Raw genomic sequence first — 459,110 nt, 5'->3', positions numbered from 1 at the left:
TGCAACACCCCGAACCTTCGGACGCCGACCGAGCCAACGGGAGCGGCCTGCCTTACCAAGCGAAACATTTTCATGATCAAGGTTGCCAACTTGACCAATAGTCGCAATGCAGTCAAGAAGAACCATGCGAACTTCACCCGACGGAAGTTTCACCTGCGCATACTTGCCTTCCTTCGCCATCAATTGCGCAAAGGTCCCCGCGCTCCGTGCCAGTTGCCCACCTTTTCCAATCTTCAATTCAATGTTATGAATGATGGTACCAAGTGGTATAGCACGAAGAGGCAACGCATTTCCCGGCTTAATATCGGCACTAGAACTGGAGACTACGACATCACCGACCTTCAAATCTGACGGTGCCAGAATATAACGCTTCTCGCCGTCAGCATAGTTAAGCAGTGCGATCCGGGCACTCCGATTCGGGTCATACTCGATGGATGCCACCTTTGCAGGAATCTCAAGCTTATTCCGGCGGAAATCAACCATACGATATTTCTGACGGTGGCCACCACCGATGTGGCGAGCGGTAATTCGACCGAAGTTATTCCGGCCACCGCTCTTCTTCACTTTAACCAAAAGTGACTTCTCAGGCTTAGAGGAGGTTATTTCTTCAAAGGAGGAACACGTCTGATGTCTGCGTCCTGCCGATGTCGGTTTATACGTTTTAATCGCCATGAGTTCTTACTCCGCTGCTACGAAATTATATTTCGAAGAAATCTACGTTACTTTCTTCTTTAAGGGTAACGTATGCTTTTTTCCAGTTGGATCTCTTGCCGACTTGCCTGCCAACCCGCTTTACTTTGCCAGCAATATTAACAGTATTTACTTCAGCAACCTCAACTTTGAAAAGCTTCTCAACCGCTTCTTTGACCTCAATCTTGTTTGCGTTTCTATCTACAACAAACGCAACAACATTCTTTGTATCTTTTTCGATTGTGGTCTTTTCGGTAATCAAGGGCTTCTTAATTACATCATAGATGTTCATGACTGCAGCACTCCTTCGACCTTACGAACAGCTGTCTGGGTCAAGATGACATTGTTGTACTTTACAATATCGAAAACATTGAGGTGATCTGCCTTGAGCACCTTCACATCTTTAACATTACGCGCTGACAGCTCAAGATTTGTGTTCTGCTCATCGATAATCACAAGGGTCTTGCTAAGATCAAATGCCTTCAGCACAGAGACAAATCCTTTAGTAGAAATAGCTGGTAAAGCTATAGCATCAACAACTGCCAGTTTGTTCTCTTTGTAAAGCATTGAAAGAGCCGAACGAACGGCAGCCCGACGAGCCTTCTTGTTCATGCTTAAGTTATAACTCTTCGGCTGAGGTCCAAACGCGACACCACCACCGACATAATGGGGTGCGCGAATGCAACCTTGGCGAGCTTGGCCTGTACCCTTCTGACGATACGGCTTCTTTCCACCACCAGACACAGCCGCACGGTTCTTAACAGCAACCGTTCCAGCACGCCTGTTAGCAAGCTGCACCTTTATAGCTTCATGGATAAGATACTCTTTGACATCCGTGTTAAACACTACATCGCTGAGTTCCATCTCCCCAACTTTTTTCTTTTCGATATTGTAAACATCAATGATGGCCATTGTACTCTCCGTAAATCTCTTATCTAACGGGCCTTAACCGAATCCTTCACCAGAACGATCGCATTTTTCGCCCCAGGAATGGCTCCTCTAATAAGGATAAGATTGTCTGCAGCATCAATACGAACGATCTGAAGCCGCTGAACCGTCACCCGTTCATTACCGAGTTGACCCGGCATCTTCTTATTCTTGAATACCCGCGAAGGATACGCAGAACTCCCGATAGAACCAGGTGCACGGTGGAAGCAAGAACCATGGGAGGACCGTCCTCCTCTGAAACCCCAACGCTTCATAACGCCTTGGAAACCCTTGCCAATACTGGTTCCCGTGACATCAACATAATCACCAGGTTGAAACGTTTCCGCGCTAATCACATCGCCCACGTTATATGAATCAACATCATCAAGCCGGAACTCACGCAGAAACGTAAAAGCACCCTTGCCTGCACTCTTGCAATGACCAACAAGAGACCGATTCACCTTATTGGCATCCTTCTCTTGGAAGCCGACTTGAATTGCGTTATAGCCGTCGGATTCGACGGTCTTTTTCTGAAGAACAACACAAGGTCCCGCTTCAACAACGGTCACCGGTATCCGTTTCCCGTCATCAGCGAATATCTGAGTCATCCCCAGTTTTTTTGCGATCATTCCCTTCTTCATGGTGAAATCCCTATCCTTAAATTCTCGTTAGAGCTTGATTTCCACATCAACACCCGCAGAGAGGTCGAGTTTCATAAGAGCATCAACCGTCTGCTGCGTGGGGTCAAGGATGTCGATCAGACGCTTGTGAGTGCGAATCTCAAACTGCTCGCGCGATTTTTTATCAACGTGCGGTCCACGTAATACGCAGTACTTATTAATGACAGTCGGAAGCGGAATTGGGCCAGCAACACGAGCACCAGTTCTCTTTGCAGTGTCGACAATCTCACCAACCGATTGGTCGAGCAATTTATGATCAAAAGCTTTCAGACGGATTCTAATTTTTTGGCTTGGCATTTCGTCCTCGCGACTGCGTTATTCGATAATCGAGCTAACAACCCCGGCGCCGACAGTACGGCCACCCTCGCGAATCGCGAAGCGAAGCCCTTCGTCCATGGCGATCGGCGTGATCAGGTTGACCGTCACGGCGACGTTGTCGCCAGGCATGACCATCTCGGTGCCAGCAGGAAGGTCTACCACGCCGGTCACGTCGGTGGTCCGGAAGTAGAACTGCGGACGATACCCGTTGAAGAACGGGGTGTGACGGCCACCTTCTTCCTTGGTCAGGATGTACGCCTCGGCCTTGAACTTGGTGTGCGGGGTGATGCTCCCCGGCTTCGCGAGTACCTGGCCGCGCTCAATGTCTTCACGCTTTACGCCGCGCAGCAGAGCACCGATGTTGTCGCCGGCGCGACCTTCGTCGAGGAGCTTGCGGAACATCTCGACACCGGTGACAGTGGTCTTGACGGTGGTCTTGATGCCGACGATCTCGACTTCTTCGCCCACCTTGACGATGCCGCGCTCAACCCGGCCGGTGGCGACGGTGCCGCGACCGGAGATCGAGAAGACGTCCTCGACCGGCATCAGGAACGGTTTGTCGATGGCGCGCTCCGGCTCGGGGATGTAGTTGTCGACGGCTTCCATCAGCTTCAGCACGGACTCTTCGCCGAGCTCGTCCTTGTCGCCGTTGAGGGCCTTGAGGGCGGAACCCTTGATGATAGGGATATCGTCGCCTGGGAAGTCGTAGGAGGAGAGCAGTTCCCGGATCTCGAGCTCGACGAGCTCCAGAAGCTCTTCGTCGTCAACCATGTCGGCCTTGTTCAGGAAGACGACAATGTAGGGAACGCCTACCTGGCGGGCAAGCAGGATGTGCTCGCGGGTCTGGGGCATCGGCCCGTCAGCCGCGGAGACAACGAGGATGGCACCGTCCATCTGAGCCGCACCGGTGATCATGTTCTTTACGTAGTCGGCGTGGCCCGGGCAGTCAACGTGGGCATAGTGACGGTTCTCGGTTTCGTATTCGACGTGTGCGGTGGCGATGGTGATACCACGCTCACGCTCTTCCGGTGCATTGTCGATCTGGTCGAATGCACGAAACTCTGCTTGGCCGCGCTCCGCAAGAACCTTGGTGATGGCCGCGGTCAGCGTGGTCTTGCCGTGGTCAACGTGACCAATCGTTCCTATGTTGACGTGCGGTTTCTTCCTCTCGAATTTTGCCTTTGCCATTTAGGATTTCCTCCCTCAGCGAAATATTAGCCTTTAACTTTTGCAATTATCTCTTCAGACACCGACTTCGGTACCTGCTCATAGTGATCAAAAACCATCGTATAGGTTGCACGTCCCTGTGTCGCGGAACGGAGGTCAGTAGCATACCCAAACATCTGCGCAAGGGGAACCATAGCGCCAACAACTTGAGCGCCAGCACGGCCTTCCATGCCCATTATGCGACCGCGGCGTGAGTTGAGATCGCCGATGACGTCGCCCATATACTCTTCGGGAACAACCACCTCAACTGACATAATGGGTTCAAGAAGTACCGGTGAGGCCTTAGCTGCCGCCTCTTTAAAAGCCATGGAGCCAGCGATCTTAAATGCCATTTCCGAAGAGTCAACTTCATGATACGAGCCGTCAACAAGAGAAACCTTGAAGTCGACACAGGGAAAACCAGCCAACACACCGGTATCCATAGCCTCTTGAATCCCCTTGTCAACTGCCGGGATATATTCACGGGGGACAACACCGCCCTTGATCGCATCAACAAACTCATATCCCTTGCCCGGTTCCTGAGGCTCCATCTCAATCCATACGTGACCATACTGACCACGCCCACCAGACTGACGAACAAATTTCCCTTCAACCTTCACCTTCTTAGTCACCGTCTCACGATAAGCGACCTGCGGCTTGCCAACATTCGCCTCAACCTTGAACTCTCTCATGAGACGATCAACGATGATCTCCAAGTGCAGTTCACCCATACCAGAGATAATCGTTTGGCCCGTTTCCTCATCGGTTCGCACGCGGAAGGACGGATCCTCACTTGCAAGCTTCTGAAGACTGATACCAAGCTTTTCCTGATCAGCCTTGGTCTTCGGCTCAATTGCAATGGCAATAACCGGCTCAGGAAACTCGATTGACTCCAGAATTACCGGAGCATCCTCAGGACAAAGCGTATCCCCAGTTGTCGTGTACTTAAGACCGACTGCAGCAGCAATATCACCGGCAAGCACTTCCTTGATCTCTTCGCGCTTATTAGCGTGCATCTTAAGGAGACGACCAATCCGCTCCTTCTTGTCCTTAGTGGAGTTGTAAACATACGAACCAGAATTGAGCACCCCGGAATAGACCCTCATAAAGCAGAGTTGTCCAACAAAAGGGTCAGTCATGATCTTGAAAGCCAGCGCAGAGAACGGTTCACTGTCCGACGCCTTGCGCTCAATCTCATCACCATTCCGCGCATCAACACCCTTGATTGCAGGAATGTCAACCGGCGAAGGGAGGTAGTCAATAACAGCGTCCAGCAGGTTCTGAACACCCTTATTCTTGAATGCCGATCCGCAAATAACAGGGCAAATCTGAATATCAATCGTGGCATTCCGAATAGCAGCCTTTATTTCTTCTTTGGTCAGCTCTTCACCACCAAGGTATTTCTCCATAAGAACGTCATCATGGGAAGCGATCTCCTCAATCATCTTCTCACGATACTCCTGAGCAAGCTCAGCGAGGTCAGCGGGAACATCCTCAACATGAAACTTTGCCCCCAAGGACTCCTCATCCCACACGATCGCCTTCATCTCGACAAGATCAACAACACCGCGATACGTGTCTTCTGCGCCGATCGGCAACTGAATCGGTACCGGGTTCGCCTTGAGTCGATCCCGAATCATGGATACGCCGCGAAAGAAATCCGCACCGACGCGATCCATTTTATTAACAAAAGCGATTCTCGGGACACGATACTTGTCCGCCTGACGCCACACCGTTTCAGACTGCGGCTCAACCCCACCCACAGAACAAAACACGGCAACAGCGCCATCAAGAACACGCAAAGAACGCTCAACCTCTATGGTAAAATCAACGTGCCCCGGAGTATCAATGATATTTACCCGATGATCACCCCAGTTACAGGTAGTAGCAGCAGAAGTAATGGTGATCCCACGCTCCTGCTCCTGCTCCATCCAGTCCATCGTGGCGGCACCCTCGTGCACTTCACCAATCTTGTGAGTAACACCAGTATAATAAAGTATGCGCTCGGTTGTCGTCGTCTTACCAGCGTCAATATGCGCCATGATCCCAATATTCCGGGTTTTCTCCAACGGTACAAGTCGTGCCACAAGATCCTCCAGATACTTATACTAACCCTATATAAAACTACCAGCGGTAGTGCGCAAACGCCCTGTTTGCCTCAGCCATCCGGTGCGTATCTTCACGCTTCTTCACAGCAGCACCGCGATTGTTATAGGCATCCAAAATCTCACCCGCAAGCTTATCCGTAACCGTCTTCTCGGAACGATCATTCGCATACTTCACGAGCCAACGCATCGCGAGAGACATGCGGCGCTCAGCGCGAACTTCGACCGGAACCTGATAAGTGGAACCACCCACACGGCGAGACTTCACCTCAAGCGTCGGCTTGATATTATCAAGACACTTCTTAAGAACCTTCACCGCGTCCTCGCCGGCACGCTGAGACGCCAGATCCAACGCCCCATACAGCGCCCGCTCAGCGGTACTCTTCTTACCATCAAGCATTATCACATTGATCAACTTAGCAACAATGCGATCATTAAATTTAGGATCAGGCAAAATAACCCGCTTTGCAACTTCACGTCTTCTCGGCATAGCACCCTCTCACAAAGTCTTCTTTACTTAGGCCTCTTCGCACCATACTTTGAACGGCTCTTCTTACGATCCTTCACACCGACCGAATCCAGAGTACCACGAACAATATGATAACGAACACCAGGAAGGTCCTTAACCCTCCCGCCACGAATCAGCACAACAGAGTGCTCCTGAAGGTTATGACCCACACCAGGAATATACGAAGTCACCTCAATGCCGTTTGTAAGACGCACGCGAGCAACCTTACGCAGAGCCGAGTTCGGCTTCTTTGGCGTTGTCGTATAAACCCTCGTACACACACCGCGCTTCTGCGGACAGCACTTCAGGGCAGGCGCAGTCGACTTATCCTTCTTACTCTCCCGGCCGATGCGGATCAGCTGATTAATTGTAGGCATACACTCTTTCTCCCAGTTACCGCTTTTTCAGAGGATGCATTCTCCCCGCGGAAGCGACAAAAATAACAGCCAGCAAGTGGCTTGTCAAGTTTTTTTTACGTCAGCCAGCAGAAAGGAGGGAGCTGGACCCCCTCCCCCCCCTACCTACTCATCACCGTCATCATCTATCTCGGGGTATTCTTCAATCTCGACCGGAGGCGGGGAAGCGGGAACCACCACTTCGGACTGGTCTACGACGAGCTTCAGATTCCGGTACCGCGAAAGCCCAGTCCCAGCAGGGATGAGACGGCCCATAATGACATTTTCCTTCAGGCCGCGAAGGCTGTCCACCTTACCCTCGATGGCTGCCTGTGTCAACACTTTTGTCGTCTCCTGGAATGAAGCCGCCGAGATGAAAGACTCCGTCGAGAGCGATGCTTTCGTGATGCCAAGAAGCAACGGCTCGGCAATAGCCGGACGCCCCCCCTTGGCCAGCACTTTATCATTCTCCTCCTCAAACGCCCAACGCTCAAGCTGATCATCTATCAGGAAGCTGGTGTCTCCCACATCCTTGATCCGTACGCGACGCAGCATCTGGCGGACAATAGTTTCTATATGCTTGTCATTGATCTTGACACCCTGAAGACGATACACCTCCTGGACCTCGTCCACGAGATACTTGGCAAGCTCCTTCAGCCCCAGGACCCGCAGAATATCATGAGGGTTCGACGATCCATCCATGAGCGGCTCTCCCGCACGGACGTAATCGTTTTCATGCACACTGATATGCTTGCCTTTGGGAATGAGATATTCCTTCGGTTCGCCGATCTCAGGGGTCACAACCACCTTGCGCTTCCCTTTCGCGTCCTTTCCAAAGGTCACCACACCGTCAATCTCGGAGATAACGGCGAAGTCCTTCGGCTTGCGGGCCTCGAAGAGTTCTGCAACCCGCGGAAGACCGCCGGTGATGTCCTTCGTCTTGGTCGTCTCGCGCGGAATTTTCGCGATGACGTCACCGGCGTTGACGAACGAGTCCTCCTGAACGGAGATGTTGGCGCCCACAGGGAGGTAATACCGTCCCATTGAACTTTCGCCGATCTTAATCGTCTTGCCAGACTCATCTTTAATGGCGATCCGCGGCCTTTTGTCGGCGTCCCGCGACTCGACGATGACCTTACGGGACAGACCCGTGACCTCGTCAAGCTGCTCCTCCATCGTTACACCTTCAACGATGTCGCCGAACTTGATACGGCCCGACACCTCGGTGAGAATCGGCATGGTGTACGGATCCCATTCGGCAAGCGTTTCTCCCGGCTTGACCGGCTGATCGGGACCAATCTTGATCTTGGCGCCATAGACTACGGCATACTTCTCCCGCTCGCGTCCCGTTTCGTCCACAATAGCCAGCTCACCGTTGCGGTTCATGACAATGTGATGACCATCAACATTCACAACGCTATTGATATTGATAAACTTGATGCGACCCTCGGTTCGCGCTTCGAGCGAAGTCTGCTCGGCGTGCCGGGAGGCCGTACCACCGATGTGGAACGTCCGCATGGTGAGCTGGGTACCCGGCTCTCCAATGGACTGTGCTGCAATAACACCGACAGCCTCGCCGAGATTGACCAGATGCCCTCGTGCCAGGTCGCGACCGTAACACTTGGCACAGATGCCACGCCGGCTCTGACAGGTAAGAACTGAACGGATCTTGACCCGCTCGAGACCCGCATCCTCAATTTTCTTGACGAGATTTTCGTCGATTTCAGTATTGGTAGGAACCAGAACCTCACCGGTAACAGGATCAAGGACATCGTCGAGGGTTACACGGCCAAGGATGCGGTCACCGATATGCTCGATCACCTCACCTCCCTCGGTGAGAGAAGACACCGTGAGCCCATCAAGGGTCCCGCAGTCGTCCTCAGTGATGATGGCGTCCTGCGCGACATCGACGAGCCGGCGAGTAAGATATCCGGAGTTGGCGGTCTTGAGCGCGGTATCGGCAAGGCCCTTCCGGGCACCGTGGGTAGAGATGAAGTACTGAAGAACGTTAAGACCTTCCCGGAAGTTCGCGGTGATCGGGGTCTCGATGATCTCCCCGGACGGCTTGGCCATGAGGCCCCGCATCCCTGCCAGCTGGCGAATCTGCTGGGCAGAGCCCCGGGCTCCAGAATCGGCCATCATGTGAATTGCGTTGAAGGAGGGGACCTTCACCTCTTTCCCGTCAGGGGAATTAACCGTATCCTTCGACAGGTTGTCAAGCATCTCGCGGGCAATTTCTTCCGTCGATTTTGCCCAGATGTCGATAACCTTGTTGTAGCGCTCTCCGTCGGTGATGAGACCCTCGGTGTACTGATTCTGGATCTCCTTGACCTCCTCGGTAGCCCTATCGATGATGGCCGCTTTCCCTTCTGGGATGACCATGTCGTTCATGCAGATCGAAATGCCGGCAAGCGTCGAATAGCGGAAACCGGTCTCCTTGAGACGGTCGGCCAGAATGACGGTCTCCTTGTTTCCGGCAAGGCGGTAGCAGACGTCGACGAGGTTCGAAAGCTCCTTCTTGCTCATCACCTTGTTGATTGCCGAGAACGGCACCGCATCCGGCAAAATGTCGCGAAGGAGGACACGTCCGGTCGTGGCATCGACCAACTCCGGCTTCTCATCAGACACCAGGTTCTTGATGCGGACGGTTATCCGGGCCTGAAGGTCGACCTCACCGGCATCATAGGCAATCCGCACTTCCTCGGGTGAGGAGAAAATCTTCCCCTCCCCTTTGGCGAAGTGACGCTCGCGTGTCATGTAGTAAATGCCGAGAACCATGTCCTGGGACGGGACAATAATCGGCTTGCCGTGGGCCGGTGAAAGGATGTTGTTGGTACTCATCATGAGCACCCGCGCCTCGACCTGGCTTTCAATGGAGAGCGGGAGGTGAACTGCCATCTGGTCACCGTCGAAGTCCGCGTTGAATGCAGTACAGACCAGGGGATGCAGCTGGATTGCCTTCCCCTCGATTAGGACCGGCTCGAAGGCCTGGATACCGAGGCGGTGAAGGGTCGGGGCTCGGTTCAAGAGTACCGGGTGTTCCTTGATCACCTCTTCGAGAACATCCCACACCTCGGGGCGCTCTTTCTCCACCATCTTTTTTGCACTCTTGATGGTGGTTACGTAGCCCTTTTCCTCGAGCTTGTTGTAAATGAACGGTTTGAAGAGTTCCAGCGCCATCTTTTTGGGAAGACCGCACTGGTGGAGCCGGAGTTCGGGACCGACGACGATAACCGAACGCCCGGAGTAGTCAACCCGCTTACCGAGCAGGTTCTGACGGAAGCGTCCTGACTTGCCTTTCAGCATGTCGGAAAGCGACTTGAGCGGGCGCTTGTTGGGGCCGGCGATGGCACGACCACGACGACCGTTGTCAAAGAGCGCGTCGACGGCCTCCTGGAGCATCCGCTTCTCGTTGCGGATGATGACCTCGGGAGCCTGGAGCTCCATGAGCCGCTTGAGGCGGTTGTTACGGTTTATGACCCGGCGGTAGAGATCGTTCAAGTCAGAGGTGGCAAAGCGCCCGCCGTCGAGGGGAACAAGCGGACGGAGCTCCGGGGGAAGAACCGGGATGCATTCAAGGATCATCCATTCCGGACGGTTACCCGACTCCTTGAACGCCTCTACAACCTTGAGTCGCTTGGCGGTCTTCTTGCGCTTCGCCTCGCTTGTGGCCTCCACCATTTCCTGGCGAAGCTGCTCAGCCAGTTGGTCGAGATCAAGTCCCTTGAGGCAGTCGCGGATGGCGGCTGCCCCCATGCCCGCCTCGAATTGGCCGCCGTACTCCTCCATCGCCTTCAGGTAGCGGTCCTCGGAAAGCACTTCACAAGCCGTCATGCCGGTATCTTTCGGATCGGTCACGGCATAGGCCTCAAAATAGAGAACCTTCTCCAAATCCTTCAGTGAAATGTCGAGGAGGTTACCAATGCGCGAAGGGAGCGACTTTAGAAACCAGATATGGGCCACCGGGGTGGCAAGGTCGATATGACCAAGCCGTTCGCGACGGACCTTGGACGGAATCACCTCGACGCCGCACTTTTCACAGACGATGCCGCGGTGCTTCATCCGTTTGTATTTTCCGCAGTTGCACTCGTAATCCTTGGTGGGGCCAAAGATCTTGGCACAGAACAGACCATCGCGCTCGGGCTTAAAGGTGCGATAGTTGATTGTCTCGGGCTTTTTCACCTCGCCGAACGAACGTTCGCGAATCTTCTCCGGCGAGGAGACGGAGATGCGGATGGATGAAAAGTGGAGCGGATCCTTGGGTTTATCGTAAAAGTTGAAAAAATCTTCCAATTTCTAATCCTCCTCTGTCTAGGAGTGGTTATCTGTAACTTTCACCGTGTGCCATCGATGCCGGGACGCTGCCGCCCCGGCGGCGGCAATTACTCTTCGTCGTTTTCCAGAAGCTCCACGTCGAGACAAAGCGACTGAAGTTCCTTTATCAGGACGTTGAACGATTCAGGCAAACCAGGCTCCAGGGTGTGCTTACCTTTAACGATCGCCTCGTACATTCGGGTTCTCCCCGCGACGTCGTCTGACTTTACCGTAAGGAATTCCTGGAGGGCATAGGCGGCTCCATACGCCTCCATTGCCCAGACCTCCATCTCTCCGAGTCGCTGACCACCGAACTGGGCCTTACCCCCCAGCGGCTGCTGGGTCACAAGACTGTAGGGACCGATCGAACGGGCGTGGATCTTATCGTCGACCAAGTGGTGAAGCTTGAGAACGTACATGACGCCAACCGTTACTTTGTGCTTGAACGACTCGCCGGTCTTTCCGTCAAAGAGGGTAACCTGTGCGGATGCGTCGAAGCCTGCCTTGGCCAGCATCTCATGGATCTGCTCTTCGGCGGCACCCTCAAAGACCGGCGACGCCATGGCAACGCCCCGCTGAAGGCGCTTGGCCACCAGAAGCAGTTCCTCTTCAGCAAGGCCTTCGAGGAACTTATTCATCTCCGGCGTACCATAGACATCCTTGAGATACCCCTTCACCTGATTGGCCGGAGAATTCTTCTCGAGCATCTCCTCGATTCTCCAGCCGATCCCCTTGGCCGCCCAGCCGAGATGGGTCTCAAGAATCTGGCCAACGTTCATACGGGATGGAACGCCGAGGGGGTTCAGAACGATCTCAACAGGTCGTCCATCTTCCATGTACGGCATATCTTCCTCAGGGAGAATCCGGGAAACGACCCCCTTGTTACCGTGCCGTCCCGCCATCTTGTCGCCGACTTGGAGCTTGCGCTTGATGGCGATGTAAACCTTCACCATCTTGATGACTCCCGGCGGCAGATCGTCTCCACGCTTGAGCTTCTGAACCTTATCGTCGAAGACGTAGCGAATTATGTCAATCTGCTGCTGGAGTGTGGTGAGGATCAGGGCGACTTTCTCGTCCACGCCCTCTCCATCGGCAACGGATATTTCGTCCCACCGGTCGACCGGAATGGCAGAGAGAGCATCTTCGGTAATTGCAGTCCCCTTGGAGATGACTGCCCTGCCTGCCTTGTCCTCAACCTTGACCGCAGCTTTTTTTCCGATCAGAAGCTTCTTCAGCTTGCCAACGGCGGAATCGCGGATGATCCGGATTTCGTCCTGCTCGTCCTTGCGCAGTTTTTCTTCCTCGGCGCGCTCAATGATCTCGGTCCGGGCATCCTTGTCACTTCCCTTGCGCGAGAAGATCTTGGCACCGATGATGGTTCCCTCGACACCGGGGGGTACCCGCAGCGAGGTATCGCGGACATCCCCGGCCTTCTCGCCAAAAATGGCCCGGAGAAGCTTTTCCTCGGGGGAGAGCTGGGTTTCGCCCTTCGGCGTAATCTTGCCGACCAGAATATCGCCCGGTTTGACCTCGGCACCGATCCGGATAATGCCGGACTCGTCGAGGTCCTTTAGGGCCTCTTCACCAAGGTTCGGGATGTCGGACGTAATTTCTTCCTTGCCCAGCTTCGTGTCCCGTGCCACGCACTCGAACTCTTCGATGTGGATCGAGGTGTAGCGGTCATCCTTGACGAGCTTCTCGGAGACGAGGATCGAGTCCTCGAAGTTGTAGCCCCCCCACGGCATGAAGGCAACCACGACGTTCTGCCCGAGGGCGAGCTCGCCCATATCGGTGGACGGACCATCGGCAATGACATCACCACGGGTGACATGGTCGCCGACTTTCACGACCGGCCGCTGGTTGATGCAGGTATTCTGGTTAGAACGGGCGAATTTGATCAGGTTGTAAATGTCAACACCGGTCCCCGTCTCGTCGTGCTCATCTTCATCGATTTTGACAACGATCCGGGAAGCGTCGACCGATTCGACGACACCATTATGGCGAGCAACGACCGACACCCCCGAGTCCTTCGCCACCACCCGCTCCATGCCGGTTCCGACGAGGGGGGAATCAGCCTTGAGAAGCGGCACCGCCTGGCGTTGCATGTTTGATCCCATCAGCGCCCGGTTTGCGTCGTCGTTCTCAAGGAACGGAATCAGCGATGCGGCAACGGACACCAGCTGCATCGGCGCAACGTCCATGAGCTCAAGCTCGTCACGACCAACGAGTACAAACTCACCGCCCTTGCGTGCCGAAACGTAATCGTTCTGGAACCGCCCGTCGGCATCCATCTCGGCGTTGGCCTGGGCTATGGCGTGCCCCTCTTCTTCCAACGCAGAGAAGAAACGGACTTCATCGGTAACCCTTCCTTCCTTCACGATGCGGTACGGCGTTTCAACGAAGCCGTGCTCGTTGATGCGTGCGTATGTGGAGAGCGACGCGATGAGGCCGATGTTCGGACCCTCCGGGGTCTCAATCGGGCAGACGCGGCCATAGTGGGTTGGGTGAACGTCGCGGACCTCGAAACCGGCGCGCTCCCGCGTGAGTCCGCCCGGGCCCAGAGCCGAGAGACGCCGCTTATGGGTAACCTCGGAAAGCGGGTTGGTCTGGTCCATGAACTGTGAAAGCTGTGACGAGCCGAAGAACTCCTTCACCACTGCCGAAACCGGCTTGGAGTTGATCAGGTCGTGCGGCATCAGATTTTCGACTTCCTGGAGGCTCATCCGCTCCTTGATCGCCCGCTCCATCCGAACAAGGCCGATCCGGTACTGGTTCTCCAGCAATTCTCCCACGGCCCGCACGCGGCGGTTGCCGAGGTGGTCGATGTCGTCGATGGTACCCTTGCCGTTTTTGAGGTCGATCAGATAGCGAACAACCTCAAGGACGTCGGGTCTGGTCAGGGTCTGCGTCTCGAGAGGAACATCCACCCCAAGCTTGAAATTGAGCTTGAGTCGGCCCACGGCCGAAAGATCGTAACGCTCGGCATTGAAGAACAGGTTATCGAAAAGAGCCTGAGCGCTTTTCAGCGTCGGCGGATCGCCGGGGCGCAGCCTGCGGTAAATTTCGATCAGGGCATCATCGGTAGAGCCGATCTTGTCAACGAGAAGCGTGTCGCGCAGCGACGACGTAACATGAACGTTATCAATGAACAGGATCTTGAAGGACTCGATCCCCCGCGCCTTGATATCGTCGAGCTTGCCCTGGGTTATCTCGTCGTTGCACTCGACGATGACTTCACCGGTGGAAGGATCAACGATGTCCGTGGAGACAAATTTCCCGACGATCTCATCGACGTTTATCGGAATCTGTACAATCCCGTGTTCAGCCATCTTGCGGATTGCCGCCTTGGTGAACTTGCGGTTGGCTTTGACGATGACCTCGCCAGTCTTGGGGTCGGCGATGTCGACCGACGCTTTTTGGCTCGAAAGCAGTTCCGCGTCAGCTTTTTTCGTCATGCTTTCCGCGGAAACGAAGACTTCCTCGCTCCGGTAGAAATAGTTGAGGAGCTCCTCCACTGAATAGCCAAGGGCCTTGAGGAGTACCGTTGCCGGCATCTTGCGACGCCGGTCGATGCGAACAAACAGAATGTCCTTGTGATCGAACTCGAAGTCCAACCAGGAGCCGCGATATGGTATCACCCGCGCGGAATAGAGAACCTTGCCGCTGGAGTGGGTCTTTCCTTTGTCGTGATCGTAAAAAACACCGGGTGAACGGTGAAGCTGGCTGACGATAACTCGCTCAGTGCCATTTATGATAAACGTCCCGTTGTCCGTCATGAGCGGAATCTCACCAAAGTAGACTTCCTGCTCCTTGATGTCCTTGATGGACCGAACGGAGGTTTCCTTGTTGACGTCCCAGACAACAAGGCGAACTTTCACCTTCATCGGTGCGGCAAAAGTCATCCCGCGCTGGTGGCACTCCTCCACGTCATACTTTGGAGCGCCCAGTGTATAGGAAACATATTCGAGCGATGCGGTCTCACTGAAGTCCCTGATGGGAAACACGCTCTTAAATACCGCCTCAAGCCCGCTGTTCTTACGTACTTCAGGTGGTGTATCGAGTTGCAGAAACCGTTTATAGGAATTTTTCTGAATATCAATCAGATTGGGAATGTCGATAATCTTGTGAATCTTAGCGAAGTTCTTGCGCAGCAGTTGGTTATTCGCAATTGAATAAGCCATATATTCTCCTTTGGCGAAGGCCGGCCTAACCCTCAACCCACTGGAATTAGTACGCTTTATTGAATCGCTGCGGAGCATAACAACTCACCACCGCAACGAAAATAGAAGAGCCAAGGCCGCGCGCGGCGACCTTGGCTGTCATGCTAAAGGGGGGTCAGTGCTTACTTAATCTCGACTTCAGCGCCGGACTCGACGAGTTGCTTCTTGGCCTCTTCAGCCTCTTCTTTGGAAACGCCGGTCTTGACAGGCTTCGGAGCACCGTCGACAAGATCCTTGGCTTCCTTCAGGCCCAAGCCGGTAAGAGCGCGAACAACCTTGATGACAGCGATCTTGTTCGCCCCGGCGCTCTTGAGGATGATATCGAATTCAGTCTTCTCTTCGGCAGCTTCAGCAGCGCCAGCAACGGGAGCAGCAGCGGCAACAGCAACGGGAGCGGCTGCGGAAACGCCGAACTTGTCTTCGAGCTCCTTTACGAGCTCAGCAAGTTCGAGAACCGTCATATTTTCGATGAAGCTGACAACATCGGCTTTGGTGATTTCTGCCATTTCTTTATTCCTCCATTAATTGTTGTTCTGTTTGCTGAGATAAGTGTAAGCTAGTTGCCCGCCTTCTTCGCTCTAACGGCGTCAAGGGCACGCACGAAACTGCCCGGAACCGCGGCAAGAACGCCCACGAAGTTGGCAACCGGTGCGTTGATCGTGCCGAGAAGTTTCGCGAGCAGAACCTCGCGGCTCGGCAGATCGGCCAATGCCTGGATATCCGCGACGCCAATCGCCTTGCCGGTGAGCACACCAGCTTTAAGCTTGAAGGTGTTGGGTTGTGACTTGGCAAACTTCGAGAGCACTTTTGCTGCGGCGACCGGATCGTCATAACTGAACGCAACCGCTGTCGGACCGGCGTAATGGGGGGAGAGTGACTCCTTGTCAGTCCCCTTTGACGCCAGTTCAAGCAACGTATTCTTGACGACCTTGTACTCAACAGACGCGGCACGCAACTCATTACGCAACGTCGTTGCCTGCTCGACGCTCATGCCGCGGAAATCGGCAAGAAATACCGCATTAGCACGGGTGAGTTTGTCGTGCAGTTCGCTTACTTGCTGTTGCTTGTTCTCTCTGTTCAAGCGCCTTCCTCCTTTCTTTTGGTTTTTTGGGTCATGGACCCTTCAGCCAAAGTCGGGGAGCGCAGAAACAACCTGTTTCAGTCACCACCTCAAGTCTCGGCAGGCTGCAAAGCTTTTAAGCCCCGGCTTCGTTGACGGGACGCCTGCTGTCTCTGACTTTGGCTTGCTGCTCTGGTTTTATATCAACTTGGATTGGACCTCTGAAATATCGAGGTTGAGGCCAGGTCCCATGGTGGACGAAATGCTGATCTTCTTCAGATACGTGCCCTTGGCGGCCGACGGCTTCGCCTTCACCAGGGCTTCGACAAGTGCAAGGAGGTTTTCCTTAAGCTTGTCGGCATCAAACGAAACTTTGCCAACCGGAGCATGAACGATACCGGCCTTCTCAACGCGGAACTCGACCTTACCGGCCTTGCATTCCTTAACAGCACGCCCCACGTCAAAGGTTACCGTTCCAACCTTGGGGTTTGGCATGAGTCCACGGGGGCCAAGGAGTTTACCAATCTTGCCGACGAGGCCCATCATGTCAGGAGTTGCAATGGCGGTATCGAACTCGAACCACCCTTCCTGAATCTTGGTGACCAGATCTTCAGCGCCGACCAGGTCTGCACCCGCGTCCCGGGCCTCCTTCTCCTTCTCGCCCTTGGCAAAAACCAGAACGCGAACGTCTTTCCCGAGACCGTTCGGAAGAACGACAGCGCCACGCACCATCTGATCAGCATGGCGGGGGTCGACCCCAAGGCGAACGGCGACCTCAACAGTCTCGTCAAATTTAGCGTACGCGACAGCCTTGACGCTCTCTATGCCTTCCGCGAGACCGTAGCTCCTGCTCCTGTCAATCTTGGCCAGGGCCTCTTTGTACTTATTGGCAGTCTTCGGCATCTCTCTCCACCCTTTCTCTTATTGAACTATTTCAACGCCCATGCTGCGGGCGGTCCCTTCGACCGTCTTCATGGCGGTCTCGAGAGATGCCGCATTGAGATCCGGCATTTTCTTCTCGGCGATCTCCTTCACTTGAGCCTTCGTGAGCTTGCCGACTTTGTTCTTGTTCGGTGTGCTCGAACCGCTCTCGATACCGAGCATCTTCTTGATAAGAATAGACATCGGAGGCGTCTTAGTGATGAAGGTGAACGAGCGGTCCGCGTACACGGTGATAACCACCGGGATGATAGTCCCTTCATCCGCCTGGGTCTTTGCGTTAAACGCTTTACAGAACTCCATGATATTTACGCCGTGCTGACCCAGTGCCGGACCGATCGGAGGAGAGGGGTTAGCCTTCCCGGCCGGGATCTGCAGCTTGATGTAACCCGTGATTTTCTTGGCCATTGCTTTAACTCCTTGCACTACTCGAATATTAAAGAATTTCGTATATCAGTCAGCAGATCCAAAGCGCTACTTACTGTTTCTCGACCTGCATGAACTCAAGCTCCACAGGGGTGGCACGACCAAAAATACTGACCATCACCCTCAGCTTACCCTTGTCGGGCTTTACATCCTCAACCACCCCGGAAAAGTTGAGAAACGGACCATCAACCACCCGAACCGTCTCACCAACCTCGAACAGCACCTTCGGACGCGGTTTTTCTGCCCCTTCTTCCATCCGGCGGGTAATCTTCTGAACCTCTTCGTCAGGAATGACAAACGGGTTATTCCCGCCAACAAATCCGGTTACCTTGGATGTTTCCTTGACCACGTGCCACGTCTCGTCATTGAGTTCCATGTTGACGAGGATATAGCCTGGAAAAAATTTTCTTGAAGAGGTCTTCTTCTCCCCCTTCTTGAGCTCCACCACCGTTTCGGACGGAATGAGCACTTCGCCGAACATCTCTTCAAGACCCAGGTTCTTGATCCGCTCCTGAAGCGTCAGCCTGACTTTATTTTCAAAGCCGGAGTAGGTGTGTACCCCGTACCATCTTTTCGCCATGAGAAATACCTTTTAGCCGAGAATGAAGCGCATCACCTTGGCAAGCACCACATCACAGGCACCAAGGTAAATAGAGATAAGAAAGACGATGGCTACTACGACCCATGTTGTCGAAATAGTCTCCTTGCGAGACGGCCACGTCACCTTGCCCAGCTCAGCCTTCACTTCCGCGAGAAACTCTTTTACTTTGGTGATCACGCTGTGAACTCCGCAACTGTCTATAAAATGGCAGGCCAGGAGGGACTCGAACCCCCAACACCCGGTTTTGGAGACCGGTGCTCTAGCCATTAGAGCTACTGGCCTGCATGGATGGACAGAAATGCGCCTGGCACACCCCCGCCACAAACGGCAAACCTACTTGGTTTCCTTGTGAATGGTGTGAGTGCGGCAGAAGCGGCAGTACTTTTTGAACTCAAGCTTTTGGGGCGTATTCTTCTTGTTCTTGGTCGTCGTGTAGTTACGCTGTTTGCATTCAGTGCAACCAAGGGTAATGATATCTCTCATCTTTTTTTCCTTTACCGCGAATAATACGGGGGCGGAGTCACCTCCACCCCCTCTTTGACTGCGTTATTCGATAATCGAGCTAACAACCCCGGCGCCGACAGTACGGCCACCCTCGCGAATCGCGAAGCGAAGCCCTTCGTCCATGGCGATCGGCGTGATCAGGTTGACCGTCACGGCGACGTTGTCGCCAGGCATGACCATCTCGGTGCCAGCAGGAAGGTCTACCACGCCGGTCACGTCGGTGGTCCGGAAGTAGAACTGCGGACGATACCCGTTGAAGAACGGGGTGTGACGGCCACCTTCTTCCTTGGTCAGGATGTACGCCTCGGCCTTGAACTTGGTGTGCGGGGTGATGCTCCCCGGCTTCGCGAGTACCTGGCCGCGCTCAATGTCTTCACGCTTTACGCCGCGCAGCAGAGCACCGATGTTGTCGCCGGCGCGACCTTCGTCGAGGAGCTTGCGGAACATCTCGACACCGGTGACAGTGGTCTTGACGGTGGTCTTGATGCCGACGATCTCGACTTCTTCGCCCACCTTGACGATGCCGCGCTCAACCCGGCCGGTGGCGACGGTGCCGCGACCGGAGATCGAGAAGACGTCCTCGACCGGCATCAGGAACGGCTTGTCGATGGCGCGCTCCGGCTCGGGGATGTAGTTGTCGACGGCTTCCATCAGCTTCAGCACGGACTCTTCGCCGAGCTCGTCCTTGTCGCCGTTGAGGGCCTTGAGGGCGGAACCCTTGATGATAGGGATATCGTCGCCTGGGAAGTCGTAGGAGGAGAGCAGTTCCCGGATCTCGAGCTCGACGAGCTCCAGAAGCTCTTCGTCGTCAACCATGTCGGCCTTGTTCAGGAAGACGACAATGTAGGGAACGCCTACCTGGCGGGCAAGCAGGATGTGCTCGCGGGTCTGGGGCATCGGCCCGTCAGCCGCGGAGACAACGAGGATGGCACCGTCCATCTGAGCCGCACCGGTGATCATGTTCTTTACGTAGTCGGCGTGGCCCGGGCAGTCAACGTGGGCATAGTGACGGTTCTCGGTTTCGTATTCGACGTGTGCGGTGGCGATGGTGATACCACGCTCACGCTCTTCCGGTGCATTGTCGATCTGGTCGAATGCACGAAACTCTGCTTGGCCGCGCTCCGCAAGAACCTTGGTGATGGCCGCGGTCAGCGTGGTCTTGCCGTGGTCAACGTGACCAATCGTTCCTATGTTGACGTGCGGTTTCTTCCTCTCGAATTTTGCCTTTGCCATTTAGGATTTCCTCCCGGACAATCGTTTTTAAGAATCGCTTCTCGCCTGCAACGAAATGAGAAAAATGGAGCCCACAACCGGATTCGAACCGGTGACCTCTTCCTTACCAAGGAAGTGCTCTACCTACTGAGCTATGTGGGCTTAACGAAGTTTGGAGCGGGAAACGGGACTCGAACCCGCGACCCTCAGCTTGGAAGGCTGATGCTCTAGCCAACTGAGCTACTCCCGCCAAAACTTATGAATGAAGCTGTGAGACCTTGCATACCCGCCGCACCCAGTCCAATCGACCGTTCATGTCTCCTGGATATCGGCAATGCCTGCTCGACCTCTGAAGGTTTTTATGGTGGAGGGAGGAGGATTCGAACCTCCGAAGTCGTACGACGACAGATTTACAGTCTGTTCCCTTTGGCCGCTCGGGAATCCCTCCAGTTGAAGAGGCCTTTGCTATGGAGCTGGCGACAGGACTTGAACCCGCAACCTGCTGATTACAAGTCAGCTGCTCTACCAGTTGAGCTACGCCAGCGCGAAGAAGTCTATTACCTGCTTTTCACGGCTTGGTCAAGCTTTTTTCGCCATGCGAAGAAACTTTATATAATACACAGAGCAATAGTTGTCAAGAACTTTACTTGCAGACGTGATGGCAACCCTCCTATTTCCTGCCTCGCCGGGATGGCGCAGCCCCTCCTGCACGAACGGGATGCCCACTCCTCTCGTTGTCAAGCAAAAGACGAGCTGCATCCTCTCTGCCACAGGCCCGCAGCGCCTCAAGAACAGAGCGCCGTTCGGCCGGCTGGTGCCACAGGAGAAGTGCCTTTTGCAGACGCTTCTCGCGGTCGCTCCTCGCAACATAGGTCTGCTCGCCAGTCACCGGATCGAGCCCGGTGTGGTACATGCACGTCGAAAGGGTCCCCGGTGTCGGTGTAAAATCCTGCACCTGCTCCACCCGCATTCCGTGTTTTCTCAGAAAGAGCGACAGCTCCACCATATCCTCGAGGGAGCACCCTGGGTGCCCCGACATGAGATACGGAACGACAAACTGCCGCTTGCCGAGCCGGGCGCTTTCGCGCTGAAAGAGCGCCAGAAAGCGCTCGAACGATTCCGCACCGGGTTTATGCATAAGATCCGTGACGCGGCCGACAACATGTTCTGGCGCTACCTTGAGTCGCCCCCCCACATGGTGACCCAGCAACTGCTCAAGATATCCGGGCTGTCGTTCCAGAAGATCGTAGCGAACCCCGGACGTGACCGTCACATGCCTTACACCACGGATCCCCTTCACGCGCCTGAGCAGGCCGGCAGCCCGCCGATCCGCGACAACGAGATGACGACAGGGGCGCGGATAGAGACAACTCTCCCGTCGGCAACGCTCGCCGGCTTCGGGATGCCCGCACCCCAGCCCATACATGTTGGCAGTTGCCCCTCCCACATCCGACACGCTCCCCCGGAACCACGGCATCTGCACCATGCGCTCCACTTCGCGAACAACGGACGCTTCGCTGCGCGACTGGATGAACTTTCCCTGATGATGGGTAATGGCGCAGAACGAGCACCCTCCGAAGCACCCCCGATGCGTCGTCACCGAGGCTTTGATCTGGTCGTAGGCAGGAATCGTCTCCCGATACGACGGATGGGGTGCCCGGGTAAAGGGAAGCGCATAGAGCGCATCCATCTCGGCTTCAGAGAGGGGCAAGGCCGGTGGATTGCAGACCACGTACCGCTCCCCGTGGCGCTGGGCAACCATTCGCGCGCAGTATTGATTGGTTTCTCCCGCAGCAAGTCGGAAGGCCTCGGCATAGCGGAGGCGGTCCGCCGCAACCTCCTCGAAGGACGGAAGGATGACCGCATCGGCCCCGACCTCCCGCGCCATGCGGGCTGTACCGCGGATATCGGTCAGTGAAGAAAACGGCTCGCCTCTCCGCAGGTGCTCCGCCATCTCCAAAAGCGGCCGCTCCCCCATGCCGAACACGAGCAGGTCGGCCTTGGCATCGACCAGCAGGGAGCGACGGACTTTGTCTTCCCAGAAATCGTAGTGGGCGAGACGCCTGAGCGATGCCTCGATCCCCCCGATCACCACCGGAACATCGCGAAAGCACTCTTTTAGCCGCGACGTATAGACGATGGTGGCCCGATTCGGCCGGGCGCCATGGCGGTTTCCCGGCGTGTAGGCATCATCGTGCCGCAGTTTGCGGGCCGGGGTATAGTGGGCAACCATGGAATCCATGGCGCCGGCGGAAACGGCAAAGAACAGCCGGGGCCGGCCAAGCGCCATGAACGGCTCCCTGGATCTCCAGTCCGGCTGGGCAATGATACCGACCCGAAAACCGTGGAACTCGAGCCACCGCGCCAGGAGAGGCACCCCGAACGCGGGGTGGTCGACATAGGCATCGCCCGTGACAAAGATCACGTCAAACTCTGGCCAGCCCCGCGCGGCTGCCTCTTCTTTGGTAAGGGGGAGAAACGCCATGGCAGCTTACGGGAAAAGCGGGAGCCCTTCCAACCCCATCCCCTCGGGGAAGCCATTCATGATGTTCATGTTCTGGACGGCTTGCCCGGCAGCCCCCTTCACCAGGTTGTCGATGGCCGACACCACGATGACCCGGCCCGTGCGCTCATCGACCGCAATGCCGAGATCGCAGAAATTTGCACCCCGGACATGGGCGGTGGACGGATAGCTGCCAGCCGGGAGGACACGGACGAAGGGCTCTCCCTCGTAATACTCCTCATAGAGCTCGACCAGCTCTGTCCGGCTTTTCACGGCCGTCAGCCGGGCGTAGACCGTGGAAAGGATCCCCCGGTCCATCGGGACGAGATGGGGGGTGAACGAAATCGTCACCTTCGCACCGGCAAGAAGTGACAGCTCCTGTTCGATCTCGGGCGTATGCCGGTGAACGCCCCCCACACTGTAAGCCTTGAACCCTTCGTTCACTTCGCAGTACAGGTTGTCAACCTTAGCGCCGCGCCCGGCCCCGGAGACCCCCGACTTGGAGTCGGCAATGATAGTGGCGGGATCGATGAGTCCATGCCGGAGCAGCGGTTGGAGTGCAAGGATGACGCTGGTCGGATAGCAGCCGGGATTTCCCACGAGCCGTGCGTCGACGATCGCATCGCGCCGCACCTCGGGAAGGCCGTAGACCGCCTCGGCCAGCAGTTCGGGGTTCATGTGGGGCTCATACCACGTCTCATACACCGCCGCATCGTGAAAGCGGTAATCGGCGGACAGGTCCACGACCCGCTTCCCGAGTTTCAGAAACGTGGGAACCACCTCCATGGCCGCCTTATGGGGGAGCGCCGTAAAGATAAAGTCGGCTTTCTCGGCCACCCTGACCGGCTCCAGATTTTCCAAGATCTGGCCGTAACGCTTGCGCAGGGTCGGAAAGACGTCGGCGACCGGCCTGCCGGCGCTCTGCTCGGAGGTGATACAGGTAACCGCAACCTCGGAATGACAATGGAGGAGCCGCAACAGCTCGACCCCCGTATAGCCACTGGCTCCAACCACGGCAACTTTCAGCATGTGACAACTCCTCCCCGGCCTGACGTTTTCATCACTCCCCCCACTGGAGACCACCAACGCAAAAGGGGAAACCCGGAACGGATTTCCCCCTGCAATGACATAACCACCAACAACCGATTAACGCTTGGAGAACTGGAAGCTCCGGCGGGCAGCCGCCTTGCCGTACTTCTTGCGCTCCTTGATGCGGGAGTCGCGGGTGATGAACCCGGCCTTCTTGAGCGTGCCGCGCAGCGCACCGTCGGCCCCGAGAAGCGCCTTGGTGATGCCGTGCTTGATGGCGCCGGCCTGCCCGGAATCGCCGCCGCCGCGGACATTCACGTAGATGTCGAACTCGCCGACCTTCTCAACCAGCTCCAGCGGCTGCTTGACGACCATCTTTGAGGTCTCGCGCCCGAAATACTGGTCAATGGTCTTGTTGTTGATGACGATGTTCCCGGTCCCCGGCCGCAGCCAAACCCTGGCAACCGACGACTTTCTCTTACCCGTTCCGTAGTAGCTGATACCTGCCATTCGTTATCTCCTGATCGTTGTTCGTGATCCGATTAGATGTCGAGAACCTTGGGCTGCTGAGCCTCGTGCGGATGCGCGCCCCCGGCATAGACCTTGAGCTTCTTGAGCATGTGGCGGGCCAGCTTGTTCTTGGGGAGCATCCCCTTGACCGCCTTGCGGATGACATCCTCGGGCTTCTTCTCGAGGAGCTTGCCGGCGGTGATCTCCTTGAGCCCGCCGGGGAAGCCGGAGTGGCTGTAGTAGACCTTGTCGGCCATCTTGTTGCCGGTCAGGGCGATCTTCTCGGCGTTGACGACAATGACGAAATCGCCCGTGTCGACGCTCGGAGTATAGGTCGGCTTCTTTTTCCCACGGAGGATGTTGGCGATCTCCGTGGCCACGCGACCGAGGACCTTGCTATCGGCATCAACCAGGAACCATTCCCTGGTCACTTCTTCCTTCTTTGCTACCTTCGTCGTTTTCATCGAACCCTCGCACGCTGGATGGAATAAATAGTGAACGCTCTTCTCAGCGAAGGACGGATGGTACTATGCGTGAGTGTCGCTGTCAAGAAAAAAGTCACCGTCAAAATCAGTAGTAAACCTCTTCGAGACAGAGGCCGTGGGGGGGGGCCGTCGGTCCCGCCGACGAGCTGCCGGGATGGGAGAGAAGGAGCGCCACGGCCTCTGGAGTTCGCCGTCCCCGCCCCACCTCCACCAAGGTCCCCACCATCATCCGCACCATGTTGCGGAGAAAGCCGGAGCCACGGACATCCACGCGGAGAAAACCGCCCTCTTCGCCGACATCAACGGCATCGATGCGGCGCACCGTTGTCTTTGCCGCGCACCCCGCCGTACGGAACGAGGCGAAGTCATGCTCCCCCACCATGAGCTTTGCCGCCTCCCGCATCGCGGCCAGATCCAGCTCTCCCCTGACATGCCACGCGCACAGCCGTGCCAGCGGCGAGCGGCGTCCACCCCGGTAGAGGCTGTAGCGATAGTGCTTGCCGCGGGCATCGAAGCGGGGATGGAATTCCAGCGGCACCTCCTCGGAAGAGGCAACGGCAATGTCAGGAGGAAGAAGTGAGTTGAGGCCGTCGGAAAATGCCCGCAGCGGCACCATGCTGTCAGTGCTGAACGTCGCCACCATCCCGCGGGCGTGGACTCCGGCATCGGTACGCCCCGACGAATGGAGGCGCACCGGCCCCTTGAGCAGGGCCCCCAGCGCCGTTTCCATTGTCTCCTGGATCGAGACCCCGTTGGGCTGCACCTGCCAGCCGGCGTAGTTGGTTCCGTCGTATTCGATGATCAGCTTGATGTTCCGCATGCCAGAACCGCGTCCCCAAAAAAGAAGACCCCCGGCAGGACCCGGGGGTTCGTATATTCCGCCCGTACGAAACGTGCTACTTCAGATACTTCCCGACCAGGATCTCGGCAATCTGAACCGCATTGGTCGCCGCCCCCTTGCGGATATTATCGGCCACGACCCAGAGGTTGAGGCCGTTCTCAATCGACTCGTCTTCGCGGATCCGGCCCACAAGGGTAAGGTCCTGTCCCGCGGCGTCCATCGGCATCGGGTAGCGCCCCTTGGCCGGATCATCCACGAGCTTCACGCCGGGGGCCTTCTTCAGAAGCTCCCGTGCCTTGGCCACCGTCAGCTTCTTCTCCGTCTCGATGTTCACCGACTCGGAGTGACCGTAGAAGACCGGCACCCGGACGGCGGTGGCGGTGATCCGGATATCCGCCGCCATGATCTTCCGGGTCTCGTTGACCATCTTCATCTCTTCTTTGGTGTAGCCGCTCTCTTCGAACGAGTCGATCTGGGGGAGACAGTTGAAGGCGATCTGGTGCGGATAGACCGAAACGTCGGGAGACTTCCCCTGGAGCAGCCCCTTCACCTGCCGGTCGAGCTCGGCAATGGCCTTGCTGCCGGTGCCGGAAACCGCCTGGTAGGTGGAGACCACGATTCGCCGGATGGTGGCGTAATCGTGAAGCGGCTTCAGCGCCACCACCATCTGGATGGTGGAGCAGTTGGGGTTGGCGATGATCCCCTTCTTGCCATAGCCGGCGATAGCCTGGGGGTTCACCTCGGGGACCACCAGCGGCACGTCCGGGTCCATGCGCCAGGCGCTGGAGTTGTCGATGCAGACGGCACCGGCCGCGGCAGCGGCGGGGCAGAACTCCCGGGAACGGTCGCCGCCGGCCGAGAAGAGGGCGATGTCGACCCCCTCGAAGGAGTTGCGGGTCAACTCCTCCACCACGACCGGCTTCCCCTTGAACTCCAGCACCTGACCGGCGCTGCGGGCGCTGGCCAGATAGCTGATCTTCCCGACCGGGAAATCCCGCTCTTCGAGGCATTCTATCATCTGGCTGCCGACGGCGCCGGTGGCGCCGACGACAGCGATGTTCCACTGCTTGCTCAAATGCGTTTCCTCCCGCTATTTTTCCACGAGGATGCGGAGCATCCGGCGCAGGGGCTCGGCGGCCCCCCACAGGAGCTGATCACCGCAGGTGAAGGCCTGGACGTACTGCGGGCCCATCTTCATCTTGCGGACCCGGCCGACGGGAACCGTCAGGAGCCCGGAAACCGCGGCAGGGGTCAGGTCGGCCAGAGTCTCGGCCTTGGTGTTGGGAACGAACTTGACCCACTGGTTGTCGTTCTTGATCAGCTCCTCGATGTCGGCCAGCGGCAGGTCCTTGTTCAGTTTGATGGTGATGGCCTGGCTGTGGCAGCGCATGGCGCCGACGCGGACGCAGATGCCGTCCACCGGGATCGGCGTGGTGGTGCCGAGGATCTTATTGGTCTCGGCGAACCCCTTCCACTCCTCGCGGCTCTGACCGTCCTCCACCTCCCGGTCGATCCAGGGGAGGACGTTTCCGGCCAGCGGGGAGCCAAACTCTTTCTTCGGCATGGCGTCGCCGCGCAGGGTGGCGGTCACGTCGCGGTCGATATCGAGGATGGCGGAACCCGGATTCTTGAGAAGCTCGGCCACGGAGCCGTGCAGGACCCCCATCTGGGAGAGGAGCTCGCGCATGTTGGGGGCGCCGGCGCCGGAGGCGGCCTGATAGGTCATGGAGGTGAGCCACTCCACGAGGCCGGCCCGGAAGAGCCCCCCCAGCCCCATCAGCATGAGGCTGACGGTGCAGTTGCCGCCGATGAAGTCCTTCTGACCCTTGGCCAGGGCCGCGTCGATGACGTTGCGGTTGACCGGGTCGAGGATGATGACGGCGCTCTCCTCCATCCGGAGGGTGGAGGCGGCATCGATCCAGTACCCCTGCCATCCCTGCTTGCGCAGCTCAGGGTGGACCGCCTTGGTGTAGTCGCCCCCCTGGCAGGTGATGATCACGTCGAGCTTCTTGAGCTCGGCGATATCCGAGGCGTCCTTCAGGGTCCCGGCGTTCATGGGGGCGGGCTGCCCCGCCTGGGAGGTGGAGAAGAAGACCGGTTCGATGCCGATGGTGAAATCGCCCTCCTCCACCATCCGCTGGAGGAGAACCGAACCGACCATGCCGCGCCAACCGACGATTCCGACTTTCATAGGCAGAACTCCTTTTTCGGGAAGATTATTAATTCGTTACAGTGCCGCGATGATCGCGTCGCCCATTTCCTTGGTGTTCACCAGCCTCTCGCCCGGCTTGTCCTGGAAGATGTCGCGGGTCCGGAAGCCCTGGTCGAGAACCTTTGCCACGGCGTTGTCGATGGCATCGGCCGCGTCCACCATGCCGAAGGAGAACTTGAGCATCATCCCCATGGAGAGGATCTGGGCGATGGGGTTGGCGATCCCCTGGCCGGCGATGTCCGGGGCGCTGCCGCCGGAGGGCTCGTACATGCCGAAGGTCCCCTCGGCCAGCGACGCCGACGGGAGCATTCCGAGGGAGCCGGTCAGCATGGCGGCTTCATCGGAGAGGATGTCGCCGAACATGTTCTCGCAGAGGATGACGTCGAACTGCTTCGGCCAGCGGACCAGCTGCATGGCGGCGTTGTCGACGTACATGTGGGTCAACTCCACGTCCGGGTACTCCTTGGCGATGCCGATGACCACCTCGCGCCAGAGGACCGACGAGGAGAGGACGTTGGCCTTGTCGATGGAGCAGACCTTTTTGCCGCGCTTGCGGGCCGCCTGGAAGGCGACGTGGGTGATCCGCTCGATCTCGGGGACGCTGTAGCGCATGGTGTCGAAACCGACCCGGTCGCGTCCTTCACCCTCGATCCCCTTGGGCTGGGCGAAGTAGATGCCGCCGGTCAGCTCACGGATGACCAGGACGTTGAAGCCGCCGGCAATGACCTCTTCCTTGAGGGACGAGGCGCCGGTAAGGGACGGGAAGATGATGGCCGGCCGGAGGTTGGCGTAGAGGCCGAATATTTTTCTCAGCGGCAGGAGCGCGCCCCGCTCGGGCTGCTCGTCCGGGGGGAGCGATTCCCACTTGGGGCCGCCGACGGAGCCGAAGAGGATGGCGTCAGAGGCCTTGCAGATATTCACGGTGGTTTCGGGAAGGGCCTTCCCTTCATTGTCGATGCCGGCTCCCCCAACGTTGGCGTGGGTCCGCTCGAACTTCACGTCGTACTTCGCTTCCACGGCGTCCAGCACCCGGAGCGCCTCGGCCATCACCTCGGGACCGATGCCGTCACCCGGCAGGACCGCCACCTTGAACACCTTGCCCATCACAACCCCCTCACGTTACGTATAAAATGCACAAGTTCTTAATCCTATTGTTGAATACGCAACCTTGTCAACAGAAAAGAGCCCCCGGAGAACTGCATCCGAGGTCCTCCACCCTCTCCTTCACCGTGTTTCCCGGCGAACCGGCTCATCGGCCATGAAATCGGGACGGGAATTGATCTCCATGTCCCATCCAGCTTCGAGATACTCGTCATCGGCGTTGATTCCCCACAGGTCGTGGCGCTCGCCGAAGATGTTGCGCACCGCCAGGATCGCGGTCAGCATCGAATGGTCCATGTTGTTGTACCGGTGCATGCCGTTGCGCCCCGCCACCTGGAGGTTGGCAAACCGCTCCAGATATCCCTTCACTGTTTCGAAGGCCTCATGATACCCCTCGTCGTAGACCGGATAGGCCTTCGGCATCCGCACCACGGTGCCATCCACCACCTTCTCCGGCACGGTGATGGCGATGGCAGCCAGCTCCCGCGTCGCCAGCGCCACGAGATCGGCGTCCGCCATGGCCCAGATATCGTCCCCTTCGGCGCAGAAGTACTCCATCCCCAGGCAGGTCTTCGTCCCGTCGGGGACCATTGCCGGGCTCCAGTTCTTGAAGTTCTGGATCCGGCCGACCCGCACCGTTTCGTCGTGGACATAGATCCAGTTATCGGGGAAGAGTTCCGCCACGTCAACGATGAGCGCCACCGTCAGGAAGTCGCGGTATTTAAGGCGGTCGGCGGCGGCCAGGACGGCATCGGGGGGAAGCGGCCGGAGGGCGTGGATCAGGTGCCGGAGCGGAATGGTGGAGATCACCCCGGAAACCGTCCAGGCGAACGGCTCGCCGTCGCGTTTTCCCTCCACCGCCACGATCCGCTCTCCGTCGTGCAGCAGGCGGGTCACCCTGCTTCCGAGGCTGATCGTCCCTCCCTGGCCGGCGATGGCCTCCCGGAACGCCTCCCACATCATGCCGGGGCCGAGCCGCGGGTAGAGAAACTCGTCGATGAGGGTCTTGATCGTCTCCCCGCGCCGTTGGTGACGGCGGGGGAAGAACATGTTCACGATGGCGGTCCGCAGCGACAGCCCACGGATCCGCTGGGCGGCCCACTGGGCGCCGATGGTGTGGCAGGGGATCCCCCAGACCTTCTCGGTGTAGGACTTGAAGAACATCCGGTAGAGGCGGCCGCCGAAGCGGTTCGTGACCCAGTCGGCAAAGCTCGCCTCGGGGCGGATCGGGAAGAGTTTGCGCCAGAGGTAGCTGCCGAGGACCGCCACGCTCTCCGTGATTCCGAGATTGCGCAGGGCATTGAGCGGTTTCAGGGGATAGTCGAAGAACTTCCCCCCGTAGTAGATCCTCGACAGCCGGGGACGCACCAGCAGGTCGTCGCCGAGCATGGTCTGCCAGAGGCCGCGGACGATGGCCTGGCGGGTGAAGAAGCGGTGGCCGCCGATGTCGAAGCGATACCCCCGGTACACCACCGTTCGGGCAAGCCCCCCCACCTGGCGATCCTGCTCCAGGAGGACCGTCGGGACCCCGCGCCGCGAAAGCTCGTAGGCCGCCGTGAGCCCGGCCGGCCCGGCGCCGAGCACGACAACCGGCGCTTCATTCCGTCGCCCCTCCGCTACCGGCATGGCTGCCTCCCCTCCCGGCGCCGGCGCCACCGGACACGGGCCGTCTCCAGCAGGAAGGAGAGCTGGTGGCCGGCGGTGAGGGAGACGTTGGCGGTGCAGGTGTAGCAGCAGGGGGTCTCGCCGGCGCACTGCCTGATCCGCTCCCGCTCCCCGGCGATGCGCGGCCAGGCCGCGGCGACGCTCTCCCGGCGCAGGTCGGCGAAGGCCGGCTGGTCGACGCAGACGGCGAGCCGGCCTTCCGTCCGCAGGTCAACGTAGAGTTCGCCTGCGTCGCAGAGGCCGCCCCCCTTCCCGAGGACGTAGTCGGCGGCCAGCTCGTAGAAGCCGCTGTACTCCCAGAGCGGCTCGCCCGCCCGCCGCAGCCGGGCGAGCTCGCGGAAGAGCGCCGCCATCTCCTCCCGCTCCGCAGCGCTCGCCTCGTGCAGCGGATCGGCGGCGCGATGGGCGAAGCCATGGCCGGTGTTGACGGGAAAGACCGAGAGGTAGAAGCCCCGCTCCCGGGCAAAGCGGAGGAGTTCCAGCGCCTCCCGGACGTTGTGCCGTCCCAGGGTCAGGTTCAGCTTCACCGGTCGGGGGAGCGCCGCGGCGGCAATGGTGTCGAGGTTGCGGAGCACCTGCGGCAGGAGGTCCCCCCCCCGCAGCCGGGCATAGACCGCCCGGTCGAGGGAATCGAGGCTCACGGCAAGCTGGAGGAGCCCTTCCGCCCGGCGCAGCCGGCCCAGGATCTCGTCGGTGACGATGGTGCCGTTGGTGGTCGTGGTATAGAGAAAGCCGAGCCGGTCCAGCAGGGCAAAGACCTCGAAAATGTCGGAACGGAGGAACGGCTCCCCGCCGGAGACCTCCACCACCATCAGGCCGAAGCGCCCGAGGTCGGCAAAGATCCGTTCCAGCTCCGGCACCGGCAGCTCCGGCCCCGGCTCGCGCCAGACGGCGCACATGGGGCAGGCCTCGTTGCAGCGGTCGGAGACGTTGAAGCTGACAAAGGTGGGAGCCTTGCGGTGCATCCGCCAAAGAATCCGCAGCAGTTTCAGGGCGCGCGTCATCGCCGCTCCGGCCACTGCTGTTGTGGCGCGGGAAGGTACGGCGTCTTCTCGTAGTGGGGCTCATCGGCAAACCTCCCCATGAGGGAGGGACCGATGACGGGAAGGAGTTCACCCTTGCCGATCACCGGCAGGTAGAGAGCGACCGAGACGAGGAGCACGGCGGCGAGCCAGGCGCCGGCCAGGCGATTCCTGAAGCGCTCCCCGCCCCCGATGCTCCAGATCAGCCAGGCCACCGTCATCTGGGCGAAGGGGAGGACCGACAGTGCGGTATTGACCCAGATCGGCCGCCGCGCCACGACGAGCGGCAGATAGGAGAGGAGAAAGAAGAGACAGACCGTGAGCTTTCCGGCGGAGCGCTCCCGCCACCCCCGGTAGAGGAGCAGCCCCACCGCCGGCAGGACCAGGAGCCAGACCAGGGGATCAGCCACCGCCAGCAGAAGGGTCATCTTCCCCATTGCGCCGTCGCTGGCATTGAAAAAGAGATCCCGGAAGGTGACCGGCTTCACGAACCACTCCCACGCGAGATGGTCCCCCACGATGGTTTCGTGGTACCCCGTGTGGAGCTTCGTCTCCAGGTACATGCTCTGCTGCAGGGCCGGCCACTCCGCCAGGGAGTATCCCCGGCCGAACCAGGGGAGGAAGGTGAGGAGATAGAGGGTCGCGGGAAGGACCACCAGGGTTGCGGCGTAACAGAAAAGCCGGCTTGCCGCACCACCGGCAACCTCCGCCGGTGCTCGCCGCCCCTGCCAGAGAAGATGGAGGCCGGTCACCAGCAGGGGAAAGAGAGCGCTCCACTTGGAGGCAAGACCGCCCCCCCAGGCGATGCCGGCCAGGATGAGCCAGACGGGGCGGTAGTCGTCAAGGTACCGGAGGACCAGGTAGATACCGAGCAGCGGGAAAAACGCCAAGTAGATATCGTTGATCGCCTGCCGGGAGAAGTCTATGGCCAGCGGCTCCACCGCCCAGAGGAATGCGGCGGTGAGGGCTACCCGTTCGCTCTGCAGGAGCCGGCGCGTGACCGCGGCGAGAAGTGGTATGGTGAGGGAGCCGAAAAGGACGTTCCATCCCTTGATCCCGACCACGCCGCTGCCGAAGAGCTTCATCGCCCCGTACACGAGGATGTTGCGCAGCCCCGGATGGTTCCACATGGTCGGTCCCAGCTGCCCCGACTCCACGCCGTTGATGGCGGTGATCCCCACCATGTAGTCGTCAAAGGAGACGGGCTGGGAAGGAAGCCAGAGGGTCCGGAGAAGAAGGCCGGCCAGGGTGAGGAGCATCAGACGAATCGTGAAGGAGCTCATGACGCCCCCTCACGTGCGGCCGCCATGCCGAGCAGCCGGGCAAAGGCCGCCAGCCGCTCCCGCTCCTCCGGCGTAACCCGCTCGTCGCCGGCCATCCGGCAGAGGACGAGGCTGTCGGTCCGGACCCCGGCGCTGACGAGGGCGGCGCGCAGCTCCTCCGGCGTGTGCTCGCGGAAGAACGAGGCGCCGACGTAGACGAGGAGCGGCTCGGCGGGCGCCCGGAGATGGCGGAGGGTCATGAAGGTGCGCGGCAGGCCGTGATAGGTGAGGGAGACCGCGCCGTCCAGAAAGCGGGCATTCTTGGCGGAACGGGCCTGCTCCGCCAGATGTTGGTAGATCGCCTCGGGAAGGACGACCCCCATCTCGCGCACGATGCCGGTGACGGTGGCGACGTAGAGGAAGCTCCGCCGGTCGAGCCGCTGCTCTTCCAGCGCCTTACCGTAGTTGAAGAACGCCAGGGGATAGTTCCGCTCCAGCGGCACGTCGAAGAAACGCTCGGGAGCGATCTTCTCCCACTCGCCGGCGAAGAAGAGGATCTTCCGGCCCCACACCCCGGTGGTGCGCCAGTGGGCGTAGGCGTTCTCGGGGGTCTCCACCTCTGCCCGGTCCACCGTGGCGTCGGTCACTGTGCCGACAGTCCGGTAGACGCGCCGGGAGAGGCCGTAGTGGTTAATCCCGGCGAGGGCCGTGGCGCACAGAAGGATGAGGACGACCCCATACGCCACGAGCCGCCGCCCCGGCGGTCGATTCAAGGACGCCCCCCCTGCCCCGCTGCCGGCTTATTCTTCATGTTCTGCCGGGCATCACGCTCGGAACTCGCCACGATATCGGTGATGAGCCAGCGGCCATCCTTTTTCTCCAGGGTGTAGGTCACGTCGTAGGGGAAATCCTTCTCCTCCTCGTTCTTCTTGCCGGTCTTGATGTCGGTGTAGGCAAAATCCCAGAGCTCCCGCGTTTTGACCTCCGCCTTCTCATCCCCGGGGAACCGGAGCTGGACGTAATCGATCTTTTTGAGCTGCGAGACCATCCGCACCGTCCCCTCCCCCAGGGCGGCCATGTGGGTATAGGCCTTTTCCGCCTGCGCCGGCGTCGCCACCTCCTGCAGCGGGTTCATGTTGAGGGTCCGGTACCCCGCGGCCAGGAGCTCGTTGTACCGCTCGACGACCATTTTCACCAGCTCCTCCCGCGGGAGGTGGGGCTGTGACGGCAGGGGGGCGCCGGCCTGGGACGGAGACGGCCGGGGTTTACTCTCCTTCTCGGAGCAGCCGCAGAGCGCCGCCAACATCAGCACCAGGGCCAAAACCCTCTTCAGCAAAAAAACACCAGTCGCGCCACAGAGACACGGAGACACAAAGGAAATCACCGAGTTTTTTCGAATCCCATTCAATACCTGAATGGTAAAAACAGAAAAATCGACTTTTGTTTCAATCACCATGCAATTGTTATCTCTGTGTCTCCGTGCCTCTGTGGCAGATGTTTTTTCCAGTTTCATTTGAAATACTCCGCGTGGATCGACGACTCGATCAGGGGGGTGAAGTAGAGCGACATGAGGGCCAGCATGAAGCAGGCGATGAAGAGCCAGGCCGCCTTCTCTCCCTGCCAGTCGAAGAAGCGCCGCAGGTGGAGGTAGAGCCCGAAGAGCACCCAGGTCACCAGCGACCAGGTCTGCACCGGGTCCCAGTTCCAGAAGATGTTCCACGACTGGTAGGCCCAGATGGAGCCGGCCAGCATCCCGATGGCCCAGAAGGCAAAACCGAAGCCGGTGAAGCGGTAGGCGAGGAGGTCGATCCCCGGCAGGTCCGGCAGCCGCTCGAACCGCTGGAGCCGGTTCCGTTTTTTCATCAGGTAGAAGACGGAAAAGGCGAAGGCGATCAGGAACGCCCCGAAGGAGATCTTGTAGAAGAGGATGTGCAGCACGAGCCAGATGCTGCGGAAGGTCGGCGGCAGCTTCTTGATCTCCGGCCGGAAGAAGAGGCCGGCGGCGATCATGATGAAGACCGTCGGGAAGACGACGATGCTGGCGCTGCGAAGTTTCGGATAGACGCGGGAGAAGACGAGGAAGGTGACCGCCGCGATCCAGGCGTTGGCCGAGAGCACCTCGAACCGGTCCATGTACGGCCCGTGCCCCACCATCCGCCACCAGACCAGGATTCCCGCCCCGTGCACGAGCACCCCGGGGATGCCGAGGAGCATCCCGATCCGTTCCAGGCGCTCCTTCCGGAAGATCATGCCGGAGGAGGCCAGGATGGCCGCCGCCACGTAGAAGAGAACCCCTCCCCAATGGAGGCCGGTCACCAGCGCAAACGATCCGCTCATGCGTGCTCCTCGCCCCGGGCGGCGGCGAAGAGCCGGTCCCGCTCCGCCCGGAAGAAATCGTTGAATCGGGCCGACTGCCACGCCACCCGGAGGTCTCCCTCCTCGCCGGCAATGGTGACGACCCGCGGCACCGAGAAATAGGTCAGCAGGACTCCCAGCAGAATCAGCGCGAAGCCGGTGAAGATGCCGGCCACTCCCCGGCTCCCTTCAATGAGGTACTCGGTCCACCAGGCCGTTTTCCGCAGCGTGACCCGTAGCGGCCCCAGTTCCCCGCTCTCCCCCGTCTTCAGCGACACCTCGCCGAGAAGTTCTCCTCCCCCCATCAGCCGGAGGGTCAGCACCGGATCCCGGGGGAGCACGCTCTGGCGGGAGGCGTCGGCAAGGTACTTTCCGCGCAGGGTGTAGCTCCCACCTCCCACCGTCATGTCCGCGTATCCCGGCCGGTCACGCCGCGGCGGCTGGGGAAGGAGGAAGAGCTCTTTGAAGGGACGCCCGGCGACGTCGGTGAAGTCGAGATAGAAGGCGGTGCCGAAGGTGCTCTTCTGGTAGACGATCATCCCGCGGTAGTTCAGCTTGTCGTTCACCCCGATCCGGTAGGGCTCCCCGCCCCCCCCTGCGTACCGGAACGTCCCCGTCGACGAAAGCTCCCGGAGCTGATCGTTTTCCCAGAAGGCCGGCTCAAGTTCTCCGAGGCGGATCGCCGCCGGCAGGGGAAGCCGGCTCGCCAGCACCCCCTTTCGCTCCGCGGCCGTTTCAGGCGTCAGGCGGGTTTCCTCTCCGGCAATGACCCGAACCGCCAGGCGATGCTCCGTGGCCACGTAGACCAGCGCGAAGAGGGCAGCGCAGGCAAGCCCCAGGTGAAGGAGAAAGTTCCCCCAGTACCCCCAGGGGCTTTTCACATACCGCCCCCCCTCCGCCGTACCGATCGGCAGATAGCCCCAGCGGCGGATGAGACGGCGGAAGTCGGCCGGCGCCACGGCCAGGGGGGCCTCCTCCGCGTAGCGCAGGCGCCCCTCGGCGACGGTCCTCATCCGGGCGAGGCGGTACTGGTCGAACGTCGAGCAGGAGAGCGACAAAAGGATGAGCCCCGCCACCATGAGGAACCACCAGGTGGAGAAAACATGATCCAGCCCGGCGCGATGAACCACGGCCGCGAGGAAAGGAGAGCCCGGAAAGAGCGAGGGAACCGGCGCCCCGACACTCTGCTGGGGGATGGCGAGAGTGAGGCAGAGAGAGACCGCCAGCAGCAGAAAGAGGACGAGGACGGTGATCCTGGCGGTAAGGAATTTTTTCATACCGATATAGTAACGCAATCCGGTCCGAAATACAGTGGGGATGGGGGACGAAAAAAAGGCCGGGCGTGGCGCCCGGCCTCGGTCCTGGGTACACGTGACCTCTTACCAGGTATCGGTGCCGCCGGCGTGCTCGACGCAGCCGACGCCGGTGAAGGTGCCGATCCGGTTCGAGGTCTGGGTCCCCTTGGTGTAGGCGCCCAGCACCTGCTGGGTACTCGTGCCGACTTCCGAGCCATTCCCGTCCGGAGCGTACCGGCCGAGGACGGAGGCGGCCCCGGTCCGGAGCAGCCGGCCCGTCTTGGCGCCGTGGGGGATCCGGATGTGGCAGGAGATACAGGCCCCCCGGGCCGTGGTTTGCCACGTGGAGTGCTGGCCGCTCTGCAGCGCGCTGTGCATGCCGTTGCTGGCGTTGACCACGTGGCAGTTGAGACAGAACAGTTTGTTCGGCGCGGTGCCGGTGGTGAGGTTCCCCAGAGACCACGGGGTGCCCGACGCCGTGCCGTTGCCGGCGGTGGTGGTGAAGGGCCACGCCTGGTTGGTGCCGGTCAGCATCCAGCGGACGCTGGAGCCGTGGGGCCCCTTGGCGCCGGTGCCGGTGGCTCCGTGGCAGTCGGAGCAGGTCATGGTCTGGGTGCCGACGGCGGTCCAGGGGGCCACCATGTTCGCCGCCAGGAGCGCCTTGGGCGCCACGCTCCCGCCGTAGTTATTGAGGCTGGCGACGACCGGGTGGCCGGACTTGTTGTTCGGGTTGAACTCGAGACCCAGGTCGCTCATCCGGAGTGCCCCGGCCGTGTAGCCGGTGGGAGCAAGGACGGAACCGGCGTGGCACTTGAAGCAGATCTCGTACTCTTTTGTCGCCACCAGCTTGGCGGTGTAGGTGACGGAGAGGGTGCCGGTGCCGTTCCAGGTGGTGGCCATGGTCGGGCTGGTGGCCGGCCACCCCCCCCTGCCGGGAACGCCGTTCAGCACGGGGGCCAGGGCCGAGTTCGGGCCGACCGTGTGGTTGCCGGGCTTGGCGGAGTGGTGGTCGTGGCAGTCGGAGCACCGCTCGGCCTTGTGGCCGATGGAGGCCGACAGGTTGACGGCGGCCTGGATGGAGGGCGACGTTACCCCGCCGGCAATCGTGGTGCCGTGGCAGTTGTAGCAGAAGTTGGTTGCCGTGGTCATGGTATCCGTGGCCGTGTAGGTGTACTGCAGCATCTTGGCCGTGGCCGAGCCGTGGGCGTTGTACTTCGGGTTGAGGGTGTTGCCGGCCACGCCGGCGGAGTTGCCGTGGCAGTTGAAGCAGGCCATGCTGGCGCCGTGGGCCTGTTTACCGGTGGACCAGTTGATGAACGGCGGCACGGTGTTGTCGCCGGAGTCGGTAAACGGCTTCAGGGCGTTGGCGCCGAGGCGGCTGGCGCCGTTGGCATCGTGGCAGCTGTTGCAGGAAGCCTCCAGGCTGGAGGCGGTGGCGGTGGTCCCGTCGTAGGTGAGGGCCGCGCCGGTATCCTGGTTGAACATCCCCACCGCCACGTCGCCCGCAACCATGTGGCCGAAGACCGTCTGCTCGTGGCAGACCTGGCACGACTTCTGGTTGATGGTGGTCGCCACGATGTGGTGCGAAGCAAGGACCGTATCGGTCCCCACCACCTGGCGGGTGCCGGTCCCCTGCTGGGAGGCGTGGCAGGTGGTGCAGTCGCCGCCCACCGGCGTGAATGCGCTGGTTGTGGAGGTGCCGTCGCCGTTGTGGGAGTGGCAGGCGGTGCAGCGGGTGCCGGAGTTGTGGCTGTCGCCGGCCGTGGTGGTGTAGTGGCCGGTGGTCGTGTGGCAGACGTTGCAGATGCCGTTGAAGGGAGCCGCGCTCTTGGCGTAGTCGGTGCCGGTGGGGGTCGCCGAGAGGGTGAAGACGACGCTCGTGGCGCTCTGGCTCGTGGGGGCACCGGTGGTGGCATCGGAAACCAGGGCCGGCTTCGGACGGATCATGTACTGGTTGGTGGTGCCGGTGCCGTGGGGGTCGTGGCAGTCCCAGCAGAACTGGCCGCCGGAAAGCGACGTGCTGTGCTTCGCGCCGTAGTGGTCGGCGCCGACCTTGTTGGCGGCGGAGTTCCTCAGCTGCCCCCCCACCGTCACCCCTGCGGAGCCGGTGGCATGGCAGAGCATGCAGACGCCGTTCTTGCCCCAGGTGGCGTCGGTCCAGTTGCGGAGGCGGAACGGATTGGTGGAGACGTTGTGCCCCACGGTGGAGTCGTGGCACCACTCGCAGTAGTTGGCAATGCCGGCGAAGTTGGCCGGAGGATTGCCGGAGCCGGCGTAGTTGCCCGAGGCGGTGGGACGGCCGTGGCCGGTGTCGGCCCAGGAGCCGGTGCCAGTCATCTGGAACTTGGAGATGGTGCCGTTGTTCCAGAAGGTGGCGCCGAAGTCGGCCACCGATGCCGCGGCGCCGCCACCGTGGCAGTCCTGGCAGTTGACGGCGGCGCCCCAGACGACGGTGCTCCCCGTGCCGCCGTGGCAGGTCACGTTGGAGCAGGTGCCGCTCGACGGGGTCCAGGTGGCGGTGGCACCCGCCTTGGCAGCGCTGAAATAGACGTTGGGCTGGCCGTTCAGGTGGTATGAAATCGCGGTGTAATCCTTGAACCGGCCGGCGGTGGTCATGCTCGCCGTCTTCACGTGGCAGGTGGCGCAGACGGTGGTGTCGGTCGCGCCCGCCACATGCTTGGCGTGGCTGTTGGCGGTGGTGGACGGGACCGCGCCGCCGTTGGCGTAGTCGGGCGCGCCAAGGGTGGAGGTGGTGCCGTGGCAGCCGTTGCAGCCATAGGTCGTGGCGGAGTTCCAGGCGGCCGGGGTGACGTAGACGATGGCCCCCGGGTTGCCGTTGGAGTGGCAGTAGACGGTGGAGCAGACCTTGGTGGTGCGGCTGTACCGGGCGCTCCCCCCCGCCCTGGCGCCGGAGTAGTCGACGAACTTGTTGACGTGCTTGCTCTTGTCGCTGACGGTGGTGTTGCCGCTCACCGTCTTGGCGTGGCAGTCGATGCAGTTGAAGCCGTTGCCAAGCCCCAGCGAGGTGTTCGTCGTGGGGTTCATGTGGGCATCGTGCTTACCGGAGAGCTTCGTGGCGGTCGTCCCGGTCTGTTTCGTGTCGTGGCACGCGATACAGGTGCCGCTGCTGGCGGTGGTGGACCATGAGACGGCCACCAGGCCGCTCCCCCCCTGGCCGTTGCCGTGGCAGTAGGTGGCATTGCAGCCGGCGCCGCCATTCGTCCACTTGAAGCCGTTGTCGGTCCCCTGGGTGGTGCCGTAGAGGTAGCTCCCCTTCTGGCCGGCGGCGGTGTAGCCGTAGAAGACCTCCGCCGCGCCGTTGGCGTTGGCCGGTCCGCCGGCATGGGTCGCTCTGCTGGTCCCTGCGGCATGGCAGGAGGAGCAGGTGAAGCGATAGACGGTTGCCGAACTGACGTTGCCGGAGTAGTTGATGAACTTGCTCGGCAGGACCGTGCTCGCGTAGTGGATGCCGTGGGCGCCGGGAAGGGCGCTGGTGGCTCCGTGGCAGGCGCTGCAGGCCAGGGATGCCGAACCCCAGGGGGGAGAGGCGGCGGTGCCGTGGCAGTAGGTGGCCGAGCAGGTTGCTGCCGTGGTGCTGTAGCTCCCGCCGATGGCGGTGGAGAAATAGACGTTGGGCTGGCCGTTGAGGTGCAGGGTGGAATAGTTGCGCAGTTTCCCGGCCACGCCGGCGTCGGCGGTCTTGCTGTGGCAGTTGGCGCAACCGCGGGTGTCGGCGATCCCCGCCCCGGCCACGTGTTTTGGATGGCTGTTGGCAGTGGCGGTCCCGGCGCCGCCGTTGGCGTAGTCGGGGGCGCCGGTGGCGGCGTTGGTCGTGCCGTGGCAGCCGTTGCAGCCGAGGACCGTCGTGCTGTTCCAGGCCGGCGCGTTCGCATAGACGATGGCGGACGGGTTGCCGTTGCTGTGGCAGTAGATGTTGGTGCAGAGCTTGGTGGTGGTGCTGTATCTCGCGCTCCCCCCCGCCCTGACGCCGGAGTAGTCCACGAAGCCGTTGCCGTGGTTGGCGGCCGTGGAGATCGTCCGGTTGCCGCTGACGGTCTTGGCATGGCAGTCGACGCAGCCGAAATTGTTGCCGGTCCCGAGGACCGCCGGGTTGTTGATGTGCGCCGGGTGCTTGCCGGTGGCGATGGGAGCAACGGAGGCGGCGTCGTCGCCGTGGCAGCCGGTGCAGTCCGCCGGCAGCGTCCCCCCCCAGACCGGGACGCCGGTACCGTGGCAGGAGGTATTGGAGCAGCTCTTGGAGGAAGCGGTCCAGGTGGCGCCGGTCCCCGCCAGGGCGGTGTCGAAGGTGACGTCGATGGCACCGTTGGTGTGGAGCGTGGAGCCGGCCTTGATCGCCGTACCGGTCGTAGTGGTGTTCGTGTGGCACTTATCGCAGTCGGCCGCTACGGTCACGTGCTTGGCATGGCTGTTGGCAAGCGCCGCACCGGCCCCGCCGTTGGCGTAATCGGGGGTGCCGAGGGGGTTTGAGGTACCATGGCAGCCGTTGCAGCCGAGCGCCGCGCCGGTCCAGGAGGGGGCCGCCGGCTGGGTGGTCCCCGTCTTTCCGGTGGCGTGGCAGACCGTGGCGGTGCAGCTCTTGGCCGTGGGGTCGTAGGTTCCCCCGCCGACAAAGGAGACGGTCTTCGTGCCGTTCACATGGTTTGCCGGGGTGGCGATCGCCCGGTCGTTACCGGCACTCACCGGCCCGTTGTGGCAGGAGGCGCACCCGTAGTTGGTGCCGAGAAAGGCCACCGCGTTCACATGCTGGGGATGGATCCCCGTGGCGATGGGGCTGGCCGAGATGGCGTTGCCGCCGTGGCAGCCGGTGCAGTCGGCCGGGAGCGTCCCCCCCCAGGTGGCGGTGGTCTTGGCGGCGCCGCCGGCACCGTCGCTGTGGCAGTACATGGCGGTGCAGGTGCCGTTGCGGTTGGCGGCCGTGGTCTGGCTCGGCAGGTATGCCGGATAGGCGAGGTTGGCCGTCTTGGAGTAGGTCCCCGTCGTATTGGGAGCGGCGGTGAACCGAAGGATCAGCCCCCGGTTGCCGGCGCTGGAGGCGTGGGCGAAGGGCTTGGCCTCGACGGTGTGGTCCACGTGGCACTTGATGCAGGAGGTAGCGCCGGTGCCGTAGTAATCGCCATGCTTCTTGCCCGAGCCGGAGAGAGCGGGATGGCTCCCGTCGGCAGGGGGAAGATCGTGACAGGTGCTGCAGCTTGCGGGAGCCGCAAGCTGAGCCCCCGCCCAGACGGGGGTGGTTCTCTCGAAATGGCAGTTGACGCTGGAGCAGGTTCCCATGACGGGATTGGAGGTCTGGTTGAAGAAGACCCCCTTGCTGTATGTGGCCGCAACGGGCGAGGTGTTGATGTTGGATGACATGTCGACCTTGCCGTTCATGTGGTCCATGCCGTAGCTGCCGCTTCCGGTGTGACAGACGGCACAGTTGGACGCCACGGCCACGGTTGGCTGGTGGGTCTGATGGCTCCCCTTGAAACCGCCGGTGGTGATGTTGCGGTACGGCGCGTCGATGGGGGGCATCCCGTGGCAGTCGTTGCAGACCGAAGCCGCACCCGCCGGAGCAGCCAGCATCATCAGAGCCGCCAGGAACCACGGAACGTGTCTCGTCATCATCCGTCTCATGCCCATTTCCCTTTCAGAGCCCCCCACCGGACGGAAGCCCGCATCGATGCGATTGCATACCTCTCAAGTTCAGCAGAAATCGGGGAAAAATCAAACCGGCAGGAGGTGGCCGACCGGAGGGGTTTCCTCCGGCCGGCCGGCTTCCTTACCGGGTGGTGCTCCACTTCTTCGATGCCTTGAAGTGGCAGTTGACGTTGAAGCAGCTGCCGGTGGCGTTGGCGCCGCCATCGAGGAGCTTGCCGCTGTACTGCTGCGGACCGAGCGGCAGGGTGTGGTTGAACTTGTACTTGTCGTTCACGTCGATCGTGATCTTGCTCGGGGTCACCGGCAGGTTCATGGTGTGGGTCGCCGGGTTGAGCGAGCCGTTGCCGTGACAGATGGTGCAGTTGGTCCAGCCGTCGGCCGGCACTGCCGTCTTCACGACGTGGCGCGCGATGACGTGGGCGCCGCCGCCCCCCGGGTAATCCTCGGGCTTGCCGTTGGCGTAGTTCCCCGTGCCGTTGACGTATCCGGTCGGCAGCGGCGGGTAGCCATGGCAGGAGTCGCAGGCCGTGACCGGCTGGAAGGCGAAGGCACCCCCCTTGTGGCCGTGGCAGGAGAGGCAGTTCTTGGTCGGGTGGCCGTCCAGCACCTGCCCGGACTTGTAGTGGGCAGTCTGGGTATGGCAGACCTGGCAGAGGCCGTCGAAGGGGGCCACGATCTTCACGAAGCCGGACGAGAAGTTGGAGAAGGTGATCGTCTTGCCGCCGATGCTGCTCTTCACCATGGAGAGGTTCGTGGAGCCGTGGACATCGTGGCAGCTCTTGCAGTCGCTGGTCGGCGTCCCTCCCTTGACGGTCACGTGGGAGAGGACGTTCTGCTTCGTCACCGTCGGCACCTTGGCGGCGCTGTTGTGGCACGACGCGCACTGGGTGTTGTCGTCGGGGAGCAGGAGCCGCATGTTGTCGCCGAGGACGCCGGAGATATGGGCGCTGTTGGCGTCATGGCAGCTTTCGCAGCGGCGGCTCGACGAGTAGTTGGTGAAGGTCTGGCCGTGGCCGGTGGTGGCGAAATTCGCCTTGTACGCGGCAGCGACGCCGTTGGGAAGGACCGACGGAGTGGCGGCGTGGCAGGCGGTACAGGCGATCCGGCTGCTATTGCTCCAGGTCGGGAGGGTGCCGGGGTGGCACTTGGCACAGGCCGAACCGGAGGCGTTCAGCACCTCCACGATGCCGTCGGCATGTTTCGGGTCGGGCTGGACGGTGTTGTAATCGTGGCAGACCTGGCAGGCGGTGACCGTGGAACCCAGGTAGGTGCCGGGACCATAGGCCCGGGAGAGGTGGGTCGGGTGGCTGTAGGAGGCGATGGGAAGAACGCTGGTGATGAAGCTGCCGTGGCAGCCGGTGCAGTCCGTGGGGAGCGTGCCCCCCCAGACCGGCGCGGCGGTGCCGTGGCAGGAGACGTTGGTGCAGCTCTTCGTGGCGGCGGTCCAGGTGGCGGCGGTCCCTGCCTTGGCGGTATTGAAGTTCACGTCGATGGCGCCGTTGGTGTGGACGGTGGAGCCGGCCTTGATGGCAGTGCCGGTAGTGGTGGTATTGGTATGGCACTTGTCGCAGTCACCGGCCACGGCCACGTGCCTGACGTGGCTGTTGGCCAGAGGGAGACCCGGGCCGCCGTTGGGGTAATCGGGGGTGCCGAGGGTGTTGGAGGTGCCGTGGCAGCCGTTGCACCCGAGCGCCGTGCCGGTCCAGGAGGGGGCCGCCGGTTGGGGCGCCGTCGCCTTGCCGGAGGAGTGGCAGACCGTGGTGGCGCAAGTCTTGGCGGTGGCGTTATAGGTGCCGCCGCCAACGAAGGAGACGGTCTTGGTGCCATTCACGTGGTTTGCCGGAGTGGTGATCGCACGGTCGTTGCCGGCGCTCACCGGCCCGTTGTGGCAGCGGGCGCACTCGAAGTTGGTGCCGAGCACCGCCGCCTGGTTGATGTGCTGGGTGTGGAGACCGGAGACAATGGGGCTGGCCGAGGTGGCATTGCCGCCGTGGCACCCCGTACAGTCGGCCGGGAGCGTCCCCCCCCAGGTGGCCACCGTCTTGGCTGCGCCGCCGGCGCCGTCGCTGTGGCAGTACATGGCGGAGCAGGTGCCGTTGCGGTTGGCGGCCGTGGTCTGGCTCGGAAGATAGGTGGGGTAGGCAAGGTCCGTCGTTTTGGAATAGGTCCCCGTCGTGTTGGGAGCGGCGGTGAACTGGAGGTTCAGGGGGCGGTTGCCGGCGCTGGAGGCATGGGCGAAGGGGCTCGCTTCGACGGTGTGGTCCACGTGGCACTTGACGCAGGAAGTGGCGCCGGTGCCGTAGTAGTCGCCGTGCTTCTTGCCGACGCCGGTAATGGAGGGGTGGTTGCCGTCGGAGGGGGGATTGCCGTGACAGACGCCGCAGTCATTGGGAGAGACGAGCTTGGCGCTGGCCCAGATGGGGGTCGTCTTCTCGAAGTGGCAGTTGACGTTGGAGCAGCTCCCCAGCACGGGGTTGGAGGTCTGGTTGAAGAAGACCCCCTTGCTGTAGACCGCTGCCACCGGCGAGTTGTTCAGGTTGCTCGACATGGTGATGGTGCCGCTCATGTGGTCGGTGCCGAAGGTGGCGCTGCCGGTGTGGCAGACGGCGCAGTTGGCCGCCACGGCGGCTGCCGGCTGGTGGGTCTGGTGGCTCCCCTTGAAGCCGCCGGTGGTGATGTTGCGGTACGCCGCGTCGATGGGGGGCATCCCGTGACAGTCACTGCACGTGGAGGCCGCGTGGGAGAGACCCGTTCCCGCGAAGAGCAGAGCCAGGGCGCCGGCCCAGGCGAAGGCTCCCCTCAGGGCTTTCAACCGTTTCCTCTTTTCCATTGTCGACTCCTTGCCTTCGTTCCTTTCATCTTCTCGTGCGCGAGAACCGTCCTACCTGGCGGTGCTCCACTTCTTGGATGCCTTGAAGTGGCAGTTGACGTTGTAACAGCTGCCGGTGGCATTGGCGCCGCCGTCGAGGAGCTTGCCGCTGTACTGCGGAGAGCCGAGCGGCAGGGTGTGGTTGAACTTGTACCTGTCGCTTACGTCCACCGTGATCTTGCTCGGGGTCACCGGCAGCACCATGGTGTGGGTGGTGGGGGCAAGGGAGCCGTTGCCATGGCAGATGGTGCAGTTGCTCCACCCGTCGGCGGGAACTGCCGCTTTCGGCACATGCCTGGCAACCGTATGGGCGCCGCCGCCGCCGAGGTAATCCTCAGGCTTGCCGGCGGCATAGTTTCCGGCACCGTTGACGTAGCCCGCGGGGAGGGGGGGATAGCCGTGGCACGAGTCGCAGGTCCCGCCGCCAACCGGCTGGAAGGCAAAGCTTCCCTGGTGGCTGTGGCAGGAGAGGCAGTTCTTGGTGGGGTGGCCATCCGGCGCCTGCCCCGCGCGGTAGTGGTTGGTCTGGGTGTGGCAGACCTGGCAGAGACCGTCGTACGGCGCCACGGTCTTCACGAAGCCCGATGAGAGGTTGCCGAAGGTGATCGCCTTGCCGTTGATGCTGCCCTTCACCATGGAGAGGTTCGTGGTGCCGTGGACGTCGTGGCAGCTCTTGCAGTCGCTGGTCGGCGTTCCCCCCTTGACGGTCACGTGGGACGCAAGGTTCTGCCTGCTCGGTGTCGGGACCTTGGTCGGGTCGTTGTGGCACGAGGCGCAGAGGGTGTTGTCGTCGGGAAGGGTGAGCCGCATGGTGGTGCCGAGGGCGCTGGAGATATGGGGTGCATTGGGGTTGTGGCAGTTTTCGCAGGCACGGCTCGCCGCGTAGTTCACCCCCGCCTGGCCGTGGCCGGTGGTGGTGAAGTTCGCCTTGTAGGGGGCGGCAATGCCGCCGATCACCGAGGGGGTGGCGGCATGGCAGGTGGTGCAGGCCAGCCGCGCCGTGGTGCTCCAGTTCGCCCCAAGGGGGTGGCAGCCGGTGCAGGCGGTGGCCAGGAGATCCACGGTGCCGTTGACATGCTTGGCGGTTGAGTAGTCGTGACAGCTCTGGCAGGCGGTGAGCGCCGTGCCGAGGTTCGCGCCGTAGACGCCGGTGAGGTGCGTCGAGTGGAGGCCGGTGGCGATGGTCTGGGGACTCGTGGAGGCAATCGTCGGGGACGTGGCGTGGCAGCTGCCGCACTTGCCGGTGGCCGGATTGGTCCAGACCGGCGTGACAAGGGGGGCGCCGGTGCTGCCGCCCGTGCCGTCGGAGTGGCACTTGCTCGCCGCGCATGTTGCGGTGGCGGCGTTCCAGGAGGTGCCGGCGGTGAGGGGGACCGAACCGAACGCCACGGTCTTGATGCCGTCGGCATGCTTGCTCCGGTCGGAGATGGTGGTGTTGTCGCTGACGGTGGCGCTATGGCAGAGGGCGCAGCCGTACCCCTTGGCCAGGTGCGCGGCATGGGCGTTGGTGGCGGGGGAGGCGTCGTGGCACGAACCACAGCCGGTGATGGTCCCGGCGCCGTTGGGCCAGGCCGGCACCGTCTTGGCGGTCATGACCGGCGTGAGGGTGCCGTTCCGCGGTGCGCCGTCGCTGTGGCAGTAGACCGCGGCGCAGGTGCGGGCCGCCGCGTTGTAGGTCGGGGTCGCGCCGAAGGATGCCGCCACCGTTCCGGCCGGGCTCTTGAAGACATCCTGGAAGGTGCCGGTGCCGTGGCTGTTCCCCCGGTGGCACTGGTCGCAGGCGATGGAGTAGTCGCTCCCCCCGCCGGCATGACGCTTGTGGGGGGTGGTCGCCTCGTTCACCCCCGCCGAGGCGTAGCCGGCCGCCATGCCGTCGGGGCCGCCGGCGGTGTTCGCCTTGGGGGGATAGCCGTGGCAGGAGTTGCATCCCCCCCCCGCGGCGGAGAATGCTCCGCTGGCGTTGCCGTGGGTATGGCAGACGGCGCAGTCGGCCGCGGCGGCGGTAGGGAGGGAGTGCTCGGCCGGGTAGTTCCCTCCCGTCGGCACCACGTGGCACGCCTGGCATACGCCGGTGCCGTTGACATCCTTGTAGGGACGCCGGGCCGCCGCGGTATAGGGAAGAAAGACCGCCTTTGCGCGGACGGCGCCGAAGATGGTGGAGACGTTCATGTAGCGGTTCACGAGGAAGACGTTCGGCACACTGCCGTCGGCCAGGTCGACGTGACCGCCGTGGCAGTCGGCGCACTGGACGTTCTGCCCTCGACCGTTGTGGTTCGGCTTTATGTGGCAGTTGGTGCAGATGTTGGGGGCCGTGGCGCTGGCGCCGCGCAGGTCGGTCCGGAGGAGGTAGCCGGCCGACGGTTTGAGCAGGTCGTATCCTGAGTGGTTGTCGAAGGTGGCGCTGTTGGAGTCGGTATAGTGGACGCCGTGGCAGGTGGAGCAGAGGACCGCACCATTCACGAGCCTCATGGCCGCCGTGGGGTTCGCCGGGTTGCTGTTGACCGGCGCAGGGTTGAAGCCGGCGGGATTTGCCGCGACGGCGGCGGCATAGTCCACGTTCACCGGGTGGGTGCCGCGGGTGTGGTCGGTGGTGTTGCGGACCCGGTGGCAGTCGAGACAGAGCTGGTCACGGTCGTTGGCGATCCGGAGATAGGGGCGGATGGTGTTGTTGTGGGGATCGTGGCAGCGGCTGCAGGTCAACATTCCCGCCGCCTTGCTGGAGGCAAGCGTCGGATCCTGGGCGGGGAGCGCCCCGGCCTGGGGGACCGTGTCGGATCCCCGCCAGGCATGGGAGGTCTGGTAGATGGTCCCGACCCTCGTCCCCGTATAGGTGCCGAAGGGGTTTGCCATGTCGGCCATGGTGAAGGGGCGGGTCCCCGCGAGGGGGACCCCCGGCCGGTGGCAGTTGAGACACATGTTGTTGTAACCGGTGGTGCCCAGGGTGGCATGGGTGCTGTGGCACGTGGAGCAGGTCAGGCCGACGACCGCACCGTGGGGAGGGTCGATGGCATGGGCCGTCGCGGCAAGCGACAGAGAAACCAGCAGGGCAGCCAGCAGTCCTCGTGCACCGTAACTCATGAGTCACCCCTTACAAATGACACTTCCGATTAAGTATAGCGGCACATTTTCCTTCGGCAACAAGGGGAGTTACCACCCCCCGTTGCCGATGGCCTTCCGGAGCACGAGGATCACGTCCCGGAGGTCGATTCTGCCGTCCGGCCATACTTTGCCGTTCACCAGCGGACCGACGTCGCCGTTGGCAAAATCGGATGCGGTGGGGGCGACAATGCCGACAGCCACTTTCAGGATTTCAATAACGTCGGCGATATTCACTTTGCCATCGCCGTTGACGTCCCCGTTCGGGAGCGGCGCGGCGATGGTGCGGGTCATGGCGTTGCCCGCCGCATCGACGGCGGTCACCCGGACGGTGGCCGGATCGAGGGCGGCTGCGGTGAGATCGAGGCTCCAGGTTCCGCCCACCGCCGGGATCACGGTGGCGGTGCCGCTCTGGTCGGTGGCCGTCACGGTGGCGTCGCGGTCTGCCGCACCGGAAATGACCGTCGGAACCGGCACGGTCGGGCTGGTGATGAGCAGCAGCGGCGGGGTCCGGTCGCCGGTGACGTTTCTCTTCACCACGCTCGTGGCGCCGGCGGCGTCGCTGGCCGTCACCATCACCGCGTAGGGGCCTTCGACGGCGAGGGGGAGCGTGAAGCTGAAGCCGGTCCCCGAGGTGGTCACGGGGATGGATCTCCCGTTGGCCGTCACCGTCACCGTGACGCCGGTTTCGGTCGTACCGGCGACGGAGAGGCTGTTCAGGGCAGTCGCCGTATCTTCCGCAGGGGCAGTGACCGCCAGTTGCGGCAGCGCTGCTTCATAGACCACGGACCGCTTGAAGGTGGCGGTTTTGCCGGAGAGATCCGAGGCGGTGACGGTCACCGTATTGAGACCGGGATTCAGGGTGACCCGCTTGCTCCACGCCGTGCCGTTCATCAGGGCGGCGGCGCCGTTCACCATCACCGTCGTATTGGCGGCAACGGTTCCGCTCAACTCCACCACCGGCGTTCTCGTCTGGAGGCCGTCGGCCGGAGCGGCGATGGCGATGCCCGGCACGGTGCTGTCGAACGAGACGCTCCGGGTATCGGTCGTAATGTTTCCGGCCTTGTCGCTGGCGACCACGGTGATGGTGGAGGCACCATTGGCGAGGGTGACGGCGGCGGTTGCCAGCCCGCCGGAGACCGGGGCGGCAGTGCCGTTCACGGTGACCTTGTCGAGATGGGGATCGGCGACCCGGATGGTCACGTTCTGGAAGCGGGCGGAGGTGGTGCTCCCCGCAGGCAGGGCGGAAACCGTCAGTGCCGGCGGTTGGGTGTCGACGGTGACCGTCACGTTTTCGGAGTTGCCGCCGCCGTTCACGGAGATGATGTTATCCCCCTCGGAAAGGCCGGTCAGGTCGCTCCGCCAGGTGGTGGAGGTCGGATAGGAGACGCTTCCCGCCACACCGGAGGTCGTATTGACGACGGTGATCGTGACGCCCGCGGTCCGCTGCCCGGTGAGGCTTACGCTCGGCACGTTGATAAGTCCCGGCACCGTATCGATGCTGAAGTTCGTGATCGAAAGGGTAATGGAGGCGCTGACGGTCGACACGTTGCCGGCGGCGTCGGTCGCCTTGACGACGATGGTGTTCGCACCCGGCGCGAGGCTCACGGTTGCGCTCCAGTTTCCGCCCGACACGGCGGCCGGCGTCGCGGCGGCACCGTTCACCGCCACGGTCACCGTTGCCCCCGCCTCCACGGAGCCGCCAATGGTCTGGCTCGCGGCGATGGTGCTCGGCGGCAGCGGATTGAGGGTGAGTACCGGCGGAACGGTGTCGATGGGGATAAAGGTATTGCCGATGCCGAAGACGGTGACGCTCCCCACCGCATTGGCGGCGAGCAACCTGCTCCCGACGGCGTCGAACGCCACGTCGGAGGGGGTGAGGAGCTGGCCGTTGCCGGTGCCATAGCCTCCGACGAACGACAGGAACGAGCCGCTGCCGGTCGGATCGAGGACCTGGACGTTCCCCTGGAACGAGTCGGCGACATACATCCGGGAGACGGCAGGGACCGCGGCGGCGGTGTATTCGAAGGTGACCCCCACGGGAAAGGTGAGCTTCAGGGGGCCCGAGCCAAAGGAGCCGACCGTGCGCTGGTAGGCACCGTTCGTGTCAAAAAACTGGATGCGGCCGTTCAAGGTATCGGCAACGGCCAGCTGGCGCGCAACCTTTTCGAAGGCGATGCCGGTCGGCATGTTGAGCTGGCCGCTCCCCCCTCCCTGGACGCCGAAGCGCGTCACGTAATCGCCGGCAGCCGAGAAGACCTGAACCGAGTTATCGAGGCTGTCCACGACGTAGATCCGGCCGGTGTCGTCGAACACGATCCCGTTGGCCATGCGGAACTGGCCGTCACCGGCACCGAGCCTCCGCACCTCTTTGCCGCTCTGGTCGAGGAGCGCCACGAACGTCCCCTCGCCCACGGCGATGGTGCCGTTCGTCGCCACCGCAACTCCCTGGGGAGGAACGGCGGTGGCAAGGACCTGCAGGAATTTCCCCGTCCCGGCGTACTTGAGAATGCCGCCGCCGCGCGGATCCGCCACGTAGATGCTCCCCGCCGTATCGGTTGCGATCCTGACGGGGGTGCTGATCCCGTCGGTGATCGCGGGGAGGACGGTTACCTGCGGTGGCGTGGATGCCAGGGCGTTACCCCCCGCACAGACCACCAGGAGGGCAACCAGCTTGAACGTAAAACGTTTCAGAAACGATTCCTTCATCTTCCTTCTCCTGCCTTTTGACGTGATCTACTACCGTTTGTTACAACCCCATCCGGGCACAAAAAAAGCCGGGGCCGTCTATCCTCGTTGGACATTTCGGCATCCCGGCTGTCTCGGTGAGACCCTAGGCTTTCCGCCCCACCCTCGCGGGTGGTTTAGTCTTATCGGTTATCCTTACTTTCTTGCTACCCAATCGTTACTATTCTGCAATTACAAGACCAACACTCCGAAACAATACAAAAAAACCGGGAGCCAAATATCAGAAACGATACTTCGGCATCCCGGCTGTCTCGGTGAGACCCTAGGCTTTCCGTCCCATCCTCACGGATGGTTTAGTCTTGTCGAATATCACGGGGGTATGCGCGGCCTGTCTCCCCGTTTTATCCAAAAAACCGACCAACAGGCAATGGCAAAAAGATTATTTTCTCTTTAGGTCCAGTCAGTTAGCGACATTTCTTTATCCCGGCCCGGATGCACGGCACGTGGCCGTCGTTCCGGCCGTTATCCCCCGCCACGGTTCCTGCGCACCATGCACGGCCAAGTACGCCAAACGGCGCATGGACCTCGCCAATTGACCGTCAAGCTCAAAAAAAAAGCCGACGGCTCCCCCCCCATCACTCAACGGGAAGGCGCCTTTAGCGGTAACGAGGGTGTCGTTCATGGGGCGGCAGGCTGCCCCGCCCCATGAACGACACCGTGCCGGCTATCAGCCCCGATCCGGCGGATTACCAGGTTTCAGCCCCGGAAATGGCGCCGTGCTCGCCGCAGTTGGTGCTGCAGTTCGATTCGCTGTAGTTGTTGGGAGAGGAGGCCTTCTTGAAGGCGGTGATATTCGTCGGCCCCGCCCCTTTGCCGTCGGGCTTCTGGTATGCCGGAAGGCCGGCGGTTGCCGTCGCAATCAGGCGGGAGACCTTGCCGCCGTGGGGGACCCTGATATGACACGAAATACAGGCAACTCCATTGTGGTCCCCTTCCGTGTGGGGTGCGCCAGCCGCAGTGAAGTTGTGGCAGTTCCAGCAGAACGACATGGAGTTGTTGCTCGTCGTCTGATAGGTCCCGCTGGAGACGCCGGCCACGGTATAGGGCCATGCCTTGTTGGCCCCCTTGAGCGACCAGGTATAGGTGGCCCCCTGGGGACCGGTAGTGCCGGATACCGTCAGGTCGTGGCAGTCGGAGCAGGACATGACCTGATTGCCCACGTTGCTCCAGGGTGCCTTCAGGGCCGAAGCCGGCAGGGCCCGCGGCGCCAGGGAACCGGTCTGGTTGTTGAGGCTGACGATGACCGGGTGGGCCGAACGGTTGGCCGGGTTGAACTCCAGTGCCTGGTCGGTCAACGTCTTCCCGGTGGGGCCGACGATGCCGGAAACCCCGCCGGCGGCAGCACCGAAACCGTTGGAGGAGTGGCACTTGAGACAGAGCTGGGACTGCAGGGTTGCCGGCGTGACAGGAGTGAAGGTGGTGGGCTGGGTCCAGCTCGCGGCGGCGCCGGGCTGAACCCCATTCATGGTGGACCAGTTGGCGATGTAGCCGGGATGCTTCTCGGTATGGCTGGCGGAGCCGTGGCAGTTGGAGCAGCTGTACTGCAGGCCGGCCCTGCCGCTGCTGATGGTGGCAAAGACAGCCTGGGCAAAGCTGGCAGTGCTGTCGTGGCAGGTCTGGCAGACGGTGGCGGCAAAGCCTCCGTGCTGGGTGATGAGGTTGGTTTTATGGCAGTAGGAACAGCTCCCCTGCCCCACCGCGGCGGTGTGCCCCGCCATGGCCGGAGCGGCCATGGCGAGGAGCGCGGCGATTGCAGTTGCGATGCGCTTCATTTCATTCCTCCACTGTGCGGTTTGTTGGATTCCGTTCACATCGCCTCCCTATTGTACCTGGAAGGCGCCCTCGGCAGCGTAGAGGGTGCCCGAGGTGGTGACGCGGAACTTCATCCAGCCGTAGCCGTTCATCCGCTGGGCGATGGAGGTAACGTCGATTGCCACCCATCCCGTGGTGCTCGTCGTGGCGCTCGCGGAGTAGCTGGTGTTCACCGACGTGCCGTTGGACTGGTACGGGTAGACCTTGATCGTCCGCGACGAGCTTATGGACGACACGTAGAGCCGCAGGATCACCTTGCTGGCGCCCAGGGCATCGCGGTTGAGCTTCATCGACACGACGGAGCTGCTCCCGCTGGTGTTCTGCAGCAGATACCGGTCGGTCAGGTTGCCGTCCTGGAAGACGGTGGTGATGTTCTGGCTGTTGCTGTCAGAAGAGGTTACGCTGTTGAGCCGCTGCAGGTACAGTACCTCGTCGGAGAATATCGATCCGGCCTGGGCCTGGACCGTGACGAGCGCCGTGTCGGTGGCGGTGGCGCCGACGTTGTCGGTGACGGTGAGGGTCACCGTGTAGGTGCCGGCAGCAGTGTAGGTCTTGGTGGCGCTGACGCCGCTGGCGGTGGTGCCGTCACCGAAGCTCCAGGCGTAGGAGACGATGGTGCCGTCGGGGTCGCTGGAACCGGCGCCGGAGAAGCTGACGCTCTGGTTCACCGCCACGGTCTGGTCAGGACCGGCGCTGGCCACCGGAGGCTGGTTGCCGTAGCCAGGGTGGCACGAATTGCAGCTTTGGGCGACACCTTTCATCCCGTTGTTGATGGCGGTGGCGACGGTCGCCTTGTCCAGGGCGGTCCCTGCGTAGCTGTGACATGCCACGCAGTAAACGTTCTTGGCCTCGTGCTCCTGGATGAAGCCGGGGGAGCCGGCGGGGAGCGTGACCATGTCATGCTGGCCGGCGTGATTGCCGAAGCCGCCGATGGAGCTGTGGCAGTCGGCGCAGACGACCGGCTGTCCGCCAAGCCCCTTCTGGACCGTCGCGGTCACCGCCGTGTTGCTGCTGGCGTGGCAGGCGGCGCACTGGAAGCCCCGCCGGGCGTGAAGATCGGTCAGGGGAGCCGTGTGGCAGCCACTGCAGTCGGCGTAGGGAACATTCACCTTCCCTGTGTGCGCCGTCGGGTGGTTGTACTGGCCGTGGCAGTTCACACAGGTGACCACCGTGCCGGCGCGGCCTGCGGCGATGGTGTTCTGGACGTCAATCCGGGAACTGGAGTGGCAGGTACTGCAGGTGGACGTGCGGGTGAGGTGCTCGTCAAGGACGGTCTTCGTGTGGCACTGGGCACATTCGGGGGCAGTCTGCACCTTGTCGTGCTGGGCGATGTGGTTGACCGCGCCGTGACAGCTGGTACAGAAGACCGTGGTTCCCGCCCGGCCCGCCGCGATGGTCTGCTGCACCGTGGCGTTGGTGCTCGAATGGCAGGTGGCACAGGTGGAATGACGGTTGATATGCTCGTAGACAACTCCCTGATTATGGCAGGAGAGGCAGTCTGCCGGAGTCGTCACCTTGTCGTGCTGGGCAATATGGTTGATCGCACCGTGACAGTTGATGCAGGTGACCGGAGTGCCGGCCTTGCCGGCCGCGATCGTACTCTGGACCTCCGGTTTCGTGCTGTTATGGCAGGTGAAGCAGGTCGAAGTCCGGCTCAGGTGCTCGGCCACCGGCGTCTGAGTGTGGCAGAGGACGCAATCGGCGGCCGTGGAAAGCATGTTGTGCTGGGCCAGGTGGTCCTTCTGACCGTGGCAGACGATGCAGTCGTGAACCACCTCGATGGTGAAGCCGCCGCTTCCGTTGGAAAGCAGGTTATGACACCCCGTCGTGGTTCCTCCCGCGTAACACGAGAGTCCCTTGGTCTGGATCAGGGCGTGGTGCGTGGGAGCCATGCTTCCCGTTACGGGATCGCCGGTATGGCACGTCTTGCAATCCGCCGCCGTGAGGGCAAGCGCTTCATGCCCCCCCAGAGGGCCAGCCAGAAGCACCACGGCCACGACCCAAAGGGTGATCATGACGGGGAACATCTTCCTCAAAGTGATAGACCTTTTCAAAGTGAGACTACCTCCTTTCCTTTCCGTTACTGTTCTCTTTCTCTACGATGAAAAACCCGCGAGGGAGTGCTGTCAGCAGCTGTGCCTTCAAACGACTTCGAAATAATTTAACCCGCCGGCAACAACAAGATACAATTCCGACAAATCAATAAGTTGAGGCCTATTCAGGCATTATCCAGTCAATAGGCCGGGCCAGTCGGTGAAAAAACTGCAGATCTCTCCGAAATAATCACCATTGACGCAACATGAGAGGGGCTTAAGCAGGGGATATGCCAAGAAGCTTCATTTTTCGACAGATCCTTCAAATCTTTGACGCAACGCACCCCTCGCATACCGTAACGGGATCAACGGTCAGGGGAGTGGGATGCTGAGAGGGACTCTATACAAACGAGAGGAAACCGGACAGCAGTGAAGGACGATGGGGAGGGGATAAATCGAGTCCCGGCGCTGCGGACCTCGAACGCGAGGCCGTCTGCAACGCCGGAACACTTCCCTGTCCACTACGGGATAGGGGCGATGGCCGGGTGTACTCCCCCGGATTTGTGCGTGCTGACGCTCTGGAGCAACGCCTTCACCTCCGGCGGCATCTCCTGGCCTTCCTTGAGCATGGCGCGCATCTGCCCGGCAAGATAGGAGTGATTGACGAGAAGGTCGAGGACCGAAAGCATGAACTCCTGTTTCCAGGGGGAGAGTTTGTCGAGATTCTGGAACTTGTGCATGAAGAACTTCTGGGAAGCCTTGCCGAGCTGGCGCTCCAGCTCCTCAAGCGTCATGTTCTTCGGCTTGATCACCGGCTCCACCAGATTGTACTTGCGGTAATCCTTCGTGGCCACGTAGGGCTCCAGTTCCGGGTAGAGCTCGGCGTAGGGCCAGGGGGCGATGGCGAGGAAGAAGGCCATGTCGGGGTTGTAGTGCTTGGCCAGCTCGATGGTCTGGTCGATGGAGTCGGGAGTATCATCGGGCATGCCGAGGACGAAGGAGGTTTCCGAGACGATGTCGGCGTCGTTGATCAGGTCGATGGCCTGCTTCGACTGCTCCACCTGCGTATCCTTCTTGAAGAGATCGAGGGTTTCCTGGGTGCCGGCCTCCACGCCGACGTAGATATGCTCCACTCCTCCTTCGCGGTACCGCTCCATGATGTCGGCATCGCGAAGAATGTCGTCGACGCGGGTCTCCATGAGGAGCTTCACCGGGACCCGGCGCTCGATCATCAGGTCGAGGATCCTCACCCACCGCTCCCGGTCGAAGGTGGGAATCTCGTCGGAGAGCATCGCCACCTCGACACCATGCTTCCGGTTCAGCATCTCCAGTTCGGCCACGAAGTTCTCGGCGCTTCGCGCCCGCCACGACTGGGACCAGAAGAGCTGCTGGGAACAGAAGGAACACTGCTGCTTGCACCCCCGGGAGGAAGAGACGATGGCGAGCCGGGCGTTGTTCTTCGCCCGGTAGGTGTAGATCGGCCACTCCACCAGGTCCCAGGCGGTGGGGAGGCTGTCAAGATCGTGGATGTAGGGAGCCTTGGGAGTGACCACCACGCCGCCGTCGCGCCAGAAGGCGAGCCCTTCCACCTTCTTCGGATCGCCACCGGCATTGAGGCAGGTGCAGAGTTGGGGAAGCGTCACTTCCCCCTCTCCCCGGACGATATAATCGACGGCAGCATGGTCCGCCTTCAGGAGTTCCTCGTAGCAGAAGGTGGCGTGGACGTTGCCGAGGACCGTGACGGTGCGGGGATTGATCTGCTTGGCGAAGGCGAGGAGCTTCACCGCATCGACGATGGAGGCGGTAAAGGCGGTGGTGGCGACGACGTCGGGGCGGAACGCCTCGATCCGCTTCTGGATCTCGGGCCACTTGTGCCAGAGCGACATGGCATCGTAGTAATCCACCTCGTACCCCGCCGCCCGCAGCGATCCGGCAATGTAGACGAAGCCGACATTGAGCCAGGTTCCGGCGGACTCCACGACACCGGAGTGATAGGGGGGGGTTATGAGGGCGACGCGTTTGATCTTCATCGAACTACTCCTCAAACAGGCTGAAAACACGATAATATCTCAAGCAAAAAATGAGCCGCTTCGGAATAAAATTAAAAATCACATATTTGCTTTGAAAAAACAAGGCATTTGTCACGAACGAACCTGGCGGTCAACCGGTTGACTTCGGCATATGGCGAGGCGGGAAAAACCGCTTGCCCGAATAGATACGGGCCCTGTCAGTGGAATACCATGGGGTAGATGACGAGGTAACCGGCGGCGAATACGGTGGCAAGAAAGAGGTGCTTGACGACGAGCATTCGCCGCCGCACCCGTTCCGCGTCGGGGCCGTACCAGTTCTCGACGTAGGTGAACATCCGGCCGGCTCCGGTGGCCGCAATCGCACCCATGGCGCCGATGCTCTGCCAGAAGAAGTTCCGCTCGATGCCGTTGAGGATGCCGGTCACCTCGGGATGGGAACCGTGGAGCCGGTGCATGAGGCCGATAGCCACCATGAGCGCCAGCCAGTAACCGGCGGCGAAGTCATGGACAAATCCGATGAAAATAACGGCAGTTTTCCTGGAATTCATGGTTTCCCCGTATCGAAGCAACCGGAGCGGCAAACCCGCTACCGCTTCGCTCCGCTTCCCTTTTCGTTCCCTTCCATGGAAGCGACCTCCCGCACCATCCACCGCCCCCCCCTGAGCGCCAGCCGGTATGCAAGCCGGTAGACGAATCCCTTCTCCTCGTGGGTCACCGTTCCGCTGTCGATGTTGACATGACGGAAGTCCCAGCTCTCCCGCGTCGTTACCGCCGCAGAAGAAACGCTGGAAAAGCGGAAATCGGAGAATGCAATATCTCTGAGTGTCGGATACATCTTCGTGCGGGCCTCGCCGAGGGCGGCCATATGACTGTAAACCTTGGTGGCCTGCTCCGTCTCGGCCACCTCGGTGAGGGGGGTCATGTTCAGGCTCTCGTACCCCTGGGTCAGGAGCTGGTTATAGCGCCGCACGGTTTCCTCAATCTGCCGCTTCTCGCCGGCGCGGCGGTCACAGCCGGAAAGGATGGAGACGAGGATTAACAGCGCCACCAAAGGGGCAAAACGGCTCATCGGTCAATCTCCTTGTATTTGCTTCAGGGCGGAACTGACGCCGGCCACGAATCGTCACGGGAGGCGGTGCCCTTCGAGCATCTCCTCGATGATCTCGCCGCAGGGACAGAACGCTTCCTCTTTCCTGAGCCGCGCCACCTGCCGGCTGATGGAAAATTTCATGTAGGTGTCGAGGAAGGAAAAGATCTTCCGGTCTCCCATGGGCCCCACCGGCTTCTCCGACGGGACGAGCGACACCTTGCCGTCGACGAGCTGGGCGCGGCCGATGATCTCGAAGCCGTCGGCGGTCCGGTAGCCGAGGTTGTCGGTCTGGACGGCAAGAACGGTGGGGAGGTTCGCCAGGTCGAAGTGCCGCAGAAGCCCCACCTCCCCCTCGGGAAGGGGGCGGCGGCAGGTTTCCACGTCATAGGCCACGACCCGCGCCCAGGGGAGATCGGGCTTGCGACGCCCTTCCACCCCCCCCCGCGCCGCATCCCGCAGCGTGGAGTCGACGTAGTTGGTGCTGCACTCGGCCATGCCGAGGACGTTCACGCAGTAGGGCTCGGGAACGCCGAGCATCTCGCGGCACTCCCGGAGATAATCCCCGCGGGTCCGCTCCCCGAACTTCCCCCGGTACCCTCCCCCGTCCACGAGCCGGCTCCCCGGCGGAAGGCGGAAGCCGAGTCCGTTGGCTTTCAGCGCGTTGAAGAGATAGACGAAGGCCGAGGTGGAGCCGATGATCGCCACCGGCACGCCGCGGCACTCGAACTCCTTCATCGCCTTCAGGAGTTGGCGGGTCTTCATCCCGGTACGGGTGATGAAAAAGCCGCTCCCCTCGGCGCCGAAATGCTTGATGGTTTCGGCCATCCCGATGGCCATCCCCATGTTCGGGGCACTCTTGGGGGAGGGGGCGAGGACCAGGATCGGCATCCGCTCCCCCTCGGGGAAGAGATAGTCCCCCATCACCTTGCGGTTGGAGGAGAGGACCAACTCCCGGCCGTACCGGTCACGCAGGATGATCCCCCGCAGGTCGGCGTTGGTGGTGCCGCCGGTGATGTTGGCCATCACCGCCTTCTCCTGGGGGAAGGAGACCACGAGGGACTTCTTGAAGCCGTCCGACGGATAGGCGGGAATATCGTGCCACGACGTCACGTCGGTCACCGCCACCCCCTTGAGATCGCAGTACCGGCGGTATGCCTCGTTGGCCTCGTACTGGTACCGGAAGGTCTCCAGGCAGAGGTCGTTGAACTGCTCCTCCCCCCCGGCCGACCAGATGAACGAATTGATCCGGTCGCAGAGTTCCTTGCGGCGATGGGTGAACTGGTCCATGGGCAACGGCTCCTACTTGAAGTATTCCGAATGGATCGACGCCCCGATGAGCGGCGTGAAAAAGAGCGCCATAAGCGAGAGAGTGAAGCAGAAGATGAAGAAGAAGGCCGACTTCTCCCCCGTGAACCGGAAGAAACGGCGCAGGTGGAGATGGATCCCGAAGGCGATCCAGGTGATGAGGGACCAGGTCTCGATCGGGTCCCAGGCCCAGAAGCGCCCCCACGACTGGTAGGCCCAGATGCTCCCCGCCAGCATCCCGATCCCCCAGAAAACGAAGCCGAAGCCGGCGAAGCGGCCGGCCAGGAGATCCATCGTTTCCGGGTCGGGGAGCCGGTCGAGCCACGGCGCCGACTTACGCCGCTTCAGGAGGTAGAAGATGGAGAACGCCAGGGTCACCAGCATGGGGGCGAGGGCGATCTTGTAAAAGGAGACATGGAGCACGAGCCAGATGCTCCGGAGCGTCGGCGGCAGCTTCGCCACCGTGGGACTCATGAAGATGCTGAGCGCCACGAAGAGGAACGCCGCCGGAAAGACGAGGATGCTCGCCGGCCTGATGCGCGGGAGGGAGCGGGCCGCCACCAGAAAGAACGCCACCATCATGAACGCCATGGAGGAGAGGACCTCGTGGCGGGTGATGTAGGGACCGTGCCCCACCGCCCGCCACCAGATGCCGAGGGCCACCCCGTGCACCACCAGTCCCGCCCCGGCGATGCGGTAGCTGATCCTCTCGGGGCGCTCCTTGGAAAAGACGACCCCCCAGGTATTGGCGACGGCGGCAACGACGTAGATGACGACGGCGGCCCAGTGGATGGCGGTGACGAGGATGAAATCATTGGTCATGGTTCTGCTCTCCCGGCAAATCTATTCAGAATCGTTTCGTATTCGTCGCGGTACAGCCTGTCGGAGCCGGCGGCCTGCCACCCCACCCGGCATCCACCATCGTCGTCCCGGACGGTGAACTCCCGCGGCGGGAAGAAGTAGGTGAGCCCTCCTCCGAGCACAATCACGAAGAAGCCGAAGAAGATGCCGTTCATGCCGACGGCATCGATGAAGATGAGCCCGGCCCACCGTTTCACCTCCACGATGGTGGCGCGGTAAGGTCCGAGCATCCCCGTCCCCCCCCTGGTGAGGGGGAGCTCGGCCACAACCCTCCGCCCCTCCGTGAGCCGCAGTACCAGTTCGGGATTTTCCCCTGCCATCGACAGCCGCGTGGCATCGGCATAGTACTTGGCCTTCAGTGCATAGGGAGACCAGGGGAGAATGAACTCGCCATAGCCCGCCTTGTCCCGCTTCAGGGGGTAGGGGATGGAAAGGATCTCGTCGTGGCGGGCGCCCCGCTCATCGATCAGACTCACATAAAAGGCATGACCGTGGCGTTTCCCCTGAAAAATCCGGATATCGTCCCGGTAGATCGTCTCGTTGATCTGCATCCCCACGGAAGCCGTCTTCCCCTGAGGATCGAGAATCGAAAAATCGGTATGGAGCTGCTTGAGGTTGTCGTTCTCCCAGAATTCGGCCCGGGTCCGATCGAGCCGCATCCCCCAGGGGAGCCGTAGCGAGGAGGAAAGAAGTCCCCGCTCCTCGTTGGTCCACGGCGTCCCCGGGGTGTACACTTCCCCCTCCATCAGCTCCACGAGCCCCCGCTTCTCCAGGAGCACGATCGTCAGCGATGCCACGATGGAAACGGCGATCCCCAGGTGAAGCAGAAAATTTCCCCAGTACCCCCAGGGATGACGGACGAAGCGCTGACAGCCGGAACCGACCGGAAGATACCCCAGCCCCCTGACCGCAGCCTCCACCTCGGCCCGGGGAGCGGCCACCGGGACTCCCGGACCGCCCCCCCCGCCGGCGAGAAGGTCCGCCGGTACGCGGCCCGGAACTGCTCGACGGTAGAGAGGGAGAGGGACGCGAAGAAGAGCAGCAGAAGCAGGGCAAACCAGGGCGACGTGTAGACGTGGTCCAGGGCGAACCACCGCACCGTGGTGGCGAACGCCGGATGGGCGAGCCGCCACTTCTCCAACTCCGGCGGCGTAGTCAGGAACCGCTGGGGAATGAAATACCCCGTCAGCACCACGCAGAGCATCAGGATGATCAGGGTAATGACCGTGGAGCGGGAGAGGAAAAAACGTTTGAGGGATTTCATCAGGGGGACATGGTCCTCGATGTCGACACCGGCACACTCAGGGGTGTTTTTCTATCGGTTGTTATAGGCCATCTCCCCCGAAATTTCAACGAAAGTTTAATGGGTTCCAATACTGATACATAAAAATGACCGATTTCGGGGAGGATCGACCGCAACAGATCGTAACGCCGAGAAACCCGTCAAGCGCCCCGTCGTGCATGGTCATTGCCCCTGGGGACAATGCGGCGGCATCACGGTGACCCGCGTTGCTGCTTGAATCTGGTGACCTGAATATCGATCCCTCTGCTCATTTTCCCATTTTCGACGGCGACGGGGCCAGGTGCTCCCCGCGGGCCGTACGTCCCCATGAATTCGCCCTCTTGCGGTTTGCCGCCGCCATAATGGGTGCGCGCCTTCAGGAAATAGGCTCCCTTCCTGGTCAGGAGCAGCACATACTTCCCATCCGCACCGGTCTCGTCGGAGGCATACCGCGGCATCCCCTGCATTCCCGCGAATTCGTAGGCAAAAACGCGCACTCCGGCAACCGGTTTACCCTGCTCATCCACGATAGCACCTTCTATTCCGGTCATACCCTCCTGGACAACCGTCTTCTCTCTCCGGTACGGATAAACCTCTGCAATGGTCCCGATATTCGTGGTCTTGCCGGACTTGACCGTGTAGAGCCTCGGCTCTCCGTTTTTCATCCGGGCATAGTATTGGGGCTCTCCCTCCACAGGAGGCCCGGCGCTGGTCTGATCCCCCCGCCTGCGCATGACCAGATAGTATCGGCCGGCAGGGACCTCCGCCGAAAATTTCCCATCGTTATCGATGGCAGTGCCTGCATCCGGAAGACGAAGGTACTTCTTGCTGGCAGGCGCGGGGCCTTTGGCAGCATCAAAGAGAAGCACCTGCCCTCCCGTCATGGGACCGTACTGGTTGGTAATCCACTTGCCGGTGATGATGCCAGTCCCCTCCCCGGCAAAGCCGAACGGTACCGACCCCAAAAACACCATTAGAAAGAAACCGATCACTGTTCTTTTCATCCAACTCACCCCGGTCTTGATCTGGAGAGTGCGTCACCCGACCATTCAGTTACGATGCACTGTATTTATAAATACATCTTACCGATGAAACAAAATCTCTCCAACCGATCTTCTTGCCTTCTGCATGCGTTCTGCCGCGATATGATATCCCGACCTCCCGTATGACCACCCCCAGTTTCGCCAGCTTTGCGGTGATCTCCGGTTCACAGCCGAACCGGTTCTCTTCTATGGTGATCCGCTCCAGGACATCCCTGCTGAAGACCTTGTAACAGGTTTCAACGTCAGTCAGCTCCAGCTTTGTCAGCGTGTTGGAAAGATATGTCAGTATCCTGTTCCCGGCCCTGTTCCAGAACGACATGCCGAGGCTGCGTTCCCCGGAGAGGAACCGGGAGCCATAGACCACATCGGCCTCGCCGTTCAGAATCGGCTGGATCAGCAGCGGGTACTGTCCCGGATCGTACTCAAGATCGGCATCCTGAATGAGAACCACGTCCCCCGTAACATGCCGGAAGCCGCTCCTCAAGGCAGCCCCCTTCCCCATGTTCCGGTCATGGAGGACCACGGTGGCCCCTCTGGCACCCAGTTCCCTTACGATTTCCCGGGTGCCGTCGGTGGAGCAGTCATCCACAAGAATTATCTCCTTGTCGATCGCCACCGCCGCCACCTGCCCGTAGATGGTACGAAGGGTGGCCCTCTCGTTGTAAACCGGCATCACCACCGACAGCTTCATGATTCGGAACCCGCCATGGATAGATAACAAGGCTCATCGCATCGCCATCCGGCACCACGTATCATCGTCACAAGCATCCTATCTTCCAGCATTGTTCCGCACCAGGCGGTCGAAGCGCGGATCGTCCCGCAGGGCCGACAGCCGCGGATCGTCGTGCATCCGTCCGAAGTCGTCGTACCCCCGCTGCACGGCCTTCTCCAGCCAGGCGAGGCCGGCATCGGCATTGCCCGACATCGCCTCGACGCTCGCCAGGGCATAGGCATTGGCGGCATCCCCCGGCGCCCGTACCTCCACCTGCACGAAGTATCCGCGGGCCTCTTCCAGGCGCCCCCGGGTCAGCGCCAGATTCCCCAGCAAGGACACCACCTGCCATGCCTCCGGTTGCAAAGAGTGTGCGCGCCGGTATGCCTTTTCAGCCTCCACGTAGTCGCCCCGTTTCATGTAATTGGTGCCGAGGCTGGCCCAGCCGGAGACGTAATCGGGCTTCAGCTCCAGGAGCCTCTTCAGCAACCGGCATCCCTGGTCAAGCTCCCCCGTGTTGGTAGCAATCTGGCCCAAGGCATGGAGGATCTCCGTATTGGACGGATTGAGCGCAAAGCCCCGCTCATAGGCATTTCTGGCCTCTGCGACCCTCCCCGCATCCAGCAAGGCTCCACCGAAAATCTGCCACGCCAGATCGCTCTTGGGTTCCTTGGCAACGGCATCGCTCCAGAGGGTCAGGGAATTCTTCCAGACGCCGGTCCGCTGAAAGGAGGCCACGGAAAGGGCCGCCAGCACCGGCAGTACAACCGCATAGAGCAGGAAACGGCGTTCCGGTGCCAGGCGCTCCTGCAGCAGTGCCGCGCCTGATCCGGCCAATGCGGCCGCGCCGATGACGGGGAGATAGAGATAGTGGTCGTACAGCAGCGAGATGACCGGCACGATCTGGGAAACCGGCAGGAGCCCGACCCAGAAGAAGAGGACCCAGAAGGCGAGCCGCCGGTCGACCCGGTACAGCCGGATCGAGGCCACGGCGATGCCGGCAAGGAGGAGGGCCGACAGAACCACCGTGGCATCAACCGCCTGCCGGATCGGGGGAGCATAGGCGGCACTCAGGCCGGCGGGCCAGACCAGCATTTCCAGATAGCGGCAGAACACGGGGAGCATGGTGTAGAGCGTCCCCAGGGGACTCCCGCCGTGGTAGACGGTGCGGCCACCTTCCGCCACCTCCGGCGACTGGGTATAGAGGGTCAGGGCTGAAAAAATGCCGGCCAGCAGCACGTAGGGAACCTTGTCCGCATACCGGGGCCGCCGGTCCCCATCGGCAAAGCAGTGGTCGTACAGCACTAGGATTACGGGAAGGACCACCGTGGTCGGCTTGGCCAGCAACGATAACAGGAACGCGCCGCAGGATGCCCCATAGCTCCATTGACCTCTCCCTGTCGGGGCCCGGCGATAGCGGCCGTACTGTTCCCAGGCGATCAGGAAGAAGAGCAGGGCCAGGAGGGATTTTCTCTGGGAGATCCAGACAACGGCCTCGACTTGGACCGGATGAACCAGGAAAATTGCCGATGCCACCAGTGCGACCAGACGCTGCCCGTACCAGCCGAGGAGCAACCGGTAGATCAGGAGCCCGTTCAGCAGGTGCAGCAGGATATTCGTCAGGATGAAGCCGCCCGGCCGGAGCCCCCAGAGTGAATAATCCAGCATGTACGAAACAATCTGCACCGGGGCGTAATACCCGCCGAAGTAGCCGGTGAACGCGCTGCGGATATGATCCCAGGAAAATCCGCGCACGGCGTCGTTATAGAGCACATACCAGTTGTCATCCCAGTTGGTCTGGAAATCATGGCCAAGGGCTCTCCCATACACGGCCAGGACCACCACCGCAAGGCAGACGAAATCCAGCGTCTGTTCCCGTTTCAGAGAAAAAAAATTCACCGCTCGCTCCCGCGTCGGAATCCCATCCGCGCTTTGTGGTCGAACAAGAGATTCAGTTCCAGATGACAGTTCAGATAACAGTTCCGGCATGCGGACGCGACATCGCGATGGGTCTGGTACTCATCGGAATGCCACAGATCCACAAGGCTTCCATGCCTGACGTTGCCGGCCGGCCTGCCCCAGCTCATCCGGGGGAAACAGGGGAAGACATCCCCATGGCAGTCCACCGACAGGGAATGGTACCCTGCCCGACAGCGCACCGGAGACGGGACCCCGGCGAACGATGACCGGAACAGCCGCAGGTGGGCGGGAGAATTTTCGACCATCCCCCGTTCCCGGCCCATTGCGAGCAGATAGTCCGCCAGCCGGTCGACCTTTTCCAGGAAGGACTCATGGGGCATCGTCGTTTTGTCACTTCCATCGCCGGTGAGCGGCTGGCACGGAATGAACTCGATGCAGTCGGCGCCGAGTTCACGGGAAAGTTCCGCCAGTTCCCCGGCTTCGTCGATGTTGGCTTCACCGAGGACCGCCACCATCTTGATGCGCAGCGGCACTCCCCGCTCCCGGCGCAGCCGGTGCAGGCGCCCCACCGCAGCCGTGGCCCGCTCGAAGGCGCCACCGCAGTTTCTGATCCGGTCGTGGGTCGCCGGAGAGGCCCCGTCCAGCGAGATATTGACCGATTCCACCCCGGCATCGACGATATGCCGCACCGCCGCGTCGTCGAGGAAATAACCGTTGGTGTTGAGATGGGTGATCATGCCGTTGTGCCGGGAGCAGGCCAGCAGTTCGTAGATGTCCGGGCGGAGCAGCGGCTCGCCGCCGGTAAAGCCGAGGCCCGGCGTTCCCAGGCGGGCAAACTCCCCGATGATCTCCTTGAAGCGTGCGGTGTCCAGCTCCTCGCCCCCGGTGCCGTCCGATTCCCGGCGCTTCGAGGGGATGTCGCACATGGTGCAGTCGCAGTTGCAACGGCGGGTGACCATGAGGCTTCCGTGAACCGGGCCGCACAGGGCTCGCCCGGCAAGCGGCGAGAGGTGCATCAGCAGGTACTGGCGCGCCCGCCGGGCAAGCCACCCCACCCCCTCCTGCTTCAGCTTCGCCAGCAGGAAATCGTGATAGACCTTCCTGATCATCACCCTTTGCCGCCTCCAGCAAACAGGTTCGCCATGATGGTCTGGTATGCCTCACAGGGGGTCCAGCATCCCGGACAGGCCCCATCCCGAACTGCCTGCCTGACCTCATGGCGCCGTGCGCTGCGCCAGAGCCGCCCCAGATCATACCCCCATTCCCTGAGGGAGCCGATCGGGGCGTCAAAGCCGGTGCAGGGATAGACAGTGCCGGCCGGATCGACGTAACAGGAGGCGGCAGCCGCCTCACAGGCAAGCGGTACCCTCCCTTTCTCCAGATACGGACGGACCAGGGATTGGTAGCGGCGCTCAAGAAACGAGACCGGATTCAACGCCTTTCCTTGGCGCGACGCACTGGTCCGGCCCAGAAGGCGGCAGGTCTCCTCCGGTGCCGGCAGCCCCGAAAAGGGGGCATTATCGTAATAGAGCCCGGAAACATGGGCCACATTGATGTGGAGCTCGTCATCCGCCACCTCCACCTCCCGCCTGACCGTCTGGAGCATCTCGTCGAACCCGTCCAGATTGGCTTCCTGCATGGTGTAGCCGAGAAACACCGAAAAGCGCCGGGACCGCAGTTCCCGCAAGCGGTGAAAGGTTGCCACCGCCCGCTCCCACGAACCATCCACCCCCCTGATCCGGTCATGGAGTTCAGGCGGGCCGTCGAGACTGACCGAGACCATCAGGCGCGGCACCGACATCCTGGCGAGAAACGCCCGCACCACCGCCACGATCCGGTCGCTGTCATGGCCGTTGGTGGGGAAGTTGAGCAGGCAGAGCTGCCGGCAGTGCCGGTCTATGGCATCGAGAATCCCGTCGATATCGTCGCGGAGGAAGATCTCGCCGCCGGTCAGGTTGATCCACGAGAACCGGTTCGAACTGGCCAGGAACCGGTCGATCTCGGAGAGGGAAAGCTCGTCCCCGGCTGGCCGGCGCCAGATGTTGCACATGGCGCAGCGGGCCTGGCAACGGCTGGTGACCCCCCAGGTCATCCGGTACGGATCAGGGAGGTCCCCCAGGTTGCTCCGCAGAACCCGGTATGCCAGCCGCGGGAAGCGCATCACCGCATACCTCCGGAGAGCCTTGCCAGCAGGAACGGCGCATCCGGCTCCAGGAAATTCCGCCGGATGGCAGCCGCCACATCTTCCACCCCGATGGCCCCCATACAGGCCCCCCGTCCCGCGGGGTGGCGGCAGACATGGAGTTTGGCGTTGAAGTTGGTGATGCAGGGGCTGCACTCCTCCGCCGGATAGACGGCCACTCCTCCCCTTCCCCACGGGCCATAGAGGCGTGGCGTGTTGGGGCCGTACAGCCCGACCACCGGGGTCCCGACCGCCGATGCCATGTGCACGGCCGCCGTGTCGGCCGAAACCACCAGGTCGGCAGCCGCGATGAGGGCGAGGTAGTCCCGGAATTCCAGCTTCCCCCCCAGATCGAAGGCGGACGACGGCCGGTGCAGATGCCTTGCCGCTTCACGGGTCAGAAAGGCCTCTTCCGCCGATCCAGTGAAGATGGTGCGGGCATTGTGCCCGGCATGGAGCGTATCGGCAAGGGAGGAAAACCGTTCGGGCAGCCAGCGGCGCTCACTGAAATTGCCGCTTGTGCCGGCATGCATGACGATGCAGAGCTCATCCGGCCCGATTCCGATTTCCGCGAGCAGTTCCTTGCCGCGTCCATACAGATTTTCGCTGCCGCTGATCCCGGCCGCCGGCAGTGGATCAGCCGGTGCGGCTCCGGCGGCTGCGGCGAGGGCATGGAAGGAGCGCGTGACATGGATCGTATTGTCGTACGGTACCTGCGCGGTGAAATTGAGGCTCCGATGCTGCCCCTCGGTCCGGAAACCGATGATTTCCGAGGCCCCGACCTGGCCGGCAACCAGCGCGGAAAACCGCGCGAACTGCTCGAAGTCGATGATGATGTCGTAGCGGTTCCTTCTCAACAGGGCGACGGCCCACCGCCACGACAACAGGAAGCGGAGCGGGCCGGCGGTGGTTATGGTGGCGACGCCGTCAAAGACGCCGCAGGCCCGGATGGCATCCCGGTTGCTGTCCAGCGAGAGGACATCGATGGCGGCTGCCGGGTGGGCCACGCGCAGCGCCTGAACCGACGGGAGCATCATGAAAAGGTTGCCGATCCCCCAGAACTTGATCAGCAGGATGCGCCTGACCGTGGCCGGCCGCTGCGGCTGCCGCTTCCCGAAGAGCCGCCCGGCAACAAAAATCCCGAAAAGTATCGGGATCCCCAGCCAGACATCGATGATGCGGATGAGCTTCCAGTTCATCCGATGCTACCGGCAGCCGGTTCTGGGGCGGGAACGCGTGCCATGGCTCAGTTCACCTCCCACGCAATGGGACCGGTTGCATCGCCGGCCTCACTGAAATCAGCCGCTGCCTCCTCCCCGCGCCCAAGGGCCATGAGCGCGGTCCCCCGATGGTAGAAATACTCGGGAACAGGCTTCAGATTGATGGCCGCGGTAAATTCGCGCACTGCATCCCCATAACGCCCGGCCCGGTTGAAGGCATCGCCCCGCAGGGCATGCAGGTTGAACACCCCCGGGAAACCGTCCCGCTCCCCGATGGCGATGGAGTCGGCCAGATCGGCAGCCGCCTCCAGGTAGCGCCCCTTCTGCTGCCGGTAGTCCGCCCGGAGATAGAATGCCCTGCCGATCGGCTCGACGGTGATCACCCGCGACCAGAGCGTCTCCGAATTCTTCCAGGCGCCGATCAGGTGAAACGAAACGGCGCCGCAGAGGATAATCGCCGCCACGGCCAACGCCACGACCAGTTGACGCGATCGGCCACGACAGCGGGAAACCATCCCCCCCAGCAGACCGGCGCCGCCAATGCTCAAGGCCACGCCGGGAAGATAGGTAAAGCGGTCCGCATAAGCCTGGGAGCCGTTCTGGAGAAACCCGAGGACCGGCAACAGAGGAAGGACGAAGAGCAGCCAGGCGGCCAGCAACCCCGGCCGGCGTTTCCAGCTAAAGAAGCAGAAGCAGGTCAGGGCAAGAATCAGGAGAGCGGCCAGATAATAGGATGCGGGGAAGACGCGGGGAAGCAGGTAGAGGTTCACCAACCCCACCGGGAAGACGGTCATGCGAAGATAGGCAAACAACGAACTGCCGGCAAGGATGATGCGCTTGTACAGCGGGAACACGTGGAACGAAACCAGGATCGACTCTCCGCTGGCAAGGGTTATGGTGGCGGCAACCACCGCCAGCGCCAGCGCGAAAAACGGCAGCTTTTCGGCGACCCTTTTCACGACATTTTCGCGCGACAAACGCCCCAGCGGATACCATTCCAGCACCAGCAGCATCGCCGGGATGACCACGCTGACCGGCTTGGCCATGAGCGAGAGCAGGAAAAGCGCCAGGGAAACCGCGTAGGCGGACCGGGCCCCCATGCGCCCATTGTCCTTGCGGTCAGCGTAGCAGAGGTACGAAAAAATCGAGCCGAGCGCGAAAACGCCGTTGAGCACATCCTTGCGCTCCGTCACCCAGGCCACCGACTCCACCCGCAGCGGATGAATCCCCCACAACAGCCCGGCCAGCAGCAGTACCGCCGGGTACAGGAAGCTCGTCCTCCCCCCGGACCATTCTCCCTGCCACCGCCGCAGCAGCCGGTCCGCGACCAGCACCACCAGGCCGGCGTTCAGGGCGTGCAGCAGAATATTGGTCAGGTGATACCCGTGCGGATCGAGCCCCCAGAAATAATAGTCGATGGCAAAGGAGGCCCAGGTGAGCGGCATCCACCACCCCAGGTAGGAGGTGGTGAATGCCTCCCGGATGAACTGCCAGTCAAGGATCCTGATGCCGGGGTTGTCGATCACGTAGTACGGATCGTCAAAATTGATGAAATCGCAGCCAAGGGCCCGCAGGTACACCGCCAGGCAGATGAGGGCGGCCCATGCCGCGGCAATGCCTGCCGCGTGCGTCGCGTATTGGTTCGGCTTATCCATAGGGAAAGGATTGCTTCTGCCAGGCGGCATATCTAGGGGCAAACTCCCGCGGGAATGTTTCCGGAATAGGCAAATCTCATCCAGTATTTTACGTTATTGTTCTCAGGACTTAAACAGTAAGCTTGGTTGAGATCTCTCATGTCACCGTAAAAACCGTACCTGGTCAGCAGCCACCCCGTCTTCTGCTCCTTTCGGATGTCGCTGCGCAGCCGTTCATCACCACCGGTGAGATACCGCGTGACATCGGCCTGGTAGAATGGAAGCTGCCGTTGCGGCGGGATTTTGGCCTGCATGGAGGACTTCTCGAAATAATGGCGCATATCCGTGTTCACGCGGGTCTCGGCTCCGATCATCCGGCCCATCATCTCTTCATCAAGCCAGAAGAAGCCTGCCACCTTCGCGACCGAATCGAGCTGGTATTCCCCGGCCCTGAACCAGGGAGCGAGCCGGTCCAGGCGCTTCTGGAGCTTATCGGCATCGAGCCTGAACGGTTCAGGTGTGGCGAGCATCAGCGCCTGGTTCGACCCGTAAACATACCAGAAGGTCGCATGGGGGAAGACGCTCCGGAAGGTATTCAGATAGATCGGGAAGAGCTCGCCCCGCATGATCTCCGACACGGAGACCCACTGGGCAAAGACGCCGCCCCGGGGGAGGCGCCGCTTCACATCGCGATAAAACTCCCGGGTGTACAGGATCCAGCTGTCGTAGGAGCAGGGGTGGGTCGAGTCGCTGATGATCAGGTCGTATTTTTTCCCGCTGGTCACCAGATAATTTCTGCCATCGTCATTGTGAAAGCGGAAGCGGGGCTCGTGGAAGACGTCGCCGTTGAATTCCTTGAACAGATTGTTGATCCCCTCCACATCGGGGTTCAGATCGACCACATCGAGGGAAGAGATCATATCGGACGCCAGGACCGACCCGGCGGTAATCCCCGAGCCGAAGGCGATGACAAGGGCGTTTTTGGGCCCTTCGGCCCCATGGACGGCAGCCGGAAGCATCCCCAGGAGCTTGAAGAGCTGGGCATGGTAGAAGCGGGTCGACGCCTCCTCGATGCCGTTCAGATACATATCCCGGAATTCCCCCTGCTTCGGATCTTTCTGGTCGAGCACCGTCACGTTGGCGGCGCGCCCTTCGTGAATGAGCCTGATCGTAACCTCGGGGGCCCCGGTCCACTCGGCGATCTTCAGCGCGTAGCGGTTCATGATGTTCGGCAGGGCATTCAGGGTGATGAGCGGCATGAGCGCCGGAACCAGCAACAGGGTCGCCCACCTGAAACCACGGGTCAGGGAGGGGACGAAGCAGGCAACGGCAATGGCGGCGCAGATGCCGAACAGGAGCCCGACCGATCCCTGCAGGCCGATCCTCGGCAGAAGCTGGTAATTGATGAGGCCGGCCCCCAGCATCCCGCCGACCGTATTGGCCGCGTACAGGAAGGAGGTCCCCCGGATCGCGACTTCGCGATCCTTCGCGTGAAGGGTCCGGATGGCGAAGGGGAGCAGCGAGCCGAGAAAAACCATCGGGATGACGATGATGCCGAGGGCCTGCAACGGGTAGCTGGCCGCCATGATCACATAGGGGGTCGCCGCCAGCAGGATGCCCGACAACAGGGCAATGGCCCCGAACAGGCGTACCCCGTTCCCGCCGATCCTGTTATTTGCGGCATGGGCGCCGTTGGCCAGCAGCGCCCCGGCGCCGGTCCCCAGCAGGAAACCGGTCAGGGCCAGCGCGAACGTGGACGCCAGATTGTTCAGAAAGAGGATCACCATCCGGGTGGCCAGCACCTCGTAGGCAAGGGCCACAAACCCGACCAGGAAGGATGAAACCGCCAGGAACCGGAACAGCCCCCCCTCCCCGGAAGCAGAACTGCCTTCGTCGGCCGCCTCCGGCTCCGGGGCGAGTTGGAAACAGGCCCGTGACGGAGACAGAACCGCGGCCACGGCCACGCAGATGACTGATACGCCGCCAAGTCCGGCAGCCAGCCAGAGCGTCGCCTGAACCCCCAGCTCGAAGAGCAGGTGATACCCCCCCACGAAACAGCCCACCGCCGCCCCCACGGTGTTCACGCCATAGAGGAGCGCATAGCTGTTTCCCGGATAGCGGGACCGCACCCCGGTCATGATGGCGGGGAACGTTGCCCCCATGAGGGTCGCCGGGATCAACAGGGCCACCACGGTGACGGCAAACCGCAGCAGGCTCAGCAGCGCCGGCTGCTCCCACTGCTCGGCCAGGGAGGAGAAGGCACCGGCAAGGAGGTCGAAAAGGATTGGCGAGAGGAGGATGTAGGCGGCAATGAGAACTTCAAGGATCGCATAGGGAAGCAGCGAGCACCGGCGCCGCGCCAGGAGCTTCCCGCCGGCATACCCCCCGAGGCCGAGCCCCCCCATGAAGACCACGACGATCATGGAGGTCGCGGCGAGGGAATTGCCCACCACCACGATGAGCATCCGGTTCCAGGTAACTTCCGCACAGAGGCTCGCCGCACCGGAGGAGAAATAGGCAAGCAGGCAGAGCAGGAGCTGAACTCCGGGCCGTAGGGGGTTCGTCACGTTATCGCCCCTTTTCCAGCAGTTCCACGATGGCGGCATGTCCCCTGGCCCGGGCTATATCCAGCGCATTCTTGCCGTTGTCCATTGCGGCCGAGACATCGGCCTTACGTTTCAGAAGCCCGCGCACCATCTCCAGATTCCCTTCGGCGGCAGCGATGTGCAGGGCCGTGAGTCCGTCGCGGTTCCTCACGTTCACATCAGCGCCGGCAGCCAGCAGCAGCCGCGCCACAGCCGTGTGCCCCCGCTCCAGGGCGAACATCAGGGCGGTATCCCCCCCGTTGTGGACGTAATCGAGCTTTGCCCGGGCGGCGATCAGGGCTTTAACCACCTCAGTATGCCCGTTCATGGAAGCCGCCATGAGCGGCGTGACATCCTCGAAGTTCCGGTTATTGACATACGCGCCTGACTTCAGCAGATACTTCACGATAGCGACATCGCCCTTGTTGGCAGCGATCCAGAGCGCGTTCACCGTCATGCTGTTCATGTAGTTGACCCAGGCCCCCGCGGTGACCAGCTGCTTCACGGAATCCAGACTTCCCGACACCACTGCCGACATGAGCGGCGTCCACTCGTCGATGTAGCCGCCGTCGCTTTTCTTGATGCTTTCCGTATAATTGACATCGGCCTTGGCCTTGACCAATCTTTTGACGGCTTTCGCGTCACCCCCCATGGCGGCATCGAACAGTTCGCCGTTGATGGAGCGTTTTGAGGAACTGCCGGCAACTTCATCCCCTTCGAGGGCAATGTCGTAAATGCCGTCCCTGATGGAATCCTTTTCGCGGCAGTTGCTGTACACCCCGTTGTAGGTCGTCAGCGCACCGTTTTGAATGATGGTCACCTTTTTCGTGCCGCCATAGACGCAGCGCATGACTTTACCGCTGTTCACGCGCAGGCCGTCATGCCCGCCGAGGTCCCTGACCATGTTCTCGATCAGCTTCCGGGTCTGTTCCTGGTCGTATTCGTAGGCCGGAGCGGCCAGGGGGGCGATCAGCACGATAATTATCGAACCAACCAGCAGCGCACATCTGTTCAGCATCGTTTCTCTCCGTGGGCGGGCATTTTCTCTGATGAGCATCAATTGCCCCCTGCAACATGAATACCGACCCCCTCAAACAACAAAAGGTGAGGCCATGAACAGGCCCCACCTTTCGTCTCCCCCCCCCTTGGATCACCGCCTCAGCAGGGATGAACATTCGCCGATCCGACGATCCTCGGCTTGACATAGCTGCGCTTTTTCATCCGATCATCTCCTTTCTGTGTGCTGAGCCCGGGGCAATTCACGAACTGCCCCCGGCTGTCTGCCGTCAAACTACCATGGTGTTTTGTTGTTCCAGCGCTGCGTTGTGTAGTTGGTGTAGGTTGCGCCGCCGGCGGTTGCCGTGTTGTGGCACTGGGTCTGGGTGGTCACGGTAAGTGCCGGCGCGCTGTTCTGGACCGTGGTCTGGGACTGGCCGAAGAACCAGGAACCGGGGTTGCTCGCAGAACCGCGACTCTTATAACCGCCACCGCCTATGGGGAACCGTCCCTTGCCGGCCCCGCTCTGATAATACGTTGTGTACTCCTGCGGATTCCCGCCGGTAACCACCCTGCCGCGATGCTTGGCATCCAGGCAGTTGGTCACCATGAGCCGCGGCAACCGGGCGTTGTGCGGCGTGTGACACTTGGAGCAGGTGAATGCATGCACCTTGTTGCCCATGTTTCCGCCCGTGCCGGTTGTCACCGCCCAGCCGTTGACGGTGTTGTGGATCCTGGTCATGGACCTCCAGCTCCCGGTTGTACCGGGGGCTTTTTGCACGGCGGCCGTATTGTTGAGCACCGACTTGTTGTGACAGCCGGTGCAGAGTCCGGCGAACTGGGTGTCGGTCGTCGTCTGCAGCGTCGTGGCGGCAGTGGCGAATGTCCATGACTTGGCGGTCGCCGGTGTACCACTGGTTCCCGCCTGCATGCTGTTCTGGTCTATCCTGTACAGAGGCGTACTGCCGACATTTAGCGCTGGCGTCGGCTGGTGGCTGCTGCCGCCGCGGACCTCGTTGGTGTTTTGCGGCGTTGCATCCATCTTGTAGGGTGAGGTGACCCAGGTCCCCTTGAGCAGCGGCACGCCATACTGTTGATTGGCTCCCAGGGACGGGCTGACGCCGTGGGGATCGTGGCAGGGCGTGCAGAGGCCGTTGATGGGCGAAGAGACACCGGCCGAGTATGCCCTGTCCTTCATGCCCGACGGGAAGGTCCGCTGGGTGACAGTCGTGGTCAGCGGCGACGACGGACCATAGTGTCCCCCCTTGTTGGTGGGATTGTTCGCCTTGTACGGATAGGTGATCGTCGAGGCGAAGGTCGAGTAGTTGCCGAAGTACGGCTTGTCGTTGTAGCCGTAGATGGGCTGGCTGGAGCCGAAGGTGCTGTTGTAGCCCCACGGCATGGTGGCACTGGATGTCTTGTTATTGTGGCAGTCGAAGCAGAGGGAAGCACCCGTATTGTAGACGTTCTTGTTGGGCGCAGCCGGGTCACCGCCCGCCACCGGCGCATAGGTGGCGTTATAGCCATCGACCCCCTGAATGGTGGACTTGAGCATACCGCCGCTGTAGCGGCCCGTGGCGCTGGAGTAGCTGGTCATGACGCCGGTGGCGAGGGTGCCGTGGGAGTTGTGGCAGTCGATGCAGAGCACTTTGACGGAGCTGCCGGCATTGACGTGTTTAGGTCCACCCGTGTAGGAGCCGAAGGTCCAGCCCCGCTGGTTCAGGTCGGCCCGGCCGTGGGCCGAGTACGCCTTGGTGAGGGTCTTGTTCACCGTACTGTTGCCGGTGACCTTGCCCCAGGCAGTGGTCGTCGCGGTGCTGTAGCGCTCGTAGATGCTGTAGGTATCCCATGAGTAGGCTTCGGGAGTCCTGGTGTCGCCGCTGGCGCTGAACGGCGTGGCAGTGGCGGCATTACCCCGGTGGCAGCCGATGCAGACGTTGTTGATCTTGGCGTATTCCGTCCGCTTGCGGGAGGCGCTGCCGGCGGCCGTATATCTGGTGAATACCGGGGTGGCTCCCCGTGCGCCGTTCTTCCAGATTACCAGGTCGACCGTCCGGTTGGATGAACGGTTATGGAAGGCCGGATTGACCGTACCGTTGGCATTGGCCTCCATGTGGCACGGGTAGCAGTAAGTGGCGCTCATCGGCACGCCCTGAACGTGGTGCGACGCGCCGGCGAACTGCGGAATGACTGCAGTGCGGCCACCGACCTGGCCGCTGTGGCAACCGATACAGGTCGGTTTGTAGGTACCGGTGTTGTAGTTGCCGGTTGAACTGGTCCCCCAGGTCGGTCCGGTTGACGCCGTGCTGTCATGGCAGAGGATGTTGAAGCACTGCTTGGTGGCACTGTTATACACCCCCGCCGTTCCGACAATGCTGGTATTGAAGATAACGTCAACCACTCCGTTGATATGCAGCGGATTGCCCGCGCCGGAGCCGTTGTGGCAGATCATGCAGTCGATGCTGTACCCGCCGTTGACCGAGCTGGCGGCATGCTTCTGGTGCGAGCCGGTGAACCGGCCGGCCGTGGTCTGGTCCCGGTGGCAGCTGTCGCAGGTCATGGGTGCACTGCCCCAGGTCGGCACCCGGTAATACTTGTCATAGACGTCGCTGTGGCAGTAGACCTGGCAGGAGCCGTAACTGGGGCTGGGAGCTAGGTTGTTTGCATAGCCGGTTGTCGTAAAGTTTGCAGCGCCAGGGTTTTTGTACCCCTGCGCGGTGGAGCCGGTCGTGTGGTTCGTGAAGCCTTTGCTTATGGCGAGCTGGTTGAGCCGCTGGGCGGTGGTGTAGAAATTCCACTCCACCTTGCCGTTGACATGGTAGTTGTTCACCTTGATGCCGTGGCAGTTGCTGCAGTCCAGATGCGGGTCTCCGAACGCGGTCCCCACGTGGGCACCGTGGGAGCCCCTGGTGTTGTACGTGTTGCCGGTCACGCCGTGGCAGCTGCCGCAGGTGGCCTGGGACGGCCCCTTCTCCCAGTTGGGGCTGGTGTTCGTGCCGCCGCCAAGGGCCGGCAGGGTGTTCGTGCCGCCGCCATGGCAGTAGACGTTCGAGCAGGTGTTGATCTTTGTCGTATCGCTCGTGCGGCGCACCTTGGTGCTGGTCCAGGTGGAGAAGTAGACGATGGGCTGTGAATACCCGATGCTGGGGAGGGACGACATGCCGTAGAAGACCCCCCGGGTGACCCGGTTGCCGTAGGCGTGGAAACCGATCTCCAGCTGGTAGCTCGGCATCGCGTAGCTGGAGTTGTAATGGCAGGCGGTGCAGTCGTTGCCGATATTCGGGTTGAGCCGGTGGGCCTGGTGGGCACCCACTGCGCCGGTGGAAAGAGCGCCGATGGCCGGCTTCGTCAGGGTTCCGTTGTCGATGGGGGGACGGCCATGGCAGTTGTTGCAGCTGTCGACAACGCCGTTGGCATGCTTCGTCGGGTCGCTGAAACCGTCACCGGTGGCGTTCAAATGCCGGTGACAGTTGGTGCACTTGGTGCGCGCATAGGGGGCACCGGTATCGTCGTCAAAATGCTGGTAACCGGATTTGGGCGCCGGCGGCGGCGAGGCATGGCAGGTCTGGCACTTGTCAGGGGCAGTGGCCAGGAACGGAGAATTCCAGATGGCCGGCAGCGGAGATCCCAGAGTGCCGCCATCATACCCCTGGGCCACCGGGCCGATGGAGCCGTAGGGGCCGGTCCCCTGGTTGGAGTTCATCCCCGCACCATGGCACCAGACGTTGCTGCACTGCTTGGTGGCGTAGCTGTAGGAGGGCTGATGGGCAGCGCTGGTATACCCGTTCTGGACACCGCTGGTGGCCAGCGTTCCGAAGGTAAGCTCGGCCGGCAAGGCCGTATCGATGTGGCCGGGCGAGTAGGGGCCGGTCGGCTTGAGGTGGCACTGGGAGCAGTCGAACTTGGCCGAGAATTTGAACGGCATGGAGGTGATGTGCTGGAAGTGGGCGCCGACGTACGGATCGGTATTGGAGGTGGTGCCCCCCGGTCCGGCGGTGCTGTAGAAGCCTGAAGATGACGGATTGGTAGTGTGGCACTTGTTGCAGAGCGAAATGGCCGTGGACGGTCCCCAGGTGATGGTCCGGCGGCCGTGGCAGTCGCTGTTGTAGCAGGTGCCGTACGGTCCCGATCCCGGCGTCTTGGCGGAACTGTAGGAGTAGTGGGTGTTGCTGGCCAGGCCGCCGAACAGGAAGTTAATCTTGCCGTTGGCATGGTTGAGCGGGTTGGCGTCACCGCCGCTGCCGTGGCAGATGCGGCAGCTGAAGCCGGTTACACCCGGTGCGACGTGCTGGCTGTGGCCGCCCGAGGTGTTCGGCTCGGGATGGCAGCTGCCGCAGGTGGTGGATCCACCCCAGGTTGGCGTGGCGTACGATGTGGGACCACCGGTGCCGCCGGCGGACTGGACGTTGCTGTGGCAGTACAGATTGGAGCAACTGCCGTAGCTGGCCGGGGCCGAGGGGGCCGGTGCGCCGGTGTTTCCCTTGTTGAGTCCCTTGTAGGCGGCGATGGTCGAAATACTGGAGAGATCCCACTCGACCTTGCCGTTGAGGTGCGTCTTGCTGGTGGAGTAATTGCGGTAGCCGTGGCATGTCCCGCAGTTGATGCCGTTGCCGTACCCCGGCTTGTTGCCGGCATGCTTTTGATGGCTGCCGGAGGGGGGGGGCGACGCGGCTTCGCCGCCGTGGCACGAGCTGCACCCCGTCTGGGAGACCCCGCTCCAGCTCACCTCGGTGTTGTAGCCGCCGCTGGCCGTGTAGCTGCCGTTCCAGTAGCCGTGGCAGTAGACGCTGCAGGTCATGATCTTGTCATAGGCCGGGGCGATGGTGGTCCCCGGAGCAGCCACAAAGGTATAGCCGTTGGAGGGGGTAACCGATTTGATGATACCGCTGGTGAAGACGGCGAAACCGTTGAATCCGGTGAAATTGCTGCTCCTGATGCTGAAGCCCATATTCAGGTGGGTGTCGGGCTGAGCGGTCGTCAGGTGGTTGGCGTTGCTGTGGCACGCCTGGCATTTCACGTTGCGGGCATTGTGTGTGGGATGCGCCCCGGCATCGTTACCGACGGTGTAGGGGTAGAGGACGTTAGTGGGCGGATTCACCAACTCGGATTTTTGACTGGGGGGGTAGCCGTGGCAGTCGGTGCAGGAGAGGCCCTGGTTCACGGTTTTGAAGCCGATCCGGTGGTCATGGCAGCGCATGCAGTCCTGGCTGTTGTTGTGGGTGTTCCAGGCCACTTTGCTGGAGCTGTACTGGTGGAATCTCGCGTTGTGGTGGCAGACCTCGCAGACGTTGGTGCTGGTGGTGCCGCCACGCAGATCGTTCCCCATGACGCCGGTGGTGACCGTCCTGGCTGCCGAGATGGTGGTGAACACCACGGACCGGTTGCCGGTCGGCGTGGCGATCACATTATTGACCCGCTTGAGGTTGGTTGCGTTGGGGTTGTGGCAGGTGGCACAGGTATAATTCAGCCCCCACTGGCCGTATTTCTGGGTGCCGAGCTGCATGCTGCTGTGCATCATGGTGCCATACTTGTTGACCACCACGTGGACCGGGTCGGGGTACTGGACGGTGGCGACGGAGGCGCCGCTCTTGTCGACCTTGACGGAGAAGTGGTTCATCGCCAACTGCGGCGCACCGGCATTGGCGGTAACGTTCATCTTCAGGTACATGGCACCGCCGTTGGTCGGCAGCACGAAGTTGTTGGTCGTGAAGGTTACCGGGGCATAATCGGTGGTATTCGGCGTGCCAACCAGCGAAAGCTGGAAGGTACTGGCACTGCAGACGCCGGTATCGTTGTTGGTGACCGTCACGGCAAGCTGCTTTGTCTCCCCGGCATTGATGTAGCTGTCGCTCGGATTGATTTGCAGGGTCGGCGCCAGGTTGCAGCGGTTGATGATGCCAGCGGTTGTATGGGACGTGGACCCGGCGCTGGTGTTGCCCACCGCGTCGGTGGCGCAGACGCGGTACCCGTAGGATTCCCCCTCCACCAGGCCTGAATCGACAACTTTCGGCGTGGTGCCCGGATAGGAACCCTGGTAGATCTGGAAGACCTTGCCGGCCACCGGCGTGCAGTTCTTGGGTGCCGGAGCGTTGCCCAGGCCCCTGACCACCGCATAGGTAACGGCGCTGCCACTGGCATCGGTGGAGGCATTCCAGTCAAGATTGATGGCTGCCGCGTTACTGGCGGTTGTGGCGGTAAAGTTCGGCGGATCGGTGGGGGGGGCGCCGTCAAGGGTGACGGCTCCGCTGGTTGTATCCCCCCCCAGCACCAGCCGGTTGATGGACCTGAGGTGGGTCAACGAGGTTACCGACGCCTTCACCACATAGGTCCCCCCGAGGTTGGCCTTGGGGGTAATGCGCACGTAGCACTGGGAGGTACCGACAGTGGCATAGAGGCCGGCAGTGACCACCTGCCAGTTGTCTCCCGTGGTCGGCGCTGTCAGGTAGCCGTAGACTACCGTATTGGTACTGTCGACGATTTCCACCTTGGAAACGAAGTCGGAGACAACGTTACCCACGGGGAGGGCCGAGGCAGTGCTCAGGGTAACGGTAACGTCAGTGATCTGGTCGTTGATCCCGCCGTTGGTCTTGATGCCGAAGGCGTCGAGCAACGTTGCCCCGGCATTGGCATTGACGATGGTATTGGCCGGTTCGGCTGTCCCGTTGGTCAGGGTGGTGGTCGGCTGGATGGTCAGGGTGGCACCGGTGCTGTCGGTGTTGTCCCCCATGGTGCCGGTGGTGGCCACGGTGAGGCCGCTGACCAAGGCCTGGACAATCACGTTGACGTTGGGAGTGTCACTGATATCGACGACCACCAGATAGCGTTTGACCGAGGTGGAAACGCTCAGGGAGAGTCCGGTGAAGCTGATGCTGTTCCCGCTGATGCTGGAGCCGGGCAGCGTGGCCACCAGAGTATCGGCGGCATCGAGGGCACCGAGGGTGCCGGCATCCTGATAGAGCTTGACGTTCTTGATGTTGGTGCTGTTGAACAGCGCATTACCGGTCAGCGTAATGCCGGTGACGGTCTTGGCTTTGGCAGCGGTAAGGTTGAACGAGTCGAGCACAAAGCCGGTATCGGACGCATAGACGTTGGCGTTGGATACGATGACGCCATTGCCCACATCGACGTTTTCGTTTGCAGCGGCTGTTTCATCCACCGTCAGGTTGGCCCCCGACGTCGTGCCGGTCAGGCCGTTGGCGCCGCCGAGGCCGATGGTCATGTTGGCGGTGACACCGATCTGGATGCCGAGCCGCGCCCCCTGGGGGACATTGCTGAAGCTCTGGCCGGCCAGGGATATGGTGGTCGCCTGGTTGATGCTGGAGTTTGTGGTGAAGGTGGAGGTTATGGGCGCATTGACCCGCACGCCGCCCGCCGTAACATAGAAAAGCTGCAGGGTGACGGTTCCACCACTGTTGGTCGAAACCCGGCAGGTGAAGGAGGTCCCCTGGACGCTCAGCATGTTCGAGGCATATCCCACACCACCAAAATAGAGCGTGGCGAAATTGCTCTGGGCCGAAGAGGTCGAATACCCCTGGCCGGCGATACTGGAGCAGTTGTGGGCCGGGTAGTTGAGCAGGCCAACCAGCGGGAAGCTCGCCGCGGCCGTGGTCCGGGTAATGCAGGACGTGTTGGTGGCCGATGGCCCGCCGGTTTCGGCAATGCCCGTCAGCGATGTGCCTGAATCCCAGTCAGCCGCGTAGACTTTCGTGATGGCGACGCCGCCATAGTTGATGTTGGGGGTCGACGAGGAGGTACTGGCAACGTTCACCACGCCGCCCGTGGCGCTGGCACCGACCGTGAAATAACTGCCGTCGACGATGCGCGCCCCGGCCGTGGTGTTATAGGTGGCGGTGCGGCTGAAGTTGTAGACGATGAAGTAGCGCTGCGGCGTGGAGGTAAGGTTCTGGGCGGTGGCCAGGGTATAGGTCTGGCCTATGAGCTGATCGTAGGTATATGGCCCGCCTACCAGGGTGTCCGTTGGTTCGAAGGCACCGGTACCGTTCGAGTCCTTGTAAATCGAGAACGAAACATCGCTGGGAGTGTCCAGGACTCCGCCGACGTACGTATTGACAACGTTATTGGTGCCGATCTGGTCCAGCTTGCCACCGGTCCAGGTGGTGCCGCCGGCAACGTTGGTGTAGAGGTCGAATTGCAGCATGGGGACATTCTTGTCGCCCTGGGTGACACTGGTGAGCTGGCCGCCGTAGTAGTCGGCGAGGTTGGTGACCGTTACGGAGTTGGCGACGTAGTTCGCCTCGGTCACGGTGAAGAAGGCATAGTTGGTGCCGCTGCCCCATTGCAGGCGGGCAGAAGAGGCGGTGCTGGCCATCTGGCAGGTTATGACAACCTTGAGCCGGTGCCCGGCATTGACATCCTTGGGGAGGGGGTTGGTGAATGTCAGGGCCAGGGGGGTCTGGACAGCGGGGTGCGACTCGATGGCGTCGGAGGTCCAGAGCAGTGTGCCGTTGCCGGCGGTCCCGGCAGGGTCGTAATCGTAGACGTACGCCTTCCAGTAGATATTGTTGGCCGTGCCGTTGCGGTCGCGGACCCCGATGGTAACCGCCGGCGCGTCCACGGTCTGCTTGGTGGCATAGGCCGGCCCGTAGGCGTTGATCAAGGTCTGTTCGGTGGTGACCGAGGATGCGCTGACCCGCTGGGAGGTGGTATAAACGCCGGTACTCATGGATATTTTGCCGTTCAGGACGGCAGCGGTGTTGGTACTGCCGTCGGCACCCAGGTTGACCGATGAAAGGCCGAAGTAATAGGTATTGGTTGCCGAGTTCAGGGGCTCTGGTCGGAACAGGCCCTGGTAGACGAGAATGCCCGTGAGCAGCATAAATACTATGCCGATCTTCGACCATAAACTCATTCCCCTGATTCTCCTGGCAAGTATCGTTCCCATAATATGATTACCTCGTGCAGTAAATAGAAAGAAGTCTTCTCAGTAGGGACGCTTACAGCATGCTCCCCAATGCAAGTTATGCACCCGCTACAGCGAGCCGTGGCAACTGAAGCAGTCGACGGCGCCGTTGTTGTCGCTCCACTTCACGCTGTTGCCCATGTGGCAGGCGATGTTGGAGCAGGTCTTGGTGGAGCCGTTCCACATGGTGGCGGTATTGAGCGGCGCCTTGGCCGAGTCGTAGGCCCCGGAAACCTTGTAGCCGCCGTTGCGCTTCCAGGCGCTGCTGTAAGTATGGGTTATGTAGTACTTCTGCCGGACCTGGGCCTTGGAAAGGACGCTTACCGGGTTGAAGGCCACGTCGACCGTGCCGTTGACGTGTTTCGACTTGTCGGCGATAACGGCCGGGTTGCCGGCCAGGGCGCCCACGGTGTTGCCGGTGTAATGGCAGGTCTTGCAGACCACGTTGTTGTCGTTGCGGGCCGTGGTGACGGTCAGGTAATGACAGATATTGCAGCTGACGGTGGTGGCGGTGGCCCCATTGCCATGGCTGCTGTCCCCGCCGGTTCCTGCCTTGGCCAAGCCGCTCGGGCTGCTGTAGATCCCCATGGCGTGAATGCCCATCTGGTGGCCGCCGGGGGTGCTGGTGTACCCGAGGAAGCGGTTGTTGTAGTGGGACTTGGACCCGGCAATGGTGCTGTTGGGGGAGTTGCCGTGGCAGTTGGCGCAGCGGTCGCCGGTGAAGCTGCCACCGTACCAGTCCGGGGTGGTGGCATAGATCAGGTTGGCGGCGTTGCCGTTGCTGTGGCAGTACGCCATGGTGCACTTGACGGTGGTTTTCGAAGTACCGATTATGCCGCTGTTGGCGACATTCAAACCGGCTGCGGTTGCGCTGTTCCTCGTGCGGAGGAAACCGACACCGGCTTCATTGTTCTGGAGGGTCACATCGATCGTTCCGTTGTGATGGTAGGTTGAACTGACGGGATGGCAGTTCGAGCAGCCGAAGTTGTATTCAGCAGCAGTGGAGCGGTTGGCGGTGTAGTTATACATGGTCGGCGAAGCGGTGGCGCTGATATGCTTGGCATGGGAGCCGCTGGCCAACAGTATGGCAAGGGTGTGGCAGTTGAGGCAGCCGATGGGGGTCGGCGTTCCCCAGGTCGGGGTGGTGGTGCTGTAGTGGCAGTTGACATTGGAGCAGGTGCTGTAGCCGTTCCCCGGCCTCGGGTTGCCGTTGTACACCGCCGAGGCACCAAAATTTGACGGGAATACGAGATCGATCTTGCCGTTGGCGTGCTGTGACGTTCCGTTGTGGCACGAGTTGTTGCAGCTGCCGTCAAAGGGCAATCCGCCGACATTGTGACAGACCAGGCAGACCGTCGGGTCGGTATAGGGAGATTTGGCGAGGTGCTTGGTGTGGCTCCCGGTGGTGATCTCGGCCGCGAAGCTGTGGCTGGTGCCATGGCAGGTGCCGCAGGCGCCGCTTCCCGAGTTCCCCCAGACCGGCTGCTTGTAGGTTATGCCGGTTCCGCCGTCGTTCTGGCCGTTCGAGTGGCAGTAGACATTGTTGCACTGGCCGTAGGCCGAGCCGGGATCCTTGGCGTAGGGGGTGGGCTGGCCTCCGTAGGTGCCGTTGATGGCGGTGGTAAGGCTGTTGAACTTGATGTTGACCTTGCCGTTGACGTGAACGGAGGTGTCGGCGATTGCCATGGTGCTGTTGGCCGTGCCGGCATGGCATTTGTTGCAGCCGATGGTGTAGAACTTGGCCGCATTGACGTGCCGACTGTGACTGCCCGAGGCCATGATGTTGCCGGAGGCATTGTTGGACCTGTGGCACCCCGTGCAGTTGGTCGGCAAGGGAGTTCCCCAGGTCGGGACGGTGACGGTGGAGAAGTTCCCCATGCTTTTCTGGCCGTTACTGTGGCAGTACATGTTGGTACAGGTTCCGAACGTATTGGTCTGGCTCGGCAGGTAATCGTTGAGTGCGCCGGAATAGACGCCGCTGCCGTTGTTGGGAGCGGCTGCGAAGCTGATGTTCAGATTGCGCCGCCCCGCACTGGTGGCGTGCTGGAAGGTGGTGTTGTTTGAATGGCACTTCAGGCAGTTGGTGGCACCGGTATAATACTGGTCGTGCTTGGCATGGCTGCCGGCCGCTCCCGTTGTCCCGCCGCTCGGCGGAGCGCCATGGCATTTGCCGCAGTCGGCCGGCGCGCTGAATGCCGCACTCCCCCACTGGGGAGTGGTCGTTTCGAAGTGGCAGTTGACATTGGTGCAGGAGGAGAGAGCCGGGATGGCAGTCTGCGAAAAAGCGGAAGTGATGTTGTTATACTTCGTCACCGGAAGCGAGCTGTTGATATGACCCGAGAGCTTGATCTTGCCGTTCCGGTGGGAGTATGTGTAGGAACCGCTCCCCGGATGACAGATCGCGCAGGTGTTGGCGGTCGCCGTGGGGGCCATGTGGGTCCAGTGGCTTCCCGCAAACCGACCTGTGGAGATATTCCGGTACGGGGCATCGACCGGCGGCATGCCGTGACATCCCGAACAACTGGTAATGGTGCCGGCCCGGGCCGCATCGACAGGGGCAAAGAGCATGGCGACGCACACCACTATCAATGAACATGCAGACACTAGCATTGAGCAGCCGCTGCACCCTGTCTTTTTCGCCTTCGTCATGACCACCCTCCACATCTCTCCGCCGGTCGGCCTCGAACTCCCTGACAAGATGACAATTCAAGGAGTTCGTACCGGGCAAACCAGTCATAACACCAGTCAACCCAACTCAATCAAATTCATTAGCCACAGCAAACAATACACGCCAATCCATAACTGTCAGAAATTACAAAAAGAAACCATTCAATTCCCAAGTCGGGAGAATCACACAACTCAGGTGATATAACTACACCCCGGTGTCTGCAAAAAGCAAACCCACCCTATCTGTATACGCAAATTAGAATTGGAATACGATTACCACGAGGCAAAACTTCGGGGAAGAGGAGATAATCGGCCACCAACTTACGCAGTTCGGTTGCGAAAGAGAAGAGAGCCGGCGAAGAGAAGGGAAAATCCGGCTAAGACCGCCACCTTGCCGGCCAGGGGGACCCCGGCGGACGTTGCGGCAATCCCCCAGGATTGGACGATGGCACCACCGATGAACATCCCGACCACCACGAGCCCGGCGTCGGCATCACCCTCGCCGGCCTTGATCAACTGCCGGAAGGGGCAGCCGCCGATGATCACCGAGACCCACCCCACCAGCGCCATGCCGAGAAAACTCCAGAGGAAATCGAGGTGGGCGCCGGGCTGCCCGTACAGGCCGGGATTGAACCGCCCCGTGGCGCCATTGAACGCCATCGCCGCCGCCGCAAAGGCGAGGAGCCCCCAGGGGGCAGGGGAACGAAACCCCATCAGAAAGGTGTCCCGGACGCTTCCCGTGATGCAGAAGCGGGTCCGCTGGGCAACGGCGCCGAGCAGAACGCCGGCGCCGAGGGCGATGACAGCAGGGGCATGCTGGGAAGCGCTTCCCTGGGTGGAGACGAGGACGAACCCGGGACGGAGGAAGAGAAAGGCGAGCAGCAGCAGAAAAAGCATCGGGACCAGATAGCCGCCGGTCTCCTTCGCCTGAGGGCCCAGCTCCACCCCCCGGGCGAGTCCCTTGAGCCCCGCCCAGACCCCCGCCACCAGCCCGACAACCCCGGCGACGGCGGTCAGGTCGCCGGCCGTCAGCCGAAGGAAGAGCTTGATGGGACAGCCGATGAACACCCCGCACCCCACGATCAGGAAGATGCCGGAAAAGAGCCGGGGGAGCGGCGCGCTCCCGCCGCGGGAGCGGAACTCACCGAAAAGCATGGCGCTTGCCATCGAACCGAGGACAAAGCCGATCAGTTCGGGGCGCAGATACTGCATCCGCTGATTGTCGTGAAAGCCGAGGGCCCCGGCACTGTTCTCGATGAAGCAGGAGACGCAGATCCCCGAATTTTCCGGGTTTCCCCAGACCGCCAGCAGCACGCCGAGCGCCCCGAGGAGGAGCCCCGCGCCCACCACCGACCAGAAATACCGATCGCGCACCATCTTACTCGCACCCCCCGGCCAGCCTGCTCTTGAGGTAGTTCACCTTCTGCAGCGACGCCGCCACGCTCCGGTTGCCGGGGCTGGCGGCCGCCCGTGCGCCGACGCTCTTCAGCCCCTCGTCGACGAGCTGCTGTATCTCCTTCCGCCGCGACAGGGGGCTCTTCGCATCGAGATAGTCGCCGTTCAGCTTCACCCCCTCGACGTAGGAGGCCACTGCCTCGTCGAAGGCCCCCATCTCCCGCAGGATCTCCCCCTGGAGGATGTGGCCGTGGGCCTCTCCGGGGTAGCTCCGGATCAGCTCGTCGAGCTTGAGCAGGGCCGCCGCATTGTTTCCCGACTGGCGCAGCTCCTCCACCGGACGGTAGAGCTTTCCGACCAGTTCGACGCGGGCCCGGTATGCCATCTCGCGTTCCACGGCCTTTCCGAGCCCCGCACCCCGCTTCCCGTCACCCGGCTCGCCTCCCCTGGCGACAAGGAGGAGGATCGCCGCCATGGTCAGCGCCAGCAGAAACCAGACTGCCTTATCGAAGGTGTCCCTGAACATTGAGCTCCTAATACTTCTGGTACGGCGGCATATTGACCCGCTTCGCCATTTCACGGATCGGATTGTAATCGCTGTCGAGAAGTTCCTCATAGCCGTCGATCCATGCCTCCTTCATGACCTTGAGCCGCTCCCCCTCCACCTCGGCGGTGTCGGTGGGCTTCAGGGCCAGGAGGGCGTCCCGCACCTTCTTCACCAGCGCGGGATCGGCCCCCTTGGCAGCGCCGAAGGTGCAGTAGGGGATCGGCTGGCTCTGGGCGAGGATCACGAAGTCGTCGGGAGAGATCTTCCCCTCCCGGGCCATGGTCTCCAGGTCAAGGACCGGCGCCGCGGCCACGTCGAACTTGCCGTAGAGGACCCCGTAGATCAACTTCTCGTGCTTGTAGGAGCCGGGGGGGATGGAATAGTAGCCGAGATCGCGCTCCGGATTGATGCCGGCAGCCAGCATCAGGTCGTACTCGGCCAGGTAGCCGGTGGGGGCGAGCATCGGGCCGAACGCCATCCGCTTCCCCCGGATATCGGCAAGCTTTTCGATGCCGCTCCCCTTGCGGGCGATGATGGCGCCGGCGCTGCGGGCGCCGAACTTCCCCCGTTTTTCCGAGGCGACGAGCTGCAGGCCGTGGTTCTCCCGGAGGACGACATAGAGGAGCGAATTGGTGTGGGTGAACGTGAGATCGCCGCTTTTGAACCGCTTCTCGAAATCGTGGGTATCCACCGGTACGAGGACGAAGTCGACGCCGCAGGCATCCGACAGATAGCGCGTCAGCGGGGCGAAACGCCGCAGGGTCTCCTGCTCGCTGTTGCAGATCATGTAGCCGATCTTCACGACCGGCCGTTTCCCCTCCGCCTTGCAGCCGGCAAGGAGGAACAGGGTGAGGATGACGAACGCCAAACGGGTAAAGAAGGCAGGTTTCATCGGTGGTATCCTGTGTCGGGTGACGATGTGAAAACGGCCGACCCCTCTAGCGGCAGGCCGGATCGGCTCCATCCATGGAATCATGCATGACGTATGCCCTTCCCCGGCATCCGCCGCGGCATTCTCCCCGCACCCCGCACTCCCCGCAGGCGGCAGGGGGCTCCAGCAGCCGGCGCCGGAATTCTCTCTTATCTGCCGAGGCGGCGATCTCCGTGAGGGAACGGGTGGCGAGGGAGCCGAGCCGCACCGGCAGGGTGGGACAGGGATAGACGCCGCCGTCCGGAGCGATGGCCAGCATGGTGTTGGCCGCCTGGCACCCCCCCTGGGGGAAGGGGACGCCGGGGTAAAAGGCCCGCCAGAGGAAGGGGTCGTGGATGGTCAGGTTCAGCTCCGCTACCCCTCCGGCGGCGGCAAGGGCGGCCGTCAGCTCCCCCTGCTCCTCTGCGGTAAGGAAAAACGGGGCCTCGCCGCCGTAAAGGCGCTGCATCGGCAGAACGAGGCGACGGATTCCCCGCTGGCGGCAGAGGGAGACGAGGGGAGGCAGGCTGCACCAATTGCTGGGGGTTACCGTAAAGGAGATCCCCGCCAGCGCAGGAACGGTGCCCTCGCCAAAACGAAGCTCATCGGGGGAGTCCACGGCGAGAAGAATCTCCTTCACCGCCACCTCCCCGCACGCCTCCCGCGCGGTGTCGTCCCAGCGCGCCAGAGGAACGGTGAGCGAGACGGTGATCGCCTCCTCCCGCAACCGTTCCAGCACCGCCCGAAGCCCGTCGTCCGGGGGGAGCGCGAAGGCGGTGAGCTGGAGCATGAGGGGACGGCAGGCTACAATATCGGCGGCGATCCGGAGGAGGAAATCCGCGTCGGCCGGCGGGGGGGGGAGGTCCCAGTGGATGGTGATGGGTGTTGCCAGTTCCATGGTTCAGGCCCAGCAGTGGGGGTCGGGGCTGTTCAGGTCGCCGGTGAGGGCCAGGGCCCGGGCGGAGCAGCCACCGAGGCACTCCTCGTACTTGCTGCAGCCCGAGCACTTGCCGGTCGCCTTCTTGTTCCGCATCTTCTCCAGCACCGGCGAATCGCGCCAGACCTGCCGCAGGTCGTCCCGGACGATGCTGCCGATGACCACGGGGATGAAGCCGCAGGGGGTGATGTCGCCGTTGGCCTTGATGTTGAGGGAGAGCTTGCCGCAGACGCTCCCCTTGACGAGGCTTCCGGTGTCACGGGCACCGAGGAGTGCGATGATCGGGTCGTCCAGGGAGATGTCGAGCCCCTTTTCCCGCTCCCTGGCGGCGAGGGCCCCCCGGTAGAATTCCTGCCACTCCGCGGGCGACAGATCGAGCTCGTCCTTGTGGGCCAGGCCGAGCCCCGAGCATTTGAAGTTGTGGAAATTGAGCTGCCCTGCCCCGTGGACGCGGGCAAAGGCAACCAGTTCGTCGATGGCGGTGTGGTTGATCCGGCAGATGACCGTGGAAACGGAGGTGGCAATGCCGGCGGCCGCCAGGTGCCCGAGGGCCGCCACCGCCCGCCCGTGGCTCCCCGCCACCCCGCGGAACCGGTCGTGGACCTCAGGGAGGTGGCTGTCGATGCTGATCCCCACCCTGGTGAAGCCGGCCTCCCGGAGCGCCGCGGCCGTCTCCCCGTCGATGAACCAGCCGTTGCTGTTCATGGAGAGCCGCAGCCCCGTTCCGCTGGCGAACCGCGCCACCTCCAGGAGATCGCGGCGCAGGAGCGGCTCGCCGCCGCCGAAGTTGACGGAGAAGACGCCGGCCCGGGCCACCTTCTCCAGGGCGGTGAAGAGGGTCTCCCGGTCCAGTTCGTCGTGGGTGTCGACGCGGCTGTAGCAGTGGCGGCAGGCGAAGTTGCAGCTGTTGTTGATGGCCCAGTTGATGGTCAGCGGCGCTTCCAGTGACGGCCCCGTCACGCCGCCGCCTTGCTCTCCACGCGAAATCACCGTCACCATGTTTTCCTTGTCATTCTGCATAGGTAATGAATCCCTTGGCCGCCAGCTCGGCGAGGAAGGCGTCCACATCTTCCCGCAGGACCTCCTCCTCCACCTCGAACCGGGTCAGCAGCTCGGCCACGATCCCGTCGACGGTGCGACCGTCGCAGAGCTTCCAGATCTCGGTGCCGAGAAGGTTGAGGGAGAGCATGGTGCCGCCGGAGAAGAGGACCGACGTTCCCTGGTCCTCCACGTCGCCTCCCCGGTCGAGGGCCTCACGGACTTCGGCCAGGGCGTCGACCTCTTCACGCCACATGACATTCGGATTGCGGTGTACGCTCGGCATGATGATTCCCCCGTTTCTGCCCGTTCTATCGCCCCGCATCCGTGACCCGCGCCCCGAGGACCGGGTCGACCACGATCCGCGCCACCGTAGGATCGGCGGCGCCGTCGAAGATCAGCTCACCAATCTTCGCCCGGTCGGTGGTGCCGAACCAGTTGCCGGCAGCCGGAATATCGCGCGGCTGCTCGTCCGCGACGGCAAGATTGTAGGAGAGGTTGTCGTAAATGTTGTTGGCGGAGATGGTCATCCCCTCTGCCTTGTAGAAGAAAATCCCCTTCTGGTTGCCGGTTATCTCGTTCCTGCTGATCTCCCCCCGGCACTGCTCCTTGATCCAGATCCCGAAGAAGGTGTTGTTGCGGATGGTGTTGCGGCTGATGACGGCCCGGGAGGTGCGGACGTTGATCCCCCCCTTGTTCCCCTCCACCAGATTGCCGGTGACGGTGATGTCCGCCGGGATGCCGAAGCCGGGGGTCCCCTTCGCCTCCTCCTCCTTCTTGACGCTGATCGCCACGGCGTTCTTCGCGAGGATGCTGTCCCTGATCTGCACCTGGGCACCGTGGGCATGGATGCCGTTGTAGGCGTACTCGATCCGGCAGTGCTCCACCACGTTCCCCGTACTGCCGAGGAAATTGAGGGCCCCCCAGTCGGCGGGCTGGGGCACCGCTTCGGCCGAGGTGAAGAGGATCGGCTTCCCGGCGCTCCCCCGGGCAATGAGCCTGCCGGTCACGATGATCTCGGCCTGGGGATAGTAGGGGGAATCGGTCCCGAAGAGGTTCCGGTCGCTCGCCGGATCGATCTTCCGGAAGCGTACGGTCGTTCCCGGCTCGATGGTGAGGGTGACTCCCGGCGGGACGCTGACGTCGCCGGTGACGACAATCTCCCCGGTCCAGACGGTATCCTTCGTCAGGATCTCGCGACCCACCTCCCGCGACGCCGCCCGGCATTCACCGAAGGAAGTAACGATGCCGATGCCGGCGGCAAGCGCCAGAAGCCCCCATCTGTTGCGTCTCGTCTTCATTGCATCCCCTTTGATTGTTTCATCCGGTCGCGAAGACTCTGCAGGGCGGCCGAAAGCACGGCCCTGCGCTCCAGCTCCTTCTCCCGGTTGCTCCCCGTGCGGAGAAGCCGGTCGTTCACCTCGAGCCCCCGGCGGTACGACGCCTCCGCCTCCCGGAGCCGTCCCGCCTGCTCCAGGGCGAGGCCGAGGCCGTGATGCACCATGGTATCTTCGCCGTTGAGGGCGATGGCCTTCTGGAACCAGGCAATGGCGTCGGCCGTCATCCCCTGCCTCAGCTTCACGAGCCCCATGCCGTCGTGGGCGTCAAAATCCTTCGGCGCCGACCGGAGCACCTCGGCGAACTCACGCTCCGCCTCCCGCAGCTTGCTCTTCCGGTAGAGCACGATCCCGAGCCGGTTGCGCGTCTGGATGTCCTTCGGATTGATCTCCAGGACGATCCGGTATTCGGTCTCGGCAATGGCGTCGGGAAGGAGCCCCGTCTCCGGATGGGCAAAGGAAGGGGCGGGAATGCCGCACACCAGCAGGAGGATCAGGACGAGCAGGCGTTTCATAGAACGGCGAAATGGGTGACGGACGAATAGAGGGTAACCACCCCAATGAGGGTGACGACCAGGGCGCTGGCAAAGGCGATCTTCGGTGCGTAGCGCTCCGTGTCCATGAACCGGCCCGCCACCCGCGCCCCGTTCACCACCGCAAGGCCGATGGCAACCAGGGAAAAGGCGAGCCCCACGCTGAAGACGAGCACCATCGCAAGCCCCTTGCCAAGGTTCCCCACCGAGGCGGAAGCGAGGAGGATCGCCAGGGCCGCCGGGCAGGGGACGATGCCGCCGGAAATGCCGAGCAGCAGGAGCCCCATGGGGCCGAGCGACCGGTCGCCATGATGGTGGTGCCCGTGACCGGCATGGGTATGGCCGTGACCGTGGGGCTCGTCATGATCGTGGAGATGATCGTGGTCGTCATGGACGTGGGGATGGTCATGGGAATGATCGTGATCATCGGAATGGCTGTGGTTGTGGCCGTGGTCATGGCTGTGGGAGCCGAACAGATGGAGATGATGATGGGCACGGGACGGGTCTTTGAGACCGAGCCAGCGCTGCCGGAGCATCCAGAGGCCGATGCCGAGAATCAGCAGGCTCGCCACGATGCCGAGGTAGGCGTGCAGCTCCTGGTCGGAGAGATAGCGGGCGGAGTACTTGGCCAGGAGCCCCAGCAGGATGATGCTGAATGAGTGCGTGAAAGTAACGACGAGGCCGAGGATGACGGCGTCGATGCTTCGCCCCCGGGAACCGACCAGATAGGCGGCGACCACCGTCTTCCCGTGCCCCGGCTCCAGTGAATGGGCTGCCCCCAGAAGAAACGCGGCAACGTAGATGCCGATCATGCCACTTCCTGTCAGGTCCATAGCTCCTTCCTGAATCGTCTCGCAAAAGATAGAACCGCACCGACCCCCATGAGGGCAAACCCGGCGAAAACGCAGGGCCTTCCGGGGTCCTTCACCACCTGGATCCCAGCAAAAGAGATGCCGGCGCCGTCCACGCCGACCTGGGTGTTGTAGAAATAAAGGCCGTCCCAGATGAAGGGGGCATTGACCTCAGAGGTGCCCGCCGCCACGGGGACGGCATTCCGGGTGAGCGCCAGATCGACCCACAACCGCTTCAACACCGGGTTCTGGAACGCCACCAGCTTGAACCCGTAGGGAAAGTTCGCCGGCAGGGTGCTCGCGCCGGCGGTATCGCAGGAGCCCACCAGTCGCCCCCCCTGAAAGACGGAGAGCGTGAGGACCTCGTCGGGAAAACGGAGGGCATCCGCCACGACGCGGTACGGGCCCAGGGGAAAGCTGTCGCCGGTCTTCAGGGTCTTGAGGGAATCCTTCCGCTCCCCCCGGAGCACCCCTATCTGGACCGGAATCGGGTAGTATTCGCGGTTGATCCGCTTCACGGCGAGCTGCGCCCCCAGGGGAACGTCCCGGTTGAGATCCCAGCGGTAGACGGTGTCGACCGCCGTCCCCTCGTAAATATTGACGGTTGCCACGTAGCCGAACGCCCGGGCGATGACGCCGCCGCAGACCACCAGCACCCCGAGGTGCAGGACCAGTACCGGCAGCGAGATCGACCGGAAGCGGCGGACGGTGCAGAGTGCCAGATTCAGCGCCAGCGCCCCGAGGAGGAAGAGAAACACCGGGTGCGCGTAGAACGTCCTGTTTTCGGTGAATGTTCCGGGAATCGCCAGCAGTGCAACCGCCAGGAAGAGCACGACCGCCAGCTCCGTCGACGACAGGAACCGGTACATCCGCTTCAGCATCTCAGTCAAGAACTGTACTCTCGGGAAATCAGATGAGCTTCCTTGCCCTCAGAAAATCCTTCGCCGCCTTTTTCGACTTGTCCCCCGTATCGGACGACTTGAGGAGCTTCGCATAGGCATCGCCGTTCAGGGCGCCGGCAAGCTTGGCCAGGAGTTTCGGGAGGGCGGGATAGTTCTCAAGGGTCTCCATCGTCAGGACCGGTGCGTATCCCTGGGCCATCCCGAACGGTTCGAGCCAGGCAAGGTTCAGTTTCTTGCGGTACTCACCCTTGACGATCTCGTAGGCCTTTTTCCCGTTGGGCTCGTTCGGCCTGCCAAGGAGCGCCAGGGCATGCTCCGGATTGTCAATGATGATGTTCACCTTACCCTGCTTCACCGCCTCATAAACCTCTTTGGCGTCCCGGTAGGTCTGGATCTTCACCGCGGTGCCGGTCCGCTCGTTGATCAGGGTCGAAACCATCTCCGCCAGCATCCGGTCGCCGGCGGTGCCGGGAACACCGATCAGGAGCGTCCTGCCGACACAGGCATCGCCCAACTGCGCACAGACGAAAACCATCCCCGCGATAACCAGCAAACCGATTTTTTTCATAATCCACCCTGCTTTCAATGAGATGCCGAAGCATAAAAAACCGTGCATCACTGTTTATTCAATTACTGTACCGCAAGCGGCACATCCATGACAATATCCCTTTTCCCTGCTTCCGGCACGATCTCCCGAAGCCCGCCGGCACCGGATTCCGGGGGGAACCGCCGGGCCGCACCCGCGTAATAGCGCCCCCCCGCCGGAAGATAGAGGGTAAAATTCCCGTCGGCATCGCTTCCTGCCGAAAGGAACTCGGGTATTCCCTTCCCTGCTTTCGTCCGGTTGGCAAAGACATAGGCCCCGGCAACCGGTGCGCCGGACGGATCGACGATGCGTCCCCGGACCACGACGGATTCGGAGGCCACGGTCTCCCGCTGCCGCCCCACGTCCCGGATATCGGCCACCACGAACTCGCTGGCGAGCTCTTCCCCGGCAGCCGGCTCCAGCGCCGTCGGTTCGCCCGAGTGCTTGTCCCCCGGCATGAGGGGCCCGTACGAGCCGTCCTTCTTGAGCCGTGCCACCGCCCAGTAGCGCCCCGGCGGCACCTGGAGCACGATCCGCCCTTGCCGGTCAGACCCCGGCGAGATGAAATCGGCGGGGCGGCGCGTGTCGGCACTGTCGTACACAAAAATTTTGGCCCCCGCCACCGGTTTGCCGGCCACATCGAGGACCGTGGCTCTGATGATTGCCGGCGCCGCGGCATGGGCCGTGACCGCGGCCGCCAGCGCAAGCCCGACAAGGAACAGCCAAAGGCGCATCATGGTTTCGCTCCACTGCCGGTCACCACCGGCCCGGCCAGGACCGGCTCATACCGCACGACCCCGATCCCCGGCTCGTTTCTGCCGTCGAAGATGGCGGCGGCGGGGTTGTCCCCCCCCCACCAGTTGTTCCGGGCATCCACATCCTCGTTGTTGAAATCTCCCACCCGGATGGCGTAGCCGCTGTTGCCGGCCAGGTTGTTGCGGGTGATGGCGAGCCCGCCCCCCTTCTCGCGGACGAAGATCCCGGTTTCGTTACCGGTGATGGTGTTCTCCGCCATGACCGCATTGCCGAGGTAGGCCCGGATGCCGATGGTGTTCCCCGCGAAGGTCGAACGCTCGATCCGCACCGGGCCGCTCCGGAACCGCATGCCGCCGTAGTTGTGGGCAAAGAGCGACTCGGTCACGGCAAGATTCGTGAAATGGCTGTGAATACCCCACGTGGCGTACTCGAACACGCAGTGGGCGATTTCGCTCCCCGTGGCATATTCGAGCACGATCTCGTCCCACTCCGACGCCTCCTTCCGCTCCAGGGAGGTGAAGACGATCCTCTCCCCGGCGGTCCCCTTCGCCAGCAGCCGCCCCTTCACCGCCAGCCCGGCTCCCCGGGCGAACTGCACCGTCGTCCCCGGCGCCACCTGGAGGGTCGCTCCGGAAAGGACCGTCACCGGCCGCTCGATGGTGATGACTCCGCGCCAGGTGATATCGGTCGACAGCAGCGGCAGCGGCCAGGCGAAGGGGAACGGCTTTCCGCTCGCACCGTCCAGGTTCACCCCCCCCCGGGAAGGGTCGCGGCGGCCGTCGAGGACCACCCGGACCGGATCGTCTCCCCCCCACCAGTTGTTCCGGGCGTCCAGCTCCTTCTTCCCGTCGAGATCGATGGCGTAGAGCCCGTTGCGGCTGAAGTCATTCCCCGTGATCGTCCCGTCGAAGGAGAGGACGCCGATCCCCCGCTCGCCGTTGTCGGCAATCAGGTTCCCCGCAATGGCCGCCCGGGCGTCCTGCACGTTCATGCCGTTCAGGCCGTTTGCCGCGATGACGTTCCCGGCCACATCCAGGTTGTCGCAGTTCTTCAGCGAGATGCCGGTTTCCAGGTTGTTCGTGATGCTGTTGCGGCGCAGCTCTCCGAAATAGGTATCGGCCACCATGATCCCGAAGCGGTTGCCGTCGAAGAGGTTCTCGCGCACCGACGCGGCGCTCTCGCGGATCCGGAGCCCCTCCCGGCCGCTGCCGACGATCCGGTTGCCGCGCATGGTCAGGTTGGTCCGGAAGAAATTCCCCCCGAGATAGTTGCCGCTAACGAGGTTGTCCACGAAGAGGACGGTGGAATCGCGCCCCTGGACGCCGCTCCGGTTGCCGTCAATGGTGTTGCCGGTCATGTCGACCACCGACTCCTGGAACTGGACGGCGCGGTAGTTGTTCGCGAGGAACGAGTCATGGATCGCCACGTTGGAAAAGTGGAAATGGAGCCCCCGGTAGGCATCCTCGATCCGGCAGTGTTCGATGATGTTCTGGGCGCCGGCGCTGTTCATGATGTTGATGGCGTCCCAGTCCCCCATTTTCCGGGCCGCCTCGGCGGAGCGGAAGACGATCGGCTGCTCCGCCGTCCCCTTGGCCACGAGGCGCCCTTGGATCAGCAGGCCGTTCTCGCCGATGCCGTCGCCGTTGGTGCCTTTTTTCGTAAACTCGACGATGGTCCCCGGCATGACCACCAGCCGGCTCCCCTCCGGCACCCGCAGCAGGCCGCCGACCACGACGCGCCCCTGCCAGATCGTCTCTCCCCGCAGGACCTCGTCCCGATAACTCCTGCCAACGGGGGGCTCCGCAGCGGGGGGAGACCCCGTCACCGGCCACGGCTCCCGCGAAGAGGACGTATAGGCATCCTTTTTCCGGTTCCCGGCAATCGTCGTCTCACGGGTCGTGACGCGGGCTCCCTGCAGGGTAAAGAGGCCGTAGTCGTTGTCGGCGATCCGGCTCTCCTCGATGGTCGCCTCGGACCCCTTCCCCCCGGCCACGATGCCGTAGCGGTTCTCCCGCAGGGTGGCCCGGTGCAGCCGGAGCGTCCCGCCGATGACGGCAGCCCCGGTCTCCGCGCCGCTCACCGTGCAACCGGAGAGGGTGGCGGTGCCGCCGTCCACGATGATGCCGGCCCACTCTCCCGCCTTCTTCCCTTCGCCCGAGAAAACCACCGGCGCGCCGGCGGTCCCCTCCACCACGAGGCGTCCCCTGACGGTGATCTCGGTCAGGGGCGAGAGGTATTCCGGATCGGTCTTGGTGCTCTCGGCCGCCGTCACCGTGACGGTCGTCCCGCCCCTCACGGTCAGGGTCACCCCGGCGGGGACCAGGAGATCCTCCCCGACGGTGACCTTCCCCTGCCAGACCGTATCCGCGGTGAGGACGCCGGCGACGGCCCCCGGGGGAGCCACCATGCCGCAGACGGCGAGCGCACCAAGGGCAACGATATTCACAAGACGCTGAAAGATTGTCATGATCGCCTGTTTCCCCTACCAAAAAGCAGAGGCACGGAACCTGATCCGTTCCGTGCCTCCCGAGACATTCCCGTGGCAATCAGCAGGGGTGAACCACCGCTTTTCCCACAATCTTCGGACGTAGGTATCTGCTCTTTTTCATTGGCTTCCTGCCTCCCTTCCCGACCCGCCCGTGCAGTATCGGTATTTTGACAGACGTTCCCCGTTATCTTGACTTGGACGACCGCTCGGACTGGAGGCCGGCGGGATGATCCGCCAGTTCCTGCTTGTCCGCCTGGGCCGTGTACCACTCCAGCGGACGCTCCGCCTGATCCCTGAATGCGTTCAGCGACTCGTCACGCAGCTTTGCCGCCTCGGCATCCTGCTGCGCCACGAGGATCTCGTCCACAACCTGGGGACAGGAGGCCACCGACCCCGGACGGGCCTCGATCTCCTCGCGGACGCTCGGTGCCACCTTCGGGTCCTTTGCCATCCGCATCTTGAACTCGATGGAGAAATTCGTGTAGGTCTCAAGCATCCGGAAAATCGCCGAATCGCCCATGGGCCCCACCGGCCGCTCGTCCGGCAGGGGAGAGACCTTGCCGTTCTCGATCTTGGCCCGGCCGACCATCTCGCAGCCGGCTCCGTTGTCGGTCGTGTAGCCGAGATTGTCGGTGATGACCGACAGGACCATCGGTATATTGCCCAGGTCCCAGTGGGCAAGGAGGCCGACCTCGCCGTCGGGCAGGGGGCGGAGATCATCGACGCTCATGGCGCGGACACGTACCCAGGGAGGGATCGGCCGGGTGCGTTTACGCAGGGGCAGTCCCTTGACGTGGCGGCGCAGGGAGTCGTCGAAGAGATTGGTTGCCGTCTCCGCCTCGCCGAGCACGTTGACGCAGTGGCTCTCCGGCACATCCAGGATCTCCTCCACCATGGCGTAGTAGTCATCGCGGGTCACGACCCCGAAACGCCCCCGATACCCCCCGCCGTCGCATACGCGGCTCCCCGGCGGGAGACGGAAGGCCATCTTCTTGCGCCGGCAGGCCTGGAAGAAATAGACGAAGGCCGCCGTCGCCCCGATCAGCGCCACCGGCACGCCGCTCGCCTCCGACTCCCGCAGCGCCTTGAGCAGCGACGTGATGTCGATCCCCGACTTGCCGAGCAGGAACATGCTGTCGGGGGTGCCGAAGGCAAGCCGCGTCTGCTCCATGCCAACGGCCATCCCCATGGAAGGGGCGAGTTGGGGACTCGGGGCAAGGATCAGCATCCGGCAGCGCTTCCCCTCTTCGAAATCGGGGAAGAGATAGGCTCCGGTCATCATGCGGTTTATGGCAAAAACCAGGCGCTTGCCGTCTTCGTCGCGGAAGATGCGCCCCCGCTGGGTCAGGCTGGTGGTGCCGCCGGTGAGGTTTGCCATGATCGCCTTCTCCAGCGGGAAGGAGGTCACGAGGTGGGTCTTGAAGACGTCGTTGTACACCATCGGGACATCTTCCCACCGGCTGACGTCACCCGGCCGCACCTTCTTCAGATCGCAGAATTCCCGAAAGATACCGTTGTTCTCATACTGCATCGCAAAGAGCCGCATGCAGTAGTCATTGAAGGTGGGGAGCTCGCCATCGACGCCGGAGGCGATGATGCCGAGAATCTCCTCGGTCAGTTGGTGCCTGATGCTCTCATTGGTAGACATAGCAATGATCTCCTCTTCATCCTGCCGGCTGTCCTGCACTGGCCGTCATACCGTGAATGGCAAGCAATTATAGTGCCTTCCGGACCTGGGCACCGGAACGTCCGACAGGATGGCACCGCCCCGATGGAATCGTACTCATCGACCGCGAATGCCCCACATTTCAGGCAGATCCTGAACAAAAAACCGGCACTTCAGGCGCTGCCAGACAGGCGCGAAAAGAAAGGTCCGGTTGCCGTTACAGAATAAGACGTTTTTCCTGCACCGTCAGATGGTCTTTCTTCCACTGTTCGTAGGCGATCTTCATCCCCTTCCGGACAGGGACCTGCGACATGAGCGACAGGATGTGGGCGTGGGGAAAACCCTGGCGGGGTATCTTGAACATGTGGCGGAGGATCCGCGGCATGCTGAGCAGTTCCAGGGAACTCTCGTAAAACTGCTGCTCCCGCATCGCCGGGGTCATGGCCGGATCGGGGTGCTCGAACAGCGCGTAGGCGCCCGTGTAGTACTCCCAGCCAAGCTCTTTGTAGAGGTGGGGCTCGTACTCCTCGCGCAGCTTCGTGCCGGGATAGGGGACGAGCAGGGACGGATGCATGCTCACCCCCAGCCGGTCGGCAACCTCGATGGAGCGCTTGAAATCGTCCAGGGTATCGTCGCGGCCGCCGAGCATGTAGAAGAGCGACACGTCGATGCCGTGGTCCTTGAGGGTGCGCACCGCCCGCTCGCGGTCGACGCCGACCTTGCCGTTGGCGGCATAGGCCTTCAGCCCCTCATCCGAGATGGCGTCCCAGCCGACCCAGAGCGACAGCAGGCCGCTCTCCCGGGCGGCATTCAGCATGCGCGACCCCGCCGATGAGAGGACCGGCCGCAGGCTGCCGAACCCCATCCATTTCTTGCCGCTCCCCCTCAGTGCCGTGAAGAGGTCGATGGCCCGCTGCTCGGTCCCTTCCCACCAGATGTTCTCGTCGCCGTTGATATACATCTTCTCCGCCATGGCCGCCACATCGCGCACCACGTCGTCGATGGGGCGGAAGCGGATCTGCGGGCCGAAAAAGGGCTTGACCGAGCAGAAGGTGCAGTTGTAGGGGCACCCCCGGGAGGTATTGACGATCCGGAACTGCTCCTTCCCCTTGAGCATCCCGTAAAGCGGCGTGGGGAGATCGTCCAGGGGGATGCGCTCGCCCTGGTAGAACGGCTTCAGCCGTCCGGCGAGGAAATCCCGGATCACCGTGGGCCAGACCGACTCGGCCTCGCCGATCACCACCGCATCGCCGTGCAGCTTGGCCTCCTCCGGCATGGCCGAGGCGTGGATCCCCCCGAACACCACCTTGATCCCCCGTACCCGCAGCGTGTCGGCTATCCGGTAACCCGGCACGGCCGTCGGCGTCAGGAGGCTGATGGCGGCCAGATCGCATTCGAGGGTATCGAAGACGTCCGGCGTCGCGCTGGCGTAGACCAGCTCGATCTCGATATCAGGATTCGCTCGCAGGGTGAGGGCTGCCAGGTATTCGAGGATCGGCGGGACAATGGGCGCCCAGCCGAACGGGAGGGGGGGCTTGATGATGCAGAGTTTCATGTAAATCCTTGACCGTCAGCTATCCCTCAACCAGCGGCGGCTGACGGTTAATAGCCAATCTCCCTGTTTGCATACACGGCATCGAGGATGCTCGTGACATCCGCCTGAGGGTAGCGGTACGTCTTGCCGTCCGTTTTCACCACGACCTTCGACACCATCCCCACTTCGTAGGAACCATCGGGATGCACAACAAACTTCACTTCGATTCCCCGCGACGCAATGCCGTTCCTTCTCGCCGTAAAGTCGAACCAGCCGGCCGGCGACAACCCGACGAAGTCGACGTAGAACGTCCCCCGCGCCCCCCTGGTTTCGCTCCACTCCTTCTTCTTCAAATACCGGTACCTGCCGAAGGCCTCGCCGATTGTCGCCTTCGCGTACCCCCGCAGGGTGGCGTCCTGAATGACGGCAGCCATCCCCTGGGCGGGGCCCGTGGCGCCACTCCCGCTGCCGTGCGAAAAGCCCCCGCCTCCCGGCGCGCCGTTCCCCGACGAATTCGCCGTCAGTTCCCGCTTCGGACCGTCAAGACCGAGGAACCCGTGGGCAGTACCAAGCAGCATCACGGTTCCCGTAACCACAACCAGCATCATCGTACGCTTCAACATCAATGTTCGATCCTGAATCCGCTGTGAAAAGTCTCCACGGTGAACGGGATCCCCCAGTAGCTGACGATCATGGCAAGCAGGGCGACAAGCGCATACCATGCAAGCTTTTTGCCGCGCCAGCCGAAGGTCACCCGCAGGTGGAGGTAGATTCCGTAGATGAGCCACGAGACCAGGGACCAGACCTCCACCGGATCCCAGTTCCAGTAGGTCCCCTTCACCTGGTTTGCCCAGAAGCAACCGGAAACCATCATCATCCCGTAGAGAATGAACCCGCCGGCCACGAAGCGGTAGGAAAGGTTGTCAAGTCCCTTCAAATCCGGCAATTTCGCGAGAGCCCCGCCGGGATTCCGCTCCTTCAGCAGATAGAGTAGCCCCAAACCTGCCGCGATCAGGACCGACGCGAAGCCGCCGGAGGCGCCGACGATATGCACCCAGATCCAGCCGCTCTGCAGGGCCGGGGCAAGGGATGAGGCCACCTCCTTCATGAGCGTGCCGGCCCATCCCATGAGAACGAAGGTCACCGGCATCACCAGCACCCCCAGGGGGCGCACCTTCTTCGTGCTGAACTGGAGGATCAGGAAGAGAAGGACCGTCATGAACATGCCGAGGATGAGCGACTCCGATATGGAGATGAAGGGGCTGATCCCCGTGGCCGCCCAGCGGATGGCGATGACGATTACGTGGGGGACGAATCCGGCGAGCGCGCTGAACAGCCCGAAGGTGAAGAGCTTTTCCTGACTGGCGATCAAGCCGAAGATATAGCTGAAGGTACTGACGCCATACAAGGTCACGGCTACCCAGAAAAACACGAGTTCAGGTTTCATAACGCCTCCTCCCGGAATAAAGTGCCATCAGAGCACAACCTCCCACGGCTTGTCAACGAAGCAGGAACTCAGGCCCCCTTCGCGCTCCCGCTGCGCCTCGTCATCCGCCCGACCGTCGTCAGCAGCATCCCCCCCAGCGCAACCCAGAGGCTGGTCAACACCACCGGCTTGCCCGGCTCGTGGCGCACCTGCATGACGACCCAGTACCGCACCTCCCGGGCCGACAGGATATAGTCGCCGACCGCAATCCGATCGCCGACGCCCCCTCTTCCCTCGGCAACCGGCGCCCCCCCCTGCACCCCGCCCCCTTTGTCGAGGGGGAACAGCTGGAACCAGACCTCTCCGCCCCGCTCCTTCAACGGCGACGGCCGATAGGACGCCTGCAGGGCAAAGCGGGGCTTTTCCGGCGGATACGGAAAAAGGATGGCCCCGGCCTTCACCGTGCCGCCATCCTTGTAGCCGGTCGTGTAGTAGTAACTGTTGTTGCTCTGCCGGATGCTCTGCAGCGGCAGATGCGCGCCGTACAGCTCCCGCCCCTCCCGGTCGGCAAGGGTGACCAGCAGCGAATACCCTTCCCGGTCGTTGAAGTAATCGAAGCCCCGGTGGGTCAGTTTGTGGGTAATGTAGATGATTCCCCGGGACCGGTCACCCTCTTCGCCCACCGCCACTTCGTAGGCGGCCCGCTTGTCCTCGCCCCCGACCGTGTACCCCGCGTGCATCTTTATGAGGGATGTCTCTCCCTTCAGCCGCGAAAAATTGAAAAACCGCCCTTTGTCGATCTGGTCATAGCTCTGGGGATCGCCGCTGGGGAGCACCTCCCCCTCGGTCAGCCGGATAAGCCCCCGGAAGTAGAAGAGGCTGTTATACACGACCCCCCCCAGTATCGCCACGAAACTGAGGTGGAACAGGATCATGCCGAGGGTGATCAGGGTCAGCCGCCGGTGCCAGATCCGGCCGAAGAAACAGCAGGCGATGTTCGCCACCAGCAGCACCAGCAGGCCGTTGAACCAGATGGTGCTGAAAATCAGCTCCCAGGCCCGCGCCCCCCGGTAGAGGGTAACACCCGCCACACAGAAGACCAGGATGGCGACGAGGAGAACCATGGCCAGCTTCGCGGAGGCCAGGAAGTCATAGATTTTCCGGGGAATCTTGTGAAGGGGGTGGTAATGGGGCTCGATCGGATAGTGTTCGGGCTCGATCCCGGGTGGAGTGTCAAATTCGTTCATCTGATACCTTTGAAAACAGATATGCCGCGTTCCATCACCGGGGTCTCAGGAACCCGCCGTCTACCGCACTGAGCGGCACCGCCATCCTCCTGTTGATCACCTTGTACTTGTCGGTGACCATGCTCTGCTCGTCGACCAGGCAGGTGCCGTAATTATACTCGGACAGGTTCACCGCAACCGGCTTTCCATCCTTCCCCTTGACCACACTCTCCACATACGAGTAATGGGCCCGGGAGGCAAACTGGGCAATATCACCTTTTTTTACGTCGCCAGGCTCGATCGGTTTCAGTTGGGCCTGCTTGCCGCCTTGTCCGCGCCGCGCCTTGTTTTCCACATAGTCGGTGCAAAACCCGCCATTGGTGAGCCAGCATCTGGCATCGCCGACGGTGCATCCCACCCGTGCGGTAACCTCGTTGATTACGCGATTGCTACAGACCGGCAAATCCGAAGCAGATGCGAAACGCGGCATTGCCCATGCGAAAAGAATCAGCAGAAATATTGTGCGGCGGCAAATCACAGCGCCTCCACCATCCAGATCAGCTTCTGGCCGTCCTTGACCCCATAGGCGATCGATTTTCCGTCAGCGGTAAACTGCACCTCGAACACCTGCTCATATTCCGGATGAGCCTTGACCGTCTTGCCTGTTGCATCCGCGACTACTACAAAGCGCCTGCCTGATTTGCGGGCACGATAAACCAGGTACTTGCCATCAGGGCTGAACTTCGGCGTAACCACCCGGTCGAATGCCGGCCCCTCCTTGCCGTTCACCACCACAAACCAGTTTTCGCCCTTCTTCGCTGCATATGCATGATAGCGGCCATCACTGCTGTAGACAAGGCTCTCGGCTGTTTCATAGCCGCTTTCCCTTGTGCCTTGAGGCAATTCCTGCAGGTATGTTGTGCCATTCAAGAACATGAGCGATCCGGCCACCTTCATGTCAGGGTGAATCACTGGCCGGTTTGCCATAACCCCGTCCGGCAGGGGCATCTCCTTGCTGTTCATGACCATCAGCGGCTTGCCCGCACGTATCGCGATGTATGCCAGCGCAGCACCATCCGGACCGAAGGCATAACCCTGGACATTTTCATACGGCTGTCCTTTTCTGACGGATTCCGGCTTGTCGAAAGTGAAATCCATCACGCTCTGCGTGCCGTTGCTGGTGCTCAGTGCCGCGATTCTAGTTTTATCAGCATTCAGCTGCATGGACAACACGCCGGTTGCAACGACCGTCTGCCTTGAAAATGCCAGGTCGCTGACAACGAGCCTGCCTGTGGCTTTGTCGTCCACATCATCAATGTAGGCGATCCGTGAGGAATCACCGCTGAACTCGTGGGAAAGATAGCGTTTCGGCGTGCCCGCATTTGGCGCGGCATCCACCACGATATGCCACCGTTCACCGGCCATTGCCTGATAGGCCAGGTGCGAACCGTCCGGGCTGAACAGGGGCGACTTGACCGTATTGAACGGCGCCCCTTCCTTGCCGTCCACAACCATACGCCACTTGCCGTCCACCAGCGCGCCATAGGCAATGCGTTTGCCGTCCGGGCTTAAGACCACCGTACCGACAGTCTTGTACGGTTTGCCGGCAACACCGTTGTGCACGACGCGGGAAGTGCCGGCCTTTTCAATTACATAGGCAACCCCGCCACCTTTTTCACTGAAGATGAATTCGAGCTGTGCTGTTAACGGGGCGTGATATGCAGGGCCGGATGGCATATTGACTGTTACCGGCTTTTCATTATCGCCAATCGTCGCCAGAATCATTGTGGTGGCCAGGACACTGCCGCTCGTGGATTTGCGTGACGCGTGAGAATTCTCAGCATCCCTGCGACTGCACCCACCCGCCAGAATTGCGACACATACCGCTAACACCACCATCCTGAACCGACATGTCATGCGTAGAACCTCGCATCTATGGTGACTAAAAAAAGCCCCGTCCACACAGGCGGGGCTTTCTGATTATATCGGATACAAACTCCCCTTAATAGGTTCCACCGACCGTGTAAGTCTGAGTTCCCTGATTTCCGCAATAGCTCGGATTTGTCGTCCCTGACGCGCTCATACATGTTGTGGTATAGGTTGTTGCGCCGACCTTCTTCGGGGCATGGTCATCAATTACATACGTGTTCCGAATGAACGCAACGGGTTTACCTGTCGTTGCCCATCTACCCCCGCTGCGCAGTGCCAATCCGCCTGTTGGCAGCACATTAACGCCATGGCTATCCATTGCCCTGACCGGTCGTACGACCGGAGTGGCAATGTTGCTGCTGTGGCAGATGTTGCAGGCATACTCCACGTACGGGGCCATGCCGCCATCCATGTTGGTTTGCCATGCCGAGCCTGCCCCATGGGGGGCCTGAGTGTCATAACCGGCATGGCAGACGATACAGAGCGTCGGCGTATTTGCGGCAGCCGGCGTAGTGCTCGCGGTAAACGGACTGCCACCACTCATTGCTACCGGATAACCACGGAGAGTCACTGCATTACCGTGGGCGACAATGGTACGAAGCGTAAGCGGCGTACCGGACTGGTTGTGGCAGTCGAAACAGTTGATGATCACGCTGTTGCTGAGCGTGCCTGACGTCCCCCGGGTACCCGTCGGCTTGTAGGGATCGTTCATCCGGGCAGCGGTGGGGAAGTCCCGGTTAAGGGGGGCGCGCACCGGGTGGTATGACGAGTTGCCGGAGGAGAACTGGCTGAAGACGTTGACCAGGCCGCCGGCCGCGGCGGCGCCGTTGGCCACGGTGTAGTTCGCCCCCAGGTTGATCCCGCCGAACGGCATGGTCGCCGTGCCGGTACCGCCGTTATTGGAACGGGCGGTGGGGTTGGTGGCACCGTTGGCGCTGTGGCAGGCGAGACAGAACTTGCGGGTGACGATGTTGGTGATGGTGTTGTTGGCGGTCGAGGTATGCGAGCCGGCAGCGTAGGAGGTCGAGAACCGCTGGAAGGTCCAGGGGTTGTTGTTCAGGTCGGTAATCGGCGTCTCCCCGGCCCCATCAGGGTCGCGCAGATCGATGTTGCCGTCCTGGTGATAGGCACTTGGCTTGTTGGTCGTGCCGTTGCCTTCCAGGTGGCAGACGCAGCAGTCGTCATCCGTGACCGGGTTGCGGCCGGATTTCTTGTGCCCCCAGGCGAGGCCGAATTCGGCGACGACGTTGGCCAGGGTTGTCCCGGGGCGCCCCTTGGTGCGGGTGATGGTCTTGTTGTGGCAGTCCACGCACCCCAACGTCCCCCCCCACTTGCCCGAGGTCGGGCCGTGGCAGCCGTTGCCGGGGGTGGAGCAGGTGCCGCCGTTGGTGGCAAAGGTGTACCCGAGCGCAGCCTGGACATTGTATGACCTGTTAACATGCAGGGCCGCATTGGGAGTATAGACGCCGCCGCTGTAGGTGACGCTGGTGTGGCAGATGTCGCACGTGGCGACCCGGTGGCCGCGGGCCGACGAGTGGTTGTTCATCTTGGGAGCCTTGCTCGTGTGGACGATGATCCGGACCAGATCGACGTTGAGCTGGCTGCTGATGGTGTCGTTGTCTTTGAGGATAACGCCGAAGGTGGTGGCGCGGATCTGCGCCGGGGTCCAGGTCGTGCCCCAGAGATCGGTGGCGGTGGTGGTTGCATAGACCTCGGCATCGGCGGCAGAGGTGGTTCCGGGCAACGAGACGACCTTTGCGGTGCCGACTCCCGTCGTGCCATTCTGGGTCAGCTGGACATTGAGCTGGTTGCCCGGCGTCGTGCCGGACGCGGCCCATCCCTTCACAATGACCGTGATCCCGGTCACGGTGTCGGTGTCCGCCACCTGGGCCGTCGTATAACCGACATTGGTGAGTATCAATGCGTCCTGGGTGGTGCCGGCGTAGGTTGCAAAGGTCTTGTTCCCCTGCAGCGCATCGCCGGGAGTTGTCCAGTTCGTGCCGCCGGAATAGGCGGCAGGCACCTGCATCAGCTTGGAATAATAGGGGGCACCGGTGGTGCCTCCTGCCCCGTGGCACGAGGTGCAGGGGAGCGGCCCGGCGGTGGACCAGGTGACGGAGGTGTTTGCCGGGATTACGGTAGTGGCGACCGAGGTGCCGTTGGAGTGGCAGTAGGTGTTGCCGCAGGCGGCCATGGCCGAGCCCGGGAGCTTGGTTGTCGGGGTGGCCGAACCGTTGTAGGTCCCGTTCACCGCCGTGGTGGTGTTGTTGAAGGCGACGTTCACCTGGCGGGTGACGTGGTTGGCGTAGTTCTTAATGGTGCGGTTGTCGGAGACCGTGGCGGCATGGCACTTGACGCAGCCGAACCCGTAGGTCTGCACATGCTTGGCGTGGGCGACGCTCCCCACCGTCCCCATTTGGAAGGCGGCGCTGCTGTCGTTGCCGTGGCAACCGGAGCAAGTGGTGTTGAGGGTGCTCCCCCAGGTTGGCGTGACGTTGGGAGGCGCGGCGGACGGTGTGGTCGAGGTGCCTTTGCTGTGGCAGTAGACGTTGGTGCAGGAGGCGTAGGCGGACCCCGGGTTTTTGGACGTCGGCGAGGCTAACCCGTTGTAGGTGCCGTTCACAGCGGTCGTGCTGTTGTTGAAGGCGACATTGACCGACTTGTTGACATGCTTGGTCTTGTCGGTGATTGAGGTGCCGTCCGCAGTTGTGGTGCCGTGGCACTTGCGGCAACTCAGGTTGTAGGTGGCGTTGTTGATGTGCTTGCTGTGGGTGCCGGTGGCCATGGGAGAGCCGCTGGCCACGGTGTAGTTGTGGCAGGTCTTGCAGCGGGTGTTGGTGGCCGAATTGGTAGTGGTTGCCCACGTAACGGCGGCCCCTGCCCCCCCGGCGCCATTGGAGTGGCAGTAGGTCTGGTTGCAGACGGTATTGCCGTTGGACCAGGCGAAACCGTTGTCAGCCGTTCCCGCCGTGCCGGTATAGGTGTAGGTGGGCTTCTTCCCCGGTGCGGTAAAGCCGAAGAAGACCTGCGCCCGGTACGGGCTGCTGGCGTAGCCGCTCACGTGGGTCGCCTGGGCAGGGTTGTGGCAGGAGGCGCAGCCGAAGCGGTAGGTGGTCGTGCTGCCGCTCAGGTTGCCCGTGGAGTAGTTGGTGTATTTCCACGGCAGCGTGGTGGTGTCTTCCACGTGCAGCGTGTGAGCGCTGACGCCGGTCCCCCAGTTGTTGACCCCCCCGCCGCCGCTGGTGCCGTCATTGGCACTGTGGCACGAGTTGCAGTAGGTGGTCCCCCCCCAGGAAAGTGACGTGCCGGCGCCGTGGCAGTAGGTATTGGAGCAGTTCTTCTGGCCGACAGTGCCGTTGTAGCTGCCGCTCGCGTTGTTCCCCGAGAGGTTGAAGAAGACGTTGCGCCCGCTGTTCACGTGATAGCTCGGGATGGTGGGCCGGATGCTCGTGCCGTTCTTCGTGGTCTTCTCGTGGCACTCCACGCACTGAATGTTGCTGCTCGTGACGTGCTTCGGGTGGCTGTTGGCGGTGGCAGAGCCTGCCCCCCCGGCGTTGGTGTAGTCCGGCATCCCGTTGCTGGTGGAGCGGCCGTGGCACGAGGTGCAGGTCACCGTCCCGCTCCACCCCTGCCGCGCGTAGACGCTCCCGCCGTAGGTGGCCGGAAGGTTTGCCGATGCGACGTTTATGTTCCCCGTGGAGTGGCAGTAGAGGTTGCGGCAGCTGGTGACGGCCGAGGAGTAGGTCCCGAAGGGGTTGGTCGGGTCGAATTTCACGTCCCGCGTCTTGTTCACGTGGCTGGTCGAGTTGACGAAGGCCGGCGCCGTGGTGGCGTTGGCGGTCGCCTGGACCTTGCCGTTGTGGCATTCGGCGCAGGCGAAGCGGTACGGGAACGCGCTCCCCACGTGCTTCGTGTGCGGTGTGGAGGCCGGCGGCGCGGCGGCGGTCACCCCGTGGCAGGTGCCGCAGGCGCCGCTGGCGGCGTTCCCCCAGGTCGGGGTGGTGTAGGTCGTGGGGGTCGCCTTCCCGTCGCTGTGGCAGTAGACGTTGCTGCAGGAGCTGTAGCCGGTGCCGGGGGTGAGGCTGGCGGCGTTGTAGCTGGCGGTGGCCCCGAAGTAGTTGGCGATGTTGACGTTGATCTCGTAATTGGCGTGCTTCTGCGGCTGGCTGGCGACGTGGCAGACCGGGCCGCAGGTGGCGGTGCTGCTGGTGAAGGCGGTCTTGTCGTAGGCGTGGCAGATGGCGCACTTCATGTCCAGGTCGGTTATGCCGTAGACCCGGCTCAGGTGCTTCTTGTGGCTGCCGGAGGAGATCCGCCGCTGGACCATGGCGCCGGCGAAGCCGCCGTGGGTGTCGCTGCCGGTGGTGCCGTGGCAGGTGCCGCATTTGCCGGTGCTGGCAGTTCCCCAGGTGGGGGTGGTGTAGGTCGGGGGCCAGCCGCCGCCGTCGGCCTGGCCGGTGGAGTGGCAGTAGACGTTCTGGCAGCTGGCGTAGCTGGAGCCGGCGGCCTTGGACGAGGGGGAGGCCGGTTTGGCCACGGCGCCGTTGTAGCTGCCGTTGGCGGCGCTGGAGCTGTTGGCGAAGGCGAGGTCGACCTGGTTGTTGACGTGGCGCGCGACGCTGGTGATGGTCATGTTCGCCGCGGCGGTGGCGGCGTGGCAGACGCTGCATTTGATCTGGGAGTAGGAGGTGCCGCCGCCGAAGACGTGGGCGTAGTGGCTGCCGGTGTTGATGTAGTCGCCGGTGGCCTTGTGGCACCCGGTGCAGGTCAGGCTCCCTCCCCAGGTGGCGGTGGTGTTGCTCGTGTAGGGGGCGAAGCCGCGGCTGCCGTTACTGTGGCAGTAGAGCCCCCGGCAGCTGCCGTTGCGCGGCGGAGCCTGGCTCGGGAGATAGTTGGGGTAGTTGACGTTGCCGCCGTAGGTCCCGGCGCCGTTGTTGGGCGCCGCCGCGAACCGTACCAACAGTCCCCGGTTGCCGGCGCTGGAGGCGTGGGAGAAGGGGGTCGCCTCCGCGGTGTGGTCGGGGTGGCATTTGGCGCAGGAGGAGGTGGTGGTGCCGTAGTAGTCGCCGTGTTTCTTGCCGGAGCCGCTGGTGGCCGGGTGGCTCCCGTCGGCCGGTGCGGCGCCGTGGCAGCGGTTACAGTCGGCCGGGGCCGCAAAGGGGGTGCTGCTCCAGGTGGGGGTAGCCGTCTCGAAGTGGCAGTTGACGCTGGAGCAGGTCCCCAGGGTCGGCGTGGCACTCTGGGCGAAGGAGGTTCCCTTGCTGTAGAGCCCTTTGGCCGGAGAGCCGTTGACGTTGCTCGTCAGGTTGATGAAGCCGTTGCGGTGGCTCGTGGTGTAGGTCGAAACCCGCCCGCCGTGGCACGGCGTGCAGACCGTGGGGGTTGCCCCCGTCGCCATGTGGGTGCGGTGGCTCCCCAGGAAGCCGCCGGTCGTCAGGTTGCGGTACGCAGCATCAACCGGCCGGTAGTCAGAGGTCGCCGTCGTGCCATGGCACTGGTAGCACTGGATCGCCTGGGCCGACATCGGGGCAAGCACGAGGAGAACGGCTCCCCAAAACCAGCAGGAATAAATGCTCAGAGCTTTTCTGTTCATGAACATCCCCATTCTATCGTCATAGCATCGAGGAGGCGGAGGGGCGAGTCGCCCCTCTGCCGCGCAATCCTCACCATTACTTGTCGTTCGACCACCGCGGCGTCGCCTGGAAGTGGCAGCTGACGTTCCAGCAGCTCCCGGTGTTGGCCGGGGTCTGCTGCTGATACCACTGCCCCTTGGTGGCGTTGAACGGGTAGGTCGGATCGACCTTCACCGTCGTGTTCGCCTTCTTCTGGGCCGTTGTGGGCGAGGTCATTGGGTTGAATATCGCCGTCCTGCCGATATGGGTGGATGATCCACCGTTGTGGCAGACGAGGCACGGCGAGAAGCCCTGGGTCGGCCGGACGTTCGTCAGGATGTGGCCGGCCTTCACGTGAGCGCCGCCGCCGCCGGAGTAGTTCTCCAGCCTGGCCGTGGAGTAGTTGGCCTGGGTCGGCACGAAGCCCTTGGGCGCCGGCGGGTAGCCGTGGCAGAAGTTGCAGGCCTTCGGCTTGAAGGCGAAGGTATCCTTGTGGGAATGGCAGTTGAGGCAGCCGGATGTCGGGTGGTTGCTCCCCTCGTTGATGCCGCGCTTGTAGTGGTTCGTCTGGGTATGGCAGGTCTGGCAGACCCCGCGGTAGGGGGGGACGAGCTGCACGAAGCTGTCGAGGGTCGTATAGGTGATGGTGGAGGTCAGGGTGCCGAAGGTGATGGTGGTCCGCAGCATCTTGATGTTGCTCGTGCCGTGGACGTCGTGGCAGACCTTGCAGTCCATGTTGTAGACCCCCCTGGCGGTGGCGTGGGTGGTCACGTTCTCCTTGCTGACGGTCGGCACCGTGGCCGCGTTGTTGTGGCAGCCGAAGCAGAGGGTGTTGTCGTTGACGGCGATCCGCTTGTAGGTGCCGAGGGCCAGGGAGATATGGGCGCTGTTGGCGTCGTGGCAGCTGTTGCAGCGGCGGCTCGCGGTGTAGTTGGTGAATGCCTGGCCATGGCCTGAGGAGGTGAAGTTCGGCTTCGACGGCGCGGTCAGGCTGTTGATGACCGAGTAGGGGGCGGTATGGCAGCTCTCGCAGGTGACCCGGCCGCCGGTCCAGACAATCCCCTGCTTGTGGCAGTTGGTGGTGCAGTTGGTGGACAGGACATCGACGGTGCCGTTCACGTGGGTCGCGGCCAATTCATTGGTGTAGACGTGGCACTTGCTGCAGGCGCTCTCCACGGCCCCGAAGTTCGGGCCATAAGTTGCCGTCAGGTGGGCGGTGTGGCCGTAGGTGTCGATCGCCGTGGCCCCGGTCGCCTTGTGGCAGGAGTTGCACTGCCCGGTGGACGGCGTAGTCCAGACCGGAGCAACGAAGGGGGCGGCCCCTTTGCCGTTGCTGTGGCAGTAAAGGTTCGCGCAGGTGGAGCCGGAGAGGGCCTGGGTGCCGATGGTCCCGGAGAAGAGGATGTCTTTGTTCCCGTTGACGTGCATAGTCTTGCTGATGATGGTGCCGGTACTGTTCACCGTGGCCGAATGGCAGTTAACGCAGATGTAGCTCTTACCGGTGGTGCCGCCGGAGAGGTGGCGCGTATGGGCGTTGGTGGCGGGAGTGGCGTCGTGGCACTTGTTGCACTCTCCGACCGCGCCGATGAAGGTCCCCTTGCCGTTGGCCCAGGTCGGCTGGCTCTTCCAGGCGATGACGCCGCCCGTCGGCGCGCCGTTACTGTGGCAGTAGACGTTGTTGCAGGTTCCGGCGCCCGTGGTGGTGTAGGTGGGCGTCCCCCCCTTGAGGGAGGCAATGGTCGCCAGAGGGGATGCGGGGCTCTTGAACACCTGCTGGAAATTGCCGCTGTCGTGGGTGTTTCCCTGGTGACACTCGTTGCAGGAGTAAGAGTAGTAGCTGCCGCCGCCGGCGTGGCTGATGTGGGGGGTGAGGGATTCGTACTTGAACACCCCCGACGTGGAGTAGTTGTACAGCTTGGAGTTATCGATGGCGTAACCGGAGGGGCCGCTCCCCGCTCTCACTTGGGGAGGGAAGCCGTGGCAGAGGGTGCAGTTGGCCGAGAACCCCTGGGAATGGACATGGCAGGTGTTGCAGTCAGCGGCGTTGGTGCTCGTCAAGTGCGTGCTGATGGTGCTCGGGAGCGTCGGGTGGCAGGCCAGGCAGACCCCGGTGGCATCCTTGTTGTAGTTCTTCAGCGTCGCCGAGGTGTACTGGAACATGACCTTCTTGTTCCGGACCGCGCCGTACTGGGTGGAGATGTTCATGTACCGGTTCACGAGGAAGACGTTGGGAGTCGTCCCGTCGGCCGCATCCACGTGGCCACCGTGGCAGGCGGCGCACTGCACGTTCTGGTTCTTGCTGCCGTTGTGGCTCTTGACCCGCGCGGTGGTGTTGGCCGGGTTGTCGGTGGACTTGTGGCAGTTGGTGCAGATATTGATGGTGGTTACCGTGGCGCCGAACATGTCGGTCCGCAGCAGCATCCCGGCGCTTCTCCCCTTGGCGGAGGAGAGTTGACCCATCCGGGCGCTGGAGGCGTTGTGGAAGGTCCGGCTGTTGGAGTCGGTGAAGTGGACCCCGTGACAGGTGGTGCAGACCACCTGGCCGGCGGCGCTGATCTTCATGGCCGAGGTCGGGTTGACCGGATTCGCGTTCTGCGGCGTGGCGTAGAATTCCGTGGGGCGCGCCGCGGCCCGGGCGGCATAGTTGACGGTGACCGGGTGGGTCCCCTTGGTGTGGTCCGTGGTGTTCCGCGGCCGGTGGCAGTCGAGGCACATGGCGTCGTTGCCGTTCTGCGCCCGGAGGAACGGCTTGCTGTTATACGCCGATGAGTAGGCGGCATGGACACTGTGGCAGCGGGCACAGACGATGGTCCCGAGCATGTTTGCCTTGTTGAGGGTCGCGATGGTTGGCGGAAGCGCGCCGGCCCGGGGTACGGTGTCGGTGCCGATCCAGTTGTGGGAGGTCTGGTACAGGACACCGGTCCTGACGGATGTGTAGGTGCGGAACGGGTTGGCGAAGTCGGCCATGGTGAACGGCTTCTTGAAACCGTACGGGATGCTCGACGGGGTATGACAGGAGAGGCAGACGTTGTTGAACCCTTTCGATCCCAGGGTGTTCTGGACGGTATGACAACTGTAACAGGTGTATCCTTTGACGGAGTCAACCTCGTGGGGCGCATCGATCGCCCATGCCGACGCCACCATCATGAACACCGCTGCGCCCACGGCCCAGATTTTCATTGTCATTCCGTTCATGGCTAGCTCCTGAACATTGGTACACCAATTAAAATTCACGCAGACTACTTATTGTGACACGTAAAGCACATGGCGCTTCCCACATTGTCCCTGACCAGAAACGGCCTGAGCTTCGTGTTCCCCGTGGGGCTCCCCGTGGGGTTGCCATCGAAATCGAGCCCGTAGTCGGCATGGGGGTCGTGACAGGTCGAACACTCCATCCGGTCCCGATTGGGGCCGTAGAACCGGAATCCCTGGGCCTTGACCGTATTGATGTCGTTCAGGTACTGGGCCCCCTTCTGGCCGTACGAAGCCGTATAGGAGAAGGAGATCGGATGGTCATCCATCAGGTTGTAGCCGGCATAGGTATCGCTGTCGGTCTTGCCGAGGTTCGCCCGGTAGGGGGTACCGAAGGTCGGGAGACTCCCCATGGCGAGGGCCTGGGCGTTCGGGTTGCTCGGGTCGGTGAGAGGAAAACCGGCGATCTTTACCCGCTTGTCACCCGAGCCGTCCCCCGAGTCGACTCCCACCGTCGAGTTATGGAGCACGTTGATGGCGGTGCGGCCATCGTGGCAGCTGAGGCAGAGGAGCGACTCGGGGCCGGGGGCGGTCACCGCCTTGGCAGTTGGAGAGAGCGTGGGCGACGACGTATACATCCTGAACGTCTGTGTCGGGTTCACCTTGTTCCAGAGGGGGACCGACGGTTTGGCGTTATGGGGTGTATGACAGAAGACGCACACTTGATCCACCTCGGAACTGTACCAGTGACGGAGACTGGCGTTGGCCCAGGGAGCGCTCTTGGACATGTTGTGGACCGTCCAGCTGATATTTCCCGGGTTTGCGTTTCCGTTTCCCGCCGTGGCCAGAACCGCCGTCACGGCAAGTGCTGCCAACAGAAATTTCTTCATTCCAAACCTCGTTGCGTGTAATCCTTTACCTGCTTCATTGCCTCCTGCAAAAACCTGGCCTCCCCTTTACCAGCTCGGCATCCCGAGGGCCTTTCTCAGGATCAGGATCACGTCGACCATGTCGATGGTACCGTTGGGGTGTGCTTTCCCCTGGAGCAGCGGACCGATGTCGCCATGGGTCAGATAGCTGGCCGTCGGCTTGATCTGGCCGAGGTAGATCTTGAGGGCCAGCAGCGCATCCTGGATCGTTACCTGCCCGTCGCCGTCCAGATCGCCGTCGGGCACCTGAACGAGGAGCGACCGGACCGTGCTGTTGCCGGCGGCGTCGGTGGCCCGCACTGCAAGGGTGGCGGAGTCATAGGCCCCGACGGTGAGGCTGGCCTGCCATGCCTCGCCGCTCACCGTCACCGTCCCGGCCGCGCCGTTCTTGTCCTCCACCGTCACTGTGGCCCCTGCCTCGACGGTACCGGAGAGCGCCGCCGGGAAGGGGGTGTTGACCGGGTTAAGGGTAAGGGCCGGCGGCGTCGTATCGTAGATGAGGGTCCGCGTCACCGTCCCGACGTTTCCTGCGGCGTCGGTCGCCTTGATGGTGATGGCGTACGCCCCTTCGTCGGCAAAGGTGACCCCGAGGGCAAAGGTGCCGTTGGCCTGCTCGACCAGTACCGGCACGCCGTTCACATCGGCGGTGAAGGTCACCGGAGCGAGGTCGGAAACCAGGCCGGTCAGGGCGATGCTCTTCGTGTTCACCGCCTTGTCCTGCGCGGGGGAGGTGATGACCAGTTTCGGCGCATCGCCATCGAAGATGACCGTGCGCTTCGCGGTGGTGACGTTGCCGGCGAGGTCGACCGCCGTCACCTCCACGGTGTTGAGTCCCGCCACGAGCGGAACGTCGGCGCTCCAGTCGTTTCCGCTCATCGTCGCCGGCTGGCCGGCAACCGTGACCTTGGCCACCTTGTCGACCGAGCCGCTCACGGCCACGTGGCTGACGGCAACGTACGACCCCTCGGCCGGGGCCGTGAAGGTCACTACCGGCCGGGTGGGATCGAAGATGATCGTCCGGGTGTCGGTGGTCGCATTCCCCGCCAGGTCGGTCGCCACGACGGTAATGATGTTCGGGCCGATGTTCAGGGTGACCGCAGAACTGAAGGCGCCATTCACCACGGTGACCGGCGCGCCGTTGAGCAGGACGGTGTCGAGGTTGGGATCGCTCACGGTTGCCTGAATGTTCTGAACCTGCTCGCTGGTGTAGCTGCCATCGGCGAGGGCCGACACCTGGAGCGCCGGTGGCGTCGTATCGAGGATCGTGGAGAGCGAGAGCGTCGCCACCGCGCTTTGGGGACGCGTCGCCGTGACGTTCAGGGCGTTGAGGCCGGTGGTGAGGGGAACGCGGCAGCTCCAGCTGGTGCCGAAGATCGTCGCCGTGACGCTCGCCCCCGTGGTGGTGTTGGAAACCGTCACCAGGGAACCGGCGTCAACCGTGCCGGAGAGCTGCTGATACGGGTCGTTGGTCACCGAAGGAGTCGGGTCGAGAACGAGCTGCGGAGCCGGCTGCAGATAGTTCACCGACGCCGTGAGGGTCGTGGCGATCTGCGCCGCGTTGCGGGCCGTTACGGTGACAGTGGTGCTTCCCGGGGCCAGTCCGCTGAGGGTCACACGCCAGGTGCCGGCAGAGGGGGACGAAATCGGGCTGACGACGGTGCTGCCGCTGGCAGAGATGGAGAGGGTGGCACCGGCCGCTACGGTACCGCTCACGTCGAGGGTGGCGGCATAGACCGTGGCAGGGACCGGGTTGATGGTAAGCGCCGGCGGGGTGGTGTCCACCGGAACCCCGCCGCCGTCGATATTGAATACCGCCAGGTTGCCGTAGCCGTTCACCACGAGGAGGCGGCCGTAGGCCTGGTCGAAGACGAGATCGGACGGGACCATCAGTTGCCCCACCCCGCCGCCATACGCGCCGAAGGTGGAAAGGTACTGCTGGGTTCCGTTGGGATCGATGGCCTGAACCGAGCTCTGGAAGGTATCGACCACGTACATCCGCTTCAGCACCGGGGTCGGGCCGCTGGCATACTCGAAGGCCACCCCCTGCGGAGCGGTAAAGCCGAGGGCGCCGGAGCCGAAGACACCGATCGTCCGCTGATAGACGCCGTTTGTGTCAAAAAACTGTACACGGCCGTTGCGGGTATCGACCACCGCGACCTGATTGGAAACCTTCTCGAAGGCGATGCCGGAGGGGGTGGAAAACTGGCCGTTCGCCGTGCCGAAGCTCCCGAAGCGGCGGGCGAAGATGCCGTTGGCATTGAACACCTGCACGCAGTTGTCCTGGCTGTCGACCACGTAGATGAAACCGGCGGGGTCGACGGTGATGCCGTTCACCATCATGAACTGGCCGGCGCCAACGCCGAGCCGACCGGTCTCGACACCGGCGGGGCTGATGACCGCCACGTAATCGCCCTGCCCCACCAGGAGCGAACCATCAGCGGCAAGGGCGACCCCCTGGGGAGGGAGGGCGGTCTTGATGAGATTTGTCAAATGACCGAATGGATCATATTTGAGCACCCCCCCGGAAAGCGGATCGGTCACGTAGCTATTGCCGGCCGAATCCACGGCAACCCGCAGCGGAGAACGCATCCCCTCCGAAATGGGGTTCTGGCCGACCACCACCGGAGCCACGGCGGCAACGGCGGCCGACGCCAGCGAAATAACCAGAAACGCCAGCGAGAAGGCAACGGACACCATTCGTTTCGGCGATCTGCATACCATGGTAATGCCTCCGGTTTTATTGAAGAAACCCTTGCGGCCCAACAAGCCACACAAACAAGGGAGTGCTCCTGCCCAGAATCGAGCAATATCGGTGCCAACAGCGCTCCACATAAGGCTTTTTTCACAGGCCGCCACAGAGAGGGAGTTTTATCTCCCCCCGATCAGAACCATTACCGCACGCTATCTCCAGAACACATCCCCAAAGGGCAATTAAATCGCGGATTCACGGTGAACGCAGAGGAATCGCGGTGGGAATCCACTTCTCGCCCGCCTTCAACCGCCACCTGTTTTCCTCACGGAAAACTCCTCCCCCCGTGCCTCTAAAGGGAACTGTTTTTTCCAGGCTTATCGGCGAAATGACGGACAAGGCGTGGGAAAAAGAAACGTCACCCGCCGGGTTGCTGCGGGTGACGTCATCAAGGGAGACAAAACAATGGAAACGGAATAAATCCGCCCCCTTATTTGAGAAAACCGAACTTCTTCATCCGGTACCGGAATGCATCGATGCCGAGATTCAGCTTTTTGGCGGCCCTGGATTGATTCCAGTCGGTAATCTCCAGCGACTGGCGGATCAGCTCCTTCTCCACCTCCTCGATATCGACCCCCTCGGGAGGGAGCTTGAAGGTGGTGAAGCCGGCGGTCTGGGTCGACGCCTTGGCGACGATCTCCAGGGGGAGGTGTTCGAGCAGCAGCGTCTCCTCGTTGCCGAGGATGATGGCCCGCTCGATGACGTTCTTCAGCTCCCGGATGTTCCCCGGCCAGTGGTAATCGAGGAGGAGCTTTTCGGCCATCTTGGAGATGCCCGTTACGTGCTTGTTGAATTCGCTGTTGAAGACGTCGATGAAGTGGTTTGCCAGGAGCAGGATATCTTCCCGCCGCTCCCGGAGGGGGGGGAGAAAGATGGGGATCACCTGGAGGCGGTAATAGAGGTCGTTGCGGAAGCTCTTCTCCTCGATCGCCTTGAGGAGATCGCGGTTGGTGGCGGAGATGATCCGGACGTCAACGGCAAACGACTTGGTGCCGCCAATGCGGCGGAATGTCCGCTCTTCGAGAAACCGGAGGAGCTTGGCCTGCATCCCCATCTCCATGTCGCCGATCTCGTCGAGGAAGACGGTGCCGCCGTCGGCAAGCTCGAAGAGCCCTTTTTTCATGGTCTTCGCGTCGGTGAAGGCCCCTTTTTCGTGGCCGAAGAGCTCACTCTCCAGAAGGGTCGCCGGCACCGCCGCGCAGTTGATCGCCACGAACGGCTTTTCCGCCCGGGCCGACTGGTAGTGGATCCACTTCGCCACGAGCTCCTTGCCGGTCCCCGACTCCCCCTGGATCAGGACCGTGGAGGCGTCACTGCGGGCGACCTTGTCCATCATGTCGAGGACGTTCTTCATGTGCCGGCTTCCGCCGATGATGTCGGGGGGACCGAACTTTTTCGACTGCTCACTGCGCAGCCGCTGCACCTCACGGCGCAGGTCCGATGTTTCCAGCGCCTTGCGGATGACTATGGCCATCTCGTCGAGGTTGAACGGTTTGTTTATATAGTCGTAGGCGCCGAGCCGCATGGCGTGGACCGCCGTCTCCAGCCCGCCGTGGGCCGTGACCATGATGACGATGATCTCTTCGTCATACTCCTTGGTCTTCTCCAGCACCTCGAGACCGCCGATCCCCGGCAGCTGGATATCGAGGAGAACCAGGTCCGGCTGCTCCTCCCGGACGATCCGCAGGGCGTCCTCGCCGTTGCCGGCGGAAACCACCTCGTACCCCTGCTTCTTCAGATTCTGCTCCAGGGACCAGCGGATCAGATGTTCATCGTCGACAACCAGGATTTTCGTCTTTCTCACGGCAACTCCTTTGTCAGGCTGCTACGTACAGTGGATTAAGGAAACGCTTCAACTTCATATCATACGGACCGGCACAAACCGTCTCCCATCACAATTCCGGCGCATGCTCCGCAACCGGGAGGTCGATACTGAACACCGTTCCGTTGCCATCCTCGCTCGCAACGGCGATGCGTCCGCCGTGCTGGGTGATGAGCTTCTGGCAGATGGCGAGACCGAGCCCCGTTCCCTGCGCCTTGGTCGTGAAGAAGGGGGTAAAGATCTTGCCGATGATCTGTGGCGGGATGCCGGGACCGGTATCGGCAATGGTGATCCGCACGAACCGCGCCGCGCCGCTTTCGGCAAGGACACTTCCGACGGTGAGAGTCCCTCCCTCCTGCATCGCCTGGACGGCATTCAGGATCAGGTTCAGAAAGACCTGCTGCACCTGCTTCGGGTCGACGTAGACGGGAGGAAGCCCCTCGGCAAGCTGGAGGCGGCGCTCGATGTTCTTCCCCCCCCGGTGCTGGAGGGCGAAAATCAGCGTCCGGCGGAGGACGTCGTTGATCTCCACCCGCGTCGGCTCCGGCGGAGAGGGCTTGCCGAAGAAGAGCAGGTCGTTCACGGTCTTGTCGAGCCGGTTTACCTGCGCGATCACCTCGCCGATGATCTCCTTGCGGGGGTCATCCTCCCCGAAATCCTGCCGGATGATGGTCATGGCCGCGGCGATGCCGGCCAGAGGATTCTTGATCTCGTGGGCGATGCCGGCGGCCATTTCCCCCACTGACGCCAGGCGGTCGGCGCGCTCCATCTGCTGGAAGTGGAACTGTTCAAGCTCCCGCTTCGCCGTGTCGAGCCGGTCAACCATGGAGTCAAAGCTGGCGATGAGGTGGCCGATCTCGTCGCGTCCCCGGGGGGTCATCCGGACCGACAGATCCCCCTGTTCGACCCGCGCCATGTTCTCGATGATGCAGTTCAGGGGGCGCCGGACGAAACGGACCATGACGATGGAGATCGCCAGCGCAATGAAGGCGATGATCGCCGCGGTTGAGATGGCAAAGAGGCGCGTCACCTCTATGATGCGCTGATTGGTCTCGGCCAGGGAGTAATTGACGTTCAGGATCCCGATGATCCGCCGCTTCGCGCCGTGGCAGATGTGACACGGCGCGGAGTTGTAAATCGGCTTGATCATGCCGAAGACTTCGCCATGGCCGGGAGATTCGTAGATTCCGCTGGTCAGGTTGTTGATGAAGAGGGAATAGTCGCCATCGGGAACCGCGGCCCCGACCTCAAGGGGGTTGGATGACTTGAGAATCAGTCCCTGGGGATGGAAGATCCGCGCTCCGATCAGCCGGTTGTGACTGTGGCCGACCATCTCCAGGGTCGTCTGCACGTCCTGGGTGTCTCCCATGCTCATCGATTTGAAGATGCTCCGCTCGATGGTGTCGAGGAGAAGCTGGGTGTTCTCACGTGCCGTCTTGATGAGCTGGGCCTTCTCGCGCGCCAGATTGAGATAGGCAAAGGTGCCGATCCCCACGGAGAGGAGGGTGACCAGCAGAACGATGACGCGCGTTGTCAGGCTCTTGAAAATCAACCTTCCCCCTGGGATCGTCGGTTCTGCGATTGGGTGATGAATTCGCCTCAGCGGGCCGGAGTCCCCGTCGCCCCCGGGTACGACCACCCCGAAGGCATGCCAGCGGTTCCCGCCGGCGCCGCCTGGCCGGGCGAGGCCGACTGCCCTCCCCCTGCCTGCTGCCCCGTCGTGCCCCCCTTGCCCGACGCATCGAGGCTGAGGGCGAAGAGCCATTTCTTGTACTGGTTCGCCCCTTCCAGCGCCTCCAGCCCCTTGGGGAACCCTCCCGCCTTGAGCGGCTCATCCTCGCTGGTGCTCATGACCCCCACGATCCCCTTCCCCGGCTGGCGCACGACGTCGAAATCCTTGCCGGTGACGGGGTCCTTGTAGAGCCGGCGGATGTAGCGAACCGTGGTGGTAGAATGGGGGTCCTTCAGCAGATCCTTCAGGTCATTGAGGCTGCTGGGGGGGGGCTGTCCCGGCCCGCCCGGCTTGTACCACCGCTCCATGGCCGCCTTGTACTGCTGGCCGCGAAAGAGCAGCTCCTCCTCCCGCTCCCGCTTCATGGTCGTCCGCCAGAGCTGCCCCGACACACCGAGCATGATCCCCATGATGACGACGATCATGATCGCCGCCAGATAGGTGAAACCGTCTACCGATCTCAGTATCCGCATCTAGAGCTCCGCCAGAAACGGGGAGGGCAGTACCGGACAATCCCGGTCCGGCCCCTACCCCCGCTTCTTCGCGACGATCTCCCGCCCCGCCTCGGCCAGATCGGCAGGCATGAGGCCGAAGTACTTGATGAGCTCCTCCGCCTTGCCGGAGAGGCCGAACCGGTCGTTGATGCCGATCCGCCGGAGCGGCACCGGGCAGTTCTCGGAGAGGTATTCGGCCACGGCGCCGCCGAGCCCCCCCACCACCGAGTGCTCCTCGGCGGTGACGATGGCGCCGGTCTCCCGGGCCGCCTTCAGGAGGATTTCGCCGTCCAGGGGCTTGATGGTGGCAAGATGCACTACCCGGGCCGAAATCCCCTCCGTGGCGAGGAGTTTCGCCGCTGCCAGGGCCTGGGCGGTCATGAGGCCGGTGGTAACGAAGGTGAGATCATTCCCGTCGGCCAGCTGGGTCCCCTTGCCGATCTCGAAGGGGGCATCTTCGACCGTGACGGTGGGGACCTTGTTACGGCCGAGACGGACGTAGACCGGCCCCTTGTAAGCGGCGGCAGCGCGGATCGCCTTGGCGGTCTCGGGGCCGTCGGCCGGGACGATGACCGTCATGTTCGGGATCGCCCGCATGATGGCGATATCTTCCACCGACTGGTGGGAGCCGCCGTCCTCCCCGACGGTGATCCCGCCGTGGGTGGCGACCACCTTCACGTTGGCCTTCGGATAGGCGAGGGACTGGCGGATCTGCTCCCATCCCCGGCCGGCGGCGAAGATCGCAAAGGTGGAGAGAAACGGGATCTTGCCGGCGGCAGCAAGGCCGGCGGCGGTGCCGACCATGTTGGCCTCGGCGATTCCCATATTGAAGAAGCGCTCGGGGAATTTCTTGGCAAAGACCGACGTCTTGGTGGACCCGGAAAGGTCGGCGTCGAGGACGACGACGGCGGCATTCTCCTCGCCCAGCTCGGCCAGGGTCTGGCCGTAGGCGTCGCGGGTGGCGATCATGGTGCTCATATAGTCAATGTCCTTTCTGGTTGTCAGATCGGTGCGCGGCACGCGGCGCCGCTACAGGTTGCACTGCTCGCCGAGGCACTCCAGCGCCTTGGGGAGCTCTTCATCGCTCGGAGCCACCCCGTGGTACGACGCCTTGTTCTCAAAGAAGGAGACCCCCTTCCCCTTGACCGTCCGGGCGACGATGGCGGTCGGCTTCCCCTTCACGGTGGCTGCCTGTTCCAGGGCGGCGACGATGGCCTTCATGTCGTGGCCGTCGATGTCGATCACCTCCCAGCCGAAGGCGGCAAACTTGTCGGCAACCGGCTCCACGTTCATAACCTTCGCCACCTCGCCGTCGATCTGGAGGCGGTTCACGTCGATGAGGGCGCAGAGGTTGTCGAGCTTGTAGTGGCCGGCGGCCATGGCGGCCTCCCAGACCTGCCCCTCCTGGAGCTCACCGTCCCCCAGCAGGGCATAGACCCGGCTCTCACTCCCGTCGAGACGCAACCCCAGGGCCAGGCCGTTGGCCATGGAGAGTCCCTGCCCGAGGGAGCCGGTGCAGACCTCGACCCCGGGCGTCTGCTTGCTGTCGGGGTGCCCCTGGAGGTGGGAGCCGAGACGCCGCAGCATCATCAGGTCCTCCTTCGGGAAGTACCCCGCCTCGGCCAGGGCCACGTACAGGGCCGGCGCCGCGTGCCCCTTGCAGAGCACGAAGCGGTCCCGCCCCTCCCACTTCGGGTCGGCCGGCTTGTGGCGCATGACGTGGAAATAGAGGGCGGCCACCATGTCGATGGCCGAGAGGGAACCGCCGGTGTGACCCGACTGGGACTTATGCAACGTCTTGACGATGTCGACCCGGAGCTGCCGGGCCTTTTCCTCGAGAGAGCTGATCGTTTCGCTGTTCACGCTGGTCCTTTCCATTGCTGCTGTGATTATGAATCCTGCTTGTCTCCGGCCATGAGGAAGTCGAGGATGACGTCATCGAGGCTGGAGGGCTTGTCCTGGGGTTTCGGAGGGGAGGATGGGGGACGGGGAGGCGGAGTGGCGGCAGCGGCCGGGCCGGGCGGCGGGGTGGCGGCGGAGGGGGCCGGCGGCGCGGGGAAGGCCCGGGAGTCGAACTCGCCGTTCTTGAGGCGGCGGAGCATATCCTTGTGCTGCTCTTTCATCAACGCCTCGACCACCTTGTCGAGGTCCCCCACCTTGACGATATCGGCGTAGCTGGTCTTCTTGGAAGCAATGATGGTCCCCCCCCGGTAGAGGAGGGTAACGATGGAGGGGTTGGCAACGCCACTGTCCTCGGTCTGGACGTGGAAGACCTCCCCCTTGTACATGACGTTGTGATTGAATCCGACGACCATGGGTACCTATCCGCCAAATGACGTAACCGGCTAAAAGTAGCACGTATATTCGCCGGTTGCAAGGGATAATCGGTACGGCAAATCGCGGGGTTACACCGGTTTATCGAGAAGCCCCCTGATCCGCGCAACTGCCTCCATGGCGTCGCGGGCATAGAGGTCGGCGCCGATCTGGTCGGCATACTCCTGGGTCACCACCGCGCCGCCGACCATGGTGAATGTCCTGATCCCGGCCGCCCTGAGCCGGGCGATGACGTTCTCCATCTCGGTCATGGTGGTGGTCATGAGGGCGGAGAGCCCCACGGCATCGACGCCGAGCTCCTTCGCCTTCGCCACGATCCGGTCGGCGGCCACGTTCTTGCCGAGATCGATCACCTCGAAGCCGTGGTTCTCCAAGAGGGTGCAGACGATGTTCTTGCCGATGTCGTGGATGTCCCCCTCCACGGTGGCCATGAGGATCGTGCCGCGACTGGCGGCCGGAGCACCTTTCATCGCCTCCTTGAGGCGGGCGAAGGCGGCCTGCATCGTCTCGGCCGACTGCATCACCTGGGGGAGGAAGACGAGGTTCTTCTCGAAGCGGCGCCCCACCTCCTCCAGGCCGGGGAGAAGCCCCTCGTTGCTCACCTGGAGCGGTTCGAGCCCCTGGGCGAACGCCTCCTCCACCAGTGCCGCGATATTCTCCCGGTCGCCGGTGATGACGGCCCGCGTGAGCCGCTCGCGGATGTCGAGGTTCTCGGCGGCCCCGGCCGGTTCGGGCGCGGAGGCGGTGCCGGCGTAGGCGGCGATGTAGGCGGCCGAGGAGGGGTCGCGGTTCAGGAGCACCATGGCCGAACGCCAGGCGGCCATCATCTCCTCCTCTTTGGGATTGACGATGGCAGCGTCGAGGCCGGCGGCCATGGCCATGCCGAAGAAGGTCGACGAGACCAGGGGGCGGCGGGGGAGGCCGAAGGAGATGTTGCTGACGCCGAGCACGGTGTTGCAGCCGAGCCGTTCCTTCACGAGGCGGACCGCCTTCAGGGTCTCCATGGCCCGCTTCTGCTCGGCGCTCACGGTGAGGGTGAGACAGTCGATCACCACGTCGCTGCGGGGGATGCCATCCCCTTCCGCGGCGGCCACGATCCGCTCCGCCACGGCGAGGCGCCCCTCGCCGGTCTCGGGGATGCCGGTCTCGTCCAGGGCCAGGCCGATGACGGCGGCGCCGTACTTCTTCACCAGCGGCAGGACCCGGGCGATGCTCTTCTCCTCGCCGTTCACGGAGTTTACCAGCACCTTGCCGTCGGCTGCCTTGAGCCCCCGCTCCAGGGCCGCGGGGTCGGACGAGTCGAGGACCAGCGGCACCCCGACGCTCCCGGTCACGCAGAAGACCGCCCGCTCCATGGCGGCCGGCTCGTCGATTCCCGGGGTCCCGACGTTGATGTCCAGCAGATGGGCGCCGGCGGCCACCTGTTCCATCGCCTCGCGGCGGATGTAGGAGACCTTCCCCTCCCGCAGCTCCTGGGCGAACCCCTTCTTGCCGGTGGGGTTGATCCGCTCGCCGATGATGGCGGTGGTAAGCCCGCCGCCGAAGGCGACGACGGAGGTGCGGCTCGACAGGTACGTCACCCCCGGTGCGGGGCCACAGTCGCGCCACGACTGGTCGCGCCCCGCCAGCGCCTCCTTGATGGCCCGGATGTGGGCCGGGGTGGTGCCACAGCAGCCGCCGATGATCCGGACGTTGAGCTCCAGGAGCCGGTCGTGGAAGGCGGTCATGTCGTCGGGGGTACCGGGGAAGACGGTCTTGCCCTCCACGAGCTTCGGCAGCCCCGCATTGGCCTGGGAGATGAGGGGGAGCCGCGTCACGCCGCGCATCGCCCCCATGACGGCGCAGATGCCGTCGGGGCCGAGGCCGCAGTTGGAGCCGATGATGTCGGCGCCGGCCGCCGCCAGGGTCACGGCCGCCGCCTCGGGAGGGGTGCCGAGGACAGTGCGCCCCTCGTTGTCGAAGGTGAGCTGGGCGATGATCGGGATGGTGGGGGAGAGCTCCCGGATGGCGATGACCGCCGCCCGGATCTCCTTGATGTCGAGGAAGGTTTCGAGGGTGATGAGGTCGGCACCGGCCTCGATGAGGGCCGCGGCCTGCTCCCGGAAGAGCCCCGCCATGGCGTCGAAGGTCACCCCACCCACCGGCTCCACGAAGAGCCCGGTGGGGCCGACGGAGCCGGCCACGTAGGCATCGTCGCCGCAGACCTCCCGGGCGATCTCCACGGCCCGGACGTTGATCTCGCGGACCTTCGCCTCCAGGCCGAAGTGCTCCAGCTTGGCGCGGGTGCCGCCGAAGGTGTTGGTGACGATGATGTCGGCCCCCGCCGCCACGTACTCGCGGTGGACGCCGGCCACCACGTCGGGCATGGTCAGGTTCAGCTCCTCCGGCGACTGCCCCGGCTTGAGCCCCCGCTCCTGGAGCATGGTCCCCATGGCGCCGTCGAGGACGAGGACGCGCTCTTTGATCGCCTGCAGGAACGGCTTCTTCATGGTTTCACCACCTTTTCATCGGTCTTTTCCAGCGTATAATCGGGGGGAATGGGGCGGCGCAGGTCCACGTGTCCCGCCAGGGTCTCGGCGTCCTTCCCTTCCACCAGGAACTTCACCCCCTTGATCGCGGGGAAGTTGAGGCAGACGGTGTCCACCACCGAGTAGACCGCCGCCAGCTCGGCGGAACTGCCGCCGGGGAGCCCCGCCACCAGTTCCTTGCCGAAGTCGATGACCGCCGTCTCCCCCACGATCCGGACGCCGCGGACGACGGCGCTGGGGGGGAGGGTCGGCTGCAGTTCGCCCACGGGGCCGTTCACCAGCTCGTCGACCACCTCCTCCACGCAGTCGGCCATCTCCTCGCAGGCGTCGAGCTCCCGCCCTTCCCGGGCGAGCCCCTCGGCGTCGGGGGTGGCGAAGAAGAGGGTGACCCGGAACGTGCCGGAAGGCTTCGGTTCCGACTGGGCGACGGGGAGCTCCCGGCTGGTGCGGTATTTCTGGAAGATGAGGAGGCCGAGCACCGTGGCGGCCACCAGAAAGGCGACCACAATGAGGCGGCTCCACTTGCGGGGTTTGGTGCGCTTCATGAACTATCCCTTCTCCGTGTCGAGGCTTATCTGGTAGACATCCCCGAGACTGCCGCCGAGAAAGCGGTTGCCGACCCGGATGAACCCGGCCGGGACGTCGGAGACGAAGTAGTGGTGGTTGCCGAGTTCGGCGCTGGGACGGAGCAAGTCCCGCCCCCGGAGGATCTCCGCCACGGTGCGGGCGGTCTCCTCCGCGGAATCGACCAGCTTCACGGCATCCCCCACCGTCTCGCCGATCACCCTCTTGAGGATCGGGTAGTGGGTGCACCCCAGCACCAGCGTGTCGACCCCGTGGTCGCGGACCCCCCCGAGATAGGTCTCGGCCGTGAGGCGCGCCACCTCGTTGTCGGTCCACCCCTCTTCAGCCAGCGGCACGAAGAGGGGGCAGGCCTTGGTTACCACCTCCACCTCGGGATTCATCCGCTTGATCGCCTTGGCATAGGCGCTGCTTCGGATGGTCCCCTCGGTGCCGATGACGCCGACCCTGCCGCTGCGGGTGACCGAGACGGCCCGACGGGCCCCCGGCTCGATGACCCCCACCACCGGGATGGAGAGGGTCTCCTGCAGGGCGTCGAGGGAGCAGGCCGAGGCGGTGTTGCAGGCGACCACGAGGAGCTTGATGTCGCGCTTGACGAGAAAGGAGGCGATCTCGAGACTGTAGCGGGTGACGGTCTCGGGGGACTTGGTCCCGTAGGGGACCCGGGCGGTATCGCCGAAGTAGATGGTGTCTTCCTGGGGAAGGGCCTTAACGATCTCCTTGAGGACCGTCAGGCCGCCAACCCCCGAATCGAAAATGCCGATGGCTTTCCAGGGCACAGCGTGTTCTCCGCGCGCCCCCATTCCGGAAGGAGGGGGAGCGGCCGGCGCCTTCGCAGGGAAGGCGTTGTCGTATCTGTTGTTGAGATGCAGAAAAATGTTTATACTAGGTGAGCCGCAGCCCCATTGTCAAGGCATTTGCCCCCGCGTATACCGACGGGGAGCAGGCTTCTTTTTCTTCGGAAAATCTGCTATATAGAACGATACGAACGACCCATTCGAGAGCCGCCGGGAGCCCCCATGGAAAAACAGGAGATGGTCGACAAGGCGAAGGAGACCCTGAGCCCCTTCGAGACCCAGAACATTGTCACGTTCATCAAGAACCTCACCCTGAAGGGAGCCATGGAGAACCCGTGGATCATCGGCATCCTGGTCCTGCTGATCTTCTACGGGGTCGTCAAGCGCTCCAAGTTCGTCCTATCCATCGTCTTCGCCGCCGTCTCCATCGCGCTCCTGATCCGGCTCACCCTCCCGTCGGGCGAGGGGAACGAACTGACCCTCGGCTCCACCATCCCCTTCGCCCTGGGGGGGCTCGTCATCGGCGCCTTCCTCATCTACTTCATCTTCATCAAGTCGGAGTAACCCCCGTGCACCGTGTCGGCTTCACCACCACCATCCCGCTGGAGGTCATCCTCGCAGCGGAGAAAAGCCCCGTCGACCTCAACAACGTCTTCATCACGAGCCCGGCCAATAACCGGATGATCGAGGAGGCGGAGGTGGACGGCTTCCCCCGGAGCATCTGCAGCTGGATCAAGGGGATCTACGCGGCGATCCTCGAGTGCGGGATCAAGGAGATCGTCGCCGTCACCGAAGGGGATTGCAGCAACACCCGGGCGCTCATGGAGGTCCTCTCCCTCAGGGGGGTGGAGACGGTCCCCTTCGCCTACCCCCACGACCGGGATCCGGCGAGTGTCCGCTTCGAGATCGAGAAGCTGATGCGCCACTTCGGGGTCGGCTGGGACGCGGTGAACCTGACCCGGGAGCGCCTGGGGCGGATCCGGCGCAAGGTGCGGGAGATCGACCGGCTCACCTGGGAGGAGAACCTCGTCAGCGGTCAGGAAAACCACTATTTCCAGGTCTGCACCTCGGACATGAACGGCGACCCCGACCGCTTCGAGGCGGAAGTGGAGAGCTTCCTCGCCGGCGTCCAGGAGCGCACGCCGTTCAACGACACCGTGCGGCTCGCCTTCATCGGCGTCCCTCCCATCTTCGACGATCTCTACCCGTTCATCGAATCCCTCGGGGCACGGGTGGTCTTCAACGAAACCCAGCGCCAGTTCGCTATGCCCTACGACACCCCGGACCTGGTGGAGCAGTACCGCGCCTATACCTACCCCTACGATATCTTCCACCGGCTGTCGGACATCCTCCTGGAACTGGAGCGGCGGGGGGTGGACGCGGTGATTCACTACGTCCAGTCGTTCTGCTTCCGCCAGATCGAGGATATGATCGTGCGCCAGAAGATCCCCCTCCCGGTCCTCACCCTCGAAGGGGATAAGCCGGCCCCCCTTGACGCGCGGACCAAGATCAGGATCGAGGGATTCCTCGAGATGCTGGCGGACTAGACCTCGACCGCCCGGGAAACGGATTCCATGCACATCGGCATCGACTTAGGAAGCAGAAAGGCGAAATTCGCCCTCTTCGATGGAGAGCGCACCCTCCGCCTGGCCGACCACGACACGGTCACCTTCTACAAGCGCTACGGCAGGCTCGAGGGGGAGGAACTGGCGCTGGACCTGGCGGCGAGCGGCATCTTCACGCCGGCGGAACTTGCCAGCGCGACGGTGGTGGTCACCGGCTACGGCCGCAACACCCTCGCGCTCAAAGGGGCGCGCATCATCTCCGAGATCCGGGCCCATGTGGGCGGCGCCCTCTTCCAGACGGGGCTTCGGGAGTTCACCCTCCTGGACATGGGGGGGCAGGACACGAAGGTGGCCCTGGTGCGGGGGGGGAAGCTCGCCGACTTCGTCATGAACGACAAGTGCGCCGCCTCCAGCGGCCGCTACCTGGAAAACATGGCGGCGATCCTGGAGGTCTCCCTCGACGAGCTCTCCACCCACTGGGAGGAGCCGGTGAAACTCGACGCCACCTGCGGCATCTTCGGCGAGTCGGAGCTCATCGGCCAGATCCTCCGGGGGCACTCCGTGGAGCGGCTCTGCGCCGGGGTGAACCAGACCCTCGTCAAGCGCGTGATGCCGATGCTGAAGCGCTTCCCCTCGGAGACCATCGTCCTTACCGGCGGCGTCGCCCGCAACGGGGGGGTGGTGAGGCTCCTGCAGGACGAGACCGGCCGGGAGGTCTGCGTCCCCCTGCACCCCCAGCACAACGGCGCCATCGGCTGCGCCGCCATGGCGTAACATGACCCGGAGCATTTTCCCGTCAAAGAAAGCGGAGGTTCGCTGAGATGAAAATCGAGAAGAAGGACTGGTTCTTCATTGCCCTCATCGTCGTCGTGGTCGGTATTTTCTGGTCCATCTCCGGCGAGGTCCGGACCAAGAAGGTCCCCTTCGACGCAAACCACCAGAAGTTCTACGAGGCATTCCGCAAGGGCGAGGAGAAGATGACCCTCGACAAGACCTGCCCCGCCTGCCACAACGAGCAGCCCGGCGGCATCCCCTTCCCGAAGGAGCATCCGGTGAAACCGAAGGACGGGCCGATGCGCTGCCTCTTCTGCCACAAATTCAGATCGGGCGCGAAGTAACCTCCCGGTGGCCCCAGGGGGATCCGTTCTCAATCTGACCCGGGAGCTGGAGCGGCTCGTCGCCCACGTGGCCGCCACCGTCGACGAGCTTTCCCATGTGGACCCCGCCCGGCTGCTCCTCTGCGTCTCCTCCACCCGCAGCGGCGGCGTCGGCGGCATGTACGCCAAGATCCACCCCCTGCGGTTCGCCGGCGGGGAGAAGAGCGTGACGCGGCGGCGCGGCCGCCACACCTACGTCAGCACCATGCCGACGGTGCTCCACCGGGAGACGGAGATCCTCTACGTCATCTACTTCCTCGTCCCCCGCTTCCTCGACCTGCCGCTGCGCGAAAAACTCATCACCATCTTCCACGAGCTCTACCACATCTCTCCCGCCTTCGACGGCGACATCCGCCGCTTTCCCGGCAAGAACTTCGCCCACGGCAGCTCCACCCGGCGCTACAACGCCTGCATGGCGAAACTGGTTGACGGCTACCTGGCCGGCCACGGCCACCCCGAGCTGCTCGCCTTCCTCGACGGCACCGCCGCCGACCTGCGGGGACGGCACCGCGCCCTGGTCGGACGCCGTTTCCGCATTCCCCGCATCAGGACGGAACGGGCGTAACCGACGCCGATAACGGCATTTTCCCCTCAAGAAATCCCGATTCCGCACGATACGATGAAAGTAATCACTTACCTGCGAGCCACGGTCCCCCGCGACACCGGGATGCCCGCCGCCCATACCCTGCACCACAGGAGAACCAGAACCATGGCCATTGGATGGAGAGAGGATCTGCTCACGGGCATCGACGAGGTCGACACCCAGCACCGGGAACTGTTCCTCCGTTTCGGAAACCTGCTGACCGCCTGCAACGACGGCAAGGGGAACGAGGAGGTGCTGCGGCTCCTCATGTTTCTCGACGAGTACGTGGTATCGCACTTCGCCGCCGAGGAACGGATCATGCGCCACTGCGGCTGTGCCGACTACCTCGAGCACAAACGGCAGCACCAGAAGTTCACGCGCGACTTGGAGGAGCTGAAACGGAACGTTCGCGACGGCGGCGCCGGCCTCTCCCTCGTGATCTCGACCAATCAGATGATGATCGAGTGGCTCACCCGTCACATCGAGAAGATGGACAAGGAGATCGTCAACTTCCTCGCGTAGTCCCCGCCGCGTCCGTTCCATCCCACACCGCACCGGGCTCTCGATGGGGTCCGGTGCGGCACCTCTCCCCCTGCGCCACCTTTAACGTCCCTCCCCCCTCCGTTAGGCAAATCGCTTGCGTTTGGCCGGCCGGAGACGGTAGTATTAATGAAAATATGGCAGTTTCGAACCGATGCCCTCCCCGTCCGCGCCAGCCACTTCGCCGCGCAGCAGTGCCGGGAGGGGGGGGCGGGCCCCCGTCAGCCGGCACACTCCGGTCAGGTTTCGTTCTGCAGCATCAACACCGCCCCCAATCAATCCTGACACGGAGCCCCCATGAACCTTTCCCGCAGATTCGGCGTCGTCGCCCTCTTCTCGTCGCTTTTCATCGCCATTGCCACGGCGATCCGCCTGGTGCTCCTCGCCATGGTTCCGACGGGGTCGGGGCTCACCCCGCTCCTGACGGCCAAGGCGTTCGGCATGGGATTCGCGTTCGACTTGGCGACCCTCGCCTATTTCCTGATTCCGGCATCCCTCTACCTCATGCTGGTCCCCTCCCGGGTCGCCGGGCACCGGCACCACCGATGGCTCATCCGCGCCGCCTTCGCCGTCATCCTCTACGCGCTGCTCTTCGACGGCGTGGCCGAGTATTTCTTCTTCGAAGAGTTCGGCACCCGCTTTAACTTCATCGCCGTCGACTATCTGATCTATACCCACGAGGTGGCGGGAAACATCCGGGAGTCGTACCCCCTCGGCCCAATCCTCGGGGGGATCCTCGTGGTGGACCTGGCGCTCGTCTTCCTCCTGCGCCGGGCTATTGACCGGGCCGCCCTCCTCACCTTCGCCGGCCGGCACCGCCGCGGGGGGATGGCGCTCCTGGCCGCCCCGGCGGCGGCCCTGCTGCTGATGAACATCTCCGCCTCCTCCATCTCCGCCAACAGCTACGCCAACGAGCTGGCCACCGACGGCATCTACAGCCTGGTCGCCGCCTTCCGCAACAACGAACTCGACTTCACCCGCTTCTACGTGACCCGCGACGAGCAGAAGGTGCTCGCCCGGCTCCGGACCCTCGTGGCGGAGCGCAACAACCACTTCACCGCTCCCTCCCCGCGCATGACCCGCGCCATCACCGGCGAAGGGAAAGAGCAGCGGCTGAACGTGGTCGTCATCGTCGAGGAGAGCCTGAGCGCCGAATACCTCGGCACCTTCGGCAACACGAAGGGGCTCACCCCGAATCTCGACCGCCTCGCCGGCGAGTCGCTCTTCTTCACCCACCTCTACGCCTCCGGCACCCGCACCGTCCGGGGGCTCGAGGCACTCTCCCTCTCCATCCCGCCCCTTCCGGGGACCTCCATCGTCAAGCGGCCGGACAACGGCGGCTTCCGCTCCTGGGGGGAGGTCATGCGGGAGAAGGGGTACGACACCCGCTTCATCTATGCCGGCTACGGCTACTTCGACAACATGAACGCCTTCTTCGCGGGGAACGGTTGCGACATCGTCGACCGGACGAACTTCGCCAAGGATGAGATCACCTTCGCCAACGTCTGGGGGGTCTGCGACGAGGATCTCTTCCACAAGGTGATCCGGGAGGGACGGGCGTCGTACGAGCGCGGCAGGCCTTTCTTCAGCATGGTGATGACCACCTCCAACCACCGCCCCTTCACCTATCCGGCGGGAAAGATCGACATTCCGTCGAAGACCGGCCGCGACGGCGGGGTGAAGTATGCCGACTTCGCCATCGGCACGCTCCTTGCCGAGGCCCGGAAGGAGCCGTGGTTCCGCGACACCGTCTTTGTCATCGTGGCCGACCACTGTGCCGGCAGTGCCGGCAAGACCGAACTCCCGGTGAAGAAGTACGAGATTCCCCTCTTCATCTACTCCCCCGCCCACGTCTCCCCGGCCCGTATCGACCGGATGATGGCCCAGATCGACGTGGCCCCCACGGTCCTCGGCCTGCTCAACATGAGCTACACCACCGACTTCTTCGGCCGCGACGTCCTGAAGGCCGGCGACAAACCGGAGCGCGCCTTCATCTCCACCTACCAGAAGCTCGGCTACATCGAGGGGGACCGGCTCCTGATCCTCGGGCCCCACCACAAGGAGGCGCTCTACCGGTTCGACCGCGCGAGCGGCGCCGTCACCCCGCTTCCGATGGACGAGGGGTATCTGATGAACATGCTTGGCTGGTACCAGGGGGGGAACTACCTGTACAAGAACCGCCTGAACCGGATCGAGCGCCGCTGATCACCGGCGGCAGCGGTCCTTGGGGAGGAATATCTGATGCTCTGCGACAAATTTCTGCGAATTCAGCAACTCTACCGCACGGCGGCCCTCCTGGCGCTCATCACCATCGGCTACAACCTCGTGGAAGGGATGGTTTCGGTGGGGCTCGGCGCGGCGGACGAGACCCTGTCGCTCTTCGGCTTCGGGCTCGACTCCTTCGTGGAGGTGATTTCGGGGCTGGGGATCTGGCACATGGTGCGGCGGCTTCGGCGGGGTGAGGAGGAACGGCGCGACGCCTTCGAGCGGCGGGCGCTGCGGATCACCGGCGGGGCGTTCTACCTGCTGGCGGCGGGTCTGGCGGTGACGGCGGCCATCAGCATCCATGCCGGCCACCGGCCGGAGACCACCGTCTGGGGGATCGTGGTATCGCTGGTCTCCATCTCGTTCATGTGGCTGCTCATCCGCCACAAGACCCGGGTGGGAAAGGCGCTCAACTCCCCGGCCATCCTGGCCGACGCCGCCTGCAGCCGGGCCTGCCTGCTGCTGTCGGTGGTGCTCCTGGCGTCCAGCGCCGGTTACGAGCTGACCGGCATCGGCTCCCTGGATTCCCTCGGCTCCCTCGCCATCGCCTGGCTCTCCTTCAGAGAAGGACGGGAAGCCTTCGGCAAGGCCAACGGCATGGCGTGCGGCTGCTCGTGTTCCTGCGGCGACGCTTCCGATTGATGCGGCCGCTCATTTGTCCCCTCACCCCGCCCCTCTCCCCGGGGGAGAGGGGGACTCGCTGACCCCGCAGAACTACCCGAGCCGCCGGAAGGCCGATGCCTTCACCGCGGCGTAGACCTCGCTTCCCGCCGCCAGCTCCAGCTCCCGGGCCGCCTCGCCGGCCACCTCCGCCACCAGGCGCTCGGCGCCGCACGCCAGTTCCACCCCCACCTTGCGACCCGCATCGAAGGTCCCCGTTACCGTGCAGCAGAGGAGATTCCGGGCGCTGATCGCCTCGGGATGCTTCTTGAAGAGGATCATATCCTTGGAGGAGAGCTCGAAGAGGGATTCCGCCCCATCGCTCCGGGCGGTGAGGAGAAGCCGTCCCCCCCCCCAGGCGTAGGAGGTGAGGCCGTCGTGCTCCCGGGGGTCGGCGAGCCGCAGGAGGTTGATGTACCCCACGGGGCTTCCCCCCATGCGGCTGCGGGCCAGGTCGTCGGGGGTGGTGTCGTCCGCCTGGCGCCCCCGGTCGAAGACCACCACCCGGTCGGTCATGAGGCGCATCTCCACCAGGGAGTGGGAGATGAAGAGATAGGGGATGGCGAATGCCTCGCAGGCCCCCCGGAGGTAGGGGATGATCTGGAAGCGGAGGGCATCGTCCAGGGCCGAGAGGGGTTCGTCCATGAGGAGGAGCCGCGGGTTGGAGAGGAGCGCCCGCCCCAGGGCCACCCGCTGCTTCTCGCCGCCGGAAAGGTTGTTCACCCCCCGGTCCAGGAGTTGGCCGATCCTCAGCACCCCGACGAGGTCGTCGAGGCCGATCCGCCGGTTCGCCACGGTGCAGCGCTTCCACCCGTAGAGGAGGTTTGCCCGCACGGAGAGGTGAGGAAAGAGGTGGGGGTGCTGGAAGACCAGTGCCACCCGCCGCCGCTCCGGCTCCGCGTTCACCCGGCGGTCGGCGGAAAAGAGCGGCTCGCCGTCCAGGAGGATCTCGCCGGCATCGGGGCGTTCCAGCCCCGCCACCATATTCACCAGGGTCGACTTGCCGCTCCCCGACTCGCCGAAGATGCCGATCCGGTTCCCGGATGCCGTGAAGTCGGCACCGAGCCGGAACCCGCCGAACGATTTCGTCACCCTCACCGTGAGCTCCATCTCAGTCCCTCCGTCCCATGCGGCTCCCCACGTATTCGTGGAGGAAGAGCACCGCCAGCGACAGCCCCGCCGAGACGAGGCAGAGGGTGAGGGCGGCCTGCTCGCCGCCGGGGGAGCTGGCGTAGTCGTAGATGGCCAGCGGCATGGTCTGTGTGGCGCCGGGGATGTTCCCGGCAACGATGATGGTGGCGCCGAACTCGCCGAGGCTGCGGCCGAACATGAGGGATGAGCCGGCCACGATCCCCCGCAGCGAGAGCGGCAGAATGACCGTGGCCAGCGTATCGAACCACCGGGCGCCGAGGGTGCGGGATGCCTGGATGAGCCGGCCGTCGATGGACTCCATGGCGATCCGGATGGAGCGGACCAGAAGCGGGAACCCCACCACCGCCGAGGCGATCACCGCTGCGTACCAGGTGAAGATGATCCGGATCCCCGCCGCGTCCAGCAGCCCGCCGAGCCACCCCCGTTTCCCCAGCAGCAGGAGGAGCAGATAGCCGATCACCACCGGCGGCAGCGTCAGCGGCAGGTTCAGGAGCACCTCCAGGAGCGTCTTCCCCCGGAAGGAGAGAAAGCTCATGGCATAGGCCACGGCAACGCCGAAGGGGAGCGACACCAGGGTCGCCGCCACGGCGACCCTGGCCGAGAGCCTGATGGCGTCTATGTCGGCGGGGGTGAAGGAGATCATGGGGGGATTATTTCACCGCAAAGCCGTACTTTTCAAGCACCTTTCGCGCCTCGGCCGACTGGAGGAAGCGGAAGAACTCCCGGGCATCCTGCCTCTTCGCTCCCGTCGCGGTGAGGGCCATGGGGTAGGTGACCCGATCGTGGAGCCGCTCGGGGACCGTGAAGAGAATCTTCGCCTGCTTCCCCAGCAGGAGCGCATCGGTCCGGTAGACAAATGCGCCGTCCACCTCCCCCAGCTCGGCGTACTGCATCGCCTCCCGCACATCCTTGGCCATAACGAGCTTTCCGGTCAGCTCTCTCTCCACCCCGGCCGCCCTGAACGACTCCATCGCGTACTCGCCGGCCGGAACGCTTCTGGGGCTGCCGATGGCGATCTTCCGGAGCTTCGCCAGCTCTTTCATCCCGGCCACCGGCAACTTCGTGGCCCCGGCGAAGACGAGGGAGTTGTAGGCAAAGGCACAACGGCTCGCCTCGTCCGTCAGGTTGCGGTTCTGGAGATAGTCCACCCAGTCCCGGTTGGCCGAGATGAAGATGTCGGCCGGGGCCCCCTGCTCGATCTGCTTGGCCAGGGCGCCGGAAGCACCGTAGTTCGTTTGAAAGGTAACGCCGGCATTCTTCTTCCCGTACTCGGCCGTCAGGCTGTTGACCACCTCCTTGAGGCTGGCGGCCACCGAGAGGTTCAGCCCGGCGGCCAGGGCCGCCGGCGTCAGGAACAGAAGGCTGCAGAGGACGAGGGAGAGAACGTTCATGATCGTGCCCATCGTTTCAATTCTCCTTGAGGATCGATTTGCCGGGAGGGTGGCAGGGTTCGGACCGGCTGCATATCCCCTTCGCAAGGGTGATGCCGAAGGGAACCAATCGGCATGAACCCCGTCATTTCATCAACATACCACGAACACGATCCTCAAGAAGCGGAATCGTCACCATGGCGGTGACATAACGGCGGGCAGAAAAAGGGGGGGAGCACGCTTTTTGGGCAGGAGCCCCGCGCCTTCCCCCCGAGGGGTGTCAGCTGACGCCGAGGATGACGCTCGACGCTTTGAAGAGGGCGCAGGCGTGCCCCCCCGCCTTGATGCCGAGATTTCGGGCGCTCCCGTGGGTGATGACCGCGCTGATGGTATTGCCGCCGCCGATCTCCACGTCCACCTCGGTGCTGACCGGCCCCTCGACCACCTTCGCCACGGTGCCGCACATGATGTTGCGGGCGCTCACCCTGGCGTCGTGGAGATCGGTGCCGATGATGACCGAGCTCGCCTTGATAATGGCACAGGCTTCCGTGCCGACGGCGAGACCGAGGCTGTCGACGCTGGCGTTGGTCACGACCGCGACGACGGGGGTCCCTCCCGTGAGGGTGAGGGTAACTTCGGCGTTCACCGCACCCTTGGTGATGCCGCTGACCGTACCGGAAAATACGTTCCGTGCGCTTAGTTTCATAGCCTTCCTCCTCCTGAATGTGGGCCTCTTCACCAAGCATATCGCGTGAAGCCGTGATGTAAAGGAGCTCTCCCGTGCATCTGACGAACAACAGACGGCACATTCTTCCCCCAAAAATGAAGCATGAAAAAAATATACATATTGTATACAAAATTCAAGGTGTTACCATTGACATCAATTGGCACCGGTTCATGAATTCACGGCGAATGCGCAAGGAGGAACACGCGATGAAGGTCCTCGATTTTGCGCTGGAATTGGAAACAGTGGGGTGGCGCGAACGCGCTGCGGCCCGGTGGAGAGCATGCACGATTTCGTCGCCGCCCCCCTGTGGCACCTGACCTGGGGAGAGTTCAGCAACCTGAAGGAGATGCAGGCGCCCGGCGCCATCAATTCGACTGCAAGGGGGAAGCTATGAAAGTACTTGGTCTCGCATTCGCCATCCTGCTCCTCACCCTCCTCGTGCTGCTGAGCGTGGCAGCCTACGCGCTGGATGCCGGGATACCCGTCACCGAAGAGTACGGGCTTCTGGCCGGCAGCTTCCTCGGCTTCGCCTCCCTCATCGTGGCGGCAAAGCTCATTCCGGGGATCATCCGCTTCGCCGCCATCATCAGGGAGGAGGAGGTAAAGTCGACCGAGGAAACCACCCCCGCCACGGGAGAGAGTTCCGCCTGACACCGGCTCCGGCCGGCCCCCTGACCGCGGTCGGGGGCTGGCCGGAGCGCCGTCCTCCCTGAAAGCCTCCCGCCACGTCCCCCCTCCCCCTTTGTATTTCAGCCGTCCCGTGCTATAAAAATCTAGTACATAATCACATCCATGCAGTGCAGATCAGCGGGAGGAACCATGAAACGGACAGTACTCGCCCTCACGGTCGTCGCCCTCGCCACGGCGGGGTGCTCACAGCCCATGACCCGAACCCAGAAGGGAGCCGCCATCGGCACCGGAACCGGAGCCGCCGTGGGTGCCGGCCTCGGCCAGGCCATCGGCCGGAACACCTCGTCCACCCTCATCGGGGCGGCGGCCGGCGCCCTGGCCGGAGGCGTGACCGGGGGGCTCATCGGCAATTACATGGACAGGCAGGAAGAGGAGATGCGGCAGGCCCTCGCCAACGTCGAAGGGGCAAACGTCCAGCGGAACATGGATACCCTGGCCGTTACCTTCAAGTCCGACATCCTCTTCCCGATCAACTCGGCAACGCTGCAGGCGGGGGCGGGGGATGAAATCGGGCGGGTGGCCAAGGTCCTCACTCAGTACCCCGACACGAGCATCACCATTGCCGGCCACACCGACAGCACCGGGAGCGAGCTCCATAACCAGCAGCTCTCCGAACGGCGCGCCGCCGCGGTCAAGAACGCCCTCGCCGGCCGCGGGGTGGCTCCAGCCCGCATGACCGCCATCGGCTTCGGCAAGGGCAAGCCGGTGGCCGACAACAGCACCGAGGCGGGGCGTCAGCTGAACCGGCGGGTGGAGATCACCATCACCCCCCGGCAGTGAGCCGCTCTGCCTGGAGACCTTTTGACGGCCCGCCCCGCGGCGGGCCGTTTCCTCACCGTCCGCGCCGCAGCAGTTCTTCCGCCGTGGGGAGATCCTCTTCCGCCACGTGGATCTGCTGCGGGCCGATTCCCGCCGCCGGCTCGGGGAGGAGAAAATACTCGACCCCCCCCTCCCGCAGCACTGCCTCCACCCGCGCCAGGTCCGCCGCATCCTTCGGATCGTAAAACTTGACCATTTCCCACCCTCCTCTCTCTCGGACTGCAACCAATTGTACCACGTATTAGACGGTCCTCACTGTGGTGGTTCGAACGGTGGCATTGCCCCGGCAATTGTGGTAGCCTGCAGCGAACTATCGACAAACCACCACTTCCGGGAAGGAGAGAACACCATGATCACGCACATCGTATTCTTCAAGCTGGCCGACCCGACGGCCGCGAACATCGAGACGACGCGGGAGAAACTCGAGAGCATGCGGGGAAAGATCGACGAACTGCGGCAGCTGGAGGTGGGGGTCGACGTCATCCGCTCCGAGCGCTCCTACGATCTGGCCCTGGTGACCAGATTCGACTCCATGGAGGCGCTCCAGGCCTATCAGGTGCACCCCTACCACGCCGGCGAGGTCATCCCCCACATGAAGTCGGTCTGCTCGTCGGTCGTGGCGGTGGACTACGCCTCCTGAGCCCCTGCCATCCGGGAAAAAGAAACGCCCCGTCTCCATCTCCGGAGCGGGGCGTTTCGCATGTATCGAGGGACAGGCAGAGCGGTGCCGGCGCTAGATCCAGCAACTCCCCCCTTCGATATTCTCTCCCTCACTGGTCTTGGGGGAAACCCTGAATTTCGCCTCCCGGACCGCCATTTTGACCTTTCCCATCGCCTCGTCGGTAACATCGCCCAGCTTCTCGCGGACCTCGCGACCGGTCTTGGGGGTGAGGAGGAGTGCAGCGCCGGCGGCGAGGGCCGCTCCGGCAAAGAAGGCGAAGATCGCTGCGGTTTCGGTGTTTCTCGTGTCTGCCATGCGGTACGCTCCTTGGGTCGTCGTAGGCCTCGCATCGAGGCTCATGGATATACTTAACATAGAAACGGCCCCATGAAAACCTCTTGTTGCCGTTCTCCCTCGCCGCCCCCCCAAGGGTCCTACTTGAACTCCGGCGGCGGGGTCACGATCCGCCAGCGGAGGTCGCCGTCCTTCTCCTCGTAGCGCCACTGCTGCACGTCCCGGACGCTCTTCAGGCGGGTGGAGGGGAGGACGTAGTAGTCGATCTCCATATGGACCGTCGCCGTCCCCTTCTCCGGGTCCAGCTCCGTCGACACCACCCGGTAGTCGGCCACGGAAACCCCTTTGGCCGCCGCCCGGGCAAGGCACTCATCCTTCACCCCCCTGTCGGCAAAGGCGAGGCAAGCCTGCTCCAACTCCCGCCACCGGATGCTCCGGTTGTACTCGCGGGAGCTTTCCGTGAAGCGCTCCGATATCAGATAGGGGTTACGGCAGCCGGCGAGGGCAACGGCAACGAAAACGAGGACCAGCACGCGACGAATCCACATGGTGTACCTCACTTTTCCTTGATGTAGCGCACGAGCTCCGCGGCGATCTCGTACCGGCCGAAGGGGGGGACCAGATAGAAACCGCCGACCCGGCCGCGGGCAGCGTCGATGAACTCCCGGGCGATGGCGAGCCCCTCCCGCACCCCTTCGTCCTTCTCCTTCCCCCGCATCCGCTGCCGGATTTCGTCGGGAATCACGATCCCCGGCACCTCGTTGTGGAGGAACTCGCAGTTGCGCTCGCTCACCAGCGGCATGATCCCGGGGAGGATCGGGATGTCGAGGTGGGCCGTCTGCTCCAGCATCCCGTCGAGGCGCGCCAGGTCGTAGATCGGCTGGGTCTGGACGAAGCGGGCGCCGTTGGCGACCTTCTTCTCCAGCCGCCCCGCCTGTACCTCCATCCGCTGACCGTTGGGGTTGAAGGCACAGCCGATGGTGAAACCGGCGCCGCGCCCCAGCGGATTGCCGAGGGCGTTCACCCCGGCGTTCAGGTCGGCGAGAAGCTTGATCAGGGTGAAGGAGTTCAGGTCGTAGACCGAGGAGGCGCCGGCCTGCTCGCCGATCCGCGCCGGATCGCCGGTCACCGCCAGGATGGAGCGGATGCCGAGGAGGCTCGCCCCCATGAGGTCGGACTGGAGGCCGAGGAGGTTGCGGTCCCGGCAGGTGACGTGGACGATCACCTCGATCCCCGCCTCCCGCTGGACCAGGTGCCCCAGGGCGATGTTCCCCATCCTGATGCGGGCCAGGGGATTTTCGGCGATGTTGATGGCATCGGCCCCGGCGGCCTTCAGCACCCGGCTGCCGGCGATGATCTTGTCGCAGTCGAATCCCTTGGGAGGATCGAGCTCCACGGTGACCACCGGCTCCTTCCCCCAGCGAGCCAGGAATCCTTCCGCGACCGCGGCGGCCTCCCGGCGCTCCTCCGCCGGCAGTTCCGGCACCACCACCTGCCGCACCGCGGGACGCATCCCGCCGAGGCGTTCCGCCAGGCGCCGGATATGCTCCGGCGTGGTGCCGCAGCACCCCCCCACCAGCGCCGCGCCGGCCTCCACCATCTCCACGGCCCGCTCGGCGAAGTAGTCGGGGGTGGTCCGGTAGACGTGGCGGCCGTTCACGTATTCCGGAAAGCCGCTGTTGGGATAGGCGGCCAGGGGGCGGTCGGTCACCCGCGCCATCCGCCGGACGGTCCCCAAAATCTCCAGGGGGCCGGCCCCGCAGTTGGCACCGATGACGTCGGCCCCGCCGGCGGCCAGTTCCAGCGCCACCCGCTCCACGTCGAGGCCGCCGGCGATGCGCCCCTGCTCCAGAAATGCCATGTTCGCCACCACCGGCAGTCCCGTCTCCCGGGCCGCCACCAGGGCGCAGATGAGCGGGGAGAGATCGGTGAAGGTCTCCAGAATGAGGAGGTCGACCCCCCCCTCGGCAAGGGCCCCGGCCTGCCGCCGGTAGATCTCGGTGGTCTCCGCGGCGGAGAGCTCCCGCTCCTCCCCCTTCAGCCGAACCAGGGGCCCCACGGAGCCCGCCACGAAGGCGTCGTAGCCGGCGGCCGCCCTCCGGGCCAGTTCGGCCCCCCGGAGGTTGATCTCCCGCTCCCGCTTCTCCAGGCCGATGGCCGCCAGCTTGGTCCCGTTGGCGCCGAAGGTGTTGGTCTCGATCACCCGGGCCCCGGCGGTCAGGTACTCGCGGTGAAGCTCCAGGACCAGCTCCGGCCGCACCAGGTTCAGGTGCTCTACATTGGCGTCGAGGGGGACCCCCTTGGCGTAGAGCATGGTGCCGATGGCGCCGTCCCCCACGAGGACCTCGGATTTCAGGCGTTCGATAAATGTCATGGCTTAGAGTTTCCCCAGCACCTTCAGCAGGTGCGGCACCATCTGCTTCTTCCGCGACATGACCCCCTTGAGCTCGTAGAGGTGGGGCTCCAGCTGGGGATACCCCATGAGGTGGGCGAGCTCGTTCTTCCCTTCCGCCAGGAAGAGGGTCGTCTCGGTGTAGATGTCGGTCACCATGAGGCCGGCGAGGTCGAGGCGGTCGGCCGCCTTGACCGCTTTCAGCGTCTCCCGGAGGGTCTCCTTCAGCTCGCGGAACTCGTCGAACCCCACCACCTCCACCTGGCCAACCCCGAAGAGGGTCTCGCCGGCGGTGAAGTGCTTGAAGTCGGAGCGGATCGCCTTCTCCGGCGTGCCGTGGGCCGAGAAGCCGCCGCAAGCGGAGAAGATATCCTTGCCGAAGGTGACGTGGTCGAGCCCCGACCGCTCCTCGAGCCAGGCCACCAGTTCCCGGTCGCGGCCGGTGGTGGTGGGGGACTTGAGGATGACGGTGTCCGAGAGGATCCCGGCCAGGAGGAGCGCCGCCATCTTCTGGTCGGGTTCCACCCCCCCCTCACGGTAGAGGGAGGCGACCACGGTGCAGGTGCTCCCCACCGGCGCCGCCATGAAGGTGATCGGCTGGTTCGTCGGGGGGTTGCCGAGCTTGTGGTGATCGATCACCTCCAGGATCTCCACCGCCTCGGCGCCGGGAACCGACTGCCCGAGCTCGTTGTGGTCCACGAGGATCAGGGCGTAGGGGATGGGGGAGAGCAGCGACGACTTGGTGGCCACGCCGGCGATGGTCCCGTCCTCCTCCACCGCGATCACCGCCGGCTCCCCCGAGTGGAGGAGTTTGAGCCGCAGGTGCTCCATGGGCTCGGCGACGCCGATCTTCTCGAACTTCGCCTCCACGAAACGGGAAAGGGGGGTGGCGAGGCGGGCCAGCCAGGCGGCGGTGGCGGTGTCGTGGGGGGTGGAGAGGACCGTGACCCCCTTTGCCTTCGCCCGGGCGAGGAGGTCATCGTCGATGCCGAAGCCGCCGGTCACCACGAGGAGCCGCGCCCCCCGCTCGATGGCCGACTGGTGGATGCTCTGACGGTCGCCGGTCATGATGAGGAGCGTTGCCGGGTCGTACCCCTCGATCCGCCCCGAGAACGACTCCTCCAGCATGGCGCCGATGAAGAGGTGGAGGTGCTCAACCCCCTCATCCGCCCCGCCGGCGAGGAAGGTGCCGTCGAGGCAGGCGGCCAGCGAGCGGAGGGAGGCGTCGATCCCGCGCTTGCGGTCGGTGCCGGCCACGAGGTACTTCTCGGAGAGGCGGAGCAGCGACACGAGCCCGAGGGGTGCACCGTCAGCGTCCACTACCGGCAGGACCCGGATGGTGTTGGCGTAGAAAAGCTCCAGCGCCTCCTTGAGCGGCATCTCCGCGGAGGCGGTCACCGGCTGGCGCTTCAGGATGTCGCGCACCTTGGGGTGGACGTCGGCCAGATACGTCGGCGCCTCGATGCCGAGCCGGTCGAGGATGTACCGGGTCTGGGGATTCGGCTCCCCCGCCATGGCGGCGGCCACGTGGCGATGGCCGGTCCGTCGCTTCAGCTCCGCGTAGGCGATGGCCGACGCTATCGAATCGGTGTCGGGGTTGCGGTGCCCGATCACGTAAACCTGCTTTGTCATCACTGCTCCTGTCGGGTTTTTCTGGCGTTCCACGGCGCTCCCGTGGTATGAGAGGGGTGCTTTCACGATCCTGCGACACGAGGTGTTTTCCGCATGCACGAAGCGATACAGTGGCTCGTCGCCACCATCGGCGCCATGGGCTATCCCGGCGTCTTTCTCCTGATGGCGATGGAAAGCTCCGTCATCCCGATCCCCAGCGAACTCGTCATGCCCCCCGCCGGCTACCTCGCCCACCAGGGGGAGATGAACATCGGGGCGGCCATCCTCTGCGGCACCGCGGGGAGCCTCGTCGGCGCCTACGCCAACTATTTCGCCGCTCGCTGGCTCGGCCGGCCGCTGCTTCTAAAATACGGGAAGTATGTCTGGATTACGGAGGAGAAGTTCGCGAAAGTCGAATCATTCTTCCACAAACACGGGGAGATTTCAACGTTCATCGGCCGCCTCCTCCCGGTGGTACGGCACCTGATCTCCCTCCCTGCGGGGCTTGCCGGGATGCGCCACGGCAAATTCGCCTTCTATACCACCCTCGGCGCCTTCTTCTGGGTAACGATCCTCACCGGCATCGGTTACCTCATCGGCCGCGAAGAGGCGCTCATCATGCGCTACTCCCATCAGGCGGTGATCGGGGTGCTCATCTTCAGCGTGGTGCTGGTGGCGGTGTACGTACGGCGGCAGCGACGCACGAGCCGCTCCTGACCGAACCTTAGCCCCGAAACGAAAGAACCCCGGAACAGGCCCTGTCCCGGGGTTCTTTGCATTTTGCCCGTTTTGTCCTACTTCGGCACCTTCTCCCAGTCCTTCAGGAACCGCTCGATGCCGGCGTCGGTGAGGGGATGCTTGGCCAGCTGGAGCATGACCGAGAAGGGGATGGTGGCGATGTCGGCCCCGATGAGGGCGGCGTCCAGGACGTGGACCGGGTTCCGGACGCTGGCCACGATGATCTCGGCGGTGTAGCCGTAGTTGTCGAAGATGGTCTTGATCTCGTCGATGATCCCCATGCCGTCCTGGGAGATGTCGTCGAGGCGGCCGACGAAGGGGGAGACGTAGGTGGCGCCGGCCTTGGCGGCCAGGAGCGCCTGCATCGGGGTGAAGATCAGGGTGACGTTGGTCTTGATCCCCTCCTTGGTGAGGGTGGCGCACGCCTTGAGCCCTTCCGGGGTCATGGGGAGCTTGACGACGATGTTCTTGTGGATCTTGGCCAACTCCTCGGCCTCACGGATCATCCCGTCGTGCTCCAGGGAGACCACCTCGGCGGAGATGGGGCCGTCCACGATCCCGGTGATCTCCTTGATGACATCCTCGAACTTGCGCCCCGACTTGGCGATGAGGGACGGGTTGGTGGTAACGCCGTCGACGAGGCCGAGCTCGTGGGCCTCGCGGATCTCGTTGACGTCAGCGGTGTCGATGAAAAACTTCATGCTGCTACCTCCATGGGTGTGTTATGGCGTAAGTGGGCGAACCGCACCGGCGGCTCACCTGCTTTCAATCTTCTCGCGGTACTTCTCCAGGCAGGCCATGGAGCAGAAATGGATCCGCTCCCCCTCCAACCGACCGATGACCGCATCCTCCTCGGTCACATAGACCCCGCAGACCGGGTCCCGGAAGGTCTCCTCCTTCACCGGACCGGCGACCGGCGGCGCGTCTCCGTCCTTCTTCTGCCCCATCCCCTTCACCACCCGGTACCCCACGTAGATGAGGAGGAGCCAGATCAGCATTCTCGTCATTGCGAACTCCTAGACCTTGGTCACCCGCTCCCCCGCGGGTATGGCGCGCAGCAGCTCATCCATCCGCCGGCCGAGGCGGGGGTGGATGACGTCGGGGGCGATCTCCGCCAGGGGAACGAGGACGAAGCGGCGTTCATGGAGCCGGGGGTGGGGAATGACGAGGTCGTCCCCGTCGAGGAGCAGGCTGCCGTAGAGGAGGATGTCCAGGTCCATGGTGCGGGGGCCCCAGGGAATCTCCCGGCGCCTCCCGAAGACGGCGGTCTCAATCCCCTGGAGCGCGGCGAGGAGCTCGCGGGGGGAAAGGGTGGTCTCGACCCGCAGGACCGCGTTGAGGAAGTTCTCCTGGGGGACCGGCCCCACCGGCTCGGTGTCGTAGAATCCCGAGAGGGCGGTGATCCGCGTCCCGGGCAGCTTGCCGACCTCGGCCACTCCCCGCAGCAGGTTCAGTTCCCGCTCTCCCTGGTTCGAGCCGAGGGCTATGAAGACGTTCGATTCCACCGGAAGATTAGAGCATAACGGAACATATTTTACAAGGGAGCAGAACCGCCGTCGCCAGCCCGCGGCCTTCGGTGCCGGACTCAGTGCAGCTCTTCCCCCGTCGTGGTCATGACGAGCTTGCCGTGCTTGACACCCTTGGTGCCGATCAGCTCGTCGGCGATCTTTTTCACCTCCCGGGCCTTTCCCCGGACCACGAGGACCTCCAGGCAGTTGTGGGGGTCGAGATGGACGTGGAGGGCGGAGATGATCTCGTTGTGATGGGCGTGCTGCTGCTCGGTCAGCTTGTCGGAAAGATCGCGCACATGGTGGTTGTAGACGAGGGTGACGGTGCCGACGGTCTCCTCCTCCCCCGCCTCCCACTTGAGCTCCACCAGGGCCCCCCGGATCAGGTCGCGGATCGCCTCGGAACGGTTCATGTACCCCTTCTGCTCGATGAGCCGGTCAAAGCTCTCCAGGAGCATCTCGTCGATGGAGATGCCGAATCTGACGGTTTCGCCCATTGCGTTCTCCCATTTGCGGCGGCGGATGTCGTAAAACGGGTGCGATGATAGAATACTTTCCCGGAGAGATAAACGAAAAAACGAAGCGACAGGATACCGCCACACGCCGCCATACCGCGCTGCGCCGCCCCTCCCGACGACGGAAGGGACTTGCGGTCGCCGGCGGCACATCGTATGCTAGGGGGAGCAAGAATACATCCCCCCAGGAGGAAAAATCATGTCCATCACACGTAACGCCATAGCACTTCTGCTGCTCGCCTCCCTGACCATGACCGCCGGCTGCACCACCTACCAGGCCCAGGGGGGGATGGCAGGCGGTGCCATGGGAGGACTCGCCGGGGCCATCCTTGACCATCGGAACCCGTGGCGCGGCGGGGTGGTCGGGGCAGTCCTCGGCTCCGTGGCCGGCGCAACCATCTCCGAAATCTCGGTCCGCGGAAGCCGGGAGGCGGTGGGGGCGGGGAGGCCGGTGGAGTACCGCACCGACGACGGCCGGGGCTACTACCATGCCGAGCCGGTCCAGGTCGACCAGCATACGAAGTGCCGCAAGGTGCGGGAGCGGATCTACGACAACGACCGCCTCGTCAAGGATCACGTAAGGGAAGTCTGCGAAGGGGAGAAAGACGAAGATCGGTACTGACCTCTCCGCCACATCCGGCAGAAACGAGCCCGGCCCCACGGCCGGGTTCTTTTTTTGCCCGCTACCGCCGGAGGTGGCGCAGCGCGAAGGCGGCGAGGAAGAGGGAGAAGTTCAGGAAGATGATCGTCGCCCCCGTGGGGAGGTTGCCGAGGAACGAGAGGACGATGCCGGCCGTCACCGTGGTGACCCCGATGACCGCCGCCAGGAGGATGGCGGTCCGGAATCCGCGGGCGAGCTGGAGCGAGGTCACCGCCGGGAGGATGAGGAGCGCCGAGATGAGCATGATCCCCACCACCTTCATGGCGAGCACCACGGTGAGGGCGGTGAGGAGGACGAGGACCGCGTTGATCCGGTCGACCCGGATGCCGGAGGTGCGGGCCAGCTCCTCGTCGAAGGTGATGGCGAAGAGATCGCGGTAGAAGAGGATGACCGTGGCGCAGACCACCACGAAGAGGACGGCGGTCTGCCCCAGTTCGAAGGGGCTGATGGAGAGGATGTTGCCGAAGAGGTAGCTGAAGAGGTCGACGTTGAACCCCCCCGCCATGCTGGCGAGCATGATGCCGGTGGCGATCCCCAGCGACGAGACGATGCCGATGGCGGCGTCGCCGTAGATCCGGGCCCGCTCGGCGAGCTTCAGGATCCCGAGGGCGGAGAGAAGCACGCAGGGGATGGCGGCGATGGAGACGTAGACCGACTGGAAGCGGAGGAGCAGGGCAATGGCCACGCTCCCGAAGGTGACGTGGGCGAGCCCGTCGCCGATGAGCGAGAGGCGGCGCAGCACGAGGAAGACCCCGAGGACCGCGCAGAGTGCCGCGATGAGCGAGCCGGCCGCCAGGGCCCGCAGCAGGAATCCGTACTGGAAGATTTCGAGGAAGGTCACGTATATTCTCCAGCCCGCGGCGATTTCGCGTCCAGGCCACGGCGGCGAGGAGTTGCCGACGAGCCAACGCCGGTATGGGCGCGAAGGCGCCGCGGGCTAATGCCGATGGCAGATCAGGTGCTGGGAATGGATTCCGAAAAAGTCCGACATCTCCGGCGAATCACAGAAGGAGTCGAACCCTCCGTAGAAGACCACCCGCTTGTCCAGGTAGAGGAGCCGCGAGGCGTAGCGCCCGATGGAGCCGCTGTCGTGGGTGACGAGGATCACCGTCGTCCCGCGGGTCCGGTTCAACTCCTGGATGATCCCGTAGAAGTTCTCCCGGGTCTCCGGGTCGAGGGCGGTGGTCGGCTCGTCGAGCAGCAGCAGCTCCGGTTCGTTCACCAGGGCCCGGGCCAGGAGCACCCGCTGCCGCAGCCCCCCCGACAGCTCCCCCACCAGCCGGTCGCGGATCGCCTCGATCCCCATGAGGGCCAGCACCCGCTCCACGGCGCCGGCATCGCCGCGCCCCACGCGCCGGGGGAACGGCCGCCCCGCCAGGAGGCCGAGGGCCACCACCTCGGCGACGGTGGCCGGGAAGTGGGGGTTGAAGTGCTGGAGCCCCTGGGGGAGGTAGCCGATCCGTTGCCACTGGCTGAAGCGGGAACGCTCGGTCCCGAAGAGGTCGACCGTTCCCCGGTCGGGGCGGGCGAGCCCGAGGATGCACCGGATCAGGGTGCTCTTCCCCGAGCCGTTGGGGCCGACGACCCCGACGTAATCCCCCGCCGCCACCTCGAAGGTGACGTCCCGCAGCGCCTCGGCGCCATGGTAGGCGAGGGAGACCCCGTTGACCGCCACGACCGCTACCGGCATTGGAGTCCCACCCGGAGATTTTCGAGGTTCCGCTCCATGAGGGAGAGGAAGGTGACACCCCGCGCCAGGTCGTCCCGGCCGATGGTATGGGCTCCGTTCAGCATCAGGACGGCGGCGCCGGTCTCCCGCGCGATGGTCTCCGCAGTGCGCGGGTCGAGCAGCTCTTCGGTATAGATCACCTTCAGCCCCTCCTGGCGGATCTTCTTCACGAGCGCCGCCAGCTTCGCCGGCGTCGGCTCGGCATCGGCGCTGACGGCGTAGGCCGATTCGTAGGTAAGCCCGTAGCGGCTGGCCAGGTAGCCGAAGGCAAAGTGCCCGCCGTGGAGGAAGATCCGCTTGGCGCAGGTGGCGAGCCCGGCGCGGTAGCGCTCGTCGAGCGCGGCAAGCTTCTTCCCGTAGGCGGCGGCGTTGGCCCGGTAGTACTCCCGGTTGGCCGGATCCCTGGCCTCAAGGGCCGCCGCGATGTTGTCCACCATCACCCGGGCATTGGCGAAATCGAGCCAGAGGTGCGGGTCGATCCCCCCCTCGTGGTGGTCCCCCTTCCCGCCGCCATGGTCATGGTCGTGATCGGCGTCCCCGGCCGTCTTCAGGAGGCGCGCCCCTCTGCTGGCGTCAACCACGGCAAGATTCGCCGACCCGCTCCCCTTCACGAGGCCGCCGGCCCACGGCTCCATGGCGGGATTGGTGAAGACGAAGAGATCGGCCTTGTGAACCCGGACGATATCCTCGGGACGGGGCTCGAAACTGTGGGGCTCCACCCCGGGGGGGAGGAGCATCGTCACCTCGGCCCGGTCCCCCGCCACGTTCCGGGCAAACTCGTAGACCGGAAAAATCGTCGCCACGACCCGGAGCTTGCCCGTCTGCCCCGCCGTCCCGGCCTCCTTCCGGCACCCCGTGGCGCCGAGCACCAGGAGCGCCCCCGCCAGCAAAAGCCACCACCGCTTCATTGCACACCCTCCCCCGCCGCCAGACAATCGCGGCAATACCCGTTCACCTGCATGATGTGGGAAACCACCTTCCCCTTCACCCGCTGCTCGATCTCGGCCAGGCCGCAGAACTCCAAGTCCTCCACCCGCCGGCACGACAGGCAGACAAAGTGATGGTGATGGCTCCGGTTATCGCAGAAGTAGTAATAGAGCTTCCGGTCCGGGTGGAGGATCGTGGTCAGGACGCCGCCGGCGGCCAGTTCGTCCAGGTTGCGGTAGACCGTCGGAAGGCCGATGCGGCCGAAGCGGAGCTTCAGCTTCCGCCAGAGCTCCTCGGGGGTCGCGTACCCTCCCTCGTCCGCCAGCAGGTCGAGGATGGCCCGGCGTCTCGGGGTGATCTTCAGGTTGAGATCGCGCAGCAGGGCATCAAAGTGGTGGTTCATAAAGAACGTTCCGCACAAACAGAAATCATTTCCATTTAAAATACCGTCTCGCGGCCGTTTGTCAAGACGGGAAACGCCTCCGTTGACTCCCTCCGGCAGATGGGCTACAGTGACCCGATCCGTACCAGCACCGCAACGAAGGAGGTGCAGCATGCTCATCGGCAGGCTTCCCCACCGCGGCGACCTCATCGAGGAACTGACGAAGGTTGCCGTCGAAAACGGCATCAAGGCCGGCGCCGTCCAGGTGATCGGCGCCCTGGAGCGGGCGACGCTCGGCTTCTACGATCAGTGGCACAAGAGCTACCGCCAGCTCCCCTTCGACCGGAACGTGGAGATCGTCTCGGGGCTCGGCAACGTTTCGCTGCGGGACGGCGCCCCCTTCGTCCACCTCCACCTCTCCATCTCCGACGAAGAGGGAAACGTCTTCGGCGGCCACGGAATGGCGGGGTGCACCATCTTCGCCGCCGAATACTTTATCCTCCCCATCCCGGGGATCCAGCCGATCCGCACCTTCGACGAAACCACCGGCCTCCACCTCTGGGAGCGGATGCGCTACGCGCCGGGGAGCCCCGACGACATCCCCCCCGACCTCAAGCGGGCACTCTTCATCCCGTGAGGGGGACCACCCCCTCCCCTCGACCCAGGAACCCATGAAAGCAGGATACGACAGGTGGACCCCATCCCCGGAAGAGCTGGAGCTTGAACGCAAGCGCAGGGAGTTCCACGCCCTGGAGCGCCGTCTCGCCAAGCTCGAGCACGACCTGGACGACCTGCGGGAGGAGATCGGCGAGTTCGAGAAGCTCTACGCCACCACCATGGCCGACCGGATCAGGGAGCTGGACCAGCTGAAGCAGGAACTGGCGCGGGCCCGGACCGAGGCGGCCGCCGCCGGCGGGGAGGAAGACGCGGAAACCGCGCCGCGCCGCCCCTATGGCCTGCGGGACGAGGAGCCGGAGCAGGAGGAGGTGCCGCGGGTGCAGACCGGCACCGCAGGCACGGCGCGAAGCGAGAGCATCAGGGATGTCTACCGGAAGGTGGCCAAGGCAATCCACCCCGACCTGGCCGGGAGCGAAGAGGAGCGGAAGCGGCGCCAGAAGCTGATGGCCGAGGCGAACCGCGCCTACGCCGAAGAGGATCGGGTGACCCTCCAGTCGATCCTGGAGGAGTGGGAGCTCTCCCCCGAGGCGGCAGTGGCCGTCGGCACCGCCGGGGAACTGGCGCTGCTGACTCGCCGGATCGCCCGGCTGGCGGAGCGGGTCAGGACGGTGGAGCGGGAGAGCGCACGGCTGCGGGGGACGGAGATCTACCGGCTCGTCCAGCGGGTGGAGGAGGCGAAGTGGCGCGGCCGCGACATCATCGCCGAGATGGCGGCGAAGCTCGATGCCGAGATCCTCGCCACCTGCCGGATGCTGAACGGCCTCGACCGCCCGCGCCGGGCCGCCCCCCCGAAACCGCCCCGGAGCCCCCCGCCGCCATGGCGTACCGCACCGTCCGCTTCCCCGCCGACTCATCCCTCGGCACCCTCTTCGTTCGGGAGCGGAACTCCGGGAACTTCCTGGACTGGAAACGGCTCGGCGAGGCGGTCGGCGCCGTGGCGGTGCCGGCGGGAAAGGCCCTGCGGCTCGACGTCCGGGAGGGGGGGGTGGCCAACATGGACCTCCTGGCCGCCCTCGGCACCGACGATCTGCAGGCCTGTTTCCTCTACGGTGCCAGCGACGACGACCTGACCCACATCCTGCGGCTCACGGGGATCGAGGAGCTCTACCTGGCGGGAAACGCCATCACCGGTGAAGGGCTCGTGCACCTCCTGGAGCTGAAACGGCTGGAGCGGGTCTACCTCTACGACACCCGGGTGACCGATGCGGGGCTCGTCTCCCTCAGGCATCTCCCCCGGCTCCGCTCCGTCACCCTCTGCAACGCCCCCGTCACCGAAGCGGGGGTGAACCGCCTCCGGCTCGCCGCCCCCTCCTGCCGGGTGGTGACCCTCCAGAGCGGCCGCCGCTAGCCGCCTCTTCCCCTCACCCCGCCAGCGCCCGCCCCAGGGCCTCCAACAGCAGGTCATTCTCTTCCCCGCTCCGCACCGCCACCCGGAAAAACCGCCCGTCGAGCCCCCGGAAGGAGGAGCAGTCGCGCACCAGGATCCGCTCCACCGCCAGCCTCCGGCAGAGCTCGGCGGCGGCCGGCCCCGCCGTGATCTCCACCAACAGATAGTTCGCCGCCGACGGAAAGGGAGAGAGCCCGGGGAGCCGGGCAAGCCCCGCCGCCAGCCGCTCCCGCTCCGCCGCCACGAGGGCGCGGGTCCGTTCCGCGTACCCTTCGTCGGCCAGGGAGGCGATCCCGGCCACCTGGGCGAGGGTATTCACGCTCCACGGCTCCCGCAGCGCCGCCAGCCGGGCGATGGTGGAGCGGTGCCCGATGGCGTAGCCGAGTCGCAGCCCCGGGACGGCGTAGAACTTGGTCAGGGAGCGGAGGACGACCATCCCCTCCCGCGCCGTGGCCTCCCTTTTGGCTGACTCCTCCTCGCAAAAGTCGATGAACGCCTCGTCGAGAACGAGGAAGGTGCCGCGACGGCGGCAGAGCTCCATGACGGCGGTGATCTCGTCGCGCCGGAGGAGCCTGCCGGTGGGGTTGCCGGGATTGCCGAGGAAGAGGAGGCCATGGCCGCCCGCGGCGAGCCGGCCGTCGAGCAGCTCCGGCGCCAGGGCGAACCCCTCCGCCGGATCCAGCTCCAGGTAGTCGACCTCCCAGCCGCTCCGGTGGAGGCTCTTGGCGTACTCCGAGAACGGCGGCGCCACCACGAGGGCCCGTCCCCCCGCCGCCAGCCGCGGCACCAGGTAGATGAGCTCCGTGGAGCCGTTGGCGACGCAGATCTGCTCCGCCCCGACCCCGTGGTGGCGCGCCAGGGCGTCGCGCAGCTCCGCCGCCTCGCTGTCGGGGTAGTGGACGAGGCGGTCGAAGGCGGCGGCCACCGCCTCCCGCACCCCCGGCACCGGCCCCAGGGGGTTGATGCTGGCGGAAAAATCGAGGATCTCCTCCGGCGGCACGCCAAGGGAGCGGGCCACGGCAAAGACCGTCCCCCCATGGTCGAAAACGCTCTTCACACGCCCTCCCTAAGGATGAGATGGATCAGCCAGAACGCCACCAGCGCCCCCTCGGAGCCGTACATGAGCCGCACGGCTCCGCGCCAGGCGGCCGCATCGAGGGGGCGGAGCGGCTCACCGATGGTCGGCTTCTCCACCGGTGTGCCGAAATAGGCGTTGGTCCCGCCGAGCCGCACGCCGAGGGCGCCGGCCACGGCCGCCTCGGGGATGCCGCTGTTGGGGGAGGAGTGGTTGCGGCCGTCCCGGACCATGGTCCGGAGGGCCCGGCACCCCGAACAGCCGGCCAGGGGGGCCACGAGGCAGATCAGGAGGCCGGCGATCCGCGACGGGATCAGGTTCGCCAGGTCGTCGCAGCGGGCCGAGGCCCAGCCGAAATACCGATAGCGTTCGTTCTTGTACCCGACCATGGAGTCGAGGGTATTGACCGCCTTGTAGGCGAGGGCCAGCGGGGCCCCTCCCACCATGAGGAAGAAGAGGGGGGCGATCACCCCGTCGGAGGTGTTCTCGGCCACCGTCTCCACCGTGCCGCGCCAGATCTCGGGCTCGCTGAGCTCCGCCGTGTCGCGGCCGACGATGTAAGAGAGGAAGCGCCGCGCCTCCGGGAGGTCACCGGTCGCCAGGGCGCGGGCCACCAGCCCCGACTCGCCGTGGAGCGAGCGGGCCGCGAGACAGGTCCAGCCGAGAAGGGCCGAGACGGCGATTCCGGCGGCGGGATGGAGGAGCGCCGCCCCCCGCACGAGCCCCCACGCGGTCCCGAAGGTGGCGCCGACGGTCAGCACCAGGAGCAGCACCCCCCCGAGCCGCTCGTTCGGCACCAGGCGCCGCAGGAGCCCTTCCAGCGCCGCAATCAGTCTCCCGATCTGCACCACCGGATGGGGGAGCCACCGCGGGTCCCCCAGGAGAAGGTCCAGCGCCACGGCGACGAGGATGGCGAGCGCCGCCCCGTTCACCGGGGGATACCGCAGAGGGCGAAGAGCCGCTCCAGATCCAGGTGCCGTTCGAGGTGGGCGGCAAGCCGATCGAAGGGGTCCAGTCCCTGCTCCGCGGCCGGACGCTCTTCCAGCCCCTTGCTCCGGCGGAGACGGTTGAGGAACGAGATGCGGAACCCGGCATTGTCGAAGAGCCCGTGGAGGTAGGTGCCGAAGACCCGGCCGTCGCTGGAGACGGCGCCGTCCAGGACCTCCACCCCCCTCCCCGAGCGCTCCGTGAGCCGGGCAAAGGGGCGGACGCCCGGGCCGAGGATCGTCTCCCCCATGTGGATCTCGTACCCCCCCAGCTCCGGCCGGCAGCGGGGGGCCACCTGGAAGCCGGCGGGGAGGAGTTCGGCCCCGGCCTGGTGGGTGGTCTTGCGCTCCAGCATCACCGTCACCACGTCCAGGAGCCCGAGCCCCTCGGCCTCGCGGACCGACGACTCCACGGCATGGGGGTCCGAAACCCGCTTGCCGAGCATCTGGTACCCGCCGCAGATGCCGACGATGGGCCCCGGGAATGCCCGGATCGCGTCGAAGAGCCCCCGCTCCACGAGGAAGAGGAGGTCGGTGGTGGTCGCCTTGCTCCCGGGGAGGATGAGGAGGTCGAGCCCCCGGAGCTGCTCCTCTCCCTCCACGTAGGTGAGGTGCACGTCCGGTTCCCCCTCCAGGGGGTCGAAGTCGGTATAGTTGGAGATCCGCGACAGCTTCACCACCCCGATGTTGAGCCGGTCGTCCGCGCTCCCCGCCGGCCGCCTCTCCACCCGCTTTTCGAGGGCCACGCTGTCCTCCTCGGGGATGCGGAAGCCGGTGAAGTACGGCACCACCCCCAGGACCGGCACCCCGGTGCGCCGCTGTACGAAGTCGATCCCCGGCCCAAGGAGCGAGGCATCGCCCCGGAACTTGTTGATGACCACCCCGACGATCCGCTCCCGCTCCGCCGGCTCCAGGAGCTCCAGGGTGCCGACGATCTGGGCGAAGACCCCGCCGCGGTCGATGTCGGCCACCAGGATCGCCGGGGCGCCGGCCATCTCCGCCACCCGGAGGTTGGCGATGTCGTGGGCCTTGAGGTTGATCTCGGCGATGCTGCCGGCCCCCTCGATGACGACGAAGTCGTGGGCCGCCGCCAGCCGCCCGTAGCTCTCCCGCACCTTGGCGAAGGCGACCGGCTTGTAGGCGTGATACTCCTGCACCGCCATGGTCCCCACCACCGTCCCCTGGACGACGACCTGGCTGCCGGTGTCCGACGAGGGTTTCAGGAGGATCGGGTTCATGTCGGTGTGGGGGGGGATGCCGCACGCCGCCGCCTGCACCGCCTGGGCGCGGCCGATCTCCCCCCCCTCGGGGGTCACGGCGGAGTTGAGGGCCATGTTCTGGGACTTGAACGGCGCCACCCGCACCCCCCGGTTCTTCAGGAGGCGGCAGATGCCGGCGGTGAGGACCGATTTCCCCACGTCCGAGGCGGTGCCGACCACCATGAGGGCCTTGCCGCTACCGGGGGCGGGGGCTTGGGGAGCGGGGGGGTGCGCCTTACGCTCCTGCCGCGCCCCGCGCTTCGGCTCCCGAGCGCCGGCGGCGTAGCCGCGCGGGGTCACCATCCGCCCCTCCCGGTCGACGAAGGTGGCGGAGTTGCCGACGATGACCAGGGAGAACATGTCGATGGGGGTTTCCAGCATCCGCCCCAGGGTGGTGACGTGCCGCTCCTCCCCCTCCCGCAGCGCGTTGCGGACGATCCCCACCGGGGTCTCCGATGGGCGGGCGGCGAGGAGGATCGAGCGCGCCTCCTCGATCTGCGTCACCCGCCCCTTGCTCCGGGGGTTGTAGAGAGCCACCACGAAATCCGCCGCCGCGGCCGCCACCAGGCGCCGCTCGATCAGGTCCCAGGGGGTGAGGAGATCGGAGAGGGAGATGACGGCGAAGTCGTGCATGAGGGGGGCGCCGAGGACGGAGGCCGCCGCCTGCACCGCCGAGACGCCGGGGACGACGACCACCTCGGGGGGGGCGGCCATCTCCGCCGCCAGCTCCAGGGCAAGCCCCGCCATGCCGTAGATGCCGGCGTCGCCGCTGGATACCAGGGCCACGACCTTTCCCGACGCGGCGATGTCGAGGGCCTCGCGGCAGCGCTCCACCTCCCGCATCATCCCGGAGGAGACGATCTCCTTCCCGGCGATCAGCGGCTGGATCAGCTCCAGATAGGTCTTGTAGCCGACCACCACCTGGGCCGCGTCGAGGGCCTCGTTGGCCTGGAAGGTCATATGGTCGAGATCGCCGGGACCGATGCCGACGACGTAGAGCTTGGACATAACACCTCTGATATGTGCCACAGAGAGGCAGAGAAGACTTCTTGAATGTTCCCTGCGTCACGGTGGCAGATTTTATGGGATTTCCGCGATAGCCAACGTCAGGTTTCCGCTCTTGATCTTTTTGAGGAGAAGGCTTCCGCCGCTGGCGGCGAGGAGTGCCGCCGGCTCGGCAACGCCGGTGGCTCCGATGGCCTCCAGGGCGTGGGCGGAAGGGGGCGACGGCACGGTGACGCCGTTCAGTTCGGCGCTCTCGAAGAACCGCAGCGGCAACGAGTGCTTCCGGGCGAAGGCGATGAGCCCCGCCTCCTCCCGCTTGGCCGCGGCGCTGCCGATGCAGGCGACGCTCCGGAGCGAGAGGAAGAGGCGCTTCAGCTGCCCCAGCACCACCTCCTCGATCTCCTCCGCCGTGGTGCCGCTGTTGCAGCCGATGCCGAGGGCGAGGTTCTTCGGCCGGAGCACCAGGAGCTTCTCCGCCTGGGCCTGGGGAGGGAGGCGCCGGTTGGTGACGAAGACGAACCCCCGGGCGCCGCTCTGGAGGGCCTGCACGAAAGTGTCGTGAAAGGAGAGCCGCCCCCTGCCGTGGAAATAGGGGCGCACCCGGTCGGTGGGGTCCACCACGGCGATCTCCTCACCCTCCAGCAGCAGGGCGTTGAGGCTCTTCACCCGGTCGAGCTCTTCGATGGCCCACCCCGCCTCCTTCGCCAGCATGTCGAAGGAGGGGAGATCGTTGGCATCGGTGGCGGTGGTGATCACCTCCCGGGCACCGGTGAGGAAGGCGCAGCGGCAGGCGAGCCCGTTGGCCCCCCCGAGGTGCCCCGAGAGGAGCGAGATGGCGAACCTGCCGGCATCGTCCATCACCACCACCGCCGGGTCCACATCCTTCCCTGCCAGGTGGGGGGCGATCATCCGGACCACGATCCCTGCCGCCATGATGAAGACGAGACCGTCATAGGCGGGCCAGAGCCGCGCCACAAGCCCCTTCAGTTCTCCGTTGAATGGCAGCGCCCCTTTTCCCGCCTGCCCCGCGAACTTCTGCAGCACGTGAAGCTCCGCGGTGCCGAGCCCGTCCCGGAGCTGGGTGCCGAGGCGGGCGCCGTTGCGGGTTATGGCGATGATGGCGATGCGCATGTTTGTCGACACTCCAAGTCGTTATCGTCAACCACTCACAGTGATTCCATCCAGCCGATCCAGTCTCTAAAATGTGGACATTCTCCACAAAGTATTTCCAGTCCAATGCGCTTGGTTACCAGTGGACCATGCAATGTTTTCTGATAACCGGGCATGATTCTCATAATGCGTTTTGATGGTGCCGTCAGAGGGTGGTCGTTAATGTCCTCGGGAGTGACAAACGAAGCCCGTATTGCTGTCAGTTCTTGCAGAGCTTCGTTCTGATACAGCGCCTTACTCAGCTCATCAGGCTTGGCAAAGAGCAGAGCCTCGAATTCGTGAATCATAAGAAAAGGACGAAATCGAGAATGATCGATCGACTGTTTCCATTCATTTTCCACGTGTTTTGCCCTATCCTGTGGGATACTGTTCGGCCTGGTGCCCATTCCGGGGAAGTCAACTGGTAACGCGTAATAGTCGATAAACGTTGTAACTGCGACAACGCCCGTATCTCCAAGAAGGCGCCGCAAGTCGCTTTCCACCTTCTGATAGTCGGTAATTCCCCCTTTGAAATCAGGGCCTCTCTTGACACGCTTCGTAGTGACGACCTTTGGAATGGGATCTTTTCCCCTTGCCCAGAGATGAGGGGCAAGCACGTCCTTGACGAAACGTTCCTCGGTCTGTCCCTCGACGAGAACCAGAACACGTTTCATCAGGGGCGTCCTCCGAGGATGTTCTTCTCCCAAAGCTCACCGAGACTGTAATCTTCAAGCCATGACGACATGTCTGCCGTCTTGAGATGATGAAATACGCTCTGCCCATCTTCGCGGTCCACAACCCAGACATAGTCGGGGTGAAGTTGGTTGATGAGGGTGACCGACTGAGTGGCGACGATCAGTTGGGTCCGCGTGGCCGCTGATTGCAACAGACCGGCAAGCACCTGAATGACTGCAGGATGAAGCCCGAGCTCCGGTTCATCAATCAGGATGAGATCGGGAAGCGACGGTTGCAACAGCAGCGTTGAAAGACAGATGAAGCGAAGTGTGCCGTCAGACAGTGCGGCGGGACCGAAGTACGTGTCGCTCCCTTTTTCCTCCCATTCGAGGCGGATTTTTTCAGGGTTCAGCGCGGATGGTTCAAGCTTGAACGATCCGAAAAACGGAGCAGCCTGCTGGACGGTATCGACGATATTTTCGAAATGATCAGGCTCTCTTTCCTGCAACCTGTAGAGAAACGCGGCAAGGTTGCCGGCGTCGGATCTCAGAAAACGATTATCCGCCACGTCGCAGGTTTGCTTAACTGCAGCTGATGGACTCGTATCGTGAAAATGATAGATCCTATAGCCGTCGAGGTGTCCACGCACATAGCGGGCTATACGTTTTTTTGAATCGGTTAGCCGCGATTCCGAATGGCCCGACCAGATATCATCGCTGAAAGGAGTCGGGTAATTGGCTGTATCCCAGTAATAGGTAATTTCCCTTTCGAACAGAAAGCGGTCCTCTTCCGTCGGGATCAGTTCAAACTCATAGAGATTGGCGTCAGGACCTGAGCGAAACTCGATATTCAAGGAAAGGCGCTTGGTCATTTTTCTGCCGAAATGAAGGACGGCGTTCGCACCGCCGGCTTCCCCGGTGTAAGTTTGCAGCCGCTGTTTCGCCACCTGATGGAGAAAGTTGAATACCCCCACGAGGTTTGACTTGCCTGCCCCGTTCCCGCCGATAAAGACATTAAGCGGTCCGAACTCGAGTTTCTGGTCGCGAATCGATTTGAACCCCTGGATGTGAATCTTATGTAATTTACCCATGAGGGATTGTCCCCTTGCTGAATCTAGTTTTGCAACATCACCCTGAGCACCTTCTCGTCGGTGACGACTTGTCAGTCAATTGCCATGGACATCTCCGCGTGCCGGTCCCTTAGGTCACAATACCCTTGCGGAACTCGTGGGAGAACTCCCGGTCATAGAGGAGCGATTTTGCCTTCATTCCCTCCCGCCGGGCCTTAAGCACGTCCCCCACGAGGATCAGCGCCTGCTTGCCGATGCCGGCCTCTTTCACCTTGGCGGCGATGTCGGCCAGGGTTCCCTCCACCACCTCCTCGTCGGGCCAGGAGGCCTTGGCCACCACCGCCGCCGGGGTCGCCGGCGTGTAGGCCCCCTTCAGCAACTCCGCCACCACCCGCTCGATCATGGAGACGGAGAGGTAGATGACGAGCGTCGCGCCGATCCGGGCGATTTCAGAGAGCTTCTCCCGCTCCGGCACCGGGGTCCGCCCCGCCAGGCGGGTGATGACGACCGTCTGGGAAACCTCGGGAAGGGTCAGTTCCTGCTTCAGGGTTGCCGCCGCGGCGAAGGCGCTGGTCACCCCGGGCACCACCGCATAGGCGATCCCGAGCCGGTCCAGTTCCGCCATCTGCTCCTGGATGGCTCCGTAGATGGAGGGGTCGCCGGTGTGGAGCCGCACGGCCCGTTTCCCGTCGGCCACCGCCTGGGTCAGGGCCGCCGTGGTCTCCTCCAGGGTCATGGCGGCGGAGTCGTACACCGCGGCAGCGGGGGCGTAGGTGCGGACCAGCTCGCGGTCCACGAGGCTCCCGGCGTAGACGACGACGTCGGCCTCCCGCAGGAGCCGCGCCCCCTTCACCGTAATGAGCTCGGCATCGCCGGGACCGGCGCCGACAAAATGGACGGTGCTGCTCACATCCCCTCCCCTTTCCTCACGATCAGGAGCGACAGGTAATCGAGCTTTTCCCCCACGAGCCGCTCCAGGTCGTACACCACCTCTTCCTCCCCGGAGCCGACCCGGCGGACAAAGACGGCACTCCGCGCCAGCCCCAGCTCCGTGAGGAGGGCGTAAATCCGGTCGAAGACCCGGTTCACCTTCATGAGGATCACGGTGTCGAACCGGGCGAAGGTCTGGCGCAGTTCGTCGTCCTCGTAGGTGGTGGGGAGGATGGCGATCCGCTCATGGGCCATCCCCAGCGGCATCCCGGCGGCGGCCGCGGCGGCGTTGATGCTGGAGATCCCCGGGACGATCTCGATGACGATCTCGGGGTGGCGCTCCCGGAAGATCCGGTAGAGGTAGAGGAAGGTGGAGTAGAGGAACGGGTCGCCGATGGTGATGAAGGCGACGTCCCTCCCCTGGCGGACCTCCTCCGCCACCTCGGCGGCGGCCTTCTCCCAGAACTCGTCGAGCCCCGCCTGATCCTTCTTCATCGGGAAGACTTGGCTGATGATCCGCTGGCGGCCCCGGTCGAGGAACGGCTCCACGATGGAGAGGGCGTAGCTGGCGGCATCGGCCGCGCCGGTGGGGGCACAGATGACGGGCGACTGGCGGATGATCCGCTCGGCCTTGCGGGTCAGGAGTTCCGGATCGCCGGGGCCGACGCCGATGGCGTAGATCTTTGCCACTACTCCTCACCTTTCCGGGCGGTGATGATGTAGACCGGATTCAGCGCCTCGAACATCTTGTACTCGGTGAGCCCCCGGGTCTTCGCCACGTTGATGCTGGCCACCTCCACGGTGTAGCCGTGGTCCTCCAGGAACTCCACCGCCTTGGTGAGGGTATCGAGGGTGACGGCGTTCAGGACGATGACCCCGTCGGGCTTGAGCCGCCGGTCCACGGCGTCGATGATCTCCTCCAGCATCCCGCCGGAGCCGCCGATGAAGACCCGGTCGGGATCGGGGAGGTCGTCGAGCCCCTCGGGGGCGAAGGCCTCGATCAGCATCACGTTGCGGGCGACGAACTTCTTCAGGTTGTCGCGGATAAAGGTGAGGTACTGGGGATTCTTCTCCAGGGCGAAGATCTTCCCGTTGGGGACGAGGTTCGACGCCTCGATGGAGACCGAGCCACTCCCGGCACCGATGTCCCACATGACGAGATCGTCCTGGAGCCGGAGCTTGGCCAGGGTCACCGCCCGCACCTCCTGCTTGGTGATGAGCTTCTTGGCGGTGGCGAACTCGTCGTCCTCGATGCCGATCACCGGATACTGGGCGAGCTGGGGCTCCCACGCCTTGATGAGGATCAGGATGTTCAGCTCCGCGGCCGGAAGCTCCAGGAGCCCCTTCACGTCGGTCTTGGTGAATTTCTCCGCCGGCAGCCCCAGCTCTTCGCAGAGCCACGCCTCGTACCCCTCGGCGCCGCGGTGGATCAGCTCCCGGGCGATGGCCGCCGGGGTGTTGACCGTGTCGGTGAGGACCGCCACCTTCTCGGCGGCGACGATCCGGTCGACGGCGGGCTTCAGCCCCCGGCCGTGGACCGAGACGAAGATGGCGTCGTCCCACGGCTCCTTGATCCGGGCAAAGGCGTACTGGACGCTCGTCACGTTGGGAAAGATCTCGATCCGCTCCTTGGGGAGGTTGCGGAGCAGAAACCGCGCGATGCCGAAGAAATTGGGATCGCCGGAACCGAGGACCACGGTCGGCTTCGTCGCCCCCTTCAGCTCCTCCAGGAGGATGGAGAGGTCGCCGAGCTCCTGTTTCTTCCCCCGGAAATCGGGGAAGATGTCGAGGTGACGCCGGTGACCGATGAGGATCTCCGCCTCGTTGATCACCTCCAGGGCCTTGGCGCCGAACCCTTCCCACCCCTCGATGCCGGCACCGACGAGATAGACTTTCTGCTGCGGCATGGGAAACCTCCTGAATACCGAATCGCACGACACGTGAATTTTAGCCGGAATATAGCACCGCTGCAGCATACCCTGCCAGCAAAACCTCGATCTCGATGCCGGGGGCGAGGCGTTGCGCCGCATCCCGGGCGCGGGAGCAGACGAGCGCCATGAGGAAAGGGTCGTTCCCCGACTCCTCCAGCACCTGCCGGGCGGTGTTCGCTCTGCGCACGAGGGGTGTGAGGCGCGCGGCGTGGGGGGTTTCGGCAACCCAGGCCGCCAGTTCCCGCAGGTCGAGGGCGGAGGAGGAGACATGGGTCTGTTCGTGGCCGCAGGCGATCTTGAGGAGCTTGGCGAACTGGCCGGCGAGGATTGCCCGTCGCACCCCCTTGCGGGCAGAGGCCCGCAGGGCGTACCCCACATGGTCACCCATCATCACGAACGTCTCCTCGGGGAGGTTCCTGCCACTTCCGGCTCCCTCCCCACCCGTTCCGAAAAAGTGCTGCGCCGCCAGCTCGCTCGTCCTCCCGGTGGAGAGGACTACCGTCTCGCTGCCGCAGGCACGGGCCACGTCGAGGGCGGCATCGAGGGTGTCGGTCCAGGCCTTGGCGGAGATCGGCTTCACGATGCCGGTGGTGCCGAGGATGGAGAGGCCGCCGACGATGCCGAGCCGGGCGTTGAGGGTCTTCTTCGCCAGCTCCTCGCCGTTGGGGATGGAGATGGTGACGGTGAGGAGCTGCGGGAGGCAGGCCACGGGGAACTCCTCCCGGACCCCCTCGGTGATCATCCGCAGCGGCACCGGGTTGATGGCCGGCTCCCCCACCGCCACGGCGAGCCCCGGCTTGGTCGCCTTCCCCACCCCCCGGCCGCCGCGGACGAAGACCATGGTCCTGGCGCCGGGGCGGTTCAGGGGCTCGCGCCGGACCATGGCGTGGATCTCGGCGCCGTTGGTCACGTCCGGGTCGTCGCCGGCATCCTTCACCACGAAGCAGGAGGCGCTCCGCTCGTCGAATTCCTCCCCCTGGAGCCGGAACGTCACCCGCTCGCCGTGGGGGAGGGTGATCTCGATCTCCTCCACGGAGCGCTGCTCCCGGAGCATCCGGGCCGCCCCCGTGGCGGCGGCGGCGGCGCAGGCGCCGGTGGTGTAGCCGTGGCGAAGGGGCCTGGTCATGCCAGAGAACCCCTCACCCGGCCTTCGGCCACCCTCTCCCCGGGAGAGAGGGTTTCGCCATGGCAGAAGAGAGGGGGAGGGGTGAGGGGGAGTGATCTCATTCCAACACCACCGGCAGCGAGCCGCCCCCCGCCAGGAGCGCCAGGGCCTTCTCCCGCAGCTCCCCCTTGCCGAGCTCCTCCTTGCCGACCATCTCCTCCACGTCGATCCGGACGATGCCGGTGATGGCGAGCTTCTCCTCGCGGTAGGGGGCGAAGGGGACGCCGGGCTCGTATTTCTTCATGAGGGCGTCCAGGGCGAGGACCTTCTCGGCCGGCTCCGTTACAAGGCGGGCCCGGCCGCGGATGATGACGCTGCGGTAGAGGTACTCGGCGCGACAGGGGTTCTCGGGCGCCCCCTTGACGTAGGCGATGGGAAGGTCCGCCTCGAAGCAGACCCGCTCCTCATGCCGGATCTCGTCGAGCTTCTCCCCTTCCAGGGCGCAGTGGAAGTAGATCCGTCCCTCGTACCAGGCGAAGTTCAGTGGCTTCACCATGGGCCAGCCGTCGCGCCCCACGGTGCCGAGGCGCCCCACATGGCAGCGGTTCAGGAGCTCCACGAGGAGGGTAAAATCGGTGATCCGCTTGTTGGCCTTCCTCATGACATCTCCTCCCCTGCCAGGATCAGCAGCGCGTTCACCACCGCCGCCGCCACGGTGGACCCCCCCTTGCGTCCGCGGTTGGTGATGAAGGGTATCTCCGGGAAATTGCGCTCCAGGGCGAGGAGCGCCTCCTTGCTCTCGGCGGCTCCCACGAACCCCACCGGCAGCCCCACGATCAGCGCTGGGCGCACCCCCTCCTCCCGGATGAGGCGGATGAGCTCGAAGAGGGCGGTCGGGGCGTTGCCGATGACGAAGATCCCGTTTTCCGGGTTGGCGGCGGCGGTGCGCATGGCGAGGAGCGACCGGGTCACCCCGAGTTTCTGCGCGGTCCGGGCCACCAGCGGATCGGCCACGAGGCAGACGCCGCCGATGCCGAAGGCGTCCAGGCGCGGCCGGCTGATCCCCGAGAGGGCCATGGTGGTGTCGGTGACGATCCCCCGCCCCGCCCGGATGGCCGCCACGGCGCGCGCCACGGCATCGCGGGAGAAGACCATGGTGCGGGCGTAGTCGAAGTCGGCACTGGTGTGGATAGCGCGGCGCACCACCGGCCACTGGGCCGGCGACCAGGGATGGGGCCCCACCTCGGCGTCGATCATCCGGAACGATTCGGCCTCGATCTCCTCGGGGCGCAGGTGGACCGACATCAGCGCCACCCCGTGGCGGCGATGGCCTCGGCGATCCGGTCCGCCGCCACCTCCGCCAGCTTGCGGTGCACCCCCAGGTGCCCCCCCATGGCGAACGCAACGTTCGGGTGGCGGCGCCGCGCCTCGGCCATCTCCTCGGGGAGATCCTCCTGGACGTGGGCGCCGACGAAGAGGAAGTACGGCATCAGCAGCACGCGTTCCGCGCCCTTGGCCACGCAGGCGTCGACCCCCTCCTGGATGGTGGGGAGATGCTGCTCCCGAAACGAGATCTCCACGATCTCGTAGCCAGTCATCTCCTTCACCATGGCGGCGATCTCCCGCACGGCGTCGTTCGCCTCGGAAATGCGGCTGCCGTGGGCCATAAGTAAAATTGCAGTCTTCATGATTAACTCCTTAAAATCTGCCACAGAGACACAGAGACACAGAGAACGCAACGATTACCACCTCAGAACCGTCAAATCACGAACGATCCCTCAAGGGCAAATTATTACGCTCAAAACCGGTGTTCAACGGGTGTTGCTCTGTGTCTCCGTCTCTCTGTGGTGGACTGTTTGTAGTATCTCCACGATCTCCCGCCGCGCCTCGCCGATGGTGAGGGGGAGGCGGTGAAACGGAAGGGCATCCTCATGCTTCAGCCGGTGGATCAACTCGGCGATGTGGGGGAGCCGCAGCTTCACGCTCTCCAGCTCCGCCGGGGCGGTGAAGACCTCCTCCGGCGTCCCCCCCCGCACGAGCCGCCCCCGGCTCAGGATGTGGAGCCGGTGGAGGAAGAGCGGCACCAGGTCCACCGAATGGGTCGCCATGACCACGGTGACCCCCTGCTCGCGGTTCAGCCGGGTAAGGAGCTCCATCATCCGGTACTCCCCCATGGGGTCGAGGCCGGCGGTCGGCTCGTCCATGAGGAGGATTCCGTGTCCCATGGCGAGGAGGCCGGCGATGCAGGCCCGCTTCTTCTGGCCGTAGCTCAGGGCATGGATGCTCTTGGCGGCCAGCTCCGCCAGCTCCACGGCGGCGAGGGCCTCCTCGACCCGCCTCTTCACCTCGGCCTCGGCATACCCCATGTTGCGCGGCCCGAAGGCGACGTCCTCGAAGACGGTGTGGGCGAAGAGCTGGTCGTCGGGGTTCTGGAAGACGAGTCCCACGGTCCGGTAGATGTCGCGGGGGTGGAGCCGGCGGACGTCGCGGCCGTCGAGGAGCACCGATCCGTCATACTCCTTGACGAGTCCGTCCATGATCCGCAGCAGCGTCGTCTTCCCCGAACCGTTGGAGCCGAGGATGCCGCAGAACTCACCGTGCGCCACCTCCAGGCGGATGTCGGACAAGGCCCTCGTTCCGTCGGGATAGGCGAAGGCGCGGATATCGACCGAGAACCGGACTACAGTCTCCATAGGAACCCCATGATGGCCACCAGCGCCACCGACCCCGCCACCTCGCCGAAGCGGAAGGGGCGGTGCCGCAGCAGCGGCAGGGTGCCGTCATACCCCCGCTGGACCATGGCGGTGGTGACGGTCTGGCTGTTGTCGAACGCCTTGATGACCAGCACCCCGGCCAGGGTGCCGAAGGAGCGCAGCCCCCGCCGGATGCCGGCGTAGCCGAGGCGGTTCTTCTGGGCGGCGTAGACCACCTGGGCGTCGTCGAAGAGGACGAAGAGGTAGCGCCAGGCGAAGAGGGCGACCTCGATGAAACCGCGGGGGACGCGGAGCCACGAGAGGGCGGCCATGAGATCGGTAAACGGCGTGGCGAATCCCACCGCCGCCACCACCGACACCGCCCCGGCGATCCGGGAGGCGATGGCGATCCCCGTGGCGAGGCCGTCGCGGTGCCCGACGACCGCCACCCCGCCGAAGGAGACGGTGAAGAGCGGCTCGTGGCCACTGAAGAGAAGCTTCAGCACGATCACCATGGCCGCGATGAAGAGCGGCTCGGCGAAGCGGACGAGGAGAAGCCGTAGCGGCACCCCCAGCCAGCGGCAGAGGGCGAGGGAGAGCCCGGCCACCGTCAGGGGGAAGGCGACCCCGGTGCTGCTCATCACCAGCACGAGGAGGGCCAGGGCCGAGACGAGCTTCAGCCGCGGGTCGACGCCGGAGAGAACATGGGTATTCGCGATGGGATTGGCGATCTGGTGCATGGGCTCAGGTGCTCTCCCGGCGGGGCTGCGGTTCCGATTGGCGGCCATGCTTCTCCACCACCAGCATCCGCCACCAGTACCCCGCCGCGAACCCGCCGGCCGCGCCGGCCAGGAGAAAGACGAAGAGGAGGAGGTCCCCCCGGTCGGTGTTGATGAGCGGCTCCTGCGCAGCGCGCCCGTGCTCTTTGGCGATCTTCTCCACCACCGCCTCGTCGACGCCGTTCCACTTGTCGGCCGCGTGCGCCGGGTGGGGCGTGAGGAGCATCCCTCCCAGCAGAAGCGCCGCGAGCAGCACGACGGCTCCCCCGGTCCCCGCCCCCCGGCTCGCCGCCTTCATCACCCCCATCTTCACGAGGAGATCGGGGCGCTTGCGATGGAGGAGCACCACCATCCCGGCGGTCATGGCCCCCTCCAGGATGCCGAGGGGGAGCTGGGTCGGGATGAACGCGACGGCGATCTTCACAAAGAGCGGCCAGAACGGCTCGCTCCCCCGGATGCCGGCGGCAAGCTCCGCCGAGGTGGCGAGGTAGGTCCCCCAGTCGGCGACGATCCCCGCCGCAAAGCCGGCCACCGCCAGGCTCAGGCCGAGACGGCGCCCCCCCTGGAAGACGAGCCACCCGGTGAAGGAGCCCACCACCCCCATGGAGACGATGTTGGCGCCAAGGGTCGAAAGCCCGCCGTGGGAGAGGAAGAGCGCCTGGATCAGGAGCGCCACGGCGCTGATGAGGACCGAGACGAAGGGGCCGACGAGGATCGCCGCGATCCCCGTGCCGCAGGGATGGGAGCAGGTGCCGGCGCTCGGCACCGGGATCGGCATGCAGGAGATGATGAAGACCACCGCCGCCATGAGCCCCACCAGCGGTTTCACCGAGAGGTCGTCCTTCGCCAGGCGGTTCATCCGCCGTATCCCCACCGCCACAAACGGCGCCGCCACCGCGAACCAGACGGCGGTCCAGCCGAAGGGGAGGATCCCCTCTGAGATGTGCATGGCGTGGGCGGGAGTGGCGACCGCAAGGAACAATCCGCCACAGAGACACAGAGACACAGAAAAAATCCCTGGAGATTTTTTTATGGAATAGATTTTTGATCCGCGTTTTTGTTGCATGGCGTACCGAGCTCCCTCGAACTTTTCTAAGCTTTTCCTCTGTGTCTCCGTGCCTCTGTGGCAGATTCAAACGTCAGATCTTATCCCCCCGCAGATCGGCGGCGAAGAGCTTCCCCGCCCCGCGGGAGGCGCAGAAGTCGCCGCACATGGTGCAGGTGGCCTCATCCTCGGGGGTGCGGCTGGCGCGGATCGCCCTGGCATCCTCGGGAAAGAGGGCGAGGTCGAACTGCTTCTGCCAGTCGAGATCACGGCGGGCCTTGGACATCTCCTTGTCCCGCTGGCGCCCCGTTTCCGGGTATTTGTTCATGTCGCCGATGTAGGCGGCGATCTTCGCGGCTTTCACCCCCTGGCGGACATCCTCTTCGTTGGGGAGGGCCAGGTGCTCGGCCGGGGTGATGTAGCAGATGAGGTCGGCGCCGTAGCGGCTCGACTGGGCCGCGCCGATGGCGGCGGTGATGTGGTCGAAGCCGGGGGCCACGTCGGTGGAGATGGGGCCGAGCATGTAGTACGGCGCGCCGCCGCTCATCCGCTTCTGGAGCTGGATATTCCCCTCCACCTCGTCCAGCGGCACATGGCCGGGGCCTTCGACGAGCATCTGGCATCCCATCTCGCGGCCGAGCTCGGCCAGTTCGCAGTTGATGAGGAGCTCCTGGATCTGGGCCCGGTCGGAGGAGTCGTGGATGGCGCCGGCCCGCAGGCCGTTGCCGAGGGAGAGGACCGTGTCGTACTTTTTCAGGATGGCGGTCACCCGGTCGAACTGCTCGTAGAGGGGATTTTCGCGGCCGTTGGCCATCATCCAGGCCACCATGCTCACCCCACCCTTGGAGACGAGGCCACCGTAGCGGTACCCCTGCTTCTTCAGGCGCTCGATGGTGTAGAGGTTGATGCCGCAGTGGACCGCCATGAAGGCCATGCCATCCTCGCACTGGCGCTCGATCAGATCGAAGAGCATCTCCGGGTCGAGCTTGTTCGGGTCACCGTACTTGCGGGCCGCCTCGCAGAAGGCCTGGTAGAGGGGGACGTTCCCCACGGGGAGGTCCACGGCGGCGATCACCTCGCGCCGCACCCGGTCGAGGTCGCCGCCGACTGAGAGCTCCATCAGCGTATCGGCGCCGGCCTCCTGGGCCGCCTGAGCCTTGCGCACCTCGGCGGCATAGTCGATGATGTCGGAGGAGGTGCCGATGGAGGCGTTCACCTTGGTCCGCAGCCCCTTGCCGATGCCGGCGGCCCGCGGCTTGCGGTTGTGGTTCCAGGGGATGACGATCTTCCCTTCGGCCACCATCTGGCGGACGTAGTCGGGAGAGACCTGCTCGTCGGCCGCCACGGCGGTCATCTGGGGGGTAATGACCCCCTCGCGGGCGAATTCGATCTGGGTTTTCATCATGTCTCCTTATTATCTGAATCTGATGTAGTAGGGGCAATTCATGAATTGCCCCTACGCACCGAACCGTCTGCAACTCTCCACGAACGCCCCCGCCATCCCCGGGGCGCTCCCGAAGTGGAGATGGACGTAGGAGGCGAGGCAGTTCCGGTAGCGGTATCCTTCCAGCCCCAGGTCGACGCCGGCGCGGCGGACCTGGTAGCTCCGCTCCACTTCCGGCGGCATGGGGGCCATCTCCGAGTAGTGGAACTCATGCCCCCGGGCGACGGTGCCGGCAGGCCCCATGAGGGAGTCTGCCACCAGCTCCACCTCCCGGTAACCGAGGGCCTTGCGACGCGGCAGCATCCGGGTGGTGACCGGGAAAATCCCGACGAAGTCGTGGAGGGTAGCGGCATCGCCATGGACGTCGGTCACCCCCCGGGTGAGGTAGATGAAGCCGCCACACTCGGCATAGACCGGCATCTCCCCTTCAATTGCCCGCCGCACCGCGCCCCTCATCTCTCCGTTGGCCTCCAGAGTGTCGGCGAAGAGCTCGGGGTAGCCGCCGGGGAGGTAGATGCCGGCGATGTCAGGGGGAAGCCCTCCGTCGGCCAGGGGGGAAAAGGGCACCAGTTCCCCCCCCGCTTCTTCCAGGAGCCGGAGGTTGTCCTCGTAGACGAAGCAGAAGGCGGCATCCCGCGCCACGGCAATCCGGACTGGCGGCGCCGCTTCTCCTTTAGCCTCCGTCGGACGCGCCGCCTCGGGCGCGCCGTGGGGGATGGCCACCCCCCAGAGCATGCCGAGATCCACCGCCCCCCGCACCACATCCACCAGGTGATCGAGGAATTCGGCCGGCAGCGGGTTCTCCTCGGCGGTCATGAGCCCGAGATGGCGGGAGGGGATATGGAGCCGCTCGTCCCGGGGGATGCAGCCGAGGACCCTGACCTCGGGATTGACGCTCTCCACCGCCTCGCGGAGGATCCGGCCATGGTTCTCGCTCCCCACGCCGTTGAAGATCACGCCGGCAAGCCGCACCTCGGAATCGAACTCGGCGAATCCCTTCACGAGGGGGGCGGCGCTCCGGGCGAGCCCCTTGGCGTCCACCACCAGCACCACCGGCGCGCCGGTGAGCCGGGCGATCTGGGCGGTGCTCCCCTCGTCGGAGACCCCGCCGATCCCGTCGAAGAGCCCCATCACCCCTTCGATGACGGCGATGTCGGCCCCCCGGCTGTGGCGTCCGAAGGTTTCCCTCACGAAGGCGGGGTCGCACATCCAGCCGTCGACGTTGACGGAGGGACGACCGCAGACGAGGCGGTGGTAGCCGGGGTCGATGAAATCGGGCCCCACCTTGAAGGGGGCCACCGTGAGGCCGCGCCTCCGGAGGCACTCCATGATCCCGAGGGTGATGGTGGTCTTGCCCGACCCGCTGTGGGGAGCCGCAATGATGATCGATTTCATGATGTCACCCGTTCACTAGTTTCACCACGGTATTGCCGTCGGCGAAATAGTCGATGATGTTCAGGCAGCAGTAGGTCTGTTCGATGGCGAAGAGGCTGGAGAGCGGCGCACCGATGGCGTTCAGGAGGATGACCCGGTTCACCCCGCCGTGGGCCACCACCAGGACCTCCTCCCCCCGGTGACGCTCCACGATCCCGTTGATGACCGGCATCACCCGCCGGTGGACGTCGAGCGCGTTCTCCCCGCCGGGGACGCGGTAGTTGACCACGTCGGCCAGGCGCGCCTGCCACTCCTCGGGGTGCCGGGCCACGAGCTCGTCCCAGCTCCGCCCCTCCCAGCTCCCCATGTTCAGCTCCCGCAGCTCCGGATGCCGCACCGGCGTCACCCCCAGGTGGGCGCCGAGAACCTCCGCCCCCCAGGCGCAGCGGGTAAGATCGCTCGTGTAGCAGGCCGCGATCCGGGTGCCGGCGAAGCGCTCCTTGAGGTCGTGGTACATCGCCTTGCCCCGCGCGGAGAGCCCCACATCGGTCTGGCCGTTGTAGCGGCGGATCCCCCCCCCCGCCCCTTCCACCTCGCCGTGGCGGATGAGATAGATGCGCGTCTTCGGTGTCATACGGTTACTCCGTGAAACATCCCCACGATGATGAGGAGGGCGAAAATTTCGTTCAACTCACTGGCACAGCCGATGACGTCCCCCGTCACCCCGCCGAGGCGGTGGTGGGCCCAGCGCCGGATCCCCCAGGTGAAGAGGTAGAGGACGAGGCAGCAGGCGATTCCCCGGGTGCCGAAGAGGAAATAGGCCGCGGCGAGGGTCAGGGCGTAGGCGGCGACGAACTGGGGAATCCCCGCGCCGGCGATGCAGGCGGCGCCAAGGCCGTCGCTCCGCGCCCGTTGCGAACCGACGGTCATCTGTACCTGGGCGAAGCGGGCCACGACCGGAAAGAAGAGGAGCGCCTGCCGCTTCACCTCCGGCGGGAGGGCGAGGATCGCCTCGTACTTGAGCAGCAGCCCGACCACAAGCCCCACCACGCCGACGGCGCCGACGCGCGAATCCTTCATCACCGCCAGGAACCGCTCCCGCCCCCCCCGGGCCGCCAGGCCGTCGCAGACATCGGCCAGGCCGTCGTGGTGGAGCGCCCCGGTCACCCCCGCCAGGAGCGCCACGAGGAGGAGATCCGCCACCGGCCGGGGGAGATACGGCGCCAGAAGCGCGTCACCCGCCGCCAGCATCCCGCCGATGGTGAGCCCCGCCAGGGGGAAGACGGCCATGGAGCGCCCCAGGTCGTGCTCCTCCCACCGGAGCCGCAGCGGCAGCGGGATGATGGTGAGGAACTGGATGGCGATGAGGTAGAGTCTCAATATTCCCCTTCCGCCACCCCGGCCTCTTCGAAGGTGGCCATCTCCTTCAGGATCTTGACCCCGGCCTCGATGAGCCCCATGGCGAGGGCCGCTCCGGTCCCCTCTCCGAGACGCATCTTGAGGTCGAGGATCGGATCGGCGCCGAGCCGCTCCAGCATGACGGCATGGCCGATCTCCACCGACTGGTGGGCGGCGAAGAGATACTCCTTCACGGCAGGATGGAGCTCGGACGCCACGAGGGCCCCGGCGGTGGAGATGAAGCCGTCCACCACCACCGGAATCCGGTTGGCGGCGCAGCCGAGGACGAGCCCGGCGATGCCGGCGATCTCCAGCCCCCCCACCTTGGCGAGAACGTCGATGGGGTCGGCCGGGTCGGGGCGGTTCACGGCGAGGGCCTGCTCGATGACCCGGACCTTGTTGTTGAGGGCAGAGTCGTTGATCCCGGTCCCACGGTGGGTCAGGTCGGCAACGGAGCGGCCGGTGAAGGCGGCGACGATGGCCGAGGAGGGGGTGGTGTTGCCGATCCCCATCTCGCCGGTCCCCGCCATGGCGATCCCCTCCTTCTTGCAGCCGTTGGCCAGCTCGATCCCCACCTCCAGGGCGGCGATGGCCTCTTCCCGGGTCATGGCCGGCCCCTGGGCGAGGTTGCGGGTGCCGCGGGCGATCTTGCGGCCGATGAGGCCGGGGGTGTCGCCGAAGTCGTGGTCGACGCCGATATCCACCACCAGCACCTCGGCCCGCACATGGTTGGCCAGGACGTTCACCCCCGCGCCGCCGGCGAGGAAGTTGTGTACCATCTGGACCGTCACCTCCTTGGGGAAGGCGGAGACCCCTTCCGCCACCACCCCGTGGTCGGCGGCGAAGGTGAAGATCACCTTTTTCCAGGTGGAGGGTTCAAGAGTGCCGGAGATGGCGGCGTAGCGCCGGGCGAACTCCTCAAGCCGCCCCAGGGAGCCGATGGGCTTGGTCTTGTTGTCGAGCTTCGCCTGGGCCTGGGCAAGCAGTGCCGGGTCCACCGGCTGGATTTTTGACAGGGCTTCGTTCAGCAGTTTCATGGGAGGCTCCTTGATCGGCGGATGGGTTACCCTTTGAGCTTCAACGGCAGCCCGCTGAAGGTGACGTACACCTCATCGGCCGCCGCGGCAATCAGTTCGTTCGCCTCCCCTGCCAGGTCGCGGAACTGGCGGGCGAGACGGTTTTCCGGGACGATCCCCAGCCCCACCTCGTTGGAGACGATGATGAGGGGGGTTGTCAAGAGCGGAAAGTGTTTCGTCAATTTTTCGACAGCATCCAGAATGAGGGGCGAATCGTCCCCGGCAAAGAGGAGGTTGCTCAGCCAGAGGGTGACGCAGTCCACAAGGACCGCGTTGAAGCGGCCGTCGATGCCGGCAAGGACGCCGGCAAGGGCGCGGGGCTCCTCCACGGTGGTCCACTGGTCGCCGCGCCGCGCCCGGTGCCGGGCGATCCGCTCCGCCATCTCACCGTCGCCGGCCCCGCCGGTGGCGACATACCCCAGGGGGGCCCCGAAGCCGAGGGCCAGCTCCTCGGCCAGGCGGCTCTTGCCGCTGCGAGCTCCGCCCGTTATGAAAATCACCCGCGCCATAAACGAAAACCCCGCCTCCTGGGAAGAAGCGGGGTCGAAAACCGGTGGTCTGAATATACGCCGGGCCTCGGAGCCTCTTCCGCGGAGGTCCTGTAAAGCGGACATTCAGGCAGGTTTCCTGGCTCACGGATCACTTTACTCGCCGCGCCTTCCCGGAAGAAGGCGGTCCTTTTCCGCCCTGGCGTTGTCACGCTTCGCTTCAGCTTGTGCGGCGTACCTCGGTACGCCTCCGCGCTTCAGCTCGCGTTCCTAGCCAGGACGAAAAATTCCTCGCCTTCAAATCAACAAGGAGTCCAGTGGCATCGTTGCGGCTTTCATCACCGTTCACAGTTGCGGGACAGCAAGGGTTTCGCACCCTTTTCCCTTTTACCTCCTGCCGTTCGGCAGAAGCACCTGAACGTTTAACTATTCGATTGTGCGGTCCTATCTAAACAGAGCGACCGGTGAAAGTCAACGGCTAATCCGCCACGGCCGCCGGCGCCCGGGCCGCCAGCAGCTCTCCGATCCGTCCCCAGACCGCGTCCTTTCCCTCGCGGGAGAGTGCCGAGAAGAAGAGCATCTCGTCGCGGGGAAGCCCCGTCTCCCGGGCGATGACGGCCGCCTGCTTGGCACGCTCGTTCTTCGACACCTTGTCGCACTTGGTCACCACCACCAGCGTCGGGATATCGTAGGCCCGCAGCCACTGGAGCATTTGACAGTCCTCCTCCGTCGGCACCCGCCGGATGTCGAGGATGAGGACCACGCAGCCGAGGGTGCGGCGGGAGGCGAGATAGGTCTCCATCATGGGGCCCCACTGCTTCTTCACCGCCAGCGGCACCTTGGCGAAGCCGTACCCCGGCAGGTCCACCAGCATCAGCCCCCCGTTCACGAGGAAGAAGTTGAGGAGCTGGGTCCGCCCCGGCGTGGAGCTGGTCCGGACGAGCCCCTTGCGGTTGACGAGGACGTTGATCAGTGACGATTTTCCGACATTGGAGCGGCCGGCGAAGGCGACCTCCGGAAACTCCTCCGGAGGATAGTTGGCCGGCTTCGTCGCGCTTTTGACAAATTCCGCGCTGGTTACATGCATTCGATAGTATCCCCGATCGGGTAAATGGTTCCGCCTTCAGTAATACCATCTTCCCCCGTGCCTTGGCAACGAAAGCCTCCTGCCCGCGGGCGAGAAACTTGCATAACCCCGCGGAGAACCACAACCGAGACAGGACACCCCCATGAACAAAGAGCTCGAAACACTCATCATGTCCGCCGTCGACCTTCCGACGATCCCCCTGGTGGCCACCAAGGTCATCGAGATGATGGAGCAGGAAGACGTCACCGTCGAACTGATCGCCAAGACCGTCTCCTCCGACCCGGCCGTGGCGGCCCGGATCCTCAAGCTCTCCAACTCCGCCTACTACGGCTGCCAGCGGCAGATCAACACCCTCTCCGCCGCCATCATGCTGCTGGGGTTCAAGACCCTGAAGAGCCTCGTGGTGGCGGTGTCGCTGAAGCAGATCTGCAAGCGGTTCGGCCTCACGGAAAAGATGCTCTGGGAGCACTCCGTCGGCGCCGCTTTGGCCGCCCGCATCATCGCCTCCCGCGGCAGGTTTATCAACGAAGAGGCCGGCTTCCTCGCAGGGCTCTTCCACGACATCGGCAAGACCATCATGAACGACCAGAACCCGCGCACGTTCCAGGAAGTCATGATGCGCTCCTACAACGAGGGGGTCCCTTTCGAGGAGGTCGAGCGGAGCCTCTACCCCTTCTCCCATGCCGACGTCGGCGCCCTCGTCATCAAGAAGTGGAACTTTCCCGACCCCCTCTCCACCGCCGTCATGTACCACCACCACTTCACCACCGCGCCGATCACCGACCAGTACGACCTCTTCCTCACCGCCACCACAAGCCTCGCCGACAAGTTCTGCCAGAGGCTCGGCATCGGCGACCGCGTCGCCGACGAAACGCTCAACCTGGCGGTGCTCCCCGAGGCCCAGCTCCTCGGCTACACCCCCGACACCATCGGGGACGACCTCGAAACGTTCCAGCAGACCTTCGAAGAGAACAAGAGCTTCTTTCTGAACGACTGACCGCGCAGCGCGTCCGGCAACAAAAAACCGCCTCCCGGCGGTTTTTTCATTTCAAGCGTACGTACACAAATCGGGCGCACGCATACCCCTCCTCCGTCATCAAGAGTGGCACGGAGAACCATATCGCCCCGCAAGCGGGCAGGAACGGTCAGGCCTTTTTGCGGATGATCAGCCCCGTCAACGTATCGAGCGCCTTGGCGATCTCGAGGGCTTCCCGGGAAGGGATCTGCCTGATCACCTCGCCGTCCTTGCGCGACAGAACCTTCACCACCATCCGGTCAGCGTCCTTGTCGAAGGAGAACTGCAGATCCGTGGCCATCGATTCGATGAACTCATTGATCTTCTCCGCCGCCTTTTTGAGGGCCTTCTCCTCCTCGGCCGGCGTAGGCTGCTTCACCGCCACCTCAGGAAGTTCCACGAAGGCCGTCGGCCGCTGCTCCTCGGGAGTGGCCAGCTTTGCCGGCGTCGGATTGACGACGACGCTGGTCACGGATCCCGTCCCGCTGCTCGGTTGCACACTCATGCCCGCACCACCTTTCTCACCGCTTAGAACCTCACTTATCAATGTTTTTCGGCATCCGGCCGGAAAACTTTAGGAGAAATAAATGGTGATACGCTGCAACCTTCTCCCGAACCCAATACATGCACCCAGCATACAACCTACCGAACAGACAAGTGCTGTCATTTTATTGACAACAAAAAACTACTGGGCACAATACGTGCATCAGGGCGAAAACAGCCCAATGCACTTAAATTACTAAGGATAACGAGCCTCACTAAAGGGAGCTTTCGGGAATGAAAATAACGGTATTCGAATCTGTACAGGAACTGAAACGTTTCTTTGGGTTTCAGCGGGACGGCATAATCATCGAGAACGATATTGATCTCGTTGAGTCGGAATGTGATTTCTTCGAAAGAAAGCGAAGAGATGCCGAAGTTCTCACTACGTTATCCGCCAACTGCGCTGGAGCGTGCCTTGAGATCGGGACCTCCCACGGCAGGAGCACCGCAGAACTTGCCTCAAACAACCCAACCAACATCGTTTACACCGTCAATCTTCTGCCCGAGCAGATTTCTGCTGAAGAAAAGTTCATAACCCATCTTCTCACCAAAGAAGAGATAGGGTCGTATTATCGTGGCCACAACCTCAACAATGTCGAGCAAATATACGCCAACACCTTCGCGTGGACGGTACCTGCCAAAATCTCGGAATTAGGGCTCGTATTTGTCGACGGGAACCATGACACAAAAGCCGTTTTTTCGGATACGAGCTTGATTTACGAACGAGTGCGGAATGGCGGTTTTATCCTGTGGCACGACTTTTCGCCCCCCCTGAGGGGCAAATACGAATGGATAAATGCCGTAATGACTGGCGTGGAACAATTCCTGGAGAGCAAGTCTCTCGACGTAGAGATTTTTCACCTTAAGAATTCCTGGATCGGCTTTATCAAAATAAACAAGGCAAAATCAATCGCAACAGATCCGGCAGTGCCATCACCCCCGTCGCCAGAGTGCTTTTTGACCGACAGGGAATACTGGAGCGACAAACATTCTGCTGCCTTTACCCCCTGGACTGTCAACGGAATGCTTTTTTCTTCAATCCTTGAGCAATATCTCCCGGTCAATGAACATTATACCTGTGCAGAAATAGGGGCGTATCCGGGGACAAACCTTTGCTACCTGGCGAAACGATTCAACTACAAGCCAATCGCCGTGGAATTCAGTGATTATGCAGACAACATCGAATCACTCTTCAAATTCAATGGCATTGCAAACTATGAAGTAATAAATGAGGATTTTTTCAAGGTAACCGGCAAACAATACGACGTCGTCACTTCGTTCGGCTTTATTGAACACTTCAACAATTACCCTGAAGCAATAAAAAAACATTTCGACCTGCTTAAGCCAGGGGGATACCTCGTCATTTCAGTGCCGCGCTTCGACGGATTCCAAGGAGCTCTTTTTGAGCTTGCCTTCGAGTCGAACGTATTCAACGACATGATTGCGGCTCACAATCTCAAGATCACTGACATCAACGAGTTGAAGCATACCGTATCACAGTTTACCGACTCCATACTCTACTGTGATTATGCCAATGACGGAATTTTATACTATGACTGGAATCATCCGAAGCTCAAAGATGACAAACGCTGGCTTATCCATTTTATCAACAAGATTTCCGGAACACTAGGCCGCTCACTACCAGCAGATCAATTCTTCAGCCCCTATATATTACTGATCGCCCGAAAGCCTGATCACGCTTTCATTCCCAGCACCACAACCATTGCCACGGCACTTCAATCTGCTTCACTGAAATTATCTGCAGGCGATTACCCCGGAGCGATTTCTGTTCTCGAAGAGTGCATTCGACGGTTCCCTGAATACCTCGAAACCTATCAGATTCTTGCCGAACTGCACCTTGAGATGGGCCAGACGGCCAAGGCGGAGCAAACTCTATTGACCGCCCTGGACATAAGCCCTCAGCATGTCGATTTATTCGAAAAACTTCGCACTATCTATCGTGCCAGCGGCAATCCCGACAAGTTGAAGGTGCTGGATCGACATATGTCGCTTTGGCACCCCGAAAACTTCGGGGCGCCCTCGTCCGGGACGCAGCAGCCACCCCCACACCCGATGCCGGCCCCGCAGAGCGGCCCTGGTAACGAGTCCCTGTTCCCGACATCGTATCCGGTCACTATCCTTGAGCAGGACCAGAACATCATCACATGCTCAGCCAATGGCAACAGATGGAAACTGGATGCCACCCAATTCGTTGACCGAGAGATCCTCTCGAAAGGAGTGTTCGAACCCGAATCCACGTATTGGGTGAACCATATCCTCAAGGAAGGGATGACGGTACTCGACGTAGGCGCAAACTTCGGATATTTCACCGTACAGTTCAGCAGACTGGTCGGCAATACCGGCCGGGTATATGCCTTTGAGCCCTCCGATCACTTTCACCGCCGATTGAGTGAGCACCTGAGACTCAATGAATGCTCAAACGTCACCGTATTGAAGATGGGGCTTTCAGACGTCAAAGAGGATCTGCAGCTCCTTATCGATGATTCGACAGCGACTCTCTACTGGCACGATGACGCAAAAAAACCCGTTGCCATCGAAACCATACACCTGGAGACACTTGACAGCTATGTCGAAGCCGCCGGTCTGAGCAAAATCGATTTTATCAAGATTGACATTGACGGCACTGAACCGAGATTTATTGCCGGAGCACAAAAAACATTGAAAAAATTCAAGCCCGTGCTCCTGATCGAATTCGCCCAACTTGTGCTCATGGCGGCCGGAAGCGACGTCCCGGCCCTTGCGAAACAATTGAAGGACCTTGGTTACACCTTCTATTCGGAAACGACAGGACAACCGTTCACCAGCGAGGCCCAATTCCTGCGAGAGGCAATGAACTGCTCTCACAGTGTGAACATCATCTGCATCCCTTCAAAAGGCTAAAAATTCATGAGAATTCTTCTGGGATACAGCTGGTACCCCTATGAATACAGTGTCGGAGCATGGGTGGAGGCGTGGCTGGGAAGGCTCCGTTCCCATGGCATCGATGTGGATGGCTTCTGTCTGACGCTCAATCCCCCCGGCCCCTGCATTTACTGGCCGGAGCTCGATGAACGATGGAAACAGCGGGACCGGGAGCTATTGTCGATGTACGACAATCTCGCCCGCCGTCTGGAATCCTACGATGTGTTCGTGAACTGGAACGGGATCAACCTTCATCCCGAATTTGTACGGCAGATCCCGATTTTCAAGGCCTATGCCTGCTTTGACGACCCGGAATCATCGGACCGGCTCTCCTCTCCGGTGGCCTCGTCATATGATCTTGCCCTCGTAGGCAACATTGCGGAAGTCGAAACCTACTACAAATGGGGCGTGAAAGAAGCCAGGCATTGGCCTCTGGGCTTTTTTTCGGTCGATTACGACCATTCTCTGACGAAAGAGAAAATCCTCCGCGGCGCTCGAGACATTGACCTTACGTTGCTCTGCGAACGCATCAGCTCCTGGCGGAAAGAGCGCCTCGACAAGCTCGCCGCTGCGTTCCCCCAGGGAGCCTACTTCGGGCATGGCTGGCCCAATGGCTTTCTTCGCGATCAGGACCGCATTCCCCTTTACCAACGAAGCAAAATCGGCATCAACATGCACAACTCCACCGGTCCCATCAATTTCAGGACCTTCATCCTTCCGGCAAACGGGGTCATGCAGCTTTGCGACAACAAGAACCATCTGGGGAAGTTGTACGAATTGAACAAGGAAGTCGTTGGTTTTGACTCTATCGAAGAAGCCATCGAGCTTTGCCACTATTATCTGAACCATGACGAGGAACGGCGCCAGGTAGCGGCGGCAGGGTGGGAGCGCGCCCATCGCGATTACAACGAAGTCGCCGTCTTCAAGATGATGATGCGCCACGTCGAGGAAGTTCGGCGAAAAAACGACCGGACCCTCTCTCCCGCGGCAAGACCAACAGACGCAGGAAGCGACCATATGGCACGAGGAGAATACGCAGAGGCAATTGCCCTGTACGGAGACGTCCTTGCCAGAGAATCCGGCAATAGCAGGGCGCGACACAACCGCATTGTGGCCTGCAAACATCTCCTCCATGGAAGCCAGTGGGGGAGGAACGGTAGGTAACCATGTGCGGCATAGCTGGAATAATCAATCATAATGGATCACCGGTTGGCCTCCGATTCCTGGAGGAAATGACCTGTTCCCTCGCCCACCGCGGCCCCGACGGCTCCGGGGTCGAGATCAGCGGGCCGGTGGGCTTCGGCCACCGCCGTCTCTCCATCATCGACCCCGCCGGCGGCCGACAGCCGATGTTCAACGAGGACGGCCGGGTCTGGGTCACCTTCAACGGCGAGATCTACAACTACCGCGAACTGCGGGCCGAACTCCAGGGGAAGGGGCACCGCTTCGTCTCCAACTCCGACACCGAAACCATCGTCCATGCTTACGAAGAGTGGGGCGAGCGGTGCGTAGAGCGGTTCCGCGGGATGTTCGCCTTTGCCGTGGCCGACCACCGGGAGGGAAAGATATTCCTCGCCCGGGACCATTTCGGCATCAAGCCGCTCTACTACCTGCAGGAAGGTGGCGTCTTCGCCTTCGCCTCGGAGGTGCAGGCCCTCCGGAAGATTCCGGGCATCCCGTGGAGCCTCGACCTGACCGCCATGGACCAGTACCTCTGGCTCCAGTACATCCCGGCCCCCCGCACCGCCTTCGAACAGATCCGCAAGCTCCCCCCGTCCCACCGGATGACGATCCATTTCGACGGGCGCTCGACGGGCCCCCAGCAGTACTGGGAGCTCCAGTTCCGACCCGACTACAACCGAAGCGAACAGGATTGGATCGAGGCCCTGGACGAGGCCATGGCCGATTCGGTCAGGGCGCACCTTGTGTCTGACGTGCCGTTCGGGGCGTTTCTCTCGGGCGGGGTCGACTCCAGCCTCATCCTCGGCTACATGACTCGCATCCTCAACCGCTCCGTCAAGGCGTTCAGCATCGGCTTCGAGGAACCCGAGTTCAACGAGACCCCCTTCGCCCGCTTCGCCGCGGAGCGCTGGGGGGCGGATCACCACATCGAGATCGTCAAGCCCGACGCCCTGGCGATCCTCCCCGACCTGGTCCGCTGCTACGGCGACCTCTTCGGCGACAGCTCGGCCATCCCCACCTACTACGTAAGCCAGGTGGCCCGGCGCAACGTGCCGATGGTCCTCTCCGGCGACGGCGCCGACGAGCTCTTCGCCGGCTACTGGTCCCACGGCGACTGGCTCAACTCGTTCCAGCAGGACCCGAGCATCCGTCCCTCCCTCGCCCACTGGCTCTCCTTCATCAACTACGCCGACACCGGCCGGCGCCTCTCCCTCTGGCGCGACGAGTACAAGGATGTCTGCCCGGCCCCCCAGGAGACCTTCGAGCGGGCATTTGCCACCGCCCGTCCCTTCTCCCCCTGCCACAAGGCCCAGTTCCTCGACGTCAAGACGTACATGACCTACGACATCCTGACCAAGGTGGACATCGCGAGCATGATGCACGGCCTTGAGGTCCGCCCGCCGTTCGTGGACGTAAAGGTGGCGGAGTTGGCGGCGTCGGTGCCCGAGCAGTTCAGCATCGGCAAGAACCTCCGCGGAGAGTGGGAACGGAAGCTCCTTCTGAAAAAGGTGGGCGAGAAGTATTTCCCCCCCGAATTCCTCCACCGCCCCAAGATGGGGTTCGCGATCCCGCTCACCAAGTGGTTCGCCCCCTCGGGGCACCTGCACGATATCCTCCGCCAGCGGCTGACGGGGAGCGGCTCGACGCTGCTGGAATTCTTCAATCCGGCGGCCATGCAGGAGCTTATCTCCGCCAACGCCACCGGCCCGCTGTGGCTCCTCCTCTTCTGCGAGGAGTGGCTGCGCCAGAACCGGCAGACACCGCAACCGGCAGAGATCACCCGCACGCCGGAGATCAGGACGGAGCCGCTGCGGGTGAGGATCCTCTACGACGTGGAGGGATGGGCGTGGTGGCACCGGGCGCACCGCATCAAAGAGGGAGTGTCGTCGCGCATCCGGATCGACATCCACCAGATGGACGAACCCTTCGACCACGACCCCTACGACTTCGTCATGATCTTCGATCCGTACCTGGTGAACCGGGTGGCCGGCGTGCCGGCCCGCAAACTGATCGTCGGCTGCAGCTGTCCCAAGTTCCTCGACCATGCCGAAGCGCTTCTCCAGAACCACCGCTGCCTCGGTGGCGTCGTCAACAGCCGCGAGATGTACAACCGCTCTGCGACGAAAGAGCGGCTCTTCTGCTGTCAGAACGGCGTCGACACCGACCTCTTCCATCCCCCCCGGAAACGCCCCGCTAAGCTGATCGGCTGCTGGATCGGCAACTCGGATTCGGCGGGAAACAAGGGGCTCGACCTCATCACGGCAGCCTGCAAAGATGCGGGCGCCGAACTGATCGTCCTCGACCGCAACGCGGCCAAGGGAACCGCCGGGCTCATGGGCCAGGAGGAGGTCCGGGACCGCTTCTACCACAAGGCGACCTTCTACCTCTGCGCCTCCGAGTGGGAGGGGACCCCCAACCCGGCACTGGAGGCCCTGGCGTGCGGGTTGCCGGTCATCTCGACCCGGGTGGGGAACATGCCCGAGCTGATCGTCGACGGACACAACGGCTACCTGACCGAACGCTCCGTGGCGGGCATCGCCGAAGCGATCCGCACGCTCGCCACGGCGGACCTGGCAGCCATGTCCCGCAATGCCCGCGCCAGCATCGAAAACGGCTGGAACTGGCGTCAACAGGCCGCCAAGTACGAGGCGATGTTCCTGAAACTGGCTGAGGCGGCTGGTGCCAAGAAACGGGCATCTTTCACCAACGACATGGGGGAGGAACTCTTCCGGCGCGGCGACCTCAACGGCGCCCTCGCTCTCTTCTCCCGCGCCATCGAGATCGACCGGGAGTGCGCCGAGGCATGGAACAACCTGGGGGTCATCTTCTCCCAGCACGGCGACATCGCCAACGCCCTGACCTATCTGGGCACCGCTCTCAAGATGGCGCCGGAGAACGGAACCTACATCGTCAACACGAGCCAGGTGCTTCGGGCAGCCGGCCGCGGCGAGGAGGCCCGAGCCCTCTGCGTCGATTTTCTGAACGCCCGACCGGCCGACTACACGGTTCGCTCTCATCTGGAGAGCTTCGCAGCATCCTGACTTTCCTCGAAACGGAGTTTTTCGTGACGGACCCCCGGCATTCTTTCTTCCGCGAATCGGCCATTGCACACGCTTACTGCCACGGCAAAGGCCTGGAGATAGGCGGGGCGGCCCACAACCCCTTCGGGCTCGATGCGTTGAACGTGGACATGAGCGATCGCCTCGACACCGAGTTCAAGCTGGAGGAGATCAGGATCTGCGGCACGGCTCTCCCCGTGGATGTGGTCGCTCCGGGCGACGACATCCCCCTGCCGGACGGGAGCCAGGATTTCATCGTCAGTTCCCATGTCCTCGAACACTTTCCCGACCCGGTAAAGGCCCTTCTGGAGTGGGACCGGCTCCTCAAGCCCGGGGGGATCATCTTTGCCATCGTCCCCCACAAGGAGAGGACGATGGACCGGGACCAGCCCCGGACCGCCCTGAGCCATCTGGTCGATGATTTCATCGCCGCGGCCGGCGGGGACTTCATCGGCCACTATCACTACTGGATCACCGAAGACCTTCTCGAACTGGTCGTCTGGATGATCGAGACGCTGGAGATGAAGTGGAAAATCGAGGCGGTTGCCGATGTGGACGACAAGGTGGGAAATGGCTTCACCATCGTCGTCAGAAAACTGGCAAACCGTAGGGCCGACGAGGGGGTGGAGCAGCTCCGGCAGAGGGCCGCCCGCGGCGCAAAAACCGTCGGCACCGGCCCGGAGAGCGCGGGATGGTTCGAGCGCCTGGAACTCCAGAAATTGCCACTGATCCCCCACGAAGTGAACGAGGCATTACCCGCCCTGAAGGAGCTCATCGAGAGCCTGCAGGAGGAAACCACCTCGGCCGCGGTGGCCATCAAGGCCGGCGAGCTCTGTTTCAACCTCGGAATCCCGCGAAACGCAGCCCATTTTTTCGAGAAGGCGGCTCTCCTCTCTCCCGGCAACGGCGATGCGCTCAACAATCTCGGCGTCATCAGCTATCAACAGGGCGACCATGACAGGGCACGGGAATATTTCGCCAGGGCCGTCGGCATCGACCCGGCCAATGAGAATGCCAGGAAGAACCTGGCCGCCGTTTCTGCGATGGCAGGCCGGTAACGTCACCATCTTGACCCAGCGAGCGTACCCATGACACACGACACGGATGTCCAGAACGGGATTTCCCGCATCCTCCCCCACACCGTCCATTTTCTCCTGAACGACAAGTGCAACGCCAAGTGCGTCTTCTGCGGCGGCGACTACTACCGGAGCAAGAGCGGCAAGGTCATCACCCTCGACAAGTTCGCGCGGATGGCCGACAACCTCCATCTGGAGCACTTCCGCAACATCTGCCTCGCCGGGGCCGGCGACCCGCTCCTCGATCCGGACTTCATGCCGATCGTCCGCTACACCAACGAGCGGTACCCGAATGTCGACATCACCGTCACCACCAACGGCATCGCCCTGAAGCCGGAGCTTTCGGCGGAGATGATGGGGGCGAAGGTCTCCCTGGTGAACATCTCCATCAACGCGGCAACGCGCGCCACCTACAAGCGGCTCATGCAGGTGGACCAGTTCGACACGGTCTGCGCCAACGCCGCCGCCTTCGTCCGGGAGCGGGACCGGGCGTGTCGGCAGACCCTGTTCCAGTTCTCCTGCGCCATCAGCCGCCTCAACATTGAGGAGCTGCCGACCCTCGTGGAACTGGCCCACCAGCTGGGGGTGCGGCACCTGAACATCTTCTACTGCCGCTTCTACCCGAAGTCGATCCGGCACCTGAACATCGAGGCCACCGAATACCTCCTGGAAGACAGGGAATCGCTCTTCTTCCACCAGGAGCTCTCGGACCGCACGGTGATGGAGGCAAAGGCCCTGGCCGAGCGCTACGGCATCTTTATGGGTCACGAACCCCTCTTCCGGGAGAAGGGACAGCCCAAGAAGTGCGTCTGGACCGAGACGGAGCTCCTGGTGGGGTTCGACGGCGAGGTCTACCCCTGCGGCGGCGGAGAGGTTCACTTCAAGAAGAAGGTGGAGTCGGGGGTCTACCGGTTCGGCAACGCCCTCACTCAGCGGATCGATGAGTTCTGGAACAACGACACCTACCGCAAGCTCCGGATATCCTGCCGCCGGGGAGCTGAAAGCCCCATCGCGGAGTGCCGCTTCTGCGCCAACCTGATGCAGCACGACGACATCCGCTCCCACCTCATGGAATGGGAGGGGTTCGAGGAGGAAAAGCCCGCGGCGAAGAAACGCGGCCCACTCCCCCTCGTCTCCGTCATCGTCCCCACCCACAACCGCCCCGACATGCTCCCCGACACCCTGCGGAGCATCCTCGCCCAGAGCTACCCGAACATCGAGATCGTGGTGGTGAACGACGCCGGTGAGGATGTGGAGCGGCTCGTGAAGGAGGTGGCGCCCACCGCCGTCTACCTCCGCCATGAGCGGAACAAGGGGCTCGCCGGGGCACGGAACACCGGCATCCGCCACGCCACGGGGAAGTACATCGCTTACCTGGACGACGACGACCTCTTCTACCCTGAGCACATTGAGACCCTGGTGACGTTTCTGGAGGGAAGCGACTGCAAGGTCGCCTACACCGACTCCTACCGGGCCTTCCAGAGCCAGGCGAGCGGCCGCTACGAGGTGGTCCGGCGCGAGATCGCCCATGGCATCGACTTCGATTACGACCGGATCCTGGTGGACAACTTCGTGCCGGTCCTCTGCTTCATGCACGAGAAGGGGTGCATCGAAGAGAGCGGCTATTTCGACGAGAGCCTCCGGCGCCACGAGGACTGGGACCTCTGGATCCGGATGTCGCGGACGTTCCGCTTCGCCCACATTCCGAAAGTGACCTGCGAGTTCTCCTGCCGGGTGGACGGCAGCGGCATGAGCACCGGCACCGTGCCGATGTTCCTCGTCACCAGGAACGCCATCTACGCCAAGTACCGGCATCTGGCAACCCCTGACGTCCAGCGCCGCCAGCGGGCCGACACGTGGGAGTTCATGCGGCATCTCTACACCTTCCTGGAGGGGCGCGTTGAGCCCCTGCTCCCCCTCTTCACCGCCGGGCGGCAGGCCGAAGGAGAGGCACGCCTCGCCGAACTGGTCGCCACCGGCGCCACGGAGGCGCAACGGGAATCGGCCCTGGCGGACCAACTCGCCCTGGCCTCTCTGAAAAACGGCGCCGTGACCGATGCGGTGACCCAGTTGGAGCGGGCGGTGGCCGACGACGGCATGAACCCTCTCGCCAGCCACAACCTGGCCGCCGTCTACCGCACAACGGGCCGAAGCGCCGACGCGACCCGCATCTACCGGCAGATCGTCGAACGGAACGAGAGCGAAGTCCCGGCGCTCATGGCCCTGGCCGAACTGGCCGCGGAGCGGGGAGATGTGACCGAGGCCCGCAGGCGTTACGAGCAGGTGCTGGCGGTGGAGCCGAACCATTGTGCCGCCGGCGGGGCGCTGACGGCGCTCCCCGCGGCCGCTCCCGAAGCCGCGACAGGAAATCGCCTCAAGGTGGCCGTCTACTCCCTCGACCACCCGGAACACGCCTGCGCCCGCATCAGGGTCATCGCCCCGGCGGAAACCCTCAACGATGCCGTCGAACTCAGGTGGGGGGTCGACCTGGGAACCGAGCAGGCCGGGGTCAACACCGCCCTCATCGCCTGGGCCGACCTGATCGTCGTCCAGCGCTTCTTCCCCATGGCGAACACCGCCCCGCTCCTGGAGCGGATCCTCGCCGCCGGGAAACCGGTCATCTACGAGACCGACGACCTCCTCGTAGAGGTGCCGACCACCAACCCCCACCAGCAGGGGGCCGACGCCGCCAGGCCGTTCATCTTCGACCTGATCGCCAGGGCCGCCGCCGTCACCGTCTCCACCGAGGAGATGAAGCGGGCCTTTGCTCCGCATCACCGGCAGATTCACGTCCTTCCCAACCTCCTGGACAACCGGCTCTGGTCGGCGCCGCTGCCGGCCAGGACCGTCGGCGCTCCGGTGGTGATCGGCTACGCCGGCACCCCCGATCACAGGGCCGATCTGGCGCTCATGGAGGAGGTGCTGGAGCGGATCGCCGCGAAATACGGCAACCGGGTCGCCTTCCGCTTCATGGGGTGCGACACCGAGCGGATCAAGCGGCTTCCCGGGTTCTCGACCATCACCTTCGAGCCGGGGTACGCCAACTACGCCCGGACCATCCGGAAGGCCGGCATCGACATCGGCCTCGTCCCCCTGGCCGACAACCGCTTCAACCGCTGCAAGAGCAACATCAAGTGGCTCGAATACTCGGCCTGCGGCATCGCCGGCATCTACGCCGACCTCTCCCCCTACCGCTCCTGCGTGAGGGACGGGGAGACGGGGCTCCTGGTCTCCGGCTACGACGCGGACGCCTGGGTGGCGGCCATCGAAAGCCTCATCGACAACCCCGACCGCCGCCATGCCATGGCCCTGGCGGCCCGCACCGAGGTCCTCGCCACCTACACCCTGAAGAGCCGCGGCCACCTCTTCCTCGACACCTGGCGCCGGGTGGCCGGCCGCGCAGAAACTACCGCCAAGGAGCAGGAGATGCCCATCTCACCGCAACCGTTCGCACCGATCACCGCACCGACCGAGGCGGCTACGCCGCGGGTCTCCATCATCATCCCCCTCTACAACAAGGTGGAGTACACGAAGCAGTGCCTGGAGGCCCTGGCGCTGAACACCGACCACTCCCTCGGCTACGAGGTGATCCTCGTGGACAACGCCTCCTCGGACGGCACCGCCGACTATCTCCGCACCCTTTCGGGGGAGGTGACCGTCGTCACCAACCGGACCAACCTCGGCTTTGCCAAGGCATGCAACCAGGGGGGGCGCATCGCCCGGGGACGCTACCTGGTCTTTCTGAACAACGACACCATCCCCCATCCGGCGTGGCTTGACGGGCTCATCCGCGGCACAGAGCGGGACGGTGCCGACATCGTGGGGGCGAAGCTCCTCTACCCCAACGGCCGGACCCAGCACGCCGGGGTCGCCTTCAACGAGCAGTCCATCGGCTACCACATCTTCAACGGTTTCCCCGCCGACGCGCCGGCCGTGAACCGCAAGCGCTTCATGCAGTGCGTCACCGCCGCCTGCATGCTGGTGAAACGGGAGCTCTTCGCCGAGCTCGACGGCTTCGACGAGGGGTACGTGAACGGCTTCGAGGACGTGGATTTCTGCCTCCGGGCCGGGGAGCGGGGGCGTCGCATCCTCTACACCCCCGAGAGCGCCCTGATCCACTTCGAGGAGACGAGCGAGGGGCGGAAAAGCCACGACGAGCCCAATATCCGCCGTTTCCTCTCCCGCTGGGAGGGAAAGGTCCGCCGGGACGACGCCGACCTCTACCGGGCCGAAGGGTTCGGCACCGAGCGGATGGCCGACGGCCGGCTCCGGATCTTCCCTGCCCAGACCGCCGAGGCTCCCCGCCCCAGCGCTCCGCCCCCATCGCCCCTCCAGCCCCTTGCCGGGCCGTGCGTCGCGCCGCCGGCGCCGGCAACCGACCGTGAGCGTGCCCTTGCCCTCAAGGGGGAAGGACGCTTCATCGAGGCGCTGGGCATGTTCTCCAAAATTTTGACTCAAGGAGACCGTTCCGTCCTCGTCGAGATGGGTGACTGCCTGGCGGCCCTGGACAAGACCAGCGACGCCGTATCGCTCTACGAAGAAGCGCTGGCCCTCGATCCCATCAGCGTCCGCGCCCATGTGGGCCTCGGTATAGTCAGACTTTTGACAGGAGCACTTCCCGAGGCGGCAACGGCGTTCCAGCAGGCGCTCAGGGAAGCGCCGGGCGACCCGAAGGCCCTCTGCGGCCTCGGCCTCGTCCGCTGTGGTCAGGAGCGTCACGGAGAGGGATTCGAGCTCTTCTCGAAGGCCCTCGACGCCGATCCGGAGAATCTCACCGCCATCCACGAACTCGTGAAACTCGCCTATACCCTGAACCGCTTCAGGGAGACGGCGGGGCGGCTGGAAACCTATCTCATGTACCACCCCGGCGACACCGACATCCTCTTCTCGTACGCCGGCCTCCTCCACCTGGCGAACGAACCGGCAAAGGCCCGGGATGCTCTGGAACGGCTCCTCACCCTGTCCCCCGGCTACGAGGGAGCCCCCGACCTCCTCGCCAAACTCGCCGCAGGGAACGTGGTACACAACGGGACACAACGGGCTGAGGCAACACCCGCCCCGGCAACCACGGACCCCCGCCGGATGAAGGAGGAGGGGAATTTCGAAGGGGCGCTGGCGGCCTTCTCACGGATGGTGGAGAGCGGCGATCGCACCGTGCGCGCCGACATCGGCGACTGCCTCGCGAACATGGGGCGGCTCGATGATGCGGCCGTCTCGTACCAGGATGCCCTGCGGGAAGACGATAGCGATCTCAAGGCCCTGGTGGGCCTCGGCGTGGTGAGCCTCATGCAGGGGAAACAGGTTAAGGCGGTCACCTGGTTCAACCGGGCGCTCAAGGCCGATCCGGCCAATGCCCGCGCCCTCTGCGGCCTCGGCATGGTCCGGAACATGCAGGGAAAGGGAGTCGACGCCTTCGACTGCTTCGCCCGCGCCCTGGACGCCGACCCCGAGAACCTCGCCGCCATCCGTGAGCTCGTGCAACTCGCCTACGCCACGGAGCGGTTCGAGGAGGCGCTGCCGCGGCTCGACGGCTACCTCAGGTACCACCCGGCCGACCTGGACATGCTCTATACCCTGACCGGCGTCCGGTTCAAGGCGGGCCGCCACGCCGAAGCCCTGGAAAGTATCGAGAAGGTGCTCCTCTTCGCCCCCGACTACGAGGGGGGGAGGGAGCTCGTCGAGCGGATACGGGAAGGCATGGCGGCGTGAAAACCTGAGCCCCCTCACCCGACCTGACGGCCCCCCTCTCCCCCAGGGAGAGGGTTTATCCTGCCCCCCTCGCCCTCCGGGAGATGGGTTGGGGGTGAGGGAAAACAAATCGATGAAGCACATGAATTTCTTAGAGAAGAACATAGCGGCCCTGCGCCGCCGCGACCCGTCACTGGCGGAACGGATCGAGGAAGCGGAACCCGGCGACCGCATCGTCGTGGAGCCGGCCCGCCAGGGGGGACTCACCGCCCGGGTCGGGGATATCTGCATCCACTCTCCCTACAACCCGGCCCGCGAGGCCATGGAGTGGAGCCGGCAACAGGCGGAGCGGTTCGCCCCCCCGCCCCCCCTCACCGTGGTCGGCTTCGGACTGGGGCATCACGTGGCGGCCCTTGCGGCAGAGGGGTTCGGCGGCACGGTCATCGAGGACGACCCGGCCATGCTCCGCGTCGCCTTCAGCCACACCGACCTCACCACGGTCATCGAGCGGTTCTCATTCCTGGCCGGCATCCCCGAAGACGTGATCCGGCGCCGGCACGACCGTCTCCTCAAAGGGAACGTGGCGGTCCATCCCGGCGCGGCACGGGTCACCGACTCCCTCGGGCGCCTCGGCCGCTACGCCGAAGGGCTCGACCTTGCCGCCCGGGGGGGGCTTCGCATCCTCCTCGTGAATCCGATCTGCGGCGGCTCGCTCCCGGCGGCCCATCACTGCGCCCGGGCGCTCCGCTCCCTGGGGCACGAGGTGATCCCCTTTGCCAGCGAGACCTTCGCCGCCGGGATGGAGTTTGCCAAAGAGTTCCGCTACAACCAGAGCCGACGGGCCTTCAACACCGGCCTTGCCAATCTCCTCTCCCAGGCGGTGGAAATCAGGGCACGGGAGGTGCGTCCCGACATGGTCCTGGCCCTGGCCCAGGCGCCGCTCATGCCGGAGACGATGCAACGGCTCGCAACCCGCGGCATTCCCACCGCCTTCTGGTTCGTGGAGGATTACCGGGTCCTCCCCTACTGGCGCGAGTCGGCCCCGGCCTCGTCGTGGTTCTTCGGGATCCAGAAAGAGAACTTCGCCGCCGAGCTGGCAAAGATCGGCGTCACCCGGTACTCCTACCTCCCCACCTGCGCCGCCCCCGACGTCCACCGGCCGGTGGAGCTGACGGCGGCCGAGCGGGAGGAGTTCGGCAGCCCCCTCTCCTTCGTGGGGGCCGGCTACTTCAACCGGCAGGTCTTCTTCAAGGGGCTCACCGATTATCCGTTCAAGATCTGGGGGAGCGACTGGCCCCTCATCTCGCCGCTCTCGCCCTGGCTCCAGCGGCGGGGGGCGCGGATCGACACCGAAACCAGCGTCAAGATCTTCAACGCCTCGCCGGTCAACCTGAACCTCCACTCTTCCACCACCTGCGACGGGGTAGTACCGGACGGCGATTTCGTCAACCCCCGCACCTTCGAGATCGCGGCCTGCGGTGCCTTCCAGCTCGTCGACCGCCGCCGGCTCCTCCCCGAGCTCTTTGAAGCGGACGAGATGGAGACCTTCTCGGAGCTCGCGGAGGTGCGGGAAAAGATCGACCGCTCCCTCCGGGACGAAGAGGGGCGGCGCGCCGTAGTAGAACGGGGACGGCGGCGGGTCCTGGCCGAGCATACCTACGAGCGGCGGATGGAGGAGCTGGTGGCCACCATGGTGGCGGAGTTCCCCCAGGTGGCGGAACGAGTGCGGAAGCGGATCGAGCGGCGCGAAACGGTGGAGACGGAGCAGGAGCGTCATCCCGGCCTGGCGGAAATCCTGGCCACGGTCCCCGATCGGCGCTGGTTCACCATGGGGAACATCCTCGGCGGCATCGTGACCGGGGAGGGGAATCTCTCCCGGGCGGAGAAGATCTTCCTCATGCTCCAGAACGTCGAGATCCTCTGGGAGAAGATACCGGAATGAGAGAGATTGCACTTCTCGCCATCGCCCGTTACGGCGACATGATCCAGACGACCCCCCTGGTACGGCAGCTGAGACGCGCCCACCCCGACGCCCGGCTCACCGCCATCGTGGAGGACCGTTTCCAGGGAATCCTCCCCCTCATCCAGGGGTTCGACCGGACCATCGTCCTCTCCAAGCAGGATATCGCCTGGGAGGTCGCCACCGGCGAGACGCCGCTTGCCGCCTACCTGAAGATGGACTCCTTCGTGCGGCAGCTGGAGGAGGGGGAATACGATCTTCTCGTCAACATCACCTGTTCCGGGCTCTCCGCGTTCCTCGCCTCGGCCATGAAGTTCCGGGATGCGGCAGGCTTCATCGCCGACGAACGGGGCCAGCGCGTCATCCGAACCCAGTGGGGACAGTACGTCTTCAGCTGGTTCAACGACCACATCCGGAAATACAACCCGATCAATCTGGTCGACATCTTCACCCGCCTGGGGGGGGTGATGCCCGACGGGAAGCGGGTCGAGCTCACCCCAACCGCCCGGGGGGACGAGGCGGCCGAGGCGTTCATCGCGGAGCACGGGCTGGGGGGAAAGCGGTTGGTGGGGCTCCAGCTCGGGGCGAGCGAGGCGAACCGCTGCTGGCCCGTCGAGAACTTCGCCCGACTCTCGGACCGCCTCCAGCGGGAACTGGGGGTGACGACGGTGCTCTTCGGCGCCCCCAACGAGAAGGAGCTGGCAGAGAAGGCCCTTGCCGCCATGGAGCTTCCCGCCGTCGATGCCGTGGGAAAGACGAGTATCGAGGGGCTCTACTCCCTCGTCGGACGCTGCGCGGCCCTGGTCTCCAACGACACCGGAACCATGCACTTCGCCGCCGCGGCGGGGGTGCCGGCGGTGATGCTCTGCATCGGACCCGCCTTCTTCCGCTGCACCGGCCCCTACGGCGCGGGGCATGTGGCGCTCCAGCCCGACATTCCCTGCTCCCCCTGCCCCTATGGCATTGAGTGCGGCGCCCCGGTCTGCCGGACCGCCATCACGACGGAGGCGGTCTTCAGCGCAACCCGCCTGCTGGTGGAGGGTGGGGCCGGTCTCACCGGCCGGGATTTCCCGGGGGTGAGGGTGTACCGCAGCGGCTTTGCGCCGGACGGCTACCTTACGTGGGACGGGATTTTCAACCTGGACCAGGAGGCGGAGCAGCTCACCAAGCGGCGCGAGGCGATGTGGAAGAGCTGCTTCGACGGGACGGGGAAACGTTCCGGCGAGCCGAAGGACGATGCCCTCCGCCCCTTTCATCGCCTCATGGTCGAGGGGGCCAGGATTTCGGCCGAGATCGCGGAGGCGGCCCGGAAGAAACCGCTCCCGGTCGAAAAGATCCGAAAGCTCGGCGAGCGCGAGGCGGCCATCGAGGCCGAGGTCAAGCTCCTCGGCTACCGGGAGGGGCTCGTCTCCCCCATCGCCACCTTTCTTACCCTCATGAGGGAGAACATGGTGGAGACCGACCTGGGGGCCGTCGCCCGGGAGACCCACCGGCTCTACGAAACCGGCCGCTCCCTGGTGACGAATCTGGCCGTCGTCTAAAGTTTTCCGTCGCCGTGCCGAATAATACCTAAAGAGTGCAATTTTTCAGACCAAAGGTGCGCCATGATCAAACTGACACGCCTCGACGGCAGCGAGCTCCACGTCAATCCCGATCTGATCGAGACCATCGAGGAGACTCCCGACACCCACATCACGCTTTCCAACGGCAACCGCTACCTGGTGCTGGAAAAGAGCTGCGCCATCGTCGACATGATCGTCGCCTACAACGCGCGGATCATGCGGCGGGCCGCCTCCGGCACCCCGAAGAAGTACCTCTTCAAGCGGCGACGGTCGGCGTACCGCCTCTGCTGCAGCATCGACAACCGAACGAACTGACCAACTGACCAGGACATCGACTCATGGACATAGCAACACTCATCGGCTGGGCAATGGGATTTGGCGCCGTATTCGGCGGCGCGGCGCTGGAAGGGCTCCACATGGGGGCCATCATCCAACCAACGGCGGCAATCATCGTGCTCGGCGGCACCTTCGGCGCTTCCTTCGGCAGCTTCCCCCTGCCAGCCATCATCAAGGCGTTCAAGGATGCGAAGAAGGCGCTGATGCCCGGGAACAACAACCCGGAGACCGTCATCAAGGACATGATCGGCTACGCCGCCAAGGCGCGCCGCAACGGCCTCATCTCCCTGGAGCAGGAGGCCCAGAGCATCAAGGACCCCTTCACCAAGAAGGGGATTTCCCTCGTCGTCGACGGCATCGACCCCCAGAAGCTCCGCGAGACCCTGGAGATCGAGGTGGCGCACTACGAGGAGCATGAGAAGGTGAGCGCGGAGTTCTTCGAGGCGGCCGGCGGCTACGCCCCGACCATCGGGATCATCGGCGCGGTGCTCGGCCTCATCCACGTCATGGAGAACCTCTCCGACTCCTCCAAGCTCGGAGGCGGCATCGCCGTCGCCTTCGTGGCGACCATCTACGGCCTCGTCACCGCCAACATCGTCTGCCTCCCCATGGGGACCAAGCTCAAGCAGCGCCTCAAGGAGGAGCTCGTGGTGAAGGAGATGGTCATCGAAGGGCTCATCGCCATTCAGAACGGCGAGAACCCCCACTTCATCGAGCAGAAGCTCAAGTCGTTCGTCCACTAAGGCAATAAGAGAATGGCCAAGAAGAAGAAGCACGAAAAAGAACCGAACCACGAACGGTGGCTCGTCTCCTACGCCGACTTCATCACCCTGCTTTTCGCCGTCTTCGTCACCCTTTACGCCATGGGGCAATCGGACAAGAAGAAGGTGGAGGAGGTGATGCGGTCGATGCAGGAGTCCTTCGGCTTCACCACTACCCACTCCGCGCCGAAGCCCGCCGTCATCGACTCGTCCGACCTGCGGATCCTCCCCTCCATCGCCCCGGACCTCACCAACAAGGGGAAGAGCCAGGGAGGGATGGCCAAGGGGAAGGCGCGGGCCGAGGAGAAGGACTTCCGCTCCATCAAGACCGCCATCGAGGCGTTCCTCATCAAGCAGGGGGCCCAGGAGAAGGTCAGCGTCGGGATCACCCGGCGGGGACTCGTGGTGAGCCTGAAGGAGGCGGGATTCTTCGACTCGGGGAGTGCCATCGTCAAGGAGAGCGCCTATCCGCTCCTGGCAAAGGTGGCGGAGTCGCTCTCGGGCTATTCCAACGCGCTGCGGGTCGAGGGACATACCGACACGATACCGATCAGTTCGCCCCAGTTCCCGTCCAACTGGGAACTCTCCACCACCCGGGCCACCAATATCGTCCACTACCTGACCAGGTCCTACGACTTCGAGCCGGGGCTCGTCTCCGCCGCCGGGTTCGGCGAATACCGCCCCATCGCCGACAACGCCACTGCCGACGGCCGTGCCAAGAACCGCCGCGTCGACATCGTCCTCCTCTCGGGCGAAGGAGAGAAGGCGGAGCCGGAGAAGATGCCGTAGGGGCAACGGCTCCCGCCCCCGCCACCTCCAACGCCTGAGACACCTACCACCGGGCCATGACGGCCCTGACGCGAAGAGCCTCTTCGCTCGACTCCCTCCTCTCCAGCATCCTGCCGAACACCCCGACGAAGGTCTTCAGAAAGGGATAGGTCTGCCGATCCCCGCAGCGCGCGAAGAGCTCGTATGTGGCCCGCAGCTGCCGATAGGCGGCGTCGCTTTCCCCCATCTCTGCCAGGGTCATCCCCAATTTGTAGCGGGCATAGATATTGTCCGGCTCCCCCGCCACCCACCGTTCCATGAGCTCCAGATTGCGGTGGTGTTTGCCGGCGGCGTTGGCGGCAAGATAGCCGTAGTGCCGCAGGCGAAGATCGAGGGCGGGAGGTACGGTATCGGGCCAGTGCTTCAGCAGGGACTCACCGATGCTCTCATGCACCGGATTGGCAAAACGGATCCGCGAATCGTTGCGGAAGAGCCGCAGTGCCTGATGGCTCTCCGTCCTCCCGGAATCGCGGAGGTTGTCGATCCAGACCACGCAGGCCGGCCACGCGTCCTCGGCCACCACCGACGCCAGAAGGGTGGCTGACCCTTTGTCATAGAGCACTTCGTCGGCATCCACGCTGAGCAGCCACGAGTACTCGGCCTGCTCGATCGCATAATTTTTCGCGGCGGAGAAGTCATTCCCCCACGGGTAATGGAAGATGCGACAGCGGTACTGCTCCGCGATGGCAATGGTGGCATCGTCGGAACCGGTATCGACGAGCACGATCTCCTGACAGACCCGCTGGAGCGACCGAAGCGACATCGAAAGGTACCGTTCGGCGTTGCGGGCGATCATCACGGCACTGAGCCCCGGCTTATGCGAACGGCTGCTCATGGCGCACCTCCGGCGGGGAGGGAGGCGACCCCGACGGTCTCTCCAACGACGCGGGCCATCCGGTGTTCGTAGGTATGCTCGGCCAGCACCCGCCTCTTCGCCTTCCGCACGATCTCACTCCGCAACGGTGGCCGTTCGAGGTAGAAGCGGGCCAATTCCGCAGCCTCATCGATCGTTCCGTAGGTCGCAAGCTCCGCCTCCTCGAACAGTTCCAGCAACGCCCCCTGACGGTCGGTGAGGAGAAAGCCGTTGCAGAGGGGGACGTCGAAGACCCGCTGGTTCACGGTGTGGGGCATCTGGAGACTTGTGGCATTGACGTTGATGCCGGCCGAGGCGTAGACCGCCGGCGTTTCGTGGAAGTAGTTGACGTCGGGATACGCCCGGATACCGGGGCCGAAGACCGTGCGCCAGCCGTCGGGATCGCCGAAGAAGGTGAGCCCGAGGGGGAGAAGAGTCCGGAAGAGCCGGGTCCGGTAGGCCGACGTAGCACTGTGGAGGAGATACGCCCGGAAGAAGAGGCGGGCGTCGTCGTCCGGCAGAAGGGGTGCCGCCGCGGTGACAAGCTCATCGAGGAGCCGGAGCTGATCGCCCCGGCAGGCGATGAGCCGCTCCACGGCCTGCGCGGCAAAGCTGATGGTCTCGGGAGTGGTAGGAAACTTGACCGCCAGTCGCCCGAGAAACCCGCTCACCAGCGAATTGCCGACGAACGAGAGGGGGGCGCGGAACTCTTCCCGCACCCGGGCGGCCCTGGCAAGGGTGGTATCGGCGGCAAGGGGGAGGTAGCTCACCCGGTAGCCGTGGGCCGCCACGGCCGGGATATAGCTTCGGTCCCACATGAAGACGTGGCATGCCGCGGGGGGGGGCATCGCCTCGCCGTAGAGGATGAATTCCGGGGAATCGACAAACCAGAGGGCCAAGGGAATACCGAGGCGCTCCAGCATGCCGGCAACGATCCCCCGGCGGTCGAGGCCCCGCATGTTGACGCTGAAGACGAGATCGGGGCGCTCTTGCAGCAGCGCCTCCCGGAAGGGAGCGACCTCCTCCCCCTCTTTCCCCCGCAGATCGAGGACGACGACCCGGTGCCCCAGCGCCTCAAAGCCATTGATGCATTCGCGCTGGGCGTAATACGCCTCGAAGGGGACGAGCACCGTCAGGGGACCGCGCTTCGGGCCGTTTTGCCGGGGAGCGCCTTCGTGGCCGGCCACGGCGACCGCCACCTGAAAATGGGCGTACCACCCCGGGTTGGCAGCAACGGAGGGCGGGTGGGTGACCACCGCCAGCCGGGCCGCATCCAGCCCTTCGGGCAGAGCCGGAAAGCCGCCGTGCCGGGGACCGGTCACCACCTCCACCCGGATGCGGCCGGTGTCGACCCGCGCCGCCGCCCGGGCAGCCAGTTCCGGGTAGCGCTCCACGATGACGATCCGGTCCACCTGGGGATTTGAAGCCAGTGAGGGGGGGATGTGGTAGCCGAGGCCGGCGCCGAGAAAGACGACGGTGGAGAAGGGAAGCTGCTTCGCAGCGTGGGCTTCAGCCTCCCGGAACGGGTCGTAGAGGGAGTGGAGATAGCACTCCTCTCCCCCCTCTCCGGTCACACGGGCCGTTTCGTGGCCCCGGCGGCCGGCCGTGATCTCCATGATCGGCGGGAGGGGACCAGCCGACGGCCGCTCCCGTTTCATCAGCGTCCACCGGAGGGGAACCGTTCGTTCTTCGTCAGGAGCGCCCGTCTCTGTTCGGCGAACAGGTAGGAGATGATCGTCTCCCGATCCTTGTCGCTGACCCCGATGAACTTCATGGAGAGCTGGTAGTGGGTTCCCCGCTCAAGGGTAAGGGCTATTTCGTGGCAACGGATCGTCTCGGCCAGACAGCAGACGACCCGCGGTTGAGGAAGGGCGAGAAAGAGGGTGATTTCAAGGAGCGAACCGGCCTCGACGGGCTCGGTGACCCGGAACCGCATCCCGCCACCGCTCAGATTCACTCGGGCGGGGGAGACGTCGCTGCCGTTCCAGCCGATGACCTTGTAACCGTCGCCGGCAGGAACCATCTCGGGCTGCCGCCAGAAATCCGCCCGATCCGCCATCCAGCGATCCAGGGCCTCTTCCGGCGTCAGGCCGGGGAGCAGTTCCCAGACGAAGGGGAGTGCCACGTCGAGGCGGAAGTACTCGCGACGCTGTATCTCCCGGACATCGCCGGCAAGCCTCACGGCGAACTGGCGATCGTCACGGACCTTCTCGACGGCCGCATCACAGCGGCAGAGCGCTCCCCCCGTCCAGACCGAGACGGAGACGTCGGCCCCTTCCCGCACCGTCCCCATCGGCGGCTGCTCGGTTCCAAAAATCTCCAGCCACGCCAGGCTCCCCTTGAGGGAGGTGATGGCCGCCGTTCCGTCAAAGGAGCCGGCGGACCCCAGGCGGACCGTCAGGTTGATCCGCTGAAGCTCCTCAAAATATTTCCCGTATTCGAAATCGTGAGTTGTCATGGAACGGAGTCAGATCAACGGGCTGACGGGACCCTCGCGCTGAGAGCGGCAAAGACCTGCTGCCAGGCCTCCAGGTGGGGGGCGAGCTCGTACTCGAGAAGGTCGGCGAGGAGAACCCAGTCCTTGCGCTCCTGGGCCTTCATCGACTCCGTGAGGAGGGCATTGAGGTCCTCGACGAAACGCGCCAGGGTGGTATCGCCGACGACGGTGGCGGCAAAGTCGACGCCAAGGGCCCGGCCAGCACCGTCCAGGGTCTTGACGAGGAGGTCAAATCCACCGAGAAGCTCGATGTAATGCCCCAGCGCCCGCCGCTCCCCCCCGGCCCGGAATGCCGCGGCGGTCTCCAGGGCGTGGCGCTGCATCTCGGCAGCATGGGCATTGCCGTCGGTAAGGACCTCGGCGATCAGGGCAGTGGCCTCGCCCTGCTCCGGCGCGACTGCCGGTTGCGCGTCTCTGACTCGTGCTTTCTGTTGCATCTATGCCTCCTGCAGATTTGTTCTCTCATCCCAGTTGAGAATGAAATTTGTGGAGTTGCGGGGGATGTAATCCCGGGAACGGCTTCGCTCCCGTCAAACGTCAAACGGTATCGTTGAATTTATGGTGCTGTTCCCGCCCGCTCCGCTCATAGCCGTGGAGTGCCGTCTTCCCCCGGCCAAGGGCGCTCATCTCTTGCTGCAGACGACCGATCCGCTCGCGGGCAAGGGCAATGACCAGGGAGTCCATTTCGACGATCCGGCGGGTCGCCTCCTCCCGGGTGGCGCGAAAGCGCCCCAAGGCATCGCCATCGTCAGACCCTGCCGGGAAGGGCGGTTCCTTCGAAAGCGTGGCAAGCTCTTCGTCAATTTTTTGAATATCGTCGATGATACCCTGTCGCCGCACCATCATTTCGTCAAAATCTTCCGGAGCAGCCGTGTCAAAATTCCGGAGGAGGGTCGATGCCTCTTCCAGCAGAAGCCGGTACCGCTCCTCCGCGGCAGCAAGGATGTCCGAGAGCCGGGTCATCCCATCTGGCCCACGGCCCGGGACTGTGGCTGGCCGGCAGCGGAGAGCGGAGGGGTCTGGGCATCGCGCTCCCGGTGCCAGATATCGATGGCTTCGATCCAGGTGTCACGCAGTATTGTCAAAATTTTGAGTGCGTTCTCCAGGGAGCGGGGCGAATTATTGATGTTCGCCGCCAGATATTCGTCGATCAGATAGATGTAGAGCTGTTCCAACCGCCGGGAGATGTCGCCTCCCACCTCGTGGTTCAGGGTGTTCATCAGCTCCGAGACGATCGCCTGGGCCTTGCCGATGAATATTCCCTTGCCGGCGATATCATTCTTCCCCATTTTATCGAGGGCGATCCGCGTGAAGTTTATGGCTCCGTCGTAAAGCATCAGGAGAAGTCTCTCCGGGCTCGACGTGCTGACCTGGGTATTCTGATACTGGTTGAGGGGTGTAAGCATCTGCTTCCTCCTGGTCGAACTGGCGTCCTGCTGCGTCTAGTATGTACTCTTGCTCAGATAGGTCAGAAGCGTGTTTCCCTGCCCCTGCAGACTGCTGACGAGCTGTTCCATGGCGGTATACTGCTTCTTGAGGTTGGCCTCTTTCTGGGTCATGAGGACTTCCATGGAGCTGATCTGGTTGGTGATGTCACCGATGGAGTCGGTCAGACCCTTGACGCGGGTCGAGATGATCCCGTTGGACGATGAAGAGGGACCTTCGTAGAAGTGGGTCAGCGTGTCGACGACCTGGTTGAACTGCTGCGCCACCCCGTACTGGTTCTGCGCCAGCCCCGAGACAGTGCCGTTGTGGGTGAAGAGGTCGACCACGTCGTTGAAGTTGCTGGCAAGGGCGCTGGAAAGCACTGTCGAGTCGATTGTCAGGGTGCCGTTGGTGTAGTCCGTCTTGATCCCGATCTGGGAGAGGGTCGAAAAGATGCCGGTGACCCCGCTCACCGGGGTGCTGAGGATCGACTGGAGCTGCGACTTGACCGTTCGGAGAGTCGAATCGCCGGAGAGGACCCCTCCCTGCTTGGTGGTGGCGTTGTAGTCCGACTGCTTGTTGATCTGGGACATGGCAGCGTTGAACGCGCCGACAAAATCATTGATCTTCTTCGTGACCCCCGCCACATCGTTGCCGACCGTCACGGTTGTCGTGGCCCCTCCGTCCTTGAGCAAGGTGAGGGTAACCCCCGGAATCACGTCGGTCACCGTGTTGGAGGTCTTGGTGATCGCAACGCCGTCGACGCTGAAGCTGGCCGCGGCTCCCGCCTGGTACGTGGGGCCGACCTGGGTTATGGTCGGGTTCGCGTAGGCAGCGCCGGTCGGAGCGGCAGGCACAGTCGTCAGGCCGGCAAAATTGAGGGTATAATTTGCGGTATCCTTGCCGGTGACCACGAGGCGATAGGGATTGGCCGAGCCGTCATTGATGACGGAGGCGGTGACATTGGCCCCCGAGGCGTTAATGGCCGCCGCGATCCCATTGAGGGAGTTCTGTCCCTCGGCGATGGTGACGGTTACCGGTGTGGCACCGCCGTTGATGACGATGCTCCCGGAGTTGAAGTTGGTGGCGTCGGCGTTGGCAACGCCGGTGTCGGTAACCTGACGCTGGTTCTTCGCGAGGCTCGTCACCACGATCGTATGGCTGCCGGGAGCCGCCGTACTTGTCGCCGTGGCCCCCACAACCGTGCTGTCCCCCACCGACGAGGTTTTCCCCATGAACGTGGTGGAGGTATTCATGGACGAGGCAATCGTCTTGAACGAGTTGAGCAGGTTGGTGATCTGAGTGTAGATATCGATCTGGCTCTGCATCTTCGTCTGCTTGCTCTGGAGCACCCGCTCGGGAGCCCGCTCCAGGTACATGAGCTGGGAGATGAGAGATTTGGTATCGATGCCGGTCGCGAGCCCACCAACAGAAAGATCTGCCATGACACTACCTCCTTGAGCCGTTCCTGCAAATACGGCTCCATTTTTCACAAAATGATCGCACGTTCACTCCTGTGGGAACGAGGGCACTCCTCTGCCTTTACTGTTCCTATCGTCAGTTGAACTGAAAACTTTAGAGAATTGAGCGGGGGAGATACCAGCAGAAACACCAGGGGATGATTGGTGGGAGGAAACGAAAGAGGGGAAGGCTTTCGCCGTCCCCTCCTCGTACCGTATTACCGCACTTCTTACCGCAGGAGCGAAAGAGCCGACTGCGGGGTCTGGTTGGCCTGGGACAGGATGGAGGTACCGGCCTGGGTCAGGATCTGAGCCCGGGTAAGGGCTGCAGTCTCGGAGGCGACGTCTACGTCGCGGATCCGGGATTCGGCTGCGGAGAGGTTCTCAACCGAAACCTGGAGGTTGTTGATGGTGGACTGGAGACGGTTCTGGACCGCGCCCAGGGTGCCGCGGATGTTGGACACGTTGGTGATCGCCGAGTCGATGGCGGTCAGGGCTGCCGTGGCGGCAGCGCCCGTGGCGCCGGAGACGCTGGCAGTACCGACCCCGATGCTCGAGGAACCGGCGGCACTGATGGTAACGGCGATCGTGTCGTTGGTGGTGGCGCCGGGACCGACCTGGAAGGAAACCGTCTGGCCGGCCGTGCTGGTGAACAGGCTGGTGCCGTTGAACTGGGTGGCGCTGGCAATCCGGTCGATCTCGCTCTTGAGCTGCGTGAACTCGTTGTTGATGTAGCTCCGCTGGTCGGAGCTCACGGTGCCGGTGGCGGACTGGGTGGCCAGTTCCCGCATCCGTTGAAGAATGTTGCTGACCTCGTTCAGGGCCCCTTCAGCGGTCTGCACGAGGGATACACCGTCGTTCGCGTTGCGGACCGCCTGGTTCATGGAGCGGATCTGCGACCGCATCCCTTCCGAGATGGCCAGGCCGGCGGCGTCGTCGGCGGCGCTGTTGATCCGCAGACCTGAGGAGAGCCGCTGGAGAGACCTGTTGAGGGCCGTCTGGGTGGTTGACAGGTTGCGCTGGGCGTTGAGGGATGCGATGTTGGTGTTTACTGTGAGAGCCATGGTGTACTTCCTCCTTGAGTGATATGCGGGGTTTCCTTACCCCTTTTTGATCTGAAACCGAAGAGCCACCGATTCCCACTCCGGCCGGATATGGTCTTCGAACTGGCCGTGTACGCGTTCAAATCACCGTTCAACCGGCAGGAGGGGGGGCGGTTCTTACCCCCCCTCCTGCGAGTCAGTTTCTTCTTACCGCAGGAGCGAAAGAGCCGACTGCGGGGTCTGGTTGGCCTGGGACAGGATGGAGGTACCGGCCTGGGTCAGGATCTGGGCCCGGGTAAGGGCTGCAGTCTCAGAGGCGACGTCTACGTCGCGGATCCGGGACTCGGCGGCGGAGAGGTTCTCGACCGAAACCTGGAGGTTGTTGATGGTGGACTGGAGACGGTTCTGGACCGCGCCCAGGGTGCCGCGGATGTTGGACACGTTGGTGATTGCCGAGTCGATGGCGGTCAGGGCTGCCGTGGCGGCAGCGCCCGTGGCGCCGGAGACGCTGGCAGTACCGACCCCGATGCTCGAGGCGCCGGCGGCACTGATGGTGACGGCGATCGTGTCGTTGGTGGTGGCGCCGGGGCCGACCTGGAAGGAAACCGTCTGGCCGGCCGCGCTGGTGAACAGGCTGGTGCCGTTGAACTGGGTGGCGCTGGCGATCCGGTCGATCTCGCTCTTGAGCTGCGTGAACTCGTTGTCGATGTAGGTCCGCTGGTCGGAGCTCACGGTGCCGGTGGCGGATTGGGTGGCCAGTTCCCGCATCCGTTGAAGAATGTTGCTGACCTCGTTCAGGGCCCCTTCAGCGGTCTGCACGAGGGATACACCGTCGTTCGCGTTGCGGACCGCCTGGTTCATGGAGCGGATCTGCGACCGCATCCCTTCCGAGATGGCCAGGCCGGCGGCGTCGTCGGCGGCGCTGTTGATCCGCAGACCTGAGGAGAGCCGCTGGAGAGACCTGTTGAGGGCCGTCTGGGTGGTTGACAGGTTGCGCTGGGCGTTGAGGGATGCGATGTTAGTGTTGACTGTGAGAGCCATGGTGTACTTCCTCCTTGAGCGATATGCGGGGTTTCCTTACCCCTTGGGAATATGCTGTCAGTGCTGGAGACGGGCCGTCCCGGCCGGCAACAACCTCCTCCGAATCACCTTCAGCGTCATGCCGTCAATTTCTATTGCGGCCGTTTACTTTCTCTATCGACCCCCAGCCGAAAAACTTTAATAAAAATTTTGAGGCACGGCCACCCCCCCTGTTGACTGCACAAACGTCGTGCAGACTTTTGGTCCCAATCACGTCGGGTATCAAGGCCATATTCGCCACCATATCGAGCATCAGCTTGCGTTTCGGCCGGTTGTCGGCTACCGAACCGACGAAAACGACATCGAGATCCCGGGGGGATCCCGTATCGTTATACTCAGCCGTGTCGCAGCTCCAGGGAAGCCAGTGGACATCGGGGCACACGGTCGAGAAGGGGGTGACGAAATCCCGCTGGGTCGTCAGGACACAGTCGCAGACTCGGGCGAAGTGCTGCTGCCAGTAATAGTTGAGGTGGCTGTCGATGGAATAGAAGACAACGGGAATCGGTGAGCGTTCGAGCCCCAATGGAAACTCACGCGCACCGACATTTTCCACGAGGAGGCAAAGATCGGGCCGCCGGGACGGCCCGAGGGCGGCAAGAATCGACTCAAGGGAGAACGCCTCGGGGGGGAGGACAATGTCGCTGCCGGGCGCAGTCCCCGCCGAATAAACCGCGTGCCCGAGCGATACGAGCTCGCGCGCGAATACGGGAAACCCCACCAGCAGAATGTTCATGACGGCTACAGGGTGCCGGCCACCTGCGGCACGGTATTCGCACAGCTCTCCTGCTTCGCGGGAGTTGCCGCTGCTCCGTCAGGTCTGAAGAACGGATACTTCGTCGAGTATTTCCCCCCTTCGAGGACGATCTGTTTGGCGATCATCCGTTCGGGGTTAAGGACTATGGGCCCCTGAAGGTTCACGGTGATCGCAAAGGGATCGGAGGACATGGTCACGATGGCGAGAAAGATTGCTTCGCCGTTTTCGGCCAACTGGAGCTTCTCGAACTCCTCGGCGGTCAGACGGAGGGTGTAGTCGGGAATGCAATTCTTGGTATCGACTACGACAAAGGCCAGATCGGGGTTGTCGACCGCCTGCAGCCAGCAGAAGGGGCCGAGATTCGGGGGGGTGAGGAGAACGAACCGCTTCTCGTCGAAGCCGAGCATCCCCTCGGGCATGGCGATGACCTTGTTCTCGTCGATATCGAGTGCGCCGAAGCGCGCGGTGCTGATTTTCACGGTGGTCACTCCTTGTTTCCCGCGGCGAGGTAGGTAACGGCCGCCTCCAGGTCCGTCAGGTTCCAGGCGGACGCCAGCTGGTTTTCCCGCTGCACCTTCACGTAGATCTCCTCGCGGTAGATACGCATGTCACCCGGGGCCTCGATGCCGAGACGCACCTGGTTCCCCTTCATCTCCACCACCTTGATCCGGATCTGATCGCCGATGGTGACCACTTCGCCCATTTTTCGTGTCAGTACCAACATATAACGCCCTCCTGGCGCCGGCTACTTGAGATAATCAAGCAGTGAAACCTGGGATACTTTCGCTGATGCGGCAATAGCCGCCTGATAGGCCGTCTGCTGCTTGGAGAGATCGCTGATGACCTGGGTGAAGTCCACGTCCTGCTTGTCCGAAAGGACCTTGGTGAGACTGAACTTCATATCGTCGATGACCCCCTTGGCCCCGTCCAGGCGGTTCATCCGGGCACCGAGATCGGTGCGGGTCGAAAGGACCTGTCCCATGGCAGCATCGAGGTTCGGCAGCTCGGACTGCACACCGGCCTGATTGCCGGTGTTGAGGGCGGTGATCAGGTTATTGAAGATGCCGACGATGTCGGTACCGCTGGAGCCCGGCGGGGTCCCCCCCCGCAGGAGATTGCCCCCCGAGTAGTTGATCGCCACCGGGGCCCCGCGGTCCACCTCGACGAGGACCTGGTCATCGGTGCCGGTAAAGTTTCCCGAGGCGTCGAACGGGGGGGTGTCGTTCTTGAACCCGCCGAAGATATAGCGGCCGTTGAGCTGGGTGTTACCGAGAAGGATCATCTGAGACTTCAAGTGAGTCAATTCATTGACAGCGGCCGTCCGCGCGTTCTGGTTGTTGGTGCCGTTGGACATCTGCACCGTCAGCTCCTTGGCCCGGGAGAGGACGTTCCCCATCTCCGACATGGCCGACTCGCCCATGGAGAGCCAGGCGGTGCCGTTGGAGATATTGCGCTGGTACTGGTCCCCCTGGGCGATGAGCTGCTTGAGGTGCAGGATCTGCTGGGCAGTCACCGGATCGTCGCTCGGCTTGCTCACCTTGACTCCGGTGGATGACTGCTGTTCCAGATCCTCGGTCCGCTGCCGGATGACCTGAAGGTTATTGAGAACGAGGTTGGCCGTCGTATTCTGGGTCACGCGCATGGTGGTTCTCCGTAAGCCGAACGGTTACCGGACGAGTCCGAGAATGGTATCCATCATCTCGGCGCCGGTGTTGATGAGTTTTGCCGATCCCTCGAACGCCTTCTGATACTTGATCAGGTTGGCGAGCTCTTCGTCGAGGGAGACACCGGAACTGGACTCCCGGAGGTTGTCGAGCTGCTTGATGATGCCGTCGCTCAGGGTCTGCCCCCGCTGGGCATTCTGTACCGCCACCCCCACATTGCCGACGATGGAATTATAGAACCCTTCGAGGGTGGTACTCCCACTGGAAAACGGCAACGTCTTGTCGTAGAGGGTCGCGATCGTCGAGGCGTTCTTGTTGTTGCCGGTACCACCGGTGAGGGGGTTGGTATCGGCCGCGGCGATATCGTTGGTATTGGTGATGTTCACCGCAATGCCGCCGAGACCGCTGTAGCCGGCCATGGCCGCGGGTGCGGCGAAAAAGTTGAGCCCCGTGGAACCGGTGAGGCCGAAACCGGCGGAGTGCACAGCGTTCACCTGGGTGGCGAGGTTGTACGCAAGCTCGTCCAGATTGGAGATGAACTTGTTCACGAGCGTATCGCGCACCTGCAGGGTCCCCCCCACCTCCCCCTGGCTGTTGTTGGGGCCACCGACGATGGAGGTGATGTCGATGGTGGCGGTCCCCCCCGGCGGCGTGGTGAGCACCTTGTAGAATCCGCCGTTCGCCGGATCGGGCTGGAGCGAGAGCTGCGCCGCATCCTTGCCGAGAACCAGGGGCTGGCCGAGGGAAAGACTGATGTTCAGCATGCCATCGGGCTGTTCCAGATAGGTGATTCCCACCTTCTGTGAGAGCTGGCGGACCAGGAGGTCCCGCTTGTCCCGCAGTTCGTTCGCCTTTGTCCCCTGGACCTCCACCTGACGGATCTGGTCGTTCAGCGACGCGATCTGCGTCACCTTATCGTTCACGTCGGCGGTGATCCCCTCCAGCGACTTGTTCGCCTCGGTCTTGATATCGTTCAGATAGCCGTTGACCCGATGGAACTGGTCGGTGAGCTGCTGCGCCCGGGCGAGAATCGCCTGCCGCTCCGGCTGCCCCTGGGGATTGGCGGTCAGATCCTGCCACGCCTTGAAGAAATCCTGCATCGACTTGCCGAGACCGTCGGTGGTGAACTCGTTGAAGAGCTGTTCGGCCCGGTTCATGGACGAAAGGACCGTCTTCGCCTGGCCGTTGGTGGTACTCTCGTTCTTGAGTTGCTGCTGGAGGAAGTCGTCGTAGGCCCGCTGGATCTCCGCCACCTGGACGCCGTTGCCGAGGGGGAAGCCCCGTTCCATGGAGACGGTGCCGCTCTCGAAGACGGTGCTCTGGCGCGAGTAGCCGGGGGTGTTGACGTTGGAGACGTTCTGGCTCGTCACCTCAAGGGCGAGGCGCTGGGCGGTGATGCCCGACTTGCCGATATCGAGAATGCTGAGGATGCTCATCTCACAACTCCTTGCGGAGCAGCCCCGCGCCGGGGGTACGCTCCACCATCCGGCCCGAACCGCCGTAGGTTTCAGCCACGGTGAAGCGGCTCTGGAAAAAGGCAAGGGATCTGCCGACGGTGGCGAGGGAACTTTCGAGGAGCCGCCGGTTGTCGGCGATCATGCCGCGAAGCTCCTCGGCCCGGGTGACGAGGGCCTCCTGGAGGGCCGTCAGCTCTTCCTTGGTCGCGGTGGGGGCACAGGCGATGAGGGGGGTCAGGGTGACGGTGCCGGCGAGACCGTGGGCCGAGCCCTCCTGGGCCAGAAGGGTCTGACAGGTGCCGTCCAGCGCCTCCATCTCCGCGGCCACCTCCACCTTCCGGGCGGCAGCCGTCTGGAGCCGCTCCGTATCGAAGGCGAGGAGGCTCTGCCGCTCCTCTTCGAGGAGTTGCCGCATCGTTTCCATGCTTGCCCGCCGGGCCGTCAGGACCTCGACCAGATTCGCCATGCCGCTTGCCATCCGTTCCTCCGTTACCTACCCGTGCAGTGCGGCGATCTTCGCCGCCACCGCCCGAGAGTCGATCTGATAGGTTCCTTCCTGGATCTGCTGCTTCACCGCTGCAACCTTGTCGGCCCGGAACTCCGGCTCACCGGCAGCAGCCTGCTTGAGACGGTCGACCTGCGGCCTGCCGAGGGAGAGCTCCACCCGGTCGGGGCCGGTAGTCGCGCCGGCGGCGGTCGTCTTGCCCCCTTCGGTGGCCTGCTGCGGTGCCCCGATGGTTCTGGCGGAAGTGACACTAGAGAGTGATACGATATCGCTGTTAATGGTCATCGATTACCTTTCGTACGGATCGCGCGGGGCCGTCGCCGCAGCGGCCGGCTCCTTGATGAGCTGTTTCTCGATCATCGGCGCCAGCCCGATCCCCCCCCGTGCCGCGAAGGCGGTGGCATACTCCTGGTCGAGGAGGGACTGGAAGATCTCCTCCCCCTTGCCACCGCCGGCGATGGGGTCCTTGCCGACCGTCTCCCGCATCGACTTGAGCATCATCCCGATGAAGACCGACTCGAACTCCCGGGCAACCTTCTTTGCCGCTGCGCGCCCCCGCTCATCGGCGCCCCCTTTGGCCGCGGCGAGTCGCCGGGCACGGGCCGTGTCGTTGTCCTGGATCAGAGTATCGGTCGGGAGAGTCGTCTGCATGGTGTACCTATCGGCAAAACCGGCGCTTTCTTGAGAAAAATATTGTCGCGTGGATCAGATGACCGAGAGGTCGGCCTGCATGGCGCCTGCCGCCTTGATCGCCTGGAGGATGCCGATGAGATCCCGCGGCGTGACCCCCAGGGCATTCAGTGCCCGGACCACCTCGCCGATATTGGCTCCCTCCTTCACCACTGCGAGCCCGCCGCCATCCTCGCTGACCTTCACCTGGGTCCGCGGCACCACGGCCGTCTCGCCGGTGCGGCTGAAGGGGGCGGGCTGGGAAACCTGGGGGGTCTCCTTGATGTAGAGGGTCAGGTTGCCGTGGGAGACCGCCACCGTGGAGATCCGGACGTTGTCGCCGATGACGATGGTGCCGGTCCGCTCGTTGAGCACCACCTTGGCCAGGGCGTCGGGGCGCACCTCCAGCCGCTCCATGTCGGCGACGAACTCCACGACCCGTCCCTGGTACGACTCGGGGAGGGTGAGGACGACCGACCCGGGATCGCCGGCGGCGGCCAGTTTCACCTTGAAGTGGTCGTTCACCGCCTGGGCGATGCGGGAGGCGGTGGTGAAATCGGGCTGGTTGAGGTTGAGCCGCAGTTCACCCCTGCCGGCGAGGGCATTGGGGAGTTCGCGCTCCACCAGGGCGCCGTTGGGAACCCTGCCGGCGGTGGGGTGGTTCTTCTGGGCACTGGCCGCCTGGCCACCGTAGGAGAAGGAGTTGGTGAGCACCCCCCCCTGGGCCACGGCGTAGACCTGGCCGTCGGCCCCCTTGAGGGGGGTCATGAGGAGGGTGCCGCCGGCGATGCTCTTGGAATCCCCCACGGACGAGACGAGGACATCGAGCTTCGTCCCCTGCTTGGCGAAGGGGTGGAGCTCCGCGGTCACCATGACCGCCGCCACGTTCTTGACCGTGATATCCCCCCGGTTGACCGTCACCCCCATCCGCTCCAGCACGTTCGCGAGGGACTGGACCGGGAACTTGGTCTGGTCGCTGTCGCCGGTGCCGTTCAGGCCCACCACGAGGCCGTAGCCGATCAGCTGGTTGTCCCGCACCCCGTCAAAACTGGCGATGTCCTTGATCCGGATCGCCAAGGCAAGCTGGGGAAGCGTAAGGAGAAGTGCCACTATGCAGATGATTCGCTTAAGCATGGTTTTATCCGTTTCCTAACCGCTGTCGGTGCCGGAACGCGATTTTTGTGCAAGGCCAAGGCGGCCGAGGAGTTGCGCGGAGGCGTACCCAACGGTACACCGCACAAGCAACCCCGGAGGCCAACGCCGGGATTGCGCAAAAGGCGCGTTCCCCCCTCAGAAAGGCCAGATATAGTCGAGGAAGTTCATGAGCCACCCCGGCCGCTGCCGGTCGCTGATGACCCCCTTGCCGGTGTAGGTGATCCGGGCGTCGGCGATGAGGGAGGAGCTGACCGAGTTGTCGGGCGAGACGTCGCGGGGACGGACGGTCCCCTCCAGGACGATGATCTGGTCCTCGTTGTTGACCTTCACGTTGCGCCGCCCCTCGATCATGAAATTCCCGTTGGGGAGGACGTCGACGATCTTGGCGCTCATGGTGGCGGTCAGGTTCTCCTTGCGGGTGGTGGCGCCGCTCCCCTGGTACTTGGAGGCGGTGCTGGCCCCCACGAGGTTGTTCGGATTGGCCCGCGTCAACTGCTGGAAGAGAGTGGCGCTCTTCTCAAGCCCCATGAGATAGGGGATGCTCGCCGAGACGTTGGCCTTGCGGTCCGTGTCGGTGGTCGCCTCCTTGCTGGCGCTGGCGTTTTCCACGATCACCACCGTGAGGACGTCCCCCTTCCGCCGGGCCTTGTGGTCCTCGGTGAGCCCCGCCGACGCCGCCTGCCAGATGGAGCCGCTGGAGTAGCTCGGCTGAGGCGGGGCGAGCTGCTCGTCAAAGGCCGGGGTTTTCACCTCCGCCTTTTGCACCACGCACCCCGCACAGGCGAGGCAGAATATTGACACTACCAATCGTTTCACTGACGTACTCCTGTTTCCGCTTCCGTCCGGTCCAGCGCTCCCCGCCCGGCCTTCGGCCATCCGGGGAGAGGGATCGTCTGCCCTAGAAGTCCACCTGCACCGTGCCGGAATCGATGACCCGGGCGGGGAGCTCCTTCAGGGAGCCGAGGTTCTGCACCATGACGATGTCCCCTTCGGCGCCGTTTCCCCGGGCACGGCCGGTGGCGGTGAGGCGCAGGGCCGGGCTCTCGGCGATGATGGTGACGAGTTGCCCGCTCTTGACGAGGGGGATCTTCTCCAGATTCTCCCCCCGCAACGGGGTATTGGGGCGGATGGCCATCCTGGCCCGTTTGCCGACCACCTCGTCGACACTCCGGTAGACCTTCCCCGGAAGCGCCGAAATGTTGAGCTTGCGAACGGCGACGTCGCCCGGCCCGACGGTATCCCCCCGCTCCAGGGAGCGGAGCGCCACCACGGTGTCGGCCAGGGCCTCCACCTCCACGTTCACCGGGACGTTCTTCTCCACCCGGTCGTTCACCCGGACGATGAGGGCGAGATTCGCCCGCCCCCACCCTTCCCACGACGCCGGCGCCTGGATCTCGTAGGAGATGGTGCCGACCGGGATCTTCAGCTCGGGAAGCGGCCCGATCCGCTTGATGGCCGTCTCCACGCCAAGATTTGCGGTTCTCTCCCGGACGAAATCGGCCACGACTTCCTTCACCCGGGCCTCGGTGACGACCTGGGTCGCCGGGGCGGAAAAGGCGGCCGTGACCTGGAGCAGGAGAAGAACAATGATCCCTGTGACGTATTTCATCTGGTTACCCGTGCCGTCTTACCGCCGGAGGTTGTTCGCCGTCTGCAGCATCTCGTCGGCGGTCTGCACCGCCTTGGAGTTGATCTCGTAGGCCCGCTGCCCCGTGATCATGTTCACCATCTCCTCCATGACGCTCACGTTGCTCATCTCCAGGAACCCCTGGGCGGTGGTGCCGAGGCCGTTCTGGCCCGGGGTACCGGTGGTGGCGTTCCCGGAGGAGTCGGACTGCTGGAAAAGGTTCTTGCCGAGGGCGATGAGCCCCGACGGATTGGAGAAGGCGGCGAGCTGGAAGTTGCCGACGTTGGTCGGGGTGGTCTGCCCCGCCTGCATGACCGACACGGTGCCGTCGTTGCCGACGTTGATGGCGGTGACGTTGCTCGGGATGACCACTTCGGGGATCATCGGATAGCCGTCGGAGGTGACGACCCGCCCCTGGCTGTCGCGCTTGAAGGAGCCGGCCCGGGAGTAGGCGGTGGAGCCGTCGGGCATCTGGATCTGGAAGAAGCCGTTCCCCTCGATGGCGACGTCGAGCTCGTTGCCGGTCTGGTTGATGTTCCCCTCGGTGAATATCTTGGAGACCGCCGCCAGCTTGGCCCCGAGGCCAATCTGGATCCCGGCGGGAACCTGGGTGGAGTTGGTGGAGGGGGCGCCGGTGGTCTTCATGTTCTGGTACATGAGATCCTGGAAATCGGCCCTGCTCTTCTTGAACCCCGCGGTATTGACGTTGGCCAGGTTGTTCGCGACGACGTCGATGTTCGTCTGCTGGGCCTGCATCCCTGAGGCCGCCGTCCACAGTGCTCGAATCATTGTTTCCTCCTGTAGGGGCGCAATTCATTGCGCCCTGGTCTGGTGCCGACCCATAACGGGCGCAATGAATTGCGCCCCTACGGATTATAGCTTCCCGATTTCGTTGGCCGCCTTGGCAGCCAGGTCGTCGTATGCCTTCACCGCCTTGGAGCACATCTCGAAGTAGCGGTTGGTCTCGATCAGCTGAACCATCTCCTGGACGGTGTTCACGTTGGACTCCTCCAGGAATCCCTGCATCACCCGCTCGCCCCGCACTGGCTGGGGGGTGGCCTGGGGATCGGTGGGGACGAAGAGGGAGTTGCCACTCTTCTGGAAGGCATAGGGTTTGGGGAAATCAACCACGTTGAGGGCGCCGACCTGGCTCCCGTCGACAAAGACTTCACCCTTGGCGTTGATATCGACCTTGCCGCCGTTGACGGTGATGGGGCCGCCGCCGAGGACTTCGTAGCCGTCGACGGTCACGAGCTTGCCGCCGGCATCGAGGTGAAAGTTCCCCTGCCGCGTATAGGCCCGCCCCTGGGGGGTGTTGACCACGAAAAAGCCGTCGCCGTCCAGGGCGAGGTCGAAGGTGTTGCCGGTCTGCTTCACCGGGCCGGCGGTGTAGTCGGTGAAGAAGGTGGTCTCGGAGTAGACCGGCGCGTCGGTGCCGCCGTTGGGACGGGGGATCGCCCCCGCGCTCTGGAGCATGCTCTCGAAGGTCATCCGGTCCTTCTTGAAACCGGCGGTATTGGCGTTGGCCAGGTTGTTGGAAAGTACGTCGAGCCGCTTCATGGCCGCGATGTTCCCCGAGAGTGCCGAATAGATGCCGCTGTTCATGGTCGCTCCTGTCGCCTATCTCATGTTCTTCATCTTCGCCCGCAGCCGGACGATGGCCTGGCTGTGGAGCTGGGAGATACGCGATTCGGACAGCTCCAGCACCGCGCCGATCTCCTTCAGGTTCAGTTCCTCGTAGTAGTAGAGGGTGATGACGAGCCGCTCCTTCTCCGGCAGCCCTTCGATGGCCGTGGTGAGGGATTCGAGCATCTGCCGCGCCATGAGCTGGCTCTGGGGGTTTTCGGTCCCCTTGTCCTCCAGGATGTCCAGGAGCCCGAAGGGGCTGCCGTCCTCATCCTCCCACGCCTCGTCGAGGCTCACGAAGGAGAGGAGGTGGATCTCCTCCAGCATCTGGTGATACTCGTCCACGCTGATCTGCAGGGCCGCCGCCACCTCCTCGCTGGTGGGGTTGCGCCCGAAGCGGTGCTCCAGCATGGCGAACTCCCGCTCCAGCCGCTTGAACTTCTCCCGCAGCGAGCGGGTGAGCCAGTCCTGGGAGCGGAGCTCGTCGATGATCGTGCCGCGGATCCGCTGCTCGGCGAAGGTCTTGAACTGGACCCCCCGGGAGGGATCGAACCGCTCGGCGGCGGTGATGAGGCCGATGATGGCGGCGCTCATCAGATCTTCCTGGTCGAGATGCGGTGGGAGCTGGGAGGCGATCCTCCCCACGAGGAACTTGACCAGCGGCAGATGGGAGACGATCAGGTCGTCCCTGCTCTGGGCCGCGCCCCGTTGAGCTTCCTGCTCATATGCCTTCACCAGACAGTTCATGAGTTCTCCATGGCGGCACCGGAGCCGAGAAATCTCCGGAAGAAAAACTGGACGTTTCCTTTCAGCCTGCGCTCCCCTCCGTTCTCAAGCACACGCCGTGCCAGCGTCGTAAAACAGCCTGAAATCGGGGAGTCGGGGAAGAGCTCCACCACCGGCTTCTGGCTCTTCACCGCCTCCACAAGCATTTCGTCCTTGATGACGCAGCCGAGGTAATCGAGGGAGATGTCAAGAAAACGGCTCGTCACGTTGGAGAGTTTGGCAAAGACCTGGAGCGCATCGTCCGTATCCTTCGCCATGTTGACGAGGACCTTGAAATAGCGCTCCGAATGGCGGGTCGCCAGGAGCTTGATCAGGGCATAGACGTCGGTGATGGAGGTCGGCTCCGGCGTCACCACCACCACGATCTCCTGGGAGGCGGTATTGAAGTAGGCGACGTTCTCCGAGATCCCCGCCTCGGTGTCGACGATGAGGATGTCGAACTCTTCCTCCAGGGCATCGAGCTCGTCCATTATCTTGACGCGCTCCTGGAGCCCCAGGGAGGTAAAGTCGGGGAGCCCCGAGCCGGCGGGGATGATCCGGATGCCGCCGGGCCCCTCGACGATGATCTCTTCAAGCCGCTTCCTGCCTGAGAAGACGTCGTTCAGGGTGTAGTCGGGCGTCAGCCCCAGCAGCACGTCGATGTTGCCGAGGCCGAGGTCGGCGTCGATCACGAGGACCTTCTTCCCCCGGCTGGCAAGGGCAAGGGAGAGATTGACCACCACGTTGCTCTTGCCGACGCCCCCCTTGCCGCTGGTCACCGAGATGACCCTGACCCCCTTCGATCCCTTGTCGTCCTTGACCAGCGACGCCGCAGCCTTGCGCTGCTTCTTCACTGTGGTGGCCAGCTGGCGGAGGCTGTCGGCCTGATCCCCCGTCGTCTCCATGGCGTTCATTGCTTACTCTCCCCCAGAACGAGGCCGGCAAGCCTGCCGGCCGTGGCAATTTCAAGATCCTCGGGCACCCGTTGCCCGGTGGTGAAGAACGAAAGCGGAAACTTGGTCCGCAGATGGGCGTTGACGATGCAGCCGTAGCTCTCGCTCTCGTCGAGCTTGGTGAAGATGACCCGGCTGATGGGAAGGACGCCGAAGCGCTCCACGATCTCCTGCAGTTCCCGGTCCCGCGTTGTGGCCGCCAGGCAGAGGTGGATCTCGATGGCGAACTTCGATTCGAGGAATCCCTTCAGCTCCCCGATCTTCTCCATATCCTTGGGGCTTCTGCCGGCGGTGTCGATCAGGATCAGCTCCTTGTCGGAATGGAGCTCAATGGCCGCCTCCAGCTCCGCCGGCGTGGCCGCCACCTCGATGGGCACCCCCATGATCCGCGAATAGGTCTTGAGCTGCTCCACGGCGCCGACCCGGAAGTTGTCGATGGTGATGAGCGCCGCCCGGTGCCCCTCGCGGAGCGAATAGAGCGCCGCCAGCTTGGCGACGGTGGTGGTCTTGCCGACCCCCGTGGGCCCCACGAGGGCGATGATCCGCGGGCCGTTCTTCTTCAGACCCAGCGGCCCGGCGCACTTGATGACGCCCCTGAACGCCTGGGGGAGGAAGGAGCGGATCGTCTCCGCGGTCCCTCCCCGCTTGGCCTCGGGCTGCAGCTGCTCCATGACGGCCCGCACCGCCCCCCGCTCCAGCCCCTTGCGGTGGAGATCGCTCATCACCATCCGGAGCGCTCCCTTGAAGCCTCCCCCTTTGCCTTCGCCCGGCTCGGCCCCCTTCGCCCTGGGCGTCGCGGGCGCTGCCGCCGCCACGCCTTCCGTCGGGGCCTCGCCCCCCTCCCCCGCCTCTTTGGCGGCAAGGGTCTTGAAGAGGAGCTTCTTCATCTCCTCCAGATCCTGCCTGGCGATCGGCTTCCCTCCCAGCTCCACGGCGCTTTCCGCTGCCGGCTGAACCGTCACCGGCTTCACCACCGGCGCCTCGGTCGACGGCGCTGCCGGCGGGATGGCGGCGGTCTCCTTGCGGGTGAGGACCTCCACCCGCTCGCGCAGGTCCTTCAGCTCCCGGGCCAGGGGAGCGAGCATGGAGCTCTCCATCATCTCCTTGGCGGAGAGCTGCGGCTCCGGGGCCTCCCGGTAGGGATTCGGCGCCGGCTGCCGCGGCTTCACGTCGAGGGCGGCGGTCACCTGGACGACCGGCTTGCCGAAGAACCCGAAGAGCCCCTTCTTCTTCTCCTTCTTGGAGGAGATGATCATGGCGTCGGGGCCGAGTTCGGCCTTCACCATCCGCAGGGCCTCTGACATGTCTACCGCTTCGAATGTCTTAACCAGCATTGAGCGTTACCACCCCTAACGATTGGATTTTGATGTTGGACGGGATTTCGTTGTGCGACAGGACCGCCAGATTCGGAACGAACCGCTCGGTCAGCTTCTTGACATGGCGCCGGATCGACGGCGACGCGATCAGCACCGGGCTTGTCCCCACCTGGTTGAACTTCTCCATCTCCTGCCGGATGCCGGTCAGGATGTACTGGGCCGTGTTGGGCTCGATGGCGAGGTAGCTCCCCTGCTCCGACGGCTGGATCGCCTCGGCGACGATCTCTTCCACCCGGCGGTCGAGGCTCATCATACAGAGGGTCTCGTCCTCACGCTTGTACTGGTCCACGATGTAGCGTCCCAGGGCCTGGCGGACGAACTCGGTGAGGGTGTCCGGGTCTTTGGTGAGCCCGCCGTAGTCGGCCAGCGTCTCCAGGATCGTCCGGAGGTCCCGGATGGAGACCCCCTCGCGCAGGAGGTTCTTGATGACCCGCAGCACCGTCCCGAGGTTCAGCAGCGACGGCACCAGTTCGTCCACCACCTTCGGGAAGCTGGAGGAGAGGTTGTCGAGGAGCTGCTGGAGCTCCTGGCGCCCCACCATCTCGTGGGCGTGCTTCTTGATGATCTCGCTGATGTGGGTGGCGATGATCGTGGTGCTGTCCACCACGGTGTAGCCGTAGAGCTGGGCCTGCTCCTTCGCGTCGGCCCGGATCCAGATGGCGGGGAGGCCGAAGACCGGCTCGGTGGTCCGCACCCCCTCCACCTGGCCGCTCACCGCCCCGGAATCCATGGCCAGGTACTGGCCGGAGAGCTCGCCGCCGCCGACCTTCGCCCCCTTGATCATGATGCAGTACTCGTTGGGCTTCAGCTGCAGGTTGTCGTGGATGTGGATCGGCGGCACCACAAACCCCATCTTCTGGGCGAACTGGCGCCGGATGGAACGGATCCGCTCCAGGAGCTCCCCCTCCTGGGCCGCGTCCACCATCGGCACGAGGCCGTAGCCGACCTCCAGCTCCAGCATATCGAGGGGACGGATGGCGGCGGCCGCCGGGTCCCCCGCCTCGCCGGCTTCGTGGGGAGCGGGGAGGGCCGTCAGTTCGTCCTCCACCACCTGGGCCCCTTCCTTGGCCATCCGGCCGGCGAAGATGGCGGCCCCCGCGAGGAGGAAGAAGGCGAAGTGGGGGAGCCCCGGAATGAGGCCGAAGGCGAAGAGGACCCCGCCGGAGACGTAGAACGCCTTGGGGTAGTTGAGGAACTGGCCGGTGATCTCGTGGCCGAAGCTCTTCTCGTCGGCAGAACGGGTGACGATGATGCCGGCGGCGGTGGAGATGATGAGGGCCGGGATCTGGGCCACGAGCCCCTCGCCGATGGTGAGGAGGGTGTAGTTGGAGAGGGCGGCGTCCAGCGGCATCCCGTTCTGCCAGACCCCGATCACGAAGCCGCCGATGATGTTCACCAGCATGATCAGGATGCCGGCCACGGCATCGCCCCGGACGAACTTGCTGGCACCGTCCATGGAGCCGTAGAAGTCGGCCTCCCGGGAGACCTTGGTCCGGCGACGGCGGGCCTCCTTCTCGTTGATGAGCCCGGAGGAGAGATCGGCGTCGATGGCCATCTGCTTCCCCGGCATGGCGTCGAGGGTGAAGCGGGCCGCCACCTCCGCCACGCGGCCGGCACCCTTGGTGATGACCACGAAGTTGATGATGACGAGGATCAGGAAGATGACCGCCCCGACCACGTAGTTCCCCCCCACCACGAACTGGCCGAAGGCCTTGATCACGTGGCCGGCCGCATCGACCCCTTCGTTGCCGTGGAGGAGGATGAGTCGCGTCGAGGCGATGTTGAGGGCAAGTCGGTAGAGGGTCGTGACGAGGAGCACCGACGGAAAGACGGAGAAGTCGAGGGGCTGCTGGGTGTAGAGGGCCACGAGGAGGATGGCGAGGGCAACGGTGATGTTTCCCGCCAGGAAGATGTCGAGGAGAAACGACGGCAGCGGGACGATCATCAGGGCCAGGACGCCGATGAGCGCCACTGCCATGTAGATGTCCGCGTTGCTTTTTGCGGGCTGAAGATTGTATGCTTCTGCCGTCGGTGGGGCCACTGAAAAATCTCCTCGAAAATTCGGGTACTTTTACCGTGCACCACCGATTGTGCAACCGTTGTGCCAGAGCGACGGGAGCAGCGGCAAATCCCCCCGTGGGCTTTTTTTAGCGGAAAGACTCAAGAAACGGGACAATCGGCCGATAAGAATTAATCCCGGCATAGCAGACGGCATTTTGTTACGAATTAGTCAAGGTTTTGACTCCACCATGCCTCACGCTCCTGAATAGCGCCGAAAGGGCGACTACGCACCATCGCCCTCCGCTCGACAAGAAAAAGCCGCTCTCCCTTCGGGAAGAGCGGCTCGATGTAAGTGGCATGGTTTTCCTTACCGCAGATCGGCAGGCGGGGATGGGCCGGGCATCTCACCTGGCCGTGCAGGCGGCCGGCTCATGTCCTCGGCTCCGTCCGGGTGATGACGCTGCGATGCTTCAACCCGAGCAACTCACGCGCTTCGGCCATTGCCGTGGCGAAGCCATCCTTGCTGGTGCGAAATATTGCGTTGGGCTCTCCATCCTCATCCCAAGGCCAGCCGGTTCGTACGATCATGATCAGACGCTCTTCGAGCTCGTCCACCCGCTTGCCGAGCTCACCGAAGTCCTTCTCCACGTCAGACAGCAGCGAAAGGTCTATCGTTCCGTTCCCCAGGCTGGCTTTCAGTCTCTCCAGTGCATTAGACATGATATTCACCTCACACGTAGTCCCGGTCTGGCGCCAGATCTTCTCCCTGACGCCGCGCGCCATCTCTCCCCTGGCCTAACCGTCCGGGTACCGATGTTGATGGTCGTAGGATGCACGGCGACCTGTGCCGTGCACCACCTTACGGCCCGTGCACCTCGAACGCCCGCCGGTACTCCCGCACGAGCCGCCCTTCGTCCACGCTCTCGATGAAGCCCCAGGGGAGCGGCTCGTCCAGCGGGATGGTGCGGTGGACGAGAAGGTCGGGGGGGGGGTCGAACTCCCGGGCCGCCCGCTTCCAGCTGCCGAGTTCGGCGGCGCGCAGGAGGAACGCGGAGAGGCGCCGGTCTCCCCGGGAGAGGAGGGCCTGGAGCCAGGCGTCCTTCGGGCTTTCGGCCTGGAGACGGACGTTGGAGAGCTTCCCCACCGCCTGGTGGAGGTATTTGAGCTTTTTCTCCAGGGACGCCGTCTCCTCCATCCCGCACCACTGGAATGGCGTGAACGGTTTCGGGACAAAGGGATTCACCGAGAGGACGATCTCCCCGAGGCGCTTGTTCTTCTTTGCCGCGGCAATCACCCGTTCGCGGATCTTCCCCACGAGCAGGGCCAGTTCCTCCAGGTCGGTCATGGTCTCGGTGGGGAGTCCGATGATGAAGTAGAGCTTCAGGTTCAGGATGTCGTGGCCGATGAGGAGGTCGCAGGCGTCGAGGATCTGCCCCTCGGTCAGGTTCTTGTTGATCAGGTCCCGCATCCGCTGGCTCCCCCCCTCGGGGGCCAGGGCGACGGTCTTGTGGCCGCTCGCCTTCAGGACCTCGATCATCTCCCCGTCGAGACGGTCGATCCGGAGCGAGGAGACCGAGACCTTCCCCCCCCCGTCGCGGATGAAGCGGCAGAGCTCGCCGAGCTCCCGGTGGTCGGAGACCGCCGCACCCACGAGGCCGATCTTATGCCGCCGGGCGAGCCCCTCCGCCACCTGCTCCTTGAGTGCCTCCAGCGATCGCTGCCGGTAGGGGAGGTAGATGAAGCCCGCGGCGCAGAAGCGGCAGCCCCGGGGACAGCCGCGGGAGACCTCGATGAGGTACATGTCGGCGAACTCGGTCTCCTCCGTCAGGATCTCTGAGACGGTGGGGCGGACGTCGGGAGATTCCATCCAGAGCCGCCGCACCCGTTCCGGCGCCCCGCCGCGCGCCGTGCGCCCCGTGATCCGGACGCCGTCAAAGCTCACCCCGGAGAGTGAGGGGACGTAGATGCCGGGAAGCCGGCTGGCGGCGGAAAGGAAGGGAGGACGGTCGCCGACCCCCTCGGCTCGAATCAGGCCGAGGAGGCCGGGGAGGATCGCCTCTCCCTCGCCGACGCAGACCAGATCCATGAAGTCGGCCACCGGCTCGGGGTTGAGAAAGAGGGCGGCACCCCCGCCCATGACGAGGGGATCGGCGTCCTCGCGATCGGCGCTCCGCGCCGGGATGCCGGCCAGATCGAGAATGACGGGGATGTTGAGGTAATCGCTCTCGAAGGAGACGGAAAAGGCGACGATGTCGAAGGAAGAGAGGGGTTGCTGGGATTCGAGGGAGAGGAGGGAGCCTCCCGTCTTCCGGTACTCCCGCAGTTCGTCGGCATCGGGAAGGAAGGCCCGGTCGCAGAGGACGTCGGACTCGGTGTTCAGGAGGGCATGGACCGTCTGGAACCCCAGGTTGCTCATGCCGACGGCGTAGCGGTTGGGGTAGACGAGGCAGACGGTCAGCTTGCCGCCCCGCCGTTTCGGCGCGGCGCCTTCTTCACCGGCAAGGAGCTGGCGGTGTTTTTCGATGATTTTCCACGACATGAATGAAACCGTACCACGAAGGGGGGCGGTGCCGGAAGGGGAAAAAGACCCGGTCCCCCTGGAGGGGGTAGGCGGGGGACCGGGGAATGAAAGCGTTGTCCAAACTCGAAAGGTCGGACGGCACGCCGCCGGAAGAACCATCAGGCGCCGGCGACATGCCGCCCCGCAGGGTTAGTCGACCGACTTCCGCAGGAACGTCGGAATATCGTACTGGTCGTCTTCCTCGGAGAAGATGTTGCGCTGCCGGGTGTAGGCCTCGCGCTGCTGCTTCTCGCGGATGAAGGTCGGGGTGTCGCGGTTCGGCTCCTGGCGGCTGGCGAGCGGGGTGACGTTCTTCATCTCCTGGCGCCCCTTCTCCAGGTCAAACCGGTCGCCGAAGCCGGTGACGACGGCGGTCACCTTGATCTGCTCGCCGAGGGTCTCGTCGATGGCCATACCGACGATGATGATGGCGTCCTCGTGGACCTTCTCGTGGATCGCCCGGCTCACGGTCTGGAACTCGTCCATGGTCATGGAGGAGGAGCCGGTGATGTTGACCAGGACCCCCTTGGCGCCGGAGACGTCGATATCCTCGAGGAGGGGGCTGGAGATCGCCCGGTTGGCGGCGTCGGCGGCCCGGTTCTCGCCGGAGGCGATGCCGATCCCCATCATGGCCATGCCGCGCTCGCTCATGACCGTCCGGACGTCGGCGAAGTCGACGTTGATGAGGCCGTGGCCGGTGATGATCTCGGAAATCCCCTGGACCGCCTGGCGGAGCACGTCGTCGGAGGGGCGGAAGGCATCGAGGATCGACATCGACTTGCCGGCGAGGCTGATGAGCCGGTCGTTAGGGATCACCACCAGGGAGTCGACATGTTTCTTGAGCTCGCGGATCCCCTCGTCGGCCTTGTTGATCCGGTTGCGCCCCTCGTAGGTGAACGGCTTGGTGACCACCCCGACGGTGAGGGCGCCCACTTCCCGCGCCACTTCGGCGATGATCGGCGCCGCACCGGTCCCGGTGCCGCCCCCCATGCCGCAGGCGATGAAGATCATGTCGGCACCCTTCAGGGTCTCGGCCAACTGCTCCCGGTCCTCCAGGGCCGCCTCGCGCCCCTTGGTGGGATCAGCACCGGCCCCGAGCCCCTTGGTCAGCTGCCGACCGATCTGGATCTTCGCCGGAGCCCGGTTCGTGCGCAGCGCCTGCACATCGGTGTTGGCAACGATGAACTCCACCCCCTGGATGTTGTTCTCGATCATGGTGTTGACCGCATTCCCGCCGCCGCCACCGATGCCAACCACCTTGATCTTTGCGCACTGGTCAATGCTTTCGTCGAACTCGAACATACCCTACCCCCTTTTCCTTTCCTGTTGTTTTGTTTGAACTCTCATTGCATTCGAATAAAAAGACGTCCCAAGGAACCCCGTTCCTAGAAAAATTCTCCGAACCACTCCTTCATCCGCCGCGATACCCGCCGGAAGAGGTTTTCGTCGGTCTGGGCCGTGGGGAACTCGCGGATGCCGACGTTCTTGCTTCCGTAGACCACAAGGCCGACGCCGGTGGCGTAGACCGGCGAGTTGACGACGTCCACGAGCCCGCCGATCTGCTGCGGCAGCCCCCGGCGCACCGGCAGGTTGAAGACCTGCTCGGCCAGCTCCGGCATCCCTTCGAGGATGGTGCTGCCGCCGGTGATGACGACCCCGGAGGCGATCAGATCCTCGAACCCCGACTTGACGAGCTCGCGGTTGACGAGGGTGAATATCTCCTCCACCCGGGGCTCCAGGATCTCGGTGAGGAGCTGCCGTGAGAGGACCCGCGGCTTGCGGCCGCCGACGCTCGGCACCTCGATGGTCTCTTCCTTCCCCACCAGGGAGGCCATGCAGCAGCCGTACTTCTGCTTGATCTTCTCCGCCTCGGCCATGGGGGTGCGGAGCCCCACGGCGATGTCGTTGGTCAGGTGGTTCCCCCCCAGCGACAGGACCGACGTATGCTTGATGGCGCCGTCACAGAAGATGGCGATATCGGTGGTGCCGCCGCCGATGTCCACCAGCGCCACCCCCAGCTCCTTCTCGTCGGCGGAGAGGACCGACTCGGAGGAGGCGAGCTGCTCCAGCACGATGTCAGCCACGTCGAGCCCGGCCCGGTTGCACGCCTTGATGATGTTCTGGGCGCTGGCCACGGCGCCGGTGACGATGTGGACCTTCGCCTCGAGCCGCACCCCGCTCATGCCGAGGGGCTCGCGGATCCCGTCCTGGTCGTCGATGATGAACTCCTGGGGAAGGATGTGGATCACCTCGCGGTCCATGGGGATGGCGATTGCCTTAGCGGCGTCGATGACCCGCTTCACGTCCTCGGAGGTCACCTCGCGGTTCTTGATGGCGATGACCCCCTGGGAGTTGAACCCTTTGATGTGCCCGCCGGCGATGCCGGCGTAGACCGAACGGATCTCGCACCCCGCCATCAGTTCCGCCTCGGAAACCGCCTTCCTGATCGACTCGACGGTGCTCTCGATGTTGATCACCACCCCCTTGCGCATCCCGCGCGACGGGCTGGTGCCGATGCCGACGATGTCGATGCCGTCCTCGGTGACGTTGCCGACGATGGCGCAAATCTTCGTCGTGCCGATATCGAGGCCGACGATCAGGTTATCCCTTCTTCCCGACATAGTGTGTTCCCCCCTCCTGATTCTCTCTATCCCTTTTTCACGATGATCTTGTCATGGTAGTCGAGGTCGATGTACTGCAGCGCCGTCAGATTCCCCCTGAGCTCGCCGTAGATATGGGCCAACCGGGAAAGCTTCACGTCGAAGCCGTCGTTGCCGAGCCTCACCGGCACGCCGCCGGCGGCGGTGAAGAGCGTGAAGCCGAACCCCTTGTCGATGTGGATCTCGGAGACATCGGCCAGGGAAAAAGCCTGACTCTTCTGCAAAAGCCCCATCAAGGCCACCGACGCCGTGAGCGACTTTCTGGTCCCCTCCGGGTCCCGGGCCAGGTCGTCCTCGGTGACGCCGGTGATGACCGGGTAGTTGAGGCTGTCACCATGGGTCAGCGGCTTGAAGACCTCTCCCTTGGCGTCCAGATAGTAGAGAAACCCCATGTTCACCACCGCCACCGGCTCCCGCTCCGTCACCTCGAAGGCGAGGGTGTGGGGGAAGTAGCGCCGGACCTGCACCTTCTCGATCCAGGGATTCTTGGCAAGCTGCTCGCCGATGCGGCGAAGCCGAAGCCCGACCATCGAATCGCCTGCCTTGACCCCGGACTCGGCAATCACCTCGTCCCGCGTCAGGTGCTTCAGTTTCGAGACCTCGATCGTTTCAAGCTGCAGGACATTGATCCGCACGCGGGACGCACACCGGTACCCCTCGTAGCAGAGGATGCCGGCCACCGTAACGAGGAGCGCACCGCAGACGATCCGACTCCCCCACGTGACGAGGGGGCGCCAGTTGATCGGCTTCCGCTCCCGCTTCACGCGGTTGGCGTTGTTCGCCGGTTTGATCCGTGTCTTTACGTGTAGGTCGCGCATGAAATTCCGTTTTCGGGAGCCGGGATCTCCCCGCTACTCCCCGGCAGCAATCTTCAGCGAGGCGGAGCCGAGAATCCGTTCCACCAATTCTTCGAAGCCGATTCCCGCCTCTTTCTGGGCGATCTCCGGCAGCAGACTCAGGGAGGTCATTCCCGGCAGGGTATTGACCTCCAGGAGGAAACACTCTCCGGCTTCAGTCACGAGGAAATCGACCCGGCTGTGGCCGGAGCAGCCAAGGGCGCCGTGGGCCTTCTCCCCCTCGGCCAGGAGCTTCCGGTACAGCTCGGGTGCAAGGACCGGCGGACAGATATGCTCGGCCATGCCGTCGGTGTACTTGGCCTCGTAATCGTAGAACTCGTTCTTCGGCACGATCTCGATGGCCCCCATGGCGCGGTCGTCGAGGATCCCCACCTGGATCTCCCGGCCCTTCACGAACTGCTCCACGAGGATCTCCCGGTCGTACCGAAACGCCATCTCCAGGGCCGCGGGAAGGGCCGCGGCCGACCGCACGATGCTCACCCCCACCGACGACCCCTCCTGGGAAGGCTTCACCACCAGCGGAAACGAGAATCCGAGGGAGTCGACATCCGGCGTCTCTCCCCGGCGGAGCACCCGGTACGGGGCAACGGTGAGGCCACTGGCCGCAAAGACCTGCTTGGCAAAGATCTTGTTCATGGCAAGGGCGCTGGCGAGCACACCGGAGCCGGTGTACGGAATTCCCACGAGCTCCAGTGCACCCTGGACCGCACCGTCCTCGCCGTAGCGGCCATGGAGCGCGATGAAGGCAACGTCGATCCCCTCCCGAGCCAGAACCTGCGGGAGATCGCGGTCCATATCGACGGCGACGGCGTCATATCCCCGCACCCGGAGCGCCTGCAGGACCGCGGCGCCACTGGCAAGGGAAACCTCCCGCTCGGCGGAAAGCCCCCCCATAAGTACGCCTATTTTTTTGGTTTTCAATTCGTCTCGCGTCATGGTTCCCGCTTTGTGCCCTCGGTGAAGGGCGCTTCCTTAATTACGGCTCACCGACGATGCGCACCTCTTCTTCAAGAGACGTGCCGGTTTTCCGCTTTACTTCCTCTTTTATGCGGGCTGCCAGGGCCAGAAAATCGCCGGCGGTCGCTCCCCCCCGGTTGACGAGGAAATTGCTGTGCACCTCCGAGACCTGTGCACCTCCCTCCACTGCCCCCCGAAGCCCGCAATCGGCGATCAGCCGCCACGCCGTGCCCCCCTCGGGATTCTTGAAGAACGACCCGGCGTTGGGGTAGCCAACTTTTTGACTTATGGCCCGCTGGAGCCAGAGTTCCTCGACCCGCGCCCCCATCTCCCGCTCCGTCCCGGCCTCCAGCCGAAACGTCCCCTCAACGATGATCTCTCCCGGGATGAGACGGAGAAACCGGTAGCCGTAATCGAACTCGTCCCGCCGGGTCCGCCGCAGACGGCCATCGTGCAGCGTCACCAGCTCTTCGACCCGGTCGAGCACCGACCCGCCGTGGGCCCCGGCATTCATGGCCAGGGCACCGCCGATGCTGCCAGGGATGCCGTCGAGGAACTCAAGGCCGGCGAGCCCCTCCTGCATGAGAAACCGGACGAGTTCCCGGTTTGCCACCCCCGCCTCCACCCGAACCCGGTTCTCCGTGAGGCGTTCCCGGTCTGCCAGCCGTGTCAGGGAGATCACCACCCCCCGGATTCCCCCGTCCCGCACGAGGAGGTTGAACCCTCCCCCCACCACGAAAAACGGGGTGCCGGTCTCGGTCGCCACCGCCATCAGCTCCTGCAGGTCATCCCGGTCGGCCGGGGTGACGAAGAAGTCGGCCGGGCCGCCAACCTTGAGTGACGTGTGGCGCGCCATCGGCTCGTTCCGGAGGATTTCCCCCCTCACCCGGGCGCGGAGCGCGACGAAGAGATCGTCTGTCAAAGAGCGTCCTTCAGCTTCGGGAGCAGCGCCTCTCCCGCCTGCCAGATGTTTCCGGCGCCGAGGGTGAGGACGATGTCGCCGGGCTTCATGATCTTCGCGAGATGGTCCGGCAGCTCCTCCCGGTCGGCGACATAGGTCACGTCACGCTGGCCGTGGCGACGGATTTCCTCGGCGAGCCGCTCGGCGGAGACCCCCTCGATGGGCGCCTCTCCGGCCGCGTAGATGTCGGTCAGCACCAACACGTCGGCGTCGTAGAAGCATTTCACGAACTCGTCGAAAAGCTCCCTGGTCCGGCTGAAGCGGTGGGGCTGGAACGCCACCACGAGCCGCCGCTCGGGCCAGCCGCTCTTCCCCGCGGCAAGGGTGGCCCGGATCTCTGCCGGGTGATGGCCGTAGTCGTCGACGACGGTGATGCCGTTCACCTCCCCCTTTATCTGGAAGCGCCGCCCCACACCTCCGAACGTGGCGAAGCCCTCCTGGATCTGGGTAAAGGGGACATCGAGTTCCATCGCCACGGCGATGCAGGCGAGGGCGTTCAGGACGTTGTGGGCGCCGGGCATGGCGAAGGTCACCTCACCCATCCGGTACCCCTTGTAATGGGCGACGAAGGAAGTGGTTCCCCCTTCGAGGCGGATATGGGTCGCCCGGATGTCGGCCTGGGAGGAGAGGCCGTAGGTGACGAAGCGCTTCTTCACCCGGGGAAGGATGTCGGCGACGTTGCGGTCCTCCAGGCAGAGCACTGCCAGACCGTAGAACGGGATCTTGTTGATGAAGTCGACGAAGGTCGTCTTGATCTGGTCGATGCCGCCGGTATAGAAATCGAGGTGATCGGCATCGATGTTGGTCACCACGGCGATGGTCGGCGAGAGCTTCAGGAACGAGCCGTCCGATTCGTCCGCCTCCGCCACGAGGAACTTCCCCTGGCCGAGCTTGGCGTTGGTGCCGAGGGTATTGAGCTTGCCGCCGATGACGATGGTCGGATCGATCCCGCCGTGGGTCAGGACCGTCGCCACCATGGAGGTGGTGGTGGTCTTGCCGTGGGTGCCGGCGATGGCGATCCCGTACTTCATCCGCATCAGTTCCGCCAGCATCTCGGCCCGAGGGATCACCGGGATCATGCGCCGTTTGGCCTCCACCACCTCGGGGTTGTCGTCGTGGACCGCCGTGGAGGTGACCACCACATCGACGACGGTGAGGTTCTCACGGGCGTGGCCGTAGTAGATCTCCCCGCCGAGGGCGGCGAGGCGGTCGGTGGTATCGGATTTTCTCAGGTCGGAGCCCGACACCTTGTAACCCAGGTTGAGGAGCACCTCGGCGATGCCGCTCATCCCGATGCCGCCGATGCCTACGAAGTGAATTTTTTCGATCTTTCCGTACATTGCGCCTTCTTTTCGTGGAGGGGAGCTGCTTGCCGCGCCCCTACTGTTTCTTTGCCTTCAGCATCTCGTCGACGATGGTCTGGGCGGCGGCGAGCCGCGCCAGCCCCTTGGCCGCGTCCCCCATGGCCCGCAGCTTCGCCGGGTCGTCCATCAGTTCCCGGATCGTCCGCGCCAGCAGTTCGCCGGTGAGTTCCTTTTCGATGATCACGAGACCGGCCCCGCACTTGAGGAGCGCCTCGGCGTTGCGGCGCTGGTGGTCGTCGACGGCATGGGGGTACGGGATGAAGATGCACGGCTTGCCGCAGGCGGTGATCTCCGCGATGGTGGTGGCGCCGGCCCGGCAGACGATCAGGTCGGCCCACCGGTAGGCATCGGCCATGCCGTCGATGAACGGCACCGCATCGGCCTGGAATCCGTGTTCCTCATAGGCCGCCGTCACATCCTCCAGGTCGTTCTCGCCGGTCTGGTGGGTAATCCGCAGCCGCCCCTTCGCTTCCCCCAGAAACGGCAGAACCTCCGCTAGGGTCAGGTTGATCCGGTGGGCGCCGGAGCTCCCGCCAAAGACCAGGAGGTGGAAGGCATCATCCTGCCGCTCGTCCGCTCCTCCGTCGACCACCTGCTCAAGGATCTGCCGGCGCAGGGGGTTGCCGGTGAGGAGCGTCCGCCCCTCCGGAAAGAACTTCCGAGACTCCTCCAGGGAGATGAAGACCTGGTCGGCCACCGTGGCGAGCATCTTGTTGGTGAAGCCGGGAATCGCGTTCTGCTCGTGGATGAAGCGGGGAATCTGCATCCCCTTGGCCGCCAGGAGCGCCGGTGCCGAGGCGTACCCGCCGACTCCGAGGACCAGGTCCGGGCGGAACTCCTTCAGGATCTTCCGTGACTGGGCGTAGCCGTAGAGGAACATGGCAAGTCCCTTTGCCCGGGCGACGTTCCCCTTGCCGCGGATGCCGGCGGCGGTGATGCACTCCAGGGGGTAGCCGAGCTTCGGCAGTACCCGCGCCTCGATCCCCTTCCAGGTCCCCACGAAGAGGACCTCGTTCCCCTTCGTGCGGCCCAGGAACTCCTCCGCCACCGCAATTCCCGGGAAGAGATGGCCGCCGGTTCCTCCTCCGGCAATGAGCAGCTTCATGGTGTCCCCCTCATGCGGGTCGAGACGTTGAGGAGCACCCCGACGGCAAACAGCGTAACGAGCAGTGAACTTCCCCCGTAGCTGATGAAAGGGAGCGCCAGCCCCTTGGTCGGCAGAAGCCCCGTGACGACCGCCATGTTGACGAAGGCCTGGATGCCGAGCAGCGTGGCGATGCCGAAGGCGAGAAACCGCCCGAAGGTGTCCTCGGCCATGAGCGCCACCCGCACGCTGCGCAGCACGAGCATCAGGAACATGGCGGCGATGACGATGACCCCGATCAGCCCCAGTTCCTCGGCGGTCACCGAGAGGATGAAATCGGTGTGCGCCTCGGGTAGATAGAACATCTTCTGTTTCCCTTCGCCGAGCCCCTGGCCGATGATGCCGCCGTTGCCGAAGGCAAGCCACGACTGGATGATCTGGAATCCGGTGTCGGTCGGATCTTCCCACGGGTTGAGGAATGCCTTGATCCGCCGCATCCGGTATGACTCGGTCATGACGACGTAGCAGATGAACGGCACCGCCAGCACCCCCATGCCGAGGATGTAGCGGGGGCGCGTCCCGGCGACGAAGAGCATGATGAGGGCCACGACCCCCATGGTGAGCGCAGCCCCCAGGTCGTGCTGCTTGAGGAGGATCCCGAGGAGCACCGCCAGGAGCACCATGTAGGGGGCGAAGCCGGTGGAGAAGAACTTCACCTTTTCCTGCTTCTTGTCGAGGGAGTACGCCATATAGATGATGAGCGCGATCTTCGCCAGCTCCGACGGCTGGAAGTTGAAGCCTGGGAGCCGGATCCAGCGGGACGCCCCCTTGGCGGCGCCGCCGATCCCCGGGATGAAGACGAGAATGAGCATGGCAAGACAGCAGAGGAGGATCGGCACGGCGTATTCACGCCACTTGCGGTAGTCGAACCTCATGGCGAGAGTCATCACCCCGAACCCCATGAGGGCGTAGATCCCCTGCCGCTTCAGAAAGTAGAAGCCGTCGTGAAACTTCTTCGTTGCCATGACCGACGAGGCGGAATAGACCATCACCACCCCGAAGCAGGTGAGGGCCACCGCCATGAGGAGGATGACCAGGTCGTAGCGCTCGATCTCCTTGACGTTCACGCCGAGCTTCACGGAGTGCCTCCCCCGGCAAGGCCGTTGACCGCCGCCCGGAACCGCTGGGCGCGCTCCTCGTAATCGCGGAACATGTCGAAACTGGAGCAGGCCGGCGAGAAGAGCACCACCTCCCCCGGCACGGCCAACTCTGCAGCCAGCGCCACCGCCTCCTCAAGGGTTGCCGCCATCCGCGTGTCGGTGAGGTGGCCAAGCTCCCGGGCCATCCGCTCCTTCGCCTCGCCGATGAGGATCATGTGCCGCACCCGCTCCTGCACCAGCGGCGCGAGGGGGGCATAGCTCCCCCCCTTGTCCTTGCCGCCGGCGATGAGGGTGATGCCGGTGAAGCTGGCGAGGGCCTTCTCCACGCTCCCCACGTTGGTCGCCTTGCTGTCCTCGTAGTAGCGGACCCCGGCCAGCTCCCGCACGAGTTCCATCCGGTGGGGGAGGCCGCCGAACGCCTCCACGGCCGCCCGCGCCCGGGGCGCATCGCATCCCAGGAGGAGCGCCGCGGCGAGGGAGGCCATGATGTTCTCGATGTTGTGGACGCCGGTGATCCGGAACCGCTCCGTCGGGAACCGCTCCTCGCGGCCGGCGTGACGGAAGGTGATGACGCCGCTGCGGTGGAAGATCCCTTCGGCAAGCTCCTGCCGCTGGCTCATGGGGAAGACCGCCGCGCCGATGCGGCCGGCAAATCCCGCCACGATCGGATCGTCCATGTTGAGGACGGCCCAGTCCGCGGCGCCCTGGTTCTCGAAGACCCGGGCCTTGGCGTCGATGTATTCCTGAAAGGTGGCGTAACGATCGAGATGGTCCTCGGTGATATTGAGGAGCACCGCCACCGTGGGGCGGAACGCGCTGATCCACTCCAGTTGGAAGGAGCTGATCTCCACCACCACCCGCTCCACCGCCTCGCCGCTCTCCACCAGCTCAATGAGGGGATTGCCGATGTTTCCCCCCACGAAGGTCCGGAAGCCGCAGGCCGAGAAGATCTCGCCGGTGAGGGTCGTGGTGGTCGTCTTGCCGTTGGTGCCGGTGATGGCTACCATCGACGCGGCGATGAAACGGGACGCCAGTTCGATCTCAGTGATCACCTCGCGGCCGGCGTCCCGTGCCGCCTGCAGGTAAGGACTTTCCTGGGGGACGCCGGGGCTCACCACCACCGTGTCGGCGGCGGCGAAGTCCGCCTCGGCGTGCCGCCCCAGGACGTAGGTTACCGGCAGTCCGGCCAGCTCCCCCAGCGGCCCCGCCAGGGCGGCCTCATCCCGCAGGTCGGTCACCGTCACCCGGGCGCCCCGCGCCGCCAGGAAGCGGACCACCGCCACCCCGGTGCGGGCCAGACCGACGACGAGTATGTTTTTTCCAGCCAGTTCCATGTTATCTCAGCTTCAGCGTCGAAATGGCGACCAGCGCCAGGATGATGGTGATGATCCAGAACCGGACGATGATCTTCGGCTCCGCCACCCCCTTCAGTTCGAAGTGGTGGTGGATCGGTGCCATGCGAAAGATGCGCTTGCCGCGGTACTTGTACGACCCGACCTGGAAGATGACCGACAGCGCCTCGACGACGAATACCCCGCCGACGATGACGAGGAGCATCTCCTGCTTGGTGATGACCGCCAGGATGCCGAGCCCCCCACCCAGGGAGAGGGAGCCCACGTCCCCCATGAAGACCTCGGCGGGGTAGGCGTTGTACCAGAGGAAGCCGATCCCGGCCCCCACCATGGCCCCGCAGAGCACCGCCAGCTCCCCGGCCCCGGGTACGTACGAGATCTGCAAATAGCTGGAGAGTTTAGCATTCCCGGCAATGTAGGTAAACAGCAAATAGGTGGCGGCGTTGATCGCCACCGGGCCGATGGCCAGTCCGTCGAGACCGTCGGTCAGGTTCACCGCATTGCTCGCCCCGACGATCACGAGCATGGCGAACGGAATGTAGAAATAGGAGAGATCCGGATGGAGACGCTTGAAGAACGGCACCGCCAGATCGGTCGACATGCCCGCCACGAAGACCAGGTAGCAGACCGCCGCTCCGGCGATCAGAAACTGCCCCGCCATCTTCTGCCGCGGCGAGAGGCCCTTGGGGTTCTTCTCCACCACTTTCTTGTAGTCGTCGGTGAAGCCAATCAGTCCGTAGCCGACGATGACGAACAGCGTGGTCCAGACGTAGTGGCTGGTCAGGTCCGCCCAGAGCAGCGTGGGAATGACGATGGAGACGAGGATGAGAATCCCCCCCATGGTCGGCGTCCCCGACTTTTTCAGGTGCGACTCGGGTCCGTCGGTGCGGATCACCTGCCGCGCCTGGAGCGCTTCGAGCTTGCGGATCATCCAGGGGCCCATGATGAACGAGACCACGAGGGCGGTGATGACCGCGTAGATGGTCCGGAACGTCAGGTATTTGAAGACGTTCAGGATCCTGAAATCGCTGGCCAGAGGATAGAGCAGATGGTAGAGCATTAGGTCGGCCCCCCCTTCCCACAGGTCGTGGTCTCCATCGTCCTGACCCCCTCCGCGACCCTGTCCATGGCCATCCCCCGGGAACCTTTCACAAGAATGAACTCATTCGCACCGACGGTGCGCCGCAGATCCTGCACGATCTCCTCATGACTGGCGGCAATCACGAGGGAGCCTTCGGCCATCCCCCCCTCCCGGGCTCCGGCCGCCACGACCCCGGCCATGGGACCCAGCAGATAGAGCCGGTCGACACAGGTGGCGGCAAGGCGCCCCAATTGCCGGTGGGCCTCCTCCGCCCCCTCGCCGAGTTCGAGCATGTCGCCCAGAACCGCCACCGACCGATGCCCGTCGGCGATCTCACGCAGCGTGGTGAGTGCCGCCGCCATGGAGGCGGGGTTGGCATTGTAGCTGTCGTCGACGAGAACCACCCCCGCCACTTCCTCCAGGTTGAACCGGCGGGCATAGGGGTGGAATTCCCCGAGACCGCGGGCGATGGTCTCGGCGGAGATTCCGAGCACATGGGCCGCAGCAGCGGCGGCGAGGGCGTTGGCGACGTTATGCCTCCCGAAGGCCCGCAGGGTGACCGGTACCGCCGCATCCGGGAGCCTGAGCATGAACCGCTGCCCACCGATTCCCAGCCCCTCGATGGCTTCCGCCGTCACGTCGGCATTCCAGAGACCGAAGGATATCCGGCGCACCCCTTCGGGTGAGGGGCACCGGGCGATGAGCTGATCGGCGGCGTTGAATACCGCACATCCGCCCGGCTGGAGCCGGAGGAAGAGTTCCCCCTTCGCCTTCGCCACCCCCTCGACGCTGCCAAGCGTCTCCAGGTGAGCCGGGTAGGCGTTGGTGATGACCCCCACGTCGGGGCGGGCAATCTCCGCCAGCCGGTCGATCTCGCCGAACTCGCTCATCCCCATTTCAAGGACCGCCCAGCGATGGGCCGCGGTAAGCCGGAAAAGCATCTGCGGCACCCCGATGAGATTGTTGAGGTTCCCCTCGGTCTTGAGCCCTTCTCCCCCCACTGAAAGGATCGCCGCCAGCATCTCCTTGGTGGTCGTCTTGCCGTTGCTCCCGGTGACTCCCACGACCGGCAGGTCGAAACGCCGGCGGTGATACGAGGCAAGATCGCCCAGTGCCCGCAGCGTATCGTCCACCGCAATGCAGCACCCACCCGCGGGAAGGTTCCCCTCTTCGAGCCACCGCTTTTCGGCGAGCGTCACCCGCACCCCCCGGTCCCAGACGGAGCCGAGAAAATTGTGCCCGTCGAAGCGCTCGCCCCGCAGCGGCACAAAGAGCTCCCCCGGCTTTGCCAAGCGCGAATCAGTGGAGACCCCGGAGACCTCACCGGCCGCCTCTCCCACCGCAACGGCCCCTCCCGTCGCCTCGACTATCTCTGCAATGGTGAACAAGCCCGATTCCCCTCTAGTCCCGATCCCGCAGGGCGGCAGCCGCCTCTTCGCGGTCGTCGAAATGGTGTTTCACGGTCCCGATGATCTGGTAATCCTCGTGCCCCTTCCCCGCCAGCAGCACAATGTCTCCAGGGCGGGCCGTCTGGACGGCGAGCCGGATGGCGGCACGGCGCGACTCCAGGGCCGTAAACCCCTTTTCCGCAGTGCCGCCGGCATCTTCCGGACGAAACTCCCGCAGCCCCGTTCCCCGGATCCCCGCGAGGACCTCCGCGATGATCGCCGCCGGCTCCTCGGTGCGAGGGTTATCGGAGGTGACGATCGTCAGATCGCTGAAACGCCCGGCGATCTCTCCCATCACCGGCCGCTTCCCCCGGTCGCGGTCGCCGCCGCAGCCGAAGACCGTGATGATCCGCCCCGTCGCAATCTCCGCCACAGTTTCCAGAACATTCTCGAGGGCGTCGCCGGTATGGGCGTAGTCCACCAGCACCGTCACCCCCCGGTCGTTCTCGACCCGTTCCAGACGCCCCGGGACGCTGATGTTCCCACCGATGGCCGCCGCGATGGCCGCGAGGGGGATGTCGAGGGCGACACCCGCCGCCGCGGCAGCGAGAATATTGTAGAGATTGAACCGGCCGAGCAGCCGCGACCGGAAGGGGTGCGTCCCGGCCGGCGTCACCAGGGAGCCGGCGACACCATCCACTGTGAAGCTGACCTCCTCCGCCCGCACTGCCGCCCCGGCGGAGAGGCCGTAACTGATCACCGGCGCTGCGGCAACGGCGGCAAGGCGAAGACCGTAGGGATCGTCGATATTGATGACCGCCGCGCGCCGGGGCTTGCCGGCATCGGCCGCCAGGAGTTCGGTGAAGAGCCGCGCCTTGCTCCCGAAGTAGCTCTCCATGTCGTGATGATAGTCGAGATGGTCCCGCGTCAGGTTCGTGAAGATCCCGACGTCAAACCGGCAGCCGTCGACCCGGTGCTGTTCGAGGGCGTGGGAGGAGACCTCCATCACCACCCCAGCGGCCCCCAGGTCAACGAGCTCGCGGATGGTCCGCTGCAGGTCCACCGACTCGGGAGTGGTGTGGGGAGCGGGGATGACCCGCGCCCCGAACCGGTAGCTTATGGTCCCGAGCACCGCGGACGAAATGCCGGCTTGGGCCAGGATCGCCTCCACGAGATAGGTCGTGGTGGTCTTGCCGTTGGTGCCGGTGATGCCGATCACCGGTACGCCGCCGGTCGGATTGCCGTAGAAGGCGGCGGCGGCACGGGACATGGCGAGGCGGGCATCGTCGACCCGAAGCCATGTCATCCCTTCCGGCGCCCGCGACGGTTCTTCAAGCACGAAGGCGGCCGCGCCCCGCTCACGGGCTGCGGGGATGAAGTCGTGGCCGTCCGTGGCGCCCCCCCTTAAAGCGAAAAAGAGACCGCCGGGCTTTACCTGCCGTGAATCGTAGCAGAGCCCCTCGATCTCCCGCGCCAAATCCCCACCTGTTGCCGTGGGTCGTATGACCTGTGCCAGTTCATCCAGTCTCATGGTTCCTCACCGTTGAGTGCAAGTTCGTGCCCGGCCCCTGGCATCATGCGCTCGTTCCTCCGCTCATCATGCGGAGGGAACAAATTTCACCCAGACCTGATCGCTCGGCCCGATCCGGTGCCCCGGGAGCGGACTCTGTTCCACTGCCTTGCCGCTCCCCAGAAGACGCACGTTGAGCCCCCGCTCCTCCATCGACTTGAGAACCTGGCGCATGCTCATCCCCCGGAAGTTCGGCATGACGACACCCTCGCCCTCCTCGACGATGGCCCCCTCCGATGCCGGCCCAGCCTCTTCGGAGACCGTCCGGACCGCCTTGGCCTCCACGGTCTTCGGTTTGCTTCTCACGATGGAGTCGGGAGGCACCTTGAGGTAGCAGAGGCTCTGCAGCGCAATGGCGCTGAATGCCGGCGCCGCAACCACGCCACCGTAGGGGCTTGTCTTCGGTTCATCCACCACCACGAGGATCGTCAGTCGGGGGCGGTCAGCGGGGACGAAACCGATGAATGACGCCGTCCGCTTGGTAAGCGAGTAGCCCCGGGTGACCGGGTCCACCTTCTGGGCGGTTCCCGTTTTCCCCGCGACGCGGTACCCTTCCACCGCCGCGTTGGTGCCGGTCCCCCCTTCGACGGCAACCCCCTCCATCATCCGGGCGACGCTCTTGGCCGTCTCGGGCGAGATGACGCGGTGTCGGGGCTGGGGTCCGAAGGAGGTCACCACGTTCCCCTCGTTGTCGGTAATCTTCTCCACCAGGTATGGCTTCATCAGCACCCCGCCGTTGGCAATGGCGGAAAAGGCCGTTGCAAGCTGGACCGACGAAGCGGTAACCCCCTGGCCGAAGGAGATGGTGGCGAGATCGATTCCGTACCAGGATGCTGCGTTCCGCAGGCTTCCGGCTACTTCCCCCGGCAGGTCGACGCCACTGCGCTCGCCAACGCCGAAGTTCTTGAGGTACGCATAGAGACGGGATGCCCCGAGCCGGCTCCCGATCTTGGCGGCGCCGATATTGCTCGAATACTTGAGTATCTCGGCAATGCTGAGGCGGCCATACTTGTGAGTGTCATGGATCGTGCGCCCGCCGATAGAGTAGCTTCCCCCCTCGCAGTTGAAACCGTCGGTGGGCCGGATCACCTTCTCCTCCAGGGCCGAGGCGATCAGAAAAACCTTGAAGGTGGAACCGGGCTCGAAACTGTCGGCCACGGCCCGATTGCGCCAGACCGCCGGCGGAGCAGAGGCAGGGACGTTCAGGTTGAAGGTCGGGTAGTTGGCCATCGCCAGCACCTTGCCGGTCTGGGGCTCCATGACGATGGCGGTTCCCGCCCGCGCCCCGCTCCCCACGACCGCCTTCTCCAGCTCTTTTTCGGCGATGTACTGGATGTTCTTGTCCAGGGTCAGGACCACGTTGTGGCCCTGGGCGCCATTCTGTACCACCTGCCCCTTGAAGGCGACGTCGCGTCCGAGGGCGTCCCGCTCGGTCACCAGATAGCCGGTACCGCCGAGGATGGTCGAATCGTAGCGCCGCTCAACCCCTTCGAGCCCCTCGGGATCAAGACCGGTGAAGCCGATGACATGGGCGGCGATTTCCGAGTTGGGATAGAAGCGCTTCGTCTCCTTGACGAAACCGACCCCCTCGAGTTCCAGCGCCTTGATCCGCTTGACGACGTCGGGGGTCAGCCGACGCTGGAGCCAGACAAAGTTCTTGTTCCCCTGAAGCTTCCTGAGGGCGGTCTCCTTCGCCATGCCGAGCACCGGTGCCAGCTTGGCGGCGGCATCGTTCAGGTCCTCGATCGATTTGGGCTCGGCATAGCAGGAGTCCATCTCCACCGAAACGGCCAGTGCGGCGCCGTTCGCATCATAGATGGTTCCCCGCGCCGGGGTGAGGGGGACGATTTTTTGGTGCTGCCGGTCGGCAAGCTTGAGGAGGTAATCCCGCTTGACCACCTGAAGGTAAAAGGCACGACTTACCGTCAGGACAAAGAGGAGAACAAAGAACCCCCCGATGAACCGGATGCGGAGAGTCGTCCATTTCTCCGCGTCGTACCTCATTTCACCACGACCACCTGCTGATCGGTGGGGAGCGCCATGCCGAGCTCCCCTTTCGCCACCGCTTCGATGCGGGCCGGCGTCTTGAGCGAGGCGACCTCAAGCTTGAGGCGGTTCTGCTCTTCCTGGGTCTCCCGCAGGAGCCGGTTCGCCTCGGCGATCTCCAGATTCAGGTCGATGACCCGCACCCGGGACCAGACGTGAAAGGCCGAGACGAGCGTCAGGAGTACCAGCACTGCCAGAAGATACGGAAAAAGCTCCCCCCGCTGGGCATACATCGTCTCCAGCCTCTTCGGGGCCGCCACTTTGCTGAAATCTGTCCGTGCCTGTGCCATGTCCGCCCTCCTGCTCATTCCATCCATCACAGCTTCTCCACTGCCCGCAACTTCGCACTGCGCGCCCTCGGGTTGTCCGACACCTCGTCGCTGCCCGCCATGACCGGCCTGCCGGTCAGGACTCGGAGACGGGGTCTGCCACCGCACACGCAGCGGGGAAAATCCTTTGGACAGGTGCATCCCTGGGCGAAGCGCCGGAAGGTGTTCTTGACGATCCGGTCCTCCAGGGAGTGAAACGAGATGACGACCCCCCGCCCCCCGGGCGCCAACAGCCCGATACCGGAGGCCAACCCCCGCTCCAGACTCCCCAGTTCGTCATTGACGGCAATCCGGAGGGCCTGAAAGGTGCGGGTGGCCGGATGGATTCGCTCTTCCCACTTCGCCTTCGGAATTGCACCCTTGACGACATCGACGAGCTGGAAGGTCCTCTCGATGGGGGAGGTCTGCCGTGCCTTCACGATGAAGTCTGCAATCCGCTTCGCCCACCGCTCTTCACCGTAATCCCTGATGATCCGGGTCAGCTCCCCCTCGTCGAGTTCGTTCACCAGATCGGCGGCCGTGACACCGGAGTCGGTGTCCATCCGCATATCGAGGGGTGCATCGGCCTGGAAGCTGAACCCCCGTGATGCCGTATCGAGCTGATGCGAGGAGACCCCCAGGTCGAGCAGAAACCCGTCGATTGCCGCAATCCCCATCCCGGCGAGTGCCTCGGCCATGTCCGCAAAATTGCGGCCGACCAGTCGAACCCGCTCACCGAACGGGGTGAGGGCGGCGCCCGCAGCCGCCCGGGCAGCCGGATCACGATCGAAGCCAATCAGTATGCCGTCGGGTGAGGAGGCTTCCAATACCAGCCGTGCGTGCCCTCCGCCGCCGAGGGTGCCGTCAACGTAGATGCCGCCCGGCCGGGGAGCGAGGTATTCCACCACCTCAGCCGGCAGGACCGATCGATGGCCGAATCCCGTCACCTAAAGCCCCAGCTCGGCCACCGCCTCGGTGTCGGAGGGGAAATTCTTCATATCCTGGATACGGACCTTCTCCCGCTCCGCATGGCTCCAGACCTCGATCTTGTCCATGATGCCGACAAAGAGGATATCCCGCTCCAGGGCAGCGCTCTTGCGGAGGTGGGGGGGGATGAGCAGCCGGCCGAGCTTGTCGACGCTGCATTCAGTCGCCGGCGAGACAATGGTCCGCATGATGCTGTTGCGCTGGGCAGAGGTAAGCCCCTTGCTGCCGAGGAAATTTTCCTCGAATTCAAACCACTTCTTGTAGGGGAAAATCAGGAGGCCCGAACTGAAGGCACCGCCCCCCAGATCCACCGGAGACGAATTGGTGATGAAGAATCGCTCGTCGCCGTAGACATCCACGAGCACCTCCCGGAACTTGGCCGGCAGGCTCGTCCGCCCCTTGGCGTCGATAGTTGTCTCGCAGATCCCCCGGAACATCCGTGCGGCACCCCTTTCCACAATTTACCACAATTTACCACTTCGTGGCACAGATCATACCGGCCGCCCCCGGGGTTGTCAAGGCAAAACTGGTACCGAAACACGTTTTTTTATTGTGCTTTTTCAGACACTTATCAACCATACCCCACAAGGGATGCCGGCAATGACACCGAAAACACCTCCCCGGCACGGAAGGTGAAAAATGCCCACAGGAGACGGAGTTGGATGAAAATCTTCGTGGAATAATCGGAGGCGGTGGGAAACCGTGGGAAGCGGAGGGTCAGAAAATGAAACGGGGGGCGCGAAGCCCCCTCTTATTTGTCCTTTTTTCGATCGAGAAGCGAGACCACCTTCCCTCCCCTGGCCGGCTCCGTCTCCTCGGCGACGGGAGGGTCCACGGGAGGTGGAGAGGGGGGCGGCACTTCTTCCCGCTCCACGGGGGATTCTACCTTTTCCAACCGGACCGGGGTCCCCCCCATGGTGAAGGGGGTGCCGTTGATCTGCACCTCCTCAAGGATCCAGGTATAGACCTCCAGCGGAACCGTGAGCACCAGGAGCTTCACCCGCCACCAGCCGGCCTTGACGTCGGGGGCTACATCCTCGATCCGGGCGTAGAAGCCCGGCTTGTTGTCGATATGGACCAGCACGAGGTCACTGATCGTCGTTGCCATCGATCCACCTTTCACTGTACCTGAGAATTGGTTCCCCCCGGTCCATCACGTCCCGCTCGTAGTTCATGAGGAGCCCGTGCATGAAGCGGTTGCCGAAAAAGCGCTCCAGCTCCCCGTAGAGGTCACGGAGTTGGCGCTCACGGCGGTAAAACTCACTGATCCGCTCCTGGTCCCACCCTCCCTCGACCCGCTCACAGTTGTAGGTCACGCAGTTAAAGGGACGAAAAGAGGGCGCCATCATGCACCCCGCGCCGTCGAGGTACGGACATGCCTCCCCGCCGAACCGCGGCACGAAGAGGGGCTCCGCCGCCGCCAGGAAGACCAGGATATCGACAACCGTCACGTGATACTTCCCACGGACGCAACACTCACCGCCGCACGAAGCGCAAATCGTTGCGCACTGCATCGCTTCGGCAAGGCGATGCAACTCCCCCTTGGTGCTGCGGATCGCATCGACAGTGGCGTCCACCCTGCTTCTGAGCGCCATCGGCAGGGCGCGGTATTCGGCCGCCACGGCGGTCACCGCCCGGGACCAGACCTCTCTGTCGTCCACGTGCTTCCTCCACGACTGGATAGAGCTTTGGGGTCACAAGTAAAAAAATTGGCTGAAGCAGTCCGTAAGCCGGGTTCTGTTCCCGCCGCGGGTTACCCCGGGACGGACGATGACCATTCCTCTGGGACCGCCGTTACCGACGGCCTCAAGCAGCCAACCCGGAAGCATGGGCGGGCCACCCTTGACGCTTCCCTATTCGGCCTTGCTCCTGGTGGGGTTTACCTGGCATCCGACGTCACCGCCGGACCCGGTGAGCTCTTACCTCACCCTTTCACCCTTACCCGCCGAGACGGGCGGACTTCTCTCTGTGGCACTATCCCTGGGGTCACCCCCGCTGGACGTTATCCAGCACCACGCCCTCTGGAGCCCGGACTTTCCTCCCTCCGCAAGCGGAGAGCGGCCATCTGTCCTGCTTCAACCAAACCGGTGAGGCCGGGGCAAAACGACGGCGGTGCGGACCCGCGCCCCACTGCCACGTTGTGCGCGACCTCGGACTATCGAACTACCCCTCCGGGTGAACCACCAGCATCCGCTGGCAATGGGGGCAGAGCACCAGATCGTCCCCCCGGAACAGGCTATTGTAAAGCTGCGGGGGAAGATTCATGTTGCAGCCGGCGCAGTTGCCCGCACGGGCCTCCACGATGGCGACTCCCTGGCGCCGCTGCCGCAGGGCCTCGTACCGCTTGAGGAGCGACGAAGGGATCGACTTCGCCGTCGACGCCTTTGCTTCCGCTTCGGTGGCGATTTCCTGGTCAAGGCGGTCGAGATCGGCCTGGACCTCCGCTTTACGGGATGCCATGTTTTCTTCGAGGGAGGCAAGATCGGCGGCGCGCGCGGCGACATCGGCCGAGAGCTCCTCGATCTGGGCCGATTTCTGGAGAATCTGCTCCTCCAACTCCCCCTTGAGTTTCCGGGCTGCGGTCACTTCCTTGACCACCGCCTGATACTCCTTCTGGGTCTTGATCTCCTTCTGGCGCGCCTCGGAACGGTCGATATTGTCGTTTTCGGTCGCCAGATCGCCCTCAAGCCCCTGCTTCTCCTCCTCAAGGCGGGCGATCTCCCCCCGTTTCTCCTCAACGGCGCACCGTGCTTCCTCCACCTGGCGATCGAGCTCCGCCAGCCGTTCCAGCAGCGTCTGCCGCTCGGCGTGGCGCCCGTCGATCTTCAGATCGAGCGCCTGCAACTCCTCAAGTAAAAATAAGTTTTTACGCACCCCACAACCTCCCCTGACCGCTGTAATGATTTCCGGATAAACGGCCCCTCACCGCCAGGTGAAAGGATCCCGTTCTCCCCTGAAAGAAACTATCTCCGCGTCCAAACGGCGCGATGCCAGATCGGCCCGCACCCGCTCGGCCACGCTCTCGACCATGGGAACCTCGCTCCCGAAGTGTCCCGCATCCAGAACCGCGATTCCGAGTGCCTCGGCATCCCGGGCCTCGTGGTACTTCACGTCGCCCGTCACAAGGATGTCGGCCCCCTGCCGCTGGGCGTCCCGCAGCAGCGACATGCCACTGCCGCCGCAAAGCGCGACCCGCTTCACCCGATGGCCTGCATCCCCCACAAACCGCACCCCCGGGAGACCGAGACGCTCCCTGACCTCGCCGGCAAAGGCAGCAACCGTTGTCTCCTCCCCCAGTTCGCCGATCCGGCCAAGCCCCCAGGAAACTCCCTTGTTCAGGAGCGGATAAAGATCGAATGCCGGCTCCTCGTAGGGATGGGCCTTCAGCAGCGCGGCAACGGCGGCGGAGAGCCGGTGTTTCTGCACGAGAACCTCGATCCGCGACTCGTCCACGTATTCCCGCGCCCCGATCTGGCCGAGAAATGGCCGCGCCCCTTCCAGAGGCGTGAACGTCCCGGTGCCGGCAGACTGGAACGAGCATTCGGCGTAGGGACCGACCCCGCCGCCGAACCGGAAGAGAGCCTCGCGCACCGCGTCCTCATGTCCCGTCGGCACGAATACGGCGAGCTTCACGTACTCCTCGCCGGCCGTAATCCGAAGCGGCTGGGGGTTTTGGAGACCGATCAGCCCGGCAAGGAGATCATTCATCCCGCCGTCGGCAATGTCGAAATTCGTATGGAGCGAGATGACGGCCAGGCCGTTAGCGGCGGCTTTCAGGATGAGGTTTCCGGCAGGATCGGCGGCGGAGAGGCGTTTCAGGGGGCGGAAGATGAAAGGGTGGTGGGTGAGGAGAAGCTGGCACTCGCTTGAGATGGCGGCGGCGAGGGTATCGGGGGTTCCGTCGAGGGCCACCATGATCCGGTGGACCGGAGCGGCCGGGTCGCCGACCATGAGCCCCACGTTATCCCACTCTTCCGCCAGATGCGGTGGAGCAATTTTATTAATGATTCCAAGTATGTCAGATACTTTTGGCACTATCATCGGCAACAAAAGAAAAAGAGTGCCAGCCTGGGGCGCGCACTCTTTTCCGCGTCTGTATGGAGATTGTCGTTCAACCGGTACTCTCGGGGCATCCCCGTATCATCCTGGGTTATTTCGGGTGGTGGGCCCACCAGGACTCGAACCTGGGACCGACCGGTTATGAGCCGGTTGCTCTAGCCAACTGAGCTATAGGCCCGAAACATGAACGTTCATAGTACGCAACGGCGCGCGGAGTGTCAAGGCTTTTCAGAGCCCCAGTTTCCGCCCGATTGCCCCGGCGCACCGATGGGATGCCCCTTCCTGACACCGCTGCTCCCCCAGGATGCTGGGGCGATATGACGAGGATTTTCGACGACCGCCTCTCCGCCATCGCCACGGGGGAGAGTGGTCAGTAGAGGTCGTACTTCAGGAGCCGGCACTCGATGGGGCCGTTGAAGAGGACGATCCGCCGCGAGGCGCGCAGCCCCACCTCCTTGGCGAGATCGAGCCCGCCGGTGAAGAGCCAGGCGGTGTACCCCGCACAGCGCTGCTTGAAGATGTCACCCACCTGGCGGTAGAGCTGCTTCAGCTGCTCCTCCTCACCGAGACGGCAGCCGTAGGGAGGATTCGTGAGAATCATCCCGGGAGGCGGAGGGGGGAGAAGGTCTCGGACATCGGCACAAGAGAAGGTGACGAACCGCTCCACCCCGGCCCGGCGGATGTTCTTCTCCGCGGCAAGGAGGACTTTCTCCTGCAGGTCGCTCCCGAGGAGGGGAGCGGCAAGGGTGCTTCGCTCGACCTCGCGGGCCTCGGCAACGAGGCGCCGCCAGGCGGTCTGCTCGAAGCCGGGCCAGCGCTGGAAGCCGAACCGTTCGCGGATAAGGCCGGGGGCGCGGTTCAGGGCCTTGAGGGCCGCCTCGACAAGGATCGTCCCCGAACCGCAGAAGGGGTCGACGAGCGGAACGGTGCCGTCCCATCCCGAAAGCTCCACAAGGGCGGCAGCCAGGGTCTCCCGCAGCGGGGCCTCGCCGGTGTCGGCGCGGTAGCCGCGCTTGTCGAGCCCCGCTCCCGAGCTGTCGAGACTTACGGTGCAGCGGTTGCGGGCGAGGTGCACGTTGACGAGGAGGTCGGGATCCTTGGGATTCACATTGGGCCGTCGGCCGCACCGATCGCGGACCGTGTCCACGATGGCGTCCTTTGTCTTGAGAACCACGAATCCGGAGTGGGTGAGGGCCGAATCGCGGAGACTGCACTCCACCGCCAGGGTCATCTCGGGGGTGACATAACGCTCCCACGGCAAGGAACGGACCCCGTCGTACAGGCTCTGGGGTGTATCGCACGGGAACTCGGCGAGGGGGACGAGGATCCGGCTCGCCGTCCGGAGCCAGAGGTTAGCCCGATAGCAAGCGGCCAGATCGCCGGTGAAGCGAACCCCTCCCCGCTCAGCAGCGATGCCGGCAAGGCCGAGGGCGGCCATCTCGGCAGCCAGCACCTCTTCCACCCCCCGGGCGGTGGTGGCAAAGAACGGCTGGGTGGCGGGGAAGAGCGGTGGAGCGGCTTTTCGCTTTATGATCATGCGGGATGGTCCTCGGAAAGAATGGCGTCAATGGCGGCGACCCCTTCGAGGGCGCCGCAGGGAAGCGAGAGATGGGGCGGGCGGATACGGGGCTCCCGCGGATTGATCCGCACCGCCAGGGCTCCGGGGAGAGAGCCGACCTCCTCGGTCAGGTAGCGGATGGTCGGGATGGCGGTACCGGCCCCCATCTCCACTACGACGAGCCGTGCTCCCCGGTTTTCCGCCAAGAACTCGTCGAAATGGCGCTGCTGGCGGGCCGCGCGGTCGTTCACCCAGGCGTAGTCGCCGAACATGAGGATGTTGGGGCGGGCCACGGCGCCACACCGGGAGCAGCGGGGGATGCGCCCCGCCCGCATGGACTCACCGTCCACCGGAATTTCCTCCCGGTTTTCCCATATGGAGTCGGAACAGGGCGTGGTGCACTGGAGGTGGTGAATCGAGCCATGAACCTCGAGGATCCGATCCTCCGGGAAGCCGGCCTTCTGGAACTGCCCGTCCACGTTGGAAGTGACAACGAAATGATCGAGCTCGAACCGCTCGATCCACCCCCGCAGGATGGCAAACCCGGCGTGGGGAACCGTCTCCCGATAGAGGTTTGTCCGGTGTCCGTAGAACCCCCAGCCGAAGGTGGGATCACGCTCGAAATGCTCCGGGTTGGCGGCCCCGACAAAGGTAATGCCGAGCCTTTCGTACGGTGGATACGCCTTCCAGAAGCCCGCGTCGCCGCGAAAATCGGGGAGACCCGAATCGACTCCCATCCCAGCGCCCGCGGTGATGACAAGGGCCCGGGCATGCCGGAGCGCCTCCGCGGCCCGGCTGGCGTCCCGTAGCGCCATGGCGGCTCCCTCCCTCAGATCCCGACCCTCACCAGGACCGGCTTCAGCAGCCGCACCACCTCCCGCGGCTCGATCCCCACGAGGTATCCCCGCTTCCCCCCGTTGAGGTAGATGCGCGGCAGTTCCACGATCGTCTCCTCCAGGTAGACCGGCATATCCCGGCGGGTCCCGAAGGGAGACGTCCCCCCCACCAGATAGCCGCTGTGGCGATTGGCCGTCTCCGGCGCGCAAGGAGCGACACTCTTCACGCCGATCACCCGGGCCAGCTCCTTGGTCGACACCTGGCGGTCGCCATGCATCAGGACGACAAGCGGATTCTTCGCCTCATCCTCCATGATGAGGGTCTTCACCACGGCGTGCTCGTCCACTCCCAGCTCCCGGGCGGAGACCGCCGTCCCCCCCTTCTCTTCGTAGGCGTAGAGGTGGTCGGTGAAGGAAACCCCGGCGGCACGCAGCGCGCGCACCGCCGGGGTTACGGGTGTTTTTTCCCTGGCCATGGTGGCCCCTTTCGGATGGCGGTCTGCGGCACTTTCTCGAACATACCCCGATCATAAAGAAAGCCGCCCGGGGACCCCGGACGGCCTCTTCCCGTTAACCGGCCAATTTGCTTACTCCACGAAGCTCTTGAGCTTCTTGCTCCGGCTCGGGTGGCGGAGCTTACGCAAGGCCTTGGCCTCGATCTGCCGGATCCGCTCCCGGGTCACCTCGAAATCCTGTCCCACCTCTTCCAGGGTATGGTCGCTCTTCTCGCCGATACCGAAGCGCATCCGGAGCACCTTCTCCTCCCGGGGGGTAAGGGTGGCGAGCACGCGGGCGGTCTGCTCGGAGAGGTTCGCCTTGATGACCGCCTCCAGGGGAGAGACGACCCCCTTGTCCTCAATGAAGTCCCCGAGGTGCGAATCCTCCTCTTCCCCGATGGGGGTTTCGAGGGAGATCGGCTCCTTGGCGATCTTGAGGACCTTGCGGACCTTGTCGAGGGGGAGGTTCATCCGCTCGGCGATCTCCTCCGGCGACGGCTCGCGGCCGATCTCCTGCACCAGTTGACGGCTGGTGCGGATCAGCTTATTGATGGTCTCGATCATGTGGACCGGGATCCGGATGGTCCGGGCCTGGTCGGCGATGGCGCGGGTGATGGCCTGCCGGATCCACCAGGTGGCGTAGGTGGAGAACTTGTAGCCCCGCTGGTATTCGAACTTGTCCACCGCCTTCATGAGGCCGATGTTCCCCTCCTGGATGAGGTCCAGGAACTGGAGGCCGCGGTTGGTGTATTTCTTGGCGATGGAGACCACGAGCCGCAGGTTCGCCTCCACGAGCTCCGACTTGGCAAGCTTCGACTTCGCCTCACCCCGTTCGATCGCCTGGAGCGCGGAGGCGAGCTCGCTCGCCTTGAATCCCGACTCCAGCTCCACCTTCTTGAGCTTCTTTTCGGTGCCGGCGAGCCGCTTCTCGAGCTTCGGCACCTCGTCGGCGGGGACCTTGAGCCGTTTTTCGACATCTTTGGCGACTTTTCCCCCTGCAGCGATGGTCTTGATGTCGCCGGAGGAGATGCCGGCCTCGGCCTCGATCTCGGTGATTTCGGCGCGGATCTTAATAACCTTGACCGAGAGCTCCTTGAGGCGCTGGGCGATCTTGGTGATGTGGCGGTCCTTGAGTCGCAGCGATTTCACGAGCTCCGCCACCTTCGCCTTCAGTTCCTGAAGCTCGCCGGCAAGCTCGTCGCGGCGCTCGGCGGCGAGGGCCTCGTCTTCCAGTTCGCCGTTGATCGTCTCCAGCCGGAGGTCATGGTCGCGAATCTCGTCGATGATGGTAAGAAGGCGGGTCTTCTGGACATCCTCCTCGTCCTCCTCCAGCTCTTCCTCTTCGACTTCCTTGCTGATCTCGGCGGGGGTGATCTGGAATTTGCGCAGCTTTTCGCCGAGGGCAATGATCTCCTTGACCGTGATCGGGGTATTGAGGATGACGCGAGCCATATCGCCTTCCCCCTCCTCGATCCGCTTGGCGATCTCGACCTCCCCTTCCCGGGTCAGCAGCGACACCGACCCCATCTCGCGGAGATACATCCGGACCGGGTCGCTCGTGCGCCCCAGCGCGCCCGGCTCGAACTCCATCTCCTCCTGCTCCCCCTCGACCTCCTCCTCTTCCTCGAGGTCGAGCTTCATCTTGGAGATTTTCACTTTCTGGGCCGAGTCGACAACGTCTATATCCATCTCGCCGAACATGCTCATGACATCGTCGATCTGTTCGGAGGAGATATCGGGAGGAAGCAGGTCGTTTACCTCGTCGTAGGTCAGAAACCCCTTCTCCTTCCCGAGATCGATCAGTTGTTTCACTTCATCCGTGCTTTTCTTGGCCATTAAAGTTCACCTCATTGCACACTGTTCTATTAAGATAACTGCGATTTCCTGTTTCGCAAGGCATCGATCTCTGCCAGCAGCTCCCGGTAGCGGGGGGAGTCGGGATCGGCGGCGGCGAGCTCCCGGGCCAGCTCCTTCATCCCCTTCAGCGACTTCCGCTCAAGGGCCTGGCAACACTGTTCGAAGGCCTTGTGGAGATCAACGTCCGCCAGGTGCTCATCGTTGACGAGGGATGAGGCGAGGCGTCCCCGCTCGTCGGGAGAGTCGACGAACTCCAGCAGCTCCCCCCAGTCAATCGGCTCGCCGGCACCGTGCCGCGCCAGAATGGCATCGGCCACCGGCAGGAGCTCGGGGCGAAAGAGCTCCGCCGCACCGTGGGCGCGGACCCGCTCGGCGATCTCCGCATAGCGACCCATGAGGGAGAGGAGCATCTCCTCGGGGCCGGTCCCTCGTGCGTGCCGGGCCGGCTGCGCCGCCGGCCGGACGCCACCGGCGCCAGGGGCGTTCTTCAGCACCATCCGCACGTCGACCCCTAGGATGCGGGCAAACTCGCGGGCGTAAAGTTCCCGCTCGACGGCGTTGGCAACCTTTGCCAGCCGTGGCGCCACCTGATCGACGACCAGCGCCCTCCCTTCGACCGACCCCGTGTCGGTCTGCCGCAGCAGATCCCGGAAAAAGAAATCGATCACCGGGCGCGCCTTGGCAAGGCGGGCCGCAAAGGCGTCGGCCCCTTCACTCCGTATGAAGCTGTCCGGATCTTCCCCCGCTGTCAGCTCCACGACGTGGGCCGGAAAGCCGGCCTCCAGGAAGAGGTCGAGGGCCCGGAGCGTCGCCTTTGTCCCTGCACTGTCGGCGTCGAACAAGGTATAGGCTTTCCCGGCGTACCGCTTGAGGAGCTTCAGGTGCCCGTCGGTCAGCGCCGTCCCGCAGGTGGCCACCACGTTCCTGATTCCCGCCTGGTACAGGGCCAAGTGGTCGAAGTACCCTTCCACGATGATGGCGCTCCCGGACTCGCGCAGCGCCCCCTTGGCAAGGGAGACGCCGAAGAGCACATCGCCCTTGTGGTAGATGGGAGACTCGGGAGAGTTGATATATTTGGGCAGCGAATCGTCGAGGACCCTGCCGCCGAAACCGATGGCCCGGCCGTGGATGTCGGAAATCGTGAAGAGAAGGCGGTTGCGGAAGGTGTCGTAGTACCCTCCCCCCTCCCGCCGCCGCACAAGGCCGAGCCGCTCCGCCTGCTCCAGCGAAACCTTCCGGTTCTGGAGATGCCGGGCGAGATAATCCCACCGGTCCGGTGCAAAACCGAGCCGGTATGCCTCGGCAGTCTCGGCGCCCACGCCGCGCCGCTCCAGATAGCTTCGCCCCGGCGCTCCCTCGCTTCCCCGCAGCAGGAGGTCACGGTAAAGCTGCACCGCCGTCTCGGCGATACCGTGGAGCTCCTCCCGTTCGTCCTGGCGCCGCCGCTCGGCCGCCGACGCCGGCCGGTCCTCGATCTCGACCCCGACCCGTTTGGCGAGAAACTTCACCGCCTCCGGAAACGACAGCCCCTCCATCCGGGCGACAAAGGTTATGGCATTTCCCCCGACGCCGCAGCCGAAACAGTGAAAAATCCCCCGGGCCGGGTTGACGTTGAACGAAGGGGTCTTCTCTCCGTGGAAGGGACAGAGCCCCTGGTAGTTGGCTCCCGACTTCCGGAGGCTCACGTAGTCGGAAACCACCTCGAGGATGGAGGCCCGCTCCCGCACCTCCCTGATCTTATCGTCGGGAATCATCGACATCTTTAGTCCGGATTCCCTTTTTCCGCTCCGGCAGAGCCGGATTTCCCCCTCCACCCTTCGACGATCTCCGTGCCGCAGGCAACAAAGGCCCGTGCCGTGGCAGACGTTGCGATGCGATGCCTGATCCCTTCCGGCACCGGCCTGAAACTGGCAAAATAGAGGAGCACGCAGAGCACGAGCCCCCCCTGGAGCAGACCGAAAACGATCCCCCCGATCCGGTTGATCCCCCCGAGGAGGACGATCTTGAGAATGACGGTCAGGAGATGCCCGAGCAGGAAGAAGATGAGGCTGAGCGCCAGGAGGATGGCGAGAAACGCCACAGCGGAGGAGACCCGCGACGGGAGGTGAATCAGGTGCCCCATGGCCGCACCGACCGGAGCGGAGTAGGCAAAGGCGGCCCACCCGCCGACCACGAGCCCCAGCAAGGAGCAGACCTCGCGAATCAGCCCCTTTGAAAAGCCCTTTACGGCGAATGCCAGTAAAACGGCCCAGAGCAGGATATCGACAAGGCTCATTCTATGCCCCTGACATGGTCTTGAGGGTAAAAGAAGAAGGGGCAATTCAAAGAATCGCCCCTCTTCATCACGATACGTTACGGAAAGGATGGGGAAAGAGCGTACGTTACGCCAGCTTTTCCTTGACGAGGGTGCTGATCATCGAACCGTCAGCCTTCCCTGCCACCCGCGGCATGAGGACCTTCATTACCTTCCCCATGTCCCGGGCACCCTGGGCACCACTCTCGGCGATGGCCGCAACGACCAGCGCCTCCACTTCCTCGCGCGTCAACTGCTGCGGGAGGAATTCGAGAAGCAGCGCCAGCTCCCGCTCCTCTTTCTCGACAAGATCCGTGCGTCCCGCCTCGCTGAAAAGCCGGATCGACTCTCGACGCTGCTTCACAAGGGTCGACACGACCTCGGTGATCTCCTGATCCGAGAGTTCGTGCTTCACCTCGATCTCCCGGTTCTTGACGGTGGAGCGGACAAGGCGGATGGCGGAGAGACGGACTTCGTCCCGCGCCCTCATGGCCCCTTTCATCTCCTCGTTCAGTCGATCCCGCAGCAGCATGCGATCCGGTTACTCCATCATCTTGCGCTGTTTTTTCATCGCCCGCTTGCGCGCGGCAATGGCCTTTTTCTTTCTCTTGATGCTTGGCTTTTCGTAGTGCTCACGCTTGCGGACCTCGGAAAGGATTCCCGCCTTTTCGCACTGCTTCTTGAATTTCTTCAGCGCAAGCTCAAACGGCTCAGTTTCTTTTACCTTGACACCCGGCATTCATATTCCCCTCCCTCCTCTATGTAAAATAGCCCCAGGGGCGTATAGAAGATTCTTTCGTGGGCCGGATAGATTTTTCGAGAAGAAGCATAATAGCACTACCGGCGGCAGTGTCAAGATTTTTTTCGTTTTTTCGCGAGGTTCTTCAGCTACGGCGTCCGGGCGGCCTTCTCGGCGATCCCGGAAGTGCCGAAACGACGCCGGAGTTCGGCGTAGATCTCCTCGGGGGGAATGTCGTAGTAGCCGAGGAGCACCAGCGTGTGAAAGAAGAGGTCGGCGGTCTCATAGACGATCTCCTCCCGTTTCCCTCCCTTGCCGGCGATGACCACCTCGGTAGCCTCCTCGCCGAGCTTCTTGAGGATCTTGTCGATCCCCTTCTGGAGGAGTGATGCGGTATAGGAAGAATCGGCAGAGGCCCCCTTGCGCTCCTGGATCACCTGATAAACGGCCTGAAGGATGTCGTCTCGCTCACTCATAGCCTGACCGCCACCCCTTTCTCCGCGAGGTAGCGCTTGGCCTCCTCGATGGTGTATTCCTTGTAATGGAAGATGGAGGCGGCAAGACACGCCGAAGCCCCCGCCTTCACGAATCCGTCATACAGGTGCTCCAGGTTTCCAACACCGCCGGAGGCGATGACCGGGATGGAGACCGCATCGACCACGGCCCGGGTGAGGGGGATATCGTAGCCATCCTTGGTCCCGTCGCAATCCATGCTGGTGAGGAGGATCTCGCCGGCGCCGTACCCTTCCATCCGGCGGGCCCACTCGACGGCGTCGATGCCGGTCGGGTTGCGGCCTCCGTGGGTATAGACCTCCCAGCGCTCCTCCCCCGGTACCCGGCGGGCATCAATGGCCACCACGATGCATTGGGAGCCGAAACGTTCCGCCGCCTCGCGGACGAACTCGGGACGGTGGACCGCCGCCGTGTTGATGGATACCTTGTCGGCTCCGGCGTTGAGCAGGGTGCGGATATCGTCTACCGTCCGGACTCCGCCTCCGACGGTGAGCGGCATGAAGACTCGTTCGGCGGTGCGGCGCACCACGTCGATGATGATGTCCCGTGCATCGCTGGAGGCGGTGATATCGAGGAAGGTGATCTCGTCGGCCCCCTGGCGGTCGTACATTTCGGCGATCTCCACCGGGTCGCCGGCATCACGCAGTTCCAGGAACTGGACCCCCTTGACGACCCGCCCCCCCTTCACGTCGAGGCACGGGATGATCCGTTTGGTCAGCATGTTACACCCCTCCCCGCTTCGTGAGCGCCACCGCCTCGGCCAGGTTGATGGCCCCGGTGTAGACCGCCTTGCCGGTGATGGCGCCGGCGATGCCGCTCGCCTCGATGGCCATGAGGTTCTCGATGTCTTTCAGGGACGACACCCCGCCCGAGGCGATGACCGGGATCGAGATCGCCTCGGCCAGGGTCCTGGTCGCCTCGATGTTGGGCCCCTGCATCATCCCGTCCCGGGCGATGTCGGTGTAGATGATGGCGGCCACGCCGTACCCCTCGAACCGCTTTGCCAGGTCCGCCGCCGTGACGCCGGTGACCTCGGCCCACCCCTGGACCGCCACCATGCCGTTCTTGGCGTCGATGCCGACCACGATCCGTCCCGGGAAGAGGCGGCACGCCTCCTCCACCAGTTCAGGGTTGCGCTGGGCCGCGGTGCCGAGGATCACCCGGCCGATGCCAAGGGAGAGGTACGTCTCGATGGTAGCGATGTCCCGGATACCGCCGCCGAGCTGGGTCGGGATGACGATGGCTTTGACGATTGCCTCTATGGAGGCGCGGTTCTTGGGTTCGCCGGCAAAGGCGCCGTCCAGGTCGACGATGTGGAGGAGCTCGGCCCCCTGGCGCTCCCACTCCCGGGCCTGATCGGCCGGGCTGTCGCAGAAGACGGTATCCTTCTCCATGAGCCCCTGTTCGAGACGGACGCACTTTCCTTCCTTGAGGTCGATGGCAGGTATGACGATCACTTCATCTCTCCGAAGTTCTTGAGTATGGACAGACCCACCGTCTGGGACTTCTCGGGGTGGAACTGGGTGGCGACGATGTTGTCCTTCCAGACGGCGGCGCAGAACTCAACGCCGTAGGTGCAGGTAGCGGCGATCACCCCCGCGTCATCGGGCATCTCATAGTACGAGTGGACGAAATAGACGTTGACCCCGTCCTCCACCTCGGCGAAGGCCGGTGGACGGCGCTTGAGGGAAAGCTGGTTCCACCCCATGTGGGGAACCTTGAGTTCTTCCCCCCCTTCGCGCATCCCTTCGGGGAAACGGAGGACATGGCCGGGGATGACGTTCAGCCCCTGGTAGAGACCGAACTCCACGCTGTCGGTGAAGAGGAGCTGCATCCCGACGCAGATACCGAGGAACGGTCGCCCATCCTGGATCACTTTCAGGATCGGCTCCACGAACCCCCCCTGCTCCAGGTTCCGCATGCAGTCCCGGAAGGCCCCCACGCCGGGGAGGACAACCTTCTCCGCTTCCAGGACCACCTTCGGGTCGGCGGTCACCACCGCCTCGAAGCCCACCTTCTCAAACCCCTTCTGGACCGAGCGGAGGTTCCCCATGCCGTAGTCGATGATTGCGATCTTTGTCATATCAGAGCTTGCCCTTCGTCGACATGACCCCTTCTATCCGGGGGTCCACCTGGGTCGCCTGGTCCATGGCCCGGGCGAAGGCCTTGAAGCAGGCCTCGACGATGTGGTGGACGTTGTCGCCGTACATGACGTTCACGTGGATGTTGGCGCCCAGGTTGTTGACCACTGCCTGGAAGAACTCCCGCACCAGTTCCACGTCGAACTCGCCGATCTTCACCTTGGGGAGGGAGACGTGGAAAACGAGGTAGGGGCGCCCCGAGATGTCCACCGCCACGCTGGCAAGGGTCTCATCCATGGGGACGCTGGCCTGGCCATAGCGCCGGATTCCCTTCTTGTCGCCGAGAGACTCCTTGAACGCCTGTCCGAGGACGATGCCGATATCCTCCACCGTATGGTGGAAGTCGACGTCGACGTCACCCTTGGCGTCCACCTGGAGGTTGAAGAGCCCGTGGCGGGCAAAGAGGTCGAGCATGTGGTCGAGAAACGGCACTGACGTGCAGATCTTCGACTCTCCCGTGCCGTCGATCTCCAGGGAGAGCTTGATCTGGGTTTCTTTGGTGACGCGTTCGATGGTGGCTTTCCGGGACATGGAACCCTCCTCGTGGGGGTGGAAGTTAGCCAATCTCTTTCAGGGCGGCGAGGGTCGCCTCCATCTCCTCCCGCGTACCGATGGATATCCTCATGCCATGGGCCAGGAGCGGATCGGAGAAGTGACGGACCAGGATCTTGCGGGCATAGAGCCCGTCGTAGACCCGCGTGCCGTTGCGGTCGGGGGGAGCGGCAAAAACGAAGTTCCCCTGGGAGGGGATCACCTCGTAGCCGAGCTTCCGGATCTCGGCGGAAAACCACTCGCGGGTCTCGCGGATTTTCCGGGTGCAGTCGCCGAAGTACGCCTGGTCCCGCAGGGAGGCCACGCAGGCCGCCTGGGCGAGGCGATCCAGGTTGTAGTGGTCGCGGATCTTGTCCAGGGCCGCAATCACCTCCGGGCGGGCTACGGCAAAGCCGAGCCGCATCCCAGCCAGAGAATAGCTCTTGGAAAGCGTCCGGGTCACCACCACGTTCTCGTACTTGCGCACCAGGTCCAGGGCATTGCCGTCGGCAAAGTCGGCGTAAGCCTCGTCCACCGCCAGCACCCCGGCGCAGCGGGTCGCCAGCTCCTCGATGTAGGCGAGGGGGAAGGCGAAGCCCAGCGGCGAGTTGGGGGTGGTGAGGAAGAAGAGCTTTCCCTCGTAGCGGTCGGGAAAGCCAGCGACCCGGAAGTCGTCCGTGAGGCCGAAGGTCCGCACCCGCGCCCCCTGGATCTCGGCCAGGGTAGCGTAGTAGGAGTAGGAGGGGTGGATGTAGCCGATCTCCTCTCCTTCGCCGGCAAAGGCCCGGATCAGGTTATTGAGGACCTCGTCGGAACCGTTGGCCATGATGATCCACGCGGGATCGAAGCCGTAGAGCTTCCCCACGGTCTCGCGGAGTGCTTGGCTCGACGCGCTCGGATAGGTGCGCAGGAGCGCGCCGTCGCCACCCAGCTCGGCCAAGATCGCCTTCAGCACCTCGGGCGACGGCGGATAGGGATTCTCGTTGGTGTTCAGCTTGATCCACGACGCCACGTCGGGGGGCTGGTAGCCGGGGACGTAGCCTGCCATGGCGGCGATGTTCGGGCGAAGGGGAAGCATGGCGTATTCCTGTCGTTTCTCGTTATTTCAGACGGATGCTCACCGACCTGCCGTGGGCCTCCAGCCCTTCCAGTTCGGCGATCCGGACGATGTCGTTGCCGAGGCGGTTCAAGCCCCCCTCACTGAAGTAGACGATGGAGGATTTCTTCACGAAGTCGTCCACCGACAGGGGGGAGAAAAACCGGGCCGTGCCGCCGGTGGGGAGGGTATGGTTCGGGCCGGCCAGGTAATCGCCCGCCGCCTCGGGGGTGAAGTGGCCGAGGAAGATGGCACCGGCGTTTTTGATCCGCGGCAGGATGTCGAAGGGGTTCTCCACGGCCAGTTCCAGGTGCTCCGGCGCGATCCGGTTCGAAAAGGCGATGGCCTCATCGAGGCTTCCGGCCACGATGACGGCGCCGTAGGTTTCCCACGACTTACGGGCAATGGTCTCCCGGGAGAGCTCCGCCAGTTGCCGCTCCACCTCCGCCGCCACCCGCTCGCCGAAGCCGCGGTCGGTGGTGATGAGGATGGAGGAGGCGAGCTCGTCGTGCTCCGCCTGGGAGAGGAGGTCGGCGGCGATGTGGGCCGGAGTGCCGCTCCCGTCGTTGATGACGAGAATCTCCGACGGCCCGGCGATCATATCGATCCCCACCTGGCCGAAGACCAGCTTCTTGGCCGTGGCCACGTAGATGTTCCCCGGCCCGGTGATCTTGTCGACCTTGGGGACGGTTTTGGTCCCGTAGGCCAGGGCCGCCACCGCCTGGGCGCCGCCGAGCCGGAAAATCCGGTCCACGCCGGAGAGCCGTGCCGCCACCAGGACATGGGGATTGGTCTCGCCGCCAGGGGTCGGCGCCACCATAATAATCTCGCCGACCCCGGCCACCCGGGCCGGGACCGCGTTCATGATGACGCTGGAGGGGTAGCTCGCCTTGCCGCCGGGGACGTAGATCCCCACCCGCTCCAGCGGCGTCACCATCTGCCCCAGGAGGATGTCCGGCTCCGTGGTGGAGAGCCAGGTCTCCTGCTTCTGCTTCTCGTGGAAGCGGGCCACCCGCTCCACCGCCAGCTTGAGGGCCGCGACCTCCTCATCCTTGACGCGGGCAAAGGCGTACTCGATCTCATCCTCGGTCACCTGGAGGGCGGTGACGGAATCGGCCTCCAACCGGTCGAAGCGCCGGGTGTACTCCAGGAGCGCCTCGTCCCCCCGCACCCGCACAGCGGCGATGATGTCGAGGACCACCTGCTCCACCTCGCGGCCGGTCTCTTCACCCCGGGCGAGAATGGCGGCGAATTCCGCGTCGAAGTTCGCATCCCTGATATCGAGGAATTTCATACGTGCTTCTCCAGCCCTTCGATGATCTCGGTGATCCGGGGGTGTTTGGTCTTCAGGCTCGCCCGGTTGACGATGAGGCGGGTGGTGATCTCGGCGATGGTCTCCACCTCAACGAGACCGTTCTGCCGCAGGGTCTCGCCGGTGGAAACCAGGTCCACGATCCGCTCGGAGAGCCCCACCAGCGGCGCCAACTCGATGGAGCCGTAGAGTTTGATGATCTCCACCTGCACCCCCTTCCTGGCGAAGTACTTCTCGGTCACGTTGGGGTACTTGGTGGCGATCCGGATATTGCTCCAGCTGGAGGGATCGTCGTCCCGGGCAAGGCCGGCCGGCTCCGCCACCATCATCCGGCAGTAGCCGAACTTCAGGTCCAGCGGCTCGTAGAGGTCCTTCTCCTGCTCCATCAGGGTGTCCTTGCCGACGATGCCGAGATCGGCGCAGCCGTACTCCACGTAGGTGGGGACGTCGGTGGCCCGGACGATCATGTACCTCATCCGCTGCTCGCGGTTCTCGAAGATGAGCTTCCGGGTGTTGGAGAGGAGCTCGTCGCAGTTGATCCCGATCTTGCCGAAGAGGGCGACGGACTCCTCCAGGATGCGTCCCTTGGGAATGGCGATGGTGATGTAGTCGGTCATGACTCTTTTACTCTCTGGATGTCGGCGCCGAGGGCGGCCAGCTTCTTCTCGATGGAGTCGTATCCCCGGTCCAGGTGGTAGATGCGGGAGATCTCGGTGGTGTTGTCCGCGGCGAGCGCCGCCAGGATCAGCGACGCCGAGGCCCGGAGGTCCGTGGCCATGACCGGCGCGCCGGAGAGCTTCTTCACCCCCTTCACCGTGGCGGTGTTACCCTCCACGGTGATGTCGGCGCCGAAGCGCAGCAGTTCCGAGACGTGCATGAAGCGGTTCTCGAAGATGTTCTCGCTGATGACGCTCGCCCCGTCGGCCACGCACATGAGGGCCATGAACTGGGCCTGCATGTCGGTGGGAAAGCCGGGATAGGGGCGGGTCTTGATGTTGATCGCCCGGGGGCGTCGAGGCCCCTTTACCCGCACGATGTTGTCGCGGTTCGTGATCTCCACCCCGGCGTCCTGGAGCTTGAAGACGAGGGCATCCAGGTGCTCCAGCTTCATATTGTGGATCTTCACGTCGCCGCCGGTGATGGCCGCCGCCACCATGAAGGTCCCCGCCTCGATCCGGTCGGGCATGACGTCATGGGTGACCGGCGCCAGCTCATTCACGCCGGTGATCCGGATGGTGTCGGTACCGGCCCCGTCGATCTTTGCCCCCATCCTGTTCAGGATGTCGGCCAGGTCGATGATCTCCGGTTCCCGGGCGGCGTTCTCCAGGACCGTCTCCCCCTTGGCCAGGGCCGCCGCCATCATGAGTTGCTCGGTCCCCCCCACGGTGGCGATGTCGAAATTGATCCGCGCCCCTTTCAGCTTTTTCGCCTTGGCCTCCACGTAGCCGTGCTCAAGCTTGATGTCTGCCCCCAGGGCCGCGAGCCCCTTGAGATGGAGATTGATGGGTCGGGCGCCGATGGCACAGCCGCCGGGGAGCGAGACCCGCGCCCGGCCGTGGCGCGCCAGAAGGGGCCCCAGAACCAGGACCGACGCCCGCATGGTCTTCACGAGGTCGTAGGTCGCCTCCACATTGTTCACGTGGGTCGTGTCAATCTTGACGATATTGCCGTTCCCCTCCACCACGGCGCCGAGGGATTCGAGGACCTTTATGGTGGTGTTGATGTCGCGCAGGAAGGGAACGTTGCGGATTTCGTTGAGCCCGGGGGCAAGGATAGTGGAGATGAAGATGGGGAGGGCCGCGTTCTTGGAGCCACTGACGGACACGTCACCCGACAGCTTTTTCCCCCCCTTGATGATCAGCTTGTCCAATGCAGTGCCTCTGTCAATTTTGTAGGGGCGCAATTCATTGCGCCCTGGGTGTGATGAATCAAGGCGTGATGAATCACGCCCCTACGGAATCCGTCCGCCCACCACCCGGTCTATGCCGTTGGGATCCTTGGCCGTAAAGCAGTCGCCGAAGCCGGCCCGGGTGAACATCCCGAGCACCGCCTCCGCCTGGCCGATCCCCACTTCAACCATAAGCCAGCCACGGGGAGCGAGGTGTCCGGAGGCCCCGGAGACGATGAGACGGTAGAAGTCGAGCCCGTCGACACCGCCGTCCAGTGCCATCAGCGGCTCCGCATCACGGACCTCTGCCTGGAGCGTCCCGATGTCGGCGGTCGGAATGTAGGGCGGATTCGAGACAATCATGTCGAACCGCTCTCCCGTCAGCGGCTCGAAGAGCGAACCCTCCACAAGGGTAACGCGCACACCGTGCCGCTCGACGTTTCGCCGGGCAAGGGCCAGGGCCGCGGCGGAGCGGTCCACCCCCCACACGGCTGTCTCCGGCAGGCTCTTGGCAAGGGAGACGGCAATGCAGCCGCTCCCCACCCCGATATCGAGGATGCTTCCGGCAGCCGGTGCCCGCTTCAGCGCCTCCTCCACCAGGACCTCGGTATCGTGGCGGGGAATCAGCACCGCCGGGGTCACCTCGAAATCGAGCCCGAAGAACTCCTGGCTTCCGAGGATGTACTGGAGCGGCTCACGCTTGGCCCGTCGCGCAACCAGCCCCCGGATTGTCCCGAGCTCGTTCTGGTTGAGGGGCTTGTCAAAGTTGACGTAGAGTCCCACCCGATCAAGCCCCAGGGCCGTCCCGAGGAGCCACTCGGTCTCCAGCCGCGCATTTTCGATCCCCTTCTCCGCCAGGTACTCCCTGGTCCACTCCAGGACCCTGCGGATGGTCCAGACCTCGCTCACGCCGCCTCGCTCTGCGCCTTCAACGCCTCCATCTGGTAGTGGGCGCGCAGGGCATCCACGATCTCGGCAACGTCTCCCATCATGATCGCTTCGAGCCGGTAGAGGGTGAGTCCGATCCGATGGTCGGTCATCCTCCCCTGGGGGAAGTTGTAGGTGCGGATCCGCTCACTCCGATCGCCGCTCCCCACCTGCTGCTTCCGGTCGGCGGCGATCCGCGCGTTCTGCTCCTGCTGGAGACCGTCCAGAATCCTGGATTTGAGGACCTTCATGGCTTTCGCCCGGTTCTTGATCTGACTCCGCTCGTCCTGGCACTCCACCACGATGCCGGTGGGAAGGTGGGTGATCCGGACCGCCGACTCGGTCTTGTTGACGTGCTGGCCGCCGGCGCCCGAGGCCCGGTAGACGTCGATCTTGAGCTCCACAGGGTTGATGTCCACCTCGATGTCCTCGGCCTCGGGGAGGACCGCCACGGTGCAGGCGCTGGTGTGGATCCGCCCCTGGGCCTCGGTCTCCGGCACCCGCTGCACCCGGTGGGTCCCCGATTCATACTTGAGCTTGGCGAAGACCCCCTGCCCCTCGATGAGGGCCACAACCTCCTTGAAACCGCCGCGCTCCGACTCGGAGGCGGACATGACCTCCACCTTCCAGCGGTTGCGCTCGGCAAAGCGAGAGTACATCCGAAAGAGGTCGCCGGCAAAGAGGGCCGACTCGTCGCCGCCGGTCCCGGCGCGGATCTCCAGGATGACGTTCCGGTCATCATTGGGATCCTTGGGGAGGAGGAGGAGCTTGATCTCACCCTCCAGGTCCTCCTTTTGCCGCTCCAGCTCCGGCAGTTCAGCCTCGGCCATCTCCTTCATCTCGGGGTCGGCCAGGAGCTCCCGGTTCCCCTCGATCTCGTCGAGAACCTTCCGGTAGATGCGATACGCCTCCACCAGGGGGGTGAGGTCGTTATGCTCGCGGGAGAACCGGCGGAACTCCGGCTGGTTCCCGATCACCGCGGGGTCCGCCAGGAGCGCTTCCAGCTCCTGGTGGCGTACTTCCAGTTCAGCTATCTTGTCAAACATTCGGTAAATCCCTTGCGTATCGGCACGCCGGCACAGGAGACACGGGAAGAACCCGCCGCTCCCCACCCCGGCGCACTTTTATCTGTTATACGACCAGCCGGTCGTCGCGGTAGCCGCCATTGACATCCAGGGCCTCTTCCATCGACCGGATCGCCACCTCGATCTGGCTCTCGTCCGGCTCCCGGGTGGTAAGCCGCTGGAGGGCCAGCCCCGGCTTGATGATCATCCTCACGAAGGAGGACGTATCGTGTTTCGCGCTCCATTTGAGAAGCTCGTAGGAGACCCCGGCGATGACCGGCAGGAGCACCACCCGGGAGCCGGCTTTCAGATAGAAGGGCCACAGCTTCGGGATGAGCGAGAAGACCAGGATGCTCACCAGCATGACGATAAGGAGAAAACTCGTGCCGCACCGGGGGTGGAGCCGGCTGTGCCGGGCCACATTGGCCACCGTCAGCTCCTCGCCCGCCTCGAAGGCGAAGATGGTCTTGTGCTCGGCGCCGTGGTACTGGAATACCCGCTGGATATCCTTCATCCGGGAGATGGAGACGATGTAGAGGAGAAAGACCGCCACCCGGATGATACCGTCCACCAGGTTGAAGATGATGTTGGAGGTACCGATGAGCGGGATGAGGAGCTTGGTCAGATAGAGGGGGAAGACGAAGAAGAGGAGGACGCCGAAGCCGAGCGCCACCGCCATGGTCCCCCCGAGAGCCCAGGACGAGAGCTCCTCCTTCTCCTCCTCTTCGGCCATCGCCTCGTTGGCGGAGAAGTTGAGCGCCTTGAGTCCCATGATGAGGGAGGAGAAGAGCGCCACCGCCCCGCGGACGATGGGGAGCTTGACCACGGGGAAGCGCTCGGAGAGGGGGGGGACCTCCTCCCGTTTTACCGAGATATCGCCGGTTGGGCGGCGGACCGCGATCGCCATGGAGCGGGGAGCCCGCATCATCACCCCTTCGAGGACCGCCTGCCCGCCCACGTTGATCCGTTCCGCCAGAAAGAACAGCTGTACCAGTACCGACCTGAACCGCTTCATCACGCTGACATCTCCTTGAATCTCTCCCTGACCGCGACGATCCGGCCGCAGGTCATGGTGCCTTCCGGACAGGGACCGGCCAGACAACCCGGACCGGCGTCACGGAAGATGGTAGGGGCGACCGCCTTCACGAGCCGCAGCATTTCCACCGCCATGGCGCGGATCTCCCATTGGGCCCGCTCGCAGCAGCGGAGTTCGAAGAAGTGGAGCAGTTCGCGGCCGTTCATGGTAACGATGATCTTGGTTTCGGCGGCGTTGGGGAGAATATAACGGGCGTCTTCCGCCGGTATCCCTGCCGCCACCAGCGCCGCGTAGGTTTCGTGAATCGCCTTGAGCTGATCCTCGAAGCGCGCCGCAAGGTCCGGCTGCGCTGCGATGGTCGGCGGCACCACGGCGGAAAACCGCTCGACGTGGGTGACGTAACGCTGGGACTGCTGAGAGTAGGAGGCGACCCGATGCCGGACAAGCTGATGACTCGTGGCCCGCGAAATCCCCTCGATGCCGAAGGTGAAGGAGGCGTGCTCCAGCACCGACTGGTGCCCCAGCGACATGATCTTGTCGAGAAAGGCGGCGATGTCCGATTTCGAGAGTTTTTCGCGCAGCTCGTCGATGCCGACGGGCGAGTAGCAGAGCCGGGCAGCGAGGGCAACGGCGGTTTCGGGGTCGGGGGTGTGCTGGAGAAGCGTAACCTTCATGCAATCCCTTGGTGAGGCGACCGATGGTACGCCATCAGAAACAGATAAGGGGATTTCGCCATGGACAAAATCCCCCTCCACTCAATCCGCAAGGCCGAGGGCCCGATCTTACAGGCCGTATCTCTTCTTGAAGCGCTCGACGCGGCCGGCGGTGTCCATGAGTTTCTGCTTGCCGGTGAAGAACGGATGGCAGGCGGAGCAGATTTCGGTATTGATCTCGGCGCTGGTGGAGCGGCTCTGGAAGCTGTTGCCGCAGGCGCACTTGATCGTCACTTCCGTGTACTTGGGATGAATTCCCTCTTTCATATGTTCCTCCTTGCAGGGGGTCCCTGCGGTAATATGCAGTCGCTGGAAAGTTTTATAGTTAGCACCACCAGCTTATTTTTTCAAGAGTTTTTTGCCGACACTCCCCATCCGTCACTTACTCATGGAGTCGAGGAAATCCTGGTTCGATTTCGCCTCCGAGAGCTTGTCCAGGAGGAACTCCATGCTGTCGACCACGTTCATGGGGTGAAGCACCTTGCGGAGGATCCAGATCCGGTTGAGGGAGCTCTTTTCTATGAGGAGCTCCTCTTTCCGGGTCCCCGACTTGTTGATGTCGATGGCCGGGAAGGTCCGCTTCTCCACGAGCTTCCGGTCAAGATGGACCTCCATGTTGCCGGTCCCCTTGAACTCCTCGAAGATGACCTCGTCCATCTTGCTCCCGGTATCGATCAGGGCGGTGGCGATGATGGTGAGGGAGCCCCCTTCCTCGATGTTGCGGGCCGCACCGAAAAACCGCTTCGGCTTGTGAAGGGCATTGGAGTCGACCCCGCCGGAGAGGATCTTGCCGGAGGGGGGGATGACGGTGTTGTAAGCCCGGGCGAGACGGGTGATGGAATCGAGGAGGATCACGACGTCGCGCTTGTGCTCCACGAGACGCTTCGCCTTTTCGATGACCATCTCGGCCACCTGGACGTGGCGGGTGGCCGGTTCGTCAAAGGTGGAGGAAACCACCTCTCCCCTGACCGACCGCTGCATGTCGGTCACCTCTTCCGGCCGCTCATCGATGAGGAGCACGATCAGGTAGACCTCGGGATGGTTCTCGGCAATGGAGTTGGCGATGTTCTGGATCAGCATCGTCTTGCCGGTACGCGGCGGCGCCACGATGAGTCCCCGCTGCCCCTTGCCGATGGGGGAAACCAGCTCCATGACCCGCATCGGCATGTTGTCGGGGGCGGTCTCAAGCCTGATCTTCTCATCGGGATAGAGGGGGGTCAGGTTGTCGAAGAGAATCTTGTCCCGCGCCACTTCAGGGGGTTCAAAGTTAACCGTTTCCACCTTGAGCAGCGCAAAATAACGCTCCCCCTCCTTCGGCGGGCGGATCTGGCCGGAAACGGTATCGCCGGTGTGGAGGTTGAAACGGCGGATCTGGGAGGGGGAGACGTAGATATCATCGGGCCCTGGCAGATAGTTGTAGTCGGGGGCCCGGAGGAAGCCGAAGCCGTCCGGGAGACACTCCAGAACCCCCTCGCCGAAAATCATGCCGTTCTTCTCGGTCTGGGCGTTGAGGATGGCAAAGATCATGTCCTGCTTGCGCAGACTCGATGCACCCTCGATGTTGAGCCCCTTGGCGATGGCCGTAAGCTCGTTGATTTTCTTCCCTTTCAGTTCTTGAAGGTTCATCGGTTCTCCTGGTCGGAGCGCTCGAAGACAAGGCGGCAGGAAGCCGCGGCTTCTTCAAACGCACGGGGTATGGACATGTTGTTGCGGATAGTTTGTTTGTGTGAGGGGAATGAATACCCTGGAACTCTATGCTGTTGTCAAGATGACTGCTGCGGTGATGAGGTTCTTGTGTACTGGCAGTTCGGCTGAAGCGCCGGAGGTTAAACTGGAGTCGTGATTGGGGATATTCCGTTTATAACCCCCATCTCCTCGGCTTGTCAACACTAATTATCCCCCGCCTGCCGATCACGGTGACACGTTCTCCGACGGCAATTTCCGCTACTCCCCCACCGCCGTCCGCCATGACCATCACGACCGGGGATTTCACCCGCGGCGCCGGCGGATTTAGCTGTTGACACGCCGCGGCGCATGGCACTATAGTCCCATCCAACAAACAACAAAGCCTGTCGAGGAGACTTTCCGCACCTCGGGGCGACCCTTCTCGAAGAGCCCCCGCCCGACAGCACATCACGCCCGACCGAGGCAGCCACCGTGCAGAAAAAAGACAAATCCGACTACATGATTCTCGCCGTTTCCCACGCCCTCGACCTCCTCGAGCAGTTCCACGGGGAAGAGGCATCCGAACTCGGCGTCACCGAACTGGCCCGGCGGCTCAAGCTTCACAAGAACAACGTGTTTCGCCTGCTCGCCACCCTGGAGGCCCGCGGCTACGTGGAGCAGAATCGCGTGACCGGCAACTACCGCCTCGGCCTCAAGACCCTCGAAATCAGCCAGACCATGATCCGGCAGATGGCGCTGCTGCCGTACTCCAAAGCCGCCCTGGAGGAACTGGTCCGCGAATGCGACGAAACCGCCTACGTGGCGCTCCTCAAGGAAAACCTGAGCACCTATCTCTACGGCGTCGAGAGCCACGCCACGGTACGGGTCGTCTCCCGCCTCGGCTCCCGGCTCCCCGCCTACTGCACCGCCGCAGGAAAGGTCCAGCTCGCGTTTCTCCCGCCGGAGGAGCTGGAGCGGTACCTGGCCCGCACCGAACTCGCCAGCTTCACCCCCCACACCATCACCGACCAGGAGCAGCTCCGTGCCCACCTCCGGGAGGTGGCAGACCGTTCCTTCGCCGTCGACAACGAGGAACTGGAGATCGGCGTCCGGGGGGTGGCTGCCCCCATTCTCGACTATCGCACCGCCGTCGTCGGCGCCGTGATCATCTCGGGACCGGCGATCCGTTTCTCGGACGACCGGATCCGGAACGAGCTCGCCCCCCTTGCCCAAAAGACGGCCCAGGCAATATCAGTGAAGCTCGGCTACACCGCACCCTCACCCGAATAGACGAGGGGAACCCCTCACCGTCTTCCCCCCCTGAATGAGCCGGATCACCCACTCCCGCTCCGGCGGGCTCTGCCAGATGTTCAATTCGAGGGCGGTTCGCCCCAGCACCTCGTCACGCCCATAGCCGAAGGCCCGTTTGCGCCCCATTGACCTCGATGAACCGCCCCTCCGCCGCCGTCGAAATCCCGAGTATCATCGGCAAGACCTGAACACCTGCGAGAACTTCGTTTCCACGGCCGCGCGAAGCTGGTCGGTCTGCCGCTGTTCGGTCATTTCCGGGACACCCCCCATACACCTCACCGCCGTGCCACCGGGGGCGCGGAACGCGTTTGCTGTAGAAGTATACCGGTACGGCGCCAAAAGCCAAGGAACGGCTGGTGCGAAGGAGGGTAACCGGAGGGAAACGGCTATTTCGGGGCGCCGAGCCTGTGGCGGACGACGAGCTGGGCGGCCATATCGATCAGCACGACGCCTCCCACCACCGCCAGGGTAAGCATGCTGTAACGAAAATAACCGAGGCAGTTGAAGAACATGTAAAGCGCCACCACCGCCCCCAGCATCGTCCGCATCCCCCGCACCGACAGCTCCACGGTGTCGGGATCAGGGGCAAAACGGCGCATGAGGGCCGGCGCCACGTGGTAGCCGATGGAGGCATCGACGAGGATGAGAAAAAGGTTGGCGAGAAAGAGGAAAATCAGGCCGAACTCCCCATGGGCGGACGGAAGCGGAAGGCTCCCCCTACCTTGAGTTATGGTGCAGCAGCACGTCGAGCAGGAATTGGTACTCCTCAAGCTTCTGTTCGAGGATTCTCAGTTCCGCCGGGGTATAGACATCGGTACCCCGGGCGATCTCACGCTTGAGCTTGGCGATGAGCTCGAGGATGTCGTCCTTGCGCTCGGGACAGTTCTCGTAAGAGAGCAGACAGAGGTCCTTCCCCTTCGACGCGGGCTGGTGGTCCGTGGCGAGGACCGGAAGGGATGTGACGGCAAGGAGAGCGGCGACGAGAAGACGTATCGTGGCTTTCATGGAACACCTCACGGGCCGGGGCGGTCGTGCCTGATTCCATGGTACCACAAAACGGGCCGGGATCACGTCCGCCGGCCAGAGTCGCCCGGCGGCTACAGCTTGTTGATGAAGACCTCTCGCGGCTTGCTGGTCCCGTCGGAGGGACCCACGATCCCCTCCTGTTCCATCCGCTCGATGATGCGGGCGGCGCGGTTGTAACCGATCCGCAGCCGCCGCTGGACCATGGAAATGGAGGCCTGGCGCGTCTCGGCCACCAGAGCCACCGCGTCGTCATACCGCTCGTCGATGAGGTCCTCGTCGTCCCCGCCGCCGGAGCCACCGTCCTCCTTCATCTCCAGGATCGACTTGTCGTAGACCGGCTTCCCCTGCTTCTTGAGGAACTCCACCACCCGCTGCACCTCGGCGTCGGAGACGAAGGCGCCGTGGACCCGCTGCATCTTGGCGGTCCCCGGCGGGAGGAAGAGCATGTCGCCGGCCCCCAGGAGCGACTCGGCGCCGTTGGTGTCGAGGATGGTCCGGGAGTCGATCTTCGAGGAGACCTGGAAGGAGATCCGGGCCGGGAAGTTGGCCTTGATGAGGCCGGTGATGACGTCCACCGACGGCCGCTGCGTGGCAAGAATGAGATGGATCCCGGCGGCCCGGGCCATCTGGGCCAGGCGCGCGATGGACTCCTCGATCTCCCGGCCGGCCACCATCATGAGGTCGGCCAACTCGTCCACGATGACGACGATGTACGGCAGATGCCCGTGCTCCAGCTCTTCCTGCTTGGCCAGAAACTGCTGGATCGCCTCCTCGTCGTCACCAGGCTCGTCCGCCACCTCGTCCAGCACCACGGTCCCCTGGGCCTTAAGCTCCTCGGCCTCCTTCTCCTCCTTTTCGAGACACTGGTTGTAGGAGCCGATGTTCCGCACCCCCTTGTCGGCCATGAGGCGGTAGCGGCGCCCCATCTCCTCCACGGCCCATTTCAGCGCCAGGGAGGCCTTCTTGGGGTTGGTGACCACGGGGAGGAGAAGGTGCGGGATCCCTTCGTAGATGGAGAGCTCCAGCATCTTCGGGTCCACCATGATCAACCGCACGTCCTTGGGGGTGGCGGTGTAGAGGAGCGACAGGATCATGGTGTTGATGGAGACTGACTTTCCCGAGCCGGTGGCGCCGGCCACTAGGAGGTGGGGCATCTTGGCCAGGTCGGTCACCGACGGTGCGCCGGCAATGTCCTTCCCCAGGGCCAGCGGCAGCTTCATCTTGCTGCCGTGGAACTCCTCGCCGTTGAAGATCTCCTTGAGAAAGACCGTCTCCCGTTCACGGTTCGGGATCTCGATCCCCACCACCCCCTTGCCGGGGATGGGGGCCACGATCCGGATAGACATGGACTGGAGCGCCATGGAGAGGTCGTCGGAGAGGGAGGCGATGCGGCTCACCTTGATGCCGGGGCCGGGGGCGAACTCATACATGGTGATGACCGGGCCGGGACAGATCTCCACCACCTCGCCGTCGATGCCGAAATCCTTGAACTTCTTCTCCAGGAGCCGGGCGTTCATGGTGAGGATGTCCCGATCGAGGCGCTTCTCGGTGACGGGAGGGGTGTCGAGGAGCGACAGCGGCGGGGTGCGATGATCCCCTTCCGCCTTGATGAAGTCGAAGGCCTCCTGGAGAGGGGCGGTCTTGGCCTCCTCCTTCTTTTTCTCCTTCTTCTGGACCGGCGGCGGGGGAGGGATCGCCACGTGGACCGGCCTGATCTCCGGCGCCTTCTTCTTTTCGGGCTTCTCCCCCGCGTCCAGAAGCTGGCGGTTCAGCTCCTTCCGCTCGCGGTGGCGCGCCCAGCGCTCCTTCAGGTTCTCGAACCACCAGTCGGCGAAGAGGACGAAGGAGAAGCGCGACAGCACCATGGCCGAGGCGGCCAAGAGGGGGAGGACGATAAGGATGGCTCCGGTGATACCGAAGTAGGTCTTGAGGAACGACGCCGTCTTAAACCCCACGGCGCCGCCGGTGAGGACCGGCTGGCCGAGGAAGACCGTCTTCTCCAGGTTGAAGGCGAAGAGGGCCGAGAGGGAGACGAGGAGCGTCGCGAAGGCGATCCCCTTGTACGGCTTCCAGCGGAGTTCCTTGAAGCGGAGGAGCTTGTAGGAGAGGTAGAGAAGCCCGATGGGAATGGCGTAGGAGGCGAGCCCGAAGAGCTGTAGGAGCAAGTCCGACAGGTCGGCGCCGAGGCGGCCGCCGAAATTGTGGAGTTTTCCTTCGGAGGAGTAGGTGTTGAACGACTGGTCCCCTGCGCTGAACGAGACCAGTGCCACGAGGATGAAAATCCCCACCGCCCCGAGGGCCATCCCCTGGATTTCTTTCTTCAGTTTTTCTTTTTTCTCGACCTGGTCGTCCATGCCTACATGTCCAGAATCAGCGGCAGGATCACCGGCCGCCGTTCGATCGTCTTGTTGAAGAACCTTCTGAGAACCCGCCGCACTTCCTGCTTGACCTCCCCCCAGTCGGTGCGGGCCTCGATGGTCATGCCGGCCAGGGTGTCGAGGACGATCTTCTTCGTCTCGTCGAGGTACTCCTGGCTCTCGTCCTCGAAGACAAAGCCGCGGGAGACGACGTCGGGACCGTAGATCACCTCGCCGGTGTACTGATTGATGGCGATGATCACCACCACCATCCCGTCCTCCGAGAGGTGCTTGCGGTCCTTGAGGACCACCTCTCCCACGTCGCCGATCCCCTTGCCGTCGATGAAGACCCGCCCCGTCTCCACCCGGTCGGCGATGCCCCCCCGCTCGTCGCGGAACGAAATCACGTCGCCGTTGACAGCGAGGAGGCAGCGCTCCGCCGGCACCCCCACCATCTGGGCCAGCCGCGCGTGCTTTACCAGGTGGCGGTACTCGCCGTGGACCGGGATGAAGAAGCGGGGCTTCACCAGATTGAGGATCAGCTTCAGCTCCTCCTGGGAGGCGTGCCCCGAGACATGCACCTCGGAGACCTTCTCGTGGTAGACCTCGGCGCCGCGGCGGTAGAGGTGGTTGATGAGATCGGAGATGGTCTTCTCGTTGCCGGGGATGAAGCGGGAGGAGAGGATCACCGTATCCCCCTGCTCCAGCTTGATCTGCTTGTGGTCGTCCATGGCGATCCGCGCCAGGGAGCTCATCGGCTCCCCCTGGGAACCGGTGGTAATCATGCAGACCTCCTCCTTGGGGAGGCGAGGGAGCTCTTTCAGGTCGGTGAGGATGCCGTCGGGAATCCGCAGGTACCCCAGCTGCCGGGCGATGGCCACGTTGGCCACCATGGAACGGCCGTTGAGGAGCACCTTGCGGCCGCAGCGGGCCGCGGCGTCCACCGCCTGCTGGACCCGCTGGATGTTGCTGGAGAAGGCGGCAACGATGATCCTCCCCGGACAGCGGGGAAAGATCTCGTCGAACGCCTCCCCCACCACCCGCTCCGAGAGGGTGAACCCTTCCCGCTCCACGTTGGTGGAGTCGGCCATCAGCGCCAGAACCCCCTCGGTGCCATAGCGGGCGAAGGTGGCGAGATCGGTCAGCTCGCCATCCACCGGGGTGTGGTCGATCTTGAAGTCGCCGGTGTGGATCACCACCCCCTCGGGGGTGCGGATCGCCAGGGCGCAGCCGTCGACGATGGAGTGGGAGACCCGGATGAACTCCACCTCGAAGGTCCCGGCAGCGACCGTCTCCCGCGGCTTCACCACCTCCAGGTCGACGTAGCCGTCGAGATCGAACTCCTTCAGCTTCTCCCGCACGAAACCGAGGGTGAGGGCCGTGCCGTAGAGGGGGGGGGAGATCTCCTGGAGGACGAAGGGGAGCGCGCCGATGTGGTCCTCGTGACCGTGGGTGAGGAAGATCCCCCGCACCCGGTCCGCGCGTTCCCGCAGATAGGCGATGTCGGGGATGACGAAGTCGATGCCGAGCATGTGGGGCTCGGGGAACATGAGGCCGCAGTCGACGACGATGATGTCGTCGCCGTACTCGAAGAGCGCCATGTTGAGCCCGATCTCCCCCAGCCCCCCCAGGGGGATGATCCGGAGACCGGCCGGCGTGCTGATGGTATCCTGTTCGATCATCGCGTCACCTGGCCGGGGCCGTTGCGTACCCCTGCCGCTGCAGGAGCCCCGCGATCTTCAGGTCGCAGCGGGCGATCCACTTCTCCCCCGGCTGCAGGAGCCACTTGGCCGCGTAGAACGAGCTGCGCAGGGCCCGGAACGAGATCAGCGCCCGGTCAATGTCCCCTGCCCGCTCCATGAGTTCGCCGATCTCCCACAGCCGTTGGGCCGCCGCCTCCACCGTGGGGCTGCCGGGGGTGTACATGTGGATCGACGCCTCATAGCCGGCCACGGCCGCCAGGTAGTCCCGCTTCGCCAGGAAGGCCTCACCCCGCTGAAACTGGGTCCGCTGGCGCCACCAGGTGTTTGCGCCGATGAGGACGAGGGAAATGACGGCAATGACCGCCGCGTTGGCAATGATGGTTTTGGTTCGTTCGATCATCCGCTACCCGAAAAATCCCGGAACGAGCGCCAGGAGCGTACCGACAAGCGCCGCCGCCACCCCGAAAAGAAAGATGAGCGCCGCGGCGATGTCCCACGGCCGTGCAAGGCGGTGGGCGGCCGGAAGCCCGAAGAGCACCGCGGCCAGGCCGCCACCGATGAGAATGATCGCCGGCACCGTCACGTTATCCCTCCAGCCCCGACTCGATGGCGGTCCGCACCCGCTCCATGAGGTCCCCCCCCGTGAGGGCGCCCTCGCCGGACGTCGCAATCGGCGCGCCGAACCGGACCCCGATGGTCCCGCGGAAGAGCTTCACGGTGTTCCGCGGATTGACCCGCATGCTCCCGTTGATGGTGAAGGGGACCACCGGAACCCCGGCGCGCTCGGCAAGGATGAATCCCCCCTTCTTGAACGGCAGGAGGGAACCGTCGGCGGTACGGGTCCCCTCAGGAAAGACGATGACGCTTGCCCCGGCCCTGATCCGCTTCGCCGCCGCATCGAGGCTGCGCAGGGCCTTGCGGCCGTCGCTGCGGTCGATGGGGATGTAGCCGGCGCGCCGCATGGCGGGACCGAAGAGGGGAATGCGGAAGAGCTCCTCCTTCGCCAGCCAGGAAAAGCGGCGGGGAATGGCGCGGGAGAGGACGAGGATATCGAAGTTCCCCTGGTGGTTCCCCATGAAGATGACCGACTGGCCGGCCGGCACGTTTTCCGTCCCGACGACCTCCAGACGCACGCCGGCCATCATGAGGCCGACGCGGCTCCAGAAGAGGGCGCAGCGATGGGCGAAGGCCCCGCTGGAATCCACAAGGCTGCCGACCACGGCAAACAGGCTGCACACACCGGTGAGCGGCACAAAAAACATCAAATAAATCAACCCATTAAGCATGCTAAGCTCCGGTTACAAATCCGATTTACCTTACTGTTTTTTCCCGGGCGAGTCAAACCAAATATCGCTTGCCAGAAGGGGCTGAATCCTCTACACTGCAGCGGTTTTCGGTATACCACATCACCCTGGAAAGGAGCCCCCCATGGCCAGCCTCAATAAAGTCATGCTGATCGGCAACCTCGGCAAAGACCCCGAAGTCCGCTACACCCCCGCGGGCACCGCGGTGGCCAGCTTCTCCCTCGCCACGAGCGAGAAGTTCAAGAACAAGAACGGCGAGTGGGAGGAACGGACCGAGTGGCACAACGTGGTCCTCTGGGGACGCCAGGCAGAAGTGGCCGGCGAGTACCTCTCGAAGGGGAAAACGGTCTACATCGAGGGACGGCTCCAGACCCGCAAATGGCAGGACAAGGATGGCCGCGACCGGTGGAGCACCGAGGTCGTCGGCGAGAAGATGCAGATGCTCAGCGCCCGCGGCGAAGGGGGCGGACGCCCCGCCGGCCGTGGCGGAGATGCCGGTTTCAGCGGCGGCCCCGGTTTTGACGAGCCCGCCTTCAACCCGGACGACGACATCCCCTTCTAGAGACCCGAGAATCTGCCGGGAGTGAGACAAAAGAGCCGTACGGACAGCACCGTGCGGCTCTTTTTGCGTCTCCCCCCTTCCGCCTTTCCGGCACCGTTATCAGGGGAGCCAGCTTACGCTCTTGAGCGGCTCTCCGTCCCTGTAGTAGAGGGATGGGGCAAGCAGCACGAAGAAGATGTGGACGTTGCGGTAATCGAAATGACTGAGCAGCGCATGGAGAGTGGCCGCGATGGCGTCATGCTTCTCCTGCGGTCGCGGGAACATGAAGATCTCCACCGAGCGGGGCGTCTCCGTAATGCGGGTGACGCTGAGCGCCTCGACCTTCACCACCTCCTGCGGCACGGCGGCCACGCGGGAAAACTCCTCCACAAGCAGCGTAAGCCGCTCTCGCAAAAACCCTTCGTCGAATCCCTTGAACCTCAGATACGGCATGGCGTTCTCCGGCTTTTCCAGCCCAGGGGGCGACCGTCGACAGAAACGGCCGGGTCGCACGCGGTGCCGGCAGCCTCGCCGTCGGAAGGATGGCTGCCAGGCCCCCCCACCCCAAAGAGGGTCATGGCGGCGCTTTCGAGCGCCGTGGCGACGTTCCGCGGCCAGGCGGTGGAATCGGATCCGGGAGCGAGCGTCTCCCGGACAAGCCTGGCAGCCGCCGGCGCTCCGTCTTCCCGGGCCGCCCGCAGCCGCTCGATGCACGTGCCGATGGCCAACGCTGCCAGCCCCCCCTCCACCAGGGGGAGGTGCCCGACATCATACCGGGTGGCCAGGGAGACCATCCGGAGCACCCGGTGGTGCATCCGGGCCCGCAGCCGCTCCACCGTCGCGGGGGAAGCCATGGTCAGGAGTTCGATATCCCGGGCAATGGCGACAAGGAGCGAGCGGAGACGGATCGCGGGGTCGATCGGCACCAGATAGCGGTAGGAGAGCCAGGCGCTCCCCACCCCCATCAGCATGGCGACCGCACCAAGGGCGAGGTCGGCGGGAACGACGGCCACCGGCACTCCCGGCTGCGTGACGAAGATGAAGAAGAGCGTGGCGTCAGTGGCGGCGATGGCCGTGCGCCGCTGCTGCATGGCGAAGACACCGAGCACGATGAAGGGGGCGATGACGGCGCCCGTCACGAACGGATCGGTCACCCCCGGAAGGAGCTCGATCCGGCAGAAGACGGCGGCGGCCGAGCCGACGGCGGCGCCGCAGAAGATCTGTCCGACAAAGCTGGCGGGGTGCTCCTTGGTGGAAAAGATGCTGAGCATGATCGACATGGCCATCAGCATCAGCGGCCCCTTTGTCCAGCCGGAGAGCGCCCAGGTTCCCCCCACGGCGGCAATGGCGAGGGCCGCGCGGACCGCCGCCCGGCGCGCCTCCTGCCAGTCCCGGTGGCGGACGAAGCGGTTCGCCGGCTCCTTCTCGGGGGAATCGGCCGCGGGTTCATAATCCGCCAGGACGAGGTGTATCGCGGCAACGATCTCGGTCAGCGTCCCCCCCAGGAGTGGTAAATGTTCCCTCGTCTCGGCCGCTGCCGCAGCCATCTCGGCGGTACAGTTCGCCGTTCCGGGGTGCCCCAGGACCACGGCAATCTCGTCGAGATGGCCGGCAAGGATCTCCCGCCAGTATCCGTGGCGACGGTCGTGGCCGTCGTGCCGGGCCAGCAGCTCCCCGGCCAGCCGGCCGACAGCCAGCAGCGAGAGGAGCGAGGCGATGAGGCTTTTTATATGGCGCCTCTGCCTCCTGAACCGACGCGATCCCGCACCGGCCGCACCCAGCAGGGCTTCGACCTCCGCGATCTCCATCAGGATCTCCCGTTCCTGCCGAACCCCCTTTTCTCCCCGCCCCTGGCGCAGCAGCAGTGCCAGCCACTCCACCGCGTCCCCCACCACCCGACGCAGCCGGTTCCGGAGATCATCTCCGCACTGGCGGGGGGTAAAGAGCGCCGTCACCGTCGTGGAGATGACGATGCCGACGATGATGCAGGCAACCCGGCCGAAGGCGATATCGACCAGATGGGACGGATTCTGATAACCGCTCATGGTGATGATGGTGCAGGTGCAGGCCGCCATCATGGCAGCATAGGAACGGAGACCGTCCAGGAGGTTCCCGATGCCGACGCAGGCGGCAAGCCAGAGGGAGAGTGCGATGGTGAGCAGGAGGGGCGACCGGGTGGAGAGGAGGAGCAGCAGCCCCGCGCCGGAGCCGATGGCGGTACCGACCAGGCGGTAAAAACTCTTCTCGAACAGCAGGTCGCGCGTGGGCTGGATCACGATGATCGCCGTCATCGCCGCCCAGTAGGGGTTTTCGAGTTTCAGGAGAGTGGCGGCCGCCAGGGCGGCAAGGGCGGCGCCGCCGCCGCGGAGGGCGCGGACTATCTGTGGCGCCTGATGGGCGGCGAATTGCCGGAGCGCGGGCCCCATCACCGCCGGCACCGCCGACGGGCGTCCCGTACCGTGGTTTCGAGGCGCAGGATGAATTCCGACACCTGGGCGATCTCTCCGTCGCTGAACGGGCTGAGCAGCTCGTTTTCGAGGGTGACCACCGTCTCCTTGATCCGCTCGACGATGGCGCACCCCGCGGGGGTCAGACGGAGCAGTTTCGCCCGGCGGTCCCGGGCATCTTCCGACCGCTCCATCAGCCCCTTGGCGACCAGGGTGTCGAGGAGACGGACCAGGGAAGGTCCCTCGATACCGACGGACGCCGCCAGATCCTTCTGGCGGGTCCCATCCCCCAGCAGATTGAGGTGCAGCAGGGGACGCCAGGTGGCATCCGTCAGGCCGGCGGCCTGGAACTCGGCGTCCAGCACCTGGCGCCAGTGACGGGTCAGGAGCCCCAGACGGTAGAGGAGATTGCCACGGCTGATTGCATCATCAAATTTGTTCATGCAATATAAATAGCATGCTATTTATTTGCCTGCAATCTTTTACTCCCTTGTCCCATCCATTCTTCTAGACCGCGGGGAGGAGCCTCTTTTGGCGTATACAAAAAACGCTTGCAAAACGCCCCTGCCGGCCCCATAGTTTTCAGACCGGGAGCCGCGGTTGCCAGCCATCCCGGGGAAAGGAGAGGCTGCCAATGAAGATCAGAAAGAAGATCCTCGACTTCGAGTACGAGGAGGTTCTCGACGCCCGGACCCGGGAGCTGATCCGGGTCGGCTGCGCCGTGGCGGTGGGGTGCCCCACCTGACTGAAGAAACACTTCGCGGGCGCGAAGGAAGCAGGCGCAACGGACGCCGAACTGAAGGAAGCCCTCGCCTACGGCATCATCGCACCGTCGGGGCGGGCCAAGAATTTCGTGCTGAATCTGGCCGGGGAGCTGGAACTCGGCGACTGACGGGGAGGCGCGGGGAGACGGAATGAGGGGACGAAGGTTTACGGGGAGAGACGCCCGGAGGCGATCCAAGCGCGTCTCCATCCGGCGCAACGTCATGAACCTGTCACTCCCGGTCCTCCTCTCGTCGCTCTTCCAGCGGCTCGTCGCCATCGTCGACATCTTTCTCGTGGGAGGGCTCGGGGCCGCTGCCATCGCCGCCACCGGCCTCGGGCAGCTCCTCGTCTTCGTGACGATGACCGTCTTCTGGGGGCTTGCCACCGGCACCACCGTGGTCATCGCCCACCTCTGGGGCGCGGGGCAGCGGCGGGAGGCCCGCCGGGCGGCCTTCGCGGCCACCCTCGCCTGTGCCGTCATGACGGTGCTCGCCTCGGCCCTCGGCTGGGCTTTCGGCGAGCACCTCGCCGCCTTCCTGGGGGCCCGCCACGAGGTGCTCGCCCTCGCCACCGGTTACATCAAACTCGTCTTTCTCTACCTCGCCTTCACCACCGGGCTCAACATCCTCTCGGCCATCATGCACGGCACCGGCGACACCCGGACGCCGATGACGGCGATCCTTCTCGTGAACGTCCTCCACGTGGCCATCGCCTGGCCCCTCATCTACGGCCGGCTCGGTCTCCCGCGCCTCGGCGTGACCGGCGCCGCCTTCGCCATCAATGCTTCCGAGGCGGTCGGCTTCCTCTACCTCCTCGCCCAGGCGCTGCGGCGGAGGTATCTCCGCGCCGGCAGGCCGGACGGAGAGCTCTTCCGCCGGATCTGGCGGGTCGGGTGGCCCGTGGCCCTGGAGCGGATCGCCCACCAGGGGGGGCAACTCTTCTACTCCAAGTTCATCATCGGGTTCGGCACCGCCGCCTACGCGGCGCACCAGATCGGAGTCTCCATCGAGTCCCTCTCCTTCATGCCGGGGGCCGGCATGGGGATCGCCGCGGCCACCCTCATGGGGCAGGCCCTGGGGGCCCGGAAGATCCGGCGCGCCAGAGTGAGCCACGGGGAAGCCCTGCGGCTCGCCGTCATCGTCATGGGGGGGATGGCGCTCCTCTTCATCGCCTTGCCGGGGCCGCTCATCGGTTTTTTCACCCGCGATCCGGCGGTCATCGAACGGGGGATCGTCTTCCTGCGGCTCGTCGCCTTTGCCCAGGTGCCGCTGGCCCTCTCCTTCGTCTACGCCGGGAGCCTCCGGGGGGCCGGCGACACCTTCTACGTCTTTCTCGTGACCCTCGGCGTCATGTGGGGGGTGCGGGTCTTCCTCTCCTGGATCGCCGCCGACTGGCTCCATCTCACCCTCTACGCCGTCTGGGGAGTCTTCGTCATCGACTGGTACGTCCGTGCCGCTGCCTTCTGGTGGCGGTACCGCCGGCGGGACCTCCACGGGGTAACCATCTAAAAAAGAGAAAGGCGGGGATATCCTCCCCGCCTTTCCCGATCAAAAGAGAGCGGCGCCTCCGCTACTTCTGCACCCACCGGCCGTTCTGCAGCTGCATCCACCACCCCGGCTTCGCCTCTTCGCGCTTGATCTCCGCGTAGGTGGCCGCCGCCTTGGGGAGCACCTGATTGATGGCTGCCTTGCTCTCCTTCTGTTTGTTGAGCTTGAGGATCGCCTTCGCCATGCCGGTGACGACGACCTTGCGGCTGGCATTCTCCGCCTTGACGAGGGCTTCGTCTGCCGGGGGCACCTTCCCCTTGTCCCGCACCTCGATGAGCCCCTGGCTGTTCACCCCCACCACCCCCCCCTCGAACAGGGCGCGCAGCCGCGGCAGCCGGGAGCTCATCTCGTCGTAGGCCTTGAGCACGTCGGGCATGCTGGAGAGCTCCACCGCCAGATCGTCGGCGTAATTGTCGGCGGCGCACGCCTCGGGGACCAGTGAAAGGGACGGGAGCTCATCGAAGAGCCGGCTCTGGGGCTTGGCCCCTTCCCCCTTCGGCTCCTCAGCAGGCTTCGGCTCTGCGGCCGGTTTCTCCTCCCCTCGTTTCAGGAGCATCTCGTCGAGGGACTTGTAGGCCTCCTTCACCGCCTTTTCGGGGAAATAGACGTTGACCGTAATGATGGCACAGGCGGCAAGCAGCCCGCACAGGGCGGCGACGCCCCCCTTCAGAATCCTTCGCGTCATGATCTCCTCCTCGGATACGTATTCACCCAGCACTATACCACATCGGCCGGGCAATGAAAGCATCACCGTCCCCCGGAATCCGCCGGGATTGCCACCGCAGGTCAACCGGACCGGATGCCCGCGCTCACTCCTGCCACTGGAACTCGGTCTGGGGCGGAGCGGCCTCGGCCGGCGGCTCGTCGGCCCGCACCGCCTTCCCCCGGGCCGCCGCCTCCCGAATGGCGCCGAAGAGGTGCTCCAGGGCGATCCGGTTCTGGATCGGCGCCACCGACACGCTCAGGTCCCGCACCCCCAGGAAATTGGTATGGGAGACATCGAGGGTGGTGAAGGTGAGGTACCCCCCCTCCAGGTAGGCGCTCACCTCTCCGGTGTCGTAGGAGCGGTCGTCGCGGAAGAAGAAACCGCGCAGCTTCTTGCCGGCCAGCCGCTGGAGGAACTCCTTGGAAAGGAGCATCTGCTCCTGCCGGGACTCCCGGGCCCAGAGGTCGGTGAACCCGACGAGTCCCGCCACCCCCTGCCCCTCGCCATAGAGGCTCACGACCCCGTCGATGCGCCCCGACGCATACCCCTTAATCTTGGGGAAGGCATCGCAGAGCCGGCGAAGGCTCAGATCGTTCACCAGGATGTCGGCGCCATAGGCGAGCCCTCCCTGCACCGCCACGAACCCCGTGCCGAGGAGTGCCCCCTCGTACAGCGAGGACCGGAGCGACACGACTTCCGTGACCCCCTGGGCGGCCCGCAGATGCAGCACGGTCTCCCCCAGCTCCAGCGACCCGAAACGGACGGAGCCGATGGTGAGCGACTCGCCGCCGGACGGGGCTTTCCGCATTCTCTCCAGGAGGTCGGGATAGTTTTCCTTCGTGAAACTGTGGGCCGTGGGGGTGCGGCGCGGCGCGGCGGGACCGAGGAGGAGGGAAAAGGGGACCGTCCCCCCGATGCCGCTGACGGTGAACCGCTGCGACGCCACGTCGAGGGAGGCGCCGTCGAACGTGACCGCTCCTTCGGCGCGGGCCGAACTCCCCGTGATCGCCACGGTGCCGCGGGCCGCCACCGCGCCGCCGATGGTCGCCTCCTGAATGGCGCGGGGGAGGGCATTGACCAGGGGATCGACGATGCCGCTGACGGTGGTGCGGGGAAGGGAGAAGGAAAGCTCCCCCTCCCGTCGGGGCGACCAGGCATGGTCCACGCTCCCCCGGAGCCGGAGGGCGACCCCTTCGCCCAGCGAAACGGTGGCCTCGCGGATGGTCGCCTTCTCACCGGCGATGGCAGCGGAGAGCGCCACCCCCCCGCCGTTCAGGACGCTCTTACCCCCTGACCCCGCCAGCGCCACGCCCCGGGCGCCGACCTCAAGACGGCAGGTGGCGCCGGTGGCCGGGACGAATGTCCCCTCCGCGGCGACGGTCACGCGCCCCCCGGTGGGGAGGACGGCTGCCGTGCCGGAGAGGAGGGGAGCCAGCGTCGCCAGATCTCCCTCCCGGAGTCCGAGGGTAAAGGCTCCCCCCTCACCGGGATTCCGGGGGTCCAGCGTCAGGCGGCCGCTCAATGCCCCGCCGGCAACGCTCCCCCCCAGGTCCGCCACCGCTGTCCCGCGCCCGAGGCTGAACCGGGCCGACGGCGCCCCGAGGGGAGCGGCACGGAGCGTAACCGCCCGGGCCGACGCGGCGCCGCTTCCCTCAATCCACCGCTCTCCCGGCATGACGTTCACGTATCCGCGGAACGACGCGGCCAGGCCGGCAGCCTCCCCCGCGCCGCTTTTGACCGTCCCCTCCGCCAGATCGAAGACCAGCGGATAGCGCCGTGCCGCGGGGAGCCCCTCGGCATACCCCACCGCCAGCGAAAGGCGCCCCGGCACCACCGTGGTGCCGGCCAGGCGAAACAGCCCATCAGTCAGGGTCACGGTCCGGCCGACAAGATGCCAGCCGAACCGGGCCTCCCCCGGACGGCCATCGAGACGCGCCCCCCCCACCCGGCACTCGCCGGAGGCGTCCAGGCGCCCCCCCGCCCAGGCGAACCGGGTCCGGAGCACCCCCTCATGAAACGCGACTTCCCGCCCCCGCGCCTCTCCCGAAACAGCACGACCCACTCCGGAAATCTCCCCTTCCAGTTCCCGGGCATTGCGCCCCGTCACCCGGAGGGCGAGGATGGCACTCCCTCCCGCGGGGCGGATGCCGAAGGGGGCGAGGTGAGGGGCAAGCGCCGCCAGAGAAGCAGCCGGGACCATCAGCGACAAGGAGAGGGGACGGGGATCGGTGGGGCGATACGAAAGCCCGCCGGTCACCGGAAGGCCGAAAATCCGCGCCGCCAGAGGTGCAGCTTCCCCGCCCCGCAGGGCGAGGCGCTCCGAAAGGGAGAGCGAAAAGGGAAGGTCGAGACGCTCCAGGGGAGAGCTCTCTCCCTGGCGCGGCAGGGAGAGCATCCCCCGCACCCCCCACCCGCCGTCGCGGGGGGCAAGGGCGGCGCTCCCCGTCAGCCCGTGGAAGAAGGGGCGCTTTCCGCGGGAGAAGGCACCGTCGCGAAGCGTGACCCCGCCGGACAGCTCCGACACCCTCCGGGCATCCCCCGCCACGTGAACGCGCCCCCCGCCGAGAACTCCTCCCACCTCGGCATCGCGCCGCATCGCCGCCGGCAATAGGAGGGAGAGGCGCCCCAGGTCGATGTCACCGACGGCGATGTCGGCGGCGAACTGCCGGCCGGTGCGAAGCCGGTTCACCGTAGCCGTCGCCCGCAGCCGGACTGTGTCGGCAAGCTCCACCCGGAGCGATTCCACCACCCCTGTGTCCCGCGCCGGCTCATAGCGCGCCGCCAGCGATACCCGGCCGGTGAAGGGCGAAAGCCGGCCGGCGGACGTCGTGATGAGGAGATCCCGCACCTCGGCATCGCCCGTTCCCTGCAGAAGACCGCCGGTGTACCGCACCGCAAGCCGCACGCTTCCCGTCCCTCCCGCCAGGGAGACTCCCCGGGTCTTCAGCATCGTGCCGTAGGGTGTGAGGGCGACGGCCGGTGCCAGAAGCGTCAGATCGAGATCGGGGGCGGGACCGGGACGGAGACTCCCCGTGAGCCGGAACCGGCTCCCTCCCGCGTCGGCAAAGGCAAGCTCCAGTTGCGAACCGGTGTTCCCCCGCGTCGAGAAATCCCGCAGCCGCAGGTTGATGCCGGTTACGCCGCGTCCCTCCACCGCCACGGCGCCATTGCGCACCGCCAGTTCGCCGATCGTGAGCTCCGCCGCCGGCTTTCGCTCCCCCCCCCGCTTCCGGAGCGCCGCTGCGTTCCACTCACCCGAACGGTTTCGCGCAAGCAGTACCCGCACCCCGTCAACCTCGATGCGCCGGAAATCGCGGCCTCCCCCCAAAAGCGCCAGCCAGCGCGGGGCGATGGTGACGGTGTCGGCCGTTGCCAGGGGGACGGCAGGGAACCCTTCAGGGTTGCCGATCCGCAGACCACGGAGCACCACCCCCCCCGGACGGGGTTCCACGGCGGCGATGGCAACGGGGAGGCGGAGGGAGCGGGTGAGGAGACGGGAAAGCTGCTGCGCGGCCAGCGGGGTCGAGAGATAGAGTGCCAGGGCAGCGCCCCCCGCGACGAGCACAAGGGCGCCCAGGGCCAGCCATCGCACCAGGCGGCGGTACCAACGGGGGGATGATGTCGGTGCGGGCACCGGGGGGTGTGACATCGGTCTGGCTCTCCCTGAAGCGAATCCCTCTGCACAGAGACTCTAACCGGAGGAGGGGAGGTTGGCAAGGGGAGGCGGCGGCAGCGCGGGAGGGCGGAAACGAAAGAAGCCCCGTACGGGACGGGGCTTCTTTCATAATCTGCGCAAAACCATGCTCCGCCGGCAACGGCGGCAGAAGAAACTTACTTCTTCTTGCCGGCGACGGCGTCCTTGAGGGCCTTGCCCGGACGGAACTTGGGAACTTTGGCAGCGGCGATCTTGATCTCTTTGCCGGTCTGGGGGTTACGGCCGGTACGGGACTTGCGGGTGGATACCTCGAAGCTTCCGAACCCAACGAGGGTCACCTTGTCCCCCTTCTTGAGCGCGTCGCTGACGGCACCGATGAACGCGCCAACGGCCTTGTCAGCAGCCGCCTTCGTCAGGTTGGCGGATTTCGCTACGGCATCCACAAGTTCTGCTTTGGTCATGGTCAACCCTCCTTTATTAGGTAATTCTGGCGAATACTATAGACAGAAATTTCCACTTTGCAAGGGATTATTTGCGCGAAACAGATTTTTTTCATCGCCGGAAACCGTTGTGCCATAAGGGTTTATCCTCACCGGGGGGTGGCAAAGCCCCCGCCGGACGGCTATCGAGCCCTCCCCACCATGCGCAACGCCCTGTAATCACTGGGCTCACGGAGCATCGACAGCACCCCCCTCGCCGTCGTAGCTCTTCGGCTCGGTGCCGGCGATGAAGCATTCGGTCGCCGCCCCTTCGCTCCCCTCCCGCGCCAACCTGCCGGTGCGGGCATTGATGGTGGCAAAGGTCACGTTCTGGGGGACGGAAAAGCTCTGGGCCGGCAGCCGCGCCACGGCCCGCTGCATGAATTCGGTCCAGATCGGGGCCGCCGCCTGGCCACCCGACCCCCCGCCCCGAGGGAGCGCTCCTGGTCGTAGCCGACCCAAACCCCGGCCACGAGTTGGGGAATATAGCCGACAAACCAGGCATCCTTCATGTCGTTGGTGGTACCGGTCTTGCCGGCCACGGGGCGGCCAAGGGCCCGGGCCCGCTGGCCGGTACCGCTCTGCACGACGCTCTCCATCAGATTGGTCATGATGAACGAAGTCTCCGGGGAGATGGCGGGTATCGCCGCGGGTCCGCTCCCGGTGGCCGGTGGAGCCGCGTTGGCCCCTGTTTCAGGGGGAGGCGCCACCGATGTCTGGTTCGTGAAGGTCGGGAGCGTCGGCACCGCCGTCTCTTCCAGAACCTTCCCGTCCCCGTCTTCGACCTTCGTGATGAAGTACGGCGTGGTCCGGTACCCCCCCGCGGCGAAGACCGCGTAGGCGGAGGTGAGTTCCAGGGGGGTGACGCTGGATGAGCCGAGGGCGAGGGTCAGGTTGGCCGCCAGCGGCGACGTGATCCCCAGCTTCTTGGCGTACTCGATGGCGTAATCCACCCCGATCTGTTCGAGGATCTTCACGCTCACCACGTTGATGGAGTTGGTGAGGGCCTCGCGCATGGTGACGGGCCCCCGGTAGACGTTGTCGTAGTTCTTCGGCTTCCACGCCTTCTCCCGGCCGCTCTCGTACTCCACCTGGGAATCGTCGATGATGGAGGCGGCGGTGAACCCCTTGTCGAGGGCGGCGGCGTAAATGAGCGGCTTGAAGGCGGAGCCGGGGTTGCGCCGGGCCTGGACCGCCCGGTTAAACTGGCTCTTGCGGAAATCATACCCGCCGACCATCGCCCTCACGGCGCCGCTGCGGGGATCCAGCGCCACCACGGCCGCCTGGGCCTCGGGCTCCTGATCGAGGGCGAACACCGCCCCCTGCTTGTTGGCGTCGGGAGTCTGCACCGACACGAGGATCACCCCCCCGAGCGGCAGCGACTTCCCCTTCCCCTCCGGCTTCCCCCAGGCATTGACGAGCTGCAGCTTGCCGGCCCAGGCCATGTTCTTGCGCGAGAGGGTTCCGGTCCGGTCCCCGACCCGCACGGTCGCGTCCCCCTTCGCCGGATCCACGGCGGTGACGACCCCCTGATACGTGGCCCCCTGCTTGAGGGCGGCCGTATCGACCCCCTCCTCAATCTTGCGGCAGAAATCATCCACCTCTTCCGCGGCGAGATATTTCACCGCCCCCCGGAACCCCTGGCGCTTGTCAACGGCCTTCAGGCCGTTCACCACCGCCTCGTAGGCCCCCTTTTGCATTTCGGCATTCATGGTAGTATAGATTTTCAGCCCTTCTTTGTAGAGCTTGTCCGTCCCGTACTTCTCTTCGAGCTGGACCCGGATCTGCTCCAGGAAGTACGCCGACTGTTCGCTGTTCACCTTCTTCATCGACCTGATGACCAGGGGGGTCGCCTTGGCGAAGTCAGCCTCAGCCTGGGTCACGTATCCCTCCTTGACCATCCGCTCCAGCACATAGGCCTGGCGCTCCCGGGCCCGGTCCAGGTGCTTGATGGGGGAGTAGCTGTTGGGGGCCTTGGGGAGTCCCGCCAGCATCGCCATCTCGGCCAGGTTGAGTTGGTCGACGTTCTTGCCGAAGTAGGTCTCGGCCGCCACCTGGACACCGTAGGAACCGGCCCCCAGGTAGATCTGGTTCAGGTAGATGTAGAGGATCTCGTCCTTGGAGAGTTGCTCCTCCATCCGCTTGGCAAGGACCGCCTCCTTGAACTTGCGGGAGAATTTTTTCTCCGGGGAGAGGAGCATCGACTTCGCCACCTGCTGGGTGATGGTGGATGCCCCCTCCTTCTTTCGCATGGAGAGGAGGTTCTTCACCGCGGCCCGGGCGATGCCGAGATAGTCGAGCCCCTTGTGCTGGTAGAAGTTCGAATCCTCCGCCGCCACGAACGCCTGGATCAGCTTGCGCGGGATCTTTTCCACCGGCACCACGGTCCGGCGTTCCAGGTAGAACTCCCCCACGAGGCTTCCGTCATCGCCGAAGACCTGGGAGACGATGGGGGGTTTGTAGTCGGCGAGGCGGTCGACCCGGGGGAGGGAATGATAGAGGTAGAAGAAGTACCCGGAGAGGGCCAGAAGCCCCGCCAGGCCGAGAACAGCGAGCAAAACAATAATAATTTTTAATGGACTTTTCCCTTGCCGCCGGTTTATGTTCCGGGAGGCGAGGCTCTGATGGTCGCGGTTGAGCGTCATGGACGATCTCCAAAACTGCTGGACTTCACGTAATTAGCACCAAACAAGCAACATTAACGCAGACCAGCGGCACAGTTCAAGTTGTTTATCTCCGGGGAGAGCGGGGGCGCCCGCGGCACCATATTCAAAGAAGGAGGGACGGCACGATGAGAGCGAGCTGGTGGGCAGATCGAGTGAAAATCCTCCGTCGGGGAGCGGGGGCGGTGGCCTTTTCGGCTGTCTTCGCCCTCTCGACCCTGGCTCACGGGGCGGAGATCACGCCGTTCCGGACCGTCAACATGAGCCCCGTCGTCCAGATCTTCGGGCTGCCGGCCATCGGGACCGCCCGGCTGCTGCCGAAGGGAGGGGGGGAGGCGAGCCTCGTCTTCGATGCGGCCAACAACTTCGCCATCGACCAGACTCAGCGCGAACAGGTCGTCCTGGACGGCGAGACCTACCGCCTCGCCCTCGGGCTTCGCTACGGGATCGCCAAGGGGATCGAGGGGGGGATCGAGGTCCCCTTCATCTTCCACAGCGGCGGCGAGCTCGACGGCTTCGTCGAGTGGTTCCACAGCTCCTTCGGCTTCGACACCGGGGGACGGGACCAGGTCCCCGAGGGACGCCTCCTCTACACGTACAGCCGGGACGGAGTGCAGCAGTTCAGGGTCGACCACCCCAATGGCGGCATCGGCGACATCCGCCTGACCACCGGCATCCGGCTCTACGACGACGAGAGCGCCGCGCCGCGGGCCCTGGCCCTCCGTGCCGCCCTCAAGCTCCCCACCGGCAACAGCGGCAAGCTGCGGGGCAGCGGCAGCGTCGACGGCTCCCTCTGGCTCACGGGGAGCGACGACTACCGGCTCGGCGGGTGGGGGCACGCCACCATCTTCGCCGCCGCCGGCGGAATGGTGATGAGCAAGGGGGATGTCCTGAAGGACCAGCAGAAGAGCGTGGCAGCCTTCGGCTCCCTCGGTGCCGGCTGGAGCCCCTTCGACTGGTTCGCCCTGAAGGTGCAGACCAACTGGCACTCGTCCCTCTACCGGGGGAGCACCCTGCGGGAATTGGACTTCGACACCCTGCAGATCATTGGCGGCGGCACCATCGCCTTCCCCACGGGGACTGCCCTCGACCTGGGAGTTTCGGAAGACCTCAACGTCAAGACCTCCCCCGACGTGGTGTTCCACCTGGCCCTGACCCAGCGGTTCTGAGCCGCCCCGTTTCCGCACCGGAGAAAAAAGCGGGCCCCTGCGGCACGCATTGCACGCAGGGGCCCGTTCTCTTTTCCCGATTCCGACAGGGGCGACGTCGTTACATCTTATCCTTTTTCCGCCGTTCCTCACGCAGCGCATCCAGGGCAAGGAGCGCCACCCCGACGCAGATGGCCGAATCGGCCACGTTGAAGGCAGGCCAGTGGGAGCTCTTCCAGTAGACGTCCAGGAAGTCGATCACCTCGCCGAGGCGGAGCCGATCAATGAGATTGCCGATGGCTCCGGAAAAGATCAGGGCGAAGGATGCCGCGGCGAGCCGCTGGTCGTCCCGCAGCTTGCGGAAGGTGACGGCAATGGCCACGACCGCCACCAGCGACACCGCGATGAAGAAGGGGAGGCGGTAGCTGAAGCTGGCCAGAAAGCTGAACGCCGCCCCCTTGTTCCGCAGGTAGGTGATGCTGAAGAGCCCGTCGATCACCGGAATCGACTGGTAGAGTTCCATGGTCCGGTCGATGAGGATCTTGGTGGCCTGGTCGACGATGAGGACGAGGGCCGTGATGGCGAGGAGGATGCGGTAGTTCGGTCTCATCGCCCTTACTTCACCGCCGCCACGCACTTCGGGCAGAGGGTTGGGTGTTCGCTGTCGCTGCCGATCTCCTCCTCATAGTGCCAGCAGCGCTCGCACTTCTCGCCCGGAGCGGCAGCCACCCCGATCTTCAGCCCCTTCACCCCTTCGGCCTCGGTGAACTCGCCGGCAATCTCCTCCACCAGTTCCACCTTTGAGACGATGAAGATGGTGGCCAGCTCCGCGGCATACTCCTTGAGGAACGCCAGGAGCTCCGGCTCCGCCGCCAGCCGCACCGCCGCATCGAGGGAGTGACCGATCACCTTCTGCACCCGCGCCTGCTCCAGGGCCTTGGAGACCTCGCCCCGCACCTTGATGATCTGCTCCCACCGCTCCACGAGGAGGTCGTTCCTCCACTCGGGACGGACCTCCGGGAAGCCGGCCAGGTGCACGCTCGCCTCGGCCCGCTTCGGCATGTACTTCCAGACCTCGTCGGTGGTGAAGGAGAGGACCGGCGCCATGAGCTTCACGAGGGATTCGAGCACGAGATACATCACCGTCTGGGCGCTGCGGCGCTCCAGGGCATCCTTGCGGCTCGTATAGCGCTCCTTGATGATGTCGAGGTAGAAGGCACTCATCTCCACGGTGCAGAAACCGTTCACCGCGTGGTAGAGGACGTGGAACTCGTACTCGTCGTAGGCGGCGAATACCTTCTCCTTCAGGAGTTCCAGCTGGTGCAGCGCCCAACGGTCCAGCTCCGTCATCTGCTCGAAGGGGACCATGTCGGTGGCCGGGTCGAAGTCGTAGAGATTCCCCAGCAGGTAGCGGCAGGTGTTGCGGATCCGGCGGTAGGCCTCGGCCAGGCGGGTCAGGATCTCCTGGGAGATCCGGACGTCGTCCCGGTAGTCCTGGGCCGCCACCCAGAGGCGGAGGATCTCGGCGCCGTACTTCTTGATGACCTCCTCGGGGGCCACCACGTTCCCCACCGACTTGCTCATCTTGCGGCCGGAGCCGTCCACCACGAAGCCGTGGGTGAGGACCTCCTTGTAGGGGGCGGTGCCCCGGGTGCCGACGGAGGCCAGGAGCGAGGAGTGGAACCAGCCGCGGTGCTGATCGCTCCCCTCAAGGTACATGCTGGCCGGGGAGCCGAGCTCGGGGCGGTTTTCCAGGACCGCGGCGTGGGAGACCCCGGAGTCGAACCAGACGTCCAGGATGTCCATCTCCTTCTCGAAGGAGTGCTTTCCGCACTTCGGGCAGACGGTCCCCGGCGGCAGGAGCTCGGCGGCCTCCTTCTCGTACCAGAGGTCGGCGCCACCCTCCATGAAAAGGTCGGCAACAAAGTGCATGATCTTCCCGTCGGCCAGGATCTCGCCGCAATCGGTGCAGTAGAAGGCGGTGATGGGTACCCCCCAGGAGCGCTGGCGGGAGATGCACCAGTCGGGGCGGTTCTCGATCATGCCGTGGATCCGCTCGCGCCCCCACTTCGGCACCCAGGAGACCTGATCGATCTCCGTGAGGGCCTTCTTCCGCAGGTCGTTTTTCTCCATGGAGATGAACCACTGCTCCGTGGCCCGGAAGATGATCGGCTTCTTGCAGCGCCAGCAGTGGGGATAGGAGTGTTCCACACTCCCCTGCCCCACCAGCGCCCCCACCTCCTGGAGCTTCTCGATGACACTGGCGTTGGCGTCGAAGACGAACTGGCCCCCGAAGAATTCCAGGCTCTGGATGTAGCGCCCCCGGTTGTCCACCGGGTTGTAGATGTCGAGCCCTTCCTTGAGGCCCAGCTCGTAGTCCTCCTGGCCGTGGCCGGGCGCCGTGTGGACGCATCCGGTACCGGCGTCGAGGGTCACGTGCTCCCCCAGCAGCACGACGGAATCCCGGTCGTAGAAGGGGTGCTGGCAGCGCTTTTTATAGAGGATGTCGGCCCGGAAGGTGGCGATGACGCTCCCCTGCACGCCGGTGGCGGCCATGAAGGCGTCCTTCAGCCCCTCGGCCACCACGAGGACCTCGCCGCCGGTCTCCAGGGCCACGTAGTCGAGCTCCGGATGGAGGGCGATGGCCAGGTTGGCGGGAATGGTCCAGGGGGTGGTGGTCCAGATGACCAGCGACACCTTCTTCCCGGCCAGAGCCGGCACCGAGGCAGAGATGTCGTCCTTGAGAAGAAATTTCACGTAGATGGAGGGAGAGGTCTTGTCGGCGTACTCCACCTCGGCTTCCGCCAGGGCGGTGACGCAGGAGGAGCACCAGTGAACCGGCTTCTTCCCCTTGTAGAGGCCGCCGTTGTCGGCGAAGCGGGCCAGTTCCCGGGCGGTGATCCCCTCGTAGTCGGGGGTCATGGTGAGGTAGGGGCGGTCCCAGTCGCCGAGGACCCCGAGGCGCTCGAACTCATCCCGCTGGATCTTCACGAACTTCGCGGCGTACTCCCGGCACTGCTTGCGCATCTGGAGTTTGGTGGTTTCGTGCTTCTTGGACCCCAGGTTCTTCTCCACCTGGAGCTCGATGGGGAGGCCGTGGCAGTCCCACCCCGGCACGTAGGGGGCGTCGAAACCTTGCATCCGCTTGCTCTTGAGGATGATGTCCTTGAGGATCTTGTTGAGGGCGTGGCCGATGTGGATATGGCCGTTGGCGTAGGGGGGGCCGTCGTGGAGGAGGTAGCGGGGCTTCCCCTTCCCTGCCGCGACGAGCTTGCCGTAAAGGTCACTCTTCTGCCAGTCGGCGAGGATCTCCGGTTCCCGTTGGGGAAGATTGGCTTTCATGGGGAAATCGGTGACCGGCAGATTGAGGGTATTCTTGTAATCCATGGGTTCCTCCGCGTTCGGATGTACGCCGCTCCGCCATAGGCGGAAAACGTCTAACGCTACTCACAAACCGCCGAAAAGTCAAGCATTGCAGCCGGGAACGGATCAACGGCTGCGGTTAAATGGCCAGACCGTTGACCGGCTCCTGGAGTGACGATAGAATGTTAACGTATGTGTCGCGCCTGCTCCCGGGCACTCGAAAGGAACATTGCATGCTCAGATTTGCGGCGGGAATGGTCGTCACGATGCTCGTCCTGCCTCCCCCCCCGAGCACCGGGGCGGCCGAGGCTTCGGCGTGCGTCGACTGCCACGGCAGTGCGGCCACCATGAAGCGACTCGGCTATCCCCACTTCACTGTTACCCCTCGGGAAGTCCGGCTCCAGAGTGGCATGCCCGCCGACTGCCACCACTGCCACGGCGGAAACCCGGCGGCCAGGGAGAAGGATGCGGCTCACGCGGGGATAGGACGGCTGGTGGCCGTGCGAAAAACGGGCCTCACGGGGGTGACCATGGAGCGAAAGCATCCCCTTTCCCTGGGGAGCAACCCCATGGAGCGGATACGCCTGATGGCCGACCAAGCCGGGACGCCGGTCCCTGATCGGACGGCAAGCATCCTCCTGTGGCAGGACAAGCGGACCGATACCCTCTCCCAGGATTTCGGCCGGATAGAGAAGAGCTGCGGAGGGTGCCATAAAGAGGAGTTCGCCGAATTTACCCGGAGCACCATGGCCCGCAACGGGAAGCAGAGCTCCTACCGGACCTGGACGGACGGAGAGCGGGGCCCCCACAACTGCGGGGTCTGGTTCACCGGCAACTATGAAGCCATCGCCGCCAATACGGCGGTCCCCTTTGACCGGACCACCAACGCCCTCAATCAGCGCCAGTGCAATACCTGCCACGTGGGATGCCTCGACTGCCACTACGACCCTCGCCCCATCGACCCGGCCAATCCGAAGTCGGGAATGCACACCTTCCGCAGGACTCCCCCGCCCGAAAACTGTTACGGCGGCGGCAGGGGACAGACCTGCCACGCGGGACCGGAAGAGCGGCGGCGCGGGGCGGGATACTTCGGGGGAGCCTATGCCAACCCCGAGGGGGTCGAGCCGGACGTCCACCTGAGGGCACAGGTCGCCTGCCTCGACTGCCATGAGTCGAGTCGCGGCAAAAAGGGACTGACCCACGCCATGGTCAGACGCCAGGCCACCTGCGACCGATGCCACGGGGCCATTGTCCGAAGCCACGCACTCTCCACCCACCGTACCCTCACCTGCGAGGCGTGCCACATTCGAACGGTGGGTGGATATCAGGGAACCTTCTGGGGACCGGGCATTCTGGGGGGGAAGCCAACGCCGTTTTTCAAATACAAGGAATACTACGGCATCATGGTCGACCCGATTCTGATCCGCGATCAGAGAGGGCGGTGGATACCCGTCAAGCCCTTTCCCATGGCGGTCATGAACGTGAAGGCGGCAGCTCTCGAGCCCGGCCTCCACTGGCGCTGGCCCGCAACGCTTCCCGACCTGGAGCGTACCGACGACGCCTTCGGCTACGTCGGTCTCGTGGGAGGGCTCCCGGAAAACAACAAGGCGCTCCTCTGGATTCAGATGGACAAGGTCTCCCACAAATACGGCACGCCGCGGCCGTGCGACTCGTGTCACGGATCGGCTGACGGGGCCCAGCGCCGGGAGGTGAACTGGGAATTCACCGACGCCGGCGCACTCCCTTTCAGCGGCAGACAGACCGTGGTGGCCGATGCCCGGGGGCTCGCCATCCGCGGCATCGCGGCGACGGACAAAATCGAACCGAGCGCCGGCACAGCCGTTTCCAGCTTTGCCCCCTGGTTCTACCTGAAGGATGCCTGGAGCATTCCGGGGAATTTTTCCCTCCCGGCCATCACGGACCGCGGACGCTACGAACGGCTGAAAGAACGCCGTGACGAAGCCCGCAAGGCCGGCATCATCCACCGTTGAAAGAGCAAACGACATCCAACGAGGAATTTATGGCTACTCCGACTCCAATCCGGGTGCTGATTCTGGAAGATTCCGAGGACGATCTCCTGCTCATGCTCCACGAACTGCGCCGCGGCGGCATCAGCCCGGAGTATGAGCGGGCCGACAGCGCCGAAGGGATGCACGCCGCCCTCGGCCGGCAGAAGTGGGACGCCATCATCTCCGACTACAACATCCCCGGCTTCGGCGCCCTGGCGGCCCTCGACATCGTCCGGGAGCGCAAACTCGACATCCCGTTCATCATCGTCTCCGGCAAGATCGGCGAGGACACCGCCGTTGCCGCCATGAAGGCCGGCGCCCACGACTATCTGATGAAGGGGAACCTCTCGCGGCTCGTCCCGGCCATCGAGCGCGAGATCCGCGAGGCGGACGAGCGGCGGCGGCGCCACCAGGCTGAAGAAGCGATCCGGACCCAGTTCGTCCAGATCAGCACCATCTTCGACTCCCTCAACGCCCTGGTCTACGTGGTGGACCTCGCGGACTTCCGGCTCCTCTACCTCAACCGCTACGGGATGCAGCTTTTCGGCGAAGAGTGGGAGGGGCGCCCCTGCTTCGAGGTGATCCAGGGGGGGAAGACGGTGCCGTGCGATTTCTGCACCAACGAAAAGCTGCTGCTGGACGGCAAGCCGCTCCCGCCGTACATCTGGGAGTATCAGAACTCCGTCAGCGGCCGCTGGTACCAGTGCATCGACAAGGCGATCCGCTGGACCGACGGGCGCCTCGTCCGGATGGAGATCGCCATCGACATCACCGAGCGGAAAGAGATGGAGCGGATGAAGGACGAGATGATCTCCGCCGTCAGCCACGAGATGCACACCCCCCTCACCGCCATGATGGGCTTCACCGAATTCCTGCTGGAAAACGAGGTGGACCGCGAGCAGCAGAAGAACTGCCTCCGGACCATCTACAAGGAGACGGAGCGGCTGAGCGAGCTGATCAGCAACTTCCTCCAGCTGCAGCGCCTCAGGGCGAGCATGGTGAAGTTCCGGATCAAGCCGGTGCAGGTGGGGCTCCTTCTGGCCGACGCCGCGGCGCTCTACGCAGCAGCGTCGAAAAAGCACCGGGTGATGGTGGAGTGCCCGCCCGATGTGGGGGCGGTGAGGGGAAACGAGGAGCAACTCTATCAGGTCCTCTCCAACCTCATCTCCAACGCCATCAAGTACTCGCCGGACGGAGGAGAGGTGGTCCTCGGCGCCCGGGCCGGCGAGGACGCCGTCACCTTCTGGGTGAAGGACCAGGGGATCGGGATCGCCCCCGAGTTCCAGGAAAAGATCTTCGAGCGGTTCTTCCGGGTGGACAACACCGACCGCCGCAAGATGGGTGGAGCGGGGCTCGGCCTGACCCTCGTCCGCGAGATCGTCGCCGCCCACGGCGGCAGGGTCTGGGTGGAGAGCGCCCCGGAAGCGGGAAGCACCTTCTACGTATCGCTCCCGGCCATGCGGCAGAGCGAGGCGGCCTGAGGAGTCACCCCGATCAGTGTGAGATCCAGAGGTAATCGCCGTCCGCCGGGGTAATCGAGCCGGGCGGAATGACCGGATCGGGGAGCACCACCCGCCCCGCCAGCGCCGGATTCTCCTTCACCGCCTGGGCCGGCATTCCGCCGCGCAGGGCGTGCCCTCCCCCCGTAATTACCACCACCGTCCGCCGGGGATTCTTCCGGACGAATTCCGCCAGGTGATAGGCCATCGCCTTGTTCCAGAGCATCTGGGCCTCGCAGAAATTCTTGAAGGTCCGCGGATTGGCGTCGTGATTGGAGAAGGAGCGCCGGATCATGGCCATGTAGGCGCTGTCCACGTCGCAGGTGACGGCGGGGGGGAGCATGCGCCGCTCCTCCGGGGTGAGGGAGGCAAAACCGGTGGCGGCCACTTTCCGGGTGATCTGCCGGGGGACGTTGAGTCCGATGAGCGGAATCCGGTTGTCCCGGGCGAAGAGGAGAATGTCGCCGTAGAGGGACCACGGGAGCGTCCAGTTCCTGAGATAGAACGCCCGGAACTCCGCGAGCCCCGTCTTCCCTTCCACCCAGCGGTCCAGTTCCTTCTGGTCCGCCGCCGTGAACATCTCCATCCCGATGGCGAGGGGGAGTCCCGCCCGGTGCAGTTCCCGGATGATCCGGAGCTGGAGGAGGTGGTGCTCCGGGTCGTCGTGGTTCTCTCCCGCGTAGATGACCCGGGCCCGCGCCAGGTCCTTCATCATCTCCCCGAAGCTGACATTCCGGCGGTCGCTCACCCGCACGATCAGATCGTGGCCGAAGCAGCACCGGGCCACGACGATCACCGCCAGCAGGACGGCCAGACCACCCCTTCCCCACCGCCTCACCGTGCCCCCCCTTCCCGCAGGGTCACCACCCCCTCCCCGCCCGCCGGAGCAGGGGTCTCCTTCACCCGGTTCTCCCCACCGGCGAAGACGAGGAGGCCGTACCGGCCGTAATGGGTTATCTTGGGAGCACCCTTCTCCGCCGCATCTGCCGACAGCGGCAGAAAGAGGGCCGCCACCCGCCCGGGAGCACCGGAGCGCCCCCCCGCGACGAGGAGGAGATCCCCCGGACCATCGTAGCGCGTCCCCTCCACTGAAAAAGCGTCCGCCCCTACCACCACCCCCGGCGGCAGCGCCGGCATAAGGTCGCGACGCACCGGCAGGCCGCAGACGAGCAGGTCCCGGCCCGCCAGAGTCGCGGGGCCCGCCCCCTCCTCCGCCATCGGCTTCGCCCCCTCCTGCCCCAGGGAGCGAAGCAGCAGCTCCAGGGTCGCACCGGTGGCCGCGCACCCCCGCGCAACCACCACCGCCAGCTGCCGGCTCCCCTTGATCCGGTTCACCGTGGCGGGGAGTTCCGTCGGCGCCAGGAGCCGGAAGGTGTCGACGTCGGGATCGAGCCTGACCCGCGCCGGCGGCCACGGCACGGTGACGGCAAAGGGGGTCCGCCCCCCGGCAAGCCGCACCGCCGTATCGAAGCGCTCCCCTTCGCCCTCGACGCGGAGCGCGACGGTGGACGGAGCGGGTCCCCCCTCCGCCATCACCGTCCCCCGCACCTGCCACCCCTTTTCTCCCCGCTCTCCCGTCACCGCGGCGAGGGCCAGACGCGGCCCGCCGGGGAGGTCGAGCCACGGGTTCACGAAGGGAGCCTGATCCTCCCCCGTCGCCCGGGAGAAGACGCGGACAAGATCGTCCCAGGAGGCGGCCGCGAAACGCCGCTCCCGGAAGAGCTCCCGCAGGGCGGCGAAGAACGCCTCGTCGCCGATCCGCTTCCGGATCATGTGGAAGAGCATGGCGCCCTTGCCGTAGCCGATGGCGCGGGATGCGGGGTCGGTCCGCCCGACGAAGCGCCGGAGCGGGAAATCCTCCCCCGGCCCCACGAGGGAGGCGTAGTCGGCCAGGATCCGGAAGCGGTAGTCGCGCCCCGCCACGGCCGATTTCCGCTCCTCCAGCAGATAGTCGGCGAGGTAGGTCACGAGCCCCTCGCACCAGTTGCCGCGGCGGTAGTCGACCAACACGCCGTTTCCCCACCAGGAGTGGGCGATCTCGTGGGGAAGGCTCGTGGAGGCGATGAAGGGGAGCCGGATCACCGTGGCGCCGATGAGGGTGTAGGAGGGGAAGCCGTAGCCGGTGGGAAAGAAGTTCTCCACCACCGCGAACTTTTCGAAGGGATAGGGTCCGAACTTTTCGGCATAGAAGCGGAGGTAGCCGGCGGCAGCCGCCAGATACCGGTCGGCGAGGGGGAGGTCCTCTGGGTAGAAGTAGGCGTAGAGGGGGATGCCGTCCACCGCCCGTTCCTCGACGGCATGGGGGCCCGCCGAAAGGGAGAGCCCCCCCGTCGGGCGGGCCTCCTCCCAGACGGAGCTCGTGACCCCGTCCGCCGTCTTCCGGGCGACGCGCCTGCCGGCGGTGATCGCCTCCGTCCCCGCCGGCGCGCTGACGGCAACGATGCGCCGGGGAGGCACCACCTGCGGGGCGGGGTACCAGCCGGCATCGCTCCCGAGGTAGCTCCCCCGGGGGGTGATCGTTCCGCTCACGCCGTAGGAGGGGTCTTCGGTGACCACGGGGCGCTCCGGGGCCGGATCGCGAAACAGGCAGCGATACCGCACCGTCACCTCGGGAGCCGCGCCCCCTTCCCCCCGTGGCAGCTCGATCTGCACCCGCGCCTCCCGGCGGCGGAACGGCACTCCCTTCCCCCCCACCGCCACGGCCTCGATCTCGGCGGCGGGGTTCAGGGAGAGGGAGAGGGAGCCGCCCCCTCCGGGGGCAAGGGTCAGGACGCTCTCCCCTTCCAGGAGCTGGCGCTCGGGAAGGAGGCGGACCCGGATCTCCTGGCGGGCGACCCGCGCCTCGTCGGGGGCCGCGCAGGCCACCGGCGGAAACGCCAGGAGGAGGAGCACGGTGATGCGTTGCAGCAGGGGGTTCATGGGGAACAACTATACCACCGAATCATCGGGGGAACAGGGGAGGGAAGGAAGGGGGAAGGGAAAGCGCGGCTACCAGCCGCCGCGCTCCCGGGTGCTCGTGCGGGAATGACGGTGCCGTTTCTTTTTCGCCCCGGCAAGGGCGAGGAGGTCGGCCTGGGTGGCCCGCCACCCCCCCTCCTCCCGGACGAGACGGACGGAGCGGGTGGAGTATTCCGTCTCCCCCGGCCCCTCCAGCCCGAAGCGGGCCCGGATGGTGACGGCATCGCCGCTCCCTGCGGTGGCGCGCACCTCCTGCATCTTCTCCCAGCAGCAGGCCGGCCGCCGGGAGGCGCTCGCCAGCTTGCGGGCGAACGCCTCCCGGCTCTCCCGCCCCGAGACCGACGTCTGGTCGTAGACCCCTTCATAGTTTCCGGCGCGCCAAAGATCGAGGATCCCCTCCAGGCTCTGGCGCGCCTCGGCCGCCACCGCCGGGTCCGCCGGCGCCCCCTTGCGGGCCTCCGCCGGCAGGGCCAGGGCGACAGCGATCAGGGAAGCGGCTATGGTCCGTACCGCATTCATGGTTCCCTCCTGGAATAGTTAAATTCCATTCACAATAGAGAAGGAAACCGGAAAGGGCAAGCGCTTTCCCGTTACACCCGCCGCTCCACCGCCCCGGCCACCAGCCGGAGCCGCGCCATGAGGGCATCGAACTTCTTCGGCTTCAGGGACTGGGGGCCGTCGGAGGAGGCGCGCTCCGGGTCGGGATGGACCTCGATCATGAGGCCATCGGCCCCGCCGGCCACAGCGGCCAGCGACATGGGGGCCACGTAGTGGTAGTTGCCGGTGCCGTGGGACGGATCGGCCACCACCGGGAGGTGGGTCATCTGCTTGAGGACCGGGATCGCCGAGAGGTCGAGGGTGTTGCGGGTGGCGGTCTCGAAGGTGCGGATGCCCCGCTCACAGAGGATCACCCGCTGGTTCCCCTCGCTCATGACGTACTCGGCGCTCATAAGGAACTCCTGGATCGTCATGGACATCCCCCGCTTCAGGAGCACCGGCCGGTTGAGCTGCCCCACCTTCTTGAGAAGGGCGAAGTTCTGGGCGTTGCGGGCGCCGATCTGGAGGATGTCGGCATACTCGGCCACCAGGTCCGCCGTCTCCGGGTTCACCACCTCGGTGACGATGGGGAGCCCCGTCACCTCCCGGGCCTTGGCCAGGAGCTTCAGCCCCTCCTCCTCCAACCCCTGGAACGAGTAGGGGGAGGTCCGCGGCTTGAACGCCCCGCCGCGGAGCACCTGGGCCCCGGCCGCCTTCACCGCCTTCGCCGTCTCGATGATCTGCTCCTCGCTCTCCACCGAGCAAGGGCCGGCCATGACGATGATCTCCGGACCGCCGATCGCCACCGTATCGCTGATCCGGATGACACTCGGCTCCCCCTTCACCTCCCTGGAGGCGAGCTTGTACGGTTTCAGGATCGGTACCACGCTCTCAACCCCGTGCATCGACTCGATGGACTGGAGCACCAGCTTCCCCCGCTCGTCCCCCACGGCGCCGATCACGTCCCGCGTCGTGCCGTGGATCACGTGGGGCTTGTAACCGAGCTCCTTGATCCGCTTGAGCACCTCGTCACGATCCTTCTTCGCCGCACCCGACTTCATAACGATGATCATCCTTTCCTCCCTTGTTTTCCCGGAAACGCCACAGGCCGGAGGATTTCTCCCCCGGCCTGTGTAGATCTGCTGCTCCTGAAACGAAAAAGCCGGGGGTGGTCTCTCTGTCCGCCCCCGGCTTCCGGTTTAGTGTATGGTCTGTTCAGCTTCCCCTACGATAAACCCCTACCCTGGGCAGACGGCCTAAAATAAAAGCCGTACCAAAAGTAAAAGCTAAAGTAGGAAATGAAGCCTTTGTTGAACATGGGAGGTATAGTTGCCCAGCCGGCCAGAGGATGTCAAGCAAAATATTTACACCTCCCCAAGGGGACGTTGTTAGCCAGCTAACTTGCTTGCGATATTATCTCTAATCGCGGAGTCCGATGCCAGCAACCCGGCCCCCCTTGCCACGGCCAGGGTAACCCCCGCGCGGCTCATCTTCAATGTCCGTGCGACTTCCGCACCGCTGTATCCCATCTCGCGCACCGAAACAAAACAGACAATGCTCCGCGCCTCGGCAACTCCCGCAACCCTCGTACGCCTGAGTAGTGCGTCTGAATCCACATTGCACATTACGGCAATCCGGTTTATCAGCTCATCGAGGGGGAGGAGCGATCCGACCGGTCGCGGTTCAGAGAGTTCGCCCCGGATGCGCTCGATAAATTCTCCACCACCGAGAATGCGCTCGTCGAACGATTCGGGCTTACCTGCCACGGAACCGCTCCTTCGGAGGCCACCTCCCGTAAGCTCACTTCTCTTGCCGAGCGCGATGCCGTCCGCAACGAATTGCCGGTAGGCATGCCTGGCCTTTGCTTTCTTGCACCCGAAACGCGAAAGAATTTCTTCGGTCTGCTGTCCGGCAAGCTCCCGATTCCCCATGAGGACTGCATGGCCACTCCAGGGGTAGCGGTCGAGCTCTTCCATGTCCCCCACTGCGCCAGCCCGCAAGGGGTTCAGATGGATATAGCGGACGAGCGCCAACAGATACGGCTCCTCTTCGCAGACAATGGATTTGTAGCGGTTCTGAAACAGATGGCCAACTCGACCGTGGCGGAGGTTGAAGGTGACGGCATGACCGGTGAGTAGCCTCCGCATGAAGGTGGCAAGCTTCGTTGGCCCGGTGCGCAGAAGGAGGTGGAAGTGATTGTCCATCAGCGCCCAAGCGAGACAGTCGGTTCCCGTCTGTTCGAGAAGCCGCGCAAGGCGCGCAGTGAACGATTCCCGGTCGCTGTTATCCATAAAGACGACCCGGCGTTCGATCCCCCTGACGATCACGTGATGAAGGATGCCGGGAATGTCGATGCGAGCTGTACGTGGCATGGGTGAAAAATAGCAGAAGCCGGGGCACTAGTCAACTAGCTAACAACGTCCCACATCCCCACACGAGAAAAAACGTTTTCGCACTCGAATGATTATGTGTTATTAATCTGTCGCAACTAATATTTACAAAGTTTTCTTCTTTTGTTTGAATTTATTGGAGGTTCTGCATGTCTGCCATTTTTCGTTTAATCGTGTTGGTTCTTTTTACTGTTTTTGCGATTTCATCGACATCTTCCGCGGCAATCGTTGGCATCTCGGGGGTCGTGAGGGACAGCACCGATAAAAAGCCATTACAGAATGTCACGGCATTTGCTTACGACAGCACAACGGGAACCAAAGCAGGCGAGGCAAAGACAGACTTGAACGGCTACTACCTTATCATGGGTCTCACTGATGGCTCTTATGTCGTTGAGATATCCACCGAAGGCTATGAGGCGCAATGGTTCAATAACAAAAGGGACCGATCATTGGCGAATCCTGTCACCGTGACGGCACCATACATTACCGTGGGTACGGATGCGCTTCTTGTGAAAAAAGGCGGAATTGCAGGGAGGATTACCGAACGCGCCTCCGGTACGGCCCTTGGGGGAGCACAAGTTACGATTTATGATGCAGTCACCGGAGCACCGGTCGGTTCGCAGACGACCGCTCTCGACGGGACATACACCATCGGAGGGATTTCGTCCGGCAATTACAAAGTCAAGTTTGAGAGCCCGGCGAATGGTGGTTTTTTGCCCCAATGGTACGACAACAACCCCACGCAGGATGCCGCAACAGTTGTCAGCGTGATGTCTCCGGCGGTGGCAATTAATGTCAATGCCGCTTTGGTGCACGGTGGCAGCATCCTTGGTACGGTCAGAGACTCTTACTCAGGGCAGGCAATACCCTCTGTCAGAGTGGAGCTTTATGATGCTGCGACAGGAGGCCTTGTCACAGCCGCCTACGGCGGGGCAGATGGAACCTATGTATTTAATGGTCTCCAGAACGGTACTTATAAGGTGGCTTTCAAAGCCACTGGCTATTTCACCCAGTGGTACCCACGTAAATCTGACACTTCTTCGGCTACAGAAGTACGAATCTCGGCACTTGACAGCATTACCGGCGCTGATGCGGAACTCATGAGGGATGGCTGGATAACCGGCTCCGTTACTGACGCCGAAACCGGGGCCGGCGTTTCTTATGTAGCGGTCAATCTGTATGAGGCAGCAACAGGAAATTACATCAAGTATGTGTTCACAAATTCCGTTGGCGCGTATACCTTTACCGCGGTTCCGAACGGCGTCTACAAGATACAGTTCTCGCCGTACGTAAGCTATGCCCGCCAGTGGTACAAGGGTAAGGATGACATATCGACCGCAACCCCTGTTACGGTCGACTCGCCTGCGGGGGCAAATGGTGTCGATGCCTCGTTGGCCAAAGCCGGAAGAATCTCCGGCATGGTTTCGGATAAACTCACCAATACCGGCATTGACTCTGTTGTGGTAGAGGCGTACGAAAGCCTGTCAGGAAGGGTTGTCGCCAATGCTGTGACGTCCAGGTGGTTTGGGTACAGCATTTATCCGCTTCCGCCTGGCAGTTACAAGATCAGATTCAAAAGCACAACTGACGGATACCTTGGCCAATGGTACGACAACCGTAACAGTGCAAATGACGCGACCATTGTTACCGTGTCAGCCGGAGGTGAGACAAAGGGGATCAATGCCGCTCTCATGAGGGGAGGGGTCATTACGGGCAGGGTGACCGATGCCTGGACCAACCAAGGAATCCCGAACCTTGCCGTTGAAGCATATGACGCTTCGACAGGCCTATTTGCCGGTTCCGCCACCACAACATTTTCAGTGACCTTCCCCCCAGAAACTGAACCATTGCAAGCTTAGTGATTTCGGTCTAGAACCTTCCGAAGGAGACTAGACATGAAAGCAAAGCGATTCACTGAAGAACAGATCATTGGCATCCTGAAGCAGGCAGAAGCTGGCATGAAGGTCGTAGACCTCTGCCGAATGCACGGCGTCAGCGATGCCACCTTCTACACTTGGCGCAAGAAGTATGGCGGGATGGATGTCTCCGACGCCAAACGCCTTAAACAGCTTGAAGACGAGAATCGCAAGCTCAAGCAGATGCTTGCCGAGGCCCTGCTTGACAACAAGATTCTCAAAGACGTCGTCTCAAAAAAGTGGTAGCACCCGCTGCACGACGGCACGTTGTGGAGTACCTGCGGCAATCCTACTCCATCAGCGAGCGGCGGGCCTGTAAGCTGTCGTGCCTTGACCGGAGCAGTTTTCGGTACCAGCCGAAACCGGACAAGAATACTGAACTGCGTATAAGACTGCGAGAACTGGCAGAGCAGCGGCGAAAATTCGGTTCTCCGCGATTGCATGTCCTGCTTCAACGAGAAGGACACCAGGTGAATCACAAGCGGATAGAACGGCTCTATCGTGAAGAAGGGCTGTCGCTACGTGGCAAGAAGCGGAAGAAACGCCTCAGCCATCTTCGAGTTGTGCTGGATTGGCCGCAGCAGGCAAACGAGCACTGGTCAATGGACTTTGTCTCCGACAGTCTGTGGAACGGCAGGCGGTTCCGTGTGCTGACCATCGTAGACGACCTGACCAAGGAATGCCCGGCACTGGAGGTGGATCACTCTCTGCCGGGGTTGCGGGTCACACGTGTTCTGGACCGACTAGCTTCGACCCGTGGCCTGCCCAAGGTCATCACCGTGGATAACGGTCCGGAATTCATAAGCAGGGCAATGGATGCCTGGGCTTACGAGAAAAAAGTAAGGTTGCGCTTCATTCAGCCGGGGAAACCGGTACAGAACGCTTATATTGAAAGCTTCAACGGCAAACTGCGCGAGGAATGCCTCAACGAGAACGTATTCATTGACTTGTACGACGCGAGAAAAAAGATCGAAGCATGGCGCAAGGACTACAACACATTCCGGCCGCACAGTTCGCTGAACAATTTGACGCCGGAAGAATTTGCCAACTCTTTACCCCAACAAGGCCAAATCACTAACTTCCAAATGGCTGAATGATGGGGGGAAGGTCAGTACGACGGTAAGGAGAGCACGGAAGCTGCTACGAAGGTAGTCGTCACTGCAAACAAGGCAACCACCGGCATCAACGCGGCATTGGTCAAGGGGGGCAGCATCTCCGGCACGGTAACCGACAGTCTAACCGGCGCAGGCATTCCCGGCGTCTACGTGACCGCGATTGACAGCAACTCCGGCATGTGGATCAACGGCACGGTAACCGACGCAAATGGCCTATATACCATCTCAGGACTTACCAGCGGAGATTACAAAATCCAATTCAGCGAATATGCAAGCGGCTATTTGAGTAAATGGTTCAACAACAAAGCCGGCATGACATGCTCGGACATCGTGCACGTTGTCCAGCCTGAGGCAAAGACCGGCATCGATGCAGCTCTGCTCAAGGGGGGAAGCATTTCGGGGAAGGTGACGAATCTGGATACCGGAACAGGTCTCGGTAGCGTCATGGTTTTCGCAGAGGATACTAAAACGCGCCGGGGTTACGGCACCATCACGCTGCCGGACGGCTCTTATTCTCTCAAGGGGCTTCCAAACGGTTCATTTAAGATTCGTTTCTCTTTGTGGGGTTATGTTTCGCTCTGGTACAGTTTGCCGTCTGACACGGATAGGCCCATCCCCATTTCGATAACGGCTCCGCTGGAGCTGACCGGCATTGATGCAGCCATGACAAAAGGGTTAAGCATCTCCGGCAGAGTTTCGGACAAATCGACTGGGGCAGGGATCGAGGGAGTATATGTCTCCGCGTATGGACAAGTCGGGGCGCTTGAAGCCAACTATGCGTTTACAGATGCTGCCGGCGTTTACACCCTCACCGGCCTGAAGAGGGGCCCTTACGCGGTACTTTTCAGCAGCCCCGGATACGTAAATGAATGGTACAACTCATCCCGGAACAGGGCTAAAGCTACCTCTGTTTTGGTAGCCGCCGCTGAAACGACCGGCATTGATGCTTCGTTGGAGAAAGGTGGAAGCATCTCAGGGACGGTAACGGACAGCACTAACGGCGCGGGGGTGCGGTACGCACAGGTAGCGGCATATGATACCCTTACCGGCAACCTGGCCGATATTACTTCGACCGATTTTCGCGGCACCTACACACTCAGCGGGTTGCCGAGCGGCACCTACAACGTCCGATTCGACGGCAGGTGGTCCGCCATGGGTGGTTATTTAAGCTCCTGGTACAAGGATGCACGCACCAGGGTGGATGCAATCCCCCTGACGGTGAGCGCCCCAAATGTATTGACCGGTATCGACGCGAGCCTCGCCAGGGGAGGAAGCATCTCCGGGACAATCAAGATCAACTCCTGCCCATCGCCGGAAGCGGTGCTGGTAAGGGCGTACGATGCCATCACCGGTGAAGTTGTCTCCTCATCATGGAGCTGGACAAGTTTCAACTCGAACTTCGTCATCAATGGTCTCCCCGGCGGAAACTACAAGATCGAATTCGACACCCTCGACTCGGGGTTCATCAGGCAATGGTATAAGGACAGGGAAGACATGGTGCACGCGGACACCATCCCCGTTTCAGGCACTGAAAACATCACTGCTATTGATGCACTGCTCCTGCCCGGTGGCGGGAGCATTTCCGGTATTGTGACCGACGAGGAGAACAAGGGGATTGCATTCCACGAAGTGAAGCTCTTTAACGCGTTCACACAAGGATTGGTCGGGACCTCTCACACGGACCAGGACGGCAAGTACTTCCTGAAGGGGCTCAATACCGGCAGCTATTTGGTTTTCTTTGAGGGTTCAGATCAGTTCGCCGGACGATGGTTTAACTGGAAAGGAAAGAAGAAAGCTTCCGTTGTCACCGTGAAAGCACCTGGTGCACTGTCAGGTATTGATGGTGTTCTTAGCGCAGCATCCGAGAAAGCGTCTGACGACGATGAGGCGAACGATTCCGAAGACCTCGGCCGATATCGCAAGAAAAAGTCTCGTTTGGTTAATTCTACTTTGTCACATTTCCATTGAAAGTCCTGAAGTGGGCAGAGGACTCTCCCAGAGAAAAAAGTGGACTCCCCCAAACCCTTTGACACTTCCCCCCTCCTTCCGGTACCTTGGCCCCCATGGAGCAGTTTCTCGCCAGTCACGGTCAGCCGGCCCTCTTCGCCCTGAGCTTCCTCGCCTCGACCCTGGTGCCGCTCGGCTCCGAGTGGCTCCTGGTGGCGATGCTCGTGGCCCGGCACGACCCCTTCCTCACCGTGGCGGTCGCCACGGGGGGGAATACGCTCGGGGCCTGCTCGACCTACGCCATCGGGCTCTTCGGCGGACCGTTCCTCGTCCGGAGGGTGCTGCGGATCGACGAGGAGACCGAACGGAAGGCCCGGCTCCGCTACGACCGCTTCGGCGCCTGGTCGCTCCTCTTTTCCTGGCTTCCGGTGGTCGGCGACCCCTTGTGCCTCGTGGGGGGAGTCCTGCGGGTCGGTTTCGGCCGTTTTACCCTCCTGGTAACGGCGGGAAAGCTTGCCCGCTACGCGCTCGTGGCGTGGCTCACCCTGCAGGTCGCCCGGCACTGAAATCTCTCATCGACCAGCAACGACAGCGGAGGACGAACATGCGCGCAGTCATCAACGGCATCACCATGGCATACGACGACCACGGCAGCGGGCCGGCGGTGCTCCTGATCCACGGCTTCCCCCTCTGCCGGCGGATGTGGCACCCCCAGATCCAGGCCCTCACCGGCGCCGGGTTCCGGGTGATCGCGCCGGATCTCCGTGGCTTCGGCGAGAGCGACGCCCCCGAGGGTCCCTACTCCATGGAGCTCTTCGCCGACGACGTGGCGGAACTCCTCGACCACCTCGGCATCGGCGAAGCGGTGATCGGCGGGATGTCCATGGGAGGCTACGTCCTGATGAACCTGCTGGAGCGCCACCGGCAGAGGATTCGGGGCGCCGTCTTCATCACCACCCGCGCCACCGCCGACGACGAGGCGGGAAAGGCACGGCGGCTCCAGCTCGCCCAGGAGGTGACGCGGCTCGGCCCCCAGGTGGTGGTGGACGCCTTCCGCACCATCCTCTTCGCCGACGCCTCCCTTACGGAGCGGCCGAAGCTCGTGGGCGAGGTCTCCCGCTGGATGGCGGAGACCGACTCCCGGGGGCTCGCCGGCGGGCTCCTCGCCATGCGGGAACGGAAGGACTACACCCCGCTCCTCGGCGGTTTCGCCCTTCCGGCGCTGGCCATCGGCGCCGCGGAGGACCGGGCCGCTCCGCCGGAAAACGCCCGGGCCATCGCCGCCGCCATCCCTGGCTGCCGGCTCTGCATCGTCCCCCAGGCGGGGCACATGGCGAATCTGGAGCACCCGGGGGCGTTCAACGACGCTCTCCTTGAGTTCCTGCGAAGCCTCTGACCCTCCGGGATGCTCCCCAAAGACAAAAGCCCGCTTTCGCGGGCTTTTTGCGTAGTTCCGGCCAGCTCCCCGTCAGGGGGGGCAGTTGCCGCAGACGGAGCGGAAGAGGGAGGTGCTGAGGTAGCGGTCCCCCCGGTCGGGGAGGAGGACCACGATGGTGCTCCCGGCGGGGGCGTCCGTCGCCACCTGGATAGCACCGGCCACCGCCGCGCCGCTCGACATCCCGACGAAGAGCCCCTCGCGTCCCGCGAGCTCCCGGGCGGTCTCGAAGGCCGGCTCATCCTGGACCGTCAGCTTGAGGTCCAGGGCGGCGGGGTCGTAGATGGCGGGAACGATCGCCTCCTGCATGTTCTTGAGCCCCTGGACCCGGTGGCCGAGGCGCGGCTCCACCCCCACGATCCCCACCCCCGGCTTCTTCTCCCGAAAGTAGCGGCTCACCCCCATCAGGGTACCACCCGTCCCCATGCCGGCCACGAAGAAGTCGATGCTTCCGCCGGTGGCGTGGTCGATCTCGGGTGCCGTGGTCTCGTAGTGGGCCAGGGGGTTGTGGGGGTTGGCGTACTGGTTCGGCATGTAGTAGCGGTCGGGCTCCTCCCCGAGGATGCGGTGGGCGAGGAGGATCGCCCCGTCGGTCGCCTCCTCCGCCGGGGAGAGGACCAGCTCGGCGCCGTAGGCTTCCAGGACGGCCCGCCGTTCCAGGCTGACGCAGGCGGGCATCACGAGCTTCACCCGGTATCCCCGGGCAGTGCCGAGCATGGCGAGGGCAATGCCGGTATTCCCCGAGGTCGGCTCCAGGATCGTCTTCTCCGACGTCAGTTCCCCCCCTTCCTCCGCCTTGGTGAGCATGTAGAGGGCGGGGCGGTCCTTCACCGAGCCGCCGACGTTGTTCCCCTCCAGCTTGGCGAGGATCCGGACCCGGGGATTGGGGTTGAGATGGCGCAGCTCCACCAGGGGGGTGGCGCCGATGCTGCGGGCGAGGGAAAAGGGGGGATGGGTCATGACCGCTCCTTCCGGCTGTTAGATCGGATTCATGATACCCCAACACGCGCCGAAATTACAACCGCCCAGCCGCGGCGGGGTTGCCGCCGGCGCCGATCTGGGGTAGGGTGAAGCAATGGAACCGACACGACGGCAGGGAAGCGGATGGTGGGAGGCGGTGGCAGAGCGCTTGGCGTCACGGGAGCCGGAGATCATCCCGGCAGAGGGGCGCACCCGCGCCGCGGTGGCACTGGTGCTGGCCCCCGGCCCGGATTCTCCGTCGGTCCTGTTCATCGAGCGGGCCGCCCATGACGGCGACCCCTGGTCCGGCGACCTGGGGTTCCCCGGCGGAAAGGTGGAGCCGGCCGACGCCACCACCCGCGCCGCAGCCGAGCGGGAGACGCGGGAAGAACTGGGGCTCGACCTGGCCGGCGCCCGCTTCCTCGGCCGGCTCTCCGACATAACCGGCGCCCACCTGCCGGTCCTCGTCTCCTGCTTCGTCTATGCCATCGACGCTCCCCCTCGCCTGGTGCCGGGCGCCGAGGTGCGGGACCCTTTCTGGGTCCCCCTCGCCGTCCTCGCCGACCGGCGTCGCCACACCAGCGCCACGGTTCGCTTCGGGAGCGAGAGCTTCGTCCGCCCCGCCATCCGCCTTCCCGTGGCGGAGAAGCCGGTTCTCTGGGGGATCACCTACCGGCTCGTGACCCAGTTCCTGGAGATCGTGGCAGAACTGCTCCCCTCCCCGGACGGAGGGAAGGAATGAGCGCCCCGGCCATCGCCATCCTCCACCGGGACGACCATCTGGTCGCCGTTGCCAAGCCGGCGGGACTCCTCGTCCACCGCAGCCCCATCGACCGCCACGAGACCCGCTTCGCCCTCCAGGAGGTGCGCGACCTTCTCCGGCGCCATGTCTACCCGGTCCATCGCCTCGACAAGCCGACCTCCGGCCTCCTCCTCTTCGCCCTGACGCCGGAGGCGGCGCGAAGCCTCACCGACGCCTTCGCCGCGGGAGCCGTCGCCAAGCGGTACCTGGCGGTGGCGCGGGGAATCGTTCCCGACGACGGAGTGATCGACCACCCGCTCACGGAGGAACCGGACCGGTTCGACGGGACGGAAGGCGCCAACCGCCTCCCCCGGGAGGCGGTGACCCTCTACCGGCGACTGGCCGCGACGGAGCTCCCCGTCGCCACGGGACGCTACCCCACGAGCCGCTACTCGCTGGTGCTCCTGGAGCCAAAAACCGGCCGCCGGCACCAACTCCGCCGCCACCTGAAGCACCTGCGCCACCCGATCATCGGCGACACCACCCACGGCGAGGGACGCCACAACCGCCTCTTCCGCGAGCAGTTTGCGTGTGGCCGGCTCCTCCTCCACGCCGCCGAGCTCACCCTCCCCCACCCCGCGTCAGGGAGGGCATTCACAATCTCCGCCCCCATCGATGCGGGACTCCTCGCCCTGTTCGACCGGCTGGGGTGGCGCGATGCCGTCCCGCCGCAATGGCTCCCCCCCGCGCCTTGACCGGCCCCCCCCGAGGGGCTATGGTTTATAGGCGGACACAAAGGGAGCGGGGGAGGAACGGACCATGAACGATGCGCAGCGGCGTGAGACGGCGACCTTTGCGGCGGGATGCTTCTGGGGGGTGGAGGCGGCGTTTCGCGCCGTGAAGGGGGTCGTCGCGACCCGGGTGGGGTACACGGGAGGGTGGAAGGAGCGCCCGACCTACGAGGAGGTCTGCTCCAGGACCACCGGCCACGCCGAAGCGGTGGAGGTGACCTTCGACCCGGCGCAGCTCTCCTACGACGAGCTCCTGGAGGTCTTCTGGGGGTGCCACGACCCGACCCAGCTGAACCGGCAGGGCCCCGACGTCGGCACCAACTACCGTTCGGCGATCTTCTGCCATTCCGTCCGGCAGGAGCTGGCCGCCACGGCGTCCCGGGAGCGGGAGCAGCGGTCGGGGCGCCACAGCCGCCCCATCGTCACTGAGATCACCGCGGCCGCCACCTTCTGGCAGGCCGAGGAATACCACCAGCAGTACCTCGAAAAGCGCGGCGGCGGCAGCTGCCACTGGTAGCACACCATCCAGGAGGTGTCATGGGCATCACATCATTCGGTCGCCTGCTCGTTGCGGCAGGGATCCTCACGTTTCTCTGCACCGCTACGGTCGGGGCGGAGCCGCGACTCTCCCGGGGGCAGACCCTCTACGTGCCGGTCTACTCCCACGTCTACACCGGCGACCGGGCGCTCCCCTTCAACCTGGCGGCCACCCTTAGCATCCGCAATACCGACCCGGTCGGCGTCATCACCGTCACGGCGGTCGACTACCACGATTCCAACGGCAGGCTCGTCAAACGCTCCCTTGCCGCTCCCCACCCCCTCGCCCCCCAGGGGTCCACGAACTTCTTCCTGAAGGAGCAGGACACCGCCGGCGGCTTTGGCGCCCACTACATCGTCCGGTGGGAAGCCCCGAAGGAGGTGAGCGAGCCGGTGGTCGAGGCGATCATGATCGGCGCCCGCTCGGGACAGGGAATATCCTTCGTGAGCCCGGGCCGGGAGATCAGGCCCGCGCCGGGCAGATAAGGGGAATCCGTGAAGATCATCGACCTGCGCAGCGACACCGTTACGAGACCGACCCCCGCCATGCGGGCCGCCATGGCCGACGCCCCCGTGGGGGACGACGTCTACGGCGAGGATCCCACCGTCAACCGTCTGGAGGCCCTGGGAGCCGAGATGCTCGGCACCGAGGCGGCCCTCTTCGCCGCCAGCGGCACCCAGACGAACCTCCTGGCGCTCCTCTCCCACTGCGGCCGGGGTGACGAGTACATCGCCGGCCAGACGGCCCACTGCTACCGCTACGAGGGAGGAGGGGCGGCGGTCCTCGGCGGCATCCAGCCCCAGCCCCTGGACTTCGAGCCCGACGGCACCCTCGACCTCGCGAAGGTGGCCCGGGCCATCAAGCCCACCGACCCCCACTTCGCCCGCACCCGCCTCCTCTGCCTGGAGAACACCACCGCCGGCGCGGTCCTCCCCCTCGACTACCTCGGCCGGGCCGCCGCCTTCGCCCGCGAGCGGGAGCTCGCCCTGCACCTGGACGGCGCCCGGATCTTCAACGCCGCCGTGAAGCTCGGGGTCGACGTCCGGGAGATCTCCCGCCACTTCGACACGGTCTCCGTCTGCCTCTCCAAGGGGCTCGGCGCGCCGGTCGGCTCGCTTCTCTGCGGCAGCCGCCAGCTGATCGGGACCGCCCGGCGCTGGCGCAAGGTGCTGGGCGGGGGGATGCGCCAGGCCGGAAGCCTCGCCGCCGCGGGGATCGTCGCCCTCACCTCCCACGTGACGCGGCTCGCCGAGGACCACGCCAACGCCCGGCTCCTGGCGGAGGGGCTCGCATCGATCCCGGGAGTCGCCATCGACCCGGCGGAGGTCCAGACCAACATGGTCTTCGTTTCCCTGGCACCCGACGCGGCCGATCGCCTCGTCCCCTTCCTCCGGGAGCGGGAAATTCTCATCTCCGGGAGGGAGAGCATCCGCCTCGTGACCCATCTGGACGTGACCGCCGCCGACATCGAGCGGACGGTGGCCGCCTTCCGGGAATTCTTTGCCCATGCCTGACACGGAGATCCCCCGTAAAACTCCCCGCCGTCGCGGGGAGAGAGGAGAGAGGTTGACATGAGCGCATCGGTACTTCGGTGGCTGGCGGCGGGAGCGGCGGGGCTTCTCGTCTCCTGTGCCTTCATAACGGTGAACGTCTATTTCCCCGAAAAAGAGGTCAAGAAGGCCTTCAAGACCCTGGACGACAAGTTCCTCAAACCGGGCGAAGAGCCGAAGCAGGGGGAAGCGCCGGCACCGGCCGAACCCCCGTCTCCCGCGACGCCGCAGCCCCCGCCGCCGGACAAGCCCCAGAGCTCCCTGCGGGATGGAGGAGGATGGCGCCGCTGGGGCACCGCCACTGCCTGGGCCGCCGACGACGTCTCGGCCAGCCTCGTGACGGAACTCTCCCGGATGCCCGAGGTGATGGAGGCCTCCGACGATTTCACACGGATGTGACTCCGAATTATTAATTTTGTAAAATTAACATTAAGTTTTATTATTGACTTTTAATCATCTTCCCTCTACTCTTGCGCCGCACGTATCGCAGGAGGCGACCATCAATTCCGTCCCCCGCAACGGGAGACGGCCTTCGCAGATTCCTCGCGGAATCATCTTTCAGCAATCCTGCACCAACAATCGCACACCATGACGTGAATCCCGGCGGCGCCCTTTCGCCAGGCACTCCCCTGTCCCACCTCCGTGGCACGGCGGACCCGCCTGCCGGCGGCCGCTCGCCCACTCCGTCTGCCCCCACGGGAGGAGCTGCATGCACCTGACCGACTGCTTCACCGAACTTGTGGCCTACGTCGCCCACTTTCTCCGGACCGCCGCACTTCGCCACCCCCCCTACGGCGACATCCGCCGAGAGGTGGACCTGCTCCTCGCCGCCGCCGAGTCCAACGCCCGCCGCGCGGACATCCCCCGGGACGAGTTCGAGCTGGCCCGCTTCGCCGTCTGCGCATGGATCGACGAGGCGGTCCTCTCCTCCTCATGGAACGAAAAGGGGCTCTGGCTGCGGGAACAGCTCCAGCGGCTCCACCACGACACCACCGAAGCGGGGGAGGAGTTCTTCCGCCGGCTCGACCAGCTCGGCCTCCACCAGCGGGAGGTGCGCGAGGTCTACTACCTCTGCCTGGCCCTCGGCTTCACCGGCAGGTACTGCAAACCGGGGGACGAATACCAGCTCGACCAGATCAGGACCGCCCAGCTGAAGCTTCTCGTCGGGAGTTCCGTCGGCCTCCCCTCCCTGGAGCGGACCGAGCTCTTTCCCGATGCCTGGCCGGCGGAGGCACCGCCGCAGGCCCCTCCCCGCCGCGGCGCGCGCGTTTCTCCCCTTGCCGCCGTCTGCCTCGCGGCGCCGGCGCTCCTCTTCGTCATCCTCTTCCTCGTCTACCGCTTCACGCTCGCGGGCGTGGGGGACAATTTCCTAAGGACGGTGCCGTACTGAGATGAAAGAGCTGGCTCTCAAATCGATGAAATGGATCCTCATCGCCGGCGGGGTGCTCCTCGTCGGCCTCCTCGCGTTCGGGGTGGTCCTCGCCCTCGACTGGCCGTGGTGGGTTGCCCTCTGCCTCCTCCTGCTGCTGGCCGCCGGCGGCGCCGGCATCGCCCTGCTCCGCGCGCTCATGCTCCGCCGCCGCGAACAGAATTTCGTCCAGGAGGTGATCGCGCAGGACACCAGCGTCCTCCGGGCCATGCCCGGCCGGGAGCGGGAGCACCTCGCCCAGCTGCAGGACCGCTGGAAGGAGGGGATCGCCACCCTGAAGGGATCCCACCTCCGGCGGCAGGGGAATCCGCTCTATGTCCTGCCGTGGTACCTCGTCATCGGGGAGAGCGGATCCGGCAAGAGCACGAGCCTCGCCAGCGCCCGCCTCGCCTCCCCCCTTGCCGACGCCAACCGGGAGTCGGGGCTCTCCGGCACCCGCAACTGCGACTGGTGGTTCTTCGAGGAGGCCATCGTCCTCGACACCGCCGGCAGGTACTCCGTCCCCATCGACGGCGAGAAGGACCGGGACGAGTGGCAGAAGCTCCTGGCGCTCCTGATCAAGCACCGGCGCCGGGAGCCGCTGAACGGCCTGATCCTCACGGTGGCAGCTGACCGGCTCCTCGCGGGAGACCAGGAGGTTCTCGCCGAAGAGGGACGGACCATGCGGCGGCGGGTGGACGAGCTGATGCGGGCCCTCGGGATACGGGTTCCGATCTACGTGCTGGTCACCAAATGCGACCTGATCCAGGGGATCGACCGCTTCGCCTCCCTCATCCCCGAGGCGGCGCTGCGCCAGCCGATGGGGATGATCAACCGCGAGCTCTCCACCGACGTGGCGGCGTTCACCGCCCGGGCGCTGGAGGGGGTGACCGAACGGCTCCGCAGCCTGCGGCTCCAGCTCCTCCACCAGCCGGCAGCCCGGGAAGCGGGTCCCTCCCTCGCCCTCTTCCCCGAGGAGTTCGCCCATCTGGGCACCGGCCTCGCTGCCTTTATGGAAGGGGCGTTCCGCGAGAACCCCTACCAGGAGACCCCGGTCCTGCGGGGGCTCTTCTTTTCCAGCGGCCGCCAGGAGGGAACCCCCTTCTCCCGCTTCGACGAAACCGTCGCCCCGGTGGCGGAACGGACGCCGCTCCCCGGCACCAGCCGCGGCCTCTTTCTCCACGACTTCTTCGCCCGGGTCCTGCCGGCGGACCGGCGGCTCCTCTTCCCCACCCGCCGGGCACTCCAGTGGCGCTCGGTCACCGGCAACCTGGGGCTCGTCTCGTGGCTCCTCTTCGGCGTGGCGCTCTGCGGCCTCCTCTCCTTCTCCTTCGTGAAGAACATGACGACCATCCGCGAGGTCGCGCGCCAGTTCGAGCGGACCCCGCGCCTGGCCGGCGATCCGGTGAACGACCTCCTGGTCCTCGACGCATTCCGGCAGGGAATCCTGCGGGTGGAGGAGCGGAACCGCGCCTGGTGGCTCCCCCGTTTCGGTCTCACCGAAAGCGCGACGGTGGAGCGGGCGCTGAAGGAGAAGTTCTGCCGCCAGTTCCGCGACGGCTTCCTCGCCCCCTATGACCGGCAGCTCGCCGCCGGCATCGCCGGGCTCTCCCCCGCCACCCCGGACGAGCTCTACGCCCAGTACGCCATCCACCTCGCCCGGCGGATCAACGTCCTGAAGGCGAGCAGGGACGGCAAGCCCCTTGCCGACCTCCAGGCCATGCCGCAGGCCGCCTCGGTCTCGTTCCTCGCCGCCGAAAGCCAGTCGGGAATCGATGCCCGCCGGCGTTTCGGCACCCTCTATCTCCACTACCTCGCCTGGAGGGCCGACTCCCCTGACCTGGCGAAGGAAATGGCCCAGCTCCAGGGATGGCTCCGGCAGATGATCCCCTTCAAGGGTGAAAGCCTTGCCTGGCTTGCCCCCTGGGTCGACCGGCACGCGGGGCTCCCCGCCGTGACCCTGGCGGAGTTCTGGGGCGGAAGCATCCCCGTTGCCGGCGAACGGAGCGTCCCCCCCTCCTTCTCCCGCAAGGGGAAAGAGCAGCTCGACGGCCTCGTCCGGGAGCTGGAGGCGGCCCTCGGCGACCAGCGCCTTCTGGCGGCTCCCCGCCAGGGGCTTGCCGCCTGGCACCGCAACGCAGCCCTGGCCTCATGGCAGGGGTTCGCCGCCGCCTTTCCCCGGGGTGCCGAGCGGCTCCGCGGTTCCCGGGAGTGGCAGCAGGCGGCAACGCGGATGGCCACCGACCAGGGGCCGTACCTCACCCTCCTGAACCGGATGGCCCAGGAACTGATCCCCCTCGTCGGCAAAGAAGGGGCCCCCCCCTTCGTGGCCCAGCTCTACGCCCTCCAGACGGCCCGGGCCGGCACTGCCGCCCCCGGCGCGGTCACCCGGGCCACCGACGGCGGCAGGCACCTCATCGGCACCCTGGGCCAGAAGCTCGGTGCCGAGGCGATGGCCAAGAACATCGAAACGCCCCTGGCGACATCGCGGGCATGGCAGGAGTACCAGGCGGCCCTTGCCGCCATCGCCCCGGCCGCCTCGTCGCGACAGCAGGCATTCCAGCTCGCCTCCCAGACCTTCGGCGACGACCCGGCCACCGGCAAGAGCCCCTTCTACGCCGGCTGGAACGCCGCCGGCCGCCTGAAAGCCAGCGTGGCAGGGAGCAGCGGCGACGAGGTATTCTGGCGCCTCGTAACCGGCCCCCTCGACTACCTCTGGGCCTACGTCCGCCGCGAATCGGCGAGCCAGCTCCAGACCCTCTGGGAGGAGCAGGTCCTGGCCGCCACCCTCGGCATGACACCCCAGCAGGCAGGACCGATTCTCCTCGGCCCCGACGGCCTCGCCTGGCGCTTCATCAAGGGGCCCGCCGCCCCCTTCGTCCGCGGCACCGCGTCGGGCTACGCCCCCCGGCAGACCCTCGGCGGTGCGCTCCCCCTCGAAGGCTCCCTCTTCGCCTTCCTGGCCAGGGGAGCCCAGGTGCAGGCCGGCGCCGCGGGACGCCAGCCCAACTACACCGTGGCGATCAAGGGACTTCCCACCGACGCCAACGCCGAGGCCCGGATCAAGCCCCACGGCACGAAGCTGGAGTTGCAGTGCGCCGGCCAGGCCCAGAGCCTCGTCAACCACAACTTCCCGGTGGGAAAGACCTTCTACTGGTCTCCCGACACCTGCGGAGACGTAATTCTCCAGATCGAGGCGGGGGACCTGATCCTCGCCAAGCGGTACGCCGGCCCCCAGGCGTTCCCCGACTTTCTGAAGGAGTTCGCCGGCGGTTCCCGCACATTCCCCGCCCGGGAGTTCCCCGGCGAGAAGGAGGCTCTGGCGCGGATGGGGATCACCACCATCAGGGTCAACTACCAGTTCATCGGGAGCGGCCAGGTGGTCAAGCAGGGGAGCGCCATGGCCGGCGCCACGGCGCCGCGGCAGATCGCGCGGAGTTGGTAGCCGGGCTCCGGGGGATGAGGAAAGGGAGCCACCCTGCAGGCTGTCAGGAGGACGGCATGGGAATCACGGACGAAAAGGAGCGGAGCCGATGATCGGATCGACGGACCACGGGACCGCCTGGCGCTGGTCAGCCTTCGGCAAGCACCCCGCGGCGGCAGACTACTTCCGCCTCGGCGAGGGCTCCCCCTTTGTGGAGGGGCTGACGAAGTGGGTGGAGAGCGGCTACCGCCTCCTCACCAGCCAGGGGGACGCGGCGGCGCCGTTCTGCTCGTGGCGGTTCTGGGCCCGCGGGTTTGGGCGGGAATCGCTGGTGCTGGGAGTGGTGCGGGTCTCCAGCGACAGCATGGGGCGTCCCTACCCTCTCCTCATCATGGGGAGCGGCCCCCTGGAGGGGTGGGAAGGGAGGTGGGACCTCCTCCCCCTTGCCGGAGAGCAGAGCTGGTGCCAGATCGAGTACCTGGCCACCACCACCTTTGGTGACCTGAAGAAGCTGGAAACGGGGCTCCGGACCCTGCGCCCACCATCGGCTGAGTGGGAGGAGCTGGCGGCGCGGCGCCAGGGGCTCAACCGCCTCGGCTCTCCCCGCGACCCCTACGCCTCGTTTCTCGATCTGCGGGAATTGGAGCGGCTCGCCGCAGAACACGGCGGCACGGGAGAGCTCCACGTCTCCCTCGACCGGGGGCCGGTTAACGACAAAATCATCCTCGTGAGCCTCTGGCATCACCTGATACAGACCGCCGCCGTGGGGATGCCCACCGCCCTCTTCATGGGGGGGACCCTGGAGCGCTCGTTCCTGGCCCCCTTCCGGCGGCCCCTGGCGCCGGGGGATTTCCTCCACCTCTGGTCAGCCTCGGAGACGGGGGGATGGAAGAACAGCATCGGAACGGAGTATGCCATGGATATCGCAACCCTGGGGCGCGAACCGGTCCGCCCCGACCAGCCGGTCGGGCAGGACGTCCGCTACGACCCCCTCTTCGACACCCTCCAGGCGGAGGTGGACAAGCTGACCTCACCGGCCGTTGCCGGGAGCATCGACTGGGAGAAGGTGGTGCGCCTCGCCGCCGACATCCTCGCCACCCGCTCCAAGGACCTCTTGGTAGCGAGCTACCTGGCGGTGGGGCTCGTTCAGACCCGGGGGGGAGACGGCCTGGCGCTGGGGCTCACGGTCTGGCGCGACCTTCTGGAGCGATTCTGGGCCGACCTCTATCCGACCCGGATGCGGGGACGGCAGCGGAGTGTGGAATGGTGGCGCGACCGGACCGAGGTGGCCCTGCGGCAGATGGGGGAGCTCACCCTCCCGCCGGAGCAGCATGCCATCGTGGCGGAGAACCTTGAGGCCGTCGGCCGCCTCCTCGGCGAGCACCTGGAGGACGCCCCCTCCCTCGCTCCCCTGCGGGAGGTGGTGGCGGCCGCTGCGCCGGAGACCGTCCCGGAGGAAGCCTTACCCCTTTCCCCTGCGCCGGCTCCGGGCGGCGAGATGCCGGAGCGTGATCTGCCGCGAAGCACCACCATCTCTGCGGAGGCGCCCCGCGCCACGCTTTCAACCGGCTCTCCCGCTCAAGCCATGGAGGCGGGGCTGCGCCAGGTGGGCGAGGCGGCCGGTGCGCTTCTCCAGCAGGACCCGGCAAGCCCGGCCCCCTACCGCCTTTCCCGCCTCGCGGCGTGGGGAACGGTGGCTGAACTGCCGCCGGCCGCCGGCGGCCGCACCCGCATCCCGGCACCCGAACGGCCGGTGCGGACCTTTCTCCAGGAACTGGCGAGCCACGGCGACAGCGAGGCGCTCCTCAAGGCGGCCGAAGGGCGGCTCCCCCAGTTCATCTTCTGGCTCGACCTGAACCGGTTCTCTGCCGAGGCCCTCGCCCGCCTCGGCGAACGCTTCGCTCCGGCTCGGGAGGCCGTCTGCCGCGAAACCGCCGCCCTGCTCCAGCGTCTCCCCGGCCTCGACGGGCTCGCCTTCGCCGACGGCACCCCCTTTGCCGATCCGGCGACCCGGCAGTGGCTGGCGGGGATGGCCGGCCACGGAGCGACCGCCGGCCGGAGCGGGACGGAACAGGGCGAACCGGTCTCCCGCACGGCAGAGATCGACCGGGAGATGGGCGAAGCCCAGGCCCTCGTTCGGGACGGAAAGCTCATCGATGCGGTGGAACGGCTCCAGAAGCGGCTCGGCACCGGTGCCTCCCGCCAGGAAAAGCTCATCTGGCGCCTCGCCCTCGCCGAGCTCCTCGTGAACGCCAACCGGACCAGCCTGGCCCTTCCCCATCTGGAACAGGTGATCGCCGAAATCGGCACCTTCGGGCTCGAGGAATACGACCCGTCCCTGGCGCTCCAGGGGCTGAAGCTCGCCTGGCTCGGTTTCGACGCCCAGGCCGAACCCCGCTTCAAGGAAAAGGCCGCCGAGACCCTCCACCGCATCGCCCGCCTTGACCCGGCGGAGATGGTGCGGCTGGCCAAGGGGTAGATGACGATGGTGCTGAATCGCACGCCGGCTCCCGGCGGAGAACTCCCCCGGACCGGTGCCGAAGAGCCCGGAATCGGTGAGCGGGTCGCCGTCACCGGCTTCGGGCTCGTGACCCCCATGGCCCTTACCTCCTGGCGTTCCGTGTCGGAAGTGATCCGCAACCGCGGCCGTTTCGCCTGGCACGAGACGGTTCTGGTGGCCGATGCCCCCGACGGCACCGCCCTGCGCGGCGCCACCGTCAGCCGGGTTTCGGGGGGCGCCGCGCGGTTTGGCCTGACCGGCAGCGAACGAAGCTCAGCGCTCCTGGCGCCGGCACTCCGGGAGGCCATGGCCGGGCTTTCATCCTTAACCCGTGATGCGACGCGGGCATGGATCATCGACGGCATCCCTTCGGGGGAGGTCGGAGCGCCCCCCTGCCCGGAGGATCTGCTCCCCCTCCTCTCCCCGGTGGAGTATCTCTCGGCCGGCCGGGAGGCGGGCACCGGACGCTGCCTCTTTCTCGACCGGGTAGCCGAGGCGGCGGAGACCCTCCGGGAGGGAAGATGTGAGACGGCGCTCGTCGCCGCCGTCGACTCCCTCTGCTTCCTCCCGGTGCTGGAGGGGCTCCTGGAGGGAGGCAGGCTTCTGAGCGGGCCGAACCCCGAGGGGATCATCCCCGGCGAGGCGGCCGGCGCCATCCTCCTGGAGAGGGAAGGGTCGGCCCGGAAGCGGGGCGCCTCCATCTACGCATTCGTCTCGTCATGGGGCCAAGGCATTGAACCCGCCCTCCGCGCCGGAGGCCGTCCTTCGCAGGGACGGGGGCTCACCGAGGCGTTTTTTCAGGCCTTCGACGGACTTTCCGCCCCCGGCGGAGAGATCGGGCTGGTCGTCGGCGACCTGAACGGCGAACGGCACCGGGCGCTGGAATGGGCCGTGACCGAAGGACGCATTTTCGCCCCCGCGGACCGGGAGCGGCAGCTGTGGCTCCCCGCCTTCGCGGTCGGCGAATGCGGTGCGGCCCTCGGTGCAGTGCAGACCGTCGTCTCCGTCGCCGCCCTCGCCAAGGACACGGCCCACGGAAAACGGGTAGCCCTCTATTCCTCCGATGACGGGGGAGAGAAGCAGGTGCTCTGCCTCGAACAGGGGGAGTTCACCGATCGCCACGCCCTCAACCGGTGGCGACGGGAGCAGCGGGCGAAAAGAGACACCAGAGGAGAAGGTTGATGGGAGCAACGCTCATCGTCAACGGCCAGACCGTGGTCCACAAGGAGAGCGGCGGCGGCGTCACTACCACCGACGTCTGCAAGACCCCGATGGGAAGCTCCGTGGTGCCGATTCCCTACACCAACGTCGCCCGCTCAGTCGACGTGGCCAACGGCAGTAGCACCGTCACCGTGGACGGCCATCCGACCATGCTGAAAGAGTCGTTCTTCAGCCGAAGCAGCGGCGATGAGCCGGGCTCCCTCGGCGGCGTCGCCTCCGGGGTCACCGGCGGCAAGGCGAAATTCGTCAATTTCTCGAACAACGTCTTCTTCGAAGGGCGCCCCGTCTGCCGCCGCCTCGACCCGATGGTCAGCAACCTCTCCGGCACGGGGAACACCCCGCCGGCGCCGCTGATGCAGGAGAATCTCACGGTGGCGGCCGGCGCCCACGAGGGGTACCGGATACCGTTCACCTTCTCATTCAGGCACCCGGACCTCAAGAGCGGCAGGGCCGAATTCCCCTCCTTCACTGCCCGCCACACCATGGAAGGAACGACCGATCCGGAGGACGACCCCGACGGCTACTGCGACGACACCCACCTCGCCGACGAGCCGGGGACTTACGACCTGAGGTTCGCCAATTTCGAGCGCGGACGAAAAAAACTCCCCCACGAGGAGACCACCACATGACCATATCCACCACCCTGCGCAGGGCGCTCCTCTTTCTGCTCATCTCGCCGGTCCTCACCCTGCTTGCCTGCACGAGCAGCGAAGGAACGCAGAAAAAAGGAACGCACCCCGCGGCGGACAAAGGAGCACCACGGATGATCACCTATCCCATCGGAAGATTCGCCATCGACGTGCCGGCGGAAATGAAGCTGGCCCACCAGGGGCAGAGGCTTCGCTACGCGGAGATCGAGGAGTTTGTCTGGCCTGAGAACGTCCCCCGCGAACGGGCCCGCGACGAGGCCTGGAAGAAGCGCCTGGCCGAGATCGGCAAGCTGAGTCCCCCAAAGGGGAAGGATCGGGTGATTATCGAGAGCCGTGACTTTCCCTGTGTGGGGGCGTGGGCGCGGGGGGTGTTTTATTACGGGGACCACATGATCGCCAGGGAAATCCATTTCGACGTCCTTCTTGATGCCGGCATGTCTGGCGTCTGGTTGAAAATTCACGGTACCAGCAAAGAGGCCATGGAGAAAAATCTTTCCAACATTTCTAGATCCTACCAGTCTCGTCGCTTCGGCGACCTCAAACTTCCCCCGGGGAATTGGTTCTATACCTGGCATGGAGCTTTTAATCTCCCCTACCTAGAGCAGGAATCGGCCGCCGCCCGGTTCCAGGGGCATCCGTTGGGGCTGAAATTGGTCATTAAAACCGTTGAAACCCACCGGAGCGAACCGGAAAACCACGGTCTTCTGGGAAGACTGGGGGCGTTGCTGGCTACCGGCTTTGCCGGCAACGTCAAGATCGAAAAAATCCGCACCGGCACAAGAGCGGTCGCCGCCCTCCCGGGCGAGGAGACGGTCCTGCGGGCTGACGAGAAGGGCAGAAAAGAATTGAGTTTCATGTGGCGGTATGCCGGAGAAAAGGATTCGGGAGAGCACCCTAAAATCCTCATCGAAATGGAATCCACGGACGACCGCCTGGAAGAAAAGCTCCAGATCTGGGACGACGTCCTCAACTCGTTAAAGCCAATGTATGGAACCGGCAGGTAGCGGGGAGAAGGTCAGGTGAGTATTTCTTCGGAAATCAACCGCATTGACATCACGTGGTGGGAACTGTTCGACACCATCCAGGGCCTCAAGACCGAGGTGCAGAACCGGATCGTCATCGAGCGGGAGGTGATCCCGATCATCTTCGTCCCCGGCATTATGGGAAGCCGGTTGAAGTTCGCCCAAGGAGAAGATCAAGGGGAAAGGGTGTGGGATCCAGACGCTTCGTGGTTTATGGCGAAGAAATTCGGCCTGGCTTCCGTTGATGCCGCGGAAAAGAAAGCCCTCCTCGTCGGCGAAAAATTCGATCCCGACTATCTGGAGGTCGACACCGACAACCCGAAGCTTGATGCAAGCTTCTTGCGGCGCTATCCCGGCGCCAACAAGCGGGGGTGGGGAGGGGTTATGCTGGGGAGCTACGGACCGATTCTCCAAGCACTCCACGATCACCGCTGGAAAGAACCGGTGGGACACTGTTTCGAATTCCCGGTCCACGCTTTTGGCTACAACTGGACCGCCTCCAACCTGGATGCCGGCAGAAAGCTGAAGGAGTATATCGACGCCACCATTGACCACTATGCCAAAGGATTGAAAGACGAAGCGGGGCGTCCAATGGAACGCCTCTGCACCCGGGTTATCCTCGTCACCCACTCCATGGGGGGGCTCGTGGCCCGCTCCGCCTGCATGCTCCATGGCGCCGCAAAGGAGGTGCTCGGGGTCGTCCACGGCGTGCAGCCGGCCACCGGTTCTCCGGCGGCCTACTGGCGGATGAAGGCGGGTTTCGAGCGCCCCACCGGCGGGCCCCGCAAGAGTATCTGGGACTGGGTCCTCAACCCGCTGAAGATGCTTGAACGGTTGGGCATGGGGCACGTCTCGGCCTGGATCCTCGGCACGAACGGCGAGGAGGTGACGGCGCTTCTGGGGAACATGCCGGGGGGGTTGCAACTGCTGCCGACGAGGGAATACCGGGACAACACCGGAAGCAGGCAGTGGCTTGCCTACCCCGGGGCCGACGGCCATACCGTGAGCCTCCCCCGGAGCGCCCCCTACGATGATGTCTACCGCGTTCGGGACAACGTCCCGTGGCGGATGGTGAACCCGGACTGGCTTGATCCGGGACAGCAGAGCCATTCGGAACTTAACCCTGCGACAGGGCCATGGGAAAAATACCTGGGCTGCCTCGACAAGGCCGAAGAGTTCCACGACAGACTCGGCTCCCAGGTTCACGACAACACGGTCCAGTTCTACTCCACCACCCTCGACTCGCCGGACCGGATCGTCTACAGCCGCGAGTCCTACGATCAGCCTTCGCCCCGCCGTCAACAGGGGGAACTGCTGCATCGGTTCAGGAACAAGGGAGAATTCCAGGCTTATGTGGATGGAAACGATAACATGCGGGACACCTCCGCGGGGGCAACCGCGGTGGTCACCATGGAGCCCTTCTCCGGCACCGGCGACGGCACCGTCCCCGATTCGTCGGGCAAGGCGTTGAAGGTCCCCACGGCCCGGATCGGTCGGGAGGCGCCCGCCGATTTCTTTTCCATCGATCATCAGAAGATCTACGAAACGGATACGGCGCAGGAGATCGTCTTTACCGCCGTCTGGAATCTGGCACTCACGCGGATCGAAGAAAAGGTGGGGAAGATCAGCGAATGTTGATCATAAGCATCATCTAACGCAGAGCGAATTTACCCCCACGAGGAGACCACCACATGACCATATCCACCACCCTGCGCAGGACCCTCCTCTTTCTGCTCATCTCGCCGGTCCTCACCCTGCTTGCCTGCACGAGCAGCGAAGGAACGCAGAAAAAAGGAACGCACCCCGCGGCGGACAAAGGAGCACCACGGATGATCACCTATCCCATCGGAAGATTCGCCATCGACGTGCCGGCGGAAATGAAGCTGGCCCACCAGGGGCAGAGGCTTCGCTACGCGGAGATCGAGGAGTTTGTCTGGCCTGAGAACGTCCCCCGCGAACGGGCCCGCGACGAGGCCTGGAAGAAGCACCTGGCCGAGATCGGCAAGCTGAGTCCCCCAAAGGGGAAGGATCGGGTGATTATCGAGAGCCGTGACTTTCCCGGTGTGGGGGCGTGGGCGCGGGGGGTGTTTTATTACGGGGACGCATGGGCTGAAGATGAAGGATACTGGCAGATTTTTGTCGATTCCGGGACAAGCGGAGCATGGCTCACGTATCACGGTTTAACGGATGCAAAACAGGAGATGCTAGCCTGGTTGGTCGGAATCGCCAAATCCTACCAGTCTCGTCGCTTCGGCGACCTCAAACTTCCCCCGGGGAATTGGTTCTATACCTGGCATGGAGCTTTTAATCTCCCCTACCTGGAGCAGGAATCGGCCGCCGCCCGGTTCCAGGGGCATCCGTTGGGGCTGAAATTGGTCATTAAAACCGTTGAAACCCACCGGAGCGAACCGGAAAACCACGGTCTTCTGGGAAGACTGGGGGCGTTGCTGGCTACCGGCTTTGCCGGCAACGTCAAGATCGAAAAAATCCGCACCGGCACAAGAGCGGTCGCCGCCCTCCCGGGCGAGGAGACGGTCCTGCGGGCTGACGAGAAGGGCAGAAAAGAATTGAGTTTCATGTGGCGGTATGCTGGAGAAAAGGATTCGGGAGAGCACCCTAAAATCCTCATCGAAATGGAATCCACGGACGACCGCCTGGAAGAAAAGCTCCAGATCTGGGACGACGTCCTCAACTCGTTAAAGCCAATGTATGGAACCGGCAGGTAGCGGGGAGAAGGTCAGGTGAGTATTTCTTCGGAAATCAACCGCATTGACATCACGTGGTGGGAACTGTTCGACACCATCCAGGGCCTCAAGACCGAGGTGCAGAACCGGATCGTCATCGAGCGGGAGGTGATCCCGATCATCTTCGTCCCCGGCATTATGGGAAGCCGGTTGAAGTTCGCCCAAGGAGAAGATCAAGGGGAAAGGGTGTGGGATCCAGACGCTTCGTGGTTTATGGCGAAGAAATTCGGCCTGGCTTCCGTTGATGCCGCGGAAAAGAAAGCCCTCCTCGTCGGCGAAAAATTCGATCCCGACTATCTGGAGGTCGACACCGACAACCCGAAGCTTGATGCAAGCTTCTTGCGGCGCTATCCCGGCGCCAACAAGCGGGGGTGGGGAGGGGTTATGCTGGGGAGCTACGGACCGATTCTCCAAGCACTCCACGATCACCGCTGGAAAGAACCGGTGGGACACTGTTTCGAATTCCCGGTCCACGCTTTTGGCTACAACTGGACCGCCTCCAACCTGGATGCCGGCAGAAAGTTGAAGGAGTATATCGACGCCACCATCGACCACTATGCCAAAGGATTGAAAGACGAAGCGGGGCGTCCAATGGAACGCCTCTGCACCCGGGTTATCCTCGTGACCCACTCCATGGGGGGGCTCGTGGCCCGCTCCGCCTGCATGCTCCACGGCGCCGCAGAGAAGGTGCTCGGGGTCGTCCACGGCGTGCAGCCGGCCACCGGTTCTCCGGCGGCCTACTGGCGGATGAAGGCGGGTTTCGAGCGCCCCACCGGCGGACCACGCAAGAGTATCTGGGACTGGTTCCTCAACCCGCTGAAGATGCTTGAACGGTTGGGCATGGGGCACGTCTCGGCCTGGATCCTCGGCACGAACGGCGAGGAGGTGACGGCGCTTCTGGGGAACATGCCGGGGGGGTTGCAACTGCTGCCGACTCGAGAGTACCGGGACAACGCCGGCAGCCGGCAGTGGCTCACCTATCCCGGAGCCGACGGCCGGACCGTGAGCCTCCCCCGGAGCGCCCCCTACGATGATGTCTACCGCGTTCGAGACAACGTCCCGTGGCGGATGGTGAACCCGGACTGGCTCGATCCGGGCGGGAAAGCGGATTCAATCAGACCAGGGCAGAAAAGTCCGTGGGCACTCTATCGACGCTACCTTAGCCAAGCCGAAGAGTTCCACGACAGACTCGGCTCCCAGGTTCACGACAACACGGTCCAGTTCTACTCCACCACCCTCGACTCGCCGGACCGGATCGTCTACAGCCGCGAGTCCTACGAGCAGCCTTCGCCCCGTCGTCAACAGGGGGAACTGCTTCACCGGTTCAGGAACAAGGGAGAATTCCAGGCTTATGTGGATGGAAACGACAACGTACGGGACACCTCCGCAGGGGCAACCGCGGTGGTCACCCTGGAGCCCTTCTCCGGCACCGGCGACGGCACAGTCCCCGATTCGTCGGGCAAGGCGTTGAAGGTCCCCACGGCCCGGATCGGTCGGGAGGCGCCCGCCGATTTCTTTTCCATCGATCATCAGAAGATCTACGAAACGGATACGGCGCAGGAGATCGTCTTTACCGCCGTCTGGAATCTGGCACTCACGCGGATCGAGGAAAAGGTGGGGCCGACCGGTGCTTGAAGGCAGGCTGAACCTGCAAGGGTAACGATAAATGCAACGGGGATACACGCCACGGACGGCACGTTCCCATCACACACCAAAGGAGAACGCAATGTCGAAAGAAGCATCCGTAGCACCGAAAGAGCGGGTGAACATCGTCTACCGCCCTGCCGACGGCGACGGCCGGGAGGATGTGGAGCTCCCGCTGAAGATGCTGGTTATGGGGGATTTCACCGGCTCGCCCGACGGGCGCCCGGTGGAGAAGCGGGAGCCCGTCGCCGTGGACAGGGAGAATTTCAACGAAGTGATGAAGGCCCAGGGGATCAGCCTGAACATCGCCGTCCCCAACCGCCTTTCTGGCACGGCGGACGACGAGCTGCCGGTGAACCTGATGGTGGAGTCCCTGAAGGACTTCGGCCCAGAGGCGATCGTGGAGCAGGTGCCGGAGATGAAGCGGCTCCTGGAGCTGCGGGAGGCGCTGCGGGCCCTCAAGGGGCCGCTCTCCAACGTCCCCGACTTCCGCAAAAAGATCCAGGAACTGATCACCGACGATGCGGCCCGGGCGAAACTTCTGGCCGAAATCGGCATCGAAGCGTAAGGGGGAACCGCAATGAGTGCAGAGATGAACAGTGCAGCAGTGCGTCAGGATGAGGCCATGGCCGATGTGTCGCTTCTGGAGGAGATCGTTCAGGCGACCCGGCTCCAACCGGCCGACGAGGCCTACTCCATCACCAAGAAGGGGGTCGAGGCCCTCATCGCCCAGCTCCTGGAGCCGGGAACCGAGACCCCGAAGGTCTCCAAGGCGGTCCTCGACGACATGATCGCCGAGATCGACCGAAAGCTCTCCCTCCAGATGGACGAGATTCTCCACAACTCCCAGTTCCAGAAGCTGGAGTCCTCCTGGCGCTCCCTCCACTTCCTGGTGGACCGGACCGATTTCCGGGAGAACAACCGGATCGAGATTCTGAACGCCACCAAGGAGGAGCTCCTGGACGACTTCGAGGACGCCCCCGAGGTGGCCAAGTCCGGCCTTTACAAGACGATCTACTCCGCCGAGTACGGCCAGTTCGGCGGCAAACCCTTCGGCGCCATTGTCGGCAACTACGACTTCGGCCCCGGCCCCCAGGACATCAAGCTCCTCCAGAGCCTGGCCGCCGTAGCCGGCATGGCCCACGCTCCCTTCATCGCCGCCGCGGCACCCCAGTTCTTTGGCTGCGACGACTTCACGGCCCTGCCGAACCTGAAGGACATCGGCTCCATCCTTGAAGGGCCCCAATACGCCAAGTGGCAGTCGTTCCGCGAGAGCGAGGATGCCCGCTACGTGGGGCTGGCGCTTCCCCGCTTCCTGCTGCGGCTCCCCTACGGCGAGGCGACCAGGCCGGTGAAGAGCTTCAACTACGAGGAGCAGGTCTCCGACAGCCACGACCGTTACTGCTGGGGGAACGCGGCGTTTGCCTTCGCCACCCGGCTTACCGAGAGCTTTGCCAACTTCCGCTGGTGCGCCAACATCATCGGCCCCCAGGGAGGGGGTGCGGTGCACGATCTGCCGCTCCACCAGTACGAGGCCATGGGGGCGATCCAGACCAAGATCCCCACGGAAGTTCTCGTCTCCGAGCGCCGTGAGTTCGAGCTGGCCGAGGAGGGGTTCATCGCCCTCACCATGCGGAAAGGGAGCGACAACGCCGCCTTCTTCTCCGCCAACTCGGTGCAGAAGCCGAAATTCTTCGGCAGCTCCAAGGAGGGGAAGGAGGCAGAGCTCAACTACAAGCTGGGGCTCCAGCTCCCCTACATGTTCATCGTCAGCCGCCTCGCCCACTACCTGAAGGTGATCCAGCGGGAGCATATCGGCACCTGGAAGGAGCGGGGCGACCTGGAGAACGAGCTCAACCTCTGGATCCGCCAGTACGTCTCCGAAATGGACAACCCCATGCCGGGCGTTCGCAGCCGGAGGCCCCTGCGCCAGGCCGAGGTGACGGTGGAGGAGGTTCCGGGCGAGCCGGGATGGTACCGGGTCGGCCTCAAGGTCACCCCCCACTTCAAGTACATGGGGGCCTACTTTACGCTGTCGCTCGTCGGAAAACTCGACAAGGAATGATCGCCGCTTGCAACGCGGCCCATCACGGGCCGCGTATTCCACCACACAAGGAGGTAGCAGCACATGGCAATGCCCGCACACATGACCCTGACCGGAGAAAAACAGGGGAAAATCGACGGATCCTGCGAACTGCAGGGGCGCGAGAACACCATTCAGCTCTATGAAATGAAGCACGACATCCACATGCCGCGCAACCCCCACGACGGCCTGCCCACCGGCAAGCGCGTTCACGGCCCCCTGTCGATCGTCAAGATGTTCGACAAAAGTTCGCCGAAGCTCTACCAGGCACTCTGCACCGGCGAGCACATGAAAAACGTGCAGATCAAGTGGTACCGGATCAACAAGCAGGGACTGGAAGAGCACTACTTCACCACCACCCTTGAGGATGCCATCGTGGTCGAGATGAAGCCGTACATGCCGATGACGCTTCTTCCCGAGAACGAGCCCTACGGCCACATGGAGGAGGTGGCGTTCTCCTACAAGAAGATCAAGTGGACGTGGGAGCCCAACGGCATCGAGGCCGAGGATTCCTGGAGCGTGCCCAAGTAATTCGTATTTTGTGATGAAATGCCCTCCCCGGCGACGGGGAGGGTGAGTTCATCTAGGCATTGATACAACTCGAACCAAGAGAGAAAAATATGCCAGCATATAAAGCCAAGCATACTGTTACTATTTTATCGTTGATGGCCTTACTTAAAATAAGCCCAGGACTTAACCTATTTAAATTTAAAACATTATTTCCTGCGGTAACTATCCTGCTTTTTGTTGCTACAAATACAGTTTGGTCTGAAGAGTACGTTCCGGTAGGAAGCATTCTGATTGCTGGCAAGCAAGATTTGCGAGGCCAATGGCAGGCTACAGCATATCAATTGCGTGAGGAAGGGGACAACTTTTTCGAAACCAGTCAATTGCCAGCAAAGATTTGTTTCAATGAAGTAGCGAATCCAACAGCTGTTGCCTGTCATGAAGCCAAGGGTGCAAACAACTTTCCTTTTCAGGAAGCTACAGAATTAAAATCAATACTGTTGGACAAGTCTAGAGCTAAGAATGGCGTATTGTTCACCGTTCAGCACCATGGTGCAACCTTGGGAAAGACAAGATATATTTCAATTTGGATCTATAGCAAAAAAGATAATACTTACATTAATGCGTTAGAGCCTTTAGCAATTACGGATCAGGGTGAGTTCAAAATTTACGATTCATTGATAGATAAATCAGGATACTTAATATTGGCCGATAGAATTTGGGCATCTAAGACCGAAACCCTATTTGCACCGCATTACTATGAAATAAAAATATATAAATTAATTGGCGACAAGTACGTTTTTGCTACTAAATACAAAACAGGCAAAAAATACAAGAGTCTTGATAATGTACCCAGCATAAATGTGATTGAACCTGAGAAAGTCAGAATAATCAGAGTCATCAAACCATCAGGCAACTAATATGACATACACAAAAGCAAGTGCAGAAAAAGACTTCGCTGGATATAAAGTAATTTACACTGACGATCAAGGTAATATTACTGAATACCGTGGCGGTACACTATCGTGGAGAAACAACAACCCAGGCAATATAATCAATGGCAAGTGGGCTATAAGACATGGTGCTATTGGAAACAACGGACGGTTTGCCATATTTGCCAGCCCAGACGATGGCAGAAAAGCTAAACTTACCCTTCTCCAAACAAAATACATCAATTACAATTCGATCCGAGAAGTCATCAAGGGCAGATTCGACCCGAATGGCAAGTACATAGAAAATACCGCATACGCACCAGCCTCAGATGGCAACGATCCTGACCTGTATGCTGATCAAATAAGGCAATGGACAGGCATTGATGTTGACAACAAAAAAATTGCGGATTTAACAGAAAAAGAATGGCAGCAGCTTGTTGATGCCATGAGAAAGAAGGAAGGGTGGAAGACGGGCCAGGTAGTTAACAGGGGCCACGTCATCGACAATGGGAAGGAAAATGGACCAGGACAGACGCGCATTAGAACAATTTTCCCCTCTATTGCAACTACTTACCTCATAAAGCCGGGCGACACTCTCAGCCGAATCGCTCGCATCAACAACATATCAATTGCCGAAATCGTAGCAGCCAACCCCTCGGTTACTAACATCAATCGAATTTGCGTCGGCCAGAAGCTCATCCTCCCGACGCGAAAAGCCTCTGGCCCCGGCCATACCAACCACGCCACCCGGCCAGCCACAGCCAGAAAGCCTCGAATAGGCGATCAACCCAAGCAATCTTGGTCACTCGACTCGACTCTCGGGTGGACCAAGCACCACAAATGATTCCGATACGAACAGATTGGTGAGGAAAATGCCATGTCTATCCAAAAGGCCGCAACAAACCTCCTTTCTCAGGGCTCAACATCAAGCTTCCAGTTCGATATCCCCGCCACAAAGTACTTTCTGTCGGCAGTAGGATTCACCGCTGACGAACGGATATCGCACCCCTACGACATCCACCTCACCCTGGCCTCCAGAGATGATGTGAAGCTTGACGAGGTGATCGACAAGGAAGCGGTGCTGTATGTCGATCATGAAGGAGGCACGCGGCATTTCCACGGCGTGGTCCAGGAATTCACCTCCCTCGGAACGGACGGCGACTACGGCATCTATCACGCCCATGTCGTACCGGCCCTGTGGTTCCTCTCTCTTGAGCAGGACTGCCGAGTTTTTCAGTTCAAGACTGTTCAGGAAATAGTTGCCGAGATCCTCGAAGAGAGCAACATCACCAGTGACCGCTACCGCTTCGCCCTCTTCAAGACGGACCGTCTGCGCAAGTTCTGCGTCCAGTACCGGGAAACTGACCTGAACTTCATCTCGCGGCTTCTGGAAGAAGAGGGAATCTTCTACTTCTTCGAGCACTACGAGGACAAGCACGTCATCGTCTTCACCGACACCAACTCAGGCTATCTTTACATGGAAGGAGAGCGCCACATAACATTCAACACCAACGACGGGATGGTGGCAAAGAAGGAAAGCGTCTTCGACTTCATCTACTCGCGCCGCGTACGCCCCGGCAAGGTTACGCAACGCGACTACAACTACAAGCGCACGGGCCTGAATCTTACCACCCAGTCACAGGACAAGACGCCGTCAAACCGCGAAGTCTACGATTTTCCCAGCAACTACTTCAAGGAGGACCGTGGCAACTACCTGGCAAAGATCCGGATGGAGCGACTGCTGGTGCTCGGCGAGACCGCCGAAGGGCAGAGTTCATGCCCGCGCATGACTCCCGGCTTCGAATGGGAGCTAACCGGCCACGATTACGCCGGCACGTACCTGCCGGTCGCCGTCATCCACCACGGCGCCCAGCCCCAGGTGCTCGACGAGCATGCCGGGGGTGGCGGCTTCCGCTACGACAACGAATTCATCGTCGTCCCGGCTAACGTTACGGTCCGCCCCCAGATCGTCGCCGACAGGCCCACCATCGTCGGGCTTCAGACCGCAGTAGTCACCGGCTCTCCCGGCGATGAGATCCATGCCGACCCCGACGGCTACCTGCGGGTAAAGGTCCAATTCCCATGGGACCGGCTCGGGCAAAAGGACGGCAGGACTTCCTGCTGGGTCAGGGTCGGCCAGCCGTGGGGTGGCGGCGGCTGGGGAACCCAGTTTCTCCCCCGTGTTGGCGATGAGGTCCTCGTCACGTTCCTGGAGGGTGACCCCGATCGACCGATGATAGTCGGGAGTGCGTACAATTCCGAAAACCAGCCGCTCTACGCCCTCCCCGCCAACAAGACCCAGAGCGGCATCCGCACCCGCAGCTACCCCAACGGCGGCCGCGACAACTTCCACGAACTTCGCTTCGAGGACAAGAAGGGGAGCGAAGAAATCTACCTCCAGAGCGAAAAGGACTGGAACATTCTGGTCAAGAACGACAAGGGGCAGACCGTCGGACGGGACGAGACGCTCCATGTGGAGAACAACCGCCTCAAGACGGTCGGCGCCAACCAGACCGTGCAGGTCGGAGCAAATCACACTGAGACCATCGGCGCCAACAAGACCGAGACAGTAACCATCAACTCGGCCGAGACAGTGGGCCTCGCCAAGGAGCTGACCATCGGCGGGCTCTACCAGGTGAGCGTCGGCGGGGCCATGAACGAGACGGTCATCGGTGCCAAGGCCGAGGAGGTAGGGATCACCAAGGCGGTGCTGGTCGGTGCCCACATGACCGAGAAGGTGGTGGGGAACCGCTCCCTCACCGTGGGGCAGAACCTCTCGGCCACAGTGAGCCAGTCCACCACGGTGAAGGCCAAGGCCATAGTTCTGGAGGCCGATGACGAGATCGTCTTCAAGGCCGGCAACTCCACCATCTCACTGAAGTCGAGCGGCGAGATCGTCGTCACGGGGGCGAGCATCACTAAACGGGCCTCGGGCGAGATCGTCATCAAGGGTGCCAGGACCTCGGTCAACTGAGCAGGGCACGCCCTGCCGGCAACACGCTGGGGTGTTGACGACCAAACCCACCTGTCGGATCGAGTGAGATCCATGAGGTAAAGAAGATATTGAAGACGTTGCTACTCGTCATGCCTCTGGCGATCAGCCTGCTATGGGTTATTACTGCTGGTACGCTAAGCCACCTGCGGCTGGTGGAGATCGTTGCGGAAGATTTGAATGTTGCATTCAACATAGGTGCCTACATCCTGACCTTCGCAATCTGTTTCTATGCCTGGCTGGTACCGGTGACCTTCTTCTTGTGGATATTTGAGCGGCAACTCTCCATCCTGACCATAAACGGCATTATCGCCGCAGATCTGCTGGTGTTGGTGCTTTTCAGCATCTTCCCCGGCGAGGGGGCGGGATTTTTTCGCCTAAACAATCGCGACATCATGCTGATTCCAGCGGTATACACCCAGTTCTTTATCATGAAGGCCGGCCTCATCCGGGAAGGGAGGATTCCCGACACCCGCCCAACGGCAACTCTTATCCAGGCTCTCCACGCTCCAGATCCGGAAATTCGGCGAAACGCCATAAAATCAATTAGTGCCAGAAGGGATCCTGCTGCGGTCGAAGCACTGACGGCCACCCTGAGGGATGAGGATTTTTGTGTCAGAGGCCGAGCAGTCGAGGCTCTTGGCAGAATAAACGACCGCCGTGTGGTAACGGTGCTTGTGGATGCCTGGAAGCATGGTGACGGCACCATGAAAAGCAGCGTAGAAGGTGCCTTGCTGCACATCGAGATTCCTGGCGCTGCCGATGAGCTGATCAATCTGTTGCATGACAAAGAAGCTCACCGATTACATGGCGCTGCCGCCAAAGCCCTTGGCGACATTGGAGATCGACGAGCGGTCGAACCGCTGATCAGGGCATTGGATGGCCCTGGCCGCGATCTGCACATGGTAAAGACACTGGCAAAGCTGGGAAACCCTCGCGCGGTAGAGCCGTTGCTGGGCCTGTTGCGGAAAAGCCGATCGAATGAGACTTTTGATGCAAATAATTATCTCAATGAGTCGATCGAGGCCCTTGGCGACCTGAAAGATCGTCGGGCTACAGGAGATCTGGTTCCGCTTCTCAAGAAAGGCAATTGGTATGTAAAAGGAATTACTGCCAGGGCGCTGGGGAAAATTGGCGATACCGGTGCGGTAGAGCCACTGATAGACGGCTTATGCGACAAGGAGGAGAATCTTCGAAAAAATGCAGCTATTGCTTTGGCCGAAATAAGGGATGATCGTGCCATTGCCCCGCTGGTCACCGTTCTGAATAAATCCGATGACACCTCTCTCAGGGAGGCGGCGGCATGGGCCCTGGGGAAATTCGGGAACCAACGGGTCATAGCCCCGCTTGTTGCCACATTAAAGAGTGACAAAAGCATCGATGTAAGGAGGCAAGCAGCCTACGCGTTGGGGAAATGCAACAGTTCGGAAGCCATAGCACCGCTGGTCGAGTCACTAAAACGTGATGGGCGCGATGTTCGGATGGCGTCGGCACATTCGCTCGGAGCGTTCCATCAAAGCAGCGCCATTGAATCGCTCATTGCTGCCCAGTCTGACCGGGACAGCTCGGTACAGTGGGAGGCAACCCTGTCGCTGGACCGCCTGCCCGGGAATGAGGCCGCCGCGGCAGTGGAAAACTTCGCTCGCAGATTCGACATCGCCGGCATCGCAAAGAATTACGAAAAAATCATCAGAAAAGGGGATGTTCGCAAGAAATACCCTTTGATATTCGCATTAAGCAGATACGGTAACGAGCAAATGGCCAAAGACTTTGTCACCAGTGGACATGGCTTGCTGGAAGACACAGGGAGGAAGTGGCTGAAAAGCCACGGCTTTCCACAGGACCCATCCCCCCGGCCCGGAGCTCCCGAGTGGGACAAGCAACCCGAACCCGATTGAATTGATGCTCGTTGCCGGAGAACGGTAAAGACGTTTAGGCGGTCTGCAGAGTCAGAGAGCCCGTGAAAATCATACGAGCGTGACGCTCATTGGCATAGTGGGACCTAAGATGCTGCGTGTCGACGCAAAGAGCTCTGAGCCAATCCCGACTCCACAACCAGCTGATCGCCTTTGACCTCCTCCGCCTGACAGATGCGTTGAGTTGGTAACGATAGAAAGAGACAAACCGGATGGACCTCCTCAACCCCACCCCCTTCACCGCCGCGCCGCTCTTTCTCACCGACCGCCACGGCGCCGAAACCCTCCTTGTCATCGTCAAGGGAACGTGGCAGATCAATCGGGACGGCACTCTTACCGTGGCCGAGGAGCAAGTGCCGCTCCGTTTCGAGCCCGAGTACTCCGGCGATCCCGCTTCGTCGAGCCTCATCCACGACACCGATGCCGTGCTGGAAAAGCCGGGCACCGACTGCATCCTCCTCGGCCACGCCTGGGCGCCGAAGGTGGGTGCCGGCTCCGTTGACGTCACCTTCGGCGTGGGGCCGGTGCGCAAGACGGTGCGGGTCTTCGGCGAACGGATCTGGATGAAGTGCCTGGGGAGGGTGACGATGTCGAAGCCAGCGCCGTTCGAGAGCATCCCCCTCGTCTGGGAGCGGGCCTTCGGCGGGAGCGACACGAGCTGCCGAGACCCGAAGGAGCACGAGTTTTGTCTCGAAAATCCCGTGGGGCAGGGGCTTCTGGCAAGGACGACGAGGCGGGAGATCGACGGTTTTCGCCTCCCTAACCTGGAAGAGCCGGCAGATCTCATCAAAAAACCCGATGACCGCCCCCGGCCGGCGGGGTTCGGACCGATTCCGCCCCACTGGCACCCCCGGGCCGGCTATGCCGGCACCTGCGATGACGAGTGGCGAAAGTACGTGAGCCCCCTCCCCCCCGACGATATCGACCCCAGTTTTTACTCCGTTGTCCCCCCCGGCCTTGCGTCGCCCCGGCATCTCTCCGGCAGCGAGCAGGTGCTGGTGCAAAACGCCTCCCGGGGCGGCCGGCTCCTGTTCGCTCTGCCGGGGGTCGTCCCCAACGTTTCGGTGACGGTCGGCGCTGTGGCCCATGAGCTGGAGATGCGGCTTGACACCGTCATCGTCGAACCGGATCCGGAGCGGCTCGTGCTCGTCTGGCGCGGGCGGCACAACGTCCACGGGAGGCTCCACGAGGTGAGGAGCGTGCGCGTCGGTTTCGACAGCCTTTGACGGTCCGCTGGATAGTTGACCGCGCAAGTCAAAAGGCCGCCCGGGATATCCGGACGGCCTTTTGACTTTTTCCGCGATGCTCGAAAAGAACTACCCGTGGCGGGTGATCTCCTCCAGGTTCCCCGCGATGACGGTGGCGGTGGCGGCCTGCTCCTCGGAGGCGGTGGCGATCTGGGTGATGACGGCCTTGATCTCCTCCACGGCCTGAACGATGGTGGCCAGGGACGACTCCACCTGGAGCGAGTGGTTCTCGCTCACCTCGGCCTCCTGCTTGGCGTTCTCGATGGAAGAGACCGCCTCGCGGGTCTCCCGCTGGATCTCGGCCACCATGGCGTTGATCTGCTTGGTGGAGTTCATGGTCTTCACCGCCAGGTTGCGGACCTCGTCGGCAACAACGGCGAAGCCGCGCCCCTGCTCGCCGGCCCGGGCCGCCTCGATGGCGGCGTTGAGGGCCAGGAGGTTGGTCTGGTCGGCGATCTCGTTGATCACCTCGATGATCTCGCCGATCTTCTCCGACTTGCTCCCGAGGGAGTCGACGATGGCGGCGGAGTCGCGCACGATCTGGGCCACCCGCTGCATCTCCTGCACCGAGCGGTTGACGATCCCCTGCCCCTCATGGGCAGTACGGGCGACATTGATGGCCGAGTCGGAGGCGTTGGAGGTGTTGCGCGCCACCTCGGTGACGGTCATGCTCATCTCTTCCATGGCGGTGGCGATCTGGGCCACCCGCTCCTCCAGGTAGTTCTTCCGCTCGATGTCGGCCCGATTGCGATCATCGATGGTTTTCTCGGCACTGATGTCGTCCCAGCACGCCATGTAGCAGCGCACCTTCCCCGGCTCCTTCGGGTCCCAGATCGGGTAGGAGGTGGTGCGCAGGGTGACGCCGCCGATGGGGATCTCGGCCCGGCGGGGCATCTCCCCCGGCTTGCCGAGGATCGTCCGGACCTTTCCCGGATCCTTGTGGAACTGGTGGATCGACTTCTCGAAGGCGTTGGCCACGTCGGCCCCCCGCAGGCCGCTGTTGAGCTCCTGCCGGTGCCGCATCATCATCTCCTTCGCCGCCCTGTTCATGTAGAAGATCTTGTTGTCGGGGGTGGTGTCGCAGAGCATGACGATGTTGCCCAGATTGTCGAGCATCTGCTTGAGCACGTCGAGTTCGGCATCCTTCTCCGCCAGTTCCTTTTTCAGTCCGTTCGAGAAAAGCACGGCCGGTCGCTCCTTTCGCCTGCATACCTTGCGCCCTCTGGATGTGGCGCTCACTCTTACCGTATCGGCGACCGCACCCGATACTTTACCCGTTTTTCGCCCGGACGCGGCGACGCCCCGGAACCAGCTTGATTCCGGGGCGCCTCCGTTGCCTGTCGTGCGGCTGTGCGGCTCAGAATCTGACCTGAACGCCGTAGGGGTCCTTGATCTCCACGTTGGGGTTGAACTTCAGCTTTTTCTCGCCCCGCTGGTCGAGGTACTTGTTGAGCTCCAGATTGACCGTTAGCGGCACATCCTCGCCCGCCTTGGTCAGGGCCTGGCGCAGGAGCGCCTCGGCCTTGGCGGCAAAGGCGGTGGCGTCGCCGAGGATGCGCAGCGTCTCGGTCGGGTTGTGGAAGCCGAGCGAATTCTCGGCCCCGACAAAGACGCAGCGATAGAAGGCCTCCTCGTAGAGGTCCTTCGCCCGGTCGTAGAGCGCCTTGTCGATGCTCTTTCCCGCAGCCTGGGCGGCGTGGACCTTCTCGAAGAGCTTGGCGGCGGTGGCGGTGGCGTAGCCGGACCGGACCATGAGCGAGACGGTACGGTCCTGGATGGCGGTCACCTGGTCGCGGAGCCATTCGGGTTTCTCGGAGTGGCACTGCAGACATGCCTTCATGTCACCCTTGAGGGGGCTCATGACCCGGTGGTCCGAGACCTTGAAGGCGCCGACCCGGGTGTAGGGCATGTGGCAGTCGGCACAGGCGGCACCGGCCTTCCAGTGGACGCTGCTGTTGGAGAACATCTCGAACTCCGGATGGCGGATGAACCCGAGCTTGAATCCGGTCACCCCCTGCTTCCACTCGCCGTAGGCCGGATCGCTGCGGATCTTCTTGATGATGTTTTCGATGGTGATGTTCCCCCATGTGCTCCCCTGCCAGGGGAAGAAGACCCCCACCGACTTCATCTCCGCGTCCTTGGGGATGGTGTAGGTTACGTGGCACTGGGCGCAGACCAGGCTCCGCATCTCCTGGCGGGTCAGCTTCGACTCGTCGACCCCCATATCCTTCAGCGCCGCCTGGAGGGTGAAGCCGCGGGAGAGCTTCAGGGTGAGGTCGCGGTTGTCGTGGCAGTCGATGCAGGCGACCCCCAGGGTCCGCTGCTTCTCGGGGATATGGGCAAGCACCTCCTTGAACGGCTTCTTGTAGTAATCCATGCCGAGCTCTTTTTGCAGCCGGGGGGCATAGGGGGTCTTGCAGGTGAGACAGACGCCGCCGGCCTTGAGGCGGCTCGCGTCGATCTCCAACTGGTCCCGCACCATGTAGGCGTGCCCGCGGGGTTCGTTGTACTCAACCCCGAATCCCCAGCCGTTGAAAAGCAGCGCCATGTAGGGAAACTCGGAGAGCTTGTCGTAGGTGATCCGGTCGGCATCGAACCCCCGCTTGTACTTGCTCTTCCCCGCAGGGGTCGGCTCCTCGGTCTTCTTCCAGAGCTCATACTCGGTGGGATACCCCTTTCCCCAGACGGCGGGATCGACCTCGCCGTCGGGAATCTGCACGGTCTTCACCGGCTCGGCCTTCTGCGGGGCACAGCCGCCAAGCCCCAACAAGATGGCCGCCGCAATGCCGCAGATCGTGATCGTCAGCGTTTCAACTCTCATCGTTGCGCCTCCTCTAGAGTGTTTCCATCGCCCCGCTGCGGGTGTGGGAGACCCGGCGGTGGCATTGCCAGCACTGCCGCTCCGTGTCGATGTGGGCGACGGTGGTCTCGTGACAGCGGACGCAGTTGCGCTGCAGCACCTTCTGTCCGTGCTCGGAGATCGTGATGTGTTCCGGCGGGAAGCCGGAATAGAAGACGATCACGTCCTTCATGCCGTCAATGGACTTCCAGATGTAATGCAGGCCGACATTCTCATTGGGCAGATGGCAGTCGACACATTTGATCCGCCGGTGGGCCCCGGTGTGGATCCAGGATTCGTACTCGCTCTCCATGACGTGGCACCGGACGCAGAAATCCGGCGTGCTCGACTTGGCCAGCAGTTGCGGCGGCCCGACCATCAGGAACAAGGCCACGGCGATGACGACGAACGCGCCCGAGACAAAGTAAATGACCCGGTTGCCGCCCCCAATCCGAACCATGCTGATCACCTCCTTTATTCCGGCCAAAACAAATCATTACAAATCATTAATAGTATACCCCCCACTTCCTCCCTGACAATCGACCGACGAACCTCCTCCCTTTGACTTATGTCAAAGCTCGTCGAAAAACTAATTTGTACTCTAACTATCACCACGGAAAACAACGGGCCAGAGGTCGTCGGCCCACGAGCATCGGGGAGGGGATATCATGCGGGTACCATGTTCACGGCGTGCGGCCGTCTCAGCGTTGGCGGCGACAGCGGGGGTGTTGGCCCTCACGGCGTTCCTCCTTGTCGGCCCGCCGCGGCTCCTGGCGAAGTCGGAGTCTCCGGAGTTCTGCGCCAGCTGTCACGTCATGGGGGATCAGTACGCCGCCTGGAGCCACGCCGGCGCCCACCGGCGGCTCAAGTGCGTCGACTGCCACCTCCCCAACGGCAATCCGGTAGTGCACTACGTCTGGAAATCCATCGACGGAATGAAGGACGTGATCTCCTTCAACACCGGCCACATCCCCGACCCGATCACACTCTCCGGGCACGGAACGAAGGTCCTCCAGGCCAACTGCATCCGCTGCCACGAGGCGACCGTAGCCCGGATGGACACCACCCGCCAGTGCTGGGGCTGCCACCGGCAACTGCGCCACAAACTGACCGGAATCATCGCGACCCGCTGACGCAGCGGTCGCGCCCCATAGTTGCGGCAACAAATTTCTGAGAGAGGAGAATGGTGACATGGAGATGAGGATGGCACGACGCGGCGCGGTGGCGCTCCTGCTGGCGGCAACGGCGATGGGGACGGGATGTGCGCCCCGGAAGCCGGAGCCGGTGAAGACGGCGGACATCGCCGACGGGACGGTGGATCCGGCCCAGTGGGGGAAGGTTTACCCGGTGGAGTACGACCTGTGGAAGAAGACCGGCGAGCCGACCCCTGCGGGGAAGAGCAAGTACAAGCACGGCTACGATGAAGGGGAGGAGCGCCGCGACAAGCTGGACGAATTCCCGTTCCTGGCCCTGCTGTACAACGGCTGGGGGTTCGGCGTCGAGTACCGGGAGCCGCGGGGGCACTTCTACATGATCACGGACCAGCTGGAGGTGGACCCGGGGCGGGTCAAGGCGGGGGGCTCCTGCCTCACCTGCAAAACCCCCTACGCGCCGGTCCTCCAGCGCCAGATGGGGCATGACTACTTCGCCAAGCCGTACCAGGAGGTGCTGGCGAAGATCCCGAAGGAGCACCAGACCCTCGGCGTCGCCTGCATCGACTGCCACAACAACCGCGACATGTCGCTGAAGATCTCCCGCGACTTCACCCTCGGCAAGGCCCTGGCGAAGCTCGGCGTCGACGAGGCGAAGCTCACCCAGCAGGAGAAGCGGACCCTGGTCTGCGCCCAGTGCCACGTCACCTACAGCATCCCCAAGGATGAGAAGATGAAGTCCACCGACGTCTTCTTCCCGTGGGACGAGAGCAAATGGGGGCACATCACCATCGAGGACATCATCAGGAAGCTCCGCAGCAACCCGCCCAGCGGCGAATGGACCCAGGGGGTGACCGGCTTCAAGGTGGCCTTCATCCGCCACCCCGAGTTCGAGCTCTTCTCCAACAACAGCGTCCACTGGCAGGCCGGCGTTGCCTGCAGCGACTGCCACATGCCGTACACCAAGGTGGGAAGCCAGAAGGTTTCCGACCACCGGATCACGAGCCCCCTGAAGAACGACCTGCGGGCCTGCCAGCAGTGCCATGCCGAGAGCCCCGAATGGCTCCGCGGCCAGGTCTATGCCATCCAGGACCGGACCATGTCCCAGTTCATCCGGGCCGGCTACGCCACCGCCACCGTGGCGAAGCTCTTCGAAATGGCCAACCGGGAGCAGGCCGCCGGAAAAGCGATCGACAAGACTCTCTACGAGCAGGCGAAGGACCACTACCTGGAGGCCTTCTACCGCGTGGTCTTCATCGGCGCCGAGAACTCCGTCGGCTTCCACAACCCCACCGAGGCGCTGCGGGTCCTGGGGGATGCCTCGACCCACGCCGGCAAGGCGGAGGGGCTCCTGCGGCAGGCCCTGGCCAAGGCAGGGGTGACGGTGCCGGTAACGGTGGACCTGGAGCTGTCCAAGTACGTGAACAACCGCGGGACGAAGAAGCTCATGTTCAAACCCGAGCATGAGATCAAGGATCCCCTGGCGGCCAGGTAGGAAAGAACGAGGCCGGGAGCCGGCGCGGAAACGCTGCCGGCCCCCGCCCCTCCCCGCGGGCCCCTTCCCGGGCCACTGACCGCCCCGGACTCCTTGACCTTCGCGAACCGCACGGTACCGTTTATCAAACACCGGCAGAAAGGAAAACAGCCATGACCGATGAATCCACCGAGAGACGCTACGCCGCCATCGCCACCGGGGTCCCCGACGCCGTCGTCTTCGCCGACCGGGAAGGGATCATCCGCCTCTGGAGCCCGGCGGCGGAACGGATGTTCGGCTTCACCGCCGCCGAGGCGCTGGGGCGCTCCCTCGACCTGATCATCCCCGAGAATCTCCGGGCCCGGCACTGGGAGGGGTACCACCGGGTCATGGCGACGGGGGAGACCCACTACGGCACCAAGCTCCTCACCGCCCCCGCCCTGCGTGCCGACGACAGCCGCATCTCCACCGAGTTCTCCATGGCCCTCGTGCGGGACGACGCCGGCGCCATGGCGGGAAGCGGCGCCATCATCCGCGACGTGACCGACCGCTGGCAGAAGGAAAAGGAGCTGAAGGCGCGGCTCGCCGAGTTGGAGCGGCGCTGCGGGGACGACGTACCGGCGCCGTGACGCGCCCACCCCGGAAAGGAACGCACCAGAGATGGAATATGTCATCGCAGGACACGCCCTCTGCTGGGGGCTCATCGCGGCGCTCGCCCTGCTCCGGAAGCCGGAATGAGCCGGGCGGGAGGATAGCGCCGTGAAACGACGGCTTGCCCGCCTGCCGGGCAAAATGATGGGGCGGCGCAACCGGAGCGTCCGGCAGCCGCTCTCGCTCAAATACGCCCTCTGGGGGTTTCTGAGCGGCACCGCCGGCATCCTCGCCATCCTGGCGGTGACCCGCATGGCGGGGCATTCGCTCCTCATCGGCTCCTTCGGCGCATCGGCGGTGCTCCTCTTCGGCGCCGCCGAATCCCCCCTCGCCCAGCCCCGCAACCTGGTGGGGGGGCACCTCCTCTCCGCCGGCGTGGCGGTGGCGGTGGTGGCCTGCGGCGGCACCGGCTCCGTGGCCATCGCCCTGGCGGTGGGGCTGGCAACCCTCGCCATGTACCTCACCCGCACCGTCCACCCCCCCGGCGGCGCCACCGCCCTCATCGGGGTCCAGGGGCACGCGGGGCCCGACTTCCTCCTCGTCCCGGTCCTGGCCGGCGCGCTGATCCTCCTGGCGGTAGCCCTCTTCACCAACAACATCGTCCACCACCGCCACTATCCGGAGCACTGGTGGTAAGATCCGGCACCGGCGCGTAAAACTACTTTGACTCTTCCCCCCGGCACCATTACAATTCATCCATGGCTGATGCGCACCTCACCGACGTGACCGGCGTGATCCTCGTCGGCGGCCGGAGTAGCCGCATGGGGCGGGACAAGGCGCTCCTCTCCCTGGGGGGAAAACCCCTGGTGGGACGGGTGATCGACGCCTTCCGGCAGGTCTTCGCCCGGACCATCCTCGTGGGAGACCGGGAGGAGCGCTTCCGTGAGTTCGATCTGGAGATCGTCCCCGACATCTACCCCGGCAGCGCCCTGGGGGGCCTCCACACCGGCCTCGCCCGGGCCGGAACCCCCTACGTCTTCGTCTCGGCCTGTGACGTCCCCTGGCCCGACCCGCGGGTGATCGAGCGGCTCTGCTCCCTGCGGCAAGGGCACGACGTGGTGGTGCCCCGCACCGACGGAGGGATCGACCCCCTCTTCGCCGTCTACGGCACGGGATGCCTCCCGGCCATGGAGCGGATGCTCCGGGAGGGGAACTACCGGATCTACGATTTCTACCCCGCGGTGCGAACCCGCCACGTAGCGCCGGAGGAGCTGGAGGGGCTCGTGATGCCGGGACGGACCTTCGTCAACGTCAACACCCCCGAAGAGTTTGAGACCATACGACACAAGGAGGAAGGGATGGCGGTCAAGGCGGTTTCTTTTGTAGCCAAGTCGGGGACGGGGAAGACGACCCTCCTCGAACAGGTGATTATGGAGCTGAAGGAACGGGGATACCGGATCGGCGTCATCAAGCACGACGCCCACCGCTTCGACATCGACCACCCGGGGAAGGACAGCCACCGCCTCACCGCGGCCGGGGCCGACACCATGCTCATCTCCTCGCCGGAAAAGCTGGCAGTGGTGAAGAAGCACCCTGCCTCCCCCCCCATCGAGGAGCTGCTGGAAACCTATTTCGGCGACGTGGACCTCGTCCTCACCGAAGGGTTCAAGAAGAGCGGCCTGCCGAAGATCGAGGTCCACCGGAAGGAACGGAGCGCAACGCTGCTCTGCCGCGGCGAGGAGCACGATCCGACCCTCCTGGCCGTGGCGAGCGACGAGGCGCTGGAGCTCGACGTGCCGGTCCTCGACCTGAACGACCCGGCCCAGGTGGCCGGGTTCGTCGAGCAGACGTTCCTGAAGTAGGGGGCACCCCCATGGTCTCCATCGAAGAAGCCCAAGCCCTCATCCTCTCCCGCGTCGCCCCCCTCGGCGCCGAGGAGGTGCCGCTCCTCGCCGCCCTCGGACGGATCAGTGCCGAGGACGCCGTCGCCCCGTGGGACATCCCGTCGGCCGACAACTCGGCCATGGACGGCTACGCCTTCGCCCTCGACTCCCTTGCCGACGGACGGCTCACGGTCTGCGACTTCGTGCCGGCCGGCGTCACCCGGAGCGAACCGGTCCCCGCCGGCTGCGCGGTGAAAATCATGACCGGCGCCCCCCTCCCTCCCGGCTGCGATACCGTCGTGCCGGTGGAGGACGTGGAGGACGACGGGGACGCCATCCGGCTGCGGGGCGAGGCACGGCGGGGGGACCACATCCGTCGCCGGGGCGAGGAGGTGACCGACGGCTCCGTGGTGGTTGCGGCGGGAAATCTGCTCCGCCCCCAGGAGATCGGCCTCCTCGCCTCGCTGGGACGGACCACCGCCCCGGTCTTCCGGCGGGCGCGGGCCGCGGTCCTCGCCACCGGCGACGAACTCCTCCAGCCCGGTTCCATCCCCGAGGCGGGGAAGATCATCAACAGCAACAGCTCCAGCATCGCGGCCCAGCTCCTGGACGCCGGGGCCGAGCCGCTCATGCTCGGCATCGCCCGGGACGACCGGGAGGTGACCCGGCGCAAGGTGGGGGAAGGGCTCCAGGCCGACCTCCTCATCACCACCGGCGGCGTCTCGGTGGGGGACCGGGACTTCGTCCGCGAGGCGCTCGCCGACCTCGGGGGGGAGCTCCTCTTCTGGAAGGTGAACATGAAGCCGGGGAAGCCGGTTGCCTTCGCCGTGGTGGGGGGGAAGCCGGTCTTCGCCCTGCCGGGGAACCCGGTGGCGGCCATGGTCGCCTTCGAGCAGTTCGTCCGCCCGGCGCTCCTGAAGATGGCCGGCCACGGGCGTCTCTTCCGCCCCGTGGTCCGGGGGACCCTGACGGAGACCGTGAAGAACCGGGGGGACCGCCCCCACCTGGTGCGGGTGGCGGTGCGGCTCGAGGCGGGGCGCTACCTCCTGGCCACCACCGGCGACCAGGGATCGGCCCGGCTCACCTCGCTCACCAGCGGCAACGGCCTCGTAAAGATCCCTGCCGGGCGCACCTTCGCCGCCGGCGACGAGGTCGAGGTGCAACTCCTCGACCGTCATTTCGAACTGGGGACAGGAACAGATGAAACTCGTTGACAGCTTTGGCCGCCGGATCAACTACCTCAGGCTCTCGGTCACCGACCGCTGCAACCTCCGCTGCCGTTACTGCATGCCGGCGGGAGGGGTGGAGAAGCTCGGCCACGGCGACATCCTCTCCTACGAGGAGCTCTTCCGCATCGCCCGGGCCGCCGTCACCATCGGGGTCGAGAAGATCCGGATCACCGGCGGCGAGCCCCTGGTGCGCAAGGGGATCGTGGCGTTCCTCGAACGGGTGGCGGCGATCCCGGGGCTGCGGCAACTCGTCCTCACCACCAACGGCCTCCTGCTGCCGGAGATGGCGGCGGACCTGCGCGCCGCCGGGGTCCAGCGGCTGAACATCAGCCTCGATTCGCTCAAGGCCGAGACCTTCCGCGCCATCACCCGTACCGGCGACGTGCAGCGGGTCCTGGCCGGCATCGATGCCGCCCGGGCCGCCGGCTTCCCGCCGCCGAAGATCAACATGGTGGTGATGCGGGGGGTGAACGACGACGAGGTGGTGGAGTTCGCGCGGCTCACGATCGACCGCCCCTACACGGTCCGCTACATCGAGTACATGCCGGCGACCCGGGAGGAAAACTGGCAGCAGCTCTGCATCCCGGCCCATGAAATCCTCGGCCGGATCACCGCCGTCTACGAACTGGAGCCGGTGGAGAAGGGGGCCATGGCCGGGCCGTCGCGGGATTTCCGCATCCGCGGGGCCGCCGGGACCATCGGGGTCATCTCCGCCGTCTCGGGGCACTTCTGCAACGAGTGCAACCGGATCCGGGTCACCTCCACCGGCACGGCCAAGAGCTGCCTCTTCTCCGACGAGGGGCTCGACCTGAAGCCGTTCCTCGGGGGGGACGACCCGGCGCCACTGGAGGATGCCCTCCGGAGGCTGGTGGAGTGCAAGCCGGCGCGGCACGGGATGGATGCGGAAAAGGCGGAGCACACGGCGTTCTCCATGGCGAAGATCGGCGGGTAGCGGGACAAAACGCAAAATTACGAGAGGTTTTTTATGCCAGCAAAAGTGGTAGCGGTCTGCATCAGCGAGAAGAAAGGGGAGCGGAAGACGCCGGTGGCGAGCGTGGAGCTGAGGGAGAACCACGGCATCGTCGGCGACGCCCACGCCGGGGAGTGGCACCGGCAGGTGAGCCTCCTGGCCAAGGAGAGCATCGACAAGATGCGGGCCATGGGGCTCGACGTGGACAACGGCGACTTCGCCGAGAACATCACCACCGAGGGGATCGACCTGCCGGCGCTCCCGGTCGGGACCCGGCTCACGGTGGGGGAGACGCTCCTGGAGGTGACCCAGATCGGCAAGGAGTGCCACACCCGCTGCGCCATCTACTACCAGGCCGGTGACTGCGTCATGCCGAAGGAGGGGATTTTCGCCAGGGTCCTCACGGGGGGGACGGTGCGGCCGGGGGACGTCATCGAGCGTCTCTAGTCTCTCCTCATAGAGCCGCCTGTCACGCCCTCTCCATTCCCGGAGGGGGCGTTTTCATTTCCTCATTTAATCAAGTCCCACACGAGCTTTCCGATCATCACCACCGTCACCCCGATGAAGAGCGGGCGCACGTAGGCGACCCCCCTGGTGATGGCGAGGCGCGAACCGACCAGCGCCCCGGCGATCATCCCCGCCCCCATGACCAGCCCGGAGCGGTAGTCGATGGAGTGCATCAGTGCGAAGGCGGCCACGGCGGCCAGGTTGCTCGCCAGGTTGAGGACCTTGGCGTTGCCGGCGGCGGTGACGAAGTCGAATCCCATCATGAGGAAGGCGAAGATCAGGAACGAGCCGGTGCCGGGGCCGAAGAAGCCGTCGTAGAGGCCGATGCCGAAGGCGGTGATGACGCTGGCCGCGGCGGCGTTGCGGGAGAGCCCCCGGTAGGTGGAGATGCCCCCCCACTCCTTTTTCAGGAGGGTGTAGATGAGGACCGCCGCCAGGAGCACGACCACGAGGGGGCGGAGGAACCAGGTGGGGACGTGCTTCACCCCCCACGCGCCGAGGACCGACCCGGCGAAGGAGAGGGGGAAGAGGACCGCCACGAGCCGTCCGCGGATGTTGCCGGAGCGGAAGAACGACCAGGAGCTCGTCATCACCGACATGCAGGCGGCGAGCTTGTTGGTGCCGAGGACCACCGGCAGCGGCAGGCCGGTCAGCATCAGGGCCGGCACCGAGACGAGCCCCCCCCCGCCGACGCTGGAGTCGATGAAGGCGGCGAGGAAGCCGGCGCCGAGGAGGAAGGCGATCATGTCGAAGGTAAGATGGGTCATGGGGGCTTTCGTGTGGGGGGAGTTGAGCGGTACAGGCTAATGGAAAGGGCCGGGAGGCGCAAGGAGTTTCCTTGGGACACCCGGCCCTTTGCCGGCGGTTTCGGTCGTTCTGCGAAACGTTATGCCGCCGGGAAGTTCCGCGTCAGGTGGAGCCGGATCATGTCCTCGAACTCCGCCTCCCGGTCCCCCTGGTAGACCATGGAGGAGCCGATCTCGGCGGCGAGGATGGCCGAAAGGTACTTCTGCGGCAGCCGGGCGAGGCGGCGGCGGAAGCGGGGCTCGTCGACGACGATCTGCGGCAGGTGCGCCAGGACCGCCCGGCGGTAGAGGGGCTGGAGGGAGAGCTCGGGGCGCCCCTGGAAGAACCGGAAGAGCCGCGCGTAGTTGGCGTTGATCTCGGTGCTCAGCGAATCGGAGATCTCGGTGCAGAGGATCCCCGGCTGCTCACGGCGTCGGCGCAGGATCAGCCGCGCCTCGTCGCCGGCCCGCTTTTCCAGGATCCGGAGGACGTCGGCCACGTAGCGCTCCTTGTGCTCCAGGAACTCCTTCTCCGAGAGCAGCAGGTTGGCGATGATCTCGTAGGAGGAGGAGATGACGCCGCACTTGTTGGCCGAGGCATCGCGCATGACGATGATCCCCTTCTTCTGGAGTTCGATCCGGGCCGCCGGGGTGATGAAGGAGTTGGCCCCTTCCACGATGGCGCGGGCCGACGGGGTGCCGTCGGGGAGGAGGAAGCGCTCCCAGTTCTCCTTGTCGATGGTCTCGGGGCGGCCGCCGGCGGGGATGAAGAGGTCCGCCGGAACGGTGAAGGCCAGTTCGCCGTACTCCTTGGAGAATTCGTCCAGGGAGATCCACTCGTCAACGAGCCCCGTGTCGCTCTTTGTCACCCGGCGGAAGAGCTCCCGCAACCCCTCGCGCCGGCTCCCGGTCCGGAAGAGCATGAAGCCGCCGGGGTGGAGGGCCGCCGGGTCGAAGGCGTCCAGGTCCTGGTTCAGGAGGATGCGCCCCAGCTCCGGGTGGTCCGCCCCCTCCGGGTCGCAGAGGGCCGCGGTGCCGTCGAGGATCAGGGCGATCTTCGCCTGGGGGCAGCGCTCCAGCATGATCCGCATGGCGTTCCCCGCCACGTCGCCGTTGGGTCCGCCGGTGAACTTGACGGTGAACGGGTCCTGGCGGATGTCGATGCCGAGCTCCGCCATGGTGATCTCGGCGAACTTCACCACGCCGGTGGAGGTGACGCCGTACTCCTTGTGGTTGATCCCGACCTTCTTGCTCGACATGATGCCGATGCCGAGCATGTACCCCCGCCGCTTGGACATCCGGGCGATGGTCTCGATCATGGTGTCATGCATGTTCTCGTCGGGCCCCAGTTCGATCGGCTCGTCCTCCCGGTAGTAGTCCACCACCGCCGGATGCTTCGCCACGCCGTTCTCGGTGGTGAAGATGTCGAGGAATGCGCCGGTGATGCCGTACTGGAGCTTGTAGAGCCGCCAGTTTTCCATCTCCCGTTCCCGCTCGCGCTCCCGCATCAGGTCCGAGGCGTCCAGGGCCACCACCAGCTTCGATCCCCCCTCGTAGATATCCTTGTTCTTCAGGTGCTGGGTGTGGGCCAGGACGAAATTCTCGCGGAAGAGGGTGTTGGCGTTGGTGACCAGATCGTCGGCGGTGCGGCAGATAACCGTGCGCCACCCCCCCCGGGCGATGTCGGAGAAGCCGATGTGGTAGCCGAAGCCGTAGCGGCTGTAGAAGAAGGTGACCCGGAACGGCATGGCGGGGGGGAGGTCGGCGGTGAAGTCGGTGCCGAGCTCCGCCAGGTAGGCCGGGTCGAGCCGGAAGGCCAGGGCCTGCTTCTCCAGGACGAAGAAGTTGCACTTCAGGGTGTGGGTGATGAAGGTGAGGCAGCAGCGGAAGATGGTGCGCCGCACCTCGTCCAGGTAGCGGTGGCCGGTGTTGTACTCCGCCACCTCCCGCCGGGTCTCGGCCAGGACCTTGTCGTAGGCCGCGGCCCGCTCCTCAACGGCCGGATCGAAGCGGGTGCGGAAGAGCCTGGCGAGCTGCAGGGCGATCTCCGGGTGGGCCAGGAAGGCGCCGCGCACGTCGTCGAGGCCGAAGCGGTCGGGCTGGTTGTGGGCCAGGTTCGAGTGGCAGAAGGCGATGAAGGCGTTGGTGAGGGTGGCGTCCTCGCCGCTCATGAGGCCGGTGGTGACGAAGTCACGGTAGGCGTGGGAGCGGGTCGCCAGGAGCTGGGTGTTGGAGAGCTCCCGCTCCAGCCGGCAGAAGAGCTCCGATCCCTTCTCCAGCACCCCGCCGTCGCGGCGGCGCACGTAGAAGGTGCCGAGGAAGTAGGGGTGGATGCCGTTGCTGATGGTGAGGCAGTAGGCGCGGTTCACGCCGAGGTCGAGGCGGTTGAAGACCTCCATCACCTGGAGGAGGAAATCCTTCTGGGGGGGGTTCCCCACGGCGAAGAAGACCCGCGACTCGTGGCCGGCGCCGCTCTCCTCCATCTCCTCCACGTCCAGGTAGAGACCGCCGCGGCGGTTCCCCTCCTGGTGGAGGCGGAGCACCTGGGCCACCCGGCGCGGCGGGGAGATCCGGACGTAGTTCTCGTTGTTGAGCCAGAGGATCCGGAGCAGCCGGTCAAAATCGGCCAGGTCGAAGTCGGGGTAGTACTGGCGCACCGCCGCCGCCACCGAGCGCCGGATGCCGGCCGGCACCTCCACCTCCCTGCCGGCGAGGATCTCCTCGTTGCTCCGGCGGTCGAACTCGAAGCGCTGGATCTCCAGGTTCTGGTCGAGCCCCGGGATCGGGTCGTCGGAGTGGGCGATCATGGCGTAGGAGATCTCCCGCTCCTGGAGGCGGCGCAGGGTGTCGTACAGGGTCCCGGCCTGGTTCACCATCGCCATGATGAGGGCCTTCTCCCGGTCGGCCAGGATGAGGCGCCGGTTATGCCGCAGCGTCCCGAGCTCCCGCGACAGGAGCCCCAGGGCCTCCGGTTCGTCCTTCATGGCGATGAAAAAATATGGGTTCAGTTGTTCCCGGAGCCACCGGCGGTTTTCCGCCCGCTCCGCACTCTGCGTCTTTCTGGCCGCTGCTGCCGCGTTCATGGTGTCGAACTCCTCTCGTTGTTCGTCGGTTTTTTCACAGTATACCGTGTTTCACGGGTGGGGCGACCCGCCGGGCCGCCCCTGCATTACGTTTCGGCAAAAAATGCCGTTTGTTTAGAACAGGAGCTTCACCAGCAGGAAGCCGATGGCCACCGAGCTGGCCGTCGCCACGAGCCCCGGGAGCATGAAGCTGTGGTTCAGGACGTACCTGCCGATCCGCGTGGTGCCGGTCCGGTCGAAGTTGATGGCGGCGACGATGGTCGGGTAGTTGGGGATGAAGAAGTAGCCGTTCACCGCCGGGAACATCGCCATGAGCGCCGGGGCCGGGATGCCGAGGGTGATGCCGAGGGGCATCAGCGCCCGCACCGTGGCGGCCTGGCTGTAGAGGAGCACCGACAGGACGAAGAGGGCGAAGGCGAAGAGCCACGGCGCCGCGGTCACCATGCTCTTGATGGAGCCGCCGAGGAACTCCATGTTCCCCTGGAAGAAGGTGTCCCCCATCCAGGCGATGCCGAAGATGGCGATGACCGCCTGCACCCCGGCGATGAAGACGCTCCCCTCCACCGCCTTGGTGACGTTCACCTTGCAGATGAGGATCATGAGCGCCGCCACGGAGAGCATCACCAGCTCGATCACGTGGGGCATCCCCATTTTCACCGCCTTGCCGGCCACGAGCCACTCGGGGCGCAGGGCAGGGAAGGAGCCGAAGAGGACGACGGAGATGGCGCCGATCAGAAAGAGGGCCACGGCGATCTTGGCGGTGGCGGGGGCCTCCTTCTTCTCGAAGGTAGAGGAGGCGGCACCGAGGCTCCGGGCGCCGGCCGGGGTCGGCTCGCAGAAGTTCAGCTCCGGCACGAGGCCGTCGGTGATCCGCTGCTGGTATTCGGGATCTTTCGCCAGATCTTTCCCCATCCGGTTGGCCACGAAGGCAGCGAGGATGACCCCGATGAGGGTCGAGGGGATGCAGACCTTGAGGATGTCGATCAGTTCGATGTGGAAGCCGAGCTTGGCCGTGGTCCCGCCGAGGAGGCCGAGCAGCGCCACGGTGGCCGCCGAGATGGGGCTCGCCGTGATCGCCTGCTGGGAGGCGATGACCGAGATCGAGAGCGGCCGCTCGGGGCGGACGCCGGTCTCGCGGGAGACCTCGGCGATGACCGGCAGGACCGAGTAGGCCACGTGCCCCGTGCCGGCGAAGAGGGTGAAGAAATAGGTGACCAGGGGGCCGAAGAAGGTGATCCGGTCCGGGTTGCTCCGGAGGATCCGCTCCGCCACGCCGACGAGGTAGTCGAGCCCCCCCGCCGCCTGGAGGACCCCGGCCGCCGTCACCACCGCCGCGATCATGAGCATCACGTCGATGGGAGGAGTGGTGGGCTGCAGATGGAAGACGAAGGTGAGGACGGCGAGGCCGAGCCCCCCCATGACCCCGAGACCGATCCCTCCCATCCGTGCGCCGATGAAGATTGCCGTCAGTACCACTGCGAATTCGAGCCAGAACATCGTTGTTCTCCTTTCATCCCTCGCCCCGCGGGCGTTTCGTTTCGGATTCGACCAGGTATGAGCATCGGGGATGCCAGAACGGGCAGCGGCAGGTAACAGATCGGAATAATTCAGAAAAGATGGCTTACGGTGCGGGAAGGAAAGGGGGAAAGGGTATAACCGCGGGAACGGCCCGACGGGGCAGAAACAAAAAATGCCCGTGATTACCGGGCATTGGATGAGATATAACGGCCGTTATGGCTATAACCGGGGTTATAGCCTTTCGTGCCTCACGGGTGCGGCTCGCCGTGGGCCTTGGCGAGGTAGTAGCCGTAATCCCCCTCGTAGACCCGCATCTCGCCGTGATCGATCTCGAAGACCCGGTCCACGAGCTGGCGGAGGAAGTGGCGGTCGTGGCTCACCAGCACCACGGTGCCGGCGAAGTTCTGCAGGGCGTCCAGGAGGATCTCCCGCGACCGGATGTCCAGGTGGTTGGTCGGCTCGTCCAGCACGAGGAAGTTCACCGGCCGGGCCAGGAGCGTCGCCAGCACCACCCGGCTCTTCTCGCCGCCGGAGAGGTTCTCGATCCGCTTGTCCACGTCGTCTCCCGGGAAGAGGAACGCCGCCAGCAGGTTGCGGATGACGCCGATGGTCGCCAGGGGGATCGCCTCCTGCACCGTCTCGAAAACGCTCTTTTTCGGATCGAGGAGCTCCATGGCGTGCTGGCTGAAGTAGCCGAGCTCCACGTTGGCCCCGAGCGCCACGCTCCCGGCGGTGGGCTCCGTCTGGCCCGCCAGCACCTTGAGGAAGGTCGACTTTCCCGCCCCGTTCACCCCGACGACCGCGATCTTGTTCAGCCGGCGCACGATCCCCGAGACCCCGCTGAAGACCGGCTTCTCTATGCCGGCGGGGGTCTGCCAGACCTTTCCCAGACCCTCCATCACCACCACGTCCTCGCCGCTGCGGGGAGGCTCGCTGAACTCGAAGCGGACCGTCCGCTCCTCGGGGGGGATCTCGATCCGGTCGATCTTCTCCAGCTTCTTCACCCGCGACTGGACCTGGGCCGCGTGGGAGGCCCGGGCGGCGAAACGGGCGATGAACTCCTCCTCCTTGGCGAGCATCTCCTGCTGGCGCTTGTGGCTCGCCAGAAGCTGCTCGCGGCGGATGTCGCGCTCCCGCTCGTAGAAGTCGTAGTTGCCGCCGTAGGTGGTGACGGTCCGGTTGGCCACCTCGATGATCCGGGTGACGATCCGGTTCATGAAGTCCCGGTCGTGGCTCGTCATGAGGAGCGCGCCGTCGAACTCGGTGGCGAGCCACTCCTCCAGCCAGATGATCGACTCCACGTCCAGGTGGTTGGTCGGCTCGTCCAGCAGGAGCACGTCGGGCTTCAGGGTGAGGATCTTCGCCAGGGCGATCCGCATCTTCCAGCCGCCGCTGAACGACTCCACCGGGTGATGGAACCGGTCGGGGCCGATGCCGAGGCCGGTGAGGACCGCCTGGGCCCGGGTGTCGAGGTCGTAGCCGCCGCGGTGCTCGAACTCCTCCATGGCGGCGCCGTAGCGCTCCAGGAGCGCCGTCATGGCGTCGTCGGAGTGGGGCTCGCCCATGGCCGCCTCCATCTCCTTCAGCTCGGCGGCGAGGCGCACCGTCTCCGCCGAGCCGGCCATCACCTCCTCCAGGGCGCTTCTCCCCGCCATGTCACCCACGTCTTGGGAGAAGTAGCCGATGGTGGTCTTCCTGGCGCAGGTGATCTCGCCGGCGTCCACCTCCTCCTCGCCGGTGATGATCCGGAAGATGGTGGTCTTGCCGGCGCCGTTGGGGCCCACGAGGCCGGTGCGGGTGCCGGGGAGGATCTGGAAGCTGGCGTCGCGGAAGAGTACCTGGGCGCCGTGCTGCTTGGTGATGGAAGAGAGATGGATCATGGCAATGCTCCGTATGCGTGAAATCAAAGAGTGCACCTGTTAGCACGGCGCCGGACGGGGGGCAACTTAATTTTTCCCAAAGGGTGGGGAGAGCAGGCCCGGTGCGGCAACCAAAAAATTATTTTCAGGGGAGACGATTAAATCGTGGACATTGGGGATGGAAAACTGGTAGGGTGAGTAAATGTCTGTGGATTCACCCGGACAAACTAACAAGGCAGTATCAGGAGAAAGAAAGAACATGGTAAACGGTACGGTAAAGTGGTTCAACGACAGCAAGGGGTTTGGGTTCATCGAGCAGGAGAATGGCGAAGACGTGTTCGTCCACTTCTCCGCCATCACGGGCGACGGCTTCAAGTCCCTTGCTGAGGGCGATAGGGTAACGTTCGACGTGGTCAAGGGCCAGAAAGGCCTGCAGGCTGCCAACGTATCCAGGGCGTAAGCACGACGTGCCCACTGGCACCGAAAAGCCCCGGAGAAATCCGGGGCTTTTCTTTTTTCGCCCGAAACCGCCGGCGGCACAAGCCGGGCGGCGCAAACCCCGGCTCAGCGGAACCCGTCGAGCTTCAGGGCAAACGTGAGATCCAGCCCCGCCAGCGGGTGGTTGCCATCCAGGGTCACCGTCGCCTCCGTCACTTCGGTGACCAGCATCACCCGCTCCACCCCTCCCGCGAACTCGATCCGGACCTTCCTCCCCACCACGAGGTCCCCGGCCGGAAAACTCCCCCGATCCACCCTCAGGACATTCTCCTTCCGCCGCGGCCCGTAGGCCTGCGCCGCGGGGATGACGACATTCTTCGCCCCCCCGACCGCCATGCCGACGATTTCCCGCTCCAGGGCGGCGAAGAGCTGGCCGGCGCCGATGGTGAAGACCAGCGGCTCTCCCCGGTCGACGGTGCTGTCGAAGATCCGCCCGTCGTCGAGGGTGCCGATGTAGTGGATGGCGACCGTGTCGCCGGGGAGTGCCGTTCTCATGACCTGCTCCTTCCTCCCGCTTCGGACCTGCCCAAAAATAAGGCAACGCGGTACCGGTTGATGCCGGCCGGCGCCGAAACCGCCACGCCGCCCCCGTTACAGGAAAAGCCCGGCAGATCGCCTCCGCCGGGCTTTTTCGCGCGGGCGGCGGGACCGTTCTTCATGCCGTGCCACCCGCGGTACAGCAGGAATCGGACCAACGCGGTCAGACGCGGCGCCCTCCCGCCTTCACGCTCACCGCGTACTTCAGGTAGCGCCCCTCGGGGAAGGTGACCGGATAGGGGAAATCCTCCGGCTGGCCGGCCAGAGAGATGACCCGCAGTTCGCCCCCCCCCTGGAGGGCGCCGCGGCGCAGCTCCTTCAGGTAGTCGGCCACCTCCACCTTCTGGTGGTTGGAGGAGGTGATGAGGAGCCCCCCCTCTTCCAGGAGCGGCAGCGCCGCCGCCACCAGGTCCGAGGTCCCCCCGCGGGTGGTGAAGCGGCTTTTGGCGGTGGTGGAGAACGAGGGGGGGTCCATGAGGACGACGTCGTAGCGCTTCTTCTGCCGCTGGAGCTCCGCCAGGACGGCGAGGCAGTCGCCGACGATGAACTCGTGGCGCTTCGGGTTGAGGCGGTTGGCGCCGAAGTTGGCCTTCGCCCAGTCGGTGTAGGTGGGGGAGGCGTCGACGCCGGTGACGAGGCTCGCCCCCGCCGCCGCGGCCGCCACGGAAAAGGCGCCGGTGTAGGCGAAGAGATTGAGCACCCGTCTGCCGGCGACCCGCCCCATGAGCTCCCGGCGGTTTTTCCGCTGGTCGAGGAAGAGGCCGGTGTTCAGCCCCTGCTCCAGCTCCACCAGAAGGGTGAGGCCGTTTTCCCACACCGCCAGGCGCGGCGGCGCCGGGGTGCCGGCCAGGAGCCGGCCGTAGCGCTTCGTGTCGCTCACCGCCTCCAGTTCCCGGGTCTTCTGGGGACGCCCCTTCTCGTAGATCCCCGCCGGCCGGAGGAGCTCCTCCAGGGCCCGGGTGAGGCTCTTCAGATGGGGGCGCCAGCCGGCGCAGTAGAGCTGCACCATGAGGTACTCGCCGTAGCGGTCCACCGTCAGCCCCGGCAGGCCGTCCCCCTCGCCGTTCACGAGCCGCCAGGCATCGGTCCCGTCGAGGTCGGCGTGGGCCTCCCGCAGCCGCAGGGCCGTCTGGAGCCGCGCCGCGAGCCACCCCCTGTCCAGGGTGAGCCGCTCCCGCCCCAGCACCCGGGCCACGATCCGGTCCCCCGGATCAAGAAGGGCGGTGGCCAGGAAGCGCCCGCCGCCGTCCACCAGCTCCACCAGATCCCCCGCCGCGCCGGCGGGCCACTTCTTCGTGTAGGCATCGGCGATGATCCAGGGATGCCCCAGCTCCAGCATCCGCACCGATTCGGGGCCGACCGTGACTCTCTTCCGTTCCATCAGCAGATCCTTTCCCGCGGAGACTTCCCCTCGGCCATCATGCCAGTCCGAAGGCCCAGACGATCCCCACTGCCACGAAGACCGACGGCAGCATATTGCCGACCGGCATCCGCCGGATTCCCAACATGTCGAGGGCGATGGCGACGATGAGGAGGCCGCCGACGGCGTTCATCTCCCGGACCACCGGCTCGGTCAGCAGCGCCTTTGCCACCCCGGCGGCCAGGGTGATGCTCCCCTGGTAGAGGAGCACCGGCACGGCCGAGAAGAGGACGCCGATGCCGAGGGTCGAGGCAAGGGCAAGGGAGGCGACCCCGTCGAGGGCCGCCTTGGCGTACAGAATGGTCGGCCTGCCGGTGAAGCCGTCCTCCAGCGCCCCCATGATCGCCATGGCGCCGACGCAGTAGAGAAGGCTCGCCGACACGAACCCCTCGGCGATGTTCCCCGCCCCGGCACAGCGCCGCTGGAGCCAGTCGCCGAACGCCGCCAGCCGCCCCTCCACCTGCAGCAGCTCCCCCGCCACCCCGCCGATGAGGAGACTGCCGATGACGATCATCGGCTGGGCGCTTTTCAGCGCCAGTTGCAGACCGATGAGGAGTACCGTCAGCCCGAGCCCCACCATGACCGTCTGGCGCATCCGCTCGGGGACGAAGCGCCCGGCGTACCGGCCGACGACGGCTCCCGCGCAGATGGCGGTGGCATTGGCAATGGTTCCGGCCAGGATCATGGGTGCGCGCTCCTCTCTGAAATCAAAGCCCTTCCCCTCTTCCCGCCATCCGTGTAGTATCGATGCCATGAAAAAGACACTGTCGCTGCTCCTGATCGTCCTTGTGCTCGCCGTGGTCGTCTTCGGAACCTGGCAGCTCTTCCTCGGCAATTTCGAGGCGGCCTTCTCCTCGGCCCCCTTCCTCCTGCTCCTCTACTTCGTGGTGCGCCCCCAGCGGGGGTAGCCCTCAGCCCGCCCGGGCCAGCGCCACCACCGCCCCCAGCACCAGCACCGCCCCCGCCATCTCCGTCGCCCCGAGGGATTCCCCGAGGAACAGGGCCGCCAGCAGGAGGGTCACCACCGGCTCCAGGGTGGAGAGGGTCGACGCGTCGGCGGCGCCGAGCCGCTGCATCCCCGCGAAGAAACCGACCATGGCCACCACCGTGGAGAAGAGGGCGATGGCGGCCACCGCCCCCCATCCCGCGATCCCCGCCGGCCAGCGGGCCCCCTCCCACGCCACCGCCGCGCCGTAGACCACGGCCGCCGCCAGCATGATCACCGTGGCGGCCGGAATCGCGCCGGTCCGGCGGGAGACCCGCTCCCCCACCAGGATGTAGCCGGTGTAGATCACCGCCGCTCCGGCGCCGAAGGCGATCCCCGCCGGGCTCCCCGCCAGGCCGTCGGAGACGGTGAGGATGATGCCGCCGAGGGATGCCGCCACCGCCGCCACCTTCAGCGGCGTCAGCCGCTGGCGCCCGAGGGCCGCCGACGCCAGGGTCACCAGCGCCGGATAGAGGTAGAGAAGCAGCGCCGTCAGGCCGGCGGAGGCATACCGCAGGGCCGAGAAGTAGCAGAACGCCTGCCCCACGTACCCCACCGCACCCATGCCGCCGAGGATCCAGAGATCGCGCCCCCGGGGCCAGGGAAGGCGCAACGCCCCCATGAGGGCTGCCATCAGCACCCCTGCCACCAGGAAGCGGAGAAAGAGGACCACGGCGGTGGACGCCCCGGCGGCAAAGGCGACCTTCCCGAAGATTCCGAGGGCCCCGAAGCCGACGGCCGAGACGACCACGAAGGCGGCGCCGGCCAGGCGGGCGGAACGGATGTCTCCCTGCGCCGACGGCGTCACGGCCGTTCTCTGCGGCGTCTCTGAGCCCATCAGCGCACTCCCCCCATCGCTCCTCCCGTTGCCGTCAGAGGCTCGCCTCCATGTGGCCGTGGTAGAGCTCGTCCCGCTCCTGGGCCACGCCGGCATCCTCCAGGAAGTCGTCAAAAGCCATTACCCGGTCGATGACCCCGCCGGGGGTGATCTCCACGATCCGGTTCGCCACGGTGGAGACGAACTCGTGGTCGTGGGAGGCGAAGAGGATAACCTCCGGGAAGGCGATGAGCCCGTTGTTCAGGGCGGTGATCGACTCCAGGTCCAAGTGGTTGGTCGGCTCGTCCAGGACGATGGCGTTGGCGCCGGAGAGCATCATCCGGGCCAGCATGCAGCGGACCCGCTCGCCGCCGGAGAGGACCCCGGTCTTCTTCATCGCCTCCTCGCCGGAGAAGAGCATCCGCCCCAGGAACCCCCGGGCGAAGGTCTCCCCCTCGGTGGGGGGCGAGTACTGGCCAAGCCACTCGATCAGGTTCAGGTCGTTCGCGAAATAGGCGCCGTTCTCCTTCGGGAAGAAGGAGGTAGTGATGGTCACCCCCCAGCGGAAGGTGCCGGCATCGGGCTCCAGCTCGCCGGCCAGGATCTGGAAGAGGGTGGTCCTGGCGAGGCTGTTGCCGCCGACGAAGGCGATCTTGTCCCCCTTGCGGACGAGGAGGTCCAGGTTGTTGAGCACCGGCACCCCGTCCACCGTCTTGGAGAGCCCCTGGATCTCCAGGATGATGTCGCCGCAGGGGCGCTCCGGCTTGAAGACCACGTAGGGGTACTTGCGGGAGGAGATCGGCATGTCTTCCAGGGTCAGCTTCTCCAGGAGCTTCTTCCGGGAGGTGGCCTGCTTCGCCTTGGAGGCGTTGGAGCTGAAGCGCTGGATGAACTCTTTGAGTTCGTTGGCCTTCTCCGTCACCTTGCGGTTCTCCTCCTGCTTCTGCCGGAGGTTCAGCTGGCTCGCCTGGTACCAGAAGTCGTAGTTACCGACGTAGACCTTGATGACGCCGAAGTCGATGTCGGCGATGTGGGTGCAGACCTGGTTCAGGAAGTGGCGGTCGTGGGAGACCACGATGACCGTGTTCTGGAAGCGGGAGAGGAAATCCTCCAGCCAGGTGATGGACTTCAGGTCCAGGTGGTTGGTCGGCTCGTCCAGGAGCAGCACGTCGGGGTTGCCGAAGAGGGCCTGGGCCAGGAGGACCCGCACCTTCTCCCCCGGCTCCAGCTCCTTCATCTTTTTATGGCGCAGCTCCTCGGGGATGCCGAGGCCGTTGAGAAGCACCGCCGCCTCGCTCTCCGCCTCGTAGCCGTTCATCTCGGCGAACTCCGCCTCCAGCTCCGCGGAACGGATCCCGTCCTCCTCGGTGAACTCCCCCTTGGAGTAGATGGCGTCCCGCTCGGCCATCACCCGGAAAAGCCGGTCGTGCCCCATGATGACGGTGTTGAAGACCGTCTCCTCGTCGAAGGCGAACTGGTCCTGGCGCAGCACCGCGATCCGCTCGCCGGAGCCGACGGAGATCCCCCCCCGGTCCGGATCGATCTCGCCGGCGAGGATCTTGAGGAAGGTCGATTTGCCGGCGCCGTTGGCGCCGATGAGGCCGTAGCAGTTGCCGGGGGTGAACTTGATGGTGACGTCTTTGAAGAGGACCCGCTTGCCGTAGCCGAGGGTCACGTTGGATGCGCTGATCATGCCGTGTCTGACTCCCTTTGCGAAAAATAAAGAACCGCAGGGATGGCCCCTGCGGTTCCAGGTACTTTTCTTGTATAGCATTTTCGCCGTTACGGCGGCAAATCCTTTTTACATCAGCCTATTCCCCGCGGAAGAACCTCCGGATGTTCCTCCCCAGGTCCCGGAACCACTCGCCGACGGAGCGTCCCGCCTTTTTCGCCCCGGAGCCGGTCTCCTTCCCCATCTTCTTGAATCCCTGCCCCACCTCCGTGCCCCCCTCTTTGAAGGCATGGCCGGTCTCCTTGCCCGCCTCCTTGAACGCCTTCCCCGTCTCCTTGCCGGCCTCCTTGAAGGCCCGGCCGGTCTCCTTCCCGAGCTTCTTGAACCCCTGGCCCACCTCCCGCCCCCCTTCCTTGACGGGATTCTCCCCCCAGGCAGGGGTGGCGAGCCCCACCACCGCAACGACGGCGATCATCGATCTCTTCATGGCAGTTCGCTCCTTGCGCAATGTCATTATCACTCTACCACCAGGGAGGAAGGGCGTCAAAAATCTCCGCCCCGCACAGCCCCCACCGCGCCCATCGGCAAAAGTAAAATTTACTATTTTTAACACCTTATCTCCTCAAGAAGCGGCCCGTTTCTGCCGATACGTACCTAAATGCACCCCCAGGCGGTATGATGCGCTCACCCAACGCAATGAACAGACTGGTCGGCATACTGGCGGCGGCCCTCGTCATCGGCCTGGTCTGCCTCCTCTACGACGACTTCGACTACCTCGACGCCCTGCAGAAGGAGCGGACGGCGGAGAAGGAGACCCTCTTCGACCAGGTGGTGGCCATGAAGAGCGACCCGGTCCGCCATCTCGTGATGGACTACAGCTTCTGGGACGACATGGTGAAGTTCGTCGCCGCCCCGGACCCGGCCTGGGCCCGGGGGAACATCGATTCGAGCTTCGCGTCCTACCGCTACAGCGCCCTCTGGATCTACCGCCCCGACGGGGCTCTCGCCTACTCCGTACACCGGGAGGGGACGAGGATCGAGCATGGCGCCCCCTCCCCCATCCCCTCCGCATGGATCGCGCCGCTCCTGGGGGGGAAGGAGGAATTTCCCCACTTCTTCATCGCCACGCCGCGGGGGGTGATGGAGCTCACCGGCGCCGCGATCCACTCACCCCGGGACGGCGACCGCCACGGGAGACCCCACGGGTTTCTCATGGCGGGTGTTCTCTGGGACGACGCCTCCGTCGCCGAGCTCGCCCGCCTGACCCGGAGCACCCTCGTCCTCCGCCCCGCCGGGACGCCGGAGACCGAACCGGATAGCGACCCGCGCCGTGGAGTGATCGTCTTCTCGCGCCCTCTGGCCGGGCTCGACGGCAAGCCGGTCTCCACCGTCGTCGTCCGGATGGATGCGCCGGACATCCGGCAGCTCGTCCGGGAGATGGACGACAACGCCCTCATCGGCACCGCCCTCGTGGCGGTCCTCGCCGTGCTGGTGGTCTTTGTCCTCCTCTCGCGGCAGCGGCTCAAGAACGCCAATATCAACCTCGACGCCGCCCAGCAGACGGCGCAGATGGGGAGCTGGCAGCGGGAGTTCGAGAGCGGCGTCACCTCCTGGTCGGACAACCTCTACCGGATCTTCGGGCTCCCGCCCGGGGAGACCGTCCCTGGTCTGGAGACGTTCTACGCCCTCGTCCACCCCGACGACCTCCCCCGCGTGCGGGAGGCCATCGAACGGTCGGTCCGGGAGAAGAGCGGCTACGAAATCGAGTTTCGCCTGATCCGCCCCGACGGCGCGGTCCGGATTTTCCGTTCCCGGGGAGAGAGCTACCTTCTGGCGGGGGGGCGCACCCGGGTGGTCGGGAGTACCCAGGACATCACCGAGCGCTCCCTCATCGAGCGGCGGCTCGCGGCGCTGGTCCGCCAGAAGGACGCCTTCATCACCCGCCTGGGGCACGACATGAAGACCCCCCTCACCCCGCTGATGATCCTCCTTCCCCTCATCCGGGAGCGGGTCGCCGACGGCGAGCTGGCGCGGATGGCCGACATCTGCCACACCAGTGCCAGCCACATCGAGGGGCTCGCCGCCAAGGCGCTGAAGCTGGCCCGTCTCGCCGCGCCGGTGGCACCGAAGGATCTGAAGGAGATCCCGCTGGCGGCAGCGGTGGACGACGCGCTCCGGCGCCACGCCGAGATGGCGGCGCAGAAGCGGTTGCGCTGCGAGAACGGTGTCGATCCGGCCCTCGCCGTACCGGGGGTGCCTGCCCAGATCGAGGAGCTGTTCCTCAACCTCCTCTCCAACGCCGCCTCCTATTCGCCGGAGGGGAGCCTCATCCGCGTCACCGCCGAAGAGGATGGAGACGGGGTTACGGTGGCCGTGCGCGACGACGGCATCGGCCTCGAACCGGAGCAGCTCGACCTGATCTTCGACGAATTCTACCGGGGGGACGAGGCGCGCCACGAACTCGGCCGGCCGGGCCTCGGCCTCGCCATATGCCGGCGGATCGTTCTCAACCACCAGGGGAACATCTGGGCGGAGAGCGCCGGCAGGGGGGAGGGGACGACCATCCGGTTCACCCTCCCCCGCACCGACATCGCAACGAACATCACTTCAGAATAAAGGAGTCCGCATATGTCTGACGCACAGGTCATGCTCGTCGACGACGAGGAATTCATCCGGGAGGCGGTGGAGATCTACTTCCAGACCAAGGAGATGAAGATTCTCTGCGTGCCGGGGGGGGAAGAGTGCCTCCGTCACCTGGAGGCGGGATTTCGGGGGGTAATCCTGATGGATGTCATGATGCCCCGCATGGACGGCTGGGACACCATCCGCGAGATCGTGAAGCGGGGACTCCACGGGGGGAACGCCATCATCATGCTCACTGCCCTGGACGAGCCCGACGAGCGGATGGAGGGGCTCCAGGAATACGTCATCGACTACCTGACCAAGCCCTTCGACCCCCAGGCGCTCCTCGATTCGGTCACCTACTACCTGACATTGCTCGGCGCCGACGCCGCGGGCCATGTTTAACAACCGCCTCGTGGTCATCGGGGTCTCCACCGGCGGCCCCATCACCCTCAGGGAGCTCTTCTCCGGAATGCCCCCCCTGGACGCCGCGGTGGTCATCGTGCTCCACATCCCACCGGGGATGGACCGGCTCATCGCCAAGGGGCTCGCCGCCGTCGCCTCCATGCCGGTGACCCTGGCGGAGCATGGCGAATACCTGGAGTCGGGGCGGATCTACCTCGCCCCCGGCGGCTATCATCTGACCTTCGAGGGGAACCGGCGGATCATCCTGCGGGAGGGGGCGCGGGTCAATTACGTCCAGCCCTCCGCCGACGTGGCGATGGAATCCCTGAGCAAGCCGCTGCGGGGGAAGATCGTCGGGGTGATCCTCACCGGCATGGGGAAGGACGGGGCCGCGGGGATCCGCCACATCAAGGAGATCGGCGGGACCACCCTCGCCCAGGACCAGAAGTCGTGCGCCATCTACGGCATGCCGAAGGCCGCCTCCCAGACCGGCGCGGTGGACTTCGTCTTCCCTCCCGACCGGATCCGCGGCAAGCTCGTGGAACTGGTGAACGGCGGACGGTAGCGTCGTCCCCTTCCGCCGCCCCCCTACAACTCCTCCCGCCGGGGGAGCTGCCACCCCTTCAGTATCGCCGCGAACCGGATGCCGATCACCAGCACGGCGGCCACCGTGAGCCGCACCGGCGACGGCACGCCGAGATGGTGCATCAGGTAGTAGGCCGCCCCCCCCGCAACGCACGCCGAGGCGTAGATCTCCCGCTGCAGGATGAGGGGGATCTCGTTGCTCAGGACATCGCGGATCAGCCCGCCGCAGGTGGCGGTCATCACCCCCATGATCACCGATCCCATGAAGCCGAGGTTGAAGACGAGCGCCTTGGAGGTGCCGATGACGGCGAAGGTCCCGAGCCCCAGGGCGTCCAGCAGGAGCAGCGCCCGCTGCTGGCGCTCGAAGTGGCGCGGGACGAGGAAGACCAGCACCGACGCCCCCACCGCCAGGTAGAGGTAGAGCTCGTTTTTGAAACAGAAGGGGGGGGTGTCGTGCAACAGGACGTCGCGCACCACCCCGCCGCCGGTGGCGGTCACCAGGCCGAGGACGATGACCCCCAGGAGGTCCATCCGCTTCCGCACCCCCGCCAGGGCCCCCGAGGCGGCGAAGGCCACGGTGCCGAGGAGATCGAGGGCATAGACGATATGGGGGGGAGCAATCGGGTCGGGCATCTTCGTTCACCTCGCAGGGAGTACGGTGCGGCGGATCGGTGCCGGGGAGAGTCTCAGATACACGCAGCGGCCGGTGATTGTCAACGGGAATTCAGCCGCTTAGCACCGGCGGGGTTTGCCGAAACGGAGGGAGTCGCGGCAAAACGGTATCCGCCGGCCCGCCGATCTGCTACTATCGACCGGCCAGACAACGACGCCGTCGCCGGCCGAAGCACCGGCGCCGGCACCGGGAGGAACATTCATGGGAAGAGAACTGTACGTGGGACACATGTCGTACGAGGCGACGGAGGAGGATCTGAAGAGGCTCTTCGCCGTGGCGGGGACCGTCGTCTCGGTCCACCTGATCACCGATCCCCAGACCGGGAAGTCCAAGGGGTGCGGATACGTGAAGATGGCCAGCGCCGATGAGGCGAAGGAGGCGATCGTCACCCTCGACGGAGCGCTCCTGAGGGACCGCATCATCGCGGTCAGCGAAGCGAAGCCCCAGAAGCAGAAGCCCCAGCCGGCCGGGGGGCGGAACCGCGGACCCGGCAGGGGAGCACGCCCGCCGCGGGGGGGAACCGGCGCGGATAGCCCGCCGGGCAGCGCCGCTACCGGTGCTGCAGCACCGTCTCTAGGGTCTCCCCCGCCACCGTGAGGTAGAGCACCCCCTCGGTCACCGTGAGCGACCAGGCGATGGAGCGCTGGAGGCGGGCCACCAGCCGGTCGATGAACCCCTGCTCGATGCCGGTGACGGTGAGGGTGGGGATGGCGGCCAGCGTCGCCCGGTGCTGCTCCTCCCAGCGGGGGAGGCTCGCCCCGCTGGCAAGCAGCGCCACCCGTCCGGCATGGCGGCTCGCCTTCACGAGCCGTTCGGGGTCAGGAAGCCCCACCTCCACCCAGAGCGTCACCCGTCCATCCCCCCCTTTAGCCCAGAGGTCCGGCTCGTCGCCGGCACAGATCCCCTTGGTGAACGACAGATCGGGCTCGTAAAAGAGCGCGTAGGCCAGAAGCCGCGCCACCAGGCGCTCCTCCGTCTCCGACGGATGCCGGGCGACGGTGGTCTGCAGCGTCTCGAAGATGCCGCGGTCGAGGTCCGCCAGCTCGATGCCGGCGCGATAGATGGTCGATGGCAGGGCCATAAAAAGTGGTGCTCCTTGTCGGGAAAGTGAGGGCGGGGGTCAGCGCTGACCCCGCACCATGCGGGTCAGGAGTCGGTCGAGGGAGGAGGCGAACCGCTGCCGGTCGGCCATGCCGAACTGAGCCGGCCCCCCCTGGACGACCCCCGCCGCTCTGAGTTCCTGCATGAGATCGCGCACCGAGAGCCGCTCCCCCACGTTCTCCTCCGTGTAGAGCTCCCCCCGCGGATCGAGGGCAACCCCGCCGTTGGCAACGATCCGGGCGGCAAGGGGGATGTCGGCGGTGACCACCAGATCGGTCGGCGCGGCGTGCTGGGCGATGTGGTCGTCGGCGACGTCGAACCCCTCGGCGACCCGCACCGACGTCACCAGCCGGGAATGGGATTTCGACAGATCCTGGTTGGCCACGAGGCAGACCGGCACTTGAAGACGCTCCGACGCGCGGAAGACGATCTCCTTGATGATGCGCGGACAGGCGTCGGCATCGATCCAGATTTTCATGACTCCCCCCCGCGTCCGGAGAGAGACCGGACTTCGAACACCATTGCACCCCGCATCATGATTCCTTCCGCCCCCCCTTCAGCCGTTTGCTGAGGGCCGGCTGCGAGACGCCGAGGAGCCGCGCCGCCAGCGACTGGTTCCCCGCGGCACGGCGCATCGCCTCCAGCACGAGGAGGTCGATCACCTCGGTGAAGGTGGGGAGCCGCTCCAGGCCGAAGAAGGGGTTCCCCGCGGCATCGGCACCCCGCTCCGCCGGCGGCTCGACGGCCCGCTCGCCGATGGCCCGCTTGAAGGCCTCCATGGAGAGGATCCTCCCCTGATGGAGGCTCACGGCGTCGTAGACCATCGCCTTCAGCTCCCGCACGTTGCCGGGGAAGTCGTAGTTGGCCAGGAGCACCGCCAGCTCCTTTGGGGGGGTCGGTTTCTTCTTGCCGAATTCCCGGGCGGCCCCCTCCAGGAAATGGTCGAGCAGCAGCGGGATGTCCCCCCGGCGCTCCCGCAGCGGCGGAAGGTGGACGTGGTGGGCCCGCAGCCGGTAGTAGAGGTCGTTGCGGAAGCGCCCGGCGCCCTGGGCGGCGGCCAGGTCCTGATGGGTGGCGACCACCACCCGCGAGCGCATCCGGCGCGGGCGATCGCTCCCCAGGGGGTAGAACTCCCCCTCCTGCAGGAGCCGCAGGAGCTTCACCTGGGAGTGGAGGGAGAGGTCACCGATCTCGTCCAGGAAGAGGGTCCCCTCGGCGGCCTGCTCCACCATGCCGCTGCGGGCCTCGCCGGCGCCGGTGTAGGCCCCCCGCACGTGGCCGAAGAGGGTATCGGCGAAAACCGTGTCGTCGAGGCCGGCCACGTTCACCGCCACCAGAAGCCCCTTGCGCCGGCTCAGGGCGTGGAGCGCCCGGGCGACGAGCTCCTTGCCGGTGCCGCTCTCGCCGGTGATGAGGACCGGCTGGGAGCCCCGGGCCACCGCCTCGATGTACTGGAAGACCGAGCGCATCCCCGGGTCTTCGGTGACGATCCCCGCGAAGGCCTCGGGATGGTCGAGGCGGCCGGAGAGGAAGCGCCGCCGCATCTCCCGGTTCTCCCGCTGCAGCTCCTGCATCCGGATGGCGCGGCGCACCCCCTCCACGATCCGGTCCTCCTCGGCGGTCTTGACGAAGTAGTCGAAGGCGCCGGCCTGCATGCAGCGGACCGCCGTCTCCAGCTGGTTCATGCCGCTGATGATGATGACCGCCACCTCCGGGTGCTCCTCGGTGATCCGGGCCAGGAGCTCCTCCCCCGAGAGGTGGGGCATGGTGAGGTCGAGAAGGACGAGCCCCACCTCGCGCGCCGCCAGGAGGCCCATCACCTCCCGGCTCTCCTGGCAGGTGACGAGGTTGGTGATGCCGGCGGAGCGCTCCAGGGCGATCCCCATGGAGCGGAGCCAGGCCGGTTCGTCGTCCACCAGCAGCACGCCGAAGGCGGGGTAAAGGGTTTCGCTCATGTCGGGCACTCCTTGCCGCGGGGGAGGACGAGGCGGACCGTGGTCCCCTCGCCGGGGAGGGAGTCGAAGTCGAGGCGGCCGCCGTGCTCCTTGACGATGCCGGCCGAGACGGCGAGGCCGAGCCCGGTGCCGCCGCTCTCCCGCTTGGTGGTGAAGAAGGGGTCGGTCAGGTGGGAAAGGTGCTCGGGGAGGATGCCGCTCCCCTCGTCGCGGACCTCCAGCACCACCTCGTCCCGCTCCGGGTCGACAAAGGTGCGCAGGGCGATCCGCCGCTCCGGGCCGGGGAGAGCCTGGCAGGCGTTCACCACGAGGTTCACCACCACCTGCTCGATCCGCTGGGGGTTGCCGCGGACCGGGGGGAGGTCGTCGCCATACGCCACGCTGAAGCGGGTGGTGCTCGTCCGGATCAGGTTGTCCACCAGCCGGACCGCGGCCCGCGCCACCCCGTTCAGGTCGACGCACTCCAGGAGCGAGGCGTCCCCCTGGCGGGCGAAGTCCTTCAGGTCCTCCACGATCCGCTTCACCCGCCGGGCCCCGTCGGTCATCTCCTCCACCATCCGGGGGATCTCTTCCCGCATCCGCGAGTAGCGCAGCCCCCCCAGAGTGAAGTCGCCGTGGCTCCGGTAGTGCTCCTCCAGGATCGGCGCCGCGTCAGCGAAGGCGTCCCGGATCACCGGCATGTTGAGGAGGATGAGGCCGTTGGGGTTGTTGATCTCGTGGGCGACCCCCGAGACGAGGATCCCCAGCGCCGCCATCTTGTCGGCCTGGACGAGCTGCTGCTGGTGGAGGCGCAGCTCCTCCTCGGCATGGGTCCGCTCGGCGATCTCCCGGGTCAGGTCGGCGGTGCGGGCCGCCACCTGGTGGTGGAGGGTGCGGGACCAGAGGGCGAAGCCCCCCAGGAGGAGCACCAGCGGGACCACCACCACGGCGCCGTACCGCGCCGCCTGGTACCAGGTGATCCCCCGGGGCTCCAGGACGCCGAGCCAGCGGTCGTAGATCTGCTGGTACTCGCCGGTGTTTTTCAGGATGGCGAGCCCCTCGCTGAAGCGGGAGCGGAGCTCCGCGTCCCCCTGGCGGACGGCGAAGCCGTACCGCTCCGACGAGATGGGGGGCCCCACCGGCGCAAGGTTGGAGAGCCCCAGCTCGCGGATCAGGTAGAGGCCGGGGAGCTTGGCCATGAGGGCGTAGTCGTGGCGTCCCGCGGCCAGCTGGCGGAGGACATCGGCATGGTTCGGCACCGCGATGATCGTCGCCCCCACCTTCTGCTGGAGGAGGTAGTCGTTCATGATCCCCCCCTTGAGGACGAGCACCTCCTTCCCCTTCAGATCGGCCAGGGAGGTGACGGGGGGGGAGCCGGCACGGGCGAAGACCGAGTGGTGGACGATGGTGTGGGGGGGGGTGAAGTCGACCTTTCTGGCCCGCTCGTCGGAGTACGACATCCCCTCCAGGGCGTCGATGCTCCCCTCCTCCAGGGCCCGGCGCATCTCGGCCCACCCCCCGAGGCGGACCTCCACCTCCACCCCCATGACCCGGGCGATGGCGCGGGTCAGCTCCACGTTGTAGCCGGCGGGGTGGCCGTTTCTGTCGATAAATTCGTAGGGGGGATAGCTCCAGTCACCGCCGACCACCACCCGGGGCGACCGTGGCGCCCCTTCGCCTCCGCCCCGTGCACCGGCCGGCCGGCGGCACAGAGCAGCGCCACGGCCAGGACGGCAAGGACAAACGCGAAAAGGGAATGGAAATGGTGACGATTCACGGCTCCGGCTCCACGAACAGTTGGTGCTCTCAGGATTACCCGAATCTCCCCAAAAGGCAAACCCTCTTTTTCACTTGACATTGCTGCATTATTTCCGTAAAAGACTTCACATTAAATTATTATGAGCGCCCCCGCTCCCTCGGTTCCATGGACGGAACCTCCTTTCACCACCCACCACGGCCCCGCCGGCATCCAGCCGGCGGGGCCGTGTTTTTTCACCCCCTCCGAACCCCGAACGCTACGGGCAGAAAAGAAGGCGCTCTACCCACAGAAAAGCCCGGGTCTTGGGAAAGACCCGGGCCGGTTTTCTGCATCATCTCGGCACTTACTGCTTTTTCGGTTCGGCTCCCCGGGCTCCGCCCGATTTCGCCTCGATGGCCTTGTTCAGCAGCGCCACCGCCTCCTTGGACTTGGCGATGGAAGCGGTCAGGGTATCGCGGGCCAGGTCCGGGTTGTGGAAGCCGTCGCTGTTCTCGGCGGTCCACCACTCCCAGAGGACATGGGCCTCCTCGTGCTTCTCCCGGGCCTTGGCCAGGGTCTCCTCGTCCACCCCCCAGCGCTTGGCGGTGGCGTAGGTGTCGATCAACTGGCCGAGCCAGTATTCGGACTTGCGCATCTTGCCCCGGATGTAGTTCTGGATCCCCTGGATCTGGTACAGCTTCTGCTCCGCCGTGTACTTCGGATGGCAGCGCAGGCACGCTTCCTTCACGTGGTCCTTCGGCTTGATGACCATGTGGCTCTTGAAGCTCTTTCCCTGCTTGTTCTTCATGATCGGCATGTGGCAGTCGGCACAGGTGACGCCGGCCTTGTCGTGGACGCTCCCGAAATACGTCTCTGCCTCCGGATGCCGCGGCTTCACGAGCCGAGCGCCGGTGACCGCGTGCCTGAGCTCGTAGAAATTCTGCTTTTTGCTGTGCTCCAGCAGATCCTTCGGACCGGCCAGCGGAATATGGTTGGTCCGCTGGTCCTCATAGCCCACCTTCTTGCCGGTGTCGAACTCATAGCCGGTTCCACAGTTGTAGTTCACGTGGCACTGGGCGCACATCATCCGGGAGTCGCTCTTCTTCATGACCCCGATCTTGCGGAAGCCGTCGCGGAAGGAGATCACCTTCAGGTCGGTCGTGCCGTCCTTGCCGGCGAACATCTTCGCCCCCTTCTCGTCAATGGCCTGGATCAGGGCGTCGCGCACGACCCGGGGCTGGGTGCCGTGGGGGTCGTGGCAGTGGATGCACCCCACCACGTTCTGGGTATCCTTGGCCACGGCGATGATGTCGGAGGTCCGGTCCCACTTGGCCCGCGGGTCCTTATCGCCCATGAACTTCCACTTCAGGATGTGGTCGGAGGTCTTGCACTGGATGCAGGTGGGGTTCCCCGCCTTGGCACTCTCGGCCATCTTGAAGTCGGGCCCCTTGTCCTCCAGGATGTCCCAGGTCTTGCCGACGCTGTCGACGCCGAACCAGCGCTTCTTGTACTGGAAGCGGCCGCCGGCGAAGCGGTCCACCACAAACTGGTCGGTCACCATGAAGGCGTGGCCCCGGGGCTCGTTGTGCTCGAAGGTGAAGCCGTAGGGGGCCAGCAGCTTGTCCATCATCGGCGAGCGGCCGGTGGGGACCCCCTTCTCCTTGCGGGGCTGGGAGTCGTAGTTGACCGTGAAGAAGCTCTCGAACTCGTCCTTGTGGCACGAGCCGCAGAGGGCCGCATCGATCGTGGTCACCGGCTTGTTCTCGTAGCTGGCCAGGTGCTCCTTGAGCTTGTCGTGACAGACCCCGCAGGCGAGCTTCGCGTGCTTCGATCCCTCCTTCATGGCCTTGATCTCGTCGTGACAGCCGTAACAGACCTCCCGGCCGTCATCCTTCACCGTGGCGGCGGGTTTCCCCTTGGCCGCCGTGGAGAACGCCGGGATCGAGACCGCCAGGCCAGCCCCCGCCACCACCGCAACTGCTGCCAGTCGCTTCTTCCACATACACACCTCCTCGTGGGTATTGTATTACACGGTGCCGCACACCGGCACAACGCACATAGCCTTCGGTTCCACAGGACAGACATGTTCGCAGGCGCCGCACCCGGAGCAGCGGGGGGTGCTGACGCGGATCTCGCTCCCGGCCCGCGGGGTGATGGCCCCCTCGGGGCAGCGCTCCGAACAGGCAAAGCATCCCCCCCGGACGAGGCACCGCCCCTGGTCCACCGTCGCCGTCCCGAGGGGAGCCCGCTCTCCCGGCGCCGACGGCGCCAGCACCCCGCGGGGGCACGCTTCGGCGCAGCGGGAGCAGAAGGTGCAGCACCCCGCGCCGAAATCGAGGAGCGGCCCGTCGATGCCGTCGTGCCGGACGATGATCCCGCTCGGGCAGGCATCCCGGCAGGCGGTGCAGCCGGCGCACCCGGCCACGGCATCCTCGCGGAAGCGCGGCGGGCGCAGGGGCCGCGACCGCCCCCGGCCCCCCCCCTCCCCGGCCGAAGACGGCCTGGCCGAGGGAGAGGATCCCCTGGCGGAGAAAATCCTTCCGGGAGATGCTCATCTCTTCCGCGCCGGTTTCCGGGGCTGGGGCGCCGAGAACTCCATCGGCACGTGGCACTGGGTGCAGGCAAGCCGGACCGGATGGGGGGAGATGGGGACCCCCTTGTCATTGATGCCGTGGCAGGAGAGGCACTCCTTGGCCTCGCTCCACTGACCGACCCGGTGGGGGATGCCCGGGGCCGCGCGCTCGGCCTGCAGGAGCTCCGCGGCTGACGGGACCTCCCGCTCCTGCGCCCGGGCCACGGGCGGATATGCGCTGAGGATTGCCAGGGCGGCGACGGCAAAAAATCTGACCATAGGTTTCATCGTTCCCTCCCGGGGCGGCCGGCACGCGGCTGGCGCGACGCCACCCCCCTCATTCATCCCTTCTCCACCTTCACCGCGCATTTCTTGTAATCCGGCTCGCCGGAGATGGGGCAGAAGGCGTCGAGGCAGAGGTCGTTGACCAGCTTCGCCTCGTCGAAGAAGGCAACGAAGACGCTCCCCCTCTCCGACTTCCCCCGACCGCCGATGCTGCACGGCAGGGTGAGGGAGCCGCGGCGCGAGGTGAGTTTCACCCGGTCGCCGTTGCGGACCCCGATCCGGCGGGCATCGTCGGGGTGGAGCTCCGCCACCGCATCGCCGGCGGCCCGCTTCAGCTCCGGGACCCGGCCGGTCATGGTGCCGGTGTGCCAGTGCTCCAGCACCCGGCCGGTGCAGAGCCAGAACGGATAGGAGGGATCCGGCGCCTCGGCGGCGGGCTCGTAGGGCCGGGCCCAGATCACCGCCCGTCCCTCGTCCTTCTTGTTCTTGTAGAACTTGATCTGCTCCCCCGCCTTCACGTAGGGGTCAAATCCTTCGGCGTAGCGCCAGCGGGTCTCCTTGCCGTCCACCACCGGCCAGCGCAGTCCCCGCGCCGCGTGGTAGGCCTCGTAGGGGGCCAGGTCCTTCCCCTGGCCAAGCCCGAAGCGGCGGTACTCCTCCCACATCTCCTTCTCCACATCCTTGTAGGGGAAGAGGTTGCCGTGACCGAGCCGCCTCGCCAGCTCCAGGGTCTGCCAGAGGTCGTTGCGGGCCTCGCCCGGCGGGTTCACCAGCTGGAACCAGTGCTGGGTACGGCGTTCGGCGTTGCCGAACATGCCGGTCTTCTCCACCCAGGAGGCCGAGGGAAGGATCACGTCGGCAAGCTCCGTGGAGCGGGTGGGGTAGATGTCGGAGACGATGATGAAGCGGTCGCCCCCCTTGCGGGCCCCTTTCCGGAACCGGTTCAGGTTGGGGGCCGACTGGAAGGGGTTGGTCACCTGCACCCAGAGCACCTTCAGGTCGCCCCGGTCTAGGGCGCGGAACATCTCGGTGGTGTGGAGGCTCGGCTTGGCCGGGATCCTGTCGGCCGGCACTCCCCAGATCTCGGCGGTCTTCTTCCGGTGCTCCTCGTTGGTCACCAGCATATCGGCCGGGAGACGGTGGGTGAAGGTCCCCACCTCCCGGGCGGTGCCGCAGGCCGACGGCTGGCCGGTGAGGGACATGGGGTTCTCGCCGGGGCGGCAGATCTTGCCGGTCAGGAGATGGACGTTGTAGGCCAGGTTGTTGACCCAGGTGCCGCGGGTATGCTGGTTGAACCCCATGGTCCAGAGGGAACAGACCTTGCGCCCCCGGTCGGCATAGAGCCGTGCCAGCTCCACGATGGTGGCGGCCGGCACGCCGGAGAGCTTCGCGACGTGCTCCGGGGTGTACGGCTCCAGGAATTTTCGGTACTCGTCGAAGGTCATCGGCTTGGGGTCGTCGACGAAGAGCCTGGAGTGCTCCTCCAGGCCGTAGCCGATCTTCTCCTTCCCCCGCTTGAAGACCACGTGCTTCTTGATGAACTCCTCGTCGTAGAGCTTCTCCTTCACGATCACGTGGGCGATGGCGTTCAGGAGTGCCAGGTCGGTCTGGGGCCTGAAGGGGACGTACTGGTCGGCCATCTGGGAGGTACGGGTCCACCGCGTGGCAATGTCGATGATCCTGACGTTCGGGTTCCGGAGCCGGTTGTCGATGAGGCGCGAGAAGAGGACCGGGTGGCACTCCGCCATGTTGGCCCCCCAGAGGAAGTAGGTATCCCCCAGGTCCAGGTCGTCGTAGCACCCCATCGGCTCATCGCTGGCAAAGGTGGACATGAAGCCGGTCACCGCCGACGCCATGCAGAGGCGGGCGTTGGGCTCCACGTTGTTGGTGCCGATCCCACCCTTGAAGAGTTTCGACGCGGCATACCCCTCGAAGACGGTCCACTGCCCCGAGCCGTAGATCGCCACCGAGTCGGGACCGTACTTCGCGATGGACTCCTTGAACTTGCGGGCGATGAGCTCCATCGCCTCGTCCCAGGAAGCCTCCTCGAACTTGTCCCCTTTGCGGATCAGGGGGGTGGTGAGGCGGTCCTTACCGTAGAGGATCCGGGAGAGGAAGTACCCCTTGACACAGTTCAGCCCCTTGTTCACCGGAGCCGCCGGGTCCCCCTTGGTGGCGACGATCCGGCCGTCCTTCACCCCCACCAGGACCCCGCAGCCGGTGCCGCAGAAACGGCAGGGGGCCTTTCCCCAGGTGATCCCCTCCCGGTCGACCGTGGCCCCGGCCTCCCCGGGGCGCGTCACGCCTCCCCCGGCGGCCGCAAAGGCGGCAGCGGCGGCCGTTGCCTTGAGGAACTCGCGTCGTGTCCACTCCATCATCCCTCTCCTTTCCCCGGAAACGGGGCGTTTGCCGCCCCGGCGGGAAGATCCTCGAAGTTGTGATACGCAAGCTGCACGTCGATAACGCCGTCGGTGGCCAGGAGGCGGTTCACGATCCGCATCTCGCCATCGACGCTCGCCGCCTCGATGACCGCCACGAGCCTGTCGTCGGGGAGCACGCCGTGCACCTCGATCTCGCCCGGCGCCCCCACCTGCCGTGACAGCTCCTCGGACCGGCCATTCGCGCACCTGATGACTACGCCGGATATCGGCATCGCGCCGCTCCTTTCGCCACAAAATTTCTTCGTAAATTGAATAGCAAAAAATGAGCCGATTTCAATGTGCGATCGAAAAACGACCGTTTTATCGGCCCCAAAGCTCTCAAATTAATGATCTATGGGCAATTCACACTTGACAAAAGGCCGTCGCCCCTTATGATTTGACGAACTGAGTCGTTCCTGGCCCCCCACGGGGACCGTCTTCTGCCGATCTCTTGCTGGCTGCGCCGCCCGGAACCGGGAAACGGCGCGGCGCTACCATTTTATGTTGTCGCATGGTTGGACCATGCAATTTCATTCCAAGGAGGATTCCATGAAGAAACATCTGCTGGCGGGCCTCTGCGCCCTTACCATGGCGGCCGGCGCTACGGCGGCCCACGCCGAAGTCAGGAGCGGGGCGGTCTCGCTCTCTCCCTTCGTCGGCGGCTATACCTTCGACGGCGACCAGCACCTGAGGACCGATCCCACCTTCGGCCTTCGGGGAGGGTACCACCTCGACCAGAACTGGGCCACCGAGCTCGTGTTCGGCTACACCCCCACCAAGGAGACCCAGGGGCAGAAGCAGCATGTGAACGCCTACCGTTACGGCCTCGACCTCCTCTATCACTTCATGCCCGAGAGCAGGTTCGTGCCGTTCCTGGCAGCCGGCTTTGGCGCCAACACCATCGACCGGGTCCAGAACGACACCCACGATGCCTATGCCAACTACGGCGCCGGCGTGAACTACTTCCTCACCGACAACCTCGCCCTGCGGGGTGACGTGCGGCATATCATCGTCTTCAACACCAACGACAACAACGTCGAGTACACCGCCGGCGTGAACTATCTCTTCGGGGGCGTCCGGCCCGCCGCCGTCAAGGCGACGCCTCCCCCCGAGCCTCCCAAGGTCGAGCCGCCCAAGCCTGAGCCTCCCAAGCCCGAACCGGTGAAGCTCGTCCCTCCGCCGCCTGCCCCCCCCCTCGACTCCGACGGCGACGGCGTGCCCGATACCCTCGACAAGTGCCCTGACACCCCCAAAGGGGTCGCGGTCGACAAGGATGGCTGCCCGAAGGACTCCGACGGCGACGGCGTGCCCGACTATCTCGACAAGTGCCCCGACACCCCCAAAGGGGTCGCGGTCGACAAGGACGGCTGCCCGAAGGACTCCGACGGCGACGGCGTGCCCGACTACCTCGACAAGTGCCCTGACACCCCGCGGGGACTCAAGGTGGACAAGGACGGCTGCCCCGAAAAGGTCAGCATCGACCTGAAGATCGAATTCGACACCGACAAGGCAGTCGTCAAGGCGAAGTATAACGACGAGATCAAGCGGGTCGCCGACTTCATGACGCAGTATCCCGAGACCAAGGCGGTCATCGAGGGTCACACGGACAACAAGGGTTCGGCGGCGTACAACCTCAAGCTCTCCGAACGGCGGGCCGCGGCAGTCCGCGCCTACCTGATCGAGAAATTCGGCATCGACGCCTCCCGGGTCGCGGCCAAGGGGTACGGCCTCACCAAGCCCATCGCCGACAATGCCACCGAGGCGGGCCGCCAGAAGAACCGGCGGGTCATCGCGGTCATCGATCCGGCATACAAGAAGAAGTAGACCGGCCTTCACCTGACGCAGAAAAAGGGCGCTCCGTCGATACGGGGCGCCCTTTTTCGTTCTCCCTGAAAACTCTCCCTACAGGTCGCCGGTCAGCTCCTGGAGGAGATAAACCTTAGGGTTGAGCCCCCTGACGCAGGCGACGATCTCCCGCAGCCCCCCCTCATCGACCCCCTCCTCCATGTCGCACCCCTGGAACCAGGGGTATCCCTTCGGGAGCGGAGAGTACCCCCCCTCCCGCATGAGCGACACGTCCACCAGGTCGTTCACCCGGCCGGTCGCCTCCCACGGGTCGCGGTAGTTGAACTGGCGCGCCACCACGTGGAGCCCCATCCCGTTCTCGAAGAGCGCCTTCACCTCGAAGGAAAAATCGCGGGGGGCCCCGTAGCTCTCGGTCCGACCCGAGCGGCTCATCACCTGGGCCCCGGCCTCTTCCAGAATCTCCCGCACCGACTCGGCGGTCATCGGCTTCAGCTCGTCCATCTCACACCTCCAGTCTCATCTCCACCCCCCACGGTGCCGGCTTCTCGCCCTCTCTCGTCAGCACCCAGAGGGTGGGGAATTCCATCTTCTCCGGCACCGGCCCGACGCCGTCGGTGAGGTAGATCACCGCCGCCGGCAGCGGATGCATGGTCCGGGCATGGGCGAACACCGGCCTCAGGTCGGTGAAGCCGCCCCCCTGGTAGACCTCGGCCACCGCCGCGCTCCCCCGGAAGCTCTCGACCCGCTGGATCCGGCTGTTGGCGTAGAGGACCGTGATCAGCGCCTCCCGTCCCCGGGAGATCCGGACCAGTTCGGTGGCAAATGCTTCCCGCAGCGCTTCGATGTTGGTGGAGTCGCTTACGTCGATCCCGACGAGGAGGTTCAGGCGACGGCGCTTGCGGATCCCGGGGGTCCCGTGGGCAAAGCGGCGGTGCTCCTTCAGCCAGGTGGTCCGGCGGCCGGTCCGCCCCGCGGCGGCCACGAACTGGCGGAGCACCTGGCGCCACGGGATCGGCGACGGAGCCAGCATCCCCGCCACCACGGCGCGGATGTCGGCCGGCACCTCGCCATCGGCCTGACGCCAGGCATCGCGCACCATCCCGCGCACCACCTCCTCGGCAAGCCGCAGCGGCGTCGAATTGGCATCCTCCCAGACGGCATGGTCGTCCACCGTCCCGGGGAGGGGGGCGTCGTCGCCCGCCCCGCTCCCCCCGCCCCGGTCCCGGGCGGCATCGCCGCTGCCGTGCCCCGCCATGCTCCCCAGGTCGAACGAATTGGCGAGGAGGGCATAGTACTCCTCGGCGGCGAGCCCCTCCGCCAAGCCAAAGGCTGCCGGCAGCGCCGCGTCGGCGGGGAGGGAGGAGAGCGTCGGGTTGATGGCCAGATCGCAGGCCAGATCCCAGTCGTAGGAGGTGCGCCCCGCGCGGCGGAGCATGTGGAGGTGGATCAGGTGCTTGATGCAGTGCTCCAGGAGCCCCTCCTGCACCGCCGGTGGGAATGCGGCGAAGCAGGGAGCGTTCACTGAGAGGGTCGGGACCCCGGCGCGCACCGTCACCCCGAGGGGATGGTCCTCCCCAGCCTCGATCCGGCGCAGTCCCAGGAGGAACTGGCCGTAGAACGGCTGGCGCTTCAGCATGCGGACGATGGCGTTTTCGAGGACGGGGATTGGCACGGCGGAATCCGGAACGCCTGCCGCGCGGCAGGCGGAAACGTTCGACAATGGGCACGGGCAGAGTTTCAGTATAGACGATGCGGCAGGGAATCGGAAGGGGGTGGACGATCTTTGAGATGGGAGCGAGCGGTATTATTTCGATTTATTGACACACCGTGACATGGTGTCCGCTCCCGTTCGCGGAGATGCTCGGCCGGCAAGGGCCCGCACGGAGCCGTGACGGATTTCACGGATATGTGTCAAAAAAGTAACAGCCGCGACAGCCGCCCCGTCACTCGGCAATCCGCGACGGCTTGAAACAGCGGGAGAACTCCGGTGACGGTGACGGGCACGGCTCCCCCTCCAGCGTCACCCGCTCCCCCTGGTGCCGGCGCCGCAGCTCGTCCTGCAGCGGGCCGACGAGGAGCCAGTCGCGCTCACCGCCGGCCGGCGTCAGGACCAGTCTGGTGAGCGGCTCGCTCCCCACCACCCGTACCGTCCCGCTGATGGTGACCGGCCTGCGCGTCCCCAGCGCCCCGGCAGGTCCGGCGGCAAGCAGCGCCAGCATCAGCCCCACGAGTGTCCTTGCCATGGCTGCGCCTCTCACCGGAACGCCGGGCGGATTCCCTGGCTGCGCAGCGCCTTCTCCCGCTCCCGGAAATACGAATCGACGCAGACGTGCTGGGGCTTTCCGCTCTGGGCGCTCATGCTCCGCACGAGGGGGTGGGCATTGGCCGCCGCCAGGATCTGGGCCGGCGCAGCCGGCTCCACGGAAGCGGCGGCCGCAAGGGAGGTGTGGACCACCGTGTCGCCGGTGGTGGTGGCGCTCCCCACGGGATTCTGGTCGATGAGGTACCCATTCGTCGTAAAGCTGGTGGCGGCATTGGCCGCCAGGTCGTAGGTGAGCGCCCCGGCACCGCCGTTTGCCCCCGAATTGATGAACGACGCCTTCTCCCCGGTTCCTTTGGGAGTCCAGGTCACCGTGCCGGTCGGCTGGGTGGTGGTGTAGGCGTAGTAGCCGACGCTCCACGGGCCGAGGGCGCTGAGGGTGGTCGCATTCAGCGTGGCCCGATCCAGAAGCCCGGGCAGGTAAACCCCGTTGAAGGTCCCCTTGTGGGTATCGATCGAGGTGTAGGACCATTCGGGGTGTCCCGCCCAGGTGACGGCATTCCCCGAGGTGTTCGCGATGGTCCAGTTCCGGAAGATGGTGGCAAAGTCAAGGGAGGAGCCGCTCGCCGCCAGGGCGGCGTTCACCGACGCGATGCCGGTCTGGCTGTTCTGGAGCATCTGCCGGAAGATGCCGGCGCCGAGCTGGTCCTTCAGATACTGGCTCCACATGTAGACCACGCCGTAGCTCTCGATGGTGTCGTCCCAAGCGGTGAGCGAATGGGACGGGGCGCTCTCATAGGTTGCCACCCGCCCGTAGTCCGGGCCGTAGCCGCAGACGGTGGGGGCGACGGTCGCCATCCCCTCGTCGAGCCAGGTGTCATCGTGAACGTTCCGCAGGTTGGTCTTCTGCTGCCAGTGAATCATGTGCTGGAACTCGTGGGCGATGGTCCCGTAGAAATCGGTGCTCTGCGGATCGATCCCGGCCTGGGGGTTGACGTTCATGTAGATCATTTCCCGCTGGTTCGAATAGGAATACTGGGAAACGAGGTACTCGTTGGAAGGATCGAAGAAGCCGGCGACGTAGCTGGAACTGTTGGAGGTAAAGCCGTCGCGGATCTTGAGGAGGAGGATGTAGACCTTCGGATCGTTATCGACCCCCGGGTTCGGCTCGGCGCCGAAAGCGGCGGTCATGGCCGGGTAGATGACGGAGTCGTACTGGCTGACGATGGCGGGCACGGCAGAAAGAGTGACCGAGGAACCGTCCTCGAGATAGACGTAGCAGTGGCTCCCTTCGCCGACCTTCTTCGCCGTGAGCTGGTACGGCTGTTTGGTGGTGAGGTCGTAGGCCCAGAACGTGACCGAGGCGCTGGCCTGGACCGTCTGCGGCGCCCCGGCGGGAGCCGCCGTCGTTCCGCCCCCCCCCCGCCGCCGCAGCCGCAGACCAGGGAAAGACACACGAACGCCAACGCAAGGAACCGTTTCATACCACCCACCTCTTCCGGCAAAATGTGCACGACGCATGGCGCGCCGCCACACCTGATCCTGCAAACAACGGACCACCCCGCGAAGGTCCGTGCCGAGACCGGCCGCCGCGGGTACCGGCAGATCCGTCACTCGAACTGGGCGCGGAATTCGGCCACCGTCTGCCTCAGAGCGGCCACCTCCTCCCGCAGGGAAGCCACCTCCGCTTCAAGCCGGTCGAGCCGCTCGTTCTCGGCCATCACCTGGCGCCGGGCTCCCTCCGGCGGCGCCTCCTCCTCGGCGGCCGCGGGAGGCTCACCGGAGAAGAGATGGGCGAAGCGGTTCTCCTTGCGCCCCGACTGCCGGGGAAGCCGGGTTACCAGCGGCACGTCGCGGTCCATGAGGTCGTGGAGCACCTGTTCCACCGCGGCCAGGTCGGCGAAGGGGCGCATCCGCTCCGCCCTCCCCCGCAGCTCCCCCACGGTCTGCGCCCCGCGCAGCAGGAGCTCCGCCAGGACGGCCAGATCGGCGGGCTCCAGGAGAAGCTTTTCGGTGAGGCAGTGGCAGTACTTCATCGCCCGCACCCCCTCGGCCGACTGGCGGGCGAATCCCCGGCCGCGGAGCGAGTCGAGGGCGCGGACCACGTCCGTCTCCTCCATGGCCAGCACCGGGTCGCGGTTCGACTTCTGGTTGCACGCGGCGGTGAGGGCGTTCAGGGTCAGGGGGTAGTATTCGGGGGTCGCCAGCTCTTTTTCGACGAGGCAACCGAGGACGCGGACCTCGAACTCAGTCAGGTTCATCTTCATGTGAGACTCCTTCGAAATGGAGGGGGGGTGGGAGACGGCAGCCCCCATTGTAGCCGAGGGGCGAAAAAAGGCAAGCCGCGCGACGGGAGAGGAGCCGCGGGGGCGCCCGCGCTATCGCCGGGAATTCAGGGAACTATTCTCTTGAATGATGGCCGCGTTTTGAGTTTAATACAGACGAAACGTCTCCACCTTCCCCGCCCAATCATGTTCCGAGAGGAGTGTCCCCCGGATGTCTTTCACCGGCGAACTGGAACACCTGTCGATCGTCGACGTCATACAACTGCTCCACGCCACGAGGAAGTCGGGAACCCTCACCGTCAAGAGCCGCAAGGGGGAGAGCCAGCTCGTCTTCAATGACGGCTACATCATCAGCGCCAACCACTTCGACAACAGCATCCGGGTCGGCAAGATTCTCGTGGAGGCCAAAGTCATCCCGCCGGAGACACTGGAGCAGGCGCTACGGGATCAGCAGGAGGCGGGCGAAAACCGCCGCCCCCTGGTCGCCACCCTCATCGAGCAGGGCCATGTCCGCAAAGAGGACGCCTACCGGGGGCTGGAAACCCTCATTGAGCTGACCATCGTCGAGATCCTCACCTGGAAGCGGGGCTCCTTCACCCTTGACGTCGATACCTTCACGGTTTCCGACGAGTACCGCTACTTCCCCGAAAAGCTCAACCAGGAGATTACCCTCCACACCGAGAACGTCCTGATGGACGCCCTCCGGATCTACGACGAGAAGAAGCGCGACGGACTCCTGGTGGATGAGGAGCTGACCGACGAGCTCCTTTCCCCCACGGAGGACGGGGGCGAGGGAATACTCCTCTCCGCCGAAGATCTGGGGCTCGGCAACCTCGACGCGCTGGAACGATCGATTCCCGGGGTCTTCGCCGGCCTCGACGACCGGGGCCCCGCCGCCGCCCATCGCCGCAAGATCGAAGAGTTGGCGAGGGCGCTCTCGCCGAAGGAGCAGGAGGAACTCCTGGCGTTCCTTGACGGCTACGCGGCCCGCTCCCGGCCGGCCGAGAAACCGGCGCTTCCCGGCGCAACCCTCACGGTCATCCTCTTCAGCGCCGACGAGTTCATCTCCTACTGCCTCACCACCGTCTGCCGGCACGAAGGGATCTTCGTCTTCGCCACCAACGAGGAGCAGGACCTGGACCCCATCATCCAGCAGTTCCTCGCCAAGGGGAGCGTCCCGCTCCTTGTCTTCGACGTGCCGGCGCCGTCCGACAGACGCTTCTCCCCGGCGATGCTGGGCCGGCTCCGGCGCCAGAAGCGCGCCCGCTTCCCCCACGTCGGCATCATCCAGCTCGCCCCACCGGCCGACTACCCCTTCATGCTCCAGTCGCTGGAGGACGGCATCAGGGCGGTCATCCCCCGCCCCACCGGCGAGGAACGGCGCGACGCCTTCGTCGGCGATGCCATCCAGTTTCTCCATGCCTTCCCGGCGTACCTCAGGGGATACGGCCAGGAGCTTGGCGGGCTCCCCACCGCCCGGCTCAAGACGGGGCTTGCTGCCCTGCGCCAGCTGCGGGAACCCCAGGAGGTGGCCTTTTCCCTCCTCCACTCCACTGCCGGACTCCTGGCGCGGGCGCTCACCCTCATCGTCCGCGACGGGGAACTGATCGCCGAGCGGGGGATCGGCATCAGGGGAGGCGACGCGGAGGAGGCGTCGCCGCCGCTCCGCTTCAGGATCCCCCTGACCCGGCCATCGCTTTTTACCGACGTCATCGAAAAAGGGAGTGCATTTTTCGGCGAAACTGCCGATGAGGAACTGAAGGAACAGCTGTTCCGCGCCATTGGCGCCCCCCTTCACCCCACGGTCCTGCTCCTCCCCCTCCGCTGCTTCGGCAGAACCATCTCCCTCACCTACGGCGATTTCGGCGCAGGTGAGCCATCCCCCGTGCCGGCCGACCTGCTGGAGATCCTGGCTGGCCAGGGGGGGCTTGTGGTGGAAAACGTGCTCTACCGCCGGAAACGGACTCCGCCTCCGGCGTGATCCGGAGAGCGTCATCGAGGTACCATCCATGGATATGAACCTTCTCAACCAGATTCTCGGCATTGCCTTCGAAAAGCGGGTCTCCGACCTCCATTTCGAGGTGGACAATCCCCCCTTCTTCCGGGCGCGGGGACAGCTGCTCCGCTCCAAGCTCCCGCGGCTGACGCCGCAGGACACGGAGTTCATTGCCAAGACCGTCCTGGAGCAGAACCGGCGCTCGCTCCCCGAAAGCCTGCGGGAACTGGACGCCTCCTATGCCCTCCCCAACGGGGGGCGGTTCCGGGTCAGCATCTTCCGGCAGCGGAGCGCCATCGGCATCGTGATGCGGGTGATCCCCCCCCACGTCGGCACCTTCGGCGAGCTGAACCTGCCGCCGGTGCTGGGCGAGATCGCCAAGGCCCCCAACGGGCTGATCCTCGTCACCGGCCCCACCGGCAACGGCAAGTCCACGACCCTCGCCTCCATCATCCGGCACCTGAACGAGACCTGCTCGTTCAACATCATCACCATCGAGGACCCGGTGGAGTTCCTCTTCACCTCCGACAAGAGCTGCATCATCCAGCGGGAGGTGGGGATCGACACCGAGAACTTCAGCGCGGCGCTCCGGGCGGCGCTCCGGATGGACCCGGACGTGATCATGGTCGGCGAGATGCGGGACCTGGAAACCATCGACTCCTGCATCAAGGCGGCGGAGACCGGGCACCTGGTCTTCTCGACCCTCCATACCCAGAGCGCCACCTCCACCATCAACCGGCTCATCGGCCACTTCCCCCCCGATGCCCAGGAGGTGATCCGCCAGCGGCTCGCCGACATCCTCGTCGCCACGGTCTCGCTGCGGCTCATCAAGGACAAGAGCGGGGAGAACATCATCCCGGTCGTCGAGATCATGCGCGCCACCACCACCATCCAGGCCTGCATCCGGGAGGGGCGCCTCGACGAGATCGAGAAGCATATCGAGAACGGCCGCTCCCTCTACCAGATGCAGACCCTGGACCAGCACCTGCTGGAGCTCTGCGAGAAGGACGCCATCACCTTCGATCAGGCAAAGCAGATCACCCGCTCCATGGACCTGGAGCGCAAGCTCGCCTTTACCGAGTAACCGGCGGTCCGGCCCCCTCCCCCGCCGCCGGCGATTTTTTGCTGGACTCCGGGACGCGGTCCCACGTACCATGGGCAGGTTGCAGAAACTCACAGAGAGAAGGAAGGATTACGTAATGGCTGGAGCAAAGAAGGGCGACAAGGTAACGATCGATTTCACCGGCACACTCGAAGATGGCACCGTTTTCGATTCCACCCTGGAGCACGACGAGTGCGAGACCGATGATTGCTGTGAAGACGATGAGTGCGGCTGCGGAGAGACCGGCCCGATGGAACTCGTCATCGGCGAGGGGGAGTTTTTCGAGCAGATCGAGGAGGCCCTCGTCGGCATGGCCCCCGGCGACAAGAAAACCATCACCATTCCGGCCGTGGACGCCTTCGGCGACTATGACGAGGAGAAAGTCTTCTCCGTCGCCCGGGAGCAGGTGCCTGAGGATATCGAGCCCCACGTCGGCCAGGAGCTGGAACTGACCGGCGAGGACGACGAGACCATGGTGGTGACCGTGGTGGCGGTGAACGACGAATTCATCACCCTCGACGCCAACCACCCCCTGGCGGGCGAGGACGTCACCTACGAATTCCAGCTGGTGGAGATCCTCTAGGCCATCCTGTCACCACGACGCAGTGAGAAGGCGGCCTCTGGCCGCCTTTGTTGTACGCCCCCCGGGAAATTTTCACCATTGGACATGATGCACCACCACGACGACCCCCCTTGGACCGGCACCGGCCGGCCCCTCCCCTGGCCCTCCGGCCACACCCCCCTGATGCTGGCACCGATGCAGGGGCTGACCAACCGCGCCCTCCGCTCCCTCTTCATCGACTGGGTCCGTCCCGACGTCGTCTTCACCGAGTTCATGCGGGTCAATCCCGTGGCCGCCACGCGGCGGCTCTCGGCGGGCGACCTGCGGGAAATGGCCCCCGACGAAGGGGGGGTCCCCCTGGTGGTGCAGCTGATCGGCCACGGCCGGGATGCCCTGGTATCGGCCGCCCGGGCCGCCGAAGAGGCGGGGGCCGTCCACCTCAATCTCAACATGGGATGCCCCTACGGGCGGATGACCAGCGGCCTGACGGGGGGAGGGATGCTCAAGCGCCCGGAAGATCTGGAAGAGATCATCCCCGCCCTGCGCCGGGCCATCGCGGGGACCTTCTCCGTGAAGCTGCGGGCCGGCTACGACGACCTCCGGCAGGTCTTCGACCTCCTCCCCCTCTTCGAGGCGGCAGAGGTCGATTTCCTCGTGCTCCATCCCCGCACGGTGGTCCAGGAGTACGACGGCCGGGCCGACCACGGCATCACCGCCGAGGTGGTGCGTAGCACCCGGCTGCCGGTCATCGCCAACGGCGACATCCGCACCGCCGCCGACGGCCTGCGCCTCCTCACGGAGAGCGGCGCCGCCGGCCTGATGCTGGGGCGGGGAGCCATCGCCGACCCGCTCCTCTTCCAGCGGCTGCGTGGCCAGGCCGCCGCCGACCCGGACGAGCTGCAGCGAGGGATGGAGCTGCGACACTACCTCCACGACCTGCGGGAGCGGTACTCGACCCTCTTCTGCGGCGAGACCCAGGTGCTGAGCAAGCTCAAGGGGGCCCTCGCCCCCATGGACGACCCCGCCTTCGAAACGACCCGAACGCAGCTGCGGAAGGCAAAAACCATCCGGGCCTTCACCGCCGTCCTCGACGGCCTCGGATGACAGCGGTGGAAGCCCTCTTCGATCCCCGCGACCTTCTGGAGCTGGCCGCCGCCCGGATGCCCTTCGGCAAATACCGGGGATGGCTCCTGATCGACCTCCCCGAACCGTACGTGGTCTGGTTCGCCCGGCAGGGCTTCCCCGAGGGGAAGCTCGGCCGGATGCTCCAGGCGCTCTACGAGATCAAGGCCAACGGGCTGGAGGCTCTCTTCGACCCCCTCCGTGAGCCGTTCCGTCCCCACGAAAAAAGGCGGTGATCGCTCACCGCCTTTCAGGCAACTTAACCATTATACCCGGATATTTTTTTTATGCCAGACTGTGCATCTTCCCGCGGGGGGAGTATAGTGTAGTCAGGTAGCGCTACCCGCAACAGACTGACGAAGCAAGGAGGATGGACGCATCGGGGATGCCTGTCCCGAACACAACCTGAGTCAGTACCCGACCGGCGGTATCTGGGCGCCGGAATGACCCGTGAAACGGGGAGAACGGAACCGCAATGTAGCGAGGCCCGCCTTCAATGGCGGGCCTTTCATTTTTGCGCCCCCTCCAGCGCCGGAAACGCCCGGAGCACCTCCCGCACCGCGGCCACCGAGAGGCTGTTCCCCACGAGCTGCCACCGCTTGCGCAGCGGGAGGTCCGGCGGGAAGCGGAACCCGGAAGGGAAGTGGAGCAGCCGGGCGATCTCCTCCGGCGAGAAGCGGCGCACCCCTGCGGAGCAGCGAAGGTACGAGCCGGAGGCGGTGAGGGAACGGCCGTAGCCCGAGGTGAAGCAGGTGGCGACGGCGGCCGGATCGGCGGGATCGACGATGGGGAGCGCTGGACCGAAACGCTGGAGCACCGTGGCTTCCAGGAGAAGCCCGTCGGGGCACTCCTCCCCGAGGTATGCGGCCAGGGGTGGCCGGGGCCGGAACTCGGGCGGCGCCTCGGGCGCCAGCGGCCCCCGGGAGGCGGCCAGATAGAAGCGGGGCCGACGCGCGGGAACGCCCAGTTCGGTGGGGCAGAGAAGGCGCTCCCGGAGATGGTACCCCCGGGAGGCAAGGAGCGTCGTGAGCCGGCCGTGGGCCTCGGAGCCGACGAAACCCGCCACGTTCTCCATGGCCAGATGGCACGGCAACCGCCCGTCGGGAATGCGGGAGAAGAGCTCCAGGAGGTTCAGGAGGCTGCGGGCGCGGGGGTCCTCCAGATCACGGCGGGTCCCCCGCTCGCAGTACGGCTGGCAGGGAGGGGAAAGCCACCAGAAGTCGATGCCGCCGGCGGTTAGCTCCCACCCCCCAACCCGCTCCAGGTCCACCGCCCGGGCCCCGTGGTCCGTAAAATTGAGGCGGTAGGCATCGAGGGCACCCCGGTCCTGGTCGAAGGACCCCACGACCCGCACGTTCGCCCCCGATACCGCGGCGGCGAAGCCGCCGATGCCGCAGAAAAGTTCCAGCGCCCGCAGCACCTTCGCCATCCCGCCTCCCTATCCCCCTGTTCCGTTCTTCTCACGCGCTCCTTGACCTGCATCAAGGCCGGCCGGCGCCCTCCCTGCTACACTTCCCCAAAGAAGCATTCAACCTGAAAACGGCGCCTGATGACGGAAGCCCCGCCGCGCGACGGGAGGATTCCGTCGCCTGCCGACCCCAGACCCAATCTGCGCCGGAGGAAGTTCCCATGACCGCATCCGAGACCATCGTCACCGTCACCATCTGGCTTCTGACCGCCATCGGCGGTTTTTTCGCCCTCCGGGGCCGCTGGCGGCGCCACAAGCGACAGCGCCGGGAAGATGCTCCGTAGCTGCACGAAAGGTGGGCCTTTCGACCGCCTTTCGCCGCGCCGGCATTGCGCCTGCCCCGCCCCCTCCCGGCACTGCCGTGGAGATTCTCCCTGACGCCCCCCAGGAGGTCGGCATCGCCCCGCGGTGCGGTCAGGCCAGGTTGAAGTTGTTCTGGTACGCCATGAGGGTATTGATCATCAGGGCGGCCACCGTCATCCGGCCGACACCGCCGGGAACCGGCGTGATCCACGAGCACTTCTCCTTCACGTTCTCGAAGTCCGCATCCCCCACGATTTTGCCGTCGGCGAGGCGATTGATCCCCACGTCGATCAGGACTGCCCCGTCCTTCACCATGTCCGCGGTGACGAAACCGGGGATGCCGACGGCGACGATGACGATATCGGCGCGGCGCGTCTCGTCCAGCAGCAGCTCCCGCGGCGTCTCGATGTGGGTCAGGGTCACGGTGGCGTTGCCGATCTCGAAGTCGTTGGAGAGCATGATGGAGATCGGCTTGCCGACGATGTTGGAACGGCCGATGACCACGCAGTGCTTCCCCCAGACCGGAATTTCGTAGAACTGGAGGAGCTTGCAGATGCCGTAGGCGGTGGCGGGGCGAAACGCCTTCTGCCCCAGGGACATGCGGCCGAAGTTCATGGGATGGAAGCCGTCGATATCCTTCTCGGGATCAATGGCGTTGATGACATGCTGCTGGTTGATGTGCTTCGGCAGCGGAAGCTGCACGATGAGGCCGTCGGTGGTCCGGTCGGCGTTGACCTCGGCAATCTTCGCCAGGAGCTCCGCCTCGGTGACGCTCTCCGGAAAGCGGAGCAGGGTGCTCTCGAAGCCGGCGTTACCGCACGACTTGATCTTGGATTTGACGTACGACTCGCTCGGCGCATGCTCGCCCACGAGAATGATGGTCATATGGGGTTTTCGCAGGCCGGAGGCCACATACTCCCCCACCTTCCGTGAGATGTCGGCAACCAGGCTCTCGGCGCATTTCTTGCCATCCAGCAGTTTCATCGTTACACGCTTCCTCTCTTGATTCTCGAAGTCGGCAGCCGAGGCGGGCGCCCCTAGCCAAACGTTTCACTTGTATCACAAAATCGCGACCTTCACAACGAGCCCGAGGTAGAGGGGGCTCCCGGTGAGGGCGTAGACCTGCCACCCCACGGCGACCCCGAACATCTGAAAGGCAAGAGCAGTGGCGGTCCGGGCGCACCAGAAGAGGGTGAAGGGCCGATGGCCGATGACCGATGGGGGGATGGCGGCGGCGGAAGGAGATGACGACATGGGCGGTATCACCTGGGTTTCGGAACTGCCGTGCCGGGGTGCTCGCGGAGTCCGGGAGTGGTCAGGGAAGCTGGAGGGGGGGCTCCGCCAGAGCCGCCAGCTGCTCGCGCAGCTCGATGATCTGCTCGTTCCAGTAGCGGGGAGTGTTGAACCACGGGAAGGCCCGGGGGAAGGCCGGGTCCTCCCAGCGGGCGGCGAGCCAGGCGGAGTAGTGAAGCACCCGCAGGGCCCGCAGCGGCTCCACCAGCCGAAGCTCCCGGGGGTCGAAGTCGTTAAACTCGGCGTACCCCTCCAGCAGCGCGTCGAGTTGGGCGATACGCCGGGGACGGTCGCCGGAGAGCATCATCCAGAGGTCCTGTACCGCCGGGGCCAGCCGCGCGTCGTCGAAGTCGACGAAGTGGGGGGCGTCGTCGCGCCAGAGGATGTTGCCGCTGTGGCAGTCTCCGTGGGTCCGGATCAGACGGACCGGCCCGGCCGCGGCCAGGCTCTCGTCGATGACCTCCAGCAGCCGGTCGGTCACCGCCACGTAGCTCTCCCGGTATTCGGCAGGGATGAAGCGGTCACGGATCAGGGCGACGCTCTCGTGGCCGAAGCTCCGGCTGTCCAGGACCGGCCGGTGCTCGAACGGCCGCACCCCGCCGATGCGGTGGATCCGGCCGAGCATCCGGCCGAGGATCAGGAGGTTGTCCAGATTGTCGAACTCCGGGGCGTGCCCCCCCTGTCGCGGGTAGAGGGCGAAGCGGAACCCGCCGTGGCGAAAGAGGCTCTCCCCCGCGGCGTTGCGCCAGGGGGCCACCACCGGCAGTTCGTGCCCGGCCAGTTCAACGCAGAAGCGGTGCTCCTCCAGGATCTGGTCGTCCGTCCAGCGGCCAGGGCGGTAGAACTTGGTGATGAGCGGCTCCCCCTCCTCGATCCCCACCTGGTAGACCCGGTTCTCGTAGCTGTTCAGCGCCAGGGTGCGGCAGTCGCAGACAAACCCTTGGCTCTCCACGGCATCCATGATGAACGGAGGGGTGAGAATGCTGAAAGGATGGGAATTATGGGGCATGGAATCGTTACTCCCGTTGACGTTTCGGATAGTACTGTACGCCGGAAAGGCCGCTGAAATGCTCGTCCTGGGTCCAGAGGACACCATTGTGGAGACGCGTTGTCGCGAGAATGATGCTGTCCGCCATGGGAAGCGCCAGCTCAAGGCTTGTCTTTGCCGCAATCATGGCCAGCGACGGCGAGAGCTCGACGACTCTCCCTTGCTGCATCAGGGCCGCCGCCTGCAGTGCGGCATCCTCTCCCCGCTGGCGGCAGACGACCTTGAACACTTCATAAATGGTTATGGACGGGACGACGAGCGCTGACTTGTCCGCGAGAGGGACCGCGAAGTCGCCGGCATTGGGTCCATCCGCAAAAAATTCGAGCCATCCCGATGAGTCGACGATGTTCATAGCCGATCCGGCTCCCGCTCGACCGAGGTATCGATCCCCTTCAGAAATCCCCGCATTTCGGATATCTCCTTCTCCGGAATCAGCTCAATCCGGTTGCCGTAGGCGACGACCTGCATCTTCTGACCGGGAACAAGATGCAGCGTATCCCGGACCTCGCGGGGGATAACCACTTGGAACTTTGGAGAAATCTTCACTGCCTCCATCTCATCCTCCCATCGATAACGATTTGTACAACGATACCCTTATCGATGCCCGTCGTCAAGAAAACTGGGGTTTCATCTTCATTCTCCGCCGAAGAACGGGGCATGGTTGGAGGTGAAACAGGGGGGGTCGTTGCGCAGGATCGCCGCCACCGCAGGGTGGCGGGCGAACTCCCGGTTCAGGAACCGCCGTACCCGCTGCCGGTCCCATCCGCGGGGATGACGGAAGCCGGTGTAGAGGGAGAGGTCCCCGGCGTAGAATGGCTCGGTGCCGTACTCCGCTGCCTCCTCGCCAAAGGCCGGCATGTTGAACACGGCCAGGTTGAGAAACCGGATCGCCTCCCGGTGCGCCACGACGAACTCCAGGGTCCGCCGCGCGGCCGCCTCGTCCTCCGCCGGCGTGCCGAAGAGGAGGTAGCAGTAGGTGGCGATCCCCGCCCGCCGCAGGTTCGTCAGGACCCGGGAGGCCATGCCGAGGTCGATCCCCTTCTGCAGCCGGTCCAGCACCCCCTGGTCACCCGATTCGAGCCCGAGCCTGAGCATGACGCACCCCGAACGGCGCAGGGCGTGACAGAACTCCTCGTCCGCCAGTTCCGGCCCGAAGCGGACAAAGCCGTACCACGGGGCCCCCGGCGGGGTCTGGGCCAGTTCCCGCAGTAGCGCCGGGCTGACGGCGTTGTCGAGGAGATGAATCAGCCCCGGCCGGTGCGCCGTCGTCAGGGCCCGAAGCTCCTCGCCGGCCCGGGTGGGGGGAAGGGGACGGTAGGGGTTCCCCTCGGCCCGCTCGGGGCAGAAGGAGCAGCGGTTCCACCAGCAGCCGCCGGCGGCACTGTAGGGGAGGATGACGCCGGGGGAGAGGTAGTCGGCCAGCGGCAGGGAGCCGTAGGCCGGCAGGGCTCGGCACTCCTCCGTCGGCGCGGCTCCCGCCAGCTCCAGGAGGGGAAGCTCCCCCGGCCCGGCGATCAGGTCATCCACCACCCCGGCAAAGGGGGTGCGCCAGCCGGGCCGCGCCAGCCACGAGGTGACAAGCCCTCCCCCGAGGACGATACGCACGGCGGGGTAGCGGCGCCGCAGAAACCCGATCATGGCGAAGGTGCAGAGGGCCTGGCTGAGGAAATTCAGGGAGAAGCCCGCCACTCGCACCGGTGCGGCGGCGTGGTCGTCCAGCAGCTCCGGCAGCCGTCTGCTGAAGAAGGGGTAGAAGGGATTCTGCTCGGGACGTTCCGCCGCGGCCAGCAGGTCGGCGCTCCGCAGGGGGGAGAGGGTGGCGTGCTGGTAGTCGGCGAGCCCCGCCGTGGCACCGTACTCCTTCGCCGCCACGGCGAGGAGGCGGTTCAGGTCCCCCACCGCCCGGCGGTAACGGTCCGGCGTGCCGTAGCTTCGCGGGTCGCGCAGCGCGGCGAGGTGGCGCTCCCGACTCCTCCCCGCCCGGCGGCTCCAGGTGTCGGTGACGGTCGGCGGTTGCGCCAGCAGGGCGAGCATCCCCTCCAGGTTGGCGTCGAAGAGGCGGCAGGGGATGCCGTGGGCGTGGAGCACCCCCGCCAGTCGGGCTATGCCGGCCGGCGGTTCGCATGGTTTGGCAACGGGGGGAACGATAAGCAGCATGCCCTGCATTATGGGCACGGAGAGAGGAGACGGCAAGGGGATTCGCCCCCCTACTCGTCGGAGAGGAGCGTCCGGTCGTTCTCGAAGGATTTGTGGCGGATCTGGTGGAACTTGTCGATGAGCTTCTCCACCGTGAGGGCCTTTTTCTCCTCCCCCTCCGCCTCGAAGATGATCTCCCCCTTGTCCATCATCAGGAGCCGGTTGCCGTACTCGATGGCGTGGCTCATGTTGTGGGTGATCATCATGGCGGTGAGGCTATACTCCTGGATGAACTTGTTGGTCAGCTCCAGGACGATCTCGGCGTTCTTCGGATCGAGGGCCGCCGTATGCTCGTCCAGAAGGATCAGGTCGGGCCGGGAAAGGACCATCATGAGCAGGGTCAGTGCCTGGCGCTGACCGCCAGAGAAAAGGGCCAGATTCTCCTTCATCCGGACCTCCAGCCCCATCCTCAGCTGGACCAGCTCCGTGCGGAAGAACTCACGCATCTTGTGGTTCAGGCTCCGCTTCAGCCACTTGAACCCCTTCTTGTAGGTGATCGTCATGTTGTCTTCCAGGCTCATGTTGCTTGCGGTTCCCAGGAGCGGGTTCTGGAAGATCCGGCCGATGTACTGCGCCCGCTTGTACTCCGGGTCGCGGGTGATGTTCCGGTCGTTCAGGTGGATGGAGCCCACCGTCGGCACGATGGTGCCGGCGATGAGGTTGAAGAGGGTGGACTTGCCGGCGCCGTTGCTCCCGATGACGGTGATGAAATCCCCTTCCCGGACTTTCAGGTTGATGTTCGAGATCGCTGGGTTCTCGTTCACCGTTCCCTGGTTGAAGATCATGGATACGTTCTTGAGCTCAATCATTTTTCACCACGGCCTTGAGGGCGAATTTCTTCAGCTTCCTGCTCTGGGTCAGCACCAGGAGCACGATGATCAGGATCCCCTTGATGAGGTTCAGGTCGTTGGGGGTCATGTTGATGACATACCCGTAGTAGCGCCCCACGTACATCACCGCGTAGAAGCAGATCGAGCCGAGGACCGCGCAGAGGGTCAGGACGCCGATCCGGTTGCTCTTCATGATGAGGAACTCGCCGATCATGACCGAGGCGAGGCCGGAGATGATTATCCCCTGGCCGAGCCCCACGTCGGCGAAGCCGAGGTACTGGGCCGCGAAGGCGCCGGAAAGGGCGACGAGGCCGTTGGAGAGGCCGAGGCCGATGGACTTCAGGGTCTTGGGATTCACCCCCTGGGAGATGACCATCTGCTCGTTGTTCCCCATGGCGCCGATGGTCATCCCCAGGTCGGTGCGGAAGAAGAGATCCAGCAGCACCTTGATGGCAAGGGTGACCACTACGAAGAAGACCAGTAGGATATACTCGTCGGGGACGATGCCGGTCAGGCGGGTGGTGACCTGGGAGAGGATCGTCTCCTGGTTCAGGAGCGGGACGTTGGCCCGGTTCCCCAGGATCCGGATATTGACCGAATAGAGCATGGTCATGGTCAGGATGCCGGCCAGCAGGTTCGGCACCTTGAGGTGATTGTGGATCAGGGAGGTGATCACCCCGGCGACCACCCCCCCGGCAAAGGCGATGAGGAGCGCCAGCCAGAGGTTCACCCCCATGAGGATGCACTGGGCCATGAGCGCCGCCCCGAGGGGAAAGGAGCCATCCACCGTCAGGTCGGGAAAATCGAGGATCCGGAAGGAGATGAACACCCCTAGGACCATGATGCCGTAAATCAGCCCTTCAACGAAAATGCCTTCAATCATAGAGTCCTTCTTGGAAAATCTGCCACAGAGACACAGAGAAAACCAATTTGCCGGATAACTCTCTGTGTCTCTGTGGCGGGTCTTAAATCATTTCTTAACCAGTTTACCGTTCTCCACCACCTTGTTGGCGGTCTTCACGATATCCTTCGGCACGGTGAGGCCGAGTTTCTTCGCCACGTCCAGGTTCACCAGCAGGTCCACGTCGGAGGCCCTGGTCATGAAGCGGGTCGGGATCTGCTCCGGCTTCTTCCCCTTCAGGATCTCGGCGACCATCTTGCCGGTGGCGCGCCCCATCTTGTAATAGTCGAATCCCCAGGCGGCGAGGACCGGATAGCTCTCGGCGGAGCTCGGGTCGGCCGACATGACCGGCACCCTGCTCTTCATCGCCACGTCGGTAACGGCGCTCAGGGCCGACACCACGGTGTTGTCGGTGCTGATGTAGAGGGCGTCAACACGGTGGATGATCGACTGGACCGCCTGCTTCACCTCGGCGGACTTGGAGACGGTGGTCTCCACGTACTCGATCCCCAGGTCCTTGCAGGCCTGCTTCACCACGCCGGCGAGCACCACGGCGTTCTCCTCGGAGCTGGTGTAGATGTGGCCGAGACGCTTGACCTTCTTCATCTTCAGGAGCAGCTGGATCTGCTGCTTCACCGGGGTCATGTCGGAAACGCCGGTGACGAACTTCTCTCCCTTCGTGAGCGACTTAACCAGACCAGCCTTGACCGGGTCGGTCACCGCAGAGAAGACCACCGGCGTGGTTTTCAGGGTGTTCACCAGCGCCTGGGCGGTGGGAGTGGCGATGCCGACCGCCAGATTGACCTTCTCCGACTGGAACTTGTTGGCGATGGATGCCGCGGTATTGGCATCACCGTTGGCATTCTGCAGATCGTACTGGGCATTCATCTTCAGCGCGGCAAGCTCGTCCTGGATCCCCTTCTCGACGGCATCCAGCGCCGGGTGCGAGACAATCTTCGAGATCCCGACGAGGGGCTTGGCCGGGGCACCGGCCCCGAAGGCCACGGAACACATCAAGGGGACTGCAAGGAATGCTGAAACCAGACCGATTCTTCTTTTCACCGAACACCTCCTGATCGCATTGAATTTTGACGAGCCCATACGGAAATTTGCGCAGACGAATTCGGAGAATACCACTGCGGGGGAGTCGCCGTCAACGTGATACTGGCGGGATTCCCCGGCGAATTATGGGGGCCGGCAGATGGTAAGACGCCCTAATCACCCGCGCCAATTCACGATTACCGACAGAGGTTAAAAAGTAAAGCCTCACGGTATCCCTTCGCCCCGGCAGGTCAGCGGGAGGAGAGACCGCAAAGAAACAGGGGGCACATCCGTCGACGTGCCCCCTGTTTCTTTGCGGTTGGTAAATCCGGGCCGTGCCGTTACGGCACGACCGTGAACGGCCGCATCATCTCGTGGTCCTCATGGGAGAGGATGTGGCAGTGCCACATGTAGGTGCCGAGCTTGTCGAATTTCGCCCTGATCCTCACATACCCCTGGGAGCCGATGAGGTCGTTGGCCGGGGGGACGCGCACCGTGTCCTTCTCCCCCATTTCGTGGGGCTGGACCCGGTAGGGGGAATCGGCCGACGCCGAGTCGGCCACGGGGTTCAGGCCGGGCTCGGCATTGCGGCGCAGCCCGCCGGCAGCCACCACCGGCATGCCACCCAGGCCGTTGGCCGGCGTGTAGGCCCCCGGAGCGATGCTCCCCTTCTCCACCACCTCGAAGTCCACCAGGTGCAGGTGCATGGGGTGCATGTCCACCGTGTTGTTGATGATGACCCACTCCTCGACAACGTTCAGACGGGGCTTCTCGGTGATGGGGGCGTCGAAGGTGAGGCCGTTGAGAAGGATCTTGAGCCGCTGGAGCGTGGTGCCGGTGTTCGGATCATAGACAAGCACCCCGCTCTCCATGGTTTCCTGGAGGTCGACGTACCGGACGTTGCTGGCGACGCCCAGGGGGGTGACCGGCCGGGGATTGGCGGGGACCGCGCTGGTGTCGGCGCCGTTCAGCGGCTTGCTGATGCGGAACTGCATGATCCTGCCGGTGGTCGCGGCGGCCACCGGGTCGCCGCCGGGGAACGGGGTCGGCGCGTTGTTGCGCATGGTGATGCTCGTGCCGGCCGGAAGTTTGGAAAAATCGACGATCACGTCGGCCCGTTCCGCAAGGGAGAGGAGGAGAGCATTACCCGCGCTGTCGCCGATGGCAACGGATGCGGGGAGGAGGCCACCATCATTGCCGATCTGGGTAATGGTCCCCGCCGGGATGGCCACGGCGGCACCGCCGGCGTCCCGCGCCTCCAGCCAGATGTTGTAGAAGCGCGAGTCGGAGCCGTTCAGCATCCGGAAGCGGTATTTGCGGGGCTCCACGTCCAGATAGGGCCAGGCCTTGCCGTTGACGGTGATTACGTTGCCAAAGAATTCGGGCTTGGAGGTGAGGACCGGCTTGCCGCTGGCGTCGGTCTGCTGGTTGCCGCTGCCGGCATTGATGAGGGGGGTGGCCTCATAGTGCAGCGAACCGTCCTGGTTGAACGACTTGTCCTGGATCACCAGGGGCATCTCGTAGTTTCCGCGGGGGAGGTTCAGGGCATCCTCCACGCTGTCGCGAACCAGGTAGTTGGCGGCCAGGCCGGCGTAGACGTTCAGCCGGGTGATCCCCATGGCGTGGTCGTGGTACCAGAGCTGTTCAGCTTTCTGCGTATTCTCGTAGGTGTACGTCACCGTATTGCCGTCGGGACGGGCCGGACGGCCGCTCACCGGATCGGCGGGGAGACCGGTTTTGGCGTTCGGGTCGTTGGTGATCCACGCCTCGGGATGACCGTCGGATTCCGGCACCACATGGCCGCCGTGGAGGTGGGTGACGATGCGGATCTCCGGCGCCCCCATGTCCGCCCCGTGAAGGGTGGGGTCCACCGTCAGGAGGTGCCTGGTGAGGAGGTTGCCGGCGGAGTCCCGCAGATCGTTGATGTACTTCACCATCACCGGCCGGCCGGTCTCCCCCGGGAGGGTAGAGCGCGCTTCCACCGTCGCCCCGAGGTACCCGGCCTTGACGCCATTGGTCCGGTATCCCCAGACCGTGGTCCGAATGGGGGCGCCGGTGGCGGGATTGACGATTTCGCTGCCGTCCTTGCGGCGGAGACCGAAATCATAGTTGGCGGTCTGCTCCGCCACCACCGTGTAGAAGTCGGAGCCCGGCTGGCTCACCGTGTCCGGAGCCGCCACCGGGATCATCGGCAGCGGAGTGCCGAACTGCTGCAGGTCGAGGGGGTTGAGGATCTCCGTCCTCGACGCCGCCTGAATGACCACCGTTTTGTCGCTGCCACTGCAGGCCGAAAGGGAAACGGCGGCCACCAGCGCAAGCCCTCCTGAAACCATCCTCCTGTAGACACCCATACCACATCCTCCTCGCCATGATCTCAATGCAATCGATCCGTGTGAAACGGCCAGCCACCGCAATTGCAGCAGCGCATCAGTAGGGAAATGTTTAGCGGATTACGGGGGATTGTCAATCGCCGTTCTAAAATTTACAGGACCAGCCGTATTGACAACCGCCCGAACTCCGCGCGACAATCTGTCGGAGTTCACCGACGACACCGGCCCGGGGCGCCCTGACGCCCGTGCCGCAAGGGGAAATCATGGACCACGCCGATCTCGCCTGCATCGACCTCGACCTCCCTTCCCGCGAAGGGTTCCGGAAGTTCATCAGCTCCTGGCTCTACCGGGGGGATGGCTTCACCGTCCTCGTCGACCCCGGCCCCCTCTCCACCGTTCCCTGGCTCTGTCGGGAACTGCGTCGGCTGGGGGTGGAGCGCCTCGACCACATCCTCCTCACCCACATCCACATCGACCATGCCGGCGGAACCGGCGCGCTCCTCAGGGAGTTTCCCGGGGCGGCGGTCATCTGCCACCCCGAGGGGATCCGCCACCTCGTGGCGCCGGAAAAGCTCTGGGAAGGGTCCCGCAAGGTACTGGGAGCGCTGGCGGAGGCCTACGGCGAAATCGTCCCGGTCCCGGCGGAGCGGATCGGCTTTGCGGAGACCATCGGACCGGCCGGGATCCGCGCCTTCCTCACCCCCGGCCACGCCCAGCACCACTGCTGCTATCTCCTGGGCGACCTTCTCTTCGCCGGCGAGGTGGCCGGCGTGCGGTGCGACGTCCCCGGCGGGATCTTCATGCGCCCCGCCACCCCGCCCCGCTTCGTCCTGGAGGTGGCGCTGGACTCCCTCGACCGGATGATCGCCCTGGCTCCCCGCCGGATGGTCTTCGCCCACTACGGGGTGGTGGAGACCCCGCTCCAGCACCTGCGGATCGCCCGCAACCAGTTGCTGCTCTGGGTCAGGGGGGTGGCGGAGACCGCCGCCATCGAGCCGGCACGGCGGGAGGAAGCGCTCGTCGCCTGGCTTCTGGAGCGGGACGAGCAGTACCGGAACGAATGCCGTCTGCCGCAGGATATCCGTGCCCGCGAACGCTACTTCCTCGGCAATACCCTGCGCGGCATGATGGAATATGTGGATGCCCTCTCTGACGGGGAACGGCAGGCGCTGGGGGAGATGCGTCCGGCATAGTGCCTCGCCCGCCGGCACATGACGGTGCCGGCCTGAAACGTACAAAAGGCGGCCCATGGGTCGCCTTTTGCGTTACGCATCCCGCTCCTTTGCTTCCGTGCGGAGGCCCTATCCCTGCGGGTTCTGGACCAGCACCACCTGGGCCGGCATCGGCGCGGGAAATCCCGCCGCGGCGAGGGCCTCGCGGATGGTGCGGTTGCCGTCGAAGTAGACCTGCCAGTAGTGGTCGTTGTGGCAGTAGGGGCGCACGGCCAGCACCGGCCCCACCAGGGTGAAGTCGAGGATCTCCACGTCCACCGCCGGCGCCGCCAGGACGTTCGGCACCGCCGCCAGCTTCTCCCGCAGCAGCTTCATGGCGGCCACGTGATCGGCGCTGCCGGCCAGCTGGCACTTCAGCTCCACCCGCCGGTAGTCGTTGATGGTATAGTTCTGGATGGTGTCGTTGAACACCTTGGCATTGCCGACCATGGTCATCACGTTGTCCGGCGTGTTGACGGCGGTCACGAAGAGGCCGATCTCCCTGACGGTTCCGGTGACCCCCCCCGGCGGAGACGAAATCCCCCACCTTGAAGGGACGCAGCACGAGCAGAAAGGCGCCCGCCGCCAGATTGGAGAGGAGCCCTCCCCACGCGGCCCCCACGGCGATGCCGACGCCGGCCACCAAGGCGGCGAAGGTGGTGGTCTGCACCCCGAAGTAGCCGAGGATGGCCACCACCAGCACGATGTTCAGGGTGACGGCCAGGAAGTTGCCGAGGTAGCGCATCAGGCTCGGATCGACCTTCTGCCGCTCCAGGACCTGCTGGACCATTCGCCCCACGAAATGGATCAGCCAGCGGCCGATGATCCAGAAGAGTATGGCGGCGATGATCTTGGTCCCGATCTCCATGGCGTAGGTGACGACCAGCTGCTGGTACTGTCCGATGTTTTCCATGCCGCTCCCCCTTTGAGTGTCGTGCCGCGGCGCCGGTTACGCGGGCCTCTTCGACGGGACCACGCAGGCTCGATTCCGCCTTCGCATTCCCGAAAAGTTTACTGTCTTTTGCCTCCCTTTCCACCCTGCGAATTAATAATCACTTATTTCCGAGAGCGCGGAAATTCTCCCATTGGGTTGCGTGGCAGCGAAATTCGGGGCATCGTTTCCGGGACACGGGCCACCATGCCGACGGATCCTCCTCCGAGAGGGAGTGACGCGCCGCGGCGAACCGGTGCGCCCTCGACAGCGGCACCACCGGCACGTTTTTTCATCCCCTCCCCGCCCGTAATCTGCTATGGTAGGAGCTTGCTGTTTCGCTTCCGTAAGCGGCAACCGCATCCCGTACGAACAAACTCAACCGGTAAGGAGAAGTGCTGTGTCAAACGCAACCGCTGAAAAAGCATGCATCCCCCCCACCCCCTCCGTCGACCTCAGTGGCGAGGCCGGCTGGCTCCCCTTCGATGCGCCGTCGCTGGTGGGGGAGTCGCTCCGCTTCGTCTCCGGCGAACCCGACGGCAACCGCTTCCGGGTCCGCTACTACCGCGACGAAGAGAAGCATCTCCATGCGCGGATCTGGTTCGGCCCCGAGACCGGTGGCCCCCCGGGTCATGCCCACGGCGGCGCCGTGTCGGCAGTCATGGACGAAGCCCTGGGGCTGGCCGCCTGGGCCGCCGGCTATCCCATCGTCGTCGGCAATCTCAACGTGAGCTTTCGGGCCATGCTACCGCTCGAGAAGGTGGTGACGCTGGAGAGCCGGGTCGTCTCCGCCCAGGGGCGCAAGATCATGGTCCATGGCCGGCTCTTCTGCGGCGAGACGATCTATGCCGAGGGAGAGTGCCTCTGCATCACCATTCCGGGCCGCTGAGCCGGCCCCTCTCCCCCCTCACGGGAGCAGGACGATCTTGCCGAGGGTGCTCGACTCCATCACCGCATGGTGGGCCTCGGCCGCCTCGGCCAGCGGCAGCTCCCGACTCACCACCGGCCGAAGCGTCCCGTTGGAGAGCCCCTCGCCAAAGGCGGCGTGCATGCTGGCCAGCTCCCGCTCGGTGGCATTGAAGAGGGTCATGCCGAGGATCGCGGTCTCCCCCATGAAGGTGGCCCGCGGATCGATCTCGACCCGGCCGCGACTCCCGACGATCACCACCCGTCCCCCCTTCGCCAGCACCCCGAGGTCGCGGTCCAGGTTCACGTTGGCGAGCATTTCCACGACGACATCCACCCCTTTGCCGCAGGTGAGATCCTGCAGTTTGTCCAGATACCCGTCGCTGCGGTGGTTCAGGACATGGTGGGCGCCCTGGGCCAGCACCATCGCCTCACCCTTCTCCGTGCCGGCGGTGCCGATCACCCGGAGCCCGGCAGCCCGGGCAAGCTGCACCGCCGCAATCCCCACGCCGCCGCTGGCGCCATGGACGAGGACCGTCTCCCCCGCCACCCCGTGGGCCCGCTGGAACAGTGCCCGGAACGCCGCGCCGTAGGGGACGCCGATGGCCGCCCCCTGACCGTAGCCGATCCCTTCGGGGAGGGGATGGCTCTGGAACTCCTTGCAGAGCACCTCTTCGGCGTAGGTGCCGGTGAGGGACCGGGCGACGTAGACCCGCTCCCCCACCTGCCGGTGCCTCACCTCGGGGCCGACGGCGCTGATGACGCCGGCGCCGTCGAGACCGGGGGTATAGGGGAGCTTCAGGCCGGGAAGATACTGACCCGAGCGGATGTAGGTATCCACCGGATTCACGCCGACGGCGTGGAGCCTCACCACCACCTCCCCCGGACCGGGGGTCGGCACGGGGACCTCCTCCACCCGCATTACCTCAGGAAGACCGAATTCGCGGACTCGTATCGCTTTCATGGTGATCGTCCTTTCCGCCCCTGCCGTCGGAGGGCGCCGGCGAGGCAATGGTGGCGTGACGCCGGGTAACGACGCGGAAACCCTCACGCAGTGACAATTCCCTCCTATACTGCGGATTCGCCTCCCGACAACGTGGCCGGAGAAGCAACGCAGGCGGCCAGGTCGGCGGCCAGCCGCTGCAGGGTGGCGGACTCCTCCAGCCCGTCGAGAAACCGGCGGGGTATGCGGGAGAGGCCGACCTGCGCGCCGACCAGGGCGGCGGCAAGCATGGCGCGCGCCTGGTTCTGCCCCCCCCCGTTGACGGCATGGAGCAGGGCAGATTCGAAATCGTCGTGAAACCGGGCGGCCAGATAGTAGGCCGCCGGCAGCTGGTGATAGATGGCGCACGGCATGCCGTAGACGAGTGACACCTTCCATGCCGGCTCGATGCGGATATCCGGGTCTGCGGCGGCGGCAGCCATGTACGACGGCGTCAGCAGGGCGTCGGGGGAGGCGAACTTCCCGGCCCGGGGCGGGTCCGGGGCGCCGGGGCGGGGGGGGTGCAGATTGTCGCTGGTTACGGCGTGAAACGGGAGCTCCCCGCTCTTAACCAGCTTCATCAGTGTGGCCGAGAGGTGCGCGTCCAGCCGGTGCCCCCGCACCAGCAACCCCAGCACGGCGCCGTAGGCGACGGTCATGGAGACGACGGTGTCATCGATCTGGGTCAGAACGGCATTGCCGGCGATGGCGGTGGCGAGCCGAGAGGGGTCCAGCGCATAGCGTACCGCGAGGATGAGGGTGCGCTCGATCGCCTCCGTCGTGTCGGCGTGGCCGCCGGTCTTCCCCCACGGCAGTTTCTGCTCCACGCGCTGCCGCCACAGCTCGCGGATCGACTGGCTGGTGTACCCCCCCGGCCCGCAGACAGGGGTGCCGTCCAGGAGCGGCAGAAGCTCTTCATCCATGCGGCGGCAGAAATCCGCTTCATCGTACTCGCCGCGCTCCACCAGCGACTGGAGCAGCAGCTTCAGGATAAAACCTGCCTGGGATAACTGGCCCGCCTTGAGCCCCGCATGGTACCGATCCGGCCGGGGGTCGGTATACCCGGTGATCCAGGCGCCGTAATCGCGCCGCAGCTCGTGAAGGTCGTAATACCAGTGGGGCCCGAGCCCCATGGCGTCGCCGATGAAGGCGCCCATGACGGCGCCTGCCGCGCGGTCCCTGATCGTTGCATCGTTCATAGTCTCTCCTCCCCCACCGCGCCTGCCGAGATGGCGACGCGAATGATTACCGCCATTAAGAGCATTTACCGACACGCTCTAAGGGAGCTTATCGCACCGGTGCCGGAATGCAATCGGGCGGGGTGCGGCGCGTCGAATTCCGCCACCTCCGTTCCCCCTGACGGCTGACGGTGTATAATTGGTACATGATTGGACATTTCCATCGGATCGGAAAGGAGAGAGGATCATGGCAAATCCGTTCGTACACGTGGAGTTGATGACCACCGACATGGCCACAGCCAAGGCGTTTTATACCGGGCTGTTCGACTGGAAGCTGGAAGAGGTCCCGGGGATGGACTACACCCTGATCAATGTGGGTGAGGGGACGGGGGGCGGGATGATGCAGAGCCCGGTGCCCGAGGCGCCGTCCCGGTGGCTGGCCTACGTCCTGGTGGACGACGTGGCTGCCTCCACCACGAAGGCCCAGACCCTCGGGGCGACGATCTGCAAGGAGGTCACCGAAGTCCCGGGGATCGGCTGGTTCAGCGTCATCACCGATCCCACCGGGGCGACCCTGGCGCTGTGGCAGGTGAACCCGGACTACCGGATGCCGGCGAAGTGAGCGGCTGACCGGGGGGGCGACGGCGGCCGTCGGTGCCCCCCTCGCCAAGATCAGACGGGAGGTGCTCCCATGAAATCATTCATGGCGCAATACAGTTCCCACTGTTACGCACTGATGCGGATCGTGGTCGGTTTTCTTTTTCTGTGGCACGGCGCCCAGAAGCTGTTCGGGTTTCCTCCGGGCATGCCGGCAGGCGCACCACCGTTCATCACCTATGTCGCCGGCCCGATCGAGCTGATCGGCGGCATCCTGGTGATGATCGGGCTCTTCACCCACTGGGCGGCCTTCATCACCAGCGGCCAGATGGCCGTCGCCTACTGGATGGCGCACGGGACCAAGGCGCTGCTGCCGCTCCAGAACAATGGCGAGCTGGCCGTGCTCTACTGCTTCGTCTTCCTCTTCATCGCCGCCCAGGGGGGTGGGATCTGGAGCGTCGACGGGGCCCAGAAACGACGGTAACGGCAGCGTATTCGGCGTACCGGGGCCGTCATCACCCAAACACTGTCAAAGGAGGATCTGACAATGACCACACGAAAAAAGGCGACCGACGGGCCGCCTTTTTTCGTGACGTGACGCTCTCCCCGGAACTCAGGAGAGCAGCAGCGAGACCCCATGGAGCAGCAGGCCGATCACGCCTCCCACGAGGGTGCCGTTCATCCGGATGAACTGCAGGTCGGAGCCGATGCTCAGCTCGATCTCGCTGGTATAGTCATCGCTCTCCCACTGCTGCATGGTGCCGGTTATATGGCCGGCAATCGCCGTGCGCAGCGTATCCCCGTAATGCAGCACCAGCGTCTCCAGGTGCTCGTTCAGAGAATCCTTCAGCCCCCGGTTGTGCGCCAGGGCCGCGCCCAGGCCGGCAACCGCCGCCGCAATCTTCTCCTGCACCTGCGACTGCGGTTGCTGCAGGTCGCTCTTCAGCCAGTTCTTGAGATCGGTGCCGATACTCTGCGCATAGTCGCTGATGGCCTGGTTGTGGACGACGTCGCGCTTGATCGCCTCGACCTTGTCGCGTAGCACCGGGTCGGACTTCAGCCGGGCGATGAAGCCGGTCACGGCGGTGTCGAAGCGGTAGCGGACCTCATGGCCGGGATCGGCATTGACCTCCTGGATGAAGGCGTTGATCCGCTTGACGATCTTCTCCCCCGCCCCCCGGGCGAACTTGTCCCGGTTGGGGATGAAGGCGACCAGCAGCGGGTATTCCTTGGCGCACATGTCGTCGATGGCCGTGGCGAGCCGCGCCTGGGCCTCTTCGCTCGCCAGCCACCCGGCACAGCGCCGCAGCAGGTCATCGAGCACGATCTGGTGGCGGTTGTCTTTCCGCAGTGCCTCGAGAACCGTGCCGGCGGAGGTCGAGACATCGAAACCGTCGATCCGGTTGCCCAGGGCGCCCCGCAGCAGCCGCTGCACCCGTTCGTCGTCGATGAAATCCAGGGAGTCGGCGCAGAGGCGGGTCACCCCCCGGGCCAGCCCGGCGGCATTGTCCCGCGACATCAGGTAGGCGGCCAGGTGCTCGGCCGGGTTGTACCCCCTCAGCTTGGCAATCAGGGTATCGCTGGCCAGGAACTTGTCGCGGATGAAGCTCGCCAGATTCCCGGCAATGGCGTCCTTCTTGTTTCTGATGATCGCCGTATGGGGAATCGGCACCCCCAGCGGGTGCCGAAACAGCGCCACCACCGCGAACCAGTCCGCCAGGGCGCCCACCATGGCTGCCTCCGCAAAGGCGGCCACCCACTCCCAGGCGCCATGCCCCTTCTGCAGGCGGGCGATCACGAAGAGTATCGCCGCGCCAATCATCAACCCCGTTGCTATCGTCTTGTTTCTGATCAGTGCTCGTTTTCTGATGTCCACACACATTCTCCGAATCGTTTTTTCGCGCCCGCGCACGACACACAAAAGCCGCTTCATCAGCGGAAGCGGCTTCCCGTCAGGGAGTTGTTTTATGACATGGCGGCGGTGCTCTTGTCAACGCCTGGCAGGGGCGGCACGGCGCGGCTCCTTCATTCTCCGCTCAAGGTCAGCCGCCGTCGGGGGTGACGGGCCTGAAGCGCGGCAGTTCGGCGCCGTCCACCACCACCGTCTCCATGAACATCGCCAGCGGCCGCACCCAAAGGGAATCGTTGTCGTAGAGGCAGCGGTAGACCACCAGCAGCTCGTCCGTCTCGCTGTGGCGGGCCGTGCCGATCACCCGGTACTCGCCCCCCTTGTAGTGCCGGTAGAGCCCCGGCGTCGGTTCATGGTGCATAACGACCACCTCCACTCAATCGAGGTTCAGGAGCACCGGAAGCTCGTGGATACCATCCAGAAGCCAGCGGGCAGCGCCGAAATCCCCTCCGAGGTTCATGGGGCCGGGGATCGCGGCGACGACAAGGCCGGCCCGGGCTGCGGAGTTCACCCCCCGCTCCGAGTCCTCGATTGCCAGGCAGCGGCCGGGGTCGAGCCCGGCGCGGGCACAGGCGGTCCGGTACGGTTCCGGATCGGGCTTCGATGCTCCGTAGTCCTCACGGGTGAGGATGAAATCGAAATAGCCGAGCAGCCCGCTCGCCCGGTGCATCTGCAGGAAGTTCTCCCGCCGGCAGCTGGTGACGATCGCCATGGGGAGCCGGCCGTGGAGCCGTTCCAGGGTCTCCCGCACCCCCGGAATCACCCGTGCCTCCCCACCCAGGAGCCGATAGTAGATCTCGTCCCGCATCCGGCGCAGCCCCGCCGCCTCGCTGTCGCCCTGCCCCGCACCGGCGGCGAGATCGAGCACGCTTTCCCCCCGGCAGAGGGAAATCCGGCGGAAATCGTCGAGGGAAAGCTCCACCCCCGCCTGCGTCAGGGCCTCGGCATTGGCCTGGTAATAGAGGTGCTCGGTTTCCATCAACACACCGTCGTTGTCCCAGAAAATTCCGTCAAACATCGTCGCGCCCGCCTCACCTTCCGTCAATCGTTGAAAGGACGTCCGAAGTTCAGCCGCCCCCGACAACCATTGTGGTGCAAAGTCAGATAAAACTGCAAGGGTGGAATCAACAGCGGCGGCCAATCGGTCGCATCGTCGTTCCGGGAGGCCTGAAACCGAGGCATGGCTTCGTCCAAAACAGCAACGCCGGCCGGCTGCCTCCCTTGAATCACGTATGGTATTCCCGGAATTCTCGCCCCACCTCCCCTGTTTCTCGAACTGCTCTCCCCGCTGGCGCATGGTATAATTTCCATAAGTACACGGGAATGTTGGACCGATTCCCCTATTGAAAGGCAGATAGCCATGAGCAACGCGGTTCCGGAAGGATATTCCAGCGTCACACCGATGATCGTGTTCAAGGATGCCCGCAAGGCCATGTGCGCTGAGGGGTGGAACGAGTCCCTTGACAAACTGGCCGAAAGTCTGGCACGGGAAGGGGGGAAAGCTCCATGAGAGAGGCAGTCCTCGGGCTCGTGCTGCTGGCGTTGGCGGTACCTGCCGCTGCCGGCCGGAAGGGAGGAACGAACATGGGCGCGATGCATCTCACCAGCCCCGCCTTTGTCCAGGGCGGGGTCATTCCGGCGCTGCACACCTGCGACGGCCGGGATACCAGCCCGCCCCTCGCCATCGGCGGCGTGGCGGAACAGGCGCAATCCCTCGTCCTGATCATGGACGATCCGGACGCCCCCATGGGAACCTGGGTTCATTGGGTGCTCTGGAACATTCCGCCGCATTCCGCCGCGATCGCCGAAAACGGCGTCCCCGCCGGGAGCGTCCAGGGGCGCAACAGTTGGCAGCGAAGCGGCTACGGCGGCCCCTGCCCACCCTCGGGAAGCCATCGCTACTTCTTCAGGCTCTACGCCCTCGACACGCGCCTCGACCTTCCCGCCGGCGCCGGCAAAGCCGAGGTCGAACGGGCCATGAAGGGGCACGTCATCGCCGAAGCCGAACTCATGGGCACCTACCGACGGCGCTAGAGGGGGGCAGAGTGCCAGCTGCCGTGCGAATTAAGATATGCAGGTGGGTATCTCACCGGATTCCCGTTGGTTCCTCGACCAGACTTCGGAAAGGTGTTGACATATCCTCATCGCGGTGATATCCCTGCGAAAAATTGTTTGCGAGATAGACGACAATACTCAACCACCCGCGAGGGTGGGGCGGAAAGCCTACAGGGTCTCACCGAGACAGCCGGGTTGCCGAAATATCACACGATATTCGGCCCCGGCTTTTTTGTTGCCAAAGCGTACATGGAGGTCGCATCAGCACGGAGTGCGCCTTTGACGGGCGCCGTATTATCATGCCGGGTCACGTCGGAGACGGAAAACGGCATTACAACAGCTTGGTGGTAAACGATAATACTCAACCATCCGCGAGGGTGGGGCGGAAAGCCTACAGGGTCTCACCGAGACAGCCGGGGCCGAAATATCACGCGATATTCGGCCCCGGCTTTTTTATTTTTACGACCCAGAAAGGTACCTGATTAACCCATGCGCCGAATCGTCGACCTGTCGCTCCCATCCAATTGGCTTTGTCTCATGACTCTCGCCATGGCCATCCTGGCTCTCAACGGCTGTGCTGCCACAAAAGGTGCGTGGTTTTCCCCGGTCCATCCCGAGAGGGAGATCGAACGGAATCAGTTTCCGGTTGAATCAGGCGATGACGTCATCGGCCGGCTGGTGGTCATCAGGCTCGAAAAGGGAGATACGCTTCCGGATATCGCCCGGCACTTCGGGCTGGGGATCAATGCGGTCAGTGCCGCCAATCCGGGGGTTGATGTATGGGTACCCGAGAGCGGAGCGCGGGTCATGTTACCCCTGAGCTTTATCCTGCCGGACGCCCCCCGGAAGGGGATCGTGGTCAATCTGGCCACCATGAGGCTCTTTCAGTTCAAAGAAAATGGCACGCCCCCGGTGGTCGCGACCTACCCGGTCGGGGTCGGAACCAGAGAGCGCCCCACCCCCACAGGGCAAATGCGCGTGGCGCGCAAGGCTGCCCAGCCGACCTGGCATGTGCCCGCTTCAATTTCCGAGGACCATCGAAAAAAAGGGGACCCCCTCCCCGCGGATGTTCCGCCGGGGCCGCAGAATCCCCTGGGAGAATACGCGCTCTATCTGAGCAAAGCGGGTTATCTGATCCATGGCACCAACAAGCCGGCCAGTATCGGACTTAAAGCGACCAACGGCTGCATGCGGCTCTATCCGGAAAACGTGAAGCTGCTTTACAACGACACTCCCGTCAATACAGCCGTTGCAATTGTCAACCAGCCCTATCTCATAGGTCAGCATGATGGGGTGCTCTACATGGAGGCCCATACCCCTCTGGAAGAGCCGGGCGCAGGCGCCACTGAACTGGAGAAGGTATATGCGAAATTGAGAACCATCGAAAAGAAATCGGGACGCACACTTGACTGGAAAAAAATCAAGGACGTGCAGACCGAGGCCCGGGGGATTCCCGTCCCCATCCTGGATATGGGTCAAGGAACCGGGAAAGAGGCTGCGAAACCGATAGAAGTCGAGCACCCGGACAGACTGTACGGCAGACCGGAAATACCGGAACTGACGCTGGACGCATGGTATGTCCTGGCTGGCACCATGCGTGACGAAACCGAGGCCCGGAGGATGGCCGCCATCATCAACCACCAGGGTCCGCCAATTCCGGCACGGGTGCTGTCAAAGAATAGTGGCTACCGTGTTATCGCCGGCCCTTTCAGTGACATCAGTGAGGCCAGGGACGCAGTCAAACGCCTGAAAATTGATCTGCAAATAGACGGCATTTTGATTGAGCCCGTCAAGAAGAGAGCAGGGTAAACCGAGCCGAAAGGAGGTGATGGGTGGCAAAGATCCATCCTTTGGCAATCTCAATGAATAAACGGAACAAAAAGGAGGTATTAGAAATGAAGACAAAACTTCTGGTGATCTCGATGATTCTTGTTCTCGGGGCATTGACGGGATGTGCAACATCCGGCGACCTCGAGAAAGTGCAGGCACAGCAAAACCTGATTGATGCGAAAGTCGAGAAGGCATTGCAGGATGCGCAGGCTGCCAAGGCGTCGGCCGATGCGGCCGCAGCCCGCGCCGATGAAGCGACAAAGAAGGCAGAGGAACGGGAAAAGCTCGCCGACGAAAAGGCGAAGAGGGCAGACGCCGCTTTCCAGAAATCGATGAGGAAGTAAGCGAACTGCCACCGGACAGTGAAGTGGCAGGGTTCCCAATCCCTGCCGCTTCACTATCTCAGGCAAGTAAGTCCGGCCCTTCAGACATTCGATCTGCCGGGATATCAAGCTGACATTCCCGATGCCTCTGCCAAGGAGTGGAGACGCATATGGCCCAAAAACAACGCAGGGTGCGCACGCGCCTTTTCCCAATCGTTATCTGCAGCCTCATAACGCCGCTTTTCCTGAACGGATGCAGTGGATTTCAGGCCAGGTCGAGCTTCGAAGAAGCGAATGCCCTTTCCAGTCGGGGAGACTACAGCGCCTCTCTGAGCAAATATGAGCGGATTATCGAAGAATATCCCGCGAATGGGGACAGGGTTCTCTTCGAGATGGGGATCATTTATGCCCATCCGAAGAATGGGCAGAGAGATTATCAGAAAGCCCTGGAATGTTTTCAGAAAATCATAACGGCTTACCCGGGGAGCGGGTATCGGAAGGACAGCGAGATGATGACATTTTACATCAACAATGTCGCTGTCAAGGACGAGACTATTGCTGCGCAGCAGACACGCATCGAGACGCTCACGCACGAGGCCGAGAGCAGAGTGAGTGAAATTGGTGCCCTGCAGAAGAAGATCAAGGAGCTCGAACAGAAGGTCTTTGTTCTTGCCACCCAGAAGGGGTCGGCAGACCGGATTCTGATAGAAAAAAAAGAGCGGCGAATGACGTTGCTCTCAAAGGGTGAGGTGCTCAAAACCTACCGGATAGCCTTGGGGGGGAACCCGAATGGTCCCAAAGAACGGCAGGGGGATAACAAAACCCCGGAGGGGACCTACTCCATCGATTCACGAAACAAGGACAGCCGTTATCACCTCTCTCTCCATATTTCCTACCCAAACGAAAGAGACAGAAAGCGTGCGAAAGAACTGGGTGTTTCTCCGGGCGGAAACATCATGATCCACGGAATCAAGAACGGTTTCTCGTGGGTTGGCGATGCTCACACCGAGGTTGACTGGACGAAAGGGTGTATTGCCGTAACAGACGAGGAAATAGAGGAAATAGCAAAAGTGGCGCCAAATGGGACGACCGTCGAGATAAGGCCATAGAAGACGGCCAATCCGTCACCCACCTCGATCGCAGCAGAGGCGACCCAAACGGCTCGCCTTTTCAATTACCTACCGTCTCCTCCGAGCCCCCCGTTTTCTAATTCCCAACCGTAGCGAAGGAGATTGACCCGCCCCCGGGAGTCGAACCGGACCCCTTCGGCCTCCAGCAGCAGCCGCTGGATGAGACCACCGTCACCGTTGCGGCGCGGACTCACCTGTCCCTGGCTGTTGATCACCCGCTGCCAGGGGACATCGTGGCCGGCCGGGAGCGCGGCCATGGCAAAGCCGACGGTCCGTGCCGTGCAGCCAGCCTGCCGGGCGATACGCCCGTAGGTGGTGACCCGCCCCGGCGGGACTTTGCGTACAAGGGTGTAGATGCGGTTATACAAGGGACTGGACATGGTTTTATCTACTATGCGATTCTGCTGCGTGACGATAGGTTCATAACGTGACCTCTTGGAACTTCCACCGCCGGCTTGACATGTCAGGCGACAAAAGGTAAAAAGGTTGTGCACAGAATCAAGAAACTGGTTTCAGAATAGACGACAATACTAAACCATCCGTGAGGATGGGGCGGAAAGCCCACAGGGTCTCATCGAGACAGCCGGGTTGCCGAAATATTTCTTCGGCGATCCGGCTTTTTTGTTTTCTGGAACCATGCAGGAGGTCATGCACATGAACAAGAAAATCCACAATATGGCGGTATTCATCGAATTTCTCGTCGGATCCGGCCTGGCGATCTTTTTTCACTGGGTGCTCCGCCACGAAGAGATCGCCTACGTCACCTTTGCCGTGGGCCTGCTCCTCTCCCTTGCCACCTGGCTGCTGCGGGAGGATGTGGAAAACGCGCGGGATACCCTCATCGAACAGTACCGGGAGGCCCACGAGATCCCGGCGGCCCTTGCCCGGATCTGTGACCCCGAATGCCATGCCCGGGCCACCGAACTGATGGCCTCGACGCGACGGACGCTCCTCATGCTCGAAAAGGGGTACATCCCCCTGGACGACACCGAGTTTTACCTGGAGGGGGCCAAACTCTCGGACGCGGCAACCCACTCCATCAAGGCGGTGGACCCGATGACCCCGGGGTGGGGCACCCGCGGCACCCTCCTCAACTTCTATCAGGCCAATCTCCGCGCCCTGGAGCGGGAGGTCGCCATAACCCGGATCTTCGTCATCAACCGCGACGATCTCGCCGACCCCGAAGTGCAGAAGGTGCTCCTCGCGCAGCATGGAGACCGCGTTACCGTACGGGTCGCCTTCCGCGACGAACTCCCCGCCGCCAGCGACATCAACGGACGCGACACCACCGGATCCTTCAACTTCGCCATCTACGACGATCAGGTGGTGACCGACGTCTTCACCCAGCCCGGAAAATACTACGGACGCAAGACGACCCACCATGGGGAAGTGGAACGTTACCAGCGGCTCTACGAACTGATCGAGCACAGCGCCCACCCCCTTGAGCCCGGAGAGGAGAGCCTCACCATCGCCTCGGAGGTGTACGCCATCAACTCGTGAGTGCCGCCTGCTCACGAAATCACCGGAATTTCGTGAGCAGTTTACTCATTTCCCTTCTCGGAAACCACACCTTCAACCAGCGGCTTTATCTCAGGTAGTCGCTCCTGTGCGACCTTCCAGACCGTCTTGAGATCAACGCCCATGTAATCGTGGATGAGCACGTCCCGCATGCCTGCCATCTTGTTCCATGGGATATTGGGGTGTCTGTTGCGAAAAGAGGCGGGGACATGCTTGGTGGCTTCGCCGAGAACTTCCAGGCTTCTTATTACCGCATTGACCGTTTTCTTGTCAGCTGCAAATGCATCATAGGTCATCCCGGACACAAACTCTTTAACGTCGTTGATTGAGCCCAGAATGTCATTGAGATAATCGGTAATCTCCCGGCCTTTCTTAGACATACTCCACCTCGGCCAGGATGCGTCTGCCGATGGCCGGCTTCAGGGCCGATTCCATGACCAGATCCACCTTGTGGTTGAGACGGGTTTCCAGAAACTCGCGCAGATCGAGGAACTCGAACAGATCTATGTCGCGACTGAAGGAGACAAGGATGTCGATATCGCTTCGCTTGCGCTGCTGCCCGCGGACGTAGGAGCCGAACAGGCCGAGCTTCATCACGCCGTAGCGGGACTCGATCTCCGGCTTGCTGCTTCTGATGATGTCGATTACTTCCTGTTTGCCCATAGCCGATTGATACCATAAAAAAAGGGGCGCTTCAATCAGCGCCCCGTCTATCTACTTCAAATTCTTCTTGATCCTCTCCACCGCCTCGATCACATTCTCGCGATGGCCGAAGGCCGAGAGCCGGAAGAACCCTTCGCCGCTGGGGCCGAAGCCACTCCCCGGCGTCCCCACCACGTTGCACTCGGTGAGAAGCTTGTCGAAGAAGTCCCAGGAGCTCATGCCGCCGGGGGTCTTGAGCCAGATGTAGGGGGCATTCACCCCACCGTAGACGGTGAGGCCGGCGGCAGCGAGGCCCTCGCGGATGATACGGGCGTTCTCCATGTAGTAGTCGATGATCTCCTTGTTCTGCTTCCATCCCTCGTCGGAGTAGACGGCGGCGGCGGCCTTCTGCACCGGGTAGGAGGCGCCGTTGAACTTGGTGGTGGTGCGGCGCAGCCAGAGCTTGTTGCAGCTGTACCGCTCGCCGGTGCTGGTGGTGCCCGTCACCTCTTCCGGCACGACCACGAGGCCGCAGCGGACGCCGGTGAAGCCGGCGGTCTTGGAGAAGGAGCGGAACTCGATGGCGCACTTCTTGGCACCTTCGATCTCGTAGATGGAGTGCGGGATTGCCGGATCGGTAATGAACGCCTCGTAGGCGGCATCGAAGAAGATGACGGCGTCGTTGGCGTTGGCGTAGTCGACCCACTTCTTCAGCTCGGCCTTGGTGGCCACGGTGCCGGTGGGGTTGTTGGGGAAGCAGAGGTAGATGATGTCCACCTTCTCCGTGGGGAGCGAGGGGATGAAGTGGTTCGCCTCGTTGCACGGCATGTAGACGATCCCTTTGTAGTACCCCTTCTCGTCGGCCTCGCCGGTCCGGCCGATCATGACGTTGGTGTCGTTGTAGACCGGGTAGACCGGGTCACCGATGGCCACCACGTTGTCCAGGGCGAAGATGTCGAGGATGTTGGCGCAGTCGCACTTGGAGCCGTCGGAGATGAACATCTCGTCGGTCTTGAGGTCCACGCCCAGCGGCTTGTAGGACTTCTCGATGATGGCGTTGATGAGCCAGTCGTACCCCTGCTCCGGGCCGTAGCCGGCGAAGTTGTCGGTGGTGGCGAGATCGTCCACGGCGTCGTGGAACGCCTTGATGACGGCCGGGGCCAGAGGCCGGGTGACGTCGCCGATGCCGAGGCGGATCACCTTGGCGCTCGGGTTGGCCTCGGCGAAGGCGCGGACGCGGCGGCCTATTTCGGGGAAGAGGTAACCGGCCTTCAGTTTCAGGTAGTTGTCGTTGATTTTTGCCATGCTGCGGGTGCCTCCTTGAAAATCAATATTAGATACGGTGTCAGAAAACCGGGATTACGGATCCTTTGTATTTCTCTTCGATAAACTTCTTAACCGCATCACTCTTCAGCGCCTCAATCAGCGCCTTGGTCTCCGGGCGGTTTTCATCGCCTGCCCGAACGGCGATAATGTTGGCGAAGGTCGTCGCCGCCAGGGACTCCTTTTCTTCCTTTGCCAGGGAGTTGGCAGCAACGGAGAGGTTGGCCAGCAGGGCGTAGTTGCCGTTGATCACCGCAAAATCAACATCGGGGAGCGAACGGGTAAGCTGCGCGGCTTCAAGCTCTTTTATCTGGATATGCTTCGGATTCTCGACGATGTCGGCTGCCGTGGCCTTGAGGCCTGCACCCGGTTTCAGCTTGATCAGCTTCATGGTTTCCAGCAGAAGCAGGGCGCGGGCCTCATTCGTCGTGTCGTTGGGCACGGCGATGACCGCACCTTCTTTCATGTCCGCCAGCGCCTTTGTCTTGCCGGCATAGACGCCCAGCGGCTCGTAATGGATTGCTGCCGCCGATACAAGGCTGGTCTTGTTGTTTTTGTTGAAGTCATCCAGATAAGGCTTGTGCTGGAAATAGTTGGCATCCAGCTCCTTGTTTTGCAGCGCCAGATTGGGTTGTACGTAATCGGTAAACTCTTTTATCTCCAGCTGATACCCTTTTTCATTGAGCACTTTTGCGACAACGCCGAGGATTTCAGCATGGGGAGCGGGAGAGGCGCCGACCACGATCTTCTTGGCGCTTTTCTGCTTGCATCCGGTCACCAATGCGACCGCCATCAACGAAATCACCAACAACGACAGGACTTTTTTCACGTTATTTGTCTCCTTGTTTTTTATCTTCTCTTATCCTGCTTCTGGGAAATCTTCATGCCGATATCCTGGAAGATCTGGACAACCACTATCAGCAGAACTACGGTTGCGATCATGATGCCGTTCTGATAGCGGTAATACCCGTATCGGATGGCGATGTCCCCGAGCCCTCCGCCACCGACGATGCCCGCCATGGCCGAATAGCCGAGGATCGTTGTCGTCGCAATGGCGCTGCCGACTATCAGCGACGGTTTTGCTTCGGGTATCATCACCTTGGTAATGATCTCAAACGGGGTGGCGCCCATGGATAAGGCGGCCTCGATAATTCCCCTATCCACCTCTTTGATGGATGACTCCACCAGCCGGGCCACAAACGGAGCGGCTGCAATAATCAGCGGCACGACGGTGGCCGTCGAGCCTATGGTGGTTCCCGTTATGAACCGGGTTATCGGCAGGACCGCTATCAGCAAGATCAGGAACGGAACGGATCTGGTCAGGTTTACCAGCACATTCAGGATCTTGTTCAGGGCAGGACGGGGCAGGATACTCCCTTCTGCCGTCACGACCAGAATAATGCCCAACGGCAGGCCGAGGAGATACGCCGCCGATGTTGAAAACACCGTCATATAGAGCGTCTCCAGCAGGCCTTTGACTATCATGACGGTGGTAGAGCTATCCAGCATTATCTCCCAATTCCTCGACAAAAAGATTGTGCGTCCGGAAATACCCTACCACCTTGCTCGCCAGGTTCTCGTCCTCCGGCAGCTGCAGGACAAGCTCCCCGAAAGCCACGCCATCAATATCCCTCATGTCGGCGTACATGATGTTAACCGGCGCCTTGCATTCCAGTATCATGCTGGCGACCGTGGGAGACGAGGAGGAGCTGCCATCGAAGACGATGCGGCAGCACCTTTTCCCGATAAAGCGCTCCATCATCTTGGCATCGGGATAGACAAGCCGCTGCGCAGCCTGGGTCTTGGGATGGGCAAAAATCTCCTGTACCGTGCCGGCCTCGACGATCCTGCTCTTATCGATGATGGCGACATGCTGGCATATCTCTTCGATGACGCTCATTTCGTGCGTTACGACGACTATGGTTATGCCGAGCCGCTTGTTGATATCTTTAAGCAGGGCCAGTATGGAGCGGGTGGTGGCAGGATCAAGGGCGGAGGTCGCCTCATCGCAGAGAATCACCGTGGGGTCGACGGCCAGCGCTCTGGCTATGGCCACGCGCTGCTTCTGGCCGCCGGAGAGTTGCGACGGATAATGGTCCGCTTTATCCGACAGCCCGACAAGCTCCAGCAGCTCCCGGGTCCGCGCCTTGGCCTCCTGCTTGCCGACCCCGGCGATCTCGAGGGGGAAGAGGATATTTCTTTCGGCCGTGCGCTGCATCAACAGATTGAACTGCTGGAATATCATGCAGATACTGCGTCTGGCTTCTCGTAACTCCCTTTCCGTGAGGCGCGACAGGTCCTGGCCGTCTACGGTAATCCTGCCGCTGGTCGGCTTTTCGAGGTAGTTCATGCAACGCACCAGCGTGCTTTTGCCTGCGCCGCTCTCCCCGATGATCCCGAAAATATCGCCCTTCTCGATCTCGAGATTGATGTCGTCCAGAACCGTGACCTTTTCGCCGTTGAGCAAAAAGGTCTTGTTGAAATTCTCTATTTTGATGATCGGGCTTATTGCGTCCATGGTCTGCGTGAGAGTTGCTTTTTCGAGCGGAACGTGTGTGACAATCTGAATGCCGGTATTTTTCCTCTATTTCAAACCTAACACGTCCTGCATGTCGTAGATGCCCGGCTGCTTCCCCACCACCCACTGGGCGGCGCGTACGGAGCCGCGGGAGAACATGTCGCGGGTCATGGCCCGGTGGCTGATCTCGATCCGCTCACCCATGCCGATGAAGTAGACGGTGTGCTCGCCGACGATGTCGCCGCCGCGCACGGTCTGCATACCGATCTCTTCCCTGGTCCGCTCGCCGCAGATTCCCTCGCGGTGGAAGTTGGCCACCTTGTTGTAGTCACGCCCCAGGGCCTCGGCCACCACCTCTCCCATGCGCACCGCGGTGCCGGAGGGGGCATCCTTCTTCTTGTTGTGGTGCAGCTCCACGATCTCCACGTCGAAGTCGTCCCCCAGCGTCTTTGCCACGTCCTTGAGAATCTTGAAGCAGACGTTGACCCCGACGCTCATGTTGGGGGCCAGCACCGCAGGGATCTCCTTCGCCAGTTCTGCAGCCAGGGCCCGCTCCTCGGGGGTGAAGCCGGTGGAACCGATGACGATCGCCTTTTTCTTGAGGGCGCAGACCTCCAGGTTCTTGAGCGACACCTTGGGGGTGGTGAAGTCGATGAGGACGTCGCACCCCTCCACTACGGCGTTGAGGTCGTCGGAGATGGCGACGCCCAGGGCGCCACAGCCGGCGATGAGCCCGGCGTCCTGCCCCACCAGCTCGTGGCCCGGCCGCTCCAGCGCGCCGGAAACCGTGCACCCCGCTTCTTTCGCGGCAACGATGATGCGCTGGCCCATCCGGCCGGCTGCGCCGCAGACTGCTACTTTAATCATGGCATAACCTCACAAAATCCGCCACGGAGACACAGAAGCACAGGGTTTCACGGAGAAATACAAAAATCAAAATTCATCTGGTTAAACCCAAGCAATCAGATGGTGTCTTTCTCTGTGGTTCTCTGTATCTCCGTGTCTCTGTGGCAGATTATGAATTTAAATCAGCTGGTATTCTTTCATGATGGCCGCAAGCTTCGCCTTGTTCCCCTCCGCCATGGGGCAGAGCGGCAGACGCACCTCGTCGGAGCACTTGCCCATGAGCCCAAGGGCGGTCTTGACCGGGATCGGGTTGCTCTCCATGAACATGGCATTGCCGATCTTGAGGGTCTGCAGGTGGAGCTGGCGGGCCTTCTCCAGGTCGCCGGCGAAGAAGGCGTCGGTGAGATCGGCCACCGTTTTCGGCATGATGTTGGCCAGCACCGAGATGACCCCCTTGGCGCCGCACGCCATCATGGGGAAGGTGATGAAATCGTCACCCGAGAGGACGTCGATCTGATCGCCGCAGAGCGCCATGACCTCCGAGGCCTGCTGCAGCGAGCCGGTCGCCTCCTTGATGGCGACGATGTTCTTGTTCGGCGCCAGCCGCGCCACGGTCTCGGGGAGCATGTTGACCCCGGTGCGCCCCGGGACGTTGTAGAGGATCTGGGGGATGGCGACGGCAGCGGCGATGGCGGTGTAGTGGCGCACGAGCCCTTCCTGGGTCGGCTTGTTGTAGTACGGAGTCACCAGCAGCACGCCGTCGGCCCCGGCCTCCTTGGCCTTCTGGGAGAGCTCGATGGCCTCGGCGGTGGAGTTGGAGCCGGTGCCGGCGATGACCGGAACCCGCTTGTTGACCTGGTTGATGACGGTCTTCACCACGTCCATGTGCTCGTCGTAGTCCAGCGTGGATGCCTCGCCGGTGGTGCCGCAGGGGACGATGGCGTCGGTGCCGCCGGCGATCTGGAACTCCACCAGCTCCCGGAGCTTCTCGAAATCCACGGCGCCGTTCCTGAACGGGGTGACGATGGCGACAATACTTCCCTTGAACATAATCAGTTCCTCCTTCAGAGGTATATGAATCCTGGCTGTTGGTTACAGAAAGCTGGCGACTTTCTCGCCTTTGATGAGGTCTTCGACGGTCTCGCGCTCGCGGACCACTTCGAACTTGTCCCCCTTTACCATCACCTCGGCCACCCGCGGCCGACTGTTGTAGGAACTGCTCATGGCGAAACCGTAGGCGCCGGCCGACAGGAAGGCCACCAGGTCACCCTGCTTGAACATCGGCACCTCGCGCCCCTTGACCAGGAAGTCCCCGGACTCGCAGATGGGGCCGACGATGTCGGCGACGATCATGCCGTCCTGGTCCCTGGTGACCGCCTGGACCCCGTGGTAGGAGTCGTAGAGGGCCGGCCGGGCCAGATCGTTCATGCCGGCGTCGATCATGATGAAGTTCTTTTCGTCCCGGGCCTTGGTGTAGAGGGTCTTGGCCACCAGGATGCCGGCATTGCCGACCAGGTTGCGCCCCGGCTCGAAGACCAGGTGCATCCCGAGATCCTTGGTGGCGGCAACGATCTCCTTGCCGTAGTCGGCCGGCAGGGGGGGCTCTTCGGCGTTGTACTGGATGCCGAGGCCGCCGCCGCAGTCGAAGTATTGAAGGTCGATCCCCTGGCTGCGGAGCTTGCCGATCATCACCTTCAGCTTCTCGATGGAGTCGACGAAGGGGTTCACCTTGGTGAGCTGGGAGCCGATGTGCATGTCGATGCCGATGACGTCGATTCCCGGCAGGCTCTTGGCCCGCACGTACTCTTCCATGGCCCGGTCGATGGTGATGCCGAACTTGGCGTTCTTGAGGCCGGTGGTGATGTAGGGGTGGGTGCCGGGATCCACGTCGGGGTTCACCCGGATGGCGATGCCGGCCGTCTTCCCCATGCGGGAGGCGATCTCGGAGATGCGGGTCAGCTCCTGCTCCGACTCCACGTTGAACATGAGGATGCCGGTATTCAGGGCGTACTCGATCTCGTCGTCCTTCTTGCCGACGCCGGAGTAGACCACCTTCTTCGGATCGGCGCCCGCCTTGAGGGCCCGGTAGAGCTCGCCGCCGGAGACGATGTCGACGCCGCCGCCGAGATTGATGAAGGTCTTGAGGACCGACTGGGTGGAGTTGGCCTTGACCGAGTAACAGATGGTGTGGGGGGCGCCGGCGAACGCCTCGTCAAAGGCCTTGAAGTGCCGGGTCAGGGTGGCGTGGGAATAGACGTAGACCGGCGAGCCCACCCTGGCGACGATCTCCTTGAGCGAAACGTCCTCGGCAAAGAGCTCGTTCCCCTTGTACTGGAAGTGATTCATGGTTTCCTCCGTTTATGAAAAGTGTGTCATCGGCTCGACGTAAACAAAAGTGGGTATTTCTAACATGCCGCCCCGAAAAAGTCAAAAGATTAGCGGCTTACCGGACTTTCACTCTTCCGCCGGGGCAGTGCGGGAGCCCCTCGCTTCGTTGGAAGCCGCCCCCTCCACAAGCTGGCCGTCGGCCCCCACCACCTCGCGCACCGTGTAGACGTACGCGGCGCCGTGCTCCACCCCCTGGTCCTCGAAACGCTCCTCCTTCACCGGGGTCGGGGTCAGCAGGACGAGGGTGCCGAAGTCGTCCCCCCGCCGTCGGTAGAGGTCGTAACCGACGAAATCGGCGCCGGGGGTCCGGGCCGGCGCCCACTGGAGCAGCACGCCGGTGGGGGTCGAGGATGCCGTGAGGCGCGGGGCGGAAGGAGCCCCCACCTTCCGCCGCCGGGCACGGTTGGATGCGGCACTCTCGCTCCCGTCCCGGCGGTAGGCGATCACCTTGTACTGGTAGGTCGTGCCGTTCGTGACGGCGGCATCGGCGAAGAAATAGCGGTTGCCATAGACCTTCACATCCTGGAGGTAGTCCAGGTCCACCACCCTCACGAGGCGATAGGCGGTGGGGCACTCCTCGCAATCCTCGCCCGGCGGAAGCACCTCGCGGCGGTAGAGCCGGAATCCGGCCAGGTCCTTCAGGGGGCGCCCCCCGGCGTCCCGGGCCGGAGCCGACCAGGAGACGAAGAACCGGTCTTCCTTCTGCTCCACCGAAAGGGTATCCACCGCCCCCGGCGCAAAGGCCTCGGGGGCGACGAGGGGCCCCTTCCTGCCGCAGCCGCCGAGGAGGAGAACGGAAACCATCACTGTCAGAACCAGTGCTCTCATATCTCGATCCGTCGGGAACCTATCGTCCCGCCTTGACCCGCGCGATCTCCGCCTTCACCCGCTCCAGGGCGGTGCCGCCGGTGGCGGCCCGGGCGTTCACCGAGGCCTCCAGGGTGATGCAGCCGAAGATATCCTCGCCGATCGTGTCCGAGAATCCCTGCCACTCCGCCAGGGACAGGTCGGGGAGGTCCTTGCCGTTGGCGATGCAGTAGGCCACGGTCTTTCCCACCACCTCGTGGGCATCGCGGAACGGCATCCCCTTGCGGACCAGGTAGTCGGCCACGTCGGTGGCGGTGGAGAACCCCTTGGCGGCCGCGGCCCGCATGTTGCCGCTGTTGATCCGCATCTCCCGCACCATGTCCGCGAAGATCTTGAGGCTCCCCTTCACGGTGTCGATGGTGTCGAAGAGGGGCTCCTTGTCCTCCTGCATATCCTTGTTGTAGGCGAGCGGCAGCGACTTCATGACCGTCAGGAGCGTCATGAGGTTGCCGTAGACCCGGCCGGTCTTGCCGCGGACCAGCTCCGGCACGTCCGGATTCTTCTTCTGGGGCATGATGGAGGAGCCGGTGCAGAAGGAGTCGGTCAGCTCCACGAACTTGAACTCGCTGGTGGACCAGAGGATCAGCTCCTCGGAGAAGCGGGAGAGGTGCATCATGAGGATCGACGATGCGGAGATGAACTCCAGGGCGAAGTCCCGGTCGGAGACCGAGTCGAGGGAGTTGCGGGTCACCTCGGGGAAGTCCAGCAGCTCGGCCACGTGCTCCCGGTCGATGGGGAAGGTGGTCCCGGCCAGGGCGCCGGCCCCCAGCGGCAGGACGTTCATCCGCCCCAGGCAGTCCTCCATCCGCCCCCTGTCCCGGGCGAACATCTCCACGTAGGCCATCATGTGGTGGGAGAAGAGGATCGGCTGGGCGGTCTGCAGGTGGGTGTACCCCGGCATGATGACGTCGAGGTTCTTCTCCGCCTGGGAGATGAGGGAGTCGACGAGGAGATCGAGATAGGCGGAGATCTCCACGATCTCGTCCCGGAGGTAGAGGCGGATGTCGACGGCCACCTGGTCATTGCGGGAGCGCCCGGTATGGAGCCGCTTGCCGGCCTCGCCGATCTTCTCGGAGAGGCGCGCCTCGATGTTCATGTGGATATCTTCCAGGGCGACGGAGAAGTCGAACTTCCCCCCCTCGATCTTCTTCAGGATATCCTGGAGACCCTCGACGATCCGCTCCACGTCCGCCATGGGGATGATCCCCTGCTTGCCGAGCATGCGGGCATGGGCGATGGAGCCCCGGATATCCTGATGGTAGAGCCGCTTGTCGAAGTCGATGGAGGCGGTGAACTCCTCGACGAATTTGTCGGTCGGCTCGGAGAAGCGGCCGCCCCAGAGTTTTTCGTGTGCCATGGGTATCTCCTGGTTGTTGATTACGTTTCCTGCCCGATCTCGAAACCGCTCTTCATCTGGCCGCCGGAAACCCGGGTCCATCCCCCTTCGGGGATCCAACGCATGATGGCGTGGACCTTGAGGGGTATCCGGCTCGTCCGGGGGTCGAGCTCGTGGTGGAGGGGGAGGTTGAAGTAGTAGAGCCGGGTGCCGCCGCCGAAACGGATCCGGCAGACCGGCGCCCCCTCGAAGTCATCGGTGGAGAACTCCGCGAGATGGAGCCGGGCGAGGCGGTGGTTGCGGCTGATGATGACGGAGGAGTGGCCGAAGCCGTGCTCCAGGGGGAACTCCTCGATCTGCGTCTCCTCCGAGCTGTTGCCGAAGACGGTGACCGTCTCCCGCACCCCCGGGGTATCCTCCAGGTATTCGCCGTAAAAGCCCGAGACCACGTCGCGGTAGGCCGGGTGCTCCGGTTTCGGATTGCACTGGATGACGAAGAGGGTGTCAAGCGCCTGCCGGGTGGTGAAGTAGAGCTGGTTCGCGTGGTCGATGATCTGCCTGATGTTGGAGCGGTAGAGGTCGCGGTAGAGGTAGTCGAGGCAGATCAGGACCATGAAGTTGAAGCAGGAGGGGCGGCTCCGGAAGAGATAGAAGTGGCGCCCGCGGTAGAGGTCGTGGAACTTGTCGGGGAACTCCTCGCCGCTGAAGGGGTGGCTCTTCGCCTCCAGGAAGAGCCGCAGGGTGCCGCTCGCCTCCTTCACCGCCACACAGCACCAGTTGACCGGCATCTCCAGCACGTCGCCCGAATCGATGTCGCGGTCGACCAGCTCGATCGCCTCGGCGTTGTCCTCGCGGAACCGCTCCAGCAGCTCGCGGTAGGTTCGGAGGCTCACGTGCTCCACGCCGAACATGGTGACGGTGTTGGGGCGGCATCGTTCGCCGGCGAGGGCGAGCATCTCGTCGAAGCGGGCGAAGGGGACCGAGGTCTCCGGAAAGACGAGGAAATGGAGCTTCTTGAGGTTCCCCTCCCCCGCCGCGGCAAGCTCCATCACCGACCGGATCTGTTCCCACTGGCGGTCGGGCTCCACGACGGCAAACCCCACCTCCGAACGCCGGAGCCGGTTGGGGATCTGGGCGATCAGGCAGTGGAGATGGTGGCCGAGGGGAAACTCGAGATTGACCTTTTTGTCGATGATCTGGACCATCGGAACCTTTTCACGTCTCGCAGCTGCAGAGCTCCGGGAAGATCTTCCCGAGGATGAACCGCGTCCCCTCGGGCATCTTGTAGGAAGCCAGCTCGCCCCGCGGCACCCAGCGGGCCTCCTCCACTTCGCTCGGGTTGTGCTCCACAACGCAGTACAGGGGATGGCAGAGGTAGTAGAGGATGATGAAGTGGTAGTTGTCGTCCCCCGGCGTCAGATGCTCGAAGACGTCGATCAGGTCCTCCACCTCCACCTGGAGCCCCACCTCTTCCATTACCTCCCGCTGGAGTGCCGTTACGATCGGCTCCCCCAGGTCAATCTTCCCCCCCGGCATCACCCACTCCCCCTTGAAGGGGGGGACGTTGCGCTTGGTGAGGAGCACCTGGCCGTCGCCGTCGACGATGACCGCCACGACGGAGGTGACGATGTGGTCTTTTTTGAATGTTTTGCCGGTCATGCGATAAGCGAAGGGACACGGCGGACCGTGTCCCTGGATGACGCGTCGGGAATGAAGAAGTGCACCGCTACTTCTTCTGGGCCTGCATCAGCGACCGGATCCGCAGACGGAGCGAATTGATCTTGATGAACCCTTCCGCATCCTTCTGGTTGTAGACCTGGTCCTTCTCGAAGGTGGCGAAGTCGAGGTTGAAGAGGGAGTCGGTCTCGGACTTGCGGCCGACGGTGCGGCAGTGCCCCTTGTAGAGCTTGACGCGCGCCACGCCGTTGACGCTCTTCTGAGAGTCGTCGATGAGGGTCTGAAGCATCTCCCGCTCCGGGGAGAACCAGTAGCCGGCGTAGACGAGCCGGGCGTACTCGGGGATGAGGGAGTCGCGGATCCGCATCACCTCGCGGTCCATGGTGATCTGCTCCACCGCCATGTGGGCCTCGCGCAGGATGGTGCCGCCGGGGGTCTCGTAGACGCCGCGGGACTTCATCCCTACGGAGCGGTTCTCCAGCAGGTCGACCCGGCCAATGCCATGCTCGCCGCCAAGGAAGTTCAGGTGGGCCAGCAGTTGCGCCGGGCTCATCTTCTCGCCGTCAACGGCCACGGCGTTGCCGTTTCTGAACTCGATCTCCACGTACTGGGGCTTGTTGGGGGCCTTTTCCGGCGCCTTGGTGAGGACAAACATGTTCTCGGGGGGTTCGGCCCAGGTGTCCTCCAGGATCCCCCCCTCGAAGGAGATGTGGAGGAGGTTGCGGTCCGAGGACCAGGGACGCTTCTTGGTGACCGGGATCGGGATCCCGTTCTTCTTGGCGTAGTTCACCAGGGCCTGACGGCTGTTCAGCTTCCAGTCCCGCCACGGAGCGATGACGGTGATGGCGGGGTCGAAGTGGTAGTAGCCGAGCTCGAAGCGGACCTGGTCGTTCCCTTTGCCGGTGGCGCCGTGGGAGACGGCGTCGGCGCCCTCGATCTTCGCGATCTCCATCTGGCGCTTGGCGATGAGGGGACGGGCAATGGAGGTGCCGAGGAGGTAGTGCCCTTCGTAAATGGCATTGGCCCGGAACATCGGGAAGACGAAGTCCTTGACGAACTCTTCCTTCAGGTCGTCGATGTAGACCTTGTCGGCGCCGGTGGCAAACGCCTTGTCGCGGATCGGCGCCAGCTCGTCCCCCTGCCCGAGGTCGGCGGAGAAGGTGATGACCTCGCAGCCGTACTCGTTCTTGAGCCACTTGAGGATGATGGAGGTGTCCAGACCGCCCGAATAGGCGAGGACGATCTTCTTCACGTCTTTCTTGGCCATGTGGTTCTCCTTTTGGTTCGGTTTGTTCGGTAGCTGCGGTTACTTCATGAGGGTGGCCATGATGGCCTTCTGGACATGGAGCCGGTTTTCGGCCTCGTCCCAGACCGCCGAGCGGGGCCCCTCGATGACGCTGTCGGCGATCTCCTCGCCGCGGTGGGCCGGGAGACAGTGGAGCACCATGCAGTCGGGCTTCGCCAGGGCGACGAGCGCGTCGTCGACGCAGAAGCCGGCAAAGGCCTTCTCCCGCACCTTCTGCTCCGCCTCCTGCCCCATGCTCGCCCAGACGTCGGTATTGACCACGTCGGCCCCCCGCACCGCCTCGGCCGGATCGTGGGTGATGGTGATGGCGGAGGTTGCCCGGGCAAGGGCCCATTCCATGACATTCTTGTCCGGCTCGTACCCCCTGGGACAGGCGAGCCGCAGGTCGAAGCCGAGGATGGCGGCGGCCTCGATCCAGGTGTTGGCCATGTTGTTCCCGTCGCCGACCCACGCCACCGTCAGCCCCTCGTAGCTCCCCTTCTGCTCCATGACCGTGAAGAGGTCGGCCATGATCTGGCAGGGATGGAAGAGGTCGGTGAGGCCGTTGATGACCGGAATGGTGGCGTACTGGGCGAACTCCTCCACGATCTCCTGGCCATAGGTCCGGATCATGACGCCGTCACAGTAGCGGGACATGACGCGGGCGGTGTCGCGGATCGGCTCGCCGCGCCCCATCTGGGAGGTGGCGGAGGAGATGAAGAGGGGGTGGGCACCGAGCTGGAAGACCCCCACCTCGAAGGAGATCCTGGTCCGGGTGGACGACTTCTCGAAGATGAGCGCCACGCTCTTCCCCTTGAGGATGTGGTGCTCGACCCCTTGCTTCTGCTTCGCCTTGAGCTCCTTCGTCAGGGCGAAGAGCGCGTCGAGCTCGTCCTTGGTGTACTGGCTGAGGGCGAGGAAATCCCGCTTCATGGTTTCATCTCCTCCAGAATGCCGTCGAGGACGGCGATCATTTCGTTCACTTCCTGCTTGGTCACCACCAGGGGGGGGACGAACCGGAGCACCCGGTCCTGGGCCACGTTGAGGAGGACCCCCCGCTGCAGCCCCTTGACGACGATCTCCCCCGCCGGGATGGAGAGCTCCATGCCGATCATGAGGCCGATCCCCCGCACGTCGGTGATGAAGGGATACTTTTCTTTAAGCCGCTCCAGCTCCCCCACGAGGTAGTCGCCCATCTCCTCCGCCCGGTTCAGGAGCCCCTCCTCCAGGACCGCCCGGACGGCGGCAACGCCGGCGGCGGTGACCAGGGGATTCCCCCCGAAGGTGGAGCCATGGGTGCCGGGGGAAAACGACGCGGCCACGGCATCCTTGGCCAGCATGGCGCCGATGGGGGGGCCGCCGGCCAGGGCCTTGGCGAGGGTCATAATGTCGGGGACCACGTCAAAATGCTCGTGGGCGAAGAGCCGGCCGGTCCGCCCGATTCCCACCTGGACCTCGTCGAAGATGAGGAGCAGACCGTGGCGGTCGCAGATCTCCCGGACCTTGCGGAAGTAGTCGGCCGACGGCACGACGACCCCCCCCTCTCCCTGGATCGGCTCCAGCATCACGGCGCAGGTTTTGGGGGTGACGGCCGCCGCCAGGGCGTCGGCGTCGTTGAACGGGACGTAGCTGAAGCCGTGGAGGAGCGGATCGAAGAACTTCTGCACCTTCTCCTGCCCTGTGGCGGAGATGGTCGCCATGGTCCGGCCGTGGAAGGAGGAGAGGGCGGTGATGATCTCGTACCGCTCCGGATCGCCGTACTTCTCCCGGGTGTACTTGCGGGCGAGCTTGATGGCCGCTTCGTTCGCCTCGGCCCCCGAGTTGCAGAAGAATGCCTTGTCGGCGAAGGAGTGAGTGCAGAGGAGCTCCGCCAGGGCGATCTGGTTCGGGATGTGGTAGTAGTTGGAGCAGTGGATCATCTCGGCCGCCTGCTTCTGGAGTGCCGCCACCACCTTCGGGTGGCAGTGGCCGAGGTTGTTCACCGCCACGCCGGCGAGGAAGTCGAGGTAACGCTTCCCGTCGGCGTCCCAGAGGATGCACCCTTCCCCCCGCACCGGCACCAGTGGGTACCGGCCGTAGGTCTTCATGATGTATTTGTCAGCTTTTTCCATCCATTGCGCACTGTTCATCGTCTCGATCCTCCCGCGCGGCATCGCGCCGCGTCGCTTCCATTTCTGGCCTCTTACCGGGGGTGACTGCCGAAAGGGAGCGTCATCGGTGGATCTCGGTGCCGACGCCGACGTCGGTGAAGATTTCGAGGAGAACCGCGTGGAGCACCCGGCCGTCGATGATGGAGGCCTTCTTGACCCCCTCGGTGATGGCGTCGACGCAGCAGGTCACCTTGGGGATCATGCCGCCGGTGATGACCTTGCCGTCGATGAGGCGCGGCACGTCGTCGAAGGGGATGCTCGAGAGGAGCTTCCCGTCGGTATCCTTCACCCCCTCCACGTCGGTGAGGAGGATCAGCTTCTCGGCCCGCAGTGCGCCGGCCACCCGTCCGGCCACGAGGTCGGCGTTGATGTTGTAGCTCTCGCCGTGCTCCCCCACCCCCACCGGGGCGATGACCGGGATGAACTTGCCGTGCTCCAGGGTCTGGATCAACTCCTGGTTCACCTTCACCACGTCTCCGACGAAGCCGATATCGACCTTCTCCACGGTGCCGTCGTCGTGCTTCACCTCCTGGAGGAGCTTTTCGCACTGCAGGAGACTTCCGTCCTTTCCGGAGAGCCCCACCGCCCGGCCGCCGTGCTGGTTCAGGTATCCGACCACTTCCGTGTTCACCTGGCCGGTGAGGACCATCTCCACCACCTGCATGGTGGCGGCGTCGGTGACCCGCATCCCCTTCACGAATTCGGAGACGATGCCGTAGCGCTTGAGGGTCTCGTTGATCTGGGGACCGCCGCCGTGGACGACGACGGCGTTGATGCCGAGGGACTTGAGGAGGATCACGTCGAGGGCGAAGGACTCCTTCAGGGCCTCGTCGGCCATGGCGTGTCCGCCGTACTTGATGACGATGGTCTTGCCGGAGAAGCGCCTGATGTACGGAAGCGCCTCCATCAGGGTGTTGGCTTTTTCGATGAGGTGCTGCATCGGGTTGGGCCTCCCGTGACGGTGGGATAGGGGCGGGAACTGGTTTCGCAAAGGAGCAACTATAGCAGAAAGAGGGTAATAATCAACAGGAAAGAGGGGTTGCGGCCGCCCCCCCGAGGGGGAGGCAGGTCAGTCGGCCGCGGGTGCCCCGTGGGGAATGAGGAGGGAAAGAGCGGTCCCGACCCCCGGCTCGCTCTCCACGGTTATCGTGCCGTCGTGGAGCTTGACGAACTCGCGGGCATAGAAGAGCCCGAGGCCGAAGCCCCGGATCTGGCCGGCCCCGTCGGGGTCCACCTGGTAGAACTTCTCGAAGATCTTCGGCAGCTCCTCCCGGGGAATCCCCATGCCGGTGTCCGTGACGGTGAGCCGGCAGTCATCCCCCTCCTGCTTGAGGGAAAGGGTCACGGTGCCGGTTTCGCGGGAAAACTTGTACGCATTGTCGATCACCTGGCCGATGGCGAAGGCGATCTTCTCCCGGTCGAGGGAGAGGGGGGGAAGGGGATCCAGGTCGAAGACGGTCTTGACCCCCGGCTTGGCGGCCGCCTCCGGGGAGGAGCAGACGATGCCGCGGACCAGATCGTTCAGGGCGCACGGCTCCCGGAGGACCCCTTCGTCGGCATCCATGAAGCGGCTGAAGGCGAGGAGCTCCGTCACCAGCGACTCCAGGTAGCGGGACTGGCCGCAGATCAGCTCCAGGTTCCGGCGCGACTCGGGGTCGTGGGGGTCGTAGATCCCCCCCGCCAGGTTCTGGAGGAAGAGGGAGATGGTGGTGAGGGGGGTGCGGAACTTGTGGGAGATGAGGGAGAGGAAGTTGCTCTTGAGCCGGTCCATGCTCCTGAGGTTGGCGATCTCCTCCTTGAGGGCCTTCTTGTCCAGGGCCTTGTCCACCGCCGTCTTGAGCTGGAGAAGGTTCAGGGGCTTGGTGATGAAATCGTCGGCGTCGGCCTTGAGGGCGTTGAGGATGATCTCCTTCTCGGCATAGCCGGTCATGACGATCACCACCAGGGTCGGCTCCAGCTCCTTGAGCCGGCGCAGCAGTTCGATGCCGTTCAGCTTCGGCATCATGACATCGGTGAGGATCACATCGATCCCCCCCTTTTCAAAGAGGCGCAGGGCCTCCTCGCCGTCGCCCGCCTGCAGTACCTGGTACCCCTTGAGGGCCTTGGCGCAGAGGTCGCGGATGACCGCTTCGTCATCCACGACGAGGATCGACTTCGTGCTCCGTTCCGCCTGGTATCTCGTCACGACATCCATGGGAGCTCCCCAGCCTTCCGTTCAGTTCGTTATGCCTGCCCCACCAGGCAGTACACCTGCTCCAGGGCCTCGGCCAGCCGGGCGGGATCGCTGCCGCCGGCCTGGGCCAGCTCGGGCTTCCCGCCACCGCTCCCGCCGATGACCGGCGCCAGCTGGCGAATGAGGTCCCCCGCCCGGAGGCGTCCCGTCAGGTCCTTCGTCACCGCCACGAGGAGGTTCGCCTTCCCCTCCTTCTCACACCCCAGGGCCACCACGCCGGAGCCGACGCGGTCCTTGAGGGTGTCGGCCAGCTCCCGCAGTTTCTTCGGGTCGTCGATCTCCACCTGCACTGCCAGGACCTTCACCCCCCCCACTTCCCGGATGTCGGCGAGGAGGTCCGCCGACCGGGCGGCGTTGAGTTTCCCCTGGAGCGTCTCAAGCTCACGCTGCATCTCCTTCTGGCGGGCGAGAAGCTTCTGGAGCCGGCCGAGGTTGTCCCCCCCTTCGGCCTTGATGAGGGCCGCCACCTGGCGCCGCTCCTCCTCCAACTCCTGCACGTGGCGAAGGGCGGCCGCGCCGGTCAGCGCCTCGATCCGGCGCACCCCGGCGGCAATCCCCGCCTCGGAGAGGACCTTGAAAAAGCCGATGTCGCCGGCGGCCCGGACGTGGGTCCCGCCGCAGAGCTCGGCGCTCACCTCGCCGACCTTCACCACCCGGACCCGGTCGCCGTACTTCTCGCCGAAGAGGGCCGTGGCCCCGCTCTCCATCGCCTCGTCGACGGCCATCTCCCGGGCCCGGACCTCGTCGTTCCCCATGATGAAGGCGTTGACGATCTCCTCCGCCCGGCGGATCTCCTCCGGGGTCAGGGCGGTGAAGTGGGTGAAGTCGAACCGGAGCCGCTCCGGCGCCACCAGGGAGCCCGCCTGCTTCACGTGGTCGCCGAGGACCTGGCGGAGCGCCGTCTGCAGGAGGTGGGTGGCGGTGTGGTTGCGGGCCGTGGCGTCGCGCTCGGCACCCGCCACCTTCAGATCGCACGCCTCGCCGGCCGTCAGGGCCCCCTCCACCACCGTCCCCCGGTGGATGATCAGATCGGGATAGGGACGGAGGGTCTCGGTCACCCGCACATGGGCACTGCCGGTGGAGATGGTGCCGGTATCCCCCGCCTGGCCGCCGGACTCGCCGTAGAAAGGGGTCTTGTCGGTAATGATCTCGATCTCATCCCCCGTCTTCGCCCCGGAGACCTCGGCGCCGCCGCGGAGCAGGGCGGTGATGGTCCCGTAGCTGCTCTTCTCGTCGTAGCCGACGAAGGCGCTCCGGAGACCGCGGTGATAGAGCTCCTTGTGGACCGCGGCGATCCCCTCCTCACCGGACCCCTTCCAGTGCTCGCGGGCCTGCTCCCGCTGGCGCTCCATGCACGCCTCGAACCCTGCCTCGTCGATGGTGAACCCTTCGCTCTCCACGATGTCGGCGGTGAGGTCGGTGGGAAAGCCGTAGGTGTCGTAGAGGCGGAAGAGGATCTCGCCCGGAATGACGTTTTTCCCTTCCTTCCGGAGGGAGCCCACCTCGTCGTTGAGGATCCGCAGGCCATTGTCGAGGGTCTCGGCGAAGCGCTCCTCCTCGGCCCGGATCACCTTTTTGATGTACTCCTCCCGCTCCAGGAGCTCGGGGTAGGCATCGGCCATGATGGCGTTCACCGCGTCCACGGTCCGGTAGAGGACCGGCTCGGCAAAACCGAGCATCTTGGCGTGGCGGGCGGCCCGGCGCATGATCCGGCGCAGGACGTAGCCGCGCCCCTCGTTGGAGGGGAGGACCCCGTCGCAGATCAGGAAGGTGGTGGCCCGGGCGTGGTCGGCGATGACCCGCATGGAGACGTCGTCCTTGTCGCTGTCGCGGTAGCGTTTCCCCGCCAGCCGCTCCACGTGCCGGATGATCCCCTGGAGGAAGTCGGTGTCGTAGTTGGACTTCACCCCCTGCATGACGGTGGAGATCCGCTCCAGCCCCATGCCGGTGTCGACGGAAGGCTTGGGGAGGGGGGTGAGGGTACCGTCGGCGGAGCGGTTGAACTGCATGAAGACGTTGTTCCAGATCTCCATGTAGCGGTCGCAGTCGCACCCCACGGCGCAGTCGGGGCTGCCGCACCCGACCTCGGGGCCGTTGTCCCAGAAGATTTCGCTGCAGGGGCCGCAGGGGCCGGTGTCACCCATGGACCAGAAGTTGTCCTTCTCGCCGAAGCGGTAGATCCGCTCCCGGGGAACCCCCTCCTGCCGGTGCCAGATGTCGGCCGCCTCGTCATCGTCGGTGTAGACCGTCACGTAGAGGCGCTCCTTGTCGAGCCCCAGCTCCTTGGTCAGGAATTCCCAGGCAAAGGCGATGGCTTCCTTCTTGAAGTAGTCGCCGAAGGAGAAGTTGCCGAGCATCTCGAAGAAGGTGTGGTGGCGGGCGGTGCGCCCCACGTTCTCCAGGTCGTTGTGCTTGCCGCCGGCCCTGACGCACTTCTGGGACGAGCAGGCCCGGACGTAATCCCGCTTCTCCAGGCCGAGGAAGGTGTCCTTGAACTGGTTCATGCCGGCGTTGGCAAAGAGGAGGGTCGGGTCGTTCTTCGGGATGAGGGGGGAGCTCGGGACGACGGCATGGCCGCGGTCGGCGAAAAACTTCAGGAATCTGGCGCGTATCTCTTTTCCGGTCATCGGTTCCTCTGTCAGTGGTGATCTGGTCGTGTCAATCTTCTGCGGGCTCCCGCAGGGCCTCCAGGATGGCGGAGAGGGAAAAGCCCCGGCGCTGCAGCCAGCCGACGATCCGCCGCTTCTCCCGCGGGTCGCCCCCCTCGGCCGCAAAGCGGGGGAACTTCCGGGAAAGGAGAGCGGTCACGGCACCCCGCTCGTCGTAATCGCCGGCCGCCGCGTGGAGAACCTCGTCGGCGATGGCGCGGGGAATCCCCCGCCGCTGCAGCTCCAGGCGGAGCCGGGCTCCGGCCATCCGGCCGCCGGCAAGCGCCGCCTCGACGATCCGGACGGCGAGGCGGCGGTCGTCGAGATAGCCGAGCTCCCGGAGGCGGGCGACGATCCGGGCGATCTCCTCTTCGTCGTCCACCGTGCGCCGCAGCTTGCGGGCGAGCTCCGCCTCGGCGTGGTCACGGCGGGAGAGGAGGTCAACGGCATGGGACAATCCGCTGCGCTCCCGGCCCATCTAATATTTTTCGATGCCGGGCCCCTCTTCCGCGGCGGGGGGTTCCTCGTCGTGGACGAACTGGTCCCAGGTGCTGTCGGAGGTGGAGGAGATCCCCGAGACCTTCAGAGCGAAATCGTCCGGGTTGGAGGACTGGCGCAACGCCTCGTCGTAGGTGATGAGCTTCTGAGTGTAGAGCTGCATGAGCGACTGGTCGAAGGTCTGCATTCCGTAGGAGGTGACCCCCTGGGCGATGGCCTCGGGGAGGAGCTTCGTCTTGTCCTTGTCGTCAATGTACTCCCGGACCCGGGCCGTGCCGATCATGATCTCGACGGCGGGGACCCGCCCCTTGCCGTCGGCCCGCGGCACAAGCCGCTGGGAGATGACCCCCTTGATGACGCCGGCCAGCTGGATCCGGATCTGCCGCTGGTGGAACGGCGGGAAGACGGAGATGATCCGGTTGATGGTCTCGGTGGCGTCCAGGGTATGCAGCGTCGACATGACGAGATGCCCGGTCTCGGCGGCGTGCATGGCGGTCTCAATGGTCTCCATGTCCCGCATCTCGCCGACCAGGATGACGTCGGGGTCCTGGCGGAGGGCCCCCTTGAGCGCCGTGGCGAAGGAGAGTGTGTCGAACCCCACCTCCCGCTGGGAGAGGATGCTTTTCTTGTCGCGGTGGAGAAACTCCACCGGGTCCTCGACGGTGATGATGTTGCAGGTGCGGTGCTCGTTGATGTAGTCGATCATGGCGGCCAGGGTGGTGGACTTGCCGCTTCCCGTGGTGCCGGTGACGAGGATGAGCCCCCGCTCCTCCATGGCGAGCTTCTTGATGGCCGGTGGGAGGGTCAGGTTCTCGATGGAGGGGATCCCGAAGGGGATGAAGCGAAAGACCATGGCGACGGTGCCGCGCTGGGAGTAGACGCTCACCCGGAAACGGCCGAGCCCCGGCACGCCGTAGGCGGTGTCGCACTCGAAGTTCTCTTCGAAGATCCGCTTCTGGCGGTCGTTCATGATGGCAAGCGCCATGGCACGGACCTGGTCCGGCGCAAGGCGCGGGGCGTTGGGGATCGGCCGCAGCCGGCCGTCGATCCGGACCACCGGCGGAAGCCCCGTCTTGATATGGATATCGGACGCTTTCGCCTTGACCGCTATAGCAAGGATATCATTGAGCTCCATGGCTTAGGCCTGGGCCTCCTTCGCCCCCGGGCGGGCCATGCCGGCCGCCTCGTAGAGTTTTGCCTCGATCTCGGCCACCAGTTCCGGGCGCTCCCTGAGGAAGGTCCGGGCGTTCTCGCGCCCCTGGCCGATCCGCTCCGAGCCGTAGGAGAACCAGGCGCCGCTCTTGTCGATGATCTTGCGGTCCACCGCCAGGTCGAGGATGTCGCCGAGGCGGGAGACCCCCTCGCCGTAGTAGATGTCGAACTCCACTTCCTTGAACGGCGGCGCCACCTTGTTCTTCACCACCTTCACCCGGGTGCGGGAGCCGACCACCGCGTCCCCCTGCTTGAGGGTGGCGATCTTGCGGATGTCGAGGCGAACCGAGGCGTAGAACTTGAGGGCGTTGCCGCCGGTGGTGGTCTCGGGGTTGCCGAACATGACGCCGATCTTCATCCGGATCTGGTTGATGAAAATGACGCAGCAGTTGGACTTGGAGATGATGCCGGTGAGCTTGCGCAGCGCCTGGGACATGAGCCGCGCCTGGAGGCCGACGTGGGAATCCCCCATCTCTCCCTCGATCTCCGCCTTGGGGACCAGGGCCGCCACCGAGTCGATGACGAGGACGTCAACGGCGCCGCTGCGCACGAGCATCTCGGTGATCTCCAGGGCCTGCTCGCCGGTGTCGGGCTGGGAGACGAGGAGATCATCGGTCTTGACCCCGAGCTTGCGGGCGTAGCCGATGTCCAGGGCGTGCTCCGCATCCACGAAGGCGGCGATCCCCCCCATCTTCTGGGCCTCGGCGGCGATATGGAGGGCGAGGGTCGTCTTGCCCGACGATTCGGGGCCGTAGATCTCGATCACCCGGCCGCGGGGGACCCCTCCGACGCCGAGGGCGAGGTCGAGGGAAACCGAGCCGGTGGGGATGGCGGCAATGTCGGGGAGGGCCTCTTCGGCGCCGAGGCGCATGATCGCCCCCTTGCCGAACTGCTTTTCTATCTGGCTGAGCGTCAGCTCGATGGCCTTCTCACGGTCCTGGGTCACAGTGGTCTCCTCGCGGGGCGCCCGTCGCGGCGGCGCAAAATGTGGTGCATGTTAAAGTTGATCAGAAATATCACAGGTGTTTCGCCTTTTTCAATGGGTATCTTCGGAGAGCCACCCCTGCCCGATGGCGCGTCAATCCTCCTCCGCCACCCCTTCGCCGACCGCGCTCCACTCCCCCCCGCCGGCAAAGGGGAGCGGCTCCTGCCGTGGCCCTCCCTCCAGGGGGATGAGCACGTAAAAGGCGCTCCCGAATCGGGCATCGGGGTCGATGCCGGGGCTCTCCATCCAGACCATGCCGCCGTGGGCCTCCACCATCCCCTTCACAATGGCGAGGCCGAGCCCCGTCCCCTTCCCCTGGAACTTGTGCTTGCCGCTGGAATGGTGCCGGATCTCCCCGATCTCGTAGAACTTGTCGAAGATCTTCACCTGCTCGTTCGGACTCACCCCGATGCCGTTGTCCCGGACCTCCACCTCCAGGTAGCCGTGGTCTCCCATCTGGGCATAGAAGCCGGCGTTGAACCGGCCGAGGATCTCCCTCTTCGCCGCCAGGGCCCGCCGATCCACCACCCGCGCGGAGATGAAGATGGTCCCCCCGTCCGGGGTGAACTTGACCGAATTCTCCAGGAGTTCCGTGAAGATCTCCTCCAGGCATTCCCGGTCGCCGCTGCAGTAGGGAAGCCGCTCCAGGTTGCTGTGGACGACCTTGAGCCCCCGCTCCTCCAGCATCGGCGCCAGGGAGGCGATGACGTGGTCGACGATCTGGGAGAGGTGGATGGCCGTCGTCGTCACCGCAGCGCCGGTGGCTTCGAGGCGGGTCAGCTTGAGGATGTTGTCGACGATCTCGGAGAGCCGTTCTCCTCCCTGGTGGATCATGTCGAGGATACGGCGGGAGTCGGCATCCTGGTCGAAGGTGCGGGAGGAGATGAGGAACTCGGTGCCGCTCATGATGCTGGTGAGCGGCGTCCGGAATTCGTGGGAGATCATGCCGAGAAAGCTCGACTTCATCCGGTCGAGGCGCTCCAGCTCCTGGTTCGCCTGCTCCACAACCAGCAGGTTCGCCCGGAGGTGGTGCTGGGAGAGGGCGAGCTCGTGACTGCTCTTCTCCAGGAGGCGGAAGGAGCGGAGGAGCTCGTCGCTCTTCCACTTGAGCTCGTCGAAGAGCCGGGCGTGCTCGATGACGATCCCGATCTGGTCGGCGACGGAGAGGCAGAGCCGCATTTCTTCGTCGGTGAAGCGGCGTGCCTCGTCGCTCAGGAGATACATCACGCCGATCACCCGGTTGCGGGCCGAAAGGGGGACGCCGGCGAACCCCTTCGCCCCCTGGACCGCAGCCGGAGTGCATCCCGGCACGTCGGAGGCCGCCAGGTCCTCGTAGGCGAGCGGCGCCCGGAACGAGGCAACCCGTCCGAGGAGCCCCCCCTCTTTCTCCTCTCCCGCGAGCAGGGCGGCCACGCCGTCGGGGACGTTCAGCGTGGCGGCGGGCTTGAGCCTCCCCTCCTCCCGCCGCAGATGGATCCCCCCGCCGGACGCACCGAAGACATCCACCATCTCCCGGAGGGTGACGTCGAGCACCGTCTTCAGTTCCCGCTCCCGGTTGGCGTGGCTGATGATCCGGATCAGGGTGGAGAGCTCCCGGTTGCGCTGGCGGATTTCCCGCTCCGCCCGGTACTTGAAGGTAATGTCCCGGACGGTGACGTGGACGAGCCGCTCGTCACCCAGGTCAATGAGGCGGGCGTCCACCTCGCCGAAGAAGCGCTCGCCACTCTTGCGGCGGAAGGTGATCCGGTCGAGGCGCCCCCGTCCGCGGCGGGCCACCCGCATGACGAACGAAGCGAACCGTTCCTGCTCATCCTCGGGGATCAGGTCCTTCCCCCGCAGGGCAGCCATCTCTTCCCGGGAGTGACCGAGGAGGTCGACCCCCCGCCGGTTCACCTCCACGAGGATGCCGCTGTCGGCATTGAAGACGAAGATGGCGACGCCGGCCCCCTCCAGGAGGCTGCGGTAACGGCGGGCCGTCTTGTCCAGCTGCCGCTCCACCTCCATCAGCTCGGCGAGGTGGGACGCCTCCTCCTCGTTCTTTCCCCGGCGGTAGCTGAACGCCATGAAACCGGAGCAGGTAACGGCAAGGAGCGCCACGAGGCCGAGGAGATCCAAGAGGGGGGAGGTTTGCCGGTAGACGACGAAGACGCCGGCCAACACCCCCAGGACGAGCAGGGCAAAGAGCCCGACGACCACGATGGGGAGGCGCCGGGGAGGGAGATCTCTGCCGCCGGAGTCGGCCGGTGCTCCCCCGGAGGGGGGAGGCGAAGGACGCGGAACGAATTCTCTCAGCATGACAGGAGCCACCTTCTGAGCCAATCCATGGCCGTCACCGCCGTGATCGTCCTGATTTTTTCCCGGTCGCCCGAGAAGCGGTACTGTTTGACCGTGCAGCCGGCGCGGTCGGCAAGGGCGAGGAAGACGGTCCCCACCGGCTTGTCGGGGGCTCCCCCGTCGGGGCCGGCGATGCCGGTGACCGCCAGCGCCACGTCGCTCCCGGCGAGGTCCCGCACCCCCCGGGCCATGGCCCGGGCCACCTCGGCGCTCACCGCCCCCTTCTCCGCCAGGAGGTCGTCGGAGACGTCCAGAAGCCGCGTCTTCGCCCCGTTGGCGTAGGTGACCGCACCGAGGAGGAAGTAGGCGGAGCTTCCGGCCAGATCGGTGATCCGCTTGGCGATGAGCCCGCCGGTGCACGACTCGGCCAGGGCCAGGGTCATCCCCTTTTCCCGGAAGAGCCGGGCCACCGCGGTATCGATGGTCTCATCCCCTTCCGCCACGATGAAGCCGGCAAGGCGCTCCCGGACCAGAGGAGCTGCGGCGGCGAGGAGCTCATCCACCACCGGGGCACCCTCCCCCTCTCCCCGCAGCTTCACCTCCACCAGCGGGTAGTTCACGCAGTAGGCGACGGTGAGCCCGGGGCGCGAGCGGTCGATGCCGGTGAGCCGGGCGCCGATCTCCGCCTCGGAAAGGCCGAAAATCGACAGGACCAGGGTCCGGACGCTCCGCCGCTCCGTCCGCCGGGAGAGGATGAGCGGCAGAACCGAGTCGGCGAACATCCGCGTCATCTCGGCGGGGACGCCGGGGAGAAAGACGAGGAGCGCGCCACCGTGGACGAGATGGAAACCGCTGGCGGTGCCGGCGGCGTTCGGAATGATCCCCGCCTTGGCCGGCAAGAGGCACTGCCGCTCGTTGGCCGGGTGCATCTCCCTCCCCCGCCGGTCGAAAAACTCCCGCAGCCGCGCCAGGGCCTCCTCGTTCAGGACGAGGCGCCGGCCGGTGGCCTGGGCCGCTCCCCGGGCGGTGACGTCGTCGTCGGTGGGGCCGAGCCCCCCGGTGACGACAACGGCGTCGTGCTCCGCCGCCAGACTCTCCAGGGCCGCGGCGATCTCGTCCTCGTCGTCCCCCACCGTCAGGTGCCGCCGCACCGGCACCCCCGCCCCGTAGAGGCGCCCCGCCAGCCACGACGCGTTGGTGTCGGTAACCTCGCCGAAGAGGAGCTCGTCGCCGATGGAGAGGGTGGCTATCCTCACATCAGCCTCAAGGCCAGATGGAGCACCGCACAGGCATACACCCCAGCCGCCACGTCGTCGAGGACGACCCCCCAGCCGTTCTTCACGCTCCGGTCGAAGTAGCGGGCCGGCGGGATCTTCACCACGTCAAAGAAGCGAAAGAGGAAGAAGCCGAGGAGAACGCTCTGCCAGTGGGCCGGCGCCGCCGTCATGGTGACGAGGTACCCCGCCACCTCGTCGATGACGATCCGCCCCGGATCCTTGGCGTCGTAAATCTCCTCCGCCCGCCCCGAGATCCAGGCGGCGAAGAAGATGAACGCCACGGTGGTAAGGAGGTAGAGCGGCAGCGGCAGCCGCGCCAGGACGAGGTAGAAGGGTATGGCGCCGAGGGTTCCCACCGTCCCCGGTGCGAAGGGGGAGAGACCGGTCCCGCACCAGGTGGCGGCGCCGGTGACAAATGCTCTCATCACAGGGCAGCCTCCCGCTCGACGATCCGGTAGACCTCCGCCAGCGGCATCCCCCGCTCCGCGGCGATCCGACGGCACTCCTCGTACTCGGGGGCGACCCGGACCAGCCCCTCGCCGTCGCGGAGCACCTTCACCCGTACCGGCCCCAGGGAGGTCTGGCGCTCTTCGATCTCCCGCCGGAGCTTGACGCGCTGCACCGGATAGGTGCGGACCCCGATGGCCGTGGTCTCCCGCAGGATTAACCCCGCGAGACTTTCGAGCCGCTCCGGGGGAGCGACGACGGTGAGCCGGACGCCGGGGCGGTTCTTCTTCATCTGCAGCGGTGCGAAGGCGGCGTCCAGGGCCCCCTCCTCCAGGAGTCGCTCCAGCACGTAGCCGAGCAGCTCGGGGTTCATGTCGTCGATATGGGTCTCGATCACCTGCACCTCGTCACGGTCGAGCCCCGCCCCGCTCTCGCCGAGGAAGGCCCGCACGACGTTGGGGAGGTCGTCGAAGTCGCGGCTGCCGGCACCGCTGCCGACGGCCGCCACCGTCATGGCCGGCACCGGGCCGAAGCCGGTGGCCAGCGCCGCCAGGATCGCCGCGCCGGTGGGGGTGACCCGCTCCCCCGCCCCCGCCGCGCCGTGGACCGGGATTCCCCGCAGAAGCTCCGCCGTGGCGGGGGCCGGCACGGGGAGCCGGCCGTGGGCGCTCTCCACAAAGCCGCTCCCGAGGGGAAGGGGGGAGGCGTGGATGGCGTCGATCCCCAGGTAGTCGATGGCCGCGGCGGCGGCGACGATGTCGGCGATGGAGTCCACCGCCCCCACCTCATGGAAGTGGACCCGGCCGATCTCCACCCCGTGGACCTTGGCCTCGGCCTCGGCGAGGCGGAAGAAGATCCGCTGCGCCTTCTCCTTCACCCCCGGGGCCAGGGGGCTCTCCTCGATCATGGCGGCGATGTCGGCATAGTGGCGGTGGGGCTGGTGCTCTTCCACGCGGACCACGAAACGGGTGGCGGCGATCCCCTTGCGGCTCGTCTTCTCCACGGCCAGGGAGTAGCTCGAATGGGGGAGCGGGAGGGAGGCCACGGCGGCGCGCACCACCTCGAAGGGGACCCCCAGGTCGATGAGGGCGGCCACGGCCATGTCGCCGGCAATGCCGGCAAAACAGTCAAAATACAGTATCTTCATCACACGCCTATTCCCGGTTGATCATGCTTGCCGCCACGGCGGCGCCGAATCCGTTGTCGATATTAACCACCGTGACGCCGGCGGCACAGGAGTTGAGCATCCCGAGAAGCGCCGCGATGCCGCCGAAGGAGGCGCCGTAGCCGACGGAGGTCGGGACGGCGATCACCGGGCAGTTCACGAGCCCCCCCACCACCGAGGGGAGCGCCCCCTCCATCCCCGCCACCACGATCACCACCCGCGCCGCGAAGAGCGCCTCGCGGCGGGCCAGGAGGCGGTGGATCCCCGCCACCCCCACGTCGTAGAGGTGCTCGGCGGCGTTGCCGAGCATCCGGAGGGTGACGAGGGCCTCCGACGCCACGGGGAGATCGGAGGTGCCGGCCGAGACGACGAGGACCGTCCCCCGCCCCCGGGGCTCCACCGGCTTCTGCTCCAGGGTGAGGCAGCGGGCCTCGGCGTGGTGGCGGGCCTGTGGGAACGCCTCCCGGACCGCCAGCGCCTTCGCCTCGTCGATGCGGGTGACGAGGATGTTGTTTCCCCGCGCCGCCAGGGCGGCCATGATCCGCTCGATCTGGCCGACGCTCTTGCTCTCGCCGAAGATCACCTCGGGGAACCCCTGGCGGAGCGCCCGATGGTGGTCGACCATGGCGTCTCCCACATCCTCGAAGGGGAGATGGCGCAGGCGCTCCAGGGCCTCATCCTCGTCGAGGGTGCCGCTCTTGAACGCGCGCAGGAGTGTTTTCAGTTCTGTGGGATCCATGGTTCACCGCCCGGTAGCCTGATGTATTCTACCAGAAATATCATCAAATGCAGACGGTGGAAAGGGGTGAGTCTCGGGCGGGAGAAAAGGGGCGGCGGAACGTCCGGCCGGGGGGCGTCAGTCCCGCCCCTGACGGAAGCGGCTGCTGAACTGGGAATGGAGCCCGACGACAGGGGCGACCAGGGGGCGGATGAGGAAGGAGGCCCGCGGCGGCAGCAGGTCGAGTTCGGGCTTGAAGATGGAGATCAGCATGAGGACGACGAGGACGGCGGTCTGGGCAATGCCGAAGGAGACCCCGAGCTGGTAGGTCCGGGCATAGGCCCAGCTGTCGAAGACCGCCAGGCGGTTCAATCCCGCCAGCTCGGCCAGCTCCTGGAACCAGGGGCCGAGGAAGACAACCCCGAACAGGGTCGCCACGGCGGTGACGACCCACTTCACCACCACCCAGCGGTGGCGCAGGAACCCCCAGTTCGTGACGAGGCAGATGAGCCCCCCCGACGCGATGGTGCCAGCGACCCCCGGGGCGATGAGCCAGTTGTCGATGGTGCGGATGGCGTCGTTGAAGGCGAACAGTTCGTCGCCGTTGGCGGCCTGGCGGTCCTTGTAGAGGAGGACGAGGATCGCCTGGGCGCCGCCGATCCACATCATGGCGGAAAGGGTATGGATGTATTTGAGGAGCAACCGGGTCTGCTGGCCTGCCTGGAACTGCATGGGATACCCTCCGTGTCGGTCTTCCCGGCCGGGGGGCCGGGCGCCATCGATCTCACACGAAGGGATGGTGCAAGGGGAATTCCCGTATACACCCACAGGGAGTATACGGGAAAAATCTTCACATTATCATTGGTTATGAGGTGGGAAGGAAATGTCGAAAAACCACATCTGTGCCACCGGCGTCACGCGGCGTGTCACTGGCGGCACAACCGGTCCCCGACGGCGTGCTAATTATGCTCCCGGGTGGCGTGGAAGGTGAGCTCCTTCCAGTTCTCCATGGTGTTGTCGAGGCGCCACTGGGAGCCGGCGAGGTAGGCCAGGTTCCCCTCGCCGTCGATGTAGCAGCTCATCACCTCTTTCTTCTGGAACTCGTCCAGCTTCTTCCTCTCGCCGGTGACCCACCGGGCCGTGGCATAGGAGGCCGGCTCGTAGGTCGCCTTCACGTTGTACTCGTGCTCCAGCCGGTGCATGACCACGTCGAACTGGAGGAGGCCCACGGCGCCGACGATCCAGTCGGCCCCCATGAGCGGCCGGAAGACCTGGGTGGTCCCCTCCTCGGCCAGCTGCGTGAGCCCCTTCTCCAGGGCCTTGGACTTCAGGGGGTCCAGGAGCCGCACCTTCCGGAAATGCTCGGGGGCGAAGTTGGGGATGCCGGTGAACTTGAGGTCCTCCCCCTGGGTGAAGGTGTCGCCGATCTTGATGGTGCCGTGATTGTGGATGCCGATGATGTCGCCGGGGAACGCCTCGTCCACGTGGGTCCGGTCCTGGGCCATGAAGATGGTGGCGTTGGCGATGGCGACGTCGCGCCCGATCCGGACGTGGCGCACCTTCATCCCCCGGGTGAATTTGCCGGAACAGATCCGGAAGAAGGCGATCCGGTCCCGGTGGGCCGGGTCCATGTTCGCCTGGATCTTGAAGGCGAAGGCGGAGAAGGGCTCTTCGTACGGTGAGACGGTGCGGCTCACCGCCTCCCGGGGGAGGGGGGTCGGCGCGTGGTCCACGAAGGTGTCGAGAAGCTGCTGGACCCCGAAGGTGTTGATGGCGCTCCCAAAGAAGACCGGGGTCTGGAGGCCGGCCAGGTACGCCTCCTCCTCGAAGGGGTGGGCCGCCCCCTCCACGAGCTCCACGTCGGCGCGGAGCTCGTCGGCCTGGGAACCGAGGATCTCGTCGAGGCGCGGGTCGTCAAGGCCGGAGAGGGAGACGACGGTGCCGGTGCCGCGCTCGGCCTCGGCGTCGAAGATGACCAGTTCCTTGGTGTAGAGGTGGTAGGTGCCCCGGAAGCGCTTCCCCATCCCGATGGGCCAGGTCATGGGGGCGCACTGAATCCTCAAGACTTTCTCGATCTCGTCGATAAGTTCAAAAGGATCCCGCCCCTCCCGGTCGAGCTTGTTGACGAAGGTCATGATCGGGGTGTGCCGGAGCCGGCAAACGTCCAGGAGCTTGATGGTCTGGCTCTCGACCCCCTTCACGGAGTCGATGACCATGAGTGCCGAGTCGACGGCGGTGAGCACCCGGTAGGTATCCTCGGAGAAGTCGTTGTGGCCCGGGGTGTCCAGAAGGTTCACCTCGTAGTCGCGGTAGGTGAACTTCATCACCGACGAGGTGACGGAGATGCCGCGCTGCTTCTCCATCTCCATCCAGTCGGAGGTGGCGTGGCGCGCCGCCTTGCGGGCCCGGACCTCGCCTGCCTGCTGGATGGCGCCGCCGAACAGCAGCAGCTTCTCGGTGATGGTGGTCTTGCCGGCGTCGGGGTGACTGATGATGGCGAAGGTGCGCCGGCGGTCGATTTCCTGCTCGTTGTGTTTCTTCACGATCTGCTCCCTGCTATGCACTTAAGCTCTGAAAAACGCTGGACAAACGAAAGGCGAAGAGAATATCTTCGCCTGCACTGACTATACACGAAAGCGGCGGACCATTACAACCAAAAGAACGCCGCCGGAAACTTCCACCCCTCAAGGACGATGCCATGAACGATTCCTACCAGCTTACCCCCGTTGCCGACCCCCAGCAGGACCACCGGCAGATCCTCGAAACGCTCGCCGCCGTCGGGAAGGGGACCCTTGCCAACGACCTGCGGCTCCTCAACTACTACCAGTCGATCCCGGTCAACTACGGTGCCACGGTGGAGACCATCGAGGACGACACGGTGGAGCTCTCGGTGAACCAGCAGCAGGCGGTGGTCATGCATATCGAGAAGCAGACCGTCCTCAAGAGCAGCCACTTCCCCCATGACGTGCTGGCGGCCGTGAGCTACGTCAACGTCGACAAGTGCGTGGCGATCGTCACGAAGTTTGCCTACGCGGAAGTACGGGCCGAGCGGCGCCAGTTCGTGCGGGTAGAGGTGAAGGAGCGGATCGAGGGGACCTTCACCGCCCCCGGCGTAACGGTGGCGGGCACCCTCAATGACATATCCCTCGGCGGGGTGGCCCTGGTGGGCTCCCTGCCGAATCTCCCCGAGAGCGACATCGAGGGGACGGTGAGCCTGCGGCTCCCCGGCGGTCCCTTCGAAATCCGGGCCAAGCTCCTCCGCGTCATCGAAACGCCGGGAAAGACCCTCTTCATCATCGAGACCCGCCCCGGCGCCCAGGCCGAAAAGGCGATCTCCCAGTACATCTTCCAGCGGCAGGTGGAGATCATCAGGGAGCTGAAGGATTCGATCTTCTAATTACCGCCTGAAGAGGTAGCGGTCCACCGACCACGCCCCGCCGCCGGAGAAGAGCAGCGCCAGGGCCATCCCGAGGAGCGCCAGGGGGAACTCGATGCCGTGTCCCCGCCCCGGGACGCACGCAGCGTTGAGGAAGAAGCCGTTGGCCCAGTGGATCTTGTAGAGGGCCACCGCCATGACCGCCGCGATCCCGAATCCCGAGAGGCGGGTCAGGAAACCGCAGAGGACTCCGACGCCACCGCCGAATTCGGCGATGATGGCCAGCAGCGTGAAGATCGGCGGGATGCCGAGTTTATCCTCGAACGTCTTGAAGGTGGCGGTGAGCCCGTGGCCGCCGAAGGCGCCGAGAAGCTTCTGGGAACCGTGGGCGATGAAGATGGCGCCGAGCGGTATCCGCAGCGCGAGCAGCGCCAGGGAGTCGGCCGTGGCGCCCCAGTTCGTCCTGGCCATGAAAACCTCCGAAAATGTGCGTGCCGAAGCGGCTGTTCCCCGCCCGGCCGCTGCTATTCTTGCCACAAGAGCCGGTTGTTCGCAACAGAAACGATGCGCTCCCCCGCCCCCCTCCCCCCTGCTGTAAAATGGTTTGAGCTTCCGCCGCCGATTGAGGTATCATGAATCGTTGCAGCGCAGCCGCGGCTGCGCCCTTCATTTCATCTCAAGGAGCGTCACTGCCATGTTCTATCCCACCTTCAGGGCCCGCCGAATCCGGGGCAAAGAGGTCTTCCGCCGGATGGTCCGCGAAACCTCCCTCTCCGCCAACGACCTGATCTACCCGATGTTCTCCGCCTTCGGCACCGGGATCAGGAAAGAGATATCCTCCATGCCGGGGATCTACCAGCAGTCCATCGAACACATCGTCGAGGAGGCCCAGGAGGCGTACGAGCTCGGCGTGCCGGCGGTAATCCTCTTCGGCATCCCCGAGACGAAGGACGCGGTGGGAAGCGACGCCTACGCCGAGCACGGCATCATCCAGGAGACGATCCGGGCACTGAAGAAGCAGGTGCCGGGGCTCGCCGTCATCACCGACGTCTGCATGTGCGAGTACACCGACCACGGCCACTGCGGCATCATCAAGGATGGCGACGTGGACAACGACGAGACCCTGGAGCTCCTGGCGAAGGAGGCCCTCTCCCACGCCCAGGCCGGAGCCGACATGGTGGCCCCCTCCGACATGATGGACGGCCGGGTCATGGCGATCCGCGAGACCCTCGACAACAACGGCTACAAACATATCCCCATCATGAGCTATTCCGCCAAGTACGCCTCGGGGTACTACGGCCCGTTCCGGGAGGCGGCGGAATCGACGCCGCAGTTCGGCGACCGCCGCTCCTACCAGATGGATCCGGGGAACCGCCGGGAGGCGATCCGCGAGACCCGCATGGACGTGGAGGAAGGGGCCGACATCATCATGGTGAAGCCAGGGCTCCCCTATCTCGACATCCTCCGCGACCTCCGGGAGGAGTTCGACCTCCCCCTGGCGGTTTACAACGTCTCCGGCGAGTACAGCATGGTCAAGGCCGCCGCCCGCAACGGCTGGATCGACGAGGAACGGGTCATCATGGAGACGCTCCTCTCCTTCAAGCGGGCCGGCGCCGACCTGATCCTCACCTACCACGCCGTGGAGGCGGCACGGATGCTCAAGCGGGGATAGCCGCCGCTTTTGTGCTACACTGAAAAGGCCTGCCGGTTGGCGGGCCTTTTTCGTATCCGCTGACTCGTGAGTCCGGGGAGCCCGCCGGAGCGAATGTGTCCTGTTTCGTCGCCAATCCCGGCGAGTTGATCGGCCGAAGCAAAATGAGCCCTGGATTGGCAGAAATAGGGCACTTTGAGCGCAGGCGGGCTCCTCGGGCTCACGAACTCCCCCGCGAGGCACCCCATGAAGAAACGCCTCCCCTTCCGCTATCTGGAGCCGACCTTCTGCGCCGGACTCCTGGACGACCCGCTCCTCCTGGTGAACGTCCGCCCCCTGGGACGGGCGATCCTCTTCGACTGCGGCCAGCTCCACCACCTGGCGAAACGGGTCCTGAAATCCCTCGACGCGGTCTTCGTCAGCCACGCCCACATGGACCACTTCATGGGGTTCGACACCCTGGTCCGCCACATCCACGTCTCGCCCCGGACGGTGGAGCTCTTCGGCCCGCCGGACCTCGCCCGGAAGGTGGAGGCAAAGCTCGCCGGCTACGACTGGAACCTGACCGAACCGTACTGGTGCACCTTCCGGGTCCACGAGGTCCACCCCGGTCGCATCCTGAGCTTCACCTTTCCCGGCTCCGAAGGGTTTCCGCGCCACCCGGCCGGGGAACGGGAGCGGCACGGCGCCGAGATCTGGCGCAACGATTTCCTCACCGTGGCGGCGGAGCTCTGCGATCACAACGCCATCCCCACCCTCGTCTTCCGTATTTTCGAGCGCCCCGGCTTCTGGATCGACGGAGACAAGATGGCGGCGGCGGGGCTGGTGGCGGGAGAGTGGCTCCGGGAGCTGAAGCAGCGGTTCTACCGGGGGGAATTGGACGGGAAGGAGATCGCGGCGCCGCTCCGCGCGGCGACAGGGGAGGTGGCGTGGCGCTCCTTCGAGGGGCGCGGGCTCTTCGAGGCGATCCGCCGGGATCAGGAACAGGCCAGCATTGGCTACCTCACCGACATCGGCGCCAACGGGGGAAATCTGGCCACGGTGCGCCGCCTCCTCGACAGGGTGACGCTCCTCGCCTGCGAATGCTCCTTCCTGGCGGCGGACGTGGCCAAGGCGCGGAACTCCCACCACCTCTGCACGACGGACGTCTCCCTCCTCGCCCGGGAGCTCCGGCCGGCACATCTCCTCCCGATGCACCTCTCCAAGAGCTACAACACGAAGGGCCACCTCCTCTACGAGGAGCTGGCCCTTCCGCCGGAAACCCGGCTCATCCGCCTTCCCGAACACCTCACCCCCCGGCCGCTGCTGCCGGCGGAGTTTCCCCGGCTCGGGGGAGCATGATTTTTACTGGTACTGGATGTAGAGTGGCTTCGGGTGGAGCCGGAGCACATCCTGCGGGGTCAGGAGCGCGTCACCCTTCTTGGTGTCGTTGTGGTAGAAGAGCTTGAACCCGGTGTACTCCACCGGCTCGGCCACCACGTAATCCTTGTAGGAATCACGCTTCAGCCACGGGGCGCCCCACCCGTCCATGTTCATGACGATCTGCACCTCGGGGCGCAGCACGATGCTCCGGTAGTTGGTGAGGCCGTTGCGGGTGAAGCGGTGGACCGTCAGCACCTTGGGGGGAAGGTGATACTTCTTCACCAGGTCCCGCAGGTAGCCGGAGACATAGTTCACGTCCGCCGCGTCGTAGGTCCCGATCTTGGTCCCCGGCACCTTGCGGCTCTTGATCAGGTTGAATTCCGGGTCGATCCCGAGGTGGACGTCGGGGTTCTTCAGGATCCACTCGAAGTGCGGCAGGACGGTCCGGATGTCGTCGTGGCCGGTCTGGATGTCGATGAAGAGGAGGGCGTTCGCCTCCCGAGCCCAGCCGTACACCTGGCTCACGATGTTGTCCGGCATGATCATCCGGTACTTTCCGGCCTTCCCCGGCGCCCCCTGGGCCACCACCGCGATCAGATGGAGGGCCGGCTGCACCGGATGGGCGGGATCCGCCTTCTCCCACCGGGCCACCTCCCCCTTCAGCCGCCGCAGCATCTCGTCCTTCGGGTATTCTCCCAGAGCCCCCATCCGCTTCGACTGCGGATTGCCGTAGTAGGCGACGATCCGCTTCCGGGGGAGGATCGACCCCGGCAGGGGCTGCGGGCAGTTCACCGGCCAGCCGCAGCGCTCGGCAAAGCCGGGGTCCTCCCCTGCCTTGTACTTCACCTTCGACCGGGCACTGGTCACCGGCGCGAAGCTCCCCTTCTCCGGTGCCGGAACGGCACGCTTCGCCGAGGTGGCTACCGCCTGGACGGGAGGGGTGGGGGCGGGGCGGGGAGCCTTGTTGTCGGCGCACCCCGCCAGGACGAGGGGGAACGCAAGAAGAGCCAGCAGCGCGGCGGAACGGCGCCGCGCAGAGATCGAAAACCATCGGGGCATCGCGTAAAACTCCATCAAAAGGGGGGATTGACTCGTAAACGGAAGCCGCAGGGAGAGGGACCCTGCGGCTCGCACAGCCTTACTTACTAAGTACCATTTTTCGGCGGGAAAAGGGAATGGGTAACGTGGGGGGTGAACGAATTATTCCCCCGCCAGCCACCCCTCGATCCGGGCGAGCTCGCTTCCCCAGCCGTTTCCGAGGCGAAGCTCCAGGAAGGTGGCAAAGAGAGAGTCGAAGAGCTGGAGCCCCTCGTCCAGGACGAACATCTTCTCGTAGAACGCCGCCTCCTTTTCGCTCCGCTCGTCCACGGTCTCACCCTTCTCGACGGTCACCTTCGGCGTCTTGAGGGAGGCGAAGTGGAAGAGCTCACCCTTGAGGGTCATCTTCCAGATGTTCTCCTCCTTCTCCAGATAGAGGGTCGCCTCGGTGATCCGCTTCCCATTGGCAAGGGCGGTGAGGGCCTCGCGGAAGTGGTCCTGGGGCCCCGCCACGGTGATCTTCTGGGTCCCCGCCTCGCCGGCGCTCATCAGCACCAGCCGGTCGTTGAGATAGGCGACGAAGCGGTCGTCGGCCAGGGCCGGACCGGGACGGGTGACCCGGTACTCGGACGACTCGGTCATGGTCCGGTGGAGGAGCCAGAGGAGGAAGTCCCAGCCGAGCCACTGGTTGCTCCGGATGAGGTCGATGGCCGCCTCGGAAGTGGCCAGGTTGGCCCGCTCCAGGGAGGGCTTCAGCTCATCGGCCACCAGCGCCTCCGCCCGGGCGTAGGGGTGGATCGCCACCAGCCGCGCCCCCTCGAAGGTCTTCTTGAACTGGGCCTCGAAGAGCTCGATGATCGGTGCCGAGAGGGAGGTGAAGCTGATGATGCCGGTGCGGGTGTCCCAGACCGCGTCCCACGCCGAGGGGACCGGCAGGGTCTTGGCGAGGAGATTGACCCGCACCGCCTCCTTGAGCTCCTCGCGCTTCTGCTTCGGCACCCGGTTGAGGCCGGGATTGGCGGAGAGATGCTCGTGCTCGGCCACCTGGAGGTAGGCCTTGAGGAGGGCGGCCGGAAGCTTGCGCTGGTCGCGGCGCAGGGTGAAGACGGCGTGGTGGTCGCGCCAGAAGGCGGCCGGGACGTCGAAGCTCATCTGCCGGTGGTCGTCCAGGTGGACCCATCCCGTCGACTGCTCGGCGGCATTGTGGTCGATCGGCTCGAACGACTGCTTGGCGAGGTTCTCCGCGATCCAGGGGTAGAGATCGCCGGCGGGGAGATCGCCCGCGACCCGAAACTGGCAAATGGCGGTAGTGTTGGAGAGGATACCCATGGCAAGACTCCTTGGATGATTCGTTGAAAAGGGAACAGTAGATACACCGTTTCCTATGCCGAGGGCAAGCACTTTGTCCCGCAGAGGGGAGGGCCGGCCGCATGAAAAAAATTTAAAGCATTGCCACCTGCCGCCGATGAGTATCTAAGCGAGGGTGAGGTTCTTGCATACACGATCCGCAAACCCAACCATTCCGGATACCTTCGGCCATTAGGCCGGAGATGCCCTGCATCCGCCGGCATTTGGCGCCCGGTGCGGGGCAAAGGAGCGTGCAGATGAGCATCAGCTACACCGTGGGGGGAGCAACCTTCGCCGAGGAGGAACTGGCTGGGCACATCGTCGACGCCGTGAAAAAGATCTATTCCACCATGATCTTCATCGACGACATCGCCGACGAATACCCCCTCGACAAGCCGGTATCCCGTTTCACCTGCAGCATCTCGGGGATGATCGGCCTCGGCGGCGCCTTCTCGGGGATGGTGGGGGTTCACATCCCGGAAGAATTCGCCCGGGAGTCCACCGCTTCCATGCTCGGCATGGAGGTGGACGAGCTCGAAGGGGACGGCGACATCAACGACGCCATCGGCGAAATCACCAACATGCTCGCCGGCGAGATCAAGATGATCTTCTCCGACAAGGGGATGCCGGTCTGCCTCTCGACCCCGTCGATCATCGCCGGAAAGGATTACTCGGTGGAGGTCGTCTCCAGCGGCACCGCCGTGGTGGTCCCCTTCAGCCGGGGCGACCACCGCTTCCTGGCGACCCTCCAGATCGAGGGGTAACCACGCCCTCCATCTTTCCTTCCGCCGGACCTCCGGAAGGCCCGCATTCCGCGGGCCGCTGCCGTTACTTCTTCTTCACCCGGAACCCCGCCTGCTCCAGCTTCGCCAGATCGAGGCCGCCGGAGCCCTTCTCCTCCCGCGGCGAACGCTCTCCCTTCGGCTTCGGCGCCCCCCCTTCCATTGCCTCGCGGATGGAGAGGGAGATCCGCTTGCGGGCCACGTCCACGGCCAGCACCTTCACCTTCACCAGCTCGCCGGCCCGGACCGCGTCGTTGGGGTCCTTCACGAACCGCGTCGAGAGATGGCTCACATGGACGAGGCCGTCCTGGTGGACGCCGATGTCGACGAAGGCGCCGAAGGCGGTGACGTTGGTCACCACCCCCTGGAGCACCATCCCCTCCCTGAGGTCCGCCAGTTCCCGGATGTCGTCCCGGAAGGCGGCGGTCTTGAACTCCTCCCGGGGGTCGCGCCCCGGTTTCTTCAGCTCCTCCACGATGTCCCGCAGGGTCGGGAGTCCCACCGCGTCGGTCACGTAGCGCCTGAGATCGATCCGCGCCACCAGCGCCGGGTCGGCGGCAAGCTGCGTGAGCGACACGCCGAGATCGACGGCCATGGTCTCCACCACCGGGTAGCGCTCCGGGTGGACGGCGGTGTTGTCCAGGGGGTGCTCGCCGCCGCGGATCCGGAGAAAGCCCGCCGCCTGCTCGAAGGCCTTCTCGCCGAAGCGGGGGACCTTCAAAAGCCCCCGGCGCGAGGCGAAGGGGCCGGTGGCGTCCCGGTGGGCGACGATGGCCCTGGCCAGCGACTGTCCCACGCCGGAGACGGAGGAGAGGAGCGCCCAGGATGCGGTATTGAGATCGACCCCCACATGGTTCACGCACGACTCCACCACGTCGTCCAGGGCCTTCTGGAGGGCCTTCTGGTCCACGTCGTGCTGGTACTGCCCCACGCCGATGCTCTTGGGGTCGATCTTCACCAGCTCCGCCAGCGGGTCCTGGAGACGGCGGGCGATGGAGATGGCCCCCCGCACCGTGAGGTCCAGCTCCGGAAACTCATCCCGGGCGATCTCCGAGGCGGAGTAGACGCTGGCCCCGGCCTCGCTCACCATCACCACCGGCACCCGCTTCCCCGCCTCCGCCAGGGTCTCCTTGGTGAACTGCTCCACCTCCCGTCCCGCAGTGCCGTTCCCCACGGCGATCATCTCGACATCATGGGCCGCCACGAGCCGCAGGAGCTCCTTCTTCGCCCCGGCAACCCGTCCTTCGCCGGTGTGGGGGTAGATGGTCACGTGCTCCAGGAAGCGGCCGGTGCCGTCCACCGCCGCCAGCTTGGAGCCGGTCCTTAAGCCCGGGTCGATGCCCAAGACCCGCTTCCCCCCGGCCGGCGGGGCGAGCAGGAGATTTCGCAGGTTCTGGGCGAAGACCCGGATCGCCGCCTCGTCGGCCAGCTTCTTCGCCTCCAGCCGGAGCTCCACCTCGATGGAGGGGGCGATGAGCCGCTTGTAGGCATCCTCGGCCACCCGCTCCAGCAGCGGCCGGAAGATGCTCTCACGGGTGACGAGCCGCGCCTTCAGGCCGGCCAGGACCTGCTCCACCGGCGCCTCAATGGCCAGCAGCAGCACCTCCTCCTTTTCCCCCCGGCGCATGGCGAGCATCCGGTGGGAGGGGACCCCCTTCAGGGGCTCCCGGTGGTCGTAGTACATCTCGAACTTGGTGACCGCCCCCTTCTTGTCGCTCGCCACGCGGGAGGCGAAGATGCCGTCGTCCCCGGTGAGGCGGCGGACAAAGGCCCGGGCGTCGGCGTCGTCGGCCAGCCGCTCCGCCAGGATATGCCCCGCCCCCTCCAGGGCCGCCGCCGCATCGGGGACCTCCTTCACGAGGTCAACAAAGGGGAGGGCCGCCTCCTCGGGGGTGCCGGCGGTGAGTTCCTGGGCCGCCACGAGATCCGCCAACGGCTCCAGCCCCCGCTCCCGGGCGATGGTCGCCTTGGTGCGACGCTTGGGCTTGTAGGGGAGGTAGAGGTCCTCCACCTCGGTCTTCTGGCGGGAGGCCTCGATGCGCCCCTGCAACTCCGGCGTCAGCTTCCCCTGCTCCCCGATGGACTTGAGCACGGCGCTCTTCCGCTCCTCCAGCTCCGAGAAATAGGTGAACCGCTCCTCCACGGTGCGGATCTGCACCTCGTCCAGTTCGCCGGTCCGCTCCTTACGGTAGCGGGCGATGAACGGCACGGTGGCCCCCTCCTTCAGGAGCTCCACGGTGTTTTCCACCTGGAACGGCTTCAGGCCGGTCTCGTCGATGATGAACGTGGTGATTTTTCTCAGGGTTTCGCTGCTCTGACTCATGGTGCGTCCTTTGTCCGGCGGAATAATGATGCTGGGAGATTCGAGTTTCATATACGATCGCAGTGTACCTTGCATCCGGCGCATTCCCTGCTGCACGGCTCGATATGCACCAGAATATGGCTATGGGCGAGGCGATGCTCGATTTCGGCAGTAATAGTGTGGCTCAGCCTGTGCGCCGTTTCCACAGTCATGAACTTCGGTACCACCAGGTGCATGTCGATGTGCCGGACATGGCCCGCTTTCCGGGTCCTGAGCTTGTGATATTCGAGGAATTTGCCGCTGCTCTGTGTGAGGACCTCGTGAATGACTGCTTCCTCGTCATCCGGAAGCTTGACATCGAGGATATGGAAGAAAGCGGTCTTGGTGAGATCCCAGGCGGTCTTGATGATCAGCAGGGCGACAACTATGGCAATGATGGGGTCAAGTATGGCAATGCCGGTCAGCTTGATGGCAGCCAGTCCTCCAAGAACTCCGACAGAGGTATACACGTCCGTTCTCAGATGCATGGCATCTGCCTCAAGTGCTACTGAATCGGTCTTGACCGCCACATTCAGCAGATGCCGGGAAACGAAATAGTTCGCGACTGCGGAAGCGGCCATGACAGCTGCTCCAAGCCCCAGGCTTTCAACTTCGGCAACACCCGACCGCAACTTGTGGACTGCTACCCAGATGATGTACAACGCCGCCCCGAAGATGAGCACCGCTTCAATGGTTCCGGCGACATTCTCGATCTTGCCGTGACCGAAACGGTGCTCATCATCGGCAGGTTTACCCGCTTCACGGACGGAATACCAGGCAATGCCCGCGGCGACCAGGTCGATGCCGGAATGGATCGCCTCCGACAGAAGCGACACCGAACCGGATACGACGCCGACAATAAGTTTTGCAGTCACCAGAATTATGTTGGAGAAGACCGAGAGGCGGGCTGCCTTCCTTTTCAGTCTGTCGTTCTCTGCAGAAACCATCAGCTACTCCTCTTCTCCGCCGCCGACCGGGTTCTCCAGGCTGAGGATGCCAGCCCCCTCGTCATATGCAAAAAGTTCGGCATACCGTCCCCATTCTATGGCCACCCGGAGGACTCTTTCCGCTTCGTCCTCGCTGAAGAAGTCCTCGAGCTCGCGGAGGAATCGGTCTTCCTTGGTCCGGTTGCCCGGGCGATCGTCAAGTATCCTGCGAACATGTGCCGCCAGTGAAACATGTCTGATCAGATGCTCGGCAAATATCTCTTTGCGTCGGAGAATGTCCGCATCGACAAAGCTCTTTCCGGAAGCAGTCAGTTCCACATCCCCTCCTTCAACCCGGGCAAAGGCAAGAATGTCCAGTGCTTCCAGAAGGGGGAAGAGTTGATCGACACCGAACCCCATCTGGTCGGCCAGTTCGGGAAGATCGGCCTTGCCGCTGTATGGCTCTGAGGCAAGGGCCTCCATGAGGCCGGCGAGTCGGTTGACATGGGCTTCAGGAAGCCGATGAGAGAGCGGAACCGCTTCTGCCTTGGCGCCGCGGGGGCGTCTGGTCATCAGGGCATAGACCTCGTCGACGATCTGGCGGAACGCGGGTGCTTCACGGTCGCGCGGCTGCGGCAGTGGCACCGTCACTTCTGCGATCACCCGTCCGGGGGTATTCCCCAGAACCACGATCCGGTCAGCGAGCAATACTGCCTCTTCGATATTGTGCGAGACCAGCAGGATGCCCCTGGTGGGGATACGGCGTTCCAGCCAAAGCTCGATGAGGTCAGTGCGGAGGGTCTCCGCCGTAAGCACGTCGAGAGCGGAAAAGGCCTCGTCCATGAGCAACAGGGTCGGTTCCACCACCAGAGCCCGGGCGAAGCCCACCCTCTGCCGCATCCCTCCGGACAGTTCCTTGGGATAGGCCGACTCGAACCCATCCAGACCGATCAGGTCAATAGCGGCAAGGGCCCGGCGACGGCGCTCTTCCCGGGGGACTTTCTTTGCTTCCAGCCCCAGCTCGACATTCTCCAGCACGGTCAGCCACGGGAAAAGGGCAAAGGTCTGAAATACCATGGCCAACCCATCCATGGGTCCGTTCACCGGTTCGCCGCAGTAGAGCACATCGCCGGAAACCTGTCGCGTCAGTCCGGAAATGATGCGTAGCAGCGTGGACTTACCAGAGCCGGAACGACCGAGCAGGGCGACAATTTCACCTTCGGAAATGGTGAGATCGACCCCGTCGAGAACCAAGTGCTCATCCCCCTCGCTCTTCTTGTACGACTTCTTGATGTTTGTGAGCCTGAGCAGCGTGTTGTCAGTGCGAAGTGCTTCCATGTGCGCTTCCTTTCAGTCCAGGCGAAACCTGGTCTGGCTTATGGTGTAGAGCCGGCGCCAGAAGTAGCGATTGAACGCCACCACATAGAGGCTCATGACGGCAATGCCGAGAACGATGTGCGGATAGTCTCCCTTTTCGGTCCATTGGGCGATGTAGGAGCCGAGGCCGGTGGCCGTGAGCCTGGTGTCTCCCCAACTGACCACTTCGGCAACGATGCTGGCGTTCCATGTGCCCCCGGAGGCGGTTATCAACCCGGTCACCAGAGTCGGGAAAATGCCGGGCAAGAGCAGTCTCTGCCAGAGTTGCCAGCCGGAGACCCCCAGGTTGCGGGCAGCTTCGCGCAAGTCGGTCGGTATTGCTGCGGCCCCGGAGATGACGTTGAAGAGGATATACCATTGGGTTCCGAGAATCATGAGCGGCGCAGTCCAGACCTCCGGAGAAAGACGATACCGCACCATCAGGACCACCGCCACGGGGAAAAGAAGGTTGGCCGGAAAGGCCGCCAGAAACTGGGCGAGCGGCTGCACCCTGGTTGACCAGCGTGGATTGAGGCCAATGATCACCCCCAGCGGCACCCAGATCAGACACGCCAGCACCAGCAGGATGATGACCCGTGCCAGGGTGATCAGTCCCAGCCCAAAGACCCTGATGATTTCAGAGTGATCGACTCCCCTGCCGACAAACCTGACCAGGAGCCACACGCCAGCTGCCATGCCACCCCAGAGGCAGACATGCCAGAGCACGGCAGACAAAATCTCCAGCATACGCGAAGGTGGCCGGTGCTGCAGCTTCACTCGCGGCAATCTCGGCAGACGATCAGAAAAGAATCCCCACAGCTGGCCAATTCCCTCAATCCCGGCACGGAGGAACCTCGCCCGCTTGAAGAGGAGGAGCACCCACGACTCGGCACTCTCCTGGCTTTCGGTCAGTTCGAATTTGAACTTTTCGGCCCAGGCCACCAGCGGCCTGAAGAGGAGTTGGTCATAGATCAGGATCACCACCAGCATGGTGCAGAGCGCCCAGGCAATGGCGAGCAGGTTCTTTTCCTGGATGGCCTGGGCAACATAGGAGCCGATGCCGGGGAGGGTCACGGCGGTCTTTCCCACGGTTATGGCCTCTGAAGCAACCACGAAAAACCAGCCGCCGGAGACCGACATCATGGTGTTCCAGATCAGCCCCGGCGTAGCAAACGGGGCTTCCAGCCTCCAGAAGCGCTGCCAGGGCGAAAGCCCGAAGAGGATGGATGCCTCCTGAAGCTCCCTGGGTACGATGCGCAGTGATTGATAGAAGCTGAAAGCCATGTTCCATGCCTGAGAGGTGAAGATGGCAAAGATCGATGCCGCCTCGACCCCCAACAGGCTGCCTGGAAACAGGGCGATAAAACCGGTTACCGTGACTGAAAGAAAGCCGAGGATCGGCACCGACTGGAGAATGTCGAGAACAGGGATCAGGACGGCTTCTGCACGACGGCTCTTCGCCGCCAGCGTCGCATAGCTGAACGTGAACAGGAGGGAACAGACCAGGGCCGCCGCCATGCGCAGTACGCTGCGCAGGGCATAGACGGGCAGACGGACAGGATCGAGGGAGAGTGGAATCTGTTCGCCGGGGGTGTAGGGGACTGCCATCTGGCGGCTGCCCCATGCCAAAAGCGTGACAATCCCCATGACGAGCAGGAAGGCCACCACGTCCCAAGGGTTAAGGCGAATTTTCAAGTGCTGATCGGTCGAGTTTTTCATAGTTCCATCCATGACGCCAAACGGAATGGCATCTGCCGCAAGCCATCGGTGCGGGTCCGCACAGCGCCTTCGGCGCGCGGACTCGTGCATACCACAGCACAACGACTTTGTGACGTGAAATCAAAAATCAATATGAGCTTGTAAGGGAAAGGATAGAACTTTCCCTGCCTGATTTACCCGCACAACGCCAGCGGTCAATCTTCAAGGCAGGGGAGTGGAGGGAGCACGTGAAGGATTACCTGATGGATCGGCGGAAAGATGCTGAAGAAGCTGCTACTATGACTGCCCAATGCGGATCACCACCACCTTTCGCTTTTGACGTTGAGCAACAAAAAAAGCCACGGAGAACCGTGGCCTGATGGATTGCGTGCCGTGGTTCCCCTCTCGTAGGTTTTCAGCAGTGCACAACGTAGGTCCATGGGAACCAGCTACCTTAAGTCAAGCCTTAATCCGGCAAGACCTGGTCTACCCATTGGCGTCTTTCGACGTTTCCGGGCAGTAGCCTGTGTTTGTGCAAACGCCTCATGCTAACGAGGAACAGTGCATCTTATAAAATACTTTTTGAGGAAATGTCAACAGCGTGGAGTGTCAGAAAGGGAACGCCGGAAGGATTCAATGGCGGTCAATGCGGCAGGAGCCGCCGGTACAGAGGGGGGTGCGCCGGGGTAGATACGTTCTGATCCGGGCGAAGCCCCGGTAGCCGAGCCGAGCCAGGAGGTTCACGCCGGGAAGCATGACGAGGGTGCCGAGAAGACCGTAGAGTGTCGATGCGGGGAAGGCCTGCCAGATGGCCCAGAAGGCCTCTACGGCGCGATAGACCCGTCCGGAGCGGTCGATGGCGTGCATCTGGGCCATGAAGGCGTCGAGAGGGATGCCGTAGGGGGCGGGATCGAAGGCGGGGTCGCCGATGTCGACGAAGACGAGGCGCCCGCCGTGGTTCTTCGCCCGGTAGCGGGCCATCTCCGCCGCGCAGACGGAGCATGAGCCGTCGTAGAAGACTCTCAGGGGGAATTCGGGAGGAACTGGCATCGGCAGACCTCGCAGTCGGAGCATTCCGAAACCTATACCACGGAACCGGCCGACGGCAACCAGCCTCAGGGGGAGAGCCGGAAGAGCTGCTCCACCACGCAGGCAGGCTTTGCCTCCCCCTCGATCTCCACGGTGATTTCGTAGGTGATCTGCACTGCGGCGCCCAGGGGTTCCAGGGCGGCGAGGACGGTCCGGGCCCGGATGCGGGAGCCGGTCTTCACCGGCGCCGGGAAGCGGACCCGGTTCAGACCATAGTTGACCCGCAGCCGCATCCCGGGGTAATTCCGCTCGAACTGTCCCGGGGCGTTGGCCTCGGTGAGGAAGGGGAGGAGCGACAGGGTGAGGAAGCCGTGGGCAATGGTGGTGCCGTAGGGTGACTCATGCCGGGCCCGCTCCGGGTCGGTGTGGATCCACTGGATGTCGCCGGTGGCGGCGGCAAAGGCGTCGATCCGCCCCTGGTCCACGGCGAGCCAGGGACCCACGTGGATTTCGGTGCCGAGCTTCGGGGCGAGGAACGCGATGAGATCGTCCGCAGCGGCCATGGGGGCTCCTTGCGTCAGAATTCGATGCCGAGTTCGTGGAGCTGCCGGAGCGCCGTGCCGGCCCAGTCCCGGTTGGCGGCGGGGCTTGCCGGGCTCGGGTGGATGATCCGGCCGATGCGGAGATCCAGGCCTGCCAGGGCCTCGCGGCAGCGCTCTTCGGCAAAGCCTCCCACGCCGATCACCACCTGCGGCGCCAGGTACTCCACCGCCCGGCGCAGGGCCCGGTCGCAGAGGAGGGTGAGCCGCTCCCGCTCCGCCGTCCGGATCTTGTCCGGGGTGACGTTCCCCCCCTCGGCGGTCAAAAAGAGGAGGGGACAATAGTTAAGGACAAAAAAGCGGGCGAAGAACCGCTCCGGCTCCCCGAACCGCTCGCGGATGAGCCCCCAGAGCCGCCGGCCGCTCACCTCGCTCCGCCGGCAGGCGAAACCGTCGACCCGCTTCTTCGGGTGTTCGTCGGCAGGCTTCTCCACCGAGCCGTTGATCCCGAGCCACTCCTTTACCACCTCGATCTCGCCGAAGGGGACGCCGGTCTGGGCCATCCCCCACGGGCCGGGGTTCATCCCGACGAAGACCGCCTCCTTGGGGGGGGTGCCGAAACGGCGCAGGTACTCCCCGTGGGGGGCCCGGGCGTAGCGGAGGGGGTTGTAGACATGGGCCACCGGCCGGGAGAAGGCCAGGCTCTCCAGGACGGTGGAGAGTTCTTCGGCTATCGAAACGAGATCCACCGGGATTCTCCTTTATTCGACGCAAAAGGTCTCGCCGCCGACCTCGACCCGGTCGCCGGGCCGCAGCTTCCGCCCCCGGCGCAGTTCGGTCTCGCCGTTGACGCGCACCCCCCCTTCGGCGATGAGAATCTTCGCCTCGCCGCCGCTCGCCACGATGTTCTCCGCCTTGAGGAAGCTGTCGAGCTTGATGTGGTCGGTGTCGATCTTCACGGAACAGACTCTCCCTTCTCCGTCAAACGATGCTCATCAGGTTGTCTTTGTAGCATTTTTTTGGTAGAAAAAGGAGATTTTTCACGACACAAGGAGATCCCTGCCATGCTCACCACATCCGACTTCAAGCGCGGCCTCGTCATCAAGCTCGACGGCGCTCCGTGCACCATCCTCGACGTCCACTTTCAGTCCCCCTCGGCCCGGGGAGCCAGCACCATGGTCAAGACCAAGTACCGCAACCTCCTCACCGGCCAGGTGCTGGAGAAGACCTTCCGCTCCGGCGACAAGGTGGAGGAAGCCGACTTCGAGCGCCACAAGGGGCAGTTCCTCTACGCCGACGGCAGCCAGGGGGTCTTCATGGACCTGGAGACCTACGAGCAGTTCGAGATGGACGCCGAGGCCTTCGAGACAATCCGGTACTACCTCATCGACGGCGCCGAGGTCACCCTCCGCATCTTCCAGGAGCGGCTGGTCAGCGTCGACCCTCCCCAGGTGGTGGAGCTCACCGTCACCGACACCCCGCCGGTCATCAAGAACGCCACCGCCACGGCCCAGACCAAGGAGGCGACCCTCGAAACCGGGCTGACGCTCCAGGTTCCCCCCTATCTGGAGGTCGGCGAGAAGATCAAGGTCGACACCCGCGACTGCCGCTTCATCTCCCGGGCCTGACATAACTGCCCGTAACGGCGCAGCTTGACGCGGGATCAACCGACCCGCCTGTTACATTACTGTATGTGTTTTGTATTGACTTTCCCCGACCCTTTTTGGTACACATGGGGTCAGTTGCAACGAGCAGCGCAACAGAGCAGTTGATAGACGACAATACTAAACCATCCGCGAGGGTGGGGCGGAAAGCCCAGAGGGTCTCACCGAGATAGCCGGGTTGCCGAAATATCAGACGATATCGAGGCAACCCGGTTTTTTTGTGGGATGAATCCGGGATGCGCAGAGAAGAAGAGGGTGACAGCATGAAAAAGACAACGATCATTGCCAGGTTATTTCTCCCCCTGCTGCTGATGGCGTTCTTTGCAGGGTGCGGCGGCGGGGGCGGGTCGGCGGGCAATTCGGCAACAGGCGGCGGCACGCCATCAACTGACAGCTCCGCAGCAAACCCGGGCGGCGGGACCACCTCCGCGCCGGCGACCGGGAGCGGTTCCGGGGGGAGCACCGCGGCAACGGGGTCCGTCACGCTGGCCTGGGATGCACCCAGCGGCCCGTCGACGGCGAAGATCGCCGGCTACAAGGTGTATTACGGGACCGCGTCCCGCACCTACTCGAAGACCGTCAAGCTCGGCCTGGCGACGACCTGCTCCGTCACCGGCCTTGCCTCCGGAACCTACTATTTCACCGTAACGGCCTACGATGCTGCCGGTAACGAGAGCCCCTATTCCAACGAAACGACCCAGGCCGTCTCGTAACCCGAGCCGCCCGGAAAGCAATGCCGCTGAATATTTTGTTGACACCGTCAATGATTCACGCTATATCTGACAACTCTTTACGCCCAGGTAGCTCAGTCGGTAGAGCAGAGGACTGAAAATCCTCGTGTCGGCGGTTCGATTCCGTCCCTGGGCACCATAAAAATCAAGGGGTTAGGCGTTCAGCCTGACCCCTTTTTCTTTAATTTCAAGACTACATTGTGACTACAACCTAACCCATTGATTTTACGTAACCCTTCAGATGCTTTTACCCTCAAAGTCCCCCGATAAATAGATTTTCCTTCTTGATAGATAGCAACATAAATGTTACTTGTATTCTATGAGCTATCAGGTTGTTGAACTTTTACTTAAAGACGGAACAAGCCCTTACGGAACCTGGTTTAATTCTCTCGATCCGGTAGCAGCTGCCAAGGTGAGGATTGCCACGTTACGGATAGAGCAAGGCAATACTTCAAGCATAAAATGGTTCGAAGGCATTGGAGAATACAAAATCGACTGGGGGCCAGGTTATCGAATTTATCTCGCTCAAGACGGCTTAAAAATTATCGTCTTGCTTGGTGGTGGGACGAAAAAGGGGCAGTCAAAAGACATAGAGCGAGCGCTGGCCCTGTGGATCGACTATAAACGTCGCAAGAAAACCTTGAAGAAGAGCTAAACGCGGCAGGATTCGAGGATTCAGGAAGAGAGGATAGTAGACATGGCACTTACTCGTGATTTCAAGGAAACGGTTGTGTTTCGGGTGAAAAACGATCCTGAGTTTGCACAGGTGCTCTTAAATGAAGCGGTGACCCTTTTTCTCAGCGGTGACGCAGAGACGGCGAAACTTGTTCTCCGCGATCTCGTAAATGCGACCGTTGGCTTTGAACGTCTGGCGGAAGATATCCACAAGCCGAGCAAAAGCCTTCATCGGATGTTGTCAAAGGCCGGCAATCCAACAATGGAGAGCCTTTCTGCTATATTCGCCGCGATAACCAATTTTCTCAAAGTGAACATCAAAGCCGTTACGACACCGCTTAACGATGCACATGCATTTGGTCGCTCGCTCCGAGAGGCATAAGCCATGACCAAAGCAGACATCGCTGAAACTATCTCAGCCCGCCTTATTACCTCACAGCGAGAATCTCTCGACCTCGTCGAGGCCGTGCTTGAGCTGGTAAAGGGCCGGCTTGAGCGAGGTGAAACTGTAAAGATTTCCGGATTTGGCATCTTCGAAGTGAAGCAAAAGAAGGACCGACGAGGGCGCAAGCCTCAGACAGGGGAAGATTTGACCATCGAGGCTCGTCGGGTGCTTACGTTCCGCCTGAGCCCATTGCTAAAGCGGAGCCTTACGGAATCGCTTCGGCCCCTCAGTTGCCCCGAGTGATATAGATAGTTCGCCCTGCCCCGGCCTCTCGCCGGGGCTTTTTGCTTCAGCCTCCCCGTCCGCCTTCGACAGAGGAGGCTTTTTAGTTGATCGACATGT

General features: G+C 64.0%; 414 protein-coding genes, 7 tRNA genes, 1 other RNA gene, 2 pseudogenes and 7 riboswitches (1 of these 431 cut by a window edge). Of the genes and pseudogenes, 104 read left to right on the top strand and 320 right to left on the bottom strand.

Annotation, left to right across the window (positions count from 1 at the left end):
• From rplB to GPICK_RS03040, 63 genes are all read right to left on the bottom strand, one after another.
• On the bottom strand, nt 1-672 hold the 5' portion of the coding sequence (gene rplB / locus GPICK_RS16810; RefSeq protein ID WP_084201327.1) for a 50S ribosomal protein L2. Its footprint begins 153 nt before the window's first position; the window shows 672 of its 825 coding nt (coding positions 1-672); the start codon lies at nt 670-672; the stop codon falls past the left edge of the window.
• A 25-nt stretch (nt 673-697) separates the two neighbouring features.
• Entirely contained in the window at nt 698-982 is a 285-nt protein-coding gene (locus GPICK_RS03340) for a 50S ribosomal protein L23 (RefSeq protein ID WP_039740495.1), read from the bottom strand.
• On the bottom strand, nt 979-1,602 hold the full coding sequence (gene rplD, locus GPICK_RS03335; protein ID WP_039740491.1) for a 50S ribosomal protein L4: 624 nt from the start codon (nt 1,600-1,602) through the stop codon (nt 979-981). The genes GPICK_RS03340 and rplD overlap by 4 nt, the downstream gene beginning before the upstream one ends.
• A gap of 23 nt (nt 1,603-1,625) precedes the next feature.
• A complete protein-coding gene (gene rplC, locus GPICK_RS03330; protein ID WP_039740489.1) occupies nt 1,626-2,258 on the bottom strand; it encodes a 50S ribosomal protein L3 in 633 nt (210 codons plus the stop codon).
• Nucleotides 2,259-2,285: 27 nt separating this feature from the next.
• Entirely contained in the window at nt 2,286-2,594 is a 309-nt protein-coding gene (gene rpsJ, locus GPICK_RS03325) for a 30S ribosomal protein S10 (RefSeq protein ID WP_010943487.1), read from the bottom strand.
• Between the two features lie 18 nt (nt 2,595-2,612).
• Nucleotides 2,613-3,803 (bottom strand): elongation factor Tu, encoded by a 1,191-nt coding sequence (gene tuf, locus GPICK_RS03320; RefSeq protein WP_039740461.1) that lies wholly within the window; start codon nt 3,801-3,803, stop codon nt 2,613-2,615.
• Nucleotides 3,804-3,829: 26 nt separating this feature from the next.
• Nucleotides 3,830-5,908 (bottom strand): elongation factor G, encoded by a 2,079-nt coding sequence (fusA, locus tag GPICK_RS03315; RefSeq protein ID WP_039740482.1) that lies wholly within the window; start codon nt 5,906-5,908, stop codon nt 3,830-3,832.
• Between the two features lie 37 nt (nt 5,909-5,945).
• Entirely contained in the window at nt 5,946-6,416 is a 471-nt protein-coding gene (rpsG, locus tag GPICK_RS03310) for a 30S ribosomal protein S7 (protein ID WP_039740480.1), read from the bottom strand.
• A gap of 23 nt (nt 6,417-6,439) precedes the next feature.
• Nucleotides 6,440-6,811 (bottom strand): 30S ribosomal protein S12, encoded by a 372-nt coding sequence (rpsL, locus tag GPICK_RS03305; RefSeq protein ID WP_012648698.1) that lies wholly within the window; start codon nt 6,809-6,811, stop codon nt 6,440-6,442.
• Between the two features lie 144 nt (nt 6,812-6,955).
• Complete coding sequence (rpoC, locus tag GPICK_RS03300; RefSeq protein ID WP_039740474.1) at nt 6,956-11,122, bottom strand: DNA-directed RNA polymerase subunit beta'; 4,167 nt, start codon at nt 11,120-11,122, stop codon at nt 6,956-6,958.
• 89 nt (nt 11,123-11,211) lie between these two features.
• Nucleotides 11,212-15,324, bottom strand: coding sequence for a DNA-directed RNA polymerase subunit beta (gene rpoB, locus GPICK_RS03295; protein ID WP_039740473.1), 4,113 nt, complete (start codon nt 15,322-15,324; stop codon nt 11,212-11,214).
• 161 nt (nt 15,325-15,485) lie between these two features.
• Entirely contained in the window at nt 15,486-15,869 is a 384-nt protein-coding gene (gene rplL / locus GPICK_RS03290) for a 50S ribosomal protein L7/L12 (RefSeq protein ID WP_039740471.1), read from the bottom strand.
• Nucleotides 15,870-15,919: 50 nt separating this feature from the next.
• Entirely contained in the window at nt 15,920-16,444 is a 525-nt protein-coding gene (gene rplJ / locus GPICK_RS03285; RefSeq protein ID WP_039740469.1) for a 50S ribosomal protein L10, read from the bottom strand.
• 177 nt (nt 16,445-16,621) lie between these two features.
• The gene (gene rplA / locus GPICK_RS03280; RefSeq protein ID WP_039740468.1) at nt 16,622-17,326 is read right to left on the bottom strand and encodes a 50S ribosomal protein L1; all 705 of its coding nucleotides are present in this window, start codon (nt 17,324-17,326) and stop codon (nt 16,622-16,624) included.
• 18 nt (nt 17,327-17,344) lie between these two features.
• Nucleotides 17,345-17,770 (bottom strand): 50S ribosomal protein L11, encoded by a 426-nt coding sequence (gene rplK, locus GPICK_RS03275; RefSeq protein WP_039740467.1) that lies wholly within the window; start codon nt 17,768-17,770, stop codon nt 17,345-17,347.
• A gap of 70 nt (nt 17,771-17,840) precedes the next feature.
• Nucleotides 17,841-18,368: a transcription termination/antitermination protein NusG gene (nusG, locus tag GPICK_RS03270; protein ID WP_039740466.1), complete on the bottom strand. Its 528-nt coding sequence runs from the start codon at nt 18,366-18,368 to the stop codon at nt 17,841-17,843.
• A 12-nt stretch (nt 18,369-18,380) separates the two neighbouring features.
• Complete coding sequence (gene secE / locus GPICK_RS03265) at nt 18,381-18,566, bottom strand: preprotein translocase subunit SecE (protein ID WP_039740465.1); 186 nt, start codon at nt 18,564-18,566, stop codon at nt 18,381-18,383.
• 28 nt (nt 18,567-18,594) lie between these two features.
• A tRNA-Trp gene (locus GPICK_RS03260) sits at nt 18,595-18,671 on the bottom strand.
• A gap of 51 nt (nt 18,672-18,722) precedes the next feature.
• Entirely contained in the window at nt 18,723-18,872 is a 150-nt protein-coding gene (gene rpmG, locus GPICK_RS03255; RefSeq protein ID WP_039740464.1) for a 50S ribosomal protein L33, read from the bottom strand.
• Nucleotides 18,873-18,935: 63 nt separating this feature from the next.
• Nucleotides 18,936-20,126 carry an elongation factor Tu gene (gene tuf / locus GPICK_RS03250; RefSeq protein ID WP_039740461.1) on the bottom strand — a complete coding sequence of 397 codons (1,191 nt, stop codon included), beginning with the start codon at nt 20,124-20,126 and terminating at the stop codon, nt 18,936-18,938.
• Nucleotides 20,127-20,191: 65 nt separating this feature from the next.
• Nucleotides 20,192-20,267: transfer RNA gene (locus GPICK_RS03245), tRNA-Thr, on the bottom strand.
• An 11-nt stretch (nt 20,268-20,278) separates the two neighbouring features.
• A tRNA-Gly gene (locus GPICK_RS03240) sits at nt 20,279-20,355 on the bottom strand.
• Between the two features lie 112 nt (nt 20,356-20,467).
• Nucleotides 20,468-20,553 (bottom strand) — tRNA-Tyr (locus tag GPICK_RS03235).
• Nucleotides 20,554-20,573: 20 nt separating this feature from the next.
• A tRNA-Thr gene (locus GPICK_RS03230) sits at nt 20,574-20,649 on the bottom strand.
• 126 nt (nt 20,650-20,775) lie between these two features.
• Nucleotides 20,776-22,590: a YgiQ family radical SAM protein gene (locus GPICK_RS03225; RefSeq protein WP_052263261.1), complete on the bottom strand. Its 1,815-nt coding sequence runs from the start codon at nt 22,588-22,590 to the stop codon at nt 20,776-20,778.
• Between the two features lie 6 nt (nt 22,591-22,596).
• Nucleotides 22,597-23,637 (bottom strand): N-acetyl-gamma-glutamyl-phosphate reductase, encoded by a 1,041-nt coding sequence (gene argC / locus GPICK_RS03220; protein WP_039740459.1) that lies wholly within the window; start codon nt 23,635-23,637, stop codon nt 22,597-22,599.
• A gap of 117 nt (nt 23,638-23,754) precedes the next feature.
• Nucleotides 23,755-24,147, bottom strand: coding sequence for a 30S ribosomal protein S9 (gene rpsI / locus GPICK_RS03215; RefSeq protein WP_039740457.1), 393 nt, complete (start codon nt 24,145-24,147; stop codon nt 23,755-23,757).
• Nucleotides 24,148-24,179: 32 nt separating this feature from the next.
• A complete protein-coding gene (rplM, locus tag GPICK_RS03210) occupies nt 24,180-24,611 on the bottom strand; it encodes a 50S ribosomal protein L13 (protein WP_039740455.1) in 432 nt (143 codons plus the stop codon).
• 106 nt (nt 24,612-24,717) lie between these two features.
• Nucleotides 24,718-25,452: a tRNA pseudouridine(38-40) synthase TruA gene (truA, locus tag GPICK_RS03205; RefSeq protein WP_039740454.1), complete on the bottom strand. Its 735-nt coding sequence runs from the start codon at nt 25,450-25,452 to the stop codon at nt 24,718-24,720.
• A gap of 76 nt (nt 25,453-25,528) precedes the next feature.
• Nucleotides 25,529-26,548, bottom strand: coding sequence for an aspartate-semialdehyde dehydrogenase (locus GPICK_RS03200; RefSeq protein ID WP_039740452.1), 1,020 nt, complete (start codon nt 26,546-26,548; stop codon nt 25,529-25,531).
• Nucleotides 26,549-26,563: 15 nt separating this feature from the next.
• The gene (gene asd, locus GPICK_RS03195) at nt 26,564-27,664 is read right to left on the bottom strand and encodes an aspartate-semialdehyde dehydrogenase (RefSeq protein ID WP_039740449.1); all 1,101 of its coding nucleotides are present in this window, start codon (nt 27,662-27,664) and stop codon (nt 26,564-26,566) included.
• Nucleotides 27,665-27,700: 36 nt separating this feature from the next.
• A complete protein-coding gene (gene leuB / locus GPICK_RS03190; RefSeq protein WP_039740447.1) occupies nt 27,701-28,789 on the bottom strand; it encodes a 3-isopropylmalate dehydrogenase in 1,089 nt (362 codons plus the stop codon).
• Nucleotides 28,790-28,909: 120 nt separating this feature from the next.
• Complete coding sequence (locus tag GPICK_RS03185; RefSeq protein ID WP_052263260.1) at nt 28,910-30,412, bottom strand: NAD(P)/FAD-dependent oxidoreductase; 1,503 nt, start codon at nt 30,410-30,412, stop codon at nt 28,910-28,912.
• Nucleotides 30,403-31,455 carry a radical SAM protein gene (locus GPICK_RS16535; protein WP_052263259.1) on the bottom strand — a complete coding sequence of 351 codons (1,053 nt, stop codon included), beginning with the start codon at nt 31,453-31,455 and terminating at the stop codon, nt 30,403-30,405. The genes GPICK_RS03185 and GPICK_RS16535 overlap by 10 nt, the downstream gene beginning before the upstream one ends.
• Nucleotides 31,452-32,756 (bottom strand): phospholipid carrier-dependent glycosyltransferase, encoded by a 1,305-nt coding sequence (locus GPICK_RS03175; RefSeq protein ID WP_039740446.1) that lies wholly within the window; start codon nt 32,754-32,756, stop codon nt 31,452-31,454. The genes GPICK_RS16535 and GPICK_RS03175 overlap by 4 nt, the downstream gene beginning before the upstream one ends.
• Nucleotides 32,753-33,508 carry a hypothetical protein gene (locus GPICK_RS03170; protein ID WP_039740445.1) on the bottom strand — a complete coding sequence of 252 codons (756 nt, stop codon included), beginning with the start codon at nt 33,506-33,508 and terminating at the stop codon, nt 32,753-32,755. Before GPICK_RS03170 ends, GPICK_RS03175 begins: the two co-directional genes overlap by 4 nt.
• Nucleotides 33,505-34,071, bottom strand: coding sequence for an ABC transporter substrate-binding protein (locus tag GPICK_RS03165; protein WP_144400027.1), 567 nt, complete (start codon nt 34,069-34,071; stop codon nt 33,505-33,507). Before GPICK_RS03165 ends, GPICK_RS03170 begins: the two co-directional genes overlap by 4 nt.
• 173 nt (nt 34,072-34,244) lie before the next feature.
• On the bottom strand, nt 34,245-35,072 hold the full coding sequence (locus GPICK_RS03160) for a cytochrome c biogenesis protein (RefSeq protein ID WP_039740444.1): 828 nt from the start codon (nt 35,070-35,072) through the stop codon (nt 34,245-34,247).
• Nucleotides 35,069-36,367, bottom strand: coding sequence for a cytochrome c biogenesis protein ResB (locus tag GPICK_RS16530; RefSeq protein WP_052263257.1), 1,299 nt, complete (start codon nt 36,365-36,367; stop codon nt 35,069-35,071). Before GPICK_RS16530 ends, GPICK_RS03160 begins: the two co-directional genes overlap by 4 nt.
• A gap of 102 nt (nt 36,368-36,469) precedes the next feature.
• Nucleotides 36,470-42,007: a CxxxxCH/CxxCH domain c-type cytochrome gene (locus GPICK_RS18080; RefSeq protein ID WP_236685634.1), complete on the bottom strand. Its 5,538-nt coding sequence runs from the start codon at nt 42,005-42,007 to the stop codon at nt 36,470-36,472.
• A 157-nt stretch (nt 42,008-42,164) separates the two neighbouring features.
• Nucleotides 42,165-44,873, bottom strand: coding sequence for a CxxxxCH/CxxCH domain c-type cytochrome (locus GPICK_RS03145; RefSeq protein WP_039740443.1), 2,709 nt, complete (start codon nt 44,871-44,873; stop codon nt 42,165-42,167).
• Nucleotides 44,874-44,924: 51 nt separating this feature from the next.
• Nucleotides 44,925-47,990, bottom strand: a complete 3,066-nt coding sequence (locus GPICK_RS03140) for a cytochrome c3 family protein (protein ID WP_039740441.1) — start codon at nt 47,988-47,990, stop codon at nt 44,925-44,927.
• Between the two features lie 69 nt (nt 47,991-48,059).
• On the bottom strand, nt 48,060-50,717 hold the full coding sequence (locus GPICK_RS03135) for an Ig-like domain-containing protein (protein ID WP_039740439.1): 2,658 nt from the start codon (nt 50,715-50,717) through the stop codon (nt 48,060-48,062).
• 95 nt (nt 50,718-50,812) lie between these two features.
• Nucleotides 50,813-50,887, bottom strand: a riboswitch (cyclic di-GMP riboswitch).
• Nucleotides 50,888-50,989: 102 nt separating this feature from the next.
• Nucleotides 50,990-51,064, bottom strand: a riboswitch (cyclic di-GMP riboswitch).
• Between the two features lie 378 nt (nt 51,065-51,442).
• The gene (locus GPICK_RS03130) at nt 51,443-52,528 is read right to left on the bottom strand and encodes a cytochrome c (protein WP_039740438.1); all 1,086 of its coding nucleotides are present in this window, start codon (nt 52,526-52,528) and stop codon (nt 51,443-51,445) included.
• Between the two features lie 48 nt (nt 52,529-52,576).
• Entirely contained in the window at nt 52,577-54,583 is a 2,007-nt protein-coding gene (locus GPICK_RS03125; protein WP_236685633.1) for a PKD domain-containing protein, read from the bottom strand.
• Between the two features lie 539 nt (nt 54,584-55,122).
• Complete coding sequence (locus GPICK_RS03120) at nt 55,123-56,631, bottom strand: B12-binding domain-containing radical SAM protein (RefSeq protein WP_039740434.1); 1,509 nt, start codon at nt 56,629-56,631, stop codon at nt 55,123-55,125.
• A gap of 197 nt (nt 56,632-56,828) precedes the next feature.
• A complete protein-coding gene (locus GPICK_RS03115; RefSeq protein ID WP_039740432.1) occupies nt 56,829-57,179 on the bottom strand; it encodes a hypothetical protein in 351 nt (116 codons plus the stop codon).
• Nucleotides 57,180-57,217: 38 nt separating this feature from the next.
• Nucleotides 57,218-57,700, bottom strand: coding sequence for a hypothetical protein (locus GPICK_RS03110; RefSeq protein WP_052263256.1), 483 nt, complete (start codon nt 57,698-57,700; stop codon nt 57,218-57,220).
• Nucleotides 57,701-57,754: 54 nt separating this feature from the next.
• On the bottom strand, nt 57,755-59,008 hold the full coding sequence (locus GPICK_RS03105) for a LuxE/PaaK family acyltransferase (protein WP_039740430.1): 1,254 nt from the start codon (nt 59,006-59,008) through the stop codon (nt 57,755-57,757).
• A 12-nt stretch (nt 59,009-59,020) separates the two neighbouring features.
• Entirely contained in the window at nt 59,021-59,848 is an 828-nt protein-coding gene (gene ccsA, locus GPICK_RS03100; protein WP_039740429.1) for a cytochrome c biogenesis protein CcsA, read from the bottom strand.
• Nucleotides 59,845-60,684, bottom strand: coding sequence for a hypothetical protein (locus GPICK_RS17730; RefSeq protein WP_236685632.1), 840 nt, complete (start codon nt 60,682-60,684; stop codon nt 59,845-59,847). The genes ccsA (GPICK_RS03100) and GPICK_RS17730 overlap by 4 nt, the downstream gene beginning before the upstream one ends.
• A complete protein-coding gene (locus GPICK_RS17725; protein WP_236685631.1) occupies nt 60,672-61,151 on the bottom strand; it encodes a cytochrome c biogenesis protein ResB in 480 nt (159 codons plus the stop codon). Before GPICK_RS17725 ends, GPICK_RS17730 begins: the two co-directional genes overlap by 13 nt.
• Nucleotides 61,152-61,381: 230 nt before the next feature.
• A complete protein-coding gene (locus GPICK_RS03090; protein ID WP_236685630.1) occupies nt 61,382-62,161 on the bottom strand; it encodes a carboxypeptidase-like regulatory domain-containing protein in 780 nt (259 codons plus the stop codon).
• Nucleotides 62,162-62,222: 61 nt separating this feature from the next.
• Nucleotides 62,223-62,903 carry a glycosyltransferase family 2 protein gene (locus tag GPICK_RS03085; protein WP_039740425.1) on the bottom strand — a complete coding sequence of 227 codons (681 nt, stop codon included), beginning with the start codon at nt 62,901-62,903 and terminating at the stop codon, nt 62,223-62,225.
• 78 nt (nt 62,904-62,981) lie between these two features.
• Nucleotides 62,982-64,823, bottom strand: coding sequence for a tetratricopeptide repeat protein (locus GPICK_RS03080; protein ID WP_039740423.1), 1,842 nt, complete (start codon nt 64,821-64,823; stop codon nt 62,982-62,984).
• Nucleotides 64,820-65,953 carry a radical SAM protein gene (locus tag GPICK_RS03075; protein WP_039740420.1) on the bottom strand — a complete coding sequence of 378 codons (1,134 nt, stop codon included), beginning with the start codon at nt 65,951-65,953 and terminating at the stop codon, nt 64,820-64,822. The genes GPICK_RS03080 and GPICK_RS03075 overlap by 4 nt, the downstream gene beginning before the upstream one ends.
• On the bottom strand, nt 65,953-67,005 hold the full coding sequence (locus tag GPICK_RS03070; RefSeq protein ID WP_039740417.1) for a radical SAM protein: 1,053 nt from the start codon (nt 67,003-67,005) through the stop codon (nt 65,953-65,955). Before GPICK_RS03070 ends, GPICK_RS03075 begins: the two co-directional genes overlap by 1 nt.
• The gene (locus GPICK_RS03065; protein WP_039740415.1) at nt 67,005-68,225 is read right to left on the bottom strand and encodes a glycosyltransferase family 9 protein; all 1,221 of its coding nucleotides are present in this window, start codon (nt 68,223-68,225) and stop codon (nt 67,005-67,007) included. Before GPICK_RS03065 ends, GPICK_RS03070 begins: the two co-directional genes overlap by 1 nt.
• A gap of 47 nt (nt 68,226-68,272) precedes the next feature.
• Nucleotides 68,273-69,901, bottom strand: a complete 1,629-nt coding sequence (locus GPICK_RS03060; RefSeq protein ID WP_236685629.1) for a tetratricopeptide repeat protein — start codon at nt 69,899-69,901, stop codon at nt 68,273-68,275.
• A 32-nt stretch (nt 69,902-69,933) separates the two neighbouring features.
• Nucleotides 69,934-72,447 (bottom strand): spermidine synthase, encoded by a 2,514-nt coding sequence (locus tag GPICK_RS03055; RefSeq protein ID WP_236685628.1) that lies wholly within the window; start codon nt 72,445-72,447, stop codon nt 69,934-69,936.
• A 1-nt stretch (nt 72,448) separates the two neighbouring features.
• Entirely contained in the window at nt 72,449-73,483 is a 1,035-nt protein-coding gene (locus GPICK_RS03050; protein ID WP_039740410.1) for an ankyrin repeat domain-containing protein, read from the bottom strand.
• Nucleotides 73,484-73,756: 273 nt separating this feature from the next.
• Entirely contained in the window at nt 73,757-82,297 is an 8,541-nt protein-coding gene (locus tag GPICK_RS03045; protein ID WP_236685627.1) for a CxxxxCH/CxxCH domain c-type cytochrome, read from the bottom strand.
• A gap of 153 nt (nt 82,298-82,450) precedes the next feature.
• Nucleotides 82,451-84,949 (bottom strand): CxxxxCH/CxxCH domain c-type cytochrome, encoded by a 2,499-nt coding sequence (locus GPICK_RS03040; protein ID WP_236685626.1) that lies wholly within the window; start codon nt 84,947-84,949, stop codon nt 82,451-82,453.
• Here GPICK_RS03040 and GPICK_RS17525 point away from each other — a divergent pair.
• Nucleotides 84,948-85,253 (top strand): hypothetical protein, encoded by a 306-nt coding sequence (locus tag GPICK_RS17525; RefSeq protein ID WP_052263255.1) that lies wholly within the window; start codon nt 84,948-84,950, stop codon nt 85,251-85,253. The genes GPICK_RS03040 and GPICK_RS17525 overlap by 2 nt on opposite strands.
• A 116-nt stretch (nt 85,254-85,369) precedes the next feature.
• Here GPICK_RS17525 and yedE read toward each other — a convergent pair whose 3' ends face one another.
• The 33 genes from yedE to murI form a co-directional block, all read right to left on the bottom strand.
• Nucleotides 85,370-86,425 (bottom strand): YedE family putative selenium transporter, encoded by a 1,056-nt coding sequence (gene yedE / locus GPICK_RS03035; protein ID WP_039740406.1) that lies wholly within the window; start codon nt 86,423-86,425, stop codon nt 85,370-85,372.
• A 1-nt stretch (nt 86,426) separates the two neighbouring features.
• Nucleotides 86,427-86,969, bottom strand: coding sequence for a hypothetical protein (locus GPICK_RS03030; protein ID WP_039740403.1), 543 nt, complete (start codon nt 86,967-86,969; stop codon nt 86,427-86,429).
• A gap of 7 nt (nt 86,970-86,976) precedes the next feature.
• Nucleotides 86,977-87,882, bottom strand: a complete 906-nt coding sequence (locus tag GPICK_RS03025) for a phosphate/phosphite/phosphonate ABC transporter substrate-binding protein (protein ID WP_039740401.1) — start codon at nt 87,880-87,882, stop codon at nt 86,977-86,979.
• Nucleotides 87,883-87,928: 46 nt separating this feature from the next.
• Nucleotides 87,929-88,798, bottom strand: coding sequence for a GeoRSP system SPASM domain protein (locus tag GPICK_RS03020; RefSeq protein ID WP_039740400.1), 870 nt, complete (start codon nt 88,796-88,798; stop codon nt 87,929-87,931).
• Between the two features lie 3 nt (nt 88,799-88,801).
• Nucleotides 88,802-89,836 (bottom strand): GeoRSP system radical SAM/SPASM protein, encoded by a 1,035-nt coding sequence (locus GPICK_RS03015; protein ID WP_052263483.1) that lies wholly within the window; start codon nt 89,834-89,836, stop codon nt 88,802-88,804.
• A 10-nt stretch (nt 89,837-89,846) separates the two neighbouring features.
• A complete protein-coding gene (locus tag GPICK_RS03010) occupies nt 89,847-90,161 on the bottom strand; it encodes a GeoRSP system PqqD family peptide chaperone (RefSeq protein WP_039740397.1) in 315 nt (104 codons plus the stop codon).
• A gap of 25 nt (nt 90,162-90,186) precedes the next feature.
• Nucleotides 90,187-91,176 (bottom strand): NosD domain-containing protein, encoded by a 990-nt coding sequence (locus GPICK_RS03005; protein WP_039740395.1) that lies wholly within the window; start codon nt 91,174-91,176, stop codon nt 90,187-90,189.
• Entirely contained in the window at nt 91,173-91,727 is a 555-nt protein-coding gene (locus GPICK_RS03000; RefSeq protein ID WP_039740393.1) for a tetratricopeptide repeat protein, read from the bottom strand. Before GPICK_RS03000 ends, GPICK_RS03005 begins: the two co-directional genes overlap by 4 nt.
• Entirely contained in the window at nt 91,724-92,578 is an 855-nt protein-coding gene (locus GPICK_RS02995; RefSeq protein ID WP_084201325.1) for a HoxN/HupN/NixA family nickel/cobalt transporter, read from the bottom strand. The genes GPICK_RS03000 and GPICK_RS02995 overlap by 4 nt, the downstream gene beginning before the upstream one ends.
• Complete coding sequence (locus tag GPICK_RS02990; RefSeq protein ID WP_039745198.1) at nt 92,569-93,477, bottom strand: ResB-like family cytochrome C biogenesis protein; 909 nt, start codon at nt 93,475-93,477, stop codon at nt 92,569-92,571. Before GPICK_RS02990 ends, GPICK_RS02995 begins: the two co-directional genes overlap by 10 nt.
• Nucleotides 93,478-93,505: 28 nt before the next feature.
• A complete protein-coding gene (locus tag GPICK_RS02985; protein WP_039740391.1) occupies nt 93,506-94,066 on the bottom strand; it encodes a type 2 periplasmic-binding domain-containing protein in 561 nt (186 codons plus the stop codon).
• Between the two features lie 62 nt (nt 94,067-94,128).
• Entirely contained in the window at nt 94,129-94,821 is a 693-nt protein-coding gene (locus tag GPICK_RS02980) for a carboxypeptidase-like regulatory domain-containing protein (protein ID WP_144400025.1), read from the bottom strand.
• Nucleotides 94,818-97,307: a right-handed parallel beta-helix repeat-containing protein gene (locus GPICK_RS02975; protein WP_039740388.1), complete on the bottom strand. Its 2,490-nt coding sequence runs from the start codon at nt 97,305-97,307 to the stop codon at nt 94,818-94,820. Before GPICK_RS02975 ends, GPICK_RS02980 begins: the two co-directional genes overlap by 4 nt.
• A 205-nt stretch (nt 97,308-97,512) precedes the next feature.
• Nucleotides 97,513-98,976 (bottom strand): LuxE/PaaK family acyltransferase, encoded by a 1,464-nt coding sequence (locus tag GPICK_RS02970; RefSeq protein ID WP_039740386.1) that lies wholly within the window; start codon nt 98,974-98,976, stop codon nt 97,513-97,515.
• 235 nt (nt 98,977-99,211) lie between these two features.
• The gene (locus GPICK_RS02965) at nt 99,212-100,549 is read right to left on the bottom strand and encodes a B12-binding domain-containing radical SAM protein (protein ID WP_039740385.1); all 1,338 of its coding nucleotides are present in this window, start codon (nt 100,547-100,549) and stop codon (nt 99,212-99,214) included.
• A 47-nt stretch (nt 100,550-100,596) separates the two neighbouring features.
• Complete coding sequence (locus GPICK_RS02960; protein ID WP_236685625.1) at nt 100,597-101,151, bottom strand: hypothetical protein; 555 nt, start codon at nt 101,149-101,151, stop codon at nt 100,597-100,599.
• Nucleotides 101,151-101,975, bottom strand: coding sequence for a cytochrome c biogenesis protein CcsA (ccsA, locus tag GPICK_RS02955; RefSeq protein ID WP_039740383.1), 825 nt, complete (start codon nt 101,973-101,975; stop codon nt 101,151-101,153). Before ccsA (GPICK_RS02955) ends, GPICK_RS02960 begins: the two co-directional genes overlap by 1 nt.
• A gap of 68 nt (nt 101,976-102,043) precedes the next feature.
• A complete protein-coding gene (locus GPICK_RS02950; protein WP_039740380.1) occupies nt 102,044-103,201 on the bottom strand; it encodes a cytochrome c biogenesis protein ResB in 1,158 nt (385 codons plus the stop codon).
• Nucleotides 103,202-103,235: 34 nt separating this feature from the next.
• Complete coding sequence (locus tag GPICK_RS02945) at nt 103,236-103,598, bottom strand: hypothetical protein (RefSeq protein WP_039740379.1); 363 nt, start codon at nt 103,596-103,598, stop codon at nt 103,236-103,238.
• A gap of 116 nt (nt 103,599-103,714) precedes the next feature.
• Nucleotides 103,715-104,965: a TolB family protein gene (locus GPICK_RS02940; protein ID WP_158414155.1), complete on the bottom strand. Its 1,251-nt coding sequence runs from the start codon at nt 104,963-104,965 to the stop codon at nt 103,715-103,717.
• Between the two features lie 217 nt (nt 104,966-105,182).
• Nucleotides 105,183-110,702: a CxxxxCH/CxxCH domain c-type cytochrome gene (locus GPICK_RS16800; RefSeq protein WP_084201476.1), complete on the bottom strand. Its 5,520-nt coding sequence runs from the start codon at nt 110,700-110,702 to the stop codon at nt 105,183-105,185.
• A gap of 76 nt (nt 110,703-110,778) precedes the next feature.
• Nucleotides 110,779-113,916, bottom strand: coding sequence for a CxxxxCH/CxxCH domain-containing protein (locus GPICK_RS02930; RefSeq protein WP_039740375.1), 3,138 nt, complete (start codon nt 113,914-113,916; stop codon nt 110,779-110,781).
• Nucleotides 113,917-113,960: 44 nt separating this feature from the next.
• Nucleotides 113,961-114,803: a cytochrome c3 family protein gene (locus GPICK_RS02925; RefSeq protein WP_039740373.1), complete on the bottom strand. Its 843-nt coding sequence runs from the start codon at nt 114,801-114,803 to the stop codon at nt 113,961-113,963.
• A gap of 66 nt (nt 114,804-114,869) precedes the next feature.
• The gene (locus GPICK_RS02920) at nt 114,870-117,563 is read right to left on the bottom strand and encodes an Ig-like domain-containing protein (RefSeq protein ID WP_039745191.1); all 2,694 of its coding nucleotides are present in this window, start codon (nt 117,561-117,563) and stop codon (nt 114,870-114,872) included.
• A gap of 458 nt (nt 117,564-118,021) precedes the next feature.
• Nucleotides 118,022-119,395 carry a sigma-54-dependent transcriptional regulator gene (locus GPICK_RS02915; protein ID WP_039740371.1) on the bottom strand — a complete coding sequence of 458 codons (1,374 nt, stop codon included), beginning with the start codon at nt 119,393-119,395 and terminating at the stop codon, nt 118,022-118,024.
• Between the two features lie 88 nt (nt 119,396-119,483).
• Nucleotides 119,484-120,965 carry a two-component system sensor histidine kinase NtrB gene (locus GPICK_RS02910; protein ID WP_039740368.1) on the bottom strand — a complete coding sequence of 494 codons (1,482 nt, stop codon included), beginning with the start codon at nt 120,963-120,965 and terminating at the stop codon, nt 119,484-119,486.
• Between the two features lie 47 nt (nt 120,966-121,012).
• The gene (locus GPICK_RS02905) at nt 121,013-121,618 is read right to left on the bottom strand and encodes a type II secretion system protein (RefSeq protein ID WP_144400024.1); all 606 of its coding nucleotides are present in this window, start codon (nt 121,616-121,618) and stop codon (nt 121,013-121,015) included.
• A gap of 54 nt (nt 121,619-121,672) precedes the next feature.
• The gene (locus tag GPICK_RS02900) at nt 121,673-122,617 is read right to left on the bottom strand and encodes a transketolase family protein (RefSeq protein ID WP_084201324.1); all 945 of its coding nucleotides are present in this window, start codon (nt 122,615-122,617) and stop codon (nt 121,673-121,675) included.
• Nucleotides 122,618-122,668: 51 nt separating this feature from the next.
• On the bottom strand, nt 122,669-123,517 hold the full coding sequence (locus GPICK_RS02895) for a transketolase (RefSeq protein WP_039740367.1): 849 nt from the start codon (nt 123,515-123,517) through the stop codon (nt 122,669-122,671).
• Between the two features lie 11 nt (nt 123,518-123,528).
• Nucleotides 123,529-123,954: a hypothetical protein gene (locus GPICK_RS02890; protein ID WP_039740365.1), complete on the bottom strand. Its 426-nt coding sequence runs from the start codon at nt 123,952-123,954 to the stop codon at nt 123,529-123,531.
• Between the two features lie 90 nt (nt 123,955-124,044).
• Nucleotides 124,045-126,462 (bottom strand): homocysteine S-methyltransferase family protein, encoded by a 2,418-nt coding sequence (locus GPICK_RS02885; protein WP_039740363.1) that lies wholly within the window; start codon nt 126,460-126,462, stop codon nt 124,045-124,047.
• The gene (locus GPICK_RS02880) at nt 126,459-127,046 is read right to left on the bottom strand and encodes a GerMN domain-containing protein (RefSeq protein WP_039740360.1); all 588 of its coding nucleotides are present in this window, start codon (nt 127,044-127,046) and stop codon (nt 126,459-126,461) included. The genes GPICK_RS02885 and GPICK_RS02880 overlap by 4 nt, the downstream gene beginning before the upstream one ends.
• A 3-nt stretch (nt 127,047-127,049) precedes the next feature.
• Nucleotides 127,050-127,862, bottom strand: a complete 813-nt coding sequence (gene murI, locus GPICK_RS02875; protein ID WP_039740358.1) for a glutamate racemase — start codon at nt 127,860-127,862, stop codon at nt 127,050-127,052.
• A gap of 240 nt (nt 127,863-128,102) precedes the next feature.
• Here murI and GPICK_RS02870 point away from each other — a divergent pair, with 240 nt between their 5' ends.
• From GPICK_RS02870 to GPICK_RS02835, 8 genes are all read left to right on the top strand, one after another.
• Nucleotides 128,103-128,444: a hypothetical protein gene (locus GPICK_RS02870; RefSeq protein WP_039740356.1), complete on the top strand. Its 342-nt coding sequence runs from the start codon at nt 128,103-128,105 to the stop codon at nt 128,442-128,444.
• Nucleotides 128,445-128,449: 5 nt separating this feature from the next.
• Nucleotides 128,450-129,427, top strand: coding sequence for a 2-hydroxyacyl-CoA dehydratase family protein (locus tag GPICK_RS02865; RefSeq protein ID WP_039740354.1), 978 nt, complete (start codon nt 128,450-128,452; stop codon nt 129,425-129,427).
• Between the two features lie 27 nt (nt 129,428-129,454).
• On the top strand, nt 129,455-130,219 hold the full coding sequence (locus GPICK_RS02860) for an acyl-CoA dehydratase activase (RefSeq protein ID WP_039740352.1): 765 nt from the start codon (nt 129,455-129,457) through the stop codon (nt 130,217-130,219).
• Between the two features lie 47 nt (nt 130,220-130,266).
• Nucleotides 130,267-130,563, top strand: a complete 297-nt coding sequence (locus tag GPICK_RS02855; protein ID WP_039740351.1) for a hypothetical protein — start codon at nt 130,267-130,269, stop codon at nt 130,561-130,563.
• 7 nt (nt 130,564-130,570) lie between these two features.
• A complete protein-coding gene (locus GPICK_RS02850) occupies nt 130,571-131,167 on the top strand; it encodes a putative metallopeptidase (protein ID WP_039740349.1) in 597 nt (198 codons plus the stop codon).
• A gap of 54 nt (nt 131,168-131,221) precedes the next feature.
• Nucleotides 131,222-131,707, top strand: a complete 486-nt coding sequence (locus GPICK_RS02845; protein WP_236685624.1) for a bacteriohemerythrin — start codon at nt 131,222-131,224, stop codon at nt 131,705-131,707.
• Nucleotides 131,708-132,022: 315 nt separating this feature from the next.
• Nucleotides 132,023-133,930 (top strand): LTA synthase family protein, encoded by a 1,908-nt coding sequence (locus GPICK_RS02840; RefSeq protein ID WP_039740345.1) that lies wholly within the window; start codon nt 132,023-132,025, stop codon nt 133,928-133,930.
• A 36-nt stretch (nt 133,931-133,966) separates the two neighbouring features.
• On the top strand, nt 133,967-134,632 hold the full coding sequence (locus tag GPICK_RS02835) for a cation transporter (protein ID WP_039740343.1): 666 nt from the start codon (nt 133,967-133,969) through the stop codon (nt 134,630-134,632).
• 72 nt (nt 134,633-134,704) lie between these two features.
• On the opposite strand, the gene modC is transcribed toward GPICK_RS02835, so the two are convergent.
• The 4 genes from modC to GPICK_RS02815 form a co-directional block, all read right to left on the bottom strand.
• Nucleotides 134,705-135,760, bottom strand: coding sequence for a molybdenum ABC transporter ATP-binding protein (gene modC / locus GPICK_RS02830; RefSeq protein WP_039740340.1), 1,056 nt, complete (start codon nt 135,758-135,760; stop codon nt 134,705-134,707).
• 1 nt (nt 135,761) lies between these two features.
• Nucleotides 135,762-136,445 (bottom strand): molybdate ABC transporter permease subunit, encoded by a 684-nt coding sequence (gene modB / locus GPICK_RS02825; protein ID WP_039740339.1) that lies wholly within the window; start codon nt 136,443-136,445, stop codon nt 135,762-135,764.
• 7 nt (nt 136,446-136,452) lie between these two features.
• On the bottom strand, nt 136,453-137,205 hold the full coding sequence (gene modA / locus GPICK_RS02820; RefSeq protein ID WP_039740337.1) for a molybdate ABC transporter substrate-binding protein: 753 nt from the start codon (nt 137,203-137,205) through the stop codon (nt 136,453-136,455).
• A gap of 247 nt (nt 137,206-137,452) precedes the next feature.
• Nucleotides 137,453-137,878 carry a TOBE domain-containing protein gene (locus tag GPICK_RS02815; protein ID WP_039740336.1) on the bottom strand — a complete coding sequence of 142 codons (426 nt, stop codon included), beginning with the start codon at nt 137,876-137,878 and terminating at the stop codon, nt 137,453-137,455.
• 411 nt (nt 137,879-138,289) lie between these two features.
• Between GPICK_RS02815 and GPICK_RS02810 the strand changes: the two genes are divergently transcribed.
• Nucleotides 138,290-138,550: a hypothetical protein gene (locus tag GPICK_RS02810; RefSeq protein WP_039740334.1), complete on the top strand. Its 261-nt coding sequence runs from the start codon at nt 138,290-138,292 to the stop codon at nt 138,548-138,550.
• A gap of 168 nt (nt 138,551-138,718) precedes the next feature.
• Nucleotides 138,719-139,369: an OmpA family protein gene (locus tag GPICK_RS02805; RefSeq protein WP_039740332.1), complete on the top strand. Its 651-nt coding sequence runs from the start codon at nt 138,719-138,721 to the stop codon at nt 139,367-139,369.
• Between the two features lie 52 nt (nt 139,370-139,421).
• Here GPICK_RS02805 and GPICK_RS02800 read toward each other — a convergent pair whose 3' ends face one another.
• Entirely contained in the window at nt 139,422-139,604 is a 183-nt protein-coding gene (locus tag GPICK_RS02800; protein WP_039740330.1) for a putative signal transducing protein, read from the bottom strand.
• A gap of 153 nt (nt 139,605-139,757) precedes the next feature.
• Between GPICK_RS02800 and GPICK_RS02795 the strand changes: the two genes are divergently transcribed.
• Nucleotides 139,758-140,048, top strand: coding sequence for a Dabb family protein (locus GPICK_RS02795; protein WP_039740329.1), 291 nt, complete (start codon nt 139,758-139,760; stop codon nt 140,046-140,048).
• A 93-nt stretch (nt 140,049-140,141) separates the two neighbouring features.
• Here the strand turns inward: GPICK_RS02795 and GPICK_RS02790 are convergent, their stop codons facing one another.
• The 4 genes from GPICK_RS02790 to GPICK_RS02775 form a co-directional block, all read right to left on the bottom strand.
• Entirely contained in the window at nt 140,142-140,384 is a 243-nt protein-coding gene (locus GPICK_RS02790) for a YtxH domain-containing protein (RefSeq protein WP_039740327.1), read from the bottom strand.
• A 119-nt stretch (nt 140,385-140,503) separates the two neighbouring features.
• Complete coding sequence (locus GPICK_RS02785; RefSeq protein WP_039740325.1) at nt 140,504-140,911, bottom strand: hypothetical protein; 408 nt, start codon at nt 140,909-140,911, stop codon at nt 140,504-140,506.
• 8 nt (nt 140,912-140,919) lie between these two features.
• Nucleotides 140,920-142,737: a bifunctional homocysteine S-methyltransferase/methylenetetrahydrofolate reductase gene (locus GPICK_RS02780; RefSeq protein WP_039740323.1), complete on the bottom strand. Its 1,818-nt coding sequence runs from the start codon at nt 142,735-142,737 to the stop codon at nt 140,920-140,922.
• Nucleotides 142,738-142,740: 3 nt separating this feature from the next.
• Complete coding sequence (locus tag GPICK_RS02775; RefSeq protein WP_039740322.1) at nt 142,741-144,387, bottom strand: putative manganese-dependent inorganic diphosphatase; 1,647 nt, start codon at nt 144,385-144,387, stop codon at nt 142,741-142,743.
• A gap of 93 nt (nt 144,388-144,480) precedes the next feature.
• Between GPICK_RS02775 and GPICK_RS02770 the strand changes: the two genes are divergently transcribed.
• Nucleotides 144,481-145,083 carry a DedA family protein gene (locus tag GPICK_RS02770; RefSeq protein WP_039740319.1) on the top strand — a complete coding sequence of 201 codons (603 nt, stop codon included), beginning with the start codon at nt 144,481-144,483 and terminating at the stop codon, nt 145,081-145,083.
• Nucleotides 145,084-145,160: 77 nt separating this feature from the next.
• On the opposite strand, the gene fsa is transcribed toward GPICK_RS02770, so the two are convergent.
• From fsa to nikR, 4 genes are all read right to left on the bottom strand, one after another.
• Complete coding sequence (fsa, locus tag GPICK_RS02765; RefSeq protein ID WP_039740317.1) at nt 145,161-145,805, bottom strand: fructose-6-phosphate aldolase; 645 nt, start codon at nt 145,803-145,805, stop codon at nt 145,161-145,163.
• 54 nt (nt 145,806-145,859) lie between these two features.
• The gene (locus GPICK_RS02760; protein WP_039740316.1) at nt 145,860-146,111 is read right to left on the bottom strand and encodes a transcriptional regulator; all 252 of its coding nucleotides are present in this window, start codon (nt 146,109-146,111) and stop codon (nt 145,860-145,862) included.
• 9 nt (nt 146,112-146,120) lie between these two features.
• Complete coding sequence (folK, locus tag GPICK_RS02755; RefSeq protein WP_039740314.1) at nt 146,121-146,609, bottom strand: 2-amino-4-hydroxy-6-hydroxymethyldihydropteridine diphosphokinase; 489 nt, start codon at nt 146,607-146,609, stop codon at nt 146,121-146,123.
• A gap of 80 nt (nt 146,610-146,689) precedes the next feature.
• Nucleotides 146,690-147,109 carry a nickel-responsive transcriptional regulator NikR gene (nikR, locus tag GPICK_RS02750; RefSeq protein WP_039740313.1) on the bottom strand — a complete coding sequence of 140 codons (420 nt, stop codon included), beginning with the start codon at nt 147,107-147,109 and terminating at the stop codon, nt 146,690-146,692.
• 217 nt (nt 147,110-147,326) lie between these two features.
• Between nikR and GPICK_RS02745 the strand changes: the two genes are divergently transcribed.
• Nucleotides 147,327-147,749 carry a glycine zipper 2TM domain-containing protein gene (locus GPICK_RS02745; protein ID WP_039740310.1) on the top strand — a complete coding sequence of 141 codons (423 nt, stop codon included), beginning with the start codon at nt 147,327-147,329 and terminating at the stop codon, nt 147,747-147,749.
• Nucleotides 147,750-147,810: 61 nt separating this feature from the next.
• On the opposite strand, the gene GPICK_RS02740 is transcribed toward GPICK_RS02745, so the two are convergent.
• The 4 genes from GPICK_RS02740 to GPICK_RS02725 all read right to left on the bottom strand — a co-directional run bounded on the left by GPICK_RS02740 (nt 147,811) and on the right by GPICK_RS02725 (nt 150,847).
• A complete protein-coding gene (locus GPICK_RS02740) occupies nt 147,811-148,629 on the bottom strand; it encodes a metal ABC transporter permease (RefSeq protein ID WP_039740308.1) in 819 nt (272 codons plus the stop codon).
• A 96-nt stretch (nt 148,630-148,725) separates the two neighbouring features.
• Complete coding sequence (locus tag GPICK_RS02735; protein ID WP_039740306.1) at nt 148,726-149,478, bottom strand: metal ABC transporter ATP-binding protein; 753 nt, start codon at nt 149,476-149,478, stop codon at nt 148,726-148,728.
• Entirely contained in the window at nt 149,469-150,425 is a 957-nt protein-coding gene (locus GPICK_RS02730; RefSeq protein WP_039740304.1) for a metal ABC transporter substrate-binding protein, read from the bottom strand. Before GPICK_RS02730 ends, GPICK_RS02735 begins: the two co-directional genes overlap by 10 nt.
• The gene (locus GPICK_RS02725) at nt 150,422-150,847 is read right to left on the bottom strand and encodes a Fur family transcriptional regulator (protein ID WP_039740302.1); all 426 of its coding nucleotides are present in this window, start codon (nt 150,845-150,847) and stop codon (nt 150,422-150,424) included. The genes GPICK_RS02730 and GPICK_RS02725 overlap by 4 nt, the downstream gene beginning before the upstream one ends.
• 151 nt (nt 150,848-150,998) lie before the next feature.
• On the opposite strand from GPICK_RS02725, the gene GPICK_RS02720 reads away from it, so the two are divergent.
• Genes GPICK_RS02720 through GPICK_RS17720 form a run of 3 tightly spaced genes read left to right on the top strand, consistent with a single transcriptional unit; the run spans nt 150,999 to nt 152,852 of the window.
• A complete protein-coding gene (locus tag GPICK_RS02720; protein WP_039740300.1) occupies nt 150,999-151,463 on the top strand; it encodes a PPC domain-containing DNA-binding protein in 465 nt (154 codons plus the stop codon).
• A gap of 34 nt (nt 151,464-151,497) precedes the next feature.
• Complete coding sequence (locus GPICK_RS02715) at nt 151,498-152,574, top strand: hypothetical protein (RefSeq protein ID WP_236685623.1); 1,077 nt, start codon at nt 151,498-151,500, stop codon at nt 152,572-152,574.
• Nucleotides 152,490-152,852, top strand: a complete 363-nt coding sequence (locus GPICK_RS17720) for a leucine-rich repeat domain-containing protein (RefSeq protein WP_236685622.1) — start codon at nt 152,490-152,492, stop codon at nt 152,850-152,852. Before GPICK_RS02715 ends, GPICK_RS17720 begins: the two co-directional genes overlap by 85 nt.
• 13 nt (nt 152,853-152,865) lie before the next feature.
• On the opposite strand, the gene cobD is transcribed toward GPICK_RS17720, so the two are convergent.
• The 23 genes from cobD to yihA all read right to left on the bottom strand — a co-directional run bounded on the left by cobD (nt 152,866) and on the right by yihA (nt 175,459).
• A complete protein-coding gene (cobD, locus tag GPICK_RS02710; protein WP_039740298.1) occupies nt 152,866-153,948 on the bottom strand; it encodes a threonine-phosphate decarboxylase CobD in 1,083 nt (360 codons plus the stop codon).
• Nucleotides 153,945-154,898 carry an adenosylcobinamide-phosphate synthase CbiB gene (gene cbiB, locus GPICK_RS02705; protein ID WP_039740297.1) on the bottom strand — a complete coding sequence of 318 codons (954 nt, stop codon included), beginning with the start codon at nt 154,896-154,898 and terminating at the stop codon, nt 153,945-153,947. The genes cobD and cbiB overlap by 4 nt, the downstream gene beginning before the upstream one ends.
• Entirely contained in the window at nt 154,895-157,219 is a 2,325-nt protein-coding gene (locus GPICK_RS02700; RefSeq protein ID WP_039740295.1) for a cobyric acid synthase, read from the bottom strand. The genes cbiB and GPICK_RS02700 overlap by 4 nt, the downstream gene beginning before the upstream one ends.
• A gap of 72 nt (nt 157,220-157,291) precedes the next feature.
• Nucleotides 157,292-158,347 (bottom strand): cobalt-precorrin 5A hydrolase, encoded by a 1,056-nt coding sequence (locus GPICK_RS02695; RefSeq protein ID WP_039740294.1) that lies wholly within the window; start codon nt 158,345-158,347, stop codon nt 157,292-157,294.
• A gap of 35 nt (nt 158,348-158,382) precedes the next feature.
• Nucleotides 158,383-159,039 carry a DUF4276 family protein gene (locus GPICK_RS02690; RefSeq protein ID WP_039740293.1) on the bottom strand — a complete coding sequence of 219 codons (657 nt, stop codon included), beginning with the start codon at nt 159,037-159,039 and terminating at the stop codon, nt 158,383-158,385.
• Nucleotides 159,039-160,130, bottom strand: coding sequence for an AAA family ATPase (locus GPICK_RS02685; RefSeq protein ID WP_039740291.1), 1,092 nt, complete (start codon nt 160,128-160,130; stop codon nt 159,039-159,041). The genes GPICK_RS02690 and GPICK_RS02685 overlap by 1 nt, the downstream gene beginning before the upstream one ends.
• A 109-nt stretch (nt 160,131-160,239) precedes the next feature.
• Nucleotides 160,240-161,019, bottom strand: coding sequence for a precorrin-4 C(11)-methyltransferase (gene cobM / locus GPICK_RS02680; RefSeq protein ID WP_039740289.1), 780 nt, complete (start codon nt 161,017-161,019; stop codon nt 160,240-160,242).
• Nucleotides 161,016-161,729, bottom strand: coding sequence for a precorrin-2 C(20)-methyltransferase (cobI, locus tag GPICK_RS02675; protein WP_039740288.1), 714 nt, complete (start codon nt 161,727-161,729; stop codon nt 161,016-161,018). Before cobI ends, cobM begins: the two co-directional genes overlap by 4 nt.
• Nucleotides 161,729-162,946 (bottom strand): bifunctional cobalt-precorrin-7 (C(5))-methyltransferase/cobalt-precorrin-6B (C(15))-methyltransferase, encoded by a 1,218-nt coding sequence (locus tag GPICK_RS02670; RefSeq protein WP_039740285.1) that lies wholly within the window; start codon nt 162,944-162,946, stop codon nt 161,729-161,731. Before GPICK_RS02670 ends, cobI begins: the two co-directional genes overlap by 1 nt.
• 40 nt (nt 162,947-162,986) lie before the next feature.
• Nucleotides 162,987-164,096, bottom strand: coding sequence for a cobalt-precorrin-5B (C(1))-methyltransferase (locus tag GPICK_RS02665; RefSeq protein WP_039740283.1), 1,110 nt, complete (start codon nt 164,094-164,096; stop codon nt 162,987-162,989).
• A gap of 97 nt (nt 164,097-164,193) precedes the next feature.
• Entirely contained in the window at nt 164,194-164,736 is a 543-nt protein-coding gene (locus GPICK_RS02660; protein ID WP_039740281.1) for a pyridoxamine 5'-phosphate oxidase family protein, read from the bottom strand.
• Nucleotides 164,733-165,380 carry a precorrin-8X methylmutase gene (locus GPICK_RS02655; RefSeq protein ID WP_039740280.1) on the bottom strand — a complete coding sequence of 216 codons (648 nt, stop codon included), beginning with the start codon at nt 165,378-165,380 and terminating at the stop codon, nt 164,733-164,735. Before GPICK_RS02655 ends, GPICK_RS02660 begins: the two co-directional genes overlap by 4 nt.
• Complete coding sequence (locus GPICK_RS02650; RefSeq protein ID WP_039740278.1) at nt 165,380-165,763, bottom strand: sirohydrochlorin chelatase; 384 nt, start codon at nt 165,761-165,763, stop codon at nt 165,380-165,382. Before GPICK_RS02650 ends, GPICK_RS02655 begins: the two co-directional genes overlap by 1 nt.
• A 123-nt stretch (nt 165,764-165,886) precedes the next feature.
• A complete protein-coding gene (locus GPICK_RS02645; RefSeq protein WP_039740276.1) occupies nt 165,887-166,768 on the bottom strand; it encodes an energy-coupling factor ABC transporter ATP-binding protein in 882 nt (293 codons plus the stop codon).
• On the bottom strand, nt 166,756-167,508 hold the full coding sequence (cbiQ, locus tag GPICK_RS02640) for a cobalt ECF transporter T component CbiQ (RefSeq protein WP_039740275.1): 753 nt from the start codon (nt 167,506-167,508) through the stop codon (nt 166,756-166,758). The genes GPICK_RS02645 and cbiQ overlap by 13 nt, the downstream gene beginning before the upstream one ends.
• Nucleotides 167,509-167,512: 4 nt before the next feature.
• Nucleotides 167,513-168,562, bottom strand: coding sequence for an energy-coupling factor ABC transporter permease (locus GPICK_RS02635; protein ID WP_407920194.1), 1,050 nt, complete (start codon nt 168,560-168,562; stop codon nt 167,513-167,515).
• A 124-nt stretch (nt 168,563-168,686) separates the two neighbouring features.
• Nucleotides 168,687-169,994: a phosphomethylpyrimidine synthase ThiC gene (gene thiC, locus GPICK_RS02630; protein WP_039740272.1), complete on the bottom strand. Its 1,308-nt coding sequence runs from the start codon at nt 169,992-169,994 to the stop codon at nt 168,687-168,689.
• 54 nt (nt 169,995-170,048) lie between these two features.
• The gene (locus tag GPICK_RS02625) at nt 170,049-171,431 is read right to left on the bottom strand and encodes a cobyrinate a,c-diamide synthase (protein ID WP_039740270.1); all 1,383 of its coding nucleotides are present in this window, start codon (nt 171,429-171,431) and stop codon (nt 170,049-170,051) included.
• A gap of 4 nt (nt 171,432-171,435) precedes the next feature.
• Nucleotides 171,436-172,044, bottom strand: a complete 609-nt coding sequence (gene cobC, locus GPICK_RS02620) for an alpha-ribazole phosphatase (RefSeq protein WP_039740269.1) — start codon at nt 172,042-172,044, stop codon at nt 171,436-171,438.
• Entirely contained in the window at nt 172,041-172,790 is a 750-nt protein-coding gene (gene cobS, locus GPICK_RS02615; RefSeq protein WP_039740267.1) for an adenosylcobinamide-GDP ribazoletransferase, read from the bottom strand. The genes cobC and cobS overlap by 4 nt, the downstream gene beginning before the upstream one ends.
• On the bottom strand, nt 172,787-173,845 hold the full coding sequence (gene cobT / locus GPICK_RS02610; protein WP_039740265.1) for a nicotinate-nucleotide--dimethylbenzimidazole phosphoribosyltransferase: 1,059 nt from the start codon (nt 173,843-173,845) through the stop codon (nt 172,787-172,789). Before cobT ends, cobS begins: the two co-directional genes overlap by 4 nt.
• A 26-nt stretch (nt 173,846-173,871) precedes the next feature.
• Complete coding sequence (gene cobU / locus GPICK_RS02605; protein WP_039740263.1) at nt 173,872-174,393, bottom strand: bifunctional adenosylcobinamide kinase/adenosylcobinamide-phosphate guanylyltransferase; 522 nt, start codon at nt 174,391-174,393, stop codon at nt 173,872-173,874.
• 91 nt (nt 174,394-174,484) lie between these two features.
• Nucleotides 174,485-174,805, bottom strand: a riboswitch (cobalamin riboswitch).
• A 45-nt stretch (nt 174,806-174,850) separates the two neighbouring features.
• Nucleotides 174,851-175,459, bottom strand: coding sequence for a ribosome biogenesis GTP-binding protein YihA/YsxC (gene yihA, locus GPICK_RS02600; RefSeq protein WP_039740261.1), 609 nt, complete (start codon nt 175,457-175,459; stop codon nt 174,851-174,853).
• Nucleotides 175,460-175,601: 142 nt separating this feature from the next.
• Between yihA and GPICK_RS02595 the strand changes: the two genes are divergently transcribed.
• Nucleotides 175,602-176,456: an HDOD domain-containing protein gene (locus GPICK_RS02595; protein WP_039740259.1), complete on the top strand. Its 855-nt coding sequence runs from the start codon at nt 175,602-175,604 to the stop codon at nt 176,454-176,456.
• Nucleotides 176,457-176,604: 148 nt separating this feature from the next.
• On the opposite strand, the gene GPICK_RS02590 is transcribed toward GPICK_RS02595, so the two are convergent.
• Entirely contained in the window at nt 176,605-176,979 is a 375-nt protein-coding gene (locus GPICK_RS02590) for a flagellar protein FlaG (RefSeq protein ID WP_039740258.1), read from the bottom strand.
• A gap of 272 nt (nt 176,980-177,251) precedes the next feature.
• On the opposite strand from GPICK_RS02590, the gene GPICK_RS02585 reads away from it, so the two are divergent.
• The 10 genes from GPICK_RS02585 to GPICK_RS02535 all read left to right on the top strand — a co-directional run bounded on the left by GPICK_RS02585 (nt 177,252) and on the right by GPICK_RS02535 (nt 196,352).
• On the top strand, nt 177,252-179,918 hold the full coding sequence (locus GPICK_RS02585; protein WP_039740256.1) for an FkbM family methyltransferase: 2,667 nt from the start codon (nt 177,252-177,254) through the stop codon (nt 179,916-179,918).
• 6 nt (nt 179,919-179,924) lie between these two features.
• Nucleotides 179,925-181,103 (top strand): glycosyltransferase family protein, encoded by a 1,179-nt coding sequence (locus GPICK_RS02580; protein WP_039740255.1) that lies wholly within the window; start codon nt 179,925-179,927, stop codon nt 181,101-181,103.
• A 2-nt stretch (nt 181,104-181,105) separates the two neighbouring features.
• On the top strand, nt 181,106-184,162 hold the full coding sequence (gene asnB, locus GPICK_RS16515; protein ID WP_084201323.1) for an asparagine synthase (glutamine-hydrolyzing): 3,057 nt from the start codon (nt 181,106-181,108) through the stop codon (nt 184,160-184,162).
• A gap of 23 nt (nt 184,163-184,185) precedes the next feature.
• On the top strand, nt 184,186-185,238 hold the full coding sequence (locus GPICK_RS16510) for a methyltransferase domain-containing protein (RefSeq protein ID WP_052263251.1): 1,053 nt from the start codon (nt 184,186-184,188) through the stop codon (nt 185,236-185,238).
• 30 nt (nt 185,239-185,268) lie between these two features.
• Nucleotides 185,269-190,965 (top strand): glycosyltransferase, encoded by a 5,697-nt coding sequence (locus GPICK_RS16505; protein WP_052263250.1) that lies wholly within the window; start codon nt 185,269-185,271, stop codon nt 190,963-190,965.
• Nucleotides 190,966-191,086: 121 nt separating this feature from the next.
• Nucleotides 191,087-192,886: a glycosyltransferase gene (locus tag GPICK_RS02555; RefSeq protein WP_236685621.1), complete on the top strand. Its 1,800-nt coding sequence runs from the start codon at nt 191,087-191,089 to the stop codon at nt 192,884-192,886.
• The gene (locus GPICK_RS02550) at nt 192,883-194,445 is read left to right on the top strand and encodes a glycosyltransferase family 9 protein (protein ID WP_039740253.1); all 1,563 of its coding nucleotides are present in this window, start codon (nt 192,883-192,885) and stop codon (nt 194,443-194,445) included. The genes GPICK_RS02555 and GPICK_RS02550 overlap by 4 nt, the downstream gene beginning before the upstream one ends.
• 63 nt (nt 194,446-194,508) lie before the next feature.
• Nucleotides 194,509-194,781, top strand: coding sequence for a flagellar FlbD family protein (locus GPICK_RS02545; protein ID WP_039740252.1), 273 nt, complete (start codon nt 194,509-194,511; stop codon nt 194,779-194,781).
• Between the two features lie 23 nt (nt 194,782-194,804).
• Nucleotides 194,805-195,545 carry a flagellar motor protein gene (locus tag GPICK_RS02540; RefSeq protein ID WP_039740249.1) on the top strand — a complete coding sequence of 247 codons (741 nt, stop codon included), beginning with the start codon at nt 194,805-194,807 and terminating at the stop codon, nt 195,543-195,545.
• 12 nt (nt 195,546-195,557) lie between these two features.
• The gene (locus tag GPICK_RS02535; RefSeq protein ID WP_039740247.1) at nt 195,558-196,352 is read left to right on the top strand and encodes a flagellar motor protein MotB; all 795 of its coding nucleotides are present in this window, start codon (nt 195,558-195,560) and stop codon (nt 196,350-196,352) included.
• A 43-nt stretch (nt 196,353-196,395) separates the two neighbouring features.
• Here the strand turns inward: GPICK_RS02535 and GPICK_RS02530 are convergent, their stop codons facing one another.
• The 73 genes from GPICK_RS02530 to rho all read right to left on the bottom strand — a co-directional run bounded on the left by GPICK_RS02530 (nt 196,396) and on the right by rho (nt 264,322).
• Nucleotides 196,396-197,226, bottom strand: coding sequence for a glycosyltransferase family 2 protein (locus GPICK_RS02530; protein WP_039740245.1), 831 nt, complete (start codon nt 197,224-197,226; stop codon nt 196,396-196,398).
• Nucleotides 197,223-198,902 carry a CgeB family protein gene (locus GPICK_RS02525; RefSeq protein WP_052263249.1) on the bottom strand — a complete coding sequence of 560 codons (1,680 nt, stop codon included), beginning with the start codon at nt 198,900-198,902 and terminating at the stop codon, nt 197,223-197,225. The genes GPICK_RS02530 and GPICK_RS02525 overlap by 4 nt, the downstream gene beginning before the upstream one ends.
• Entirely contained in the window at nt 198,902-199,702 is an 801-nt protein-coding gene (locus GPICK_RS02520) for a PilZ-like domain-containing protein (protein ID WP_039740243.1), read from the bottom strand. The genes GPICK_RS02525 and GPICK_RS02520 overlap by 1 nt, the downstream gene beginning before the upstream one ends.
• Before the next feature lie 14 nt (nt 199,703-199,716).
• Nucleotides 199,717-200,178: a hypothetical protein gene (locus GPICK_RS02515; RefSeq protein ID WP_052263248.1), complete on the bottom strand. Its 462-nt coding sequence runs from the start codon at nt 200,176-200,178 to the stop codon at nt 199,717-199,719.
• 100 nt (nt 200,179-200,278) lie between these two features.
• Nucleotides 200,279-200,704 (bottom strand): hypothetical protein, encoded by a 426-nt coding sequence (locus GPICK_RS02510; protein ID WP_039740242.1) that lies wholly within the window; start codon nt 200,702-200,704, stop codon nt 200,279-200,281.
• Entirely contained in the window at nt 200,701-201,147 is a 447-nt protein-coding gene (gene fliS, locus GPICK_RS02505) for a flagellar export chaperone FliS (RefSeq protein WP_039740240.1), read from the bottom strand. Before fliS ends, GPICK_RS02510 begins: the two co-directional genes overlap by 4 nt.
• 36 nt (nt 201,148-201,183) lie before the next feature.
• Nucleotides 201,184-202,611 carry a flagellar filament capping protein FliD gene (gene fliD / locus GPICK_RS02500; RefSeq protein ID WP_039740238.1) on the bottom strand — a complete coding sequence of 476 codons (1,428 nt, stop codon included), beginning with the start codon at nt 202,609-202,611 and terminating at the stop codon, nt 201,184-201,186.
• Between the two features lie 245 nt (nt 202,612-202,856).
• On the bottom strand, nt 202,857-203,690 hold the full coding sequence (locus GPICK_RS02495) for a flagellin N-terminal helical domain-containing protein (protein ID WP_039740236.1): 834 nt from the start codon (nt 203,688-203,690) through the stop codon (nt 202,857-202,859).
• Nucleotides 203,691-203,876: 186 nt separating this feature from the next.
• Nucleotides 203,877-204,710, bottom strand: a complete 834-nt coding sequence (locus GPICK_RS02490; RefSeq protein ID WP_039740235.1) for a flagellin N-terminal helical domain-containing protein — start codon at nt 204,708-204,710, stop codon at nt 203,877-203,879.
• Between the two features lie 124 nt (nt 204,711-204,834).
• Nucleotides 204,835-205,482, bottom strand: a complete 648-nt coding sequence (locus tag GPICK_RS02485) for a CgeB family protein (protein ID WP_039740233.1) — start codon at nt 205,480-205,482, stop codon at nt 204,835-204,837.
• A gap of 5 nt (nt 205,483-205,487) precedes the next feature.
• On the bottom strand, nt 205,488-205,982 hold the full coding sequence (locus tag GPICK_RS02480) for a flagellar assembly protein FliW (protein ID WP_084201321.1): 495 nt from the start codon (nt 205,980-205,982) through the stop codon (nt 205,488-205,490).
• A gap of 5 nt (nt 205,983-205,987) precedes the next feature.
• Nucleotides 205,988-206,227 carry a carbon storage regulator CsrA gene (gene csrA, locus GPICK_RS02475; protein ID WP_039740231.1) on the bottom strand — a complete coding sequence of 80 codons (240 nt, stop codon included), beginning with the start codon at nt 206,225-206,227 and terminating at the stop codon, nt 205,988-205,990.
• A 21-nt stretch (nt 206,228-206,248) separates the two neighbouring features.
• Complete coding sequence (flgL, locus tag GPICK_RS02470; protein ID WP_039740228.1) at nt 206,249-207,145, bottom strand: flagellar hook-associated protein FlgL; 897 nt, start codon at nt 207,143-207,145, stop codon at nt 206,249-206,251.
• A gap of 24 nt (nt 207,146-207,169) precedes the next feature.
• Nucleotides 207,170-208,603, bottom strand: a complete 1,434-nt coding sequence (gene flgK, locus GPICK_RS02465) for a flagellar hook-associated protein FlgK (protein WP_039740226.1) — start codon at nt 208,601-208,603, stop codon at nt 207,170-207,172.
• A gap of 1 nt (nt 208,604) precedes the next feature.
• A complete protein-coding gene (locus GPICK_RS02460; RefSeq protein WP_039740224.1) occupies nt 208,605-209,102 on the bottom strand; it encodes a flagellar protein FlgN in 498 nt (165 codons plus the stop codon).
• Between the two features lie 15 nt (nt 209,103-209,117).
• On the bottom strand, nt 209,118-209,414 hold the full coding sequence (flgM, locus tag GPICK_RS02455; RefSeq protein WP_039740222.1) for a flagellar biosynthesis anti-sigma factor FlgM: 297 nt from the start codon (nt 209,412-209,414) through the stop codon (nt 209,118-209,120).
• A 3-nt stretch (nt 209,415-209,417) separates the two neighbouring features.
• Nucleotides 209,418-209,780, bottom strand: coding sequence for a rod-binding protein (locus GPICK_RS02450; protein ID WP_052263247.1), 363 nt, complete (start codon nt 209,778-209,780; stop codon nt 209,418-209,420).
• Between the two features lie 54 nt (nt 209,781-209,834).
• Complete coding sequence (locus tag GPICK_RS02445; protein WP_039740221.1) at nt 209,835-210,932, bottom strand: flagellar basal body P-ring protein FlgI; 1,098 nt, start codon at nt 210,930-210,932, stop codon at nt 209,835-209,837.
• A 156-nt stretch (nt 210,933-211,088) separates the two neighbouring features.
• Nucleotides 211,089-211,769 (bottom strand): flagellar basal body L-ring protein FlgH, encoded by a 681-nt coding sequence (locus GPICK_RS02440; RefSeq protein ID WP_039740219.1) that lies wholly within the window; start codon nt 211,767-211,769, stop codon nt 211,089-211,091.
• An 82-nt stretch (nt 211,770-211,851) separates the two neighbouring features.
• A complete protein-coding gene (gene flgA / locus GPICK_RS02435) occupies nt 211,852-212,562 on the bottom strand; it encodes a flagellar basal body P-ring formation chaperone FlgA (RefSeq protein WP_039740217.1) in 711 nt (236 codons plus the stop codon).
• An 18-nt stretch (nt 212,563-212,580) separates the two neighbouring features.
• Nucleotides 212,581-213,369 carry a flagellar basal-body rod protein FlgG gene (gene flgG / locus GPICK_RS02430; protein ID WP_039740214.1) on the bottom strand — a complete coding sequence of 263 codons (789 nt, stop codon included), beginning with the start codon at nt 213,367-213,369 and terminating at the stop codon, nt 212,581-212,583.
• 84 nt (nt 213,370-213,453) lie between these two features.
• Nucleotides 213,454-214,185 (bottom strand): flagellar basal-body rod protein FlgF, encoded by a 732-nt coding sequence (gene flgF, locus GPICK_RS02425; protein ID WP_039740212.1) that lies wholly within the window; start codon nt 214,183-214,185, stop codon nt 213,454-213,456.
• Nucleotides 214,186-214,200: 15 nt separating this feature from the next.
• Nucleotides 214,201-214,953 (bottom strand): FliA/WhiG family RNA polymerase sigma factor, encoded by a 753-nt coding sequence (locus GPICK_RS02420; RefSeq protein WP_039740210.1) that lies wholly within the window; start codon nt 214,951-214,953, stop codon nt 214,201-214,203.
• A complete protein-coding gene (locus GPICK_RS02415; protein WP_039740208.1) occupies nt 214,950-215,885 on the bottom strand; it encodes a MinD/ParA family protein in 936 nt (311 codons plus the stop codon). Before GPICK_RS02415 ends, GPICK_RS02420 begins: the two co-directional genes overlap by 4 nt.
• Nucleotides 215,882-217,258 carry a flagellar biosynthesis protein FlhF gene (flhF, locus tag GPICK_RS02410; protein WP_039740206.1) on the bottom strand — a complete coding sequence of 459 codons (1,377 nt, stop codon included), beginning with the start codon at nt 217,256-217,258 and terminating at the stop codon, nt 215,882-215,884. The genes GPICK_RS02415 and flhF overlap by 4 nt, the downstream gene beginning before the upstream one ends.
• Nucleotides 217,248-219,278, bottom strand: coding sequence for a flagellar biosynthesis protein FlhA (gene flhA / locus GPICK_RS02405; protein ID WP_236685689.1), 2,031 nt, complete (start codon nt 219,276-219,278; stop codon nt 217,248-217,250). The genes flhF and flhA overlap by 11 nt, the downstream gene beginning before the upstream one ends.
• Before the next feature lie 452 nt (nt 219,279-219,730).
• Nucleotides 219,731-220,021, bottom strand: a complete 291-nt coding sequence (locus GPICK_RS02400) for a hypothetical protein (protein ID WP_144400023.1) — start codon at nt 220,019-220,021, stop codon at nt 219,731-219,733.
• 139 nt (nt 220,022-220,160) lie between these two features.
• Nucleotides 220,161-221,840, bottom strand: a complete 1,680-nt coding sequence (locus GPICK_RS02395; protein ID WP_039740201.1) for a radical SAM protein — start codon at nt 221,838-221,840, stop codon at nt 220,161-220,163.
• A gap of 171 nt (nt 221,841-222,011) precedes the next feature.
• Entirely contained in the window at nt 222,012-223,163 is a 1,152-nt protein-coding gene (gene ftsZ, locus GPICK_RS02390; protein WP_039740199.1) for a cell division protein FtsZ, read from the bottom strand.
• Nucleotides 223,164-223,246: 83 nt separating this feature from the next.
• On the bottom strand, nt 223,247-224,482 hold the full coding sequence (gene ftsA, locus GPICK_RS02385; RefSeq protein ID WP_039740197.1) for a cell division protein FtsA: 1,236 nt from the start codon (nt 224,480-224,482) through the stop codon (nt 223,247-223,249).
• Nucleotides 224,483-224,508: 26 nt separating this feature from the next.
• Nucleotides 224,509-225,339, bottom strand: a complete 831-nt coding sequence (locus GPICK_RS02380; protein ID WP_039740195.1) for a cell division protein FtsQ/DivIB — start codon at nt 225,337-225,339, stop codon at nt 224,509-224,511.
• A gap of 33 nt (nt 225,340-225,372) precedes the next feature.
• Nucleotides 225,373-226,314 (bottom strand): D-alanine--D-alanine ligase, encoded by a 942-nt coding sequence (locus GPICK_RS02375; RefSeq protein ID WP_039740193.1) that lies wholly within the window; start codon nt 226,312-226,314, stop codon nt 225,373-225,375.
• Nucleotides 226,315-226,354: 40 nt separating this feature from the next.
• The gene (gene murB, locus GPICK_RS02370) at nt 226,355-227,257 is read right to left on the bottom strand and encodes a UDP-N-acetylmuramate dehydrogenase (protein WP_039740192.1); all 903 of its coding nucleotides are present in this window, start codon (nt 227,255-227,257) and stop codon (nt 226,355-226,357) included.
• The gene (murC, locus tag GPICK_RS02365; protein ID WP_039740190.1) at nt 227,254-228,636 is read right to left on the bottom strand and encodes a UDP-N-acetylmuramate--L-alanine ligase; all 1,383 of its coding nucleotides are present in this window, start codon (nt 228,634-228,636) and stop codon (nt 227,254-227,256) included. The genes murB and murC overlap by 4 nt, the downstream gene beginning before the upstream one ends.
• 40 nt (nt 228,637-228,676) lie before the next feature.
• On the bottom strand, nt 228,677-229,765 hold the full coding sequence (gene murG, locus GPICK_RS02360; protein WP_039740187.1) for an undecaprenyldiphospho-muramoylpentapeptide beta-N-acetylglucosaminyltransferase: 1,089 nt from the start codon (nt 229,763-229,765) through the stop codon (nt 228,677-228,679).
• On the bottom strand, nt 229,762-230,883 hold the full coding sequence (gene ftsW, locus GPICK_RS02355) for a putative lipid II flippase FtsW (protein WP_039740186.1): 1,122 nt from the start codon (nt 230,881-230,883) through the stop codon (nt 229,762-229,764). The genes murG and ftsW overlap by 4 nt, the downstream gene beginning before the upstream one ends.
• Nucleotides 230,880-232,238: a UDP-N-acetylmuramoyl-L-alanine--D-glutamate ligase gene (gene murD / locus GPICK_RS02350; protein WP_039740184.1), complete on the bottom strand. Its 1,359-nt coding sequence runs from the start codon at nt 232,236-232,238 to the stop codon at nt 230,880-230,882. Before murD ends, ftsW begins: the two co-directional genes overlap by 4 nt.
• Nucleotide 232,239: 1 nt before the next feature.
• Nucleotides 232,240-233,316, bottom strand: a complete 1,077-nt coding sequence (gene mraY / locus GPICK_RS02345; RefSeq protein ID WP_039740182.1) for a phospho-N-acetylmuramoyl-pentapeptide-transferase — start codon at nt 233,314-233,316, stop codon at nt 232,240-232,242.
• Nucleotides 233,316-234,725, bottom strand: coding sequence for a UDP-N-acetylmuramoyl-tripeptide--D-alanyl-D-alanine ligase (locus GPICK_RS02340; protein WP_039740180.1), 1,410 nt, complete (start codon nt 234,723-234,725; stop codon nt 233,316-233,318). Before GPICK_RS02340 ends, mraY begins: the two co-directional genes overlap by 1 nt.
• A gap of 13 nt (nt 234,726-234,738) precedes the next feature.
• Nucleotides 234,739-236,256, bottom strand: a complete 1,518-nt coding sequence (locus tag GPICK_RS02335) for a UDP-N-acetylmuramoyl-L-alanyl-D-glutamate--2,6-diaminopimelate ligase (RefSeq protein ID WP_039740179.1) — start codon at nt 236,254-236,256, stop codon at nt 234,739-234,741.
• A gap of 66 nt (nt 236,257-236,322) precedes the next feature.
• Nucleotides 236,323-238,299, bottom strand: coding sequence for a penicillin-binding protein (locus tag GPICK_RS02330; RefSeq protein WP_039740176.1), 1,977 nt, complete (start codon nt 238,297-238,299; stop codon nt 236,323-236,325).
• A complete protein-coding gene (ftsL, locus tag GPICK_RS02325) occupies nt 238,296-238,631 on the bottom strand; it encodes a cell division protein FtsL (RefSeq protein WP_039740174.1) in 336 nt (111 codons plus the stop codon). Before ftsL ends, GPICK_RS02330 begins: the two co-directional genes overlap by 4 nt.
• Nucleotides 238,632-238,657: 26 nt before the next feature.
• Entirely contained in the window at nt 238,658-239,596 is a 939-nt protein-coding gene (gene rsmH / locus GPICK_RS02320; RefSeq protein WP_039740172.1) for a 16S rRNA (cytosine(1402)-N(4))-methyltransferase RsmH, read from the bottom strand.
• A complete protein-coding gene (gene mraZ / locus GPICK_RS02315; protein ID WP_039740170.1) occupies nt 239,597-240,073 on the bottom strand; it encodes a division/cell wall cluster transcriptional repressor MraZ in 477 nt (158 codons plus the stop codon). It abuts the gene before it with no gap.
• A gap of 314 nt (nt 240,074-240,387) precedes the next feature.
• A complete protein-coding gene (locus GPICK_RS02310) occupies nt 240,388-240,744 on the bottom strand; it encodes a hypothetical protein (RefSeq protein ID WP_039740168.1) in 357 nt (118 codons plus the stop codon).
• Entirely contained in the window at nt 240,725-241,297 is a 573-nt protein-coding gene (locus tag GPICK_RS02305) for a hypothetical protein (protein ID WP_179944513.1), read from the bottom strand. The genes GPICK_RS02310 and GPICK_RS02305 overlap by 20 nt, the downstream gene beginning before the upstream one ends.
• A gap of 50 nt (nt 241,298-241,347) precedes the next feature.
• Nucleotides 241,348-241,713: RNase P RNA component class A (gene rnpB / locus GPICK_RS16765), an RNA gene on the bottom strand.
• 86 nt (nt 241,714-241,799) lie between these two features.
• Nucleotides 241,800-242,510 carry a zinc ribbon domain-containing protein gene (locus GPICK_RS02300; RefSeq protein WP_039740166.1) on the bottom strand — a complete coding sequence of 237 codons (711 nt, stop codon included), beginning with the start codon at nt 242,508-242,510 and terminating at the stop codon, nt 241,800-241,802.
• A gap of 48 nt (nt 242,511-242,558) precedes the next feature.
• The gene (locus GPICK_RS02295) at nt 242,559-243,677 is read right to left on the bottom strand and encodes a Nif3-like dinuclear metal center hexameric protein (protein ID WP_039745155.1); all 1,119 of its coding nucleotides are present in this window, start codon (nt 243,675-243,677) and stop codon (nt 242,559-242,561) included.
• Between the two features lie 119 nt (nt 243,678-243,796).
• Nucleotides 243,797-243,873 (bottom strand) — tRNA-Ile (locus GPICK_RS02290).
• A 192-nt stretch (nt 243,874-244,065) separates the two neighbouring features.
• On the bottom strand, nt 244,066-245,232 hold the full coding sequence (locus GPICK_RS02285) for a THUMP domain-containing class I SAM-dependent RNA methyltransferase (RefSeq protein ID WP_039740164.1): 1,167 nt from the start codon (nt 245,230-245,232) through the stop codon (nt 244,066-244,068).
• Entirely contained in the window at nt 245,229-246,068 is an 840-nt protein-coding gene (locus GPICK_RS02280; RefSeq protein WP_039740162.1) for an SIR2 family NAD-dependent protein deacylase, read from the bottom strand. Before GPICK_RS02280 ends, GPICK_RS02285 begins: the two co-directional genes overlap by 4 nt.
• Before the next feature lie 14 nt (nt 246,069-246,082).
• The gene (gene ybaK, locus GPICK_RS02275; RefSeq protein WP_039740161.1) at nt 246,083-246,565 is read right to left on the bottom strand and encodes a Cys-tRNA(Pro) deacylase; all 483 of its coding nucleotides are present in this window, start codon (nt 246,563-246,565) and stop codon (nt 246,083-246,085) included.
• A gap of 111 nt (nt 246,566-246,676) precedes the next feature.
• Complete coding sequence (gene rpoD / locus GPICK_RS02270; protein WP_039740160.1) at nt 246,677-248,422, bottom strand: RNA polymerase sigma factor RpoD; 1,746 nt, start codon at nt 248,420-248,422, stop codon at nt 246,677-246,679.
• A gap of 29 nt (nt 248,423-248,451) precedes the next feature.
• Nucleotides 248,452-250,203, bottom strand: a complete 1,752-nt coding sequence (gene dnaG, locus GPICK_RS02265) for a DNA primase (protein WP_039740159.1) — start codon at nt 250,201-250,203, stop codon at nt 248,452-248,454.
• 2 nt (nt 250,204-250,205) lie between these two features.
• Nucleotides 250,206-250,718 carry a CvpA family protein gene (locus tag GPICK_RS02260; protein ID WP_052263246.1) on the bottom strand — a complete coding sequence of 171 codons (513 nt, stop codon included), beginning with the start codon at nt 250,716-250,718 and terminating at the stop codon, nt 250,206-250,208.
• Between the two features lie 106 nt (nt 250,719-250,824).
• Nucleotides 250,825-251,268: a GatB/YqeY domain-containing protein gene (locus tag GPICK_RS02255; RefSeq protein WP_039740158.1), complete on the bottom strand. Its 444-nt coding sequence runs from the start codon at nt 251,266-251,268 to the stop codon at nt 250,825-250,827.
• A gap of 9 nt (nt 251,269-251,277) precedes the next feature.
• Complete coding sequence (gene rpsU, locus GPICK_RS02250) at nt 251,278-251,475, bottom strand: 30S ribosomal protein S21 (protein ID WP_039740157.1); 198 nt, start codon at nt 251,473-251,475, stop codon at nt 251,278-251,280.
• A gap of 149 nt (nt 251,476-251,624) precedes the next feature.
• Entirely contained in the window at nt 251,625-251,951 is a 327-nt protein-coding gene (locus GPICK_RS02245) for a phosphoribosyl-ATP diphosphatase (protein WP_039740155.1), read from the bottom strand.
• Nucleotides 251,948-252,709, bottom strand: a complete 762-nt coding sequence (hisF, locus tag GPICK_RS02240) for an imidazole glycerol phosphate synthase subunit HisF (protein WP_039740153.1) — start codon at nt 252,707-252,709, stop codon at nt 251,948-251,950. Before hisF ends, GPICK_RS02245 begins: the two co-directional genes overlap by 4 nt.
• 1 nt (nt 252,710) lies before the next feature.
• Nucleotides 252,711-253,445: a 1-(5-phosphoribosyl)-5-[(5-phosphoribosylamino)methylideneamino]imidazole-4-carboxamide isomerase gene (gene hisA, locus GPICK_RS02235; RefSeq protein WP_039740151.1), complete on the bottom strand. Its 735-nt coding sequence runs from the start codon at nt 253,443-253,445 to the stop codon at nt 252,711-252,713.
• Complete coding sequence (gene hisH / locus GPICK_RS02230) at nt 253,442-254,071, bottom strand: imidazole glycerol phosphate synthase subunit HisH (protein ID WP_039740149.1); 630 nt, start codon at nt 254,069-254,071, stop codon at nt 253,442-253,444. Before hisH ends, hisA begins: the two co-directional genes overlap by 4 nt.
• Before the next feature lies 1 nt (nt 254,072).
• Nucleotides 254,073-254,660, bottom strand: a complete 588-nt coding sequence (gene hisB / locus GPICK_RS02225; protein ID WP_039740147.1) for an imidazoleglycerol-phosphate dehydratase HisB — start codon at nt 254,658-254,660, stop codon at nt 254,073-254,075.
• A gap of 25 nt (nt 254,661-254,685) precedes the next feature.
• Nucleotides 254,686-255,738, bottom strand: a complete 1,053-nt coding sequence (hisC, locus tag GPICK_RS02220; RefSeq protein ID WP_039740146.1) for a histidinol-phosphate transaminase — start codon at nt 255,736-255,738, stop codon at nt 254,686-254,688.
• Between the two features lie 22 nt (nt 255,739-255,760).
• Nucleotides 255,761-257,050, bottom strand: a complete 1,290-nt coding sequence (hisD, locus tag GPICK_RS02215) for a histidinol dehydrogenase (protein WP_039740144.1) — start codon at nt 257,048-257,050, stop codon at nt 255,761-255,763.
• Complete coding sequence (hisG, locus tag GPICK_RS02210) at nt 257,047-257,685, bottom strand: ATP phosphoribosyltransferase (RefSeq protein WP_039740143.1); 639 nt, start codon at nt 257,683-257,685, stop codon at nt 257,047-257,049. Before hisG ends, hisD begins: the two co-directional genes overlap by 4 nt.
• Nucleotides 257,682-258,938, bottom strand: coding sequence for a UDP-N-acetylglucosamine 1-carboxyvinyltransferase (gene murA, locus GPICK_RS02205; RefSeq protein ID WP_039740141.1), 1,257 nt, complete (start codon nt 258,936-258,938; stop codon nt 257,682-257,684). The genes hisG and murA overlap by 4 nt, the downstream gene beginning before the upstream one ends.
• Nucleotides 258,939-259,019: 81 nt before the next feature.
• Nucleotides 259,020-259,865: a peptide chain release factor N(5)-glutamine methyltransferase gene (gene prmC, locus GPICK_RS02200; RefSeq protein ID WP_039740140.1), complete on the bottom strand. Its 846-nt coding sequence runs from the start codon at nt 259,863-259,865 to the stop codon at nt 259,020-259,022.
• Nucleotides 259,862-260,929 (bottom strand): peptide chain release factor 1, encoded by a 1,068-nt coding sequence (gene prfA, locus GPICK_RS02195; RefSeq protein WP_039740137.1) that lies wholly within the window; start codon nt 260,927-260,929, stop codon nt 259,862-259,864. Before prfA ends, prmC begins: the two co-directional genes overlap by 4 nt.
• Nucleotides 260,930-261,014: 85 nt before the next feature.
• Complete coding sequence (locus GPICK_RS02190) at nt 261,015-261,962, bottom strand: DUF1385 domain-containing protein (RefSeq protein WP_179944512.1); 948 nt, start codon at nt 261,960-261,962, stop codon at nt 261,015-261,017.
• Nucleotides 261,962-262,657 (bottom strand): FAD-dependent thymidylate synthase, encoded by a 696-nt coding sequence (thyX, locus tag GPICK_RS02185; protein WP_039740133.1) that lies wholly within the window; start codon nt 262,655-262,657, stop codon nt 261,962-261,964. Before thyX ends, GPICK_RS02190 begins: the two co-directional genes overlap by 1 nt.
• Nucleotides 262,658-262,765: 108 nt before the next feature.
• Nucleotides 262,766-262,963 (bottom strand): 50S ribosomal protein L31, encoded by a 198-nt coding sequence (rpmE, locus tag GPICK_RS02180; protein WP_039740131.1) that lies wholly within the window; start codon nt 262,961-262,963, stop codon nt 262,766-262,768.
• Between the two features lie 111 nt (nt 262,964-263,074).
• A complete protein-coding gene (gene rho, locus GPICK_RS02175) occupies nt 263,075-264,322 on the bottom strand; it encodes a transcription termination factor Rho (protein WP_039740129.1) in 1,248 nt (415 codons plus the stop codon).
• Nucleotides 264,323-264,853: 531 nt separating this feature from the next.
• On the opposite strand from rho, the gene GPICK_RS02170 reads away from it, so the two are divergent.
• Nucleotides 264,854-265,651, top strand: a complete 798-nt coding sequence (locus tag GPICK_RS02170; RefSeq protein WP_039740127.1) for an IclR family transcriptional regulator — start codon at nt 264,854-264,856, stop codon at nt 265,649-265,651.
• Here GPICK_RS02170 and GPICK_RS17480 read toward each other — a convergent pair.
• The 8 genes from GPICK_RS17480 to GPICK_RS02135 form a co-directional block, all read right to left on the bottom strand.
• Entirely contained in the window at nt 265,640-265,798 is a 159-nt protein-coding gene (locus tag GPICK_RS17480; RefSeq protein ID WP_158414153.1) for a hypothetical protein, read from the bottom strand. The genes GPICK_RS02170 and GPICK_RS17480 overlap by 12 nt on opposite strands.
• Nucleotides 265,799-266,058: 260 nt before the next feature.
• Nucleotides 266,059-266,442: a hypothetical protein gene (locus GPICK_RS02165; RefSeq protein WP_236685620.1), complete on the bottom strand. Its 384-nt coding sequence runs from the start codon at nt 266,440-266,442 to the stop codon at nt 266,059-266,061.
• A complete protein-coding gene (locus GPICK_RS02160; RefSeq protein ID WP_039740125.1) occupies nt 266,390-266,677 on the bottom strand; it encodes a hypothetical protein in 288 nt (95 codons plus the stop codon). The genes GPICK_RS02165 and GPICK_RS02160 overlap by 53 nt, the downstream gene beginning before the upstream one ends.
• Nucleotides 266,678-266,769: 92 nt before the next feature.
• Nucleotides 266,770-269,052 carry a DNA translocase FtsK gene (locus GPICK_RS02155; protein ID WP_039740123.1) on the bottom strand — a complete coding sequence of 761 codons (2,283 nt, stop codon included), beginning with the start codon at nt 269,050-269,052 and terminating at the stop codon, nt 266,770-266,772.
• A gap of 2 nt (nt 269,053-269,054) precedes the next feature.
• A complete protein-coding gene (locus GPICK_RS02150) occupies nt 269,055-270,737 on the bottom strand; it encodes a ribonuclease J (protein ID WP_039740121.1) in 1,683 nt (560 codons plus the stop codon).
• A gap of 4 nt (nt 270,738-270,741) precedes the next feature.
• A complete protein-coding gene (locus GPICK_RS02145) occupies nt 270,742-271,158 on the bottom strand; it encodes a tetratricopeptide repeat protein (protein WP_039740119.1) in 417 nt (138 codons plus the stop codon).
• Nucleotides 271,159-271,161: 3 nt separating this feature from the next.
• Nucleotides 271,162-271,341, bottom strand: a complete 180-nt coding sequence (locus GPICK_RS02140) for a hypothetical protein (protein ID WP_039740117.1) — start codon at nt 271,339-271,341, stop codon at nt 271,162-271,164.
• 1 nt (nt 271,342) lies between these two features.
• Nucleotides 271,343-272,044, bottom strand: a complete 702-nt coding sequence (locus GPICK_RS02135) for a lysophospholipid acyltransferase family protein (RefSeq protein ID WP_039740115.1) — start codon at nt 272,042-272,044, stop codon at nt 271,343-271,345.
• 142 nt (nt 272,045-272,186) lie between these two features.
• Here GPICK_RS02135 and GPICK_RS02130 point away from each other — a divergent pair, with 142 nt between their 5' ends.
• Nucleotides 272,187-272,624 (top strand): single-stranded DNA-binding protein, encoded by a 438-nt coding sequence (locus tag GPICK_RS02130; protein WP_039740113.1) that lies wholly within the window; start codon nt 272,187-272,189, stop codon nt 272,622-272,624.
• Nucleotides 272,625-272,723: 99 nt separating this feature from the next.
• On the opposite strand, the gene GPICK_RS02125 is transcribed toward GPICK_RS02130, so the two are convergent.
• The 3 genes from GPICK_RS02125 to GPICK_RS02115 are packed head-to-tail and all read right to left on the bottom strand — an operon-like array spanning nt 272,724 to nt 275,493.
• Nucleotides 272,724-273,056 carry a DUF1904 family protein gene (locus GPICK_RS02125; protein ID WP_039740111.1) on the bottom strand — a complete coding sequence of 111 codons (333 nt, stop codon included), beginning with the start codon at nt 273,054-273,056 and terminating at the stop codon, nt 272,724-272,726.
• A complete protein-coding gene (locus tag GPICK_RS02120) occupies nt 273,044-275,029 on the bottom strand; it encodes an FUSC family protein (RefSeq protein ID WP_052263245.1) in 1,986 nt (661 codons plus the stop codon). Before GPICK_RS02120 ends, GPICK_RS02125 begins: the two co-directional genes overlap by 13 nt.
• A complete protein-coding gene (locus GPICK_RS02115; protein WP_039740109.1) occupies nt 275,029-275,493 on the bottom strand; it encodes a MarR family winged helix-turn-helix transcriptional regulator in 465 nt (154 codons plus the stop codon). Before GPICK_RS02115 ends, GPICK_RS02120 begins: the two co-directional genes overlap by 1 nt.
• Nucleotides 275,494-275,684: 191 nt before the next feature.
• Between GPICK_RS02115 and GPICK_RS17985 the strand changes: the two genes are divergently transcribed.
• Nucleotides 275,685-275,942: a GSU3128 family (seleno)protein gene (locus GPICK_RS17985; protein ID WP_269078670.1), complete on the top strand. Its 258-nt coding sequence runs from the start codon at nt 275,685-275,687 to the stop codon at nt 275,940-275,942.
• 22 nt (nt 275,943-275,964) lie between these two features.
• The gene (locus tag GPICK_RS02110) at nt 275,965-277,323 is read left to right on the top strand and encodes an MATE family efflux transporter (RefSeq protein WP_039740108.1); all 1,359 of its coding nucleotides are present in this window, start codon (nt 275,965-275,967) and stop codon (nt 277,321-277,323) included.
• 61 nt (nt 277,324-277,384) lie between these two features.
• Here the strand turns inward: GPICK_RS02110 and GPICK_RS02105 are convergent, their stop codons facing one another.
• From GPICK_RS02105 to GPICK_RS02090, 4 genes and pseudogenes are all read right to left on the bottom strand, one after another.
• Entirely contained in the window at nt 277,385-278,047 is a 663-nt protein-coding gene (locus GPICK_RS02105; RefSeq protein WP_039740106.1) for a DUF1318 domain-containing protein, read from the bottom strand.
• 124 nt (nt 278,048-278,171) lie between these two features.
• Nucleotides 278,172-281,660 carry a DUF748 domain-containing protein gene (locus GPICK_RS02100; RefSeq protein ID WP_236685619.1) on the bottom strand — a complete coding sequence of 1,163 codons (3,489 nt, stop codon included), beginning with the start codon at nt 281,658-281,660 and terminating at the stop codon, nt 278,172-278,174.
• Between the two features lie 239 nt (nt 281,661-281,899).
• Nucleotides 281,900-282,184 carry an HU family DNA-binding protein gene (locus GPICK_RS02095; protein WP_039740102.1) on the bottom strand — a complete coding sequence of 95 codons (285 nt, stop codon included), beginning with the start codon at nt 282,182-282,184 and terminating at the stop codon, nt 281,900-281,902.
• A gap of 207 nt (nt 282,185-282,391) precedes the next feature.
• Nucleotides 282,392-284,847: pseudogene (locus tag GPICK_RS02090) on the bottom strand (penicillin-binding protein 1A).
• Nucleotides 284,848-285,020: 173 nt separating this feature from the next.
• Here GPICK_RS02090 and GPICK_RS02085 point away from each other — a divergent pair.
• Nucleotides 285,021-286,034, top strand: a complete 1,014-nt coding sequence (locus GPICK_RS02085) for a DUF3187 family protein (RefSeq protein ID WP_039740101.1) — start codon at nt 285,021-285,023, stop codon at nt 286,032-286,034.
• Between the two features lie 100 nt (nt 286,035-286,134).
• On the opposite strand, the gene lspA is transcribed toward GPICK_RS02085, so the two are convergent.
• Together lspA and ileS are read right to left on the bottom strand one after the other, a co-directional pair.
• The gene (gene lspA / locus GPICK_RS02080; RefSeq protein ID WP_039740099.1) at nt 286,135-286,623 is read right to left on the bottom strand and encodes a signal peptidase II; all 489 of its coding nucleotides are present in this window, start codon (nt 286,621-286,623) and stop codon (nt 286,135-286,137) included.
• Between the two features lie 5 nt (nt 286,624-286,628).
• A complete protein-coding gene (gene ileS / locus GPICK_RS02075; protein ID WP_039740097.1) occupies nt 286,629-289,400 on the bottom strand; it encodes an isoleucine--tRNA ligase in 2,772 nt (923 codons plus the stop codon).
• Nucleotides 289,401-289,609: 209 nt separating this feature from the next.
• Between ileS and GPICK_RS02070 the strand changes: the two genes are divergently transcribed.
• Together GPICK_RS02070 and GPICK_RS02065 are read left to right on the top strand one after the other, a co-directional pair.
• A complete protein-coding gene (locus GPICK_RS02070; protein WP_039740096.1) occupies nt 289,610-291,367 on the top strand; it encodes a cytochrome c3 family protein in 1,758 nt (585 codons plus the stop codon).
• Between the two features lie 53 nt (nt 291,368-291,420).
• The gene (locus GPICK_RS02065; RefSeq protein ID WP_236685618.1) at nt 291,421-292,866 is read left to right on the top strand and encodes a hybrid sensor histidine kinase/response regulator; all 1,446 of its coding nucleotides are present in this window, start codon (nt 291,421-291,423) and stop codon (nt 292,864-292,866) included.
• Nucleotides 292,867-292,879: 13 nt separating this feature from the next.
• Here the strand turns inward: GPICK_RS02065 and GPICK_RS02060 are convergent, their stop codons facing one another.
• From GPICK_RS02060 to GPICK_RS02040, 5 genes are all read right to left on the bottom strand, one after another.
• Nucleotides 292,880-293,722, bottom strand: a complete 843-nt coding sequence (locus tag GPICK_RS02060; protein ID WP_039740093.1) for a ChaN family lipoprotein — start codon at nt 293,720-293,722, stop codon at nt 292,880-292,882.
• On the bottom strand, nt 293,719-295,803 hold the full coding sequence (locus GPICK_RS02055) for a M1 family metallopeptidase (RefSeq protein ID WP_039740091.1): 2,085 nt from the start codon (nt 295,801-295,803) through the stop codon (nt 293,719-293,721). Before GPICK_RS02055 ends, GPICK_RS02060 begins: the two co-directional genes overlap by 4 nt.
• A 69-nt stretch (nt 295,804-295,872) precedes the next feature.
• Entirely contained in the window at nt 295,873-296,361 is a 489-nt protein-coding gene (locus GPICK_RS17475; protein ID WP_039740089.1) for a hypothetical protein, read from the bottom strand.
• A gap of 71 nt (nt 296,362-296,432) precedes the next feature.
• Nucleotides 296,433-297,452, bottom strand: a complete 1,020-nt coding sequence (aroF, locus tag GPICK_RS02045; protein ID WP_039740088.1) for a 3-deoxy-7-phosphoheptulonate synthase — start codon at nt 297,450-297,452, stop codon at nt 296,433-296,435.
• Nucleotides 297,453-297,767: 315 nt separating this feature from the next.
• Nucleotides 297,768-298,751 (bottom strand): transposase, encoded by a 984-nt coding sequence (locus GPICK_RS02040; protein ID WP_039740086.1) that lies wholly within the window; start codon nt 298,749-298,751, stop codon nt 297,768-297,770.
• A gap of 167 nt (nt 298,752-298,918) precedes the next feature.
• On the opposite strand from GPICK_RS02040, the gene GPICK_RS02035 reads away from it, so the two are divergent.
• From GPICK_RS02035 to GPICK_RS02010, 5 genes are all read left to right on the top strand, one after another.
• The gene (locus GPICK_RS02035; protein ID WP_039740085.1) at nt 298,919-300,628 is read left to right on the top strand and encodes an MSCRAMM family protein; all 1,710 of its coding nucleotides are present in this window, start codon (nt 298,919-298,921) and stop codon (nt 300,626-300,628) included.
• A gap of 36 nt (nt 300,629-300,664) precedes the next feature.
• Nucleotides 300,665-301,782, top strand: a protein-coding gene (locus tag GPICK_RS02025; RefSeq protein ID WP_407920188.1) for an IS3 family transposase whose coding sequence is annotated in 2 segments (ribosomal slippage) — nt 300,665-300,920 and nt 300,920-301,782 — 1,119 coding nt in all. Because the reading frame shifts where the segments join, the coding sequence is not laid out codon by codon here.
• Between the two features lie 96 nt (nt 301,783-301,878).
• Nucleotides 301,879-303,768: a carboxypeptidase regulatory-like domain-containing protein gene (locus GPICK_RS02020; RefSeq protein WP_039740083.1), complete on the top strand. Its 1,890-nt coding sequence runs from the start codon at nt 301,879-301,881 to the stop codon at nt 303,766-303,768.
• A gap of 95 nt (nt 303,769-303,863) precedes the next feature.
• Entirely contained in the window at nt 303,864-304,313 is a 450-nt protein-coding gene (locus GPICK_RS02015) for a YqaA family protein (protein WP_039740081.1), read from the top strand.
• 38 nt (nt 304,314-304,351) lie between these two features.
• Nucleotides 304,352-305,143: an alpha/beta fold hydrolase gene (locus GPICK_RS02010; protein WP_039740079.1), complete on the top strand. Its 792-nt coding sequence runs from the start codon at nt 304,352-304,354 to the stop codon at nt 305,141-305,143.
• 72 nt (nt 305,144-305,215) lie between these two features.
• On the opposite strand, the gene GPICK_RS02005 is transcribed toward GPICK_RS02010, so the two are convergent.
• Nucleotides 305,216-306,142, bottom strand: coding sequence for a PLP-dependent cysteine synthase family protein (locus GPICK_RS02005; RefSeq protein WP_039740077.1), 927 nt, complete (start codon nt 306,140-306,142; stop codon nt 305,216-305,218).
• Between the two features lie 115 nt (nt 306,143-306,257).
• On the opposite strand from GPICK_RS02005, the gene GPICK_RS02000 reads away from it, so the two are divergent.
• From GPICK_RS02000 to GPICK_RS01900, 23 genes are all read left to right on the top strand, one after another.
• Nucleotides 306,258-306,884, top strand: coding sequence for an NUDIX hydrolase (locus GPICK_RS02000; protein WP_039740076.1), 627 nt, complete (start codon nt 306,258-306,260; stop codon nt 306,882-306,884).
• Nucleotides 306,881-307,639, top strand: a complete 759-nt coding sequence (locus tag GPICK_RS01995; RefSeq protein WP_039740075.1) for a pseudouridine synthase — start codon at nt 306,881-306,883, stop codon at nt 307,637-307,639. The genes GPICK_RS02000 and GPICK_RS01995 overlap by 4 nt, the downstream gene beginning before the upstream one ends.
• A 64-nt stretch (nt 307,640-307,703) precedes the next feature.
• A complete protein-coding gene (msrA, locus tag GPICK_RS01990) occupies nt 307,704-308,192 on the top strand; it encodes a peptide-methionine (S)-S-oxide reductase MsrA (RefSeq protein WP_039740073.1) in 489 nt (162 codons plus the stop codon).
• Between the two features lie 20 nt (nt 308,193-308,212).
• Complete coding sequence (locus GPICK_RS01985) at nt 308,213-308,698, top strand: DUF3124 domain-containing protein (RefSeq protein ID WP_039740071.1); 486 nt, start codon at nt 308,213-308,215, stop codon at nt 308,696-308,698.
• A 9-nt stretch (nt 308,699-308,707) separates the two neighbouring features.
• Nucleotides 308,708-309,727, top strand: coding sequence for a low-specificity L-threonine aldolase (gene ltaE, locus GPICK_RS01980; protein WP_039740070.1), 1,020 nt, complete (start codon nt 308,708-308,710; stop codon nt 309,725-309,727).
• A gap of 57 nt (nt 309,728-309,784) precedes the next feature.
• Complete coding sequence (locus GPICK_RS01975; protein WP_052263242.1) at nt 309,785-310,162, top strand: hypothetical protein; 378 nt, start codon at nt 309,785-309,787, stop codon at nt 310,160-310,162.
• Nucleotides 310,163-310,472: 310 nt separating this feature from the next.
• On the top strand, nt 310,473-311,153 hold the full coding sequence (icmH, locus tag GPICK_RS01970) for a type IVB secretion system protein IcmH/DotU (RefSeq protein WP_039740068.1): 681 nt from the start codon (nt 310,473-310,475) through the stop codon (nt 311,151-311,153).
• 1 nt (nt 311,154) lies between these two features.
• Entirely contained in the window at nt 311,155-314,616 is a 3,462-nt protein-coding gene (locus tag GPICK_RS01965; RefSeq protein ID WP_039740067.1) for a type VI secretion protein IcmF/TssM N-terminal domain-containing protein, read from the top strand.
• A gap of 88 nt (nt 314,617-314,704) precedes the next feature.
• A complete protein-coding gene (gene tssA / locus GPICK_RS01960; protein WP_039740065.1) occupies nt 314,705-317,074 on the top strand; it encodes a type VI secretion system protein TssA in 2,370 nt (789 codons plus the stop codon).
• A gap of 6 nt (nt 317,075-317,080) precedes the next feature.
• Entirely contained in the window at nt 317,081-318,277 is a 1,197-nt protein-coding gene (locus GPICK_RS01955; protein ID WP_052263479.1) for a 3-oxoacyl-ACP synthase, read from the top strand.
• Nucleotides 318,277-318,945, top strand: a complete 669-nt coding sequence (locus GPICK_RS01950; protein WP_039740063.1) for a DUF4150 domain-containing protein — start codon at nt 318,277-318,279, stop codon at nt 318,943-318,945. Before GPICK_RS01955 ends, GPICK_RS01950 begins: the two co-directional genes overlap by 1 nt.
• A complete protein-coding gene (locus GPICK_RS01945; RefSeq protein WP_052263241.1) occupies nt 318,942-319,970 on the top strand; it encodes a T6SS immunity protein Tli4 family protein in 1,029 nt (342 codons plus the stop codon). Before GPICK_RS01950 ends, GPICK_RS01945 begins: the two co-directional genes overlap by 4 nt.
• A gap of 15 nt (nt 319,971-319,985) precedes the next feature.
• The gene (locus GPICK_RS01940; protein ID WP_052263240.1) at nt 319,986-321,626 is read left to right on the top strand and encodes an esterase/lipase family protein; all 1,641 of its coding nucleotides are present in this window, start codon (nt 319,986-319,988) and stop codon (nt 321,624-321,626) included.
• 53 nt (nt 321,627-321,679) lie between these two features.
• Nucleotides 321,680-322,714 (top strand): T6SS immunity protein Tli4 family protein, encoded by a 1,035-nt coding sequence (locus tag GPICK_RS01935; RefSeq protein WP_052263239.1) that lies wholly within the window; start codon nt 321,680-321,682, stop codon nt 322,712-322,714.
• A 15-nt stretch (nt 322,715-322,729) separates the two neighbouring features.
• The gene (locus tag GPICK_RS01930; RefSeq protein WP_052263238.1) at nt 322,730-324,367 is read left to right on the top strand and encodes an esterase/lipase family protein; all 1,638 of its coding nucleotides are present in this window, start codon (nt 322,730-322,732) and stop codon (nt 324,365-324,367) included.
• A gap of 91 nt (nt 324,368-324,458) precedes the next feature.
• A complete protein-coding gene (gene tssB / locus GPICK_RS01925; protein WP_039740061.1) occupies nt 324,459-324,944 on the top strand; it encodes a type VI secretion system contractile sheath small subunit in 486 nt (161 codons plus the stop codon).
• 24 nt (nt 324,945-324,968) lie between these two features.
• The gene (gene tssC / locus GPICK_RS01920; protein WP_236685617.1) at nt 324,969-326,441 is read left to right on the top strand and encodes a type VI secretion system contractile sheath large subunit; all 1,473 of its coding nucleotides are present in this window, start codon (nt 324,969-324,971) and stop codon (nt 326,439-326,441) included.
• 63 nt (nt 326,442-326,504) lie between these two features.
• A complete protein-coding gene (locus GPICK_RS01915; protein WP_039740057.1) occupies nt 326,505-326,990 on the top strand; it encodes an Hcp family type VI secretion system effector in 486 nt (161 codons plus the stop codon).
• 89 nt (nt 326,991-327,079) lie between these two features.
• On the top strand, nt 327,080-327,886 hold the full coding sequence (locus GPICK_RS17215; protein ID WP_144400020.1) for a hypothetical protein: 807 nt from the start codon (nt 327,080-327,082) through the stop codon (nt 327,884-327,886).
• A 1-nt stretch (nt 327,887) separates the two neighbouring features.
• Nucleotides 327,888-328,742, top strand: a complete 855-nt coding sequence (locus GPICK_RS16795; protein ID WP_084201320.1) for a LysM peptidoglycan-binding domain-containing protein — start codon at nt 327,888-327,890, stop codon at nt 328,740-328,742.
• A 33-nt stretch (nt 328,743-328,775) separates the two neighbouring features.
• Entirely contained in the window at nt 328,776-330,872 is a 2,097-nt protein-coding gene (gene tssI, locus GPICK_RS01910) for a type VI secretion system Vgr family protein (protein WP_039740055.1), read from the top strand.
• Nucleotides 330,873-330,982: 110 nt separating this feature from the next.
• A complete protein-coding gene (locus GPICK_RS01905; RefSeq protein WP_236685616.1) occupies nt 330,983-332,788 on the top strand; it encodes a HEAT repeat domain-containing protein in 1,806 nt (601 codons plus the stop codon).
• Nucleotides 332,789-333,018: 230 nt separating this feature from the next.
• Complete coding sequence (locus tag GPICK_RS01900) at nt 333,019-334,032, top strand: DUF2169 family type VI secretion system accessory protein (protein ID WP_039740051.1); 1,014 nt, start codon at nt 333,019-333,021, stop codon at nt 334,030-334,032.
• A 90-nt stretch (nt 334,033-334,122) separates the two neighbouring features.
• Here GPICK_RS01900 and GPICK_RS01895 read toward each other — a convergent pair whose 3' ends face one another.
• From GPICK_RS01895 to nrfH (GPICK_RS01885), 3 genes are all read right to left on the bottom strand, one after another.
• On the bottom strand, nt 334,123-335,238 hold the full coding sequence (locus GPICK_RS01895) for a methyl-accepting chemotaxis protein (protein ID WP_039740050.1): 1,116 nt from the start codon (nt 335,236-335,238) through the stop codon (nt 334,123-334,125).
• Nucleotides 335,239-335,410: 172 nt separating this feature from the next.
• Nucleotides 335,411-336,874, bottom strand: coding sequence for an ammonia-forming cytochrome c nitrite reductase subunit c552 (locus GPICK_RS01890; RefSeq protein ID WP_039740049.1), 1,464 nt, complete (start codon nt 336,872-336,874; stop codon nt 335,411-335,413).
• Nucleotides 336,875-336,887: 13 nt separating this feature from the next.
• Complete coding sequence (gene nrfH / locus GPICK_RS01885) at nt 336,888-337,352, bottom strand: cytochrome c nitrite reductase small subunit (protein ID WP_039740047.1); 465 nt, start codon at nt 337,350-337,352, stop codon at nt 336,888-336,890.
• A gap of 247 nt (nt 337,353-337,599) precedes the next feature.
• Between nrfH (GPICK_RS01885) and nrfH (GPICK_RS01880) the strand changes: the two genes are divergently transcribed.
• From nrfH (GPICK_RS01880) to GPICK_RS01845, 8 genes are all read left to right on the top strand, one after another.
• Complete coding sequence (gene nrfH / locus GPICK_RS01880; protein ID WP_330217060.1) at nt 337,600-338,025, top strand: cytochrome c nitrite reductase small subunit; 426 nt, start codon at nt 337,600-337,602, stop codon at nt 338,023-338,025.
• Nucleotides 338,026-338,089: 64 nt separating this feature from the next.
• Nucleotides 338,090-339,538 (top strand): ammonia-forming cytochrome c nitrite reductase subunit c552, encoded by a 1,449-nt coding sequence (locus GPICK_RS01875; protein ID WP_236685688.1) that lies wholly within the window; start codon nt 338,090-338,092, stop codon nt 339,536-339,538.
• A 152-nt stretch (nt 339,539-339,690) separates the two neighbouring features.
• Nucleotides 339,691-340,146: a PAS domain-containing protein gene (locus tag GPICK_RS01870; RefSeq protein ID WP_039740041.1), complete on the top strand. Its 456-nt coding sequence runs from the start codon at nt 339,691-339,693 to the stop codon at nt 340,144-340,146.
• A gap of 130 nt (nt 340,147-340,276) precedes the next feature.
• Entirely contained in the window at nt 340,277-340,804 is a 528-nt protein-coding gene (locus GPICK_RS01865) for an HPP family protein (protein ID WP_039740039.1), read from the top strand.
• 62 nt (nt 340,805-340,866) lie between these two features.
• Nucleotides 340,867-341,970, top strand: coding sequence for a bifunctional molybdenum cofactor guanylyltransferase MobA/molybdopterin-guanine dinucleotide biosynthesis adaptor protein MobB (mobAB, locus tag GPICK_RS01860; protein ID WP_039740037.1), 1,104 nt, complete (start codon nt 340,867-340,869; stop codon nt 341,968-341,970).
• A gap of 11 nt (nt 341,971-341,981) precedes the next feature.
• Nucleotides 341,982-343,205, top strand: a complete 1,224-nt coding sequence (locus GPICK_RS01855) for a molybdopterin molybdotransferase MoeA (RefSeq protein ID WP_039740035.1) — start codon at nt 341,982-341,984, stop codon at nt 343,203-343,205.
• Complete coding sequence (gene moaA / locus GPICK_RS01850) at nt 343,192-344,172, top strand: GTP 3',8-cyclase MoaA (RefSeq protein WP_039740034.1); 981 nt, start codon at nt 343,192-343,194, stop codon at nt 344,170-344,172. Before GPICK_RS01855 ends, moaA begins: the two co-directional genes overlap by 14 nt.
• A gap of 33 nt (nt 344,173-344,205) precedes the next feature.
• On the top strand, nt 344,206-344,637 hold the full coding sequence (locus tag GPICK_RS01845) for an MOSC domain-containing protein (protein ID WP_039740032.1): 432 nt from the start codon (nt 344,206-344,208) through the stop codon (nt 344,635-344,637).
• A 62-nt stretch (nt 344,638-344,699) separates the two neighbouring features.
• On the opposite strand, the gene GPICK_RS01840 is transcribed toward GPICK_RS01845, so the two are convergent.
• From GPICK_RS01840 to GPICK_RS01825, 4 genes are all read right to left on the bottom strand, one after another.
• Nucleotides 344,700-345,464: a TSUP family transporter gene (locus GPICK_RS01840; RefSeq protein ID WP_039740030.1), complete on the bottom strand. Its 765-nt coding sequence runs from the start codon at nt 345,462-345,464 to the stop codon at nt 344,700-344,702.
• 119 nt (nt 345,465-345,583) lie between these two features.
• Nucleotides 345,584-348,565, bottom strand: coding sequence for an NAD-glutamate dehydrogenase domain-containing protein (locus tag GPICK_RS01835; protein WP_039740027.1), 2,982 nt, complete (start codon nt 348,563-348,565; stop codon nt 345,584-345,586).
• Between the two features lie 114 nt (nt 348,566-348,679).
• Nucleotides 348,680-350,062, bottom strand: coding sequence for an anaerobic C4-dicarboxylate transporter family protein (locus GPICK_RS01830; RefSeq protein ID WP_039740025.1), 1,383 nt, complete (start codon nt 350,060-350,062; stop codon nt 348,680-348,682).
• Between the two features lie 269 nt (nt 350,063-350,331).
• The gene (locus tag GPICK_RS01825; protein WP_039740024.1) at nt 350,332-351,963 is read right to left on the bottom strand and encodes an ABC-F family ATP-binding cassette domain-containing protein; all 1,632 of its coding nucleotides are present in this window, start codon (nt 351,961-351,963) and stop codon (nt 350,332-350,334) included.
• A 238-nt stretch (nt 351,964-352,201) separates the two neighbouring features.
• Here GPICK_RS01825 and GPICK_RS01820 point away from each other — a divergent pair, with 238 nt between their 5' ends.
• Entirely contained in the window at nt 352,202-352,402 is a 201-nt protein-coding gene (locus tag GPICK_RS01820) for a cold-shock protein (RefSeq protein ID WP_039740022.1), read from the top strand.
• Between the two features lie 104 nt (nt 352,403-352,506).
• Here the strand turns inward: GPICK_RS01820 and GPICK_RS01815 are convergent, their stop codons facing one another.
• The 3 genes from GPICK_RS01815 to GPICK_RS01805 all read right to left on the bottom strand — a co-directional run bounded on the left by GPICK_RS01815 (nt 352,507) and on the right by GPICK_RS01805 (nt 355,151).
• Complete coding sequence (locus GPICK_RS01815) at nt 352,507-352,935, bottom strand: FKBP-type peptidyl-prolyl cis-trans isomerase (protein WP_039740021.1); 429 nt, start codon at nt 352,933-352,935, stop codon at nt 352,507-352,509.
• Between the two features lie 205 nt (nt 352,936-353,140).
• Nucleotides 353,141-354,358, bottom strand: a complete 1,218-nt coding sequence (locus GPICK_RS01810) for a class I SAM-dependent rRNA methyltransferase (RefSeq protein ID WP_039740018.1) — start codon at nt 354,356-354,358, stop codon at nt 353,141-353,143.
• A 37-nt stretch (nt 354,359-354,395) separates the two neighbouring features.
• Nucleotides 354,396-355,151, bottom strand: coding sequence for a DUF554 domain-containing protein (locus GPICK_RS01805; RefSeq protein WP_236685615.1), 756 nt, complete (start codon nt 355,149-355,151; stop codon nt 354,396-354,398).
• Between GPICK_RS01805 and GPICK_RS17535 the strand changes: the two genes are divergently transcribed.
• Entirely contained in the window at nt 355,150-355,305 is a 156-nt protein-coding gene (locus GPICK_RS17535; RefSeq protein ID WP_169745361.1) for a hypothetical protein, read from the top strand. The two genes, GPICK_RS01805 and GPICK_RS17535, sit on opposite strands and share 2 nt — an antisense overlap.
• Nucleotides 355,306-355,308: 3 nt before the next feature.
• Here the strand turns inward: GPICK_RS17535 and GPICK_RS01795 are convergent, their stop codons facing one another.
• The 3 genes from GPICK_RS01795 to GPICK_RS01785 form a co-directional block, all read right to left on the bottom strand.
• The gene (locus GPICK_RS01795; protein WP_084201319.1) at nt 355,309-356,220 is read right to left on the bottom strand and encodes a DMT family transporter; all 912 of its coding nucleotides are present in this window, start codon (nt 356,218-356,220) and stop codon (nt 355,309-355,311) included.
• A 34-nt stretch (nt 356,221-356,254) separates the two neighbouring features.
• Nucleotides 356,255-357,892: an ABC-F family ATP-binding cassette domain-containing protein gene (locus GPICK_RS01790; RefSeq protein WP_039740012.1), complete on the bottom strand. Its 1,638-nt coding sequence runs from the start codon at nt 357,890-357,892 to the stop codon at nt 356,255-356,257.
• Between the two features lie 118 nt (nt 357,893-358,010).
• Nucleotides 358,011-358,358, bottom strand: a complete 348-nt coding sequence (locus tag GPICK_RS01785; RefSeq protein ID WP_052263237.1) for a hypothetical protein — start codon at nt 358,356-358,358, stop codon at nt 358,011-358,013.
• A 209-nt stretch (nt 358,359-358,567) separates the two neighbouring features.
• Here GPICK_RS01785 and GPICK_RS01780 point away from each other — a divergent pair, with 209 nt between their 5' ends.
• The 3 genes from GPICK_RS01780 to GPICK_RS01770 are packed head-to-tail and all read left to right on the top strand — an operon-like array spanning nt 358,568 to nt 361,463.
• Nucleotides 358,568-360,487 carry an ATP-binding protein gene (locus GPICK_RS01780; RefSeq protein ID WP_039740008.1) on the top strand — a complete coding sequence of 640 codons (1,920 nt, stop codon included), beginning with the start codon at nt 358,568-358,570 and terminating at the stop codon, nt 360,485-360,487.
• A gap of 12 nt (nt 360,488-360,499) precedes the next feature.
• The gene (locus GPICK_RS01775; protein ID WP_039740007.1) at nt 360,500-360,898 is read left to right on the top strand and encodes a response regulator; all 399 of its coding nucleotides are present in this window, start codon (nt 360,500-360,502) and stop codon (nt 360,896-360,898) included.
• A complete protein-coding gene (locus GPICK_RS01770) occupies nt 360,891-361,463 on the top strand; it encodes a CheB methylesterase domain-containing protein (RefSeq protein ID WP_039740005.1) in 573 nt (190 codons plus the stop codon). The genes GPICK_RS01775 and GPICK_RS01770 overlap by 8 nt, the downstream gene beginning before the upstream one ends.
• A 23-nt stretch (nt 361,464-361,486) precedes the next feature.
• Here the strand turns inward: GPICK_RS01770 and GPICK_RS01765 are convergent, their stop codons facing one another.
• Entirely contained in the window at nt 361,487-362,116 is a 630-nt protein-coding gene (locus tag GPICK_RS01765) for a trimeric intracellular cation channel family protein (RefSeq protein ID WP_039740004.1), read from the bottom strand.
• Between the two features lie 241 nt (nt 362,117-362,357).
• Here GPICK_RS01765 and GPICK_RS01760 point away from each other — a divergent pair, with 241 nt between their 5' ends.
• Nucleotides 362,358-362,753 carry an RNA recognition motif domain-containing protein gene (locus GPICK_RS01760; protein WP_084201316.1) on the top strand — a complete coding sequence of 132 codons (396 nt, stop codon included), beginning with the start codon at nt 362,358-362,360 and terminating at the stop codon, nt 362,751-362,753.
• On the opposite strand, the gene GPICK_RS01755 is transcribed toward GPICK_RS01760, so the two are convergent.
• From GPICK_RS01755 to GPICK_RS01715, 9 genes are all read right to left on the bottom strand, one after another.
• Nucleotides 362,707-363,237: a YaeQ family protein gene (locus GPICK_RS01755; RefSeq protein ID WP_039740002.1), complete on the bottom strand. Its 531-nt coding sequence runs from the start codon at nt 363,235-363,237 to the stop codon at nt 362,707-362,709. The two genes, GPICK_RS01760 and GPICK_RS01755, sit on opposite strands and share 47 nt — an antisense overlap.
• 39 nt (nt 363,238-363,276) lie before the next feature.
• Nucleotides 363,277-363,735: a YaiI/YqxD family protein gene (locus tag GPICK_RS01750; protein ID WP_039740000.1), complete on the bottom strand. Its 459-nt coding sequence runs from the start codon at nt 363,733-363,735 to the stop codon at nt 363,277-363,279.
• Nucleotides 363,736-363,790: 55 nt separating this feature from the next.
• Nucleotides 363,791-365,212: a sigma-54-dependent transcriptional regulator gene (locus GPICK_RS01745; protein ID WP_039739998.1), complete on the bottom strand. Its 1,422-nt coding sequence runs from the start codon at nt 365,210-365,212 to the stop codon at nt 363,791-363,793.
• Nucleotides 365,209-366,843, bottom strand: a complete 1,635-nt coding sequence (locus GPICK_RS01740) for a transporter substrate-binding domain-containing protein (protein ID WP_052263236.1) — start codon at nt 366,841-366,843, stop codon at nt 365,209-365,211. Before GPICK_RS01740 ends, GPICK_RS01745 begins: the two co-directional genes overlap by 4 nt.
• A gap of 450 nt (nt 366,844-367,293) precedes the next feature.
• Nucleotides 367,294-368,931 (bottom strand): ammonia-forming cytochrome c nitrite reductase subunit c552, encoded by a 1,638-nt coding sequence (locus GPICK_RS01735; protein WP_039739996.1) that lies wholly within the window; start codon nt 368,929-368,931, stop codon nt 367,294-367,296.
• Between the two features lie 24 nt (nt 368,932-368,955).
• Complete coding sequence (locus GPICK_RS01730; RefSeq protein ID WP_052263235.1) at nt 368,956-369,354, bottom strand: 4Fe-4S dicluster domain-containing protein; 399 nt, start codon at nt 369,352-369,354, stop codon at nt 368,956-368,958.
• A gap of 126 nt (nt 369,355-369,480) precedes the next feature.
• Entirely contained in the window at nt 369,481-369,789 is a 309-nt protein-coding gene (locus GPICK_RS01725; RefSeq protein WP_144400019.1) for a cytochrome c3 family protein, read from the bottom strand.
• Nucleotides 369,790-369,842: 53 nt separating this feature from the next.
• A complete protein-coding gene (locus GPICK_RS01720) occupies nt 369,843-372,161 on the bottom strand; it encodes a periplasmic nitrate reductase subunit alpha (RefSeq protein ID WP_039739992.1) in 2,319 nt (772 codons plus the stop codon).
• On the bottom strand, nt 372,161-372,439 hold the full coding sequence (locus GPICK_RS01715) for a chaperone NapD (RefSeq protein WP_039739991.1): 279 nt from the start codon (nt 372,437-372,439) through the stop codon (nt 372,161-372,163). Before GPICK_RS01715 ends, GPICK_RS01720 begins: the two co-directional genes overlap by 1 nt.
• A gap of 316 nt (nt 372,440-372,755) precedes the next feature.
• Here GPICK_RS01715 and GPICK_RS01710 point away from each other — a divergent pair, with 316 nt between their 5' ends.
• Nucleotides 372,756-374,030, top strand: coding sequence for an outer membrane beta-barrel domain-containing protein (locus GPICK_RS01710; RefSeq protein WP_039739989.1), 1,275 nt, complete (start codon nt 372,756-372,758; stop codon nt 374,028-374,030).
• Nucleotides 374,031-374,108: 78 nt separating this feature from the next.
• Here the strand turns inward: GPICK_RS01710 and GPICK_RS01705 are convergent, their stop codons facing one another.
• The 5 genes from GPICK_RS01705 to GPICK_RS01685 form a co-directional block, all read right to left on the bottom strand.
• The gene (locus GPICK_RS01705; RefSeq protein ID WP_039739987.1) at nt 374,109-374,513 is read right to left on the bottom strand and encodes a hypothetical protein; all 405 of its coding nucleotides are present in this window, start codon (nt 374,511-374,513) and stop codon (nt 374,109-374,111) included.
• Between the two features lies 1 nt (nt 374,514).
• Entirely contained in the window at nt 374,515-375,684 is a 1,170-nt protein-coding gene (locus GPICK_RS01700) for a vWA domain-containing protein (RefSeq protein ID WP_039739985.1), read from the bottom strand.
• A gap of 271 nt (nt 375,685-375,955) precedes the next feature.
• The gene (locus tag GPICK_RS01695; protein ID WP_144400018.1) at nt 375,956-376,255 is read right to left on the bottom strand and encodes a hypothetical protein; all 300 of its coding nucleotides are present in this window, start codon (nt 376,253-376,255) and stop codon (nt 375,956-375,958) included.
• Between the two features lie 11 nt (nt 376,256-376,266).
• Nucleotides 376,267-377,727, bottom strand: coding sequence for a hypothetical protein (locus GPICK_RS01690; RefSeq protein WP_039739982.1), 1,461 nt, complete (start codon nt 377,725-377,727; stop codon nt 376,267-376,269).
• A gap of 155 nt (nt 377,728-377,882) precedes the next feature.
• Complete coding sequence (locus tag GPICK_RS01685) at nt 377,883-378,539, bottom strand: YceH family protein (RefSeq protein ID WP_039739980.1); 657 nt, start codon at nt 378,537-378,539, stop codon at nt 377,883-377,885.
• 229 nt (nt 378,540-378,768) lie between these two features.
• Between GPICK_RS01685 and GPICK_RS01680 the strand changes: the two genes are divergently transcribed.
• The 5 genes from GPICK_RS01680 (at nt 378,769) to GPICK_RS01660 (ending at nt 383,575) form a co-directional block, all read left to right on the top strand.
• Entirely contained in the window at nt 378,769-380,538 is a 1,770-nt protein-coding gene (locus tag GPICK_RS01680) for a DUF4388 domain-containing protein (RefSeq protein ID WP_039739979.1), read from the top strand.
• A gap of 28 nt (nt 380,539-380,566) precedes the next feature.
• Nucleotides 380,567-381,637, top strand: coding sequence for a type IV pilus twitching motility protein PilT (locus GPICK_RS01675; protein WP_039739977.1), 1,071 nt, complete (start codon nt 380,567-380,569; stop codon nt 381,635-381,637).
• Between the two features lie 115 nt (nt 381,638-381,752).
• The gene (locus GPICK_RS01670; protein WP_039739975.1) at nt 381,753-382,238 is read left to right on the top strand and encodes an FKBP-type peptidyl-prolyl cis-trans isomerase; all 486 of its coding nucleotides are present in this window, start codon (nt 381,753-381,755) and stop codon (nt 382,236-382,238) included.
• Between the two features lie 84 nt (nt 382,239-382,322).
• Nucleotides 382,323-383,321: a tRNA-dihydrouridine synthase family protein gene (locus tag GPICK_RS01665; protein ID WP_236685614.1), complete on the top strand. Its 999-nt coding sequence runs from the start codon at nt 382,323-382,325 to the stop codon at nt 383,319-383,321.
• Entirely contained in the window at nt 383,318-383,575 is a 258-nt protein-coding gene (locus GPICK_RS01660; protein ID WP_052263234.1) for a DUF3820 family protein, read from the top strand. The genes GPICK_RS01665 and GPICK_RS01660 overlap by 4 nt, the downstream gene beginning before the upstream one ends.
• 272 nt (nt 383,576-383,847) lie before the next feature.
• On the opposite strand, the gene GPICK_RS01655 is transcribed toward GPICK_RS01660, so the two are convergent.
• Nucleotides 383,848-384,768 carry a DNA cytosine methyltransferase gene (locus GPICK_RS01655; RefSeq protein WP_236685613.1) on the bottom strand — a complete coding sequence of 307 codons (921 nt, stop codon included), beginning with the start codon at nt 384,766-384,768 and terminating at the stop codon, nt 383,848-383,850.
• A gap of 200 nt (nt 384,769-384,968) precedes the next feature.
• Between GPICK_RS01655 and GPICK_RS17980 the strand changes: the two genes are divergently transcribed.
• A complete protein-coding gene (locus tag GPICK_RS17980; RefSeq protein WP_269078669.1) occupies nt 384,969-385,091 on the top strand; it encodes a hypothetical protein in 123 nt (40 codons plus the stop codon).
• Nucleotides 385,092-385,221: 130 nt separating this feature from the next.
• Here the strand turns inward: GPICK_RS17980 and GPICK_RS01650 are convergent, their stop codons facing one another.
• From GPICK_RS01650 to GPICK_RS01605, 10 genes are all read right to left on the bottom strand, one after another.
• A complete protein-coding gene (locus GPICK_RS01650) occupies nt 385,222-386,094 on the bottom strand; it encodes a bifunctional 5,10-methylenetetrahydrofolate dehydrogenase/5,10-methenyltetrahydrofolate cyclohydrolase (RefSeq protein ID WP_039739971.1) in 873 nt (290 codons plus the stop codon).
• Nucleotides 386,095-386,169: 75 nt separating this feature from the next.
• Nucleotides 386,170-386,364, bottom strand: a complete 195-nt coding sequence (locus tag GPICK_RS01645; RefSeq protein ID WP_039739970.1) for a hypothetical protein — start codon at nt 386,362-386,364, stop codon at nt 386,170-386,172.
• A 61-nt stretch (nt 386,365-386,425) separates the two neighbouring features.
• Complete coding sequence (locus GPICK_RS01640) at nt 386,426-387,412, bottom strand: serine/threonine protein kinase (protein ID WP_039739968.1); 987 nt, start codon at nt 387,410-387,412, stop codon at nt 386,426-386,428.
• A 7-nt stretch (nt 387,413-387,419) separates the two neighbouring features.
• The gene (locus tag GPICK_RS01635) at nt 387,420-387,803 is read right to left on the bottom strand and encodes a type II toxin-antitoxin system VapC family toxin (protein ID WP_039739966.1); all 384 of its coding nucleotides are present in this window, start codon (nt 387,801-387,803) and stop codon (nt 387,420-387,422) included.
• Entirely contained in the window at nt 387,800-388,006 is a 207-nt protein-coding gene (locus GPICK_RS01630; RefSeq protein ID WP_039739965.1) for an AbrB/MazE/SpoVT family DNA-binding domain-containing protein, read from the bottom strand. The genes GPICK_RS01635 and GPICK_RS01630 overlap by 4 nt, the downstream gene beginning before the upstream one ends.
• Before the next feature lie 78 nt (nt 388,007-388,084).
• Nucleotides 388,085-389,608 carry a B12-binding domain-containing radical SAM protein gene (locus tag GPICK_RS01625; protein ID WP_039739962.1) on the bottom strand — a complete coding sequence of 508 codons (1,524 nt, stop codon included), beginning with the start codon at nt 389,606-389,608 and terminating at the stop codon, nt 388,085-388,087.
• A gap of 50 nt (nt 389,609-389,658) precedes the next feature.
• A complete protein-coding gene (locus GPICK_RS01620) occupies nt 389,659-390,456 on the bottom strand; it encodes an ABC transporter ATP-binding protein (RefSeq protein WP_039739960.1) in 798 nt (265 codons plus the stop codon).
• On the bottom strand, nt 390,449-391,360 hold the full coding sequence (locus GPICK_RS01615) for an ABC transporter permease (protein WP_039739958.1): 912 nt from the start codon (nt 391,358-391,360) through the stop codon (nt 390,449-390,451). Before GPICK_RS01615 ends, GPICK_RS01620 begins: the two co-directional genes overlap by 8 nt.
• An 87-nt stretch (nt 391,361-391,447) precedes the next feature.
• Nucleotides 391,448-392,440, bottom strand: coding sequence for an ABC transporter substrate-binding protein (locus GPICK_RS01610; RefSeq protein WP_236685611.1), 993 nt, complete (start codon nt 392,438-392,440; stop codon nt 391,448-391,450).
• Nucleotides 392,441-392,760: 320 nt separating this feature from the next.
• The gene (locus GPICK_RS01605; protein WP_052263233.1) at nt 392,761-394,770 is read right to left on the bottom strand and encodes a multicopper oxidase family protein; all 2,010 of its coding nucleotides are present in this window, start codon (nt 394,768-394,770) and stop codon (nt 392,761-392,763) included.
• 242 nt (nt 394,771-395,012) lie between these two features.
• On the opposite strand from GPICK_RS01605, the gene GPICK_RS01600 reads away from it, so the two are divergent.
• The gene (locus GPICK_RS01600) at nt 395,013-395,942 is read left to right on the top strand and encodes an MBL fold metallo-hydrolase (protein ID WP_039739956.1); all 930 of its coding nucleotides are present in this window, start codon (nt 395,013-395,015) and stop codon (nt 395,940-395,942) included.
• 108 nt (nt 395,943-396,050) lie between these two features.
• Here the strand turns inward: GPICK_RS01600 and GPICK_RS18205 are convergent, their stop codons facing one another.
• Together GPICK_RS18205 and GPICK_RS18200 are read right to left on the bottom strand one after the other, a co-directional pair.
• Nucleotides 396,051-396,446 (bottom strand): mechanosensitive ion channel family protein, encoded by a 396-nt coding sequence (locus tag GPICK_RS18205; protein WP_269078668.1) that lies wholly within the window; start codon nt 396,444-396,446, stop codon nt 396,051-396,053.
• Between the two features lie 313 nt (nt 396,447-396,759).
• Nucleotides 396,760-396,828: pseudogene (locus GPICK_RS18200) on the bottom strand (hypothetical protein); the annotation flags it as partial.
• A gap of 463 nt (nt 396,829-397,291) precedes the next feature.
• Here GPICK_RS18200 and GPICK_RS01590 point away from each other — a divergent pair.
• Complete coding sequence (locus tag GPICK_RS01590; RefSeq protein WP_052263232.1) at nt 397,292-397,780, top strand: hotdog domain-containing protein; 489 nt, start codon at nt 397,292-397,294, stop codon at nt 397,778-397,780.
• An 18-nt stretch (nt 397,781-397,798) separates the two neighbouring features.
• On the opposite strand, the gene GPICK_RS01585 is transcribed toward GPICK_RS01590, so the two are convergent.
• A complete protein-coding gene (locus tag GPICK_RS01585) occupies nt 397,799-398,761 on the bottom strand; it encodes an NADPH:quinone reductase (protein ID WP_039739954.1) in 963 nt (320 codons plus the stop codon).
• A gap of 104 nt (nt 398,762-398,865) precedes the next feature.
• Nucleotides 398,866-399,978, bottom strand: coding sequence for an ADP-ribosylglycohydrolase family protein (locus GPICK_RS01580; protein ID WP_039739952.1), 1,113 nt, complete (start codon nt 399,976-399,978; stop codon nt 398,866-398,868).
• A 226-nt stretch (nt 399,979-400,204) separates the two neighbouring features.
• Between GPICK_RS01580 and GPICK_RS01575 the strand changes: the two genes are divergently transcribed.
• Complete coding sequence (locus GPICK_RS01575) at nt 400,205-400,579, top strand: VOC family protein (RefSeq protein WP_039739950.1); 375 nt, start codon at nt 400,205-400,207, stop codon at nt 400,577-400,579.
• Between the two features lie 69 nt (nt 400,580-400,648).
• A complete protein-coding gene (locus GPICK_RS01570; RefSeq protein WP_039739947.1) occupies nt 400,649-401,038 on the top strand; it encodes a DoxX family protein in 390 nt (129 codons plus the stop codon).
• A 129-nt stretch (nt 401,039-401,167) separates the two neighbouring features.
• Here GPICK_RS01570 and GPICK_RS01565 read toward each other — a convergent pair whose 3' ends face one another.
• The 3 genes from GPICK_RS01565 to GPICK_RS01555 form a co-directional block, all read right to left on the bottom strand.
• The gene (locus GPICK_RS01565) at nt 401,168-402,436 is read right to left on the bottom strand and encodes a DUF445 domain-containing protein (protein ID WP_039739944.1); all 1,269 of its coding nucleotides are present in this window, start codon (nt 402,434-402,436) and stop codon (nt 401,168-401,170) included.
• Between the two features lie 160 nt (nt 402,437-402,596).
• Nucleotides 402,597-402,824, bottom strand: coding sequence for a DUF1653 domain-containing protein (locus tag GPICK_RS01560; RefSeq protein WP_039739941.1), 228 nt, complete (start codon nt 402,822-402,824; stop codon nt 402,597-402,599).
• A 15-nt stretch (nt 402,825-402,839) separates the two neighbouring features.
• Nucleotides 402,840-403,481 carry an HAD family hydrolase gene (locus GPICK_RS01555; protein ID WP_039739940.1) on the bottom strand — a complete coding sequence of 214 codons (642 nt, stop codon included), beginning with the start codon at nt 403,479-403,481 and terminating at the stop codon, nt 402,840-402,842.
• Between the two features lie 342 nt (nt 403,482-403,823).
• Here GPICK_RS01555 and GPICK_RS17470 point away from each other — a divergent pair, with 342 nt between their 5' ends.
• The 5 genes from GPICK_RS17470 (at nt 403,824) to GPICK_RS01535 (ending at nt 407,780) form a co-directional block, all read left to right on the top strand.
• Nucleotides 403,824-403,973: a hypothetical protein gene (locus GPICK_RS17470; RefSeq protein WP_158414152.1), complete on the top strand. Its 150-nt coding sequence runs from the start codon at nt 403,824-403,826 to the stop codon at nt 403,971-403,973.
• Nucleotides 403,970-404,497: a YbhB/YbcL family Raf kinase inhibitor-like protein gene (locus GPICK_RS01550; protein WP_039739938.1), complete on the top strand. Its 528-nt coding sequence runs from the start codon at nt 403,970-403,972 to the stop codon at nt 404,495-404,497. The genes GPICK_RS17470 and GPICK_RS01550 overlap by 4 nt, the downstream gene beginning before the upstream one ends.
• Nucleotides 404,498-404,644: 147 nt before the next feature.
• A riboswitch (cyclic di-GMP riboswitch) is annotated at nt 404,645-404,721 on the top strand.
• Nucleotides 404,722-405,007: 286 nt separating this feature from the next.
• A complete protein-coding gene (locus tag GPICK_RS01545; protein WP_039739936.1) occupies nt 405,008-406,327 on the top strand; it encodes a L,D-transpeptidase family protein in 1,320 nt (439 codons plus the stop codon).
• Between the two features lie 23 nt (nt 406,328-406,350).
• On the top strand, nt 406,351-406,692 hold the full coding sequence (locus GPICK_RS01540; RefSeq protein ID WP_330217059.1) for an Lpp/OprI family alanine-zipper lipoprotein: 342 nt from the start codon (nt 406,351-406,353) through the stop codon (nt 406,690-406,692).
• Nucleotides 406,693-406,841: 149 nt separating this feature from the next.
• Complete coding sequence (locus GPICK_RS01535; protein WP_039739934.1) at nt 406,842-407,780, top strand: L,D-transpeptidase family protein; 939 nt, start codon at nt 406,842-406,844, stop codon at nt 407,778-407,780.
• Nucleotides 407,781-407,845: 65 nt separating this feature from the next.
• Here the strand turns inward: GPICK_RS01535 and GPICK_RS01530 are convergent, their stop codons facing one another.
• Complete coding sequence (locus tag GPICK_RS01530; RefSeq protein ID WP_039739932.1) at nt 407,846-408,181, bottom strand: MGMT family protein; 336 nt, start codon at nt 408,179-408,181, stop codon at nt 407,846-407,848.
• A 139-nt stretch (nt 408,182-408,320) separates the two neighbouring features.
• A riboswitch (cyclic di-GMP riboswitch) is annotated at nt 408,321-408,397 on the top strand.
• 58 nt (nt 408,398-408,455) lie between these two features.
• Here GPICK_RS01530 and GPICK_RS01525 point away from each other — a divergent pair.
• Complete coding sequence (locus GPICK_RS01525) at nt 408,456-409,301, top strand: hypothetical protein (protein ID WP_039739929.1); 846 nt, start codon at nt 408,456-408,458, stop codon at nt 409,299-409,301.
• Nucleotides 409,302-409,342: 41 nt separating this feature from the next.
• Here the strand turns inward: GPICK_RS01525 and GPICK_RS01520 are convergent, their stop codons facing one another.
• From GPICK_RS01520 to GPICK_RS01380, 29 genes are all read right to left on the bottom strand, one after another.
• Nucleotides 409,343-409,699 carry a HepT-like ribonuclease domain-containing protein gene (locus GPICK_RS01520; RefSeq protein WP_039739927.1) on the bottom strand — a complete coding sequence of 119 codons (357 nt, stop codon included), beginning with the start codon at nt 409,697-409,699 and terminating at the stop codon, nt 409,343-409,345.
• Nucleotides 409,692-409,982, bottom strand: coding sequence for a nucleotidyltransferase family protein (locus GPICK_RS01515; protein WP_039739926.1), 291 nt, complete (start codon nt 409,980-409,982; stop codon nt 409,692-409,694). Before GPICK_RS01515 ends, GPICK_RS01520 begins: the two co-directional genes overlap by 8 nt.
• A 51-nt stretch (nt 409,983-410,033) precedes the next feature.
• Entirely contained in the window at nt 410,034-411,266 is a 1,233-nt protein-coding gene (locus GPICK_RS01510; RefSeq protein ID WP_039739924.1) for an LL-diaminopimelate aminotransferase, read from the bottom strand.
• A gap of 40 nt (nt 411,267-411,306) precedes the next feature.
• Nucleotides 411,307-412,113 (bottom strand): MetQ/NlpA family ABC transporter substrate-binding protein, encoded by an 807-nt coding sequence (locus GPICK_RS01505; protein ID WP_039739921.1) that lies wholly within the window; start codon nt 412,111-412,113, stop codon nt 411,307-411,309.
• A gap of 20 nt (nt 412,114-412,133) precedes the next feature.
• Nucleotides 412,134-412,769 (bottom strand): methionine ABC transporter permease, encoded by a 636-nt coding sequence (locus tag GPICK_RS01500; RefSeq protein ID WP_236685609.1) that lies wholly within the window; start codon nt 412,767-412,769, stop codon nt 412,134-412,136.
• Nucleotides 412,770-412,782: 13 nt separating this feature from the next.
• Nucleotides 412,783-413,802 (bottom strand): methionine ABC transporter ATP-binding protein, encoded by a 1,020-nt coding sequence (locus GPICK_RS01495; protein WP_039739913.1) that lies wholly within the window; start codon nt 413,800-413,802, stop codon nt 412,783-412,785.
• A 66-nt stretch (nt 413,803-413,868) separates the two neighbouring features.
• The gene (gene dapB / locus GPICK_RS01490) at nt 413,869-414,669 is read right to left on the bottom strand and encodes a 4-hydroxy-tetrahydrodipicolinate reductase (protein WP_039739912.1); all 801 of its coding nucleotides are present in this window, start codon (nt 414,667-414,669) and stop codon (nt 413,869-413,871) included.
• 156 nt (nt 414,670-414,825) lie between these two features.
• Nucleotides 414,826-415,698: a 4-hydroxy-tetrahydrodipicolinate synthase gene (gene dapA, locus GPICK_RS01485; protein WP_039739911.1), complete on the bottom strand. Its 873-nt coding sequence runs from the start codon at nt 415,696-415,698 to the stop codon at nt 414,826-414,828.
• Nucleotides 415,699-415,740: 42 nt separating this feature from the next.
• Nucleotides 415,741-416,994 (bottom strand): diaminopimelate decarboxylase, encoded by a 1,254-nt coding sequence (gene lysA / locus GPICK_RS01480; protein ID WP_039739910.1) that lies wholly within the window; start codon nt 416,992-416,994, stop codon nt 415,741-415,743.
• Between the two features lie 108 nt (nt 416,995-417,102).
• Nucleotides 417,103-417,864 (bottom strand): LPS translocon maturation chaperone LptM, encoded by a 762-nt coding sequence (lptM, locus tag GPICK_RS01475; RefSeq protein WP_039739909.1) that lies wholly within the window; start codon nt 417,862-417,864, stop codon nt 417,103-417,105.
• Nucleotides 417,865-417,883: 19 nt separating this feature from the next.
• Nucleotides 417,884-419,260, bottom strand: coding sequence for an argininosuccinate lyase (gene argH, locus GPICK_RS01470; RefSeq protein WP_039739908.1), 1,377 nt, complete (start codon nt 419,258-419,260; stop codon nt 417,884-417,886).
• Between the two features lie 20 nt (nt 419,261-419,280).
• Complete coding sequence (locus tag GPICK_RS01465) at nt 419,281-420,444, bottom strand: hypothetical protein (RefSeq protein ID WP_039739906.1); 1,164 nt, start codon at nt 420,442-420,444, stop codon at nt 419,281-419,283.
• 10 nt (nt 420,445-420,454) lie between these two features.
• Nucleotides 420,455-420,898, bottom strand: a complete 444-nt coding sequence (locus tag GPICK_RS01460; protein WP_039739904.1) for an NUDIX domain-containing protein — start codon at nt 420,896-420,898, stop codon at nt 420,455-420,457.
• Nucleotides 420,899-420,965: 67 nt separating this feature from the next.
• Nucleotides 420,966-422,183: an argininosuccinate synthase gene (locus GPICK_RS01455; protein WP_039739902.1), complete on the bottom strand. Its 1,218-nt coding sequence runs from the start codon at nt 422,181-422,183 to the stop codon at nt 420,966-420,968.
• Between the two features lie 39 nt (nt 422,184-422,222).
• Complete coding sequence (gene argF, locus GPICK_RS01450; RefSeq protein WP_039739901.1) at nt 422,223-423,134, bottom strand: ornithine carbamoyltransferase; 912 nt, start codon at nt 423,132-423,134, stop codon at nt 422,223-422,225.
• Nucleotides 423,131-424,330: an acetylornithine transaminase gene (locus GPICK_RS01445; RefSeq protein WP_039739898.1), complete on the bottom strand. Its 1,200-nt coding sequence runs from the start codon at nt 424,328-424,330 to the stop codon at nt 423,131-423,133. The genes argF and GPICK_RS01445 overlap by 4 nt, the downstream gene beginning before the upstream one ends.
• Before the next feature lie 82 nt (nt 424,331-424,412).
• Nucleotides 424,413-425,291, bottom strand: a complete 879-nt coding sequence (argB, locus tag GPICK_RS01440; RefSeq protein WP_039739895.1) for an acetylglutamate kinase — start codon at nt 425,289-425,291, stop codon at nt 424,413-424,415.
• Between the two features lie 129 nt (nt 425,292-425,420).
• Complete coding sequence (locus tag GPICK_RS01435) at nt 425,421-426,545, bottom strand: ATP-binding response regulator (RefSeq protein ID WP_039739892.1); 1,125 nt, start codon at nt 426,543-426,545, stop codon at nt 425,421-425,423.
• Nucleotides 426,546-426,574: 29 nt separating this feature from the next.
• On the bottom strand, nt 426,575-429,211 hold the full coding sequence (gene alaS / locus GPICK_RS01430) for an alanine--tRNA ligase (RefSeq protein ID WP_039739889.1): 2,637 nt from the start codon (nt 429,209-429,211) through the stop codon (nt 426,575-426,577).
• A 31-nt stretch (nt 429,212-429,242) separates the two neighbouring features.
• Entirely contained in the window at nt 429,243-429,689 is a 447-nt protein-coding gene (locus GPICK_RS01425) for a regulatory protein RecX (protein ID WP_236685608.1), read from the bottom strand.
• A gap of 21 nt (nt 429,690-429,710) precedes the next feature.
• Entirely contained in the window at nt 429,711-430,865 is a 1,155-nt protein-coding gene (locus GPICK_RS01420; protein WP_039739882.1) for a type IV pilus twitching motility protein PilT, read from the bottom strand.
• A 3-nt stretch (nt 430,866-430,868) separates the two neighbouring features.
• A complete protein-coding gene (recA, locus tag GPICK_RS01415; protein ID WP_039739879.1) occupies nt 430,869-431,888 on the bottom strand; it encodes a recombinase RecA in 1,020 nt (339 codons plus the stop codon).
• A gap of 132 nt (nt 431,889-432,020) precedes the next feature.
• Nucleotides 432,021-434,222, bottom strand: a complete 2,202-nt coding sequence (locus GPICK_RS01410) for a sensor histidine kinase (RefSeq protein WP_084201312.1) — start codon at nt 434,220-434,222, stop codon at nt 432,021-432,023.
• The gene (locus GPICK_RS01405) at nt 434,216-435,457 is read right to left on the bottom strand and encodes a competence/damage-inducible protein A (RefSeq protein ID WP_039739875.1); all 1,242 of its coding nucleotides are present in this window, start codon (nt 435,455-435,457) and stop codon (nt 434,216-434,218) included. The genes GPICK_RS01410 and GPICK_RS01405 overlap by 7 nt, the downstream gene beginning before the upstream one ends.
• Nucleotides 435,454-435,903, bottom strand: coding sequence for a phosphatidylglycerophosphatase A family protein (locus GPICK_RS01400; RefSeq protein WP_039739873.1), 450 nt, complete (start codon nt 435,901-435,903; stop codon nt 435,454-435,456). Before GPICK_RS01400 ends, GPICK_RS01405 begins: the two co-directional genes overlap by 4 nt.
• Nucleotides 435,903-437,072, bottom strand: a complete 1,170-nt coding sequence (gene larC / locus GPICK_RS01395) for a nickel pincer cofactor biosynthesis protein LarC (RefSeq protein ID WP_039739871.1) — start codon at nt 437,070-437,072, stop codon at nt 435,903-435,905. Before larC ends, GPICK_RS01400 begins: the two co-directional genes overlap by 1 nt.
• A gap of 7 nt (nt 437,073-437,079) precedes the next feature.
• Nucleotides 437,080-437,829: a nickel pincer cofactor biosynthesis protein LarB gene (gene larB / locus GPICK_RS01390; RefSeq protein ID WP_039739869.1), complete on the bottom strand. Its 750-nt coding sequence runs from the start codon at nt 437,827-437,829 to the stop codon at nt 437,080-437,082.
• Between the two features lie 117 nt (nt 437,830-437,946).
• Entirely contained in the window at nt 437,947-438,540 is a 594-nt protein-coding gene (locus tag GPICK_RS01385; protein ID WP_052263230.1) for a DUF2269 family protein, read from the bottom strand.
• Between the two features lie 227 nt (nt 438,541-438,767).
• Nucleotides 438,768-440,351: a peptide chain release factor 3 gene (locus GPICK_RS01380; protein WP_039739866.1), complete on the bottom strand. Its 1,584-nt coding sequence runs from the start codon at nt 440,349-440,351 to the stop codon at nt 438,768-438,770.
• Between the two features lie 155 nt (nt 440,352-440,506).
• On the opposite strand from GPICK_RS01380, the gene GPICK_RS01375 reads away from it, so the two are divergent.
• Nucleotides 440,507-441,205, top strand: coding sequence for a PilZ domain-containing protein (locus GPICK_RS01375; protein ID WP_039739863.1), 699 nt, complete (start codon nt 440,507-440,509; stop codon nt 441,203-441,205).
• On the opposite strand, the gene GPICK_RS01370 is transcribed toward GPICK_RS01375, so the two are convergent.
• Nucleotides 441,206-441,655: a DoxX family protein gene (locus GPICK_RS01370; protein ID WP_039739861.1), complete on the bottom strand. Its 450-nt coding sequence runs from the start codon at nt 441,653-441,655 to the stop codon at nt 441,206-441,208. It abuts the gene before it with no gap.
• 223 nt (nt 441,656-441,878) lie between these two features.
• Between GPICK_RS01370 and hemB the strand changes: the two genes are divergently transcribed.
• Complete coding sequence (gene hemB / locus GPICK_RS01365; RefSeq protein WP_039739858.1) at nt 441,879-442,856, top strand: porphobilinogen synthase; 978 nt, start codon at nt 441,879-441,881, stop codon at nt 442,854-442,856.
• A 225-nt stretch (nt 442,857-443,081) separates the two neighbouring features.
• Nucleotides 443,082-444,176, top strand: coding sequence for a ribonuclease Z (locus tag GPICK_RS01360; RefSeq protein WP_039739855.1), 1,095 nt, complete (start codon nt 443,082-443,084; stop codon nt 444,174-444,176).
• A 3-nt stretch (nt 444,177-444,179) separates the two neighbouring features.
• Here the strand turns inward: GPICK_RS01360 and GPICK_RS01355 are convergent, their stop codons facing one another.
• Nucleotides 444,180-445,256: a hypothetical protein gene (locus tag GPICK_RS01355; RefSeq protein ID WP_039739853.1), complete on the bottom strand. Its 1,077-nt coding sequence runs from the start codon at nt 445,254-445,256 to the stop codon at nt 444,180-444,182.
• A gap of 141 nt (nt 445,257-445,397) precedes the next feature.
• Nucleotides 445,398-446,564, bottom strand: coding sequence for a recombination-associated protein RdgC (gene rdgC / locus GPICK_RS01350; RefSeq protein ID WP_039739850.1), 1,167 nt, complete (start codon nt 446,562-446,564; stop codon nt 445,398-445,400).
• Nucleotides 446,565-446,839: 275 nt separating this feature from the next.
• Between rdgC and GPICK_RS01345 the strand changes: the two genes are divergently transcribed.
• On the top strand, nt 446,840-447,346 hold the full coding sequence (locus GPICK_RS01345; protein ID WP_039739847.1) for a chemotaxis protein CheX: 507 nt from the start codon (nt 446,840-446,842) through the stop codon (nt 447,344-447,346).
• 64 nt (nt 447,347-447,410) lie between these two features.
• Here GPICK_RS01345 and GPICK_RS01340 read toward each other — a convergent pair whose 3' ends face one another.
• The 8 genes from GPICK_RS01340 to GPICK_RS01305 form a co-directional block, all read right to left on the bottom strand.
• Nucleotides 447,411-449,687 (bottom strand): Tex family protein, encoded by a 2,277-nt coding sequence (locus GPICK_RS01340; protein WP_039745114.1) that lies wholly within the window; start codon nt 449,685-449,687, stop codon nt 447,411-447,413.
• A gap of 47 nt (nt 449,688-449,734) precedes the next feature.
• Nucleotides 449,735-450,652: a cation diffusion facilitator family transporter gene (locus tag GPICK_RS01335; protein ID WP_039739844.1), complete on the bottom strand. Its 918-nt coding sequence runs from the start codon at nt 450,650-450,652 to the stop codon at nt 449,735-449,737.
• A gap of 3 nt (nt 450,653-450,655) precedes the next feature.
• Complete coding sequence (locus GPICK_RS01330) at nt 450,656-451,969, bottom strand: ABC transporter ATP-binding protein (protein WP_039739841.1); 1,314 nt, start codon at nt 451,967-451,969, stop codon at nt 450,656-450,658.
• Between the two features lie 12 nt (nt 451,970-451,981).
• On the bottom strand, nt 451,982-453,682 hold the full coding sequence (locus tag GPICK_RS01325) for an ABC transporter permease (protein ID WP_236685607.1): 1,701 nt from the start codon (nt 453,680-453,682) through the stop codon (nt 451,982-451,984).
• A 396-nt stretch (nt 453,683-454,078) separates the two neighbouring features.
• A riboswitch (M-box (ykoK) riboswitch) is annotated at nt 454,079-454,248 on the bottom strand.
• Nucleotides 454,249-454,318: 70 nt separating this feature from the next.
• Complete coding sequence (locus GPICK_RS01320) at nt 454,319-454,735, bottom strand: thiol-disulfide oxidoreductase DCC family protein (protein WP_039739835.1); 417 nt, start codon at nt 454,733-454,735, stop codon at nt 454,319-454,321.
• Nucleotides 454,736-454,800: 65 nt separating this feature from the next.
• The gene (locus GPICK_RS01315) at nt 454,801-455,277 is read right to left on the bottom strand and encodes a MaoC family dehydratase (protein ID WP_039739833.1); all 477 of its coding nucleotides are present in this window, start codon (nt 455,275-455,277) and stop codon (nt 454,801-454,803) included.
• 14 nt (nt 455,278-455,291) lie between these two features.
• Nucleotides 455,292-456,002, bottom strand: a complete 711-nt coding sequence (locus tag GPICK_RS01310; protein ID WP_039739830.1) for a uracil-DNA glycosylase family protein — start codon at nt 456,000-456,002, stop codon at nt 455,292-455,294.
• A gap of 12 nt (nt 456,003-456,014) precedes the next feature.
• Nucleotides 456,015-456,212 carry an RNA-binding S4 domain-containing protein gene (locus GPICK_RS01305; RefSeq protein ID WP_039739827.1) on the bottom strand — a complete coding sequence of 66 codons (198 nt, stop codon included), beginning with the start codon at nt 456,210-456,212 and terminating at the stop codon, nt 456,015-456,017.
• A 105-nt stretch (nt 456,213-456,317) separates the two neighbouring features.
• On the opposite strand from GPICK_RS01305, the gene GPICK_RS01300 reads away from it, so the two are divergent.
• The 6 genes from GPICK_RS01300 (at nt 456,318) to GPICK_RS01275 (ending at nt 459,011) form a co-directional block, all read left to right on the top strand.
• Nucleotides 456,318-456,881 carry an elongation factor P gene (locus GPICK_RS01300; RefSeq protein ID WP_039739824.1) on the top strand — a complete coding sequence of 188 codons (564 nt, stop codon included), beginning with the start codon at nt 456,318-456,320 and terminating at the stop codon, nt 456,879-456,881.
• Between the two features lie 145 nt (nt 456,882-457,026).
• Nucleotides 457,027-457,103: riboswitch (cyclic di-GMP riboswitch) on the top strand.
• A 77-nt stretch (nt 457,104-457,180) separates the two neighbouring features.
• On the top strand, nt 457,181-457,630 hold the full coding sequence (locus GPICK_RS01295) for a fibronectin type III domain-containing protein (protein ID WP_039739823.1): 450 nt from the start codon (nt 457,181-457,183) through the stop codon (nt 457,628-457,630).
• Between the two features lie 81 nt (nt 457,631-457,711).
• Nucleotides 457,712-457,787 (top strand) — tRNA-Phe (locus GPICK_RS01290).
• A 180-nt stretch (nt 457,788-457,967) separates the two neighbouring features.
• A complete protein-coding gene (locus GPICK_RS01285; RefSeq protein WP_039739704.1) occupies nt 457,968-458,303 on the top strand; it encodes a type II toxin-antitoxin system RelE/ParE family toxin in 336 nt (111 codons plus the stop codon).
• A gap of 42 nt (nt 458,304-458,345) precedes the next feature.
• Nucleotides 458,346-458,705, top strand: coding sequence for a helix-turn-helix domain-containing transcriptional regulator (locus tag GPICK_RS01280; RefSeq protein WP_052263221.1), 360 nt, complete (start codon nt 458,346-458,348; stop codon nt 458,703-458,705).
• Between the two features lie 3 nt (nt 458,706-458,708).
• Nucleotides 458,709-459,011: an integration host factor subunit alpha gene (locus tag GPICK_RS01275; RefSeq protein ID WP_039739820.1), complete on the top strand. Its 303-nt coding sequence runs from the start codon at nt 458,709-458,711 to the stop codon at nt 459,009-459,011.
• Nucleotides 459,012-459,110: the final 99 nt, after the last annotated feature.

Origin of the sequence: Geobacter pickeringii (genome assembly GCF_000817955.1) — a bacterium.
GTDB lineage: Bacteria > Desulfobacterota > Desulfuromonadia > Geobacterales > Geobacteraceae > Geobacter > Geobacter pickeringii.
Note: the sequence above shows the minus strand (reverse complement) of the source record. Positions and strands in the feature narration are given on the sequence as shown.

Coding starts and splice junctions, on each gene's coding strand:
- GPICK_RS03340 (WP_039740495.1), bottom strand. CDS start 982: ATGAACATCTATGATGTAATTAAGAAGCCCTTGATTACCGAAAAGACC.
- rplD (WP_039740491.1), bottom strand. CDS start 1,602: ATGGCCATCATTGATGTTTACAATATCGAAAAGAAAAAAGTTGGGGAG.
- rplC (WP_039740489.1), bottom strand. CDS start 2,258: ATGAAGAAGGGAATGATCGCAAAAAAACTGGGGATGACTCAGATATTC.
- rpsJ (WP_010943487.1), bottom strand. CDS start 2,594: ATGCCAAGCCAAAAAATTAGAATCCGTCTGAAAGCTTTTGATCATAAA.
- tuf (WP_039740461.1), bottom strand. CDS start 3,803: ATGGCAAAGGCAAAATTCGAGAGGAAGAAACCGCACGTCAACATAGGA.
- rpsG (WP_039740480.1), bottom strand. CDS start 6,416: ATGCCGAGAAGACGTGAAGTTGCAAAGCGGGTTATTTTGCCTGATCCT.
- rpsL (WP_012648698.1), bottom strand. CDS start 6,811: ATGCCTACAATTAATCAGCTGATCCGCATCGGCCGGGAGAGTAAGAAG.
- rpoB (WP_039740473.1), bottom strand. CDS start 15,324: ATGGCTTATTCAATTGCGAATAACCAACTGCTGCGCAAGAACTTCGCT.
- rplL (WP_039740471.1), bottom strand. CDS start 15,869: ATGGCAGAAATCACCAAAGCCGATGTTGTCAGCTTCATCGAAAATATG.
- rplA (WP_039740468.1), bottom strand. CDS start 17,326: ATGCCGAAGACTGCCAATAAGTACAAAGAGGCCCTGGCCAAGATTGAC.
- rplK (WP_039740467.1), bottom strand. CDS start 17,770: ATGGCCAAGAAAATCACGGGTTACATCAAGCTGCAGATCCCGGCCGGG.
- nusG (WP_039740466.1), bottom strand. CDS start 18,368: ATGGCGAAAAGATGGTACGGGGTACACACCTACTCCGGCTTTGAAAAT.
- rpmG (WP_039740464.1), bottom strand. CDS start 18,872: ATGAGAGATATCATTACCCTTGGTTGCACTGAATGCAAACAGCGTAAC.
- tuf (WP_039740461.1), bottom strand. CDS start 20,126: ATGGCAAAGGCAAAATTCGAGAGGAAGAAACCGCACGTCAACATAGGA.
- GPICK_RS03225 (WP_052263261.1), bottom strand. CDS start 22,590: ATGGCGTTTCTCCCCCTTACCAAAGAAGAGGCAGCCGCGCGGGGCTGG.
- argC (WP_039740459.1), bottom strand. CDS start 23,637: ATGCTGAAAGTTGCCGTGGTTGGAGCCAGTGGCTATACGGGGGTCGAG.
- rpsI (WP_039740457.1), bottom strand. CDS start 24,147: ATGGCAGGTATCAGCTACTACGGAACGGGTAAGAGAAAGTCGTCGGTT.
- rplM (WP_039740455.1), bottom strand. CDS start 24,611: ATGAAAACGACGAAGGTAGCAAAGAAGGAAGAAGTGACCAGGGAATGG.
- truA (WP_039740454.1), bottom strand. CDS start 25,452: ATGCGGAACATCAAGCTGATCATCGAATACGACGGAACCAACTACGCC.
- asd (WP_039740449.1), bottom strand. CDS start 27,664: ATGAAAGTCGGAATCGTCGGTTGGCGCGGCATGGTCGGTTCGGTTCTC.
- leuB (WP_039740447.1), bottom strand. CDS start 28,789: ATGGGCAAGGTGTTCAAGGTGGCGGTCCTGCCGGGTGACGGCATCGGT.
- GPICK_RS03185 (WP_052263260.1), bottom strand. CDS start 30,412: ATGCCGGTAGCGGAGGGGCGACGGAATGAAGCGCCGGTTGTCGTGCTC.
- GPICK_RS16535 (WP_052263259.1), bottom strand. CDS start 31,455: ATGACGCGCGCCCTGAAACTGCTGCGGATTCTTTGGCGGATGCACCGC.
- GPICK_RS03175 (WP_039740446.1), bottom strand. CDS start 32,756: ATGAGCTCCTTCACGATTCGTCTGATGCTCCTCACCCTGGCCGGCCTT.
- GPICK_RS03160 (WP_039740444.1), bottom strand. CDS start 35,072: ATGAGCGGATCGTTTGCGCTGGTGACCGGCCTCCATTGGGGAGGGGTT.
- GPICK_RS16530 (WP_052263257.1), bottom strand. CDS start 36,367: ATGAAAAAATTCCTTACCGCCAGGATCACCGTCCTCGTCCTCTTTCTG.
- GPICK_RS18080 (WP_236685634.1), bottom strand. CDS start 42,007: ATGACGAGACACGTTCCGTGGTTCCTGGCGGCTCTGATGATGCTGGCT.
- GPICK_RS03145 (WP_039740443.1), bottom strand. CDS start 44,873: ATGGAAAAGAGGAAACGGTTGAAAGCCCTGAGGGGAGCCTTCGCCTGG.
- GPICK_RS03140 (WP_039740441.1), bottom strand. CDS start 47,990: ATGAGTTACGGTGCACGAGGACTGCTGGCTGCCCTGCTGGTTTCTCTG.
- GPICK_RS03135 (WP_039740439.1), bottom strand. CDS start 50,717: ATGAAGGAATCGTTTCTGAAACGTTTTACGTTCAAGCTGGTTGCCCTC.
- GPICK_RS03130 (WP_039740438.1), bottom strand. CDS start 52,528: ATGAAGCGCATCGCAACTGCAATCGCCGCGCTCCTCGCCATGGCCGCT.
- GPICK_RS03125 (WP_236685633.1), bottom strand. CDS start 54,583: ATGATCACCCTTTGGGTCGTGGCCGTGGTGCTTCTGGCTGGCCCTCTG.
- GPICK_RS03120 (WP_039740434.1), bottom strand. CDS start 56,631: ATGAAGATCAAACGCGTCGCCCTCATAACCCCCCCCTATCACTCCGGT.
- GPICK_RS03115 (WP_039740432.1), bottom strand. CDS start 57,179: ATGAATTCCAGGAAAACTGCCGTTATTTTCATCGGATTTGTCCATGAC.
- GPICK_RS03110 (WP_052263256.1), bottom strand. CDS start 57,700: ATGAGCCGTTTTGCCCCTTTGGTGGCGCTGTTAATCCTCGTCTCCATC.
- GPICK_RS03105 (WP_039740430.1), bottom strand. CDS start 59,008: ATGGACCAGTTCACCCATCGCCGCAAGGAACTCTGCGACCGGATCAAT.
- ccsA (WP_039740429.1), bottom strand. CDS start 59,848: ATGACCAATGATTTCATCCTCGTCACCGCCATCCACTGGGCCGCCGTC.
- GPICK_RS17725 (WP_236685631.1), bottom strand. CDS start 61,151: ATGAAATCCCTCAAACGTTTTTTCCTCTCCCGCTCCACGGTCATTACC.
- GPICK_RS03085 (WP_039740425.1), bottom strand. CDS start 62,903: ATGAAGCTGTCGGTGGTGATGCCGGTTTACAACGAGAGGGCCACCCTT.
- GPICK_RS03075 (WP_039740420.1), bottom strand. CDS start 65,953: ATGATCAGGAAGGTCTATCACGATTTCCTGCTGGCGAAGCTGAAGCAG.
- GPICK_RS03070 (WP_039740417.1), bottom strand. CDS start 67,005: ATGCGCTTCCCGCGGCTGGCATACCGGGTTCTGCGGAGCAACCTGGGG.
- GPICK_RS03065 (WP_039740415.1), bottom strand. CDS start 68,225: ATGAACTGGAAGCTCATCCGCATCATCGATGTCTGGCTGGGGATCCCG.
- GPICK_RS03060 (WP_236685629.1), bottom strand. CDS start 69,901: ATGGATAAGCCGAACCAATACGCGACGCACGCGGCAGGCATTGCCGCG.
- GPICK_RS03050 (WP_039740410.1), bottom strand. CDS start 73,483: ATGCTGAACAGATGTGCGCTGCTGGTTGGTTCGATAATTATCGTGCTG.
- GPICK_RS03045 (WP_236685627.1), bottom strand. CDS start 82,297: ATGCTGCTCACGGGCATTCTCGTCTACCAGGGCCTGTTCCGACCAGAG.
- GPICK_RS17525 (WP_052263255.1), top strand. CDS start 84,948: ATGGCGACGCACACCACTATCAATGAACATGCAGACACTAGCATTGAG.
- GPICK_RS03040 (WP_236685626.1), bottom strand. CDS start 84,949: ATGCTCTTTGCCCCTGTCGATGCGGCCCGGGCCGGCACCATTACCAGT.
- yedE (WP_039740406.1), bottom strand. CDS start 86,425: ATGGTGCGCGATCGGTATTTCTGGTCGGTGGTGGGCGCGGGGCTCCTC.
- GPICK_RS03030 (WP_039740403.1), bottom strand. CDS start 86,969: ATGTTCAGGGACACCTTCGATAAGGCAGTCTGGTTTCTGCTGGCGCTG.
- GPICK_RS03025 (WP_039740401.1), bottom strand. CDS start 87,882: ATGAAACCTGCCTTCTTTACCCGTTTGGCGTTCGTCATCCTCACCCTG.
- GPICK_RS03020 (WP_039740400.1), bottom strand. CDS start 88,798: ATGGAACTGGCAACACCCATCACCATCCACTGGGACCTCCCCCCCCCG.
- GPICK_RS03015 (WP_052263483.1), bottom strand. CDS start 89,836: ATGGTGACGGTGATTTCGCGTGGAGAGCAAGGCGGCGGCGTGACGGGG.
- GPICK_RS03010 (WP_039740397.1), bottom strand. CDS start 90,161: ATGCCGAGCGTACACCGCAATCCGAATGTCATGTGGCGTGAAGAGGTC.
- GPICK_RS03005 (WP_039740395.1), bottom strand. CDS start 91,176: ATGAAGACGAGACGCAACAGATGGGGGCTTCTGGCGCTTGCCGCCGGC.
- GPICK_RS03000 (WP_039740393.1), bottom strand. CDS start 91,727: ATGAAACGCCTGCTCGTCCTGATCCTCCTGCTGGTGTGCGGCATTCCC.
- GPICK_RS02995 (WP_084201325.1), bottom strand. CDS start 92,578: ATGGACCTGACAGGAAGTGGCATGATCGGCATCTACGTTGCCGCGTTT.
- GPICK_RS02990 (WP_039745198.1), bottom strand. CDS start 93,477: ATGCTGAAGCGGATGTACCGGTTCCTGTCGTCGACGGAGCTGGCGGTC.
- GPICK_RS02985 (WP_039740391.1), bottom strand. CDS start 94,066: ATGAAAAAAATCGGTTTGCTGGTTATCGCGGGGATGGTTTTCGTCTGT.
- GPICK_RS02980 (WP_144400025.1), bottom strand. CDS start 94,821: ATGATGCGCCTTTGGCTGTTCCTTGTCGGGCTTGCGCTGGCGGCCGCG.
- GPICK_RS02975 (WP_039740388.1), bottom strand. CDS start 97,307: ATGACAATCTTTCAGCGTCTTGTGAATATCGTTGCCCTTGGTGCGCTC.
- GPICK_RS02970 (WP_039740386.1), bottom strand. CDS start 98,976: ATGTCTACCAATGAGAGCATCAGGCACCAACTGACCGAGGAGATTCTC.
- GPICK_RS02965 (WP_039740385.1), bottom strand. CDS start 100,549: ATGAAACTCTGCATCATCAAGCCCCCCCTCCCGTTCGGCTGGGCGCCC.
- GPICK_RS02960 (WP_236685625.1), bottom strand. CDS start 101,151: ATGTTGAAGCGTACGATGATGCTGGTTGTGGTTACGGGAACCGTGATG.
- ccsA (WP_039740383.1), bottom strand. CDS start 101,975: ATGAAACCTGAACTCGTGTTTTTCTGGGTAGCCGTGACCTTGTATGGC.
- GPICK_RS02950 (WP_039740380.1), bottom strand. CDS start 103,201: ATGAACGAATTTGACACTCCACCCGGGATCGAGCCCGAACACTATCCG.
- GPICK_RS02940 (WP_158414155.1), bottom strand. CDS start 104,965: ATGATTCTGGCGACGATTGGCGATAATGAAAAGCCGGTAACAGTCAAT.
- GPICK_RS16800 (WP_084201476.1), bottom strand. CDS start 110,702: ATGAACAGAAAAGCTCTGAGCATTTATTCCTGCTGGTTTTGGGGAGCC.
- GPICK_RS02930 (WP_039740375.1), bottom strand. CDS start 113,916: ATGAACGGAATGACAATGAAAATCTGGGCCGTGGGCGCAGCGGTGTTC.
- GPICK_RS02925 (WP_039740373.1), bottom strand. CDS start 114,803: ATGAAGAAATTTCTGTTGGCAGCACTTGCCGTGACGGCGGTTCTGGCC.
- GPICK_RS02920 (WP_039745191.1), bottom strand. CDS start 117,563: ATGGTATGCAGATCGCCGAAACGAATGGTGTCCGTTGCCTTCTCGCTG.
- GPICK_RS02905 (WP_144400024.1), bottom strand. CDS start 121,618: ATGCGGATACTGAGATCGGTAGACGGTTTCACCTATCTGGCGGCGATC.
- GPICK_RS02900 (WP_084201324.1), bottom strand. CDS start 122,617: ATGAGCACCATGATCGCCACCCGCGACGCCTACGGCCAGACCCTGGCC.
- GPICK_RS02895 (WP_039740367.1), bottom strand. CDS start 123,517: ATGGAAAGGACCAGCGTGAACAGCGAAACGATCAGCTCTCTCGAGGAA.
- GPICK_RS02890 (WP_039740365.1), bottom strand. CDS start 123,954: ATGGTCGTCGGATTCAATCACAACGTCATGTACAAGGGGGAGGTCTTC.
- GPICK_RS02885 (WP_039740363.1), bottom strand. CDS start 126,462: ATGAAGAAGCCGTTCCTGCAGGCGATCAAAGAGCGCGTCCTCGTCCTC.
- GPICK_RS02880 (WP_039740360.1), bottom strand. CDS start 127,046: ATGAAGCGCACCAAACCCCGCAAGTGGAGCCGCCTCATTGTGGTCGCC.
- GPICK_RS02870 (WP_039740356.1), top strand. CDS start 128,103: ATGGAAAAACAGGAGATGGTCGACAAGGCGAAGGAGACCCTGAGCCCC.
- GPICK_RS02860 (WP_039740352.1), top strand. CDS start 129,455: ATGCACATCGGCATCGACTTAGGAAGCAGAAAGGCGAAATTCGCCCTC.
- GPICK_RS02855 (WP_039740351.1), top strand. CDS start 130,267: ATGAAAATCGAGAAGAAGGACTGGTTCTTCATTGCCCTCATCGTCGTC.
- GPICK_RS02845 (WP_236685624.1), top strand. CDS start 131,222: ATGAAAGTAATCACTTACCTGCGAGCCACGGTCCCCCGCGACACCGGG.
- GPICK_RS02840 (WP_039740345.1), top strand. CDS start 132,023: ATGAACCTTTCCCGCAGATTCGGCGTCGTCGCCCTCTTCTCGTCGCTT.
- GPICK_RS02835 (WP_039740343.1), top strand. CDS start 133,967: ATGCTCTGCGACAAATTTCTGCGAATTCAGCAACTCTACCGCACGGCG.
- modC (WP_039740340.1), bottom strand. CDS start 135,760: ATGGAGCTCACGGTGAGGGTGACGAAATCGTTCGGCGGGTTCCGGCTC.
- modB (WP_039740339.1), bottom strand. CDS start 136,445: ATGATCTCCTTCACCCCCGCCGACATAGACGCCATCAGGCTCTCGGCC.
- modA (WP_039740337.1), bottom strand. CDS start 137,205: ATGGGCACGATCATGAACGTTCTCTCCCTCGTCCTCTGCAGCCTTCTG.
- GPICK_RS02815 (WP_039740336.1), bottom strand. CDS start 137,878: ATGAAACTAAGCGCACGGAACGTATTTTCCGGTACGGTCAGCGGCATC.
- GPICK_RS02810 (WP_039740334.1), top strand. CDS start 138,290: ATGAAAGTACTTGGTCTCGCATTCGCCATCCTGCTCCTCACCCTCCTC.
- GPICK_RS02805 (WP_039740332.1), top strand. CDS start 138,719: ATGAAACGGACAGTACTCGCCCTCACGGTCGTCGCCCTCGCCACGGCG.
- GPICK_RS02800 (WP_039740330.1), bottom strand. CDS start 139,604: ATGGTCAAGTTTTACGATCCGAAGGATGCGGCGGACCTGGCGCGGGTG.
- GPICK_RS02795 (WP_039740329.1), top strand. CDS start 139,758: ATGATCACGCACATCGTATTCTTCAAGCTGGCCGACCCGACGGCCGCG.
- GPICK_RS02790 (WP_039740327.1), bottom strand. CDS start 140,384: ATGGCAGACACGAGAAACACCGAAACCGCAGCGATCTTCGCCTTCTTT.
- GPICK_RS02785 (WP_039740325.1), bottom strand. CDS start 140,911: ATGTGGATTCGTCGCGTGCTGGTCCTCGTTTTCGTTGCCGTTGCCCTC.
- GPICK_RS02780 (WP_039740323.1), bottom strand. CDS start 142,737: ATGACATTTATCGAACGCCTGAAATCCGAGGTCCTCGTGGGGGACGGC.
- GPICK_RS02775 (WP_039740322.1), bottom strand. CDS start 144,387: ATGACAAAGCAGGTTTACGTGATCGGGCACCGCAACCCCGACACCGAT.
- GPICK_RS02770 (WP_039740319.1), top strand. CDS start 144,481: ATGCACGAAGCGATACAGTGGCTCGTCGCCACCATCGGCGCCATGGGC.
- fsa (WP_039740317.1), bottom strand. CDS start 145,805: ATGAAGTTTTTCATCGACACCGCTGACGTCAACGAGATCCGCGAGGCC.
- GPICK_RS02760 (WP_039740316.1), bottom strand. CDS start 146,111: ATGACGAGAATGCTGATCTGGCTCCTCCTCATCTACGTGGGGTACCGG.
- nikR (WP_039740313.1), bottom strand. CDS start 147,109: ATGGGCGAAACCGTCAGATTCGGCATCTCCATCGACGAGATGCTCCTG.
- GPICK_RS02745 (WP_039740310.1), top strand. CDS start 147,327: ATGTCCATCACACGTAACGCCATAGCACTTCTGCTGCTCGCCTCCCTG.
- GPICK_RS02735 (WP_039740306.1), bottom strand. CDS start 149,478: ATGCCGGTAGCGGTCGTGGCGGTCAACGGGGTCTCCCTCGCCTACCAT.
- GPICK_RS02730 (WP_039740304.1), bottom strand. CDS start 150,425: ATGAAGCGGTGGTGGCTTTTGCTGGCGGGGGCGCTCCTGGTGCTCGGC.
- GPICK_RS02725 (WP_039740302.1), bottom strand. CDS start 150,847: ATGAACCACCACTTTGATGCCCTGCTGCGCGATCTCAACCTGAAGATC.
- GPICK_RS02720 (WP_039740300.1), top strand. CDS start 150,999: ATGCTCATCGGCAGGCTTCCCCACCGCGGCGACCTCATCGAGGAACTG.
- GPICK_RS02715 (WP_236685623.1), top strand. CDS start 151,498: ATGAAAGCAGGATACGACAGGTGGACCCCATCCCCGGAAGAGCTGGAG.
- GPICK_RS02700 (WP_039740295.1), bottom strand. CDS start 157,219: ATGTCCAAGCTCTACGTCGTCGGCATCGGTCCCGGCGATCTCGACCAT.
- GPICK_RS02695 (WP_039740294.1), bottom strand. CDS start 158,347: ATGCGCATCGCCATCATCGCCATAACCCGCAACGGCGCCCGCCTCGGC.
- GPICK_RS02690 (WP_039740293.1), bottom strand. CDS start 159,039: ATGAAACGTGTTCTGGTTCTCGTCGAGGGACAGACCGAGGAACGTTTC.
- GPICK_RS02685 (WP_039740291.1), bottom strand. CDS start 160,130: ATGGGTAAATTACATAAGATTCACATCCAGGGGTTCAAATCGATTCGC.
- GPICK_RS02670 (WP_039740285.1), bottom strand. CDS start 162,946: ATGCCGCAGCAGAAAGTCTATCTCGTCGGTGCCGGCATCGAGGGGTGG.
- GPICK_RS02665 (WP_039740283.1), bottom strand. CDS start 164,096: ATGACCAGGCCCCTTCGCCACGGCTACACCACCGGCGCCTGCGCCGCC.
- GPICK_RS02660 (WP_039740281.1), bottom strand. CDS start 164,736: ATGAGGAAGGCCAACAAGCGGATCACCGATTTTACCCTCCTCGTGGAG.
- GPICK_RS02655 (WP_039740280.1), bottom strand. CDS start 165,380: ATGTCGGTCCACCTGCGCCCCGAGGAGATCGAGGCCGAATCGTTCCGG.
- GPICK_RS02650 (WP_039740278.1), bottom strand. CDS start 165,763: ATGAAGACTGCAATTTTACTTATGGCCCACGGCAGCCGCATTTCCGAG.
- GPICK_RS02645 (WP_039740276.1), bottom strand. CDS start 166,768: ATGGAGACTGTAGTCCGGTTCTCGGTCGATATCCGCGCCTTCGCCTAT.
- cbiQ (WP_039740275.1), bottom strand. CDS start 167,508: ATGCACCAGATCGCCAATCCCATCGCGAATACCCATGTTCTCTCCGGC.
- thiC (WP_039740272.1), bottom strand. CDS start 169,994: ATGAAAACCCAGATCGAATTCGCCCGCGAGGGGGTCATTACCCCCCAG.
- GPICK_RS02625 (WP_039740270.1), bottom strand. CDS start 171,431: ATGAAATCGATCATCATTGCGGCTCCCCACAGCGGGTCGGGCAAGACC.
- cobC (WP_039740269.1), bottom strand. CDS start 172,044: ATGACACCGAAGACGCGCATCTATCTCATCCGCCACGGCGAGGTGGAA.
- cobT (WP_039740265.1), bottom strand. CDS start 173,845: ATGAAACTGCTGAACGAAGCCCTGTCAAAAATCCAGCCGGTGGACCCG.
- cobU (WP_039740263.1), bottom strand. CDS start 174,393: ATGGCGCGGGTGATTTTCATAACGGGCGGAGCTCGCAGCGGCAAGAGC.
- yihA (WP_039740261.1), bottom strand. CDS start 175,459: ATGCATGTAACCAGCGCGGAATTTGTCAAAAGCGCGACGAAGCCGGCC.
- GPICK_RS02595 (WP_039740259.1), top strand. CDS start 175,602: ATGAACAAAGAGCTCGAAACACTCATCATGTCCGCCGTCGACCTTCCG.
- GPICK_RS02590 (WP_039740258.1), bottom strand. CDS start 176,979: ATGAGTGTGCAACCGAGCAGCGGGACGGGATCCGTGACCAGCGTCGTC.
- GPICK_RS02585 (WP_039740256.1), top strand. CDS start 177,252: ATGAAAATAACGGTATTCGAATCTGTACAGGAACTGAAACGTTTCTTT.
- GPICK_RS02580 (WP_039740255.1), top strand. CDS start 179,925: ATGAGAATTCTTCTGGGATACAGCTGGTACCCCTATGAATACAGTGTC.
- asnB (WP_084201323.1), top strand. CDS start 181,106: ATGTGCGGCATAGCTGGAATAATCAATCATAATGGATCACCGGTTGGC.
- GPICK_RS16505 (WP_052263250.1), top strand. CDS start 185,269: ATGACACACGACACGGATGTCCAGAACGGGATTTCCCGCATCCTCCCC.
- GPICK_RS02555 (WP_236685621.1), top strand. CDS start 191,087: ATGAATTTCTTAGAGAAGAACATAGCGGCCCTGCGCCGCCGCGACCCG.
- GPICK_RS02550 (WP_039740253.1), top strand. CDS start 192,883: ATGAGAGAGATTGCACTTCTCGCCATCGCCCGTTACGGCGACATGATC.
- GPICK_RS02545 (WP_039740252.1), top strand. CDS start 194,509: ATGATCAAACTGACACGCCTCGACGGCAGCGAGCTCCACGTCAATCCC.
- GPICK_RS02540 (WP_039740249.1), top strand. CDS start 194,805: ATGGACATAGCAACACTCATCGGCTGGGCAATGGGATTTGGCGCCGTA.
- GPICK_RS02535 (WP_039740247.1), top strand. CDS start 195,558: ATGGCCAAGAAGAAGAAGCACGAAAAAGAACCGAACCACGAACGGTGG.
- GPICK_RS02530 (WP_039740245.1), bottom strand. CDS start 197,226: ATGAGCAGCCGTTCGCATAAGCCGGGGCTCAGTGCCGTGATGATCGCC.
- GPICK_RS02525 (WP_052263249.1), bottom strand. CDS start 198,902: ATGAAACGGGAGCGGCCGTCGGCTGGTCCCCTCCCGCCGATCATGGAG.
- GPICK_RS02520 (WP_039740243.1), bottom strand. CDS start 199,702: ATGACAACTCACGATTTCGAATACGGGAAATATTTTGAGGAGCTTCAG.
- GPICK_RS02515 (WP_052263248.1), bottom strand. CDS start 200,178: ATGCAACAGAAAGCACGAGTCAGAGACGCGCAACCGGCAGTCGCGCCG.
- GPICK_RS02510 (WP_039740242.1), bottom strand. CDS start 200,704: ATGACCCGGCTCTCGGACATCCTTGCTGCCGCGGAGGAGCGGTACCGG.
- fliS (WP_039740240.1), bottom strand. CDS start 201,147: ATGCTTACACCCCTCAACCAGTATCAGAATACCCAGGTCAGCACGTCG.
- fliD (WP_039740238.1), bottom strand. CDS start 202,611: ATGGCAGATCTTTCTGTTGGTGGGCTCGCGACCGGCATCGATACCAAA.
- GPICK_RS02495 (WP_039740236.1), bottom strand. CDS start 203,690: ATGGCTCTCACAGTAAACACCAACATCGCATCCCTCAACGCCCAGCGC.
- GPICK_RS02490 (WP_039740235.1), bottom strand. CDS start 204,710: ATGGCTCTCACAGTCAACACTAACATCGCATCCCTCAACGCCCAGCGC.
- GPICK_RS02485 (WP_039740233.1), bottom strand. CDS start 205,482: ATGAACATTCTGCTGGTGGGGTTTCCCGTATTCGCGCGCGAGCTCGTA.
- csrA (WP_039740231.1), bottom strand. CDS start 206,227: ATGTTGGTACTGACACGAAAAATGGGCGAAGTGGTCACCATCGGCGAT.
- flgL (WP_039740228.1), bottom strand. CDS start 207,145: ATGCGCGTGACCCAGAATACGACGGCCAACCTCGTTCTCAATAACCTT.
- flgK (WP_039740226.1), bottom strand. CDS start 208,603: ATGAGCATCCTCAGCATTCTCGATATCGGCAAGTCGGGCATCACCGCC.
- GPICK_RS02460 (WP_039740224.1), bottom strand. CDS start 209,102: ATGGCAAGCGGCATGGCGAATCTGGTCGAGGTCCTGACGGCCCGGCGG.
- flgM (WP_039740222.1), bottom strand. CDS start 209,414: ATGACCATTAACAGCGATATCGTATCACTCTCTAGTGTCACTTCCGCC.
- GPICK_RS02450 (WP_052263247.1), bottom strand. CDS start 209,780: ATGCAGACGACTCTCCCGACCGATACTCTGATCCAGGACAACGACACG.
- GPICK_RS02445 (WP_039740221.1), bottom strand. CDS start 210,932: ATGCTTAAGCGAATCATCTGCATAGTGGCACTTCTCCTTACGCTTCCC.
- flgA (WP_039740217.1), bottom strand. CDS start 212,562: ATGAAATACGTCACAGGGATCATTGTTCTTCTCCTGCTCCAGGTCACG.
- flgG (WP_039740214.1), bottom strand. CDS start 213,369: ATGATTCGAGCACTGTGGACGGCGGCCTCAGGGATGCAGGCCCAGCAG.
- flgF (WP_039740212.1), bottom strand. CDS start 214,185: ATGAACAGCGGCATCTATTCGGCACTCTCGGGGAACATCGCGGCCATG.
- GPICK_RS02420 (WP_039740210.1), bottom strand. CDS start 214,953: ATGAACTGTCTGGTGAAGGCATATGAGCAGGAAGCTCAACGGGGCGCG.
- GPICK_RS02415 (WP_039740208.1), bottom strand. CDS start 215,885: ATGAACGCCATGGAGACGACGGGGGATCAGGCCGACAGCCTCCGCCAG.
- flhF (WP_039740206.1), bottom strand. CDS start 217,258: ATGCTGGTTAAGACATTCGAAGCGGTAGACATGTCAGAGGCCCTGCGG.
- flhA (WP_236685689.1), bottom strand. CDS start 219,278: ATGGCAGTGGCGCTCATCGGCGTCCTGGCCCTGATGATCGTCCCGCTG.
- GPICK_RS02400 (WP_144400023.1), bottom strand. CDS start 220,021: ATGTCTAATGCACTGGAGAGACTGAAAGCCAGCCTGGGGAACGGAACG.
- GPICK_RS02395 (WP_039740201.1), bottom strand. CDS start 221,840: ATGTCGTGGAAAATCATCGAAAAACACCGCCAGCTCCTTGCCGGTGAA.
- ftsZ (WP_039740199.1), bottom strand. CDS start 223,163: ATGTTCGAGTTCGACGAAAGCATTGACCAGTGCGCAAAGATCAAGGTG.
- ftsA (WP_039740197.1), bottom strand. CDS start 224,482: ATGTCGGGAAGAAGGGATAACCTGATCGTCGGCCTCGATATCGGCACG.
- GPICK_RS02380 (WP_039740195.1), bottom strand. CDS start 225,339: ATGCGCGACCTACACGTAAAGACACGGATCAAACCGGCGAACAACGCC.
- GPICK_RS02375 (WP_039740193.1), bottom strand. CDS start 226,314: ATGACGCGAGACGAATTGAAAACCAAAAAAATAGGCGTACTTATGGGG.
- murC (WP_039740190.1), bottom strand. CDS start 228,636: ATGTACGGAAAGATCGAAAAAATTCACTTCGTAGGCATCGGCGGCATC.
- murG (WP_039740187.1), bottom strand. CDS start 229,765: ATGAAGCTGCTCATTGCCGGAGGAGGAACCGGCGGCCATCTCTTCCCG.
- murD (WP_039740184.1), bottom strand. CDS start 232,238: ATGGAACTGGCTGGAAAAAACATACTCGTCGTCGGTCTGGCCCGCACC.
- mraY (WP_039740182.1), bottom strand. CDS start 233,316: ATGCTCTACCATCTGCTCTATCCTCTGGCCAGCGATTTCAGGATCCTG.
- GPICK_RS02335 (WP_039740179.1), bottom strand. CDS start 236,256: ATGAGACTGGATGAACTGGCACAGGTCATACGACCCACGGCAACAGGT.
- GPICK_RS02330 (WP_039740176.1), bottom strand. CDS start 238,299: ATGAGGTACGACGCGGAGAAATGGACGACTCTCCGCATCCGGTTCATC.
- ftsL (WP_039740174.1), bottom strand. CDS start 238,631: ATGGCACAGGCACGGACAGATTTCAGCAAAGTGGCGGCCCCGAAGAGG.
- mraZ (WP_039740170.1), bottom strand. CDS start 240,073: ATGTTCCGGGGGATCTGCGAGACAACTATCGACGCCAAGGGGCGGACG.
- GPICK_RS02310 (WP_039740168.1), bottom strand. CDS start 240,744: ATGGCAACGACGATCAGTGACCTCGTGCTGGTCCATATCGACAACAAG.
- GPICK_RS02295 (WP_039745155.1), bottom strand. CDS start 243,677: ATGATAGTGCCAAAAGTATCTGACATACTTGGAATCATTAATAAAATT.
- GPICK_RS02285 (WP_039740164.1), bottom strand. CDS start 245,232: ATGATCATAAAGCGAAAAGCCGCTCCACCGCTCTTCCCCGCCACCCAG.
- GPICK_RS02280 (WP_039740162.1), bottom strand. CDS start 246,068: ATGGCGCTACGGGACGCCAGCCGGGCCGCGGAGGCGCTCCGGCATGCC.
- ybaK (WP_039740161.1), bottom strand. CDS start 246,565: ATGGCCAGGGAAAAAACACCCGTAACCCCGGCGGTGCGCGCGCTGCGT.
- rpoD (WP_039740160.1), bottom strand. CDS start 248,422: ATGGCCAAGAAAAGCACGGATGAAGTGAAACAACTGATCGATCTCGGG.
- dnaG (WP_039740159.1), bottom strand. CDS start 250,203: ATGTCGATGATTCCCGACGATAAGATCAGGGAGGTGCGGGAGCGGGCC.
- GPICK_RS02260 (WP_052263246.1), bottom strand. CDS start 250,718: ATGAGCCTTGTCGATATCCTGCTCTGGGCCGTTTTACTGGCATTCGCC.
- GPICK_RS02255 (WP_039740158.1), bottom strand. CDS start 251,268: ATGCTGCTGCGGGATCGACTGAACGAGGAGATGAAAGGGGCCATGAGG.
- rpsU (WP_039740157.1), bottom strand. CDS start 251,475: ATGCCGGGTGTCAAGGTAAAAGAAACTGAGCCGTTTGAGCTTGCGCTG.
- GPICK_RS02245 (WP_039740155.1), bottom strand. CDS start 251,951: ATGAGTGAGCGAGACGACATCCTTCAGGCCGTTTATCAGGTGATCCAG.
- hisF (WP_039740153.1), bottom strand. CDS start 252,709: ATGCTGACCAAACGGATCATCCCGTGCCTCGACGTGAAGGGGGGGCGG.
- hisH (WP_039740149.1), bottom strand. CDS start 254,071: ATGACAAAGATCGCAATCATCGACTACGGCATGGGGAACCTCCGCTCG.
- hisB (WP_039740147.1), bottom strand. CDS start 254,660: ATGTCCCGGAAAGCCACCATCGAACGCGTCACCAAAGAAACCCAGATC.
- hisC (WP_039740146.1), bottom strand. CDS start 255,738: ATGCTTCCCCTTCGCCCGAACATCGCCGCCATGGCAGGCTACGTCCCC.
- hisD (WP_039740144.1), bottom strand. CDS start 257,050: ATGAAATTCCTCGATATCAGGGATGCGAACTTCGACGCGGAATTCGCC.
- hisG (WP_039740143.1), bottom strand. CDS start 257,685: ATGACCGACTACATCACCATCGCCATTCCCAAGGGACGCATCCTGGAG.
- prfA (WP_039740137.1), bottom strand. CDS start 260,929: ATGTTTGACAAGATAGCTGAACTGGAAGTACGCCACCAGGAGCTGGAA.
- GPICK_RS02190 (WP_179944512.1), bottom strand. CDS start 261,962: ATGAAGCGGTTCAGGTCGGTACTGGTACAGCTGTTCTTTCTGGCGGAA.
- thyX (WP_039740133.1), bottom strand. CDS start 262,657: ATGAAGGTTACGCTTCTCCAGCACACCCCCGACCCCGAAACCGCCGTT.
- rpmE (WP_039740131.1), bottom strand. CDS start 262,963: ATGAAAGAGGGAATTCATCCCAAGTACACGGAAGTGACGATCAAGTGC.
- rho (WP_039740129.1), bottom strand. CDS start 264,322: ATGAACCTTCAAGAACTGAAAGGGAAGAAAATCAACGAGCTTACGGCC.
- GPICK_RS17480 (WP_158414153.1), bottom strand. CDS start 265,798: ATGGGGCGCAAACGGGCCTTCGGCTATGGGCGTGACGAGGTGCTGGGG.
- GPICK_RS02160 (WP_039740125.1), bottom strand. CDS start 266,677: ATGAAAGCCACGATACGTCTTCTCGTCGCCGCTCTCCTTGCCGTCACA.
- GPICK_RS02155 (WP_039740123.1), bottom strand. CDS start 269,052: ATGGACGACCAGGTCGAGAAAAAAGAAAAACTGAAGAAAGAAATCCAG.
- GPICK_RS02150 (WP_039740121.1), bottom strand. CDS start 270,737: ATGATCGAACAGGATACCATCAGCACGCCGGCCGGTCTCCGGATCATC.
- GPICK_RS02145 (WP_039740119.1), bottom strand. CDS start 271,158: ATGATCGAACGAACCAAAACCATCATTGCCAACGCGGCGGTCATTGCC.
- GPICK_RS02135 (WP_039740115.1), bottom strand. CDS start 272,044: ATGCTTAATGGGTTGATTTATTTGATGTTTTTTGTGCCGCTCACCGGT.
- GPICK_RS02130 (WP_039740113.1), top strand. CDS start 272,187: ATGGCCAGCCTCAATAAAGTCATGCTGATCGGCAACCTCGGCAAAGAC.
- GPICK_RS02125 (WP_039740111.1), bottom strand. CDS start 273,056: ATGCCGTATCTGAGGTTCAAGGGATTCGACGAAGGGTTTTTGCGAGAG.
- GPICK_RS02120 (WP_052263245.1), bottom strand. CDS start 275,029: ATGGGGCCCGCGCTCCGGCAATTCGCCGCCCATCAGGCGCCACAGATA.
- GPICK_RS02115 (WP_039740109.1), bottom strand. CDS start 275,493: ATGAACAAATTTGATGATGCAATCAGCCGTGGCAATCTCCTCTACCGT.
- GPICK_RS02110 (WP_039740108.1), top strand. CDS start 275,965: ATGAGGGGACGAAGGTTTACGGGGAGAGACGCCCGGAGGCGATCCAAG.
- GPICK_RS02105 (WP_039740106.1), bottom strand. CDS start 278,047: ATGACGCGAAGGATTCTGAAGGGGGGCGTCGCCGCCCTGTGCGGGCTG.
- GPICK_RS02095 (WP_039740102.1), bottom strand. CDS start 282,184: ATGACCAAAGCAGAACTTGTGGATGCCGTAGCGAAATCCGCCAACCTG.
- lspA (WP_039740099.1), bottom strand. CDS start 286,623: ATGAGACCGAACTACCGCATCCTCCTCGCCATCACGGCCCTCGTCCTC.
- ileS (WP_039740097.1), bottom strand. CDS start 289,400: ATGGATTACAAGAATACCCTCAATCTGCCGGTCACCGATTTCCCCATG.
- GPICK_RS02070 (WP_039740096.1), top strand. CDS start 289,610: ATGCTCAGATTTGCGGCGGGAATGGTCGTCACGATGCTCGTCCTGCCT.
- GPICK_RS02055 (WP_039740091.1), bottom strand. CDS start 295,803: ATGAACCCCCTGCTGCAACGCATCACCGTGCTCCTCCTCCTGGCGTTT.
- GPICK_RS17475 (WP_039740089.1), bottom strand. CDS start 296,361: ATGAATGCGGTACGGACCATAGCCGCTTCCCTGATCGCTGTCGCCCTG.
- aroF (WP_039740088.1), bottom strand. CDS start 297,452: ATGATCATCGTTATGAAGTCGGGTGCGGCGAAGAAGGATCGTGACGAG.
- GPICK_RS02040 (WP_039740086.1), bottom strand. CDS start 298,751: ATGCCACGTACAGCTCGCATCGACATTCCCGGCATCCTTCATCACGTG.
- GPICK_RS02035 (WP_039740085.1), top strand. CDS start 298,919: ATGTCTGCCATTTTTCGTTTAATCGTGTTGGTTCTTTTTACTGTTTTT.
- GPICK_RS02015 (WP_039740081.1), top strand. CDS start 303,864: ATGGAGCAGTTTCTCGCCAGTCACGGTCAGCCGGCCCTCTTCGCCCTG.
- GPICK_RS02010 (WP_039740079.1), top strand. CDS start 304,352: ATGCGCGCAGTCATCAACGGCATCACCATGGCATACGACGACCACGGC.
- GPICK_RS02005 (WP_039740077.1), bottom strand. CDS start 306,142: ATGACCCATCCCCCCTTTTCCCTCGCCCGCAGCATCGGCGCCACCCCC.
- GPICK_RS02000 (WP_039740076.1), top strand. CDS start 306,258: ATGGAACCGACACGACGGCAGGGAAGCGGATGGTGGGAGGCGGTGGCA.
- GPICK_RS01995 (WP_039740075.1), top strand. CDS start 306,881: ATGAGCGCCCCGGCCATCGCCATCCTCCACCGGGACGACCATCTGGTC.
- msrA (WP_039740073.1), top strand. CDS start 307,704: ATGAACGATGCGCAGCGGCGTGAGACGGCGACCTTTGCGGCGGGATGC.
- GPICK_RS01985 (WP_039740071.1), top strand. CDS start 308,213: ATGGGCATCACATCATTCGGTCGCCTGCTCGTTGCGGCAGGGATCCTC.
- GPICK_RS01975 (WP_052263242.1), top strand. CDS start 309,785: ATGAGCGCATCGGTACTTCGGTGGCTGGCGGCGGGAGCGGCGGGGCTT.
- icmH (WP_039740068.1), top strand. CDS start 310,473: ATGCACCTGACCGACTGCTTCACCGAACTTGTGGCCTACGTCGCCCAC.
- GPICK_RS01965 (WP_039740067.1), top strand. CDS start 311,155: ATGAAAGAGCTGGCTCTCAAATCGATGAAATGGATCCTCATCGCCGGC.
- tssA (WP_039740065.1), top strand. CDS start 314,705: ATGATCGGATCGACGGACCACGGGACCGCCTGGCGCTGGTCAGCCTTC.
- GPICK_RS01955 (WP_052263479.1), top strand. CDS start 317,081: ATGGTGCTGAATCGCACGCCGGCTCCCGGCGGAGAACTCCCCCGGACC.
- GPICK_RS01950 (WP_039740063.1), top strand. CDS start 318,277: ATGGGAGCAACGCTCATCGTCAACGGCCAGACCGTGGTCCACAAGGAG.
- GPICK_RS01945 (WP_052263241.1), top strand. CDS start 318,942: ATGACCATATCCACCACCCTGCGCAGGGCGCTCCTCTTTCTGCTCATC.
- GPICK_RS01935 (WP_052263239.1), top strand. CDS start 321,680: ATGACCATATCCACCACCCTGCGCAGGACCCTCCTCTTTCTGCTCATC.
- tssB (WP_039740061.1), top strand. CDS start 324,459: ATGTCGAAAGAAGCATCCGTAGCACCGAAAGAGCGGGTGAACATCGTC.
- tssC (WP_236685617.1), top strand. CDS start 324,969: ATGAACAGTGCAGCAGTGCGTCAGGATGAGGCCATGGCCGATGTGTCG.
- GPICK_RS01915 (WP_039740057.1), top strand. CDS start 326,505: ATGGCAATGCCCGCACACATGACCCTGACCGGAGAAAAACAGGGGAAA.
- GPICK_RS17215 (WP_144400020.1), top strand. CDS start 327,080: ATGCCAGCATATAAAGCCAAGCATACTGTTACTATTTTATCGTTGATG.
- GPICK_RS16795 (WP_084201320.1), top strand. CDS start 327,888: ATGACATACACAAAAGCAAGTGCAGAAAAAGACTTCGCTGGATATAAA.
- tssI (WP_039740055.1), top strand. CDS start 328,776: ATGTCTATCCAAAAGGCCGCAACAAACCTCCTTTCTCAGGGCTCAACA.
- GPICK_RS01905 (WP_236685616.1), top strand. CDS start 330,983: ATGCCTCTGGCGATCAGCCTGCTATGGGTTATTACTGCTGGTACGCTA.
- GPICK_RS01900 (WP_039740051.1), top strand. CDS start 333,019: ATGGACCTCCTCAACCCCACCCCCTTCACCGCCGCGCCGCTCTTTCTC.
- GPICK_RS01890 (WP_039740049.1), bottom strand. CDS start 336,874: ATGAGAGTTGAAACGCTGACGATCACGATCTGCGGCATTGCGGCGGCC.
- nrfH (WP_039740047.1), bottom strand. CDS start 337,352: ATGGTTCGGATTGGGGGCGGCAACCGGGTCATTTACTTTGTCTCGGGC.
- GPICK_RS01875 (WP_236685688.1), top strand. CDS start 338,090: ATGAGGATGGCACGACGCGGCGCGGTGGCGCTCCTGCTGGCGGCAACG.
- GPICK_RS01870 (WP_039740041.1), top strand. CDS start 339,691: ATGACCGATGAATCCACCGAGAGACGCTACGCCGCCATCGCCACCGGG.
- mobAB (WP_039740037.1), top strand. CDS start 340,867: ATGGCTGATGCGCACCTCACCGACGTGACCGGCGTGATCCTCGTCGGC.
- GPICK_RS01855 (WP_039740035.1), top strand. CDS start 341,982: ATGGTCTCCATCGAAGAAGCCCAAGCCCTCATCCTCTCCCGCGTCGCC.
- moaA (WP_039740034.1), top strand. CDS start 343,192: ATGAAACTCGTTGACAGCTTTGGCCGCCGGATCAACTACCTCAGGCTC.
- GPICK_RS01845 (WP_039740032.1), top strand. CDS start 344,206: ATGCCAGCAAAAGTGGTAGCGGTCTGCATCAGCGAGAAGAAAGGGGAG.
- GPICK_RS01840 (WP_039740030.1), bottom strand. CDS start 345,464: ATGACCCATCTTACCTTCGACATGATCGCCTTCCTCCTCGGCGCCGGC.
- GPICK_RS01835 (WP_039740027.1), bottom strand. CDS start 348,565: ATGAACGCGGCAGCAGCGGCCAGAAAGACGCAGAGTGCGGAGCGGGCG.
- GPICK_RS01830 (WP_039740025.1), bottom strand. CDS start 350,062: ATGTTCTGGCTCGAATTCGCAGTGGTACTGACGGCAATCTTCATCGGC.
- GPICK_RS01825 (WP_039740024.1), bottom strand. CDS start 351,963: ATGATCCATCTCTCTTCCATCACCAAGCAGCACGGCGCCCAGGTACTC.
- GPICK_RS01820 (WP_039740022.1), top strand. CDS start 352,202: ATGGTAAACGGTACGGTAAAGTGGTTCAACGACAGCAAGGGGTTTGGG.
- GPICK_RS01815 (WP_039740021.1), bottom strand. CDS start 352,935: ATGAGAACGGCACTCCCCGGCGACACGGTCGCCATCCACTACATCGGC.
- GPICK_RS01810 (WP_039740018.1), bottom strand. CDS start 354,358: ATGGAACGGAAGAGAGTCACGGTCGGCCCCGAATCGGTGCGGATGCTG.
- GPICK_RS17535 (WP_169745361.1), top strand. CDS start 355,150: ATGAAAAAGACACTGTCGCTGCTCCTGATCGTCCTTGTGCTCGCCGTG.
- GPICK_RS01805 (WP_236685615.1), bottom strand. CDS start 355,151: ATGGCATCGATACTACACGGATGGCGGGAAGAGGGGAAGGGCTTTGAT.
- GPICK_RS01795 (WP_084201319.1), bottom strand. CDS start 356,220: ATGGGCTCAGAGACGCCGCAGAGAACGGCCGTGACGCCGTCGGCGCAG.
- GPICK_RS01790 (WP_039740012.1), bottom strand. CDS start 357,892: ATGATCAGCGCATCCAACGTGACCCTCGGCTACGGCAAGCGGGTCCTC.
- GPICK_RS01785 (WP_052263237.1), bottom strand. CDS start 358,358: ATGAAGAGATCGATGATCGCCGTCGTTGCGGTGGTGGGGCTCGCCACC.
- GPICK_RS01780 (WP_039740008.1), top strand. CDS start 358,568: ATGAACAGACTGGTCGGCATACTGGCGGCGGCCCTCGTCATCGGCCTG.
- GPICK_RS01775 (WP_039740007.1), top strand. CDS start 360,500: ATGTCTGACGCACAGGTCATGCTCGTCGACGACGAGGAATTCATCCGG.
- GPICK_RS01770 (WP_039740005.1), top strand. CDS start 360,891: ATGTTTAACAACCGCCTCGTGGTCATCGGGGTCTCCACCGGCGGCCCC.
- GPICK_RS01765 (WP_039740004.1), bottom strand. CDS start 362,116: ATGCCCGACCCGATTGCTCCCCCCCATATCGTCTATGCCCTCGATCTC.
- GPICK_RS01760 (WP_084201316.1), top strand. CDS start 362,358: ATGGGAAGAGAACTGTACGTGGGACACATGTCGTACGAGGCGACGGAG.
- GPICK_RS01755 (WP_039740002.1), bottom strand. CDS start 363,237: ATGGCCCTGCCATCGACCATCTATCGCGCCGGCATCGAGCTGGCGGAC.
- GPICK_RS01750 (WP_039740000.1), bottom strand. CDS start 363,735: ATGAAAATCTGGATCGATGCCGACGCCTGTCCGCGCATCATCAAGGAG.
- GPICK_RS01745 (WP_039739998.1), bottom strand. CDS start 365,212: ATGAGCGAAACCCTTTACCCCGCCTTCGGCGTGCTGCTGGTGGACGAC.
- GPICK_RS01735 (WP_039739996.1), bottom strand. CDS start 368,931: ATGTGGAAGAAGCGACTGGCAGCAGTTGCGGTGGTGGCGGGGGCTGGC.
- GPICK_RS01725 (WP_144400019.1), bottom strand. CDS start 369,789: ATGAAACCTATGGTCAGATTTTTTGCCGTCGCCGCCCTGGCAATCCTC.
- GPICK_RS01720 (WP_039739992.1), bottom strand. CDS start 372,161: ATGGAGTGGACACGACGCGAGTTCCTCAAGGCAACGGCCGCCGCTGCC.
- GPICK_RS01715 (WP_039739991.1), bottom strand. CDS start 372,439: ATGCCGATATCCGGCGTAGTCATCAGGTGCGCGAATGGCCGGTCCGAG.
- GPICK_RS01710 (WP_039739989.1), top strand. CDS start 372,756: ATGAAGAAACATCTGCTGGCGGGCCTCTGCGCCCTTACCATGGCGGCC.
- GPICK_RS01705 (WP_039739987.1), bottom strand. CDS start 374,513: ATGGACGAGCTGAAGCCGATGACCGCCGAGTCGGTGCGGGAGATTCTG.
- GPICK_RS01695 (WP_144400018.1), bottom strand. CDS start 376,255: ATGGCAAGGACACTCGTGGGGCTGATGCTGGCGCTGCTTGCCGCCGGA.
- GPICK_RS01685 (WP_039739980.1), bottom strand. CDS start 378,539: ATGAAGATGAACCTGACTGAGTTCGAGGTCCGCGTCCTCGGTTGCCTC.
- GPICK_RS01680 (WP_039739979.1), top strand. CDS start 378,769: ATGTCTTTCACCGGCGAACTGGAACACCTGTCGATCGTCGACGTCATA.
- GPICK_RS01675 (WP_039739977.1), top strand. CDS start 380,567: ATGGATATGAACCTTCTCAACCAGATTCTCGGCATTGCCTTCGAAAAG.
- GPICK_RS01670 (WP_039739975.1), top strand. CDS start 381,753: ATGGCTGGAGCAAAGAAGGGCGACAAGGTAACGATCGATTTCACCGGC.
- GPICK_RS01665 (WP_236685614.1), top strand. CDS start 382,323: ATGATGCACCACCACGACGACCCCCCTTGGACCGGCACCGGCCGGCCC.
- GPICK_RS01660 (WP_052263234.1), top strand. CDS start 383,318: ATGACAGCGGTGGAAGCCCTCTTCGATCCCCGCGACCTTCTGGAGCTG.
- GPICK_RS01655 (WP_236685613.1), bottom strand. CDS start 384,768: ATGGCGAAGGTGCTGCGGGCGCTGGAACTTTTCTGCGGCATCGGCGGC.
- GPICK_RS17980 (WP_269078669.1), top strand. CDS start 384,969: ATGACCGCATCCGAGACCATCGTCACCGTCACCATCTGGCTTCTGACC.
- GPICK_RS01650 (WP_039739971.1), bottom strand. CDS start 386,094: ATGAAACTGCTGGATGGCAAGAAATGCGCCGAGAGCCTGGTTGCCGAC.
- GPICK_RS01645 (WP_039739970.1), bottom strand. CDS start 386,364: ATGTCGTCATCTCCTTCCGCCGCCGCCATCCCCCCATCGGTCATCGGC.
- GPICK_RS01640 (WP_039739968.1), bottom strand. CDS start 387,412: ATGCCCCATAATTCCCATCCTTTCAGCATTCTCACCCCTCCGTTCATC.
- GPICK_RS01635 (WP_039739966.1), bottom strand. CDS start 387,803: ATGAACATCGTCGACTCATCGGGATGGCTCGAATTTTTTGCGGATGGA.
- GPICK_RS01630 (WP_039739965.1), bottom strand. CDS start 388,006: ATGGAGGCAGTGAAGATTTCTCCAAAGTTCCAAGTGGTTATCCCCCGC.
- GPICK_RS01625 (WP_039739962.1), bottom strand. CDS start 389,608: ATGCTGCTTATCGTTCCCCCCGTTGCCAAACCATGCGAACCGCCGGCC.
- GPICK_RS01620 (WP_039739960.1), bottom strand. CDS start 390,456: ATGATTGAGCTCAAGAACGTATCCATGATCTTCAACCAGGGAACGGTG.
- GPICK_RS01615 (WP_039739958.1), bottom strand. CDS start 391,360: ATGATTGAAGGCATTTTCGTTGAAGGGCTGATTTACGGCATCATGGTC.
- GPICK_RS01605 (WP_052263233.1), bottom strand. CDS start 394,770: ATGGGTGTCTACAGGAGGATGGTTTCAGGAGGGCTTGCGCTGGTGGCC.
- GPICK_RS01600 (WP_039739956.1), top strand. CDS start 395,013: ATGGACCACGCCGATCTCGCCTGCATCGACCTCGACCTCCCTTCCCGC.
- GPICK_RS01585 (WP_039739954.1), bottom strand. CDS start 398,761: ATGAAAGCGATACGAGTCCGCGAATTCGGTCTTCCTGAGGTAATGCGG.
- GPICK_RS01580 (WP_039739952.1), bottom strand. CDS start 399,978: ATGAACGATGCAACGATCAGGGACCGCGCGGCAGGCGCCGTCATGGGC.
- GPICK_RS01575 (WP_039739950.1), top strand. CDS start 400,205: ATGGCAAATCCGTTCGTACACGTGGAGTTGATGACCACCGACATGGCC.
- GPICK_RS01570 (WP_039739947.1), top strand. CDS start 400,649: ATGAAATCATTCATGGCGCAATACAGTTCCCACTGTTACGCACTGATG.
- GPICK_RS01565 (WP_039739944.1), bottom strand. CDS start 402,436: ATGTGTGTGGACATCAGAAAACGAGCACTGATCAGAAACAAGACGATA.
- GPICK_RS01560 (WP_039739941.1), bottom strand. CDS start 402,824: ATGCACCATGAACCGACGCCGGGGCTCTACCGGCACTACAAGGGGGGC.
- GPICK_RS01555 (WP_039739940.1), bottom strand. CDS start 403,481: ATGTTTGACGGAATTTTCTGGGACAACGACGGTGTGTTGATGGAAACC.
- GPICK_RS17470 (WP_158414152.1), top strand. CDS start 403,824: ATGAGCAACGCGGTTCCGGAAGGATATTCCAGCGTCACACCGATGATC.
- GPICK_RS01550 (WP_039739938.1), top strand. CDS start 403,970: ATGAGAGAGGCAGTCCTCGGGCTCGTGCTGCTGGCGTTGGCGGTACCT.
- GPICK_RS01545 (WP_039739936.1), top strand. CDS start 405,008: ATGCGCCGAATCGTCGACCTGTCGCTCCCATCCAATTGGCTTTGTCTC.
- GPICK_RS01535 (WP_039739934.1), top strand. CDS start 406,842: ATGGCCCAAAAACAACGCAGGGTGCGCACGCGCCTTTTCCCAATCGTT.
- GPICK_RS01530 (WP_039739932.1), bottom strand. CDS start 408,181: ATGTCCAGTCCCTTGTATAACCGCATCTACACCCTTGTACGCAAAGTC.
- GPICK_RS01525 (WP_039739929.1), top strand. CDS start 408,456: ATGAACAAGAAAATCCACAATATGGCGGTATTCATCGAATTTCTCGTC.
- GPICK_RS01520 (WP_039739927.1), bottom strand. CDS start 409,699: ATGTCTAAGAAAGGCCGGGAGATTACCGATTATCTCAATGACATTCTG.
- GPICK_RS01515 (WP_039739926.1), bottom strand. CDS start 409,982: ATGGGCAAACAGGAAGTAATCGACATCATCAGAAGCAGCAAGCCGGAG.
- GPICK_RS01510 (WP_039739924.1), bottom strand. CDS start 411,266: ATGGCAAAAATCAACGACAACTACCTGAAACTGAAGGCCGGTTACCTC.
- GPICK_RS01500 (WP_236685609.1), bottom strand. CDS start 412,769: ATGATAGTCAAAGGCCTGCTGGAGACGCTCTATATGACGGTGTTTTCA.
- GPICK_RS01495 (WP_039739913.1), bottom strand. CDS start 413,802: ATGGACGCAATAAGCCCGATCATCAAAATAGAGAATTTCAACAAGACC.
- dapB (WP_039739912.1), bottom strand. CDS start 414,669: ATGATTAAAGTAGCAGTCTGCGGCGCAGCCGGCCGGATGGGCCAGCGC.
- dapA (WP_039739911.1), bottom strand. CDS start 415,698: ATGTTCAAGGGAAGTATTGTCGCCATCGTCACCCCGTTCAGGAACGGC.
- lysA (WP_039739910.1), bottom strand. CDS start 416,994: ATGAATCACTTCCAGTACAAGGGGAACGAGCTCTTTGCCGAGGACGTT.
- lptM (WP_039739909.1), bottom strand. CDS start 417,864: ATGAGAGCACTGGTTCTGACAGTGATGGTTTCCGTTCTCCTCCTCGGC.
- argH (WP_039739908.1), bottom strand. CDS start 419,260: ATGGCACACGAAAAACTCTGGGGCGGCCGCTTCTCCGAGCCGACCGAC.
- GPICK_RS01465 (WP_039739906.1), bottom strand. CDS start 420,444: ATGGTCCAGATCATCGACAAAAAGGTCAATCTCGAGTTTCCCCTCGGC.
- GPICK_RS01460 (WP_039739904.1), bottom strand. CDS start 420,898: ATGACCGGCAAAACATTCAAAAAAGACCACATCGTCACCTCCGTCGTG.
- GPICK_RS01455 (WP_039739902.1), bottom strand. CDS start 422,183: ATGGCCAAGAAAGACGTGAAGAAGATCGTCCTCGCCTATTCGGGCGGT.
- argF (WP_039739901.1), bottom strand. CDS start 423,134: ATGAAGCGGGATTTCCTCGCCCTCAGCCAGTACACCAAGGACGAGCTC.
- GPICK_RS01445 (WP_039739898.1), bottom strand. CDS start 424,330: ATGAACAGTGCGCAATGGATGGAAAAAGCTGACAAATACATCATGAAG.
- argB (WP_039739895.1), bottom strand. CDS start 425,291: ATGCAGCACCTCATCGAAAAAGCCAACACCCTGATGGAGGCGCTTCCG.
- GPICK_RS01435 (WP_039739892.1), bottom strand. CDS start 426,545: ATGGATGTCGTGACGAGATACCAGGCGGAACGGAGCACGAAGTCGATC.
- alaS (WP_039739889.1), bottom strand. CDS start 429,211: ATGACCGGAAAAGAGATACGCGCCAGATTCCTGAAGTTTTTCGCCGAC.
- GPICK_RS01420 (WP_039739882.1), bottom strand. CDS start 430,865: ATGGAGCTCAATGATATCCTTGCTATAGCGGTCAAGGCGAAAGCGTCC.
- GPICK_RS01410 (WP_084201312.1), bottom strand. CDS start 434,222: ATGCTGAGAGAATTCGTTCCGCGTCCTTCGCCTCCCCCCTCCGGGGGA.
- GPICK_RS01400 (WP_039739873.1), bottom strand. CDS start 435,903: ATGAGAGCATTTGTCACCGGCGCCGCCACCTGGTGCGGGACCGGTCTC.
- larC (WP_039739871.1), bottom strand. CDS start 437,072: ATGAAGATACTGTATTTTGACTGTTTTGCCGGCATTGCCGGCGACATG.
- larB (WP_039739869.1), bottom strand. CDS start 437,829: ATGGATCCCACAGAACTGAAAACACTCCTGCGCGCGTTCAAGAGCGGC.
- GPICK_RS01385 (WP_052263230.1), bottom strand. CDS start 438,540: ATGCAGTTCCAGGCAGGCCAGCAGACCCGGTTGCTCCTCAAATACATC.
- GPICK_RS01375 (WP_039739863.1), top strand. CDS start 440,507: ATGAACGATTCCTACCAGCTTACCCCCGTTGCCGACCCCCAGCAGGAC.
- GPICK_RS01370 (WP_039739861.1), bottom strand. CDS start 441,655: ATGGCCAGGACGAACTGGGGCGCCACGGCCGACTCCCTGGCGCTGCTC.
- hemB (WP_039739858.1), top strand. CDS start 441,879: ATGTTCTATCCCACCTTCAGGGCCCGCCGAATCCGGGGCAAAGAGGTC.
- GPICK_RS01360 (WP_039739855.1), top strand. CDS start 443,082: ATGAAGAAACGCCTCCCCTTCCGCTATCTGGAGCCGACCTTCTGCGCC.
- GPICK_RS01355 (WP_039739853.1), bottom strand. CDS start 445,256: ATGCCCCGATGGTTTTCGATCTCTGCGCGGCGCCGTTCCGCCGCGCTG.
- rdgC (WP_039739850.1), bottom strand. CDS start 446,564: ATGGGTATCCTCTCCAACACTACCGCCATTTGCCAGTTTCGGGTCGCG.
- GPICK_RS01345 (WP_039739847.1), top strand. CDS start 446,840: ATGAGCATCAGCTACACCGTGGGGGGAGCAACCTTCGCCGAGGAGGAA.
- GPICK_RS01340 (WP_039745114.1), bottom strand. CDS start 449,687: ATGAGTCAGAGCAGCGAAACCCTGAGAAAAATCACCACGTTCATCATC.
- GPICK_RS01335 (WP_039739844.1), bottom strand. CDS start 450,652: ATGGTTTCTGCAGAGAACGACAGACTGAAAAGGAAGGCAGCCCGCCTC.
- GPICK_RS01330 (WP_039739841.1), bottom strand. CDS start 451,969: ATGGAAGCACTTCGCACTGACAACACGCTGCTCAGGCTCACAAACATC.
- GPICK_RS01320 (WP_039739835.1), bottom strand. CDS start 454,735: ATGCCAGTTCCTCCCGAATTCCCCCTGAGAGTCTTCTACGACGGCTCA.
- GPICK_RS01315 (WP_039739833.1), bottom strand. CDS start 455,277: ATGGCCGCTGCGGACGATCTCATCGCGTTCCTCGCCCCGAAGCTCGGC.
- GPICK_RS01300 (WP_039739824.1), top strand. CDS start 456,318: ATGCTCACCACATCCGACTTCAAGCGCGGCCTCGTCATCAAGCTCGAC.
- GPICK_RS01295 (WP_039739823.1), top strand. CDS start 457,181: ATGAAAAAGACAACGATCATTGCCAGGTTATTTCTCCCCCTGCTGCTG.
- GPICK_RS01285 (WP_039739704.1), top strand. CDS start 457,968: ATGAGCTATCAGGTTGTTGAACTTTTACTTAAAGACGGAACAAGCCCT.
- GPICK_RS01280 (WP_052263221.1), top strand. CDS start 458,346: ATGGCACTTACTCGTGATTTCAAGGAAACGGTTGTGTTTCGGGTGAAA.
- GPICK_RS01275 (WP_039739820.1), top strand. CDS start 458,709: ATGACCAAAGCAGACATCGCTGAAACTATCTCAGCCCGCCTTATTACC.